This is a genomic window from Nonomuraea sp. B1E8 (assembly GCF_039871515.1).
GTDB lineage: Bacteria > Actinomycetota > Actinomycetes > Streptosporangiales > Streptosporangiaceae > Nonomuraea.
This window is the reverse complement of sequence record NZ_JBDPLS010000003.1, coordinates 56,829-518,201: the sequence shown is the minus strand read 5'-3', so window position 1 is coordinate 518,201 and position 461,373 is coordinate 56,829. Positions and strand designations below refer to the sequence as shown.

The 461,373-nt window shown below is 71.3% G+C and carries 354 protein-coding genes, 5 tRNA genes and 1 pseudogene (2 of these 360 running past the window's edge); 158 read left to right on the top strand and 202 right to left on the bottom strand.

All coding sequences use genetic code 11. The features are described from left to right. The 3 genes in view from ABGA98_RS14260 to ABGA98_RS14250 are tightly spaced (at most 14 nt apart) and all read right to left on the bottom strand, a layout consistent with a single transcriptional unit that may run on beyond the window. Positions 1-2,352, bottom strand: partial view of an SMC family ATPase gene (locus ABGA98_RS14260; RefSeq protein WP_347618725.1) — the 5' portion only. It extends 69 nt beyond the left edge of the window; the window shows 2,352 of its 2,421 coding nt (coding positions 1-2,352); the start codon lies at positions 2,350-2,352; its stop codon lies off the left edge, out of view. After that, positions 2,352-3,491 carry an exonuclease SbcCD subunit D gene (locus tag ABGA98_RS14255; protein ID WP_347618724.1) on the bottom strand — a complete coding sequence of 380 codons (1,140 nt, stop codon included), beginning with the start codon at positions 3,489-3,491 and terminating at the stop codon, positions 2,352-2,354. Before ABGA98_RS14255 ends, ABGA98_RS14260 begins: the two co-directional genes overlap by 1 nt. A gap of 14 nt (positions 3,492-3,505) precedes the next feature. Then, a complete protein-coding gene (locus ABGA98_RS14250; protein WP_347618723.1) occupies positions 3,506-5,260 on the bottom strand; it encodes an ATP-binding protein in 1,755 nt (584 codons plus the stop codon). Positions 5,261-5,384: 124 nt separating this feature from the next. Between ABGA98_RS14250 and ABGA98_RS14245 the strand changes: the two genes are divergently transcribed. The 6 genes from ABGA98_RS14245 to ABGA98_RS14220 all read left to right on the top strand — a co-directional run bounded on the left by ABGA98_RS14245 (position 5,385) and on the right by ABGA98_RS14220 (position 15,705). Then, positions 5,385-6,842 carry a sulfatase gene (locus ABGA98_RS14245; RefSeq protein WP_347618722.1) on the top strand — a complete coding sequence of 486 codons (1,458 nt, stop codon included), beginning with the start codon at positions 5,385-5,387 and terminating at the stop codon, positions 6,840-6,842. Between the two features lie 28 nt (positions 6,843-6,870). Next, a complete protein-coding gene (locus ABGA98_RS14240; RefSeq protein WP_347618721.1) occupies positions 6,871-7,455 on the top strand; it encodes a short chain dehydrogenase in 585 nt (194 codons plus the stop codon). Between the two features lie 85 nt (positions 7,456-7,540). Next, a complete protein-coding gene (locus ABGA98_RS14235) occupies positions 7,541-9,067 on the top strand; it encodes a TIGR02677 family protein (RefSeq protein WP_347618720.1) in 1,527 nt (508 codons plus the stop codon). Then, the gene (locus ABGA98_RS14230) at positions 9,064-10,416 is read left to right on the top strand and encodes a TIGR02678 family protein (protein ID WP_347618719.1); all 1,353 of its coding nucleotides are present in this window, start codon (positions 9,064-9,066) and stop codon (positions 10,414-10,416) included. The genes ABGA98_RS14235 and ABGA98_RS14230 overlap by 4 nt, the downstream gene beginning before the upstream one ends. After that, the gene (locus ABGA98_RS14225) at positions 10,413-14,489 is read left to right on the top strand and encodes a TIGR02680 family protein (protein ID WP_347618718.1); all 4,077 of its coding nucleotides are present in this window, start codon (positions 10,413-10,415) and stop codon (positions 14,487-14,489) included. The genes ABGA98_RS14230 and ABGA98_RS14225 overlap by 4 nt, the downstream gene beginning before the upstream one ends. Then, a complete protein-coding gene (locus ABGA98_RS14220) occupies positions 14,479-15,705 on the top strand; it encodes a TIGR02679 family protein (protein ID WP_347618717.1) in 1,227 nt (408 codons plus the stop codon). The genes ABGA98_RS14225 and ABGA98_RS14220 overlap by 11 nt, the downstream gene beginning before the upstream one ends. A gap of 6 nt (positions 15,706-15,711) precedes the next feature. Here ABGA98_RS14220 and ABGA98_RS14215 read toward each other — a convergent pair whose 3' ends face one another. The 3 genes from ABGA98_RS14215 to ABGA98_RS14205 all read right to left on the bottom strand — a co-directional run bounded on the left by ABGA98_RS14215 (position 15,712) and on the right by ABGA98_RS14205 (position 19,162). Next, positions 15,712-16,356, bottom strand: coding sequence for an RloB family protein (locus ABGA98_RS14215; RefSeq protein WP_347618716.1), 645 nt, complete (start codon positions 16,354-16,356; stop codon positions 15,712-15,714). Then, entirely contained in the window at positions 16,301-17,611 is a 1,311-nt protein-coding gene (locus ABGA98_RS14210; RefSeq protein ID WP_347618715.1) for an ATP-binding protein, read from the bottom strand. Before ABGA98_RS14210 ends, ABGA98_RS14215 begins: the two co-directional genes overlap by 56 nt. Positions 17,612-17,794: 183 nt before the next feature. Beyond that, complete coding sequence (locus tag ABGA98_RS14205) at positions 17,795-19,162, bottom strand: helix-turn-helix transcriptional regulator (RefSeq protein WP_347618714.1); 1,368 nt, start codon at positions 19,160-19,162, stop codon at positions 17,795-17,797. A 212-nt stretch (positions 19,163-19,374) separates the two neighbouring features. On the opposite strand from ABGA98_RS14205, the gene ABGA98_RS14200 reads away from it, so the two are divergent. Next, complete coding sequence (locus ABGA98_RS14200; RefSeq protein WP_347618713.1) at positions 19,375-19,899, top strand: ATP-binding protein; 525 nt, start codon at positions 19,375-19,377, stop codon at positions 19,897-19,899. A gap of 71 nt (positions 19,900-19,970) precedes the next feature. Here ABGA98_RS14200 and ABGA98_RS14195 read toward each other — a convergent pair whose 3' ends face one another. Beyond that, complete coding sequence (locus ABGA98_RS14195; protein ID WP_347618712.1) at positions 19,971-20,288, bottom strand: hypothetical protein; 318 nt, start codon at positions 20,286-20,288, stop codon at positions 19,971-19,973. A gap of 99 nt (positions 20,289-20,387) precedes the next feature. On the opposite strand from ABGA98_RS14195, the gene ABGA98_RS14190 reads away from it, so the two are divergent. Beyond that, positions 20,388-21,500 carry a hypothetical protein gene (locus ABGA98_RS14190; RefSeq protein WP_347618711.1) on the top strand — a complete coding sequence of 371 codons (1,113 nt, stop codon included), beginning with the start codon at positions 20,388-20,390 and terminating at the stop codon, positions 21,498-21,500. Positions 21,501-21,516: 16 nt separating this feature from the next. Here ABGA98_RS14190 and ABGA98_RS14185 read toward each other — a convergent pair whose 3' ends face one another. Further along, positions 21,517-24,132 (bottom strand): tetratricopeptide repeat protein, encoded by a 2,616-nt coding sequence (locus ABGA98_RS14185; RefSeq protein ID WP_347618710.1) that lies wholly within the window; start codon positions 24,130-24,132, stop codon positions 21,517-21,519. 153 nt (positions 24,133-24,285) lie between these two features. Here ABGA98_RS14185 and ABGA98_RS14180 point away from each other — a divergent pair, with 153 nt between their 5' ends. Further along, the gene (locus ABGA98_RS14180; RefSeq protein ID WP_347618709.1) at positions 24,286-24,612 is read left to right on the top strand and encodes a hypothetical protein; all 327 of its coding nucleotides are present in this window, start codon (positions 24,286-24,288) and stop codon (positions 24,610-24,612) included. 35 nt (positions 24,613-24,647) lie between these two features. Here the strand turns inward: ABGA98_RS14180 and ABGA98_RS14175 are convergent, their stop codons facing one another. The 4 genes from ABGA98_RS14175 to ABGA98_RS14160 all read right to left on the bottom strand — a co-directional run bounded on the left by ABGA98_RS14175 (position 24,648) and on the right by ABGA98_RS14160 (position 30,385). Continuing rightward, complete coding sequence (locus ABGA98_RS14175) at positions 24,648-25,823, bottom strand: serine hydrolase domain-containing protein (RefSeq protein WP_347618708.1); 1,176 nt, start codon at positions 25,821-25,823, stop codon at positions 24,648-24,650. Positions 25,824-25,870: 47 nt separating this feature from the next. Next, positions 25,871-26,122 carry a hypothetical protein gene (locus tag ABGA98_RS14170; RefSeq protein ID WP_347618707.1) on the bottom strand — a complete coding sequence of 84 codons (252 nt, stop codon included), beginning with the start codon at positions 26,120-26,122 and terminating at the stop codon, positions 25,871-25,873. Positions 26,123-26,159: 37 nt separating this feature from the next. Then, the gene (locus ABGA98_RS14165; protein ID WP_347618706.1) at positions 26,160-26,537 is read right to left on the bottom strand and encodes a hypothetical protein; all 378 of its coding nucleotides are present in this window, start codon (positions 26,535-26,537) and stop codon (positions 26,160-26,162) included. A 152-nt stretch (positions 26,538-26,689) separates the two neighbouring features. Beyond that, positions 26,690-30,385 carry a S8 family serine peptidase gene (locus ABGA98_RS14160; RefSeq protein ID WP_347618705.1) on the bottom strand — a complete coding sequence of 1,232 codons (3,696 nt, stop codon included), beginning with the start codon at positions 30,383-30,385 and terminating at the stop codon, positions 26,690-26,692. Positions 30,386-30,646: 261 nt separating this feature from the next. Here ABGA98_RS14160 and ABGA98_RS14155 point away from each other — a divergent pair, with 261 nt between their 5' ends. The 14 genes from ABGA98_RS14155 (at position 30,647) to ABGA98_RS14090 (ending at position 44,863) form a co-directional block, all read left to right on the top strand. Beyond that, positions 30,647-31,432 (top strand): hypothetical protein, encoded by a 786-nt coding sequence (locus ABGA98_RS14155; RefSeq protein ID WP_347618704.1) that lies wholly within the window; start codon positions 30,647-30,649, stop codon positions 31,430-31,432. Positions 31,433-31,486: 54 nt separating this feature from the next. Beyond that, a complete protein-coding gene (locus ABGA98_RS14150) occupies positions 31,487-32,305 on the top strand; it encodes an ABC transporter ATP-binding protein (protein WP_347618703.1) in 819 nt (272 codons plus the stop codon). A gap of 11 nt (positions 32,306-32,316) precedes the next feature. After that, a complete protein-coding gene (locus ABGA98_RS14145) occupies positions 32,317-33,303 on the top strand; it encodes an iron-siderophore ABC transporter substrate-binding protein (RefSeq protein ID WP_347618702.1) in 987 nt (328 codons plus the stop codon). After that, on the top strand, positions 33,300-35,399 hold the full coding sequence (locus ABGA98_RS14140) for an iron ABC transporter permease (protein ID WP_347618701.1): 2,100 nt from the start codon (positions 33,300-33,302) through the stop codon (positions 35,397-35,399). Before ABGA98_RS14145 ends, ABGA98_RS14140 begins: the two co-directional genes overlap by 4 nt. A gap of 90 nt (positions 35,400-35,489) precedes the next feature. Next, a complete protein-coding gene (locus ABGA98_RS14135) occupies positions 35,490-37,331 on the top strand; it encodes a DUF2264 domain-containing protein (RefSeq protein WP_347618700.1) in 1,842 nt (613 codons plus the stop codon). Next, positions 37,315-38,352, top strand: a complete 1,038-nt coding sequence (locus ABGA98_RS14130) for a LacI family DNA-binding transcriptional regulator (RefSeq protein WP_347618699.1) — start codon at positions 37,315-37,317, stop codon at positions 38,350-38,352. The genes ABGA98_RS14135 and ABGA98_RS14130 overlap by 17 nt, the downstream gene beginning before the upstream one ends. A gap of 55 nt (positions 38,353-38,407) precedes the next feature. Further along, positions 38,408-38,872 (top strand): hypothetical protein, encoded by a 465-nt coding sequence (locus ABGA98_RS14125; RefSeq protein ID WP_347618698.1) that lies wholly within the window; start codon positions 38,408-38,410, stop codon positions 38,870-38,872. Between the two features lie 163 nt (positions 38,873-39,035). Beyond that, complete coding sequence (locus ABGA98_RS14120) at positions 39,036-39,557, top strand: phospholipase (protein ID WP_347618697.1); 522 nt, start codon at positions 39,036-39,038, stop codon at positions 39,555-39,557. A 165-nt stretch (positions 39,558-39,722) separates the two neighbouring features. After that, complete coding sequence (locus ABGA98_RS14115) at positions 39,723-41,054, top strand: hypothetical protein (protein ID WP_347618696.1); 1,332 nt, start codon at positions 39,723-39,725, stop codon at positions 41,052-41,054. Continuing rightward, on the top strand, positions 41,051-41,440 hold the full coding sequence (locus ABGA98_RS14110; RefSeq protein WP_347618695.1) for a hypothetical protein: 390 nt from the start codon (positions 41,051-41,053) through the stop codon (positions 41,438-41,440). The genes ABGA98_RS14115 and ABGA98_RS14110 overlap by 4 nt, the downstream gene beginning before the upstream one ends. Positions 41,441-41,452: 12 nt before the next feature. Continuing rightward, positions 41,453-42,541: a hypothetical protein gene (locus ABGA98_RS14105; RefSeq protein ID WP_347618694.1), complete on the top strand. Its 1,089-nt coding sequence runs from the start codon at positions 41,453-41,455 to the stop codon at positions 42,539-42,541. Then, positions 42,538-43,116 (top strand): hypothetical protein, encoded by a 579-nt coding sequence (locus ABGA98_RS14100; RefSeq protein WP_347618693.1) that lies wholly within the window; start codon positions 42,538-42,540, stop codon positions 43,114-43,116. The genes ABGA98_RS14105 and ABGA98_RS14100 overlap by 4 nt, the downstream gene beginning before the upstream one ends. After that, on the top strand, positions 43,029-44,207 hold the full coding sequence (locus tag ABGA98_RS14095; RefSeq protein ID WP_347618692.1) for a histidine kinase: 1,179 nt from the start codon (positions 43,029-43,031) through the stop codon (positions 44,205-44,207). Before ABGA98_RS14100 ends, ABGA98_RS14095 begins: the two co-directional genes overlap by 88 nt. Then, complete coding sequence (locus ABGA98_RS14090) at positions 44,204-44,863, top strand: response regulator transcription factor (protein WP_347618691.1); 660 nt, start codon at positions 44,204-44,206, stop codon at positions 44,861-44,863. The genes ABGA98_RS14095 and ABGA98_RS14090 overlap by 4 nt, the downstream gene beginning before the upstream one ends. Positions 44,864-44,903: 40 nt before the next feature. Here ABGA98_RS14090 and ABGA98_RS14085 read toward each other — a convergent pair whose 3' ends face one another. Continuing rightward, positions 44,904-45,503 (bottom strand): TetR family transcriptional regulator, encoded by a 600-nt coding sequence (locus tag ABGA98_RS14085; RefSeq protein WP_347618690.1) that lies wholly within the window; start codon positions 45,501-45,503, stop codon positions 44,904-44,906. A 267-nt stretch (positions 45,504-45,770) separates the two neighbouring features. On the opposite strand from ABGA98_RS14085, the gene ABGA98_RS14080 reads away from it, so the two are divergent. The 4 genes from ABGA98_RS14080 (at position 45,771) to ABGA98_RS14065 (ending at position 50,006) form a co-directional block, all read left to right on the top strand. Next, complete coding sequence (locus ABGA98_RS14080; RefSeq protein WP_347618870.1) at positions 45,771-46,229, top strand: (2Fe-2S)-binding protein; 459 nt, start codon at positions 45,771-45,773, stop codon at positions 46,227-46,229. After that, complete coding sequence (locus ABGA98_RS14075; RefSeq protein ID WP_347618869.1) at positions 46,229-47,200, top strand: xanthine dehydrogenase family protein subunit M; 972 nt, start codon at positions 46,229-46,231, stop codon at positions 47,198-47,200. Before ABGA98_RS14080 ends, ABGA98_RS14075 begins: the two co-directional genes overlap by 1 nt. 1 nt (position 47,201) lies before the next feature. Continuing rightward, complete coding sequence (locus tag ABGA98_RS14070; RefSeq protein ID WP_347618689.1) at positions 47,202-49,397, top strand: xanthine dehydrogenase family protein molybdopterin-binding subunit; 2,196 nt, start codon at positions 47,202-47,204, stop codon at positions 49,395-49,397. Positions 49,398-49,685: 288 nt separating this feature from the next. Further along, positions 49,686-50,006, top strand: coding sequence for a hypothetical protein (locus ABGA98_RS14065; protein WP_347618688.1), 321 nt, complete (start codon positions 49,686-49,688; stop codon positions 50,004-50,006). 13 nt (positions 50,007-50,019) lie between these two features. Here the strand turns inward: ABGA98_RS14065 and ABGA98_RS14060 are convergent, their stop codons facing one another. Further along, a complete protein-coding gene (locus ABGA98_RS14060) occupies positions 50,020-50,613 on the bottom strand; it encodes a TetR family transcriptional regulator (protein ID WP_347618687.1) in 594 nt (197 codons plus the stop codon). 91 nt (positions 50,614-50,704) lie between these two features. On the opposite strand from ABGA98_RS14060, the gene ABGA98_RS14055 reads away from it, so the two are divergent. Then, positions 50,705-51,184, top strand: a complete 480-nt coding sequence (locus ABGA98_RS14055) for a nuclear transport factor 2 family protein (RefSeq protein WP_347618686.1) — start codon at positions 50,705-50,707, stop codon at positions 51,182-51,184. 10 nt (positions 51,185-51,194) lie between these two features. On the opposite strand, the gene ABGA98_RS14050 is transcribed toward ABGA98_RS14055, so the two are convergent. Beyond that, the gene (locus ABGA98_RS14050; protein ID WP_347618685.1) at positions 51,195-52,208 is read right to left on the bottom strand and encodes a helix-turn-helix domain-containing protein; all 1,014 of its coding nucleotides are present in this window, start codon (positions 52,206-52,208) and stop codon (positions 51,195-51,197) included. A 191-nt stretch (positions 52,209-52,399) separates the two neighbouring features. On the opposite strand from ABGA98_RS14050, the gene ABGA98_RS14045 reads away from it, so the two are divergent. After that, on the top strand, positions 52,400-53,653 hold the full coding sequence (locus ABGA98_RS14045) for an MFS transporter (protein ID WP_347618684.1): 1,254 nt from the start codon (positions 52,400-52,402) through the stop codon (positions 53,651-53,653). Between the two features lie 109 nt (positions 53,654-53,762). Here ABGA98_RS14045 and ABGA98_RS14040 read toward each other — a convergent pair whose 3' ends face one another. Together ABGA98_RS14040 and ABGA98_RS14035 are read right to left on the bottom strand one after the other, a co-directional pair. Next, a complete protein-coding gene (locus ABGA98_RS14040; RefSeq protein ID WP_347618683.1) occupies positions 53,763-54,197 on the bottom strand; it encodes a hypothetical protein in 435 nt (144 codons plus the stop codon). A gap of 502 nt (positions 54,198-54,699) precedes the next feature. After that, positions 54,700-55,620, bottom strand: coding sequence for a GntR family transcriptional regulator (locus tag ABGA98_RS14035; RefSeq protein ID WP_347618682.1), 921 nt, complete (start codon positions 55,618-55,620; stop codon positions 54,700-54,702). A 134-nt stretch (positions 55,621-55,754) separates the two neighbouring features. On the opposite strand from ABGA98_RS14035, the gene ABGA98_RS14030 reads away from it, so the two are divergent. Continuing rightward, entirely contained in the window at positions 55,755-57,176 is a 1,422-nt protein-coding gene (locus ABGA98_RS14030; RefSeq protein ID WP_347618681.1) for an amidohydrolase family protein, read from the top strand. Further along, positions 57,173-57,778 carry a GNAT family N-acetyltransferase gene (locus ABGA98_RS14025; RefSeq protein ID WP_347618680.1) on the top strand — a complete coding sequence of 202 codons (606 nt, stop codon included), beginning with the start codon at positions 57,173-57,175 and terminating at the stop codon, positions 57,776-57,778. The genes ABGA98_RS14030 and ABGA98_RS14025 overlap by 4 nt, the downstream gene beginning before the upstream one ends. An 82-nt stretch (positions 57,779-57,860) precedes the next feature. On the opposite strand, the gene ABGA98_RS14020 is transcribed toward ABGA98_RS14025, so the two are convergent. Then, a tRNA-Lys gene (locus ABGA98_RS14020) sits at positions 57,861-57,934 on the bottom strand. A 100-nt stretch (positions 57,935-58,034) separates the two neighbouring features. Here ABGA98_RS14020 and ABGA98_RS14015 point away from each other — a divergent pair. Beyond that, complete coding sequence (locus ABGA98_RS14015; protein WP_347618679.1) at positions 58,035-58,874, top strand: MoxR family ATPase; 840 nt, start codon at positions 58,035-58,037, stop codon at positions 58,872-58,874. Further along, positions 58,867-60,237: a VWA domain-containing protein gene (locus ABGA98_RS14010; RefSeq protein ID WP_347618678.1), complete on the top strand. Its 1,371-nt coding sequence runs from the start codon at positions 58,867-58,869 to the stop codon at positions 60,235-60,237. Before ABGA98_RS14015 ends, ABGA98_RS14010 begins: the two co-directional genes overlap by 8 nt. A 3-nt stretch (positions 60,238-60,240) precedes the next feature. On the opposite strand, the gene ABGA98_RS14005 is transcribed toward ABGA98_RS14010, so the two are convergent. Continuing rightward, positions 60,241-60,987: a nuclease-related domain-containing protein gene (locus ABGA98_RS14005; protein ID WP_347618677.1), complete on the bottom strand. Its 747-nt coding sequence runs from the start codon at positions 60,985-60,987 to the stop codon at positions 60,241-60,243. A gap of 187 nt (positions 60,988-61,174) precedes the next feature. Here ABGA98_RS14005 and ABGA98_RS14000 point away from each other — a divergent pair, with 187 nt between their 5' ends. Then, a complete protein-coding gene (locus tag ABGA98_RS14000) occupies positions 61,175-61,783 on the top strand; it encodes a TetR/AcrR family transcriptional regulator (RefSeq protein ID WP_347618676.1) in 609 nt (202 codons plus the stop codon). Here the strand turns inward: ABGA98_RS14000 and ABGA98_RS13995 are convergent. Genes ABGA98_RS13995 through ABGA98_RS13985 form a run of 3 tightly spaced genes read right to left on the bottom strand, consistent with a single transcriptional unit; the run spans position 61,754 to position 65,219 of the window. Beyond that, positions 61,754-62,845, bottom strand: a complete 1,092-nt coding sequence (locus tag ABGA98_RS13995; RefSeq protein WP_347618868.1) for an acyl-CoA dehydrogenase family protein — start codon at positions 62,843-62,845, stop codon at positions 61,754-61,756. The two genes, ABGA98_RS14000 and ABGA98_RS13995, sit on opposite strands and share 30 nt — an antisense overlap. Positions 62,846-62,856: 11 nt before the next feature. Further along, positions 62,857-64,020 (bottom strand): acyl-CoA dehydrogenase family protein, encoded by a 1,164-nt coding sequence (locus ABGA98_RS13990; protein WP_347618675.1) that lies wholly within the window; start codon positions 64,018-64,020, stop codon positions 62,857-62,859. Continuing rightward, positions 64,017-65,219 (bottom strand): acyl-CoA dehydrogenase family protein, encoded by a 1,203-nt coding sequence (locus tag ABGA98_RS13985; RefSeq protein WP_347618674.1) that lies wholly within the window; start codon positions 65,217-65,219, stop codon positions 64,017-64,019. The genes ABGA98_RS13990 and ABGA98_RS13985 overlap by 4 nt, the downstream gene beginning before the upstream one ends. A gap of 105 nt (positions 65,220-65,324) precedes the next feature. Here ABGA98_RS13985 and ABGA98_RS13980 point away from each other — a divergent pair, with 105 nt between their 5' ends. Both ABGA98_RS13980 and ABGA98_RS13975 read left to right on the top strand, forming a co-directional pair. Further along, positions 65,325-65,918 (top strand): GNAT family protein, encoded by a 594-nt coding sequence (locus ABGA98_RS13980; protein ID WP_347618673.1) that lies wholly within the window; start codon positions 65,325-65,327, stop codon positions 65,916-65,918. Between the two features lie 36 nt (positions 65,919-65,954). Further along, positions 65,955-66,581, top strand: coding sequence for a VOC family protein (locus ABGA98_RS13975; protein WP_347618672.1), 627 nt, complete (start codon positions 65,955-65,957; stop codon positions 66,579-66,581). A 22-nt stretch (positions 66,582-66,603) separates the two neighbouring features. On the opposite strand, the gene ABGA98_RS13970 is transcribed toward ABGA98_RS13975, so the two are convergent. Beyond that, entirely contained in the window at positions 66,604-67,191 is a 588-nt protein-coding gene (locus ABGA98_RS13970) for a TetR family transcriptional regulator C-terminal domain-containing protein (protein WP_347618671.1), read from the bottom strand. 77 nt (positions 67,192-67,268) lie between these two features. Between ABGA98_RS13970 and ABGA98_RS13965 the strand changes: the two genes are divergently transcribed. Further along, complete coding sequence (locus tag ABGA98_RS13965) at positions 67,269-68,489, top strand: FAD-dependent monooxygenase (RefSeq protein WP_347618670.1); 1,221 nt, start codon at positions 67,269-67,271, stop codon at positions 68,487-68,489. Between the two features lie 47 nt (positions 68,490-68,536). On the opposite strand, the gene ABGA98_RS13960 is transcribed toward ABGA98_RS13965, so the two are convergent. From ABGA98_RS13960 to ABGA98_RS13950, 3 genes are all read right to left on the bottom strand, one after another. Beyond that, a complete protein-coding gene (locus tag ABGA98_RS13960) occupies positions 68,537-70,888 on the bottom strand; it encodes a right-handed parallel beta-helix repeat-containing protein (RefSeq protein ID WP_347618669.1) in 2,352 nt (783 codons plus the stop codon). A gap of 161 nt (positions 70,889-71,049) precedes the next feature. Beyond that, positions 71,050-71,943, bottom strand: coding sequence for a DMT family transporter (locus ABGA98_RS13955; RefSeq protein ID WP_347618668.1), 894 nt, complete (start codon positions 71,941-71,943; stop codon positions 71,050-71,052). A gap of 167 nt (positions 71,944-72,110) precedes the next feature. Next, the gene (locus tag ABGA98_RS13950; protein ID WP_347618667.1) at positions 72,111-72,485 is read right to left on the bottom strand and encodes a VOC family protein; all 375 of its coding nucleotides are present in this window, start codon (positions 72,483-72,485) and stop codon (positions 72,111-72,113) included. 213 nt (positions 72,486-72,698) lie between these two features. On the opposite strand from ABGA98_RS13950, the gene ABGA98_RS13945 reads away from it, so the two are divergent. The 4 genes from ABGA98_RS13945 (at position 72,699) to secA2 (ending at position 78,116) form a co-directional block, all read left to right on the top strand. After that, the gene (locus ABGA98_RS13945) at positions 72,699-73,802 is read left to right on the top strand and encodes an acyltransferase (protein ID WP_347618666.1); all 1,104 of its coding nucleotides are present in this window, start codon (positions 72,699-72,701) and stop codon (positions 73,800-73,802) included. Between the two features lie 84 nt (positions 73,803-73,886). Further along, positions 73,887-74,702 carry an SAM-dependent methyltransferase gene (locus ABGA98_RS13940; RefSeq protein WP_347618665.1) on the top strand — a complete coding sequence of 272 codons (816 nt, stop codon included), beginning with the start codon at positions 73,887-73,889 and terminating at the stop codon, positions 74,700-74,702. 191 nt (positions 74,703-74,893) lie between these two features. Next, complete coding sequence (locus tag ABGA98_RS13935; protein WP_347618664.1) at positions 74,894-75,778, top strand: EamA family transporter; 885 nt, start codon at positions 74,894-74,896, stop codon at positions 75,776-75,778. 154 nt (positions 75,779-75,932) lie between these two features. Then, positions 75,933-78,116, top strand: a complete 2,184-nt coding sequence (secA2, locus tag ABGA98_RS13930) for an accessory Sec system translocase SecA2 (RefSeq protein WP_347618663.1) — start codon at positions 75,933-75,935, stop codon at positions 78,114-78,116. An 18-nt stretch (positions 78,117-78,134) separates the two neighbouring features. Here the strand turns inward: secA2 and ABGA98_RS13925 are convergent, their stop codons facing one another. After that, positions 78,135-78,731, bottom strand: coding sequence for a nucleotidyltransferase (locus ABGA98_RS13925; protein ID WP_347618662.1), 597 nt, complete (start codon positions 78,729-78,731; stop codon positions 78,135-78,137). A gap of 116 nt (positions 78,732-78,847) precedes the next feature. Between ABGA98_RS13925 and ABGA98_RS13920 the strand changes: the two genes are divergently transcribed. Both ABGA98_RS13920 and ABGA98_RS13915 read left to right on the top strand, forming a co-directional pair. Then, entirely contained in the window at positions 78,848-79,027 is a 180-nt protein-coding gene (locus tag ABGA98_RS13920; protein WP_347618661.1) for a DUF1360 domain-containing protein, read from the top strand. A gap of 94 nt (positions 79,028-79,121) precedes the next feature. Next, the gene (locus tag ABGA98_RS13915) at positions 79,122-79,271 is read left to right on the top strand and encodes a GPGG-motif small membrane protein (RefSeq protein WP_165959640.1); all 150 of its coding nucleotides are present in this window, start codon (positions 79,122-79,124) and stop codon (positions 79,269-79,271) included. Positions 79,272-79,460: 189 nt separating this feature from the next. On the opposite strand, the gene ABGA98_RS13910 is transcribed toward ABGA98_RS13915, so the two are convergent. The 4 genes from ABGA98_RS13910 to ABGA98_RS13895 form a co-directional block, all read right to left on the bottom strand. Continuing rightward, positions 79,461-80,003, bottom strand: a complete 543-nt coding sequence (locus ABGA98_RS13910) for an FAD-dependent oxidoreductase (protein WP_347618660.1) — start codon at positions 80,001-80,003, stop codon at positions 79,461-79,463. 185 nt (positions 80,004-80,188) lie between these two features. Then, positions 80,189-80,929, bottom strand: coding sequence for a metallophosphoesterase (locus ABGA98_RS13905; protein ID WP_347618659.1), 741 nt, complete (start codon positions 80,927-80,929; stop codon positions 80,189-80,191). Continuing rightward, complete coding sequence (locus ABGA98_RS13900) at positions 80,913-81,161, bottom strand: BON domain-containing protein (RefSeq protein ID WP_347618658.1); 249 nt, start codon at positions 81,159-81,161, stop codon at positions 80,913-80,915. The genes ABGA98_RS13905 and ABGA98_RS13900 overlap by 17 nt, the downstream gene beginning before the upstream one ends. 44 nt (positions 81,162-81,205) lie before the next feature. Next, on the bottom strand, positions 81,206-82,231 hold the full coding sequence (locus ABGA98_RS13895) for a DNA topoisomerase IB (protein WP_347618657.1): 1,026 nt from the start codon (positions 82,229-82,231) through the stop codon (positions 81,206-81,208). 54 nt (positions 82,232-82,285) lie between these two features. Between ABGA98_RS13895 and ABGA98_RS13890 the strand changes: the two genes are divergently transcribed. From ABGA98_RS13890 to ABGA98_RS13880, 3 genes are all read left to right on the top strand, one after another. Further along, the gene (locus tag ABGA98_RS13890) at positions 82,286-82,543 is read left to right on the top strand and encodes a hypothetical protein (protein WP_347618656.1); all 258 of its coding nucleotides are present in this window, start codon (positions 82,286-82,288) and stop codon (positions 82,541-82,543) included. Between the two features lie 7 nt (positions 82,544-82,550). Continuing rightward, positions 82,551-83,564: an SDR family oxidoreductase gene (locus tag ABGA98_RS13885; RefSeq protein ID WP_347618655.1), complete on the top strand. Its 1,014-nt coding sequence runs from the start codon at positions 82,551-82,553 to the stop codon at positions 83,562-83,564. Positions 83,565-83,655: 91 nt separating this feature from the next. After that, the gene (locus tag ABGA98_RS13880; RefSeq protein ID WP_347618654.1) at positions 83,656-85,482 is read left to right on the top strand and encodes a transketolase; all 1,827 of its coding nucleotides are present in this window, start codon (positions 83,656-83,658) and stop codon (positions 85,480-85,482) included. 177 nt (positions 85,483-85,659) lie between these two features. Here the strand turns inward: ABGA98_RS13880 and ABGA98_RS13875 are convergent, their stop codons facing one another. Further along, the gene (locus ABGA98_RS13875; RefSeq protein WP_347618653.1) at positions 85,660-86,043 is read right to left on the bottom strand and encodes a ChaB family protein; all 384 of its coding nucleotides are present in this window, start codon (positions 86,041-86,043) and stop codon (positions 85,660-85,662) included. Positions 86,044-86,056: 13 nt separating this feature from the next. Then, positions 86,057-86,338, bottom strand: a complete 282-nt coding sequence (locus ABGA98_RS13870) for a hypothetical protein (RefSeq protein ID WP_347618652.1) — start codon at positions 86,336-86,338, stop codon at positions 86,057-86,059. 37 nt (positions 86,339-86,375) lie between these two features. Here ABGA98_RS13870 and ABGA98_RS13865 point away from each other — a divergent pair, with 37 nt between their 5' ends. The 3 genes from ABGA98_RS13865 to ABGA98_RS13855 all read left to right on the top strand — a co-directional run bounded on the left by ABGA98_RS13865 (position 86,376) and on the right by ABGA98_RS13855 (position 91,182). Continuing rightward, positions 86,376-86,888, top strand: coding sequence for a shikimate kinase (locus ABGA98_RS13865; RefSeq protein WP_347618651.1), 513 nt, complete (start codon positions 86,376-86,378; stop codon positions 86,886-86,888). A 9-nt stretch (positions 86,889-86,897) separates the two neighbouring features. Next, positions 86,898-87,452, top strand: coding sequence for a GNAT family protein (locus tag ABGA98_RS13860; RefSeq protein WP_347618650.1), 555 nt, complete (start codon positions 86,898-86,900; stop codon positions 87,450-87,452). 97 nt (positions 87,453-87,549) lie between these two features. After that, positions 87,550-91,182 carry a serine/threonine-protein kinase gene (locus ABGA98_RS13855; RefSeq protein WP_347618649.1) on the top strand — a complete coding sequence of 1,211 codons (3,633 nt, stop codon included), beginning with the start codon at positions 87,550-87,552 and terminating at the stop codon, positions 91,180-91,182. 161 nt (positions 91,183-91,343) lie between these two features. On the opposite strand, the gene ABGA98_RS13850 is transcribed toward ABGA98_RS13855, so the two are convergent. Beyond that, entirely contained in the window at positions 91,344-92,345 is a 1,002-nt protein-coding gene (locus ABGA98_RS13850; RefSeq protein ID WP_347618648.1) for a hydroxyacid dehydrogenase, read from the bottom strand. Positions 92,346-92,610: 265 nt separating this feature from the next. On the opposite strand from ABGA98_RS13850, the gene ABGA98_RS13845 reads away from it, so the two are divergent. The 3 genes from ABGA98_RS13845 (at position 92,611) to ABGA98_RS13835 (ending at position 95,740) form a co-directional block, all read left to right on the top strand. After that, positions 92,611-93,591, top strand: coding sequence for a sugar kinase (locus tag ABGA98_RS13845; RefSeq protein WP_347618647.1), 981 nt, complete (start codon positions 92,611-92,613; stop codon positions 93,589-93,591). 169 nt (positions 93,592-93,760) lie between these two features. Further along, positions 93,761-95,422 carry a catalase gene (locus ABGA98_RS13840; protein WP_347618646.1) on the top strand — a complete coding sequence of 554 codons (1,662 nt, stop codon included), beginning with the start codon at positions 93,761-93,763 and terminating at the stop codon, positions 95,420-95,422. Positions 95,423-95,482: 60 nt separating this feature from the next. After that, positions 95,483-95,740: a DUF1876 domain-containing protein gene (locus ABGA98_RS13835; RefSeq protein ID WP_347618645.1), complete on the top strand. Its 258-nt coding sequence runs from the start codon at positions 95,483-95,485 to the stop codon at positions 95,738-95,740. A 45-nt stretch (positions 95,741-95,785) separates the two neighbouring features. Here the strand turns inward: ABGA98_RS13835 and ABGA98_RS13830 are convergent, their stop codons facing one another. From ABGA98_RS13830 to ABGA98_RS13810, 5 genes are read right to left on the bottom strand one after another with little or no spacing between them, the layout of a single operon-like run. Continuing rightward, positions 95,786-96,691, bottom strand: coding sequence for a dihydrodipicolinate synthase family protein (locus ABGA98_RS13830; RefSeq protein ID WP_347618644.1), 906 nt, complete (start codon positions 96,689-96,691; stop codon positions 95,786-95,788). Then, positions 96,688-97,677, bottom strand: a complete 990-nt coding sequence (locus ABGA98_RS13825; protein WP_347618643.1) for an ABC transporter ATP-binding protein — start codon at positions 97,675-97,677, stop codon at positions 96,688-96,690. Before ABGA98_RS13825 ends, ABGA98_RS13830 begins: the two co-directional genes overlap by 4 nt. Further along, complete coding sequence (locus tag ABGA98_RS13820) at positions 97,670-99,634, bottom strand: dipeptide/oligopeptide/nickel ABC transporter permease/ATP-binding protein (protein ID WP_347618642.1); 1,965 nt, start codon at positions 99,632-99,634, stop codon at positions 97,670-97,672. Before ABGA98_RS13820 ends, ABGA98_RS13825 begins: the two co-directional genes overlap by 8 nt. After that, positions 99,631-100,590 (bottom strand): ABC transporter permease, encoded by a 960-nt coding sequence (locus ABGA98_RS13815; RefSeq protein ID WP_347618641.1) that lies wholly within the window; start codon positions 100,588-100,590, stop codon positions 99,631-99,633. Before ABGA98_RS13815 ends, ABGA98_RS13820 begins: the two co-directional genes overlap by 4 nt. Continuing rightward, positions 100,587-102,194 (bottom strand): ABC transporter substrate-binding protein, encoded by a 1,608-nt coding sequence (locus ABGA98_RS13810; RefSeq protein ID WP_347618640.1) that lies wholly within the window; start codon positions 102,192-102,194, stop codon positions 100,587-100,589. Before ABGA98_RS13810 ends, ABGA98_RS13815 begins: the two co-directional genes overlap by 4 nt. 141 nt (positions 102,195-102,335) lie before the next feature. Between ABGA98_RS13810 and ABGA98_RS13805 the strand changes: the two genes are divergently transcribed. Then, the gene (locus ABGA98_RS13805) at positions 102,336-103,046 is read left to right on the top strand and encodes an FCD domain-containing protein (protein ID WP_347618639.1); all 711 of its coding nucleotides are present in this window, start codon (positions 102,336-102,338) and stop codon (positions 103,044-103,046) included. A gap of 36 nt (positions 103,047-103,082) precedes the next feature. On the opposite strand, the gene ABGA98_RS13800 is transcribed toward ABGA98_RS13805, so the two are convergent. Continuing rightward, complete coding sequence (locus tag ABGA98_RS13800; RefSeq protein WP_347618638.1) at positions 103,083-103,667, bottom strand: HD domain-containing protein; 585 nt, start codon at positions 103,665-103,667, stop codon at positions 103,083-103,085. 50 nt (positions 103,668-103,717) lie between these two features. On the opposite strand from ABGA98_RS13800, the gene ABGA98_RS13795 reads away from it, so the two are divergent. Further along, positions 103,718-104,581: a DUF4429 domain-containing protein gene (locus tag ABGA98_RS13795; protein WP_347618637.1), complete on the top strand. Its 864-nt coding sequence runs from the start codon at positions 103,718-103,720 to the stop codon at positions 104,579-104,581. A gap of 21 nt (positions 104,582-104,602) precedes the next feature. Beyond that, positions 104,603-105,031 carry a nucleoside deaminase gene (locus tag ABGA98_RS13790; protein ID WP_347618636.1) on the top strand — a complete coding sequence of 143 codons (429 nt, stop codon included), beginning with the start codon at positions 104,603-104,605 and terminating at the stop codon, positions 105,029-105,031. A 117-nt stretch (positions 105,032-105,148) separates the two neighbouring features. Here the strand turns inward: ABGA98_RS13790 and ABGA98_RS13785 are convergent, their stop codons facing one another. Then, positions 105,149-106,357 carry an NADP-dependent malic enzyme gene (locus tag ABGA98_RS13785; RefSeq protein WP_347618635.1) on the bottom strand — a complete coding sequence of 403 codons (1,209 nt, stop codon included), beginning with the start codon at positions 106,355-106,357 and terminating at the stop codon, positions 105,149-105,151. Between the two features lie 328 nt (positions 106,358-106,685). On the opposite strand from ABGA98_RS13785, the gene ABGA98_RS13780 reads away from it, so the two are divergent. From ABGA98_RS13780 to ABGA98_RS13770, 3 genes are read left to right on the top strand one after another with little or no spacing between them, the layout of a single operon-like run. Then, the gene (locus ABGA98_RS13780; protein ID WP_347618634.1) at positions 106,686-108,098 is read left to right on the top strand and encodes a carboxyl transferase domain-containing protein; all 1,413 of its coding nucleotides are present in this window, start codon (positions 106,686-106,688) and stop codon (positions 108,096-108,098) included. A 13-nt stretch (positions 108,099-108,111) separates the two neighbouring features. After that, positions 108,112-108,321 (top strand): DUF5988 family protein, encoded by a 210-nt coding sequence (locus ABGA98_RS13775; RefSeq protein ID WP_347618633.1) that lies wholly within the window; start codon positions 108,112-108,114, stop codon positions 108,319-108,321. A gap of 2 nt (positions 108,322-108,323) precedes the next feature. After that, complete coding sequence (locus ABGA98_RS13770; RefSeq protein WP_347618632.1) at positions 108,324-109,133, top strand: metallophosphoesterase; 810 nt, start codon at positions 108,324-108,326, stop codon at positions 109,131-109,133. Positions 109,134-109,468: 335 nt separating this feature from the next. Here the strand turns inward: ABGA98_RS13770 and leuA are convergent, their stop codons facing one another. Next, positions 109,469-111,139, bottom strand: a complete 1,671-nt coding sequence (gene leuA / locus ABGA98_RS13765) for a 2-isopropylmalate synthase (RefSeq protein WP_347618631.1) — start codon at positions 111,137-111,139, stop codon at positions 109,469-109,471. Between the two features lie 210 nt (positions 111,140-111,349). On the opposite strand from leuA, the gene ABGA98_RS13760 reads away from it, so the two are divergent. Beyond that, entirely contained in the window at positions 111,350-112,234 is an 885-nt protein-coding gene (locus tag ABGA98_RS13760; RefSeq protein ID WP_347618630.1) for a UbiA family prenyltransferase, read from the top strand. A 10-nt stretch (positions 112,235-112,244) separates the two neighbouring features. Here the strand turns inward: ABGA98_RS13760 and ABGA98_RS13755 are convergent, their stop codons facing one another. Together ABGA98_RS13755 and ABGA98_RS13750 are read right to left on the bottom strand one after the other, a co-directional pair. Beyond that, a complete protein-coding gene (locus ABGA98_RS13755; protein WP_347618629.1) occupies positions 112,245-113,177 on the bottom strand; it encodes an aldo/keto reductase in 933 nt (310 codons plus the stop codon). A gap of 219 nt (positions 113,178-113,396) precedes the next feature. Then, entirely contained in the window at positions 113,397-116,138 is a 2,742-nt protein-coding gene (locus ABGA98_RS13750; RefSeq protein WP_347618628.1) for an AAA family ATPase, read from the bottom strand. 812 nt (positions 116,139-116,950) lie between these two features. Here ABGA98_RS13750 and ABGA98_RS13745 point away from each other — a divergent pair. The 3 genes from ABGA98_RS13745 (at position 116,951) to ABGA98_RS13735 (ending at position 119,414) form a co-directional block, all read left to right on the top strand. Then, on the top strand, positions 116,951-117,901 hold the full coding sequence (locus ABGA98_RS13745; protein WP_347618627.1) for a sensor histidine kinase: 951 nt from the start codon (positions 116,951-116,953) through the stop codon (positions 117,899-117,901). Next, positions 117,888-118,550, top strand: coding sequence for a response regulator transcription factor (locus ABGA98_RS13740; RefSeq protein WP_347618626.1), 663 nt, complete (start codon positions 117,888-117,890; stop codon positions 118,548-118,550). Before ABGA98_RS13745 ends, ABGA98_RS13740 begins: the two co-directional genes overlap by 14 nt. A gap of 132 nt (positions 118,551-118,682) precedes the next feature. Then, on the top strand, positions 118,683-119,414 hold the full coding sequence (locus ABGA98_RS13735) for a 4'-phosphopantetheinyl transferase superfamily protein (RefSeq protein WP_347618625.1): 732 nt from the start codon (positions 118,683-118,685) through the stop codon (positions 119,412-119,414). Positions 119,415-119,737: 323 nt separating this feature from the next. Here ABGA98_RS13735 and ABGA98_RS13730 read toward each other — a convergent pair whose 3' ends face one another. Next, entirely contained in the window at positions 119,738-120,589 is an 852-nt protein-coding gene (locus ABGA98_RS13730; protein WP_347618624.1) for an ABC transporter permease, read from the bottom strand. Continuing rightward, entirely contained in the window at positions 120,586-121,431 is an 846-nt protein-coding gene (locus ABGA98_RS13725; RefSeq protein ID WP_347618623.1) for an ABC transporter ATP-binding protein, read from the bottom strand. The genes ABGA98_RS13730 and ABGA98_RS13725 overlap by 4 nt, the downstream gene beginning before the upstream one ends. A 160-nt stretch (positions 121,432-121,591) precedes the next feature. Between ABGA98_RS13725 and ABGA98_RS13720 the strand changes: the two genes are divergently transcribed. The 5 genes from ABGA98_RS13720 to ABGA98_RS13700 all read left to right on the top strand — a co-directional run bounded on the left by ABGA98_RS13720 (position 121,592) and on the right by ABGA98_RS13700 (position 127,627). Further along, positions 121,592-122,308, top strand: a complete 717-nt coding sequence (locus ABGA98_RS13720) for an ABC transporter ATP-binding protein (RefSeq protein WP_347618622.1) — start codon at positions 121,592-121,594, stop codon at positions 122,306-122,308. After that, on the top strand, positions 122,305-123,027 hold the full coding sequence (locus ABGA98_RS13715) for an ABC transporter permease (protein ID WP_347618621.1): 723 nt from the start codon (positions 122,305-122,307) through the stop codon (positions 123,025-123,027). Before ABGA98_RS13720 ends, ABGA98_RS13715 begins: the two co-directional genes overlap by 4 nt. Then, on the top strand, positions 123,021-124,328 hold the full coding sequence (locus ABGA98_RS13710) for a sensor histidine kinase (RefSeq protein ID WP_347618620.1): 1,308 nt from the start codon (positions 123,021-123,023) through the stop codon (positions 124,326-124,328). Before ABGA98_RS13715 ends, ABGA98_RS13710 begins: the two co-directional genes overlap by 7 nt. Before the next feature lie 2 nt (positions 124,329-124,330). Beyond that, complete coding sequence (locus ABGA98_RS13705; RefSeq protein ID WP_347618867.1) at positions 124,331-124,966, top strand: response regulator transcription factor; 636 nt, start codon at positions 124,331-124,333, stop codon at positions 124,964-124,966. A 180-nt stretch (positions 124,967-125,146) separates the two neighbouring features. Continuing rightward, a complete protein-coding gene (locus tag ABGA98_RS13700) occupies positions 125,147-127,627 on the top strand; it encodes a PEP/pyruvate-binding domain-containing protein (RefSeq protein WP_347618619.1) in 2,481 nt (826 codons plus the stop codon). A 61-nt stretch (positions 127,628-127,688) separates the two neighbouring features. Here ABGA98_RS13700 and ABGA98_RS13695 read toward each other — a convergent pair whose 3' ends face one another. Then, positions 127,689-128,660 (bottom strand): methyltransferase, encoded by a 972-nt coding sequence (locus ABGA98_RS13695; RefSeq protein ID WP_347618618.1) that lies wholly within the window; start codon positions 128,658-128,660, stop codon positions 127,689-127,691. 180 nt (positions 128,661-128,840) lie between these two features. Here ABGA98_RS13695 and ABGA98_RS13690 point away from each other — a divergent pair, with 180 nt between their 5' ends. Next, the gene (locus ABGA98_RS13690) at positions 128,841-130,025 is read left to right on the top strand and encodes a transposase (RefSeq protein WP_347618617.1); all 1,185 of its coding nucleotides are present in this window, start codon (positions 128,841-128,843) and stop codon (positions 130,023-130,025) included. Between the two features lie 53 nt (positions 130,026-130,078). Here ABGA98_RS13690 and ABGA98_RS13685 read toward each other — a convergent pair whose 3' ends face one another. From ABGA98_RS13685 to ABGA98_RS13600, 18 genes are all read right to left on the bottom strand, one after another. Continuing rightward, complete coding sequence (locus ABGA98_RS13685) at positions 130,079-130,822, bottom strand: alpha/beta fold hydrolase (RefSeq protein WP_347618616.1); 744 nt, start codon at positions 130,820-130,822, stop codon at positions 130,079-130,081. After that, entirely contained in the window at positions 130,819-131,853 is a 1,035-nt protein-coding gene (locus tag ABGA98_RS13680; protein WP_347618615.1) for a Gfo/Idh/MocA family oxidoreductase, read from the bottom strand. Before ABGA98_RS13680 ends, ABGA98_RS13685 begins: the two co-directional genes overlap by 4 nt. After that, on the bottom strand, positions 131,850-132,929 hold the full coding sequence (locus ABGA98_RS13675; RefSeq protein WP_347618614.1) for a saccharopine dehydrogenase NADP-binding domain-containing protein: 1,080 nt from the start codon (positions 132,927-132,929) through the stop codon (positions 131,850-131,852). The genes ABGA98_RS13680 and ABGA98_RS13675 overlap by 4 nt, the downstream gene beginning before the upstream one ends. Then, positions 132,926-138,313 (bottom strand): amino acid adenylation domain-containing protein, encoded by a 5,388-nt coding sequence (locus ABGA98_RS13670; RefSeq protein ID WP_347618613.1) that lies wholly within the window; start codon positions 138,311-138,313, stop codon positions 132,926-132,928. Before ABGA98_RS13670 ends, ABGA98_RS13675 begins: the two co-directional genes overlap by 4 nt. Continuing rightward, complete coding sequence (locus ABGA98_RS13665; RefSeq protein WP_347618612.1) at positions 138,310-144,618, bottom strand: amino acid adenylation domain-containing protein; 6,309 nt, start codon at positions 144,616-144,618, stop codon at positions 138,310-138,312. The genes ABGA98_RS13670 and ABGA98_RS13665 overlap by 4 nt, the downstream gene beginning before the upstream one ends. Before the next feature lie 158 nt (positions 144,619-144,776). Next, entirely contained in the window at positions 144,777-147,860 is a 3,084-nt protein-coding gene (locus tag ABGA98_RS13660; protein WP_347618611.1) for an amino acid adenylation domain-containing protein, read from the bottom strand. Positions 147,861-147,862: 2 nt separating this feature from the next. Beyond that, positions 147,863-148,684 carry a hypothetical protein gene (locus ABGA98_RS13655; RefSeq protein WP_347618610.1) on the bottom strand — a complete coding sequence of 274 codons (822 nt, stop codon included), beginning with the start codon at positions 148,682-148,684 and terminating at the stop codon, positions 147,863-147,865. 15 nt (positions 148,685-148,699) lie between these two features. Then, positions 148,700-176,341, bottom strand: coding sequence for an SDR family NAD(P)-dependent oxidoreductase (locus tag ABGA98_RS13650; RefSeq protein WP_347618609.1), 27,642 nt, complete (start codon positions 176,339-176,341; stop codon positions 148,700-148,702). 57 nt (positions 176,342-176,398) lie between these two features. After that, positions 176,399-177,289 carry a VCBS repeat-containing protein gene (locus ABGA98_RS13645; RefSeq protein ID WP_347618608.1) on the bottom strand — a complete coding sequence of 297 codons (891 nt, stop codon included), beginning with the start codon at positions 177,287-177,289 and terminating at the stop codon, positions 176,399-176,401. A 228-nt stretch (positions 177,290-177,517) separates the two neighbouring features. Next, positions 177,518-178,306 carry an ABC transporter permease gene (locus tag ABGA98_RS13640; protein WP_347618607.1) on the bottom strand — a complete coding sequence of 263 codons (789 nt, stop codon included), beginning with the start codon at positions 178,304-178,306 and terminating at the stop codon, positions 177,518-177,520. Then, a complete protein-coding gene (locus tag ABGA98_RS13635; RefSeq protein WP_347618606.1) occupies positions 178,303-179,202 on the bottom strand; it encodes an ABC transporter ATP-binding protein in 900 nt (299 codons plus the stop codon). The genes ABGA98_RS13640 and ABGA98_RS13635 overlap by 4 nt, the downstream gene beginning before the upstream one ends. Positions 179,203-179,250: 48 nt before the next feature. Continuing rightward, entirely contained in the window at positions 179,251-180,687 is a 1,437-nt protein-coding gene (locus ABGA98_RS13630; RefSeq protein WP_347618605.1) for an isochorismate synthase, read from the bottom strand. A gap of 27 nt (positions 180,688-180,714) precedes the next feature. Then, positions 180,715-182,301, bottom strand: a complete 1,587-nt coding sequence (locus ABGA98_RS13625; protein WP_347618604.1) for an AMP-binding protein — start codon at positions 182,299-182,301, stop codon at positions 180,715-180,717. A 61-nt stretch (positions 182,302-182,362) separates the two neighbouring features. Then, positions 182,363-192,109, bottom strand: coding sequence for a type I polyketide synthase (locus ABGA98_RS13620; RefSeq protein WP_347618603.1), 9,747 nt, complete (start codon positions 192,107-192,109; stop codon positions 182,363-182,365). A 33-nt stretch (positions 192,110-192,142) separates the two neighbouring features. Continuing rightward, positions 192,143-208,798, bottom strand: coding sequence for an SDR family NAD(P)-dependent oxidoreductase (locus ABGA98_RS13615; RefSeq protein WP_347618602.1), 16,656 nt, complete (start codon positions 208,796-208,798; stop codon positions 192,143-192,145). Positions 208,799-208,835: 37 nt separating this feature from the next. Continuing rightward, a complete protein-coding gene (locus tag ABGA98_RS13610; protein WP_347618601.1) occupies positions 208,836-209,594 on the bottom strand; it encodes an alpha/beta fold hydrolase in 759 nt (252 codons plus the stop codon). Between the two features lie 28 nt (positions 209,595-209,622). Continuing rightward, entirely contained in the window at positions 209,623-209,871 is a 249-nt protein-coding gene (locus ABGA98_RS13605) for a hypothetical protein (protein WP_347618600.1), read from the bottom strand. Beyond that, positions 209,868-211,385, bottom strand: a complete 1,518-nt coding sequence (locus ABGA98_RS13600) for an acyl-CoA carboxylase subunit beta (RefSeq protein WP_347618866.1) — start codon at positions 211,383-211,385, stop codon at positions 209,868-209,870. Before ABGA98_RS13600 ends, ABGA98_RS13605 begins: the two co-directional genes overlap by 4 nt. Positions 211,386-211,880: 495 nt before the next feature. Between ABGA98_RS13600 and ABGA98_RS13595 the strand changes: the two genes are divergently transcribed. Both ABGA98_RS13595 and ABGA98_RS13590 read left to right on the top strand, forming a co-directional pair. Further along, the gene (locus ABGA98_RS13595) at positions 211,881-212,921 is read left to right on the top strand and encodes a MupA/Atu3671 family FMN-dependent luciferase-like monooxygenase (protein WP_347618599.1); all 1,041 of its coding nucleotides are present in this window, start codon (positions 211,881-211,883) and stop codon (positions 212,919-212,921) included. Between the two features lie 35 nt (positions 212,922-212,956). Continuing rightward, the gene (locus ABGA98_RS13590) at positions 212,957-213,424 is read left to right on the top strand and encodes a flavin reductase family protein (protein ID WP_347618598.1); all 468 of its coding nucleotides are present in this window, start codon (positions 212,957-212,959) and stop codon (positions 213,422-213,424) included. Positions 213,425-213,474: 50 nt separating this feature from the next. Here ABGA98_RS13590 and ABGA98_RS13585 read toward each other — a convergent pair. From ABGA98_RS13585 to ABGA98_RS13575, 3 genes are all read right to left on the bottom strand, one after another. After that, positions 213,475-213,551, bottom strand: a tRNA-Lys gene (locus tag ABGA98_RS13585). Positions 213,552-213,592: 41 nt separating this feature from the next. Further along, positions 213,593-214,519 (bottom strand): nucleoside hydrolase, encoded by a 927-nt coding sequence (locus ABGA98_RS13580; RefSeq protein ID WP_347618597.1) that lies wholly within the window; start codon positions 214,517-214,519, stop codon positions 213,593-213,595. Positions 214,520-214,759: 240 nt separating this feature from the next. After that, positions 214,760-215,152 (bottom strand): OsmC family protein, encoded by a 393-nt coding sequence (locus ABGA98_RS13575; protein ID WP_347618596.1) that lies wholly within the window; start codon positions 215,150-215,152, stop codon positions 214,760-214,762. A 118-nt stretch (positions 215,153-215,270) separates the two neighbouring features. Between ABGA98_RS13575 and ABGA98_RS13570 the strand changes: the two genes are divergently transcribed. Beyond that, positions 215,271-215,972, top strand: a complete 702-nt coding sequence (locus tag ABGA98_RS13570) for a hypothetical protein (protein ID WP_347618595.1) — start codon at positions 215,271-215,273, stop codon at positions 215,970-215,972. Positions 215,973-216,022: 50 nt separating this feature from the next. Then, entirely contained in the window at positions 216,023-216,799 is a 777-nt protein-coding gene (locus ABGA98_RS13565) for an FAD:protein FMN transferase (protein ID WP_347618594.1), read from the top strand. Between the two features lie 76 nt (positions 216,800-216,875). On the opposite strand, the gene ABGA98_RS13560 is transcribed toward ABGA98_RS13565, so the two are convergent. Next, complete coding sequence (locus ABGA98_RS13560) at positions 216,876-217,151, bottom strand: hypothetical protein (protein ID WP_347618593.1); 276 nt, start codon at positions 217,149-217,151, stop codon at positions 216,876-216,878. A 132-nt stretch (positions 217,152-217,283) separates the two neighbouring features. On the opposite strand from ABGA98_RS13560, the gene ABGA98_RS13555 reads away from it, so the two are divergent. Beyond that, positions 217,284-217,664 carry a phage holin family protein gene (locus ABGA98_RS13555; RefSeq protein ID WP_347618592.1) on the top strand — a complete coding sequence of 127 codons (381 nt, stop codon included), beginning with the start codon at positions 217,284-217,286 and terminating at the stop codon, positions 217,662-217,664. 6 nt (positions 217,665-217,670) lie between these two features. Beyond that, positions 217,671-218,999, top strand: coding sequence for an aromatic amino acid ammonia-lyase (locus ABGA98_RS13550; protein ID WP_347618591.1), 1,329 nt, complete (start codon positions 217,671-217,673; stop codon positions 218,997-218,999). A gap of 7 nt (positions 219,000-219,006) precedes the next feature. Here ABGA98_RS13550 and ABGA98_RS13545 read toward each other — a convergent pair whose 3' ends face one another. Continuing rightward, positions 219,007-220,032, bottom strand: a complete 1,026-nt coding sequence (locus ABGA98_RS13545) for a LacI family DNA-binding transcriptional regulator (RefSeq protein WP_347618590.1) — start codon at positions 220,030-220,032, stop codon at positions 219,007-219,009. 291 nt (positions 220,033-220,323) lie between these two features. Here ABGA98_RS13545 and ABGA98_RS13540 point away from each other — a divergent pair, with 291 nt between their 5' ends. Both ABGA98_RS13540 and ABGA98_RS13535 read left to right on the top strand, forming a co-directional pair. Beyond that, complete coding sequence (locus ABGA98_RS13540) at positions 220,324-221,184, top strand: amidohydrolase (RefSeq protein WP_347618589.1); 861 nt, start codon at positions 220,324-220,326, stop codon at positions 221,182-221,184. Further along, on the top strand, positions 221,181-221,732 hold the full coding sequence (locus ABGA98_RS13535; protein WP_347618588.1) for a cysteine dioxygenase family protein: 552 nt from the start codon (positions 221,181-221,183) through the stop codon (positions 221,730-221,732). Before ABGA98_RS13540 ends, ABGA98_RS13535 begins: the two co-directional genes overlap by 4 nt. Here ABGA98_RS13535 and ABGA98_RS13530 read toward each other — a convergent pair. Then, positions 221,683-222,384 carry a (2Fe-2S)-binding protein gene (locus ABGA98_RS13530; protein WP_347618587.1) on the bottom strand — a complete coding sequence of 234 codons (702 nt, stop codon included), beginning with the start codon at positions 222,382-222,384 and terminating at the stop codon, positions 221,683-221,685. The genes ABGA98_RS13535 and ABGA98_RS13530 overlap by 50 nt on opposite strands. A 15-nt stretch (positions 222,385-222,399) precedes the next feature. Further along, on the bottom strand, positions 222,400-223,560 hold the full coding sequence (locus ABGA98_RS13525) for an MFS transporter (protein WP_347618586.1): 1,161 nt from the start codon (positions 223,558-223,560) through the stop codon (positions 222,400-222,402). 81 nt (positions 223,561-223,641) lie between these two features. Here ABGA98_RS13525 and ABGA98_RS13520 point away from each other — a divergent pair, with 81 nt between their 5' ends. The 9 genes from ABGA98_RS13520 to ABGA98_RS13480 all read left to right on the top strand — a co-directional run bounded on the left by ABGA98_RS13520 (position 223,642) and on the right by ABGA98_RS13480 (position 233,671). Beyond that, positions 223,642-224,619: a LacI family DNA-binding transcriptional regulator gene (locus ABGA98_RS13520; protein ID WP_347618865.1), complete on the top strand. Its 978-nt coding sequence runs from the start codon at positions 223,642-223,644 to the stop codon at positions 224,617-224,619. Positions 224,620-224,823: 204 nt separating this feature from the next. Further along, entirely contained in the window at positions 224,824-225,789 is a 966-nt protein-coding gene (locus tag ABGA98_RS13515) for a sugar-binding domain-containing protein (protein WP_347618585.1), read from the top strand. Between the two features lie 147 nt (positions 225,790-225,936). Beyond that, entirely contained in the window at positions 225,937-227,019 is a 1,083-nt protein-coding gene (locus tag ABGA98_RS13510) for a sugar ABC transporter substrate-binding protein (protein WP_347618584.1), read from the top strand. A gap of 10 nt (positions 227,020-227,029) precedes the next feature. Then, positions 227,030-227,791, top strand: a complete 762-nt coding sequence (locus ABGA98_RS13505; protein WP_347618583.1) for an ATP-binding cassette domain-containing protein — start codon at positions 227,030-227,032, stop codon at positions 227,789-227,791. Further along, positions 227,788-229,017 (top strand): sugar ABC transporter permease, encoded by a 1,230-nt coding sequence (locus ABGA98_RS13500; RefSeq protein ID WP_347618582.1) that lies wholly within the window; start codon positions 227,788-227,790, stop codon positions 229,015-229,017. Before ABGA98_RS13505 ends, ABGA98_RS13500 begins: the two co-directional genes overlap by 4 nt. Beyond that, complete coding sequence (locus ABGA98_RS13495) at positions 229,017-230,528, top strand: FGGY-family carbohydrate kinase (RefSeq protein ID WP_347618581.1); 1,512 nt, start codon at positions 229,017-229,019, stop codon at positions 230,526-230,528. Before ABGA98_RS13500 ends, ABGA98_RS13495 begins: the two co-directional genes overlap by 1 nt. A 49-nt stretch (positions 230,529-230,577) precedes the next feature. Continuing rightward, positions 230,578-232,059 carry an FGGY family carbohydrate kinase gene (locus ABGA98_RS13490; protein WP_347618580.1) on the top strand — a complete coding sequence of 494 codons (1,482 nt, stop codon included), beginning with the start codon at positions 230,578-230,580 and terminating at the stop codon, positions 232,057-232,059. Then, positions 232,056-232,670, top strand: a complete 615-nt coding sequence (locus tag ABGA98_RS13485) for a histidine phosphatase family protein (RefSeq protein ID WP_347618579.1) — start codon at positions 232,056-232,058, stop codon at positions 232,668-232,670. Before ABGA98_RS13490 ends, ABGA98_RS13485 begins: the two co-directional genes overlap by 4 nt. Beyond that, positions 232,667-233,671: a 2-hydroxyacid dehydrogenase gene (locus tag ABGA98_RS13480; protein ID WP_347618578.1), complete on the top strand. Its 1,005-nt coding sequence runs from the start codon at positions 232,667-232,669 to the stop codon at positions 233,669-233,671. Before ABGA98_RS13485 ends, ABGA98_RS13480 begins: the two co-directional genes overlap by 4 nt. Positions 233,672-233,688: 17 nt before the next feature. Here the strand turns inward: ABGA98_RS13480 and ABGA98_RS13475 are convergent, their stop codons facing one another. From ABGA98_RS13475 to ABGA98_RS13455, 5 genes are all read right to left on the bottom strand, one after another. Next, positions 233,689-234,552 (bottom strand): carbohydrate ABC transporter permease, encoded by an 864-nt coding sequence (locus ABGA98_RS13475; RefSeq protein WP_347618577.1) that lies wholly within the window; start codon positions 234,550-234,552, stop codon positions 233,689-233,691. Next, positions 234,549-235,430: a sugar ABC transporter permease gene (locus tag ABGA98_RS13470; RefSeq protein WP_347618576.1), complete on the bottom strand. Its 882-nt coding sequence runs from the start codon at positions 235,428-235,430 to the stop codon at positions 234,549-234,551. The genes ABGA98_RS13475 and ABGA98_RS13470 overlap by 4 nt, the downstream gene beginning before the upstream one ends. A 94-nt stretch (positions 235,431-235,524) precedes the next feature. Beyond that, the gene (locus tag ABGA98_RS13465) at positions 235,525-236,820 is read right to left on the bottom strand and encodes an ABC transporter substrate-binding protein (protein WP_347618575.1); all 1,296 of its coding nucleotides are present in this window, start codon (positions 236,818-236,820) and stop codon (positions 235,525-235,527) included. Between the two features lie 126 nt (positions 236,821-236,946). Further along, positions 236,947-237,714 carry an AMP-binding protein gene (locus ABGA98_RS13460; protein ID WP_347618574.1) on the bottom strand — a complete coding sequence of 256 codons (768 nt, stop codon included), beginning with the start codon at positions 237,712-237,714 and terminating at the stop codon, positions 236,947-236,949. 284 nt (positions 237,715-237,998) lie between these two features. Then, entirely contained in the window at positions 237,999-240,353 is a 2,355-nt protein-coding gene (locus ABGA98_RS13455) for a LuxR C-terminal-related transcriptional regulator (protein WP_347618573.1), read from the bottom strand. Positions 240,354-240,727: 374 nt separating this feature from the next. Between ABGA98_RS13455 and ABGA98_RS13450 the strand changes: the two genes are divergently transcribed. Continuing rightward, entirely contained in the window at positions 240,728-241,936 is a 1,209-nt protein-coding gene (locus ABGA98_RS13450; RefSeq protein WP_347618572.1) for an ABC transporter ATP-binding protein, read from the top strand. Between the two features lie 218 nt (positions 241,937-242,154). Here ABGA98_RS13450 and ABGA98_RS13445 read toward each other — a convergent pair whose 3' ends face one another. Then, on the bottom strand, positions 242,155-243,594 hold the full coding sequence (locus ABGA98_RS13445; RefSeq protein ID WP_347618571.1) for a penicillin-binding transpeptidase domain-containing protein: 1,440 nt from the start codon (positions 243,592-243,594) through the stop codon (positions 242,155-242,157). A 36-nt stretch (positions 243,595-243,630) separates the two neighbouring features. Next, positions 243,631-243,990, bottom strand: a complete 360-nt coding sequence (locus ABGA98_RS13440; protein WP_347618570.1) for a MerR family transcriptional regulator — start codon at positions 243,988-243,990, stop codon at positions 243,631-243,633. 136 nt (positions 243,991-244,126) lie between these two features. On the opposite strand from ABGA98_RS13440, the gene ABGA98_RS13435 reads away from it, so the two are divergent. Further along, complete coding sequence (locus ABGA98_RS13435; RefSeq protein WP_347618569.1) at positions 244,127-245,050, top strand: aldo/keto reductase; 924 nt, start codon at positions 244,127-244,129, stop codon at positions 245,048-245,050. A 31-nt stretch (positions 245,051-245,081) separates the two neighbouring features. Here the strand turns inward: ABGA98_RS13435 and ABGA98_RS13430 are convergent, their stop codons facing one another. Next, on the bottom strand, positions 245,082-245,717 hold the full coding sequence (locus tag ABGA98_RS13430) for a TetR family transcriptional regulator (protein WP_347618568.1): 636 nt from the start codon (positions 245,715-245,717) through the stop codon (positions 245,082-245,084). Between the two features lie 72 nt (positions 245,718-245,789). Between ABGA98_RS13430 and ABGA98_RS13425 the strand changes: the two are divergent. Next, positions 245,790-245,991, top strand: a pseudogene (locus ABGA98_RS13425) (family 1 glycosylhydrolase); the annotation flags it as partial. A 12-nt stretch (positions 245,992-246,003) separates the two neighbouring features. On the opposite strand, the gene ABGA98_RS13420 reads toward ABGA98_RS13425, so the two are convergent. Further along, positions 246,004-246,900, bottom strand: a complete 897-nt coding sequence (locus ABGA98_RS13420; protein ID WP_347618567.1) for a hypothetical protein — start codon at positions 246,898-246,900, stop codon at positions 246,004-246,006. 203 nt (positions 246,901-247,103) lie between these two features. Between ABGA98_RS13420 and ABGA98_RS13415 the strand changes: the two genes are divergently transcribed. After that, complete coding sequence (locus ABGA98_RS13415; protein WP_347618566.1) at positions 247,104-250,130, top strand: M14 family zinc carboxypeptidase; 3,027 nt, start codon at positions 247,104-247,106, stop codon at positions 250,128-250,130. Between the two features lie 123 nt (positions 250,131-250,253). Then, entirely contained in the window at positions 250,254-251,687 is a 1,434-nt protein-coding gene (locus tag ABGA98_RS13410) for an aldehyde dehydrogenase (protein WP_347618565.1), read from the top strand. A gap of 313 nt (positions 251,688-252,000) precedes the next feature. Here the strand turns inward: ABGA98_RS13410 and ABGA98_RS13405 are convergent, their stop codons facing one another. From ABGA98_RS13405 to ABGA98_RS13385, 5 genes are all read right to left on the bottom strand, one after another. Beyond that, positions 252,001-252,789: an alpha/beta fold hydrolase gene (locus tag ABGA98_RS13405; RefSeq protein WP_347618564.1), complete on the bottom strand. Its 789-nt coding sequence runs from the start codon at positions 252,787-252,789 to the stop codon at positions 252,001-252,003. A gap of 10 nt (positions 252,790-252,799) precedes the next feature. Beyond that, entirely contained in the window at positions 252,800-255,241 is a 2,442-nt protein-coding gene (locus ABGA98_RS13400) for a LuxR C-terminal-related transcriptional regulator (RefSeq protein ID WP_347618563.1), read from the bottom strand. Positions 255,242-255,279: 38 nt separating this feature from the next. Beyond that, entirely contained in the window at positions 255,280-255,708 is a 429-nt protein-coding gene (locus ABGA98_RS13395; RefSeq protein WP_347618562.1) for an AMP-binding protein, read from the bottom strand. Between the two features lie 56 nt (positions 255,709-255,764). Then, positions 255,765-258,179: a LuxR C-terminal-related transcriptional regulator gene (locus ABGA98_RS13390; RefSeq protein ID WP_347618561.1), complete on the bottom strand. Its 2,415-nt coding sequence runs from the start codon at positions 258,177-258,179 to the stop codon at positions 255,765-255,767. 133 nt (positions 258,180-258,312) lie between these two features. Beyond that, positions 258,313-259,056 carry an AMP-binding protein gene (locus ABGA98_RS13385; protein WP_347618560.1) on the bottom strand — a complete coding sequence of 248 codons (744 nt, stop codon included), beginning with the start codon at positions 259,054-259,056 and terminating at the stop codon, positions 258,313-258,315. A gap of 173 nt (positions 259,057-259,229) precedes the next feature. On the opposite strand from ABGA98_RS13385, the gene typA reads away from it, so the two are divergent. Next, positions 259,230-261,080 (top strand): translational GTPase TypA, encoded by a 1,851-nt coding sequence (gene typA, locus ABGA98_RS13380; RefSeq protein WP_347618559.1) that lies wholly within the window; start codon positions 259,230-259,232, stop codon positions 261,078-261,080. A 74-nt stretch (positions 261,081-261,154) separates the two neighbouring features. Here typA and ABGA98_RS13375 read toward each other — a convergent pair whose 3' ends face one another. The 4 genes from ABGA98_RS13375 to ABGA98_RS13360 all read right to left on the bottom strand — a co-directional run bounded on the left by ABGA98_RS13375 (position 261,155) and on the right by ABGA98_RS13360 (position 263,617). Further along, positions 261,155-261,805, bottom strand: coding sequence for a DUF2461 domain-containing protein (locus ABGA98_RS13375; protein WP_347618558.1), 651 nt, complete (start codon positions 261,803-261,805; stop codon positions 261,155-261,157). A 35-nt stretch (positions 261,806-261,840) separates the two neighbouring features. Beyond that, on the bottom strand, positions 261,841-262,623 hold the full coding sequence (locus ABGA98_RS13370; RefSeq protein WP_347618557.1) for a polysaccharide deacetylase family protein: 783 nt from the start codon (positions 262,621-262,623) through the stop codon (positions 261,841-261,843). 30 nt (positions 262,624-262,653) lie between these two features. Then, on the bottom strand, positions 262,654-262,959 hold the full coding sequence (locus tag ABGA98_RS13365) for a hypothetical protein (protein WP_347618556.1): 306 nt from the start codon (positions 262,957-262,959) through the stop codon (positions 262,654-262,656). Between the two features lie 82 nt (positions 262,960-263,041). Further along, positions 263,042-263,617, bottom strand: coding sequence for an XRE family transcriptional regulator (locus ABGA98_RS13360; RefSeq protein ID WP_132628077.1), 576 nt, complete (start codon positions 263,615-263,617; stop codon positions 263,042-263,044). A gap of 90 nt (positions 263,618-263,707) precedes the next feature. On the opposite strand from ABGA98_RS13360, the gene ABGA98_RS13355 reads away from it, so the two are divergent. Beyond that, positions 263,708-264,547 (top strand): DMT family transporter, encoded by an 840-nt coding sequence (locus ABGA98_RS13355; protein ID WP_347618555.1) that lies wholly within the window; start codon positions 263,708-263,710, stop codon positions 264,545-264,547. 150 nt (positions 264,548-264,697) lie between these two features. On the opposite strand, the gene ABGA98_RS13350 is transcribed toward ABGA98_RS13355, so the two are convergent. Then, positions 264,698-265,282: a sigma-70 family RNA polymerase sigma factor gene (locus ABGA98_RS13350; RefSeq protein WP_347618554.1), complete on the bottom strand. Its 585-nt coding sequence runs from the start codon at positions 265,280-265,282 to the stop codon at positions 264,698-264,700. A gap of 248 nt (positions 265,283-265,530) precedes the next feature. On the opposite strand from ABGA98_RS13350, the gene ABGA98_RS13345 reads away from it, so the two are divergent. Continuing rightward, positions 265,531-265,716, top strand: a complete 186-nt coding sequence (locus ABGA98_RS13345; RefSeq protein ID WP_347618553.1) for a hypothetical protein — start codon at positions 265,531-265,533, stop codon at positions 265,714-265,716. A 119-nt stretch (positions 265,717-265,835) separates the two neighbouring features. Here the strand turns inward: ABGA98_RS13345 and ABGA98_RS13340 are convergent, their stop codons facing one another. Next, positions 265,836-266,804: an iron-siderophore ABC transporter substrate-binding protein gene (locus ABGA98_RS13340; protein ID WP_347618552.1), complete on the bottom strand. Its 969-nt coding sequence runs from the start codon at positions 266,802-266,804 to the stop codon at positions 265,836-265,838. 100 nt (positions 266,805-266,904) lie between these two features. Here ABGA98_RS13340 and ABGA98_RS13335 point away from each other — a divergent pair, with 100 nt between their 5' ends. Genes ABGA98_RS13335 through ABGA98_RS13325 form a run of 3 tightly spaced genes read left to right on the top strand, consistent with a single transcriptional unit; the run spans position 266,905 to position 269,779 of the window. Next, positions 266,905-267,939 carry an iron ABC transporter permease gene (locus tag ABGA98_RS13335; RefSeq protein WP_347618551.1) on the top strand — a complete coding sequence of 345 codons (1,035 nt, stop codon included), beginning with the start codon at positions 266,905-266,907 and terminating at the stop codon, positions 267,937-267,939. Next, complete coding sequence (locus tag ABGA98_RS13330) at positions 267,936-268,979, top strand: iron chelate uptake ABC transporter family permease subunit (protein ID WP_347618550.1); 1,044 nt, start codon at positions 267,936-267,938, stop codon at positions 268,977-268,979. The genes ABGA98_RS13335 and ABGA98_RS13330 overlap by 4 nt, the downstream gene beginning before the upstream one ends. Continuing rightward, positions 268,976-269,779, top strand: a complete 804-nt coding sequence (locus ABGA98_RS13325; protein WP_347618549.1) for an ABC transporter ATP-binding protein — start codon at positions 268,976-268,978, stop codon at positions 269,777-269,779. The genes ABGA98_RS13330 and ABGA98_RS13325 overlap by 4 nt, the downstream gene beginning before the upstream one ends. Here the strand turns inward: ABGA98_RS13325 and ABGA98_RS13320 are convergent. From ABGA98_RS13320 to ABGA98_RS13290, 7 genes are all read right to left on the bottom strand, one after another. Then, complete coding sequence (locus ABGA98_RS13320; protein ID WP_347618548.1) at positions 269,700-270,956, bottom strand: MFS transporter; 1,257 nt, start codon at positions 270,954-270,956, stop codon at positions 269,700-269,702. The two genes, ABGA98_RS13325 and ABGA98_RS13320, sit on opposite strands and share 80 nt — an antisense overlap. Before the next feature lie 4 nt (positions 270,957-270,960). Then, positions 270,961-272,637, bottom strand: coding sequence for a tetratricopeptide repeat protein (locus ABGA98_RS13315; RefSeq protein ID WP_347618547.1), 1,677 nt, complete (start codon positions 272,635-272,637; stop codon positions 270,961-270,963). 275 nt (positions 272,638-272,912) lie between these two features. Continuing rightward, positions 272,913-274,085 carry a signal recognition particle-docking protein FtsY gene (ftsY, locus tag ABGA98_RS13310; RefSeq protein WP_347618546.1) on the bottom strand — a complete coding sequence of 391 codons (1,173 nt, stop codon included), beginning with the start codon at positions 274,083-274,085 and terminating at the stop codon, positions 272,913-272,915. Positions 274,086-274,138: 53 nt separating this feature from the next. After that, on the bottom strand, positions 274,139-277,867 hold the full coding sequence (gene smc / locus ABGA98_RS13305; protein ID WP_347618545.1) for a chromosome segregation protein SMC: 3,729 nt from the start codon (positions 277,865-277,867) through the stop codon (positions 274,139-274,141). A gap of 174 nt (positions 277,868-278,041) precedes the next feature. Further along, positions 278,042-278,236 carry a hypothetical protein gene (locus ABGA98_RS13300; RefSeq protein ID WP_090938435.1) on the bottom strand — a complete coding sequence of 65 codons (195 nt, stop codon included), beginning with the start codon at positions 278,234-278,236 and terminating at the stop codon, positions 278,042-278,044. A 190-nt stretch (positions 278,237-278,426) separates the two neighbouring features. Then, positions 278,427-278,732 (bottom strand): acylphosphatase, encoded by a 306-nt coding sequence (locus tag ABGA98_RS13295; RefSeq protein WP_347618544.1) that lies wholly within the window; start codon positions 278,730-278,732, stop codon positions 278,427-278,429. Between the two features lie 18 nt (positions 278,733-278,750). Next, a complete protein-coding gene (locus tag ABGA98_RS13290; RefSeq protein WP_347618543.1) occupies positions 278,751-279,653 on the bottom strand; it encodes a LysR family transcriptional regulator in 903 nt (300 codons plus the stop codon). Between the two features lie 90 nt (positions 279,654-279,743). Here ABGA98_RS13290 and ABGA98_RS13285 point away from each other — a divergent pair, with 90 nt between their 5' ends. Next, positions 279,744-280,994: an MFS transporter gene (locus ABGA98_RS13285; protein WP_347618542.1), complete on the top strand. Its 1,251-nt coding sequence runs from the start codon at positions 279,744-279,746 to the stop codon at positions 280,992-280,994. On the opposite strand, the gene mutM is transcribed toward ABGA98_RS13285, so the two are convergent. From mutM to ABGA98_RS13245, 8 genes are all read right to left on the bottom strand, one after another. Beyond that, entirely contained in the window at positions 280,903-281,787 is an 885-nt protein-coding gene (gene mutM, locus ABGA98_RS13280; protein WP_347618541.1) for a bifunctional DNA-formamidopyrimidine glycosylase/DNA-(apurinic or apyrimidinic site) lyase, read from the bottom strand. The genes ABGA98_RS13285 and mutM overlap by 92 nt on opposite strands. 60 nt (positions 281,788-281,847) lie before the next feature. Next, entirely contained in the window at positions 281,848-282,561 is a 714-nt protein-coding gene (rnc, locus tag ABGA98_RS13275) for a ribonuclease III (RefSeq protein WP_246079802.1), read from the bottom strand. Positions 282,562-282,771: 210 nt separating this feature from the next. Continuing rightward, a complete protein-coding gene (gene rpmF, locus ABGA98_RS13270; protein WP_033409409.1) occupies positions 282,772-282,951 on the bottom strand; it encodes a 50S ribosomal protein L32 in 180 nt (59 codons plus the stop codon). 1 nt (position 282,952) lies between these two features. After that, entirely contained in the window at positions 282,953-283,504 is a 552-nt protein-coding gene (locus tag ABGA98_RS13265; RefSeq protein WP_347618540.1) for a YceD family protein, read from the bottom strand. Between the two features lie 216 nt (positions 283,505-283,720). After that, positions 283,721-284,197, bottom strand: coding sequence for a pantetheine-phosphate adenylyltransferase (gene coaD, locus ABGA98_RS13260; protein WP_347618539.1), 477 nt, complete (start codon positions 284,195-284,197; stop codon positions 283,721-283,723). A 26-nt stretch (positions 284,198-284,223) separates the two neighbouring features. Continuing rightward, positions 284,224-284,790 (bottom strand): 16S rRNA (guanine(966)-N(2))-methyltransferase RsmD, encoded by a 567-nt coding sequence (rsmD, locus tag ABGA98_RS13255; RefSeq protein WP_347618538.1) that lies wholly within the window; start codon positions 284,788-284,790, stop codon positions 284,224-284,226. A 285-nt stretch (positions 284,791-285,075) separates the two neighbouring features. Further along, positions 285,076-287,250, bottom strand: a complete 2,175-nt coding sequence (gene recG, locus ABGA98_RS13250) for an ATP-dependent DNA helicase RecG (protein ID WP_347618537.1) — start codon at positions 287,248-287,250, stop codon at positions 285,076-285,078. Between the two features lie 126 nt (positions 287,251-287,376). Further along, positions 287,377-288,924 (bottom strand): DAK2 domain-containing protein, encoded by a 1,548-nt coding sequence (locus tag ABGA98_RS13245; protein ID WP_347618536.1) that lies wholly within the window; start codon positions 288,922-288,924, stop codon positions 287,377-287,379. 198 nt (positions 288,925-289,122) lie between these two features. On the opposite strand from ABGA98_RS13245, the gene rpmB reads away from it, so the two are divergent. Further along, positions 289,123-289,308 (top strand): 50S ribosomal protein L28, encoded by a 186-nt coding sequence (gene rpmB / locus ABGA98_RS13240; protein WP_043618345.1) that lies wholly within the window; start codon positions 289,123-289,125, stop codon positions 289,306-289,308. Between the two features lie 298 nt (positions 289,309-289,606). On the opposite strand, the gene thiD is transcribed toward rpmB, so the two are convergent. The 3 genes from thiD to ABGA98_RS13225 all read right to left on the bottom strand — a co-directional run bounded on the left by thiD (position 289,607) and on the right by ABGA98_RS13225 (position 293,321). Next, a complete protein-coding gene (gene thiD / locus ABGA98_RS13235) occupies positions 289,607-290,434 on the bottom strand; it encodes a bifunctional hydroxymethylpyrimidine kinase/phosphomethylpyrimidine kinase (RefSeq protein WP_347618535.1) in 828 nt (275 codons plus the stop codon). Between the two features lie 17 nt (positions 290,435-290,451). Further along, the gene (locus ABGA98_RS13230) at positions 290,452-292,122 is read right to left on the bottom strand and encodes a hypothetical protein (RefSeq protein WP_347618534.1); all 1,671 of its coding nucleotides are present in this window, start codon (positions 292,120-292,122) and stop codon (positions 290,452-290,454) included. Between the two features lie 230 nt (positions 292,123-292,352). Next, positions 292,353-293,321 carry a thiamine-phosphate kinase gene (locus tag ABGA98_RS13225; RefSeq protein WP_347618533.1) on the bottom strand — a complete coding sequence of 323 codons (969 nt, stop codon included), beginning with the start codon at positions 293,319-293,321 and terminating at the stop codon, positions 292,353-292,355. Between the two features lie 47 nt (positions 293,322-293,368). On the opposite strand from ABGA98_RS13225, the gene ABGA98_RS13220 reads away from it, so the two are divergent. Together ABGA98_RS13220 and ABGA98_RS13215 are read left to right on the top strand one after the other, a co-directional pair. Next, positions 293,369-293,602, top strand: a complete 234-nt coding sequence (locus ABGA98_RS13220; RefSeq protein WP_132503568.1) for an Lrp/AsnC ligand binding domain-containing protein — start codon at positions 293,369-293,371, stop codon at positions 293,600-293,602. Between the two features lie 13 nt (positions 293,603-293,615). Next, positions 293,616-294,038, top strand: coding sequence for a DUF3515 family protein (locus ABGA98_RS13215; RefSeq protein ID WP_347618532.1), 423 nt, complete (start codon positions 293,616-293,618; stop codon positions 294,036-294,038). Positions 294,039-294,050: 12 nt separating this feature from the next. On the opposite strand, the gene ABGA98_RS13210 is transcribed toward ABGA98_RS13215, so the two are convergent. The 3 genes from ABGA98_RS13210 to ABGA98_RS13200 all read right to left on the bottom strand — a co-directional run bounded on the left by ABGA98_RS13210 (position 294,051) and on the right by ABGA98_RS13200 (position 296,937). After that, entirely contained in the window at positions 294,051-295,145 is a 1,095-nt protein-coding gene (locus ABGA98_RS13210; protein ID WP_347618531.1) for a D-alanine--D-alanine ligase family protein, read from the bottom strand. A gap of 66 nt (positions 295,146-295,211) precedes the next feature. Continuing rightward, a complete protein-coding gene (locus ABGA98_RS13205; protein WP_347618530.1) occupies positions 295,212-296,222 on the bottom strand; it encodes an NAD(P)H-dependent glycerol-3-phosphate dehydrogenase in 1,011 nt (336 codons plus the stop codon). Between the two features lie 4 nt (positions 296,223-296,226). Next, a complete protein-coding gene (locus tag ABGA98_RS13200; RefSeq protein WP_347618529.1) occupies positions 296,227-296,937 on the bottom strand; it encodes a lysophospholipid acyltransferase family protein in 711 nt (236 codons plus the stop codon). Between the two features lie 80 nt (positions 296,938-297,017). Between ABGA98_RS13200 and cofC the strand changes: the two genes are divergently transcribed. Continuing rightward, positions 297,018-297,653: a 2-phospho-L-lactate guanylyltransferase gene (gene cofC / locus ABGA98_RS13195; protein WP_347618528.1), complete on the top strand. Its 636-nt coding sequence runs from the start codon at positions 297,018-297,020 to the stop codon at positions 297,651-297,653. Here the strand turns inward: cofC and ABGA98_RS13190 are convergent. Continuing rightward, the gene (locus ABGA98_RS13190; protein WP_347618527.1) at positions 297,628-297,759 is read right to left on the bottom strand and encodes a hypothetical protein; all 132 of its coding nucleotides are present in this window, start codon (positions 297,757-297,759) and stop codon (positions 297,628-297,630) included. The two genes, cofC and ABGA98_RS13190, sit on opposite strands and share 26 nt — an antisense overlap. 82 nt (positions 297,760-297,841) lie before the next feature. Here ABGA98_RS13190 and ABGA98_RS13185 point away from each other — a divergent pair, with 82 nt between their 5' ends. Then, the gene (locus ABGA98_RS13185) at positions 297,842-298,048 is read left to right on the top strand and encodes a hypothetical protein (protein WP_347618526.1); all 207 of its coding nucleotides are present in this window, start codon (positions 297,842-297,844) and stop codon (positions 298,046-298,048) included. 44 nt (positions 298,049-298,092) lie between these two features. Here ABGA98_RS13185 and ABGA98_RS13180 read toward each other — a convergent pair whose 3' ends face one another. The 4 genes from ABGA98_RS13180 to leuC form a co-directional block, all read right to left on the bottom strand. After that, positions 298,093-298,392: an HU family DNA-binding protein gene (locus tag ABGA98_RS13180; protein ID WP_132334500.1), complete on the bottom strand. Its 300-nt coding sequence runs from the start codon at positions 298,390-298,392 to the stop codon at positions 298,093-298,095. Between the two features lie 99 nt (positions 298,393-298,491). Further along, positions 298,492-298,731 carry a hypothetical protein gene (locus ABGA98_RS13175; RefSeq protein WP_347618525.1) on the bottom strand — a complete coding sequence of 80 codons (240 nt, stop codon included), beginning with the start codon at positions 298,729-298,731 and terminating at the stop codon, positions 298,492-298,494. Then, entirely contained in the window at positions 298,710-299,297 is a 588-nt protein-coding gene (gene leuD, locus ABGA98_RS13170) for a 3-isopropylmalate dehydratase small subunit (RefSeq protein WP_347618524.1), read from the bottom strand. Before leuD ends, ABGA98_RS13175 begins: the two co-directional genes overlap by 22 nt. Before the next feature lie 150 nt (positions 299,298-299,447). Beyond that, positions 299,448-300,833, bottom strand: coding sequence for a 3-isopropylmalate dehydratase large subunit (gene leuC / locus ABGA98_RS13165; protein WP_347618523.1), 1,386 nt, complete (start codon positions 300,831-300,833; stop codon positions 299,448-299,450). Positions 300,834-301,013: 180 nt separating this feature from the next. On the opposite strand from leuC, the gene ABGA98_RS13160 reads away from it, so the two are divergent. Both ABGA98_RS13160 and ABGA98_RS13155 read left to right on the top strand, forming a co-directional pair. After that, a complete protein-coding gene (locus tag ABGA98_RS13160; RefSeq protein ID WP_347618522.1) occupies positions 301,014-301,730 on the top strand; it encodes an IclR family transcriptional regulator in 717 nt (238 codons plus the stop codon). Between the two features lie 70 nt (positions 301,731-301,800). After that, on the top strand, positions 301,801-303,507 hold the full coding sequence (locus tag ABGA98_RS13155) for a hypothetical protein (RefSeq protein WP_347618521.1): 1,707 nt from the start codon (positions 301,801-301,803) through the stop codon (positions 303,505-303,507). 642 nt (positions 303,508-304,149) lie between these two features. On the opposite strand, the gene ABGA98_RS13150 is transcribed toward ABGA98_RS13155, so the two are convergent. From ABGA98_RS13150 to ABGA98_RS13130, 5 genes are all read right to left on the bottom strand, one after another. Beyond that, positions 304,150-304,222: transfer RNA gene (locus ABGA98_RS13150), tRNA-Glu, on the bottom strand. An 18-nt stretch (positions 304,223-304,240) separates the two neighbouring features. Continuing rightward, a tRNA-Glu gene (locus tag ABGA98_RS13145) sits at positions 304,241-304,316 on the bottom strand. A 79-nt stretch (positions 304,317-304,395) separates the two neighbouring features. Beyond that, positions 304,396-304,977: a hypothetical protein gene (locus ABGA98_RS13140; RefSeq protein ID WP_347618520.1), complete on the bottom strand. Its 582-nt coding sequence runs from the start codon at positions 304,975-304,977 to the stop codon at positions 304,396-304,398. A gap of 139 nt (positions 304,978-305,116) precedes the next feature. Continuing rightward, positions 305,117-305,731: a response regulator transcription factor gene (locus ABGA98_RS13135; protein WP_347618519.1), complete on the bottom strand. Its 615-nt coding sequence runs from the start codon at positions 305,729-305,731 to the stop codon at positions 305,117-305,119. A gap of 31 nt (positions 305,732-305,762) precedes the next feature. Then, positions 305,763-306,953, bottom strand: coding sequence for a sensor histidine kinase (locus ABGA98_RS13130; RefSeq protein WP_347618518.1), 1,191 nt, complete (start codon positions 306,951-306,953; stop codon positions 305,763-305,765). Between the two features lie 450 nt (positions 306,954-307,403). Here ABGA98_RS13130 and ABGA98_RS13125 point away from each other — a divergent pair, with 450 nt between their 5' ends. After that, on the top strand, positions 307,404-308,342 hold the full coding sequence (locus ABGA98_RS13125) for an alpha/beta hydrolase (RefSeq protein WP_347618517.1): 939 nt from the start codon (positions 307,404-307,406) through the stop codon (positions 308,340-308,342). A 35-nt stretch (positions 308,343-308,377) separates the two neighbouring features. Here the strand turns inward: ABGA98_RS13125 and ABGA98_RS13120 are convergent. Then, positions 308,378-308,449: transfer RNA gene (locus ABGA98_RS13120), tRNA-Gln, on the bottom strand. A gap of 164 nt (positions 308,450-308,613) precedes the next feature. Here ABGA98_RS13120 and ABGA98_RS13115 point away from each other — a divergent pair. Further along, positions 308,614-310,584 (top strand): M3 family metallopeptidase, encoded by a 1,971-nt coding sequence (locus ABGA98_RS13115; RefSeq protein WP_347618516.1) that lies wholly within the window; start codon positions 308,614-308,616, stop codon positions 310,582-310,584. A gap of 129 nt (positions 310,585-310,713) precedes the next feature. Here the strand turns inward: ABGA98_RS13115 and gltX are convergent, their stop codons facing one another. After that, positions 310,714-312,045, bottom strand: coding sequence for a glutamate--tRNA ligase (gene gltX, locus ABGA98_RS13110; protein WP_347618864.1), 1,332 nt, complete (start codon positions 312,043-312,045; stop codon positions 310,714-310,716). Positions 312,046-312,079: 34 nt separating this feature from the next. Continuing rightward, positions 312,080-312,856 carry a fumarylacetoacetate hydrolase family protein gene (locus ABGA98_RS13105; protein WP_347618515.1) on the bottom strand — a complete coding sequence of 259 codons (777 nt, stop codon included), beginning with the start codon at positions 312,854-312,856 and terminating at the stop codon, positions 312,080-312,082. Between the two features lie 175 nt (positions 312,857-313,031). On the opposite strand from ABGA98_RS13105, the gene ABGA98_RS13100 reads away from it, so the two are divergent. The 7 genes from ABGA98_RS13100 to ABGA98_RS13070 are packed head-to-tail and all read left to right on the top strand — an operon-like array spanning position 313,032 to position 316,246. Next, positions 313,032-313,517, top strand: coding sequence for an Asp23/Gls24 family envelope stress response protein (locus ABGA98_RS13100; RefSeq protein WP_347618514.1), 486 nt, complete (start codon positions 313,032-313,034; stop codon positions 313,515-313,517). Then, entirely contained in the window at positions 313,514-314,038 is a 525-nt protein-coding gene (locus ABGA98_RS13095; protein ID WP_347618513.1) for a hypothetical protein, read from the top strand. The genes ABGA98_RS13100 and ABGA98_RS13095 overlap by 4 nt, the downstream gene beginning before the upstream one ends. Further along, positions 314,035-314,223: a DUF2273 domain-containing protein gene (locus ABGA98_RS13090; protein WP_347618512.1), complete on the top strand. Its 189-nt coding sequence runs from the start codon at positions 314,035-314,037 to the stop codon at positions 314,221-314,223. The genes ABGA98_RS13095 and ABGA98_RS13090 overlap by 4 nt, the downstream gene beginning before the upstream one ends. Further along, positions 314,220-314,669 (top strand): hypothetical protein, encoded by a 450-nt coding sequence (locus tag ABGA98_RS13085; RefSeq protein WP_347618511.1) that lies wholly within the window; start codon positions 314,220-314,222, stop codon positions 314,667-314,669. Before ABGA98_RS13090 ends, ABGA98_RS13085 begins: the two co-directional genes overlap by 4 nt. Then, positions 314,666-315,322, top strand: a complete 657-nt coding sequence (locus ABGA98_RS13080; protein WP_347618510.1) for a DUF6286 domain-containing protein — start codon at positions 314,666-314,668, stop codon at positions 315,320-315,322. Before ABGA98_RS13085 ends, ABGA98_RS13080 begins: the two co-directional genes overlap by 4 nt. After that, positions 315,319-315,894: a hypothetical protein gene (locus ABGA98_RS13075; RefSeq protein ID WP_347618509.1), complete on the top strand. Its 576-nt coding sequence runs from the start codon at positions 315,319-315,321 to the stop codon at positions 315,892-315,894. The genes ABGA98_RS13080 and ABGA98_RS13075 overlap by 4 nt, the downstream gene beginning before the upstream one ends. Positions 315,895-315,910: 16 nt before the next feature. Further along, positions 315,911-316,246, top strand: a complete 336-nt coding sequence (locus tag ABGA98_RS13070; protein ID WP_347618508.1) for an antibiotic biosynthesis monooxygenase — start codon at positions 315,911-315,913, stop codon at positions 316,244-316,246. Positions 316,247-316,252: 6 nt separating this feature from the next. Here ABGA98_RS13070 and ABGA98_RS13065 read toward each other — a convergent pair whose 3' ends face one another. Then, positions 316,253-316,849: an HD domain-containing protein gene (locus ABGA98_RS13065; protein ID WP_347618507.1), complete on the bottom strand. Its 597-nt coding sequence runs from the start codon at positions 316,847-316,849 to the stop codon at positions 316,253-316,255. 152 nt (positions 316,850-317,001) lie between these two features. Here ABGA98_RS13065 and ABGA98_RS13060 point away from each other — a divergent pair, with 152 nt between their 5' ends. Next, the gene (locus ABGA98_RS13060; protein ID WP_347618506.1) at positions 317,002-318,666 is read left to right on the top strand and encodes a heparinase II/III family protein; all 1,665 of its coding nucleotides are present in this window, start codon (positions 317,002-317,004) and stop codon (positions 318,664-318,666) included. A 45-nt stretch (positions 318,667-318,711) separates the two neighbouring features. On the opposite strand, the gene cimA is transcribed toward ABGA98_RS13060, so the two are convergent. Both cimA and ABGA98_RS13050 read right to left on the bottom strand, forming a co-directional pair. After that, a complete protein-coding gene (gene cimA / locus ABGA98_RS13055; protein WP_347618505.1) occupies positions 318,712-320,289 on the bottom strand; it encodes a citramalate synthase in 1,578 nt (525 codons plus the stop codon). Positions 320,290-320,516: 227 nt separating this feature from the next. After that, entirely contained in the window at positions 320,517-321,161 is a 645-nt protein-coding gene (locus ABGA98_RS13050; protein WP_347618504.1) for a thioredoxin domain-containing protein, read from the bottom strand. Between the two features lie 56 nt (positions 321,162-321,217). Here ABGA98_RS13050 and ABGA98_RS13045 point away from each other — a divergent pair, with 56 nt between their 5' ends. Together ABGA98_RS13045 and ABGA98_RS13040 are read left to right on the top strand one after the other, a co-directional pair. Next, positions 321,218-321,862, top strand: coding sequence for an O-methyltransferase (locus ABGA98_RS13045; RefSeq protein ID WP_347618503.1), 645 nt, complete (start codon positions 321,218-321,220; stop codon positions 321,860-321,862). A 78-nt stretch (positions 321,863-321,940) separates the two neighbouring features. After that, a complete protein-coding gene (locus ABGA98_RS13040) occupies positions 321,941-322,480 on the top strand; it encodes a Uma2 family endonuclease (protein ID WP_347618502.1) in 540 nt (179 codons plus the stop codon). A gap of 33 nt (positions 322,481-322,513) precedes the next feature. On the opposite strand, the gene ABGA98_RS13035 is transcribed toward ABGA98_RS13040, so the two are convergent. From ABGA98_RS13035 to serA, 3 genes are all read right to left on the bottom strand, one after another. Continuing rightward, positions 322,514-323,611 carry a branched-chain amino acid aminotransferase gene (locus ABGA98_RS13035; protein ID WP_347618501.1) on the bottom strand — a complete coding sequence of 366 codons (1,098 nt, stop codon included), beginning with the start codon at positions 323,609-323,611 and terminating at the stop codon, positions 322,514-322,516. Between the two features lie 209 nt (positions 323,612-323,820). Then, positions 323,821-324,858, bottom strand: a complete 1,038-nt coding sequence (locus tag ABGA98_RS13030) for a 3-isopropylmalate dehydrogenase (RefSeq protein ID WP_347618500.1) — start codon at positions 324,856-324,858, stop codon at positions 323,821-323,823. Between the two features lie 541 nt (positions 324,859-325,399). Beyond that, positions 325,400-326,989: a phosphoglycerate dehydrogenase gene (gene serA / locus ABGA98_RS13025; RefSeq protein ID WP_347618499.1), complete on the bottom strand. Its 1,590-nt coding sequence runs from the start codon at positions 326,987-326,989 to the stop codon at positions 325,400-325,402. Positions 326,990-327,232: 243 nt separating this feature from the next. Between serA and ABGA98_RS13020 the strand changes: the two genes are divergently transcribed. The 5 genes from ABGA98_RS13020 to ABGA98_RS13000 all read left to right on the top strand — a co-directional run bounded on the left by ABGA98_RS13020 (position 327,233) and on the right by ABGA98_RS13000 (position 332,804). After that, positions 327,233-328,087 carry a hypothetical protein gene (locus tag ABGA98_RS13020; protein ID WP_347618498.1) on the top strand — a complete coding sequence of 285 codons (855 nt, stop codon included), beginning with the start codon at positions 327,233-327,235 and terminating at the stop codon, positions 328,085-328,087. 93 nt (positions 328,088-328,180) lie between these two features. Then, positions 328,181-329,542: an MFS transporter gene (locus ABGA98_RS13015; protein WP_347618497.1), complete on the top strand. Its 1,362-nt coding sequence runs from the start codon at positions 328,181-328,183 to the stop codon at positions 329,540-329,542. 130 nt (positions 329,543-329,672) lie between these two features. Continuing rightward, on the top strand, positions 329,673-330,221 hold the full coding sequence (locus tag ABGA98_RS13010; RefSeq protein WP_347618496.1) for a DUF1707 and FHA domain-containing protein: 549 nt from the start codon (positions 329,673-329,675) through the stop codon (positions 330,219-330,221). A 102-nt stretch (positions 330,222-330,323) separates the two neighbouring features. Next, positions 330,324-331,868, top strand: a complete 1,545-nt coding sequence (gene dacB, locus ABGA98_RS13005) for a D-alanyl-D-alanine carboxypeptidase/D-alanyl-D-alanine-endopeptidase (RefSeq protein WP_347618495.1) — start codon at positions 330,324-330,326, stop codon at positions 331,866-331,868. 180 nt (positions 331,869-332,048) lie between these two features. Next, complete coding sequence (locus ABGA98_RS13000) at positions 332,049-332,804, top strand: CAP domain-containing protein (protein WP_347618494.1); 756 nt, start codon at positions 332,049-332,051, stop codon at positions 332,802-332,804. 155 nt (positions 332,805-332,959) lie between these two features. Here the strand turns inward: ABGA98_RS13000 and ABGA98_RS12995 are convergent, their stop codons facing one another. Genes ABGA98_RS12995 through ABGA98_RS12980 form a run of 4 tightly spaced genes read right to left on the bottom strand, consistent with a single transcriptional unit; the run spans position 332,960 to position 336,307 of the window. Beyond that, positions 332,960-333,733 (bottom strand): ABC transporter permease subunit, encoded by a 774-nt coding sequence (locus tag ABGA98_RS12995; protein WP_347618493.1) that lies wholly within the window; start codon positions 333,731-333,733, stop codon positions 332,960-332,962. Continuing rightward, complete coding sequence (locus ABGA98_RS12990) at positions 333,730-334,479, bottom strand: ABC transporter permease subunit (RefSeq protein WP_347618492.1); 750 nt, start codon at positions 334,477-334,479, stop codon at positions 333,730-333,732. The genes ABGA98_RS12995 and ABGA98_RS12990 overlap by 4 nt, the downstream gene beginning before the upstream one ends. Next, on the bottom strand, positions 334,476-335,261 hold the full coding sequence (locus tag ABGA98_RS12985; RefSeq protein ID WP_347618491.1) for an ABC transporter ATP-binding protein: 786 nt from the start codon (positions 335,259-335,261) through the stop codon (positions 334,476-334,478). The genes ABGA98_RS12990 and ABGA98_RS12985 overlap by 4 nt, the downstream gene beginning before the upstream one ends. Then, positions 335,258-336,307 (bottom strand): ABC transporter substrate-binding protein, encoded by a 1,050-nt coding sequence (locus ABGA98_RS12980; protein ID WP_347618490.1) that lies wholly within the window; start codon positions 336,305-336,307, stop codon positions 335,258-335,260. The genes ABGA98_RS12985 and ABGA98_RS12980 overlap by 4 nt, the downstream gene beginning before the upstream one ends. 218 nt (positions 336,308-336,525) lie before the next feature. Here ABGA98_RS12980 and ABGA98_RS12975 point away from each other — a divergent pair, with 218 nt between their 5' ends. Then, positions 336,526-337,707, top strand: coding sequence for an amidohydrolase family protein (locus tag ABGA98_RS12975; protein ID WP_347618489.1), 1,182 nt, complete (start codon positions 336,526-336,528; stop codon positions 337,705-337,707). Here the strand turns inward: ABGA98_RS12975 and ABGA98_RS12970 are convergent. Next, positions 337,672-338,814: a helix-turn-helix domain-containing protein gene (locus ABGA98_RS12970; RefSeq protein WP_347618488.1), complete on the bottom strand. Its 1,143-nt coding sequence runs from the start codon at positions 338,812-338,814 to the stop codon at positions 337,672-337,674. The two genes, ABGA98_RS12975 and ABGA98_RS12970, sit on opposite strands and share 36 nt — an antisense overlap. Positions 338,815-338,979: 165 nt before the next feature. On the opposite strand from ABGA98_RS12970, the gene ABGA98_RS12965 reads away from it, so the two are divergent. Continuing rightward, positions 338,980-339,969, top strand: a complete 990-nt coding sequence (locus tag ABGA98_RS12965; RefSeq protein ID WP_347618487.1) for an adenosine deaminase — start codon at positions 338,980-338,982, stop codon at positions 339,967-339,969. Between the two features lies 1 nt (position 339,970). On the opposite strand, the gene ABGA98_RS12960 is transcribed toward ABGA98_RS12965, so the two are convergent. Continuing rightward, positions 339,971-340,225 (bottom strand): hypothetical protein, encoded by a 255-nt coding sequence (locus ABGA98_RS12960; RefSeq protein ID WP_347618486.1) that lies wholly within the window; start codon positions 340,223-340,225, stop codon positions 339,971-339,973. A gap of 314 nt (positions 340,226-340,539) precedes the next feature. Continuing rightward, complete coding sequence (locus tag ABGA98_RS12955; RefSeq protein WP_347618485.1) at positions 340,540-340,788, bottom strand: hypothetical protein; 249 nt, start codon at positions 340,786-340,788, stop codon at positions 340,540-340,542. A 259-nt stretch (positions 340,789-341,047) separates the two neighbouring features. Here ABGA98_RS12955 and ABGA98_RS12950 point away from each other — a divergent pair, with 259 nt between their 5' ends. Next, the gene (locus tag ABGA98_RS12950) at positions 341,048-342,259 is read left to right on the top strand and encodes an acyltransferase family protein (RefSeq protein ID WP_347618484.1); all 1,212 of its coding nucleotides are present in this window, start codon (positions 341,048-341,050) and stop codon (positions 342,257-342,259) included. Here ABGA98_RS12950 and map read toward each other — a convergent pair. Beyond that, positions 342,246-343,013 carry a type I methionyl aminopeptidase gene (gene map, locus ABGA98_RS12945; RefSeq protein WP_347618483.1) on the bottom strand — a complete coding sequence of 256 codons (768 nt, stop codon included), beginning with the start codon at positions 343,011-343,013 and terminating at the stop codon, positions 342,246-342,248. The genes ABGA98_RS12950 and map overlap by 14 nt on opposite strands. Positions 343,014-343,094: 81 nt before the next feature. Further along, positions 343,095-343,289 (bottom strand): hypothetical protein, encoded by a 195-nt coding sequence (locus ABGA98_RS12940; protein ID WP_347618482.1) that lies wholly within the window; start codon positions 343,287-343,289, stop codon positions 343,095-343,097. Positions 343,290-343,329: 40 nt separating this feature from the next. Between ABGA98_RS12940 and ABGA98_RS12935 the strand changes: the two genes are divergently transcribed. Further along, positions 343,330-343,620, top strand: coding sequence for a zinc-binding dehydrogenase (locus ABGA98_RS12935; protein ID WP_347618481.1), 291 nt, complete (start codon positions 343,330-343,332; stop codon positions 343,618-343,620). 71 nt (positions 343,621-343,691) lie between these two features. Here ABGA98_RS12935 and ilvC read toward each other — a convergent pair whose 3' ends face one another. From ilvC to ABGA98_RS12910, 5 genes are all read right to left on the bottom strand, one after another. Beyond that, positions 343,692-344,675, bottom strand: coding sequence for a ketol-acid reductoisomerase (gene ilvC, locus ABGA98_RS12930; RefSeq protein ID WP_347618863.1), 984 nt, complete (start codon positions 344,673-344,675; stop codon positions 343,692-343,694). Between the two features lie 23 nt (positions 344,676-344,698). After that, positions 344,699-345,223, bottom strand: coding sequence for an acetolactate synthase small subunit (gene ilvN / locus ABGA98_RS12925; protein WP_132595400.1), 525 nt, complete (start codon positions 345,221-345,223; stop codon positions 344,699-344,701). Continuing rightward, entirely contained in the window at positions 345,216-346,955 is a 1,740-nt protein-coding gene (locus tag ABGA98_RS12920; RefSeq protein WP_347618480.1) for an acetolactate synthase large subunit, read from the bottom strand. Before ABGA98_RS12920 ends, ilvN begins: the two co-directional genes overlap by 8 nt. A 205-nt stretch (positions 346,956-347,160) precedes the next feature. After that, positions 347,161-349,788, bottom strand: a complete 2,628-nt coding sequence (locus ABGA98_RS12915) for an EAL domain-containing protein (RefSeq protein WP_347618479.1) — start codon at positions 349,786-349,788, stop codon at positions 347,161-347,163. A gap of 237 nt (positions 349,789-350,025) precedes the next feature. Then, complete coding sequence (locus tag ABGA98_RS12910) at positions 350,026-350,934, bottom strand: 2-hydroxyacid dehydrogenase (protein ID WP_347618478.1); 909 nt, start codon at positions 350,932-350,934, stop codon at positions 350,026-350,028. Positions 350,935-350,984: 50 nt separating this feature from the next. Between ABGA98_RS12910 and ABGA98_RS12905 the strand changes: the two genes are divergently transcribed. Beyond that, complete coding sequence (locus ABGA98_RS12905; RefSeq protein WP_347618477.1) at positions 350,985-352,061, top strand: PQQ-dependent sugar dehydrogenase; 1,077 nt, start codon at positions 350,985-350,987, stop codon at positions 352,059-352,061. Between the two features lie 16 nt (positions 352,062-352,077). Here the strand turns inward: ABGA98_RS12905 and ABGA98_RS12900 are convergent, their stop codons facing one another. The 3 genes from ABGA98_RS12900 to ABGA98_RS12890 form a co-directional block, all read right to left on the bottom strand. Continuing rightward, positions 352,078-354,060 (bottom strand): VanW family protein, encoded by a 1,983-nt coding sequence (locus ABGA98_RS12900; RefSeq protein ID WP_347618476.1) that lies wholly within the window; start codon positions 354,058-354,060, stop codon positions 352,078-352,080. A 92-nt stretch (positions 354,061-354,152) separates the two neighbouring features. Then, positions 354,153-354,815, bottom strand: coding sequence for a response regulator (locus ABGA98_RS12895; protein ID WP_347618475.1), 663 nt, complete (start codon positions 354,813-354,815; stop codon positions 354,153-354,155). Further along, positions 354,812-356,389, bottom strand: a complete 1,578-nt coding sequence (locus ABGA98_RS12890; RefSeq protein WP_347618474.1) for a sensor histidine kinase — start codon at positions 356,387-356,389, stop codon at positions 354,812-354,814. Before ABGA98_RS12890 ends, ABGA98_RS12895 begins: the two co-directional genes overlap by 4 nt. Before the next feature lie 164 nt (positions 356,390-356,553). Here ABGA98_RS12890 and ABGA98_RS12885 point away from each other — a divergent pair, with 164 nt between their 5' ends. From ABGA98_RS12885 to ABGA98_RS12875, 3 genes are read left to right on the top strand one after another with little or no spacing between them, the layout of a single operon-like run. Next, positions 356,554-357,522 (top strand): tripartite tricarboxylate transporter substrate binding protein, encoded by a 969-nt coding sequence (locus ABGA98_RS12885; RefSeq protein ID WP_347618473.1) that lies wholly within the window; start codon positions 356,554-356,556, stop codon positions 357,520-357,522. Then, positions 357,522-358,007, top strand: coding sequence for a tripartite tricarboxylate transporter TctB family protein (locus ABGA98_RS12880; RefSeq protein WP_347618472.1), 486 nt, complete (start codon positions 357,522-357,524; stop codon positions 358,005-358,007). The genes ABGA98_RS12885 and ABGA98_RS12880 overlap by 1 nt, the downstream gene beginning before the upstream one ends. Beyond that, the gene (locus ABGA98_RS12875) at positions 358,008-359,528 is read left to right on the top strand and encodes a tripartite tricarboxylate transporter permease (protein ID WP_347618471.1); all 1,521 of its coding nucleotides are present in this window, start codon (positions 358,008-358,010) and stop codon (positions 359,526-359,528) included. Positions 359,529-359,660: 132 nt separating this feature from the next. On the opposite strand, the gene gatB is transcribed toward ABGA98_RS12875, so the two are convergent. From gatB to ABGA98_RS12840, 7 genes are all read right to left on the bottom strand, one after another. Further along, a complete protein-coding gene (gene gatB / locus ABGA98_RS12870) occupies positions 359,661-361,148 on the bottom strand; it encodes an Asp-tRNA(Asn)/Glu-tRNA(Gln) amidotransferase subunit GatB (protein ID WP_347618862.1) in 1,488 nt (495 codons plus the stop codon). A 2-nt stretch (positions 361,149-361,150) separates the two neighbouring features. Next, the gene (gene gatA / locus ABGA98_RS12865) at positions 361,151-362,641 is read right to left on the bottom strand and encodes an Asp-tRNA(Asn)/Glu-tRNA(Gln) amidotransferase subunit GatA (protein ID WP_347618470.1); all 1,491 of its coding nucleotides are present in this window, start codon (positions 362,639-362,641) and stop codon (positions 361,151-361,153) included. After that, complete coding sequence (gatC, locus tag ABGA98_RS12860; protein ID WP_132595391.1) at positions 362,638-362,937, bottom strand: Asp-tRNA(Asn)/Glu-tRNA(Gln) amidotransferase subunit GatC; 300 nt, start codon at positions 362,935-362,937, stop codon at positions 362,638-362,640. Before gatC ends, gatA begins: the two co-directional genes overlap by 4 nt. A 122-nt stretch (positions 362,938-363,059) precedes the next feature. Next, the gene (locus tag ABGA98_RS12855; protein ID WP_347618469.1) at positions 363,060-364,499 is read right to left on the bottom strand and encodes an ATP-binding protein; all 1,440 of its coding nucleotides are present in this window, start codon (positions 364,497-364,499) and stop codon (positions 363,060-363,062) included. 103 nt (positions 364,500-364,602) lie between these two features. Beyond that, the gene (locus tag ABGA98_RS12850; protein WP_347618468.1) at positions 364,603-366,675 is read right to left on the bottom strand and encodes an EAL domain-containing protein; all 2,073 of its coding nucleotides are present in this window, start codon (positions 366,673-366,675) and stop codon (positions 364,603-364,605) included. A gap of 358 nt (positions 366,676-367,033) precedes the next feature. Continuing rightward, entirely contained in the window at positions 367,034-369,223 is a 2,190-nt protein-coding gene (ligA, locus tag ABGA98_RS12845) for an NAD-dependent DNA ligase LigA (protein WP_347618467.1), read from the bottom strand. 241 nt (positions 369,224-369,464) lie between these two features. Continuing rightward, on the bottom strand, positions 369,465-370,463 hold the full coding sequence (locus ABGA98_RS12840; protein WP_347618466.1) for a methionine synthase: 999 nt from the start codon (positions 370,461-370,463) through the stop codon (positions 369,465-369,467). A 24-nt stretch (positions 370,464-370,487) separates the two neighbouring features. Here ABGA98_RS12840 and ABGA98_RS12835 point away from each other — a divergent pair, with 24 nt between their 5' ends. Next, positions 370,488-371,120, top strand: a complete 633-nt coding sequence (locus ABGA98_RS12835; RefSeq protein WP_132638986.1) for an MBL fold metallo-hydrolase — start codon at positions 370,488-370,490, stop codon at positions 371,118-371,120. Here the strand turns inward: ABGA98_RS12835 and mnmA are convergent. Beyond that, positions 371,113-372,171: a tRNA 2-thiouridine(34) synthase MnmA gene (mnmA, locus tag ABGA98_RS12830; RefSeq protein WP_347618465.1), complete on the bottom strand. Its 1,059-nt coding sequence runs from the start codon at positions 372,169-372,171 to the stop codon at positions 371,113-371,115. The two genes, ABGA98_RS12835 and mnmA, sit on opposite strands and share 8 nt — an antisense overlap. A 79-nt stretch (positions 372,172-372,250) precedes the next feature. On the opposite strand from mnmA, the gene ABGA98_RS12825 reads away from it, so the two are divergent. Further along, positions 372,251-373,303, top strand: coding sequence for a DUF695 domain-containing protein (locus ABGA98_RS12825; protein ID WP_347618464.1), 1,053 nt, complete (start codon positions 372,251-372,253; stop codon positions 373,301-373,303). A gap of 15 nt (positions 373,304-373,318) precedes the next feature. Here the strand turns inward: ABGA98_RS12825 and ABGA98_RS12820 are convergent, their stop codons facing one another. After that, positions 373,319-374,608: a cysteine desulfurase family protein gene (locus ABGA98_RS12820; protein ID WP_347618463.1), complete on the bottom strand. Its 1,290-nt coding sequence runs from the start codon at positions 374,606-374,608 to the stop codon at positions 373,319-373,321. Positions 374,609-374,661: 53 nt separating this feature from the next. Between ABGA98_RS12820 and ABGA98_RS12815 the strand changes: the two genes are divergently transcribed. The 3 genes from ABGA98_RS12815 to ABGA98_RS12805 all read left to right on the top strand — a co-directional run bounded on the left by ABGA98_RS12815 (position 374,662) and on the right by ABGA98_RS12805 (position 377,237). Then, positions 374,662-375,174 carry a TetR/AcrR family transcriptional regulator gene (locus ABGA98_RS12815; RefSeq protein ID WP_347618462.1) on the top strand — a complete coding sequence of 171 codons (513 nt, stop codon included), beginning with the start codon at positions 374,662-374,664 and terminating at the stop codon, positions 375,172-375,174. A gap of 361 nt (positions 375,175-375,535) precedes the next feature. After that, positions 375,536-376,723 (top strand): MFS transporter, encoded by a 1,188-nt coding sequence (locus ABGA98_RS12810; protein ID WP_347618461.1) that lies wholly within the window; start codon positions 375,536-375,538, stop codon positions 376,721-376,723. A 16-nt stretch (positions 376,724-376,739) separates the two neighbouring features. Further along, entirely contained in the window at positions 376,740-377,237 is a 498-nt protein-coding gene (locus ABGA98_RS12805) for an HIT family protein (protein ID WP_347618460.1), read from the top strand. A 125-nt stretch (positions 377,238-377,362) separates the two neighbouring features. Here ABGA98_RS12805 and ABGA98_RS12800 read toward each other — a convergent pair whose 3' ends face one another. The 12 genes from ABGA98_RS12800 to ABGA98_RS12745 all read right to left on the bottom strand — a co-directional run bounded on the left by ABGA98_RS12800 (position 377,363) and on the right by ABGA98_RS12745 (position 390,824). Further along, entirely contained in the window at positions 377,363-378,316 is a 954-nt protein-coding gene (locus tag ABGA98_RS12800; RefSeq protein WP_347618459.1) for an electron transfer flavoprotein subunit alpha/FixB family protein, read from the bottom strand. A gap of 21 nt (positions 378,317-378,337) precedes the next feature. Beyond that, positions 378,338-379,117: an electron transfer flavoprotein subunit beta/FixA family protein gene (locus tag ABGA98_RS12795; RefSeq protein WP_347618458.1), complete on the bottom strand. Its 780-nt coding sequence runs from the start codon at positions 379,115-379,117 to the stop codon at positions 378,338-378,340. A gap of 240 nt (positions 379,118-379,357) precedes the next feature. Then, positions 379,358-380,572 carry a serine/threonine-protein kinase gene (locus ABGA98_RS12790; protein ID WP_347618457.1) on the bottom strand — a complete coding sequence of 405 codons (1,215 nt, stop codon included), beginning with the start codon at positions 380,570-380,572 and terminating at the stop codon, positions 379,358-379,360. A gap of 35 nt (positions 380,573-380,607) precedes the next feature. Further along, entirely contained in the window at positions 380,608-382,398 is a 1,791-nt protein-coding gene (locus tag ABGA98_RS12785; RefSeq protein ID WP_347618456.1) for a serine/threonine-protein kinase, read from the bottom strand. Between the two features lie 16 nt (positions 382,399-382,414). Next, positions 382,415-384,409: a protein kinase gene (locus tag ABGA98_RS12780; RefSeq protein WP_347618455.1), complete on the bottom strand. Its 1,995-nt coding sequence runs from the start codon at positions 384,407-384,409 to the stop codon at positions 382,415-382,417. A gap of 131 nt (positions 384,410-384,540) precedes the next feature. Continuing rightward, the gene (locus ABGA98_RS12775) at positions 384,541-385,059 is read right to left on the bottom strand and encodes a YbaK/EbsC family protein (protein ID WP_347618454.1); all 519 of its coding nucleotides are present in this window, start codon (positions 385,057-385,059) and stop codon (positions 384,541-384,543) included. Between the two features lie 55 nt (positions 385,060-385,114). Continuing rightward, positions 385,115-386,665: a flavin monoamine oxidase family protein gene (locus ABGA98_RS12770; protein WP_347618453.1), complete on the bottom strand. Its 1,551-nt coding sequence runs from the start codon at positions 386,663-386,665 to the stop codon at positions 385,115-385,117. Between the two features lie 54 nt (positions 386,666-386,719). Continuing rightward, positions 386,720-387,562: a M55 family metallopeptidase gene (locus ABGA98_RS12765; protein ID WP_347618452.1), complete on the bottom strand. Its 843-nt coding sequence runs from the start codon at positions 387,560-387,562 to the stop codon at positions 386,720-386,722. A gap of 37 nt (positions 387,563-387,599) precedes the next feature. Then, positions 387,600-388,805, bottom strand: coding sequence for a DUF6395 domain-containing protein (locus ABGA98_RS12760; RefSeq protein ID WP_347618451.1), 1,206 nt, complete (start codon positions 388,803-388,805; stop codon positions 387,600-387,602). Then, positions 388,796-389,218 carry a hypothetical protein gene (locus tag ABGA98_RS12755; RefSeq protein ID WP_347618450.1) on the bottom strand — a complete coding sequence of 141 codons (423 nt, stop codon included), beginning with the start codon at positions 389,216-389,218 and terminating at the stop codon, positions 388,796-388,798. The genes ABGA98_RS12760 and ABGA98_RS12755 overlap by 10 nt, the downstream gene beginning before the upstream one ends. Positions 389,219-389,328: 110 nt before the next feature. Next, a complete protein-coding gene (locus tag ABGA98_RS12750) occupies positions 389,329-390,102 on the bottom strand; it encodes an enoyl-CoA hydratase-related protein (protein ID WP_347618449.1) in 774 nt (257 codons plus the stop codon). A 65-nt stretch (positions 390,103-390,167) separates the two neighbouring features. After that, positions 390,168-390,824: an endonuclease gene (locus tag ABGA98_RS12745; RefSeq protein WP_347618448.1), complete on the bottom strand. Its 657-nt coding sequence runs from the start codon at positions 390,822-390,824 to the stop codon at positions 390,168-390,170. Positions 390,825-390,950: 126 nt separating this feature from the next. On the opposite strand from ABGA98_RS12745, the gene ABGA98_RS12740 reads away from it, so the two are divergent. Further along, entirely contained in the window at positions 390,951-391,235 is a 285-nt protein-coding gene (locus ABGA98_RS12740; protein WP_347618447.1) for a Fe-S cluster assembly protein HesB, read from the top strand. A gap of 71 nt (positions 391,236-391,306) precedes the next feature. Next, positions 391,307-391,447, top strand: coding sequence for a hypothetical protein (locus ABGA98_RS12735; RefSeq protein ID WP_347618446.1), 141 nt, complete (start codon positions 391,307-391,309; stop codon positions 391,445-391,447). 132 nt (positions 391,448-391,579) lie between these two features. Here the strand turns inward: ABGA98_RS12735 and ABGA98_RS12730 are convergent, their stop codons facing one another. Continuing rightward, on the bottom strand, positions 391,580-392,611 hold the full coding sequence (locus ABGA98_RS12730; protein ID WP_347618445.1) for an NADP-dependent oxidoreductase: 1,032 nt from the start codon (positions 392,609-392,611) through the stop codon (positions 391,580-391,582). Positions 392,612-392,722: 111 nt separating this feature from the next. On the opposite strand from ABGA98_RS12730, the gene ABGA98_RS12725 reads away from it, so the two are divergent. Continuing rightward, positions 392,723-393,373, top strand: coding sequence for a helix-turn-helix domain-containing protein (locus ABGA98_RS12725; RefSeq protein ID WP_347618444.1), 651 nt, complete (start codon positions 392,723-392,725; stop codon positions 393,371-393,373). Positions 393,374-393,399: 26 nt separating this feature from the next. Here the strand turns inward: ABGA98_RS12725 and ABGA98_RS12720 are convergent, their stop codons facing one another. The 9 genes from ABGA98_RS12720 to ABGA98_RS12680 form a co-directional block, all read right to left on the bottom strand. Further along, entirely contained in the window at positions 393,400-394,410 is a 1,011-nt protein-coding gene (locus tag ABGA98_RS12720; RefSeq protein ID WP_347618861.1) for a 2-hydroxy-3-oxopropionate reductase, read from the bottom strand. Next, entirely contained in the window at positions 394,407-395,213 is an 807-nt protein-coding gene (locus ABGA98_RS12715) for a TIM barrel protein (RefSeq protein ID WP_347618443.1), read from the bottom strand. Before ABGA98_RS12715 ends, ABGA98_RS12720 begins: the two co-directional genes overlap by 4 nt. Before the next feature lie 8 nt (positions 395,214-395,221). Next, complete coding sequence (locus ABGA98_RS12710; RefSeq protein WP_347618442.1) at positions 395,222-395,908, bottom strand: GntR family transcriptional regulator; 687 nt, start codon at positions 395,906-395,908, stop codon at positions 395,222-395,224. Between the two features lie 59 nt (positions 395,909-395,967). Then, positions 395,968-396,897 carry a D-2-hydroxyacid dehydrogenase gene (locus tag ABGA98_RS12705; RefSeq protein WP_347618441.1) on the bottom strand — a complete coding sequence of 310 codons (930 nt, stop codon included), beginning with the start codon at positions 396,895-396,897 and terminating at the stop codon, positions 395,968-395,970. Next, complete coding sequence (locus ABGA98_RS12700) at positions 396,894-397,775, bottom strand: carbohydrate ABC transporter permease (protein WP_347618440.1); 882 nt, start codon at positions 397,773-397,775, stop codon at positions 396,894-396,896. Before ABGA98_RS12700 ends, ABGA98_RS12705 begins: the two co-directional genes overlap by 4 nt. Further along, positions 397,775-398,677 (bottom strand): sugar ABC transporter permease, encoded by a 903-nt coding sequence (locus tag ABGA98_RS12695; RefSeq protein ID WP_347618439.1) that lies wholly within the window; start codon positions 398,675-398,677, stop codon positions 397,775-397,777. The genes ABGA98_RS12700 and ABGA98_RS12695 overlap by 1 nt, the downstream gene beginning before the upstream one ends. 9 nt (positions 398,678-398,686) lie before the next feature. Then, complete coding sequence (locus tag ABGA98_RS12690; RefSeq protein WP_347618438.1) at positions 398,687-399,973, bottom strand: extracellular solute-binding protein; 1,287 nt, start codon at positions 399,971-399,973, stop codon at positions 398,687-398,689. Between the two features lie 100 nt (positions 399,974-400,073). Next, positions 400,074-402,023: an alpha-amylase family protein gene (locus ABGA98_RS12685; RefSeq protein WP_347618437.1), complete on the bottom strand. Its 1,950-nt coding sequence runs from the start codon at positions 402,021-402,023 to the stop codon at positions 400,074-400,076. Continuing rightward, positions 402,020-404,098 carry a family 10 glycosylhydrolase gene (locus tag ABGA98_RS12680; RefSeq protein WP_347618436.1) on the bottom strand — a complete coding sequence of 693 codons (2,079 nt, stop codon included), beginning with the start codon at positions 404,096-404,098 and terminating at the stop codon, positions 402,020-402,022. The genes ABGA98_RS12685 and ABGA98_RS12680 overlap by 4 nt, the downstream gene beginning before the upstream one ends. Positions 404,099-404,255: 157 nt before the next feature. Here ABGA98_RS12680 and ABGA98_RS12675 point away from each other — a divergent pair, with 157 nt between their 5' ends. The 4 genes from ABGA98_RS12675 (at position 404,256) to ABGA98_RS12660 (ending at position 410,841) form a co-directional block, all read left to right on the top strand. After that, entirely contained in the window at positions 404,256-405,233 is a 978-nt protein-coding gene (locus ABGA98_RS12675) for a zinc-binding dehydrogenase (protein ID WP_347618435.1), read from the top strand. 78 nt (positions 405,234-405,311) lie between these two features. Continuing rightward, positions 405,312-407,033: an ABC transporter ATP-binding protein gene (locus ABGA98_RS12670; RefSeq protein ID WP_347618434.1), complete on the top strand. Its 1,722-nt coding sequence runs from the start codon at positions 405,312-405,314 to the stop codon at positions 407,031-407,033. Continuing rightward, on the top strand, positions 407,030-408,781 hold the full coding sequence (locus ABGA98_RS12665) for an ABC transporter ATP-binding protein (RefSeq protein WP_347618433.1): 1,752 nt from the start codon (positions 407,030-407,032) through the stop codon (positions 408,779-408,781). Before ABGA98_RS12670 ends, ABGA98_RS12665 begins: the two co-directional genes overlap by 4 nt. Positions 408,782-408,927: 146 nt before the next feature. Continuing rightward, the gene (locus tag ABGA98_RS12660; RefSeq protein WP_347618432.1) at positions 408,928-410,841 is read left to right on the top strand and encodes an N-acetylmuramoyl-L-alanine amidase; all 1,914 of its coding nucleotides are present in this window, start codon (positions 408,928-408,930) and stop codon (positions 410,839-410,841) included. Here ABGA98_RS12660 and ABGA98_RS12655 read toward each other — a convergent pair. Continuing rightward, positions 410,804-411,700 (bottom strand): MurR/RpiR family transcriptional regulator, encoded by an 897-nt coding sequence (locus ABGA98_RS12655; protein WP_132604877.1) that lies wholly within the window; start codon positions 411,698-411,700, stop codon positions 410,804-410,806. The two genes, ABGA98_RS12660 and ABGA98_RS12655, sit on opposite strands and share 38 nt — an antisense overlap. 42 nt (positions 411,701-411,742) lie before the next feature. Beyond that, positions 411,743-414,325 (bottom strand): alpha-glucan family phosphorylase, encoded by a 2,583-nt coding sequence (gene glgP / locus ABGA98_RS12650; RefSeq protein WP_347618431.1) that lies wholly within the window; start codon positions 414,323-414,325, stop codon positions 411,743-411,745. Between the two features lie 289 nt (positions 414,326-414,614). Here glgP and ABGA98_RS12645 point away from each other — a divergent pair, with 289 nt between their 5' ends. The 7 genes from ABGA98_RS12645 to ABGA98_RS12615 all read left to right on the top strand — a co-directional run bounded on the left by ABGA98_RS12645 (position 414,615) and on the right by ABGA98_RS12615 (position 427,343). Next, a complete protein-coding gene (locus ABGA98_RS12645; protein WP_347618430.1) occupies positions 414,615-416,705 on the top strand; it encodes an alpha-1,4-glucan--maltose-1-phosphate maltosyltransferase in 2,091 nt (696 codons plus the stop codon). 71 nt (positions 416,706-416,776) lie between these two features. Further along, positions 416,777-418,477: a maltose alpha-D-glucosyltransferase gene (treS, locus tag ABGA98_RS12640; protein ID WP_347618429.1), complete on the top strand. Its 1,701-nt coding sequence runs from the start codon at positions 416,777-416,779 to the stop codon at positions 418,475-418,477. 3 nt (positions 418,478-418,480) lie between these two features. Beyond that, complete coding sequence (locus tag ABGA98_RS12635) at positions 418,481-419,806, top strand: phosphotransferase (protein ID WP_347618428.1); 1,326 nt, start codon at positions 418,481-418,483, stop codon at positions 419,804-419,806. Between the two features lie 222 nt (positions 419,807-420,028). Then, on the top strand, positions 420,029-422,188 hold the full coding sequence (gene glgB, locus ABGA98_RS12630; RefSeq protein WP_347618860.1) for a 1,4-alpha-glucan branching protein GlgB: 2,160 nt from the start codon (positions 420,029-420,031) through the stop codon (positions 422,186-422,188). Positions 422,189-422,308: 120 nt separating this feature from the next. After that, positions 422,309-424,297, top strand: coding sequence for a S8 family serine peptidase (locus ABGA98_RS12625; protein WP_347618427.1), 1,989 nt, complete (start codon positions 422,309-422,311; stop codon positions 424,295-424,297). A 194-nt stretch (positions 424,298-424,491) separates the two neighbouring features. Next, positions 424,492-425,865 carry a S8 family serine peptidase gene (locus ABGA98_RS12620; protein WP_347618426.1) on the top strand — a complete coding sequence of 458 codons (1,374 nt, stop codon included), beginning with the start codon at positions 424,492-424,494 and terminating at the stop codon, positions 425,863-425,865. A 122-nt stretch (positions 425,866-425,987) separates the two neighbouring features. Next, positions 425,988-427,343: a S8 family serine peptidase gene (locus tag ABGA98_RS12615; RefSeq protein WP_347618425.1), complete on the top strand. Its 1,356-nt coding sequence runs from the start codon at positions 425,988-425,990 to the stop codon at positions 427,341-427,343. A gap of 228 nt (positions 427,344-427,571) precedes the next feature. On the opposite strand, the gene ABGA98_RS12610 is transcribed toward ABGA98_RS12615, so the two are convergent. Then, positions 427,572-430,334: a BTAD domain-containing putative transcriptional regulator gene (locus ABGA98_RS12610; RefSeq protein ID WP_347618424.1), complete on the bottom strand. Its 2,763-nt coding sequence runs from the start codon at positions 430,332-430,334 to the stop codon at positions 427,572-427,574. Between the two features lie 63 nt (positions 430,335-430,397). Beyond that, positions 430,398-431,837 carry an ATP-binding protein gene (locus ABGA98_RS12605; protein WP_347618423.1) on the bottom strand — a complete coding sequence of 480 codons (1,440 nt, stop codon included), beginning with the start codon at positions 431,835-431,837 and terminating at the stop codon, positions 430,398-430,400. 63 nt (positions 431,838-431,900) lie between these two features. Here ABGA98_RS12605 and sppA point away from each other — a divergent pair, with 63 nt between their 5' ends. Continuing rightward, positions 431,901-433,619: a signal peptide peptidase SppA gene (gene sppA, locus ABGA98_RS12600; RefSeq protein ID WP_347618422.1), complete on the top strand. Its 1,719-nt coding sequence runs from the start codon at positions 431,901-431,903 to the stop codon at positions 433,617-433,619. Positions 433,620-433,716: 97 nt separating this feature from the next. On the opposite strand, the gene ABGA98_RS12595 is transcribed toward sppA, so the two are convergent. From ABGA98_RS12595 to ABGA98_RS12575, 5 genes are read right to left on the bottom strand one after another with little or no spacing between them, the layout of a single operon-like run. Then, positions 433,717-434,199, bottom strand: a complete 483-nt coding sequence (locus tag ABGA98_RS12595; RefSeq protein WP_347618421.1) for a flavin reductase family protein — start codon at positions 434,197-434,199, stop codon at positions 433,717-433,719. A gap of 40 nt (positions 434,200-434,239) precedes the next feature. Next, on the bottom strand, positions 434,240-435,160 hold the full coding sequence (locus ABGA98_RS12590) for an ABC transporter substrate-binding protein (protein WP_347618420.1): 921 nt from the start codon (positions 435,158-435,160) through the stop codon (positions 434,240-434,242). A 37-nt stretch (positions 435,161-435,197) separates the two neighbouring features. Next, positions 435,198-435,890 carry an ABC transporter permease gene (locus tag ABGA98_RS12585; protein WP_347618419.1) on the bottom strand — a complete coding sequence of 231 codons (693 nt, stop codon included), beginning with the start codon at positions 435,888-435,890 and terminating at the stop codon, positions 435,198-435,200. Continuing rightward, positions 435,887-436,567, bottom strand: coding sequence for an ABC transporter permease subunit (locus ABGA98_RS12580; protein ID WP_347618418.1), 681 nt, complete (start codon positions 436,565-436,567; stop codon positions 435,887-435,889). Before ABGA98_RS12580 ends, ABGA98_RS12585 begins: the two co-directional genes overlap by 4 nt. Continuing rightward, positions 436,560-437,618, bottom strand: coding sequence for an ABC transporter ATP-binding protein (locus ABGA98_RS12575; protein WP_347618417.1), 1,059 nt, complete (start codon positions 437,616-437,618; stop codon positions 436,560-436,562). Before ABGA98_RS12575 ends, ABGA98_RS12580 begins: the two co-directional genes overlap by 8 nt. Before the next feature lie 266 nt (positions 437,619-437,884). Here ABGA98_RS12575 and ABGA98_RS12570 point away from each other — a divergent pair, with 266 nt between their 5' ends. Beyond that, positions 437,885-439,357, top strand: a complete 1,473-nt coding sequence (locus ABGA98_RS12570; RefSeq protein ID WP_347618416.1) for a sigma factor-like helix-turn-helix DNA-binding protein — start codon at positions 437,885-437,887, stop codon at positions 439,355-439,357. A 27-nt stretch (positions 439,358-439,384) separates the two neighbouring features. Here the strand turns inward: ABGA98_RS12570 and ABGA98_RS12565 are convergent, their stop codons facing one another. Genes ABGA98_RS12565 through ABGA98_RS12545 form a run of 5 tightly spaced genes read right to left on the bottom strand, consistent with a single transcriptional unit; the run spans position 439,385 to position 444,084 of the window. Beyond that, positions 439,385-440,551 (bottom strand): lipid-transfer protein, encoded by a 1,167-nt coding sequence (locus ABGA98_RS12565; RefSeq protein WP_347618415.1) that lies wholly within the window; start codon positions 440,549-440,551, stop codon positions 439,385-439,387. A gap of 17 nt (positions 440,552-440,568) precedes the next feature. Further along, positions 440,569-440,985 (bottom strand): MaoC/PaaZ C-terminal domain-containing protein, encoded by a 417-nt coding sequence (locus ABGA98_RS12560; RefSeq protein ID WP_347618414.1) that lies wholly within the window; start codon positions 440,983-440,985, stop codon positions 440,569-440,571. After that, a complete protein-coding gene (locus ABGA98_RS12555; protein WP_347618413.1) occupies positions 440,982-441,878 on the bottom strand; it encodes a bifunctional MaoC family dehydratase N-terminal/OB-fold nucleic acid binding domain-containing protein in 897 nt (298 codons plus the stop codon). Before ABGA98_RS12555 ends, ABGA98_RS12560 begins: the two co-directional genes overlap by 4 nt. 32 nt (positions 441,879-441,910) lie before the next feature. Continuing rightward, positions 441,911-443,065: an acyl-CoA dehydrogenase family protein gene (locus tag ABGA98_RS12550; protein WP_347618412.1), complete on the bottom strand. Its 1,155-nt coding sequence runs from the start codon at positions 443,063-443,065 to the stop codon at positions 441,911-441,913. Further along, positions 443,065-444,084, bottom strand: coding sequence for an acyl-CoA dehydrogenase family protein (locus tag ABGA98_RS12545; protein ID WP_347618411.1), 1,020 nt, complete (start codon positions 444,082-444,084; stop codon positions 443,065-443,067). Before ABGA98_RS12545 ends, ABGA98_RS12550 begins: the two co-directional genes overlap by 1 nt. Positions 444,085-444,680: 596 nt before the next feature. On the opposite strand from ABGA98_RS12545, the gene ABGA98_RS12540 reads away from it, so the two are divergent. The 5 genes from ABGA98_RS12540 (at position 444,681) to ABGA98_RS12520 (ending at position 449,495) form a co-directional block, all read left to right on the top strand. After that, positions 444,681-445,343 (top strand): TetR family transcriptional regulator, encoded by a 663-nt coding sequence (locus tag ABGA98_RS12540; RefSeq protein WP_347618410.1) that lies wholly within the window; start codon positions 444,681-444,683, stop codon positions 445,341-445,343. Between the two features lie 224 nt (positions 445,344-445,567). Beyond that, positions 445,568-446,563, top strand: coding sequence for a sigma-70 family RNA polymerase sigma factor (locus tag ABGA98_RS12535; protein WP_347618409.1), 996 nt, complete (start codon positions 445,568-445,570; stop codon positions 446,561-446,563). Between the two features lie 43 nt (positions 446,564-446,606). Continuing rightward, a complete protein-coding gene (locus ABGA98_RS12530; RefSeq protein WP_347618408.1) occupies positions 446,607-447,722 on the top strand; it encodes a steroid 3-ketoacyl-CoA thiolase in 1,116 nt (371 codons plus the stop codon). Positions 447,723-447,766: 44 nt separating this feature from the next. Next, positions 447,767-448,789, top strand: coding sequence for an MBL fold metallo-hydrolase (locus tag ABGA98_RS12525; protein WP_347618407.1), 1,023 nt, complete (start codon positions 447,767-447,769; stop codon positions 448,787-448,789). A 25-nt stretch (positions 448,790-448,814) separates the two neighbouring features. After that, positions 448,815-449,495: a FadR/GntR family transcriptional regulator gene (locus ABGA98_RS12520; protein ID WP_347618406.1), complete on the top strand. Its 681-nt coding sequence runs from the start codon at positions 448,815-448,817 to the stop codon at positions 449,493-449,495. A 31-nt stretch (positions 449,496-449,526) separates the two neighbouring features. On the opposite strand, the gene ABGA98_RS12515 is transcribed toward ABGA98_RS12520, so the two are convergent. Next, on the bottom strand, positions 449,527-451,023 hold the full coding sequence (locus ABGA98_RS12515) for an alpha-N-arabinofuranosidase (RefSeq protein ID WP_347618405.1): 1,497 nt from the start codon (positions 451,021-451,023) through the stop codon (positions 449,527-449,529). Between the two features lie 81 nt (positions 451,024-451,104). On the opposite strand from ABGA98_RS12515, the gene ABGA98_RS12510 reads away from it, so the two are divergent. The 3 genes from ABGA98_RS12510 (at position 451,105) to ABGA98_RS12500 (ending at position 454,544) form a co-directional block, all read left to right on the top strand. Continuing rightward, positions 451,105-452,121, top strand: coding sequence for a LacI family DNA-binding transcriptional regulator (locus tag ABGA98_RS12510; protein WP_347618404.1), 1,017 nt, complete (start codon positions 451,105-451,107; stop codon positions 452,119-452,121). Between the two features lie 9 nt (positions 452,122-452,130). Further along, positions 452,131-453,078, top strand: a complete 948-nt coding sequence (locus ABGA98_RS12505) for a DNA polymerase ligase N-terminal domain-containing protein (protein WP_347618403.1) — start codon at positions 452,131-452,133, stop codon at positions 453,076-453,078. Positions 453,079-453,287: 209 nt separating this feature from the next. Next, positions 453,288-454,544, top strand: a complete 1,257-nt coding sequence (locus tag ABGA98_RS12500; protein ID WP_347618402.1) for an ATP-binding protein — start codon at positions 453,288-453,290, stop codon at positions 454,542-454,544. 10 nt (positions 454,545-454,554) lie between these two features. Here ABGA98_RS12500 and ABGA98_RS12495 read toward each other — a convergent pair whose 3' ends face one another. The 7 genes in view from ABGA98_RS12495 to ABGA98_RS12465 are tightly spaced (at most 21 nt apart) and all read right to left on the bottom strand, a layout consistent with a single transcriptional unit that may run on beyond the window. Then, the gene (locus tag ABGA98_RS12495; protein ID WP_347618401.1) at positions 454,555-455,481 is read right to left on the bottom strand and encodes an aldo/keto reductase; all 927 of its coding nucleotides are present in this window, start codon (positions 455,479-455,481) and stop codon (positions 454,555-454,557) included. A gap of 2 nt (positions 455,482-455,483) precedes the next feature. After that, a complete protein-coding gene (locus ABGA98_RS12490; protein WP_347618400.1) occupies positions 455,484-456,473 on the bottom strand; it encodes an ABC transporter permease in 990 nt (329 codons plus the stop codon). After that, positions 456,470-457,951 (bottom strand): sugar ABC transporter ATP-binding protein, encoded by a 1,482-nt coding sequence (locus ABGA98_RS12485; protein WP_347618399.1) that lies wholly within the window; start codon positions 457,949-457,951, stop codon positions 456,470-456,472. The genes ABGA98_RS12490 and ABGA98_RS12485 overlap by 4 nt, the downstream gene beginning before the upstream one ends. Beyond that, positions 457,951-458,973, bottom strand: a complete 1,023-nt coding sequence (locus tag ABGA98_RS12480; RefSeq protein ID WP_347618398.1) for a sugar ABC transporter substrate-binding protein — start codon at positions 458,971-458,973, stop codon at positions 457,951-457,953. Before ABGA98_RS12480 ends, ABGA98_RS12485 begins: the two co-directional genes overlap by 1 nt. Before the next feature lie 21 nt (positions 458,974-458,994). After that, the gene (locus tag ABGA98_RS12475; RefSeq protein ID WP_347618859.1) at positions 458,995-459,720 is read right to left on the bottom strand and encodes an SDR family oxidoreductase; all 726 of its coding nucleotides are present in this window, start codon (positions 459,718-459,720) and stop codon (positions 458,995-458,997) included. Between the two features lie 2 nt (positions 459,721-459,722). Next, a complete protein-coding gene (locus ABGA98_RS12470) occupies positions 459,723-461,015 on the bottom strand; it encodes an enolase C-terminal domain-like protein (RefSeq protein ID WP_347618397.1) in 1,293 nt (430 codons plus the stop codon). Beyond that, on the bottom strand, positions 461,012-461,373 hold the 3' portion of the coding sequence (locus ABGA98_RS12465; protein WP_347618396.1) for a fumarylacetoacetate hydrolase family protein. It continues 484 nt past the right edge of the window; the window shows 362 of its 846 coding nt (coding positions 485-846); its start codon lies beyond the right edge, outside the window; it ends in the stop codon at positions 461,012-461,014. Before ABGA98_RS12465 ends, ABGA98_RS12470 begins: the two co-directional genes overlap by 4 nt.

Below are 461,373 nucleotides of genomic sequence, written 5' to 3'. Positions count from 1 at the left end.
CTCGGCCAGCGCGGGGACGTGGGTGACGACGCCGATCATGCGGTCCTGGCCGGCGGCCAGGCGTTCGAGGGTGGTGGCCACCGTGTCGAGGGTGGCGGGGTCGAGCGTGCCGAAGCCCTCGTCGAGGAAGATCGAGTCGAGCCCTCTGGCGACCGCCCCGGACAGCGCCAGGGCCAGCGCGAGCGCGGCCTGGAAGGTCTCTCCGCCGGAGAGCGTACGGGCGCTGCGCCGCATGCCCGCCTCGCCGAAGTCGACGACCTCGATGTCGCCGGTCTTGTCGCTGAGCGTTAGCTCGTACTGGCCGTCGGACAGCTCGCGGAGCGTCTCGGACGCCGACGCGACCAGGACCGCCAGGGCCTCGGCGCACAACCATCGTTCGAAGGCGTTGGCGCGCAGGCGCAGGGCCAGCTCGTGGGCGACCTTGGCCTCGTGCTCCTTCCTGGTGATCTGCTCCTCCAGGTCGGCGGCGCGTCTGCGGTCGTCCCTGACGCGGTCGAGCGCGCTCTCCACGCGCGCGGCGGCGCCCGCGACGGCCGCGCCGAGCTGGTCGGGCGAGGCGTCGCGGGGCGGGACGACGCCGTGCTCGGCCAGGCGTTCCGACAGCTTGCGGCGCTCGCGTGCCAGGGTGTCGCCCGCCTGGGCGAGCTGCTCGTCGCAGGCCGCGAGCGCCGCCTGGGCGGCCCGCGCGGCCCGGTCGCGCCAGCCGAGCAGGTCGGTCCAGGCCCGGTGCAGGTCGTCGCGGGTGAGCGGCGGCGGCGGGTCGTCGTGCCCGCCGGAGACGAGCAGCCGGTCGCGGGCGGACTCGAGGGTACGCCAGGCGGACTCGGCCTGCCGCTCGACCTGCTCGGCCTCCTTGCGGGCGCGGTCGAGCCTGCCCCTGGCGGCGCGGAAGGCGTTGCGGGCCTGGGCCGCGACCTCCTCGGCCTTGCCGATCGCGGCCAGCCGCCCTTCGAGCTCGGCCCGGTCGCCGGGCTCGGGCAGCGCGGCGAGCTCGGACTCCAGCCGGTCGGCCTGCCCGGCCAGCATCGACGCCGACGCCTCGGCTCTGGCGTGGGCGGATGTGGCGCGCTCGGCCCGGTCGCGGGCTCCGGCGAGGGCGCGGTCGGCGGTGCGGATGTCGGCGGGCGGCTCGTGGCGGGGCAGCTCGGCGACCGGGTGCCGGCAGACCGGGCAGGGCTCGCCCACGGCCAGCCGGGGCGCGAGGTGGGCGGCGGCGTGGGCGTCGCGCAGGCGTTCGCGCTGGGTCTCGGCGGCGGCCAGCGCCTGCTCCGCGGCCCTTCGTTCGGCGGCCAGGCCAGGCAGCGGCTCCGCCGCGGCCGCCGCCTCCGCGCGGGCGCGGGCGGCCTGCGCGGCGTGCCGTTCGCGGGCGTCCAGGGCGGCCAGCGCCGCCCGGGGCGCCCCGCGGTCGCCGAGCGCGGCCAGCGCTTCGTACGCCTCGTGGTCGTCGGCCTCCAGCGTCGCGACCTCGGCGGCCAGCGCCTCCACCGACTCGGCGGCGGCCCGCCGGGCCGAGGCCAGCGTCGGCACCGCGTCCGGCATCCGCAGCGACGCCAGCACCGACCGGCGTTCGGCCACGGCGGCGCGCTCCTGCTCGGCCCGCCGGATGTCGGCCTCGCGGGCCCGCAGCAGGTCGAGGTCGGCGCCGATGGTCTCGGCCAGGCGCCGCAGCGCCGCCAGCCGGTCGGCCAGCTCCTGCTCGGCCTCCGCCGTGGCGCCCGACAGCTTGCCGAGCTGGTCGCGGGCGAAGGCGGCGTCGCGTTTGGCCTGTTCCTCCTCCTGCACGGCCCGCTGCCTGATGAGCTCGTAGACGTCGGCGTCGAGCAGCTGCACCAGGAGGTCCTGCCGCTCGCGGGGCGCGGCGTGCAGGAACTCCGCGAAGCGGCCCTGCGGCAGCACCACGCACTGGGTGAAGAACCGGTATTCCAGCCCGGTCACCCGCTGCGCCTCGGGGGTGACGTTCTCGCCCTCGGCCAGGGGCTTGATCACGGCGTCGTAGGCCTGGTCGAGCGGGGCCGATGGGTCGAGCTCGTCGATCCTGGCCTCTTTGGTACGCACCGCGCCCTTGCTGTCGCGCACCATCGCCCTGACCACGCCGTAGCGCCGGCCGCCGCTCTCGAAGACCAGCGCCACCTTCCCCGAGGACACCGAGGGCGCCAGGGCGTGGGCGATGACGTTCTCCTTGCCCCAGCGCGGCACGGTGCCGTAGAGGGCGAAGCAGATCGCGTCGATGATCGTGCTCTTGCCCGCGCCGGTCGGGCCGACCAGCGCGAAATACTCGGTGTCGGAGAAGTCGACGCTCACCGGCTCGCGGAAGCTGCCGAAGTGGTCGAGCTGGAGCAGCAGCGGGCGCATCAGCTGGTCACCTCGTCGTGCAGCCGGTCGAACAGCGCGGCCACCTGCTCGTCGTGCCGTCCGGTGGCGGTGAGATATTCGCGGAACAACTCGCGGGCGCCACGGTCGGCCGAGCCGGTCCTGCGCGTGGCCGGCACCGGCCTGAACCGTTCGTCCAGCATGACGTCGACGGCCCCCGGAAGCAGCTCGCGGACGTCGTCGGCCAGTCCCACGCGGGGTTTCTCCTCGACGATCACCTTGAGCCAGTCGTCGCCCTGTTCCAGGCCCTCCAGCTGGTCCAGCGTGCCGCGCACCGTACGCAGCCTGCGGGCCGAGCCGAAGGCCAGCTCCCGCACCACGGCCGGGCGGCCGGGCGAGACCTCCACCAGCAGCGCGCCGGGGGTGTTGCCCTCCTCGCCGAAGTCGACGGCGAGGGGCGAGCCGCTGTACCAGATCGGGCACGGCCCCGGGATCTGCTGGCGGCGGTGCAGGTGGCCGAGGGCGGCGTACTGGGTGGACGGCGGGAAGGCGGTCGGCTCGAAGTAGTAGGAGAAGATCGACTGGGCCTGCCGCTCCCCGCCGCCGAACGCGCCGCCGGGCAGCGTGCCGTGGGTGGTGACCAGGTTGACGGTGTCGCCGTGGAAGCCGGCCGTCAGCGCGCCGATCAGTTCGGAGATGCGGGCGGCGTAGTCGCGGTTGTGCTCGGCGGCCGTGCCGGCCAGCACCTCGGCGGCGCGTACGACGTAGCGGTGCGACAGGAAGGGCAGCACGGCCAGCCGCACCGGCTCGCCCGAGCGGGCGGTGAAGGCCAGCGTGCCGCCCGCGTCGGGGCGGCGGAAGCTGCCGATGACGTGCAGGCCCAGCTTGCCGAGCACCGGCCGGTAGACCTCCAGCAGCTGCGGGTTGTCGTGGTTGCCGGCCAGCACCACCACGTCGCGGCCGTCGCCGCGCAGGGCCATGAGCGCGTTCAGCACCAGCGCCTGCGCCTCGGGCGTGGGCGCGGAGGTGTCGAAGAGGTCGCCGGCCACGATGACGGCGTCCACGTCGTGGTCGCGGGCGGCGGCGACCAGCTCGCGCAGCACGGCGCGGTGCTCGTCGAGGCGGGAACGGCCCTTGAGCACCTTGCCCACGTGCCAGTCCGCGGTGTGCAGGATCTTCACGTCATCACCTGTGATCAGAAGGGCGGGATGTCTTCTTCGACGCCGGGCAGCCCCTGGAACGGATCCCCTGAGGCCTTCGCGGCCGGGGCCGCCGCCTCCGCGGGCCGGGTCGCCCACGCGGGGAAGGGGAAGGCGACGGCCAGCGGCACGGGGATCTCCGGCTGGGCGACGAACATGGTGCCGGGCTTGGCGATCGTGGCGCGCTCGCGGACGGCCGGGGGCAGCCAGCCGTACTCCGACCTGGCGGCCTCGGCCGGGTCGAGCCGGCCCGCGACGCGTACGGCGCTGTTGGAGACGATGCGGCGCTCCACCTCGGAGGCCGTCTGCTGGGCGCCGATGAGGATGACGCCGAGCGAGCGCCCCCGCTCGGCCACGTCGAGCAGGATCTCCTTGATCGGGGAGTCGCCCTCGCGCGGCGCGTACTTGTTCAGCTCGTCGAGCACCACGAACAGCAGGGGCTTCGCGGTGCCGGACGATTCCTTGCGCTGGAACTCGCCGCGCAGCACCACGCCCACGACGAACCGCTGCGCCCGCTCCGGCAGGTTGTGCAGGTCGACGATCGAGACCTGGGCGTCGGAGGTGCTGACGGTGTGGTTGCGGTAGAACGGCAGGTCGCCGCGGACGATCGGCGACAGCGGGCGCACCGCGCTGCGCAGCCGGCGCAGGAAGGCGTTGACGGTGCCGAGCGGGGTCTGCGCGCCGGTCCACTGCTGGCGCGTGCCCTCGTCCTGCAACTGGTCGGACAGCAGCTCGACCAGGTCGGCGAACGTGCGGGCGGCGGTGCCCTGCACCATGACGGCGCCGCCGTCGCCCACCGGCTCCGCCCACGCCTTCAGCCGGGCCGCGACCTGCCCGACCAGCAGCGAGTAGCCGGCCCGCTCGTCGTCGGCGTCGGCGAAGACGAACCGCAGCAGCTCCTCCTCGCAGAACTCGACCAGCGTCCAGTAGAAGGAACTCACGCCCTGGGTGCGGGCCGAGACGTGGGGCACGCCGTTGGCGTCGCCGGGGCGCGGCGGGGCGAAGACGTGCACGCTGCCGAACGGGCGCGCGGGCAGCCCGAGCCGGGCGTAGACGGCGCGGGCGTCGTCGTCGAGCCGGAGGTTGTCGTGGTCGAGGAAGAGCAGGTCCTCCCCCTTGACGGAGAAGATCAGCGCCTTGGTGTTGGCCGACTCGGCGTCGAGGACGCCCGAGTTGAAGATCGAGTAGAGCAGGAACGTGGCGAAGGAGGTCTTGGTGGCCACGCCGGACACCCCGGAGATCGACACGTGGGCGCCGCGGGTGCCGTCGAGGAAGTCGAAGTTGGCGTACATCGGCCGGCCGTCGCGCCCCATCCCGATCGGGATGCGCCGGTCCATCACGTCGAAGTAGAGCGCCTGCTCGCGGTCGTCGGACCCGGCGAGATGGACCTTGGCGCCGGGCAGCGGCGGCACGAACACCTCGGGCTCGACCCTGGTCACCCGCACCTCGGCCACCTCGACCACGGCCGCGGGCAATGCGCCGTCGGCGATGAGGAAGACGTCGGAGTCGTAGGCGGCGCCCTCGTGCCGGGCCTCGACGGTCGTCACCACGCCCGCGACCAGCACCGGGCCGTAGCCGGGCACGTCGCGCCTGGTCACCACCACGTCGTCGAGCTGGACGACCTTGCCCGGCTCCAGGCCCACCCAGAACGACAGCGGCGAGGCCGCCTGGGTGCCGAGCACCCGCCCGACCGCGTCTCCCGCCGCGGGTGCGGCCTCCTCCACCGCCTGGCTCGCCCCGTTGACCGTCACGAATCCCTCCGCCCCCAATGATGCCCTTCCATGGGAGCGTAGTAGGGGTCGACCTGTGCGTCCCGCTCATCGGGCGTCCCGGCCGGAAACGGAAACGTAACGCGCCGACCGGTAGATCACACGTATGAACACACCTCTTTCACGGCGTACGTTGCTGGCCGGGGCGGGCGCGGGAGCCGTCGCCGCGGGCCTCGGCGTGCGGGCCGCCTGGAGCGACACCCCGCGGGCCCGCGACGCGGCGCCGCCGAACATCCTGCTCTTCACCGTCGACGACATGCACGGCGGCTCGCCCGGCTGCTTCGGCGGCCGGGCCGACCTCACGCCGAACATCGACCGGCTGGCCGGCGAGGGCGTCGCCTTCCACCGCGCGCACGTGCCGATCGCCATCTGCCAGCCGAGCCGGTCCGCGTTGATGACCGGCCGTTTCCCTCACCGCAACGGCGCCGAGGGCTTCGAGGACATCGCCCCCGGCGTGCCGATCCTGAACGAGCTGCTCCGCCCGCTGAACTACCTGACGGGCATCCTGGGCAAGGTCGCCCACCTCGGCCCGCAGGATCGGTTCGCCTGGGATCTGAGCGTCCCCCCCAACCAGCAGCTGGGCATGGGGCGCAACCCCGCCGACTACGCGCGGCACGCGACGGAGCTGTTCGACCGGGCGAAGTCCGAGAATCGGCCGTTCTTCCTGATGGCCAACTCCGAGGACCCCCACCGGCCCTTCAGCGGCAGCGCCGCCGAGCAGGAGAGATTCAAGGACGTCCTGGACGAGATCGCCAAGCCGTCCAAGGTGTACGGCCCGGACGACGCCGAGGTGCCCGGGTACCTGCCCGACCTGCCCGAGATCCGCCAGGAGGTCTCGGAGTACATGAGCAGCGCCCGGCGCGCCGACGACACGCTGGCCGCGGTCCTGGCCGCGCTCGATGCGTCCGGGCTGGCCGGCGACACGATCGTGATCTTCATGTCGGACAACGGCATGGCGGTGCCGTTCGGCAAGGCCAACGTGTACGAGCACTGCACGCGTACCCCGCTGATCGTCCGGTGGCCCGGCGTGACCGGCGCGGGCCGCACCGACGACGAGCACTTCGTGTCCACCATGGACCTCTTCCCCACCCTGTGCCTGGCCGCGGGCGCCACCGTCCCCGAGGGGCTGGACGGTCGCGACCTCACCTCGCTGCTGAAGGGCGGCAGCCAGTCAGGCCGCGACCACGTCAACACCGTCTTCCACGAGTCCAGCTCGGACCAGCGCTACGACATGCGCGGCGTCCACGACGAGCGCTGGAGCTACATCTGGAACGCCTGGTCCGACGGCACCCTGAACTACCGGGCGGAGAACATGCAGGGCCTCACCTGGCCCGCGATGCGCGACTCGACGGACCCCGCGGTCGCCGCGCGTGCCCAGTTCTACCTGCTCCGCGTCCGGGAGGAGCTGTACGACCTCGCGAACGACCCCCACGCGCTGAACAACCTCGCCGACGGGGGCGCGCCCGAGGAACTGGCACGGCAGCGCGCCGCCATGGACGCGTGGATGGGCTCCACCGGCGACCCGCTGCACGCCCAGTACAGGGAGGAGGTCATCAACGCGTGACAGACGCTCACGAGCCATCATGGATCACATGAAAGTGATCGTGATAGGAGCGTCGGGGACCGTGGGGCGAGCCGTCGAGGCCGCCCTGAGCCCTCGCCACGAGGTCGTCGCGGCCTCGCGGCGGGGGCCGGTCCGGGTGGACCTCGAAGACGGGAGGTCGCTGGACGCGCTCTTCGAGACGGTGCCCGACGCCGACGCGGTGGTGTGCTGCGCGGCCAGCGGGCCGCTGGTGCGGCTGGAGACGGTGACGGACGAGGAGTTCGCCGCCGGAACAGCGGGAAAGCTGCTGGGACAGGTCGCGCTCGCCAGGCGGGCGCTGGGTCGCCTGCGGGACGGCGGGTCCATCACCCTCACGGGAGGCACGTTCGCCGCCCCGCTCGCCGACGGGTCGCTGGGCGCGCTCGTCAACGCCGGGCTTGAGGGATTCGTACGGAACGCGGCGAGCGAGCTGCCCCGCGGGCTGCGGATCAATGTGATCGCCCCCGGCTGGATCAAGGAGACCCTGGAAGGCATGGGCCTCGACGGCGCGGGCGGGACGCCGGTCGCCGAGGTGGCCCGCGCCTACGTCTCGGCCGTGGAGGGCACCGCGCAGGGCCAGACGATCGTCCCGTGACGGGCGGCATCCGGCCCGGCCGTACGAAGCGCTTCTCATCGCATAATGGCGAGAACCGTCCGTCGCGTGCGGCATGCTGGACGCGATGGACGAGACCACAGTGGAGCCCGAGGCGCCGTCCGGCGCATTCGGGATCGACGCTTTCACCCTCGATGACCGGATGCGGCTGTTCCATTTCGCCGCCGCCGAGAAGCGTCACGAATACCTCTGGCTGCTGCGCGCCTTCGACCGCGGGCGCGCCAACTACCAGGTGCTGCTGCACGCCGCGCAGGCGCGCGAGCTGCTTCAGTCGCTGCGCGAGGAACATCCGTCCTGCCCGGCGGTCGAGGACGTGCAGCCGCTGCTCGACTCGCTGGCCGACTGGCGGCTGCTCGACCGCAGCTATGACGGCACCCGCGCCGCCAACCTGGCCGAATACCGCAACCGCCACTACGTCTACCAGTTCACCCAGGCGGGATACCGGGCCTACCGCGCGGTGGAAGACGTCCTGGGCGCCGGCCTGGAGGACGCGCAGTTGTCCAGGCTGGTCTTCCCCGACATCCTCAAGGACCTGAAGGCGCTGGCCACGGCCAACAGGGAGGGCGACGGCGAGGAGGTCTACCGCAAGCTGAGCCGTCTCGACGGGGTGCTGTCCGACATGGCGATGCGGGCGGCCCGCTTCTATCTCATGCTCGGCGATCTGGCCCGCACCAACGACACGAGCCCCGAGGTGTTCCTGGCGCACAAGGACACCCTGCTCACCCACATGCGCGAGTTCACCGCCGAACTGGCCCGCTACCAGCCGCTGCTGGCCGCCGCCGTGGAGGAGGTGGCCGAGACCGGGGCCGACCGGCTGATCGCCTTCGCGTCAGAGGCGGACGAGCGGTTGTTCCGCACCCCGGTCGAGCGTGAGGAGGACTGGCGGCAGCGCTGGTCCGGTCTGACCCACTGGTTCGCCGACGGCTCCGAGAGCGAGGCGGAGCGGCTGCAGGGCGCGACCGTCACCGCCATCGCCGGAGTCCTGTCGCTGCTGCGCCGGGTGACCGAGGCCAGGCGCGGCGGCGTGAGCAGGGAGAGCCAGCTACGCCATCTGGCCCAGTGGTTCGTCTCCTGCCCGAGCGACGACGACGCGCACGCGCTGTTCCAGGTCACCTTCGATCTCGGGTCGCCACGCCACGTCGCGGTGCCGTACGACGAGCCGGAGCTGGTCCCGAGCAGGCTGTCGTGGTGGGACGCCGAACCGGTGCGGGTGGCACGCACGCTGGTCCAGTCGGGCCGCACGCCAGGGCTGCACGGGGTGGGCCGGATCGAGCGCAACGAAGCACAGCGCCAGCAACTGCGCGCCGAGCAGATCAAGGCACAGGCGCAGCGCCGATCCGCCGCCGCCGCGCTCGCGGACGGCGCTCTCTACGACCGGGTGCTGGACGAGCCGGAGACGCAGACCTTGCTGGGCCTGCTCGACCTGGCGTTGTCCGCACGGGTCCCCGTGGCGGGCAAGGTCGCGGGGTCCGCGAGTGGCTCGGCGCACGGCATCCGTCTCACCCTGCTGCCGTGCGCCGGCTCGACCACGGTGGCCACCGTACGCGGGCGCCTGCACCTCGACGGCCTGCGCCTGGAGGTGACCTCCATATGAGGGTCGCCGCGGACGTGTCGCCGCTCGAACTCGCCGACTACCAGCGGGCCGTGCGGCTGCTGCTGCGTCACCCGCTGATCACGCCCTCCTTCCCTGACCGGAGCGCGCTCCCCCTGGTGCGGCGGTGGGCGGCGCAGTTGCGCGCCGACCTGCCGGAGGTGCTGGGCTACAGGCTGCTCACCACGGCCGACACCGTCAGGCTGCTGCGCGTCCACGACCGGCTCGACGCCACCATGCCGGCGCTGACCAGGACCGACCGGCCTTTCAACCGCAGGCGCTACGCCTACCTCATGCTCACGCTGGCCGCGCTGGGCCGCTCCGGCACGCAGATCTCGCTGAGCGAGTTGGCCGACGCGGTGGCGGCCGACGCCTCCAGGATCGACGGGCTCGGCATGGACACCGAGCGCAAGCCCGACCGCGACGCGTTCGTGGACGCGGTGGCCTGGCTGGAGCGGCGCGGCGCGCTCGCCCTGGCCGACGGCTCCGCGTCCGCGTGGGTCAACGATCCCGACCGGGCCGAGGCGCTCTACGACATCGACAGGGAGATCGTCGGCGTCGTCTACCGGCCGAGCCGCGTCCTGCAGCATGTCGCCTCCATCACCGCGCTGCTCGACACCGGCCAGGGTCTGGCGCAGGGGCAGGCCACGATGCGCAGGGCGGCGGCCCGCAAGGCGCGGCGCCTGGTGCTGGAGCAGCCGGTCGTCTACTACGAGCAGGTCGACGAGTCCCTGCACGGCCAGCTCCGTTCCCCCTCCCTGGCCGAGGACCTGGAGCGGCTGACCGGGCTGAGCGTCGAACGCCGGGCGGAGGGTGTGGCGATCATCGACACCTCCGGGCGCCTGTCGGACGTTCGCTTTCCCGGTGGCGGCACGATCGCGCAGTCGGCCCTGCTGCTGGCCGCGCGCATCGCCACCTACTGCGGCCCTGGCAACCGGCGCAATCCTCCCCCGCTGCTTCCCGCTCCCACCGAGGCGGAGCGGCTGGCCGAGGCGGCGGCGCGGATCGACGCGGCGCTGCCGCGCGCCAACGTGCTGACCGAGCTGGCTCAGCACGACGGGTTCGAGAGCGCGCCGCCGCGCGAGTCCGCCTACCCCTTCCTGGCGGACACGTGGCTGAGACGCACCATGCGCGACCTGGTCGGCCAGTACGGAGCCGCTTTCGGCGCCGTCTGGCGGACCGATCCCGACAGGTTGCTCGGCGAGGCAGTCGCCTTGCTGGCCAAGCTGCGTCTGGTGGCCGTCGTCGAGGGCGGCGTTCTGGCGCTGCCGCTCCTGGCCCGCTATCGCGGCGTGACCGCGGAGGTGAAGCGCCGCACCGAGCAGACCACTCTCTTCGAGGATGTGAAGTGACCAGGTTCGTCCCCTCCCGGGCAGGCATCATCAACCTCTGGGACTACCGCGACGAGGAGTTCGCCTTCGCCGGGGGCTGGCTGGTCCTGCGCGGGCCCAACGGGTCGGGCAAGACCAAGGCGCTGGAGGTGTTGTTCCCGTTCGTGCTCGACGGGCGCATCGATCCCAAACGGCTCAACCCGTTCGCCTCCGAAGACCGCACGATGAAGTCCAACCTGCTCTTCCGCGGGCAGGACTCCGCGCTCGGCTACGTCTGGATGGAATTCCGCGACCCGGGCACGGGCCAGTCGATCACGGCCGGCGTCGGGCTGCACGCCCAGAGACACCGTGACACCCCCGTACGCTGGCATTTCGTCTGCGACGGCCGCGTCGGCGAGGACTTCTCCCTGCTCACGCCCGACGACCGGCCGATGACCCGCAAGCAGCTGGCGGCGGAGCTGGGCGAGCAGGCGCTGATCGGCACGGCCTCCGACTACCGCGCGGCCATCGACCGGCGGCTGTTCGGGCTGGGCCGGGAGCGCTACGAGCAGCTCATCACGCTGATCCTCACCCTGCGCAGGCCGCAGCTGGCCAAGAACCTCGACCCGGCCAGGCTTTCCGACACGCTGACCGACGGCCTGCGCCCGATCGACGACGAGCTGATCGCCGAGGCCGCGCGTTCCTTCGACGACATGGAGTCGGTGCAGCGCACCCTGGAAGGGCTGGTGGCCGCCGACGAGGCCACGGCGTCTTTCCTGTCCGGTTACAGCACCTATCTGCGCACCCACGCGCGCTGGGCCGCCGACGCGCTGACCCGCCGCAGCGACGAAGTGAGCGCCGCCGCCGAGTCCCGCCGTCTGGCGCGGGAGCGGCTTGCGGTAGCCGAGCTGGAGCGGTCACAGGCGGAGGCCCGCACCAGCGCCGCCGAGGACGCGCTGGCCGGGCTGCGCGCCAGGCTCGACCAGCTCAAGTCGAGCGCCGCCTACGAGGCGCTGCAGCAGCTCGCCGATCTGGAACGGCTGGTGCGCACCTGCGCCGACAACGCCGCCGGCGCCCTCACCGAGCTTCGGCGGCGCACGGCCGCCAGGAGCAGGGCGGCGGGCGAGCTGGAGGCCGCGCGGCGAAGCCTGGCCGAACTCGAGGCCGCCGTCTCCAGGACTGCGGGCGAGCTGGCTGACGAGGCGCACGCGGCGGGCATCGCGTGGAGCACGGGCGACGGCGAAGAGGACGGCTTCACCGACCGGGTCGGCGCGCGCGTCGCGGCCCGCGCCGACGACGTGCGCGCGGTCCGGGCCGCGCTGACCGCGCTCGGCCGGGCCGAGCAGGCCCGCGAGCTGGCTCACGGCGCGCTGGAACGCGCGCTGGAGGCGCTCGCCCTGGCCGAGCAGGCCCAGTCGGAGGCGGCCGACGACGTGCGGCGCACCAGAGACACGGCCCGCGAGGAGCTGGCGGCCTGGGCCGCACGCCACGGCGTCGCGGCGGACCAGGCGACCGCGCTCGCCGAGGCGCTGGACCAGGTGGGCGAGCCCGACGCGCCGGCGCTCGACGCCGTCTTCGGCGAGCTGACCGCCACGGCGGTGCAGGACCTGCGGGACGAGCGGGCCCGGCTGCGCGAGGCACGACGGCAGACCGAGCTGGAGCGTCGGCGCGTCGAGGAGGAGCGGCAGCGCATCGCGGCCGAGCATGACGACGCCCCCGCACAACACCCGGCGCGCACGGCTCCGCGCGAGGACCGCGCCGGAGCGCCACTGTGGCGGCTGGTCCGCTTCAGAGACGGAGCCGGCGAGCGGGACGCGGCCGGGATCGAGGCGGCGCTGGAAGCCGCGGGCCTGCTGGACGCCTGGGTGACGCCGGAGCCCGAGCCGGTGCGCGTGGGCGATTCCGACGCCTACCTGCTCGAAGGCGATCCGGCCGACGGGCCGACCCTGCTCGACGTGCTGGAGCCGGAGGAGGAGGGCCCGGTCGCCGCCGACCGGGTCGCGGGGATCCTGCGCTCTGTCGTGCTCCGGCGCGACGACGGCGAGTCCGTTGTGGAGACCGCTCCGCGGCACCCGGTGATCACCTCTGGTGGCCGGTTCTTCCAGGGCGTCCAGCTCGGCGCGCACCACAAGACGCACGCCGAGTACATCGGCGCCACGGCCAGGGCCCGCCGCCGCGCCGCCCGGCTGGCCGAGTGCGACGCCCGGCTGGCCTCGCTCGACGTCTCGATCGCCGGCCTCGACCGGCAGGACGAGGCGGCCGAGGCCCGGCTGGAGGCCGTGGCCGCGGCGAGAGCCGGCCTCCCCAGGACCGGGGCCATCGTGGCGGCTCTGCGCACCCGCGAGCAGGCGGCAGGACGGCTGCGCGGCGCCAGAGAGGCCGCCGACGGGGCACAACGCGGGTTCGACGAGGCCGTCGCCGCGTTCGGCGCCGCCGAACGGTCGTTGCGCCGCACGGGCGCCGAACGAGCGCTGGCACCGGACACGGTCGAGGAGGTGGCGGGAGCCGTACAACGGTTCGAACGCGTGGCCGGGGCGCTGGCGGGGCGGCGGCGCGAGGCGGCCCGCCAGCACGCCGGCGTGGAGAGCGCGGCCGACCGGCTGACGGAGGCGGCCGAGGATGAGGCGAACGCCGCCGAGACCGAGCAGGCCGCACGGCGCCGGCATGCCGAGGAGGCCGCCAAGCTGGAAGCGCTGCAGGCGACGGTCGGCGCGGAGGCCCGGCAGGTGCTGGCCGAGGTCGAGCGCACCGAGCGCGACATCACCGGCGCTGAACGGGAGACGCAGTCGGCCAGGGCCGCCGAGCGGGAGGCGCTGACCGCCGAGGCCAGCGCGCGCACCCGCGTGGAGACGTCGGGCGAGGCGCTGGCGGTGGCGCGGCGCGAAGAGTTCCGGACCGCCCGCGAGCTGGCCCCCTATGCCCGCCGCGAGCTGCTCGACGTGCTCAGATGCCCGCCCGGCCTCGGCTGGCCCGCACAGGAGGCCGACTGGCAGGCCGAGGAGCTGCCGGCCGGCGTGCGCGACGTGCACCAGGCGATCCTCGCCGTCACCCGCGACCTGACGCCGACGGAGATCTCGCTCAAGCAGTCCACCACCCGGCTGACCAAGGCGCTGGAAGACCTGCAGGCGCAGCTGACCGCCGCCGACCAGGACTACCGCCCCGAGTGGGACGGCGCCGACGGAGTGATCGTGGTCCGGGTCACCGACGAGGAGGGCCCGCTGCCGGTCGGCGCCTTCGCCGCCAAGATCTCCAGCAGCAGGAACGACCAGCAGCAGCTGCTCACCGACTCCGAGCAGCGCATCCTCGAGGACGCCCTGCTGGCCAGGCTGGCGCAGCAGATCCACGACCGCACGGTCGACGCCCGCGACCTGATCCGCAGGATGAACACGGAGATGCGCTCGCGCCGCATGTCCTCCGGCACCACCGTCGGGGTGGGCTGGCTGCTGGCCGACCATCTCGACGACGAGCAGCGCGCGGTGTGCGCCCTGCTCGACGGTGACGCGGCACGGTTGCGCCCCGACGACCTGGCGAGGATGCGCGGGCACTTCGCCGCACAGATCAAGAACGCGCGGGCGCGCCACCGTGATCGTCCCTACCGCGAGCTGCTGACCGACGTGCTCGACTATCGCAGGTGGCGGCAGTTCGCGTTCCAACTCGTCCGGCCGGACGGCACGGAGGAACGGCTGACCAGGTCCAGGCACAGCCGCCTGTCGGGCGGCGAGCAGTCGGTATCCCTGCACCTGCCGTTGTTCGCCGCCGCCCACGCCATGCTCAACTCGGCCCGTCCGACGGCGCCACGGCTGCTGGCGCTGGACGAGGCGTTCGCCGGCGTGGACGACACGGGGCGCGGCGAGCTGATGTCGCTGGCGGCGCAGTTCGACCTCGACCTGTTCATGACCGGCTACGACCTGTGGGCCACGCACGCCTCCGTATCCGCCGCGGCACACTACGACCTGGCCCACTCCCCGGCCGAGCACACCGTCAGCCCGCTGCTGCTCGTGTGGGACGGCGCCCGCCTGCTGGCCGACGACGCCGGAGAGCTGACCACGGCCCTCGGCTCGCCGGGAACCCGCAAGGTGGCGCGGGAAGAGGAGGGGGCCACGCTTGGGCTCTGAGCACGACCTCGACGCGCTGCGGGAAGAGGGCTGGACCCGGCTGCTGGCAGCCGCCCGGCGCAAGCTCGAACGCGACGGCACGTCGTCGGGCTCGATCAGCATCGGCGCCCCCTCAGAGGCCGAGCGCCGGGTCATCATCGGGCTGACCGGCCGCTACCGGCCCGAGGACGTCAAACGGCTCACCGTGCCCCTGCCCGACCTGGACGCCTTCCTGGCCAACCGCTACGCCCGCGGCCTGCGCGAGGTACTGGCCGAGCTGGGCGGCCCTCTGCGTGACCGCGCCGCGGAGCGCCGCGCGCTCGGCGAGGAACGCGACCGGCTGCTCGCCGGCTGCTCGGACGGCAGGCACGCGGGCCGGCCCTGGCACGCCGCCTGGCTCGACACCCTCGCCACCGACGGCACACTGACCAGGCTCATCAGGCGCGGCGAAGGCGCACTGCTCACGACCGCCTGCCAGGTGCTCGACCTGCTGCCCGCCCCGACCATGCCGCTTCCCGTGCTGGCCGAGCGGGCCACCGGCGACACCAAAGCGCTGTCGGCCGGTTCGCCGCTGGCCTCGCTGGTGCTCCGGGCACTCGCGCTCCGCGCCGAACTGGCGGCCGTCCCTGGTGACCGCGTGGGGCAGCGGACGTTGTGGGAGTCGGCCGGGGTGATCGTGGACGACCTGGCCAGCCAGGTCCTCGTGCTCAACCTGTCCGTACGCGGCCAGGGACCGGTCGCGGGATGGCTGGCGGAGGCGGCCGGGCACGGCCTGCCGTACCGGCTGACCCTGCACCAGCTCACCCGCTTTCCCGTCTCCCTCGACGAGGGCACGATCTTCGTCTGCGAGAACCCGGCCGTGCTCCGCGCGGCCGCCACCGAGCTGGGCGCCCGATGCGCGCCGCTCATCTGCACAGAAGGTGTGCCGTCGGCGGCGTGCCACCGGCTGCTGGAGCCGGGCGGGCATGAGCTGCGGTGGCGGGCCGACTTCGACTGGACCGGCCTGCGGATCGTCGAACGCGCGATCTCCCGCCACGCGGCGGCGCCATGGCGCATGTCGGCGGCCGACTATGCCGCGGGGCTCGCGGAGAGCGAATCGACCCCACTGCTCGGGCCCACGGCGCCGAGCCCCTGGGACGCCGAGCTGGCGCCCCTCATGGCGGGCCGGGGCCGGACGGTGATGGAGGAACGCCTCATCCCCGCCCTCCTGTCCGACCTCGCCGCCGAGCCCTCCTGACGTTGGTCACCCTGCGGAGGTGCCTCCACCGGCCAGGCCGATCGCCTGCACGAGCTTCCAGACTGCCGTGGACGGATTACGCAGTTGGTCCTCGGCTTCGGGGTCGAGCGCCCTCGCTCGACGGCATGCGTCGGCCACTCCGGCTTTGAAATCCGCATATCGCGTGCCTCCCTTGCTCCAGCCCGGGACCACACTCTTCAGCGCCTTCTCGGCCTCGCTCGCGGTCTGGAAGGGAGCCCGATGGTCCTTATGATGCAACAGGAGCCAGAAGTCGAAACACGGAGTGGAAAGCGCGAGCCGCACCTGACTGCCCGCTTCGGCCTGCATCCGCTTGACGAGGCCGCTGTCGAGTTCCGTGTCGAGAACGCACCACACCTCGTCGCCGTCATCGAAGTCGTCGGAGCATCGGCGTCGATGGGCCTCCGCGATCACACGTACGTGATCAGCACGGGGATTGACGATCTCCAGCACCGGCCCGCCGCGAAGGCGCATGCCAAGGAAATAGCCTTCCTCCGTCTCACCCTCGCAGAAGATGAGAAACCGTTTCCGCTCGGCCCTGGCGCCCGGAGGTCGACGGGCCAGTGACGATTTACGCTCAATCGAACGCCGCGGGCGCGGACCGTCGTTCTTTCTGGGTTGCCGGGGAGACACGCGCCGAATCTACACGGGTGGTGAGCGCGGATGCGAAGAGTTCGTCATCCACGGTCGGCACAGCCCCATAACGGCCCGCCAGATAACGACGCTCCCTGTTGTCCTCTTTACGCGGTTTGAAATCAGTCAGAGGGAAAAGCTGAGTGCTGCCGTCTTCGCTCTTCTCGACGAACCAAATCTGGTCTCGTCTCAACACATCCTGACCCTGGACCCGCCCGAGCAACGCTGCGTCGTGACTGGCGAAGACGAGCTGTGCGCCTCGCGGATTGGTGACCGGGCTCTGGAACAGCTGAATCAGCTTCGCACTGAGGTACGTGTGCAAGCTGGCGTCCAGCTCATCTGCAATAAGGATTCCCCCGCTCTCCAGAACCGGTAGCACTGAAATCGCCAGAGTGAACAACTGCTGTGTGCCGTCCGACTCCTCATGAAAGGGAAGAATGAACTCATTACCCTCGCATGGATGCCGGAAAATCAGCTTCGCCTGGCGCGTCGGCGTGAGATCATCCCCCACGAAATTCCGTGGCCCGGCCACTCGCGCCGCCAACTCCTCATCTGTCTCCTCGACGATCTCGAAACCGCTGATGCCGGTATCCGCCGCACTCATGAGATCGGCGATACGGCGTTGCAGCTCTGGTGTCCTCAGGCGCTCCAGCCTGTGCGCCACCAGGCCGCGGCTCATGATCGTGGAAGACGACCTGTATCGCTGCGCGGCGAACCAGCGATAGACGGGTTGCAGAGCCTCCTGGCGGGCACGGGCTCCAAGCGACAGGAGCAGAACGTTGGGCGCGACGAGCTCCGCCAAGCTCTTGACGGAGTCAGATGTATGGACCCCGTAGCTGAAGTCGTCACCGCTGCGTTCGAACACCTTCCGCTCCCGCTTGCGCGGATAGCTGTACAGCCACTCTTCGACGACGGCGGCATCGTCAACAGCGAATCCATAAGTGTGGCGGACATCGTCGATGAGCAGATCTACAACGTAGCTGGAAGCCACGTCGCGGTCGAGCGCAAACGGATATCGCCGGATGCCGCCATCTGGCTCGTTCTCCCGGAACGACCACCTGACCACATGGGCCATGTATCTGAGCGCGTCGAGCACATTGGACTTCCCGGCGGCGTTCGGCCCGAAGATCCCGATGACGGGCACCGCCGACCAACCCGCTTCAGGCACAGGAGGCTCTTCGTAGGCGGGTGTCGTCAGCAGCTGCTGCTCTTCGCGCAGCGATCGATGGTTGGCTGCGCGGAAACTCAGCAACATATCGGCCGCCACCCCTTCCTACGCCGACCCACAGCTTATCTGCTGCGGAACAACCGCGAAGGTGATCGTCGACGGCGTCCCGGGCCGTCGTCGTACGACCCTGCGCGCCGTCCCGTTCGGATAGCTGTTTCCTGCATCCACCGGCGCCGAGCGACCAGGGCCCGGCGGCTCGGCGTAACCACCTCAGGCGGCGAGCTGGTGGTGCAGGTAGTCGCGGAACTCCCGTACGTGAATGGTGTTCTCGTACGGCCTCAGCCGCTTGTCGAACTGCCGGATGCTTTCAACCAGCCGGTGTGAGGCCAGCCGCCCGGCGGCGGGAAGGGCTGTGCGGACCGTGTCGACGGCCTGCTCCACCTCCCGCTTGCCGAGGTAGGCGTTGGCGGCGGCGAGCCGGTTGAGCTGGGCCGACCGTGGACGGTGCCCGTCGAATGCGCGAACGGCATGCTCGGCGTAGCCCGCCGCTCGATCGTGCTTGCCCAGCAGGTGCCAGGTCGCGCCGATCTCCGCACCCAACTGGGGTTCATCGTGCCCCGCAAGCCATGGGGGATCCGAATCCTTCGGTCCCTGACCGTAGGCCCGCTCGGCCTCGCTCAAGAGCTGCTCAACACGCCTGGCAGCGTGCCCGTCTCCGGTTCTGGTCGGCTGTGCCTGCGCGGCGGTGGACCATGCCTCCCTGGTCAGCATGAGTGCCATGACCCTGGGTGACGCCTGCCCCCGGCGCGCGCTTTCGACGGCCGCCCGGTTCAGCAACAACGCGTATGCGGGACGATTCAGGTGCAGCGCCTGATGGGCCATCGTGGTCAAGATGTGAGACCCCGCCAAGGGACTGTCGGCGATCTTCGCCAGCTTAAGAGCCTGGCCGTAGTAGTGCTGCGCCTGCCCGTGATGAGCCATGTCGAAGGCCGTCCAGCCGGCGTACATCGTCATCTCGGCCGCCGCGGTCAGCAGCTCGGGCCCCACCTCGTCGTCATAGGAGCCGCGCAGCAGCGGAGCGACCTGGGAGTTGAGATAGTCCACCACGGCCGGACGGACGATGCCGCCGCCGTACCGATGATCGATCGCGTGGAAGGTCCGCAACATCTCCCTGATGCGCCGGACGTCCGAGAGCCCCACCGCCTGCCCGGCCCTCTGCGAGACCGCCGCGTTGGCAGGTGGGCCGTAACTCCACGACGACAACCAGCTGTCCAGGGCAGCGGGAACGAAGGGCAGCGTGGCCAGCAGGTGGCGTCGGTCGAGATCCAACTCGCCCCTCCAGAGCTTTTCAGCGGATTTCACGGTAGCCGCGATGGACAGGTCGCTGAAGTCCGGCAAAGGCCACACCTCGGTGCCCACCGGCTCCGAACAGTGCAACCACCGTTCGACCACAGCCCCGCTCACCCCGAACACCTGGGCGATACGCGCCCGATACACCGGGCGGATGTCCTGCGCGCCGCGCTCCCACCGGCTCAACGTCGTCGGCGTGACCAGCAACGCCTCAGCCGCCTCCTCCTGGCTCATCCCCAGCCGCTTACGCGCCCTCGCCAGCTCAGGCCGCCCACCACGATCCCCCACAGCCCCTCCCGCGAGACGTCAAGTGGCCGCAACGTCACTCATTGTCCGTGATCGCGGCCCAGCACGCCCCACCACCGGCCGAAACGTCCAGCAAACGACCACCGGCATGCACAGCCCTCACGTCAGGGCCAACGCCTACGTCAAGATCTGCTGCGTCACGCCCGGCCACCGTTTGCTTCTCCTACAGCCATCCGCCCGAGAGAGGAACCTTGGTGACCCCTACCGGCAGCCGCCCCCACGCCCCGGCCCGCCCGTACGTACCCAGGCAGCGCGAGGCTGGGCCGCCCGCCGCGCTCGTCCGTCCCGAGCATGTCGACGCGACGATCGGACTGCACCCCGGCGGCCTGACCTGGCGACGCGCCTTCCCCGGCACTCCCGCCCAGATCCCCGGCGCCCGTTACTTCACGCGCTATCTCCTGGCCGGCTCGTCCCACCAGGACGACGCCGAGCTCATCGTCGCCGAACTCGCCACCAACGCCCTCCGCCACACCAGCAGCGGCCATACGCAGGGCACCTTCATCGTGGAGATCATCCAGGCCGTCACGGCCACCACCCTCGCCGTCTATGACTGCGGATGGGGCGGCAGCCCCCGCTTCACTCCCTGCCACCGAGTCGACGCCGACCACGGCCGCGGCCTGGCCATCGTCGCCGCCCTCGCCGACGAAACCGGCTTTGAGGGCGACGACACGGTCGGTCACAGAGTGTGGGCGACCATCCACGTCCGCTCCACACCGTAGGCCCTCTCACGCGACTTCTTCGCTCGCGAGCGTTCCTGGCCGGTCTGCCGCACGTCCTACACCGTCCACTGTCAGCGGGGGCGGCTGAGGGCGGCCTCGGCCAGGTCTGTCCACATCTCGGCCGCGGAGTGGGGCACGACCACCCAGTCCTTCATCACCCTGCCCTGCCCCGAAGGGTCGAACAGGGACGCGCCGGCCAGCTGGAGCGCGGCTGTGTGTTCGGGAGTGTCCCTGACCAGCCGGAACACCATCGCGCCGTCGCGCTGCAGGCTCGCGAACACCTTGCCCGCCTGATCTTTGAGCGAGGGGTTCCCCATCATCCTGGAAATCCGTACACCCAGGTCGGCCAGCTCGGCGCCGACCTGCTGGAAATCCTGTTCCGCGCTCATCGTCAGTCGGTCCCCGGCTCCGTGGCGGTGTTGTCGAACAGCTTGTCCCGAGAAAGGGTATCTTCCGGCGGCCGGGCGAGGCCACGTAGGCTGGCGCCGGTGACCGTGGATGTGATCGTCACCCGGGTGGAGTCCCTGTTGTCGCGTCACCGGTCCGGTCCTGTGGCCGTGGCCGGGTGGCGGCGGCTGGAGCCGTACGCCATCGCGCGGGCGCGGCTGGAGGGCGGGGAGCGGGTGATCGTCAAGTGGATGCGCCCGCACCCGGGCGCCGCCCGTCACGCGACGTCGCAGCGGCTGCGCACCGAGGTGGCCGCGCTGCGGTTCCTCTCCGACGACGTGGCGTCCGGCCTGGCGCCGCGGGTGATCGCCGCCGACTTCGACGCGGAGCTCGTCGTGCTGGAGGACCTGGCTCCGCGTACGGCGCTGGACGGGCTGCTGCGTGCGGAGGGCGCCACCGCCCATGCGGAAGGGTTGGCCGCCTTCGCCCGCATCCGCGGTGAGCTCAGCGCCGCCACAGCGGGCAGGTCGGCACTGTACGGCGTGCGCAGACGCGCTCTCGGGCCCGCCGGCGCCGCCGAGAGGTTCCCCGGGTTTCGCGAGGAGGGACGCAGGCAGGCGGCCCGCCTCGGCGTGCCGATCGAGGGCGAGGCGGAGCGGGAGCTCGCCGCCGCGCTGGAGGAGCTGGAGCATCCGGGCCCGTTCCTGGCGCTGAGCAACGGCGACCCCGAGGCGAACAACGTGCTCGTGCACGCGACGGGCGATCCGGACGCCCGCCTCATCGACTTCGAGTTCGCCGGCTACACGCACGCGCTGCACGACGCCGTCTGCCTGCACGTCCCCGGTCCCGGCTGGGTGTCGGTGGACGCCGCCTTCGCCGAGGGCTACCGCCGGGCCCTGGCCGCCGGCGTGCCCGAGGCGGAGGACGACCGGCGCTACGGCTTCGGCCTGGCCGCCGCCTGCTTCTCGTACGTCCTGCTCCGGCTGGAACGCCTGGCCAGGGTCGAGGCCCGCCCGCCGGGCGACGGGAGCCGCGTCCAGCTCGTCGCCACCTTGGAGGCCGCCGCCCGTACCGCCGACGAGCACCGCAGCCTGCCCCACCTGGCCGGCTGGGCCCGCCGGCTGGCCGCCCTGCTCCGCCGCCGCTGGCCCGACACGGACCTCGACCTCGACGACAGGACCGCGTTCCCGCCCTACACGCCCCGCCGCCGATGAACGCCGGACGCCCACGTCAGGGGTCGCGGCGGAGCTCGGACCCGTCCGTCCCGAGAGCGGCGAGATGGGTGCGGATACTGTCGGCGTCGACGCCTGGCTCGTCGGTGTGGTCGGTGCCGAGCTTGCTCAGGATGGCCAGCGCCTGCGACCAGTGGTGGCGGGCGTCGTCGTACTGGTCCAGCGCGGCGTGGGCGTGGGCGAGGCCGTCGTGGGCGCGACTCTGGTCGCCCGGCTGGCCCAGGTCCGTGGCCAGCCGCAGCGCCTCCTGGTGGTGGTCGAGCGCCTGCTCGTGATGGCCCTGCTCGTGCCGCAGCCGGCCCATGCCGTGGACGGCCTCGAACTGCCAGTTGCGGTTGCCGAGCTCGCGTGCGAGGTCGAGGGCGTGCTCGTAGCAGGCGTGGGCCTGCTCGTACCGCCCGCCGATGCGGTGCATGTCGCCCAGCGAGATCCAGCCGTCGAGCTGGCCGAGCCGGTGCTCGGTGCCGTTGGCCAGGTCGAGGGCCCGGGTGAAGCGGTCGGTGGCCGCTTCGTACTCGCCGCGGCCGAGATGGAGGTGACCGAGCGCGAGCAGCGTGCGCACCTCGCCGGTGCGGTGGCCGGTCTCCCGAGCGATGTCCAGAGCCTCGGCGAGGGAGCCGGCTGCTTCGCCGTGCCGTCCCACCATCCGGTGGATGTGGCCGGCGCCGATCAACGCGTCCAGCTGGCCGCTGCGGTGGCCGGTCTCGCGGGCGATGGCGAGCGCCTGCGCGAAGTTCTCGATCGACCGGCTGTGCTCACCGTGGACGGCGCGGAGCAGCCCCAGGGAGTTGAGCGCCCGCAGTTCTCCTGAGCGATGCCCCGTGGCGCGGGCGATGTCCAGAGCACGCACGTTGTCCTCGATCGCGGTTTCGTAGCGGCTCTGCCGGTGGCGGATCTCGCCGAGCGCGATGAGAGCCTCCATCTCTCCCGTGTGGTCGGCGGCGGTGCGGGCGGCTGCCAGCGCACGTGTGCTGAGGGTTTCGGCTTCCGGGTTGCGGCCGCGGATGCGCAGGCACCGGTGCAGGGTGGCCGACAGGTGCCGGATGTGGTGCAGGTAGCCGTGTTCGGCCGCGTGCTGCGCGAGGGCCAGCAGGTTGGGCAGCTCCGCCTCCAGCCAACCTTCCGCGTCGTCCATCGCGGGCAGAGGGCCGTCGCCCGGCGGGAGGCGCGGCCTCATGTCGGCCTCGTAGGGGTAGAGGCGGTCCATGGCCGCCGTGGCGGCCCGGCTGTAGTGGTCGAGCAGCCGGGTGACCGAGGCACGCCGCTCCGCCTCTGGTTCCTGACCGGCCAGGGCGGCGGCATGAGCGCGGATGAGGTCATGGAACCGGTACCGGCCGGGCACCGGCTCCTGCAGCAGGTTTCCCTCAAGCAGCCGGTCCAGCAGGCCGGTCGCCTGCGCGACGGAGGTGGCCAGCAGCGCGGCCGCCGCGTCCGGGGCGATGTCGGTGCCGGCGTGCAACCCCAGCAGCCGGTAAGCGCGCCGCTCGGCGATCTCCAGCCCTCGGTAGGAGAGATCGAGCGCCGCGGTGACACTGCGCTCCCCGGCGTGCAGCTCGCCCAGCCGGTGGTGATGCTCCTCCAGCCGTGCCAGCAGGTGCCCCACGCTCCACGTCGGATGCGCCTTGAGCCGGGCCGCGGCCAGCCGGATCGCCAGGGGCAACCGCCCGCACCTCCGGGCCAGCTCCGCCAGCGCCTGCGGCGGCTCGCCCGCGACTCGCTCGTGGCCGGCGGTACGCGTCAGCAGCGCGACCGCCTCGGCCGGCGGCAACACGTCGACCGACACCGTACGCACGTCGTCCAGGCCGATCAGCCGCCGCCGGCTGGTGATCAGAACCAGGCAGCCACCCGAACCGGGCAGCAGCGGCCGTACCTGCGCCTCTTCGGCGGCGTTGTCCAGCACGATCAGCATCTTCCGGTCCGCCAGCACGCTCCGGTACAGGGCCGCCCGGTCGTCGGCGTGCTGGGGGATGGACTCCCCGGGCACGCCCAGCACCGCGAGAATTCTGGCCAGCGCCTCGGCCGGGTCCACCGGGACCATGCCGTGCGTGTATCCGTGCAGGTCGAGGAAGAGGTCGCCGTCGGGGAACCGGGCGGCGAGCTGGTGCGCGGCGTGTACGGCCAGCGCCGTCTTGCCCACGCCCGCCATGCCGTCGATGGCGGTGATCACCACCGTGCCCGCCGTGCCCAGGTCGCCGACGCCGTCGAGAGCGGCCAGTTCGCGCTCCCGCCCGGTGAACGCCACCACGTCGGCGGGCAGGTGCCGCGGCGGCACCCGCACGGGGCCTGGACTCGCCGGGGCATTTTTCGCGGCGTGCGTCTGCGCCGCCTGTTCCGCGCTCTCCCCGGCACCTCTCGCGGCGTGCGTCAGCGTCGCCCGCTCCGCATCGTCCAGACCGAGCGCCTCGGCCAGCAACCGCACCGACGTGCCGCGTGGCCGGCGCAGGTCTCCGGCTTCCAGCCGGCGGATGGTGCGGGCGTTGAGGCCCGCCCGTGCGGCCAGCTCCTCCTGGGTCAGCAGCGCCCGCTCACGCCAGCCCCGCAACAGCGTCCCGAACGCCGCCGGCGACTCCTCTGCAGCGTCCGCGTCGGCACCGTCACGCTCTTCTGAGGACATTCGCAACTCCGATGGTCGCCGCTCCCGGGGCGGCCATTGTCATACGTGCGCTGATCCGCGGCAAAGCCGCTTTCCACGGACCGGCGACATACCTCGGGCATACCAGCGCCTGTTAGAAATTCCGCGACATTTCTCGTACGAGCGGAGAACGACGTGAGAAAAGTAGCGATAGCCCTCGCCGTGGCGGCCGGGATGGCCGTGGTGACGTATCCGGGTCCGGCGTCCGCGACGCCCACCGGCTGCTCGGCCTTCCTCTATCGCCCCGGCTCGGGCGCCGAGGGCGCGGCCGCGAGGTGCACGGGCGGGACCGGGGAGTTCAGAGCCGTGGCACTGTGCACGAACGAGCCGGGAGGCGGCCCGAAGGGCACCTACTACAGCGCCTGGGAGAGGGCGGGTGTGAGCAGCCGGGCCATCGCGCTCTGCCCTCCGGGCGCGAAGTACGTCAAGTCCGCGAAGTACGAGCTCAGCCCCGTGTGGTAGGTCCGCGTCCCCGGGACCGGCCGACCGCCGGCCGACTAACCGCCGATCGCGTTCCGGACCGCCTCCACCAGGGTGGCGGCTCGCCGGTTCTCGCCGTCCTCCTTGACGTGGTTCATCACATACCCGAACGCGAGCCCGCTCTCCGGGTCGGCGAAGCCGAGCGAGCCACCGAGCCCGGGGAACCCGAAGGTCGTGGGGGTGTGGAAGAACGCGTCAGGGGTCGGCAGGCCGAAGCCGGTGCCGATCCTGACGGGCAGGCGCAGGATGCGGTCGAGGCCGGCGGTCTGTTCGGCGGTCGCCGCCGCCAGGGTGGCGGGGGTGAGGATGCGGTGGCCGTCGACCTCGCCGATGAGGGCGGCGTAGAAGCGGGCCAGCGCGCGGGCCGTGCAGATGCCGTTGGTGGAGGGCATCTCGGCCTGCTGCTCCGCGGGGTCGTTGTGGTCGAGCGGGGGCGAGACCACGGACATCGAGCGCATGGTCAGGGACGTCGGGTCGGTGTAGGCCCGCATCATCTCGCGCACGGATTCGGGCAGGGCGTCCAGGTCGGCCCCTGCCAGGTCCGCCGTGCCGGGCACGGACGTGACGATCCGGCTGACCCGGTGCAGCTCGCTCTCCGGCAGCCCGATCCACAGGTCGAGGCCGAGCGGGCCGGCGATCTCCTCCCCGAGGAACGTGCCGAGGCTGCGGCCGCTCACCCGCCGGACGACCTCCCCGACGAGCCACCCGTACGTGAGCCCGTGATAGCCGTGTTCCGTGCCCGGCTCCCAGAAGGGGCGCTGGGCGGCCAGCGCCTCCACCATGGGGTCCCAGGCGATCGCCTCGGCCGGGGTGATCGGCCGGTCGATGGCGGGCAGCCCGGCCTGGTGGGTGAGCAGCCAGCGCACCGGGATGCGCTCCTTGCCCTGCGCCGCGAACTCCGGCCAGTAGCGTGCGACGGGCGCGTCGAGGTCGAGCTCGCCCCGCTGCGCCAGCAGGTGCGCGCAGGCGGCGGTGACGGCCTTGGTGGTGGAGTAGACGACCTGGAGGGTGTCGCGTTCCCAGCGACGGCCCTCGTCGGGGTCGGCCAGGCCGCCCCACAGGTCGACGACCTTCCTGCCGTGCAGGTAGACGGCCACCGCGGCGCCGATCTCCTCGTGCTCGGCCAGGTTGCGGGCGAATGCCGTACGTACTGCTTCGAATCCCGGTGCGGTCTCCCCGCTGATGTCGGGCATGCGTCGTCGCCTCCATTGGTGGATCAGGTGGCGGTCGCCGGCGGCGCTCATTCCTGAGGGCCGAAGGCGATCACGAGGTACCTGCCGTTGGCGTAGCTGACCACGGGCCGTCCGAGCAGCTCGCCCACCCTGCGGGCGACGTTCTGGAACAGCTCGGTCAGCTCGGGGGTGTCGGCGCTCACCCTGAACCGGCCGCCGGCGGTGAGGTGCTCGGCGACGAGGGGGACGAAGTTGGCCTCCGCCCGGAGCTTCTCCTCCGCGGTGAAGGGGGTGCGGCCGGGCCGGGGAAGGTGGGCCATCGAGGGTCTCCTTGGGATCGCCGGTGGATCCGGCAGGCTAGCGGCGCCACTTCTCCATGAGCCAGGCGCAGACCTCCGGCTCGGTCATCTCGGGGAACTCCGCGGTGAACGTGGCGAGCGCGCGCAGAGCCTCGTCGCGGCCGAGACCGCGCGCCAGGGCCGCCCTGAGGTAGTCCTGGCGGGCGGCGGACGGACGGCCTCCGCCCGCGCCCCGGCCCGGCAGGCCGTCGCGCCATCGGACGATCTCCCCCACCCGGTCGGGACGCCAGCCGGGAGCCCCGTCGATCTCGACGTCGGGCTCGGGGAACGGGTGATCGGAGCCGGCCGGATGGCGGGAGCGCCATTTGTGCACCGCGTGCCGGGTCACTCCCAGCGCCTCGGCGATGCCGAGAACGCCCAGGTAGTGCTCGGTCATGGTGCCAGCTCTGTCTTTCCTGCCTCCTGCGCGGATCTCATTACTACCACGCCGGGAAGTGGCACCCGGGCGGACAGAACATCGTCTCTGACAGAGACAGACTGTATCCCAGGGCAGGAATCGTCGTCAACGCCAGAGACGATGTTCTGTGGTCAGCGGGTCCCGTACGCCCGGATCACCTCCTGCGTCACCGTGGAGCCGGCCGCGTCGGAGGCCGTGACGCGCAGCGACACCGCGCCCTGCAGGGGCCGTTCGATGGTGGCCTCGTACGTGCCGTGGCCCTTGTCGCGCAGCCGGCGGGCGGGACGCCAGGTCCTGCCGTCGTCGGACGACGTCTCGAGGGTCACCTCCTCGATGGCGCCGCCCTGCGCTCCCTCCTGGTGGGAGACGGTCAGGCCGAGCTCGGCGGAGGCGGTGCGGTTGCGCAGGTCAACGGGCACGTCGTACGCGACGGCCAGCAGCGGCAGCACGACGGGATCGCCCTCGGCGTGCTCCGAGTCGAACGTCCACACCGTCCTCGTCCTGGTGGACAGGCGCGCCCAGGTCGAGCGGTTCTCCACGGTGTACTCCACGCGGTAGCCGGCCCGCTCCGGCGGCAGCAGGATCCGGCCGGAGCCGCCGGTCGCCGTCCTGCCGAGCAGTTCGTCGCCCTTGTAGATGCGCCAGTCCGACACGTAGCCGTGCGGGAACGGGTCGGTCGGGTGGCTCCCGGTGTTCCCCTCGGCGTCGACGAAGGCGTGCATGTCGACGGTGAGCACGTCGCCCTGCCGCTGCGTGGGCGAGTTCGCCGGGAACCCGGGCGCCACCGGATGCTTCAGCCACGTGCGCTCGATCCGCTTGCCCGCCTGGTAACCGCGCTCGGTGTCCCTGACGGTCATCACGCCCTGCTGCTCCTCGGGAATGATCGCGTTGTACGGCCGCTCCGGCATGTCGGTCCCGCTGTGCCATCGCACGCCGGGGGCGGGGCTCAGGTAGTCGGTCCGCACGCGCGGCGCCCTGGCCACCGTCCTGACCACGTCCCACGTGTAGGTCTCCCACGGCATCCAGCCGAACTTGACCTCGGAGAGGGCGATGTCGCCGGTCAGCTGGCTGTGGAAGGCCGTGTCCACGCGGGCCAGGGAGCGTTTCCCGGCCACGTACGACGGCCGCTTCCTGACCTGGCCCTCCTCGCTCAGGTACAGCTCGTAGACGTAGGGGCTGGCCACGATGCCCTCGGCGACGACGTGAACCGGCCGGCGGCTCGCCCGCTCGGCCAGCCGGGTGCCCTCCGTCTCCGTCAACGTCACCGTCGGCACGGTGAGCGGGCTCTCGCCCCAGTTCAGGTGCGTGTCACCGTAGATCGCCACCATGCGGGCGCCGGCCGCCCCCGCGGCGTTGGCGAGGGCCGAGACGGGCGTGCCGGGCGTGCGGCGGATGAGCGCCAGCCCGCCGCGCAGGTCACGGCCCCTGAGCGCCGTGGCGCTGCCGTCGCCCGCGTCGGCGACCGCCAGCACCGCGGTCCCGTCGAGCCTCGGGTACTGGGTGGACCGGTTGCTGAAGTGGACCGGGTCGACGTACACGGGGTGGAGGTCGATGCCGGGCGTCCGCATGGTGAGCGCGGGCGCCTCCAGCCGCCACCGCGTGGCCACGGCGAACTCGCCCTTGGTCACCTTGACGGTGGGCTGGAGGTAGTAGCTCTCCTCGATGCGGCCGTCCAGGAGGACACTCTCGGTGTACCTGGGCCCCTTCACCGGCTGCCTGGTGTAGACGAGCTTGGTGGCCGCGCCGCGGTTCCGCGCGGTGCGGTGGTCGGGCGTGTCGATCTTCACCGCGACCGCCTTGCGCGCGTCGAGCACGACGTCGGTGTCGCGGGAGACCTCCATCTCCGGATACCCGGTGAAGCTCTGGTTGACGACGTCTCCGCGGCCTTCGCTGGTGGCTCCCGGGCGCAGGGTGCTGACGATGCCGGCGATCGAGTACGTGCCCGGCGGGACGAGCCAGCAGTACCCGTCGTCCGTCTCGCACCGCCTGTCGGAGTCGCTCGGCAGCTCGCGGCCGAAGAGCGCTCCGCTGCCCAGGTCGACCACACTGGGCAGCATGCGGCTGGGACGGCCGTCCCGCGCGACGGCGGACACCCGGAGCTCGACCCGCTGGACCTCGACGTTGCCGGTCAGCAGCGTCCGCAGCGCGGCGCCGCCCGCGGGCGTCGCGACGAGCTCCGCGCGGGCCCAGCCCGCCGACGTCGTGGCGGGGTCGAGCGTGACGTCCACCTGGCCCTTGCCGCCCGCGGGCAGGGTGAGCTCGGTCGTGGAGAGCGTGAACGGGGCGCCGGCGTCGAGGGCGACCTTGACGGGTTCCGCACCGAAGTTGCGGTAGGTAACCGTACGCGTCACCTGGTCGCCGGCGCCGGCCGTCGTGAGCCCGAAGTCGAGCACCGCGTCGCCGGCCAGCACGGTGCGCGCGAGCGCCCCTGCCACGTCGAGCCGGCCCGCTCCGCCCTTGTCCACGGGCACGCCGGGCAGGGCTTGCGAGCCGCCCACGAGCGCGGACCTGACCTCGGGAGCGGTGATGCCGGGCCTGGCCTGGCGCAGCAGCGCGGCGGCGCCCGCGGCGTACGACGCGGAGAGGGCGGTGCCGGAGAAGCGCGCGTAGTGGTCGCCGACGGGATCGGCGGGCTGGAGGTTCGCCACGCGGGTCGAGACCACGCCGACGCCGGGCGCGCTCAGCTCGGGCTTGACCGCCCGGTGCAGGCCCACCGGCCCGTGGCCGGAGAAGTCCGCGAGCCCGCCCTTGCCGTCCACGGCGCCGACCGTGAGCGCGGCCTGGGCGTCCGCGGGACTGTCGACGCAGGCCTCGCAGCCCCGGTCGCCGGTGCTCATGACGAAGAGCGTGCCGTTCTTGGCGGTCAGCTCGTTCACGGCGTCGGTGAGCGGGCCGCCCTTGCCGGGGACGCTCACCGCCATCGTCACGACGTCGGCGCCCGCCTCTCCCGACGCCCACTCCAGGCCCTCGATCGCCCAGGAGGCCAGCCCGCTGCCGGAGCCATCGATGATCTTGCCGTTGAGCAGCCGCGCCCCGGGAGCGACACCCGTGTACGTGCCTCCTGACGCCGCGCCGCTGCCCGCGATGACGCCGGCCATGGCCGTGCCGCTGCCGTACCGGTCGACCCCGTCGCCGTCGTAGGTGAAGTCGCGCGCGCCCGCGACCTTGCCCGCCAGGTCGGGGTGGCCGGCGTCTATTCCGCTGTCGAGGACGGCGACGGTGGTGCCGGCGCCGTCGCCGCCGGCTGCGGCCGACGCCGCGGCCCCGGCGGTGGACGCGCTCGTGACCGGCCGTGCGGTGATCTTGCGGTCCAGCCAGATCTTGTTCACGCCCGCGGCCAGTCCGGAGCCGGTGACGAGGCCGGTCGAGAACGTGGCCGCGTCCTTCTTCGCGAGCTTGACCCCGGTCGCGCCGATGCTCTCCAGCCGGGTGACGGCCGCGAGCCCGGCCAGGGGTGCGGCTCCCGCGTCCTGCCGCACGATCAGCGGGATGGAGTCGCTCTGCTGGTCGGTGTAGCCCTGGGCGGCCAGCGAGGTCACGTTGAACAGCTCGGGGTCGAGCCGCTCCGGCACCAGGGCCGCCACGTCGGCGGGCACCACGGACAGCTCGCCGCCGTGGTCCACCATGCGGAAGCCGGTGCGAGCCGGGTCCCGCGGGGTCACGCTCGCCCGCTGCCGGCCGTCCTCGCCGACGGCGATGTGCACCTTGTCACCGGTGATCAGCGTGACGTCGTAACTTCGCGGGTTCGCGGCCGGTAAGAGCTCCTGTACGGAGTCCGCCCGCGCTCCCGGCACCGGTGTCACGCTCACCGCCAGCGCGGCGGCCACCGCGGCCCATCGCCGAACTGGGGCCCATCGACCAGGCCACATCGCTTTCCTCCACATGTGTGTCATTTCAACTGGTCTAATGTGACACAAGTGTGCTGGTCATCGGACTTTTCGGCATGGCGAAATTCTGACATGTCATGAATCAGCCACAGAGCGGCCGAGCCAGGAAACTCGTGCGTTGTCCCGATGCGGACACATCTGTCAACCAAATGCCGTCGCGCCCCGTCTCCTCTTGCGCACCATCTGCCTCAAGGAGCCGTCTTGCGCGTTCGACTGGCCGTCCCGGCCCTGGCCCTCGCGTACACCGCCCTGCCCTCGGCGGCGCACGCCGACAGCGTGGCGTACACGTGCGAAACCGTCGCGACGGGCATGCAACAGCAGATCAGCCTCGACATCGAGCTGACGGTGCCCACGGACGCCACGGTGGGCACGCAGATGACGATCGGCTGGCGCGGCTCCTACGTCGGCTCCGCGAGACTGCTCGCCCCCGCGACGGCCACGGACGGCCAGCTCAAGATGTACGCCTACGCAGGCATCGACGGGATCGACAGGCTGACCTCCGCCACGGGAGTCGGCCAGCTCGGCACGGTCACTCCGGGGCAGCCGATCACCCTGCCCGCGACGACCGTCGAGATGAGGACCACCGCGAATTTCCCGGGCACGGGCACGGTGCACGCCGCCGCCGTCAACTTCGGCCCCACCCCGCAGGAGCGCGTGATCGAGTGCGAGGTCAACGACGAGGAGTCGCTGCGGGAATATCCGCTCACCGTCACCGGGGAGTCCACCAGTCCCGGCCCCGACGAGACCACCGGTTCGGAGACGCCCGACCCCGGCGCCTCAACCCCTGAGGACACGGCCAGCAGCCCGGCCTCCACCACGACCGAGACGGTGACCGAGCTCCCGACGGGTGGCGTGGCGACCGGGGGCGGCGGCATGGCGGGGCCGGACGGGCGGATGCTGGTGGCCACGGGGTTGCTGGTCGTCGTCGCCGCCACAGGCGGCCTGTGGTTGCGCAGGCCCGCCCGGCGTTCGCCGAACAGTCCATGAATCCGCACGTGCGACATGGTGATTAATTGGCAAGGTTAGCCTAACCTTATCCTCATGACCGAGGAGATCTCTCTGCGCGGGGCGGAGCTGTGCCTCAGCTACCACGGAACCACCGTGGTCGAGGACGGCCGCATCGTGCTGCGGCCCGGCCACGTCACCGCGCTGGTGGGGCCGAACGGCAGCGGCAAGTCCACGCTGCTGCGCGCCCTGGCCCGGCTGCACCGTCCCGACCGCGGCACCGTGACGCTGGGCGACGGCGCCTCCGCGCTCGCCCTGTCGGCCCGCGACTTCGCGCGGCGGGTGACGCTCCTGGCGCAGAGCCGCCCCACCCCTGGCGGCGTGCAGGTCCGCGACGTCGTCGGGTACGGCCGCCACCCGTACAGGGGGCGCTGGAGAGCCGGCGACCCCGGCGGCTCCGAGGCCGTCCGCCGGGCCATGGAACTGACCGGCGTGACGGCGATGGCCGAGCGCCCCGTCGACGAGCTGTCCGGCGGCGAGCTGCAGCGCGTGTGGCTGGCCACCTGCCTGGCGCAGGACACCGGCGTGCTGCTGCTCGACGAGCCCACCACGTTCCTCGACCTGCGCTACCAGGTGGAGCTGCTGGAGCTCGTCCGCGACCTGGCCGACCAGCACGGCGTGGCGATCGGCGTCGTGCTGCACGACCTCAACCAGGCCGCAGAGATCGCCGACCACGTCGTGCTCCTGCGGGAGGGCCGGGTCCTCGCCGACGGCCCGCCCGCGCAGGTCCTCACCGAGGACCTGCTCAGCGACACGTACGGCATCCGCATCGAGGTCAGCCACAACCCCAGGACGGGGACGGTGAGCACCCGGCCGATCGGCCGGCACACCAGGAACGTCCCCGCCGCGACATGACAGGAACGACCATGACCTCACTGCGCAGAGCGTTGACGGCGCTCGCCGCGATCGTGGCCCTCGGCGCCTGCGGCACCACCGAGGCGCCCGTCACCGAGCAGGCCCCCTCTCCCGGCGGCTCGACCGCCGCCGCCGTGACCGTCACCGACGACCGCGGCAAGCAGGTCACCCTCGAACGCCCGGCGACCAGGGTCGTCAGCCTGGAATGGGGCGAGACCGAGATGCTGGCCTCCCTCGGCGTCATGCCCGTGGGGGTGGCCGACGTGAAGGGCTACGCCACCTGGAACACCTCCATCAAGCTCGACGCCTCGGTCAAGGACGTCGGCAGCCGGCAGGAGCCCAGCGTCGACTCCATCAGCGCGCTCCAGCCCGACCTGGTCGTCATGGAGTCCGGACGCGACTCGGCGCTGGTGAGCCAGCTGGAGAAGTTCGTGCCGGTGCTGGCGTTCGAGGGCAGCGACGCCAAGGACAACCTCGGGCGCATGCGCGACGACCTCGACAGGATCGCGACCGCGGTCGGCAGGACGGACGAGGCCGGCAAGCTCATGGCCGACTTCGACGCCGCCATGACCGCCGCCAAGGAGAAGATCGCCGCCGCCGGCGCCGCGGGCAAGCCGTTCGTCATGGCCGACGGGTGGAAGCAGGGCAGCACGATCTCGATCCGCCCCTTCGGCGAGGGCTCGCTCGTCTCCCAGGTCGCCATCCGCCTCGGGCTGAAGAACGCCTGGACCGGCAAGGTCGACGAGGTGTGGGGGCTCGGCGCCACCGACGTCGAGGGCCTGTCCTCGCTCAAGGACCCGGACATCCGCTTCTTCTACAACGCCTCCGACGGCGTGGACGTGTTCACCGACGGCCTGGCGGACAACGCCATCTGGAAGTCGCTGCCGTTCGTGGCCAAGGGGCAGGTCACCAAGCTGCCCGACGGCATCTGGACCTTCGGCGGGCCGCTGTCGTGCCGTCAGTACGCCGAGGCGCTGGTGAAGGCGTACGCGGGTTGAGCGTCCCCGTCCTGACCCCGGCGCCCCCGGCCACGCCCCTGGGGCGGCTGGGGACCGCCGGGGTCTTCCTGCTCGCCGTGGCCGCCACCGTCCTGGTGTCCGCCGTGCACGTGACGCAGGGCACCTCGTCGGTGGGCGCGCTGGACCTCCTGGCGCTGCTCTTCAACGGGCCCTTCGGCGACAGCGAGGAGGCCGCCCGCGTCCTGCTGGCCTCGCGGCTGCCCCGGCTGCTGGCCGGCGTCGCCGTCGGCTGCGCGCTGGGCGTGGCCGGCTCGCTGCTGCAGTCGGTCGCCCGCAACCCGATGGCCTCACCGGACACGCTGGCCGTCAGCTCCGGCGCCCACCTCGCCATCGCCACGGCCGCCGCGTTCGGCCTGACGCTGCCCCTGCCGGTGTCCGGCGGGCTCGCCCTGTTCGGCGGCCTGGCCGCGGCCGCCCTGGTGATGGCCATGTCGGCGGGCGGGCGCAGCGGCACGACCCGGCTGATCCTGGCCGGCACCGCCACGGCTCTGGCGTTGAGCTCGCTCACCAACCTCGTGATGATCCTCTTCGAGGAGGAGACCACCGGGTTGTACGCCTGGGGCAGCGGCTCTCTCGTGCAGGGCGACCTGCGCGCCGTCACCCAGCTCGGCCCCGTGATCGCGGTGGCGATGGTGGCGGCGATGCTGGCCGGGCCGCGGCTGGACATCCTCGGCCTCGGCGACGACACGGCCTCGGTGCTGGGCGTGAACGTACGGCGCCTGCGGTTGTGGCTGACGCTGCTGGCCATCGTGCTGGCGGCCGCCGCCGTGACCGTGGCGGGGCCCATCGGATTCGTCGGCCTGTGCGCCCCGGTGATCGTCCGGCTGCTGCCCCGGTCGATCCCCGGGCTGCACAGGAACAGGTCGATGCTCCCCCTGTCGGGGCTGGCCGGCGTGCTCATCGTGCTCGGCTCCGACATCGTGCTCCGTGCCGTGCTGGGCGCGCAGGCCGGGGTGGAGGTGCCGCCGGGCGTCGTGACCACGCTGCTCGGCGCGGGCGCGATGGTGTGGCTGGCGCGCCGCTACCGGGACGCGGGACCGACCCGCCGCCCGCCCGCCGCGCGCACCGGCGCCACCCGGTCCCGCGCGGCCTTCCTGACCGTGACCGTCACGTTCGCCGCGCTGCTGGCCGGGGCGCTGGTCCTGGGCCTGCTGGCAGGCGACCGGTGGCTGCTGACCGGTGACGTGCTCAACTGGCTGCAGGGCCGTACGGGCCGGGCCCTGACGTTCGTGCTCGACCAGCGTTACCCGCGGGTCCTGGCCGCCGTGCTGGCGGGGGCGGCGCTGGCCGTGGCGGGCACCGCCGTGCAGGCGGTGTGCCGCAACCCGCTCGCCGAGCCGGGCGTGCTGGGCGTCACGGCCGGGGCGGGCGTCGGCGCGATCTCGCTGCTGACCTTGGCTCCGGTGGCCGGGATCTGGGCCATGACCGGCGCGGCGGGCCTGGGCGCGCTGATCGCCTTCGGCCTGGTCTACGGGCTGGCGTGGCGCGGCGGCCTGAGCTCCGACCGGCTCGTCCTCATCGGGATCGCCGTGCAGTACGCCTGCACGAGCCTCACCGTGCTGATCATCGTCAAGGCCGACCCGTGGAACACCGCCCTGGCCCTGACCTGGCTGTCCGGCTCCACGTACGGCCGCGTGCCGGCGCAGCTGATCCCGGTCGCGCTGGCGCTGCTGCCGGCCGTGCCGCTGCTGGCCTGGCTGCGCCGGGACCTGGACCTGCTCTCCCTGGACGAGGACAGCCCGCGCATCCTGGGCGTCCCCCTGGAGCCCGTACGGCTGGCCGCGCTCGCGGGCGCCGTGCTGCTCACCGCCACGGCGGTGTCGGCGGTCGGCGTGGTCGCCTTCGTCGGCCTGGTGGCCCCGCACGCCGCCCGCGCCATGGTGGGCGCCCGCCACGCCAGGGTCCTGCCGGTGGCGGCGCTGCTCGGCGCGCTGCTGGTGAGTCTCGCCGACACGCTGGGGCGTACGGTCATCGCCCCAGCGCAGGTGCCGGCGGGGCTCGTCACGGCGCTGATCGGCACGCCGTACTTCGTCTATCTCCTGTGGCGGGCCCGCGCCCACGCGGACGGGCCGTAGTAACCGGTTACTGATCAAGGCTTGACGGTCGTCGCGGTGGATGCGTATCTTCGGCGCGAACCTACAGTAACCCGTTACCAGGGAGTCGCCATGCGCGCTGACCACCCTCGCGAGCACTGGGTCAACGTCGCGGACGGGCTGCTGGACGCGGTGACGCCGTACGCCACTCCAGGTTTCGCGCAATACCGGTTGCCCGGCCGCACCAGCAGGTCGGGGCCCGAGTCCGACGGGCTCGAAGGGTTCGCGCGCACCTTCCTGCTCGCCGCGTTCCGCCTCGCCGGCGACCCGGCCGCCGCTCCCGCGGCCCTGCTGGAGCGCTACGCCGAAGGGCTGGCAGGCGGCACCGACCCCGGCCACGAGTTCGCCTGGCTGCCCATCGCCGACGGCCACCAGACCATCGTCGAGGCCGCCTCGATCGCGATCGCGCTGCACGAGACCCGGCCGACGCTCTTCGACCGGCTCGACCCCGGGGTCCAGGAGCGGGTGGTCGCCTGGCTGGGCGGGATCGTCGGCAAGCACGCCTGGCCGTGCAACTGGGTGCTGTTCAAGGTGATCGTCGAGCAGTTCCTCGCCGGGGTCGGCGGTCCGTACGACCAGGACGAGATCGACCGGCACCTCGCGGACGTGGAGCGCTGGTACGTCGGCGACGGCTGGTACACCGACGGCGCCGGCCAGAACTACGACTATTACTGCGGCTGGGCGATCCACCTCTACACGCTGTTGTGGACCAGGATGTCGGGCGCCGACGCGACGGTCCACCGCGACCGGCTCCGCACGTTCCTCGACGGATACCGGCACCTGTTCGCCCCCGACGGCGCCCCCATGCACCAGGGGCGTTCGCTCACCTACCGGATGGCGAGCCTGGCCCCGCTCTGGCTCGGCGCGCTCTTCGACGCCTCCCCGATCGAGCCGGGCGCCACCCGCCTGATGGCGGGCCGCACACTCGACCACTTCGCCGCCCACGGCGCTCCCGACGAACGCGGCCTGCTCAGCCTGGGCTGGCACCGCCCCTACCTGCCCGTGACCCAGGGCTACTCGGGGCCCGCCTCCCCCTACTGGGCGAGCAAGGGTTTCCTGGGGTTGCTGCTGGGCCCCGACCACCCGGTGTGGAGCGCACCGGCCGTCGACCCCGACGCGGGCGAGCTCAGCCTGGCCCTGCCCGCGCCCGGCTGGCTGCTGCACCGCAGCGACGGGATCACCCGCCTGGTCAACCACGGCAGCGACGGCAACGACCCCGACACCGCCAGGGACGACCCCCACTACGCCAAGCTCGGCTACTCCACCCACACCGCGCCCGAGACCGGCCCGGGCGGCCGGGCCGAGAACATCGACAACCACCTCACCGTGCTCCTGCCCGACGGGCGGGCCACCCGCCGCCGCCGGATCGAGCGCATCGGCGTCGCCGACGGCTTCGCCGCGTCCCGCTACGCCGACGGGGAGGTGGTCGTGGAGACCGCGTCCGTGCTCGACGGACTCTGGGAGGTACGCGTGCACCGGGTGAGCGCCCCCGCGGGCAGCGTGGTCCGCGACGGCGGGCACGCCGTCGCGGCCGACGAACCGTGCGCGGTCACGCCGGGCGGGCTCACCGCTTCGGTGACCGCCACCTCGGGGAAGGAACTGGTCAGCGAGATCGCCGGGCTGCACGGCTGGGATACGGCCGCCGCCGCCCTCCGCCACGACGAGAACGCGTTCGGCGCCCACTCGGCGACCCCCTACCTCGTCGGCGCCCACCCGGGCGGTCGCGCGGCGATCTTCGTCTCGGCGGTGCGGCTGGGGCGGGCCACGTCCGTCAAGAGCCCGGACATCTCGGTGCACGGCGAGCAGGTCTCGTGGAATGATGCCGCCGGCTCGCGGGTCGAAGTCCGGCTCGGACGCGAGCCCGCCTACCGCCGGCATGGATCCGTGGGAGCACGCGTTGTCTGGACCGGCTAGACGCGTCACCATCCGCGACGTCGCCGCGCACGCGGGGGTCTCGGTGGCGACCGTCTCGCGCGCCCTGGCCGGTGACTATCCGGTGCACCCGAGCACCAGGCGCAAGGTGCTGCGCGCGGTGCGCGAGCTCGACTACGTGCCCAACGCCCAGGCCAGAGCGCTGTCCGTGGCCTCGCCCGGCGCGGTGGCCATCGTCATCCACTCGGTCGACTCGCCCTACTACGCCTACATCGCCCAGGGGGTGGAGGAGCAGGCCGCCGCCGAGGGCCGCCTGTCGCTCATCTGCACCACGGGCGGCGACCCCGAACGCGAGCTGGCCTTCGTCCAGACCATGCGCGAGCAGCGGGCCGAGGCGGTGATCCTGGTGGGCGGCGTGGTGTTCGACGACGACTACCGCGAACGCATGACGCGCTACGCGCACGGGCTGGCGGCCTCCGGCTCCCGCCTGGTGTTGTGCGGCCGGCCCCCGCTCGGTGACGGGGTGCCGGCCTTCACGGTCGACTTCGACAACACCGGCGGGGCCCACGCGATCACCGCGCACCTGCTGTCCGCCGGGCACCGCCGCATCCTCTACCTGGGGATCCGCCCCGGCAACACCACGTCGGACACCCGGGTCGCGGGCTATCGCGCGGCCCTCGCCGAGCACGGGATCACGGCCGACCCCGCGCTGGAGATGTGCGGCGACTTCGACCGGCGCAGCGGCTACGTGACGATGAAGCGACGGCTGGCCGAAAGGCCGCGCGACTTCACCGCGGTCTTCGCCGCCACCGACCTCATCGCCGCCGGCGCCGTCAAGGCGCTGCGCGAGCACGGGCTGCGCGTCCCCGAGGACGTCTCGATCGTCGGCTACGACGACGTGCCGCCCGCCGAGGACATCGGGCTGACCACCGTTCACCTGCCGCACACCGAGCTGGGCCGGGCCGCCGTGCGCCTGGCGTTGTCGGGCAGGGATCCGCTGGCCGAACCGCCGATCACGCTCGGCACCCACATCGTGGTCAGGTGCTCGGTGCAGCGGCTGTGAGGCGAACGCTGAAGGCCGGGCGTATGCCGGCCCTCATGGCGGTAAGACTTACCGCATGGGAGACACGGCATCGCCCTCAGGACGGGGCCTTCTCGCGGCAGCCGCGGGCTGCGCGCTGGCCGTACCGGTGGCCGTCTGGTGGCTGGTGGGCGACCTCAGCGCGGACGTGCCGCCCGGCACGGCCCTCGACCACCTGATCAGCCCGCCCGGCCTGGGCCCGTGGGCCGAGCGCGCCGTCGGCTTGGGGGCGCTGGTGGTGGCGGGCGTGACGGCGGCGCTGCTGGTGCGGGCGTCGCGGCGGCGCCGGTTCGACCGCCGGTGGTGGGCGGCGCTGATTCCGGTGCTGGTCGCGGGCGCCGTCGTGGGAGCCGGCTGGCGGGTCGTGACGGCGGGCACGGTCGGGGCCAACATCGGCGCCGGCCTGACCATCATGCTGGGCGGCGCGCTCGTGGCGCTGCTCCTGCTGTGGGCCGCCGGCTGGTCGGCGCGGCTGCTGCTGTCCCGGCGCGCCACCCGCTGACTCCACAGCTGACAGAACCGCGCCGCGTTGTAAAGATCAATGCTGTGCGAAGCCTGCCCGGAAGTTTGGGCAAGATCTGCTTCGGATTTTCCCGGAACCGCGCGTCATCGTAAGGACATCAGGCGCACCTCGCCATATCCCCGGGCATCTGGAGCAGATTTTCATGGTCAGACGATCAATCGCCCTCATCACCCCCGCCGTCGTCCTTCTGTTCACCTTATTCGGATTCGCGCTGCCGGCCCACGCGGTGACGCTGGAGCAGAAACTCGCCGCTCTCTCCTCGTTCAGCCAGCCCACCACCACGAGCGCCAACGCGTGGCGCAACGCGTGGGAGAACCAGTCGGCCTGGGCCGACTACGCCTTCGACTGGTCCACCGACCTCTGCTCGAGCAGCCCCGACCAGCCGCTCGGCTTCGATTTCCGCATGTCGTGCAGGCGGCACGACTTCGGTTACCGCAATTACAAGGACGTCAACCGGTTCACCGCCAACAAGTCCCGCATAGACGACGCTTTCTACTTCGATATGCGCCGGGTGTGCGCCGGCTATTCGGGAGTGTCGAAGTCCACCTGTGACGGGCTCGCCTGGACCTACTACCAGGCGGTCAAGGAATTCGGCAACCTGGTCGTCACCGACGAGCAGATCCAGAAGGTCAAGCGCGAGGCCGAACGCTCCGCCCAGCGGTAGCCGACCCCAACCGGCCAGGCGAGGACGCCCACCGCGTCCCCGCCGGCGGGCTGCGTGGGCGGGGCGGCACGATCGATCCGGCGCAGTCGGTAGTTCCGTGGAACTAGGCACGTCAGTGCCGTCGGGCGATGTGGCGGATGCGGGCCGGCTCCTACGCTCGACGCCGTGATCAACCGTCTGACCCCGGTCCTGCTCGCCCTTGTGGCCCTGCTCGTCTGGGCGTCCCCTGCGGCCGCGCACGGCCGGGACGCCGAGGCCGACGCGCGGTTCGCCCAGACGATCGGCGGCATGGAGCTCACCGTCGTGGTGCGGGCGAGCATACGGGTGCCGGCTCCGCTGCAGGTGGACGTGGTCGCGCACGACCCCGGGAAGGGCGGGCAGGTCGAGCTGGCCGTCCGGTCCATCGAGGACGGCGGGTCGTCCACGGCCTCGGTGCGGATCGAGGGCGGGCGGCCCGGCATGTACCCGGCCATCCTGCGCGCCGGGGAGGTGGGACCGCACGAGTTGGAGGTGCGGGCGGGCGGGGAGCGGTCGGTGCTGCCGTTCAACCTGCTGGTGCCGGCCACGCCGCGGTGGGAGGTCGTCGTGTACGCGGCCTTCGCGTGCGGGGCGGTGGCACTGCTCGGCGCACTGGCGAGTGCGGCGCTTCGGCGCAGGGGCGCGGCGGTGGGGTTCGCGGGGACGTTCGCGGTGGCGATCGTCGTGGCGCTCACCACCGGAGCGATCTCGCCCTGGTTCGCGCCGGAGGGGGTCCCGGCTCCCGAGACGCTCACCCGGCCGAACGCGCAGCCGCTGGTGGAGGTGGCGCCAGAGCGACCCGCCCTCCGGTCGGCCTACCGGCTGCGGGTGACGTTGTTCGACGGCTCCACCGGGGCCCCGGCGGACGACCTGGCCGAGCACCACGCCGCCCTGACACACCTCGTCGTGACCAGCGACGACGGCCGCTTCTTCCGGCACGTCCACCCGATCAGGACCGCGCCGGGCGTCTATGAGGTGCGGCTGCGCGCGGAGCAGCCGGGGCGGCACCTCGTGTACGTCGAGTTCGAACGGGCCGGTGCGGGCGGCCAGCTCGTCTCGGGCGCGTTCACCGTACCCGGCCCGGATCGCCGCGACCGGGAAGAGAGGCCGGTGGCCGCTTCCACCGGGGCGCGGCCGGTGACCGAGCCCGCGCGTCCCGTAGCCGGACGGCCGCTCCGCCTCACGCTCGACACCGGCGCCACCGCCGTGCGGCCATGGCTCGGCATGGCCGGCCATCTGATCCTGCGCAGCCATGACGGCGGCTACCTCGGCCACGTCCATGAGGCCCGCTCCATGGCCGACGCCACCGCCGCCCGGGTGCCGGACGAGTCGGTCGCCCGCTACGGGCCACGGCTTGAGTTCGTCTTCAGCTTTCCCCGGCCGGGCCGCTACCTGGTCTGGATCCAGTACGCCCAGGACTACCGGATCGTCACCGTGCCCCACGTCATCGAGGTCGCCGAGGAAGGGAGCGGCCGATGAGGCGCCGCCTGTACATCGTCCTGCCCGTGCTGCTGATCGCGGCCGGGATCGCCTGGATCTTCCACGGGAGTCCCGCTCCCGGACCGGCCGAGCTGCGCGGCCGGGGCACCCACCACGCCGTCGTGGTGCGCCTGGAACCCCGTCTTGGCCCCCTCGACGTGCGCGTCGAGCTCCACCCGGCGTCCCCGGCGGAAGTCTCGATCTCCGCGGTGATGCCGCACATGGGGCACACCACACCGGAACTCCAGGCCCGGTCCGACGGGCCGGGCCGCTATGTGGCCCACGGCGAACTGTTCACCATGACGGGCCCATGGGAGATCGGCATCCGCGTGCACGGCACCTCGGGCACCGAGGTCATCAAAGTCAACACATTGATCACAGCTTAGGAGTGACTCCCCATGTCATTCGAACATCCCCACATACCCCGCCGGGAGGTCGCCGGCGCCTGGTCCCTGCTCCTCGGGTACGCCACGTTACTGACCGGAATGGTCTGGGACGGGCAGTGGCACGGCGACGTCGGGCCCGACAACTTCTGGACCGCCCCACACCTGCTCCTCTACGCCGGCACCGGCATCATCGGGCTCACCTGCCTGATCGTGGTGCTGCAGTCCACCTGGGCACGTGGCGCGGCCACCAGCACGCCCTCCGTGACGGTGTTGCGCACGTTCCGGGCGCCGTGGCCGTTCCTGGTGGGCGGGCTGGGCGCTTCGGGCAACCTCCTGTACGCGGGCTCCGACCTGTGGTGGCACGAGGTTTACGGCTTCGACATCGCCGCCGGGACCACCCCGTCGCATTTCGGGCTCGGGCTGTCCATCCAGGTCGAGATCTTCGCCATGATCATGGCGTTCGCCGTGTTGCGGCGTACCCGGGCCGAGCGATGGGGCCTGGCCCTGGCCGTCGGCCTGGCCACCCTCGGCTCGACGTCGGCCTTCGGCATGGTGTCGGAGATCATCTTCGAATGGCTGCCCGGCGTGGCGCCCCGCGTACTGGGCCTGAGCGCGGCGGCGGCGCTCATCTTGAGCCTGGTCATCGGTCTCACTCGTTCCTGGCACTGGCCCGCCGCGACAGGGCTGACGTTCGTGCTCGTCCAGGGCGGGCTCTCGTTGTTCGCCCCGGCCGCCACCCGGTGGTACGCCGAGGCGATCGGCCAGCCGATGCGCGACTACGCCGCGAACATGCCACAGGCGCTGATCGGGTTCCCGGTCACCTATCCGCTCGTCGCGCTGCTGGCCGGCGCCATGACGGCTTGGGCGGTCCGGCGCGCGGTGAAGCCGGTGCGGATCGCGATGGCGGCCGGTGCGCTGGCCGGAACCAACACCGCGCTCTTCTACGGCGTGCTCGGCATTCTGGAGATGAACCTGCCGATCACGCTGGCCGCGGCGACCGCCCTGGGCGCGGGGACGGGATGGCTGGGCTGGCAGTGCGCCGTCCTGCTGCGCCGTTTCAGCGAGCGCGGCCTCTCCGTCCCGCAGGCGGTGACGGCATGAGGCGCGTCCTGGCGGCTCTGGCGGCGGCCCTGGCTGTGCTGACCGCCGCGGGACCGGCCGCCGCCGCCCCGCTCCCAGGTGAGATCGTGCACACCGAGACCGTCTCCATGAGCGACGGCGCACCGATCACCGTAGGGTTCACGGAGTGGCCGGTCCGCGCCCTGCAGTCCCTCGACTTCACCTTCGAACCGGCGGGCGGCATCGACGGGCGCACAGGCCTGGTCACGACCGTGTCGCCCAGCGGCGACCGCAGAGGGCTGAAGGGCATCGTCCTGCAGCGCCGCGGCGATGCCATCGTGTTGCCGCGGCATCCCCGCGCGGAGCAGGTCTGGGGGCTGGACGTCGTCTCACTGCCTGAGGAGGGCACATGGCGGTTCGAGTTCGCCGTGGAGAGAGCGGGATCGACCGCGACGGGAGTCCTGCCGGTCCAGGCGATCGACCAGCCGGGCCCGCCGCTCGGGGTGAGCTGGACGATCGCGCTGCTGCCGTGGGCACCGGTGGCGGTGCTGGTGGCGGCCGGCTGGACGCGTACGAGGGCGATCCGGCGCGGCGTGAAACCAGGCTGGAGTGGCTGAGCGACGGCCTGCCCGCCCTGCTGCCGCCGCTGGCCGCCTGGCTGGTCGTGCCCGGTGACGAGCCGGGCGTGCAACTGGCGCTGGCGGGCGCGCAGTCGGCGGTGCTGATGGTGTCGCGCCGCTTTCCGCTCTCCGCGCTGGGCGCGAGCGTCGTCCTGGAGCTGGCGCTGATTCTCGTCAAGATGCCCGTCCTGGTAGCGCCACTGGTCGCCGCGTCCCGTCTCGGGGCGTGGGGCCGGGGTGGCCACCGGGTACTCGGCGTCGCGGCGGTGCTGGCGCTGCTGGGCATCGGGTTGCCGGTCACGCTGGTGTCACTCGGTGACCCCCTGCGGGTGGTGGCCGTGTACGCGGTGGCGGCGGTGCTCGTCGTCGGGTTCTGGGCCATGGGACGTGTGGACGGGCGCCGCCGTGACCGCATCCACGCGTTGCAGGCCCGCTCGCGGCGGCTGGAGGCCGAACGTGAGCTGGCCGAGCAACGCGCGGCGGAGCGCGAGCGGACGCTGCTGGCCAGGGAACTGCACGACATTCTCAACCACTCGGTCACCACCATGGTGCTGGACGCGGAGGCCGGCGCGGACACCCGCGACGACATGGAGGAGACGCTGCGGCGGGTGGCCCGTACCGGCCGGGAGTCCCTGGCCGAGTTGCGGCGGCTGCTCGGCGTGCTCAGGCAGGCGCCGCCTGGACACGATCCGCTCGCCCCTCCTCCGCAGCCGGACCAGCTCGACGCTCTGGTGGCGGCCATCCCGCCGGGCGGGCCACGGGTGACGCTGATCCGCTCCGGCAACGTACGGCACGTCGACACCAGCATCGGGCTGGCCGCCTACCGCGTCGTGCAGGAGGCGCTGACCAACGTCACCAAGCACGCCGGGCCCGTGGACGTGCGGGTGTCGCTCGACTACACCGCCACCCACCTGAGAGTCACGGTCGTCAACGCCGTCCCCGCCGAGGCCCCCGCCGGCGGGCCGGGCGGGGTGGGGCTGATCGGCATGCGCGAACGTGTCGGGCTCCTCGGCGGCACCGTAGAGGTGAGCTTGGGGCGGGAGATGTTCGAGGTGTGCGCGACGCTGCCGCTGCGGGAGGTGTCATGACACCCATCCGCGTCCTGGTCTGCGACGACGAGCAGTTGCTTCGCGAGGCGCTGGTCCGCCTGGTCGGGGCGGCGGACGACCTGACCGTGGTGGCCGCTGTGGGTGACGGCGCCGCCGCCGTGGCCGCCGTCGCGGAGCACCGTCCTGACGTGGTGCTCATGGACATCCGGCTGCCCGGCATGGACGGCATCGAAGCCACCCGCCGCATCGCCGGCGGGCACAGCCGGGTGCTCATTCTCACGACGTACGACCTGGACAGCTACGTCTACGCCGGGTTGCAGGCCGGAGCCAGCGGCTTTCTGCTCAAGGACGCGCCGGGCGAGCGCATCCGCGACGGCATCAGGATCGTCGCCGCCGGCCAGTCGGTGCTGGCGCCGGAGGCGACGACCCGGATGATCGAGGCGTTGCAGCCGGCACTGCCCACCGACGCCGACAGAGCGCTGCTGGCGGCGGCCGACCGGCTCACCGACCGCGAGCGGCAGGTGTGTGAGCTGATCGCCGAGGGTCTGTCCAACGACGAGATCGCCCGCCGGCTCGTCATCAGCCGGTACACCGTGAAGGTGCACGTGTCGAGCATCCTGACCAAGCTGGACCTGCCCGACCGGGTGCACGTGCTGCTGTCGTGGACGCGGCTGCGCGGCCTGCGCCTGCCGTAGACGGCCAGGTCGCCAGGGGACGGTCCTGGGCGGTGGCCGGTCAGTCGTGTGTGCTGACGCCTTGAAGCCTGGCGAAGCACTCGTCGACCAGTGCGGGCAGCCGTTCGGGGTCATCGGCGACCCGTATCGCCGTGTAGAGGCACGCCAGGGAGAGCTGGGTGGCCAGCGTCGCCGCGGTGATCGTGGCGCCGTTCTCGGTCAGCGCGTCGACGATCATGGTGGCCTGCTGCTGTTGCTTCAGCAGCAGGCGCGCCATCAGGTCGGGATGTTCACGCAGCAGCCTGGCGTGCACCGCCGAATGCTCGGGCGCGCTCGTCCATCCGGTCAGACCCTCTTGAGTGGCCTCTCTGATCACCTCGATCGCGGCGGTGAGTGAGTCGCCCATCGGGCGGCGGACGGCTGCCTCCCGCCGGACAGTGCCGATCAAGGTGGCGATGGTGCGCTCGTCGTCGGCGAACACAACCTCCTGCTTGTCGCCGAAATAACGGAAGAACGTCGTACGACCGACCTCGGCACGCTCGGCGATTTCCGTCACAGTGACGTCGTCGAATCCGCGCTCGCCGAACAGCTCGTATGCGGCTGCGATGATCGCGCTTCGCGCCCGCCGCCGCTTGCGTTCCTGGAGTGATTCGGCTGACATGTGCCCAGTCTACCCGTCTGGAACTCGGTATGTTACGGTACTCAGTACCAGATGGAATCAAGTATGGAAGTGTGCGCTGAGGGCGGGACTGCAGCCCAGAGGTAGAGCACAGGGAGGCTGACGGTGGAAGATCAGGCAAGGGACGACGGGGTGTCGCGCCGCGGCTTCCTGCTGACGTCGGGAACCGCGGCTCTGGCAGCGAGCGTGGCAGGGCCGCGCCCGGCGGTGGCCGCCACCGGAACGGGCGCCGTGGACGCGGCGGCCCCGCTGACGGTGACATTCAAGGTGAACGGCAAGGCGCGCACGCTCAACCTCGACTCGCGCGTCACGCTATTGGACGCACTGCGCGAGCGGCTAGAACTCACCGGCACCAAGAAGGGATGCGACCGCGGTCAGTGCGGCGCGTGTACCGTGCACGTCGACGGGCGACGGGTGCTGTCGTGTCTCACCCTCGCGGTCGGGGCCGACGGCACGGCCGTGACCACCGTGGAAGGGCTCGCCGACGGTGACCGGCTGCACCCGGTCCAGCGAGCGTTCGTGGAGTGTGACGGGCTCCAGTGCGGGTTCTGCACCCCGGGGCAGGTGATGTCCGCCGCGGCGCTGATCGAGGAGGGACACACGGGCTCGGAGACCGAGATCCGCGAGTACATGTCCGGGAACCTCTGCCGTTGCGGCGCATATCAGCAGATCGTGGCGGCGGTCCTCCTGGCGAAGGAGGGATCGTGATGCGGCCCTTCACCTATGCCACCGCGCGCAGCGTCGAGGAGGCCCTGGAGCTGACAGGGAACGGGGGAGCCTACCTTGCCGGGGGGACGACACTGGTGGACCTGATGAAGCTCGAAGTGATCGCGCCCGCGCACGTCGTGGACATCAACGCTGTGCCGCTGCGCGGCATCCGCGCCGACGCCGGCGGGTTGTTCATCGGCGCCATGGAGCGCATGGCGGACGTGGCCGAGCACGCCCAGGTGGCCGGGCCGTACCCGATGCTGGCCGAGTCGCTGCGGCAGAGCGCGTCTCCGCAGATCAGGAACATGGCCACGATCGGCGGAAACCTGCTCCAGCGCACCCGATGCGGTTACTTCCGCGACCCGGCCACTCCCTGCAACAAGCGCTCGCCGGGCACCGGCTGCCCGGCTATCGACGGGCACAACCGCGCGCACGCCGTTCTGGGCACCAGCGATGCCTGCGTGGCAGCCCATCCCAGCGACCTGGCCGTCGCGCTCGTCGCGCTCAACGCCGAGGTGGAGCTGCGCGGGAAGCAGGGCAGGCGCCGGGTTCGGCTGGCCGACTTCTACCGCCTGCCCGGTAGCACCCCGCACCTGGAGAACGAGTTACGGGCGGGTGAGTTGATCACGGGCGTGACCGTGCCCGCTCTACCGTGGGCGCGCACCTCCACCTATGTGAAGGTCCGCGACCGGCAATCGTATGAATTCGCGCTCACCTCTGCCGCCGTGGCCGTGAAAGTCGTGGACGGTGTGGTCCGCGCCGCCCGCGCCGCGGCGGGCGGTGTCGGCACCAGGCCGTGGCGGCTGCGGGCCGTCGAGCGGGCTCTGGTGGGCCGGCCAATGCGGCGGGAGACGTTCGAGGCCGCGGTCGCGCACGCCGCCGACGGCGCCAGGCCGCTGTCCCGTAACGCCTTCAAACCGGCGCTGCTACGCCGTACCCTCCTCCGCGCGCTCACCCACCTGGCAGGCTGACATGACACCACCCACCCTCGATAGGGTCGACGCCCGCGCCAAGGTCACCGGCGCTGCGACCTACTCCGCCGATCACCACCTGCCCGGCATGCTCTACGGACATCTGGTGACCAGCACCGTCGGCAACGGCCGGATCGTCGCCATGGACGTGAACCCGGCCCGTGCCGCCGGGGGCGTGCTTGAGATCTTCACGCCCGATCATCCACTGACATTCGCGAGCGCGTTGCAAGGGCTCGCGGCTGTTTTCGCCGAGACCCGCCTCCCACTCGCCGACCGGGAGATCCACTACCACGGTCAGATTGTCGCGCTGGTCGTGGCCGAGACGAGCGAACAGGCCCGCGACGCGGCAGCGCTGATCAAAGTGACCTACGAGGCGCGGCCCCCGAAGTCCTCCTTCGAGGAGGCCAAGCGTGATCCCGCGCCACCGCCCGTCACAGACCTCCCGCTCGGGCGGCCGATCAGGAAACCCGACGACGTCGACATCGAGGCCGCGCTGCGCGCCAGCGCCGTCAGGATCGAGGAGACCTACGAGGTTCCGCCGAGACACCACAGCATGATGGAGCCGCATGCGGCCGTGGCCGTCTGGGAGGAGGACCGGCTGACGATCTACAGCGGCACCCAGGGGCCCGTGGGGCACGCGATCGAGCTGGCCACCGTGCTGGGCGTCCAGCCCTCCGCGGTGCACGTGCTCAGCCCGTACGTGGGCGGCGCGTTCGGCGGAAAGGCCTTCACCTGGGCTCCCTCCATGCTGGCCGCGGCGGCCGCCCGCGCGCTCGGGCGCCCGGTCAAGGTGGTGGCCGGGCGTGAGCAGCTTTTCACCGTCACCGGGCACCGGGCGGCGTCCTCGCAGACGTTAGGCCTCGGCGCGGACGGTGACGGCCGGCTGAACGCGATCAAACATCACACGATCAGTGAGAGTTTCGTGGAGGACCCCGGCTACCGGACCACGGCGAAGTATTACGCCACCCCGAACCTCGACATCAGATTGATGATCACACCGGGTATGAACCTGCCCTCCGCCACGATCATGCGCGCCCCCGGCGACGAGGCAGGTTCCTTTGCCCTGGAAAGCGCGATGGACGAGCTGGCCGTGGCGCTCGGCATCGACCCCGTCGAACTGCGCGTGCGCAACCACCTGGAGACCAGCCTGCAGGGCCTGCCTTACTCCAGCAAGCACCTTCAGGAGTGCTACCGGGTGGGGGCCAGGCGTTTCGGCTGGTCACGGCGGCGCACCCAGCCCCGAGCGGCGGCAGAAGGGGACTGGCTGGTCGGCATGGGCATGGCGACCGCCATCCTGGATGCGGGGCGGGCGCCGACGACGGTGAAGGTGACCTTCCGCCCGAACGGCATCGCCACCGTCGCCAACGCGACCTCGGACGCGGGAACAGGGATGCTGACCGTCATGGCCATGACCGGGGCTCGCGCCCTCGGGCTACCCGTGGAGCAGATCAAGCCCGTACTCGGCGACTCACGGCTACCCGTCAAGGGAAACAGCGATGTGTACGGCGCGGTCGGCTCGGCGGCCGCGGCGACCGTGACGCCCGCAATCCTGGCCGGAGCGGACATGGCGATCGCCAAGCTGGTGGAGCACGCCGTCACCGCCGATGGCTCGCCGTTGCGCGGGGCGGACGGCGTGCGCTACGAGAACGGCCGGCTGATCGCTGCCGGGAAGTCGATCCCGTTCGGCGAGCTGCTCATCCTGACCAGGACCACCGAGCTCGAGGCCCAAGCGAGCAGCGCGGACCTGGACCAGAGCCACGCCTACGCCTCCTATGCCGCGCACTTCTGCGAGGTCAGGGTCAACCAGTGGACCGGGGAGGCGCGCATGTCCCGCTTCACCACCGTGGTGGACGCGGGCACCATCCTCAACACCGCGACCGCGCGCAACCAGATCACCGGCGGCGTGTTGTTCGGGCTGGCGGCCGCGATGTGCGAGGAGGGCAGGGTCGAGGGTGATACCGGCCGGATCTCCAACGCCAACCTCGCCGACTACCTCCTCCCGGTCAACGCCGACACAGTACCGATCGACGTGCACTTCCTGGACTACCCCGACACCAGGCTCAGCCCGACGGGAGCCCGGGGAATCGGTGAACTCGGTACGGTCGGGGCCGCCGCGGCCTTCGCCAACGCCGTCTACAACGCCACCGGCGAACGCGTGCGAACGCTTCCCATCACTCCCGACAAACTCATCGCCTAAGAGGTCCCGGCCCCGCGGACGCTCAGCCCGCCCGCCGCGGGCCGACGTAGCGCAACATGCACGGCGCGGCCGCAAAGCCGGTTCCGACGTCGAACGCGGATGAGTGCTCCCGACCTCAGCGTCCTGTGGACGCGGAGTCAAGTGCGGGCGACTGTCCGGCATGGACGCCGCCGTGCCCGCCCAGGATCCTGGGCGGAGGCGTGGTCGGCCGTGCTGCGAACCCGGCTGTGCCGGCTCGCAGGCCTCGCCGTCCGAAGCCTGATCTGACCAAGACCCAAGGAGAGTGCCATGACGCAGACGATTCTGCTCAGCTTCCTGGCCGGCCTCTTAGCCGCCAACGCCACACCCCATTTCGTGAAGGGCATCACCAGGGAACCGTTTCCGACCCTCTTCGGCACCAGCCCGCTGGTGAATCTCGTGGCGGGCTGGGCCATGTACGTGATGGCCATCGCTCTGGTGATCGCGGCCCAGCTCGGCAGTCACCCGATCCCCGCGCTCGCCGCCGGCGCGGCAGGCGTGCTGGCCATGGGTGTCTTCCACGCCCAGGGCGGCGCCTTCGTCCTGGGCAGGCGTCCCGCCGGTGCCGCATCCGGATCCCTTTCCGAGTGAGGGGATCCGGCGATCAGTGATGGTGCCGCGGATCGGGTTCGGCCGCGCCCTGGGTGATGGCGTGCACGGCGGGCCGCAGCACGCTGACGATCTCCGCCGCTCCGGCGTCCCTCACCCCTTCCAGTTGGAGGAGGTGGCGGCTCAGCAGGACCCCGATGGTGAGGGCGCCGATGAGCCCGGCGCGAAGAACCGCGTCGTCGGTGGAGAGTGCGGCGGCCACCTGCCGCTGCTGCTCTGCGATCGCGGCGCGCACCTCGTCGCTGGCGTCCGGGTGCGTGAGCATGGAACGCAGCATCGCCAGGGCGCCCGGGGCATCGGACTCCAGTTTGTCCGCCATGGCGGCCAGCAGAAGTTCGGCGACCTCTTCCGGCGTCCCGGCCACCGGCTGGTCGGGCGCGACCTCGGCGACCCGGGCGAACAGCGCGTCCTTCGAGCCGAAGTAGCGCATCACCAGCCCGGGGTCCGTCTCCGCGGCGGCGGCGACTCCCCTGATCGTGGTGCGGTCATACCCGAGGGTGGCGAAGAGATGGCGAGCGGCGGCAAGAATCCGGTTCTCGGTCTGTCTGCGCTGCTCGGCCCGGGACAGGCGGGGACGGTGGTCGGACATGAAGCTTGAGTCTACAACCGTTGACCCAACACGCCGGCTCACCCTAGTATCAGTTCAGTCAACGACCGTAGACCCAATGACGGGACCCGCCATGCCAACGCCCGACACCCTTCCCAAGGCGATCCTCGAACGCGCGCAGCGGCTCTTCCTCGCCAAGGACCTGAACGGCTTCGCCGACATGTTCGCGGCCGACGGGACACACGAACTGCCCTTCGCGCCACCCGGGGTGCCCAAGTTCCTGCGGGGCCGGGAGGAGATCCGGCGCTACCTCACCTCGATCACCTCCACTCCGCTGGAACTGACCGGCTTTCACGGGCTCTACGTCTACGAGACCGGCGATCCGGAGGTCGTCGTCGCCGAGTACGAAGGGCATGGGCGGGTGGTGAGCTCCGGCAAGCCGTACCGGATGCCCTACATCCAGGTGCTGCGCGCGCGGGACGGGGAGATCGTCACCTGGCGTGACTACTGGAGTCCGCTTTCCGGGATTCAGGCGCTGGGGGTGCGCGGGCTGGTGCCCACGATCGTCAGGACCGCCGCGGCCCGCTGGCGAAGGGGCCCGGCGGCCGCTTGACGACCGGCGGTCAGGCGCCGCCGTTCAGCGCCTGAGCCCGGAAGTCCTTGGCGGGCATGCCGTACGCCGCGCGAAACGAACGGCTGAAACCGGCCGCGTCCGGAAATCCCCACCGGGCGGCGATTCCGTGAATGGGGACCTCGGCCAGCGACGGATCAGCCAGATCGCGGCGCACCCGCTCCAGCCGGCGCATCTTTATCCATGCGGCGACCGATGTTTCCTGCTCCTGGAAAAGCTTGTGCAGATAACTGACCGAGATGTGATGCGCGGCGGCGACCGACCTCGGCGAAAGTTCGGCGTCGGCGAGATTGGCCTGAATGAACCGCTGAACCTGCAGGGTCAGGGAATATCTGTCCCGAGCCCGTGGGTCGATTGTCTCCTCGCCGCCCGGGCAGGAGAGAAGGACCGTGGCCAGGTCGACGAGAACCATACCCAGCCGGGCTCTCTCTGACGTGCTGAATTCGCCTTTTCCGTTGGCGAGTTCGGCGATGAAGCCTTTCAGCAGCGCACCGGTTCCCTCCGTGCCCGACATGCGCTGCCCGAGCACCTGCTCGTGCCGCGCGTTGCGAGGCAGGAGGATTTTCGGAAACGCGATCACCGCCATCTCGAACAACCCGTGCTCGTGGGGTGCGCTGAACTCGTATCGATCGGCCCGCGCCATGTCGTGCACGTAGAGGTCTCCGGCGCCGACCTCGGCTTCTCGCCCGTCCCACCAGGCGCGCAGGCTCCCGCGTAAGGGCAGGACGATCTGGTACGTGCGATCGTCGATCGTGACGCCCCGCAGCCGCCGGGCCGCTGCCGACCGGAACGACTTCACCTGGAGGTCCACGGCACCGAGGGGCGTTTCCTGCCCGCTGACCCGGAAGCCGTCGGCGAATTCGCTGGCCACCTCCAATCCCGCACCCTTGCTCATTTGCTCGCGCCACACCTCGAACCAGTCCGCAGGATGCGACCGCACCCGCTCCGCTTCCCCGCTCATATCCGCCTTTCCTGTGGACGCATCGCCAAAAAGCGTGGACTCCACGACATCGTTTCGAGTGTCAGATTCAATAGCCTAGCCAAAGACCGAGCGTTTCAAGCGGAGAAGGACGGGGGTGATTCACGTGAAGGCACGTCGAGCTAACACCTGGTATTGATTCGATCGAAGGGTGACCGGTGAGCCCGCGTGCGGAGGTGCGCGGGCCCACCTCGGCTGCATTTGATCCGGGGAAGAGAATGCCGACAGACACAACGACCGCCACCTATCGAGAGATCTTCCGGCTCCGGGAGTTCCGTGCTCTGTTCGCCGCCCACTTGCTTTCGCTGATCGGCGACCAGCTCACGAAGGTCGCGGTCGCGGCTCTCGTGTTCACCGGCACCGGCTCCGCGTTCCTGGCGGCGGTCGCCTTCGGTATCGGTTATCTGCCGTGGGTGGTCCTCGGACCCGTGCTGTCGGCTCTGGCCGACCGCTTTCCCCGGCGTACCGTGATGATCGTCAGCGATGCGGCCCGCATGTGCCTGATCGCGTTGCTGGTGATCCCGGGTCTCCCGGTCGCCGTGTTGATCACCGTGTTGTTCGTGTCCGCGCTGCTCGCCCCGCCCGCCCAGGCCGCTCGCTCGGCGACCATGCCAGAGGTGCTCGACGGCGACAGGTACGTCGTCGCCGCCGGCATCAGCAGCTTGACCGCCCAGATCGCTCAGGTGCTCGGCTTCGCCGGCGGCGGGCTGCTGCTGGCGGTCTTCTCCGCGCGCGAGGTGCTGCTCATCGACGCCGCCACCTTCGCCATCTCGGCGCTTCTCCTCGCCCGTCATCTCATCCGCCGCCCGGCCCCGGCACGGGTGGGGCCGCCCACCGTACTCCGGTCGACGGCCGACGGCTTCCGCCTCGTCACCCGCGCCCCCCGGTTGCGGGCGTATCTCCTGCTCGGGTGGGCGGGGGCGGCCTTCGCCACGGCACCGGAAGGGCTGATGACCGCCTACGCGCAGTGGGCCGGCGGCGGTGACGCGACCGTCGGGCTGCTGCTGTCGGCCATGCCGCTCGGCTGCATGATCGGGGCGATCATCTACGGCCGCTTCACCCCGCCGGCCGCGCGCTGGCGGCAGGTCCGCCCGATGGCGCTGCTGTCGTGCCTCGCCCTCGTGCCGATCGCCGCCGGCCCGCCCCTGCCGGTGGTGCTCGGGTTGCTGGCCCTGAGCGGGTACGGCACGGCGTATCAGATCGCGCTCAACGCCCGCTTCGTACGGGAGGTGCCCGATTCCCACCGGGCCCGGGCCTTCGGCGTCGCCGCCGCCGGGATGATGGCCGGCATCGGGCTGGCCACCACCCTGGCGGGCGCACTCACCGACCTCGCCGGCAACCCGGCCCTGATCGTAGGCGGGTGCGGCCTCGCCGGCTGCCTGGCCATGCTGCCTGTGGCACGGCGCTTGCCGGCGGACCTCCCGGCACCCGCCGACACCCTGGTGAGAGCACGAAGCGGCCGGGACGCATGAGGGCGCCAGGCGGTCGGGACTCTCGCTGGCGCCGCGATGACCGGTTGTTCGAGGACTCACTTCATGACGATCCGTTGTCCGAGGGTCTTCGGCGTGGTCGGACCGGCGGTCAGAACGTCCTCGAGCAGCGCGGGTCCTTACCCTTGCGGTCGAAGATGAACTCCACACGGACCTTGCCGACGCGGCGCTGGTAACTCCGGATGAGCAGGGGTTTCCAGTCGGATCCGTAGCTGTCCACCGTCCCGTCATCGATCACTGGCCCGGTGTTCCCCCGCTTGCCGAAGTCCACGACCTTGATGTTGTTGCGGTAGCGCTTGGTTGGCGGCAACCAGTACTGCATGCGGGTCACCGTGGAGTTGCTCCAGGTCGACCCCTTGTAGAAGATCTTGACGCGGCCGGTGTACGTGGCGAACCCGTATCGGACACTACAGCCCACGGTGACCGTCTTGGTGGGTGCCGCGGCCTGGGCGGGGACACCCACGAAGCCGGTCACGGCGAGCGCGGTGATCGCCGTGGCGGTGAAACGGCGGAGGAGGATGGGCATGGAATCCCTACTTTGATCGAAACGGCTAAATCTGGGGGAAAGCCTCACCCATCGCCGCTCTGTGGGCCATGTCGGAGCCTCCACGTTCCCTTGCCGTAGCGTCCACGATCCGCTCGCGCAACGCGTCGTTGGCCCCTGCGTGATGGCGACGACGGTCTTGGCGAGGTCCAACGCCCAGCGGTAACCACCCAGCAGCGGTGGGGACCCCAGGTCACGGGCGTCGGCCTGGTCGAGATCAGACCGGAGGCACGGCACTCTCTGCTCAACCGGTCGGCCGCCATCCGGACGCGTGCCTGGTGGGAAGTCCTGGACCCGGCCAGGGAGACCTACCGTTCGCAGGAGGTGATCCTCTATTCACAGGACTCGGCCCTGTCCGCCGAACTCAATCGACGCGTGCGCGCGGCGGGGATGGCGCGTGTGCTGACCGGGCAGCCGATCTGGCCCGATGGGCATCGGGCATCGGTGACCGGGCGCGTTGAGCCGGCTCACTGCTGGAGCCCGGTCATTTCTGCTCGGCGAGCCCCGCCAACCCGTCGAGATAGCGCATGAGCGAATGCTCGAACACGACCTCCAGGTCTTCGGCGAGCACGGTCTGCTCCACGGACGCGAGATGGGGAAAGCTCCCCGACCGGAACTTCATCCTGGCCTCGTTCTCCATGGCCGCCCACCAGTCGGTCGTGCGCATGCGTGTCTCGCGCTCCGCGCGTACCTCATCCGCTGCCGTCAAGGCGAGCCCGCGCACCAGCGCGGGGAGCGCGAGGGCCGCGCGCTTGCGCTCGTCCGGCGGCAGGCCGAGCTGGGCGAGCGCCGCGAACGTCCGCTCGCTGTGCATCATGGCCTCAGGGACGAACGGCGGTCGCGTCAGCGACAGCAGCCCGGCCAGCCACGGGTGACGGCGGTAGAGCCGCCACTGCAGCCGGTAGATCTCCTCCAGCTGCGCGCGCCATCCCCCGGGAAGGACGGCGGCCAGCGGCTGCGCCCGGAACACCGCGTTGATCATCAGGAGTTCGAGCTCGTCACGGCCGGCGACATGGTGATAAAGGGACATGGCCGCCACTCCCAGCCTGCCCGCGAGACCACGCATGGAGACCGCTTCGATCCCCTCGCGATCGGCGACCGCGATGGCCACCGCGACGATCTTCGCCCTGGTCAGGTCGCGGGGCGACAGCCGTGGCGCGGCGGGCGCGCGGGTCTCCGGGACCCGGACCACACTGCCCGAGCCGGGCCGCGTGACGATCAGGCCCTCCTCCCTCAGCAGGGTCAGGGCGCGGCTCGCGGTCGCCATGGCGACGCCGAAATCGCGCACGATCTGCCGGGTGGAAGGCACCCGATCACCGGGCCGCAGGACGCCGTCGGCGATCCTGCGGCGCAGCTCGAGAACGACGCGCTGCGCCGGTCGTTGATCATCCTGCACCGCTGCCACGGCCCAACTGTACTAGTTCGGAAGAGGGCGCGGGTAACCCGGCGAGCCGCTGTTCAGCGCCCAGCCAGCAGTACGGTCGGAGAAGTGCACCAGGTGATCGAGCCTGCGAATGTGCCGATCCATACGGTGTACACATGACATTCACCGACGTACCCATGGCACTCGCCCATGTCACCGTGATCGACGTCACCGGCGGCCCGTCCCTGCCGGACCAGACCGTCCTGCTGGCCGGTGACACCATCGTGGCGGTGGGGCCCGCATCTCAGGTCGCGATCCCGCCGGGGACCGAAATTCATGATCTTACCGGGCGTTATGTGCTGCCGGGGCTGACCGACATGCACGTGCACAGCGAGGGCAGCGACGACGAACGACAGTTTCCCGCCCTCTACATCGCCAACGGCGTGACCACGGTACGCGAGATGTGGGGACAGCCTCACCTGCACGAATGGCGGCGGCGGACGGCGGCGGGCCAGATGCTCGGCCCTCGTTCGATCATCGCCAGCCCGATCGTGGACGGCTCCCCCGCCCTGTGGGAGGAACTGTTCGAAGACGCGCCGATCATCTCGGTCACCACCGAGCAGGAGGCCCGGCGCGCCGTCGGCGAGGCCAAGGACGGCGGAGCGGACTTCGTCAAGGCGTACTCCCGGCTGGAGAGAGAGCCCTACTTCGCGCTGCTGGACGAGGCGGCCAAACAGGACATCCCGGTGGTCGGCCACCGGTCCGACCTGATCCCGCTCAACGAGCAGGTCGGCGCGGGCCAGCGGTCCTTCGAGCACGTCCACGGCCTGTGGCCCGCCACCGCCGACGACGTGGAGCGGATGGAGGCCGCGATGGCCCGCATCTCCCCCGAACCCGGTTTCCACTACGCGAACTGGTTCAAGCAGGTCAACGAAGTGGAATGGGAGTCGGTCAACCGCTACAGCCGGGCATCCGCCACGGCGCTGTTCGAGCGGTTCGTCGCCGAGGACGTCGCCTACTGCCCGACGCTCATCATGCACGCCGCGGTCGACCTGGCCGAGGGAATCCGGCTGGACGACCAGCGGCTCGCTTACATGGCCCCCGGCACCTCCGACATGTGGGCGTTCGTCCGAGACCAGATCTTCCACGGCGGCGGGCGTAGTTCGGACGAGGTGACCAAGCGGCGCAGGTTGTTCGACCATCGGCGGACGGCGGTCGCGGCCATGGACGAGGCGGGCGTGCGCGTGCTGGCCGGGACGGACGCGGTGACCCCGGGCCTGTTCCCGGGCTTCGCTCTGCACGACGAGCTCGAGCTGCTGGTCGGCTCCGGGCTGAGCACGATGCGCGCCCTGCAGGCCGCGACGCTCGAACCCGCCAGGTTCCTCGGGCGCGAGCGGACCTCGGGGACGGTCGAGCCGGGCAGGCTGGCCGACCTGCTGGTCCTGGACGCCGACCCGCTGGCCGACATCGGCAACACCCGGCGGATCCACGCGGTCGTGGCCGCCGGACGGTACATCGGGCCGGACGAGCGCTGCCGTCTCCTTGAGACCGCGGCCGCCGCCGCGGCGGCGATGACCCCGCCGATGGAGGGCGAGTGACCAGCCGCGCCACACCACCGGGCGACCCGGGCAGCGGCCTTCGTCGTGACCGGGCACCGGTAGGGGACGCGGAGACGTGCGCGGCCGTTCGCGTGCTCACCGCCGCTTTCGCCGCCGACCCCGTCATCCGCTGGCTCACCCCGGAAATCTCCGCCCGGATGTTCGCCTTCGTGGTTGCCGAGTCCGCCGCAGCCGGAGGTCTGGAGGTCCAGGACGAGGTGGCCGCCGCCGTCTGGCTGCCCTGGTCCGCCAGCGGCTCCACGCCCGGCCCCGCGACCGGCGGGCTGCCGCCGGAACTGCCCGTCCGCCTGGGGCAGTATCTGGAGCTCACGACCGCCCGGCACCCGAGCGACCGCGACCACCTGTACCTGCAGTTCCTCGGCGTTCACCCCGCCCGCCAAGGGCAGGGCGCCGGTTCCGCGCTGCTCGCCCGCGGTCTGGCACGCGCCGACGCGGCCGGTCTGCCCGCCTACCTGGAGGCGAGCGGACAGGCGAACCTGCGGCTGTACGAGCGCCACGGGTTCGTGCCGTACGGAGACCCGATCCTGCTGCCCGATGGCCCCGCCGTCCGGCCGATGTGGCGCGTACCGAAGATCATCTGATCAGCCGGAGCCGGGCCCGACGCCCTACGGGTGCAAACCGAGAAACCCCAGCTCGGCGCATCGAGCTGGGGTTTCTGTGCGGTGCGCCGCCAGGGACTCGAACCCCGGACCCGCTGATTAAGAGTCAGCTGCTCTGACCAACTGAGCTAGCGGCGCTGGCAGAGAGGAATATACCGGTGATCCGCATCCTGGTCGAATCGGTATCAGCCGGACCCGAGCCGCTAGAATAAAGTTCGGCCTTGAGACAGGAGCATCGATGTTCGACTCGCCCGCCGACGTGACGGAGCGGCTCGCCGCCGTGGACTACCTCTCCGACGACGCCATCTCCACATCGGTGTTCCTGGCCGCCGCGCTGGGCAAGCCGCTGCTGGTCGAAGGGCCGGCGGGGGTGGGAAAGACGCAGCTGGCCAAGGCGGTGGCGCAGGCCACCGGCGCCGCGCTGATCAGGCTCCAGTGCTACGAAGGCCTCGACGAGGCCAGGGCGCTCTACGAGTGGAACTACAAGAAGCAACTGCTCAGGATCCAGGCGACCAGCGCCGACGACGACATCTTCACCGAGGAGTTCCTGCTGGAGCGGCCCCTGCTCAAGGCGATCAGGTCCGCGGAGCCCACCGTGCTGCTCATCGACGAGACCGACAAGGCGGACGTCGAGGTCGAGGGGCTGCTGCTGGAGCTGCTGTCCGACTTCCAGGTGACGATCCCCGAGCTGGGCACCATCGCCGCGACGCGGCGGCCGTACGTGGTGCTGACCTCCAACGCGACCCGCGAGCTGTCGGAGGCGCTCAAGCGGCGCTGCCTCTACCTGCACATCGAATACCCCACCCCCGAGCGGGAGCGGGACATCGTGCTCGCCCAGGTCCCCGGCCTGCGGGCCGGACTCGCCGAGCAGCTGGCCGGGACGGTCGCCACGCTCAGGGCGCTGGAGCTGAAGAAGGCGCCGTCGGTGGCCGAGACCGTCGACTGGGCCAACACGCTGCTGGCCCTCGGGCGGGCGGAGCTGGACGAGGCGACCGTCGCCGGCACGCTGGGCGTGGTGCTCAAGCACGCCTCCGACCAGACCAGGGCGATCAAGGAGCTGGGGCTGCCGGATGCCTGACCGCGAGTCGCTGGTCGACCGGCACGTGGGCTTCGTGCACGCGCTGCGCGAGGCAGGGGTGCCGGTCTCGGTGGCGGAAGGGCTGGACGCCGCCAACGCCCTGCGGGCGATCGAGCTGGGCGACCGCGAGTCGCTGCGCGCCGCGTACGCGGCCACGCTGGTCAAGAAGCCCGCCTACCGGCCGGGGTTCGACGTGCTGTTCGACCTGTGGTTCCCGGCGTCCACGACCGGGCTGCAGGTCGCGCGGCCCGGCGCGGCCGATCCGGACACGGCCACGGTCGCCGAGCTGCGCGAGCACCTGGCCGGGCTGCTGACCGGCGGCTCCGACCCGGAACTGCGCGTGTTCGCCCAGGCCATGGTCGGGCGGTTCGGCCGCCAGGAGTCCGGTCCTGGGCGGCAGAACTGGTTCTCCTACGGCGTCATGCGCGCCCTGTCGCCCGAGACGCTGATGGCCGGCATCCTCCGCGCCGGGCTGCGGGACGGCGAGCGCGGCGGCCTGGCCGAGAAGACCCTGCGGCAGCGGGTCGGCGACGGCCTGCGGCGCTTCGAGGAGGCGGTGGCCACCGACGTGCGCCGCCGGATCGCCGAGGACTCCGGCATCGAGCGCATCGCCCGCTCCGCCGTACGCCCGCCGCTCGACCAGATCGACTTCCTGCGCATCACGAGGGCCGACCTGGCCAGGCTGCGCCGGGAGGTGCATCCGCTGGCCCGGCGCCTGGCCGCGCGCCTGACGATCAAGCACAGGAAGGGCAGGCGCGGCCGGCTCGACTTCCGCAGGACGATGCGGGCCTCGCTGCAGAGCGGCGGCGTGCCGCTGGCCGTCCACCTCAGACCCCCGCGCCCGCACAGGCCCGAGCTGGTCATCCTCTGCGACACCAGCGACTCGGTCTCGTCGTTCGCGCACTTCACGCTGCTGCTCACGTACGCGCTCAGGGAGCAGTTCGCCAAGGTGCGGGCGTTCGGCTTCGTGGACACGGTGGACGAGATCACCCGCTTCTTCGCGCCCGGCGCCGACGTCGTCGAGGCCATGGCCAGGCTGGCGGACGAGGCCGACATGGCGCGGTTCGGCCGCACCAACTACGGGCACGCGCTGGAGCGCTTCGCCGAGCGGTACGGCGACGCGATCGGCCCGAAGACCTCGCTGCTGATCCTCGGCGACGCCCGCTCCAACTACCAGCCGCCGGCCCTGGACGTGCTGGCGTCCCTCGTGTCCCGCGCGCGCCACGCCTACTGGCTCAACCCGGAGCCGCGCCGGCAGTGGGACACGGGCGACTCGCTCGCGAGCGACTACGGGCAGGTCGTGCCGATGCACGAGTGCCGCAACGTCGCCCAGCTCACCGCGTTCGTCGAGACGCTGGCCTGACCTTCAGACGCGCTGGAGCTCCCTGGCCGCCGTGCGGGTGAGCACCTCGATCTGCTCGCCGGTGAGCACGCCGCCCTCAGCCGACCTGATCAGCTTGCCGGCCAGGCGGGGCTTGAGCAGCGTGAGCCCTTCCGCGTGCACCATGCCGCCCTTGGGCAGCAGCCCGCAGTGGACGGCGAGCAGGGGCGTGATGGTCACGGCGATGCCCGTCTCGCGGTTGAGCAGCTCGGCGAACGCCTCGGCGGCCTCCACCAGCGACTTGGCCGTCTTGGAGCCGTATTTCTCGCCGAAGAAGAGCCGCCCGGCGTAGCAGGCGATCTCGGTGTCGGGACTCCACGACTCGTTGTCGACGACCCAGACGCCTCCCGGGCCGATCACCAGGTGGTCGATGGAGGCCTTCCCGCGGATGGCACGACCGTCGAGGACGTGGTAGCCCTGGCGGCGGAGCGACCTGCGCAGGTGCCGGCCGGTGATCGCCTCTCCTCGCCGCGCTCCGCGCCAGACCGCTGTGGCGTGGAAGGAGCGCCAGTGGAGAAACCAGTCTCCCCCGGCCACGAGGCCGGCAAGGAGCAGGCCGAACAGCGGTGAGAAGGCGGTGAGGTCGAACCTGAGCGCCAGGGCGACGCCGATCACGAGCCCCACCCCGGCCTTGATGTACCGGGACCTGCGCCGGTTCTGGGCGTCCTCGCGCCAGAACTTCTCGTACCACCATTGCGGGGATGAGCCTGTGTACTTTTCGTCCTGCTTCACGTAGATAGAGCCACCTGGCACGGCAAACTCCCCGAAATGAGTAGGTGTCTTGCAGGATCTGCCACGCCGAAGATCCCTCGCCGGTCAAGAGATACCCGCTCCCAACCAAGGCGAGCCTAAGGTGACGGAATTAGTACCTGCAAGACCACCCAATGAGCTCAACCGACCAGTCGGTATGCTATGGCGGGTGACCAAGGGGGACCACGTGAGAGAAGAACCGGTCAGGCAGCGGATCCTCGCCGAGGCGACCAGGCTGTTCGCCGATCGAGGCTTCGAGGGCACCTCCGTGCAGGAGATCGTGGTGGCGGCCGGCGTCACCAAAGGTGCGATGTACCACTACTTCGACTCCAAGGACGACCTGCTGCACGAGATCTACGGCCGGGTGCTCCGCATGCAGACCGACCGGCTGGCGCAGATCGCCGACGGCCCCGGCACGCTGAAGCAGCGCCTGCACCGGGCCGCGGCCGACGTCGTCGAGACCACGACCGCCAACCTCGACGACTCCAAGATCTTCTTCCGGTCGATGCACCTGCTCGCCCCCGAGACGCGCAAGACCGTACGCGCCGAGCGCCGCCGCTACCACGAGCGGTTCCGCGACCTCGTCGCGGAGGGGCAGCGCACGGGCGTCTTCAGCGACCGCGTCCCCGCCGAGCTGGTCGTCGACTACTTCTTCGGCTCCGTGCACCACCTGGGCACCTGGTTCCACGCGGACGGCCCGCTGACCGGCGCCCAGGTGGGCAGGCACTTCGCCGACCTGCTGCTCACCTCACTCGGGGCCGGGGACGTCGACCAGTGAGGCCAGCGCCTCCCGGTGGTCGCCCGGCGTCCCGAGCGCGATCTCGCTCGCCTTGGCTCGCTTGAGGAACAGGTGGAGGGGGTGCTCCCAGGTCATCCCGATCCCGCCGTGCAGCTGCACGGCCTCCTCCGCCGCGTGCACCGCCACGCCGGAGTTCCACGACTGGGCCACGGCCACGGCGACGGGCGAGGTGTCGGCGGCGGCGCTCCTCGCGGCGGCTCTGGCCCTGACCACGTCCAGCCACAGGTCCGCGAGCCGGTGCTTGATCGCCTGGAACGAGCCGACCGGCCGGGCGAACTGGTGGCGCTCCTTGACGTGGACGAGCGTCGTGTCCAGGCACCACTCGGCCACGCCGAGCTGCTCCGACGCCAGCAGCCCCGCCCCGAACCGCAGCACCCCGGGCAGGTCGCACGCCCCCACCCGGCGAGCGCTCGCCCGGTCGAACGTCACGGTGGCGACCGGCCTCGTCAGGTCGAGCGAGGGCACGACCTCGACCGTCCCCCCTGTGACCGCGCTTCCCTCCACCGCGCTGTCCTCGGCCGCGCCTCTCTCCACCGCGTACAGGTCGCCGTCCACGGGCGCCAGCAGCACGTCCGCCACGTCCGCCCCCGCCACGCCGGCGACGCTGCCGGACACCCGGCCCGCGCCGTCCACGCTCAGCGACGCACCCCGCTCCGGCCGGTAGGGGGACGCGGCGAACGACACCGCCAGCGCGGCCGTCCGCCTGCCCTCGGCCAGCTCGCCGAGCAGGGCGTCACGGGTCGGGAGCAGCGCCCGCGTGGCGAGTACCGCACTGGTGAGGAACGGCACCGGCGCCACTCCCCTGCCCAGCTCCTCCAGCACGACGGCCGCCTCGCTGGCCGACGCGCCCGCGCCCCCCAGCTCCTCGGGGACGAGCAGCCCGGCCACCCCGATCTCCCCCGCCAGCGTCTTCCACAGGTCCAGGTCGTAGGGCTCGGACTCGGCGCGCTCCAGCACCGCGGCGGGCGGGCACCGGTCGGCGAGCACCCCCCGCACGGCGGCCCGCAGCTCCTCCTCGACGTCGGTGTACAGCAGCGTCATCCGGTCGCGGCTCATCGCGGCAGGTCCTTCCACGGCACGTCCTTGTCGATGCGGGGTTCGGAGGGCAGGCCGAGCACCCGTTCCGAGATGATGTTGCGCAGGATCTCGGAGGTGCCGCCCTCGATCGAGTTGCCCTTGGCCCGCAGATAGCGGTAGCCGGGGCCGCGACCGTAGAAGTCGACGTCCTCGGAACGCCTGAACGTCCAGTCGTCGTAGCCGAGATCGCGCCGGAACTCGACGTCGAACCCGGTCAATGCCTGGTTGAGCCGGGCGAACGACAACTTCATGCCTGAGCCCTCGGGCCCTGGCTGCCCGGCGGCGAGCTGCTCGCGCAGCCGCGCTCCCGACAGCCGGGTCACCTCGGCCTCCACCCAGAGCGACAACAACCGCTGGTGCAGGTCGTGGCTGCGCAGCTCGGGGTGCTCTCGCCAGGCGTCGAGCACGGGGGCCACCATGCCGCCGCCGCGCCGCGCGGGCGCGCCGCCGATGGCGACGCGCTCGTTCATCAGCGTGGTCTGCGCGACCCGCCAGCCGTCACCGACCGCGCCGAGCCGCAGCTCGTCGGGGAGCCGGACGCCGGTCAGGAACACCTCGTTGAACTCGGCCTCGCCGGTGATCTGCCGCAGCGGCCGCACCTCGACGCCCGGCGCGTGCATGTCGCAGACGAAGTACGTCATGCCGCGGTGCTTCGGCACGTCAGGGTCGGTACGGGTGACGAGGATGGCCCACCGGGAGTGGTGGGCGCCGGACGTCCACACCTTCTGGCCGTCGATCACCCACTCGTCGCCGTCCCTGATCGCCCGGGTCGCCAGCGTGGCCAGGTCGGACCCGGCGCCGGGCTCGCTGAAGAGCTGGCACCAGATCTCCTCCCCCGTCCACAGCGGCCGCAGGAAACGCCGCTTCTGCTCGTCCGTGCCGAACGCCAGGATCGTCGGCGCCGCCATCCCGAGGCCGATGCCCTGGATGCCGCCGTTGATCTGCGGGGTGTGCGCCAGCTCCCGCTCCACGACCTGCTGCAGCTCCCGAGGCGCCCCCAGCCCGCCGTGCCCTTCGGGGAACCACACCCAGGCCAGTCCGGCGTCGTACCTGGCCCGCAGGAACTCCAGCCGGTCGCCGCCCGGGTCATGCCCGCCGAGGAACGCGGCCACCCGCTCCTTGATCTCCGCCTCGTTCACATCCACCTCTTCAGCTCGCGATAGGCCAGTGACCTCTTGTGCACCTCGTCGGGGCCGTCCGCCAGGCGCAGCGAGCGCGCGTGCGCCCAGAGCGCGGCCAGCGGAAAGTCCTGGGAGACGCCGCCCGCGCCGTGCACCTGTACGGCCTTGTCCAGGATCCACTCCACGGTGATCGGGGTGGAGATCTTGATGGCCTGGATCTCGGTGTGGGCCCCCTGGTTGCCCACCGTGTCCATGAGCCAGGCCGTCTTGAGCACGAGCAGGCGCAGCTGCTCGATCCTGATGCGCGACTCGGCGATCCAGTCCTGGACGACGCCCTGCTGGGCGACGGGCTTGCCGAACGTGCTCCTGGCCAGCGCCCGCCTGCACATCAGCTCGACGGCTCGCTCGGCCATGCCGATCAGGCGCATGCAGTGGTGGATGCGGCCGGGGCCGAGCCGGGCCTGGGCGATGGCGAAGCCGCCGCCCTCCTCGCCGATCAGGTGCTCCGCCGGGACGCGGACGTCCTCGAACACGATCTCGGCGTGGCCGCCGTGGTCGGCGTCGGTGTAGCCGAACACGTGCATGCCCCGCCTGATGTGCACTCCGGGGGTGTCGCGGGGCACGAGGATCATGCTCTGCCGGCGGTGTTTGGGCGCGTCGGGGTTCGTCTTGCCCATGACGATGAAGATCCTGCAGTTGGGGTTCATCGCCCCCGAGATGAACCACTTGCGGCCGTTGATGACGTACTCGTCGCCGTCGCGGACGATCGAGGTGGCGATGTTCGTGGCGTCGGAGGAGGCCTCGTCGGGCTCCGTCATCGCGAACGCCGAGCGGATCTCGCCGTCGAGCAGCGGCTGCAACCACTCCTTGCGCTGCCATTCGCTGCCGAACATGGACAACACTTCCATGTTGCCGGTGTCGGGCGCGGCGCAGTTGGTGGCCGTCGGGGCGAGCGTGGGGCTCCGGCCCATGATCTCCGCCAGGGGCGCGTACTGGAGGTTCGTCAGCCCGGCGCCGTGCTCGCCGGGCAGGAACAGGTTCCACAGGCCGCGCTTCCTGGCCTCGTCCTTGAGGTCGGCCATCAGCGGTGGCGGGCTCCAGCCGCTGGTCGCCGCCTGCTCCTCGAACGCGGGCTCGGCGGGATAGACGCATTCGTCCATGAAGCGCAGCAGTCGCTCGCGCAGGTCCTCGGTGACGGTGTCGTAAGCGAAGTCCATGCCGTGAGCCTACCGACCGGCCGGTATGAGTGTCGACAGTGGTTCCCCGCAAAAAGGCACAGGTGGCCATCACCGCGCCACCCGACCCTCCGTAGGGTTGCCGCCATGACCTCCAAGCTGCCCGAGCCCGTGGTGCTCGAGAACGCCGTCGTCCGGCTGGAGCCGCTGGCCATGGGGCACGTGCCCGACCTGTTCGCCGCCGGCGGCGGGGACGACGAGGTCTGGCGCTGGCTGCCCGCCGGCACGCCACGCACCGAGGCCGAGCTCGCGAAGGTGGCCCGCCACCTGATCGACGACGACCGGCACGTCCCGCTGGCGGTCGTGCACAAGGAGAGCGGACGCGCGGTGGGCTGGACCACCTACGGCGACGTGCCGGGCTTCGACGAGAGCGTCGAGATCGGCTGGACGTGGTACGGCCGCGCGGTCTGGCGTACGGCCGTGAACACCGCGTGCAAGCTCCTGCTCATCGACCACGCCTTCGCGCTCGGCCACAACCGGGTCCTGCTCAAGACCGACGTGCTCAACCTCCGGTCGCAGGACGCCATCAGACGCATCGGCGGCGTGCACGAGGGCACGCTGCGCCGCCACCGCAGGAGGCCCGACGGCACCTGGCGCGACACGGTCTGTTTCGGCATCCTCGACGACGAGTGGCCACACCACCGGGCCCGCCTAGGCACGCCGCGGGAAGGCGGCGCCTGACCTGCCGGTGACCTGCCGTCACGCACAATTGCACCCATGAGCCTCGATCACCTCGTCTACGCCACCCCAGACCTGGAGTCCACCGCCGCCGAGCTGGAACGGCTGCTCGGCGTACGCCCCGCGGCCGGCGGGCGGCACCCGGGGTTCGGGACGCACAACCGGCTGCTCGGCCTGGGCGGCACGAGCTACCTGGAGATCATCGGGCCCGATCCCGAGCAGGAGGCCCCGGCCGCGCCACGGCCGTTCGGCATCGACGGGCTGCAAGCGGCGGCGCTGGTCGGCTGGGCGGTGGCCGTCGAGGACATCGACGCGGTCACGGCCAGGGCGCGGGCCCGCGGCTACGACCCTGGAGACCCGCTGGACATGTCGCGGCGCACCCCTTCCGGTGACCTGCTCAACTGGCGGCTCACGCCGCCGGAGCGGGCCGGGCACGACGGGCTGGTGCCGTTCCTCATCGAGTGGGGCGACACCCCGCATCCGGCCGGGCAGGGGCTGCCCGCGGTCGAGCTGGTGTCATTGGCGGGCGGCCATCAGGACGCCCCAGCCGTACGCGCGGCGCTGGCGGCCGTCGGCGCCCGGCTCGACGTCGACGAGCAGACCCATCCCGTCCTGACGGCCGTCCTGTCCGGCGGCTCCGGCCTCGTGACCCTCACGGGCCCCTAGACCGCCCAGGGCCTCGCGACCCTCACGGGCCCCTGGGCGGCCGGCCGAGCATGCCGGCCAGGAAGTCCTCGACGGCCTGCCGGAGCTCTTCGAAGGTCGGAGTGTCGCCCGCCCCCACGATCGCGTCGAACATGAGCCCTTCGCTGAAGGCCACGAGCCGGCGGGCGTGCCGGACCGGATCGCGGGAGCCCTGGGCGGCCAGCAGCGCCACCGCCGGGTCGCGGAAGCGGCTGCCCGCCGCGTCGTAGATCTCGCGCAACTCCGGCCGCCGCGTCGCCTCCAGGGCCAGCTCGTAGCGGGCCAGCGTGCGCCTGCGGTCGTTGATCTGGATGTGCAGCCCCTCGGCCACGCGGTCCGCCATGCCCGCCTGAGCGCCCGCCTGAGCGCCGTGGGTGGCGCTCGTGTAAACCGGGCCGAGCGCGCGCACCTCCAGGTCGGTGAGCCGGGACAGGGTCAACTCCAGCAGGGCGGCGCGCGTGCGGGCGAGGTTGGACGTCGACCCCGGTGGCAGCCCCGCCGCCTCGTCGACGGCCCGATGGGTGAGGCCGCGCATGCCGCGCTCGGCCAGCAGCGTGATGGCCGTGTCCGCGACCAGCTCTGAGCGTTTCACGGGACCCGATCCTACAACCACTCGACTACAGGAGTAGTATGAGGAAACTACAGACGTAGTGCGAAGGAGGCAGGGACATGCCGAAGGCCGTGGTGATCGGCGGGGGTGTCGGCGGGCTGACCGCCGGGGTGGCGCTCCGCCGCGAGGGGTGGGACGTGACCGTGCTCGAACGGGCCCCCCACCTCGCCCCCGTCGGGTCGGGACTGGCGATGGCGCCCAACGCGTTGAAGGCGCTCGACACGCTCGACCTGGGCGATCGCATCCGCGAACTCGGCAGGTTCGAGGGGCAGGTGGGCATCCGCCGCCCCGATGGGCGGTGGCTCGTGCGCACCACGGAGGACGACGCGCTCGCGCGTTACGGGGACTCGATGGTGGTCCTGGCGCGGGCCGCGCTGATGGACGTGCTCGCCGACGCCCTGGGCACGGCCCACCTGCGGCTCGGCGTCACCGTCTCGGGCGTGGACGCCGCCGGAGGGGTCGTCCGCACCGGGGAGGGCGACCTGGAGGCCGACCTGGTCGTGGCCGCCGACGGCATCCACTCGGCGACCCGCGGGGCACTCTTCCCCGGCCATCCCGGCCCGGCGTACTCCGGCGTGACGGCCTGGCGCGCCCTCATACCCAGGTCCGGCCTGCCCATCCAGAGCACGGAGACCTGGGGCAAAGGGCTCCTGATAGGGGTCCACCTGCTGGCGGGAGAAGCCGGGGACATCGGGAGGGCAGGACACGCCGAGGACACCGTGTACGTGTACGCGACCGACCTGTCCCCAGCCGGAGCCGTCCACGCGGACGAGCGGGAGGAACTGCTGCGCAGGTTCGGCGACTGGCACGAGCCGATCCCCTCGCTACTGCGGGCGGCCGACCCCGCGAAGATCATCCGTAACGACATCTTCTCGTTCGGCACGCCGCTGCCCGCCCTGCACAGCGGCAGGGTCGCGTTCGTCGGCGACGCCGCCCACCCCATGACGCCCAACCTCGGTCAGGGGGCCTGCCAGGCGATCGAGGACGCCGTCGTCCTGGCCCGCCTGGCGGGCGGCTCCCCCGCGGTCGAGGAGGTGCTCCCCGCCTACACCGCCGCCCGCCTCGACCGCACGTGGCGGATCGTCCGCCAGTCCATGACCATCAACCGGATGACCAGGCTCCGCCATCCGCTGGCCGTACGGCTGCGCGACCTCGGGATGTCCACGGCCGCCCGGCTCAGCCCCGACCTGATGTTGCGCTCCATGCACGACGTGCTCGGCTGGCGCCCGCCCGCGGCGACCGGCCGGAGGAACGCACCGAACGTCCCGTCCGACGGCTGAGGCGGGCGCCGACCGCCAGGCCCGTCACGAGCCGGTCGCCGTGCTCGTCACCGGGGCCCGATGCCGTCCAGGGTGAAATTCCTGTTCCACTCGCGCACCCACTGCGGGCCGAAGCCCTCGGCCGAGTTGAGCGGCGTGGTCCTGGCGTCGAACTTCCCCGTGGCGGGGTCGAAGGCGAACGCGGCGGCGCTGTCCTTCTTGACGTTGTACGAGTCGAAGTCCGGATTGAAGGTCTTGACGTTCAGCCCGCCGGCGTCATCGGTGTAGGCGAAGTCGCCCGTCGCGATGCTGACCGACCGGGTCAGCACGTTGTGCGCCGGCACGTACAGGGAGTCGGGGTCGGTCCACACGTACGCCTCGGTGCACTCGGTGCTGTCGATCGAGGTGCAGAGCTCGCCGTTCGCCTTCGACGGGACGTACCAGTCACGGATGTTCGGATACTGCTTGCCGTAGTGGCGGTACCACTTCTCGATGTTCTCCCTGGTGTTCGTGAAGCCGCTGCCGTCGCCGGGCTTCAGCATGTCGTTGAAGCGCTCGACCACGACCTTCGAGTTCGGCACCGGCAGGTCGTCCTCGTGGTAGAGCTTGTCGTGCCCGAGGTAGGTCACGTCCTTGAACACGTTGTCCGAGGCCACGTTGCTGTGGCCGGCCTGGAAGAACAGGCCGTGCTGGACGTTGTCGAAGACGTTGTGGCGCACGACCATCCCCGACATGCCGTCGTCCATGTAGACGGCCTGGTTGCCGTCCGCGCCGATGTCCTTGAACAGGTTGTACGCCACCACGTTGTTCAGGTACGTGTAGTCGCGGCCCGCGTAGATCACGCCCTGGTCCGAGGCGTGCGTCACCAGCCGCTCGAACCTGTTGTGGCTGATCTCCATGTCGTTGCCCATGATCTGGATCGCCATGTGGGGCGCGTCGTGGACGTGGTTGTAGCGGAAGGTGTTGCCGACGCCGTACATGTAGCCGGCGGGGGTGTAGGTGGCGAGCTTGGAGAAGTCGTAGATCTCGTTGTGCTCCACGACGTGGTCGCCGCGCTCCAGCGAGTCGCGGTCGCCGCCGGCTGTGAACACCCCGCCGCCGCCGAGGTCGTGCAGCCGGCTGTTGATCACCTTGTTGCCGTGGCCGCCGCGGCTGGTGCGGTATTCGGCGACGGCCGTGATGGCGTCGTTGGCCTCGCCGATCGCGACCGCGTCCATGCTGGCGTTGAGGATCTCCAGGCCGTCGACGGTGCACGACTCCGCGTCGAGCAGCCGTACGCCGGTGCCGGTGGTGCCGTTCAGCTTCAGGCCCTTGAGCGTCACCCCGCGCACGTTCTCCAGCTGGAAGAACGGCGCGTCGAAGGAGGTCAGGCTGATCTCCTTGCCCTCGACGGTCCCGCCCGGCGGGTAGTAGTAGAGGGTGCCGGCGTCGTTCCAGCGGTCGATGTAGTACTCACCCTCGGTGTCGAGCTCGCTGAGCACGTTCTGGGCGACGAACGACGTCCACTTGTCGGTGGCGGCGTACATCGTGGGGTACGTCGTGCGCAGCTCCGCCGCACCGGGGTCCACGGAGGCGATGCGGACGCGGTCGTTGGCGTAGTTGTTGCCGAAATAGCCGGAGAACCAGCCGTCGGTCTCGTGAACGGTGTTGTCGGCCTCCTGGCCCTGCGGCGGCGCCCAGGTGGCGGAGCGCTCCTTGAGCGTGGTGTCGACGGCGGTGTAGACGGGCCCCGGCAGCTTGAGCATGTCCTCGTACGGCATGGTGGTGCCGTCCTCGGTCTTGTCCGAGAAGTAGTCCCTGGCGCCCTTCGGCGCCTCCTTGACGGTGATGGCGGCCCTGTCGAGCTTCGCGTCGCCGTTCGGGTACTGGGCCAGGGTCTGGGTCGCGTCGTCGGTGATCAGCTCGGGGGCGAACGGCTGGGGTTTCCAGTTGAACCCGTTCTTCATGATCACCCCGGCGGGGATGCCCTTCGCGCCGAGGTCGTAGACGTAGACCTGGCCGGCCACCGCGTCGGGGACGCGCGCCTTCGACGACCACTTGGCCTCGTCCGGCACGTCGCTCAGCTTGCGGAAGTCGCCGGGGGCGAGGGTGGTGACGCCGGCGAACTCGACCTGCTCGCCCGGGTGTGCGGCATAGGTGACGTGGGAGTGCTCAGCGCCGCTGAGCTGGATGGTCCTGGACGTCTGGTAGACGCCCTCCCTGATGTAGACGACGCCGGGCCGCCGCGCGCTCGTCCGTCCTGCCAGCGCGTCGCGGGCCTGCTCGACCGTCGCGAACGGATCGGATTTCGTACCGGTGGCGCCTTCTTCGCCGTCCTTGGCCACGTAGACAACGGTCTTGCCGGCGGGTAAGCCGGACTCCGCCGACGCCGGCGCTCCGGCCGCCGTGACCACCAGGACGGACGCGATCAGGACACCCATCGCTCTTCTCGGCATGCTCGTGCCACTCCGCTCGTTCCGCTGCAATGTGACAGACCACAAGGGTCATCGCCGATGCACCGTAACCCTGCAGGCCATGACAATTCAACCGTTTGACCAATGCGGGTGGCCGCCCGCCGGGAGGGCCGCGAGAGGGCCGCGCCTCAGTTAGCGTCCGACGTCGCCGACACGGGGAGGGAGGCCGCTACGCCGTCCTCAGCACTGTCCACTGGTGCCGGGCGGTGGTCGGGGGCCAGGCGGCCGAGCGTGATCGTGCCGCCGATGGTCAGCGCGCCGGCCAGCAGGGCGGGGATCGCCGTGGCCGGGGACGTGGGCAGCGGCTCGCCGAGCAGGATCGCGCCCGCGAGCACGGAGGTGATGGGATCGACGACCTGCACGCCCGCGTAGGCGATGCCGAAGTAGCCGACCGCGTACGAGCGCTGGAGCAGCACCACCGCGCAGACCAGCAGCAGGGGCACGGCGAGGGTGAACCAGTGGACCAGCCGCCCCCAGTCGCCCTGCAGGCCGCCGCCGACCACGCGGACGAACGTGGACACGCTCGCGGTGACGGCCCCCGCGCCCACCGAGAGCAGCGCGGCCCTGGCCGCGCCGTGCACCCGGCGCGCCATCAGCTGCGTGACCAGGGTGACCACCCCGATCACGGCGATGAACCCGATGGCCGCGCCGTCGCTCAGGTGCGGCGGCACGTTGTGCTCAGGCACCAGCATCATGAGCCAGAGCAGGCCCACCGCCACGGCGATCGATCCGAAGATCTCCGCGCGGTACGGCCGGCGGCCGTACAGGAACGCCGCCAGCGGCACCGCGAACACCAGGGTGGCGACGCTGATCGGCTGGACGGCGACCAGCGGGGCGAAGCTGAGCGCCACCGCGTGCAGGCACGCGCCGGTGAAGCCGATGATGCCGCCGATCCACCAGCGAGGGCGCCGCACCAGCCGGAGCGAGGCGCCCTCGGAGACGGCTTCGTACTGCTGCAGCGCGGCGCCGAGCGCGTAGCCCAGCGCGCCGGCCAGAGCGATCAGCAGGCCGACCCAGGTCATCGCGGCCCGCGCAGGGGCAGGCGTCCTTTCAGAGGCATTGCTCCAGCTTATGAGGCCAGCGAGCTTCTAGAATCCACCTTTAGGCTGATAAATCCATCTGAAACCATCCTGAACAGCATGAACGTGTGGCTCATTCTTGAGGCCCGGTCAGGCCCTGCCGGCAGGCGCTAGGAGCGCTCGGGGCAGACGCAGAAAAGGTGGCCCTCCGGGTCCTGCAGGACGACCCAGCGCGTGCCCTCCTCGGTGACGCCCGGCTGGAAATCGGGCCTGGTCGCGCCCAGCGCGATGTACTCGCCGACCGCCTTCTCCACGTCCGGCACCCGGAAGTCCAGGTGGAACTGCTTGGCCGGGCCAGGCCACGCGGCCGGCTCGCGGTCGGGGTTCCTGCCGAAGTAGATGTTCGTGGTGCCGTCGCCCACGGCCGCGTACTCGTCCTCGGAGTACTGGATGTCCAGCCCCGTGACCTCGTGGTAGAACGCGGCCAGCTTCTTGGGCTCCGCGCAGTCGATGGTGACCGCCAGGAGCTTCGCTTTCGTCGTCATGGGTCGAGCGTTCCAGCCGTACCTGCCATCTTGTGTCAGGTACGGCGAAGGGGCGCGCCCGGGTTCGCGCCTCGTGCACGTCGCGCTCGGGCCCCATCCGCTACCCGAACAGAGCTCCGTAAACCGGTAACAAAGCGGTTAACAGCTAGCGATCATTCATCGGTCAGCAAGCGGTCTACGACACCCTCTTCTAGGACAAGAAGGGTGATAAGAATGCCAACTAGCTCAGACCGTCTTTACGAGATCGACGGCCTCCGGCTACTGGCGGCGCTCTGCGTCGTGCTGTTCCACTACACGTTCTCCGGCTGGGCCGGCGACCACAGCCCGGTCGTCTTCGCCGCGGAGAGCGCCTGGTCCAAGTACGGCTACCTGGGCGTGGACCTCTTCTTCCTGGTCAGCGGCTTCGTGGTGCTGATGAGCGCGTGGGGCAGGAGCCCGCGCGCGTTCGTGGTCTCGCGCTTCGTGCGGCTCTATCCCGCGTACTGGGTGGGCATCGCCGTCACCAGCGTGGTGACCGTGACCCTGGGACAGGGCGTGTTCGAGGTGAGCCTGCCGCAGGTGCTGGCGAACCTGACGATGTTCCAGTCGGTGCCGAACATCGCGAACGTGGACGTCGTCTACTGGACGCTCTGGGCCGAGATGCGGTTCTACTTCCTCATCCTGGCCTTCACCTTCATCGGCATGACGCGGACCCGGGTCATGGTGGGGCTCTGGGCCTGGCTGGGGCTGACGTTCCTGGTGCAGGCGGGGCTGCTGCCGGGGATCGCCGACCTGGTCGTGCAGTCGGAGTTCTCCCACTACTTCATCGCCGGCATGGCGCTGTTCATGCTCTACAAGTTCGGGCTGAACGTGCAGATCGCCCTGCTGGTGCCGATCTGCCTGGGCAACGCCATCTACCGGGCCATCGGGTACGCCGACGCCGTCGGTGAACGGTACTCCGTGACGTACTCGCACGCCGTGATCATCGCTGTGGTCGTGCTGCTCTTCCTCGTCATGACGCTCATCGCGCTGCGCGCCACCCGGGGGCTGGGCAGGCCGTGGCTGGTGACGGCCGGCGCGCTGACGTACCCGCTCTACCTGCTGCACGCGCACGTCGGCTTCGTGATCTTCACCAGGGTGGGCGACTCGGTCAACAAGTACGTGCTGCTGTGCGGGCTGATCGTGGTCATGCTCGGCGCCGCGTACCTGGTGTACAGGTTCGTCGAGCGGCCGCTCGCGCCCAGGCTGAAGGCCATGTTGTCAGGTGGCGCGTCCGCTCACGTCCCCAGGCACGCCCAGCGCGAGATGTCCCGCCCGACGTCGGACAGGGTGAGCTGACTCTTCTGACAACCGGCCGGCACGCAGGGCGTTCCCGCTCCGGGTGCGGATACGATCCTCGTCACGGAGAGTGAAGGGGGCCGGATGAGTGAGACCGACGAGCCGGAGTGGGCTCCGCCCGGAGTGGATCCCCAGCGGCCGAGCGTGGCACGCGTGCACGACGCGCTGCTCGGCGGCATGGAGAACTTCGCCGCCGACCGCTCGGTGGCCCGCAAGCTGAAGGACACGGTGCCCGAGGTGGTCGACCTCGTCTGGTGCAACCGTGCCTTCGTCGGCAGGGTGGTCGACTTCCTGGTCCGCGAGGCCGGCATCAGGCAGATCGTCGACCTGGGCGCGGGACTGCCCACGATCGAGAACACCCACGAGGTCGCCCAGTTCGCCGACCGCGCGTGCAAGGTGGTCTACGTCGACGTCGACCCCATGGTGGAGCCGCACGCGCGTGCCCTGCTGGGCGCCAACCCCGTCGCGGGCGCCATCACCGCCGACGCCCGCGACGTCGACGCCGTGCTCGGCCACCCGGTGTTGCGCGGCCTCATCGACCTGTCCCAGCCGACGGCGATCATGGCGATCGGGCTGCTGCACCTCTTCCCCGACACGGAAGACCCCCACGCCCTGGTCAGGCGGTACATGTCGGCGCTGGCGCCGGGCAGCTACCTCGCCGCCTCCAACATGCTCGCCTCCGCCAACCCCAAGGCCAAGGCGCTCGAGGTGATGTTGCAGGCCACCATGGGCGCCGGCTTCTTCCGCGACCGCGCGGCCATCACCGCGTTCTTCGACGGCCTCGTGCTGGTGGAGCCGGGGGTCGTGCACTTCCCCGAGTGGCACCCGGACGAGCGCGTCCCCGGCCCGCTCGCGCCGTGGGAGGAACTGCTCCTGGGCGGCGTCGCCCGCAAGCCGTGAGTCCTCGTGACCCGGGTGACCGTCGCTGACGGTAAGGTGAGCCCCATGCCGCGACGCATGCTCATCTGCTCTCCCCCGCCCGCCCGCTAGCGGGCGGCTCTCCTGACACTTTCCCGGGTCTGACAGATCCGTGGGTGGGTGCTGCCCGCACACCGGGCCCCTTTCCACCACTCCATCCGGAGCAATCTGTCATGACCCATGTCTCCGCGCGGCGGGGCACCTTCTACGTGTCCATGGCCGCGACCGCCTGGGGCACCGGCGGCGCCGCGGGCTCCCTGCTCTTCCAGACCGGCCAGCTCGGCCCCGTCGGCGTGTCCCTGTGGCGTCACCTTCTCGGCGCCGCGTTCCTGTTGCTGATCGTCCGCCGTTTCGTCCTCGCCGACCACCTCGACTGGCGCGTGCTGCCGATCGGGGCCGGCATGGCCGTGTACCAGACCGCCTACTTCGCCGCGATCGCCCACTCGGGCGTGGCCGTCGCGACCGTGGTGACGATGGGCGCGACGCCCGTCCTCACGGCCGTGGGCAGCCGGCTCTTCCTGCGCGAGCGGCTCGGCCGCGGCGCGCTCCTCGCACTGGCCGCCGCGCTGGCCGGGCTCGTCCTGCTCACGGTGGAGCCCGCGAACCACGCCGCGACCCCCTCAACGGGCTCCCCCGCCGCCGGGGTCGCCTTCGCGCTGGCCTCCGCCACCGGGTACGCCGGGGTGACGTTGTTGTCACGGCGGCACAAGGACCGCGACCCGCGGACCACCGCCATCGGCGGGTTCGCCGTGGCCGCGGTGTGCCTGGCGCCGTTCGCCCTGGCGGACGGCGTGGTGCCGGACCCGAGCTGGCCGTCGCTGGCGCTGCTCGTCTACCTCGGCGCGGTGCCGACGGCGCTCGCGTACGGGCTGTACTTCGTGGCGCTGACCGCGCTGCGGGCCACCACGGTCGCCATCATCTCGCTCGGCGAGGCCGTGGGCGCGGCGCTGCTCGGCGTGGCGCTGTTCGGGGAGCGGCTCACGCCACTCGCCTGGACCGGCTGCGCCCTGCTGCTGGCCGCGGTGACAGTGCTCGCTCTCCGGGCCGAAGCGGGGTGACTCGGGCGGGTGCGTTGTGACGGTACAGGCCGCCGGATGAGTTAAGGTCCGGTACGGCGGCGCTTGCCGTATCGTCGCTCCGCTCCCACCCCTTGGCCGAGGGAACGGTCTCGGCGAAGCGTGCGTTGGAGGAACTGTGGCGTCAATCTCGGGAATGTTGAGGAACCTGCTGGATCGCCCGGGCGGAGTTCCTCTGACCCCCTACCAGAAGATCGTCAAGGCCGCCGGAGCGCGAGCCGCCAAGATCGGCGAGCTCGACGAGCTGCCCAAGCCGGAGATGGACGATCTGGCCGGGTTCTGTGCCATCGTGCGCGAGGCCGCGGACCGCGAGCTGGGGCTGCGCCCTTACGACGTGCAGCTGCTGGGCACGCTGGCCCTGCTCGACGGCAAGGTCGCGGAGATGGCGACCGGCGAGGGCAAGACGCTCTCCGGCGCCATGGCCGCGGCCGGCTACGCGTTGCAGGGCAAGCGCGTCCACGTGATCTCCGTGAACGACTATCTCGCCCGGCGCGACGCCGAGTGGATGGGGCCGTTCTACGCCGCGCTCGGCGTCGGCGTGGGCTGGATCGGCCAGAACTCCACGCCTGAGGAGCGGCGCGAGGCGTACGCGAAAAACGTCACCTACGGCCCGGTCAGCGAGATCGGGTTCGACGTGCTGCGCGACCGGCTGCGCACCGACGCCGCCGGGCTGATCGTGCCCGCGCCCGAGGTGGCGCTCGTCGACGAGGCCGACTCCGTGCTCGTCGACGAGGCCCGCGTGCCGCTGGTCATGGCCGGCGCGGCCGACCCCGGCAACGCGGTGCCGGAGATGGCGGCGCTGGTCAGGCAGCTCGTCCGCGGCTACCACTACGAGATCGACGAGCAGGCGCGCAACGTCTACCTGACGCCCAAGGGCGCCGACAGCGTGGAAAACCTGCTGGGCGTCGAGCTCTACGACGAGCACGAGCCAGGCACGCTGATCGAGCTCAACCTGGCCCTGCACGCCCACGCCCTGCTCGCCCGCGACGTCGACTACATCGTGCGCGACGGCAAGGTGCAGCTCATCAACCCCTCGCGCGGCCGGGTGGCCCTGCTCCAGCGCTGGCCCGACGGCCTGCAGGCGGCCGTGGAGGCCAAGGAGGCGCTGCCGCCGAGCGAGAAGGGCGAGATCCTCGACTCGATCACCGTGCAGGGCCTCATCCGCCGCTATCCGCAGATCTGCGGCATGACCGGCACGGCCGTGGCCGTCAGCGAGCAGCTCGGCGAGTTCTACGGCCTCAAGGTCGCGGTGATCCCGCCCAACCGGCCGTGTGTCAGGACCGACGAGCCCGACCGCATCTACCCGACCGTGCCCGACAAGGACGCCGCCCTGGTCGAGGAGATCCAGGAGGTGCACGCCACCGGCCGGCCCATCCTCATCGGCACGCTCGACGTGGCCGAGTCGGAGAACCTGGCCAAGCTCCTCCAGCGCCGCGGCCTGGAGCCGGTGGTGCTCAACGCCAAGAACGACGCGGAAGAGGCCGCGATCATCGCCAAGGCGGGCGAGCGCGACGCCATCACGGTCTCCACCCAGATGGCCGGCCGCGGCACCGACATCCGCCTCGGCGAGGGCGTGGCCGAGCTGGGCGGCCTCTACGTGGTCGGCTCGGGCCGCCACGCCAGCAGCCGGCTCGACGACCAGCTGCGCGGCCGGGCGGGCCGCCAGGGCGACCCGGGCGGCTCGGTCTTCTTCGTCAGCATGCAGGACGATCTGATCACCCAGTTCGTCCCCGACGAGCGGCCGCCCGCGGCCGACCCCGACGGCGTCGTCCGCCACCGGCGCGGGGCCTACCTCGTCGGCCACGCCCAGCGCGTCGCCGAGGGCGTCAACCTGGAGATCCACCGCAACACGTGGCGCTACACCCGCCTGCTCGAGCACCAGCGCGAGCTCATCCTCGAGTGGCGCGACAAGGTCCTGCACGGCGACGCCGCCTCCAAGGCGCTGGCGAAGGCCGACTCCGAGCGCTGGGAGTCGCTGCCCGAGGACACCCGTGACGAGACGGCCCGCCAGATCGTCCTGCACGCGATCGACCGCTGCTGGACCGAGCACCTGGCGTTCCTGACCGACCTGCGCGAGGGCATCCACCTGCGGGCGCTGGGCCGGATGAGCCCGGTCGACGAGTTCCACAGGGAGGCCGTGGCCGAGTACAAGTCGCTGCTGGCCGAGGTGGAGCGGCGCTCGCTGGAGTCGTTCGAGGCGCCCGAGCCCGATCTGCGGCGGCCCACGGCGACGTGGACCTACCTCGTCCAGGACAACCCGTTCGGCACGGAGTGGGACCGCATCCTCAAGCGCGTCACCGCCGCCACCCGGCGCGGCTGAGCGCGGCACAAGAGACGGTCAGGGCCACTTGGGGTCGCCCGACGGCACGACCGGCCCTTCCAGCACGCCCAGCCGCTCCAGCAGGGTGAGGAACGTCATCGCGTACGGCGAGTCCTCGATCACGGCCGCGACCCGCGGCCAGTCGACCTGCTCGCGCAGCGCGCGCACCTGCGACAGCAGAGCGCCGTAGTCGCAGGCGTGCTCCGACAGCGGCAGCAGCCACGAGATCACCAGGTCGGTGGCCTCCAGCACGGGAACGATCACCGCCGACGCCTTCAGCGGCTCGGCCCTGTCGAGCAGCTCGTCGGTGATCGCCAGGTCCGACACCCGGAAGATCAGATCCACCAGGCGGCCCTCGTCGTACGCCTTGACCAGCCAGTCCTCCGGCGGCTTGGCCGTCTGGAAGCCCAGCCCGCGCAGCGCCTCCAGGGCGGCGGGCACGTCGTGCTCGGTGACCACGAAGTCCACGTCGTGCAGTGACGGCGCGGCCCCTCTGGCATAGGCGGCGCAGCCTCCGGCCAGCGCGAATTTCACTCCGGCGTCCTTCAACCCGGAGCTGGCGCGCTTGAGGGTGTCGAGGATCGCGTCCGTGACCGCGTGACTGTGGCTGCTCATGGTTTCGGGCTACCCACACGATCCTCCACTAGGCGTTCGTGTTATAGGGCCTCTCCAGCGAGTACGCCCTGCACCTGGCGGGGGCCCGCCGAGGTGCGGGAGAAGCCCGCGGCCCGGTGGGCGAGCTGCTCGCCCGCCCGTTCCGCCTGTCGCAGTGGGTGGCCACCGCGTACGCCGCCGGGCTGGCGCCGGCGCCCAAGGTCACCCGGCTCGTGGGGGCGACGATGACCGCGGTGGATCTGCGACTGGCTGCAGCTCGCCTACGCGAAACTGATGAAGTCGGCCCTCGTGAATGACGCGGTGACAAAGGCGGCGTCCGATGTTTTCTCCTTTTCGCCTCCGAGCGGAAAAACATGTTAAGCGGCCACCCCTCAGGGCAGAGGCGGAGTCATGGCTACTTTGCTCTGGATCATCGCGGTAATTCTCGTCATCTCCGGGATCTACGTGATCCTCGCCCGCCGCGACCTCCTCTGGGGGATCGTGCTCATCGTGCTCGGTTTCCTGGTCGGGCCTGGCGGGGTCAGCATCTTCAATGTCTAGGGGCGCCACCCGGACGGCTCCCCGCTCGACCCGACCGCTGGGCCGATCCCCGAGAACGGTCCAGCGGTCCTCCCTTTGCCGGAATAACGCAACAATAACCGGAGTACGCATAACGTTTCCTGTGCGTCCTGCGGAGAACTCAGCCCACACTGTTCTTTCCAGCCCCGTGTCAGGTCGTCGCTGAGGGAATCAGCGGAACCGGTCTGGCCGGCAACCGGCGAGCTCGGGGGCTGGTGACCCGGTGAGGATCTCGGAAGCGGCAAGGCGGCCGGCCGCGGCCGCCAGGGTGATCGCCGAGTGCATCACGGTGATGTACAGACCCCGGGTGCCGGCGGGGCGGCCGATGACCGGTTCCCCATCGGCGGGCATGGGGCGCCAGCCGATCTCGCCGGAGACGATCTTCGTGCCGCCGGCTCCGGCGAAGGAAGCAGCGAACCGGTCGCGGACACGTCGGGCGGTCCCGAGCAGGGCGGCCTGGTCCGTCTCCCCGGCGTACGCCATAGGGGCGAGGACCGTGCCGTCGTCGAGCTGCCGGACCTGGTAGCGCAGCGGCGCCGAGGGCACGTCGCTGACGGCCGGTCGTCCGATCCAGGCGAACGAAGCGCGGGTGGCGCCCGAACCGGGCAGGCCCGCATCGATCAACGTGACGGATCGTCCGTGCCCGGCCAGGTGGTACGCCAGCGACGCCCCGACGATGCCGGCGCCGACCACGACGATGCCGCGATCTGTCATTCCAGCGTTCTAGCAGGTGGGGCACCGCCGGCGACACCGGATATCGGCGACCGGAGCCACTCATCAGGCTCAACCGGCAACTCGATCTGTTGAGCGCGATGACTCCATCGCATGGGGAATCGACGAACCCACGCGCTCCGGCGAAAGGCCACCGTCCCGTCGGGCGGTGGCCTCCAACCTGCGGGTCAGAACCCGTTCTCGTGTTCGAGGCAGTAAACGCCGTACGCCCGGCCGAGCACCGGCAGGGCCACGTTGCGCACCCTGATGCCGCCCGGCGTCATGCCCTTCGGGCTGCCCTTGTGCGCGTGCCCGTGGAGGATCAGATCCGCGCCGGCCGTGTCGACGGCCTCCGCCAGGAGATAGCTGCCGAGGAAGGGGTAGATTTCCGACGGCTCGCCCTCCAGCGTCTCCTTGACGGGCGAGTAGTGCGACAGCACCACGCGCTCGTCGGCCACGATCTCCTTCAGCGCGACCTTCCACGCCTCGGCGATGTGGCGGGTGTGGGCGACGAAGTTCTTGATCTCGCGCTCGCCGAACTCGCTGGCGCACTTGCCGGCGAACCCGCCGCCGAAGCCCTTCCCGCCGACGACCCCCAGCTTCGTGTCACCGCACTGGAGCACGACGCCGTCGTCGTCGAGCACGATCACCCCGGCGTCGCGGAGCTCATCCGCGATCTCGTCCTGCAGGTCGGAGTGGTAGTCGTGGTTGCCGAGCACGGCGACGGCCGGGATCGGCAGGTCGCGCAGCTCGTCGGCCACCACCTTGCCCTCCTGCAGCGTGCCGTGCCTGGTGAGGTCGCCCGCGAGCATGAACACGTCGGCGCGCTCCTCGATGCCCTCCAGCCTGCGCCGGTAGTGGCCCCTGCCGTCCTCGCCCAGGTGAATGTCGCCCACTGCGGCGATGCGCAGGTCAGTCAAGATGCTCATCCTCTCCTGGCTCGGTGGCGTCCACGATGTTGATCTCGTTGTGCACGCGGAGCCCGGGCGCGGTCTCGTGCGCCACCTGGCCGAGCCGCGTGCGCTGCTCGGCCTCGCTCACCTGACCGCGCAGGAACAGCTGGTCTCCTCTGATGTCCACGCGGATGCCCAGCTCGTTGGTGCGCACGTCCTCGGCCAGCGCCTGCTGGACGCGGGCCGCGACGTACTGCGGAGCCTCCATCGCTGCCTCCTTCCCCTGTCGCCGCATTCCCGGGTATAAACCCGTCAAACGGCATGAATTAGGTCTATAACCGCCCGTTCCACTGGGCCCGCCGTGGCCAGCTGCCCGAAGTCGGCGTCCGCCCCGAGCTCGGTCAGCACCGCCGCGATTGTCCTGTCCCGCTCGTACGCCTCGACCACGCGCGGATCCACGTACGAGGCGCGCGCCACGGTGAGGGTGTTGCCCAGGTACTCGGCGACCTCGCGCATGACGCGCACGATCGCCTTCTGCTTCTTCGTCCGCCCCTCCGCGCCGGCCGGCCTGGACACCGCCAGCCCCACGGCGGCCAGCACCGTGGCGTGCCAGGTGCGGAAGTCCTTGGCCGTGACCTCGTACCCGATGGTCTCGCGCAGGTAGTCGTTGATGTCCTCGCTCCTGATGTCGCTCCAGCCGCCCGCGTGCCGGTAGCGCAGCAACTCACCGTCCTCCCCGAGCGCCTTGAGCGACCTGAGCACCCGGCACGCCCCGGGATCGGCCAGTTCGACCTCGCGGGCGATGTCGCCCTTGGCCGGGTAGGAGCAGACGACGACGCCGCGGGCGCAGGTGACGTGCTCCATCCTGAGCGTGGCCAGCCCGTAGGTGTCGTAGCTCTCGCCGCCGATGCGGAAGAAGCCGATGTCGAGCAGGCGGGCGGCGGCGGCCAGCACCCGCTGCCGGGTCAGGCCGCGGCCCTGGAGCTGGTCGTCCACGGCCTTCCTGAACGCGGGCAGCCGCTCGGCCACCTCCAGCACCCGGTCGAACTTCTCCCGGTCCTGCTGCTCGCGCCACACGTCGTGGTAGCGGTACTGCCTGCGCCCGGCCGCGTCCGTGCCCACCGCCTGCAGGTGCCCGTCGGGCGAGGCGCAGATCCACACGTCTTTCCAGGCCGGCGGGATCGCCAGCGCCTTGATCCGCTCCACCGTGGCGCGGTCGCGCACCGGCCGGCCGTCCGGGTCCACGTAGGAGAACCCCCGGCCGCGCCGCCGTCGTACGATCCCCGGCTCGTTCTGGTCGCTGGGCCGCAGGTCCACGTTCGGGTCTGGCTCGGGCACCGGGCACGGCTACCCAGGACGTTACCTCGCAAACGGGACGGGCAGGTGAGCGGCATGTCTGAACACGGAGAGTGGCACGAGGAGAAGTCCAGCAGGGGTCACGCCATGGTGCCCGCCACCCCGCGCGACGTGGTGCACATCAGGGTGGGCTCGTTCCTGCTGGTGTTCCTGTTCGCGGTAGCGGTGCTCGGGCTCATCGCGGGCGCCCCGGTCATGACGGGCATCGCAGCCGTGCTGGCGGTGCTCACGGTGATCGACATCACGCTGGCCGTACGCCGCCAGAAGCAGCGGGGCGACGGAGAGGCGGGCTGATCTCGACATGGTGCAGTTGTGCGGGCGAGTCGTGGTGGTGACGGGCGCGAGTGGCGGGGTGGGGCGCGCGGTCGTCCGCGAGCTCGGGCGGCGGGGGGCCAGGGTGGCCCTGATCGCCAGGGGCAAGGCCGGGCTGGGCGCGGCCGCGGTGGACGTGGGGGTCGAGGGAGGCAGTGGGCAGGTCTACGAGGCGGACGTGGCGGACTATGACGAGGTGCGCAAGGCCGCCGAGAAGATCGAGGCGGAGATGGGCCCGATCTCGGTGTGGATCAACACCGCTTTCTCCTCCGTCTTCGCGAAATTTCAAGACATCTCCCCTGAGGAGTTCAGCCGTACGACGGCCGTCACCTACCTCGGCTACGTCTGGGGCACCAAAGTGGCCCTCGACCTGATGCGGCCGCGCGGCACCGGCGCCATCGTCCAGACGGGCTCGGCGCTGTCCCAGCGCGGCATCCCGCTGCAGTCGGCCTACTGCGGCGCCAAACACGCGATCAAGGGCTTCTCGGAGTCGGTCCGCACGGAGCTGCTGGCGGACGGGAGCGACATCCAGGTCACGCTCGTGCAGCTTCCCGCCGTCAACACCCCCCAGTTCGAGTGGGTGCTGTCCAAACTCCGCCGCCACCCCCAGCCGGTCCCCCCGATCTACCAGCCCGAGGTCGCGGCGCGGGCGATCGTGTACGCCGCCGAGCACCCGGAGCGCAAGGAGTACTGGGTGGGAATGAGCACCGCGGCCACCCTCCTGGCCCAGCGCGTGGCTCCCGCCCTGGTGGACCGCTATCTGGCGCGAACGGGAGTGAGCTCGCAGCAGACGGACGAGAAGCCCCCCACGGGCGTGTCCAACCTCTGGGACCCGGCCGACGAGACGACGGACTACGGCGCCCACGGCACCTTCGACGAGCGCTCGCACGCGCACAGTCCACAGGTCTGGCTCTCCCGGCACCGCCGCCCGGTCCTGCTCACGCTGGCCGCGGGCACGGCCGCCGGCGCCCTCGCCTCCCTTGGCCGGCGCCTGCGGCGCTGACCGTCCGCGACAGCACCACACACGACGGGAGCCGCCCGCGTCGAGCGGGCCGGTGGGGGTAGGGCGGGCCGAAACTCTCCAGGAGGTCATGATGGCCGAACACGATCTGCAGTTCCTGGCGGAGCTGGCGGCACAGCTGCGCGTCGACTCCGTCCGCGCCAGCGCCGCGGCGGGCTCGGGACATCCCACGTCATCCATGTCCGCGGCCGACCTGATGGCCGTGTTGTTCGCGAGACACCTCCGCTACGACTTCGACCAGCCGGACGACCCGGCCAACGACCACGTGATCCTGTCCAAAGGGCACGCTTCCCCCCTGCTGTACTCGCTCTACAAGGCGGCCGGTGCCATCGGTGACGAGGAGCTCCTGACGTTCAGGCGGCGCGGCAGCCGGCTGGAAGGGCACCCGACACCACGGCTGCCCTGGGTGGACGTGGCCACCGGCTCGCTCGGGCAGGGGCTGCCGGTGGGCGTCGGGGTGGCGATGGCCGGGCGGCTGGAACGCATGCCGTACCGGGTGTGGGTGCTCTGTGGCGACAGCGAGCTCGCCGAGGGGTCCATCTGGGAGGCCGCCGAGCACGCGGGCGGCGAGGGCCTCGCCAACCTGACCGCGATCGTCGACGTCAACAGGCTCGGGCAGAGGGGGCCCACCCCGCACGGGTGGGACACGGGCGCGTACGCGCGGCGCTTCTCGGCGTTCGGCTGGCACACGATCGAGATCGACGGGCACGACCCCGGCGAGATCGACTTCGCGCTGCAGGACGCCTGCAAGACGCGCAGGCGCCCCACCGCCATCCTGGCCAAGACCCGCAAGGGCGAGGGCGTGCTGGAGGTCGAGAACCGCGAGGGCGCCCACGGCAAGCCGCTCAAGGACGCCGGCAAGGCCGTCGACGAGCTGGGCGGGCCGCGGGACGTACGCGTCACCGTGCGCGGGCCGGACGCGGCCGCCGAGCCCTACCGGTTCGGCTCCGGCCCGTTGGAGCCGCCCGCGTACGAGGTGGGCGAGCAGGTCGCGACGCGGGCGGCGTACGGGGAGGCGCTGGCGGCGCTCGGCACGGCCCGCGGCGACGTCGTGGCGCTGGACGGCGAGGTGGCCGACTCCACCAGGACCGAGGCCTTCGCGCAGCGCTTCCCCGAGCGGTTCTTCGAGATGTACATCGCCGAGCAGCAGCTCGTCGCCGCCGCCGTCGGGATGCAGATCCGCGGATGGATCCCGTACGCCGCCACGTTCGCGGCGTTCCTGACCAGGGCGCACGACTTCATCAGGATGGCCGGGGTCAGCCGGGCGTCGATCCGGCTGATCGGGTCGCACGCCGGGGTGTCGATCGGCGAGGACGGCCCCTCGCAGATGGGGCTGGAGGACCTGGCCATGATGCGGGCCCTGTACGGCAGCACCGTGCTCTACCCGTGCGACGCCAACCAGACGGCCTCGCTGGTCGCCGAGATGGCCGGCGTCGAGGGCGTGTCCTATCTGAGGACCACGCGCGGCAGCACGCCCGTGATCTATCCGCCGGGCGAGCGGTTCCCCGTCGGCGGGTCACGGGTGCTGCGGCAGTCGAGCGGCGACCGGGCCACGATCGTGGCCGCCGGGGTGACCGTGCACGAGGCGCTGGCGGCGGCCCGCGAGCTGGAGACGGCTGGGGTCCCCGTGGGAGTGATCGATCTGTACTCGGTCAAGCCGGTCGACTCGGCGGTGCTGGTGGAGGCGGCCACCACCACGGGCAACCTGATCACGGTGGAGGACCACCGGCTCGAAGGCGGGCTGGGCGACGCGGTGCTGGACGCCGTCAGCGAGCTCGGGCCGCGCGTGGTGAAGCTGGCCGTGACCGAGCTGCCGGGGTCGGCGAAGCCGGAGGAGCAGCTCGCCGACGCCCGCATCGACCGCCGCGCGATCGTGGAGGCCGTCAAGCGGCTGCTGTGACCCGCTCGGGTCGGACTGCTCGCGCCGCCGGGCGCCCGGACGCGGCGGGGTGTCCGGGGCGGGGCCGGATGAGCGGGCGGGGGCATGGAGAGGCCGGCGGTCGAGGGGGTGGCGCGGTGCCGCCTCGCTCTCCCGCCGGCCTCGTGACGAGCCGGCCGCCTCCGGTCTGCGCGCCGGTCAGCGAGCCTTCGCCGTGGCCTTCCTGTTGGCCTTCTTGATGGCCGACACCAGCTCCTGCTTGGTCATCTTCGACCGGCCGCGCACGCCCAGCCTGGCGGCCACGCCCTGCAGGTGTTCCTTGCTGGCGTTGGCGTCGACACCCTCGGCCGTCCTGCCGGACCGGTCCGTTGCGCCCTTGTCGGAAGGACCTTTCTTCGACTTCGGCTCCCAGTGGTCGCCGACCTTCTCGAAGGAGTGCTTCAGCGCCGCGAACGCCGTCATGTGGGCGCGCCGCCCCTCGCCGTACTCCTGCACCGCCGAGTCGTGCGCCTTGATCCACGTGTTCTGCGCCTTCTTCGGCGAGCGCCTGATGGTCGACGGCAGTTCTTCGACTGCTGGCATGTCGCTTCACCTCCTACAGCGGTGGTTCGTCGTAGTGACGCCGTTCCTCGTACACGGTCGTCCTCCTGGTCTCGGGCTCCTCGTAGATCTCGTGACGGTGGACCGGCTCGTCGATGGGGCCGACCGCCCGGCGGGTGACGCGGATCCGGTAGATGCCGAACCCGAGTCCGACCAGGCCTCCGAGCATGAGGACCAGACCCACTACGTTGATGTCGAGGCCGGCGAGGTCGAACTCGACGGCCCAGGTGAGGATCGCACCGAGCATGATGAGGATGATGCTTCCGGCGATGGTCATCTGATTTACCTCCTTAACACGAAGGACCTCTATCCACATGTCGAAAAACAAACCAGTCGTGGTGATCGGGCTCATGGGATCGGGCAAGACGACGGCGGGCGTGCTGATCGCCGAGGCGCTGGGGCTGGGGTTCAGCGACAGCGATCCGTTCCTGAAGTCGAGGTACGGCGGCACCGCCGCGCAGATCGCTGCCCGCGAGGGCGCGGCCGCGCTGCACCTCTACGAGGCCGAGCACGTGCTGCTCGAACTGGCCGGCCCGCCCAAGGTGATCGCGGCGGCGGCGAGCACGGTCGAGGACCCCGAGGTCCGGGCGGCCATGCGGGCCGCGTTCGTGGTCTGGGTCGACGCCCCCGACAAGGTGCTGGCCGAGCGGATGCGTTCGAGCGATCACCGTCCCGACTTCGATCCGGCGGCCATGCGGGTCCGCCGCGAGGGCTATTTCCGTGAGGTGGCGAACACGGTGTGCGACGTCAGCGAGCTCAGCCCCGAGCAGGTGCGCGACAAGGTGGTGCGGGAAATGGGTTTGCCCGCCGGTGATCGCGACCGATAGGCAAGGGAGATGTTCGCCGAGAAACCCGTGCTGGAGGGCGCGCGCGTGACGCTGCGCCCGGTCGGTCCCGAGCACGCAGAAGGCCTGTATGAGCTGGTTCGCGACCCGGAGGTGCGGCGGCTGACGGGCTCGCACGGCGAGTTCGACTTCGAGGGCGCCCGCCGGTGGTGCGCGAGCCGGGCGCAGCACGCCGACCGGCTCGACCTGGCGATCATGACCGGCGACGGTTACGCGGGCGAGGTGGTCCTCAACGCGCTCGACCCCGCCAACCTGTCGTGCAACCTGCGCATCGCGCTGATCGGCCCCCGGGCGTTCGGCAGGGGCTACGGCACGGAGGCCATCGAGCTGGTCCTCGGGCACGCCTTCGGCACGACCCCGCTGCACCGGATCGAGCTGGAGGTCTACGCTTTCAACGACCGGGCTCGACACGTCTACAAGAAGATCGGCTTCGTGGAGGAGGGCGTGAAACGTGACTCCCTGTTGTGGGACGGCGCATGGCACGACTGCGTGATCATGGCGATGCTCCGCCCCGGGTGGCAGGCAAGATCCGGAACCCTGGCATAATGATCATGACGCATGGGTCCCCCGAGGCGCGCGGGGGACCTGTCGCGTCATTTCGGACAACCATTGGACGGTGTCGTGCATCTAAGCATCAGTGACGATGCGCTTGGTGCCTGGTGACCCCGAGAGGCTTGGCGGCTACTGGCTGGCCGCCAGGCTCGGCGCGGGCGGGCGCGGCGTCGTCTACGACGCCTACGACGACGACGGGCGCAGGTTCGCCGTCACGGTGCCGCGCGGCGAGGCGGAGCCCGAGTCGCGGGGCGAGGCGGGGCGCCGGTTCGAGGGGGTGACCTGCCGCCACCTGGCCGAGGTGGTCGACGCGGGGGTCGACGGCGGTGTCCCCTATGTGGTGAGCGAGTTCGTCGACGGGCCCGACCTGCGGCAGGCGATCGCCCTGCACGGGCCGTACGAACGCGACGAGTTGCTGGCGCTGGCCGGCTCGCTGGGGGCCGCGATCGACGCGCTGCACGAGGCGAAGCTGACGCACCAGGGGATCAGCCCGGAGAGCGTGCTCCTGGCCGCCGGGGGTCTCAAGGTGATCGAGCTCGGCCTGCCCGCCTGCCGGCCGGTGGGCGAGACGTGCACCTACCTCGCTCCCGAGGTCCTGACCGGTGAGGAGGCGGGCGCGCCCGCCGACGTGTTCGCCTGGGGCGCGGTGGTGGTGTACGCGGCCACGGGGCACGATCCGTTCCGCGGCGAGAGCCTGGGCGGCATCATGCACCGGCTGCTCACCTTCGACCCCGACCTGAGCGGCCTGCCCGATCCCCTGCGCGGCCTGGTCGGACGGGCCCTGGCCAAAAATCCCGCCGACCGGCCCGCGGCGGCCGAGCTGCTGGTCGGGGCCGGAGAGGTGCTGCGGCCCCCGGAAGGCCACGCGCGCCCGCGCTCGCTCGGCGAGAGGGCCGAGGAGGTGTACCAGTCGCTCACGCCCCGGCAGCAGGAGGAGGTGCCCGGGCTGCTGCTGCGCCTGCTCGACGGCGACAACCCGCACGACGAGGGCGACGTGCTCGGCTCGCTCATGGACGCCGGCCTGCTGGTACGCCGGAGCGTGCGCGTGGCGCCGGTCGAGACGTCCATGGGCAAGCTCGTGGCCCTCAGCGACGACCGGGTGGCCCCGGCCAGCGCCGCGCTCTACCGCGCCTGGCCCAGGCTGCGCGGCTGGGCCGCGGACGAGCGCGAGAGCATGCACGTGCACCGCCGGATCCGGGTGGCCGCCCGGCAGTGGTCGGAGCACCAGCGGGGCCGAAGCCGGCTCCTGCGCGGCGAGGCCCTCGACTCGGCGCTCGGCTGGGCCGCGACCAAGCGCCGCCACCTGCGGCTCAACCAGCTCGAACGCGACTTCATCAACGACAGCGTGGCCCTGTCCAAACAGCGCAGGAAGCTCCTCACCCCCTCCGTGGCGACGCTCGGCGCGCTGCTGGCCGCGGCGGTGACGATGTCCGTGATGTCCGTGTACGGCCAGTACGACCTGCGCGGCCGGCTCCTCGACGCCGACGCGCGGGCCGTGGCCGCCAGGGCCGAGGCGATGCGGTCGAGCGACCCGCGCACGGCGATGCGGCTCAGCGTGGCCGCCTGGCGGTTGTCACCCGTCTTCGAGGCGCGGGCCGCGCTGCAGGCCTCGCTCGTCCAGCCGGAGCTGGGCGTGTTCACCGACCCGGCCGCCGACCTGCGGGCCCGCTACCTGCTGCGCGGGGACGAGCTGATCCGGTGGGACACCGGCACGGTCACCGTCTGGGACGTGGCTCGGGGGCGGCGGCTCGCCTCGTACCGGCTGCCTGCGGGGAGCGTGGCGCTGAGCGACGACGGGCGTTACGCGGAGGGGGCGGGTGGGCGGCCGTTCGACGTGGCGACCGGCCGGCCGCCGTCCCCGGCCGCCACGTTCGTGATCACCAGGGCCGGCAGGACGCGGGTCTACCGGGGGTCGCAGGTGCTGTTCGACGTCGCCGGCCGCACGGTGGCGCTCGCCCGTGACGGGTCCAGGGCGGCGTTCTCCCGGCTGGACGGGCGGGTCGAGCTCTGGGAGCTGGCGCCGAAGACCCGGACGGGAACGGTCGAGGTCCAGCCACTCACCGGCCCGGACGCCGCGGCGCCCGCCCTCGCGTTCAGCCCTGACGGGACCACGCTGGCCGTGGCGGGGCGCGAGGGGGTCACGCTCATCGCCGCCGGCCGCGCCGCCGCCCGTACGCCGCGCTCCCAGCCCTCCGGGCCGCTGACCACCGCCACGGCCCCGCCGTCCCCCGAGCCTTCCACGCGGCCTTCCACCCCGCCCTCCTCGCGCCCCTCCGCCCCGAATTCCTCCCCGCCCTCCCCCCGGCCCTCCGCCCCGCCCTCCTCGGTTGAGAACCCGCCGGCCACGGGCGACGGACGTCCCTCCACCGGCGCCCTTCCCGGAGGCGGCGACGTACGAACCTCCCCGGCGGGGCGACCGGGTGCGGACAGCGTGCGGTTCTCGCAGGTGGAGGTGCCTGGCGAGGAGGGCACCAGGCCTGGCGGTGTGGACGGGGTCAGGAGTCCCAGCCCCGAGGACGGCGCAGAGATGTTCCGCGCGGAGGAGCAGCGGGCACCGACCGAGACCGGCGCCCTGACCCTGGGCACGGTGGACGGCGCGCTGGACGGACCGCCCGTCTTCAGCCCGGACGGCCGCCTGCTGGCCCTGCCGGGCGCCGGCGAGGTGCGGGTCTGGAACGTCGCCGAACGCCGTGTCTCCGGCTCCTACCCGCTCAAGGCCCCCGGGCAGGGACTTGCGTTCTCCGCAGATGGGCGCAGCCTGCGTTACCTGAGCGGCACCGGCTCGGTCGTCTCGCTGGACGTCGCAGGTCTCCCCGCCCACTCCGACGCGGGCCACACCGCCACCTTCAGCGGCAACGGCCGGTTCGCGGCCAAGGAGGTCGGCGACACGATCGAGCTCACCGACACCGTCGCGGGCAGGACGCTCGGCCGGATCGCCGCCGCCGGCGACCTGGCCTTCGACGCGGGCGGGCGGCTGCTCGCCGTCACGGGCGACCCCGTGACCGTGTGGGAGGTGGCCGGCGCCAGGCAGGTGACCTCCATCGACGCGGGCGGCGACGTACTCGCCGTGGCGCTCTCCCCCGACGGCGGCACGCTGGCCACCGCCCGCGGCAGCGCCCTTGAGACGTGGGACGTGCGCGAGGGCCGGCGGATCAAGGTGTACGAGGGCGCGGGAGACCTGGCGCTGGCCTTCTCCCCCGACGGCTCGACGCTGGCCGCGGGCGCCAACCTGCTCGACCTCCGTACCGGCAGGATCGCCCCGCTCGACCTCGCGGCGGCGCGGAACGCCCGGACCACGCCGACCGCGCTCGCCTTCTCCCCCGACGGCCGCACGCTGGCGTTCGGGCTGGACGGCGGCCGGGTGCTCCTCTGGGACGTGCACGAACGCGCGCCGCGCGGCACCATCGGCGCCGGCACGACACCCGTGGACGAGCTGCGCTTCTCGCCGAAGGGCGACCTGCTCGCGATCGACGCCGCCCGCACGTCGCTCTGGGACGTGCGGGCGCTGCGCGAGGTGGGGGAGCTGGGATCCTGGGCCGCCGGGCCGGCGTTCAGCCAGGACGGCAGGCGGCTGCGCGGGGTGGCGCTCGATGGCACCGTACGCGAGACCCCGGTCGATCCCGCGCTCACGGCGCAGGAGGTGTGCGCCAGGGCCGACGGCCCGCTGAGCGAGGCGGAGTGGAGCCGCCTCATACCGGAGAGCGGCTACAGGGACATCTGCTGACTCGACGACAAGCCGGCGACCAGAGAACGCAAAGCGGTCCCGCCCATGCCGGCCGCATGGACACCGTGCGAATCCCAGCCGTGCTGCGACACGCCACCGAGGACGAGTCGGAGCGGCTGCCGACGGGCGCCGGCGCGCCGCTGCGGGTTATCCTCCCGCTGTCAGGCACTCGTGGTCAGCGCGTCCACCTCGATCCCGTACTGGAAGGGCAGGCCCTGGGCGTATCTGGCGAGCTCGTCGAGCGCCAGGTCGGCGATGCGCCCCAGCTCGCCGCCGAGCGAGCCGGCGATGTGCGGCGTGAGCAGCACGTTGGGCAGGTCGTAGAGGGGTGAGCCGGCGGGCGGCACCTCGGGCTCGGTCACGTCGATCACCGCGTACAGCCGGCCGCTGGACAGCTCGGCGACGAGCGCGTCGTGGTCGACGAGCGCGCCGCGGGCGGTGTTGATCAGGGTGGCGCCGTCGCGCATCCGCGCGAGGCGGGCGGCGTCGACGAGGTGCCTGGTCTCGGGGAGCGCGGGCGCGTGCAGGCTGATCACGTCGCACCGCTCGAACAGCTCGTCGAGCTCGACGTGGGGCACGCCGAGGTCCTCCGTCAGGTAGGGGTCGGCGACGAGCACGTCGAGGTCGAACGGCCGCAGCAGCTCGATGACCCGCCGGCCGATCCAGGAGGCGCCGACGATGCCGATCGTGCGCCGGTAGTTGCCGAACCCGGGGAAGAGGCCCTCCAGGTCGAGGGACGTCCGCTGCTCGCGGTAGAGCCTGGCGATGTCCAGCACGCGCTTGTTGGCGAACAGGATCGAGGCCAGCGTGTATTCGGCGACGGGTTCGGCGTTGGCCGCCGCCGCGGAGGAGACGAGGATGCCGCGCTCCCAGCACGCGTCGGTGACGTGGTGTTTCACGCTGCCCGCCGCGTGGACGATCGCCCGCAGCCTCGGCGCCCTGGCCAGCACGTCGCCGGTGATCGGCGGGCACCACCAGCTCGTGCAGAGCACCTCGGCCTCGGCCAGCGCGCCGGCCACGGCCGGGTCGGCGAAGTCGTCGGCGACCAGGCCGGGGTCGGTGTCGGCGATGGCGGTCAGCCGGTCGCGCGCCTGCTCCGTGAAGAGCCGTCCCGCCACCTGCCGCCCCATGGCGAGCAGGGTTTTCGGCCGTACCTCAGTCATGACGCTCCCCCCGACGGTGATCCGATCTTAGCGTTTCATCACAAGCACTCCCATATCGCTCATGAGGGTGGCGGGGTCAATCGGGTACGGGCGGCGTCGATCCAGAGCCGGACGTTCGCCCGTTCACCGACCTCCAGCGCTTCCCGGTAGTGGGCTTCCCGCGGGCGGCCCTTCCCGATCGTGACGTCGTCCTGGTGCCTGCCGGCCTGTCCTGCATGTCAGGACGATGTGCTGCAAAGGTGGTTCTGTCGGTATGTTGGCCCACGTGCCAGAACGCAAAACCGGGCCGACGACCGCACCGACGACCGAGCTGGTGACCTTCGGCGAGACCATGGCGCTGTTCGCCGCCCGCCGCACGGGGCCGATGCGCTTCGCCCGCGACTTCGACCTGGGTCTGGGCGGCGCCGAGTCGAACGTCGCGATCGGCGTCGCCCGGCTCGGCCACCGCGCGACCTGGGTCGGCAGGGTCGGGGCCGACGAGTTCGGCGACCTGATCCGCTCGACCCTGCGGGGCGAGGGCGTGGACGTGCGGGCCATCGCCGACCCCGACGCGCCGACCGGGCTGATGATCAAGGGCAGGCGCACGGCCGACCTCATCGATGTGCGCTACTACCGCAAGGACAGCGCGGGCTCGCGGCTGTGCGCCGCCGACCTCGACCCGGAGCTCATCCGGTCGGCCCGCGTGCTGCACGTCTCCGCGATCACGCCCGCGCTCTCCGGCACGGCCCGCGAAGCCGTACACCACGCGATCGCCGAGGCCCGGGCCGCGGGGGTGCTCGTCTCGCTCGACGTCAACTACCGCAGGGCGCTGTGGACGCCCGCCGAGGCGGGGGCGTGGCTGCGCGAGACGGTCGGCGACGTGGACGTGCTGTTCGCGACCGAGGCCGAGGGCCGGCTGATCGCCGACGTCGAAGGCGCCACCGAGCTGGCCGGGGCGCTGGGGAAGCTCGGCCCGCGGCACGTGCTGATCAAGTTCGGGGCCGAGGGCGCCATGGAGCTGTCCGACGGCGTCGAGCGGCGGGCGGAGCCCTACGCCGTGACCGAGGTCGACTCCGTGGGGGCCGGCGACGCGTTCGCGGCCGGCTGGCTGGCGGACTGGCTGGCAGGGGCGCAGCCCGCGCAGCGGCTCAGCACGGCGTGCGCGGCGGGGGCGTTCGCCGTGACCTCGCAGGGCGACTGGGAGAGCCTGCCACGGCGGGCCGACCTGAGCCTGCTGCGGCGGCCCGCCGACGGTGTGAGCAGGTGATCACGGCGCCTCGCCGCAGGTCGTCAACGGGGCCGATGCGGCACGACCGGGCCTAGCGAGCAGCCCCAGGCCGGAGCCGGCGCCCACGTCATCGGGGCCATTCCTTTCCCTGTTTCCGCTACGGGCTTGGGGGCAGGCGGGGAGGACTCGTCCGGGGGAAGGAACAATGATGACTGATGTTTCCGGCATGGGTTCCGGGCCGAACGACGAGCGCGAGGTGCTCACCAACCGGCAGGGACACCCGGTCTACGACAACCAGAACCAGCGGACGATCGGCCCGCGCGGCCCCGCGACGCTGGAGAACTACCAGTTCCTGGAGAAGATCAGCCACTTCGACCGGGAGCGCATTCCCGAGCGCGTGGTGCACGCCAGGGGCACGACCAGCTATGGCTTCTTCGAGGCGTACGGCAAGCTCGGCGACGAGCCGATCAGCCGGTTCACCAGGGCCAAGCTCTTCCAGGAGGCGGGCAGGCGCACCGACGTCGCCCTGCGCTTCTCCACGGTGATCGGCGGCCGGGACTCCGCGGAGACCGCCCGTGATCCGCGCGGTTTCGCGATCAAGTTCTACACCGAGGACGGCAACTGGGATCTCGTCGGCAACAACCTGGCGGTCTTCTTCATCAGGGACGCCATCAAGTTCCCTGACGTGATCCACTCGCTCAAGCCGGACCCGGTCACGTTCCGGCAGGATCCCAACCGCATCTTCGACTTCATGTCGCAGACGCCCGAGAGCCTGCACATGCTGGTCAACCTGTTCAGCCCGCGCGGCATCCCCGCCGGCTACCGGCACATGCAGGGGTTCGGCGTGAACACCTACAAGTGGGTCAACCGGCAGGGCGAGTCGTTCCTGGTGAAGTACCACTGGATGCCCAAGCAGGGCGTGCGCAGCATGACCGAGGCCGACGCCTCGGTCATCCAGGGGAACGACCTGGGGCATGCCACCAAGGACCTGCACGACGCCATCGAGCGCGGCGACTACCCGGAATGGGAGCTGCTGGTCCAGCTGATGAGCGACGACGAGCATCCCGAGCTCGACTTCGACCCGCTGGACGACACCAAGGTGTGGCCGGAGAACGAGTTCCCCGCCCTGCCGGTCGGCCGGCTGGTGCTCGACAGGAACGTGGACAACCAGTTCGCCGAGAACGAGCAGGCCGCGTTCGGCACCGGCGTGCTCGTGGACGGGCTCGACTTCTCCGACGACAAGATGCTCATCGGCCGGACGTTCTCCTACAGCGACACCCAGCGCTACCGCGTCGGGCCCAACTACCTGCAGCTGCCGGTCAACCAGGCCAGGAACGCCGCCATCCGCACCAACCAGCGCGACGGGCTGATGACGTACTTCGTCGACACCGGGGGCGAGGACCCGCACATCAACTACGAGCCGTCGCTGCGCGGCGGCCTGCGCGAGGCCGAGTACCCGCATCCTGACGAGGTCGGCCCCGAGGTCAGGGGGAGGCTCACCCGCAAGCGCATCCCGCGCGCCAACGACTACGTCCAGCCGGGGCAGCGCTACCTGCTCATGGAGCAGTGGGAGCGCGACGACCTCGTGCACAATTTCGTCTCCGCGCTGCGGCAGTGCGACCGGGGCATCCAGGAGCGCATGGTCTGGCACTTCCTGCTCGCCGAGGACGAGCTCGGGCTGCGCGTCGGCGAAGGGCTGGGCATCAGCCCCGACGACGTGGCGGGGCTGGAGCCGTTGAAGAGCCAGGACCTCACCGACGAGGACCGTGACCGGCTGGCCAAGCTCGGCAGGAACGGCCCTCGCGACGTCGAGGGTCTGAAGATGACGCACTGCGTGCCGAACGAGCGCGCCGCGCACGCCGAGCGCTGACCTGCCACTTTATGTCCGGGCCTCTGGGGGGTAGGGCTCGGGCATAGGGAGGTGCCCACGATGGATGACAAGCAGTGGAACGTGCAGATCTGGATCCATGAGGACGACGAGGACGCCGTGACCACGGCCACGGCGGTCCTGTTCACGGCGGACGGCAAGCGGCACGAGAGTGTGGGACGCGCGCGGCGCAATCCCGTCGACCGGCCCGTACCCGGGATCGGGGACGAGCTGGCCGTCGGGCGGGCGTTGTCCGACCTGTCGGCCAAGCTCATCCAGGACGGCGCGGAGGACGTCGCCCAGTTGTCCAGCCCTGTGTGATGAGCAGGGTCTGACCGGCCGGGCCGGCCGGCTGGCTCATCAGGGCTAGAGCAGGCCGGCGGCGGCCAGGAGCTTACCGATCCTGCCGGTCTCCTCGTCGTTGAGCGGGGTCTGCGGGAGCGCGGTGATCGGGCAGTCGATGACGCCGCGCAGGTGCAGCGCGGCCTTGAACGCCCCGAGGCCGGACGAGCTGCCGCCCATGCGCGAGCCGCCGACGCGGACGATCTCGAACAGCCTGACCAGGCGCTCCTGCTCGACCCTGGCCGCCTCCCAGTCGCCGCGGGAGGCGCAACGGTAGAGCTCGGCGTAGCCGTGCGGGTCGACGTTGCCCAGCCCGGGCACCACTCCGTCGGCACCCATCCACAGGGCCGAGTCCACGGTCACCTCCGACCCGGTCAGCACGCTGAACGGCGCCGTACGGCCCATGATGACCTCGCGCAGGCCGCCGTCGTCGCCGCTGGAGTCCTTGACCCCGGCCAGCGCGCCCTCCGCGGCCAGTCCGAGCACCAGCTCGGCGCTCAACTTGGTGTGCACCGACACGGGCAGGTCATAGGCGTAGACCGGCAGCCCGCCCTGCGCGGCGATCGTACGGAAATGCGTGCGGATCTCGTCGGGGTGGGTGCGCGTGTAGAACGGCGCGGTCGCCACCAGCCCCGACACTCCGGCCTCGCGCGCGACGCGGGCGTGTTCGAGCACCCGCGGCGTCGTCATGTCGATCACCCCGGCCAGCACCGGCACCTGACCGCCCACGTGCCCCACCACGGTGTCCAGCACGACCCTCCGCTGCGCGTCCGTCAGGTACGCCACCTCCGACGAGGAGCCCAGCACGAACAGCGCGTCCACTCCCCCGGCCAGCAGATGGTCGACCAGCCGGGTGAGCGACGCGGTGTCCACCTGGTAGTCGCGGGTCATGGGAGTGCACACCGGAGGGATCACACCGGTAAGCCTCATGGGCGCTCCTGGATCAGTTCGAGGTCGGTCGCTCCTGCCGCCACCGGATGGTGGCAGTGGAACAGATGGTCGTCGTCCGTCCGCGCCGCGGGCATCTCCGCCGCGCAGGCGTCGTCCGCCCGCCAGCACCGCGTGCGGAACGGGCAGCCGCTCGGCGGCCTGGTGGCCGAGGGTACGGCGCCCACGAGCGGGATCGGGTTGATCGGCGAGATCAGCCCGGGGGTGGCGGAGAACAGCGCCCGCGTGTACGGGTGCCGGGCGCTCAGCGGCACGGCCTGCGCGGGCGTCTGCTCGACGATCCGGCCCAGGTACATGGTGACGACGCGGTCGCTCATCCTGCGTACGGTCTGGATGTCGTGCGAGACGAACACCAGGGCCAGGCCGAGCCGTTCCTTGAGGTCGAGCAGCAGGTTGAGGATCTGGGCGCGGACGGACACGTCGAGCGCGCTGGTGGGCTCGTCGGCCACGACCAGCTCGGGTTCGAGGGCGAGCGCCCTGGCCACGGCCACGCGCTGGCGCTGGCCGCCGGACAGCTGGCTGGGCAGCGCGTCGGCGGCGCTGGACGGCAACCCGACCAGGTCGATCAGCTCGCGTACGCGGGCGTCGCGCTGGGCGGGCGTGCCGCGGCGGTGCACGTTGAGCGGGTCGCGCAGCACCTGCCGGACGGGCAGGCGCCGGTTGAGCGCCGTGGACGGGTCCTGGAAGATCATGCCGACGTTCGACCCGACGAGCGCGCGCCGTTCCCCCTCCTTGAGGCCCCACAGGTCCTTGCCGCGGAAGGTCACGGTGCCGCTGGTCGGCCGCTGCAGGCCGACCAGCACCTTGGCCAGCGTCGACTTGCCGCATCCCGACTCGCCGACGATGCCGACGGTCTCGCCGGCGGCGACGGTGAGGTTCGCGCCGGTCAGGGCGTAGACGCGGTCCCGCGTGAAGAGGCCGCCGGAGCGGGCCTTGTGCACGACGTGCACGTCGTCGAGCTCAAGCACGCTGCTCGCTCCTCGTCTCGCGGTTCGGGTCCGTTTCTGCGGCCACCGGGTGGTGGCAGGCCACCGCGTGCGTGGCGTCCCCGTTGAGCGGGCCCAGCAGGACGGGGGCGTCGGTACGGCACACGTCGGTGGCCATCGGGCACCGGTCGGCGAACCGGCAGCCGTCGGGGAAGTCGGCGGGGGCGGGCACGACGCCGCGGATCTGCGTGAGCCGCTCGGCCCCGGCCTCCAGCGACAACACCGAGCCCAGCAGGCCGCGGGCGTAGTGGTGGGCGGGCGCGCCGACGAGGGAGGGCGTGGCGCCGGTCTCGACGATCTGGCCGCCGTACATGACGACCACGCGGTCGGTGACGTCGGCGACCAGCGCGAGGTCGTGCGAGACGAGGATCAGCGCGAACCCGAGCTCCTCGCGCAGCTTCAGCAGCAGCTCGATGACCTGCGCCTGGACGGTCACGTCGAGCGCGGTGGTGGGCTCGTCGGCGACGATCAGCTTGGGCTCGCGCGACAGCGCCATCGCGATCAGCACCCGCTGCCGCTGCCCGCCCGACAGCTCGTGCGGGTAGGACGACAGGGTGCGGGGGGCGTCGAGGCCGACGAGTTCGAGCAGCTCGGCGGGGGTGCGCCGGCCGCCGCGGCGGGTGAGCTGCTTGAGCTGGGCGTTGATGGTCATGGCGGGGTTGAGCGAGGACAGCGCGTCCTGGTAGATCATCGCCATCTCGTGCCCGAGCAGCCGGCGGCGGGCGCGGCGCGGCAACGAGAGCAGCTCCCGCTGGTCGAAACGCACGTGGCCGCTGACGCGGGCGTCACGGGGTTGCAGGCCCATGATGGTCAGCGCGGTCAGCGACTTGCCGCAGCCCGACTCGCCCACCAGGCCGAGCACCTCGCCGGGACGTACCTCGAAGCCGATGCCGTCGACGATGTCCACTCCCTCGGCGAACCCGATGCGCAGCCGCTCCACCGTGAGGATCGGCGGCCCCTGGGGCAGCGGGCGGGCGCGTTCGGCCAGCCGGCGCGCGGCCTCGGCCAGCCCGGGCAGCTCGACGACCTCGCCGGAGCCCGGCTGGGCCCGCTCGAAGGCGTCCTCGTCCTTCCTGACCGGCGCCTTGCGGGCGGCGGGCGCGGCCCAGGCGTCGGAGATGCCTTCGGACAGGATGTTCAGGGCGAGCACGGTCAGCAGGATCAGCAGGCCGGGGAAGACCGTGCCCCACCAGCCGCCGAGCAGCACCAGGTTCTTGCCGTCGGCGATGACGCTGCCCCACGACGGGTCCGGCGGCCGCACGCCGGCGCCGATGAACGACAGCGACGCCTCGAACACGATCGCGTCGGCCACCATCACCGTGCAGAACACCAGCACCGGCGCCGCGCAGTTGATCGCGACGTGCTTGATGACGATGTGCGGGGTGCGGGCGCCGATGATGCGCTCGGCCGCGACGTAGTCCTCGCCGTACTGGGCGAGGACGTTGGCGCGTACGACCCTGGCCACGGACGGCATGTAGAGGAAGGCGATGGCCATGACCAGGACGGGGATGCTGCCGCCGAACACGGCCACGAGCACGGCCGCCAGCGCGATGCCGGGGAACGCCATGATGACGTCGAGCAGGCGCATGATCGTCTCGTCGACGGCCCGGCGCGAGGTGGCGGCGACGGCGCCGATGGCCGCGCCGGCCACCAGGGCGAGCCCGGTCGCGCCGAGGCCGATGATGAGCGACCAGCGAGCGCCGTACAGGAGCCTGGACAGGATGTCGCGGTTGGCGCTGTCGAGCCCCATCCAGTGCTCGGCCGACGGGCCGCCGCCGGACGCCTCCTGGAAGAACGGCGAGTGCGGCGCGATGAGCGGCGCCAGCACCGCCGCCAGCACGACGGCGGCGATGAGGCCGAGCGAGATCCACGACAGCGGCTTCAGCCTGCGGAACGTCACGCCGGGCCGGGCCAGGCGGTCGGTGAGTCCACGTCTCATGAGGCGCTCCTGAGGCGGGGGTTGACCAGCAGGTAGAGGACGTCGACGGCCAGGTTGACGATCATGAAGCCGACGGCGATGGTCAGCACCACGCCCTGGACGACGGCGGGGTCGCCGTCGCGCACGGCGTTGATCATGAGCTGTCCCATGCCGGGCAGCCCGTAGATCGTCTCGATGACCACGGTGCCGCCGATCAGGTAGCCGATGCGCAGGCCGAGCACCGTCAGCGGGTTGATCAGCGCGTTGCGCAGCACGTTCCTGCCGATGACCACGATCGGCGGCAGGCCGCTGCCGTACGCGGTGCGTACGTAGTCGCGGTCCAGCTCCTCCACCACCGACGTGCGGATGATGCGGGTGAGCTGGGCGGCGATCGGCAACGACAACGACAGGGCGGGCAGCGTCATCGACCGCAGCCAGCCGGCGAACGAGTCGGCCGGGTTGATGTAGCCGCTGGTGGGGAACAACCCCTCACCGACCGCCAGCCACTGGATCATCAGCAGCGCCAGCCAGAACGACGGGGCCGCCACCCCGACCAGCGACACCAGGCGGACGAGCTGGTCCGGCCAGCGGTCGCGGTACAGCGCCGCGACCACGCCGAACACGAACGACAGCACGAGCCCCACGACCAGGCCGAGAAGCGTCAGCTGCAGCGTCAGCGGCAGGGCCGTCGTCACCGACTCGATGACCGGCTTCCTGGTGAGCACGCTGGTGCCCATGTCGCCCTGCGCCAGATCCATGACGAAGCGGACGTAGCGCACCGGGAGCGGGTCCAGCAGCCCGTTCTCGAGCTGGAACTGGCGGATCTGCTCGGCGGTCGGGTTCGCGCCCTGGAAGTAGGCGTACTCCGGCTTGCTGTTGGAGAAGCGCATCACGATGAACACGAACGCGATCACGCCGAGCACCAGCGGGATCAGGATGAGGAGCCGCCGCAGCAGCATCCGGGCGACGAGCGTCATGTCCTCTTGGCCTGGAGGAGGTTGATGCCGGGGTACGGCTGGGCCTCGACGCCGGACAACTTCTTCGCGTCCCAGGCGGTCATGAGCTCGGTGTGGACGACCGGGTAGAGCACGGCCTGCTCAGCGATCATGTCCAGATATTTGTGGACCGTCGCCTTCTTCTTCTCCTTGTCCGGCTCCTCGGTGGCCTCGTCCATCAGGGCGAACAGCGCCTCGGCGTCCTTGCTGCCGTCGTAGCCGGCGTACTTCATCCACAGGCCGCCCTCGACGAAGTTGTAGCGGCAGATCAGGTCGGCGTCCATGCCGAACTGGTTGGGGTTCGAGGCCGCGGCGACCACCTGGTAGTCCTGGCCCTGGTCCATCTTGGTGAACAACGCCGCCGTGTCCTGCGGCTCCAGCGTGGTCTTGATGCCGACCGCCTCCCACGAGGCGGCGATGGTCGGCAGGCAGTCGGCGATCCAGCTCACGTTGACGGCCATCAGATTGACCGTCAGGTTGCTGACGCCCGCCTCCTTCAGCAGCGCCTTCGCCTTGTCGGGGTCGTAGTCGTAGACGACGGAGGCCCGCTTGTGGTCGGGGTGGCCCTCGTTGAGGAAGGAGCTGGAGGCCGTGCCGTGACCCTTGAGCGCCACGTCGATCATCTTCTGCTTGTCGATCGCGTAGTGCAGCGCCTGGCGCACCCGTACGTCGTCGAACGGCTTGGCCGCCGTGTTGAACATCAGGAACATGTGGTTCATGCCCTTGCCGCCCTCGACCGTCAGCCCCTGCTGCTTGAGCTGGTCGACGTTGGCGTAGGGGATGTTGTCGGCGATCTGCGCCTCGGCCGAGCCACCGGAGATCTTGGCCACGCGGGCGGCGGCGTCGACGATCGTCAGCCAGTTCATCTTCTTGACCGTGGCGGGGCGCGGGCCGTTGTAGCCGTCGTACGCCTCGAAGGAGGTGTTGGACTTGGGGTTGTGCGCGGCCAGCTTGTACGGCCCCGACCCCACGGCCTTGCCGCCTTTGGCCTGGTCCCAGGCGCCGGCCTCGCCGAACACGTGCTTGGGCATGATCTTGGCGATGGTCAGCCGGGGAGCGGCGTCGGCGAAGGGGAACTTGAAGACCAGCTCGACGTTCCGGTCGTCGATCTTCTTCACCTCCTTCAGCCAGGACCTGAAGAAGTTGCCGATCAGCACGTTGGCCTCGGGGTCGAGGACCCGTTCGAAGGTGAAGACGACGTCGTCGGCGGTGACCGGCTTCCCGTCGTGCCACGTGGCGCCCTCGCGGAGGGTGAACTTCCATGAGGTCGCGTCCAGGTCGGACGGCAGCTCGGTGGCGAGCGCGGCGTACGGCTCGCGGGTGATCGGGTCGGTGTCGAGCAGCCCTTCGTAGACGTGGCTGATCCCCGCCATCGCGAAGGCGGACGCGGTCTGCGTCGGGTCCCAGCTCTGGTCGTTGCCGTAGCCGATGACGGCGGTGATCAGGTCCTTGTTGGTTCCGGCGCCGACCGAGCCGGTCGACGCCGGGCCTCCGGAACAGGCGGAGAGGGTGGCCGCGATGAACGCCGCCGCACCCGTCGCTCCGCTGTAACGCAGGAAGTCGCGGCGGCTGAAGTCAGAGCTCACGGATGCCTCCTGAGGGGGTAGAACATGGGACGTCCCATGTCCTATCTTTTGCGTAAGTGGGACGCTAGATGGCAATCCGGCCTGAGGTCAACCAAAGATTTCCGTAATGTTACGTAAGTGGCTATGAGAAGGTGACTCTTCATGACGACAGTCCCGCGCCCGGTACGTCCGAGCAGGGCCGTGGAGGCCCAGGAGGGCGTGAAGGACCTCATCGTGAGGCGCGGGCTGGTGGCGGGCGACCCCCTGCCCACCGAGTCGGAGCTCATGGAGGAACTGCAGGTCAGCCGCAACTCGATCAGAGAGGCGCTGAAAGCCCTGCAGGCGGTCGGCATCGTGGACATCCGGCACGGCTTCGGCATGTTCGTGGGACGGATGTCGCTCGCGGGCCTCGTCAACGAGCTGACCTTCCACAGCCGCATCACGCTGCAGAACGGCAAGAACCACCTGGCGAACCTCATCGAGATCCGCGAGATCCTGGAGAGCGGCCTCGTCGAACGCCTCATCGAGCTCGACCCCGCCGCCGACCTGACCCCGGTGGCCGACGTCATCGTCAGGATGGAGGCCGAGGCGGAGGTCGGGCCCGTCTCGCCGGAGACCGACCGCCTCTTCCACGACCTCCTCTACCGGCCGCTCGGCAACCCGCTCGTCAGCCAGCTGCTCGGCGCGTTCTGGGACGTCTATTACCAGCTGCGCGACCAGCTCGGGGTGCCGGACGAGTCGCCCGACGACGTGGTCACACGGCACCGCGACATCTACACCGCCGTGCTCGCGGGCGACCGGGCCGCCGCGGTGGCCGCCGTACACGCCCACTTCAAGGGCGTGCGCAACCGCGTGGGCAGGATCAGCGGCTAGCCGTACGGTGCGGGACCGGCGGCGGGCGCGGCGGGCTCAGTGCGCGGGCCAGCGCTCCACGCGGCGCCAGCGTTCGCGCCAGTCCGCGTACCACCTGGCGAACCAGGGATGAGACCCGGCCAGCGGCATGACGTAGGCGACCGTCTCCAGGTAGTAGCTCCGCTGGAAGCGCCACGGCATCCGCTGCAGCTCCTGCACGTTGCTCGCCCGGTCGGCCAGCTTCACCAGCACGGCCTGCGGCGGGGCCTTGACGAGAGAAGCCAGGTAGTCGGCCTTCCCTCCCCCGCGCGGTTTGGTCACCCAGCGCACGAGCGCGGCCACGCGGGGCCCGAACCTGCCCGCGATCTCCGCCTCGGTGCACGACGTGTCCTCCAGCACGTCATGCAGCACGATCGCCACCAGCACGTCCTTGTCGTCCACCCCGGCGCCCGCCACCGCCACCTCCAGCGCCTCCAGCAGATGGTCGAGGTACGGTCGCCCGGTGGGCCGCTGCTGCGCCCCGTGCCACCTCCGCGCGAACGCCACCGCGTCGCGCAGGGCGCCCACGGTCTCCGGCGGTAGCGCCTCACCGAGAGGCCCTTCCGCCTCCCTCCAGGACGTCCAGCTCGTGAAGGTCTCCATCCCGTTCCTCTCGATATGGCCGTGCCCCGAGGTGTCCTAGGCTGAACACTATGGCCGAGATCGCCGTCCCCGACGGGTCGTGGACGTTCAACGGAGAAGTCCTGCGCATCGTGCCCGGCAGCGACAAGGACGTCCACGAGCTACGCAGGACACTGGGCGAGGTCGTGGTCCCGATGACGGCGATCGCGGGCGTGACGTACGAGCCGGGGCGCAAGGGTGGGCACGTACGCCTGCGCCTGCGCAAGGGGGCCGACGCGCTGTCCGACGTCGTCGCCGGCCTGCTGGGACCGCCCGCCGACCCCTACCGCCTGGCGGTGCCGAAGAACCGCGCGGGCGCCGGCGAATACTTCGCCGACGAGATCCGCGACACCCTGCTCGTCTACCAGACGCCGAGCGGCCCCTGCGACGACTACCTGCTGCCGGCCCCGCCGGTGCCCATCTCCGCCACCGCCGGCGACGGCACCGCGCTGTTCGACGGCGAGCGGGTGCGCCTGGAGTGGACCGGCTTCGCGAGCACCGACAAGGAGAAGGCGGGGCCGCAGGAGTTCCCGCTGTCCGACATCGCCGGGGTGGAGTGGAAACCCCAGTCCGGCATGGGCTACGGCACGCTGCGCTTCCGGCTCAAGGGCGAGCGGCCGGCGCACCAGCCGCCGCAGAAGGACCCGCGCTGCGTGTCCTGGGGCATCCAGCGCTACGGCGGCGCGACCGCCCTGGTGGCCGCCGCCGTGCTCGCCCACCTGCCGCGCGACGTGCCCGAGCTGCCGCCTCCGCCGGCGCCCGCTTCCGGCGACGTGCACGACGCCGTGCTGCGCCGCCTGGCCGAGCTCGGCGAGCTGCACCGCGCCGGCGTGCTGACCGACGAGGAGTTCACCACGGCCAAGCAGGCCGTGATCCGCCGCCTGCAGGAGTCGTAGGCGAAGGTCCGAGGAGAGACCATGACACCCGACGAAGAAGAACTCCTGCGCCGCGCCATCGCGCTGGCCGCCGAGGCCCGCGCCGGCGGCGATCCGCCGTTCGGCTCGCTGCTGGCCGGGCCCGACGGGACCGTGCTGGCCGAGGAGCGCAACTCCTCGCTCACCGACCGCGACATCACCGCCCACCCGGAGCTCAAGCTGGCCCGCTGGGCCGCCCGCGAGCTCGACCCGGCCACCGCGGCCGCCACGACCATGTACACGAGCTGTCAGCCGTGCGGCATGTGCGCGGGCGCCATCGCGCGCTCGGGCCTGGGCCGGGTCGTCTACGCGCTGTCCGGCGAGCAGCTCGACGGGCTCAAGCCGCCCGGCACCGCCTTCACCGACCCGCCCGGCGAGGGGCCCGCCCTCTACGCCGAGGCCCGCGTACCGGTCGAGGGCTACTACCGCTGACCACCGGTGAGGGCACGGTCTGACCCTAGGACTCGAGGTCCGGAGGCCGGGAGTGCTCACTCACCAGTCGGCTATCAGGCACCGAGTCTGCCCCAAGAGCATCCTCAGTAGCTCCCATTAGAGGCCGGGGAGGCGGGCCACGCCGTCGCGGCGGGCCTGGTCGGCGACCGCGGCGGCGACGGCGGGCACGACCCGGGGGTCGAACGGTTCCGGGATGATCCGGCCGGCCGACAGTTCCTCCTCGACCACGGCGGCCAGGGCGTGAGCGGCGGCGATCTTCATGTTCTCGGTGATGGCCGAGGCGCGGGCCGACAGGGCGCCCCTGAAGACGCCGGGGAAGGCCAGCACGTTGTTGATCTGGTTGGGGAAGTCGCTGCGCCCGGTGGCCACGACGGCGGCGTGCTCCTGGGCGATCCCGGGGTGGATCTCCGGCTCGGGGTTGGACAGCGCGAAGACGATGGAGCCGGGCGCCATGGAGGCGATGGCCTGCTCGCTGATCGTCGAGCCCGACAGGCCGATGAAGACGTCGGCCCCGGCCAGAGCCTCCTCGGTCGTGCCGGTGTGGCCGGACTGGTTGGTGCAGCCCGCGATGATGGCCTTGTGGGGGTTGAGGTCGTCGCGGCCGGTGTGGAGGACACCCTTGCTGTCCGACACGGCGACCTCGCCGATGCCGGCGTTCAACAGCATGCTCGCGACGGAGAGGCCGGAGGCGCCCGCCCCCGCCACGACGGCGCGGAGATCCCACAACCGCCGGCCGGTCACCCGTGCCGCGTTGCGCAGCGCGGCCAGCACCACGATGGCGGTGCCGTGCTGGTCGTCGTGGAAGACGGGGATGTCCAGCACCTCCCTGAGCCGGCGCTCCACCTCGAAGCAGCGCGGCGCGCTGATGTCCTCGAGGTTGATGCCGCCGAACGACGGGGCCATCCGGACGATCGTCTCCACGAGCTCGTCGACGTCCGTGCAGTCCAGGCAGATGGGCACCGAGTCCACGCCGCCGAACTGCTTGAACAGCAGCGCCTTGCCCTCCATGACCGGCATGGCCGCGGTGGGCCCGATGTCGCCGAGCCCGAGCACGGCGGTGCCGTCGGTGACGACCGCCACGACGTTGGAGCGCCAGGTGTAGTCGTCGGCCAGCTCGGGCCGCTCGGCGATGGCGGTGCAGACGCGGGCCACCCCCGGCGTGTAGGCGAGGGACAGATCGTCCAGGTCACGCACCTGGACGGACGGGCGCGTCTCCAGCTTGCCGCCCTCGTGCAGGCGGAAGGCCGGGTCCTGGTCGAGGAGCGCGGCGAGGCCGATGGCCGGTGCGGTGATTTCGGTAGTCATGTCGTGCTCCTAGAACCGCAGCAGCCGGCCGGACGGGGTGCGCGTGTCCGGCGCCTCGAACCTGGGATCACGTGAGGTCTGCCGGGTTTTCTTGAGCTGTGTGCGTTTCATGATTTCCGCACCTTTCTGCGCCTGCCGTACACCGGCCGGCACGCTGGAATTCGGCGAACAACACAAGCCGAGTGTCACACGGCGTGCATTTACCGGTCACCCCACGAACCCCCTACGTCCGAAGGCTCCCCTGCTAGAGGTACGAGGCGATAGGGGTTGTCCGCGCTAGGGGTAGCCCGGGACATTTCGAAGGACAGATTCCGGCGAAAGGACAACGATGACGGTCCTGACCGCTTTTCCCACGGAGGCATTACTCGATCCGAGGACTCCATCGGTGCGCTTCTCGCGGCTCCTGGATCCCGACTCGGTGGTGCCGATAGACGGCGACGACGGCAGCGGCGTGCAGGCCGTGCACGGGCTGGTCGACGGCTCGCCCGTGATCGCCTACTGCACCGACGCGACAATCATGGGCGGCGCGCTGGGCTGGGCGGGCGCGAACCGTATCGTCGAGGCCATCCAGCTGGCCGTCCGCCGGCGCTGCCCGGTGATCGGGCTGTGGCATTCCGGCGGCGCCCGGCTGGCCGACGGCGTGGAGTCGATGGACGGTGTGGGGCGCATGTTCGCCGCCATGACGGCTGCCTCGGGCCTGATCCCGCAGATCTCGGTCGTGCTCGGACCGGCCGCGGGCGCGGCCGCGTACGGGCCCGCGCTGACCGATGTGATCATCATGTCGGACGCCGGCCGGGTCTTCATCACCGGCCCCGACGTCGTCCGCACGGTCACCGGCGAGAACATCGACATGGCAGGGCTCGGCGGCCCGGACGCGCACGGCCCCAAGTCGGGCGTCGCGCACGTCACGGTCGACTCGGAGGAGGCCGCGTACGACCGCGCCCGCCTCCTGACGGGGTTCTTCACCCGGCCGGGCGGCTACGACTTCGCCGCGCTGCGCGAGCCGCGCGACCTGCGCGCGCTGCTCCCCGACATGCCGCGGCGCGCCTACGACGTCCGGCCGCTGGTCCGCGCCGTGCTGGACCCCGACTTCCTGGAGCTGCAGCCGCGCTGGGCCCCCAACATGGTGGTCGGGCTCGGGCGGCTCGGCGGCCGGGCCGTCGGCGTGATCGCCAACAACCCGCTGCGCAAGGGCGGCTGCCTCGACTCGCTCTCGGCGGAGAAGGCCTCGCGTTTCGTGCGGATGTGCGACTCGCTCGGCGTCCCGCTGGTGGTCGTGGTCGACGTTCCCGGCTACCTGCCCGGCGTCCAGCAGGAGTGGGGCGGCGTGGTCAGGCGGGGCGCGAAGCTGCTGCACGCCTTCGCCGAGTCGGTCGTCCCCCGGGTGACGCTGATCACCCGCAAGTCGTACGGCGGCGCCTACATCGCCATGAACTCCAGGTCGCTGGGGGCGACCGCGGTGTACGCCTGGCCCGACGCGGAGGTGGCGGTGATGGGGGCCGAGGCGGCGGTCGGCATCCTGCACCGCAAGAAGCTGGCCGCGGTGCCCGAGCCCGAGCGGCCGGACCTGCACGCACGCCTGGTGGAGGAGCACCAGCGCACGGCCGGCGGGGTCGAGCGGGCCATGGCACTCGGCGTGGTGGACGAGGTCATCTCCCCCTCCGAGACCCGGCTCCGGCTGGCGGAAGCACTCGAACGGGCGCCGCAGTCCCGCGGTTGCCACTCCAACATCCCGCTATGAAACGAGGTGACCCATGTCGTTCGTCAAAGTCATGCTCATCGGGGGACCGAACCACCTGCCGGTCGAACGGCGGTTCTTGACCGTCGCGCCGGGCTGCGAGAAGATCAAACTGCCTTTCGGCAGTGGGTACGAGCACTTCCTCCACAGAGGTGAGCGAACGCGCGTGGACGGGCAGGAGCTTCCCGTCTTTACCTGGATCATGCGGACGGCCATCGCGGAGTAGGAATGTCGGCGTTGCTCGCCATCAGCGATCTCCACGTGGGCTATGCGGACAACCGGGAGATCGTGGAGGCACTGCGGCCCCGGTCCGCCACCGACTGGTTGCTGATCGCGGGCGACGTCGCCGAGCTCATGGCCGACATCGAATGGGCGCTGCGCCTGCTCAGCGGGCGCTTCGCCAAGGTCGTGTGGGTCCCGGGCAACCACGAGCTGTGGACCCATCCGAGCGACCCCGTGCGGTTGCGCGGCGCCGAACGTTACGACCATCTGGTGCGGCTCTGCGGCGAGCTGGGCATCGTCACGCCCGAAGATCCCTACCCGGTCTGGGAGGGCTCGCTCGTCGTGGCGCCGCTGTTCGTGTTGTACGACTACTCCTTCCGGGTCCCCGGCGTGCGCTCCCGGGCCGAGGCGCTGGCCCAGGCCTACGAGCGCGGCGTGGTGTGCACGGACGAGATGTTGCTGCATCCCGACCCGTACCCGTCCCGGCAGGCCTGGTGCGCGGCCCGGGTCGAGCTGACCGAGCGGCGGCTGGGCGAACTGCCCGCGGACCTGCCGACGGTGCTGATCAACCACTATCCCCTGGTACGCCGGCCCACCGACGTCCTGCGCTATCCCGACTTCGCCCTGTGGTGCGGCACCGAGCGCACCGCCGACTGGCACGTGCGGTTCAACGCGCGCACGGTCGTCTACGGGCACCTGCACATTCCCCGCACCACCTGGCACAACGGCGTGCGGTTCGAGGAGGTCTCGCTGGGATATCCCCGCGAATGGCGACCCCGGCCCACCGAACCGGGCCGTCTGCGGCGAATAAGCTGACCGGGGAATTCGTGTCCGCCCTTAAGGGTGAGCTAGGGGTGGGAAAAGCGTGCGGGCGGCGCTTGAATACAGGTAACACAGTTTTGAAGGTGTTTATCCCGCCGGCGAGGTGAGGCATTGAGCTAGACGTCGTACCCCTTTTGCGAGGCCTTCCGAGAACGAAAGCCACCGCTCATCGAGAAAATGAGCGGTGGCTTTCGTCGTGCCCGGGGGCCGTCGGCCGCCGCGCGCGCCGCCTCGGCGTCCGGGATCGTTATGCGTCGGGGCCCGCCGTGGAAACGCCGCAGCGGCCGCCTGATGGCGGCCGCTGCCGGGCTTGTGTCGCGCGCCGGGCGTCAGCTGGCATTCGCGAGCCTGACCTCCGTCCGCCCGCTCCTCCTGGCGGCCGAGCCGACCGCCGTCAGGGTCGCGTCCACCACGTTAGTGGCGACGCCGACCCCCCAGACCGTCTCGCCGTCCACCTTGCATTCGGCGTACACCGTCGTCTCCATGCTGGCGACCCGCTCGGCGCCGCCGGACCGGTGCACCGCCCGCACGTCCACGCCCAGAGGCGCCAGCGTGGCGCCGATGGCCCGCACGGCCTGCTCGCGCTGGCCGTCCATGTGCAGCGTCGCGGTGATCCGGTCGCCGCCCGCGCCCAGCGCGCCGGACCGCTCGTCGCGGGAGAAGTACTCCTCCTGGAACAGCTCCCACACCTGGTCGGGCGAGAGCTCGCTGCCCCGCAGGTCGGCCCGCTCCTGCACGAGCCGGGCGAACTCCCGCTGCAGCTCGCGAGGGAGCTCCATCCCGTGCCAGGCGCTCATGATGTACGCGATGCCGCCCTTGCCCGACTGGCTGTTGATCCGCACGATCGCCTCGTACGTGCGCCCGACGTCCTTGGGGTCCACCGGCAGGTACGGCATGGTCCACGGCATCTCGCCGGCGCCGACGCCGGACCCGGCCGCCCGGCGCTCCAGGTCGTCGAACCCCTTCTTGATCGCGTCCTGGTGCGAGCCGGAGAAGGCGGTGTAGACCAGCTCGCCCCCGTACGGGTGCCTGGGGTGCACGGGGATCTCGTTGCAGTGCTCGACCGTGCCGCGGATGCGGTCGATGTCGGAGAAGTCGATCTCGGGGTCCACGCCGTGCGTGAACATGTTCATGCCCAGCGTCACCAGGCACACGTTGCCGGCCCGCTCACCGTTGCCGAACAGGCAGCCCTCGATCCGCTCGGCGCCGGCCAGCATCGCCAGCTCGGCCGCGGCAACCCCCGTGCCGCGGTCGTTGTGCGGATGGATGGACAGGCACACGTGCTCCCTGCGCGACAGGTTGCGGTCCAGCCACTCCACCTGGTCCGCGAACACCGACGGCAGGGAACGCTCCACGGTGGTGGGGAAGTTCAGGATGATGGGGCGCCCCGGACCGGCCTCCCACACGTCCATGACCGCTTCGCAGACCTCCAGGGCGAAGTCGGGCTCGGTCTCGTTGAACAGCTCCGGCGAGTACTGGTAGCGCAGGTCGCAGCCGGCCAGATCGCGCTCGGCGTACTTCATCATCATCCGGGTGCCCTGCACGGCCAGGTCCTTGCACTGCGCGCGGTCCATGTCGAACACCACGCGCCGGAACAGCGGCGCGGTCGCGTTGTAGAGGTGGAACGTGGCGCGCGGCGCGCCGGAAAGCGCGCTCACCGAACGCTCGATCAGTTCGTCCCGCGCCGGCACGAGAACCGAGATCCACACGTCGTCGGGAATGCGGTTCTCCTCGATGAGCAGCCGTACGAAGTCGTGGTCGTCCTGGCTGGCCACCGGGAATCCGACCTCGATCTCCTTGTAGCCGATGTCGACGAGCAGTTCGAACATCTGGAGTTTCCTGCCCGGCGACATGGGATTGGCCAGTGACTGGTTGCCGTCGCGCAGGTCCGTCGACAGCCAGCGCGGCGCTGAAACGATCTTCTTGTCCGGCCACGTACGATCTGCCAGGGCCAACGGAGTAAAGTCCGAATAGCGCTCTACGGGGCGGGTCGGGACCATGGTTTAATCTCCTTCGCCTTGGTCATGGTCTGCCTGTAGGAGATCTCCGAACACAACGTACAATCGGCCGGGCGCCGCCGAACAGGGCGAGGACCATGAGAGCGCCGGTCCTTACCCATAGATATCCGCCCGGGTATCGAGAGTGCGCACCCCGGTATCTTTAGGCGCACCCCCCTTCTCCGCCTCCCGGCGGTCGCGCACAATCCGATCATGGCGACCATCGAAACCGTGGCGCTGCGGCGCGGCGGTCTGTGTCTGGCAGAGTCTCGCCCATCTGTGCAGATAATCTTCTTACTGCGCTTTCTGACCGGCACCGCATTGTGCGCGCAGGTCGCCGGCGCCGACGGGCATCTCGGCAGAACGGCCTGGGGCGCCCTGACATGGGTGCTGATGATTTTCTCCGTCTATCTCTTCAACGGCGTGATGGACGTTTCCGAGGACCGCCTCAACGGCTCGCGCAGGCCCATCTGCAGAGGCGACCTGCCGCCCTCCTTCGCCACCGCGGTGGCGGTGGGCGCGGCGCTGGTCAGCCTGCTCAGCGGCTTCGCGCTCGACCCGCGGATGGGCCTGCTGCTCACGGTCGTGCTGGTGCTCGGCTACCTGTACTCGGGCCCACCGTTCCCGCTCAAGCGCAGCTCAGGCGGCACGGTCCTGACCGGAGGCGTCGCCACCGTGCTCACCTACGTCGCGGGCGCGCTCTCCTACGCCAGCGAGTTCCGGGTATCCCTGATGCTGATCGTCTTCGTGCCGGCGGCGTCGCTCTGGACCGCGCTGGTGGGGTCGACGACCAAGGACCTGCCCGACATCGAGGGCGACGCACAGGCCGGCCGGACGACCTTCGCGGTCACGCACGGCGAGGACGCCCTGCGGCGGGCGATCTGCGCCGTCGCCATCGGCCTGGCGCTCGCGTTCACGGCGGCGGTGCTGCTGCTGGAGCTGCCGCTGTGGCCCAGCGCTCTCGCCATGGTCGCCGGCGCGATCGCCATCACGGTCCTGTGCGTCCAGGGGCGGCGCCGCGAGCCGTACGGCGCCTTCATGGCCACCCAGTACGCCCTGCACGGCCTGGTGATCCTGACCCTCGTCCGAGCCCTCTGAGCGGGGCCGGTCAACCGGGGAGAGGCGCTCCGGCGGCCGCGCCGTGCGGGAAGGCCGCCTCCAGCCGGCGGCACGTCGCGTCGGTCAGCAGCAGCCTGACGGAACCCGCGTTCATCTCCAGGTGGACCGGGTCGCGGGTGCTGGGGACGGGCACCACGTCGGGCCCTCTGGCCAGCAGCCAGGCCAGCGCCAGCCGGCCGGTGCTGACGTCCATGGTCGCCGCCTCGGCCTCCAGTTTCCTGAGCCTGGCGATGTTGCCCGGCAGGTTGGCCGGGTCGAACCGGGGGTCGGTGCGGCGGGCGTCTCCCGGGTCGAGCTCGCGGGCGGAGCCGCCGCGCCCGGCCAGGAAGCCGCGGCCCAGCGGCCGGCCGGCGATCAGCCCGATGCCGAGCTCGCGCGCCACCGGCAGCTGGTCGAGCTCGGCGTCACGGTGCCACAGGGAGTACTCCATGGCCAGGGCGGTGATCGGGTGGACCGCGTGCGCCCGGCGCAGCTCGTCCCCCGTCACCCCTGTCAGGCCCGCGTAGCGCACCTTGCCCGCCGCCACCAGCTCGCCGAGCCGGCCCGCGGTCTCCTCGACGGGCACGGCGCCCGGCTCCCCGCCGACGATGTAGAGGTCGACGTGGTCGACGCCCAGCCGTTCCAGCGAGGCTTCGCAGGCCTGCCGCAGCGGCACGTTGCCCGAGCGGCGCCGGAGGGTGCGCGTCGAGAGCAGAACGTCGTCGCGCCAGGGCCTGACGGCCTCGCCGACGAGCCGTTCGATCTCACCGTGGGCGTGGTCGTCGGACATGTCGATCAGGGTCACACCTGTGTCGAGCACGTTGTGGAGCAACGCCAGCGACTCCGAGCGGTCCGCTTCGCCGTACACGCCGGAGAGGGCCAGACATCCGAAGCCCAGACACGAGGTGATCGGCCCCGTGTCACCCAGCCTTCTGCTGTCCACAACGCTCCCTCCCATCGACCCTCACCGTTGGTACATACGATCTGTGGGCCAAGTTCGCGCCACAACCCCTAACCCCCGGGAACACCGGGCGAATATGAGAAACATCATTGCGCTTTATCCGCTCTTGACACTGTATGCAACTCTTCGTTATACACATTGTTAATGTCGCTGCCCACCGCGCGGGGTCCGCACGGTGGGCAGATCGAGGGGCTCAAGAGGTCAGCGCAGGGTGGGGCTGAGCTCCAGATTGGGAGGGAGATCGGAGCGCTGAGTGATCCCGAGCTTGCGGTAGATGCGGGTCAGGTGCTGCTCGACCGTGCTCACCGTGATGAACAGCTTGGCGGCGATCTCCCGGTTGGTGTAGCCGACCGCGGCCAGGCCGGCGACGCGTCGCTCCGCGTCGCTGAGGATGGCCACCACCTTGCTGATCTCGGAGCCCTGCCCCTCGGCGGCGGCACCGTCGCCGTCCAGCGCGTGGCTCAGCGGCTGGGCGCCGCACTCCTGGGCGAGGATGCGCGTACGGCTGGCGATGATCCCCGCCCGGCGGAACTCCCCGACGCTGTGGAAGGCCTCGGTGAGGTCGAACAACGACCGGGCCAGCTCGTAGCGGTCACCGCAGGCCTGCAGGCGGTCCGTGGACTGCCGCAGCAGCATGGGCCGGTGCCGGAGCTCGCTCGTGGCGGCCAGCAGGCGCAGCGCGATCCCGTGCGTACGGGAGGCCATCGGGCCGCACCGGGAGAGCTGCTCCTCGATCAGGGCGCGGGCCTCCGCCTGTTCGCCCATCCGGATGAGCGCCTCAGCCGCGTCGGTACGCCAGGCGATGAATCCCGGCGTGTCCATCTCCCACTCGGACATGAGCTCGCCGCAGAACCGGAAGTCGCGCAGCGCCGCCGCCGGGTGGTCGACCGCGAGGTGGTAGCGGCCGCGGGCGTGCAGGTAGTGCAGTCCGAAGCGGGTCTGCAGCATGGCCTCCGGCACGGGCGTGTTGACCTGGGCGAGCGCCTGGTCGTACTGCCCCATGGCCGTGCTGGCGAGCATCAGGTTGGCCAGCGGGCCGCCCACGGTGACACCCCAGCTGGCGGGCGGAATGATCTCCAGGGCCTGCCGGGCGCACGACGCCGCGGTCTCGAGGTCGCCGCGGCGCATGGCGATCTCGGCGCGGATCGCGGTCAGCCGGGCGCGCCGGGCGGGGGCGCTGCGGGACTGCGCCTCCTCGATGAAGGCGTCGCACCAGGGCACGGCCTTGTCCGGCCAGCCGCCGTACGTGAGCGCGAGCAGGGAGCTCTCGACCGTGTCCATGGACATCTCGTCCAGGCGGGAGCTGTGCAGGATGCGCTCGACGGTGCCGAGGACGCGCTCGCGCGGCCCGCGGGTGAGCACCGAGATCAGCGCGTTGATCGACTCCAGCCGCCGGCTCACGCGTACGGGCAGCACGGCCTCCCTGGCCTGCTCGCTGGTCGACCTGTTGACGTGCGCCAGCAGCGGCGGCGCGGAGCAGCGCAACCACAGCCGAGTGCCGATGAGCTCGGCCACGGTCTGCGGCTCGGTGTCGCCGCTCTCCTTCAGGTGTTCGAGCACCTGGCAGGCGTCGTCGACCTTGCCGTGCCACAGCAGCGCCCTGGCCAGCACGACCGCGTCGCTGCCGCGGAGGGTCCCGTTGTGCAGGGCGTCGGTCAGTTCAGCGATGTGCTCGGCCGGCGTGCTGGGGTTGATGCGCCACTCGGCGCGCATCAGGACCGTGGCGATGGTGGTGCGGTGCCGCTCGTCGGTGCAGCCGCGCCAGGCGAGCTTCAGGTAGTCGACGGCCGAGGTGACGGACCCGCCGTCCAGCCGGCTCAGCGCCGCCGCCTCCAGCACGGGCACGGCCCACGGCAGGTCGGTCGCGTCGGCGCCGAGCAGGTGCTCGGCGATCACGATGTCGTCGGCGCCCTCCTCGTGCAGCAGCTCGGCGGCCCGCCGGTGCACGCCGCGGCGCACCTCGTCGCTCAGCTCGGCCAGCACGGTCCTCCTCGCGATCTCGGCCCGGTAGTGGCCCGACTCCAGCAGGCCCGCGGTCTCCAGCCAGTGCATGGCGTGCGCCATCGTCGCGGTGCCGGAGCCGAGCAGGCGCTCGAGCAGCGCCGGGTCGTCCAGCACCGCGAGCCAGCCGGCGACCTGCATGAGCCCGGGGTCGGCCCGGTGCAGGCACGACAGCACGGCCTCGCCGTAGCGCTCGGCGGGAGCGCTCCCGCCGGTCTCGTGGTCCTCGATCAGCCCGCGGAGCAGGAGCGGGTTGCCGCCGCTGAGCGCGTGCCACTCCGGCGTCACCTCCTTGGCCGCCGCCTCGCCCAGGCGCTCGGCCGTCATGCTGAGCGCGGCGCCGTACGACAGCGGCGCCAGCCTGACGGCGGTGCAGTGGGGCTGGCGGAGCATCTCGGTGGCGAAGAAGCCGTGCATGTGCTGGCGGTATTCGGCCTGGCTGAAGACCGCCACGAGCGGCGCGTACCTGGACCTGCGGACGAGGTAGGACAGGCAGAGCAGCGAGGCCCTGTCGGCGAGGTGGACGTCGTCGACGACGATCGCCAGCGGATGGCGCTCGGCCAGCGAGAGCAGGACCGCGCAGAGCGAGTGCACGATCTGCACGTCCACCTGCTCGACGCGGTCCCCCTTGGCGGGCGAGGCCATCTGCGCGCCCTCCCGCAGCAGGTCGGCCGCGACCGCGCGCACGTCCTCGCGCAGCGGCGCGTTCTGGAAGAGCTGGCCGAGCACGCCCAGCGGAATATCGCTCTCCGCCTGGGTGGCGGACGCCACCAGCGGCAGAGCACCCCGTTCGAGTGCCTGTTCGGCGAAGGCATGCAGAAGCTCACTCTTGCCGGTCGCGACGACCCCCGTCACCATCACGACCCTGCCCTTGCCGCCAACGGCCTCGGCGAGGAGGCCGTGCATGGAGGTCATGGCCGCATCTCTCTCGAACAGCCCCATGATTGGACACTCCTTTTAGAAAGGCAATTCACGACCGGAAGGAGTTCTGAGGTCCAACGAGCTTTTCTGCTCTTTTCTCGGCTTCGACGTCTTGGACTGTCGTACTTGCCGCATGACCTCAACCCCTTCCGCACCCGTTTCTGGGTTGACGTTCATCACGTTAGGTGCGGCTCTGGGGGCTCACAATACGGCTTATCCTTAATAACGCGGGTCGATCCGTATGGACCAGCCGGTCTTCAACTTTCGGACCACGTCCAGGTCCGAGTCATCGCGGGCCCGCGCCGGGCGGCGCGCCCCCGGCGGATCCCAGGGCCCCGCGGGCCCCGCGGCCGGCGCACGCGGGAGGGGGTGAAGGGGCCCAAACCTTACCGACGAGTATCGTTATGAATCATCAACGTGAATCGCGCTAATACGAGTCACGCTCATGTAGACCGCCGTCCCGTCGCGCCACTCCGGCGAGCTGGCGCGCCAACCTGGGCCTGCGGCGCGCCGTTCACGCAATATTGACATTTCCATGTCGCGCCCCGTTTCAGCAGGTCACAGGGCCGGCAGAGGCTGCTCGGAGGACACTCCGCGTATGCCCGTCATCGGCATACAGTTGCCTACTCACCAGTGTTGACCCAAGATGTAAGCATTCGTGCACTCTCCAAGGGGACACGGTGGGAGAAATTGCGCATACGGGTGAGCAAGACGCTACGGGGCCGGCGAGCCTTATCGAGGAGTGCCGAGCGGACATACTGAGCAAGTACGAGCAGGGACTTGCGGCCATCGGTAGCGTGTTGATCAATGATCAGGTGACGAAAGCCCAGGTCATGACGAACGCAGGCCAGATCCTGACGGAGATGGCGGGGGCACTGCGTGCGGGGCGCCTACAGGACGACGACGAGACGTCCCGTTTCCTGGCCTGGGACATAGGCGTGGCGAGGGCGTCGGCGGGCGTCCATCCGAGAGAGTCGCTGATGGCGGCCTCGGTGTTCTTCCGCGCGGCGTTCGCCACGCTGAGCCAGCGGCTCCAGGACGACACCCATGCCGCTCACATGCTCAGGCTCGTCGTGACGGCACTGGAACAGAGCATCTCCCTGCGCATCAGGGAGGCCGCGAACAGTTACACCGGCATCCTGCTCAACAAGGTGACCGAGGCGCAGATGGCCGAGCGCCGGCGGATCGCCAGGGAGCTGCACGACCGCATCGGCCACAGCCTCAGCGTGGCCCAGCGCCAGCTGGAGCTGTCGAACATGTACCGCCCGGGGGAGCCGGCGAAGGCACTGGCCAAGCTGGAGATGGCCCAGCAGGCCATCCAGGAGACCATGTACAGCCTGCGCCAGGTCACCTCCGACCTCCATCCCCCAGGGGGCAGCACCTTGGAGAAGGGGCTGCTCAGCTACCTGGACATCATCGGGACGGACGACGTACAGATCGATCTGATCGTCAACGGCGACCAGACCTGGGCGCCCGCGACCGTCAGCGAGGAGTGCCTGCTGATCCTGCGTGAGGCGGCGCGCAACGCGCTCACCCACGGGGAGCCGTCGGCCATCCTCATCAGGATCGACGTCGCGCCGCACGAACTGGTCGCGTGCGTGATCGACAACGGCTGCGGTTTCGATCCGGACGGCCAGCCGCCGAAGGGCAGCCTCGGGTTGTCGTCCATCAGGGAGCGCACCCAGTTACTCGGCGGCACGGTGACGATCGCCAGCAAGCCCGGCAGGGGCGCCAGGGTCGATCTCGCCGTGCCCATCCAGAGGCGCCTCGATGATCAGGAGTGACCCGCCCACCACGATCGCCATCGTGGACGACCACGCCCTGTTCCGCGAAGGGCTCAGGGAGATCCTGGAAGCCCAGGAGGGACTGGCCGTGGTGGGCGAGGCGGGCACCTCCGACGACGCCCTCCGCCTGGTCGCCGACAAGAAGCCGGACATTCTCCTGCTGGACGTGGAGATCCCCGGCGACTCGGCCACCGACACCGTGACGCGGCTGCGCAGTGAGGTCCCGAACACGCAGATCATCATCCTCAGCATGTACGACGGCCCGCAGCTGCTGCGCAGGCTCCTCGCCGCCGGCATCCGCGGATACCTGCTCAAAAGCGTCCACTGGCACGAGCTCGTGTCGGCGATCCGGAGCGTGCACGACGAGCCGGACCGCATCGTCCTGGCCGTCTCCCGCGAGAGCCTGGCGCAGATGGAGAGCGCGCCCGCCGAGGTGCTGACGAGCAAGGAGCGCGAGGTCCTCGAACTGGCGGCGCAGGCGCTCAGCAACCGGCAGATCGCCGCCCGCATCAACACCACCGAGGCCACGGTCAAGCGCCACCTGCGGAACATCTTCGTCAAGCTGGGGGCCGCGTCGCGCATCGACGCCGTGAACCGCGCGATCGACGCCTCGCTGATCACGCCGTCGCGGGCACGGTCCGACAATTGACCATAAATACGGACATTTCGCGTTGGTCGTACCCCCTTCTGAGGGCGGGTTCACCCCGCAACCGGCTCCGGACGGCCCGAGAAGACCTGGTCAAACGTTCTCTCGCGGCAAGGCCGTATCTAGCTTGGAAGGGTGAACACCAATGCCTTGATCGGGAGCATCCTCCCCCCGTGGGTGGTGGCCGTGGACACGTTCGACGACCACGACGCGATGCTCTTTCCCGCTGAAGAAGAGGTGATCAGCCGATCGGTGGAGACCCGGCGCAAGGAGTTCGTCACGGCGCGCATGTGCGCCAGGCAGGCCATGGGCCTGCTCGGCCTGCCGCCGCAGCCTCTCCTGCCCGGCCTGCGTGGCGAACCCCAGTGGCCCAAGGGCTTCGTGGGCAGCATCACGCACTGCGCGGGTTACCGCGGAGCCGTCGTCAGCCCCGGCGGCGACACCATCACGATCGGCATCGACGCCGAACCCAACGAGCCGCTGTCGAACGGCGTCCTGGAGGCCGTCTCCCTGGCCGAGGAGCGCAAAGCCCTGCGCGCGCTCGCCGTCGACCGCCCGGAGGTCTGCTGGGACCGCCTGCTGTTCTCCGCCAAGGAGTCGGTCTACAAGGCCTGGTTCCCGCTGGCCAAGCGGTGGCTGGACTTCGAGGACGCGATCCTGACCTTCAACCCCGTCCTGGGCGCCTTCTCCGCCCGGCTCCTGGTCACCGGCCCTCACGTGGGCGGGCAGCAGCTGACGGGTTTCACCGGCAAGTACATGGCCCGTGACGGGCTGCTCCTCACCGCCATCGTCATGGCCGCCAGCACGGCCTCGCGCCGGCACCGCCCGGTGCTCAGGCGACCCGTGCCGCAGCCGGTCAGGGCCTGACGCGCCGTACGCGGCCGCCGTCAGGGCCTGGCCCGGCCTGGAGGCCCGGCGGCCCGGCAGGCCGTTCCCGACGCCCTTTCCGGCGCCCGTCTCGGGGTGTCCACGCCGGCCGTGAAGGACCGGTGGCCACGTCCGCACAGTGGAAGGCGGCGCCGTATCCCGTCCAGGACACCGCACCGCGTACGAGCACCACCGGTTCATGCGGCCGGACATGAGGATGACGGTGGCGTCCTCAAGGACCCGCCACCGTCACCGGGAATCGTCCGCGCCGTGCTCCCCTCCCCTCGTCAGCAAATCCGCGCAATCCTGCCCTGCCACTACGGTCAGCTGTCCTTGGCGGTCCAGCGGAACGTCTTCATGCACAGCAGCAACGCGCCGACGCACCACGCGGCGAGCACGAGGGCGATCAGCGGGAGCTGCCACGAGCCGGCCGGTTCGAGCGCCGCCGCGTGCTCGGGCAGGAACACCGAACGCATGCCCTGGGTCATCCACTTGAGCGGGAACAGGGACGCGATGAACTGGAGGAAGGCGGGCACGTCGGAGAAGGGCATGTAGACGCCGGAGATGAACTGCACGATGAGGAAGGGCAGCGTGATGATGGCGTTCGCGCCGCGCGCCGACTTCGGCAGGCTGCCGACCGCGATGCCGAGGAGGGTGCAGGCCACGCCGCCGAGGAGGAGGACCCAGGCGAGGGTCAGCCACCGGTCGAGCGTGCCGGGCACCTGCACGTCGAACATCAGCACCCCGACCACGACCAGGAGGGCGACCTCGGCGACCATGCACACGAGGACCTGGATGACCTTGCCCCCGAAATAGGCGATCCGCGGCATGGGCATGCCGTAGAGCCGCTTCAGCGTGCCGTCGTGGCGCTCCAGCGCGACGTTGATCCCGAGGTTCTGGAAGGTCGTGCCCATGATCCCGGCGCCGATCATGCCGGCCGTGAGGATCTGGGCGCCGGTGACGCCGTTGAAGTCCGGCTTGCCTGACTGCATCGCGCCGAGCAGCATCAGCATGATCGCCGGGAGCGAGAAGATGACGATGAACTGCCCCTTGGTGCGGAAGAAGCTCTTGAGCTCCAGCGCACCGCGCTTGAGAGCCAGCCGGCCGGCGCTGGGCAGGGGCGCCGCCGTCGCGGCGGCCATCCGTTTCGGTGGTCTTGACAACGTGGTGGTCACGAGTGATCTCCGATTAGGCCGAGGTAGACGTCTTCGAGAGACGGACGTGTCACGGTCAGCTCGGGGATCTCGCCGTCGAACTGGCCGCTGAGCTCGGCGACGACCTGCGTCGGCGTCGCCGTCTTCACGCTGTGGTCGCCGTCGGCGGTGGTCCAGCTGACGGTCGCCATGGCCTGCGAGCGTCCGGCCAGCGTGGCCGGCTCGCCCAGTGCCACGACCTTGCCCTGCACGATCACGCCGACCCGGTTGGCCAGCGCTTCGACCTCGTCCAGGTAGTGCGTGGTCAGCAGGATGGTGGTGCCCTCGTCGGCCAGCCGGGAGATCAGGCTCCAGAACTGGCGGCGGGCCTCGGGGTCGAAACCGGTGGTCGGCTCGTCGAGGAAGAGCAGCTCGGGGTTGCCGAGCACGCCCAGCGCCACGTCGACCCTGCGCCGCTGGCCTCCGGAGAGGTTGCGCGTGCGAGCGTCCGCCTTGCCGGCGAGCCCGACGAGTTCGATCACGTGCTCGGGGTCACGGGGCCTCGGGTAGTAGTGGGCGTAGTGATGGACCATCTCGCGCACGGTCATCTCCGCGGCGTCGGTGGCCGACTGCAGCACCATCCCGAGACGGGAGCGCCACGCCCGGCCGGCCACGCCGGGGTCCTCGCCGAGCACGCTGACCTCGCCGGCGTCTCGCCGGCGATGGCCTTCCAGGATCTCCACAGTGGTCGTCTTGCCTGCGCCGTTGGGGCCGAGGAGCGCGAACACCTCGCCACGGGCGATATCCAGGTCAACGCCGTCGATGGCGACCACGTCGCCGTATCGCTTGCGCAGCTCACGCACGCGCACCGCTGTATCGCTCATGCATTCAGAGTTGGGGATCAGCGGCGCGTACGACACCCCTATTTAGCGTTTCACCTGGTCGGGAAGCCAATCCGCAGGTCGGACCCGGAATCGGGAGGCTGACCCCCTATCAACCGTTCGGAGGATGTCGCATGCGGCTGATCCCGATGATTCTTTAAACATGACAGTCATCGAAATCGAGGGCATGAGTAAAAGTTACAAAGGCCGCCCAGTGCTGACGGACGTATCCCTGCAGGTGGAACGCGGCGAGATCTTCGGCATCGCCGGCCCCAACGGAGCGGGCAAGACCACCACGGTGGAGTGCATGTCGGGCCTGCGCGAGCGGGACGGCGGTGTCCTGCGGGTCCTGGGCCTCGATCCCCAGAGCGACCGTCGCGAGCTGCTTCCCCGCATCGGTGTCCAGCTCCAGGAGGCCGCCCTGCCGGACGCGCTGAAGGTGGGCGAGGCACTGAAGATGTACGCCTCCTTCTACGACAAGCCTGCCGACTGGCGCAAGCTCATGGACGAGTGGGGCCTGACGGACCGGCAGCGTTCCAGCTTCGCGAGCCTGTCCGGCGGCTGGAAGCAGCGCCTGTTCATCGCGCTGGCCCTGGTCGGCAACCCGGAGGTCGTCTTCCTCGACGAGCTGACCACCGGTCTCGACCCGTCCGCCCGCCGCATGACGTGGGGCCTGGTCCGCGAGGTCCGCGACCGCGGCGTGACCGTCGTGCTGGTCACCCACTTCATGGACGAGGCCCAGGCGCTGTGCGACCGCATGGCGATCATCGACCAGGGCCGCGTCATCACCCACGGAACCCCGGGCGAGCTGATCACCCAGGGCCGCACGGAATCGCTCGAGGACGCTTACTTCGCGCTGACGGGAGGGCAGGCGGCATGAAAGGCATCACGCAGGTCATCGCGGTCGAGCTCAAGCTGATCATCCGGGATCCGATGTCGGCGTTCTTCGCGCTGGCCTTCCCCACGATCATGATCTGGGTCAAGCTGCGCAGCGGCAAGCCCCTTCCCGGCGGGCTGCCGTCGGTCGACGCCAACGTGCCGATGCTGAGCATCTTCGTCATCGGGCTGGCCACGCTGGTCATCCTGCCGGCCACCCTGGCGCAGTACCGCGAGCGCCGGGTGCTGAAGCGGCTGCTCGCCACCCCCGCCTCCCCCGGCATGCTGTTCGGCGCCCAGTGGATCGCCCACATGCTGATGGCCCTTCTCGGCACGGTGCTGCTCATCGCCATCGGCGCCATCGGCTACGACCTGTCCGCCCCCGCGAACCCGGGCATCGTGGTGCTGGCGTGGGTGCTCGGCGCGCTGAGCCTCAGCGGCATCGGCTTCCTGCTGGGCGCCGTCGTCCCTTCCGGCCGCACGGCCACCGTGCTCGGGCTGAGCGTCTTCTTCCCGATGGTCTTCATCTCCGGCGCGGTGATCCCCCGCGAGTCGATGAGCGGCTCGATGCGGGCCATCGGCGACATGCTGCCCATGGCCCCGGCCGTGCAGACCATCCGCAACGGCTGGGAGGGCCACGCGGCCTCCCCCGTGGCGATGCTGGTCATGGTGGGGATCTGCCTGGTCACCGCCGGCATCGCGGTCAAGGCGTTCCGGTGGTAAGCAGCGCCCGCCGCGAAGGGTCGGGATCGGTGGTCGCCTCCACCGGACCCGGCCTTTCTCGTTGGGACCGGGTCTGGCCCGCGCTCCCCTACCTGTTCATCCTGCTGCCCGCCGCCTTCTCGCTGGCACAGAACTGGCGGCTCGACACGCTGGTGCTGGCGTCGTTCGCGATGGCCTGGCACTGGTTCCTGATCGGCGTGCACCCCGACTGGACCAGGCATCCGGTGGTGGCGATCGTCTACTTCGCCGTCCTGCTCGCCGCCATCGGGGCGCTGGTCGGCATCGACTCGGTCTTCACGGTGACCGGCCCGGCGGCGTTCATCCAGTCGTTCAGGCTGCTGCCCCGGTGGTGGGCCTACGGCGGGGTGGCCGCGACGGCCGGCGTGCTGGTCTCCATGCGGCCGGAGGCCGGGCGGAGCCCGGGCGAGATGCTCTTCTCCTTCCTGATCGCCGCGTTGATCGCCTCCGCGATCGGGCTGGTCATCCAGACCATCTCCGACCAGAACGAGAGCCGCAAGGTCATGATCGAGCAGCTGCGGGAGACCGGCGCCAAGCTGGCCGCGCTCGCCGAGGAGAACGCGAGCCTGCAGGCCCGGCTGCTGACCCAGGCCCGCGAGGCGGGGGTGCTCGGCGAGCGGCAGCGCATGGCCAGGGAGATCCACGACACCATCGCCCAGGGGCTGACCGCCATCGTCACCCAGATCGAGGCCGCCGAGGAGGCGATCGACGACACACCGGCCGCGCTCGCCCGCCTCGACACCGTACGCACCCTGGCCAGGGAGAACCTCAACGAGGCCCGCAGGTCGGTGCAGGCGTTGCGCCCAGCGCCGCTGGCCGGCTCGCAGTTGCCCGCCGCCGTGCGGGACGTCGCCGACCGGTGGTCGGAGACGACCGGCGTGGCCGCAACCCTGTCGGTCAACGGCGACGCCAGGCCGCTGCACGCCGAGGTCGAGATCACGCTGCTGCGGGTGGCGCAGGAGGCGCTGTCCAACGTCGCCAAGCACGCCTCGGCCGGACGAGTTGCTCTCACCCTGTCGTACATGGAAGATGTCGTGGTGCTGGATGTACGCGACGACGGAGCCGGATTCGTCCCCGGGCCGCCCGACATCTCCTCCCACGCGCCCGCCTCCGAGGCCGGCGGCTTCGGGCTCATCGCGATGCGCCAGCGCGTGACCAGGCTGGCCGGCGACTTCGAGATCGAGTCGGCCCCCGGCGAGGGCACCGGCATCTCCGCGACCGTGCCGGCCATCCCCGCCGACGCCGTGTCCGAACCGTCCGACCGCCTCAGAGACGCCGGGTGACCATGCCGATTCGCCTGATCATCGTGGACGACCATCCGGTCGTCCGCGACGGACTGCGGGGCATCTTCACCGACGACGAGTTCGAGGTGGTCGGCGAGGCGGGCGACGGCTTCGAGGCGCTGGCGGTGGTCCAGCGCACCAACCCCGACGTCGTGCTCACCGACCTGCGCATGCCGAAGATGAACGGCGCTGAGCTCATCCGCCGGCTGCGTGAGCAGTCGCCAAGCGTGCGCGTGCTCGTGCTGACCACGTTCGACAACGACGTCGACGTGCTGCCCGCCATCGAGGAGGGCGCGACCGGCTACCTGCTGAAGGACACCCCGCGCGCCGAGTTGCGCAGCGCGGTGCAGGCCGCGGCGCGCGGCGAGACGGTGTTGTCGCCGTCCGTGGCGGGCGTGCTGACGCAGAAGATCCGCGCGCCGCAGCAGCAGATGCTCAGCCGCCGCGAGCTGGAGGTCCTGTCGCTGATCTCGCGGGGCGCGACCAACCGCGACGTCGCCAGGAAGTTGTTCATCACCGAGGCCACCGTGAAGACCCACCTGCTGCACATCTTCGCCAAGCTCGAGGTGAACGACCGCGCCGCCGCGGTCGCGGTGGCCTACGAGACCGGCCTGCTCAGGCCCGGCGCCGACAGCTGATTAAGGGCGCCTAGGGGTGGGCCGCCCGCCGGCGATTTCCTACCGTTGAAGAGGCGGCCGTTCCCTCTTTTCCCTTTTTCCCAGCGATGAGTCAGGTGGGTGGTCAGACCCTGACCTCCGGATTTTCCTTTCCCTGACTCACGTCTTCGGCCTGCCGCCGAATCGGAATGGAGATCGCGTATGAACACGCTTGCCCTGGCTGATCCGAGGGCCGAACTCGACGTCGTCGGAGGAAAAGGCGAATCGCTCGCCCACCTGGCCAGGGCGAGCCTGCCGGTGCCTGCGGGCTTCCACGTCACCACCGGCGCCTACCGCGCGTTCGTGGACCGCCACGGTCTGCGCGACGAGATCCTCACCGGCGACGCCGAGCAGATCCAGGCGCTGTTCGCGGCCCGCGAGCTGCCGCCGGAGATCGCCGGCGACATCCTGGCCGCGTACACCGAGCTGGGCGACGAGCCCGCGGTCGCGGTGCGGTCGTCGGCGACCGCGGAGGACCTGCCGGGAATGTCGTTCGCCGGCCAGCAGGACAGCTACCTCAACATCCGCGGCGCCGCGCAGCTCCTCGACGCGGTCAAGCGCTGCTGGGCCTCCCTGTGGACCGACCGGGCCATCGCCTACCGCGACCGGCACGGCATCCCGCGCGACGAGGTGGCCATCGCGGTCGTCGTCCAGGAGCTGGTTCCCGCCGACGCCGCGGGGGTGCTCTTCACCGAGGACCGCGACCGGCTGACCATCAACGCAGCGTGGGGCCTGGGCGAGGCGGTCGTCGGCGGCCTGGTCACGCCCGACACGATCACGCTCGACCGCGCCGGACGCACGGTCGTCGACGAGACGATCGCGTCCAAGACCGTCATGACCGTGCGCACGCCTGAGGGCACGCGCGAGGATCCCGTCCCGCCCGGCCTGCGCGACGAGCCCGTCCTCACCTGGGCGCAGGCCGAGCGGCTGGCCGAGCTGGGGATGACGATCGAGGAGCTGTACGGCCGCCCGATGGACGTCGAGTGGGCGCTGCACGACGGGCGTCCCCACATCCTCCAGGCCCGGCCGATCACCGGCAGGCGCGAGGTGTGGAACGACTCCGTCAAGGGCGACTACCTGTGGAGCAACGGCAACCTGGGCGAGGCCATCCCCAGCGTCATGACGCCGTGCACCTGGTCGCTCGTGAAGGCGTTCATCGCCGAGATCATGGTCACCGGCGACCTCGGCGGCCACCCGATGTGCGGCAACATCGGCGGCCGCGTCTACATGAACATGAGCGTGAACGCCTCGCTCGGCAAGGCCCTCGGCATCACCAAGAAGATCGAGGCCACCCAGGAGCCGATCTACGGCAGGTTGCCCGAGGGCGTCGAGACGCCGCTGCTGCCGATGACGCGCTGGCAGACCCTCAGGGCGGCCCGGCCCATGCTGGGCGGCCGCCGCGAGATCCAGAAGCTCGTGGAGCACATCCCGGCGTACATCGCGGACGCGGAGCGGCGTACCGAGGAGATCCGCGCCGCGATCGCCGTCAGCGACGACCTGGCCGCGCTGTGGGAGAGCGACGTCCAGCCGCGGTTCAGCGAGTGCAACCGCATGCTCGCCGCCGCGGCCCGCCAGGACGCCGGCTCGCTCATCTACCTCGGCGCCCAGCTGGCCGAGCTGGTCGGGGAGGCCGACGCCACCGTGCTGATGTCCGGCATCCAGTCGGGAGAGGGCCGGCTGGAGAGCCTCGGCCCGCTGCTCGGACTGGCCAGGCTCAAGCGGGGCGAGATCACCCGCGACGAGTACGTCCGCTCCTACGGCCACCGCTGCCCCGACGAGTTCGAGATCTCGGTGGCCCGGCCCGTGGAGGACCCGGCCTGGCTCGACGACCAGCTCGCCGGGCTCACCGTCGACCCGGCCGAGCTGCTCGACCGCCAGATCGAGGCGAGCGAGGCCGCCTGGCGGCGCTTCCGCGAGCGCCATCCGAGGAAGGCCGAGAAGTTCCGGCGCAGGATCGACCGCTGGGAGGCCATCGTCCGCTCCCGCGAGGAGACCCGGTCGGAGATGATGCGGGGCTTCTGGATGGTGCGCGACTTCGTGGTGCGGGCCGGGGAGGTGACCGGGCACGGCGACGACCTGTTCTTCCTCACGATCGACGAGATCATCGACGTGCTGCGCGGCTCGGGACGGCCGCTGACGCGGGTGGCCGGGCGGCGGGCGGCGTACGAGCTGTACCGGTCGTTGCCTCCGTACCCTGGCATCATCCGCGGCCGGTTCGACCCGGAGCGGTGGGCCGCCGACCCGGGCCGGCGCGGTGACGTGTTCGACGCCGCCGCCACGGTGGTGCCCCCGTCGGAGACCATCAGCGGTTTCCCCGGCGCGTCGGGCGTGGTCGAGGGGACCGCCAGGGTGCTCGCCTCCGTGGCGGACGGCGACCGGCTGGGCGAGGGCGAGATCCTGGTGACGACCGTGACGAACGTGGGCTGGACGCTGCTCTTCCCGCGCGCCGCGGCGGTGGTCACCGACGTCGGCGCGCCGCTGTCGCACGCCGCGATCGTCGCGCGCGAGCTGGGCATCCCCGCCGTCGTCGGCACCAGGAACGCCACCATGCTGCTGCGGGACGGCGACCGGATCCGCGTCGACGGGAGCGCCGGCACCGTCGAGGTGATCCGGGAGCGGGCCGGCGAGCTCGTGATGAGCTGAACGCCGGGGGACGCGCGAAAGGCGCCGGGCTCAACGGGGAGCCCGGCGCCTTTCGCTGCTCTCAGCGGGTCGCGGTGAGCATGCGCATCCCGAGCGGCAGGTCGATCAGCCGGCCAGGGGTCAGGTCCGCGTCCTCAAGCAGCGCGCGGTATTCCTCCTCGGTGCGCTCCCGCCCGCCGGTCATCACCATCATGTGCAGGTCGAAGGCGAGCGGCACGTACGAGCCGCCTCCGACGACGCGTTCGATGACGAGCAGCTCGGCGCCGGGCTCCATCGCCTTGGCGCAGGTGGCCAGCAGGGCGGCGCAGCGCTCGTCGTCCCAGTCGTGCAGGATGCGCGAGAGCAGGTAGACGTCGCCGCCCTCCGGCACGCAGGAGAACAGGTCGCCGGCGGCCAGCTCGCACCTGTCCAGCACCCCCATCCGCGACAGGTGCCCGGGCGCGGCGGCGATCACCTCGGGCAGGTCGAACAGCACGCCCGTGGCCTCGGGGTTGCTCCGCAGGATCGTGCCGAGCAGGGCGCCCGTGCCGCCGGCGAGGTCGACCACGCGGCGCGGCCCGGAGAAGTCGTACGCGTCGGGGACCCCACGGAAGAAGGAGGCGCCCGCCGCCATCCCCGCGTTGAACACCGCCGCCCTGCCGGGATCGGCGGCCAGGTGCGCGAAGACGGGCTCGCCGTGGACGTGCTCGAACGCCGGCTCGCCGGTGCGTACGGCCTGCTCCAGGCCGTTCCACGCGGCGGCGAAGAAGTCCTCGCCATAGAGGGCGGCGAGCGGGCCCAGGTCGTCGCGGCGCAGCCGCGCCCCCATCGGGGTGAGCGCGTACCCGCCGTCGTCGGCGTCGGCCAGCCCCACCCCTTCCAGCAGGCGGAGCAGGCGGTGCAGGGCCTCGGGGTGCGCGCCGACCTCGTCGGCGACCTCACCGGGGGTCAGGCGGCGCCCGTCGAGCGCGTCCACGACCCCGAGCCGGACGGCGGCGAAGGTCGCCTGCGCCACCCATCCTCCGGTGAGGATGCGCATCAGCTCGTGGTCCATCAGATCCTCCCGAGGGGACCGTCGCCTTGAGGCGACGGGGGAATCGGGAGCGGGAGGGCCGTCAAGGCCCGATCGTGCCCTGACCTGTCACATCTGCGCATCACGGATGTCCTTCCTGGTTTTGTCGGCGGCAGCCGATATCGTGGTGGTGTCGTTACCGAACGTGATGGGGGGTGGGGTGTGCGCAGGTCGTTCAGGTTCCTGCTGCGCCCCACCGCCCGGCAGGCGGCGGCACTGGCGGCGTGCCTGGAAGACCACCGCACGCTCTACAACGCCGCTCTGGAGCACCGCCGCACCGCCTACGCCAGGGCGGGCGTGAGCGTCCGCTACGGCGATCAGTCGGCCGAGCTGAAACACATCCGCGCCGACGACCCGGACGGGCAGGCGCGTTGGTCGTTCTCCTCCCAGCAGGCCACCCTGCGACGGCTCGACAAGGCGTTTCGCGCGTTCTTCAAGCGGTTCGGTGAGGGGCGCGCGCCGGGCTTCCCGCGTTTCAAGGGGCGCGGCCGGTTCGACACGGTCGAGTGGCCGAAGGACGGCGACGGCTGCCGGTGGGACTCCCAGCCCGGCCACCCCACCACGACCTACGTGCGGCTCCAGGGGGTTGGGCATGTCCGCGTCCACCGGCACCGGACCGTGCGCGGCCAGGTGAAGACGATCAGCGTCAAGCGCGAGGGCTGCCGCTGGTTCGTGGTCCTGTCGTGCGACGACGTGCCCGCCGAGTCCTTCCCCGTCACCGGCGCGGTCGCGGGGATCGACATGGGCGTGGCGTCGCTCGTCACTACCAGCGACGGACAGCATCTGAGCAACCCCCGTCACCTGGCCGCCTCCGCTGACCGGCTGGCCGACGCGCAGCGGGTTCTGGCCCGGAAGAGGCGGGGGTCCAAGCGGCGGCGCAAGGCGGTGGCCCGCGTGGCCGCGTTGCACGCCAAGGTGCGCAGGCAACGTCTGGACGGCGCGCACAAGGCCGCGCTTGCCCTGGTCCGCGCCTATGACGTGATCGTGCACGAGGACCTGCGGATCGCGAACATGACCCGCTCGGCGTCCGGCAGGATCGAAGCTCCCGGCCGCAACGTCGCCGCCAAGTCCGGCCTCAACCGGAGCATCCTGGACGCGGGCTGGGGGGTGTTCCTGACGATCCTCGCGCACAAGGCTGAAAGCGCCGGTCGCACGCTGATCGCGGTGAACCCCGCCGGCACCTCCCGCACCTGCGCCCGCTGCGGGCACAGCGCGAAGGACAACCGCCTCACCCAAGCCGGGTTCGCCTGTACGGCGTGCGGGCATGCCGCGCACGCCGACGTGAATGCGGCGGTCAACATCTTGAGGGCAGGGCTTGCCCTTCGCCAGGCTGCGCAAGCGGCTTAGCGAGAAGCCGCTCCCTTCAAGGAGCGGAGGAGTCACCGTTTCCTTCCTAGGGGTCAGGGAGTGGACGCCCAGGCCGTCGTGACGGCGCGGGAAAGCTCCGCGATCACCTCGTCCTGGCGTGGCACCAGGTAGAAGTGGTCGCCGTCCAGCGTGCGGACGGTGCAGCGGGCCCTGGTCAGCTCGCCCCACCGTGCCGCCTGCTCCGGGGTGACCTCCGGGTCGTCGCCGCCGAGCAGGGCGGTGACGGGGCAGGCGAGCACGCCGCCGGGGCGGTGCCGGTAGGTCTCGTCGAGCCGGTAGTCGTTGCGGACGGCCGGCAACGCCAGCTCGCGGATGTCGGGGTCGGCCATGAGCTCGGGCTCGACGCCGCCGAGCCCGACGATCTCGTCGATCAGCTCGTCGTCGGAGCCGGCGTGCGTGTCGCCGGGACGGTGCTCGTGGGGCGCGTGCCGGCCGGAGGCGAACAGGTGCGTCACGCCCCTGCCCCTGGCCTCCAGCGTGCGTGCCACCTCGTACGCGATCAGCGCTCCCATGCTGTGCCCGAACAGCGCGACCGGCCGGTCGAGCAGCGGCGCCATCGCGTCGGCGACGAGCCCCGCGAGGTGGTGGGCGTCGTCGACGAACGGGTCGGAGCGGCGATCGCCCCGCCCCGGGTACTGCACGGCGCGCACCTCGACGGAGTGCGGCGCCGCCGCGTGCCAGCCTCGGTAGAAGCTCGCCGAGCCGCCGGCGTGGGGGAAGCAGAACAGCCGTAACGACGCGTACGGCCTGGGCTGGTAGCAGTGGAACCAGGTCATGTGAACTCCGTGGCGGACAGGGGGCGGGGTGCCGTCTGGACCAGCAGCTCGGGCCGGCCGATCGCCGCGGTGGCGTCCTGCCACAGGCGGCTGAGCGTCAGGTGGTACTGGCCCTGCCGCAGCGGGTCGCGGCCGTCCTCGGCGGCCTCGCGCAGCCCGGTCAGGGCCCGGCGCACGCCGTCCGGCCACACCTTGGTGACGATGTCGGCGAACGTGGGCGCCTGCTCCGGCCCGATGGTGGTGGCGCTCGGCAGGCGCAGGTGGTCGGCGCCGGTGTCGAAGCGGTCGTCGGCGTCGCGGGCGACGTACATCCGCGGGGTCCACACGATCGGGCCGTGCGTGTTGACCAGCGTGAGGTTGCCGCCCTCTGTGCCCACCGTGATGCGGTGCAGCAGGTGGAGGTGGGCGTCGGGGTCGTTGGGCGCGATCTGGTTCTGCACCCGGAGGGTGAGGGGCACTCCTCCGACCGTACCCGTGACGCACGAGAAGGGCGTGCCCGGGGCCGTGGCGGTGAACGTCCAGGGGCGCAGGCCGCCCAGGGCCTGGCCGAGGATGTCGAACAGGGCGTAGGCCACGTGGACGCTGCAGGCGGCGTCGACGTAGAGCGGCTGCTGGAGTTCGCGCAGGCGGCGGGCGGCCTCGATGAAGCGGCGCACGGGGTCGAGGTGGACGTACAGGGTGTTCACGTGGTGCACCGCGGACGCGGCCCTGGCGGTGCGCAGGGTGCGGGCCAGCTCGTCGGCGTGGACCGGGTGTTCCTGGAGCACGTGCACGCCCCGGGACAGCAGCGCCGCGGCCAGCTCGCTGCCCTCGCCGCCGACGACGCCCGACCGTACGACCACGCAGGCCAGGTCCGCGAGCTCGGGTACCTGGTCGGGGTCGGTGACCAGCGGGACGCCGTGCTCCCTGGCGTACGCGGCGGACCTGGCGCTGCCGCGGGCCAGGATGCCGGTGAGCTCGAAAGGGCCGTCCCGCATGGCCGACAGGTAGATCTGGCCGAACTTGGTGCCGCACACCACGACTCGTTTCACAGCGCGCCCTCCTCGAACGCCGGCGCGGCCAGGTCGATGGGGGCGACCGCGTCCGTGATCTCGGCCGTCGCCACGCCTTCGAGGTCCGCCAGCATGCCGGCCGGGTCGAGCACGGCGTCGGCGTGGTGCAGCCCGTCCGGGACGTCGCCCGCCAGCACCGCCCGGGCGGCGTGGGCGGTGACGGCGGCGGTCAGCGCGTAGGAGTCCGCGGTGCGCACGACGAGGGTGCTGGTGTTGTGCGGGCCGATGAGCTGAAAAAGCAGGACATAGTACGGCGTGCGCCCCGCCAGTTCGAGCTCGGCGACGCGGGCCAGGTCGGCGGCCGACGTCGCGGTGCTCGCGGTGGCGAGGACGCGGTCGCCGGTGATCACGTTGTACCAGCGGGCCTCGGCCAGCCCCAGGTCGGCGGCGACCCGTTCCGCCTCGGCGCTCAGGTAGGGGTAGGCGGTGACCGGTCCGGGGAAGTAGGGCAGCTCGACGTCGTGCGCGGGGGCGAGGGCGCGCGCGACCTTGCCGCCGTCACGCCACCCGGCCAGCGCCGCGCCCCGCTCCTCCTGGCCGGCCAGCAGGAAGTCCCCGGCCGCCGCGGGGGTGAGCCGGTCCAGCCCTCCGGTGTAGACGTCGAGCCTTTCCGCCGGGCCGCCGTGCGCGGAGGCGAGCGCGGCGAGGTGGCGAGGCAGCAGGCCGGTGAGGCCGGGGAGCATCCCGGCGGAGATCATCGCTGTCCGGCCGCCCGTGCCGGTCGCGGCCAGCCCGGCGAAGGACGCGGCGTCGCCGGCCGCGTCCACGTAGTCGGCTCCCGCCGCGAAGGCGGCCCGTGCCACCCGGTCCCGCAGCAGGTACGAGGGGCCCGCGCAGTTGACGACGAGCTGGCAACCCCGGCAGAACCGGGCGAGCGCGTCCGGATCGAAGGCGTCCACCTGCCACGCCTCGCCCTCCCCGCCCAGCGCGTCGGCGACGAACCGCCGCGCCGCCCCACCGTCGCGCCCGCCCACCCGCACGCTCGCGGCGCGGCCCGTGAGGAGGAGGGCGGTGGTGGCGCCGACCGCTCCGTAGCCGCCGAGGATGCCGATCACGCGGTCGTCCCGGTGATCAGTTTGGCGACTCCGGCGGCGTGGCCCTGGTCGAGGCAGGTGAAGTGGTCGCCCCCGACGTCGCGCACGGAGAGCCGTCCCAGGCAGAGGTCCTGCCAGAACTCCGTCATGTCGTCCTGGAGGGTCGGTACGAGGTTGGTGACGCCGCGCTGGCGCAGGAACGTGATGTCGCCCGCGTACGGCTCGGGGTCGTAGCAGGTGACGGCGGCGAAGCTCTGCCTGAAGACCCGGTAGGCGAGGTCGACGCGCTCGGGCGGGTGGTCCAGGCCACGGGCGACGGCGGCCAGGCGGTCGGCGGGCGAGGTGGCGGACAGCTCGGCGAAGCGGCCGCCGATGGCGGCGAGGCCCGGGTCGGCGGAGCCGGCGAGCGCGGCGAGGGCGCCCTCGCCCACGTGTCCCGGCGAGGTCTCCAGCACGGCCCGCAGGGCGCGGGCCAGGTCCTCCTCGGGGTAGCCGAGCCGGACGGGGTCGAGCCCGCACGCCTGGGCGAAGCCGTACTCCAGCATGAGCTCGTCGCTGATCCGGTACGGGAAGCGCGAGCTGCTGATGACGGTGAGCTCGTCGACGGTGGCGCCGCCCTCGGTGAGCCGCCGGGCGACCTCGGTGGCGATCAGCCCGCCCATGCAGTAGCCGATGATGTGGTAGCCGGGCGCGTCCTCCTTGAGCAGCGCCTGCGCGTACGATCCGGCCAGCGACTCCACGGCGGCGGCGGGGTCGAGCTCCAGGTAGTGTCCCGCGTCGTTGATCACCAGGCCGAGCAGGGGCCCGCCGGACAGCTCCGGGGTGAGCGCCCGGTAGGGGGTCAGCGTGCCGGTGCCGTCGTGGAGCAGCACCCGCACCGGGCCCTGCCCGCCGGCCAGGCGCACCAGCGGGCTGACGTCCGTCCTGGACAGGCCGCGGTCGCGGTCGTCGCGGGCCTGGCGGAGGTGGGCGGCGAGCGCGGCGACGGTCGGCTGGTTGACGAGCTGGCGGACGAGGCTGTCCCAGTAGAAGTTGTGCGCCTCGGGCAGTTCCTCGCGTACGCGCCCGGCCAGCCGGGTGACCAGCAGGGAGTCGCCGCCCAGCGCGAAGAAGTCCTGGTCCCTGCCGACCTGCTGGAGGCCGAGGAGTTCGGCCCAGAGCGCGGCGAGCCGCCGTTCGAGGTCGTCGCGCGGCTCCTCGCCCGCGGGGGTGCTCTCGCCGGCCGTACGCGGCAGCAGGGAGCGCAGCCGCGCCCGGTCGATCTTGCCGTTGTCCGTCAGCGGCAGCTCGTCGACCACCTGGACGTGGGTCGGGATCATGTAGCCGGGCAGCCGCTCGCCCAGGAACGCCCGCAGCTCCGCGAGGTCGATGTGCTCCCGGTCGGCGGGGAAACGGGCGGCGAACACGCACTGTCCCAGGGAGGCGAGCGGGTCGTCGGGCCCGGGGAGGCAGGCCATGGTGGTGGCGCCGGCGGCCGCGAGCAGGTCGAGCCACTCCTCGCGGGCGACGAACGTACGGTCGCGGCCCTGGCGCACGTCGGCGTAGTCGTGCGGGTTCATCAGGAACTCCATCGAGCTCATGATCTGCACGTGTTCGCGGGTCGTCTCGATGAACACCAGCCACCCGCCCGGCGCCAGCAGCTCGCGGAACCTGGCGAGCACGGCGGCGGCGTCGTGCGAGTTGTGCAGCACGTTGGCGCAGAGGATGACGTCGAAGGAGTTGGGCTCGTACCCCTGGGCGCGGTAGTCGGCGTTGATGTCGAACAGGCCGTAGCGCACCCACGGGTGTTCGGCGAACCGTTCGGCGGCCTGGCCGAGGAAGAACCGCGACAGGTCGGTGAACAGGTATTCGACGTGGTGCCCTGCCAGCTCGGGGATGAGCTCGGCGCTGGTGCCGCCGACGCCCGCCCCGGCCTCCAGGACGCGGAGCGGCCCGCCCGCGTGCCGCTCGGCGACGCGGCCGATGACGGCGCGCACGATGCGGTTGACGTACCTGCTGAGCACGTTGTCCTTGTAGGCGCCCTCGGCGGTCTCCATCTCGCCCTCGGGGAACAGCAGCTCGCGGGCGTCGAGCTCGCCGCGCATCAGCTCGGGCAGGTGCGTGGTGCTGACGCGCAGGAACCTGATGAGCTCGGCGCCGTAGTCGAGCCCTTCCGTGAGGTTCCCGACGCGCTGCCAGAGCGGTTCGAGGGCGGCGGGCTCGCGCAGGCCGTGGTAGCGGCCGGCGTCGTCGCGGCCGAGCCGGCCGCGCTCGTGCAGCGCGGCGAGCCAGCGCCGGACCAGCCGGTGGTGGTCGGGCGCGACCCGGGCGGTCTCCAGGATCTCCGCCAGGTCGTGGCGGGCGTCGCCGGCGAACAGCCCGGCCGTGCGCAGCGCCGCCGCCATCGAGGTGAGCGCGATCTCGTCGAGCGTCTCGGCGACCGCCACCACGCGCGGCAGGTCGACGCCGTCGAGCGCGGCGCGGGCCGCCGCCTCGGCCGCCACGGCGACGTCCGGCTCGTCGCCGCCGCCCTCCTCCTTCCGTACGGCCTGCGCGAAGCCGACGAGGCGGCGTTCGAGGGCCCGGTCGCCGTCGACGATCACGGTGCCGGCGGCGACCGCCGGGTGCGCCTGCAGCGCGGTCTCCACCTCGGCCAGCTCGATGCGGTGGCCGCGGATCTTGACCTGGGAGTCCTCCCTGCCCAGGAACTCGATGGTGCCGCCGGGCCGGTAGCGGCCCAGGTCGCCGGTGCGGTAGAGGCGCTCGCCCGCGTGCTGGACGAACCGCTCCGCGGTCTTGGCCTCGTCGCCGAGGTAGCCGATGGCCACCCCGGCGCCGCCGATGTACAACTCCCCCGGCACCCAGTCGGGGCTGGGCCGCATGGAGGCGTCGAGCACGTGGAAGGTCTGGTTGGCCAGCGGCCTGCCGTACGGGACGCTCACCCAGCCGGGCAGCGGGTCGCCGATGGGGTGGTGGATGGACCAGATGGCGGCCTCGGTGGCGCCGCCCAGGCTGACCACGTCGAGGCCGGGCAGCCGGCGGCGGATCTGGCTGGGCAGCGCCACGGGGACCCAGTCGCCGGACAACATCGCCAGCCGAAGCTCGGGCAGCCCGGCCGCGGGCTCGGCGTCCAGGTAGTGCTGGAGCATCTGGAGTTGTGCGGGCACGGAGTTCCACACGGTGACCGCGTGCCGGGCGGCGAGCTCGGCCCAGTGCGCGGGGTCTCCTCTGCGCCCCGGGTCGGGCAGCACCAGCGCGCCGCCGGTCGCGAGCGGCCCGAAGATGTCGTAGACGGACAGGTCGAAGCCCAGGTTGGCGAGGCCGAGCACGCGGTCGTCCTGGCCAACGCCGAAGCGGGTGTTGATGTCGTCGATGGTGTTGCGGGCGGCCTGATGGCTGATCATGACGCCTTTGGGCACTCCGGTGGAGCCGGAGGTGTAGATGACGTACGCCAGGTCGCCGGGCCGTCGCCGGGCCTCGGGCGGCGCCGTGTCGACGGGCTGCAGGGTGTCGACGGCGATCCAGCCGTCCTCCGCGCGCCACGACTGCGTCAGCACCAGGCGGGCCGAGGCGTCGGCGAGGATGCGGTCGCGCCTGGCGGGCGGCTGACCGGTGTCGACGGGCAGGTAGGCGCCGCCGGCCATGAGGACGCCGAGCACGGCCACGACCTGTTCGGCGCCCTTGTCCATGACGACGGCGACGATCTGTCCGGGCTCGTGACCGGCCGCGCCGAGCGCCCGCGCCACCGCCGTCGCGCGGCCGAGCAGCTCGCCGTACGTGAGCGAGCCGTCGGAGGTGACGACGGCGGTGCGGCCGGGCGTGCGGCGGGCCTGGGCGACGACCTCGTCGTGCAGCAGCCCGCCGGGGAGCGGCGCGGCGGTGTCGTTGGCCCGGGCGCGGCTGCCGGCCTGGGCGGCGGGCAGGCCGACGGGAGACGCGGAGGCCCACGTCTCCTCGGCGGACAGGTCGCCGAGGAGCGCGGTGAAGGCGGCGAACATGTCGTCCACCAGCCCGTCGGGCAGCACGCCCGCGCGCACGTCCCAGTTCACCAGCAGCGCGCCGCGGTGCTCCTTGACCTGGCAGTCGATCCACACCTGGGGTGTCTGGCTGATGCCGTACTCGGGTCTGCCGTGCTCCGCCTCGTCCTGGCCGAGGCCGATGGCGCTGGTGAACACCACCGGCATCAGCGCGGCGTCGCGACCGCGCCTCCTGGCCAGCTCGCGCATGACCTCGATGCCGCCGCAGCGGCGGTGCTCCATGTCGGCGAAGAGCTGCTCGCCGATGGCGCGGGCGCGGTCGGCGAACGGCCGGTCAGGTGTGGTGTCGACGGCGAGCAGGTTGAGCGTGGTGAAGTCGCCCACCACCTGGTCGATCGACGGGTGCAGGGGCGGGCGGTCGAGCAGCGTCAGGTTGAGTGTGAACCTGGGCCTGCGGCTCCACCGCCCGATGACCTCGGCGTAGGCGGCGAGCACGGCCTGCGACGGCGTGGTGCCGGCCGCAGACGCCCTGGCGCGCAGCCTGCTCCACTGTTCGGGCTCGACCCGGCTCTCCCAGCGCTGGAACCTGGCCTCCGCCTGCTGGTCGAGCGCGGGCAGCTCGGGCGCCGGCGGCAGGTCGTCGACGCGGGCCCACCAGTAGGCGCGGTCGCGGTCGTACCGGCCGCTCTCGCGCTGCGCGCGCAGGGCCAGCACGCAGTCGCGGAAGCCGACCGGGACGGGCGGCAGGTCGGCGCCGGGGTCCTCGTGCAGGGTGTGCAGCTCGGCCAGCAGCAGCTGGATGCTGACGTAGTCGGCGATGAGCAGGTCGATCGAGGCGTGCAGGAGCGCGCCGCGGTCGGTGAGCGAGATCCGCAGCTCGAACAGGGGCCAGCTGCCCGCGGGGTAGAGCGTGTGCGCCATCTCCTCGCGGATGGCGGCGAGCCGTTGCTCGGGGTCGGTGCCGCGCAGGTCGCTCACCTGCACGTCGTAGGCGGGCACCTCGGCCAGCACCTGCTGGTGGCCGTCGGGGTGGATGACGGCGCGGAGCATGTCGTGCCGCTCGATCAGCGTGCGCCACGCCGCCTGGACCCGCTCCGGGTCGAGCTCGGGGAAGGCGACCTCGACGTAGCCGTGGCAGGCGACCCCGCCGTAGCCGAAGGCGTCGTTGCGGCCGAGCAGGTACGCCTGCTGCACGTCGGTGAGGGGGAAGGGGTCGAGGCGGTGTCCCGGGTCGGGGCGCACCGTCTCGGCCTCGGCCTCGCGGCGCAGGTGGGCGATGATCTGGGGCTTGGCGCCGAGCAGCGCCGCCCGGCGTTCCTCGGTCAGCGCTCCCTTGGGGGCGCGGAAGCGCAGGCCGCCGCCGTCCTCCCACAGTCGGATTCCCGCCGCTTCCATGTCGGCGATCAGGTCTCGTACGGTCGGCTCTGGTGCGGCCGGTGCCTGGGTCACAGCACGCCCTCCTCTTCGGTGTCGTCCGTCGTCAGGCCGATCGCCTCGGCGCAGTCCGCGATGGTGGGGGTGGTGAAGAAGCGGCGCAGGGACAGCTCGGCGCCGAGCCTGCGGCGGACGATCTCGGCGAAGCGGGTGGCGAGCAGCGAGTCGCCGCCGAGGGCGAAGAAGCTCTGGCCACGGCCTGGCGGCGGGATCTCCAGGAGCTCGGCCCACAGCTCGGCGAGCTGCTGCTCCACGCCTGGGCGTGGTGGGTCGTCGCCGTCCGGTGGTGGCTCCGTATCCGTGGCGAGCGCGGATCTGTCGATCTTGCCGTTGGCGGTCAGGGGCAACTCGTCCAGCATGGTGATCGCCGGCGGGATGGCGTACGCCGGTAACCGGTCGGCCAGGAACGAGCGCAGCCTGCCTTGGTCGACATCGCCCGGAGTGACGAACGCGGCCAGCCGGCGCTGCCGCCGATCCCCCACCGCCACCGCCACCGCACGCCCCACCCCGGGGAACGCCTCCAGCGCCGCCTCCACCTCACCCAGCTCGATGCGATGCCCGCGAACCTTCACCTGATGATCGGCCCGGCCCAGGAACTCCAGCGTCCCGTCCGGCCAGTACCGGCCCATGTCCCCCGTCCGATACCAGCGACCCCCCGCAACCTCCACGAACTTGACCGCCGTCGTCTCCGGATCACCCCGATACCCGACCGCCACCCCCGCGCCACCGATCCACAACTCCCCCGCCACCCAGTCCGGACAGTCACGACCCCGGCCGTCCACCACCCGATACCGCTGATTACGCAGCGGGAACCCGTACGGAACCGACGTCCAGTGCGCCGGCACCCGATCGACCACCAACGCGTTCGACCAGATCGCCGCCTCCGTCGCACCGCCCAACGCCACCAACCGGCACCGCCCCCCGCTCTGCGCCGCCAGCCGCGCCTGCAGATCCAGCCCCACCCAGTCACCCGACACCAGCGCGACGCGCAGACTCGGGGGCAGCTCCTGGGCGGTGACCAGGAGCATGTCCAGCAGGGTCGGCACCGTGTTCCACACCGTCACCCCGTGGACGGCGCACAACTCCGCCCAGCGCTGGGGGTCGCGCCGTTCGTCCTCCTGCAGCAGGACGAGCGCGCCGCCGGCCGACAGCAGGCCGAAAATGTCATAAACCGAAAGATCGAAATCCAGCGCCGACACCGCCAGCACCCGATCCCCATCACCCACACCGAACCGCTCGTTCACATCCACGACCGTGTTCAACGCCGCCCGATGCGAGACCTCCACACCCTTCGGCTCACCCGTCGACCCCGACGTGAAAATCACATACGCCGACATATCCGGCAACACCCCGACCGGACCCGAAAGCCGCTCCCCCACCGGCACCCCCGTCAGCACATGACACACACCCGCCCGCGCCAAAATCCGCTCCCGACGCGCCACCGGCTGATCCACCCCCACCGGCACATACACCCCACCAGCAGCCAACACCCCCAACACAGCCACAACCTGATCCACACCCTTCGGCACCACCACACCCACCGCATCACCCGGCCGAACCCCCACCCCGACCAGATGACCCGCAACCCCCAACGCCCGATCCGCCAACTCCCCATACGACACACAACCGCCCCCAGCGATCAGCGCCACCCGACCCGGCTCACTCACCGCCCGCGCGAAGAACCCCCCATGCAACACACCATCCGGCACCGAACCAGCCGTGGCATTCACCCGCTCCCGCACCACACCCTGGCCAGCAGGCAACAGAGCGGGCACCTCACCCGACCAATCCCCCTCCGCCAACCACTCCAGCAACCCCCCATACGCCCCGAACATCGCATCCAACACCCCCGGCGCGAACAACTCCTCCACCGCGTCCCATCGGACCAGCAGTTCGCCGTCGATCTCGCCGACCTGGCTGTCCAGCCAGACCTGAGGGGTCTGCGACACGCCCCAGACCTGGTCGGCGAACGACGGCCCGGCCACGCCCTCGCCGCCGACCCCGAGCGTGCTGGTGAACACCACCGGCATGGTCATCTCGATCGCGGCGTTCCGCCTGGCCAGCTCGCGCATCACCCAGACCGCCGAGACCTCGCCGTGCTCCAGGCCGCGCCAGACCTCTTCCTGGAGCTTGCGGGCTCCGTCCAGCCAGCCGGCGCCCTGCCGGTAGCCGGCGAGCAGCAGCGAGGTGAAGTCGCCGAGCACGCGGTGGATGTCGGGGTGCACCTCGCGCCGGTCGAACAGCGTGAGGTTCAGCGTCAGCTCCCGCTGGGCGCTCCACGTGCCCAGGACCTCGCCGAACGCCGCCGCCAGCACGGTGGCCGGGGTGAGCTCGTACCGGCGGGCCAGGTCGGTGATCGCCTGCCACCGGGCGGCGGGCAGCCGGAGCTCGCGCCGGGCGAACCTGGGCCGGTCGATCAGCGCCGGGTCGACGCGGAGCGGCAGTTGCGGGGCGGGCGGCAGCTCGGGGAGCCGGGCCGCCCAGTAGTCCTTGGCCGTCTCGAAGACGGCGGGGTCGGGGTCCTGCGCGAGCAGGTAGTCGCGGAACGACACCCCGATCGGCGGCAGGACGGTGCCGGGGTCGTGGTAGAGCTGGTCGAGCTCGGCGAAGAAGACCATCATGCTCAGCGCGTCGACAATAATGTTGTCGAAGCTGACGCCGAGCCGCACCCCGCCTTCGTGGCGTACGGCCCGCGCGTCGAACAGCGGCCACGCCGACACGTCGAGCACCTGGTGCGACATCTGCTCGCGCATGGCCTCGACGCCGTCGGCGGCGGCGATGCTGAAGCGCGGCACCTCGGGCAGGATGCGCTGGAGCCCGTCCTGGTCGAAGACGGCGCGCAACATCTCGTGCCGCTCGATCAGCAGGTTCCACGCGGTTTCCAGCCGGTCGAGGTCGATGTCGCCGTCGAACTCGGTGTAGAAGTGGCAGCCGACGCCGCCGAGCGTGAAGTGCTCGGCCCGGCCGAGCCAGTAGGCCCGCTGCACCTCGGTGGGCGGGAACGGGTCGTGCCGGTGCGCCACGTCGGGGGCCAGCGCGGGGACCGGCGGGGCCGCCTCACCGAGGGTGAGGGTGGCCGCGAAGTCCGCCAGCACCGGCGTCTGGAACAGCACGCTCAGCCTGGCGTCGGTGACGCCTTCCGCGCGCAGCCGGGCGATCATGCGGGTGGCGAGCAGCGAGTCGCCGCCGAGGGTGAAGAAGTTGTCGCTGCGCCGCACGGCCGGACGTTCGAGCAGGTCGGCCCAGATGGTGGCGAGCACGGTCTCGGCGGGGCCGACGGGCGGCTCGTGCTCCGTGGTCTCCTGGATGTCGGCGACGAGTGCGGTGAGCGCGGATCTGTCGATCTTGCCGTTGGCGGTCAGAGGCAGCTCGTCCAGCATGGTGATCGCCGGCGGGATGGCGTACGCCGGTAACCGGTCGGCCAGGAACGAGCGCAGACTGCCTTGGTCGACATCGCCCGGCGTGACGAACGCGGCCAGCCGGCGCTGCCGCCGATCCCCCACCGCCACCGCCACCGCACGCCCCACCCCGGGGAACGCCTCCAGCGCCGCCTCCACCTCACCCAGCTCGATGCGATGCCCGCGTACCTTCACCTGGTGATCGGCCCGGCCCAGGAACTCCAGCGTCCCGTCCGGCCAGTACCGGCCCATGTCCCCCGTCCGATACCAGCGACCCCCCGCAACCTCCACGAACTTGGCCGCCGTCGTCTCCGGATCACCCCGATACCCGGCCGCCACCCCCGCGCCACCGATCCACAACTCCCCCGCCACCCAGTCCGGACAGTCACGACCCCGGCCGTCCACCACCCGATACCGCTGATTACGCAGCGGGAACCCGTACGGAACCGACGTCCAGTGCGCCGGCACCCGATCGACCACCAACGCGTTCGACCAGATCGCCGCCTCCGTCGCACCCCCCAACGCCACCAACCGGCACCGCCCCCCGCTCTGCGCCGCCAGCCGCGCCTGCAGATCCAGCCCCACCCAGTCACCCGACACCAGCGCCAGACGGAGCCGGGAGGGTGCCTGCTCGACCGTCGTGAGCAACATGTCGAGAAGAGTCGGCACCGTGTTCCACAGGGTCACGCCATGGGTCTCGCACAGGCGGGCCCACGCCTGCGCGTCCCGCCGCTCACCCTCCTCGGGCAACACGAGCGCGCCGCCGGCCGACAGCAGGCCGAAGATGTCGTACACCGACAGATCGAAATCCAGCGCCGACACCGCCAGCACCCGATCCCCATCACCCACACCGAACCGCTCGTTCACATCCACGACCGTGTTCAACGCCGCCCGATGCGAGACCTCCACACCCTTCGGCTCACCCGTCGACCCCGACGTGAAAATCACATACGCCGACATATCCGGCAACACCCCGACCGGACCCGAAAGCCGCTCCCCCACCGGCACCCCCGTCAGCACATGACACACACCCGCCCGCGCCAAAATCCGCTCCCGACGCGCCACCGGCTGATCCACCCCCACCGGCACATACACCCCACCAGCAGCCAACACCCCCAACACAGCCACAACCTGATCCACACCCTTCGGCACCACCACACCCACCGCATCACCCGGCCGAACCCCCACCCCGACCAGATGACCCGCAACCCCCAACGCCCGATCCGCCAACTCCCCATACGACACACAACCGCCCTCAGCGATCAGCGCCACCCGATCCGGCTCACTCACCGCCCGCGCGAAGAACCCCCCATGCAACACACCATCCGGCACCGGACCAGCCGTGGCATTCACCCGCTCCCGCACCACACCCTGGCCAGCAGGCAACAGAGCGGGCACCTCACCCGACCAGTCCCCCTCCGCCAACCACTCCAGCAACCCCCCATACGCCCCGAACATCGCATCCAACACCCCCGGTGCGAACAACTCCTCCACCGCGTCCCAAGCCAGGTGGAGCCCGTGGTCGTACTCGTTGATCTGGTGGTCGAGCCAGACCTGCGGGGTCTGCGTGATCATCCACCCGGGCTCGCCGAACGCCTCGCGCACCTCAGGGACGATCAGCTCCGTCCCCAGGTTGCAGGCGAACACCACCGGCGCGCCCGAGTGCTCCCCGTTGCGGGCCAGGTCCCTGAGCACCTCGACGCCGGAGTATCCGGTGTGCCGCGCGTCGGCGCGGAAGCGGGCCTGCAGGGTCCTGGCGCGCTCGGCGAACGGCTGCGGCTCCGAGAGGTCGGCGGCGACCAGGATCAGGTTGGTGAAGTCGGCGACCAGATGGGCGACGTCCGGGTGGACGGTGTCGTCCCGGTCGAACAGCGGCAGGTTGAGCAGGAACCGTGGTTCGCCGCTCCACGCGGCCAGCACCTCGCAGTAGGCGGCGGCGAGCACCATGGCGGGGGTCAGCCCGTGCACGCGGGCCTGCTCCTGGATGCGCTGCCACGCGCTGGTCGGCAGCCACCTCTCGCGGCGGGCGAAGCGGGGCCGGGCGATCATGGCCGGTTCGGTCGCGAGAGGCAGGTGTGGCGCGCCGGGCAGCTCGTCCAGCCGGCTGCGCCAGTACTCCTGGTCGCGGGTACGCCGTGCCGCCCGCTCCGCGCCCCTGGCGGCGAGGTAGCGGGGGAACGAGCAGGCCAGGGCGGGCATGGGCGCGTCGGGCTCCAGGTAGAGCCGGGCCAGGTCCTTCAGCAGGATCTGCAGGCCGAGCACGTCGGCGACGAGGAAGTCCACCTCGAAGTGCACCCTCGACCGGCCGTCCGGCAGCAGCGACAGCCGCACGTCGAACACCTCGCCGCGGGAGGCGTCGAAGCGGCGGTGCGACAGCTGCTCCCTGATGTTCTCGGCGGCGTCCTCGCCGAGCTCGGACAGGTCGTGGACGGTCAGGCCCGGCCACGGGCTGGTGTCCATGATCTGCTGGGTGCCGTCGTCGTGGAAGATCGCCCGCAACATCCCGTGGCGGGCGATGAGGGCGCGTACGGCCCGTTCCAGCCGGTCCGGCTCGACGCCGGAACCGTCGAACTCCAGGTAGGCGTGGCAGCCGACGCCCCCGATGACCTGCCCGTCGCCGCGGCCGATCCAGTAGGCCAGCTGGACGGGGGTCAGCGGGAACGGCGCCGTCTCGTCCACGGCCGGCTCCGGCTCCTGTTCCGGAGCGGCGGCCTCGGTCAGCCGGGAGTGGACCAGCGACCACCAGGCCGCGAGGGTGAACTCCGTCGCCAGCTCGGCGAAGACGATCCGGGCCCCCGCCCGCCGCCACCGCCCGGCGAGCCGCATCGCGCGCAGCGAGTCGAGGCCGAGGCTGATCAGGTCGGCGCCGTCCGTGACCTCGGAGGGGTCGAGGTCGAGCTGGGCGGCGATGTCGGCGCGCATCGATTCCATGGTCGGTGGCGCACCGGGGGAACGGCCCGGCCGCGCGGACGGAACAGCCCGTACTTCCTCGACTTTCTCCAACACGAGACAACCCGCCTATCCACTAGTGCCGCATACGTCGTGTCGGCGGCCGGGCGGGGTTGCCCGGCCGCGCCTTGTCAGGAATTCGTGTCGGCGGCCTGCAGCCTGCGGGCGAGACCGGCCGGGGTCGGCTCCTCGAAGATGTCCTTCAGCTTGAGCCGGATCCGGGTCGCCTTCTTGATCTCCTGCAGCAGCTTGACCGCCAGCAGCGAGTGCCCGCCGAGCGCGAAGAAGTGGCTGTCGGGGCCGAGATCGGTACGGTTCAGCATGGCCTTCCAGAGCGCCACCAGGGAGTCGACCAGCGCGTCCCCGGTGCCGGCCGGGAGGTCGGCCTCGTCCGCGGTGGTCTCGGCGGTGCTGCGCAGCTCCATGGCCAGGTTGCGCAGGGCCGGGTAGTCGACCTTGTCGTTGCCGGTCATCGGGAAGGCGTCCACGGCGACGTACTCCTGGGGGGTCGCCGCGTACGGGAGCGACGCGCTGGCGTGCTCCCACAGCTCCGAGGTGACCTCAGGCCGGTCGGGCGCCACCACGAACGCCCACAGGACGGCGTCCGCGCTGGGGTCGCCGACCACCACGACGGCGGCGGCCCGCACGTCGGGGTGGGCCAGCAGCACGCCTTCGACCTCGGCGAGCTCGATCCGGTTGCCGCGCAGCTTGATCTGGCGGTCGAGCCGGCCGAGGATCTCCAGCTTGCCGTCGGAGGTCCACTGGGCCAGGTCGCCCGTGCGGTAGTACCGGCCGTAGACGGGGTGCTCGCCGAACCGTTCGGCGGTCAGCTCCGGCCGGTTGTGGTAGCCGATGGCCACGCCGTCGCCGGCGATGCACAGCTCGCCGCGGGTGCCGATGGGCAGCGGGCGGCCGTCTGGGGCGGCCACGTACACCTTCGTGTTGGCGATGGGCACGCCCACGTCGATGCGGTCCGCGGCGGGGTCGATGCGTCCGGCGGTGGACCAGATCGTGGTCTCGGTGGGGCCGTACACGTTGTAGAGCTCGCAGCCGGTGGCGGCCAGCCGCTCGGCCAGGACGGCGGGCATCGGCTCGCCGCCGCACAACACGCGGCAGCCCGCCAGCTCGCCGGACGCCTGGTCCACGACCAGCCGCCAGGTGGTCGGCGTGGCCTGGGCGATGGTGACGTCGTGGCGCCGCAGGGCTTCGGCGAGCGGCTCGCCCTGGGTGCGGGCGTCGTCCGGCGCGATGGCCAGCCGCGCGTCCGCCGTCAGGGGCAGGAACAACTCCAGCGCGGAGATGTCGAAGCTGAACGTGGTCAGCCAGAGCACGGTGTCGCGCGGCCCCGCCGACAGCTGGTGCGCGAAGTGCGCGATCAGGTTGGCCAGGCTGTAGTGGTCGATCAGGGTGCCCTTGGGGAGCCCGGTCGAGCCGCTGGTGTAGATGAGGTACGCGCAGTCCTCAGGCCGGACGGGGCTGAACGACGACACCTGCCCGGACACCGGCGTGACCGCGTCGACGGACACGAGCGGGAGGACCGTGCGCTCGCCGGAGACGGTGATGCCGTCGCCCGCGAGGACCACGGCCGCGCCGGCGTCGTCGAGCTGGTAGTCGAGGCGCTGCCGCGGGTGGTCGGGTTCGAGCGGCAGGTAGGCCGCCCCGGCCAGCCACACGCCGAGCGCCGCCGCGGCCAGCTCGGGCGAGCGCCGCGCGAGCAGCGCGACGACGTCGCCCCTGCCCACCCCCGCTGCCTGGAGCGCGTCGCGGGTGGCCTCGGCGGCGGCCCACAACCGGCGCAGGCCGACGTGCCGGTCGCCGTCCACCACGGCCACGACGTCCTCAGGCGGCGCGGCGGACACCTTGCGGGCGATCTTCTCCAGCACGGTCGCGGGCGTCACGGTGTGCTCGGTGGCGTTGGCCATCTCGATGGCCGCGCGGTCCTGGTAGCACCAGACGGGGATGTCCGCGAGCGGCAGGTCGGGCTGCTCGGCGAGCGTGACGAGCAGCTCGTCGTAGCGGGCCAGCAGCAGCTCCACGTCGGACCGGTCGAGCACGTCCACGCAGAACGCGGTCCTGATCTTGATGCTGTCCGGGGTGGAGGTGACGAAGAACTCCAGGTCGAACTTGCTGAAGCCGTTCTCGATCACCACCTGCTCGGCCGGCAGGCCGCCCAGCGTGAACCCGGCCGTCAGGTCGGCGGGCACGTAGTTGAACGTGTGCCGGAACAGGTTGTTGCGCCAGCCGTCGCGGGGCACGATCTCCAGCAGGTCGTCCACCGGGTAGTCGGCGTGCGACATGGCCTCCATGAACGTGCGGCGGGTGTTGCGCGCGTGCGTGCGGAAGGTGCTCGCCCAGTGGACCCGCGTGCGCAGGGTGAGCACGTTGATGTGGTAGCCGATCCGGGTGGCGGCCTCGGGCGTGCGCACGCTGACGGGCGAGCCGATCGTGAGGTCGGGGCCGGCGCCGTGGGCGGCCAGCAGCACGCCGTACGCGGCCAGGAGGATGACCGACTCGGGCGCCCGCAGCTCGCGCTGCATCCGCCGGGCCGCGTCGCGCGCGGCGGGCGACAGCTCCCAGTTGATCACGTCGCCCACGAGGGTCGTCTGGGAGGTCTCGGCCTGCTCGCACCACAGGTCGAGGTCGCCGGCGTGGAACCCGTCCAGCTTGTCGCGCCAGAACGCGCCGCTGCGGGGGTCGGGCTCCGGCTCCTCCCAGGCCGGTACGACGTCGCGCGCCGGTGACTCTCCCGCCACCAGCGCGTCGTAGAGGGTGACGAGCTCGTTCGTCAGCAGCGCCGTCGACAGCCCGTCGAAGATCGAGTGGTGGACGGCCAGGCAGTAGACCTCGCCCGCGTCCTCCTCCAGGACCGCGGCGCGCACCAGCAACTCGCCACCCGGCTCGAACGGCCGCGCGACGAACTCCCTCAGCCACTCGCGCGTGTCGTCCCAGCCGGCCTCCTCGAACCGCAGCACGGCCCGCTCCGGGGGCAGGACCTCACGCGCCATGCCCTCGGGTTCGATCCTGAACACCGTGCGCAGGATCTCGTGGCGGTGCACCACGCGGTTGACCGCTTCCAGCATGAGGTCGCGCCGCGCCCGGCCCGTCACGCTGAACGCCACGGCCAGGTTGTTCACCCCGGCACCGGGGACGAGCTCTTCCAGCAACCACAGCGCCTGCTCCTTGCGGGTGGCGCGCTGGCCCAGCATCTGCTCCATGATTATCTCTCCAGCAGCTTGGTAACGGCCCTGGCGATCTCGTCGTCGGTGAGCAACACGTCGTGGCCCTTGTCGAACCTGAGCTCCTCGGCCACGACGGCGCCGCGGCCGGACTCGCGCAGCCGGTTCAGGCCGTTGCCCGGGTTGTTCGAGCTCACCGCGGTGGCGCGCCGCCACCCCTTCCAGGGATCAAGGTGGTCGGCGTAGGTGAGGAAGGACAGGAAGGCGCTGAACGTGCCCCACATCTCTTCCGAGTACTCCGGGTCGAGCCCGGCTCTTTCGAACGCGCGGTGCCCGACGTCGCGGAACTTGGCGTACAGCTCGGCGGCGTAGCCCTCGACCGTGACGCCCTCCTGCTGGAGCGGACGGTCCATGGCCTCGCGGGTCTCGGCGACGTCCTCCTCGTTGAGGATCGAGGAGAGGATGCCGAAGACCTTGCCGAACTGGAAGTAGATGTTCTCCAGGCTGGTGGGCTCCGGGTCGAAGACGATCAGCCGGGGCGCCTCACCCTGCTCCTTCTCCAGCAGGTCAACGAGCTCGGCCGCGTAGACGGCGCCGATGCAGTAACCCATCACCGCGTGCACCTTCCGGCCGCTCGCCTTGAGAGGTTCCATCCACGAACGCACGTAGGCGGCGCCGTCGACACCCGAGCCAGGTGTCACGGCGGGCGGGGAAACATGCCAGAACGTCCCGTCGTAGTCCATCTTCGCCAGCAGGTCCGGGAAGCCGGCCTCCGCCCGGCCGGTCTCCGTGAAGTCGACGCAGAGGACGAGGTTTTCCGAGCCCGATTCTTTGAGCGTCGTCCAAGTGGTAACCAGAGTCATGATCATTTCCTTTGACTAGGAACTCCCGCCTTCAAGGGCGAGCTGAATCAGGAGGTCGGCGTCCATGCTGTCGATCTCCTCGGTCCTGCCGTTCGTCTCCTCGTCCTCCGGGCCGGCCAGGCGGAAGAGGCTGTCCAGCAGCCCGGCCGCACGCAGTCGTTCGATCGGGATGGTCGTCAGGAGCTGCCGCACCTCGGCGTCGCTGCGCGGGTCGGCGGGCTCGGCCGTGCCCGCCGCGACGGCCGGGAAGAGCTGCTCCAGGACGAACCGCGTCAGGTCGTGGGGAGTCGGATAGTCGAAGATGAGCGTGGCCGGGAGGTGCAGGCCGGTGGCCGTGTTGAGCTGGTTGCGCAGCTCCACCGCGGTCAGCGAGTCGAAGCCGAGCTCCTGGAACTGGCGCTGCGGCTCGATCGCCGACTCGTCGGCGAACCCGAGCACCGCGGCCACCTTGCCCCTGACGACCTCGGACAGGGTGGCCTCGATCCTGGCCGGTTCCATCGTGGCGAGCCGTTCCGCCAGCCCCTGGCCCGGCCGCGTACGGCGGGGTCTGGTGCGGTTCCTGGCCTTGGTGAACTTCGCCGGGACCAGCACGGGGCGGCCGGAGCGCACGCCAAGGTCGAAGAGCGCCAACCCCTCCTCCGTGGGCAGCGGCCGCACGCCCGCGCGCTCCATGCGGCGCAGGTCCGCTGCGTTGAGCTCGCCCGCCATGCCGCTGGTCGTCCAGAGACCCCAGGCCAGCGAGGTGGCCGGCAGGCCCCGCGCCGCCCGGTGGTGCGCCAGGGCGTCCAGGTAGGCGTTGGCCGCGGCGTAGTTGGCCTGGCCCGCGCTGCCCAGCACCCCGGCCAACGAGGAGAACAACACGAACGCTCTCAGGTCAAGATGCTGCGTGAGCTCGTGCAGGTGGCGGGCGGCATCGGCCTTGGGTCGCAGTACGGCGTCCAAGCGGTCGGCGGTCTGGGCGGCGATGACGCCGTCGTCCAGGACGCCGGCCGTGTGCACCACGCCCACCAGCTCGTCCACGCCCTCCAGCAGCCGCGCGAGCGCGTCACGGTCGGCCACGTCGCAGGCCGCCACGTTCACCTCGGCGCCCAGCTCCGACAGCTCGGTGGCCAGTTCGGCCGCGCCGGGCGCGTCCGGGCCGCGCCGGCTGACCAGCAGCAGGTGCCGTACGTCGTGCTCGGTCACCAGGTGGCGGGCCACCAGCGCGCCCAGCCCACCGGTCCCGCCGGTCACCAGCACGGTGCCGTCAGGTCCGAACACCGGCTCGTGCTGCTCCAGGTCCGTCGCCCGGCTCAGCTTCGGCGTCAGAAGCCTGCCGTCCCGGACGGCGATCTGCGATTCGCCGCTTGCCAGCGCCCGGCCCACCGTCTCGGCGTCCAGGCGCTCGCTGTCGGCGTCCGGCCGCTCGTCGGCGTCCAGGAGCACGACCCGGCCGGGCTGCTCCGACTGCGCGGCCCGCACCAGGCCCCACACCGCCGCCTGCGCCGGGTCGGGAACGTCGTCCCCGGCCGCCGCGACGGCCTGGCGGGTGACGATCACCAGCTGCGACGACGCCAGGCGCCCGTCGGCCAGCCACTCCTGCACCAGGGCCAGCGCCGCGCGGGTCGTGGCGTGCAGGTCCGCACCCGCGCAGCGGGTCACGACCGCGTCCGGGACGTCCGCGGGGTCGATGGAGGCCAGATCCGGGTGGACCTCCGCCCCCGTACCCAGGTCATCGGTCCCCAGCACGACCCACCGGGGCGCGACCTGCTCGGCGGCGGCCTGGGCCGCGGTCCACTCGAGCTGGTGCAGGGACGTCAGGTCGCCCGCCGTGAGGTCGGTGGACAGGGCGCGCAGGGTCAGCGCGTCGATGTCGGCCACCGGGGTGCCGGTCTCGTCGGCGATGCTCAACGCGATGCTGGTCTCGGAGGAGCCGCGGGTGACCTTGACCCGCAGCCCGGTCGCGCCCGCCGCGTGCAACGACACGCCGCTCCAGGCGAACGGCAGATACGGCCGCCCCGACTCCGCCCGCGGCACCAGATCACCCAACGCCGCGGCATGCAACGACGCGTCCAGCAACGCCGGGTGCAACCCGAACCGCCCCGCATCGGCGTGCCCCTGCTCCGGCAGGGCGATCTCGGCGAACACCGCGTCCTGGTGCTGCCAGGCAGCCACCACACCCTGGAACAGCGGCCCGTACTCCAGGCCCATCGCCGCCATGTCGTCATACAGCTGCTCGACATCGACCGGCCGGGCACCGGCCGGCGGCCACTGCCCCGCAACCGCAACCGGCTGCACACCCTCCTCAGCCAGCAACCCTTGAGCGTGCAGCGTCCACTCGGCCTGGCCCTCACGCGAGTACAGGCCCACCTGACGGCCACCACCGTCGCCACACGGACCGGCCACCAGCTGGACATCCACCCCCGGCCCATCCGGCACCACCAACGGCGCCTGCATGGTCAACTCGACCAGCCGCGCACACCCCAGCTCCTGACCGGCCCGCAACGCCAGCTCCACCAGCGCCGCCCCCGGCACCACCACCCGGCCATCCACCTGGTGATCAGCAAGCCACGCCTGCCCGTCAAGCGACAACCGGCCCGAGAAGACCACCGACTCCCCACCGGCGACCTCCGTCACCGCGCTCCACAACGGATGGTCGATAGCGCCCAGCCCGGCCGCGCCCACATCCTGCGACTCCAGAACCGCCGGCACCCAGAACCGCTCATGCTGGAACGCATACGTCGGCAGATCCACCAGCCGGCCCGGGGCCAGCGCCGCCGTCCAGTCCACGGCGACACCCTCGACATGCAACCGCCCCAACGCCTCGACCAGCGCCCGGACCTCGTCCCGGTCCTTACGGACAGCCGGAACGAACACCGCGTCCTCAACGCTCTGCTGCGCCAGCCCCGTCAGCACCCCATCCGGACCCACCTCCAAGAAGTGCGTCGCCCCAGCAGCCATCACCCCATCCGCGAACCGCACCGCACCGCGCACGTGCTCCACCCAGTACGACGGGTCGGTCAGCTGCCCAGGCTCGGCCAGACGACCCGTCACGTTCGAGACGACCGGAATCGTCGGCTCGTGGAAGGCGACCCCGCTGATCGCCTCCGCGAAGTCGGCCAGCATCGGCTCCATCAACGGCGAATGGAACGCGTGCGACACCCGCAACCTGCGCGTCCGCACCTGCGCCTGACCCTCGATCTCCGCGATCGCCGCCTCATCACCGGACACCACCACCGCAGCCGGACCGTTCACCGCCGCGATCCCCACCCGGTCCTCCCGACCGGCCAGCAACGGCAGCACCTCCGCCTCCGGAGCCGCGACGGCCAGCATCGCGCCGCCCGAAGGCAGCGCCTGCATCAACCGCGCACGAGCAGCCACCAGCGTGCACGCGTCCTCCAGCGAGAACACCCCCGCCACATGAGCCGCGGCGATCTCCCCGATCGAATGCCCCACCAGCACATCCGCCCGCACACCCAACGACTCGATCAGCCGGTACAACGCCACCTCGAAAGCGAACAACGCAGGCTGCGTCATCCCCGTCTCGTTCAACACACCGTCCGGGTCGGCGAACATCACCTCACGCAACGGATGCGGCAACAACGGCTCGAACTGAGCGCAGATCTCGTCCAGCGCCTCCGCGAACACCGGGAACGCCTCGACGAGGGAAGCCCCCATGCCGATGCGCTGGCTACCCTGACCCGCGAACAACAGAGCCAGCTTCCCGCCGGAACCGCTCCCGGCGATCGCAGCGGAGGGATCGCCGGCCAGCGCCCGCAACCCGGCCACCAACTCGTCCCGATCAGCACCCACCACCACCGCACGCTGCTCCAGCACCGCCCGGCCCGTGGCCAACGACCACGCCACATCCGCCGGGTCCAGCTCCGGCCGCGCCCTGATCCACGACACGAGCCGGTCGGCCTGCGCCTCAAGCGCCTCCTGGCTCCTCGCCGACACCAGCAGCGGCACCACCGGCGCCTGTTCCACCGGCTCGGGCTCCGGCTCCGCGACCGGACCCTGTTCGATGATCACGTGAGCGTTCGTGCCACTGATCCCGAACGACGACACAGCGGCCCGGCGAGCATGCCCGTTCTCCCGCCACGGCTGCGCCTCGGTCAGCAACTTCACCGCACCCGCCGACCAGTCCACATGCGGCGACGGCTCATCCACATGAAGCGTCTGGGGAAGCATGCCGTTACGCAGCGCCATGACCATCTTGATCACACCGCCCACACCGGCGGCGGCCTGCGTGTGGCCGATGTTCGACTTCAGCGACCCCAGCCAGAGCGGCTGCTCCCGGTCCTGCCCGTACGTGGCGAGAATGGCCTGCGCCTCGATCGGGTCACCGAGCTTCGTACCGGTGCCGTGCGCCTCCACCGCATCCACGTCGGCGACCGACAGACCCGCGTTCGCCAACGCCTGACGGATCACCCGCTGCTGCGACGGACCGTTCGGAGCCGTGATCCCGTTACTCGCACCATCCTGATTGACCGCACTCCCCCGAATAAGCGCCAGCACCCGATGACCATTACGGCGAGCATCCGACAACCGCTCCACCAGCAACACACCAACGCCCTCACCCCAACCCGTGCCATCAGCACCAGCCGAGAACGCCTTACACCGCCCATCCGCAGCCAACCCCCGCTGCCGCGAAAACTCCACGAACATCCCCGGCGTCGACATCACCGTCACACCACCGGCCAACGCCAGATCACACTCACCCGACCGCAACGCCTGCGCCGCCCAATGCAACGCCACCAACGACGACGAACACGCCGTATCCACCGTCACCGCCGGACCCTCAAGCCCCAACGTGTACGACACCCGGCCCGACACCAAACTCCCACCACTGGTATTCGCCGGCGTCCCCAACCCATAATCGTGATACATCACCCCCGCAAACACACCCGTCCGACTCCCCCGCAACCCCACCGGATCAATCCCCGCCCGCTCAACCGCCTCCCACGACGCCTCCAGCAACAACCGCTGCTGCGGATCCATCGCCAACGCCTCACGCGGCGAAATCCCGAAAAACCCCGGATCAAACTCGGCCGCGTCATACAGGAACCCGCCCTGGCGGGTGTAGGTCTTCCCCGGCGTGCCGGGCTCCGGCCCGTACACTCCTTCGACGTCCCAGCCGCGGTCGGCGGGGAAGTCTCCGATGGCGTCCTGGGCCTGTGCGACCAGCGCCCACAGGTCCTCCGGCGACAGCACGCCACCCGGATAGCGACAGGCCATCCCCACGATCGCGATCGGCTCGTCAACCGTCTTCGTGGCGGTCACGACGGCCTGCGCCGCCTGCTCGCCGAACAGTTCGTCCGCCAGGAACTCCGCCACCGTCTCAGCGGTCGGGTAGTCGAAGATGAGCGTGGCCGGGAGCGGCAGCCCGGTGGCCGCCGTGAGCTGGTTGCGGAACTCGACGGCCGTCAGGGAGTCGAAGCCCAGCTCCTGGAACTGGCGCTGCCGGTCGATCGCCGACCCGTCCGCGAAGCCGAGAACCGTGGCCGCGGTGCCGCGTACGAGGTCCGAGAGCGCCGTAAGGCGTTCCGCTGGGTTCAGCGCGGCCAGGCGCTGCGCGAGCCCGCCGGACGAACCCGCGCGGCGTACCGCAGGGCGGCTGCCGGTCCGGGTCTGGAGGAACCGCGCGGGGATCAGCGCGGCCTTGCCCGAGGACACGGCGGTGTCGAAGAGGGCCAGCCCGTCGTCGATGGACAGCGGCTTCACACCCGCGCGCTCCATGCGGCGCAGGTCGGAGTCGTCGAGCTCGCCCGCCATGCCGCCGGTCGCCCACAGGCCCCAGGCCAGCGAGGTGGCCGGCAGGCCGTGCACTCTGCGGTGGTGCGCCAGGGCGTCCAGGTACGTGTTGGCGGCGGCGTAGTTGGCCTGGCCCGCGCTGCCCAGCACCCCGGCCAGCGAGGAGAACAGCACGAACGCTCTCAGGTCAAGATGCTGCGTGAGTTCGTGCAGGTGGCGGGCGGCGTCGGCCTTGGGCCTCAACACCGCGTCCATGCGTTCGGGGGTGAGGGACGCGATGACGCCGTCGTCCAGGACGCCGGCTGTGTGCACCACGCCCGCCAGCTCGTCCACGCCCTCCAGCACCCGGGCGAGCGCGTCACGGTCGGCCACGTCGCAAGCGGCCACGTCCACCTCGGCGCCCAGCTCCGACAACTCCGCCACCAGCTCCGCGGCACCGGGCGCGTCGAGCCCGCGCCGGCTGACCAGCAGCACGTTCCTGACCTCGTGCTCGGCCACCAGGTGACGCGCCACCAGCGCGCCAAGCCCGCCCGTGCCACCGGTGACCAGCACCGTGCCCTCAGGCCCGAACACCGGCTCGCGACCGGCCAGATCCGCGACCCGGCTCACACGCGGCACCAGCAGCTGACCGTCCCGCACCGCGACCTGCGACTCGCCGGTCGCCAGCGCCCGGCCGACCGTCTCGGCGTCCAGCCGCTCGGTGTCGGCGTCCAGCAGTACGAACCGGCCGGGCTGCTCGGACTGCGCGGCCCGTACCAGGCCCCACACGGGCGCCAGGTCCAGGTCCACGTCCTCGTCCGCGTTCACGGCCACCGCGCCACGGGTGACGACGACCAGCCGCGACGACGCCAGGCGCTCGTCGGCGAGCCATTCCTGTACCAGCGCCAGCGCCGCGTGGGTCGCGGCGTGCAACTCCGCGCCTGCGCAGCGGGTGAGGACGGCGTCCGGGACGTCCGCCGCGTCGATGGAGGCCAGATGCGGGTGGATCTCTGCCCCGGTGCCCAGGTCGTCGGTTCCCAGCACGAGCCACCGGGGCGCGTCCTGTTCGGCGGCCGGGGCCGTGGTCCACTCGAGCTGGTGCAGCAGGCCCTGGCTTTCCGACGCGCTGAGCTCGGCCGTCGACACGGGCCTCAGGGTGAGCGCGTCGATCTCGGCCACTGGGGCGCCGGCCTCGTCCGCGATGCTCAACGTGATGCTCGCGTCCGTGGCTCCGCGGCTGACCTTGACCCGAAGGCCGGTCGCGCCCGCCGCGTGCAACGACACGCCGCTCCAGGCGAACGGCAGATACGGCCGCCCCGACTCCGCCCGCGGCACCAGATCACCCAATGCAGCGACATGCAGCGACGCGTCCAGCAGCGCCGGGTGCAACCCGAACCGTCCAGCATCGGCGTGCCCCTGCTCGGGCAGGGCGATCTCGGCGAACACCGCGTCCTCGTGTTGCCAGGCAGCCGCCACACCCTGGAACAGCGGTCCGTACTCGAGGCCTGACACGGCCAGATCGTCGTACAGCTGCTCGATGTCGACCGGCCGGGCACCGGCCGGCGGCCACTGCGCCGGCCCGAGCAGCGGCTGCTCCGTCTGGCCGGCCAGGATGCCCTGCCCGTGCCGGACCCACTCGCCCGCGTTGGCGTTGCGGGAGTGGATGCTCACCTGGCGGCCACCCGACTCATCGCATGGCCCGGCCACCAACTGCACGTGTACTCCGCCGTCGGCCGGCACCATAAGGGGCGCCTGGAGGGTCAGTTCGAGCAGGTGGGGGGAGTCCAGTTCCTGGCCGGCACGGAGCGCCAGCTCCACCAGCGCCGCGCCCGGGACCACCACCCGGCCGTTGACCTGATGGTCGGCCAGCCACGGCTGCGCGGCGAGCGACAACCGTCCCGTGAAGGTGTGGGTGTCGGAGTCCGGTGCGGAGATGGCGGCGCGAAGCATGGGATGGTCGATGGCGCCCAGTCCGGCGGCGTCCACATCACCGGAGTCCGGGCTGACCGGCACCCAGAACCGCTCGTGCTGGAAGGCATAGGTCGGCAAGTCCACGAACCGGCCCGAGCCGAGGACCGCCTCCCAGTCCACGCCAATGCCGTGAACATGCAGCCGGCCCAGCGCTTCGACCAGCGCGCGGACCTCGTCCCGGTCCTTACGGACAGCCGGAACGAACACCGCGTCCTCAACGCTCTGCTGCGCCAGCCCCGTCAGCACCCCATCCGGGCCGACCTCCAGGAAGCAGGTCGCCCCGGAAGCCGTCACCCCATCCGCGAACCGCACCGCACCGCGCACGTGCTCCACCCAGTACGACGGGTCGGTCAGCTGGCCAGGCTCGGCCAGACGGCCCGTCACGTTCGAGACGACCGGGACCGTCGGCTCGTGGAAGCCGATCCCGCTGATCGCCTCCGCGAAGTCGGCCAGCATCGGCTCCATCAACGGCGAATGGAACGCGTGCGACACCCGCAACCTGCGCGTCCGCACCTCAGCCTGGCCCTCGATCTCCGCGATCGCCGCCTCATCACCGGACACCACCACCGCAGCCGGACCGTTCACCGCCGCGATCCCCACCCGGTCCTCACGACCGGCCAGCAACGGCAGCACCTCCGCCTCCGGAGCCGCGACGGCCAGCATCGCCCCACCGGAAGGGAGCGCCTGCATCAACCGAGCCCGAGCCGCCACCAGCGTGCACGCGTCCTCCAGCGAGAACACCCCCGCCACATGCGCGGCAGCGATCTCCCCGATCGAATGCCCCACCAGCACATCCGCCCGCACACCCAACGACTCGATCAGCCGGTACAGGGCCACCTCGAAGGCGAACAGCGCAGGCTGCGTCATCCCCGTCTCGTTCAGCACCCCCTCGGGATCGCTGAACATCACCTCACGTACGGGATGCGGCAACAGCGGATCGAACATCCGGCAGATCTCGTCCAGCGCCTCCGCGAACACCGGGAAGTGCTCAACCAGCACCGACCCCATGCCGATGCGCTGACTGCCCTGGCCGGCGAACAACAGAGCCAGCTTCCCACCGGAACCACCTCCGGAAATCACTCCGGACGCGTCCTCGTCGGCCAGCGCCCGCAGGCCGGCCACCAGTTCGTCCCGATCAGCACCCACCACCACCGCACGCTGCTCCAGCACCGCCCGGCCCGTCGCCAGCGACCAGGCCACATCCGCCGGGTCCAGCTCCGGTCGCGCCGTGATCCACGACGCGAGCCGGCCGGCCTGCGCCCGCAACGCCCGCACATCCTTCGCCGACACCAGCCACGGCACCATCGGCATCTGTTCCACCGGTTCGGGTTCCGGCTCCGCGACCGGGCCCTGCTCGATGATCACGTGAGCGTTGGTGCCGCTGATACCGAAGGACGAGACGGCGGCGCGGCGCGGGCGGTCTGCCTGGTCCCACGGGCGGGCCTCGGTCAGCAGCTCGACCGCGCCGGCCGACCAGTCCACGTGCGGCGACGGCTCATCCACATGAAGCGTCTGGGGAAGCATGCCGTTACGCAGCGCCATGACCATCTTGATCACACCACCCACACCGGCGGCGGCCTGCGTGTGGCCGATGTTCGACTTCACCGATCCGAGCCAGAGCGGCTCCTGCCGGTCCTGCCCGTACGTGGCGATGAGCGCCTGTGCCTCGATCGGGTCACCGAGCTTCGTGCCGGTGCCGTGCGCCTCCACCGCGTCCACGTCGGCCGCCGAAAGACCGGCGTTGGCCAGGGCCTGCCGGATCACCCGCTGCTGCGAGGGCCCGTTCGGAGCGGTCAGGCCGTTGCTCGCGCCGTCCTGGTTGACCGCGCTGCCCCGCACCACGGCGAGCACCTGGTGCCCGTTGCGCTCCGCGTCGGACAGCCGCTCCACCAGGAGCATGCCGACGCCCTCGCCCCAGCCGGTGCCGTCGGCGTCGGCGGAGAACGCCCTGCACCGGCCGTCCGGGGACAGGCCGCGCTGGCGCGAGAACTCCACGAAGGTGCCGGGTGTGGCCATCACGGTCACGCCGCCGGCCAGCGCCATGTCACACTCGCCCGACCGCAACGCCTGGACTGCCAGGTGCAGGGCCACCAGCGAGGAGGAGCAGGCCGTGTCGACCGTGACGGCGGGGCCTTCCAGGCCCAGGCTGTAGGACACCCGGCCGGAGGCGATGCTGCCCGAGCTGCCCGTGCCGATGAGCCCTTCGAGCTCGCCTGGCACGGCCGACAGCTGGGGCGCGTAGTCGTGGTACATGACTCCGGCGAACACGCCGGTCCGGCTGCCGCGCAACCGGGTCGGGCTGATTCCGGCCCGCTCGATGGCCTCCCACGACGTCTCCAGCAGGAGCCGCTGCTGCGGGTCCATGGCGAGGGCTTCGCGCGGCGAGATCTCGAAGAACCCCGGATCGAACTGGGCGGCGTCGTACAGGAAGCCGCCGTGCCGCGCGTACGAGGTGCCCCGGCTGTCCGGGTCGGGGTCGTAGAGCTTGTCCAGGTCCCAGCCACGGTCGGAGGGGAACTCTCCCACCCCGTCGCGCACCTGCGCCACCAGCTCCCACAGGTCCTCCGGCGACAGCACGCCACCCGGATAGCGGCACGCCATCCCCACGATCGCGATCGGCTCGTCGACCGTCGCGGGAGCGGCGACCACGGCCTGCGCCGTCTGCCCGCCGGCCAGCTCGCCGGCCAGGAACTGTGCCACGGCCTCGGCCGTCGGGCAGTCGAAGACGAGGGTGGCCGGTAGGCGCAGCCCGGTGGCCGCGTTCAGCTGGTTGCGGAACTCGACGGCCGTCAGGGAGTCGAAGCCGAGCTCCTGGAACCGTTTGGCCGGCTCGACCGCCTCCGCGCCGTCGAAGCCGAGCACGGTCGCCGCATGGGTGCGGACCAGCTGGAGGAGGTCGGTCGGGTTCGTGCCTACCGTGCTCGTCCTGCGCGTGGGCACGCGGACCAGCCCGTGCAGGAGCGCGGGCAGCGTACCCGCCTGTGCCTGGGCCTGGAGAGCCGGGATGCTCAGCACGGCCGGGACCAGGACGGGGTGTTGTGCGCGGACCGCGACGTCGAACAGGGCGAGCCCGTCAGCGACGGGCATGGGCATGATGCCGCCGCGTTCGAGGCGGCGCAGGTCGGACGCGTCGAGCTCGCCCGCCATGCCGCCGGTCGCCCACAGACCCCAGGCCAGCGAGGTGGCCGCAAGCCCCTGGGCCTGCCGCAGCTGGGCGAGCGCGTCCAGCGACGTGTTGGCGGCGGCGTAGTTGCCCTGACCGGCGCTGCCGAGCACCCCGGAGATGGAGGAGAACAGCACGAACGCTCTCAGGTCAAGGTGCTGCGTGAGCTCGTGCAGGTGCCAGGCGGCGTCGGTCTTGGGCTTGAGTACGGCGTCCATGCGTTCGGGAGTGAGAGAGGCGATGACGCCGTCGTCCAGGACGCCGGCTGTGTGCACCACGCCCGCCAGCTCGTCCACGCCCTCCAGCATCCGGGCGAGCGCGTCACGGTCGGCCACGTCGCAGGCCGCCACGTCCACCTCGGCGCCCAGCTGCGACAACTCCGCCACCAGCTCGGCCGCGCCGGGCGCCTCCGGCCCGCGCCGGCTGACCAGCAGCACGTTCCTGACCTCGTGCTCGGCCACCAGGTGACGCGCCACCAGCGCGCCAAGCCCGCCCGTGCCACCGGTGACCAGCACCGTCCCCTCAGGCTCGAACACCGGCTCGCGACCGGCCACATCCGCGACCCGGCTCACACGCGGCACCAGCAGCTGACCGTCCCGCACCGCGACCTGCGACTCGCCGGTCGCCAGCGCCTGAGTCACCACATCCGCGGGGTCGGTGTCCGCGTCCAGGTCCAGGAGCACGAACCGGCCGGGCTGCTCGGACTGCGCGGCCCGCACCAGACCCCACGCCGCCGCCTGCGCCGGGTTCGGGACATCGTCCTGTCCCACCGCGAAGGCCCCGCGCGTGACGACGACCAGCCGCAGCCCCGGCTCGTCGGAGGCGGCGAACTCCTGCAGCGCGGCCAGCACGTCGTGCGTGGCCCGCCTGATCGTGTCCGGGGCCGGCGTCTCGGGCACCGGCACGTCGAAGATCTCGTACGGCGGCTCGGACTGCGCCGCGCGGCCGGCGGGCCGTACCCAGCCGATCGTGAACAGGCTGTCGTGACGGGCCGCCTCCTGTGCGGCGGAGCTCGGGCGGAGCGTCACCGAGCCGACCTCCATGACGGGCGTCCCGGCGGTGTCGGCCATGGTCAGGGCGACCACACCGTCGTTGCCCGTGGGGGCGATCCTGACCCGCAGGACCGTCGCGCCATCCGCGTGCAGCGCCACCTGGTTCCAGGAGAACGGGACGTACGGCCGTCCGGGCTCGGCCTGCGGCAGCAGACCGGCCATGGGGATGGCGTGGAGGGACGCGTCCAGGAGCGCCGGGTGCAGCCCGAAGCGCCGGGCCTCGGCCTGGGCCGTCTCCGGCAGGGCGATCTCGGCGTAGACGGCGCCGTCCCGCTGCCAGACGTTCTGGAGGCACTGGAAGGTGTCGCCGTACTCCATGCCGGTCGCGGCCAGGTCGTCATAGACGCCGCCGGTGTCGACGGGCCGGGCGCCGGGCGGCGGCCACTGCGCGAGGTCGAAGCCCGGCGCGGGGGCGGCCTGGGTGAGCACGCCCTGGGCGTTCTGCCGCCAGTCGGTGCTCTCCTCCGCCCTGGAGTAGATGGTCACCTGGCGGCGGCCGGATTCGTCGGGCTCGGTCACCACCACCTGGAGATGCAGGCTCCCCCGCTCCGGCAGAACCATCGGCGCCTGGAGGGTGAGCTCGTCGAGCATCGAGCAGCCGGTCTCGTCGCCGGCCCGTACGGCGAGCTCCACCTGCGCCGTCCCCGGCACGATCACCTGGCCGGCCACCACGTGATCGGCCAGCCACGGCTGTTCGGCCAGCGACAGGCGGCCGATGAGCGTGAGGGTGCCGGTTCCGGGGGCGGGCACGGTGGCGGTCAGCAGCGGGTGGTCCACGGCCGCCAGCCCGCCGCCCGAGGCGACGTCGCCGGTGGCGTAGCCGGCGTCGAGCCAGTACCGGCGGCGCTGGAAGGCGTAGGTGGGCAGGTCGACGAACCGGGTGGGGACGCCGGCGAAGTAGGCGTCCCAGTCCACGGTGACACCCACGACGTGCAACCGGCCCAAAGCCTCGACCAGCGCCCGGGCCTCGTCCCGATCCTTACGGACAGCCGGAACGAACACCGCGTCCTCAACGCTCTGCTGCGCCAGCCCCGTCAGCACCCCATCCGGACCCACCTCCAAGAAGCAGGTCGCCCCGGAAGCCGTCACCCCATCCGCGAACCGCACCGCGCCACGCACATGCTCCACCCAGTAAGCAGGGTCGGTCAGCTGCCCAGGCTCGGCCAGACGGCCCGTCACGTTCGAGACGACCGGAATCGTCGGCTCGTGGAAGGCGACCCCGCTGATCGCCTCCGCGAAGTCGGCCAGCATCGGCTCCATCAACGGCGAATGGAACGCGTGCGACACCCGCAACCTGCGCGTCCGCACCTGCGCCTGACCCTCGATCTCCGCGATCGCCGCCTCATCACCGGACACCACCACCGCAGCCGGACCGTTCACCGCCGCGATCCCCACCCGGTCCTCCCGACCGGCCAGCAACGGCAGCACCTCCGCCTCCGGAGCAGCCACCGCGAGCATCGCCCCACCCGAAGGCAACGCCTGCATCAACCGCGCACGAGCAGCCACCAGCGTGCACGCGTCCTCCAGCGAGAACACCCCCGCCACATGAGCAGCGGCGATCTCCCCGATCGAATGCCCCACCAGCACATCCGCCCGCACACCCAACGACTCGATCAGCCGGTACAGGGCCACCTCGAAGGCGAACAGCGCAGGCTGCGTCATCCCCGTCTCGTTCAACACACCGTCCGGGTCGGCGAACATCACCTCACGCAGCGGATGCGGCAACAACGGCTCGAACATCCGGCAGATCTCGTCCAGCGCCTCCGCGAACACCGGGAACGCCTCGACGAGGGAAGCCCCCATGCCGATGCGCTGGCTACCCTGACCCGCGAACAACAGAGCCAGCTTCCCGCCGGAACCGCTCCCGGTGATCGCAGCGGAGGGATCGCCGGCCAGCGCCCGCAACCCGGCCACCAACTCGTCCCGATCAGCACCCACCACCACCGCACGCTGCTCCAGCACCGCCCGCGCAAAGACCAGCGCCTTGCCGGCGACGGCGGGTTCGACGTCGTTCGCCGAAGCCCAGGCGGCGAGCCTGCCCGCCTGTTCGTGCAGCGCGCCGGCGTCGTCAGCCGAGATCAACCACGGCACGGCGGGCATGACGGGAGCCTCGGCGGGCTCGGGAACGGCCGGGCCCTGCTCGACGATCACGTGAGCGTTCGTACCGCTCACGCCGAACGACGAGACGCCGGCCCGGCGCGGCCGGTCTCCCCGGTCCCACGGGCGGGCCTCGGTCAGCAGCTCCACCGCGCCCGCCGACCAGTCCACGTGCGGCGACGGCTCGTCGGCGTGCAGCGTCTGGGGCAGCACCCCGTGCCGCATGGCCATCACCATCTTGATGACCCCGCCCACACCGGCGGCGGCCTGCGTGTGGCCGATGTTCGACTTCAGCGACCCCAGCCAGAGCGGCTGCTCCCGGTCCTGCCCGTACGTGGCGAGAATGGCCTGCGCCTCGATCGGGTCACCGAGCTTCGTACCGGTGCCGTGCGCCTCCACCGCGTCCACGTCGGCGACCGACAGACCCGCGTTCGCCAAAGCCTGGCGGATCACGCGTTCCTGGGAGGGGCCGTTCGGGGCGGTCAGGCCGTTGCTGGCGCCGTCCTGGTTGATCGCGGTCCCGCGTACGACGGCGAGGATGTGGTGCCCGTTGCGCTGGGCGTCCGACAGCCGCTCGACCAGCAGCATGCCCGCGCCCTCGCCCCAGCCGGTGCCGTCGGCGTCAGCGGAGAACGCCCTGCACCGGCCGTCGGCCGACAGGCCGCGCTGCCGGGAGAACTCCACGAAGACGTTGGGCGTGGCCATCACCGTCACGCCGCCGGCGAGGGCGAGGTCGCATTCGCCCGACCGCAGCGACTGCGCCGCCAGGTGCAGCGCCACCAGCGACGACGAGCAGGCCGTGTCCACGGTCACCGCCGGCCCTTCCAGGCCGAACGTGTACGCGACCCGGCCGGAGGCGATGCTGCCCGCGCTGCCGTTGAGCACGAACCCTTCGAATCCGTCCGGCGCCTGCGGCAGGCGGGTGCCGTAGTCGTGGTACATCACGCCGGCGAACACGCCGGTGCGGCTGCCGCGCATGGCCTTCGGGCTGATGCCGGCCCGCTCGATCGCCTCCCACGACGTTTCGAGCAGCAGCCGCTGCTGCGGGTCCATCGCGGTCGCCTCGCGTGGCGAGATGCCGAAGAGCCCGGGGTCGAAGCGGTCGGCGTCGTGCAGGAAGCCGCCCTCGCGGGCGTAGCTGGTGCCGTGGTGGCCGGGGTCGGGATCGTACAGGCTCTCCAGGTCCCAGCCACGGTTGTCGGGGAAGGGGGTGATGGCGTCGCCCGCCTGGGTGAGCAGCCGCCAGAGGTCCTCGGGAGAGGCCACGCCGCCGGGATAGCGGCAGGCCATGCCGACGATCGCGATGGGCTCGTCGGCGGGCGCGGTCCGCACGGCTGCCTGCTCGGCCCTGGAGGCGCCGCTGAGCTGCGCGTACAGGTGCTCGGCCAGCTCGCCGGGGGTGGGGAAGTTGAACAGCAGCGTGGCGGGCAGTCGCAGGCCGGTGGCGGTGTTGAGCCGGTTGCGCAGTTCGACGGAGCTCAGCGAGTCGAAGCCGAGGTCCTTGAACGCGGTGCCGGTGTCCACGGTGTCGGCGTTGGCGTGGCCGAGCACGTGCGCGACGTTCGTCCTGATGAGCGACAGCAGCGCGCCCTTGTCGGCCCGCGCGCTCGCGGGCCTGGGCGCGGCCGTCTTCCGCGCCGGCGCCTTGACCAGGGCGCGGAAGACCGCGGGGATCTCGTCCTGGCGGCGCAGCGCGGCCGTGTCCAGGCGGGCCACGATCTGCACGGGCTTGTCGAGGGCGATGGCCGCGTCGAACAGGGACATGCCCTCCGCCACGGGGAGCGGCGCGAGCCCGACCCTGCTGAGCCGCGCCACGTCGAGCTGGCTGAGCGCGCCGGCCATGCCGTTGTCGGACTCCCACAGCCCCCACTGGAGGGAGACGGCCGGCAGTCCCCGGGCCCGGCGGTGCAGGGCCAGGGCGTCCAGGTACGCGTTGGCGGCCGCGTAGTTGGCCTGCCCCGCGCTGCCGACCGTGGCGGCGACCGACGAGTACAACACGAAGAACGACAGGCCGAGGTCCTGGGTGAGCTCGTGCAGGTGCCAGGCCGCGTCCGCCTTCGGCCCGAAGACCCGGTCGACGTGGTCGGGCGTCAGCGAGGTCACGGCGCCGTCGGCCACGATCCCGGCCAGGTGCACGACGCCCGTCAGGGGATGTTCGGCGGGGATGCCCGCCAGCAGGGCGGCGAGCTCGTCACGGTCCGCCACGTCGCAGGCGGCCACGGTGACCTGCGCGCCGAGCTCGGTCAGCTCGCTCACCAGGTCGCCGGCGCCGGGCGCCGCGGGACCGCGCCGGCCGGCCAGCAGCAGGTGGCGTACGCCGTGCTCGGTGACCAGCCGCCGCGCGGCCAGCGCGCCGAGGTCTCCTGTGCCGCCGGTCAGCAGCACCGTTCCGCCCGCCGCCGCACCCGGACGCTCGGTCGCGGGCGGGCTCGTCACGGGGACGATGCGGGGGACGTGGATCTGCCCCTGCCGCAGGGCGATCTGCGGCTCGCCGGACGCGCAAGCACGCAGCACCGTGTCCGCAGAATCGGGGTGCTCGTCGGTGTCGACGAGGACGAAGCGGCCGGCGTGCTCGGACTGGGCTGAGCGCACCAGCCCCCAGACGGGCGCGGTGGACAGGTCCGGCTCCTCGCCGTCGGTCACGCTCACCGCGCCGATGGTCACCAGCGCCAGCCGGGACCGCGCGAACCGCTCCTCGGCCAGCCACTCCTGGAGGAGCGCGAGCACCTCGTACGTCCTGTCGCGGCCCTCGCCGGACCCGACCGGCGCCAGAACCAGGTCAGGAACCTCCTGGTCAGGTCCGACCGCCTCACTCAGGGACGACAGGTCGTCGAGCATCAGCACCCGCTCCGGCTCCGGCCCGGCGGCGGTCGAGGTCACCCAGTCCAGCGTGTACGGGGTGCTCCCGGCCCGCAGGGCGGTCGTGACGGGCCGGACCGCCAGCGAGTCCACCGTGAGGATGGGCGCGCCGGTGTGGTCCGTGACGCTCAGCGCCAGCTCGCCCGGCCCTTTCGCCGTCGTACGGACGCGTGCCGCCGTCCCGCCCGCCGCGTGCGGGGAGACGCCGGACCAGGCGAAGGGCAGGTACGGCCGGCCCGGCTCGGTACGCGGCAGCAGGTCCCCCAGCGTGATGGAGTGCAGCACGGCGTCGAGCAGCGCCGGGTGGAAACCGAACCGCTCCGCGCCCGCCTGTGCCTGCTCGGGCAGCACGATCTCGGCGTAGACCGTGCCGTCGTGCCGCCAGGCGCCCGCCAGCCCCTGGAACGCGTCACCGTACTCCAGGCCCGTCACCGCGAAGTCGTCGTAGAGGGCGCCGACGTCGATGGGCCGCGCGCCGGGCGGCGGCCACTGCGCGAGGTCGAAAGCGGGCTCGGCGGCGACCGGGCCGAGGGTTCCCTGGGCGTGCCGCTGCCATGCGGGGTCGCCTTCCGTACGGGAGTACACGGCGACGCCGCGCCGCCCGCCGTCGTCCGGGGCGTCGATGACCACCTGGAGTTGTACGGGGTGCTCGTGCGTGATGACGAGCGGAGCCTGAATGGCCAGCTCGGAGACCGTCTCGCAGTCCTCGGTCTCCGCGGCGGCCCGCAACACGATCTCGAGGAAGGCGGTGCCGGGCAGGATGACCGTGCCGTTGACCACGTGATCGGCGAGCCAGGGCAGCGCGGCCAGCGAGAGCCGCCCGGTGAGGGTGATCGAGTCCGAGTCGGGTGCGGGCACGGCGGCGCTGAGGATCGGATGCTCCACCGCGCTCAGCCCGGCGGCCGTCACGTCGCCGACCGACCGGCCCGACTCCAGCCAGAACCGCTCGTGCTGGAAGGCGTAGGTGGGCAGATCCACCAGCCGGCCCGGGGCCAGCGCCGCCGTCCAGTCCACGGCGACACCCTCGACGTGCAACCGGCCCAAAGCCTCGACCAGCGCCCGGATCTCGTCCCGGTCCTTACGGACAGCCGGAACGAACACCGCGTCCTCAACGCTCTGCTGCGCCAGCCCCGTCAGCACCCCATCCGGACCCACCTCCAAGAAGTGGGTCGCCCCGGAAGCCGTCACCCCATCCGCGAACCGCACCGCGCCACGCACATGCTCCACCCAGTACGACGGGTCGGTCAGCTGCCCAGGCACGGCCAGACGACCCGTCACGTTCGAGACGACCGGCAGGCTCGGCTCGCAGAACGTGACCCCGCTGATCGCCTCGGCGAAGTCGGCCAGCATCGGCTCCATCAACGGCGAATGGAACGCGTGCGACACCCGCAACCTGCGCGTGCGGACCTGCGCCTGACCCTCGATCTCCGAGATCGCGGACTCGTCACCGGACACCACCACCGCAGCCGGACCGTTCACCGCCGCGATCCCCACCCGGTCCTCACGACCAGCCAGCAACGGCAGCACCTCCGCCTCCGGAGCAGCCACCGCGAGCATCGCCCCACCGGAAGGGAGCGCCTGCATCAACCGCGCACGAGCAGCCACCAGCGTGCACGCGTCCTGCAGCGAGAACACCCCCGCCACATGAGCCGCGGCGATCTCCCCGATCGAATGCCCCACCAGCACATCCGCCCGCACACCCAACGACGCCAGCAACCGATACAGCGCCACCTCGAAAGCGAACAACGCAGGCTGCGTCATCCCCGTCTCGTTCAACACACCGTCCGGGTCGGCGAACATCACCTCACGCAACGGATGCGGCAACAACGGCTCGAACATCCGGCAGATCTCGTCCAGCGCCTCCGCGAACACCGGGAACGCCTCGACGAGGGAAGCCCCCATGCCGATGCGCTGGCTACCCTGGCCCGCGAACAACAGAGCCAGCTTCCCGCCAGAACCGCTCCCGGTGATCGCAGCGGAGGGATCGCCGGCCAGCGCCCGCAACCCGGCCACCAGCTCGTCCCGATCAGCACCCACCACCACCGCACGCTGCTCCAGCACCGCCCGGCCCGCCGCCAGCGACCACGCCACATCCGGCACCGGCACCGACGACCGCGACTCCACCCACGACGCGAGCCGGCCGGCCTGCGCCCGCAACGCCCGCACATCCTTCGCCGACACCAGCCACGGCACCACCGGCAGCCGCCGGTCCTCGTGGACGGTCTCGTCGACGAGGTCGCCCTGCTCGATGATCACGTGAGCGTTCGTGCCGCTCACGCCGAAGGACGAGACGCCGGCCCGGCGCGGCCGGTCTCCCTGGTCCCACGGGCGGGCCTCGGTCAGCAGCTCGACCGCGCCGGCCGCCCAGTCCACGTGCGGGGATGGCTCACCCACGTGAAGCGTCTGGGGAAGCACCCCGTGCCGCATGGCCATCACCATCTTGATGACCCCCGCGACACCGGCGGCGGCCTGGGCATGGCCGAGGTTGGACTTCAGTGATCCGAGCCAGAGCGGCTGGTCCTGCCGCTCCTGGCCGTAGGTGGCGATGAGCGCCTGCGCCTCGATCGGGTCGCCGAGCTTCGTGCCGGTGCCATGCGCCTCGACCACGTCCACGTCCGCCGCCGACAGGCCCGCGTTGGCCAGGGCCTGGCGGATCACCCGCTGCTGCGACGGGCCGTTGGGAGCGGCCAGGCCGTTGCTGGCGCCGTCCTGGTTGATCGCGCTGCCCCGGATGACCGCGAGCACCTGGTGGCCGTTGCGGCGCGCGTCGGACAGCCGCTCGACGAGCAGCACGCCGACGCCCTCGCTCCAGCCGGTGCCGTCGGCGTCGGCGGAGAACGCCTTGCACCGTCCGTCCGGGGACAGGCCGCGCTGGCGCGAGAACTCCACGAACGTGCCCGGCGAGGCCATCACCATCGCGCCGCCGGCCATCGCCAGGTCGCACTCGCCCGACCGCAGGGCCTGCGCCGCGAGGTGCAGCGCCACCAGCGACGACGAGCACGCGGTGTCCACGGTGACCGCCGGGCCCTCGAACCCCAGCGTGTACGACACCCGCCCGGAGGCGACGCTGGCCAGGCCGCCGGTGAGGAGGTAACCCTCCACGTGGTCGGCGCCCTCGTACCTGCGGGGGCCGTACTCCATGGGCGCGATGCCGGTGAACACCCCGGTCTGGCTGCCGCGCAGCGTGGCGGGGTCGATGCCGGCGTCTTCGAGGGCCTCCCACGAGGCTTCCAGCAACAACCGCTGCTGCGGGTCCATCGCCAGCGCCTCGCGCGGCGAGATGCCGAAGAACGCCGCGTCGAAGTCGGCGGCGTCGTAGAGGAAGCCGCCGTGCCGGGTGTAGGTGGTGCCGCGCTTGCCGGGGTCGGGGTCGAAGAGCCGGTCCAGGTCCCAGCCGCGGTCGGTCGGGAACTCGCCCACCGCGTCGCGGGCCTGCGCCACCAGCTCCCACAGGTCCTCGGGCGAGCGTACGCCGCCGGGGTAGCGGCAGGCCATGCCGACGATCGCGATCGGCTCGTCGTGGCCGGTCGTACGGACCGCCGTGGCGGCGGTGGCGGAGCCGCCGAGCAGTTCGGTGCGCAGGTGCTCGGTCAGCGCCTGCGGCGACGGGTAGTCGAACAGCACGGAGCTGGGCAGGTGCAGCCCGGTGGCGGTGTTGAGCCGGTTGCGCAGCTCGACGGCGGTCAGCGAGTCGAAGCCCGCCTCCTTGAACGCGCCCGTGGCGCTGATGACGTTCGGCGTCACGTGCCCGAGCACCAGGGCCGCCTGGCCGCGTACGAGGTCGAGCAGCGTACGTTCCTGCTCCTCGGGGCTCTGCCCGCGCAGGGCCTGCGCCAGCGGCACCTCGTCCGGCCCGCCGGCCGCGCGGCGCTCGATCGGCTTGCGCAACATCGCGCGCAGCATGACCGGGGCGGGCTCGGCGACGCCCGCCAGGCTGAGCCGGGCGGGCACCGTCGTCACGGCGTTCCCGGCGAGCGCGGAGTCGAGGAGTTCCAGCGCCTTGTCCTGCGGCATCGGGGCGACGCCGAGCCGGGCCCACCGGGCGAGGTCGGCGGTGGCGAGCGTCCCGGCCATGCCGCCGGCGGAGTTGTCCCACAGTCCCCAGGCCAGGGCGGTGGCGGGCAGGCCGAGCGCGCGGCGGTGCCGGGCGAGGCCGTCGAGGAAGGCGTTGGCGGCGGCGTAGTTGGCCTGGCCGGCGCTGCCGACGGTGGCGGCGACCGACGAGAAGAGCACGAACGCGGACAGGTCGCGGTCGCGGGTCAGCTCGTGCAGGAGCCAGGCCGTCTCGGCCTTGGTACGCCACACGGTGTCGAGCCGTTCGGGGGTCAGCGCGGGCACGACGCCGTCGTCGAGGACGCCGGCGATGTGCACGACGCCGGTCAGGCTTTCGCAGGAGCCGACGAGCCCGGCCAGCGCGTCCCTGTCGGTGACGTCGCAGGCGACCAGCTCGGCGTGCGCGCCGAGCTCGGCCAGCTCGGCGGCCAACGCCGCCGCGCCGGGCGAGCGCGGGTCGCGGGTGACGAGGACGAGGTTCCGTACGCCGTGCGTGGCGACGAGATGCCGGGTCACGGTACGGCCCAGCGCGCCGGTGCCGCCGGTGACCAGCACCGTGCCGTCGGGGTTCCAGGGCGGATCGCCCGCCGGCCGGTCCCGCCGGGCCAGCCTGGGAACGTGGATCGTGCCGGCTCTGATCGCCAGCTGGGGCTCGTCGTAGGCGAGCGCGGCGGCGACGATGCCGTCGGCGGCGCTGCCGGTGGGGCCGTCGTGGTCGAGGAGCACGAACCGGTCCGGGTACTCGGTCTGGACCGACCGGACCAGCCCCCACACGGCCGTGGCGGCGAGGTCGGGGGTGTCGCCGGTCGCGCCTTCGGTGACGATCACGAGGCGGCCGGACGCGGACCGGTTCCCGCTGAGCCGCTCCTGGACGGCGGCCAGCACGCGCAGTACGGCAGCGCGGGCGGGTTCGTCACCGTCGCCGGCGGGGCTCTCCCAGGGCAACACCACGTCGCCGGACCCGGTGGCGGGCCCAGGAGCAGGCGCGGCTCCGGTGGCGGGCACCGGGACCCAGTCGACCTCGAACAGCCCGACGTGTTCGGTGGGCCGTTCTGCGGGGCCGGGCGCCTCCAGCCAGTACCGCTGCCGCTGGAAGGCGTAGGTGGGCAGGTCGACGTGAAGCGCGGGGGCGGCGCCGAAGTAGGCGTCCCAGTCGACGGTGACGCCGCCGGCGTGGAGGCGTCCGAGGGCCTGGACGAAGGTGCCGGCCTCCTCCCGGTCCCTGCGCGCGGCGGGGATGAAGACACCGTCGGCGAGCGCCTGCTGGGCCATGCCGGTGAGGATGCCGTCGGGCCCGACCTCCAGGAGGACGGCTGCGTCGGCGGCGGCCACGCCGTCGGCGAACCGCACCGCCACGCGCACGTGCTCGACCCAGTAAGCGGGGTCGGTCAGCTGCCCGGGCTGGGCCAGTCGGCCCGTCACGTTGGAAATGACCGGAATCGTCGGCTCGTGGAAGCCGATCCCGCTGATCGCCTCCGCGAAGTCGGCCAGCATCGGCTCCATCAGCGGCGAGTGGAAGGCGTGCGAGACCCGCAGCCTGCGCGTCCGCGCCTCCGTCCGGCTCTCGATTGCCGCGACGGCCGCCTCGTCACCCGAGACCACCACCGCCGCCGGACCGTTCACCGCCGCGATGCCGGCCCGGTCCTCGTACCCGTCGAGCAGCGGCAGCACGTCCGCCTCCGGCGCGGCGACGGCCAGCATCGCGCCGTCCTTGGGGAGCGCGTCCATGAGCCGGGCCCGCGTGGCGATCAGAGTGCAGGCGTCGGCGAGGGAGAAGACCCCGGCCACGTGGGCGGCGGCGATCTCGCCCACCGAGTGGCCGATCAGCACGTCCGGCCGCACGCCGAACGACTCCAGCAGCCGGTACAGCGCCACCTCGAAAGCGAACAGGGCGGGCTGCGTCATCCCGGTCTCGTTCAGCACGCCGCCGGGGTCGGTGAACATCACCTCGCGCAGCGGGTACGGCAGTTGCGGATCGAGGAGGGCGCACACCTCCTCCAGTGCCTCGGCGAACACGGGGAACGTCTCGGCGAGTTCCCTGCCCATGCCGGGCCGCTGGCTGCCCTGCCCGGTGAAGAGCAGGGCGAGCCGGCCGGCCTGGCCGCTGCCGGTGAGCACGCCGGGCGCGTCCGAGCCGCCGGCCAGCGCTCGCAGGCCGGCCAGCAGGTCGTCGCGCTCGCTGCCGACGATCACCGCGCGGTGGTCGAGCGCGGCCCGGCCGGCGGCCAGCGCGGCGCCGGCGGCCGTGATCGGGATGTCGGGCGTCGCCCAGGCGGCGAGCCGTCCGGCCTGCCCGGCCAGCGCCTCGGGGCTCTTGGCGGACAGGATCCAGGGCACCGCGGGGAGATCGAACTCCTCGTCGGGGGCGGGTACGACCGGGTCGCCCTGTTCGATGATCACGTGGGCGTTGGTGCCGCTGATGCCGAAGGACGACACGGCGGCGCGGCGCGGACGGTCCAGCTCCTCCCACGGGCGGGCCTCGGTCAGCAACTCCACCGCACCCGCCGACCAGTCCACATGCGGCGACGGCTCATCCACATGAAGCGTCCTCGGCAACGTGCCGTGCCGCAACGCCATCACCATCTTGATCACACCGCCCACGCCCGCAGCCGCCTGCGCATGACCGATGTTCGACTTCAACGACCCCAGCCACAACGGCCGATCCCGATCCTGACCGTAAGCCGCGATCAGCGCCTGAGCCTCGATCGGATCACCCAGCGACGTCCCCGTCCCATGCGCCTCGACCGCGTCCACCTCGGCCGCCGACAACCCCGCGTTCGCCAAAGCCTGCCGGATCACCCGCTGCTGCGACGGACCGTTCGGCGCCGTCAACCCGTTACTCGCACCGTCCTGATTGATCGCGCTGCCCCGCACCACCGCCAGCACCCGATGCCCAAGCCGGCGCGCATCCGACAACCGCTCCACCAGCAACATCCCGACACCCTCAGCCCACCCCGTGCCATCAGCACCAGCCGAGAACGCCTTACAACGACCATCAGGCGACAGACCCCGCTGCCGCGAGAACTCCACGAACATGCCCGGTGAGGCCATCACGGTGGCGCCGCCGGCCAGGGCCAGGTCGCATTCGCCGGTCCGCAGCGACTGCGCGGCCAGGTGCAGGGCGACCAGGGACGAGGAGCAGGCGGTGTCCACCGTCACGGCCGGGCCCTCGAACCCGAACGTGAACGCGACCCGCCCGGAGATGACGCTGGCCGTGGTGCCGGTCAGCACGTACCCTTCGGCGCTGCCGGTGGCCTCGTGCAGGCGCGGCCCGTAGTCCTGCGCCGTGGCGCCGGCGAACACGCCGGTCCGGCTGCCCCGCAACCCGGCCGGGTCGATCCCGGCCCGCTCCATCGCCTCCCACGACGCCTCCAGCAACAACCGCTGCTGCGGATCCATCGCCAACGCCTCACGCGGCGAGATCCCGAAGAACGCCGGATCGAACTCCCCCGCCTCGTACAGGAACCCACCATGCCGCGCATACGTGGTCCCGTGACTGTCCGGATCGGGGTCGTACAACGCCGCCAGATCCCACCCCCGGTCCACGGGGAACTCCCCGATCGTGTCCTGCTCACGGATCACGACGTTCCACAGGTCGTCAGGGGAGCTCACGCCGCCGGGGAAACGGCAGGCCATGCCGACGATCGCGATCGGCTCGTCCGCCACGGACCTCGCGGCCACCACGGCCTGGGTGACGTGCTCGCCGGCCAGCTCGGCGCGCAGGAAGCCGGCCAGCGCCTGCGGCGACGGGTAGTCGAACAGCAGCGAGCTGGGCAGTTGGAGCCCGGTGGCGGTGTTGAGCCGGTTCCGCAGCTCGACGGCGCTGAAGGAATCGAAGCCCAGCGCCTTGAAGGCGGTGCCGGTGTCCACGGTCGCGGCGTTGGCGTGGCCGAGGACGAGCGCGATGCAGGTGCGTACGAGCTCGAGGATCGCCTGCTCCTGCTCGGCCTCCGCCAGGCCGCGCAGCCGGTCGGCGAGCGACCGCGTCTCCTCTCCCGAGGCGGACGGCTCCGGAGCCGCGTGCGGGGGCGGGGGCGGCGCGGAGCCGTCCGCCTCGGGAAGCCAGTGGTAGGTGCGCTGGAAGGCGTAGGTGGGCAGCGGGACGCGGCGCGCGCCGGGCAGCACGGCGTCCCAGTCGAGCGTGGCGCCCCTGACCTGCAGCCCGGCCAGCGCCAGCGCGGCGCTGCGGCGTTCCGCCCCTGGGTCGCGCAGCGTGGCGATGAACCGCGTGTACGGGCTAGCGGGCAGGCAGTGCTGCCCCATGGCGGCCAGCACCGACCCGGGCCCCACCTCGACGAACGTGGTGACGCCCGTGTCGGCCAGGGCGCGGATGCCGTCGCAGAACCGTACGGCCTCGCGTACGTGCCACACCCAGTGTCCTGGCGAGCACAGGTCCTCGGCGGACGCGACGGCCCCGGTGAGGTTGGAGACGATCGGGATGGCCGGCTCGCGGTAGGCGAGCGACTCGGCCACCTCCCTGAACTCCGCCAGCATCGGGTCCATCAGCGGGGAGTGGAAGGCGTGGCTGACCCGCAGGCGGTGGGTCTTGCGGCCGCGGCCGCGGAACTCCTCGGCGATCTCCATGACGCGGCTCTCGGAGCCGGAGACCACGGTGGAGTCCGGCCCGTTGATCGCGGCGATGCTGACGGTGGTGTCCAGGAAGGGCAGCACCTCCTCCTCGGTGGCCTGCACGGCGACCATCGCGCCGCCGGCCGGGAGGTTCTGCATCAGCCTGCCGCGCGCCGCGACCAGGGCGCAGGCGTCGGCCAGCGACAACACGCCGGCGACGTGGGCGGCCGAGATCTCGCCGATGGAGTGGCCGATGAGCCGGGCGGGGCGCACGCCCCAGTGCTCGTACAGGCGGGTGAGGGCGACCTCGAAGGCGAAGAGGGCGGGCTGGGCGAACCCGGTCTGGTCGAGCAGGCCGGCCTCATGAGAGCCCTCGCCGGCGAACATCACGTCGAGGAGCGGCCGGTCGAGCGTGCCGTCGAAGCAGGCGGCGATCTCGTCGAGCGCCCGCGCGAAGACCGGGTGCGCCGCGTACAGCTCGCGGCCCATGCCGGGCCGCTGGCTGCCCTGCCCCGAGTAGAGGAAGGCGATGTCGCCGGTGCTCGGCCGGCCGGTCACGATCTCGGCGGCCGGCTCGCCCTTGGCCAGCCGGTCCAGCACGCCGGCCAGCACGTCGGCCGGCACGTCGGCCGGCGCTGACGGCTCGTCCACGACGAGCGCCGCCCGCCGGTCGAAGGCCGTACGGGTCGTCGCCAGCGAGTACGCCAGGTCGGCGAGGCCGGCGCCCGGCTCGTCGAGCAGGCGGTCGCGCAGCCGCCCCGCCTGGGCGCGCAGCGCGGCCTCGCTCTGCCCGGCGAGCGGCACGATCAGCGGCCCGGAAAACGGCTCTGTCCGCGGTCCGGTCACCGCGGTCGGCGGCCCGTCCTGGCGTGCGGTGGAGGCGGTGAGGGCCGGCTGCGGGGGTTCGGCGAGCACCACGTGGCAGTTGGCGCCGCCCATGCCGAAGGAGCTGACGCCGGCCACCAGCGGCGCGTCCTCGCGCGGCCACGCGGACGTCTCGGTGTTGACGCGCAGGTTGAGCTCGTCGAACGGGATCTGCGGGTTGGGCGTCTCGAAGTTCAGCGACGGCGGCAGCGTGCGGTGCCTGATGGCCAGCACGGTCTTCAGCAGGCCGACGATGCCCGCGGCGCCCTCGAGGTGGCCGACGTTGGTCTTGGCGGAGCCGACGACCAGCGGCGTGCCGGAGTCCTTGGCGGTGCCGATGGCCGCGCCGAGCGCGCGGGCCTCGATCGGGTCGCCGACGCGGGTCCCGGTGCCGTGCAGCTCGACGAACTGCACGTCGGCTGCCTCCACGCCGGCCCGCCCGCAGGCCAGCCGGATGACCTCCTCCTGGGCGCGCTGGTCGGGCACGGTGAGCCCGTCGCCGCCCCCGTCGTTGTTGATGGCGCTGCCGGCGATCACGCAGTACACCCGGTCGCCGTCGGCGAGCGCGCGGGCCAGCGGCTTCAGCACGACGACGCCGCCGCCCTCGCCGCGGACGTAGCCGTTGGCGCGGGCGTCGAAGGTGAAGCATCTGCCGTCGGGCGACAGGGCGCCGAACCGCAGCGCGGCGAGCGTGCTGTCGGCGGTCAGGTTGAGGTTCACGCCGCCGACGATGGCCAGGCCGGTCTCGCCGTTGCGCAGGCTCTCGCACGCCAGGTGCACGGCGGTCAGCGAGGCCGACTGCGCGGAGTCGACCGTCATGCTGGGCCCGTTGAGCCCCAGCATGTACGAGATGCGGTTGGCGAGCAGGGCCCGGCTGATGCCGGTGAGGCTGTGCCGGGTCAGCGCCGCGCGCCCGTTGCCCTGGAGCAGCTGGGCGTAGTCGCCGGCCATGGCGCCGATGAAGACGGAGGCGGCGGTGTCGCGCAGGCTCGCCGGGACGATGCCGGCGTCTTCGAGCGCCTCCCAGCTCAGCTCCATGAGCAGCCGCTGCTGCGGGTCGATCATCGCGGCTTCGTTCGGGGAGACGCCGAAGAACTCGGCGTCGAATTCCGCTATCCCGTCGATGAAGCCGCCGCGCAGGGAACTCGTCTCCGGCGCGTCCCACCGCCCGCTGGGCACGTCGGTGATCGCGTCGCGGCCGTCGCGCAGCAGCCGCCAGAAGGATTGCGGGTCCGGAGCCTGGGGGAGCCGGCACGAGATTCCGACGATCGCCACCGCGTCGTCGGAAAAACTACGAGAGGAGAGTTCGTAGGACATTGAACCAATCCAAATTCCGACGGAGCGGGAATAGGGCAGGAGAACGCTCTTGCGTGGTCAGCTGACGACGTCGTACTTGCCGAATCCGGTGGCCACGGTCACCGGCTCACGAAAGAGGTCGAGCGGAGCTTGGGGGTTGAAGACGCCGGAGTGCGCGTACGCGTCGAGCGTGCCGTCGGGGCGCAGGCCGAGCAGGTCGGGCCGCCCGTCGAGGTCGATGTCCGTGAGCGTCATGATGCGCATGTCCTGCCAGCCTCGGGCGACGGTGTGCCACGTGCCCTCGGCCGTCGTGCCCGGCTTGCCGGCGAACTCGAACAGGTCCATGTCACCGTTGGCGCGGCGGACCAGCAGGTCGGGCGTGCCGTTGCCGGTGAAGTCGGCCATCGCGACGGGGAAGTCGTCGACGTCGACGTCGACGAGCCGCACCGGCTCCTTGTCGTAGGTGTCGTTCCTGACGACGCCCTGGTCGCGGTGCGGGAAGAGGTCGATGTTACCGGCGTTCTTGCCCCGGCCGAACGTGTCGTCGGTGCCGGTGCCCGTCACGTCGGCGAAGCCGATGGTCTCCCATTCGCGGCCGTCGTCGCGCTTGCTGGACACGCGGAGCGGCTCGGCGAACGGGCCGATCTCGCCGGGCCCGCCGAGGTTGCGCAGCAGGAAGAAACCGAATTCGCCGTTCTCGCCGGGATTGATGTCGTATTCGCTGGTGCTGAAAGCGCATATGTCGGCGCGTCCGTCGCCGGACGCGTCCACGGCGCGGACGAAGAAGAACCGCCACCAGCCGAATCCGTCCCCGATCTTCACCGGCGCGCGGAACGTGTCGGTCCCGTTGAACTCACCGCTGTGCGGGTGAACGAAGAGCTCGCCGGTTTCCGTGTCACGTACCAGCAGATCCGGCAGCCCGTCGCCCCGAAAGGACCGGCACTGACCGTTCGCGAAATTCGGCGCCATTGTTTAACGCTCCTCCCCGCCAGGATTTCCCGGTCAAGCGACATCAGTATTTGCGAGGCGGGATAAGGCGGGTAACCCCTAGCAGCCCACTAAATCGGCCGGTCTGCCCCAGTGCGGGAGGCCCCGGGCATGCCGCGGACCCGGCGCGCGGGGTGGCGCGCCGGGTGCCGGGTGAGGCGGCTCAGGCGAGGCGAGAGCGGGAGCGGCTCAGGCGGCGCCGGACGCGGCTCAGGCGTCGCGGGAGCGGAACAGGGCGAACGCCGCGATCAGCAGCACGGCGGTGAAGGCGGCCATCACCCCGAAGCCCGGCCACGGGAGCATGCGCTCGGCGTTCTGCACGGTGGTGGTGATCTGCAGGCCGGCCTGGATGGGCCAGTACGTCTGCACCCAGGCGCCGACCCCGTCGGGCAGCAGCCTGGGCCCGATGATCGGGATGATGAAGTTGACCGCGACCAGCACGGTCGTGGCACTCATGGTGGAGCGCAGCAGGCCGCCCAGCGCCACGCCCGACAGGCCGACCAGCACCCAGAGAAGCCCCATCCCGACGACGGCGCGCAGGACGCCCGGCTCGCCGAGGGAGGCGGTGGGGGCGCCGCCGGACCCGAGCACGGCCTGCCCGAGGAAGAACGAGCCGAAGCTGGACACCCAGCCCATCAGCAGGGCGATCAGCGCGAACGTGGCCACCTTGGCGCCCAGCAGCCGGCCGCGCCGCGGCACCACGGTCGTGCTGGTGCGGATCAGGCCGGTGGCGTACTCGTGGGTCACCACGAGCACGCCCAGCGCGCCCACGGTGATCTGGGCGAACAGGAACCCGCCGTACATGCTGATGTAGGTGGGATCGAACACCGCCCTGGTGGCCTCGGAGGCGGCCTGGTAGTTCTCGCTGGCCCCGTTGGCGGTCAGGGCGCCGGGGAACACCATGAGCGCGACGGCGGTCAGCATGGTGGGGATGTTGGACGGGATCGTCCGGAACTTGGTCCATTCGGAGCGGACGGTGTCCGCGAACGCCACGCTCATGCCGCACTCGCCTGGAACTCGATGCTGTCACGGGTCAGATCCATGTACGCCTGTTCCAAGGAGCGCTGCGGCGTCAGCTCCGTCAGCACCACCTTGGCGTCGAGCGCGGCCTTGCCGACTTCCCTGGCCTCCAGGCCGGTGACGATGAGCGCCCCGTCGGCGCCGGGGAGCACGGTGCCGCCGGCCTCGGTCAGCTTGGCGGCGAGCCGCTCCTGGTCGTCGGCGCGTACGAGCACGTTGGAGCCCTGCCGGATGAACTCGGCGATCCCGATGTCGGCGATCAGCTTGCCCTTGCCGATGACGATGAGGTGGTCGGCGGTCTGCGCCATCTCGCTCATCAGGTGGCTGGAGACGAGGACGGTGCGGCCCTCGGCGGCCAGTCCGCGCATCAGCTCGCGGATCCACTTGATGCCCTCGGGGTCGAGCCCGTTGACGGGTTCGTCGAATAACAGCACCTTCGGATCTCCGAGCAGCGCCACCGCGATGCCGAGCCGCTGCCCCATGCCCAGCGAGAAGCCTCCCGCGCGCTTGCGCGCCACCGACTCCAGCCCGACCACCTGCAGGACCTCGTCGACGCGCTTGGCGGGGATGCCGTTGGTCTGGGCGATGCAGAGCAGGTGGTTGCGCGCCGTGCGCCGGGGGTGCACGGCACGGGCGTCGAGCAGGGCGCCCACCTCGCGCATCGGCCGGGGCAGGCCGACGTAGGCGCGGCCGTTGACCGTCACGCTCCCGCCATGGGGACGGTCGAGGCCGAGGATCGCCCGCATGGTGGTCGATTTGCCCGCCCCGTTGGGTCCGAGAAAACCGGTGACCCGCCCAGGATGGACATTGAATGACAAACCATCCACTGCCGTCTTATTGCCATAACGCTTGGTCAAATCGGTAATTTCGATCATTTTTCTAGTCCCTCCACAGACGGGAGATGGAGCCCGGTTCCCACACCATCATTCAAGATCTTTGCACTCGACCCGTCTATAGGGTGCCCTTTCCGATAAAGGAACCGCCAGTGCATTAAGCATGGGACGGAACTTCAACCGGGTCTCCTCAAGCTCCGCGTCCGGGTCGGAACCCGCCACGATGCCGCATCCCGCGTACAACGTGGCCGTCCCCTCCTCCAGGTGGGCCGAGCGGATGGCCACCGCGAAGTCGCCCTCCTGGTCATCGTTCATCCACCCGACAGGGCCGGCGTACCAGCCGCGGTCGAAGGGCTCGGCCTCGCCCAGCCACTCGAGCGCCGCACGCCGCGGCTGCCCGCCGACGGCGGGCGTCGGGTGCAGCCGCTCGACGAGGTCGAGCACGCTGGCCGACTCGGGGTCGGCGACCTCGCCGACGATGCGGGTGTGCAGGTGCCGCAGGTTCGGCAGGTCGAGCACGTGCGGCTCGTCCGGCACCGTGACGTTGCCGCAGACCTGCTCGAACGCGCGCCGCAACGTCGCGGTGACGATCTTCTGCTCGCGCCGGGACTTGTCGTCCTCCAGCAGGGCCGCGCGCAGGCACGCGTCCTCGGCCGGGGTCGCGCCGCGCGGCATGGACGCCGCCAGGCTCATCGACTCGGCCCGCCCGCCGCGCAGGCTGACCAGCCGCTCCGGCGTGGCGCCGACGAAGGCCTGCCCGTACGCCGCCACGGCGAACGCGGTGCTGCCCGGCTGCGTGTCGAGCAACGTCCCCATGACGGAGGGCAGGTCGTAGCCGCAGGGCGAGGTGACCCGCAGCTGCCGGGCCAGCACCGCCTTGTCGAACCTGCCGCGCCGGATCTGCTCGACGGTGTGCGCGACCAGCGCCCTCCACTCCGACGCCGACGGGACCTCGATCGTGTTCGTGCCCGCGAGCTGCGGGCTGGGGCATGGCCGCACCCCGGCGGAGGCGAGCAGGGCGGCGGCGTCCGCGGCCGTCCGCGCGGGACCGTCGGCCGTGGTGCCGCGCGGGTCGACGCACACGCTGAGCGCGAGCGTGGCCCTGCCGTCCCGGTCCTGCGTGATCAGCACGCGCGGCACCCACATCAGGGCCTCCGGCAACGAGCCGGGACGCGGCGCGAAGGCGAAGCCGCCGACCAGAGCCGGAACGCCACGCGCTCCGGGACCGTCGGCCACCGCTGTTCTGGCCGCCTTCTCCCAGCCGCGCCGGATGCCGGCGAACCTGTCACGGCCGAAGTGCGTGAAGTCCGTGGCGCTGCCCATGGCGATGACGCTGGTCTCGGGCGACACCCAGACGAAGGTGCGCGTGGACCGCTCGAACAGCGGTCTGAGCAGCCCGGCCGGGTCGAAGGGGCCGATGTCCTGGCGCCAGATCGCCAGGGCGGGGCACGCGTTGTTGCGCGCCTCGATGGTCGCTTTGGCGTGCACTTCCCGGAATCCCTGCAGGTCGATGTCTGCGACGTGCATCGGCGATCGTCCTCTGCGTGCGTGGGGTCAGTGGAACATGCCGGCGAGCGTCTTCTTGCTGACCTTGCCGAGCGGGGTGAGCGGGAGTCGGGGGACGATCTCCAGGCGGTCGGGGAACTTGAAGGCCGCGACACCGCGGTCGCGCAGGAAGGCGGCGAGCTCGGCCAGCGTCGGCGCCGTGCCGCGGGGCACCACGCAGGCACAGGTCCGCTCGCCGAGCACCTCGTCAGGCAGGCCGACCAGAGCGACCTCCCTGACACCGGGATGGGCGAGCAGGTGGTTCTCCACCTCCTCGGCCGCGATCTTCTCCGCTCCCCTGTTGATCTGGTCCTTGACGCGACCTTCGAAGATCACATGACCGGTCGGCAGCAGCCGTACCAGGTCTCCGGTCCGGTAGAAGCCGTCGGCGGTGAACGTCCTGGCGTTGTGCTCGGGCGCCCGGTAGTACCCCCGCACCGTGTACGGGCCGCGCGCCAGGAGCCGGCCCACCTCGCCGGGAGCGACGTCGTTGTCGTCCTCGTCCACGACCCGGACCTCGTCCGCCGGGGAGACGGGCAGCCCCTGGCTGACGAGGACCACGTCCTGCGGGTCGTCCCACCGGTGGAACCCGCACAACCCCTCGGCCATGCCGAAGGCCTGCTGGAGCCGGCAGCCCAGCGCGGGCTCCACCCTGCGGGCCATCTCGGGCTGGAGCTTCGTCCCGCCGATCGTGACCCGCCGCAGGCTGGACAGGTCGTACTCGTCCCACTCTGCCGCCTCCATCCACAGCAGCGCCGCGCCAGGGATCAGCCCGGTCTCGGTCACTCTTTCCCGTTCGATGAGCGGGAACGCCTCGTCCGGGCTGGGACCCGGGGCCAGCACGAGCGTGCCGGCCGCGTGGAAGGTGGCCAGCAGCCCGTGGGTCAGCGGCCAGTTGTGGCTCAGCGGCAGGCTCACCAGGTGAACGGTCTCCTCGCCGTAGTCGCACGCCTCGGCCACCGCGCGCCCGCTGTACGACCATTCCTGGTGGGCGCGCGGCACCAGCTTGGGAACGCCGGTCGTCCCGCCCGACAGCAGGAAGAGCGCCACGCCGGCGGGGTCGGGCCTGGGCAGGTCGACCGGGTCGCCGTCCAGGGGAAGCGCGGCGAAGTCCCCCGGATCTCCCGCGACGAGCACGTGCTTGAGCGTGGGCACCCGCGCCGTCACCTCGGCGGCCAGCTCCCGGTAGTCGAACCCGACGTGCACGTCGGGAATGACGTACGCCACCGCGTCGGTGCACTCGCAGAAGTACGTGATCTCGCTGCTGCGGTGGGCCGGCAGCGCCAGGACCGGCTGGGCGCCGATCCTGAACAGCGCGAACATGAGCGCGACCAGCTCCGGAATGTTCGGCAGCTGCACGACGACGCGGTCGCCGGCGCCGATGCCGATCCGGCGCAGGCCGGCCGCCATCCGGTCGGTCCTGGCGTCCAGCTCGGCGTAGCTCCACCGCTCCCCGCCCGCCACGAGGGCGGTCTTGCCGGGGTGCGAGCGGGCCAGCCCGCGCAGGAGCTCGCCCAGCGTCTCGTCGCGCCAGTAGCCGGCCGAACGGTACCGCTCGGCGAACTCCTCAGGCCAGGGGGTGCATCCATCCAGCACGGGTCCGTCCTTTCTTCGGCGGGGGCCTTGCGGGCCCGACCGCGATCTCAGCCGGGATGGCTCAGCTCATGGCCTCGGCGAGCAGGTGCTCGGCCAGCTCGGCGGGGGTCGGGTAGTCGTAGATCGCGTCGGCCGCCACCTCGATGCCGGTCAGCTCGACGAGCCGGTTGCGCAGCTCCACCGCGGCCATCGAGGAGAAGCCGAGCTCGAAGAACTCAGCGTCCTGCTCGACCGCGTCGGGCATCGGCAGCTGCAGGATCGCCGCCGCCTCGCCGCGCACCACGCCGAGCACGATGTCCCGGTGCTCCTCGGCCGGGCTGCCGGACAACAACCGGCGGAAGGCCGCCGCGTCGTCGACGGCCTCGCCGGAGTCGCCATCCTCCCCGGCTGCCTGCGGGATCTCCTCCAGCAGCCGGACCTGGCCGGACGCGTTGAGCGCGGCCCAGTCGGGGTCGGCGAGCACGAGCGTCCTGTCGCCCTGGTGCAGCGCGTGGCGGATGGCCGACACGGCGTCCCCGGGCTCCTTCAGCCCGGCGGCCACGGCCAGCGCGGGCTGCCCCGCGGCCAGCCGCTCGTCCGCCAGCGCGGCGAAGAACTCGTACGCCTCCGCGCCGTCCCCGCCCCAGGCGGCCCGCGACGGGGCCAGCATGACGAAGACTCCCACGCCGGCGGCTCTGGCCGGCTCGTCCAGCACGCGAGCCGCCTCCGCCGTCGTACACACGACCGCCGACACCCCTCCGGCCTTTGCCTGCCCGTTCACCCCGGACCCGCCGGCCGCGTGCCCGTTCAGCCCAGGCGCGCCAGGCGCGTGCCCGTTCAGCCCGGCGGCCGGGGTCAGGACGCCCATGGCCGCGGCGAGGCCGGGCGTGCCCGGCTCGCCTCCGGGGCCGGAGGCCGCTCCGGTGAGGACGGTCACGCCCGGCTCGCCTTCGAGGCCGGCGGCCGGTTCGGTGAGGACGACCCGTTCCGCGCCGTTGCGGGCGGCCCATCTGGCCAGTTCCGTGGCGGTCTCGTCGAGGTGGCCCGCCAGCAGGACCGTGCCGCCGGGCCGCCAGTCGCGGCCGAGCGGCGTGCCGCGCGGCGGCGCGGGCCGCAGCCTGCGGGCGAAGACCCCGCCGGAGCGTACGGCCACCTCGGCCTCACCCGTCAGCCCGGACAGGACCCCGCACAACCGGCGGATGACCTGGTCGTCGAGCCTGACCGGCAGATCGATCAGCCCGCCGCGCCGCAGCAGCCCCTCGCCGGCCGCGCTCCGGAGGGCACCCCAGTCCGCGGCCGTCTCGGGTCCTGCCACACGGTCGGACGGCACCACCTGGATCGCGCCGCGGGTGAGGAACCAGACCGGCGCCGAACCCTCGGGGACCGCCGGAGCCCGCACGCCGTCCGGCAGCAGGCACACGATGCCCGCCACGCCACCGTCGGAGGTACCAGGCAGCACGACCGTGTCAGCCGCGCCTGCGTGGAAAGAGCCGGGCGGCTCGGGCAGCACCACCGTGTCCGCCCCATGGGCGGCGAGCCCCGCTGCCAGCGCCTCCGCCGGTGCGGCGGCGTCCCCCACCACCAGCCAGGTTCCGGAGAGCGCGGGGGCGGGCAGGTCGGTGAGGGGGCGCCAGCCGAGCTGGTAACGCACGTCCCCGTGGCCGGCGCCGTCCTGGCCGCGCAGCCTGGCCAGCGCGGGCAGCAGGTCGGCGACCGTGGCGCCGCTCTCCAGGCCGAGCACCGCGAGCAGGCCGTCCAGGTCGTCGCGGCCGACGGCGTCCCAAAGCCCCTGGTCGGGCCGTACGTCCTCCTCCTGACGAGGAGGGTCGGGCCAGTACCGCTGGCGCTGGAAGGGGTAGGTGGGCAGCGGCACGGCCCGCCCCGAGCCGATCACGGCGGCCCAGTCGACGCCGACCCCGTGCGTGTACGCCTGGGCCAGGGCCTCGATCAGCGTGCCGGTCTCGGCCCGGTCGCGGCGCAGCGCCGGAGCGGCGACCCCGGTCCAGCCGTCCAGGCAGTCCTTCACCATGGCGGACAGCACCGCGTCGGGGCCGAGCTCGATGAAGGTGGACACGCCCTGGTCGCGCAGGGTCCGTACGCCGTCGCAGAAGCGCACGGCCTGGCGCAGGTGGCGGGCCCAGTACTCGGGCGAGGTCAGCTCCTCGACGGTGGCGAGCTCGCCGGTGACGTTGGAGACGACGGGGATCTCCGGCGGCTGGAAGGCCAGCCCGCGGGCGACGTTCACGAACTCCTCGATCGCCGGCTCCATCAGCGGCGAGTGGAACGCGTGGCTGACGGTCAGCCGCCTGGTCTTGCAACCGCGCGAGGCCAGCTGCTCGGCCAGCTCCAGCACGCTCGCCTCGTCGCCCGACAGGACCAGCGACGAGGGGCCGTTGACGGAGGCGATGCCGACGCGCTCCTCGTGCCCGGCCAGCAGCGGCAGCACGTCCTCCTCGGTCACGCCGCGCACCGAGACCATGGCGCCGCCGGGCGGCAGCGCCTGCATGAGGCCGCCCCTGGCGGCCACGAGCGCGACCGCGTCGTCCAGCGACAACACGCCGGCGACGTGCGCGGCGGCGATCTCGCCGATCGAGTGGCCGGCCAGGAAGTCGGGGCGCACGCCCCACGCCTCCAGGCAGCGGAACAGGGCGACCTCGACGGCGAACAGCGCGGCCTGGGTGTACCGGGTCTGGGCGAGCAGGTCGGCGTCGCCGGCGATGACCTCGCGCAGGGGCCGGTCGAGGTGCCGGTCGAAGCGGGCGCAGACCTCGTCGAAGGCCGCGGCGTACTCGGGGTAGGCCGCGTACAGCTCCTCTCCCATGCCCGGCCGCTGGCTGCCCTGGCCGGTGAAGAGGTACGCCGTCCGTCCCCGGGCGGCCGAGCCGGTGATCACGTTGTCGGCGGGGGTGCCGGCGAGCGCGGACTCCAGCCCGGCGGCGAGCTCGTCGCGGGTGGCGCCCAGGACGACCGTCCGCCGCTTGAACGAGGCCCGCGTCGTGGCCAGCGACCAGGCGACGTCCGTGGCCCGCCGGTCGGCGCCCAGGTGGTCGCGGAGCCTGCGGGCCTGCGCCTTCAGCGCCTCCGCGCTCTTGGCCGACAACACCCACGGGATGACCGGGCGCGAGGGCTCCTCGGGCTCGGCGGGTTCGTCCTGCTCCGGGGCCTGCTCGATGATGACGTGGGCGTTGGTGCCGCTGATGCCGAACGAGGAGACGCCCGCGCGGCGCGGCCTGCCCGTCTCCGGCCACGGGACGGCCTCGGTGAGCACTTTGACCGCGCCCGCGTCCCACGCGACGTGGGTGGTGGGCTCGTCCACGTGCAGCGTCCGCGGCAGCACGCCGTGCCGCATGGCCATCACCATCTTGATGATGCCCGCGACGCCGGCGGCGGCCTGGGTGTGGCCGAGGTTCGACTTCACCGAGCCGAGCCAGAGCGGCCGGTCCTCCGGCCGGTCCTGGCCGTACGTCGCGACGACGGCCTGCGCCTCGATCGGGTCGCCCAGCGTGGTGCCGGTGCCGTGGCCCTCGACGGCGTCGACGTCGGCCGTGGTCAGCCGCGCGTCGGCCAGCGCCTCCTCGATGAGCCGCTGCTGCGAGGGGCCGTTGGGCGCGGTCAGGCCGTAGCTGGCGCCGTCCTGGTTGATCGCGGTGCCGCGCACCACGGCCAGGATCGGGTGGCCGTTGCGCCGGGCGTCGGAGAGCCGCTCGACCAGCAGCAGGCCCACGCCCTCCGCCCAGCCGGTGCCGTCGGCGCCCGTGGCGAACGACTTGCAGCGGCCGTCGGGGGCGAGGCCGCGCTGGCGGCTGAAGTCGACGAACACGCTGGGCGTGGAGAGCACGGTGACGCCGCCGGCCAGGGCGAGCGAGCACTCGCCGCGCCGCAGCGCCTGGATCGCCATGTGCAGGGCCACCAGCGACGAGGAGCAGGCCGTGTCGATGGTGACCGACGGGCCCTCGAAGCCGAAGGTGTACGACACGCGGCCGGAGGCGACGCCCGCCGAGATGCCGGTGCCGACCAGGCCCTCCAGGTCGCTCGTCGGGTTCTGCAGGTGGAAGCCGTAGTCGTGGTACATCAGGCCGACGTACACGCCGGTCCGGCTGCCGCGCAGCGTGCCCGGGTCGATGCCGGCGTTCTCCATCGCCTCCCACGAGCCCTCGAGCAGCAGGCGCTGCTGGGGATCCATGGCCACGGCCTCGCGCGGCGAGATGCTGAAGAACGCCGGGTCGAACGTGGTGGCGTCGTAGACGAAGCCGCCCTCGCGGGTGTACGTGGTGCCCGGGTGCTCCGGGTCCGGGTGGTAGAGCTCGTCCAGGTTCCAGTTGCGGTCGGCGGGGAACATCGACATCGCGTCGCCGCCTTCGGCCACCAGGTTCCACAGCCCGTCGGGGTCGGTAACGCCGCCGGGCAGCCGGCAGCTCATGCCGACGATGACGATCGGCTCCTCCTCGCCGGACTGCGTCCTGGCCGAGACGGCCGACCGTGGCCCGTCGAGCAGCCGGGTCCGCAGATATTCGACGAGGCCGGCGGGCGTCGGGTAGTCGAAGACGAGGGTGGCGGGCAGCCGCAGGCCGGTGGCCGCGTTCATGCGGTTGCGGAACTCGACGGCGGTCAGCGAGTCGAACCCGGCCTCGTTGAACGGGCGGTCCTGCTCGACGGCGCTGGGGTCGCGGTAGCCGAGCACGGTCGCCACCTGGCCGAGCACGAGGTCGAGCAGCACCCTGGCGTGCTCGGACTCCGGCATGCGGGCCAGGCGCTCGCGCAGCTCCGACGCGGCGACCGGGTCGTCGCCCACCACCCGCCGCTTCGACGTGGGGACCAGCTCCTGCAGGATCGTGGGGAGCGCCCCGAACTGGGCCGCCATCCGCAGCGCGGCGAACTCCAGCCGGATCGGCACCAGCGCCGCCCGGTCCGCGGCGCAGGCGGCGTCCAGCAGCGCGAGCCCGTCGGCGGTGGACAGCGGCGCGACCCCGGTGCGGGCCAGCCGCGCCCTGTCGGTCTCGCTGAGCGTCCCGGTGAGCCCGCTGTCCTGCTCCCACAGACCCCACGCCAGCGACAGCGCGGGCAGGCCGAGCCTTCTGCGCCGCTCGGCGAGCGCGTCGACGAACGCGTTGGCGGCCGCGTAGTTGCCCTGGCCGGGCCCGCCGAAGACGCCGGCCGCCGAGGAGAACAGCACGAACGCGGTCAGCGGCAGGTCCTCGGTCAGCTCGTGCAGGTTCAGCACGGCATCGGCCTTGGCCCGCAGCACGGTGTCGATCCGCTCGGGCGTCAGCGCGGCGAGGACGCCGTCGTCCAGGGCGCCCGCCGTGTGCACGACACCGGTGAGCGGATGTTCGGCGGGGACGCCCGCCAGCACGTCGGCCAGGGCCTGCCGGTCGGCGGCGTCGCAGGCGGTGACGGTCACGTCGGCGCCGAGCGCGGTCAGCTCGGACATCAGCTCGGCCGCGCCCGCGGCGGCGGGGCCGCGGCGGCTGATCAGCAGCAGGTGGCGGATCCCGTGCTCGGTCACCAGGTGGCGGGCGACGATCCCGCCGAGGGTGCCGGTGCCGCCGGTGATCAGCACGGTTCCGTCCTGATCCCACGAGGCGGCGGCCGGTGGCGTTTCCGCGGGCGCCTCGGAGCCCGCCCCCGCTTCCGCGGGTGCGGCGGTGCTCCGGCGGGACAGTCGCGGCACCAGGGCCTCGCCCCCGGCGAGCGCGATCTGGGGTTCACCGGACACGACCGCGGCGGGGAGCGCCTGCCACGACTCGTCCGTGCCGTCGAGGTCGAGCAGGACGAAACGGCCCGGGTTCTCCGACTGCGCCGAACGGATCAGCCCCCACACCGCGGCGACCGGCAGGTCGCCGCCCTGAGCCATCGTGCCCTGGGTGACCACGACGAGGGGCACGTCGGCGTACCGTTCCTCGGCGAGCCAGGACTGGGCGGCGGCCAGCACCTCGCTGGTCGCGCTGCGTGCTCCCGTCGCCGGATCGGCCGCTGGGTCTGGGGCGCACACCCAGAACGCCAGGTGCGGCGTGGCGCCGTCCGGGTCGAGCGTGTCCACCTGCGCTCCTGCCGCCTCCAGCGCGGCCTTGAGCCGGCTGCCGTCGCCGCCGGCGATCGCGTAGCGTGCGCCGTCAAGCCCGGCGTCCGGCCCAGAGGCCGGCCCAGAGGTCGGCCCAGGTAGCGGCCCAGCGGGCACCCAGTCGAGGGCGAACAGGGCGTCGCGCAGCGGGTCGGTGGCGGCCTTGAGGTCGGCGGCGGCCATCGCGCGGACGACCAGCGAGTCCACGGAGGCGACGGGCGCGCCGGTGGCGTCGGCGACCTCGATCCGCACCGCGTTCGCGCCCTCGGGCGCGAGCCGGACGCGCAGCGTGGCGGCGCCGGTCGCGGCCAGGCGCACGCCGGTCCAGGCGAACGGCAGCACGGGGCCGCCGGTGGCCTGGGCGGGGAAGAAGTCGCCCACGGCGAGGGGCTGCAGTGCCGCGTCGAGCAGCGCGGGGTGCAGCCCGAAGCCGCCGGTCTCGGTGCCTTCCGGCAGGGCGACCTCGGCGAACAGCTCCCGGTCGCGCCGCCACACGGCCCGCACGCCGCGGAAGGCGGGGCCGTAGTCGACGCCGATGCCCGACAGCAGCTCGTACACGCCGTCGGCGCCGATGGCGGTCGCTCCGGCGGGCGGCCACGACGCCTCGGCGAAGGCGGCCGCCCCGGTGTCCTTGGCGAGGAAGCCGGTGGCGTGCCGGGTCCACGGCTCGTCGTCGAGCCGCGAGTGGATGGTCAGCGCGCGCCGCCCGTCCTCGTCGGGCGCGCCGACGGCCACCTGCACCTGGACGCCGCCGCGCTCGGGCAGGACCAGCGGGGCCTGCAGGGTCAGCTCCTCCAGCAGGTCGCAGCCGGCCTCGTCGCCGGCCCTGACGGCCAGCTCCACGAAGGCGGTGCCGGGCAGCAGCACCTGCCCGCTGACCATGTGGTCGGCCAGCCACGGGTGGGTCTTCAGTGACAGCCGGCCGGTGAGCAGCACGCCTTCGCCGTCGGCCAGCGACACGGTGGCCGCCAGCAGGGGATGCCCGGCCTGGCCCATGCCGAGCTGGGTGAGGTCGGCGTTCGACTGGATGTTCTTCGGCCAGTACGGTTCCCGCTCGAAGGCGTAGGTGGGCAGGTCGACCCTGCGGGGACGCGCGGGGGCGTAGGCCTGGGCCCAGTCGACGTCCACGCCGCGCACCCACAACTCGGCGGCGCTGGACCACAACCGGCGCAGGCCGCCGTCGTCGCGGCGCAGCGTGCCGACGGACACCGCCTCGCCGCCCGACTCCTCCAGCGTCTCACGGGTGCCGATCTGCAGCACCGGGTGGGCGCTGGCCTCCACGAAGAACCGGTGCCCCGACTCCGCCAGAGCACTGACCGCCGGAGCGAACCACACCGTCTGCCGCAGGTTCTCATACCAGTACGCGCCGTCCACCTCGGAACCGGACAACCACTCCTGCCGGACCGTGGAGTACCAGGCCACCTCGGCCTCGCGGGGCGTGACCGGAGCCAGCAACCTGCCCAACTCGTCCTGGATGGACTCCACATGAGCCGAGTGCGAGGCGTAATCCACATCGATCCGCTTGGCCCGCACCCCCTCACCCTCACAATGCGCCAGCAGCTCCTCGATGGCGTCCACATCGCCTGACACCACCGTCGAAGCGGGACCGTTCACCGCCGCCACCGACAGCCGCCCCTCCCAGCGGGTCAGCAGCTCACCCACCTCGGCCGAACCCAACGGCACCGACGCCATACCACCACGCCCGGCCAGAGCGACGATCGCCTGACTGCGCAACGCCACCACCCGAGCGCCGTCCTCCAACGACAACGCACCCGCCACCACCGCAGCCGCGATCTCCCCCTGCGAATGCCCCACCACCGCAGCAGGAACCACCCCCAGCGACCGCCACACCTCCGCCAAAGAAACCATCACAGCCCAGAGCACCGGCTGCACCACATCCACCCGGTCATAACCCGGCTGGCCGGCCTCACCACGCAACACACCCGTCAACGACCAGTCCACGAACCCAGCCAGCGCCGCCTCACACTCGCCCATCCGCGCCGCGAACACCGGCGAGCTGTCCAGCAACTCCACACCCATGCCCAGCCACTGCGACCCCTGACCAGGAAACACGAACACCGGCTTGCCACCACCGCCGGCGACGCCCTGCACCACGTCGGGCACCGGCACGCCCTCGGCCAGGCCGTCCAGGCCGGCCACCAGCTCGTCCCGATCAGCACCGACCACGACCGCGCGGTGGTCGAAGGCCGTCCGGCCCGTCAGCAGCGACCAGCCGACGTCGGCGGGGCTCTCGCCGGAACGGGTACGCGTCCACGCGGACAGCCGCCCGGCCTGCCGCCGCAGGCTCTCCGCGCCGCGCCCCGACAGCAGCCAGGGGACCGCGGGAGGCTCCTGGCGCGGCCCGTCCTCGGCCGGCGGGGCCGGCGGCGCCTCCTCGATGATCACGTGCGCGTTGGTGCCGCTCATGCCGAACGACGACACGCCGGCCCTGCGCGGCTCCACGCCGGCGGGCCACGGGCGGGCGTCCGTCAGGAGCTCCACCGCGCCCTTCGACCAGTCGATGTGCTCCGACCGCTCCTCCGCGTGCAGGGTCGCGGGCAGCACGCCGTTGCGCATCGCCATCACCATCTTGATGACGCCCGCGGCGCCGGCGGCGGCCTGCGCGTGGCCGATGTTGGTCTTCACCGACCCGAGCCAGAGCGGGCGGTCCTCCGGCCGGTCCTGGCCGTAGGTCGCGATGATCGCCTGGGCCTCGATCGGGTCGCCGAGCTCGGTGCCGGTGCCGTGCGCCTCCACGGCGTCCACCTGGACGGGGGCGAGCCTGGCGTCGGCGAGGGCGGCGCGGATGACGCGCTGCTGCGACGGGCCGTTCGGCGCCGTGAGCCCGTTGCTCGCGCCGTCCTGGTTGATCGCCGAGCCGCGGATGACGGCCAGCACGGGGTGGCCGTTGCGGCGGGCGTCCGACAGGCGCTCGACCAGGAGGACGCCCGCGCCCTCGGCGAGCGCCATGCCGTCCGCGGCGGCGGAGAACGCCTTGGAGCGGCCGTCCCTGGCCAGCGCGCGCACCCTGCTGAAGCCGATGAACGTGCCGGGCGACGACAGCACGGCCACCGCTCCGGCCAGCGCCAGCGAGCAGTCGCCGTTGCGCAGCGCCCGTACCGCCAGGTGCAGCGCCACCAGCGACGACGAGCAGGCCGTGTCGATCGTGACGGCCGGCCCCTCCAGGCCCAGCGTGTACGAGATGCGGCCCGACACCACGCTGGTGGCGACGCCGGTCATCAGGTAGCCCTGCAGCTCGGGCGGCGCCTGCGTCATCAGCGTGAGGAACTCGGAGCTGTTGGCCCCCACGAACACGCCGGTCCTGCTGCCGTGCAGGGCGGCCGGGTCGATGCCGGCCCGCTCGATCGCCTCCCACGACGTCTCCAGCAGCAGCCGCTGCTGCGGGTCCATCGCCTGCGCCTCGCGCGGGGAGATGCCGAAGAACGCCGGGTCGAACGCCGTGACGTCCTTCACGAAGCCGCCCTCGCGGACGTACGAGGTGCCGAACGCGTCGGGGTCGGGGTTGTACATCGACTCCAGGTCCCAGCCGCGGTCGTCGGGAAGCCCGGAGATGGCGTCGGCCCGGCCGGACACGATCCGCCACAGGTCCTCGGGGCTCTCGATCTCCCCGGGGTAGCGGCAGCCGATGCCGACGATGGCGATCGGCTCGTGGTCCTTGTCCTCGGCCGCCTGCAGCCGCTTCTTGCTGTCGTGGAGCTCGGTCGTCACCCGCTTGAGATATTCGACGAGCTGTTCCTCTGTCGCCATGGTGTTGCCTTCCTAGCCGTCGGTGACGCCTGCTCAGGAGAGTCCGAGTTCGCTGTCGATGAAGTTGATGATCTCGTCGGCGGTCGCCGAGCTGAGCTGGCCCGCCACGTCCTCGGCGGTGGTGTCGGCCTCGTGGTGCCGTTCCTTCCACGAGAAGGCCAGCTGTTCGAGCCGGGAGGTGATCTCCCCGGCGGTGGCGCAGCCGGCCGCCATGACGGCCAGCCTGGCCTCGATCCGGTCGAGCTCGGCCAGGATCTGCTGCTCGGCGCTGTGGGCCGGCGGCGCCAGCTCCTCCAGCAGGTGCCCGGCGAGCGCGGCGGAGTTCGGGTAGTCGAAGACCAGCGAGGCCGGCAGCCGCAACCCGGTGACCGTCTTCAGGCGGTTGCGCAGCTCCACGGCCGTCAGCGAGTCGAACCCGATCTCCTTGAACGCCCGTGCCGGTTCGACCGCCTCGGGCCCGGGGAAGCCGAGCACCGCGGCGACGTGGCCGCGTACCAGGTCGAGCAGCATCGGCAGCCGGTCGTCGTCGGGAAGGGCGGCCAGCCGGTCGGTGAGCGAGTCGGCCTGCGGCGCCTCGGCCGCCACCACCATGCGGCGGGTGGCGATGCGGACCAGGCCGCGGAACATCGGGTGCCCGAAACCCTTGGCCGCTCCCGCGCGCAGGACGGCGAGGTCGAGGTTGATCGGCACGAGCGCCGCCTCGTCCACGCCGAGTGCCCGGTCGAACAGCTCCAGGCCCTGGTCGACGTCGAGCGCGCCCATTCCGGACCGGCTGAGCCTGCCCAGGTCGGCCTCGTCGAGGTGCCCGGTCATGCCGCTGCCGCTCTGCGGCGTCCACAGGCCCCAGGCCAGGGACGTCGCGGCCAGGTCGCGGGCCCGGCGGTGCTGCGCGAGCGCGTCCAGGAACGTGTTCGCCGCCGCGTAGTTGCCCTGCCCCGGGCTGCCGAGCACCCCGGCCGCGCCCGAGTACAGGACGAACTGCGCCAGGTCGAGATGCTCGGTCAGCTCGTGCAGGTTCACGGCCGCGTCCACCTTCGGGCGCAGCACGGCCGCGACCCGTTCCGGGGTGAGCGACGGGATCATGCCGTCGTCGAGCACGCCCGCCGTGCTGACGACCCCGGTGAGCGGGTGCTCGGCGGGGATCGCCGCGAGCAGCCCGGCCAGGGCGTCGCGGTCGGCGGCGTCGCAGGCGACGATCCGTACGGCGGCGCCCAGCCCGGTCAGCTCCTCCTTCAGCGCCGCCGCGCCGTCAGCGGCGGGGCCGCGCCGGCCGGCCAGCACCAGGTGCCGGACGCCGTGCTCGGTGACCAGGCGGCGGGCGGCCATGGCGCCGAGCGCGCCGGTGCCGCCGGTGACGAGCACCGTGCCGTCGGGGTCGAACGCGGGCGGCGCGGTCAGCACGACCTTGCCGATGTGGCGGGCCTGGGCGACGTGCCGGAACGCCTCGGGGGCGCGGCGCACGTCCCAGGTCCGCAGCGGCGGCAGGCGGAGCGCGCCGCGCTCGAACAGCTCGGCGATCTCCGCCAGGATCTCGCCGGTCCTGGACGGGTCGAGCAGGGTGAGGTCGAAGTTCTGGTAGCGAACTCCGGGCAGGCCGTCGGGGTCGCGCACGTCCGTCTTGCCCATCTCGATGAAGCGCCCGCCGGGCCGCAGCAGGCCGAGCGAGGCGTCCACGAACTCTCCGGCGAGGGAGTTGAGCACGACGTCCACGCCCGCCTCGAAGGTCCGCGCGAACTCCAGCGTCCTGGAGGAGGCGATGCGCTCCTGCGGGACTCCCAGCTCGCGTACCGCGGGCCACTTGGGCTCGCTCGCGGTGCCGTACACCTCGGCGCCCAGGTGGTGGGCCAGCTGAACCGCGGCCATGCCGACACCGCCGGCGGCGGCGTGCACGAGCAGCGACTCGCCGGCCTGGAGACCGGCCAGGTCCACCAGGGCGTGGTAGGCGGTGACGAAGGCGATCGGCACGGACGCGGCCTGCGCGTACGACCAGTCGCCGGGGATGCGGGCGAGCATCCGGTGGTCGGCGACCGCCTGCTGGGCGAACCCGTCGATGATGCCCATCACCCGGTCGCCCGGCGCGAACGCGGCGACGTCGTCCGCCACCTCGATGACCACGCCGGCGCCCTCGCCGCCCATGGGCGCGTCGCCCGGGTACATGTCCAGGGCGATCAGCACGTCGCGGAAGTTCAGCCCCATGGCCCGGGTGCTGACGCGCACCTGGCCGGGGGCGAGCGGCGCGACGGGCGCGGGCATCAGGGCGAGGTCGTCGACCGTGCCGCGGCTGGTCACGTCCAGCCGCCAGTTCGCCGCCTCGGCGGGCGGGACGAGCGCGCCGCCGCCGCTGCCCGGGCGGGCCAGGCGGGGCGCGTACGCCGTGCCCTTCCTGATCGCGAGCTGGGTCTCCCCCGTCGCGAGCGCGGCGGGCAGCGCACGGTACGACTCCGGGTCGCGGTCGAGGTCGGCGATGACGACCCGTTCGGGGGTCTCCGACTGCGCGGACCTGACCAGGCCCCAGACCCCGGCGTTGACCAGGTCCGCCACCTCGTCGTCCGCCGTGGCGCCGACCGCGCCGTGGGTGATGAGGACGAGCCTGGACGCCGGGTGGTCCTCGTCGGCCAGCCACGTACGCAGCAGGTCGAGCACGTGGCAGGTCCGGTCGTGCACCGCCGCCGCCAGGTCTCCGCCGTGCCCGCCCTCCAGCGGTACGGCCACCCAGTCGGGCACCTGCCCGCCGGCGAGCAACCCGGCGACGGTGTCGTGCGTTTCCGCAGCCGGAAGGGCCGACGGGTCGCCGACGACCACCCACCGCTGCTCCCCCGCGGGTTCGCCGGTGGGGACGGGCGCCCATTCGAGCGTGTAGAGCGCGTCGTCGTCCGCGTCTCGTGCCGGCGTGCCGAGTTCGGCGGGCAGGGGGCGCAGGATCAGCGAGTCCACGTCGGCGACGGGCACGCCGGTGGTGTCGGTGACGGCCAGCGCCACGCGGTCGGCGTCGCGGGGCGTGAGCCGTACGCGGATCGACGCGGCGCCCGTCGCGTGCAGCCGCACGCCGGTCCAGGCGAACGGCATGTGCGGCCCGTCCTCCGCGGTGGCCGCGTTGAGCGCGACGGCGTGCAGCGCGGCGTCGAGCAGCGCGGGATGCAGCCCGAACCCGCCGGTGCCGGTGTCGTCCGGCAGGGCGACCTCGGCGAACAGTTCCTCGTCGCGCCGCCAGACGGCCTTCAGCCCCTGGAAGATCGGTCCGTAGCCCAGGCCGACCTCGCCGAGCCAGTCGTACATGCCGTCCAGCGGAAGCGGCTGCGCGCCCTCGGGCGGCCATGCGGCCGTCTCCTGCGCGGGCGGTGGCGCGGTCACCGGGGCGAGCACGCCGCTGGCGTGGCAGGTCCACGGGTCGTCGGCGGTCCCGCCGTCGGGCCGGCTGTGCACGGTGAGCTGCCGCCGCCCGTCCTCACCGGCGGCGCCCACGGCCAGCTGGAGCTGGACGGCGCCGGGCTCGGGCACGATGAGCGGCGCCTGGATGGTCAGCTCTTCGAGGAGGCCGCAGCCGGCCTCGTCGCCCGCCTTGATGGCCAGGTCGACGAATGCCGTGCCGGGCAGCAGCACCTGCCCGTTGACCTTGTGGTCGGCCAGCCACGGGTGGGTCCTGAGCGACAATCTTCCGGTGAGCAGCACCCCGTCGGCGTCGGCCAGCGAGACCGCCGCGCCGAGGAGGGGGTGTCCGGCCGCGCCGAGCCCGGCCGCGCCGACGTCGCCCGCGACCACGGTGCGTTCCTCCAGCCAGAAGTGCTGGTGTTGGAAGGCGTAGGTGGGCAGGTCGATGATCCGCGGGCCGGATCCGGCATACGTCTGCGGCCAGTCGACGTCCACACCGCGTACCCACAACTCAGCCGCACTCGACCACAACCGGGCAAGACCACCATCATCACGCCGCAACGTGCCACACACCACCACCTCCCCACCCGCACGCTCAACCGTCTCCTGCACCGCCACCGTCAACACCGGATGCGCACTGACCTCAACGAACACCCCGAAGCCCTGCTCCGCCAACGCACCCACCGACGGCTCCAACCACACCGTCCGCCGCAGATTCTCAAACCAGTACCCGCCATCCACCTCCGACCCGGACAACCACTCCCGCCGCACCGTCGAATACCACGCCACCTCGGCCTGGCGCGGTGTCACCGGAGCCAGCAACCGGGCCAGCTCCTCCTCGATGGCCTCCACATGCGCCGAATGCGAGGCATAATCCACCTCGATCCGCCTGGCCCGCGTACCTTCCCCCTCGCAACGCGCCAACAGCTCATCGACAGCGTCCACATCACCCGACACCACCGTCGAAGCGGGACCGTTCACCGCCGCCACCGACAGCCGCCCCTCCCAGCGCCCCAGCAGCTCGCTCACCTCGGCGGAGCCGAGAGCCACCGACGCCATACCACCACGCCCGGCCAGCGCCACGATCGCCTGACTACGCAACGCCACCACCCGAGCGCCGTCCTCCAACGACAACGCACCCGCCACCACCGCCGCCGCGATCTCACCCTGCGAATGCCCCACCACCGCAGCAGGAACCACCCCCAGCGACCGCCACACCTCCGCCAAAGAAACCATCACAGCCCACAACACCGGCTGCACCACATCCACCCGGTCATAACCCGGCTGGCCGGCCTCACCACGCAACACACCCGTCAACGACCAGTCCACGAACCCAGCCAGCGCCGCCTCACACTCGCCCATCCGCGCCGCGAACACCGGCGAGCTGTCCAGCAACTCCACACCCATCCCCAGCCACTGCGACCCCTGACCAGGGAACACGAACACCGGCTTACCGCCACCACCGGCAACGCCCTGCACCACACTCGATGCGGCGCCATCGGCCAGCTCACGCAACCCCGCCACCAGCTCATCCCGATCAGCACCCACCACCACCGCACGGTGATCGAACACCGACCGCGAAACCACCAGCGAATGCGCCACATCCACCGGCCGCACACCCGCCCCCACACCGGCCACCGCCTCAGCCAGCCGGCCCGCCTGAGCCCGCAATGCCTCCGCACTACGACCCGACACCACCCACGGCACCACCGGCGCCCCATCCACCGGCTCACTCACCGGCTCGGCTTCGATCTCGGCGACCGGGGACTCCTCGAGCACGATGTGCGCGTTCGTACCGCTCACGCCAAAGGAGGAGACGGCGGCGCGGCGGGGACGGTCGTGGCGGTCCCACTGCCGGGACTCCGCCAGGAGTTCGACCGCGCCGGCCGACCAGTCCACGTGCGGCGACGGCTCATCCACGTGCAACGTCTTCGGCAACACCCCGTGACGCAGCGCCATCACCATCTTGATCACACCCGCCACACCCGCAGCCGCCTGCGTATGACCGATGTTCGACTTCACCGACCCTAACCACAACGGCCGATCCCGGTCCTGACCATAAGTCGCCAGCAACGCCTGCGCCTCGATCGGATCACCCAAAGTCGTACCCGTGCCATGCGCCTCCACCGCATCCACCTCAGCCGCCGACAGACCGGAATTCGCCAGCGCCTGCCGGATCACCCGCTGCTGCGACGGACCATTCGGAGCGGTCAGGCCGTTGCTCGCACCGTCCTGGTTGACCGCGCTGCCCCGCACCACGGCGAGCACCTGGTGCCCGTTACGTTCGGCGTCGGACAGCCGCTCCACCAGCAGTACGCCGACGCCCTCGCCCCAGCCGGTGCCATCGGCGTCGGCGGAGAACGCCTTGCACCGGCCGTCCGGGGACAGGCCGCGCTGGCGCGAGAACTCCACGAAGGTGCCGGGTGTGGCCATCACGGTCACGCCGCCGGCCAGCGCCATGTCACACTCGCCCGACCTCAGCGCCTGCGCCGCCCAGTGCAGGGCGACGAGAGAGGAGGAGCAGGCGGTGTCCACGGTCACCGCGGGGCCTTCCAGCCCGAAGGTGTACGACAGGCGGCCGGACACGACGCTGCCGGAGTTCCCGGTGGCGATGAGCCCTTCCAGCTCCGTGGGCACGGTGGTGAGGTGGGCCGCGTAGTCGTGGTACATGACGCCCGCGAACACGCCGGTCCTGCTGCCGCGCAGCGCCGCGGGGTCGATGCCGGCCCGCTCGATCGCCTCCCACGAGGCCTCGAGGAGGAGCCGCTGCTGCGGGTCCATGGCCAGGGCCTCACGCTGCGAGATCCCGAAGAACGCCGGATCGAACTCAGCCGCGTCGTGCAGGAAACCGCCCTGCTTCGTGTACGTGGTGCCGGAATTGTCGGGGTCCGGGTGGTACAGCCGGTCCAGGTCCCACCCGCGGTCGGCGGGGAACTCGCCGATCGCGTCCGTACCGGCGCTCACCATCCGCCAGAGGTCCTCCGGCGAGAGCACGCCGCCCGGGTACCGGCAGGCCATGCCGACGATCGCGATGGGCTCGTCGTTCAGCGGCGTCGTGGCCGCGGTGACGACCGTCGCCTCGGCCCCCGCTCCGGTGAGCTCCGCCTCCAGGTAGTCGGCGACGGCTCGCGCGTTGGGGTAGTCGAAGACCAGCGTGGCGGGGAGCCGCAGCCCGGTGCCCGAGTTGAGCTGGTTACGGAGTTCGACGGCCGTGAGGGAGTCGAAGCCGAGCTCCTGGAAGGCGCGGTCGGGCTCCACGGCGTCCATGGAGGCGTGACCGAGAACCCTGGCCACCTCCTGGCGGACCAGCTCCAGCAGCACCCTGCCGCGCTCGGCCGCCTCCAGCCCGGCGAGCCGGCGGGCCAGCCCGGATCCGGCCGCGCGGGCCGCCTGGCGTGCCGATCCGCGTACCAGGCCGCGCAGCAGCGCGGGAAGCTCCGTGCCCCGGCCGCGCAGCGCCCCGGCATCGACCCGCAGCGGCACCAGCGCCGCCGCGTCCGAACCCGACCCCGCGTCGAACGACGCCAGCGCCTCGTCCACGGTCAACGCCGGCAGGCCCTGACGCCGCATCCGCTCGAAGTCGGCCTCGCTCAGCCAAGCGCTCAGCCCGGTGTCGGTGTCCCACAACCCGAACGCCAGCGACGTCGCCACCAGCCCCGACGACCGCCGGTGCACCGCCAGCGCGTCGAGGAACACGTTCGCCGCCGCGTAGTAGGCCTGTCCTGCCGCCAGGACGGAACCGCCGGCGGACGAGAACAGCACGAACGCCGACAGGTCCAGGTCACGGGTCAGCTCGTGCAGGTGCCACGCCGCGTCGGCCTTCGGCCCCAGCACCCCGTCAAGGCGCTCCACCGACAGCGACCCCACCAGCCCGTTGTCGCCCACGCCTGCGGCATGCACCACGCCACGCAGCGCGTGCTCCTCGGGAATGGACGCGATCAGCGCGGCCAGCGCGTCACGGTCGGCCACGTCGCAGGCCGCCACGTTCACCTCGGCGCCCAGCTCCGACAGCTCGGTGGCCAGTTCGGCCGCGCCGGGCGCGTCCGGGCCGCGCCGGCTGACCAGCAGCAGGTGCCGTACGTCGTGCTCGGTCACCAGGTGGCGGGCCACCAGCGCGCCCAGCCCACCGGTCCCGCCGGTCACCAGCACGGTGCCGTCAGGTCCGAACACCGGCTCGTGCTGCTCCAGGCCCCTGACCCGGTTCAGTCTCGGCACCAGCATCCGGCCGTCCCGGACCGCGGACTCCGGCTCGCCCGAAGCGACCACCGATCCCACGGCGGCCCACGACTCGGCGCTGCCGTCCACGTCCACCAGCACGAAGCGGCCCGGGTTCTCGGCCTCGGCCGCCCGTACCAGGCCCCACACCGGGGCCGCCGACACGTCCACCTGGTCGCCGTCGTCAACGGCCACCGCGCCCCGCGTCACCACCGCCAGCCGCGACGACGCGAACCGCTCGTCGGCCAGCCATTCCTGGACGGAAGTCAGCGCGTGCGCGGTGGCACGCCGCACCGCGGCGGGGATGTCGTCGCCGGGTTCGGTGACGGGGCATTCCACGAACGCCCACTCGGGCATGGCGTCCGTGTCCCTGAGCGACGCCAGGCTCGGATACTCCTCATCTCCGGCGGCGGGGAGCTCGGCAGGCTCCGTCCAGGTCACCTGGTAGAGGGTGTCCAGGGCGCCTGTGGTGAGTTCGGTGGACAGGGCGCGCAGGGTCAGCGTGTCGATGTCGGCCACGGGGGTGCCGGTCTCGTCGGCGATGCTCAACGCGATGCTGGTCTCGGAGGAGCCGCGGGTGACCTTGACCCGCAGCCCGGTCGCGCCGGCCGCGTGCAACGACACGCCGCTCCAGGCGAACGGCAGATACGGCCGCCCCGACTCCGCTCTCGGCACCAGATCACCCAACGCCGCGGCATGCAGCGACGCGTCCAGCAACGCCGGGTGCAACCCGAACCGTCCCGCATCGGCGTGCCCCTGCTCCGGCAGGGCGATCTCGGCGAACACCGCGTCCTGGTGCTGCCAGGCAGCCACCACACCCTGGAACAGCGGCCCGTACTCCAGGCCCATCGCCGCCATGTCGTCGTACAGGTGCTCGACATCGACCGGCCGGGCACCGGCCGGCGGCCACTGCCCCGCAACCGCAACCGGCTGCACACCCTCCTCAGCCAGCAACCCTTGAGCGTGCAACGTCCACTCGTCCTGACCCGCACGCGAATACAAGCTCACCTGGCGGCCACCGGCATCGTCGCACGGCCCGGCCACCAGCTGGACGTCCACCCCCGGCCCATCCGGCACCACCAACGGCGCCTGCATGGTCAACTCGACCAGCCGCGCACACCCCAGCTCCTGACCGGCCCGCAACGCCAGCTCCACCAGCGCCGCCCCCGGCACCACCACCCGGCCATCCACCTGGTGATCGGCCAGCCACGGCTGCCCGGCCGACGACAACCGGCCGGTGAAGGTGTGGGTGTCGGAGTCGGGTGCGGAGATGGCCGCACGAAGCATGGGATGGTCGATGGCGCCCAGCCCGGCCTCGCCCACGTCCTGCGACTCCAGACTGGCCGGCACCCAGAACCGCTCGTGCTGGAAGGCATACGTGGGCAGGTCGACGAACCGGCCGGGGGTCAGCACCTTCGTCCAATCCACGGCGATCCCCTGGACGTGCAACCCACCCAGCGCCTCGATCAGCGCCCGGGCCTCGTCCCGGTCCTTACGGACGGCCGGAATGAACACCGCGTCCTCAACGCTCTGCTGCGCCAGCCCCGTCAGCACCCCATCCGGACCCACCTCCAAGAAGCAGGTCGCCCCGCAAGCCGTCACCCCATCCGCGAACCGCACCGCACCGCGCACATGCTCGACCCAGTACGACGGGTCGGTCAGCTGGCCAGGCTCGGCCAGACGGCCCGTCATGTTCGAGACGACCGGAATCGTCGGCTCGTGGAAGGCGACCCCGCTGATCGCCTCCGCGAAGTCGGCCAGCATCGGCTCCATCAACGGCGAATGGAACGCATGCGACACCCGCAACCTGCGCGTCCGCACCTGCGCCTGGCCCTCGATCTCCGCGATCGCGGACTCGTCACCGGACACCACCACCGCAGCCGGGCCGTTCACCGCCGCGATCCCCACCCGGTCCTCACGACCGGCCAGCAACGGCAGAACCTCCGCCTCCGGAGCAGCCACCGCGAGCATCGCGCCGCCCGAAGGGAGCGCCTGCATCAGGCGGGCACGAGCAGCCACCAGCGTGCACGCGTCCTCCAGCGAGAACACCCCCGCCACATGAGCAGCGGCGATCTCCCCGATCGAATGCCCCACCAGCACATCCGCCCGCACACCCAACGACGCCAGCAACCGATACAGCGCCACCTCGAAAGCGAACAGCGCAGGCTGCGTCATCCCCGTCTCGTTCAACACACCGTCCGGGTCGGCGAACATCACCTCACGCAGCGAATGCGGCAACAACGGCTCGAACATCCGGCAGATCTCGTCCAGCGCCTCCGCGAACACCGGGAAGTGCTCAACCAGCACCGACCCCATACCGACCCGCTGACTACCCTGACCCGCGAACAACAACGCCAGCTTCCCGCCAGAACCACCACCCGAGATCGCAGCGGAGGGATTACCGGCCAGCGCCCGCAACCCGGCCACCAACTCGTCCCGATCAGCACCCACCACCACCGCACGCTGCTCCAGCACCGCCCGGCCCGCCGCCAACGACCACGCCACATCCGACACCGGCACCGACGACCGCGACTCCACCCACGACGCGAGCCGGCCGGCCTGCGCCCGCAACGCCCGCACATCCTTCGCCGACACCAGCCACGGCACCACCGGCAGCCGCCGGTCCTCGTGGACGGTCTCGTCGACGAGGTCGCCCTGCTCGATGATCACGTGAGCGTTCGTGCCACTGATCCCGAACGACGACACAGCGGCCCGGCGAGCATGCCCGTTCTCCCGCCACGACTGCGCCTCGGTCAGCAACTTCACCGCACCCGCCGACCAGTCCACATGCGGCGACGGCTCATCCACATGAAGCGTCTGGGGAAGCAGGCCGTTACGCAGCGCCATGACCATCTTGATCACACCGCCCACGCCCGAGGCGGCCTGCGTGTGGCCGAGGTTGGACTTCAGCGAGCCCAGCCACACGGGCCGGTCCTCAGGCCGCTCCTGGCCATAGGTCGCCAGCAGCGCCTGGGCCTCGATCGGGTCGCCCAGGGTCGTGCCGGTGCCGTGCGCCTCCACCGCGTCCACGTCGGCGACCGACAGACCCGCGTTCGCCAACGCCTGACGGATCACCCGCTGCTGCGACGGACCGTTCGGAGCCGTGATCCCGTTACTCGCACCATCCTGATTGACCGCACTCCCCCGAATAAGCGCCAGCACCCGATGACCATTACGGCGAGCATCCGACAACCGCTCCACCAGCAACACACCAACGCCCTCACCCCAACCCGTGCCATCAGCACCAGCCGAGAACGCCTTACACCGCCCATCCGCAGCCAACCCCCGCTGCCGCGAAAACTCCACGAACATCCCCGGCGTCGACATCACCGTCACACCACCGGCCAACGCCAGATCACACTCACCCGACCGCAACGCCTGCGCCGCCCAATGCAACGCCACCAACGACGACGAACACGCCGTATCCACCGTCACCGCCGGACCCTCAAGCCCCAACGTGTACGACACCCGGCCCGACACCAAACTCCCACCACTGGTATTCGCCGGCGTCCCCAACCCATAATCGTGATACATCACCCCCGCAAACACACCCGTCCGACTCCCCCGCAACCCCACCGGATCAATCCCCGCCCGCTCAACCGCCTCCCACGACGCCTCCAGCAACAACCGCTGCTGCGGATCCATCGCCAACGCCTCACGCGGCGAAATCCCGAAAAACCCCGGATCAAACTCGGCCGCGTCATACAGGAACCCGCCCTGGCGGGTGTACGAGGTGCCCTGGCTGTCCGGGTCGGGGTTGTAGACCTTGTCCAGGTCCCAGCCACGGTCGGAGGGGAACTCGCCCACCCCGTCACGCGCCTGCGCCACCAGCTCCCACAGGTCCTCCGGCGACAGCACGCCACCCGGATAGCGGCACGCCATCCCCACGATCGCGATCGGCTCGTCGACCGTCTTCGTGGCGGTCACGACGGCCTGGGCGGCCTGCCCGCCGGCCATCTGGTTGGCCAGGTGGTCGGCGATGGCCTCAGCGGTCGGGTAGTCGAAGATGAGCGTGGCCGGGAGCGGCACGCCGATGGCGGCCGTGAGCTGGTTGCGGAACTCGACGGCCGTCAGGGAGTCGAAGCCCAGCTCCTGGAAGGCGCGGTCGGGCTGCACCGCGTCCGCCGAGGCGTGGCCCAGCACCTTGGCCGCTTCCTTGCGGACGAGTTCCAGCAGCAACATCCTGCCGCGTTCCGCGCCCTCCAGCCCGGCGAGCCGGCGGGCCAGCTTCGATCCGGTCGAGCGGGCCACCTGCCGTACCGACCCGCGCACCAGGCCGCGCAGCAGCGCGGGAAGACGGGAGCCGCGGCCGGCCAGCGCGCCCGTGTCGATGCGCAGCGGCACCAGCACCGCCGCGTCCGAACCCGCTCCGGCGTCGAACAGCGCCAGCGCCTCGTCCACGGTCAACGCCGGCAGGCCCTGGCGCCGCATCCGATCGAAGTCGGCCTCGCTCAGCGAGCCGCTCATGCCCGCGTCGGTCTCCCACAGCCCGTACGCCAGTGACGTGGCGACCAGCCCCGACGTCCGCCGGTGCACCGCGAGGGCGTCGAGGAACACGTTCGCGGCGGCGTAGTTGGCCTGTCCCGCCGCCAGGACGGAACCGCCGGCGGACGAGAACAGCACGAACGCCGACAGGTCGAGGTCCTGGGTGAGCTCGTGCAGGTGCCACGCCGCGTCGGCCTTCGGCCCCAGCACCCGGTGCAGCCGTTCGGCCGACAGCGACGCGACCAGCCCGTTGTCACTGACGCCCGCGGCGTGCACCACGCCGCGCAGCGCGCGCTCCTCGGGAATGGCGGCGACCACCGTGGCGAGCGCGTCACGGTCGGCCACGTCGCAGGCCGCCACGTCCACCCGGGCGCCCAGCTCCGACAACTCCGCCACCAGCTCGGCCGCACCGGGCGCGTCGAGCCCGCGCCGGCTGACCAGCAGCACGTTCCTGACCTCGTGTTCGGCCACCAGGTGACGCGCCACCAGCGCGCCAAGCCCGCCGGTCCCGCCGGTGACCAGCACGGTCCCCTCGGGCCCGAACACCGGCTCGCCGGCCGAGGTTCCGGCCCTCACCAGCCGCGGAGCCCGGATCTGGCCACCGCGGACGGCCGCCTCCGGCTCTCCGGAGGCCGCCACCCCGGGCAGCGTGTCCCACGACTCCTGGCTGCCGTCCACGTCCACCAGCACGAAGCGGCCCGGGTTCTCGGCCTCGGCCGCCCGTACCAGGCCCCACACCGGGGCCGCCGACACGTCCACCTGGTCGCCGTCGCCAACGGACACCGCACCCCGCGTCACCACCACCAGCCGCGACGACGCGAACCGCTCATCGGCCAGCCATCCCTGCACCGCGCTCAGCACGTCGGCGGCGGTCTCGTGGACGGCGTCGAGGACCTCCGCCTCCGGCGGGGTGACCACGTACGTGACCGCGTCCGGCGCGGCGGCGTCCTCGGCGACCGACGCCAGCTCGGGCAGCTCGGACCGCTCGGCGGTGTCGGGGGCGGAGACGGGAGTCCACTCCACCCGGAACAGCGACTCGGCGTGGTCGTTGCCCGCGGCGGTGAGCTGCTCCGCCGAGACCGGGCGGACGGCGAGCGACTCGACCGACAACACCGGCGCGCCGTCGGCGTCGGCGATGGTCAGCGCGATGGAGGTCTCGCGGAGGCGGGAGATCCGCACCCGTACGCTGCTCGCGCCCGCCGCGTGCAGCCGCGCTCCGGCCCAGGAGAACGGCAGCACGGTCTGCCCGTCCCCGGCGATCAGCTGGGCGTGCATCGCGGCGTCGAGGAGTGCGGGGTGCAGCCCCGACCTGGCCGCGTCGGCGTGCGCCTGCTCGGGCAGCTCGACCTCGGCGAACACGTCCTGGTCCCGCCGCCAGGCGGCCTGCAGGCCCTGGAAGACGGGCCCGTACTCGTACCCCATGCCCAGCAGCAGCTCGTAGGCGCCGGACACGTCGACCGCGTCGGCGCCGGCCGGCGGCCACTGCTCGAGCCCGTCCGCGGGCACGGTCGCGGCGGCGGACAGCGCGCCGTCGGCGTGCCGGGTCCACGTGCCGGCGGTGTCGCCGTCGGCGCGGGAGTGGATGGCGATCGGCCGCGCGCCGGAGGCGTCGGCGGCGCCGACGACCACCTGCACCTGGCGCCCGCCGCCGGGGGGCAGCAGCAGCGGCGCCTGCAGGGTGAGCTCCTTGACGAGCGGGCTGCCCACCTCCTGGCCCGCCTGCAGCGCCAGCTCCAGGAACGCCGTGCCGGGGAGCAGGACCGTGCCGTTGACGGCGTGGTCGGCCAGCCACGGCTGGGTGGCCACGGACAGGCGGCCGCTGAAGATGACGGACTCGCCGCCGGCCACCTCGGTCACCGCGCTCAGCAGGGGATGGTCGAAGGCCGCGAGCCCCGCCCCGGCCATGTCGCCGGCCGCGCCGCGCGCGGCGATCCAGTACCGCTGGTGCTGGAAGGCGTAGGTGGGCAGGTCCACGAGCGACGGGCGGGCGGGGGCGAAGAACGCCTCCCAGTCGACGGCCACGCCGCGCACATGCAGGTGGCCCAGGGCCTGCACGAACGCGAGCGGCTCGGCGCGGTCCTTGCGCGTGCTCGGGACGAAGACGCCGTCCTCGGCGCTCTGCTGGGCCAGCGCGGTCAGGGTGGCGTCGGGGCCGACCTCGATCCAAACCTTGGCGCCGGCCGTACGGGCGGCGGCGACGCCGTCGGCGAACCGCACCGCGCCGCGTACGTGCTCCACCCAGTAAGCAGCATCAGTCAGCTGTCCAGGCTCGGCCAGACGGCCCGTCACGTTGGAAATGACCGGAATCGTCGGCTCGTGGAAGGTGACCCCGCTGATCGCCTCGGCGAAGTCGGCCAGCATCGGCTCCATCAACGGCGAATGGAACGCATGTGACACCCGCAACCTGCGCGTCCGCGCCTCCACCTGGCCCTCGATCTCCGCGATCGCGGACTCGTCACCGGACACCACCACCGCAGCCGGACCGTTCACCGCCGCGATCCCCACCCGGTCCTCACGACCGGCCAGCAACGGCAGCACCTCCGCCTCCGGAGCCGCGACGGCCAGCATCGCCCCGCCCGAAGGCAGCGCCTGCATCAACCGAGCCCGAGCAGCCACCAGCGTGCACGCGTCCTCCAGCGAGAACACCCCCGCCACATGAGCAGCGGCGATCTCCCCGATCGAATGCCCCACCAGCACATCCGCCCGCACACCCAACGACGCCAGCAACCGATACAGCGCCACCTCGAAAGCGAACAGAGCAGGCTGCGTCATCCCCGTCTCGTTCAACACACCGTCCGGGTCGGCGAACATCACCTCACGTACGGGATGCGGCAACAGCGGATCGAGCACCCGGCAGATCTCGTCCAGCTCGGCGCCGAACACGGGGAACGCCTCGGCGAGCTCGCGGCCCATGCCGAGCCGCTGGCTGCCCTGGCCGGCGAACAGCAGCGCCACCTTCCCGCCGGAACCGCTTCCGGAGATCGCGCCGGAGGGGTCCTCGGCCAGCGTCTCCAGCCCGGCCAGCAGTTCGGAGCGGCCGGCGCCCACGACGACCGCGCGGTGCTCCAGCACGCTGCGACCGCCGGCCAGCGTCCAGGCGACCCCGGCAGGGTCGGTCTCGGGACGTTCCGCCACCCACGAGGCGAGCCGCCGGGCCTGCCCGGCCAGCGCCTCGGGGCTCTTGGCCGAAATGAGCCAGGGCAGCACCGGCAGAGCGCCGCCGTCGCCCGCGGTGACCTCGCTTTCGTCGCCCTGTTCGATGATCACGTGGGCGTTGGTGCCGCTCACTCCGAAGGACGACACGGCGGCGCGGCGCGGACGGTCCAGCTCCTCCCACGGGCGGGCCTCGGTCAGCAACTCCACCGCACCCGCCGACCAGTCCACATGCGGCGACGGCTCATCCACATGAAGCGTCCTCGGCAACGTGCCGTGCCGCAACGCCATCACCATCTTGATCACACCGCCCACGCCCGCAGCCGCCTGCGCATGACCGATGTTCGACTTCAACGACCCCAGCCACAACGGCCGATCCCGATCCTGACCGTAAGCCGCGATCAGCGCCTGAGCCTCGATCGGATCACCCAGCGACGTCCCCGTCCCATGCGCCTCGACCGCGTCCACCTCGGCCGCCGACAACCCCGCGTTCGCCAAAGCCTGCCGGATCACCCGCTGCTGCGACGGACCGTTCGGCGCCGTCAACCCGTTACTCGCACCGTCCTGATTGATCGCGCTGCCCCGCACCACCGCCAGCACCCGATGCCCAAGCCGGCGCGCATCCGACAACCGCTCCACCAGCAACATCCCGACACCCTCAGCCCACCCCGTGCCATCAGCACCAGCCGAGAACGCCTTACAACGACCATCAGGCGACAGACCCCGCTGCCGCGAGAACTCCACGAACGTCCCTGGCGTCGCCATGACCGTCACACCGCCGGCCAGCGCGAGCTCGCACTCGCCGGACCGCAGCGCCTGCACCGCGAGGTGCAGCGACACCAGCGACGACGAGCACGCTGTGTCCACGGTCACCGCCGGGCCCTCGAACCCGAACGTGTACGACACCCGCCCGGACGCGATGCTGCCCGAGTTGCCGGTGCCGACCAGCCCCTCCAGTTCCTGGGGCACGGTGGCGGGGGCGTAGTCGTGGTACATCACGCCGGCGAACACGCCGGTCCGGCTGCCCCGCAACCCAGCGGGGTCGATCCCGGCCCGCTCCATCGCCTCCCACGACGCCTCCAGCAACAACCGCTGCTGCGGATCCATGGCAAGCGCCTCGCGCGGCGAGATCCCGAAGAACGCCGGATCGAACTCCCCCGCCTCGTACAGGAACCCGCCATGCCGCGCATACGTGGTCCCGTGACTGTCCGGGTCCGGGTTGTAGAGCTTGTCCAGGTCCCAGCCACGGTCGGAGGGGAACTCCCCGATCGCGTCCTGGCCGGAGGCCACCAGGTTCCACAGGTCCTCGGGTGAGAGCACCCCGCCGGGGAAACGGCAGGCCATTCCCACGATCGCGATCGGCTCGCGCGCCGCCTCGGCGAGAGAACGGTTCTGCGCACGCAGCCGTTCCGTCTCCTTCAAGGAGGAACGCAGGGCCTCGATGAGCTTGGTGTCGTTCGCAGCCATTCTCGCCTCGTACTCTTCGTGCTACCGAAAGGGGGATCTACGCCTGGGCGGCGGGGATGTTCTCGGTGATCGTCCGCATGACCGCGGCGGCGTGGTCGTTCAGGTAGAAGTGACCGCCGCGGAAGACGTGCAGGTCGAACGCGCCGCTGGTGTGCTCTTTCCAGCGCGCCGCCTCGTCCGTGGTGACATGGGGGTCACGGTCGCCGGTCAGGACGACGATCGGAGCGTCGATCCTGGCGCCGGGCGTGCAGCGGTAGGTCATGATGGCCGTGTAGTCGCCGCGCAGCGACGGCAGGATCATGCTCTGGAGCTCGGGGTCGGCCAGCATGCGCACGTCGGTGCCGCCGAGCCGCCGCACCTCTGCGAGGAGGGCCTGGTCGCCCTCCTTGTGCACGGTCTCGACGCGTACGCACGAGGGGGCGCGCCGGCCGGAGGCGAAGAGCACCCGCGGCGCGAGGTCCCGCTCCATCAGCCTTCTGGCCACCTCGAACGCGACCACGGCGCCCATGCTGTGCCCGAAGAAGGCCATCGGCCGGTCCGCCAGCGGCACGATCTCCGCCGTGACGCGGTCCGCGAGCTCGCCGATGTCGTCGACGCACGGCTCGTGGCGGCGTTCCTGCCGGCCCGGATACTGGATCGCCAGGACGTCGAACCGCGGCGTGAGCTGCTTGGCGACCGGGTGGAAATAGGAGGCCGAGCCGCCCGCGTGCGGGAAACAGATCAGGCGCGTGGCGCTCTCGCGGCCGTCCGGCGCGGCGAAGAAGCGCCGCACCCACGTTCCGGTTTCGGTGATCACTGGGTCTTCCTTCCGTTGATGTCCGCGCTCACCCTGGCGACCAGGAGTTCGGCGCCTGGAATGTGCGCGGCTCGTCCCAGGCGGGCGGCCGGGAGGAGGCGCCCCCGGTCCAGGACGGGTCATTCGCCCGCGTCGCGGGCCTGGGCGGCGGCGGGGCGTTCCCCTCCTCCGGGCCCGGCGCGAGGCGGTGCAGCAGCGCCGTCACCACCGCGGCCAGTTCCTCCTGGTCCAGCTCGCCGCGTACGAACCTGAACACCGCCCCGTCGCCGCCCATCACATCGGCAGGTTTCCGTGCTTGCGGTACGGGACCTTCGCGGTCTTCGCGCGGAGCATGGCCAGCGACCGCGCCAGGACCGCCCTGGTCTCGGCCGGGTCGATCACGTCGTCGACCAGCCCGCGCTCCGCGGCGTAGTAGGGGTGCATCAGCTCCTGCCGGTACTCCCTGATCAGCCGGACGCGGGCCGTGTCGGGGTCGTCGGCCGCGGCGATCTCCTTGCGGAACACGACGTTCGCGGCGCCCTCGGCGCCCATGACGGCGATCTCGTTCGTGGGCCAGGCGAAGGACAGGTCCGCTCCGATGGAGCGGGAGTCCATCACGATGTACGCCCCTCCGTACGCCTTGCGCAGGATGACCTGGATGCGCGGGACGGTGGCGTTGCAGTACGCGTACAGCAGCTTGGCCCCGTGCCGGATGATGCCGGCGTGCTCCTGGTCGCGGCCGGGCAGAAAGCCGGGGACGTCGACCAGGGTGACCAGGGGGATGCTGAACCCATCGCAGAACTGCACGAACCGGGCTGCCTTCTCCGAGGCGTTGATGTCCAGCACGCCCGCCAGCGAGGCCGGCTGGTTGGCCACGATGCCGACGACCTGGCCGTCGATCCTGGCCAGGGCGCAGACGACGTTGGTGGCCCACGTGCTGTGCACCTCGAAGAAGTCGCCGTCGTCGGTGACCTCGTGGATGACCTCGCGCATGTCGTACGAGCGGGTCAGCTCGGAGGGCACGATGTCGAGCAGCGCCTCGCACCGCCGGTCCGCCGGGTCGGCGGTGGCCAGGGCGGGCGGCGACTCGCGGTTGTTGGCGGGCAGGAGGGAGAGGAGGTAGCGGACCTCCTCCAGGCAGTCGGTCTCGTTGTCGTAGACGAAGCCCGCCGCGCCCGAGACGGTGCCGTGCACCTGGGCCCCGCCGAGCTCGTCGTGACTGATCTTCTCGCCGGTGACCGCTTCGACCACGTTGGGGCCGGTGATGTACATCTGCGAGATGCCGCTGACCATGAAGGTGAAGTCGGTGAGCGCCGGGGAGTAGGTGGCGCCGCCCGCGCAGGGGCCGAGGATCACGCTGATCTGCGGGATGACCCCGGAGGCCTGCACGTTGCGCTGGAAGATCCCGCCGTAGCCGGCGAGCGCGGTCACGCCCTCCTGGATGCGGGCGCCGGCGCCGTCGCTGAGGCTGACGAGCGGCGCGCCGGTCGTCATGGCGAGATCCATGAGTTTGTGGATCTTCTGGGCGTGCGCCTCGCCCAGCGACCCGCCGAAGATGCGGAAGTCGTGCGCGTAGACGAAGACGGTGCGGCCGTGCACCTTGCCCCAGCCGGTGATCACGCCGTCGGTGTAGGGCCGCCGGTTCTCCATGCCGAAGCCGCTGGCGCGATGCCGGCGCAGCGGCTCGATCTCGGTGAAGGTGCCCGGGTCGAAGAGCAGGTCGAGCCGCTCGTCGACGGTGAGCTTGCCCCTCGCCCGCTGCGGGTCCTTGGCCGGCCGAGCTTCCCCGCCGCGCGCCTGATCCTTGATCATGCCGAGTTCGGCCACCCGCTCCCGCAGGGAGAGAGGCGGTTCCAAGCCGCGTTCTGTGGTCAGAGTCACGTTGCGTATATCCTCTCGGCCTATGAGCGGGATATCAGCGAGCACGCCCTTCGAGCGCGTGCCCGGATGCCCCGCCCCAGTCAGGTTTCATTCCAGCCCATGGGCCCGCGGCCTAGCTACGGGATTCGCCCCCTAATATCCGCCTGCATTCCCCTACGGAATCCCCTGGACGGCGATCGAGGAGAAAGCTCGCCTTTCCAGGGGAGCGGCCGGAGTTTTCACGCGGTGCCGTCGCCACGCTTCAGGGGGGGCGATAAGGGTTGCCTGCGCGGGAGGGTCCGTGCCCCGCCGCGAGCAGCACGTCTAGTGGGGCATAGGGGTTACCCCACGCTTCGCGCGTCGCGAATACTGGTGCCGCTCGGCAACCTGAAATCTCGCCGGTGTGCCCGGCCGGGGCGCACCAGCGCGGCGTGTAAGGAGACACCGGTGGACTTTGGTTTATTCTATTTCGCGGACGGTGTCCGGACCGGATCCGACCAATACCGGCTGCTGCTCGAAGGGGCCAGGTTCGCCGACACCAACGGTTTCTCCGCGGTGTGGACACCCGAGCGGCATTTCCATGAATTCGGCGGCCGTTATCCCAATCCGGCGGTGACCGCGGCGGCCGTCGCCGCCGTGACGGAGAACGTCGCGATCCGCGCGGGAAGCGTCGTGGCCCCGCTGCACCACCCGGCGCGCATCGCCGAGGAATGGGCGGTGGTGGACAACCTTTCCGGCGGCCGGGCCGGCGTCTCGTTCGCGCCCGGCTGGCACGTGGTCGACTTCGCGCTGAGGCCCGAGAACTACGCCGACCGCCGCCAGGTGACGATGGACACCATCGACACGGTGCGGCGGTTGTGGCGGCAGGAGGAGGTGGAGCTGGTCGACGGCGCGGGCGAGTCGGTCAAGCTGCGCACCCACCCGGCGCCGGTCCAGCCGGAGCTGCCGACGTGGCTCACCAGCTCGGGCAACCCGGAGACGTTCCGCCAGGCGGGCGACCTCGGCGTCGGCATCCTGACCCACCTGCTCGGCCAGAGCCTCGACGACCTCGTCCGCAAGGTCGCCGAATACCGCGAGCACTACGCCAGGGCGCACAACGGGACAGGCCACGTGGCGCTGATGTTGCACACGTTCGTCGGCGAGGACCGCGCCAGGGTGCGGGAGGTGGTGCACGATCCGTTCACCGACTACCTGCGCAGCTCGCTCGGCCTGGTCCTGAAGGCGGCGGAGGAGCTGATGCCGGGCATCGACCCGGACCAGATGGACCCGGAGGACATCGAGTTCCTCCTGGAGGTCTCCTTCGAGCGGTACTTCGAGACGGGCGGCCTGTTCGGCACCGTCGACGACGGCATGGAACTGCTGGGCTCGCTTGAGAGGATCGGCGTCGACGAGGTGGCCTGCCTCATCGACTTCGTCCCCGACACGGACGCCGTCCTCGGCGGCCTGCGCCATCTCGCCCGGCTCAAGCAGCGGTGGGAAGCACGGTGAGCGCCCCGCCGGCCGGCGCCGTCATGATCGACAGCGTGCGGTTGAGACGCGCGCTCGGTCACTACCCGACGGGCGTCGTGGTGATCGCCGCCCTGGCGGACGGCGAGCCGCACGGTTTCACCGTCAACTCCTTCACCTCCGTCTCCCTCGACCCACCCATCGTGAGCTTCTGCGCCGCCCACACCTCGACCACGTGGCCGTACATCCGGGCCGCCGGCGCGTTCACCATCAGCATGCTGAGCGCCGGTCAGGAGCCGGTGTGCCGGTCGTTCGCGAAGAAGGGGGCCGACCGGTTCTCCGGAGTCGGCTGGACGGTGAACGGGAGCGGCCATCCGGCGATCACCGGCGCGGTCGCGTGGATCGACTGCGTGCTCGACTCCTGCCACCTCGTGGGGGACCACGAACTGATCCTCGCCAGGGTGATCGACCTGACCACCAACGACGACGCCGGCGACGACCCGCTGGTCTTCCACCGCGGGCGGCTCGGCAGGGTGCTGCTCTGACCGGCGGGAATGTCGAAGGGCGCTCGCCTGCTGGGGAGCGCCCTTCCGAGTGGTGCGCCGCCAGGGACTCGAACCCCGGACCCGCTGATTAAGAGTCAGCTGCTCTGACCAACTGAGCTAGCGGCGCAACAGGTGTAACTGTATCAGCCGCCGAACGGTACCCGCACATCATCCGAGCCGGGCCGCCAGCCCTTCGTACGCCCCCAGCACCAGGTCCCAGAACCGCTTCACGTCCAGGGACGTCCCCACCTGCGCGTTCGCCCGCCGGTCGCCGACCCTGAAATCCGTCACCGTCATTCCCCGGGTGTAGATCCCGGCCGTCTCCACGTTCACCACGGCGGGAACGCGGGTGAACAACGACGGATCCAGCACGTACGCCACCGCGCACGCGTCGTGGATGGCGGGGCCGCCGTCGGCCGTGACCTCGCCGTAGAACCGGGCCGCCGGCACCAGCAGGTCGCGGCCCAGCCGCCCGAGCGGGCGCATGCGGTCGAGCACGCCGGAGGTGACCACGGCCGACAGCGTCACGTCCAGCCCCATCATCGTCACCGTCCATCCGGCGTCGAAGACGATCGCGGCCGCCTCGGGGTCGGCCAGCATGTTGAACTCGGCCGCCGGGTTGTGGTTGCCCCGCGTGAAGGAGCCGCCCATGATGACCAGGTCGCGGGCCCACTCGACGACGCGCGGCTCGCGGCGTACGGCGAAGGCGAGGTTCGTCAGCGGCCCGATCGCCACCAGCGTGATCTCTCCGGGGGTGGCCCGCAGCGTCTCCACGATGAAGTCGGCCGCGTGCCCGTGCGACGGCCCCCGCTCGGCGGCGGGCAGCCGTGCGTCGCCGAGCCCGCTGGCGCCGTGCACGTGGGAGGCGCGTACGGTGCGCCGCAGCAGGGCGCCCGCGCTGCCCGGCGTCACCGGCACGTCGCCGAGCCGCAGGAACTCCCTGAGCGCCAGGGCGTTGGCGGTGGTCAGCTCCAGATCGACGTTGCCGCCCACCGTGGTGATGCCGGCCAGGCGCACCGACGGGGAGCCCGCGATCAGTGCCAGGGCGAGCGCGTCGTCGATGCCGGGATCGCAGTCGATGAGAACCTTTTTCACAGAAGGCGAGGATACGCATAGATCGGGCCGGGCAGTTCCCCCAAAGCTGCCCGGCCCGATCGGTGGCGGTCCAGGCCGGCGTCTTCCCCCAAAAACGCCGACGGTCCCGCACTGGCGAACCGCGGTCCCCCTCCGCGTCCGCTCCGGTGAAGGTCTATTGGCCTCTCGACCTGCTACAACGCTACCGAGACGAATGCAACGGTCGCGTCATAACGGGGTCGAATATCTGTTTAATCCCACCTACGGAAGTTCCAACCGAACCTCCGTACCTTCCCGAAGTGACCTGCTCACCGTGCAGTACTTCTCGTGCACCCGCTCCGCCACCGCCTCGAAGACGGCGCGGGCGTCCTCCGACGGCAGCTCCACGTCATAGGTGACCGTCACCGGGCCCAGCTTGCTCTGCTCGACCTTCTCCGCCTGCACGGTCATCTCCAGCCGGACGAGCCGCTTGTTCCGCTGGGCCGTGAGCGGCTCGACGGTCACGATGTTGCACCCGCCCACCGCCGCCAGCAGCAGCTCGACCGGGGTGAACACGCCGTCCTCGTCGCCACCGCCGATCCGCACCTCGGCGCCGCGGGCGTTCGTGGCCCGGAATCCGCCGTCATCAGTCCGCTCCACACGCACATTTGCCATGTTCCCGACCTTAGTCACCGGGCGCAGCGGCGGGTCCAGGGGTGTGGCGGCGGCCCATTCACCTGATTCCTCAGCTGCGCTCAGAAACCTTTCATGTTCGTTCACCACCGTGATGGACATGGCTAGCGAGGCGAATGCGAACCAAGGTCCCATCCTCTTCTGGTGTGGTGTCGCGGTAGCCGAGTTCGGGGCGATCCAACCGGGTCTCGGCCACTCGTGGAGCCCCACCTCCTACCTCACCGCGGCGCTGCTCGCCGGGATCGGCCTGCTCAGCGTCAAGGCCGCCGGTCACCTGCGCACCGAGGAGGCCAGGCAGCGGCTGCGGCTCGGCGGCTACCTGACCGGGGCGCTGCTGGTGGCGTACCAGGTCGGCGCGGCGCCCCAGGCGACGGAGCCCGGCCGCGTGGCCTGCCTGCTCATGTACGCGCTGGCGGCCGTCATGGCGGTCCTGAGCCACCGCGTCACGCCGGAGAGCAGGCCGGTCCTGCTGATCGCCACCGGCGTCGATCCGCGTTCCCTGCGCGCCCGCCTGGCGAGGGCCGCCGACACCGTGGCCGTCTACCGGACCGAACGCGCCACCGACGAACTGCGCGACCTGGAGGCCACGTACGGTCTCGTCCTCGTCGTCGGCCGGGAACACGACCCGAGGGTCAAGGAGCGCCTGAGCGCCTCCGGGCTGAGCCGCGAGATCCCCGACATCGCCGAGCGCGAGGTGGTGGTGGCCGGTCCGCGCCCGTTCAAGCGGTACGTCAGCGGCGCCTTGTCACGCCTCGCCATCCCCAGATCACAAATCCGTTTCGAAAACGGACACAGGGTTTAGGCCGACGTTACGCGTCATCTGAGACGGTGGGTGGCGGACAAGGAGGCAAGGTGACGACTTTCCCCGGAACCGCCCGTGTCGAGATGGTCATGGGTATGCCCGTCAGCGTGGACATCCGCACGGCGCTCCCGGCACGCGAGATGACCCCTCTGCTGGACGACGCCTTCGCCTGGCTCAGGTGGGTGGACGACACCTTCAGCCCGGTCAAGGAAGACAGCCAGATCGGCCGGCTCAACCGCGGCCGGACCATCGAGCAGATCCCTGAGCTCATCGAGGTCCTGCACCGCTGCGACGAACTCAGCCGGCTCACGGACGGCTGGTTCGAGGCCCACATCAACGGCGTGACCGACCCGTCCGGTTACATCAAGGGCTGGGCGCTCGAACGCCTGTCGCGCGCGCTGGTCAACGCGGGCGCCGGGGACCACCGCATCAACGCGGGCGGAGACATCAGGCTGCGCGGCTCGGCCTCCCCCGGCAAGCGCTGGCGGGTCGGCATCCGGGACCCGCACACGGACCTGGTCCGCAAGGTCGTCCTCGCCCACGACCTGGGCATCGCCACCTCTGGCGGCGCGCCCATCGTCAACCCGCGCACCGGCGAGGTGCAGCGCGGGCTCGGCTCTGTCACGGTGATCGGGCCAGACCTCGGCATGGCGGACGCCTACGCCACCGCCATCTACGCCATGGGGCCCATCCTGGCCCGGCGCTTCGCGGCCCGGCTCGCGGAGTCGGGGCCGTACCAGACGATGATCATTCTGAGGGACGGGCAGGACGTCAGCACGCCCGGCTTCGCCCAGTACAGCGGCGGCCAGGCCCAGCTGGCGGGCTGATCCGGGGCACCGCGGGCCAGGCGGGCGCGGGCCAGGCGGGCGCGGGCCAGGCGGGCGCGGGCCAGGCGGGCGCGGGCTAGGCGTCGGGGTGTTTGCGCAGATATTCCAGGTAGATCGGGCGCAACGCCTCCCCCAGCTCGCCCTCGCCCGACGCGATGGCGTCGCTGAGCAGCGCCGAGACCCTGCTGAGGTCGTTGGCACTCTCGTCATGGTGACCGGAGGCGGCCTCGGCGGCGGGGATCACCTTCAACAGGTCCCACAGAAACCCCAGGTCCCCATGGCGTACGGCATAACGCACCGCCCGATCGTGCAACTCGTTGGCCGGCAACGACTCGAGCCCGTTCGCGTTCATCTCGTACCTCCCCTGCACGCACCTTCCCGAGCAGGACGGGCCATAACCGGCGACTACCGGCTGTGACCGCCGGGCATCGTCGTGCTCGCACCCCTATCGCGGCGCCGTTCCCAAGTGGGAGGATCAAGCAGCGTGAGATTCATCATCAGAACCCTTGCTGCAGCGGTGGCCCTGTGGGTCGCCATCCAGCTCGTCCCGGGCATCGGCGTCGATCTCGAGACGAACACGGCGCAATACTGGGGCGTCCTGGTGATCGTGGCGCTGATCTTCGGCATCATCAACGCGATCGTCAAGCCCATCGTCAAGACGCTGGGCTGCGCGCTCATCGTGCTGACCCTCGGCCTCTTCCTGCTCGTGATCAACGCTGCCATGCTGCTGTTGACGGGCTTCATCGCCGAGCAGGTCGACATCCCCTTCCACGTCGACGACTTCTATCCGGCCGCCTTCTGGGGCGCGATCATCATCAGCGTGGTGAGCTGGCTGCTCGGCCTGTTCATCCCCGACAACGACTGAGTCCCCATGGAGCTCGACGGTGCCGGTCTGACGTGCGCGCAGGTGCACGAGGCGGCGTACGACGGGGCCCGGGTCACGATCTCCTCCCTCGATCGGGCCCGGGCCGCGTGGGCCACCGCCCAGGGGCTGCGGGGCCCCGTCTACGGACGGAGCACCGGAGTCGGCGCCAACAAGGCCGTCACCGTGGAAGCCCCCGGCCTCGACCTGCTGCGCAGCCACGCGTGCGGCGCCGGCGCGCCGATCTCGCCCTCCCGTGCGCGGGCGATGCTCGTCGTCCGGCTCAACCAGTTCGTCGCGGGCGGTTCCGGCGTCGATCCGGCCGTGCTCCCGGTGCTGGCACACGCCGTCAACGCCGGTTTCACCCCGCCGATCAGGACGTACGGCGCCATCGGCACCGGCGATCTGACGGCCCTGTCCATCACCGCCCTGTGCCTGCTGGGCGAGCTCCCCTGGCGCCGCGACGGCGCCGCGCCGGCCGAGGAGCCGCGCTTCCCGCTGGCGTCGAGCGACGCGCTGCCGTTCATCAGCTCGGGAGCCGCCACGCTCGCCGACGCCGCCATCGCCTGCCACCGCCTGCGCCTGCTCCTCGAAGCGGCGGTCGACGTCGCCGCGATGTCGTTCACCGCCGTCGACGCCTCCGCGGAGCCGCTGGCCGCCGCCGTCCAGGAGGCCCGCCCCCACCCCGGGCAGGCCGTCGTCGCCGCCCGCCTGCGGGCCCTGCTCAGCCAGGGGCTGGCCACCCGCATCCAGGACCCGTACGGATTCCGGGCCTTCGCCCAGGTGCACGGCGCGGCCGTGGACGCGCTCGACCGGACCACCGCCACGATCGAGATCGACCTCAACGCGGCGACCGAGAACCCGCTCGTCTCCGGCACTCTGGCCTGGCACAACGGCAACTCCCACGCGGCCCCGGTGGCGCTGGCCCTCGACGCGCTGCGGGCGGCGATCGTGCAGACCGCCCAGCTCAGCACCGCCCGCCTGGCCGCGCTCATGGACCCCGCCTACACCGGCCGCCTGCCGTTCCTCGCCAGGCAACGCGGCGAATCCGGGGCCCTGATCCTGGAATATGTGGCTCAGGACGCCATGGCCGTGCTGCGCCACCTCGCCGTGCCGGTGACGACGGGCACGGCGGTGATCTCGCTCGGCACGGAGGAGCACGCGAGCTTCGCCACCCAGGCCGCCCGCCTCACCCTGCGCTGCCTGGAGCCCCTGGCGCTCGTGCTGGCCTGCGAGCGCACCGCGGCTCTCAGGGCCCGCCAGGCCCCGCCCCCGGACCGACCGCTCACCGACGACCTGGAGGAGTCGCGCCGTGCCCTGACGGGACACCCGGAGTGAGCTGCTGTCAGCGGCCGGGCGCCTGTAGTAGCCCCTGTCGGTGGCCGGGCACCCGGGCGACCGAGCCGCGCTCCCTGAGCGCGGGCGCCTGCACGACGTGCCGCCGCCGGGTGCCGCCGTCGGCCGCCGCCGACATGAGCCGGACCGCGGCCCGCACGATGCCGTCGATGCCCCAGTCGACCGTCGTCAGGCCGGGGGTGAGCAGGCCCGACATGGGATGGTTGTCGTAGCCCATGACCGACACGTCGCCCGGGATCGACAACCCGAGCTCCTGGGCGGCCGCGTAGACGCCGTAGGCGATCGAGTCGGCGAAGCAGAAGACGGCGCTCGGCTCCTTCGCCGCCAGGATGTCGTGGGCCGCCGCCGTCGCGTCGGCCAGGCCGTGGGGTGAGGTGGCGACCTGGATGTCCAGGCCCAGCCGCTCGGCCTCGGCCATCACGTGCACGTCGGCGGGGCGGTCGGGCGTGCTGGCCCGGGTGGGCGTCAGCACGGCGATGCGGTGGTGGCCGAGGGCGCGCAGGTGCTCGAGGGCCAGGGTCACGCCGCGCCGGTTGTCGAAGACGACCTCGCCGGCCGTGCCCGCGATCGAGTCACCGACCGCGATCACCGGCAGCGACTCGCACAACTCCGGCCAGAACGCCGCCGCAGGGTCGATCGGCTGCACGATCATGCCGTCGACCCGCTGGTCGCGAAGCTGCTGAGCCAGCGCCCGCTCCCTGGCGGGATCGCCGAACGCGTCGAGGATCAGCGCGTAACGATCCTTCTCGCGCAGCCCCCTGCTGATGCCGACCGCCAGGGACTGCTGCCACAGGTCCTCAAGCGAGCCGCACAGCAGCCCGATCATGCCGGTGCGGCCGCTGGCCAGCGCCCTGGCGATGGGATCGGCCTCGTAGCCGAGCTCGGCCGCGGCGGCCCGCACGCGCTCCTTCGTCTCTTCGGACACCTGCAGGCCGCGCAGCGCGTAAGAGACGGCCGCGGGGGACAGGCCCGTCGCCTGGGCCACCTCGCGGATCGTCGCTCTCTTTCGAGGCATTAAGCCAGCCTATTGGGTGCCGCCGACAGAAGCCGATTCCAGGGCGCGGGCATGTCGGCTCCCGTCTTCCGGCGGTGAGGACATGCTTCTTCAGCATCCATCCTTGCGCGCCGCGTGTCGAGCGGCGGGACCCGATCCTCGTGACCGCCCGCGGCGGGCGGTGGCGGCTGTTGACAAGCGTCAGGTGAAGCGGTTCACTGAACCGTATCACTGAACCGCTTCACGTGACGGATTCCGCTGCGCAGGGGCTTTGCATGTATTGTGAGTAGGAAATAGGGGAAGGAGTGACCCGTGAGCATCGACGTGCACCAGCACCTGTGGACCCGTGCGTTCGTCGACGCCCTGCGCGCTCGCACCTCCCCGCCCCGCCTCGACGGCTGGACGCTGCTCCTCGACGGCGAGCCGCCCTACGACGTCGACCCCGCCGACCACGAGCACCGCGACACCACCGGCCTCGAACTGGCGCTGGTGTCGCTGTCGAGCCCGCTCGGCATCGAGTTCCTGCCGCCCGAGGAGTCCTGGCCGCTGATCGACGCCTACCACGACGGCGCCCTGGCGCTGGGCGAGCCCTTCAGCGCGTGGGCGGCCACCTGCCACAGCGACGCCGACCCCGACCGGCTGGCCGAAGACCTCGCCAGGGGTTTCGCCGGGCTCCAGATGCCCGCGACGGCCGCGCCCGACGACCGGCTGCTGGAGGTGCTGACCGGCCTGGACCTGCCACTGTTCGTGCACCCCGGGCCGGCCGTCCCTTCCGAGGGCGCACCTCCGTGGTGGCCCGCGCTGGTGCCGTACGTGCAGCAGATGTACGCCGCCTGGCACCATTTCCACGCCGTCGTCAGGCCCCGGCACCCGAGGCTGCGCGTCTGCTTCGCCCTCCTCGCCGGGCTGGCGCCGCTGCACTCCGAGCGCCTCATCGCCAGGGGCGGCGGCGGGCGCGGCCTGGTCGACCCCGGCTTCTTCGTGGAGACCTCCTCCTACGGCCCGCGCGCGATCGACGCGATCGTCCGCGAGCTCGGCATCGACGTCGTCGTCAACGGTTCCGACGCGCCCTATGCCACCGCCCCCGACCCCGGACTCGGCGCCGCGGCCGCGCACGCCATCGGGGTCGTCAACCCCCGTCGCCTACTCAGCAGAAAGGAGACTCGTACGTGAGCACCGACCAGATCCAGGACGGGGGCACCTGCGCCCGGCTCCCGGAGCGCACTCTCGACCGGCGCGAGCTCCGCGACCTGGTGAACGACCTGGCCGCCCGCCCGGAGGAGTGGCACGACCAGGTCGACTTCCCCGCCGGCGGCGGCCGGCACTACGCCTCGCTGCACCGCGACGCGTACGTGGACGTCTGGCTGCTGTGCTGGCGTCCCGAGGACGACACGGGCTGGCACGACCACGACATCTCCTCGGGGGCGGTCCACGTGGTGCGGGGGGCGCTGCTGGAGTGCAACCCGCGCATCGGCGGCGAGCACCTGGAGACCGTGGTGACGGAGGGCCGGTCGTTCTCGTTCGGGCCCGACCACATCCACCGGCTCACCGGCGCGGTCGACCACAGCGTCTCCATCCACGCCTACTCGCCGCCGCTGTGGCGGCTCGGCCAGTACTCGATCGGGTCGAGCGGCGTCATGCGCCGCGTCTCGGTGAGCTACGCCGACGAGCTCAGGCCGTTGGACGAGCAGGTCGGGCCGGCGGTCGGCTCTGTGGCTTGAGCACGCAGCAGCTTCCGCAGGGCTCCACGCCGGGCAGGGTGATCCACAGACAGCAGGTCCTGCGGAAATAGCCGTCGTCGGCGGGCTCGATGAGCCCGTCGACCGGCGGGCCGATCTCCTTCAGCAACCGCATGTAGTCGCCCTCGACGATCGAGGTCAGCGGATGGGCGACGGCCTCGGCGGTGGACCCCCACAACGTGCGCTCGCCCACCTTGGCCAGGGAGCCGAGGGCCCTGACCAGCGGCGCTTGGGACTCGGCCAGCGCCTCGCCGATCGCGCCCGCGCCCGAGCCCCAGCTCACGCGCGTGGCCGCGAGGGTCACCCCGGCGGCGGACACCTTGAAGTAGGTGTCCGGCAGCCGCATGAGCGGCACCTTCCCGTCCAGCGCCCAGCCGAGCACCATCGGCAGGGTGTGCCAGTAGCCGTAGGTCTTCCAGAACAGCGCCGCGCCGACGTGCCGCGGGGCGTTCCAGCGCGCGGCCGTCTCGTCGGCCAGTTCGGCGAGCAGGGTGTACGGCTCCCGCACCAGCTCGGCGGCGGGCGTCCAGGTCTCGTCGGGCTCGATGACGAGGCCGGGCTCCACGCCGAGGATCCCGCCACGCGCGTCGGTGACCCGCTGAAGCACCTCGGTCAGCACCGCGAACCCCCGCACATCTGTAGGTAAGCCTTACCTCAACGTAGCAGGGCGTCCGGCGTACCACCCCGCCACGATCTGCACCACGAGCACGCCCATCCCGGCCATCAGCGGCACCGACCATCCGCCGGAAATCTCCCTGAGCAGCCCGAACAACATCGGTCCGAGCGCCGCGACGCCGTATCCGACCGACTGGGCCACCGCCGACAGCGCGGTCACCCCGGCCGGGTTCGCCGGCCGCAACGCGATGATCAGCAGCGCCAGCACGAACGAGGCGCCCTGGCCGACGCCGAGCACGATCATCCACACCCACGGCAGGGCCGTCGGGGCCAGCAACATCCCCAGATACCCGAGCACGGTCAGCACGCCCGCGCCCACCGCGTACGGCGCCTGCGACTTCCGCCGCCCGGCCAGCACGGGAACGGCGAGCGAGGTGCCCACCTGGACCAGGTTCGTGAGGCTGAGCAGGTAGCCGGCCTGGTCGGAGGGCACGCCGGCCTCGATGAAGATCGTCGGCAGCCAGGCCAGCATGACGTAGAAGGTCAGCGACTGCAGCCCCATCAGGGCCGTGACGTACCACGTCACGGGGCTGCGCAGCACCATGCCGATCGGCCGGGGACCCTCCTGTCCCCCTGCGCGCCCGCGCCGCGCCTGCGGAAGCCAGAGCAGGGCCGCGAGCAGCGCGGGCACCGCCAGCAGCGCCGAGACGCCGCGCCAGCCGTACCCTGTGCCGTGTTCGAGCGGGATCACCAGCGCCGAGGCGGTGGCCGCGCCGGCCACGACGGAGGAGACGTAGACGCCGGTCATGAGGTTGATCCGGGAGGGGAAGTGCTGCTTGACGACGCCGGGCATGGCGACGTTCATGACGGCGATCGCGGTGGCCGCCAGGGCCGAGCCGAGGTAGAGCAGGGCCGCGCCGTCGAGACCGCGCAGCGAGACGCCCGCCGCGATGACGAGCAGGCCGGCGAGGAGCGTGCGGTCGAGCCCGATGCGCCGGGCGAGCAGCGGCACCGCCAGCCCGAAAACGCCCAGGCAGACCACCATGACCGTGGTGATCGCGCCGCCACCCGCCGGCGAGAGCCCGACGTCGTCCATGATCTCGTCGAGGAGCGGCGAGATCCCCGCGATGGCCGGACGGAGGTTGAGCGCGGCCAGCACGAATCCCGCGACGAGCGCCACAGATCGCAACGACATAGGCGACCACTCTGGCATAACCGCTTGACAACGTTGTCGGACACCTCGTCGGTGAGACATGATCCTGGCGTGAGACCGACGATGAAGGACGTCGCCTCGGCGGCAGGCGTGGCGCTCAAGACCGTCTCGCGCGTCGTGAACGGCGAGCCCGGCGTGCACCCCGCCACGGCCGAGCGGGTGCGGGCGGCCATCGACCGGCTGGGCTACAGCCGCAACGAGAGCGCGAGGGTGTTGCGCAGAGGCAGGACCGCGACGATCGGCCTGGTCATCGAGGACGTCGCGGACCCGTTCTACTCCGGCCTGAGCAGGGCCGTGGAAGAGGTCGTCATCGACCACGGCTGCCTGCTGCTGAGCGGGTCGTCGGGCGAGCAGCCAGGCAGGGAACGCGAGCTGGTCGAGACGTTCTGCGCGCGCCGGGTCGACGGACTGATCGTGGTGCCCGCCGGCGAGGACCACACGTACCTGCGCAGCGAGCTGGAGGCCGGGACGCCCGTGGTGTTCGCCGACCGGCCGCCGGGCGCGGGGCTCGACGTCGACACCGTGCTCGCCGACAACGTGAGCGGGGCCGGGCAGGCGGTCCGCCACCTCCTGGGCCACGGCCACGGACGGATCGCCTTCCTCGGCGACGACCCGGCCATCTTCACGGCGGCCCAGCGCCTCCAGGGTTACCGTGCGGCCCTCGGCGGCCTCTACGACGAGCGGCTGGTGTCGATGCGGCCGCCGTCGCTGGAGTCGGTACGCGCCGACCTGGCCCGCATGCTGGCCCTCGACGATCCCCCGACGGCGGTGTTCGCCGGCAACGGCCGCTACACCGTGACCGTGCTGCGCGCCCTCGCGGGGCGAGGGCTGGCGCTGGTCGGGTTCGACGACTTCGAGCTGGCCGACCTGCTGCAGCCCGGGGTGACGGTGGTGGCTCAGGACCCGTCGTGGATGGGGCGGGTGGCGGCCGAGCTGCTGTTCCGCCGCCTGCGCGGCGATGTGGGCCCGCCGGAGCACATCGAACTGCCGGTCCGGCTCATCCCCCGGGGCTCAGGCGAGCGCCCCGCCCCTCCACGCTAGGGCCCGCCACGGCGCCCGGCCGTACGGACGTCGTAGCGAGATGAAGCCCTGACCTGCGCATCGGCGCCGGAAGCGCCCGCCTGAGCCGCGCACGGACCCGCAGCCGGGTCGCCGGCATCACGATCGTGCTCGGGCCCAGTAGGTATAGTCATGTGCGCATCAGTTCTGCACAAGTGTTCATAGACCTCATTCAGGAGCGCGCGCATGAATGCCGCCGACGTCGCACCCGAGGCGCAGACCCGATTCCCCCATGAGCTGATGTACGCGGCGGCGCAGCAGTACTACATGGAGGACGCCACCCAGGGCGACATCGCCAAACGGCTGGGCGTCAGCAGGGCGACCGTCAGCCGGCTGCTCACCGAGGCCCGCAAGCAGGGCATCGTGGAGATCAAGGTGCACCGGCCCACCTCGATGGAGGACGGCCCGCTGGCCGCCGAGGTGGCGCGGGCGCTCGGCCTGGGGCAGGTCTTCATCGTGCCCAAGGTCAGCGGCCCCGCGCTGGGCCCGTGGCTGGCCCCCGGCGTGGCGCGCGCGCTGGCCGGGGTGGGGCTGGAGTCGGGCGACGTCGTGCTCGTCTCGTCGGGCACCACGGTCTACGAGTGCGCCCGCGAGGGGCTCGGGCACTATCCGGGCGTCACGATCGCGCCCGCCGTGGGCGGCCAGGAGGAGCCCCAGCCCTGGTTCCAGACCAACGAGACCACCCGCATCCTGGCCGAACGCGTCGGCGGCGTGCCCGCCTACCTCTACGCGCCCGCCCTGCCCGGCCCCGAGCTGTTCTACTCGCTCCAGCACGAGCCGTCCGTACGCCGGGTGATGGACCTGTGGGCGCACGCCAAGTGCGCCCTCGTGGGCGTCGGCTCGGCGCCGCTGATGCGGCAGATGACGCCCGCCTTCATGCCGCGCGACGCCGAGGCCCTGCGCCAGGCCGTGGGCGACGTCTGCATGCGCGTCTACGACCGGGAGGGCACCCCGCTGACCTACCCGGGCAGCGAGCGCCTGGTCGCCACGCGGCTGGAGGAGTTGCGCCGCATCCCGGCCACGATCGCCGTCGCCGCCGGCGCGGAGAAGGTGCTCTCGATCATCGCCGGCGCCCGGGGCGGCTACTTCAACCAGCTCGTCACGGATGCGCCGACGGCCGAGGGGATTGTGGCCGCCGCCCGCCAGCTCTGAACATCTTTGCTGGACAAAGTTTCTGAACGCACGCTAACGTGAGCCGCACCACAGGATGTGACCCCTTGTGAGGGGCTATGTCCATGTCTCGGGGGCAGCGAGCGTTTGGATCCGTCCGCGAGGACGTAGCGAGTGAGGAACGAACCCGTGAACAGAGCTCAGATGCGGACCAGCGCGTTCGCCGTGGCGGCAGTGCTCGCAAGCTCGGTGCTGGCCGCGTGCGGCTCAGACTCCGGCTCGACCGGCGGGGATGCCGGCGGCGACGCCCAGAACGCCAAGGTCGCCTTCCTCATGCCCGACCTCGCCTCGACCCGTTACGAGCTGCAGGACAAGCCGCTGTTCGAGGCCAAGATGAAGCAGCTCTGCCCGAGCTGCCAGGTCATCTACCAGAACGCCGACTCCGACGCGGCCAAGCAGCAGCAACAGGCCAACTCCGCGCTCGCCCAGGGCGTCAAGGCGATCGTGATCGACCCGGTCGACTCCGCGGCCGCGGCCACCATCGTCAAGTCGGCCCAGTCGCAGCAGGTGCCGATCATCGCGTACGACCGGCCGATCCCGGCCACGCCGGCCGACTACTACATCTCGTTCGACAACGAGAAGATCGGCTCGATGATCGCCCAGTCACTGGTCGACCACCTCAAGGAGGAGAAGGCCGAGGGCGGCATCCTCCAGGTCAACGGCTCCCCCACGGACGCCGCGGCCGGCCTGATCAAGAAGGGCATCCACAGCGCCGTCGACCCGAGCGGCTTCAAGCTGCTGGCCGAGTACGACACGCCCGACTGGCAGCCCGAGAAGGCGCAGACCTGGGTGAGCGGCCAGATCACGCAGTTCAAGGGCCAGATCGCCGGCGTGGTCGCGGCCAACGACGGCACCGGCGGCGGCTCCATCGCCGCGTTCAAGGCGGCGGGCGTGGAGGTGCCGCCGGTCACCGGCAACGACGCCGAGCCCGCCGCCGCCCAGCGCATCATCGCGGGCGACCAGTACAACACCATCTCCAAACCCATCAAGATCGTGGCCGAGGCCGCGGCGAACGTGGCCTGGGGCTTCATGCAGGGCGAGAAGCCGGCAGGCAAGACCACGCTCTACGACACGCCGTCCGAGCTGTTCGTCCCCACGGTGGTCACCAAGGACAACATCAAGGAAGTGCTCTTCGACAGCGGCATCATGAAGGCCGCCGACATCTGCACGGGCGCGTACGCCAAGGGCTGCGACGAGCTCGGCATCAAGTAGGAGAGCACCGATGACCGTCCTGTCGCTGCGCGGGATCAACAAGACCTTCGGCGCCGTGGCCGCGCTCACCGACATCGAGCTCGACGTCGCCGCCGGCGAGGTCGTCGCGATCGTCGGTGACAACGGCGCGGGCAAGTCGACCCTGGTCAAGATCCTCGCGGGCGTGCACGCGCCCGACTCGGGCAGGGTCACCTTCGAGGGCCGCGACGTCGAGATCCCCACACCGGCCGCCGCGCACAAGCTCGGCATCGCCACCGTCTTCCAGGACCTGGCGCTCTGCGAGAACCTCAACGTGATCCAGAACCTGTTCCTCGGCCAGGAGCTCCGCCCGCTGCGGCTGGACGACGTGGCCATGGAGACCCGCTCGTGGGAGCTGCTGCGCCAGCTCTCCGCCAAGATCCCGAGCGTGCGGGTGCCGGTCGCGGCCCTGTCCGGCGGCCAGCGGCAGACCGTGGCCATCGCCAGGTCGCTGCTCGGCGACCCCAAAGTGATCATCCTCGACGAGCCCACGGCCGCGCTGGGCGTGGCGCAGACGGCCGAGGTGCTCAACCTCGTCGAGCGGCTGCGCGAGAACGGCCTGGGCGTCATCATGATCAGCCACAACATGGCGGACGTGAAAGCCGTCGCCGACACCGTGGTGGTGCTGCGGCTCGGCCGCAACAACGGCGTCTTCGGCGTGGCCGACGTCTCCACCGAGGACATCATCGCCGCCATCACCGGCGCCACCGACAACGCGGTCTCCAGGAGAGCGGACAAAGGAGTGCCGTCATGACCCTCACCACGGACCGGCAGGACGAGCGCCTGCGGGAGCGCGCCGGGCTGAGCGGCGCGGTCACCGACGTGATCGAGCGCGCTCGCGGCGGCGACCTGGGCGTCATCCCGGTCGTGGTCGGGCTCGTGGTCATCTGGACGGTGCTGCAGGTCCTCAACCCGATCTTCCTGTCCAGCGCGAACCTGGTGAACCTCACGCTGGAGTCCGCCGCCGTCGGCATCATCGCGCTCGGGGTCGTGTGCGTGCTGCTGGTCGGGCAGATCGACCTGTCCGTCGGGTCGGTCAGCGGGCTGTCCGGCGCCGTGCTCGCGGTGTTGTTCGTGAGCGAGGGGCTGCCGGTCTGGCTCGCGATCGCCGCCTCTGTGCTCCTGGGCGCGGTCATCGGCTGGTTGTACGGGCAGCTGTTCAACCGGTTCGGGGTGCCGAGCTTCGTGATCACGCTGGCCGGCCTGCTCGGCTTCCTGGGCCTGCAGCTGTACGTGCTGGGCGCCAAGGGGTCGATCAACCTGCCGTTCGACTCGGGCCTGGTGAACTTCGCCCAGCTCGACTTCGTGCCGGCCTGGCTGTCGTACACGTTCGCGGTGATCGCGGCCGTGTGGTTGTTCGCCAGCGGGTTCCTCCACGCCCAGCAGCGGCGCAGGGCCGGGCTGTCGGCGAGAAGCGTCACCGCGCTGGCCACCAGGAGCGTCGCGCTGCTCGTGGTGCTGGCGTTCGTGGTCTGGTACCTCGGCCAGACGCGCGGCGTCGGCTGGATGTTCGTCTTCTTCGTGGCGCTGGTGCTGATCATGCACTACCTGCTGTCGCGGACGAAGTGGGGCCGGGCCGTGTACGCCGTCGGCGGCAACGTCGAGGCCGCGCGCCGCGCGGGCATCAACGTCCGGGCGATCTACACCTCTGTGTTCGTGCTCTGTTCGACGTTCGCCGCGGTCGGCGGCATCCTGGCCGCGGCCAGGCTCGCGGCGGCCAACCAGAGCAGCGGCGGCGGCGACGTCAACCTCAACGCCATCGCGGCGGCCGTGATCGGCGGGACGAGCCTGTTCGGCGGGCGCGGCACGGCGTTCGGCGCGCTGCTCGGCGTCATCGTGATCCAGTCCATCTCCAGCGGGCTGACGCTGCTCAACCTGGACTCCTCGATCCGGTTCGTGGTCACCGGGGTCGTGCTGCTGCTGGCGGTGGTCGTCGACTCGGTGTCACGCCGGTCGAGGACCTCACACGGCAGGGCCTGATGGCGATCATCTGCGTGGACGCGGGGACCACGGTCATCAAGGCGGTCGGCTACGACTCCTCTGGGACGGAGTCGTACGTCGCCCGGCGGGAGACCACGGTCGCCAGGCCCGCGCCCGGCCACGCCGAGCAGGACATGGACGCCGTCTGGGCCGCGGTCGCCGACACGGTCCGCGAGGTCGCGGCCCGGATGCGCGAGCCGGGTGCCGGTCCGGGTGGCCCGGGTGCGGGCGAGATCGACTTCGTGGCGGTGACGGCGCAGGGCGACGGCTGCTGGCTGGTCGACTCCGGCGGCCGGCCGACCGGGCCGGCGATCCTCTGGAACGACGCCAGGGCCGCCGCCACGGTCGACGCCTGGACCCGTTCGGGGCTCGCGGCGGAGGCCTTCCGCCTGAACGGCTCCTCGGCCGCGTCCGGGCTGCCGCACGCCATCCTGACCTGGCTGCGCGCGAACGACCCCGGCCGGATCGACCGGTCACACGCCAACCTGACCTGCGGAGGCTGGATCTTCTCCCGGATGACCGGGGAGCCGGTGGCCGACGAGTCCGACGCGTCCGCGCCGTTCATGGACCTGCGGGCGCGGGCCTACTCGGACGAGCTGCTCGGCATGTTCGGCATGAAATGGGCCGCACGGCTGCTGCCCGGGATCCGTTCCTGCCCGGTCGCCGAGCTGACGACGGACGCCGCCGCGACGCTCGGCCTGCCCGCCGGCACGCCGGTCGTGATGGCCCCCTACGACATCGCCTCGACGGCCCTGGGCGCGGGCGCGGTGGCGCCAGGGCAGGCGTGCGGCATCCTCGGCACCACGCTGTGCACCGAGGTCGTCGTCGGCGCCCCCGACCTGGACGGCGACCCGATCGGCATCACGATCGCGCTGCCCGGCGGCTATCTGCGAGCCTTCCCCACGTTCGCCGGCACGGAGGTCGTGCAGTGGACGTGCCGCCTGCTGGGCCTGGACGGCCCGGCCGAGCTGGGCGAGCTGGCCCGGCAGAGCCCGCCGGGCGCGGGCGGCCTGACGTTCCTGCCCTACCTGTCGCCCGCCGGCGAGCGGGCGCCTTTCTCCGACCCCCTGGCCAGGGGCGCGCTGCACGGCATGTCGTTCGAGCACGGCCGCGAGCACGTCGCCAGGGCCGCGCTGGAAGGGCTCACGATGGTCATCCGCGACTGCCTGGCCGCCACCGGCGCCGCGCCGACGGAGCTGCGCGCGAGCGGGGGCGGCTCGGCCAGCGCCACCTGGCTCGCGATGATCGCCGACGTCACGGGGCTGCCCGTACGCCGCACGGCCGACGCCGAGGTGGGCGCGCGGGGCGCGTACCTGGTGGGGCTGGCCGCCACGGGCGCCGCGCCGTCCGTCGCCGCCGCGGCGGCCCAGCACGTACGCCTGCGCGACGCCGTCGAGCCCGACCCCGGGCGCCGGGACCGCTATGCCCGGCTCTTCGACGACTTCCTGAGCCTCCGGGGCTCCAGCGCCGGCACGTGGCCGCTGCTCGCCGACATGAGGAACCGCCCATGAGCGTAGGGATCGGCATGAGGCCGCTGCCCGCCGACCTGAGGGGCCGTACATGAGTGTGTGGATCGGCGTCGACCTCGGGACGCAGAGCGTCCGGGCGATGGCCGTCACCGGCGGCGGCGACGTGCTCGGCGCCGCCGCGCGCCCGCTGACCAGCCACCGTGACGGTCCCCGCCACGAGCAGGACCCCGAGGAGTGGTGGCGGGCGCTGGCCGGCGCCACCCGAGAGGCGCTGCGTGACGTGCCTCCGGAGCGGGTGGCGGGAGTGGCGGTGGACGCCACCTCCGGAACGATCCTGCTCGCCGACGCCCGCGGCGGGGCGCTGACGCCCGCGCTGATGTACGACGACCGGCGGGCGGCGGGCGAGGTCGCGCGGGTCAACGAGGTGGGCGGGCACGTGTGGGAGCGGCTCGGCTACCGGCGCATGCAGCCCAACTGGGCGCTGCCGAAGCTGCTGTGGTTGTTGCGCGACGCGCCGCGCGGGGCCCGGCCGGCGCACCAGAGCGACTTCGTCAACCGGCGGTTGACCGGCCACGACGTGGCCACCGACCTGAGCAACGCGCTCAAGACCGGCGTCGACCTGATCGCAGAGCGCTGGCCCGCCGAGGTGCTCGACGCGCTGGGGGTGCCCGCGGAGATCCTCCCCGAGGTCGTACGGCCGGGCGCCCGGCTGGGCGTGGTGTGCCCCGAGGCCGCCGGGCAGACCGGCATCCCCGCCGGCACGCCGGTGGTCGCCGGGACCACCGACGGCTGCGCGGCCCAGCTCGGGGCGGGGGCGCAGCGGGCCGGCAGCTGGAACTCCGTGCTGGGCACCACCCTGGTGCTGAAGGGCGTGACGGAGGAGCTGATCCACGACCCGCTCGGCGTCGTCTACTCGCACCGTGCGCCGGACGGCTCGTGGCTGCCCGGCGGGGCGTCGAGCACGGGAGCGGGCGTGCTGACCCGCGACCTCCCCGGGCGCGACCTCGACGCGCTCAGCGCCCAGGCCGCCGCCCGGTTCGGCGCACGTCCGGGACCGTCCGGCGGCGCACGGCCGGGGGCGATCACGTACCCGCTGGTCTCCCGGGGGGAACGGTTCCCCTTCGCCGCGCCCGACGCGGAGTCGTTCACGCTCGGCGACCCGGCCGACGACGTCGACCGCTACGCGGCGATCCTGCTCGGCGCGGCCTTCGTCGAACGGCTCTCCTTCGACTACCTCGACCTGCTCGGCGCCCCTGTGGACGGCGAGATCATCCTGACCGGCGGCGCCACCAGGAGCGCGTACTGGACCCGGCTCAGGGCGGACGTCCTCGGCCGCCCGGTGACGTTGCGGGAGAACGCCGAACCCGCGCTCGGCATGGCCGTGCTCGCGGCCGGCAGCGCCACGGGCGAACTGGACGGAGGGCACGCCGGGATGATCAGGACACGGGCCGTGGTCGAGCCGTCAGGGGCCGACCTGCGCGAGCCGTACCTGCGTTTCGTCTCCGAGCTGGAACGCCGCGGCTGGCTCGGCGAGGCCGCCGCACGACACGCCCGCGAAAGGACCGCCCGATGACCGACCTCGTGCTCGTTCGCCACGGCGAGACCGTCTGGCACGCCGAGAACCGCTACGCCGGGCTCACCGACATCGAGCTGACCCCGCGCGGCCACGAGCAGGCCGCCCGGCTCGCCGGATGGGCCGCGACCGCGGGGCTTGAGGGCGTGTGGGCCTCGACGCTGAGCCGGGCCCGCATCACCGCCGAGGCGAGCGCCGCGGCGGCGAAGGTGGCGACGCGCGTGGACGCCAGGCTGCGCGAGGTGGACTTCGGCCAGGGCGAGGGCCTGACGTCGGCGGAGATGGCGGCCCGCTTCCCCGAGGCCCGCGCCGCGTTCGAGGCCGACCCCGCGGCGCACCCGCTGCCGGGAGGCGAGGACCCGCGGCGGGCCGCCGAGCGTTTCGTCGCCGCGCTGCACGACATCGCCGCCGCGCACCACGGCGGGCGCGTGCTGGTGGTCGCGCACACCACCGCTCTCAGGCTCGCCCTGTGCCACCTCATCGGGGTGCCGCTCGGCGAATACCGGCGGCTGTTCCCCCGTCTGGACAACTGCGCGCTGACCGAGCTGCGGCTGAACGCGGGACGGCCGGCGCTGCTGCAGTACAACTCCCCGATTGGAGCCGTTCGTTGACCATCCGAGTCCTTGCCGCAGGCGACCACTTCGTCCAGAACCGCCTGCTCATCGACGCGCTCAGACGGGAGGTCCCCGGCGAGGTGGACGTCCGCGAGCTGACGTTGCCGTGGCCGGTGGAGCCGTTCGGCCGGGTGGGCGAGGTCGACGAGGCCTCCGACGTGGAGGACGCGCTGATCGAGGCGCTGAGCGGCGTCGAGGTGTGCGTGACCCAGATGGCCCCGCTGACCAAGCGCGTCCTCGACGCCTCGCCCGATCTGCGGCTGTTCTGCGTGAGCAGGGGCGGTCCTGTGAACGCCAATCTGGAGGCGGCCGCGCGGGCGGGCGTGGCCGTGACGTACGCGCCGGGCCGCAACGCCGTGGCCACCGCCGAGCACACGCTCGCCATGTTGCTCGCCGCCACCCGCAGGATCCCGCAGACGCACGCCGACCTGGCCGGCGGCGTGTGGCGGGGCGACTACTACACCTACGACAGCGTGGGCCCCGAACTGGAGGGCGGCACGGCCGGCCTGATCGGGTACGGCGCCATCGGCAGCCGCGTGGCCCGCATGCTGGCGGGTTTCGGCGCGGAGGTCCTGGTCCACGACCCGTACGTCGACGTGCCCGGCAAGGTGAAGCTGCCCGAGCTGCTCGAACGTTCCCGTTTCGTCTCCCTGCACGCCCGCGCCACCCCCGAGACCACCGGCATGATCGGCGCGGCCGAGATCGCCGCGATGCCGCGGGGATCGGTCCTGGTCAACTGCGCGCGCGGCGCGCTGCTCGACTACGACGCGCTGTGCGACGCGCTGGAGTCCGGGCACCTGTTCGGCGCCGCCATGGACGTCTTCCCCGAGGAGCCGATCCCGCCGGGCTCGCGCCTGCTCACCGCGCCGAACCTGGTGATGACCCCGCACCTGGCCGGGGCCAGCAAGGAGACGGCGATGAAGGCGGCCTCGATCGTGGCCGCGGACGTGGCCCGCTACGTGCGAGGCGAGCCGCTGGCCCACCGTGCCACTCCTTGAGGGCCACTCCTTGAGGGCTAACCCTTGAGCGCGCCCGCCATGAGCCCGCGCATGAAGAACCGGCCGAGCAGGACGTAGATCAGCATCGTCGGGATGGACGAGAGGATGGCCGCCGCCATCTGCTGGCTGTACGGGGTGGCCTGGGCGCCCGCGATGTTGTTCAGCATCACAGTCGCCGGCCAGCTCGTCGGCCCGGTCAGGAACACGGCGAACAGGAAGTCGTTCCAGAGCGAGGTGAACTGCCAGATGACGACCACCGCGATCGCGGGCGCCGACACCGGCAGCACCACCGACCAGTACGTCCGCAACATGCCCGCGCCGTCCACCCGCGACGCCTCGATGAGCTCGTCGGGAATCGTGACGTAGTAGTTGCGGAAGATCAGCGTGCAGATCGGGATGCCGTAGACGACGTGGGCCAGCACCAGCCCGGGGATGCCGCCGTAGAAGACGCCCTGCAGCCCGGTCAGGTCGTTCAGCCCGACGAGCAGCTGCACCAGCGGGATCATCACACCCTGGTACGGGATGAACATGCCGAACAGGAACAGGGTGAACAGCACGTCCGCGCCGGGGAAGCGCCACTTGGACAGCACGTAGCCGTTCATGGAGCCCAGCGCGCACGACAGCAGCGAGCCGGGCACGGCCAGCAGCACGCTGTTCCACAACCCTGGGGCGAGCTTGTCCCAGGCCACCTGCCACGCCTCGGTCGTCCACGTCTGCGGCAGGTTCCAGGCCTGGCTGGGGTCCGCCTCGGTGAGCGGCTTGAAGCTGGTGACCAGCAGGACGTAGATCGGGATGAGGAAGACCACCACGAAGGCGAGCAGCACGCCGAACCGCGTCCAGGCGAACGCCGTGCTCCTCCGCCCGGCACTCACCGCTGTCATTGGCGCCTCTCCTTACGCACGGACCAGATCAGGTACGGGATCACGAAGATCGCCACGCTGAGGACGATGTAGGAGGCGATCGTGGCCCCCTTCGCGGGATCGTGGGAGTCGAAGACCGCCACCCACATGAACACCGCGGGCACGTCGGTGATGATCTGCTTGCCGGACACCGCGACGATCAGGTCGAAGGCCTTGAGCGAGATGTGCCCCAGGATGATCAGCGCGGAGAGGGTCACCGGCCTGAGCAGGGGCAGCACGACGTGCCGGTAGACGCCCCACTCGGTGCAGCCGTCGACGCGGGCCGCCTCGCGCAGTTCCTCGGGCACGCCGCGGAAACCGGCCAGGAACAACGCCATGACATATCCGGACATCTGCCAGATGGCCGGCAGCGCCATCGCCGCCATGCCCCAATCCGGATCCCGGAACCACTGCCACTGCGGCAACCCGATCGCGTCGAACAGCCGGTTGAGCCCCACCGCCCGCTCATCCGTCCCCGAGTTCATCAGCCACCGCCACACGATCCCGGTCGCGACGAACGAGATGGCCATCGGGAACAGGTAGATCGCCCGGAACGTCCCCTCGCCCCTGATGCCCTTCTCCATGAGGAACGCCAGCAGCCACCCGAGCACCAGCGCCCCGAGCACGAACACGACCGTGAACACGATCGCGTGCCGGACCGACAGGTGCCATCGGGCCTGGTCCCAGATGTCGATGAAGTTCCGCAGCCCCACGAACTCGCCCTCGGACACCTCATCGTGCTTGTCCGTCATGGCCAGCCGGAAGTTCCAGCCGAGCATGCCGTACACGAAGACGCCGATCAGGATGATCGACGGCGTGACGAGGAGGAGCCCGGGCAGCCACGTGCGCGCCCGCCTCACAAGCAATCCCTCCCACGGACGCGGCAGGCCGCCGGGGGCGGCGGCCTGCCGGGCCCGTCGCGTGGTTCTCCTACCGGCTCATCTCCTGGACCGGCTACTGCGCGTTGGCCGTGGCCGCGTCGGCCAGCCCCTGCTGCAGGGCCTTGACGTCCTTGGTGCCGAGGAACAGGCCGACCTGCTCGTTGATCGCGGCCAGCCACGGCTGGTTCACCGCCACACCGTGCTGGATCGACCCGGCGAGCTTGTTGCTCGACCAGTCCTCCAGCGCGTCGGCCAGGTAGTCGGTGTAGAGCGACTCGTCGGCGTCCTTGCGTGCGGGGATGGAGCCTTTCAAGGGGTTGAAGGCGTCCTGGCCCTCCTTGCTGGCCGCGACCTTCAGCCAGGCCAGCGCCCCGTCACGGTTCTTCGCGCCCTTGGGCAGGGTGAAGCTGTCGGACAACCACAGGTACGTGCCCTCGGTGCCGGGAGCGGGCGCCCAGTCGAAGTCGGTCTTCGACTTCTTGCCCAGGCCGCCCTCCGGGGGGTTGTGGAAGTAGCCGTAGGCCCAGTCGCCCATGATGTTGAAGGCGGCCTCGCCGTCGGCGACCTGCTTGGCCGCGGGCTGCCAGTCGTCCTGGGGGTCGCCCGCGTACTCCATGATCTTGGCGAAGTTCTGCAGGGCCGTGGTCACCTGCGGGCTGTTCCAGTCGGCGCCCGGCTTGAACAGGGCGTTGTAGGCGTCGGTGCCCAGCGAGCCGAGCAGCACGCTCTCCAGCAGGTGGGTGACGGTCCACTCGGAGCCGATCGACAGCGGGATCTTGCCCTTGGCCTTGACCTTCTCCAGGGCCGCGACGAACTCCTCGATCGTCTTGGGCGCCCCTGCCACCCCGGCCTCCTTGAGCACCGCCGGGTTGAACCACAGGACGTTGGACCGGTGGATGTTCACCGGCACCGAGTAGATCTTGCCATCCACGCTGATCTGCTCGACCAACTGGGCGGGGAAGACCTCCTTGAGCTTCAGCTCGTCGTAGAGCGAGGTCAGGTCCTCCAGGTTGCCGGCCTTGATGTAGCCCTGCAGCTCGGCGCCCGCGTGGCCCTGGAAGGTGTCAGGAGGGGTGCTCGCCTGGAGTTTCGACTGGAGCAGGGCCTTGGCCTTGTCGCCGGAGCCACCCGCCACCGCCGCGTCGAAGAAGGTATATGTCGGGTTTTTCTCCTCGAAGATCTTCCGCATCGCGGCGAGGCCGTCGGCCTCACCCGGACCCGTCCACCAGGAGAAAACCTCAACCTGCTGTTTCCCGCCGCTGTCGGCGGAGGGCGACTGTGCCGTCTGCTCGCCGCCGCCACCGCCGCAGGCCGTCAGGCTCAGCACGCTCACCATCGTGATCGAGGCGGCCACCAACCATCGTCGCATCGCACACCATCCCTTCGAAGCCCCCCGAAGCAGGTGATCCTTGACAACGTTGTCAACAACGGCTATCAACCCACTTTCCCCGCCACGCCGTCAAGGGAGAGCGGGTAACAGGTCCGCATATCTGGCTCAGGCGCGCCTCAGCACGCCATCAGGACCCGACACCACCGTGACGCTGAAACCATGGCCGCCTGTCAGGTCGTCGCCGTGCGCGGCGACCACCGTCGCCCCCTTCGACACGCCCAGCGCGATCAGGGCCGGCAGGTCGCAACCGCCGCCGGGAGTCCACGTGGCCAGCACCACGTCCGACTCGGTCAGGCGTACGGGCCGGTCGAGCTCGGCCATCCTGGCCAGCAGGTCCGCGTGCGACAACCGCCTGCCGCCGGCAGGCAGGAGCGCGGTCTGGCGCCTGGCGTCGAGCACCGGCAGCGCGGTCGGCGCGAGCGCGACCAGCTCGCTGAAGTCGATCGTGTCGACCGCCGCGCCCAGCGAGACGATCTGCCGCACCCGGGAGCGCTCGGCCGCGCGCACCGCCGTCGCCGCCAGATCCGGCGTGGTGACCAGGGTGCGCGCGTCGCACTCCCGCAACCACGCGGCCAGTTCGTACGCCCCGAGCGAGGGATCGATGGGCGCCGCCACCCCACCCGCGGCCAGCACCGTGTGCACGGCCAGCGTCTGCGCGCCCGCCGTCGAGACGTGCACGCCCACCACCTGATCGCGCCGCGCGCCCCTGCACACCAGGCCCGAAGCCGCCCTGGTCACCTCGGTCACCAGCTCGCGGTAGCCGTAGACGCGACCGCCCCGCACGTCGACGAGCGCCGGCCGGTCACCACGCCCGTAGGCCAGCCGGAAGACCTCGTGGATCACGGTGCCGGTCGTCGAGGCCGAGGGCTTCATGGTGGACAACGTACGACCGCCCGAACCGGCACGGCATCCGCCGATGTATGTAGGCCGATGTGCATTATTCGGGCGGGCCCGAGCCCTGCGCGGCTCGAGCCCGCGGTCACGCGCCCCACGACCGGACCGCCACCCCTCCGAGGAGGCCCGGCCGCCACGGACACGTGACGACCGCACGCGAGGCAAGCCCCGCGTTCGAACGGTAAGCCCTCAGGGCACCCCCGCACATGCTCTGACATGGCCATTCGACGATGTAGACGCCCGGCGCGGCCATGTGTAGAAGCTCAACGGCTGCCGATCATCCATGCGGCGATCTGTGTACGCGTGGAGAAGCCCAGCTTCGACAGGATGTTCGCCACGTGGCGGGCGGCGGTCGCCGGGCTGATGACCAGCTCGTCGGCGATCGCCCGGTTGCTGAGCCCTCTCGCGACCAGCTCGGCGATCTCGCGTTCCCTGGCCGTGAGCCTGCTCTCCTGGACGACCGGGACGAACATCGCCGCCGACGGGTCGGGCCGGGTGCCGTCGAGCGCGCAGGACACCGCCTGGTCGGCCGTCATCTTCGCGCCCTCGGCCCAGAGCACGGCCACCGTCTCGTCGCCGAGGAGCGCCCGCGCGGGGCGCAGGACGTTCTCGGTGCGCGCATCGGGCTGGCGGCCGCGCAGCGCCACGGAGGCCGCGATCAGCAGCACCCCGAGCCGGTGGTCGCCCTCGGCCGTGACCAGGCTCGCCCACGCCTCCAGCCGTCTGGCGATGCCGCAGGACAGCCCGGCGTCGCGGCTGAGCACCAGCGCCTCGGTGAGCATGGCCCTGGCCGTCGTCAGGTCTCCCTGGTCGAGCGCCACACCGCCCAGCCCGGCCAGGCCGCTCACCTTCTGCTGCCTGGCGTCGATGTGCCCGATGAGGCTCAGCGCCGACTCGTAGTGCCGCTTGGCCACGGCGAGGTCGCCCGTCTCCCTGGCCACCCGCCCGAGGCCGATGTGGCCGGACGAGCGCCCGACGTGGTTGTCGAGCTCCTCGTTGATCGCCAGGACCTCGCCGTACGCGCGCCGCGCCTCGCGCAGCCGGCCCTGCCGCAGGGCCGAGACCGCCCTGGCGCTGTGGGCCAGCGACTCCAGGACGCGGTCGCCGGACTGCCTGGCCGCATCCAGCGCCCGGGCCGGCATGTCCTGATCGCCGGTCAGCCAGGCCAGCACGATCAGGCCGGCGGCCACGCCGTACGTGTCGTGGACGGTCGCGCACGCGGCCAGCCCGGCACGGACCCATCGCAGGCCGGACTCCCTGTCACCCGCCGTCAGGGCCAGCTCGCCGCGCAGGATCGTGGCCTGCCCGCGCAGCGCGGGCGGCACCCGCGGGGCGTCGATGGCCAGCAGCCGGTCGAGCCGGTCGGCCACGTCGAGCTTGCGCCCGCAGCCGGTCAGCAGGAAGCGCACGTCGGTCAGCATGGTGAGCGCGGCCTCCGGCGCCCCGGTGGAGATCGACCAGTCGCAGGCCGCGGCGACCTCGGCCTTGAGCCCGTCGAACAGGTTGATGTAACGCTCCACCGCCGCCCACGACATGCGCCGCTCCGGCGCCACCGCCCGCCGGAACCCGGCCGCCATCCCGGCCAGCGCCTTCAGGTGGCGGTGCCGCAGCTCGGTCTCCTCCCCCGACTCGGCGAGTTGTTCGAGCGCGTATTGGCGAACCGTCTCCAGCAGCCGGTAACGCGCCTGCCCGGCGATCTCGCCGTCGAGCACCACCAGCGACTTGTCGACCAGGTCGCACAGCCGGGGCAGCACCTCCTCCTCGGGCAGGCCGGGGCCGGAACAGACGCGTTCGGCCAGGTCGAGCGTCCACCCGGAGCGGAAAACGGGCGTGCGGCGCAGCAGCACCCGTTCCTGCGGGCTGAGCAGCCGGTAGCTCCAGTCGACCGCCGCCCTGAGCGTCCTGTGCCGCGCGGGAGCCGTCCGCGGGCCGCCCGCCAGGAGCCGGAACCGGTCGTCGACCCGCTCCACGAGCTGGCGTACGGACAGCACCCTGACCATGGCGGCGGCCAGCTCGATCGCCAGCGGCAGCCCGTCGAGGGCCCGGCACAACGTCACGACCTGCGGCAATGTGTCGGCGGTCAGCTCGAAGCCGGGCCTGGCGGCGGCCGCCCTGGCCGCGAACAGCCGTACGGCCTCGCTGCCCTCGCCGTCGATCGACAGCGGCGGAACCCGCCAGACCGTCTCCCCAGGGACGCGCAGCGGCTCCCTGCTGGTGGCCAGGATGGTGAGTCCGGGACATGAGCCGAGCAGGTCGCGGCAGAGCTCGGCGCACTCGCCGATCACGGGCTCGCAGTTGTCGAGCAGCAGCAGCACACGCCGGCCGCCGATCAGCGTGCCCGGGTCGCCCGCGAGGCCCAGCGACGCCGCCACGTGCGCTCTGACCTCGCCCTCTCCCAGGTCGGCCAGCTCGACCAGGCACACGCCGCACGCGTGGAGGGGGGCCACCCGCGCCGCGAGCCGCAGGGCCAGCCTGGTCTTGCCGATGCCGCCCGCCCCGCACAGCGTCACCGCCCGCGAAACGCGCATCAGCTGGACAAGCTCGTCCACGTCGGACTCCCGGCCCACGAACGTGTTCGACTCGGCCGGCAGGTTGGTGAGATAAGCGAATCGCAGCATCACTGTGAGTGTGTCACCAACTACGTCCCGCGCCCACAGCCAAGTTCATGAGAAGTATGGCTGCCCGCGGGCACAATCGTGACTATGGCCGACGAGCCGCTGGAACTCGGGGAGATCTCCTTCTCCGACTGGCACGCCCACACCGACAAGATGGCGGAGGTCGGCTTCCTGACCATCGCCAGGCGCCTGCCCTCCCTCGTGGTCGAGGCACTGCGCATGGCCTGGCGGGCCAGCCCCCGCGACACCGTGGCGACCGTCACGCTCAACCTGCTGGGCGGCGTCTTCACCGCGTTCGGCCTGCTGGCCACGACCGGCGTGCTGACGGCGCTCTTCAGCGAGGGCCCGACGCCTGGGCCGCGGTGCGCAGCGCCAGGATGCGCTACAGCACCCTCTACTCCCTCATCCCCGCCGCCCGCCGCAAGTGGATCATCGCCGAGCTGCTGGCCGAGCGGGAGCCCGCGGCGGAGGTGCGCTCGTTCACGATGCGCGGTTTCCTGCTGCGCATGTACGACGCCGTGGCCACGGCCGAGCAGGACGTCATGCTCCGGCTGGCCCGGCGGCAGACCATGGCCAGGCTGGCCGGGGAGGCCCTCGGCGGGCTCGGCGCCGCGCTGGTCTACGTCGCCCTCGGCATCCTGCTGGCCGTGGCCGCGATCCCGCTGGCGGTCGCGGGCACCGCGGTGCTCGCGATCCGCTCCGGCCAGACCTCGCTGAGCAATCTGATGTACGCCACCAACCAGCTCTATGAGGAGGGCCTCTACTTCACCGACTTCCTGGACTTCTGCGCGCAGGCGGAAGGCCGCGTGTCCGGCGAGCGCCGAGCTCCGATGCCGCCGGCCTTCGAGCGCATCGTGGCCGACAAGGTCACCTTCACCTACCCCGGTGCGGAGGAGCCGGCCCTGCGCGAGGTGTCCGTCGAGATCAAACAGGGCGAGATCGTCGCCTTCGTCGGCGAGAACGGCTCCGGCAAGACCACCCTCGCCAAGATCCTTTCCGGCCTGTACGAACCCGGCACGGGCACCGTCCTGTGGGACGACACCGACCTGCGCCAGGTCGACCCCGACCAGCTCCGCACCCGCACCGCCGTCATCGCCCAGGACCACACCCGCTGGCCCCTGGCCGCCCGCTACAACATCACCATGGGCACCGGCAAAGGCGAGCAGGCCCTGCACGAAGCCGCCGCCGTCGCCGGCGCCGACGAGGTCATCGCCCGCCTGCCCCACGGCTACCGCACCCTGCTCGACCGCCGCTTCGAAGACGGCTGCGAACTGTCCGGCGGCCAATGGCAGCGCATCGCCGTGGCCCGCGGCTTCCACCGCGACGCCGCCCTGCTCATCTGCGACGAACCCACCGCCGCCCTCGACGCCCGCGCCGAACACGCCCTCTTCGAACGCATCCGCACCCACGCCGACGGCCGCACCGTCCTGCTCATCACCCACCGCCTGGCCAGCGTCCGTTACGCCGACCGCATCTACGTCCTCGACCGCGGCACGGTCACCGAACACGGCGACCACGACACCCTCATGTCACTCAACGGCCTCTACGCCGACCTCTACACCCTGCAGGCCACCGCCTACCGCTGACCCGGGTCGGCCGCTTTCTTCGCGCGCCGGCCGGAGTGTCACCTGCTGTGGCGGATCGCCGCCCGTACGGCGGTGTAGATGACGACCCAGAGAGCCGCGAAGGGGATGAGGAAGACGAAGACGAGCTCGTATATACCGATGTTGGGCATGCCCGCACCGTAAGGTGCCGTGGTTGAACGGCGCTTACCGATCACTTGCCCCGGAGCCGGGCGGTGCCGTCACGCCAGGGCCGCCTCGATCACCGCTCGTGCCACGTCGCCCACCGCGCCCGCCCGGTGGCCGGGGTTCTCCAGCACCACCCCCACCGCCACCTCCGGCGCGTCCGCCGGCGCGAACGCCGTCACCAGCGCGTGATCGCCGGCGACCATGCCCCTCTCGGAGGTGTCGGACTTGGCGGCCACCTCCACCCCGGGGATGGCCGCCGGGCCGCCCGCGTGCGTGACCGTCGTCATCATCGCCGCGAGATACCGCGCCAGCACGGGCGACAGGGCCGTGCGGTAGGGCGCGGGGTCGGCCCGGCCGATCACCGAGCCGTCCGCCAGCCGCTGCTCCTCCACCAGGTACGGCCGCATCAGCACCCCGTTGTTGGCCACGGCCGCCGACAACATGGCCAGCATCAGCGGCGTCACCCGGTCGTCGTGGCGGCCGATCGCGGACAGCGCGGTCCGCGCCCGGTCCATGGCGACCGGATAGCGGCTCGGCGTCGTGCCCAGCGGGATCGTCAGATCCGTCGCGTTGAACCCGAAGGCTTCGGCCTGGTCCCGCAGCAGGTCCTGCCCGAGCTGGAGCCCGATGCCGGCGAACGCGGTGTCGCACGACGCCATGAACGCGTACGCGAGCGTCGGCCGTTCCTGCGCGCAGCGCTCGCCGTTGTCCACGTACATGGGGGTGCCGGGCAGGCGCAGGCGGGCGGGCGCGTCCACCACGGTCGACGGGGTGTACTCGCCGGAGGCCAGCGCCGCCGCCGTGGTGACCAGCTTGAACGTGGACCCGGGCGGATACAGCCGGTGCAGCGCCCTGTTCGCCATCGGCCGCGACGGAGCGTCTCGGAACCGCCTGGCCGTCTCGGCGAGCCGGTCAGGGTCGAAGGTCGTCAGGGCGTTCGGGTCGTGGCTCGGGTAGCTGGCCAGCGCCAGGATCGCCCCCGTCGCCGGGCTGATGGCCACCGCCGCGCCGGGGACCCCGGTCGCCTTGAGGCTCTGGTACGCCGCCCACTGCGCCCGCTCGCTGATCGTCAGCCGGACGTCGGCTCCCTCCACGGCACCGTCCCTGACCAGCGACTGCACCCTCACCTTGGCGTCGTCGCCGGACAGCACCGCGTCCTGCGCGTGTTCGATGCCGGTCGAGCCCGACAGGGAGACGTGCCCGGTGACGGGCGCGTACACCGCGCCGTGCCGGTAGACCCGCCGGTAGAGGTACGGGCCATGGCCGGTCGGGCGGCTGACGGCGACGGGCGTGCCCTCGTAGGTGAGGATGTCGCCGCGCGGGCGTTCGAACCTGGCGATCAGGGGCCGCTCGTTCCTGGGGTCGGCGTTGAGCGTGTGCGAGCCGAACGCCTGGACGAGCGTCACGTGCGCCAGCAGCACGAACAGCATGGCCGCGCACGCCCTGGCGACGCGGCGGAGCGGGGTGTCGATCCGCCGCGCCCACGATGCCATGCCCTTCGGTCTACCAACCGGGGCGCAAAGGCCCGGCTAGATGAGGCTGCGGTAGTAGGAAATCTTGTTTCGGATGTAGCTCTGCCGCTCGCCGAGGTTCGCGATCTGCGCCCGCACCTGGTCGTCGTGCTCCTCCAGAAGCTTGATGCGGTCGGGGATCGTGTGGTCGCCCGCGCGTACGAGCTCGGCGAAGCGGAGCATCTGGGCGATGGGCATGCCCGTGTCGCGCAGGCAGCGCAGCGTGCCCAGCCAGCCGATGTCCTCCTGGCTGAACCGGCGTTGCCCGGCCGCGTTCCTGTCGACGCGCTCCAGCAGGCCGATCTTCTCGTAATAGCGCAGGGTGTCGATGCTGAAGCCGGTTTCCTGCACGACCTGGGCGGGTGTGTACACGCTCATGTGCTCTCCTCCGCCGGCGGCGTTCGCTCGTGACGCTGCTCCACGCGCCCAAGCATCCCACCTGGAGCGCACTCCAGGTCAACCGGTCGGCGCAGGGCTTGACATGGAGTGCGCTCCAGCTCGCAGAGTCAGCCCCATGAACATCGCCATCGGCACGATTCCGTTCGGCACGACCGTCGGCCTGCGGGACACCTTCGCCCTTCTCGACCGGTTCCACGAGGCCGGCGGCACCATGCTCGACACGGCCAACAACTACCCGTTCTGGGTGGAGGGCCGCACGGGCGACGAGAGCGAGCTGGCCATCGGCAAGTGGCTGGCCGCGCGGGGCAACCGCGACGAGATCTTCATCAGTACGAAGGCCGGCGCCCGGCCCTCCGTCCCCGGCGACACCACCCTCGACTCGGCCGAGGGCCTGTCCGCCCCGGTCGTCGCCAGGGCCGCGGAAGGCAGCCTCAGCAGGCTCGGGACCGACCGCATCGACCTCTACTGGTCGCACATCGAGGACCGCTCCGTCCCGCTGGAGGAGACCATGGGGGCGTTCGACGAGCTGGCCCGGCAGGGCAAGATCCGCGCGGCGGGGGCGAGCAACATCGCGACCTGGCGGCTCGAACGGGCCAGGAGCGTCTCCGCCGCGAACGGCTGGATCGCCTACACCCACGTGCAGCTCCGGCACACGTACCTGCGGCCCCGGCCGCTCACCAGGCCGGCGGAGTCGGGGCACACGCTGGCCTCCGACGAGACCTTCGACTACCTGGCCGCCGAGCCGGACATGACGTTGTGGGCGTACAACACGCTGATGTTCGGCGCGTACACGCGCGCTGACCGCCCCATTCCCGAAATGTACGATCATTCGGGCACGACCCGGCGCCTGGCCGTGCTCCACGAGGTCGCCAAGGAGCTGGGCGCGACCCCGAACCAGGTCGTCCTCGCCTGGCTGATGGCCGGCGGCATCGTCCCCATCGTCGGCGTCACGACGATGGCCCAGCTCGAGGAGGCCATCGGAGCCGCCGACCTCAAGCTGGACCAGGACGTCCGCGCCCGCCTGGACGCCCCCGCCTGACCGGCCGCGCGCAGTCCCCGCGGCGAGGCGGCTAAGGAAGGTGGTCGGCGAGGTAGCGGTGGACGAGTTGCTTGCACTCGGCGATCAGTCTCGCGTCGCCGTGAGGATCGGTCCTGAAGGCCAGTTTGAGCACCGCGTCCGTGGCCTCGACCGCCACCAGCAGCGCCCGGTCCAGGCCGGGGCCGACGGGCGCGTCCAGGAGTTCGAGGGTGAGCCTGCGCAGCCGGTCGGCCACCACCGCGTTGTTCTCGTGGGTGCCGTCGAGCGCCTGCTTGCTGCCCGCCACCGGCCCGCCCGCGGTGACCAGCACCTCGCCGAAGTCCATCACCGAGAACCCGGGAGTCGTGCGCTTCATGTCGACGAACTCGTCGACGGCCAGGTCGACGAGGCCGGTCCAGTGCGAGAGGTCGGCCGTCGCGACGCGTTCGGTGATGCGCCCGAGGAAGGCCTCCAGGTTGCGCCTGGCCAGCGCCCGCACCAGGCCCTGCTTGTCGTGGAAGAACTGGTAGAAGGTACCGATCGGCACCTCGGCCCGGCGGGCGACCTCCTTCGTGGTCAGCGCGTCGTAGCCGACCTCGTCGAGCAGGAGCGCGCACTCGTCGAGCATCCGTTCCACCCGTTCCACGCTGCGGCGCTGGGCGGGACGGCGGCGCAAGGTACTCGTCATGGTCACCATCCTGTCCTATTACCGGCAGAAAAGGTCCATTACCGTGGCTCGGTGACGTGAGCGAGAAGGGGGCGCGTCGCCTTCCTGCGGGACCACATCGAGGCGATGCGGCGGGCCTTGGCCGAGGGCGTCGACGTGCGCGGCTACCTCGTCTGGCCGCTGCCGGACGACTTCGAGCGGGGCCGAGGGCTACCACCAGCGCTTCGGCCTCGTCCACGTGGACATCGCGACGCAGCGCCGCACCCCGAAGGCGTCGCACGCGTGGCTGAGGGAGGTTTCTCGCGGGTCAGAACACCGACACGTGAACGTGGTCGTAGTGGTTGGCCGTCGCCCCGCCCCGGTTGGACATCGGGTCCCAGCCGCCGCCCGAGCGGATGTCGTAGTAGCGCTGTTTCCAGATGATGTACATCACGCCGAGCCTGGGGCCGTTCTTGATGAGCCACGCGGCGAGGGCGTCGCCGTTGGCCGCGTCGGCGCCGGCGGCCACGGTGCCGCCTCTGGACATCATGAAGTCGCAGGCCCGGCCCTTGCCGTGTTCGCCGGGATCGCCTGGGCGCAGGCAGCCGACGCCGTACTTCATGGGGAAGTTCTGCATGATCTCCGCGCGGACCGAGACCATGCGCTGCGTCAGGCCCTCTGACCCGCCGGGCTGCTGGAAACCGTATTTGGCGAGCAGGCGCTGGATGTCGCGCCGCTTGGCCTGCATGGCCTTGATCTCCTTGCGGAGCTTCTCGATCTTGTCGTTGGCCTTGAGCTTCGCCTCTTTGTGCTTCTTGATCAGTCTCTGGATGCTTTTGACCCGCTCGGTGCGCTCGTTGGCCATGTAGCCCATGTTGGCGGCCTGGCCCAGGATCTTGTACGGGTCGTCGTTGGGCGCGATCAGCCGGAAGTTGTCGAGCGGGCCCATGATGTAGGCGGTCTGCGCGATCCGGCCCACCTCGGCCTGGGCGGCCTTGAGCTGCGCCGCCAGATCGCCCGAGGTGTCGGTGGCCCTCTTCGCCTGGATCCTGATCTCTTCCAGGATCTGGATCTGGCCGCGATACTGCTGGCTGAGCCGGGCCGCCTGCTTGGTGAGTTTGCGCAGCTCGGCGGGCGAGGGATCGGCTGCGGCCGGTTGTCCGGGCTGGAGGCCGAGCAGCCCGGCGAGGACGGTGACAAGAACGGCGAATCGCCAGATCCTCACACCCGTCCCCTCCCCTCATAGACGGACCGAAACTATAGAAGATGATCTTGATCTCTGTCATCCGAACGACCGAACTGCCGCACCTTTGGCGATGATTCACGGCTTTTGTCCAACACCGGACGAACCAGAACATTGGGCCTTGCGTGTATCGCTCCAAACGTCAAGATGACGGCGAACTCGTCTCTGCGAAGGGGCAGACACCCGTGTCTCGATCATCGATCCTCGCCGCGGCCGTGATCCTCGGCTTAGGCACGTCCCTCGTGGTCACCGCGCCCGCCCAGGCGTCCGCGGACCCGCTGCCGGCCCGTGACCGCATCGAGCTCTACCAGCTCGACAGCCCGCCGGGCACCGCCCAGACCCTCAGGGAGAAGGGCTTCGACGTCGTCCAGCACGAGGTCAGGGAGGGCAAGGAGCACATCGAGCTGACCGCGGCCGAGGACGACCTCGGCACGCTGGAGAAGCTCGGCCACGACCCCGAACCCGTGCGCAACCAGCAAGGCCAGAGCCAGCTCCAGGCCGCGAAGGCGCAGGCGGCCGGCGGCTACACCGTCTTCCGGTCCTACTCCGAGCCCGGCGGCATCGCCGACCAGCTCAGGGACATCGCGAAGGCCAACAGGGACATCGTCAAGCTCCAGTCCATCGGCAAGACGCTCAAAGGCCAGGACATCCTGGCCGCCAAGGTGAGCACGGGCGCCCGGCTGCTGCCCGACGGCATCAAGCCCTCGACCCTCTTCTCGGCCACGCAGCACGCCCGCGAGTGGATCGCCACCGAGGTCGACATGCGGCTGCTGAAACACGTCGTCGCCAACAAACGCGCGCTCAGGGACCTGCTCGACAGGACCGAGCTGTGGTTCGTGCCGGTGGCCAACCCCGACGGCTACGACTTCACGTTCACCGAGGGCAACCGCCTGTGGCGCAAGAACCTGCGCGACAACAACGGAGACGGCCGGATCACCGGCGCCGACGGCGTCGACCTCAACCGGAACTTCCCCACGAACTTCCACTACGACGAGGAAGGCTCGTCGAGCATCCCCAGCAGCGAGACCTACCGCGGCACGGGTCCGGCCAGCGAGCCCGAGACCAGGGCCATGGACGGCCTGCTGCGGCGGGTCAGGTTCGAGATGCAGCTCAACTACCACTCGTACGGCCCGCTGCTGCTCTACCCGATCGGCGTGCAGATCGCCACGGAGACGGCCGACAACCCGATCTACGAGGCGCTCACGGGCGACGACGCCAAGCCCGCCATCCCCGGCTTCGACCCCGACCTCGGCGCCGAGCTGTACACCACCAACGGCGACACCAACGACCAGGCGCACTACCGCTACGGCACGCTGTCGTGGACGCCCGAGCTCAACGAGGGCTGCGACGGCTGCGGCTTCGTCTTCCCCGACGACGAGGCGCTGGTGCAGGCGGAGTTCGAGAAGGGCCTGCCGTTCGCGCTCGACGTGGCGAGGTCCGCGGTCGACCCGGTCGAGCCGGTCAGCCATCTGGGCAACAAGACCCCCGACTTCGTGCTCGACCCGTTCGAGGTCAGCCACGGCAAGAACCAGGTCGTCCAGGTCAACGCCAAGCGCAGGCTGGGCCCGGTCTTCCTGAACTACCAGGTCAACGGCGGTCGTACCCGGATCTCCCCAACGCACGAATGGAAGGGCGGCGAGCGCTACGGCGACGGCTACGACCGCTACTACCACCGGCTGCGCGGCAAGATCACCGGGACGAGGCCCGGCGACAAGGTGAAGGTCTGGTTCTCCTCGATCGGCAAGAAGAGCGACGGCTTCACCTACACCGTCGCCGACGACATCGGCGGCAAGGTGCTCGTGCTGGCCGCCGAGGACGTCACCGGCATCAGCCCCGACCAGGAGGGCACGGAGGCGAAGTACGCCGGCGCGTACACCGCGGCCCTGAAGGCGGCCGGCTACTCCTCCGACGTGTACGACCTGGACCGGATGGGCCGCAGGGCCCCGCACCCGCTCGGCGTGCTCAGCCACTACAAGGCCGTGGTCTGGGAGACCGGCGACGACGTCATCCCGCGCTCCGAGGGCCAGGTGCCCGGCACCACGTCCAAGGCCGGCGTGGACACCGAGCTGGCGGTCCGCGACTACCTGAACGAGGGCGGCAAGCTGCTGCACGCGGGCAAGTACGCGTCGTACGCGGCCAACGGCAACGGCCTGTACTTCTACGAGCCGGACCAGCCCGAGAACCCCGAGTGCACGGAACCCGGCGACCCGCCCTGCATCCCGGTGTTCAACGACTTCCAGCAGTACTGGCTGGGCGCCTACGTCTATTTCGACGACGGGGGCACCGACCAGGGCACCGGGCAGCCGTTCGCGCTGAAGGGCGCCTCCGGCGCGTTCGAGGGCTTCGAGGCGAGCCTGGAGCCGGGCCACACCAACGCGTTCGTGGCGACCTCGGCGATCCTGCCCGCCGACCGGTTCCCGCGCTTCGCGAGCTCCGCTCCGGTCAAGTGGGCCAGGCCCGGCGGCCCGTTCGACCCGCACTCGGGCTCCTGGGACGTCTACAGCGGCATCGCCGACGTGTCGTGGAAGCGGCTGACCAGGACCGTCGACCTGACCGGCAAGAGCAGCGGCGAGTTGACGTTCTGGACGTCGTACGACATCGAGAGCGCCTGGGACTTCCTGACGGTGGAGGCCAGGACGGCGGGCGGCGACGACTGGACCACGCTTCCGGACGCGAACGGGCACACCTCCCAGGACACCGGCGACAGCTGCGACGCCGAGAGCAGCGGCGGCTGGCGCACGATCCACCCGTTCACGCAGCGCTACCAGGGCGCCTCCTGCGAGCCGGCCGGGACGTCCGGCGCGTGGCACGCGGCCTCCGGCAACTCGGGCGGCTGGCAGCAGTGGAAGATCGACCTGACCCCGTACGCGGGCAGGCAGGTCGAGCTCTCCGTCTCGTACATCACCGACTGGGCCACCCAGGGCGCGGGTGTCTTCCTCGACGACTTCGCGCTCACGCTCGACGGCGCGGTCGCCGAGGAGACCTCGTTCGAGGCGGACCTGGGCGGCTGGAGCGTCGCTGACCCGCCCGAGGGCTCGGCGCCGTCGATCAATAACTGGTTCCGTACGGACCAGCTCTTCGAGGAGGGGGGCGGAGTCGTCACCAAGGACACCGTCTACCTGGGCTTCGGCGTCGAGAGCGTGACCGGCCAGGACGCGCGTACGGACCTGGTCGAACGGTCGATGCGGCACCTGCTCGGCGATCCCCGCTGACCGCGGCGGAGGGGTGCGGCGCACCGGCCGCACCCCTCTTGCGTGCGCGTCCAGAACATGGTTCGGTCACCTTGAGGCATCCCCAGAGCAAGCAAGCATTCGGTCAAGCAGGAGGCTCACGACATGCGCCAGCACGACAAGCTGTTCATCGGGGGCGAATGGGTGGCCCCGGCGGGCACCGCGACGATAGACGTCATCTCCCCGCACACCGAGGAGGTCGTCGGCCGGGTGCCCGACGGCACGCCCGAGGACGTGGAACGCGCGGTCGCGGCCGCCAGGCAGGCGTTCGACCACGGACCCTGGCCCCGGATGACGTTCGCCGAGCGGGCCGAGGTGATCAGCAGGCTGGCCGCGATCTACAACGAGCGGCAGGGCGAGATGGCCCGGCTCATCACGGAGGAGATGGGCTCGCCCATCACCTTCTCCAACCTCGCGCAGGCGCCCCAGCCGCTCGGCATGCTGCAGTTCTACGCCGAACTCGGCAAGACGTTCCAGCAGGAGGAGGAGCGGCCAGGGCTGTTCGGCCCGCTCACCGTGCGCAGGGAGCCCGTGGGCGTCGTGGCGGCCGTGGTGCCGTGGAACGTGCCGCAGTTCGTCACGATGACGAAGCTCGCGCCCGCGCTGCTGGCCGGCTGCACGGTCGTGCTCAAACCGGCGCCGGAGACGCCGCTGGACGCGTACCTGCTGGCCGAGTGGGCGGTCGAGGCGGGACTGCCCGCGGGCGTGCTCAACATCGTGCCCGCGGGCCGCGAGACGGGCGAGCACCTGGTCTCGCACGCGGGCGTCGACAAGGTGGCCTTCACCGGCTCCACGGCGGCCGGCCGGCGCATCGCGGCCATCTGCGGCGAGCAGCTCAAGCGGGTCAGCCTGGAGCTGGGCGGCAAGTCCGCCGCCATCATCCTCGACGACGCCGACCTGACCGCGAGCATGGGCTTCCTGTCCATGGCCAGCCTCATGAACAACGGCCAGGCGTGCGTGGCCCAGACCCGCATCCTCGCCTCGCGCAGCCGCTACGACGAGGTCGTGGACGCCATCGCGGGCATGGTCGGATCCCAGCCCGTCGGCGACCCCGCCGACCCGGCGACCGGCATCGGCCCGCTGGTGGCCAGGCGACAGCAGGAACGCGTCGAGGGCTACATCAGGATCGGCATGGACGAAGGCGCCAAGATCGTGGTCGGTGGCCTGGAGCGGCCGTACGACAGGGGCTGGTACGTCGCGCCCACCGTCTTCGCCGGCGTCTCCAACGACATGCGCATCGCCCGCGAGGAGATCTTCGGCCCGGTTCTGGCCGTGATCCCGTACGACGACGAGGCCGACGCCGTCCGCATCGCCAACGACAGCGACTACGGCCTGGCCGGCACGGTGTGGACGGCCGACGCCGACCACGGCATGGAGGTCGCCCGCCAGGTCCGCACCGGGACGTACGGCGTCAACTGCTACATGCTGGAGACCAACGCGCCCTTCGGCGGCTACAAGGCCAGCGGCATCGGCCGCGAGCTCGGCCCGGAGGGGCTCAACGGTTATCTGGAGTACAAGACCATCGCCCGGCTCGGCTGACCGGGCGGAAGGAGGGCCCCGCGGCCGGCCGCGGGGCCCTCGTCGTACGGGATGTGCACCCAGCGCGCCCCCGCAACGCTAGGTGCAGACCCCGCCACTCACAGTGCATACCCCACTCCCCGCAGTGATCCACCCGATGGAGGCACTGAAAGTGCGGATCGCCTCACCCATGGCGATCCGCCGGCGGCGAGCCACGGTGGGCGACCGCCTGACTACTGAAGTATGTCCCATGGTCACCGTCATGACGGCTTCCATCACCTGAGACTTTCTCCCGGCGGTTTTTATCCATCCGCCCTAGGTAGACGTGTATTACTCACGAAAAGTTCATAGAGATCCATTTGCCAATTTTGCCGATGAGTTCGGGGGTGGCGGCGGTCTCCGCGTGGCCGTACCCCGGCTCGATCCAGAGCTCCTTCGGCTCGCGCGCACCGTCGTAGAGCTGGTGCGCGTGCTCCACAGGGAAGAACGCGTCGGCCTCACCGTGGACGATCAGCAGCGGCACCGGCGTGATGCGCCCTGCGGCCTCGTGCGGCGGCATCGGGATCGGGTCCCACGCGCCGGGAGCGATCCTGGTGCGCTTGACCAGCCGGGCCGCCAGCCGGCCGGCCCGCCGCTCGATGGCCCAGTGCACCTGCCGCATCGGCCTGGTGCCCCGGTAGTACCACCGGGCCGGGCCGCTCACCGCGACCACCGCGTCCACGCCGCGCCTGAGCCCCGCATGGCGTACGGCCACCGCCGCCCCCATGGAGAAGCCCACGACCGCGATCCTGGAGTAGCCGACCACCCGGGCGTGCCTGACGGCGGCGTCCACGTCGAGGATCTCCGCGTCCCCCACGGTGGTCAGGCCGCCCGAACGGCCGTGGCCACGGAAGTCGAACGCCACCACGCCGCCGTAGCGGCTCAGCACGTGCACGATGCGGCGGGCGGCCCGCTCACGCCACGAACCGGTGAAACCGTGCGCCACCACGATCCCGACGTCCAGGGGCCCTGACGGCGCCGGATCGGCCCCGGCGGCGGGCAACCTGGCGGGAGTGTGCGAGGCGTCGATGCGAACCCCGTCCTCGGTCCTCAGCATGACGGGGAAGTTGGGCGCGAAAGGCATGAGGACGAGCTTAGGTTCGCTCCGCGTCCATCCCGTGCTTGGCCGCCCACACCGCGATCTGGGCGCGCGAGTCGAAGCCCAGCTTGTCCATGATGTTGGCGACGTGCCTGGCCACGGTCGCCGGGCTGATCACCAGCTCCAGCGCGATGGCACGGTTGCTCATCCCCCGGGTGAGCAGCGCCGCGACCTGCCGCTCCCGGCCGGTCAGCCCGTCGTAGCGCAGGCCGGCAAGCGCGGAGGACCCCGGCGGCCCCGGAGCGGCCGCCTCGGATCGAGCGCGGCCGAGCACCCGCTCGGCCACCTCCTCGGGCGTCTGCTCCATGCCCTGCGCCCACAGCAGCGCCACCCGGCCCTCGCCGAGCCGCGCGCGGGCGAGAGCCAGCAGCTCCTGGACGCGGCCGGGCGCGCCGAACTGCCCGATGGCCTCGCGCAGCGCGGTGCCGGCCGCCGCGGCCGACACCGCGCCCTCGACGTCGTCCCGGGCCCTGGCCATCGCGGACAGCGCCATGAGAGCGCGGACGATCCCGCGCCGCTGGCCGGTCCGCAAGCTCAGGGCCAGACCGGCGGCCACGTGCTCACCGGCGGTCGCGAAGTCGCGCAGCCCGGCCGCCACCCTCGCGATCTTGGTGTGGCAGCGGGCCAGCTCGATCCGGTTGTCCATGTCCGCGAGCAGCGGCAGCGCCGAGGCGTGGTGGAACATGGCCGTCTCCAGGTCACCGGCGGCCTCGGCCACCGCGCCCAGATGGGTCAGCGCCCTGGCCAGGGTCCAGTGGTGACCGGTCTTCCTGGCGATGGCCAGCGCCTCCTCGCCGTAGCGCCGGGCCTGGCGCAGGCGGCCGTGGAAGAGCGCCACGTTCAGCCGGGCGATCCGGACGGTGGCCAGGTTGAACAGGTCGTCGTGGGCGGTGGCCGCTGCCTCCAGCTCGTCGAGGTAGGCCAGGGCCTCCTTGCTCTTCCCCCTGCGGAAGAACACGGTCAGCGCCACGCAGTAGGTGATGCCGAGCCAGTGCGTGTAGGGGTGTCTCTTCTGCTCCTCGACGGCCCGCACGACGAGCTCCTCCGCGCGGGCCAGCTCGTCGCCGAGCTCCAGCCCGTACGCCAGGCCGCCGTTGGCCACCGCCACCAGCTCGGGCGGCACCTCCGACAGATCGAGCGCGAGCAGCCGCTCGTGCCAGCCGACGCTCTCGCCGAGGTCGCCGCGGACGGCCTGGATCGCCAGGGCCGTGCTCGCCAGGCGCAGCCCGAGTACCGGCTGCTCGGACTCCACCGCCCAGTCGACGGCCGCGCGGCAGTCGTCGAGCAGGGACCGCCCCCTGGTGAACGCCTGCTTGATCGCCTCCCAGGACATCCCGCGGTTGAGCGAGTCGGCGCCGTAGCACTGCTCCAGTTCCTCGCAGATCACGCGCAGGTGCCTGTCTCGCAGCTGTGCCACCTCGCCCGCCTCCTCCAGGCGCTCGGCGGCGTACTGCTTGATCGTCTCCAGCAGGCGGTAGCGGCCGGCGGCGCCGGGGTGGAGCACCAGCGACTTGTCGACCAGGGCGCTGAGCAGGTCGAGCAGCTCGGCGCCGCGCAGGATGCCGCCGTCCGCGCACACCCGCTCGGCCAGCTCCAGGTCGAACAGCCCGGCGAAAACCGACAGCCTGCGCAGCAGCACCCGCTCCTGCGTCGAGAGGAGATCGTGGCTCCACTCCACGGTGGCGAGGAGCGTGCGCTGCCGGGCGGGGGCGGTACGGTCGCCGGTGGTGAGCAGCCCGAACCTGTCGCCGATGCGGTCGGCGATCCGGCCCGGGCTCAGCAGGCTGGTACGGGCCGCCGCCAGCTCCAGCGCCAGCGGCACGCCGTCGAGCGCGCGGCACAGGCGTACGACGTCGTCCATGCTGTCCGGGACCCCGCGCGCGCCGGCGGCCAGCGCCCGCTCCACGAAGAGCAGCACGGACTCGGCGTCCGGGTGGTGGTCGTCGGGCAGTTCGAGCGGCGGCACCCGCCACACCAGCTCGCCGGGGATGCGCAGGGGCTCCCGACTGGTGATCAGGAACGCCGGCTCGGGGCACGCGGCGATCAGCTCGGCCACCAGCTCGGCGCACCGCTCGACCAGGTGCTCGCAGTTGTCAAGGATGATCAGCGCCCTGGCCGCCCGCAGGCGCACCCGCAGGCCGTCGAGCAGCCTGCCCGGAGTCTCGTCGCGCACGCCCAGCACCTCGGCCAGCTCGTTGACGACGAGCGCGGGCCTGCCGATGCGGGCCAGCTCGACCAGCCACACGCCGCCCGCGAACCCGGGCATCGCCCGCGCCGCGACGCGCAGCGCCAGGCGGGTCTTGCCGATGCCGCCGACGCCGCTGAGCGTGATCACGCGTTCCTCGTGGATCAGCGCGCTCAGCTCGGCCACATCTCGCGCGCGGCCGACGAAACGGTTGGGCTCCGCGGGGAGGTTGTGCGGGACTTGCGCCATCATGTGAGGGCCCATGGGGTCGCGGGAACTGTCCGTCCCGCTCAGTCTCCACTGCTTCGGCGTTCGATGCGATCACTTTGCGTGCAGAAATCACGACGGATCGGATAGGGAGGCAGAGCGCCCAGGTCTGCGACGCCCATCACGATCCGTACGCGCGTCTCGTCCGCCGCCTCCAGCGCCCGCGGCACCTCGGAGATCATCACGCGGGCGCCGGTCGCGCGGATGCGGCTCCTGAGGGTGTCGACGTCGAGATCGGCCGGCAGCGGGCAGGCGACGCCGCCCGCGGCGATCACCGCGTCCGTCGCGATCATCAGGTCGGCTCCGACGGGCAGGCAGATGAGCACGGTGTCACCCGCGCGAACGCCTCTGCGCCGCAACTGGACGGTCGCCATGGCGGACCTCTCGTCCAGTTGCTCCTCGGTGAGCGTCAGGCCGGTGCCCAGGTCCACCATGACGATGCGCTCCTCCATGGGGCCAACGGTAGGGAGGGCGTCTCGTGCATGCATGGGGCGGAATATGCAGATCCCTATGCAGAAGCCCTGGGGTGTTCCGCGGCCCAGACCGCGATCTGCGCCCGCGAGGTGTAGCCGAGCTTCTCCATGATGTTCGCGATGTGGCGCGCCACCGTCGCGGGACTGATCACCAGCTCCTCCGCGATGGCCCGGTTGGACAGGCCGCGGGTGAGCAGCCCGGCGACCTCCTGCTCGCGCGCGGTCAGCAGCGAGTGCCTGACGGGCTCGGTCACCGCGGGCGTCCCGGCCGTCAGCCGTTCGCGCTCCAGCACGTGGCGCGCGGCGTCGTCGGGGTCCATCGCCCGGCCCCGCGACCACAGCGAGCTGGTGCGGCCCTCTCCCAGCCGGGCCCTGGCCCGGCCGAGCAGCTCCTCGATCCGCGTCGTGGCCGGGTGCCGGCCCATCGAGGCGCGCAGCGTGGCCGCCGCGCCCGCGGCCAGCACCGCGCCGGCGAGATCGCCCTCGCACTCCGCCAGCACCGACAGCCCGGCCAGGCACCGGGCCATGTCCTGACGCTGCCCCGTCGCCCCGGCCAGCGCGCGGCTCGCCGCCAGCCGCTCCCTGGCGACGCCGAACTCGTGCGACATCGCCGCCACCCTGCCGATCCTGGCCAGGCAGCGCGCCAGTTCCAGGTCGCCGCCCAGCTCCCGCAACCACGGAACGGCCAGCTCGTAGCGGGACCTGGCCGTCACCAGGTCGCCGCGGGCCTCGGCCACCGAGCCGAGCTGGGCGGCCGTCCGCGCCATGATCCAGCGGTGACCGTGCTCGCGCGCCCGCGCGAGCGCCTCCTCGCCGTGCCGCTGCGCCTCCCGCAGCCGGCCACGCGTCAGGGCCACCGCCGACAACCCGGCCAGCCCGGCCGCCTGGTTCCAGGCGTCGCCGGACCGGGTGGCGAGGGCCAGGCACTCCTGGGCGTGCGGCAGCGCCTCGTCGGGCCTGCCCACGCGCAACAACACCACGGCCATGACGCTGTGCAGGACGCAGCGGGTGAACACGTCGGGCGGCAACCGGGCCAGGCTCCGCCCGGCCACCTCCAGCGAGCGGTCCAGCTCGTCGCGCGCCTCCAGCCCGTACGCGAGGCAGGCCTCGGCCCGCGCGATCCGCTCGCCGGGCACCTCCGACAGGTCGAGGGCGAGCAGCCGCTCCGTCCAGGCGAGGATCTCCGCCGGGTTGCCGCCGACGGACAGCAGCGCCGTACCGGCGGCACACAGGCGCAGGCCCAGCGCCGGGTTGCCGGACTCGGCGGCCCAGCCGAGCGCCACCCGCTGGTCGTCGGCCAGGCTCCGGCTCGCGGTCAGCGCCTCCAGCCGGCCCTCCCAGGGCACGCCCGGCTCGACCAGCTCGGTGGCGAGATGGCGTTCCTGCAGCTCGCAGAGCGCGCCGAGGTGCCGCTCGCGCAGGATCTCCCGCTCGCTCGCCGTGTCGAGGCGCTCGGCGGCGTACCGCTTGATGGTCTCGAGCAGCCAGTAGCGTGCGCGGCCCTCGTCGCAGAGCACGAGTGACTTGTCGACCAGGCCGCCGAGCAGGTCGACGATCTCCATCTCGGAGATCGGCGGCTCGGCGCAGACCTGCTCGGCCAGGTCGAGGTCGAACGCGCCGGCGAACACCGCCAGCCTGCGCAGCAGCACCTGCTCCTTCGCCGACAGCAGGTCGTGGCTCCACTCGACGGTGCAGAGGAGCGTGCGCTGCCTGGCGGGAGCCGTACGGCCGCCGGTCGTCAGCAGCGCGAACCTGTCGTCGACGCGGTCGGCCATCTGCCCGGGGCTGAGCAGGCTCGTACGGGCCGCGGCCAGCTCGATGGCCAGCGGCAGCCCGTCGAGCGCCCGGCACAGGCGCGCCACGTCGGGCAGGCTGCCGGGGCCCAGCCGCGTGCCCGCGGCGGCCGCGCGGTCGAGGAACAACCGCACCGACTCGGCGTCGGGGCGGCCCGTGACGGGCGGCAGCTCGAGCGGCGGCACCCGCCAGACCAGCTCGCTGGCGATGCGCAGCGGCTCCCTGCTGGTCGCCATGACGCTCAGCGGCGGGCAGGCCGCGATCAGCGCCGCGACCACTTCCGCGCACCGCTCGACCAGGTGCTCGCAGTTGTCGAGCAGCAGCAGGCAGGGCTGACCGCGCAGCCTGGCCGCCACCGTGTCGAGCAGCGGGCGGCCGGCCTCCTCGCGCACGCCGAGCACGCCGGCGAGCTCCCGTTCCACGAGCTCGGGACGGCCGACCCCGGCCAGCTCCGCCAGCCAGACGCCGCCCGGGTAGGAGGGCAGGAGCCCGGCGGCCGCCCGCAGCGCGAGCCGGGTCTTGCCGATGCCGCCGACCCCGCACAGCGTCACCACCCGGGTGTCGCCCATCAGCCGGCGCAGGTCGCCGACGTCGCGCTCGCGGCCCACGAACCGGTTGGGCTCGGCGGGGAGGTTGTGCCGGGGCAGCTCAGACATGTGGTCACCCGCGCATCGCAGAAGGATCACACCCTCCGACAGTGTCGCACTTTCCCCGCCAGGAGACCTGCGCATCAGGTCGCAGGCTCATGTTCCTCCAGCCCGGCCAGGGACGCGGTGGTGCCCATCGAGATCACAGGCCGAGCGAGCTCACGACCGTCCGTTCGTCGACGACGCGCAGCGCGGGATCGCCGAGCAGCCTCCTCGCCAGGTCGTAGGGTGCGACGACGACGCTCGCCCGCCGCTCCTGGGCGAGCACGCGGCAGCCGACGAGGCTCGGCTCGTGGGCGACCACGACGTGGGCGCCGGTCATCATGGCCAGGTCGATCACCCGCAGCACTCTGAACGGATCGTTGACCGCGCTGATCAGGACGTCGTCCTTGGCGATGGCCACCCGCACGGCGAGCCTGCGCAGGTCGCCTGCCAGCTCGTCGTGGTCGAACACGCGCCGCCCGCCGAACGTGAGCGCCGGGCCGGCCAGCGGCCCGAACTCCACCCCGCGCTCGTCGAGCAGCTCGGAGAACGGCGCGGCCCCCTCGACCGGGAGGAAGGAGTAGACCTGCTCGACCTGCGTGGCGGCGGGGTCGTAGTGGCGCTGGGTGATCATCATGCGGGCGGAGCCGGAGGCCGCGAGCACCGCGACGCCGCCCGCCCAGGCGACGGCGTGGATCGCGACCGGCAGCGTCGCGCCGGGCGGGACGTTGACGAGGACCCGCTCACCGTAGCCCAGACCCCGGCGGCGCAGGCCGGCCGCGCCACGGGTGACCCGTTTGACGAAGGTCGCGTACGACAACACCTCGCCTGTCCGGACATCGCTCACCGCCGGCCTTTCGCCCCGTGTCGGCGCCGCGGCCATCACCAGCTCTGTCCAGGTCATGCCGTTAATGTAGGGACCCCGGCCACGATTGCCATGCGCACAATTGTGCAACCGGCTATGTACGTGGGGTCCTCGCCGTCGTCCCGCTCGCGCTCGCCATCAGAGGGGATCAATTAGACTTGTCAGGTCGCGACTTCGCGCGGCCGCCTCCACGACACAGAGCGAGACCTCTCATGCCTTTGAACAGCCGCGAAGACCTGCGGAACATCGCGATCATCGCGCACGTCGACCATGGCAAGACCACGCTGGTCGACGCCATGCTCTGGCAGTCCGGGGCCTTCCGCGCCAACCAGGACGTCGACGACCGCGTCATGGACTCCAACGACCTCGAGCGCGAGAAGGGCATCACCATTCTCGCGAAGAACACCGCGGTCAAGCACGGCGGCATGACCATCAACATCATCGACACCCCCGGCCACGCCGACTTCGGCGGCGAGGTCGAGCGCGGGCTCTCGATGGTCGACGGGGTCGTGCTGCTGGTCGACGCCTCCGAGGGCCCGCTGCCGCAGACCCGCTTCGTGCTGCGCAAGGCGCTGTCGGCGAAGATGCCGGTCATCCTGTGCATCAACAAGGTCGACCGCCCCGACGCCCGCATCAAAGAGGTCGTCGACGAGGTCTACGAGCTCTTCATGGATCTCGACGCCACCGAGGAGCAGATCGACTTCCCGATCGTCTACGCCTCGGCCAAGGCGGGCAGGGCCTCCATGGTGCGCCCCGACGACGGCGGCATGCCCGACTCGGGAGACCTCGAGCCGCTGTTCGACATCATCAAGTCGACCATCCCGGCGCCGACCTACGACCCGAGCGCGCCGCTCCAGGCCCACGTCACCAACCTCGACGCCTCCTCCTATCTCGGCCGCATCGCCCTGTGCCGCATCCACCAGGGCGTCATGCGCAAGGGCCAGCAGGTGGCCTGGTGCCGCACCGACGGCACGATCCAGCGCGTGAAGATCACCGAGCTGCTCATGACCGAGGCACTGGAGCGCAAGCCGGCCGAGCAGGCGGGCCCTGGCGACATCATCGCCATCTCCGGCATCCCCGAGATCATGATCGGCGAGACGCTGGCCGACCCCGACGACCCGCGCCCGCTGCCCCTCATCACGGTCGACGAGCCGGCCATCTCGATGACCATCGGCACCAACACCTCGCCCCTCGTGGGCAAGGTCAAGGGCTCCAAGGTCACCGCACGCATGGTGAAAGACCGCCTCGAGAAGGAGCTGGTCGGCAACGTGTCGCTGCGGGTGCTGCCCACCGAGCGGCCCGACGCCTGGGAGGTGCAGGGCCGCGGCGAGCTGGCGCTGGCCATCCTGGTCGAGCAGATGCGCCGCGAGGGCTACGAGCTCACCGTCGGCAAGCCGCAGGTGGTCACCAAAGAGATCGACGGCAAGGTGCACGAGCCCGTCGAGCGCCTCACGGTCGACTGCCCGGAAGAATACCTCGGCGCGGTCACCCAGCTCCTGGCGGTGCGCAAGGGCCGCATGGAGCACATGACCAACCACGGCACCGGCTGGATCCGCATGGAGTTCGTGGTCCCGGCGCGCGGCCTGATCGGGTTCCGCACGGAGTTCCTCACCGAGACCCGCGGCACGGGCCTGGTCCACCACGTCTTCGACTCCTACGAGCCCTGGTTCGGCGAGCTGCGCACCCGCAACAACGGCTCGCTGGTGGCCGACAGGTCCGGCCCGGTGACCGCGTTCGCGATGCTCAACCTGCAGGAGCGCGGCACGCTGTTCGTCTCGCCGACGACCGAGGTCTACGAAGGCATGATCATCGGCGAGAACTCCCGGTCCGACGACATGGACGTCAACATCACCAAGGAGAAGAAGCTCACCAACATGCGCTCCTCCACCAGCGAGGAGACGGAGAAGCTGATCCCGCCGCGCGCTCTCTCCCTGGAGCAGGCGCTCGAGTTCATCCGCGAGGACGAATGCGTGGAGATCACTCCTGACGCCGTGCGCATCCGCAAGGTGGTGCTCGACGCCGCGACCCGCGGCCGCGCGGCGGCCCGCGCCAAGCGCGCCTGACCCGTTGCGCCTGGCGGCCTCCGGCGGCCAGGCGCGGCGGGGCGGGGCGGCGGTCTCCTGCTCCGGCGGCCAGGTCAGCGGGGCGGCAGCTCGCTGCCTCGCACGTGGGTGCAGAGCCACTCGACCAGAGGTCCGAAGTCGCGCCACGTGCGCGCCACCCGCTCGCGCACCTGCGGCGTGTGCACCCACGGCTCCGGCTCGAACCGTTTCCCCGCGTGCAGCGACCTGTGCCGCAGCAGCTCGATGCGGGGGTGGCCGGCGTCGAAGCCGCGCGGCCTGGTCTTGAGCCGCTCGCCGTGGAGCGTGTAGCCGGCCGCCTCCAGCGAGTCGATGATCGACTCCAGCGGCTTGCCCGACACGTCTTCGTCGACGGCCGCGCGATAGCGGGCGACCTGGTCGGGGGCCTTCGTGTAGACGCCGCCCGCGGTGAACAGCCCGGCCGCGCTCACCTCCACGTAGAGCCCGATGCCCGGCATCAGGTCGACGAACGCGCCCTGATGCGTCTTGTACGGCGACTTGTCCTTGGCGAAGCGCACGTCACGATAGGGCCGGAAGAGCTGCGCCGGCCCGAACTCCGTGGCCAGCTCGTCGGCGAGCGCGAGCATCGGCGCTCGCACGGCCTCCTCATAGAGCTGTTTGTGCCGGCCGAAGTAGGTCTTCGAGTTGTCAGCCTCCAGACCCTCGTAGAACAGGAACGCCTCGTCGGGAAAGCCGCTGAACCCCATGTGGACAGCCTGCCACGCCGAGCGGGCGCCCCGGGTCACCGCCTCGTGTACTTCCTGCCCGGCAGCGGGCTCCGGTCGCCGTACAGGTCGGAGACCGTGACGAACGTGAACCCCTTCCGCTCCAGCGCGTCGAGCAGGGCGGGCACGGCCTTCACGGTGGTGCGGTGGATGTCGTGCATCAGGATGATCGAGCCGGGCTTGGCCCGCCCGGCCCGCCTGGCCACGATCTTGGGTTGCCGGTCCCGCCAGTCGAAGGTGTCGACGTTCCAGAGGATCTGGGCCATGCCCGCGCGGCGTGCCTCGGCCGCCACGTGCTTGTCCGTCAGCCCGTACGGCGGCCGCATCACCCGCATCGTGACCCCGGTGAGCCGGTGCACGAGACGGCCGGTGTGCCGCAGCTCCCGATGGAGCTCCTTGCGCGTCAGCTCCGACAGCGCCGGATGGCTCCACGAGTGGTTGCCGAGCTCGTGCCCATCGGCCACGATGCGCTGCACGGTCCGCCCGCCGTCCGCGGCCACCATCTCCCCGACCACGAAGAACGTCGCCTTCGCGTCCCGCTCTCTCAGCAGGTCGAGCAGCCGTCCGGTGCGCTTGCCCGGCCCGTCGTCGAAGGTCAGGGCCACGCACTTGGCCCGCCCGCAGTCGACGTGGCGCGGCCAGCCGGGCTGCAGCCGGGCCAGCAGCTTGGCCAGGACGTCGGGATCGACCGGCGGCGGCCGCAGGGGCACGGTCGGGAGCTCAGGAAGTTCGGTGCGGACCACCTGGGTGGCGAAGCTCACCAGAGCCAGCAGGGCCAGCGGCAGAGCCCACCCGCGCATGCGTCCCCCCGAAACACCGCGTACGGGGGGCTACGGATAGTCCTGGGCCGGTTTCCCCCGCAGTTCCCTGACCAGGTCGTCCCACCAGGGTGGGATATCGGCCTGCAGTTCCTTGAAGCGACGCGCCACGCGCATGGCACATCCGGCCGGATCCGTACCCGGATGCCGACGTTTCGCCGGTCCTTCCTGCCAACGGTAAAAGCCATCCCTATAGCGCACGACCAGGCCTATCCACACCGAGATGGTCGCATCGTCGCCTACGTCGTACGCGCTGGTGATGCCCAGACCGTGGAGCTCCGCCTGGAGTTTCTCCGTCGCCGCTCGGGCCTCACTCACCCGCCACCCCCTGCCGACGTTCCATACACATCAGTGATGTACCCAGACAACGGGTGTCAGCCGCTCATAAGGGATATCTCCGTCATTGATCGGGGGTCTCGCGGGGTTCGGCGACCACCATGACGAACCTGAGCCGCTCCTTGCCGTTGTTCGCGTAGCGGTGGGGGCGGTCGGCGGTGAAGAGCACCGCGTCGTCCTTGCCGATGGTGTGGCTCCTGCCGTAGACGGTGATCGTCAGCTCGCCGTCGAGCACGGTGAGCATCTCACGGGTGCCGGGCGGATGGGCGTCGCCGTCGTGGTGCTCGCCCGGGGCCAGCCGCCAGTCCCACAACTCCAGGATCATCGGCACGTCCGCGCCCACGAGCAGGCGGGCCTCCACGTCGCCCTGCCGGAACGTGACGACGTCGGCCTTGTCGACGACGCGCACCATGGGCACGTCGGCGACCTCGACGAGTCTGGCCACGGTGACGCCCAGGGCCGAGGCGATCCTGGTGAGCGTGGAGACGCTCGGGTTGGTCCGGCCCTGCTCCACCTGGACGAGCATTCCCCTGCTCACTCCCGACCTGGCGGCCAGCGCGTCGAGCGTCAGCCCGCGGTGGGAGCGCTGGGCCCGGACGTTGTTGGCGATGGCCTGGGTGATCAGCTCGGGGTCCTCCATGAAGTGCAGTGTAGTGAAAATCTGTTGCAATAGGTTGCACCTAATGTGTTGTACTAAGGGTTCAGTGTGTTGGACTGAACGGAGTGCGACATGACGGTGATCCTGGCGGCCGCCTGCGCGGTGGTCTACGGCACGGCCGACTTCTTCGGCGGCCTGGCCACCAAACGCACCCAGGTGCTCTCGGTCGTCGTGCTGTCGCAGATCGCCGGCCTGGCGCTGATCCTGGCCCTGCTGCCGCTGCTGCCCGGCGCGTTCAGCGACACGGCACTGGCATGGGGGCTGGCCGCGGGCATGTCGGGGGCGGCCGGGATGGTGCTGTTCTACCGGGCGCTGGCCACGGGCGTCATGTCGGTGGTCGCGCCGACGACCGCGGTCACCTCGGCCGCGCTGCCCGTGGTGTTCGGGCTGGCGACCGGCGAGCGGCCGGCGTTCTGGGCGCTCGCCGGGATCGCGCTGGCGCTGGGTTCGGTCCTGTTGGTCAGCCAGGACAGCTCAGAGAGCGGGCACGGATCCCTCGCCTCGGTCGCGGCGGCGCTGGCCGCGGGCGCCGGATTCGGCGGCTTCTTCATCCTGCTCTCCATGACCTCCCACGAGTCCGGCCTGTGGCCGCTGGTCGGCGCCAGGCTCTCGTCGGTGACCATGGTCGCCCTGCTCGCCCTGGTCACCCGGCGGACGCTCACACCACGGCCGGGGTCGCTGCACATCATCGTCGCCGCGGGCGTGCTCGACATGACGGCGAACGTGCTCTTCCTGCTGGCCCAGCAGGACGGCCTGCTCAGCCTCGTCGCCGTGCTCGTCTCGCTCTACCCCGCCAGCACCCTCCTGCTGGCCCGCCACGTGCTCGGCGAGCGGCTGCGGCCCGTCCAGCTGACCGGCGTGGCCTGCGCGCTCGGCGCGGTGGCGCTGATAGCCGTCGCACAGCATCCCTAGACTTGCTTCGTTTCGCCCGTGCGCCCTGATCGGGCCCGTTCCGGTGATGAGTCGTTGTCCGCCTCCATCTCGCCATGGGGCCGTAGGCGCAGCTGCGGTGGTGGTGGTCGCCGGGCACCTGCCGGCGGAGGGCAACGCCGTGACGCTGTGCTAGGCGGCGGTCTGGGCGGGGATGCGTACGGCGCCCTCTTCGCGGGCGTACTCCTCCAGCATTCCGCGCAGCTGGCGGCGGCCGCGGTGGAGGCGAGACATCACGGTGCCGATCGGCGTGCCCATGCGCTCAGCGATCTCCTTGTACGCGAAGCCCTCGACGTCGGCCAGGTAGACGGCCACACGGAAGTCCTCGGGAAGGCTGCGCAGGGCGTTCATCACGATGTTGTCGGGGAGCCGGTCGAGCGCCTCGTTCTCGGCGGAACGCAGCCCGGTCGAGGAGTGGGACTCGGCGGCGTGCAGCTGCCAGTCCTCGATGTCCTCGGCTGCGGACAGCTTGGGAGAGCGCTGCTTCTTGCGGTAGTCGTTGATGAAGTTGTTGGTCAGGATCCGGTGCAGCCACGCCTTGAGGTTGGTGCCCTCGCGGAACTGGTGGTAGGAGGTGTACGCCTTCGCCACCGTCTCCTGCACGAGGTCCTCCGCGTCGGCGGTGTTGCGAGTCAGGCGCATGGCGGAGGCGAACAGCTGCGACGTCACGGGCACGACGTCCCGTTCGAACCAGTCCTGACGCTGCTCATCGGTCATAGTGATCAAATCAATCCCCCTTGCGCTATCCCCCGTTTCGGCACAAGCCGCCTGACAGCGGTTCCATCATCGCAAGCACCAGGTAAGGGGCGCGTTAGTGCGGTTCCGCCTTGGTCAGAAGGGGTTTCCGTCCATCTGCTCGCGGCGTGCGTGGTCACGTCCACGGCCGGACAAGTCTCATTATCATAACACTACCCACCCATTTTCACAGTAAGAGTGGCAAGAGTCACAGGGGATAGCGTATAGGCATGAGTTTCGTCGACCGCCACGGCCCTGGGACCCGCCGCTGGGTGGCCGGGGCCATGCACGAGGTCGATGCCGACCGTTGTCGTGACACGCATCTGCACGTCTTTCCGCTGCCCTCGGGCCGGGGTGTAAACCTTTCCTTGAAAGACGAGCCGATGCGGCCGGAAGTTCACTCGAACATCGAATGAGTTCGGACCAGGTCGTTCCCCGTTGTCCACGGCCTTACTGGATCGGGCCGGTCACGGCCGTCGCCGACCACGCGTTCAACGACAGCGAAGGGCCGGCTATTCCCCGACCTCCATGGGCGTCAGGAGGCGGGTCTGGCGGGATCGACGGCGAAGAACTTCGCCACGTCGTCCAGCATGGCGTGCGCTCCCTGGATGCCCACGGCGCTCATCCAGGTCAGGTCGCTGACCTCGTGCTTGTCGCCCTTGAGCTTGCCCCACAGCGGGTTGTTGACGAACTTCTCCTTGGGCCCGTCAGACGACGGATCCGGATATGTCGCGACGAAGATCTGGTCGGCGTCCAGCTCCGCGATCCGCTCCTGGCTGACGTCCACGGCGATGGCGTCCTTCGCGGTCGGCTGGCCCTCCGGGCGGGGGAACCCGACGTCCTTCATGACCACGCCGGAGTAGGAGTTCTCCACGTAGAGCCGGGTCGTCGGCTCGCCGGCGAAGCGCACGACGGAGATCGTCGGCAGCTCGCCTTCCTTCTTCCTGATCGCCGCGCCGATCGTGGCGGCGCGCTCCTCGTACTCCCTGATCCTGGTGTCGGCGAGCGTCTCCTTGCCCAGGGCCTGGCCCATGAGCCGGAGGTTGTCCTTCCAGATGGCCCCCGTGGTCTCGCTGAAGACCGTGGGCGCGATCTTGGAGAGCTTGTCGTACAGCGCCTCGTGGCGGACCTTGGCGGAGACGATCAGGTCGGGCTTGAGCGCGATGATCTTCTCCAGGCTCGGCTGCTCCAGCGTTCCGACCGGAGCGGCCTGCTTGCCGTACCGCTCGGCGACGGCCCCGAGATAGCCGGGGAGCTCGGTGTCGATCGAGCGGTAGGTGGTGTAGCCCACCACCGGCGTCTCCAGGGTGAGCACCGCGTCGACGAAGCTCTGGTCGAGCGCCACCACCCGCTTCGGCTGCTCCGGGATCACCGTCTCGCCCATGACGTGCTTGACGGTCCTGAAGGGGACGCTCGGCGAGGGGGCGTCGGCGGGCTCCGCGGAACCGCAGGCGGCGACCCCCACCACGAGGACAGCGCAGACCAGCGCGCGCAACGGTCTCATCAGCACCCTTTCAGTCAAGATAAGGCAAACCTAATTTAGGTTAGCCCTGCCTAAGCTGGCATACTGCACCGGGATCCGGCAAACATCGAGGAGGGCACGGGTGAGCGCAACGGCCGTCGCCCCCGGGCTTCGTGGCGTCCGTCACCGGCGGCTCACGGTCCTGTCCGTGCTGGTCGCCACCGTGCTCGTCGCCGTGGTGCTGAGCGTCACCGTCGGCTCCAAGTCCGTGCCGCTCGCCGACGCCTGGCACGCGCTCACCGCACCGACCGGCACCGAGAACGACATCGTCATCCGCGCGCTGCGCGTCCCCAGGACGGTGCTCGGCGTGCTCGCCGGAGTCGCGCTCGGCGTGGCCGGCGCGCTCATGCAGGGCCACACCCGCAACCCGCTCGCCGACCCCGGCCTGCTCGGGGTCACGCAGGGGGCGGCGTTCGCGATGGTGTCGTCGATCGTGCTGCTCGGCGTCTCCAGCCTGCTCGGCTACATCTGGTTCGGCCTGGCGGGGGCGCTGGTGGCCAGCGTCGCGGTGTTCGCGCTCGGCATGACGGGCGGCAAGGGCAGCCCGACCCCGGTCACGCTGGCGCTCGCGGGCACCGCCGTGAGCGCCTTCCTCTACGCGCTGACCTCGGCCATCGTGCTGCTGGACGAGCAGGCGATGGACGTGTTCCGCTTCTGGCAGGCCGGATCGATCGCGGCCCGTGGCGCCGACGTCGTCTGGCAGGTGCTGCCGTTCATCCTGGTGGGCCTCATGCTGGCGGCGGTCAACGCCCCCGGGCTCAACGCCCTCTCGCTCGGCGAGGACGTCGCGAGGAGCCTCGGCCAGAACATCCCCGTGACCCGCGCCGTCGGCGTCGCCGCCGTCACCCTGCTGTCGGGCGCGTCGGTCGCCGCCTGCGGCTCGCTGGCGTTCGTCGGGCTCATCGTGCCGCACCTCGTCCGTCCGCTGTCGGGCACCGACCACCGGTGGCTGCTGCCGTACTCCGGGCTCGTCGGCGCGGCGCTGCTGCTGCTCGCCGACGTGATCGGGCGCGTGGTGGCCCCGCCGGGAGAGCTGGAGGTCGGTGTGGTGCTCGCACTGCTGGGGGCGCCGTTCTTCGTCGCCCTCGTGCGGCGCAGGAAGCCGGTGCGCCTGTGACCACTCTGCCCCTGCGCGTCGCCGGCCTGTCCTGGCAGGTACGCCCGCGCGCCGTCGTGCTCACCCTGACGGGGCTGGTGCTGCTCGCCCTGCTCATGGCCCTGAACATGCGCATCGGCGACATCGAGATGAGCCTCGCCGGCGTGCTCGCGGGCACGTTCGACGCCGGCGACCCGGGCCACTTCGTCATCATGGAGCTGCGCCTGCCGCGCGCGCTCACCGGCGCCCTCGTCGGCGCGGCGCTCGCGCTGTCCGGGGCGATCATCCAGTCCATCGCCCGCAACCCTCTGGCCAGCCCCGAGATCCTCGGCGTCACCACCGGCGCCTCCGTCACGGTCGTGGCCGGCGTGGTGGCCAGCGGCAGCGTCTACGGCGGCGTGAGCGGCCTGCTGTCCACCCTCGGCATCCCCGCGCTCGCCCTGCTCGGCGGCCTGCTCGGCGCCGCCGTCGTCTACGGGCTGGCCTGGCGGCGCGGCCTGGACGGCTACCGCCTGGTGCTGGTCGGCATCGGCGTGGCCGCCGTGTTCACCAACGTCAAGTTCTGGCTCCTCACGGTCGGCGATGTCAACGACACCAGCCGCGCCATGATCTGGATCAGCGGCTCGCTCAACGGCCGGGGCTGGGAACACGTGACGCCCACGGCGCTGGCCCTGGCCGTGCTGGTGCCGCTGACCCTGCTCGGCACCCGCTCGCTCGACGCCCTGCGCTTCGGCGACGACACGGTCACCGCCCTCGGCGTCCGCATGCATCCGGCCCGCGCCCTGCTGATCCTCGCCGCCGTGCTGCTGGCGGCCGTGGCCACCGCCTCCGCCGGCCCGATCGCGTTCGTGGCCCTCGCCTCGCCGCAGATCGCGCTCAGGCTGGTCCGGTCAGGACGGCCGCCCCTGTTGTGCTCGGCGGTCATCGGCGGCGTGCTCACCACGGGCGCCGACCTGATCGCGCGCACCGCGTTCTCCCCGCTCGAACTGCCCGTCGGCATCGTCACCGCCGTGCTGGGCGCGCCCTACCTGATCCATCTGATCTGGAGGTCACGCAAGTGAGACTGCAAGCCGCCGACGTGCGGCTCGGGTACGGCGAGCGCGTCATCGTCGACGGGCTCGACCTCGGCATCGAGGCGGGCACGGTGACCACCATCATCGGCCCGAACGGCTGCGGCAAGTCCACCCTGCTGCGCGCGCTCGGCCGCCTGCTCAAGCCGCAGGGCGGCGAGGTGCTGCTCGACGGCAAGCGCATCGACAAGCTCCCCACCCGGGAAGTCGCCAAGATCCTCGGCATGCTTCCCCAGGCGCCCGTCGCGCCCGAAGGGCTGACCGTGGCCGACCTGGTGGCCAGGGGGCGGCATCCGCACCAGACGTGGTACCAGCAGTGGTCCTCCGACGACGAGGGCGCGGTCACCGCGGCGCTGGAGATGACGGGCCTCGCAGACCTGGCCGAACGGCCGCTGGACGAGTTGTCGGGCGGGCAACGGCAGCGGGCATGGATCTCCATGGCCCTGGCCCAGGGCACCGACCTGCTGCTGCTCGACGAGCCCACGACCTTCCTCGATCTCGCCCACCAGGTCGAGGTGCTGGAGCTCGTACGCCACCTGCACCAGCGGGCCGGACGCACGGTCGTCATGGTCCTGCACGACCTCAACCTGGCCGCCCGCTACGCCGACCGGCTCGTGGCCATGCGCGCCGGGCAGGTGATCGCCTCGGGCGCCCCGCGCGACGTGCTGACCGAGGAGTTGTTGCGCGAGGTGTTCGAGCTGGACGCCAAGGTCATCGAGGATCCGGTGGCCGGCACTCCCCTGGTGGTGCCGATCGGCTCGCGGGCGCGTCCCGCAGAGCGGGAAGCCTGAGCCGGCCCAGCGGGGTGCACGCCACGACGGCGGCGATGGCCAGCCAGCCCACCCCCGCGACGGCCATCAGCGCGTACGCGTTGCGCGTCTCCGACTCGAACACGCCCGTGGCCAGCGACGCGAGCGGGATGGACAGAAAGGCGATCATCCTGGCCGTGCCGAGCACCCGTCCGAGCAGATGGTCGGGGACGAGCAGCTGGCGCGCGGTCGCGATGGCCACGATCGACGTCCCCGCCGCGGCGAACTGCCCCAGCCAGGCGAGCCCGATCGGCACGGGGCCGCGCGCCACGATCATGGCCAGCATCGACAGGCCGCCCGCGGCGACGGCCCAGCAGATCACCGGCCCCGGCGGATACCTGCGCAGCAGCCGGCTGCCGAGCACCGCCCCGAGCACCGCGCCCACCCCCTGGAAGGCGTAGACGACGCCGATCTCCCCCGGCCTGAACCCGTGGTACGAGCTGAGGTAGTAGACGAGCCCGGCCAGCAGCAGCCAGACCCCGAAGTTGCACGCCGCGGTCGCGAGCGCGGTGGTGAGCACCACCTTGTCGCCGCGGAACAGGAAGCTGAGGCCCTCCCGCATGTCCGCGAGCATCGAACGGCCGCGGCTCGTCACCGCGCCCCGCGCCGACCTGACGGGCCAGATCAGCAGACCCGACAGCAGGAACGTGCCCGCGTCCACGTAGATCGCGGCCTGGTGGCCGAGGCCGACGACGAGCGCGCCGCCGATCACGGGGCCGACCATGTTCACCGCGTGCTCGCCCATGTGGAGCCGGGCATTCGCCTGCGGCAGCCGTTCCACCGAGACCAGCGAGGGCACCATCGAGCGGAACGCGGGCTGGTAGAGGGGATCGACGCAGGCCAGCAGGAACGCCACCGCGTAGATCGCCCAGAGCTGCCGCACGCCGGCCGTCACGATCACCGCGAGCAGCACGGTGACGGCGCCGGACGTCAGGTCGCCGATAACGAGCACGCGCCGCCGGTCGACCCGGTCCGCGAGCGCCCCTCCGACCAGGCCGAGCGCGACGTACGGCAGGTACTCCATGGCGTACACGAGCCCGGTGCCGAGCGCCGAGCCGGTCAGGTCGTAGACCAGGAGCGGCAGAGCCGGCCGGTGGATCCAGGTGCCGAGCGAGGAGGCGAGGAACGCGCTGCGCAGGAGCCAGTAGCGCCGTCCCATGGACTCAGACCTCGGTGAGAGCCTGCCCGATGTCGCCGTCGCCGGGTGTCAGGACCGCGGCCCTGAGCAGGTCGTCGCGGGCTTCGCCCGGGCGTCCCGCGGCCCGGTGCACCACCGCCCTGTTGAACAGCAGCTCGGCCGTCTCCGCACGCTTGAGCGCGCTCGTCAGGTCGGCCACTGCCGCGCCGTGGTCGCCGAGCTCGAAGGCCAGCTCGGCCCGCCCCGCCCAGGCCGCGACCAGATCGGGGTCGAGCTCCAGGGCCCGGTCGAAGGCGGCGCGCGCCTCAGGATGGCGCGCCTCGGCCAGCTCGACCTGGCCGAGCACGCACAGCAGGTGCGGGTCGCGCGGCGCGAGCCGCAACCCTCGCTCGACGTCCTGCCGGGCCTCGGCGTACGCGCCGGACGCCGCGCTCAGCCCTGACCTGTTCACGTACGCGGGCGCGAACTCCGGGTCGAGCTCCAGCGTGTGATCCAGGTCGGCGCGGGCGCCCGCGAGGTCGCCCGCCGCGTAACGCAGCTCGGACCGGTTGTAGTACGCCTCGGGGAAGGGCGGGCTGAGGCGCATGACGCTCTCGTAGTCGGCCAGCGCCTCGTCGTCGCGGCCCAGCTTGTGCAGCAGGTTGCCCCGGTCGAGGTAGTAGTCGGGATAGCCGGGGTCGGCCTCGACGGCCCGCGTGTAGTCGGCCAGCGCCTCCTCCGCCCGGCCCGTCATGTCCAGGAGCTGGGCCCGGTTGGCGTGGAGCACGAGCTTGTGGATCGGATGCTCGGCCGGCAGGTCGGCCTCGGCCAGGTCGATGGCCTGCTGCACCAGCTCCATCGCGGCGGCCGGGCGGCCCCTGCGCACCTCGACCAGGGCCTTGCCGTTGAGGTCGAAGCCGAGGTGGAAGGCCCGCTCCCTGGGGTCGGGCAGCAGCGACGTGATCGCGATCGCCTCGTTGATCCAGGCGAGCGCCTCCTCGGGGTCGCGCCGGGCGGGGTCGTGGTGGCGTACGAGGATCATGGCGGTGGCGTAGGCGACGGTGGCGCGGTGTTTGGGGTCGGTGCTCTCGCGCCTGGCGCGGTCGTAGAGCTCGCGGGCCTCGTCCTCGCGCTCGATGGCCTCCAGCGAGGCGGCCACGCGCCGCAGGAGCTGCCGCCACCGCGGCGGGTCGGCGTCGTGCGCCATGCCGCGCAGCGCCTCCAGGCCCGACTCGGCCATCGCGTGGTGGAAACCCTCGTCGCGGTAACGGTCGAAGTCGGCCGGCAGCGCACCTGCCGACGGCGCCTGCGGGCCCTCGTCGAGCCGCAGCAGGCCGGGGTCGAGCCGGCGCCGCAGCACGGCGACGAACTCGGTGTCGGTGTGGTCGGCGGCGTCGAGGTTGGCCACGGTCACGGCGAGCGGGCCAGCGCGGTCGAGGTGGTCACGGACGAACTCGGCCAGCCCGTTGGCGATCCTGAGGCTGCGCCGGGCGGCGGGGATGAGGATGCGCTGCGCGCGGGGGAGGTCGCCGGCCAGTGAGCGCCTGCGTGCCGGCACGACGTCGCGGAGTTTCGGCCCGGCCGTCCGGATCTCTATGTCATGCGCGGCGACCAGCTCGGGATGCCGGGCCAGGGCGGCCGGGACGAGATGGCCGAGCAGCCCGGCGGCGAACGTGTAAGGTCCGCCGATGCGGCGGTCCGCGTCCAGCGTGATCGTGTCCACACGAACCCATTTCCGTGCTCAGGCGAGGGCCGGCGCCCGTTGTCAGGCGCCGGCCGGGTGCGTCAGGCGCTGTGCCTCGGCGCTGCCGCGGCGGTCGGCTTCACGGTTCCTGGCCGGTGAACAACGATCTTCTTCATGGTGCCCCTTCGTCGTTGAATGGAACCGAACATTTAGCTTGATGACCGGTACATGTCAGCACACGAAAAAGACATCAATCAATGGTTATCTGGAAATGCGTATTTCAGGACTAATTACGGCCAAGCCGGAAATTGTCCTCAGTCGCCGAGGATCGCGTCCACAAAAACCTCGGGATCGAACGGCGCCAGATCGTCGGGCCCCTCGCCCAGCCCCACGAGCTTGACCGGCACCCCCAGCTCCCGCTGCACCGAGATAACGATGCCGCCCTTGGCGGTGCCGTCGAGCTTGGTCAGCGCGATGCCGGTGATATTGACCACCTCGGCGAACACCTGGGCCTGGCGCATGCCGTTCTGGCCGGTGGTGGCGTCGAGGACGAGCAGCACCTCGTCGACCGTGGCCTTCTTCTCGATGACCCGCTTCACCTTGCCCAGCTCGTCCATGAGGCCGGTCTTGGTGTGCAGGCGGCCGGCGGTGTCGACGATGACGACGTCGACCTTCTCCTCCGTGCCCCTGGCGACCGCGTCGAAGGCCACGGAGGCGGGGTCGCCGCCCTCGGGGCCGCGCACCGTGTCGGCGCCGACCCGCTCGCCCCAGGTCTGCAGCTGGTCGGCAGCCGCCGCTCGGAAGGTGTCGGCCGCGCCGAGCACGACTTTCTTGCCGTCGCCGACGAGAGAGCGCGCGAGCTTGCCCGTGGTGGTGGTCTTGCCGGTGCCGTTGACGCCCACGACGAGCACCACCGCGGGCCGTTCGCCGTGTTTGCGCACGTGCAGCGTGCGGTCGAGATCGGGGCCGACCTGCGCGAGCAGCTGCTCGCGCAGCAGGCCGCGCACCTCCTCGGGCGTGCGGCTGCCCAGCACCTTGACCTTGGTGCGCAGCTCCTCGACCATGACCTGGGTCGGCGCGACGCCCACGTCGGCCGTGATCAGGCTCTCCTCGATCTCGTCCCACACGTCGTCGTCGAGCCGGTCGCGGGAGAGCAGCTCCAGCAGCCCGCGGCCGAGAGCGCTCTGCGAGCGCGCCAGCCGCGAGCGCAGCCGCACCATCCGGCCCGCGGACGGGGGCGGCACCTCGACCTCGGGCTCCACCACGACCGGCTCGGCCGGCTTGGCCGGAGGCGGCAGCGTGGTGGTCGCGCCCTCACCCTCCTCGCCGGCCCCCGCGGGCCGCTTCTCCTCGGGAAGCACGGGAGGCTCGGGCGGCTTGACCGGCGGAGGCGCTTTTCGGCCCGGCCGGAAGAGCAGGAACAGACCGCCGGCCGCCAGCAGGGCGACGACGGCCACGATCACGATGACGCCGAGGTAACCATCCACAAGATGTCAGTTTTCCAGATCGACCCCCATGCTCATGCCCAAGGCCACACCTGTCAGGCCGACTCGCGCTCTCTCAGTCGCTGGCTGACCACCTGTGTGACACCGTCGCCGCGCATCGACACGCCGTAGAGGGCGTCGGCGATCTCCATCGTGCGCTTGTTGTGGGTGATCACGATGAGCTGCGAGCTCTGCCGCAACTCCTCGAACAACGTCAGCAGGCGCTGCGTGTTGGTGTCGTCGAGCGCGGCCTCGACCTCGTCCATCACGTAGAACGGCGACGGCCGCGCCTTGAAGATGGAGATCAGGAACGCCACCGCCGTCAGCGAGCGCTCGCCACCCGACAGCAGCGACAGCCGCTTGACCTTCTTGCCCGGCGGCCTGGCCTCGACCTCGATGCCGGTGGTCAGCATGTCGGCCGGCTCCGTGAGCACCAGCCGGCCCTCGCCCCCGGGGAAGACCCTGGTGAAGATCTGCTCGAACTCCCTGGCCACGTCGTCGTACGCCGAGGCGAACATCTGCTCCACCCGGTCGTCGACCTCCTTGACCACCGTCAGCAGGTCGCGCCTGGTCTTCTTGAGGTCTTCGAGCTGCGAGGTGAGGAACGCGTGCCGCTCCTCCAGCGCCGCGAACTCCTCCAGCGCCAGCGGGTTGACCTTGCCGAGCTGGTTCATCTGCCGCTCGGCCGCCCTGGCGCGCTTCTCCTGCTCCTCGCGGACGTACGGCACGGGCGGGTCACCGGGCACCGGGGCGTCGGGGCCGTACTCGGAGATCAGGGACTCGACCTCGACCCCGAACTCCTCCAGCGCCCGCTGCTCCATCTGCTCCAGCCGCAGGCGCTGCTCGGTGCGGGCCACCTCGCTGCCGTGCACCCGGTTGACCAGCTTGTCCAGTTCCTGGCCGAGCTCGCGTACGCGCAGGCGCACCTGCTTGAGCTCGGCGTCGACGGCGACCCTGGTGAGGTCGGCCTGGTCACGTTCCCCGGCGGCCAGCCGGATGGAGGTCGCCAGAGCCTCGAGCACCCGCTTGGCGCCCTTGCTGACGGCCTCGGCCACGGCGGCCTGCTGCCTGCGCCTGGCGCGCTGGGCGGCCGCCTGGGCGCGTTCCTGGCGCTCGCGCTGGGCGGCCCGCAGCAGGCCGTCGGCGCGGCCCTCGATGCCCTTGACGCGCTCCTCAGCGGTGCGCACCTGCAGGCGGGTGTCCATCTCGCGCTGCCTGGCGGCCTCGCAGGCGCTCGCCAGCTCGTCGCGGCCGTCGGTGGTGGGCTCGGACTCCAGCTCCTGGGCGTATTCGGCCTCCGCCAGCCGGATCTCCAGCTCGGCCAGCTCTTCCAGGCCCTCCGCCCGGGCTTCTTCCGCCTTGGTGACGCTCCTGGCCAGGCGCTCGGCCTCGGCGCGGGCGGCTCCGGCGGCGGCCTCGAGCTGGGCCAGCTGCCTGGCGGCCGCGGCGTTGCGCTGGTCGGCCTCCCGCTGGCGGCTCCTGACCTGGTCGAGCGTGCCCTGCGCGGCGCTCACGCCGGCCTGGGCGGTCGTGACGGCGGTCTGGGCCTCGCCGACGCGGGCCTGCGCGGCCTCCAGGGCCGTCTGAGCGGCCTGCTCCTCGCCGATCGCCGCGTCGAGGGCGCGGACGGTCTCCTCCGCCCTGCTCTCGGCCTGCTCCAGGTCTTTGACCGCCTCGTCGAGGGCGGCGCGGACCTGGAGCACGGAGGTGCCGCCGTCGGATCCGCCATCGGCCACGTACACGCCCACCAGGTCGCCGTGCGTGGTGACGGCCCGCAGGCCGGGATGGCACTCGACCAGCTCGCGCGCGGCCTCCAGATCGTCGACGACCGCCACGCCGGCCAGCACGTGGTCGAGGGCCGGACGGAGATGGCCGGGCACCGTGACGAGGTCGGCCGCCCAGCGACTGCCGTCGGGAGCTTTCCCCCGCCGCGCCGCGCCGCCGCCCGACGCTCCAGGGCCGGCTGCGGGCTCCTGGCCGGATGAGGGAGGGCCGGGGGCATGGGCGACGAGAAGCGTGGCCTGGCCCTTGCCCTGGGCGCGGAGCAGGTCGATGGCCTCGACGGCGGTGTCGAGGCTCTTCACGGTGATCGCCTCGGCGACGGGGCCGAGCACGGCCGCCACGGCCGGCTCCGCCCCCGGCGTGACCTGCATGGCGGCCGCCAGCGGGCCGAGCACCCCGGCGAGGCCGGCGTCCAGCAGCTCCGCGCCCCCGTCACCCTTGGCCAGCCCCAGCTCCAGCGCCTCCTTGCGCGCGGCCAGCGCGGCCACAGAACGCTGGGCCTCCTGGTCGGCGGCGCGGGCCGTGGCCACGGCCGACTTCGCGGCCTGCAGAGCGGCCCGCGGCGCGTCGAGGCAGGCCTTGGCCTCCTCGGCCGCAGCCCGCGCCTCGTCGGCGACCGCCGCGGCCTCCTCGACCATGGCCTGCGCCGTGGCCAGCTCCTCGGCCAGCGCGGGGTCGGCGGCGGGCTCCTCCAGCCGCCGCGCCTCCAGGTCTTCCGTGGCCTGGCGCTCGCGCTCGGTCGCGTCGGCCACCGCCGCCTGGAGCCTGCCGATCTCCTCCTCGGCGGCCCTGGCCCTGCTGCGTACGGAATCGACCTGGCCGCGGAGCTTGGCCAGCCCTTCCCGGCGGTCGGCGGCGGCTCGGGCGGCCATCGCGAGCCGCTGCTCCTCGGCGTTCAGTTCTGCCTCGGCCTCGGAGCGCCGCTCGACGGCCGCCTCCAGGAGCTCGTGCGCGTGTTCGAGCTCGGCCCGCAGGATCAGCTCCTGCTCGCGGGCCTCGGCCGCCTCTCGCTCCAGCTCCTCGGGGTCGCGGCCCCTGCGCTCGATGGCGGCGGCGTCGAGCGCGTGCCGGTGGCGTTCGGCGGCGAGTTGTTCCAGGCCGGTGATGCGCTCGCGCAACGACGAGAGCCGGAAGTAGGTCTCCTGGGCGGCGGCCAGCCGGGGCTGCGCCTCCGCCTCGGCGGCCTCCAGCGCGGTCTCGCGCTGCTGGCCCTCCGCGAGCTCGATCTCGACCTGGTTGCGCCTGGCCGTGATCGCGGCCTCGTCGGCGGCTTCGCGCTCCAGGGTGGCCCGCAGCGCGCCCACATCGTCGGCCAGCAGCCGGAGCCTGGCGTCACGCAGGTCGGCCTGGATGACGGCGGCCTTGCGGGCGATCTCGGCCTGGCGGCCCAGCGGCTTGAGCTGGCGGCGCAGCTCCGTGGTGAGGTCCTGCACGCGGGTCAGGTTGGCCTGCATGGCGTCGAGCTTGCGCAGCGCCTTTTCCTTGCGCTTGCGGTGTTTGAGCACGCCGGCGGCCTCTTCGATGAACGCCCGCCGATCCTCGGGCCCGGCGTGCAGCACGGCGTCGAGCTGGCCCTGCCCGACGATGACGTGCATCTCGCGGCCGATGCCCGAGTCGGACAGCAGTTCCTGGATGTCGAGCAGGCGGCAGGTGTCGCCGTTGATCGCGTATTCGCTCTGCCCCGACCTGAACATCAGCCGGCTGATCGTGACCTCGGTGTAGTCGATCGGCAGCGCGCCGTCGCTGTTGTCGATGGTCAGCGTCACCTCGGCGCGCCCGAGCGGGGGCCTGGAGGAGGTGCCGGCGAAGATGACGTCCTCCATCTTGCCGCCGCGCAGCGACTTGGCGCTGTGCTCGCCCATGACCCAGGCCAGGGCGTCGACGACGTTGGACTTGCCCGAGCCGTTGGGGCCGACGACGCAGGTGATGCCGGGCTCGAACCGCAGGGCGGTCGCGGAGGCGAAGGACTTGAAGCCGCGCAGGGTGAGGGTCTTCAAATACAAGCGCGGCCCCCTTTTCCCTCGACGACTGCGGAAAAGACTACTGGTCCCCGATGCGCCTCGCGGGCGCATGCCGTCGGAACCGGCGCGACCTGGGCAAAGGAAGCTTTCCGAGCAGGGGAAAATAACAAGGGACGCCTCTTCGAGACGTCCCTGGGTCTTGCGCTCCGATCACTCTCAGGTGAGTGCCGGCTCGCGCTCTTGCATGCGACTTAGCGCCTCGTCGCGGGTTTGCGCCGCAAGAGCGTCATTCGTGGCCTGAAGTCGGATGAGTTCTGCCTCCAGATCCCGGATACGCTGCTGCAGGCGGCGCATTTCCGAGACCATTCGAGGGTCAGGACCGCCGACGTGGCCGAGTAGAGCCTTCGCCATGGTAAAGGGTCCTCCACGCTGAGTGACCAGACTGGTTCGCGCACTTCTATTCTGCGGGAGGGGTGCGCGTGGTACTTAACAAGAGTCGCACCGGCAGTGTGGGCGGTCAAGTCGATCGAACCGCTGAGCCCTACTGGTGGGCACTCCCGACATACAACTATACCCCATTTGGGGGGTTTAAGGGAAGTCGCTATCGCTCCACAAAACCGCCCAAACTACCTCGTGGTTCGCTCCAACGTTCTACTACTCCATCGACCCTGCCCGGCGTGTCGCAACCTCTCAGCAACTCCAGCAGCTTGACGCACGCCGACCGCGATCCCTCGGCGACCACCTCCACCCGGCCGTCCTCGGTGTTGCGCGCCCATCCCGCCAGTCCGAGCTCGAGCGCTCTGGCCCGGGTCCACCAGCGGAACCCCACGCCCTGGACCTTCCCCCGCACCCAAGCGGTCACCCGGACGCTGTCCGATTTTTCCGTATTTTTCGTGTTCTCCGACATCTGGTCTCCCCTGTGCTCTCACGCCACCAAGGCCTCCGACCCGAGCGCGTGCCGGGCCGCCGCGTCGCGGAACGCCCGGATCGCCGCCGTCTCGGCCGCCCGCGACCAGGTCAGGCCGAGGATCGACGGAGGCAGACCGGCGACGGGGACGAAGCTCACGTCGGGACGCCTGTGGTGGGCGGCCGTGGGGGCGCAGAACAGCATGCCGCCCCGGCCGAGCGCCACCTGGGTCAGGCCCTCCTGGCTCGTGGTCACCGTACCGGCCCGGGGAATCGCACGTCCGGAAGGGGTCACGGAGGGTGCCACGCGTTCCCGCCAGGCGCGCGGCGCCGGACCGTCCAGGCCGATCAGGGGCAGGCCCGCCAGTTCCTCCGCGCCGATGCTCGCCCGGCCGGCCAGGGGATGGCGGGCGGAGACGCCCAGCTCGTACGACACCCGGTTCAGGCCCTCGCCCACGGCCAGGTCGGGCTCGTCCACCGGCAGCAGCGTGAACGCGATGTCCACCTGTCCGGCCCGCAGCCTGCCGAACGGGTCGGACAGCGGGATCTCCACCAGCTCGACCTCGCACCCGGGGTGGCGGCTCTCGAAGGCGCGTACGCTGCCCGTGACCACATCCGTGGGCGTGGCCAGGAACCCCACCCTGAGCACGCCCGTCACCTCGCGGGCGGCCGTCTTCGCCCGGCTCACGGCCGTGGCCAGCCCTTCGTACGCGGGCCTCAGGTCGGCCAGGAAACGTTCGCCGAGCGGCGTCAGGCGCACCCGCCTGCTGGTCCGCTGGAAGAGCCGGCCGCCGATCCTGGTCTCCAGTGAGCGCATGAGCTGGCTCACCCGGCCCGGCGACAGGTAGAGGCGCTCGGCCGTACGCGCGAAGTGCAACTCCTCGCTGAGCACGACGAAGCACTCCAGTTCCCTGAACTCCATCTCCACCTCCACCGATCGCTTAGCCTGCCTAAACCAAGCTTTCGGCCTTCGCCATTGTTCCCGCCCGCGGACGCCAGAAGGCTGAGCGACATGACATTGACCGATGTACGCGCCTCCACCCAGGCGCGATGGCTCGCCGTGACCTCGGTCGCGGTCGGCACCTTCACCATCGTGACCAGCGAGATGCTGCCCGTCGGGGTGCTGACCGCGATCTCCTCCGACCTCCGCGTCTCCGACGGCACGGCCGGGCTGATGATGACGGCCCCAGGGCTGGTCGCGGCGGTCGCCGCACCCCTGCTGGCGGTGACCACCCGCCGGGTCGACCGGCGGGTCACGCTGCTGGGGCTGATGGCGTTGCTGGCGGTGGCCAACCTTCTGGGCGCGCTCGCCCAGAGCCATGCCGTCATGATGGCCGCCCGGGTGCTGACCGGGGTGAGCATCGGGGGGTTCTGGGCGTTCGCGGCCGGGCTGGCGCCCCGGCTGGTGCCCGGCCGGTCGATCGGACGGGCCACGTCGATCATCTTGTCCGGGGTGTCGGTGGCGTCGGTGCTGGGAGTGCCGGCGGCCACGTTCGTGTCGTCGTTCGCGGGGTGGCGGAGCGCGTTCGCCGCCATGGGGGTGGTGGCGCTGGCCCTGCTCGCCGTACTGGCCGCCACCCTGCCGCCGCTGCCGGGCGACCCGCCGTCCACGCCCGCCCTGCCGCGAAACGACCGCGAAACCGCCCAGAACGGCTCCACACCGGCGCGGGACGCCGCCAGGGGCGCCGAGGCCGCCCACCGGCCCGGCGGGCGGCCGGCGTGGCTCTCACGGCCGCTCAGGCTCGTACTCGTGCTGACCGTCCTCCTCGTGTCCGGCCACTTCGCGGCCTACACCTACGTCCGGCCGTTCCTGGAGCAGGTCTCGCACGCCGGTCCCGCCCTCATCAGCACCGCGCTCCTCGTGTACGGCGCCGCCGGCGTGGCGGGCAACTTCGCCTCGGGCGCGCTGGCCACCAGGAACCCCAGGCCGGTGCTGATCGCGCTGGCCGCGCTCATGGCCCTCGCCACGGCGGCGCTGCCGGTGATCGGGCTGCCCCTGGCCGTGCTCGTGGTGTGGGGCCTCGGCTACGGCGGCGTGGGCGTCGCCCTCCAGCTGTGGATCATGCGGGAGGGCGGCGGCGAGCTCGGCACGGCGCTGTTCGTCAGCGCCTTCAACGTCTCCATCGCGCTCGGCGCGTTCGCCGGCGGCCGGGTGGTCGACGGCGTCTCGATCAGCGCGGTGATGGGGCTGGCGGCGGGCCTGGCCGCTCTGGGCGCGGTCGTCGCTGGCATCTGGGGCAGGAGTAGGACGACCGGTTCATGAACGCCTCGCGCCGGATCGGGGCGCCGCAGCGGGAACACGGCAGGTCGCGCCGGCCGTAGACCTCCAGGGAACGCTCGAAGTAGCCGCTGTCGCCGTTGACGTCGACGTAGAGGCTGTCGAACGACGTGCCGCCCTGCTGGAGGGCGGCGGCCATCACCGTGCGGACGGCGGCGAGCAGCTCGGCGATCTTGGGCCTGGTGAGCGTCTGCGTGGGACGGGCCCAGTGGAGCCGGGCGATCCACAGGGCCTCGTCAGCGTAGATGTTGCCGACGCCGCTGATCAGCGACTGGTCGAGCAGGGCCCGCTTGATCTCGGTGCGCCTGGCCCTGAGCCTGCGGGTGAACTCCTCCTCGTCGAACGCCGCCTCGAACGGGTCGGGCGCGATGTGGGCGATCGGCTCGGGCACCCCTCCGGCCAGAGCGGTGAGCATGACGTGGCCGAACGTACGCTGATCGACGAAGCGCAGGTCGGGGCCACCGTCCTCGAAGCGGAGGCGTACCCTGAGATGTTTCTCCGGCGGCGCGTCACCGTCGACCACCAGCAACTGGCCGCTCATCCCCAGGTGGGCCATGAGCGCCTCCTCGGCGCCCGACAGCGGCAACCACAGATATTTGCCGCGGCGCTCGGCCGACAGCAGCGTGCGGCCCTTCAACCGCGCGGTGAACTCGTCGGGGCCGGGCATGTGACGCCTGATCGCGCGGGGGTGCAGCACCTCCGCCGAAGCGATCTCACGGCCGATGACCCATTGCGCGAGGCCGCGCCTGACGACCTCGACCTCGGGCAGCTCAGGCATCACGCACCTCGCCCTCTGGACGCCGAACTCTCACCTTGTGGAAACCCCGGACGCGGACACTCAGCTCGCGGGCTGGCTCTCCCGCTGCTCCCTGCGAGCCCTGATGCGGGTCCACGCCGCCTCGGCCGCCTGCTGCTCGGCCTCCTTCTTGCTGCGCCCGGTGCCCGAGCCGTAGGACTCGCCGCCGACCCGCACCATCGCCGTGAACGACTTGGCGTGGTCGGGGCCGCTCTCCTCGACATGGTATTCGGGCACGCCGAGCGCCTCGGAGGCGGTCAGCTCCTGCAGGGAGGTCTTCCAGTCGAGCCCCGCGCCCAGCGACGCCGAACGCACGATCAGCGGGTCGAACAGCAGGTGCACCACCCGGAACGCCTCGTCGAGGCCCTTGTCGACATAGACCGCGCCGATCAGCGCCTCGAGCGTGTCGGCCAGGATGGACGACTTGTCGCGCCCGCCGGTGCCCTCCTCGCCCCTGCCGAGCCGCAGGAACCGGCCCAGCCCGAGCCCGCGGGCCACATCGGCCAGCGCCCGCATGTTGACCACCGCGGCGCGCAGCTTCGCCAGCTGGCCCTCGGGCAGGTCGGGATGGTTGCGGTAGAGAGTGTCGGTGACCACCAGGCCCAGCACCGAGTCGCCCAGGAACTCCAGGCGCTCATTGGTGGGCAGGCCACCGTTCTCGTACGCGTAGGAGCGGTGCGTCAGCGCCCGCTCGAGAATCGCGGGGTCCAGGGCGACCGCCAGAACCCGCTCCAGCTCGTCTCTGGCGACCTCCACGGCCACCGGCTTAGGACCTGCGCCCACGTGCTTCCTCCTCGGACATCTTCACATGGCGCGCCGGCTGCGGAAGATGCCCGAAAACGTGGTGGGCGTCGGGGTAACGCGTAGCCCCGGCGTCCACCACGGCCGCGGGCGAACCGCCGCCGCACGCATCTGAAACGGTAACGCCGACCGAGGCACAATGGCACCCGGTCGGCATCACGTCAATCAGGCGGACGGCTCGATGACCTGACGACGGTTGTAGGTGCCGCAGGTGGGGCACGCGATGTGCGGCTGCTTCGGCGAACGGCACTGCGGGCAGCTCACCAGGGCGACAGCAGTCGTCTTCCACTGGGAGCGACGGGCGCGGGTGTTGCTCCGCGACATCTTTCGCTTCGGGACGGCCACGTCACTTCTCCTGATCGTTATCGTTCTCGGAAATCAGACCTTGCAACGACGCCCAGCGGGCGTCGATCTTCTCCTGCCGGTGATCCGCGCCGGCCTCGGCCAGCTTGATCCCGCACTCCGCGCAGAGCCCTTCGCAGTCATCCCTGCACACCGGGCTCAACGGAAGTGCGAGCACCACCGCGTCGCGGAAGGTCGGCTCGAGGTCGAGCAGCTCTCCGTCGAGCAGCGAATCCTCCTCCGAGGCGTCCTCGTCGGAGTAGAAGAACAGCTCCTGCAAGTTGACCTCGACATCCGAGGTGACAGGGTCGAGGCACCGCGCGCACTCCCCGGCCAGCGGGGCCTGCGCCGTGCCTGAGACGAGCACGCCTTCCATCACTGCTTCGAGCCGGAGATCCAGCTCGACTTCGGCGTCTTTGGGGACACCGATCATGTCGACGCCGAGATCTGCCGGTGCCGGGAGCGACAGGGTCATCTGCCTCATCGTGCCCGGCCGCTTTCCCAGGTCATGAGTGGAGATCACCCAAGGGGAGCGGGGGTCGAGGTGCTGAGTCATCCTGCTCTCGCTAGGCATGGCGAAAACCGTCGCCGTCGTACAAGGCCGAATAGAAAGAATAGCAGCCCTGCGGGGGGCATGCCCCCCGCATACCCCCCCACCGCACCGCGCTACGCCCGCCTTCCCGAAGCAGCCCTGCGGAGGGCTGCCCCCCGCAGGCCCCCCGACGGCATCGCGCTGCGCCCGTTTCCTCAGCGCCGAAGCTCCGCTTCGGCGCTAGCTTCTGAGGCGCTCGATGAGCAGCTTGTGCACCAGATCAGGCACGAGGCCCGACACGTCTCCGCCGTATCGGGCGATCTCCTTCACCCTGCTGGAGGAGAGGAACGAGTATTCGGGGTTGGTCGGCATGAACAGCGTCTCGACCCCCGACAGGCGGTAGTTGAGCTGCGCCATCTGCAGCTCGTAGTCGAAGTCGCTGACCACCCTGATGCCCTTGACGATGGCGGGGATGTCGTGCTGCCTGCAGAAATCGACCAGCAGGCCATGGAACTTCTCGACTTTGACGTTCGGATATTCCTTGGTCACGGTCTGCAGGATGTCGATCCGTTCGTCAACCGTGAACAGGCTGCTCTTCTCGACGTTGATGAGAACGGCCACGGTCACCTCGTCGTACAGCCGCGCGGACCGGCCGATGATGTCGAGGTGGCCATTGGTGATGGGGTCGAACGACCCCGGGCAGACTACGCGGCGCAAGACGCCTCCCAGGTTTACGGGCAGGTCTACGGGTTCCCGGCGGCGCGACCGTACCAAACGGACGCTTCACCATATCGACGGACCCTCTCCTCAACGTAGCCTTCCGGCCACATAAGGGCCTTTCCCCTGCTTTCCCGCTCGAAGGCCACCAACGCCTCCTCAGCCAGCCAGCCGTTGTCGCGCAGCAACTCCAGAACCCGCTCCACCTCGCCGTCGGTCGTGGCGTAGGGCGGGTCGGCGAACACGATGTCGTACGGCTCGTCAGGCGCTTTCCCGAGCACCCGCGTCACCTTGTCGGCCACCACGCGGGCGCCGTCGAGGCCGAGCGACTCGACGTTGGCCTTGATCGTCCTGACGGCCCGGGCATCGGACTCGACGAGCAGGGCCGCGGCCGCACCCCTGGACAACGCCTCCAGCCCGACCGCGCCCGAACCGGCGTACAGGTCGATCACCCGGGCGTCGCGGATGCCGTGAAGGGAGTCGAGCGTCAAGAGGATCCCTTCTCGCGCCCTGTCACTGGTCGGCCTCGTCCCGCGCCCCGGGGGCACGGCCAGGCGCCTGCCACCCGCGATGCCTGCGATGATCCGCGTCATGTGACCCATTGTTCCGTATGTTCGCGCAGGTCAAGGATGCACAAGTGTCTGCCTCGAGTGCGCAAGGGTGATTCACATCGGGGGGATCGGCCCGCATGATGAGTTCTGCGGCCTTCAAGGTGACCCACATGAAGGCCGACCGGCGTGATCGTGAGCCCTTCCGCACGCCGGTTCCCTCGGCACCTGACCCGAGGGTGGGCCCAGCCGGGGACGGCATTCGGGGGGAGGCCGTCCCCGCGGCTGGGCCTTTACATGATCATCCTTCAGCCGCCGCGCTGGGACATGTCAGGTCTTCTCCAGGTATTCCGCACGCTCGTCGGCCAGCAGCCGCTCGATCTCCGCGCGCAAACCCTCGTGAGAGGCGAGCTCGGGGTCGCGGGCCAGCAGCGCGCCGGCCTCCTCCCTGGCCGTGGCGATGACGTCCTCGTCGCGCAGCAGTTGCAGCAGCTTCAGCGAGGAGCGCTTGCCCGACTGCGCCGCGCCCAGGACGTCACCCTCCCGCCGCTGCTCCAGGTCGACCCGTGACAGCTCGAACCCGTCGAGCGTCGCGGCCACCGCGTCGAGGCGGGCGCGGGCAGGGGTGCCCTCGGGGAAGTCGGAGACCAGCAGGCACAGGCCGGGCAGGCCGCCCCGGCCGACGCGGCCGCGCAGCTGGTGGAGCTGGGAGACGCCGAAGCGGTCGGCGTCCATGATGATCATGACGGAGGAGTTGGGCACGTCGACCCCGACCTCGATGACCGTGGTGGCCACCAGGACGTCGAGCTCGCCTCGCGTGAAGGCGCGCATGAGCGCGTCCTTCTCCTCCGGAGGCAGCTTGCCGTGCAGCGTGCCGACCCGCAGGTCGTGGAAGGGCCCCTCGGACAGCAGCTTGGCCACGTCGAGCACCGCGAGCGGCGGGCGCCGCTCCTCGTCGGCGGGGGTCGCCAGATCGCCCTCGTCGCCCTCCAGGTCGCCGATGCGGGGGCACACGATGTAGGCCTGCCGCCCCAGCCCCACCTCCTCCCTGACCCGCTCCCAGGTGCGTTCGAGGTAGTGGGGCTTCTCGGCGGCCGGGACGACGTGGGTGGTGATGGGGGCACGACCCGACGGGAGCTGGGACAACGTCGAGACCTCCAGGTCGCCGAAGACCGTCATCGCGACCGTGCGCGGGATCGGCGTGGCCGTCATCACCAGGACGTGCGGGCGCGTCCCGCCCGCCTTCTCGCGCAGCGCGTCGCGCTGCTCCACCCCGAACCGGTGCTGCTCGTCGACCACGACCAGCCCGAGGTCGGCGAACTGGACGTGCTCCTGCAACAGCGCGTGCGTGCCGACGACGATGCCCGCCGTGCCGGAGGCGGCGTCGAGCAGGGCGGAACGGCGGCCGGCGGCGCCCATCGAGCCGGTCAGCAGGGTGACGGCCGTCCCCCCGAACATGCCCCCCTGCGCCAGGTCGCCCAGCATGGTGGTGATCGAGCGGTGGTGCTGCTGGGCGAGCACCTCGGTCGGCGCCAGCAGCGCCGCCTGGCCGCCCGCGTCGACCACCTGGAGCATCGCGCGCAGCGCCACCACCGTCTTGCCCGCGCCGACCTCGCCCTGCAGGAGCCGGTGCATCGGATGCTCCAGCGCCAGGTCGGCGGCGATCTCCTCGCCGACCTTCGCCTGGCCCTCCGTCAGCGAGAACGGCAGCCGCGCGTCGAAGTCGTCCAGCATGCCGCCGGACCGCCTGGGCCTCGGCCTGGCGGGCCAGGCGGTGGCCGCCTGCCGCCTCTGGAGCAGCACCGCCTGCAACACGAACGCCTCGTCGAACTTCAGCCTCTTGCGCGCCCTGCCGACCTCAGCGAAGTCTTTCGGCCGGTGGATGGCCACGAGCGCCTCGCCCAGGTCCTGCAGGCCGTGGCGGGCCCGCAGCTCGGCGGGCAGCGGATCTTCGAGTGGGCCCAGCGTGTCGAGCACGACGCCGACCGCCCGCCTGATCGCCCACGGCGTCAGGTCCTTGCCCGCCGGGTAGATCGGCACCGGCGCCGCCGCGAACTCCTCCGCGCTCGCCTCCCCCTCCTCGAACAACTCGAACTCCGGATGAGCGAGCTGCCAGCGCGGCTTGGCCCGCGCGCCGAACAACCCCACCTTGCCGGCGAACATCCCGCGCCGCCCCGGCTTGAGCCGCGACTCGGCCACGTGGGAGCCCTTGCCGAAGAACGACAGGTAGAGCCGGTTGCCGTTGCCGTCGACGATCTCGACCTCCAGCCAGGTGCCGCCCCGGTTGCGCATGGGCTTGCGCATCAGCCTGGTCACCTCGCCGACCACCGTGACGTGCTCGTCGACCGCCAGCGCGTCGAGCGAGGTCAGCTCGCCGCGCTCGGCATAGCGGCGCGGATAGTGGCGCAGCAGGTCGCCGACCGTCTCCAGGCCGAGCACGCTGTGCAGCAGCTTGGCGGTCTTCGGGTCGAGGGCCTTCGTCAGAGGCTCGTCGAAACGGCTCACGGCACTTAGTTCTACCGCCTGAAGCCGACAGGAATCCCCTTCCCCACCACCCGCGTGCCGATCCTGGCCGCCCTCATTGGGAATCCGGCACCAGGCCGGAGCCTCCCGCGCGGCTCCTCATCGCCGTCATTCCACGCCGATGAGGAGCGGGTATCCGCCCTGCTCGCCGTCGTACACGACGAGGTCGACGTCGGGGCGCGTACGCCTGAGATGCTCCTCGACCCGGCCGGCGAGCCCGGCGGGCGCCTGCGCGCCCGTGACCAGGGTCACCAGCTCGCCGCCGCCCGCCACCATCCGGTCGACGACCGTGGTGGCCACGTGGGCGACCGTGTCGCCGATCACGGCCACGTCCCCGTCGATCAGGCCGAGCACGTCACCGGGGCGGCACACCCCCGCGCTGGTGAACGCCTCCCTGTCGGCCACCGTCACGTGCCCGCGCCGCGTGTGGCCCGCCGCGTCGGTCATCGCGACCACGTCGTCGTCGAAACGGCGCAGCGGATCGTGTACGGCCAGCGCCGCCAGCCCCTGCACGGTGGCCTCCGTCGGCAGCACGCTGACCGTGACGCCGTCCTCGCGGGCGATCTCCGCGGCCGCGGCGGCGACCGCCCTGACACCCTCGTCGTTCGGCAGGACGGCCACCTCACCTCCCGCCTGCCTGATCGCGGCGAGCATGGCGGGCAGCGTGGGCCTGGCGCCGGGGGCGCGCCGCACCACGACCGCGCCGCACTCCTCGAACAGCGCCGCGATCCCGTCGCCCGCGGCCACCGCCACCACGCCCCTGCCCGCGCCGCCGCGGTGGGTGCGTTCGGCCAGGTACGTGATCCTGATCCGGTGCGGCCTGCCCGCCCGCAACCCCGCCTCGACCGCCGGGCCCGCCTCGGCCACGTGAACGTGCACGTTCCACAGTCCCTCGCCGCCGACCACGACCAGCGAGTCGCCCATGGCGTCGAGCTCCTCGCGCAGCGCCCGCACCGCGCGGTCGGGGGCGTCCAGCAGGTACATCACCTCGTACCCCGCCCCCACCTCCGCCATGGGCGCCACCCGCGCGGTCGGCGCGGGAACGTCGTAGTGGCCGGTGGACGAACCCGTGATCACGGAGGCGAGCGTCTCGAGCACGATCGCCGCGCCGGCGCCCCCCGCGTCCACGACGCCGCTGCGGGCCAGCACGTCGAGCTGACCGGTCGTCCGGCGCAGGGCGACCCTGGCCTCCTCCGCCGCCTGCCGCGCCACCGCGCCCAGGTCACCGGCGTCGGTGTCCTGGACGGCCCTGGCGGCGGACTCCAGCACGCTCAGCACCGTGCCCTCGACCGGCCTGGCCACCGCCTCCCTGGCCAGCGTGGCCGCCCTGAGCAGCCCCGCGCGCAGGTCGGAACCGTCCTTCAGCACCTCGGCGAGACCGCGCAGCGCCTGGCTGACGATCACCCCGGAGTTGCCGCGCGCCCCGACGAGGGCGCCGTACGAGAGGGTCTGCCACACCACGGCCGCCTCCACGTCGTCGGGCAGCGACTCGACGGCCTCGGCCGCCGACAACATGGTCAGATGCAGGTTGGTGCCGGTGTCACCGTCGGCGACGGGGAACACGTTGAGCGCGTCGATCTCCGTCCTGGCCCGGCCGAGCGCGTCGGCGGCCAGGCGGGCCCAGCGGCGCACCGCGGGCGGGTCGAGGATCTTCATGCCGGCCCTCCGACCTCCCCGATGCGCTACGGTTGTGCGAGGAGAATATCGCCGCATCGGACCTGGTCCAGTGCTCTGGTTCGCGCCCATCGGGGTGGATCGGATATTCTCGTCTGGCTGGCCGGTTGTCCCGGCATGCCCTCCGCCCGGAATTCATCCGCGGACAGGGCTACATCGACTGTTTTAAGGAGCGATACCGTGGCTTCCGTCTGCGATGTCTGCCGCAAGGGGCCGACGTTCGGCAACAACGTGTCACACTCCCACCGCCGCACCCGCCGTCGTTGGAACCCCAACATCCAGACGGTCCGCGCGGTCGTCGGCGGCACGCCGAAGAAGCTGAACGTGTGCACCTCGTGCATCAAGGCGGGCAAGGTCACCCGCTAGTCCGCACTTCTCACGAAGCCCGTCCGTTCCTGAGGGAGCCGGCGGGCTTTCGTCATCCCCACCCCCGTGACCGGGTCTCTCGTCTCGCCTCACCTCCGAAGCACCTCGCCTGGGCCGGAGGGCGCGGTCTGGGCCCAGGAGAGCCCAGTGCGGGACACGACAGCCCAGGAGAGCCGGTGCGGGGCGCGGGCGGCGCCTCGGGCGCCTGACGCCGGCCCGGCGGCCGGAGGGCGGCTCAGCTCCCCGGTGGGCGGTTCTCCCTCGCCATAGTTCACGGAGGAGTTCACGGAGGAGACGGTCAGCGCCAGCGCCAGGCGTGGTCGACGGGGCCGATGCCGCCGCCGAGGGGGAAGCCTCTGGCGATCGCTCCCGTCACGTACTCCTTCGCCCCGCGCACTGCCGACGGCATGTCGTCGCCCACCGCCAGGCGGGAGGCGATGGCCGAGGCGAGCGTGCAGCCCGTGCCGTGGGTGTGGCGGTTGTCGAGGCGTTCGGCGGCGAAGCGGAACTCTTCCGTGCCGTCGGTGAGCAGGTCGACCGGGGCCCCGGGCAGGTGGCCGCCCTTGATCAGCGCCCACGCGGGCCCCAGTTCCAGGACGGCGTCGGCGGCCCTGCGCAGGCCGTCCTCGTCCTCGACCTTGACCGAGGTGAGCTGCTCCACCTCCCACAGGTTCGGCGTCACCACGGTGGCCAAGGGCAGCAGGCGGGTCCGCATCGTCTCGACCGCTTCGGGAGCGAGCAGCGAGTTGCCGTGCTTCGACACCCCGACGGGGTCCACGACCAGCGGCGCGTCGTACGGGCCGAGCGCGTCGGCCACCGTCTCGACCAGCACCGGCGAGGCGAGCATGCCGGTCTTCACCGCCTGCGCGCCGATGTCGCCGAGCACCGAGTCGAGTTGCGCGCGTACGGCCTCGGGCGGCAGTTCCCAGTAGCCCTGGACGCCCAGCGAGTTCTGGGCGGTCACGGCGGCGATGACGCTCATGCCGTGAACGCCCATCGCCATCATGGTCTTCAGGTCCGCCTGGATGCCCGCGCCGCCCCCCGAGTCGGAGCCGGCGACGGTCAGCACGCGTGGCGGGGTGGAAACCGCAGTGGAAGGGGCGCTTTGCGTGGATCGCTCCGTCATGTCCCCTATCCAACCACTCAGCTGACGGCGCACTCCCCGCTGACCATCCCGCAGTTGGCCGCCGGCGCGCCCCTGCCCGTCGCGGTGAACGACACCTCGACCGTGGCACCGGCGGCCAGTTGCGCCGACAGGTCGAGGATCAGCAGGTCACCGTCCTGCGTCCACTCGGCGCCCCGAACGTCCACGACCCTGCCCTCGACCGGGACGGAGATCGTGGGGTTCCGCAGCGTTCCCGCCGAGGTGTTGGACAGGCGCAGGTTGACCGCGTACGTGGTCATCCGCTGGTTGATGGTCTGCTTGACGTTCACCGAGCCGTTGCCCCCGGACGGCGATCCGAAGGATCCCTCGCTGTCCGTGGGATCGGGGACGCTGGTGGTGGTCGGCGCGGCGCCGATGTCGGCGTCCACGGAGGAGGGCTCGTCCAGCGGCGTGTCCTGGGGCACGCTCTCATCGTCCGGCTCCCGCACCGGTTCCTGCGGGGGCTCCTTGGCCGGCTCCTTCGACTTCTTCACCCTGGTCTTGGTGGGCGTCGGCTTGGCCGGCTCCGTGTGGCGGGGGCGGGCCTGGTACGTGACGGTGGGCGTCGGGGTCTCGGCCGGCCCGGTGTCCTTCACCGGCTCGTCCGAGGGCTCCTCTTCCGGCTCGGTCTCCTCGGCGGGAGGCGGCTGGGAGGCCTCCGGTCCCGGCCGGTTGGTTGCGCCCTGCACGGCCGCGCACGTGGCGCCCGCACACTTGTCCGTACCGCCGGAGGTGCTCATGAACTTGACACCCGCCACTGTGCCACCGAGCACGACGGCCACGGCGGCGACGGACAGCAGCGCGACCCGGCCCTTGCCGCCGCCCGACGAGGCGCCGGAGAGCAGCTCGTCGTCGCGGCGGCCCTTGCGGCGGCCGCGACGGTCGCGGGGCGCCTCAGGCCCGGCGGGGCCGGAGTCGGCCGACCAGCCGGAGCCCAGGAACCCGGTCTCCGTGTTGGCCCAGGCCGGCGCCTGCGCGGCGGTCGGCGCCCCGGCCACCTTGACGTCGCCGGGCTCGGGCGGGCCGCTGCTGGGGATCGGGCCGGAGGGTGCGTCGAATCTGGCGGTACGGTCATCGGGCTCGTCGAAGAACCCGGAACGATCCGCGGCACCGTCGAAGAAAGCGGTCCGGTCGTCCTGGCCCCCGAACGGCCCGGACCTGTCGTCCGGCGCGAACGGGTCAGAAGGGTCCCCGGATGCGCCGGACGGACCAGGCGGGTTCGCAGGGCCGCCGAACGGCTGGTGGGCCGGGTCGCCGAACTGCCCGCCGTCCGCGGGACGGCTGAAGGCGCTCGCGTGGCCGGCTCCCGGGGCCCCGGGAGCCGGCATGCCCGCCGGGCCTCCGAACACGGCCGTCTGGTCGGCGGGATCGCCCACAGGGCCTGCGCCAGGTCCGTTGAAGGGCCGGTCGGCGGGCGGGCCCCACTCGGGCGGGCGGGCGAACGCGCCCGTCGTCTCCATCGGCCCGGCCTCCTCGATCCCCTGACCCTGAGGCGGCTGGAACGGGCTCCTGGAGTCGTTGGCCGGTGGGAATCCGCTGGCGGCGTCGGCGGGCAGCGCGAAGGCTCCGGTGGTCTCGAACGGCTCGGACTGCGGCGCGCGCGGCGGGGGTGCGTCCGTACGCCGTGGCATGGGAGCCCACTGGCCCGTCACCTCGGGTCGGTCCGGCATGGAAGGCCAGCCTGGCTGGTCGACCTCCTCGTCAGGCCCCCAGAATGCGCTGCCGTTCCCCCGTTCGTCCCCGTCTTCGGATCCACCTGTGCCGTGGCGGCCCATGGCTGCCCTTTCTCCCGGTTACAGTGGCCGCCAATCTTCATAACACCTTCACTACGCCGCTGTCACAACAATCCCGTTAGTCACGCCCCAAATCGGGCAATTTTCACGCAAATCGGGATAAGTAGTCACTCAAAGTGATCCCAGCCGCGGCGCCCGACCTCCCGGCCATGCACCACGACGCCGGCCCCTTCGACCACGCGGCCCACGACCTGCCACGATTCCGGCAGGCGTACCTCTGGGGGGAAGACCGCCGCGAGCGCGTGATCCTCACCCCCCGTGAGCACCCACTCCAGCGGATCGGCCCCCACCTCCTTCGCCGCCACCGCGACGGGCTCCGCCACGGCGAACGCCTGAGGGTCCAGCTCGATCCGCACCCCGCTGGCCTCGGCGACATGGCCGAGGTCCTGCAGCAGCCCGTCACTGACGTCGAGCATCGCGCCGGCGCCCAGCTCGGCCGCCCGCGGCCCCATCGCGTACGGAGGGGACGGCCTGCGGTGCGCGGCCACGACCTCCTCCAAGGCCGCAGAGCCGGCCGGCAGGCCCTCCTCCAGCAGCGCCCATCCGGCGGCCGCGTACCCGAGCCGGCCCGCCACCGCCACCACGTGCCCCGGCCTGGCCCCCGAACGGAGCACGGGAGCGCGCCCCTGCAGATCGCCCAGTGCGGTCACCCCGATGACGACCTGGTCACACCGGGTGACGTCGCCGCCGGCCACACTGGCGCCGACCACGGCACACTCGTCGCGGAACCCGTCGGTCAGCTCGTCGAGCCAGGCCAGGGGCAGGTCGGCGGGGATGCCGAGCCCCACCACGATCGCGGTGGGGACAGCGCCCATGGCCGCCACGTCGGCGAGGTTCTGGGCCGCGGCCTTGCGGCCCACGTCATAGCCGCCGGACCAGTCGCGGCGGAAGTGCCGGCCCTCCAGCAGCAGGTCGGTCGAAACCGCGACACGCCTGTCGGGCGCGGCCACCACGGCGGCGTCGTCACCCGGCCCGACCATCACCGCCGCACCCTGGGGAAGGCGTGCGGTAATGCGATCTACCACACCGAATTCGCCGAGATCTCCGACTGTGATGACGCACCTCCTGACGCACACAGGGTACGGTTACCCATCGGCGTGATCCAATCGCCCGGGAGGACGTAATGGTGCAGGCCTACATCCTTATTCAGACAGAGGTAGGCAAGGCCGCCGCCGTGGCCCACGAGATTTCCGGCATTCCCGGGGTCACTCAGGCGGAAGACGTGACAGGGCCCTACGACGTGATCGTGCGCGCGGAGGCCAACAACGTCGACGAGCTGGGCAAGCTCGTCGTCGCGCAGATTCAGGCGGTGGAAGGGATCACGCGTACCCTGACGTGTCCGATCGTCCACATCTGAAGGCAGTCATCGCATGCGTGCCGCCGCCGTCCTGCTCGTTCTGCTGACGCTCGCCGGGTGCGGCACGGTGCAGGTCGATCCGCCCACGCCTCAGGGGGAAGCGGTGGCCGCGTGCGACAAGCTGGCCGGGCTGCTGCCCGAGACCCTCGACGGTGACGAGCGCGGCACGTCCACGCCGGAGTCGCCGTACGTCGCCGTCTGGGGCGAAGGAACCATCGCGCTGCGCTGCGGGGTGGGCCGCCCGGTCAGGATGGCGCCCACCGACCAGCTCCAGGTGATCGGGGGCGTGGGCTGGTTCGCCGATCCGGAGAGGCCCACGTTGTTCACCGCGGTGACCGACACCGCGTACGTCGAGGTGACCGTCGGAGGCGAGCACGTGCCGGCCGAGGTGCTCGCGGACCTGTCGAAACCGATAGCCCGGATGTCGGCCCACTGACCGGGCGATCATTCAGCGAAGCCCCGCCGGCCGGGCCAGCGCGAGCTGGATGAGCCGGTCGACCAGCGCCGGGTAGGGCAGGCCCGAGGCGGCCCAGAGCTGCGGCGCCACCGACAACGACGTGAACCCCGGCATGGTGTTGATCTCGTTGAAGACGAGCCCGCCCTCGGGCGTGTAGAAGAAGTCGGCCCGCGCGAGCCCCTCGCAGTCGAGCGCCTCGAACGCGCGCACGGCCATCGCCCGAAGCTCCTCGGCCGTCTCGGCCGGGATGTCGGCGGGCACGGTCAGCGACATCTGGTCGGGATAGTATTTCGCCTCGAAGTCGAAGAACTCCTGCCCGCCCTCCACCCTGACCTCGCCGGGGATCGACGCGGCGGCCGGCTCGTCGCCGGGCGACTCCAGCACCGCGCACTCGATCTCGCGGCCGGCGATGGCGGCCTCGATGAGCACCTTGGGGTCGTGCTGCCTGGCGGCCTCCACCGCCGCCTCCAGCTGGGACCGGTCGGACGCCTTGGAGATGCCCTGCGAGGAACCGGCCCTGGCGGGCTTGACGAACACCGGGAAACCGAGCTCCTCGGCCTCCTTGACCACCCGCTCCCGATCGAGCCGCCAGTCGCGGTCGCGGACGACGACGTAACGGCCGACGGGCAGCCCCGCGGCGGCCATCACGGTCTTCATGTGAGCCTTGTCCATGCCGACGGCGCTGGCCAGCACTCCCGAGCCGACGTAACGCACGCCGGCCATCTCCAGCAGACCCTGGATCGTGCCGTCCTCCGCGAACGGGCCGTGCATCACCGGGAACACCACGTCGACCGAGCCGAGCTCCACGGGGATGCTGCCCGGATCGTAGGCCACCAGCGCGTTGCCACCCGACGGCAGCGCCAGCGCCGCGCCCGCGCCGTCGACGACCGGCAGCTCGCCCGACTCGATGGCGAACCGCTGGTCGGACGTGGCCAGCACCCACCTGCCGTCCTGGGCGATCCCGATGGGGATCACCTCATATTTGCTCCTGTCGATCGCATCCAGAACGCTGCCCGCGCCCATCAGGGACACGGCGTGCTCAGAATTGCGACCTCCGAAAACGACGGCGACGCGTGGCTTGCTCATGGTGTCCGAATCTACCGGGGTGTCCCTGTCACAGCGAGCCGAGCACGCCGCAATCAGGCCTTTCTCTTATACGCCGTAACGCTCGGGTTTGGGCGAGCGCGACATCAGCAACATGCCCGCCTCCGCCGGCGACATGCCGTCATGCACCACTCCGACGACGACCTCGGTGATCGGCATCTCCACGTCGTGCTTCCTGGCCAGCTCCAGCACGGACTCGCAGGACTTCACGCCCTCCGCCGTCTGCTTGGTGGCGGCGACGACCTCGTCGAGCGTCATGCCCCTGCCGAGGTTCTCGCCGAACGTACGGTTACGCGACAGCGGCGACGTGCACGTGGCCACGAGATCACCCATCCCTGCCAGCCCCGCGAACGTGTGCGCGTCGGCGCCGAGCGCCGCGCCCAGCCGGGAGATCTCCGCCAGCCCTCTGGTGATGAGCATGGCGCTGACGTTGTCGCCCATGCCCATGCCCGCCGAGACGCCGACGGCCAGCGCGATCACGTTCTTCACCGCGCCGCCCAGCTCCACGCCGACGACGTCGGGATTGGTGTACGGGCGGAACCACGGCGGCAGGTGGCAGGCCGACTGGAGACGGGCGGCGACGGACTCGTCGGCACATGCGACGACGGTGGCGGCGGGCTGGCGCATGGCGATCTCCTTGGCCAGGTTGGGCCCGGAGACGACCGCGACGCGCTCTTCGGGCACCTCCGCGACCTCGCGGATCACCTCGCTCATCCGCTTGGTCGTGCCCAGCTCGATGCCCTTCATCAGGCTGACCAGCACCGCACGGGGCGGGAGGTGCTCACGCCAGCGGGCCAGATTGGGCCGCAACTGCTGCGACGGCACGGCCAGCACCACGAAGTCGGCCCCGTCGAGCGCCCGCGCGGCGTCGGTCGTGGCGCGCAGCGTGGCCGGCAACTCGATGCCCGGCAGGTAGTCGGGGTTGGCGTGATCACGGTCGATCGCCTCGACCAGCTCTTGCCTGCGCCCCCACAGCGTGACCTCGTTGCCGGCCTCCGCCAGAATCATGGCGAACGTCGTGCCCCACGAGCCCGTGCCGAAAACGGCCACCTTTGTCATGCCATCACCGTCCGGCGGGATCGTAGGGAGTTTCCGGCGCCTTCTCGCCACGCAGCTCCGCGAGCTGCACGGTGATCGCCGCCATGATGTCGGCCGTCGCCTCGCGCAGCACGGCCGCGTGCGGTGGCCGGCCCGCGTATTTCGACAGATCGACCGGCGGCCCCACGCTCACGCGGAACGTCTTGCGCGGGAACAGCCTGGGCTTCTTCTCCCCGTAGGGGAGCAGCTCATGCGCGCCCCAATGGGCGACCGGGATGACCGGCGCGCCGCTCTGCAACGCCAGCCGGGCGGCGCCCGTCTTGCCCACCATGGGCCACAGGGCGGGGTCGCGGGTGCAGGTGCCCTCCGGGTAGAACATGATCGCGCACCCGTCGGCGAGCCGCTCGGCCGAGACCTGCAACGATCTGGCCGCCTCGTTGCTGCCGCGGTCGACCGGGATGGCCAGCAGCGCCGCCACGGCCCGGCCCAGGAACGGCACTCTGAACAGCGCGGACTTGGCGAGGATTACCGGCCAGCGCCCGTTGTTGTAGAGGAAGTGCGACAGCAGAACAGGGTCGGCCCACGAGAGATGGTTGGTCGCGATGATCACGCCGCCGGTGCGGGGAATGCGCTCCCCGCCACGCCAGTCCTTCCTGACCAGGAGCCGGGAGAGCGGTTTCACCACGACTACGGCCAGGGTTTCCCAGAAACGCGACGGTCGCGTGGGGCGGCTCATGGTCTCCTCCAACACCTGCGGGATGCGCCCCAAGTCTCCCGTTTCGCCGCTCGGGATGTCGAGGCGCGATGCTTAAGGTTATGAGCATCCGGTGGTCACTGGTGATTCCGGTGAAGACGCTGGTCGCGGCGAAGACCCGGCTCGCCGCGGCCACAGGGCCGCACCGCACCAGGCTGGCCGTGGCCGTCGCCTGCGACACCGTGGCGGCGGCGCTTTCGTGCCCGCGGGTGGCGCGGGTGATCGTGGTGACCGCCGACCCGGCCGCCGCGGGCCCTCTCGCCGGGCTCGGGGCCGAGGTGGTGCACGACCCCGACCGCGGGCTGAACACCGCACTCCGCACCGGTGCCGCCCATGCCGTACGCGTCGCGCCGGGCGACGCGGTGGGCGCGCTCCAGGCCGACCTGCCCGCCCTGCGGCCGGCCGAGCTCGGCCTGGCGCTGGAGGCGGCGGCCGAGTTCGACCAGGCGTTCGTGCCCGACGCGCTCGACGTGGGGACGACCTTCTACGGAGTGCTTCCCGGGAAGCCGTTCACCCCCAGGTTCGGCGGGGAGTCGCGGGCCAGGCACCTGGCCGCCGGGGCCAAAGAGCTGGCCGTGCCGGGGATCGACTCGGTGCGCCGCGACGTCGACACACCCGACGACCTGCGCGCGGCCGTCGTCTTAGGGCTCGGCCGGCACACCGCGGCGGTGGTCAGGGAGTTGTGGCCGGACACATGACGTTGGCGCGGCGGCCGGGGCGTCGCAGCCGGGCGTATGACCGGGTGCCCATCCGGATGATGCCGTCGGCCCAGGCGAACAGCGCGGAGTCGCCTTCGCGTTCCATGATGGGGGATCCTCCCGACCTGACGCGGGCGGGGACAAACGATTGTTGGACCGCCTGGCGTGGCCGCCTTACGCTGGTCCTCGTGCAGGCGACGGTGCGGAGTTTCGACGAGGCCACCCGCTCGGGCACGGTGTTCCTCGACGACGGGACCGTGCTGGAGTTCGGCTCGCCCGCCTTCGACGCGGGGCCGCTGCGGCTGCTCCGCTCGGGGCAGCGGGTCAATCTCGCGATGTCCGGGGGCGAGATCACTTACATCACGCTCTCCACTTTCCCGGTGCCCGGCGCTTAAATGCGGACGCCCGGGCCGGACGGCCCGGGCGTGGTCCGCTGAGTTTACTTTTTCTTGCCGATTTTCTTGCCGCCCTCGTTCACCAGCTCTTTGAAATCGGAGCCGGGACGGAACTTCGGCGCCCAGCTCTCCGCGACGTTGATTTCCGCACCGGTCGACGGATTGCGCGCCGTGCGGGCGGGCTTGTTCACCATCTCGAACGCGCCGAAGCCCGTGATCGAGACCTTGTCGCCGCTGGCCACGGCCTTCTGGATGGCGTCGACGACCGCGTTCACGGCCTCGGTGGCCGTCTTCCTGTCGCCCACCCGATCCGCGATGGCCTCGACGAGTTCACGCTTGTTCATGAAAGTCCTGCTCCCCCAGTTACGGCTCGGGGCTCCAGTTTACGTGTTTGACGGAGAAACCCCTTACGGGCTCGAAAGTAGGCGGGATCGCAGGGGAACTCAATCACCGGGCGCGTTTTCCGCACTTCGTGGCGTGTCGGGAAGCTCGTCAAGCGAGGCCAGAAACGCGTCGAGGCGCAGCGCGGCCCTTTTCCGATCGTGCTTCGCAAGGTCACAAATCGACAGATAGCGGCGCGCTATCGGTTCCTGGTCGGCGGCGGGGAGCATGCGGACGCGGCGGTGCGCCTCGCGCAACCGCCGCGCCAGTTCGTCGTCTTCTAGACGGTCGTCGGCAGCCATGGCTGCCGACCATTCTCGTACGCCGCCACGTCGCCGGCGTGACGCAGGGTCAGTCCGATGTCGTCGAGGCCCTCCATGAGCCGCCAGCGGGTGTAGTCGTCGATCTCGAAAGCGATGACCTCATCCGCCCAGCGGACCTGGCGTTCCCGCAGGTCCACGGTGATTTCGAGCTTCGGGTCGGCCTCGACCGCCGACTGCAGGTCCGCCACCTTGTCGCCAGGCAGGACGACCGGCAGCAGGCCCATCTTGGTGGAGTTGTTGCGGAAGATGTCGCCGAACCTGGCGGCGATCACGACGCGGAACCCGTACTGCTGGAGCGCCCAGACAGCGTGTTCGCGCGAGGAGCCGGTGCCGAAGTCGGGGCCGGAGACCAGGATCGAGGCGCCCTCGTAGGCGGCGTCGTTGAGAACGAACTCCGGGTCCTCACGCCATGCCGCGAACAGGCCCTTCTCGAAGCCGGTGCGGCTGACCTGCTTGAGCCAGACGGCCGGGATGATCTGGTCGGTGTCGACGTTGCTGCGGCGCAGCGGCACCGCCGTACCGGTGTGGGTGGTGAAGGCTTCCATCGATTTTCCTTACGGGTCTACAGGTCTGAAGGTCTGCGCAGGGAGGCGCGTCGGCCGCGTTGAAGACCGGCACGGGAAGTGCGTCGGCGAGCCTGGCCGGCTCACCGCGACCGCGTCAGAGGTCGGCACGGGAAGTGCGTCGGCCCCGCGTCAGAGGTCGGCGGGAGCGGTGAGGCGGCCGGTCACGGCGGTGGCGGCGGCGACCTGCGGCGACACCAGGTGGGTGCGGCCACCCTTGCCCTGGCGGCCCTCGAAGTTGCGGTTGGAGGTCGAGGCGCTGCGCTCGCCCGGCTTGAGCGTGTCGGGGTTCATGCCCAGGCACATCGAGCAGCCGGCCTCGCGCCACTCGGCGCCCGCGGCCTTGAACACCTCGTGCAGGCCCTCTTCCTCGGCCTGCAGCTTGACCTGCATCGAGCCGGGAACGATCAGCGTGCGGGTCTTCACCTGGCGGCCGCGCAGGATCTCGGCGGCCGAGCGAAGGTCCTCGATGCGGCCGTTGGTGCACGAGCCGACGAACACCGTGTCGACCTCGATCTCGCGCAGCGGGATGCCCGCGCTGAGGCCCATGTAGTCGAGCGCCCGTTCGGCCGCCGAGCGGGCGACCGGGTCGGCGAAGGAGTCGGGGCTCGGCACGGACTCGGCGAGCGGCAGGCCCTGGCCGGGGTTGGTGCCCCACGTGACGTAGGGGGTCAGCGTCGAGGCGTCGATCTCCACGACCTTGTCGAACACGGCGTCGTCGTCGGTGCGCAGTGACTTCCAGTATTCGACGGCCTGGTCCCACGCCTCGCCCTGCGGCGCGTGCGGGCGGCCCTTGAGGTAGGCGAACGTGGTCTCGTCCGGCGCGATCGTGCCGGCGCGGGCGCCTGCTTCGATCGACATGTTGCACACCGTCATGCGGCCCTCCATGGAGAGCTTGCGCACCGCCTCGCCGCGGTATTCGACGATGTAGCCCTGGCCGCCACCAGTGCCGATCTTGGAGATGATCGCCAGGATCAGATCCTTGGCCGTGACGCCGGGAGGCAACTCGCCCGAGACCTCGATGGCCATCGTCTTCGGCCGGTAGGCGGGCAGCGTCTGGGTGGCCAGCACGTGCTCGACCTCGGAGGTGCCGATGCCGAACGCGATGCCGCCGAACGCGCCGTGCGTCGAGGTGTGGGAGTCGCCGCAGACGATCGTCATGCCCGGCTGCGTCAGGCCGAACTGCGGCCCGATGATGTGCACCACGCCCTGTCCGGCGTCGCCCATCGGGTGGAGCCTGATGCCGAACTCGGCGGCGTTCTTGCGCAGCGTCTCGACCTGCTTCTTGGACACCGGGTCGGTGATCGGGCCGAGCACGGTCGGCACGTTGTGGTCTTCGGTGGCGATCGTGAGATCGGGACGCCGCACCTTCCGGCCGGCGAGACGGAGCCCGTCGAACGCCTGCGGGCTGGTCACCTCATGGATGAGGTGCAGGTCGATGTAGAGCAGGTCGGGCTCGCCGTCGGCGCGCCTGACGACGTGCTGCTCCCAGACCTTCTCGGCCAGTGTGCGGCCCATGTGATCTCCTCCTGCATAGAGCGATGCGACGCATCGCGGCTCAGTCGCTCGGATCCGGTCTCTTCCCTCGTCGCTGCGGTCGCCCCGTTCCCTGCGCTCCTCAGTCCAGAGACCGGTGCTCCCTCGCGGGAGAACCTTTGTGACTTGCCTTCTCATATGTCGAGACGGCAGTATCGTCCTATGGACAACTCTAGCGGAGTCGGAGTACTCGACAAGGCAGTTCTTGTACTCAATGCCCTCGAAGCGGGACCCGCTTCTCTGGCGCAGCTCGTCCAGGCCACCGGTCTGGCCCGTCCCACGGCCCATCGGCTGGCCGTCGCACTTGAGCACCACCGCATCGTGACCCGCGACACGCAGGGCCGTTTCGTGCTGGGCCCGCGGCTCTCCGAGTTGTCCACCGCAGCCGGCGAGGACCGGCTGCTGGCGGTGGCCTCCCCCGTGCTGATGCAGCTCAGGGACCTGACCGGGGAAAGCGCGCAACTCTATCGCCGCCAGGGCGACGAACGCGTCTGCGTCGCGGCGGCGGAGCGGGCCAGCGGCCTGCGCGACACGGTTCCCGTGGGCTCGGCGCTGCCCATGACGGCGGGCTCGGCAGCGCAGATCCTGCTCGCCTGGGAGGAGCCCGACCGGCTGCACCGCGGGCTGCGCGGCGCCAAGTTCACCGCCGCCACGCTCGCGTCCGTTCGCCGCAGGGGCTGGTCCCACAGCGTCGGCGAGCGGGAACAGGGGGTGGCCAGCGTGTCCGCCCCCATAAGGGGCAGCGGAGGCAAGGTGATCGCGGCCGTGTCGGTCTCCGGGCCCATCGAACGGCTCACGCGAGCCCCCGGGCGTTTGCACGCGGTGCCCGTCATGGCGGCGGCCGAACGCATCACCGAGGCGATGCGCCGCACGTCATGATCGCTGTCATGATCGGCGAAACCAGGTATTTCTGGGGCCGACAGCCTCGCGGGCGCACTAGCCTGAGTGCGTGACAGATCGCATCGAGGTAGCCGCCACTGAGCTGCGACCCCTGCTCGAAGAGTTCATCATGTGGGCGCGTGCGAACGCGCCCGGAAGCGACCCCGAGCTCGTGGGGCCTGCCGCACTCTGGCACCGTCTCGCCTTCTCGCAGGACCTCGGCACGTGGAAGCGCGCCGACCTGCGTAACCTGCTGCTCGACCGCATGCCCAAGGTCGTGGAGGATCCCGACGCCGCCGCCGACGGGATGCTCCCGGCCGTGGACGCGTACCTCACGTTCCTCTCGCAGACCGGCAGGCTCGCCAAGGGCTCCGACTCCCTCGCCGATCTGCAGGCCGAGCTCGACGACGTCGAAGACGAGTTCGTCGACCTGATGGAGGAGCTGATCGACGACACCGACGGCGAGGACGACGAGGAGACCGGCGACCTCGGCGACTTCGAGATGTTCGCCGACGAGCTGGCCGAGCTCGACACGATCAGGCTGCGGCCCGACACCGAGCTGGCCGAGGCCGCCCGCGAGGCGCCGCTCATCGCCAAGGCCCGCGACCTGGCCGTATGGGTGGGCTCGGGCCGGCGCGTGGGCGAGGACACCCTGCTCAGCGACGCCGAGGTGGAGGAGGCGCTGGCGGCCGTCGGGCTGCCCAGGCCGGAGACCGAGGGCCCGGTCGCCGAGGCCGTCCCCTACCTGTGGAACATCTGGAACCTGGCCGTCGATCTGGAGTTCCTCGAGCCGGGCGACGCCAACACGGTGGCGGTCCAGGACGACACGTCGGAGTGGCCGTTCGACGACGACGAGGACGTGCTCGACGCCTGGATGCTCGGGCTGCACTCGGTCGACTACGGCGACCCCGAGCTCGACGACGACGATCTCACGATGGCGCTGGCGGGCCTGACCCGCGGCCTGCTGGTCAGGCTCCTGCTGGCGGGCGGCTCACGTGACCTCGACGAGCTGAGCCAGGAGCTGGCGGAGGCCGCAGCCGACCTCGACGAGCTCGGATCGGACGCGTGGGAGGCGGCGGGCGACCCGCTCGCGCCCGCGATCGACTGGCTGATCGGCTACGGCATGGTCGAAGTCGACGGCAGGACCGTCAGGCTCACGCCGCTCGGCACCGAGGGGGTCGTCCACCTGGTCGACGACGCCGACATCGAGGTCGACGCCAGACCGGCGATCGAGTCCATGAGCGCCCACGAGCTGCTGGCGCTCAGCGCCGAGCTGCCCGAGGACGAGGCCGACACCGAGTTCGCCGCCTGGATGGCCCTGCGCGAGCCGGGCAAGGCCGCCGAGGAGCTGCTGGAGGCCGCGGGCGAGGACGAGAGCGACGCGCTGATCAGGGTGCAGGCGGCCAGCGTGGTCGGCACCCTGGGCGAGGCCGCCATCCCGGCCTGGCGGGAGGCGCTCAAGCAGCCCACGCTGCGCCCCTACGCGGCCACCCACCTCAGCCAGCTGGAGGTCGAAGGGGCGCCCGAGCCGACGCAGGACGACACGCACTGGCTGATCCTCGACATGTGGACCATCTCGGCCGGGCTGGGCCGGTCGGAGTTCGTGAGCAGCCTGCAGGACATCGGCCCCGACATGGTCGGCAACCTGCTGGAGGTGATCTGGAAGATCCCGCACGCGCACGTGGAGGAGCTGCTGGATCTGATCTCGCAGGTGCATCCGGACAAGCAGGTGGCCAAGGCCGCGCGGCGCGCGCTCTTCAAGGCCCGCTCCCTGTGACCTGACCACCCGGGCCCTCGCCGTCCGCAGCGCGTTTCGCGATCGGCGGCGCGGGCCTTCTGGTCGATGCGGCGCGAGCCTTCGCCATCCGCGCGTGCCGCGATCGGCGGCGCGGGTCTTCCCGGTCGTGCGGCACACGTGGCCGGCCATCGTTCCCGGCGCGGCACCGCGCGTGGTCTTCCGTTGCGCGGTGCCGCTGGACGATCAGGCTGCGGCACCGTGCGTGGCCGGGCTGGTCCCACGTGCGGCACCGTGCGTGGCCGGGCTCGTCCCACCCTTTACGCTGACGGCGGCCGCCCCCACCCGCCGCACGGGGCCGGCCCCCGTCCAGGGGAACGCTCCTGCGGTTCGCGGGGCCGGGCGCCGTGACGTGCGCGCTGTGGGCCGATCGCGTGGGAGCAGGCGACCGGCGAAGAACCCCGGAGCCGGCGACCGGAGAAGAATTCCGGAAGCGGCGACCGGCGAAGAACCCCGGAAGCGGAAACCATGCGGGACAGAATGTGGGCCGGCATCGGCCTCACCCGCGACGTGCCCGTCCCGGAGGGCGCCGACGTGCGGTTCTGGATGAAACCCGGAAGCGGAAACCCCGGCGGAAAAGGAAAAACTCCGGAGCGGAATCGCGCCGGAGCGGTGATGCAGACGTAGTCCCGACCGGATTCGAACCGGCGCTACCGCCTTGAGAGGGCGGCGTCCTGGGCCACTAGACGACGGGACCTTCGCTGGCTTGTGACAGTGGTAGTCCCGACCGGATTCGAACCGGCGCTACCGCCTTGAGAGGGCGGCGTCCTGGGCCACTAGACGACGGGACCCTGTCCACAAGATGATGTGCCGGGCTTCCCCGGCAACGCGCGTAACTCTACCGCACCCCGGAGACCACAACCAAACCACTTAGCGGCCCATCAGATCGGGCCTGTAGTGGCGGACCCAGTCGCCCATCCGGCCGCGCTGCCACAGCGTGTCGAACTCGCCGAGCGGGATCGTCACCTCGGGACGGCCCGTCGCCGGGTCAACGGGGACGCGGGACAGCCGGTCGCGCATCCAGCCGGGGATCCGGGGCGGGACCGTGCGCTCGCCCCAGCCGATGAGTCCCACCGAGCGCAGCGCCTGGGCGCGCACCCGCACCCCACCCGGCCGGCCGACTCTCCTGGGGTTGGCGAGCTGGGTGTCGACGACGTCGATCCGGGTGATGCCGGCCCAGCGGAGGTGCACGCGGAAGCCGAGCGAGTCGGTCAGTTCGACGCCGTCCGCGGTGAAGCGGACGACGGTGCCCGAGCTCATGCGGCGGTGTTTGGCGGCGAGGACGGCGAGCAGGCCGCCGGTGGCCAGGGCACCGATGGCGATGCCCAGCAGGGTGCTGCCGGTGAAGATGGCGCCGAGCAGCAGGATGACGACGAAGAAGAGCACGAGGAGCGCGGCGAACGGGGCGACGAAGCGCGGGAAACTGCCCGCGCGAATCCGAAATTCCTCCATAAGCCGGGCGACTCTACCGCGCCAGCTTGGCGCCTCATTGGCATCCGATCCCGCTCGCGGCCGTGAGGTGGCGCCTCAGCGGCTCCTGACCACCCCCTCGGCCGTCAGATGCCGCGTCGCCATCCCGACGGCTGGTCCGTCAGCCGCTGAGCAGCCCGCGGCGGTAGGCCTCGGCGACGGCGGAGGCGCGGTCGCGGACGTCGAGCTTGGCGTAGACGTGCAGCAGATGGGTCTTGACGCTGGCCTCGCTGATGAACAGCTCGGCCGCCGCCTGCTTGTTCGTCGCTCCCCCGGCCACCAGGCGCAGCACCTCTAGTTCGCGCTTGCTCAGCCGGCCCCGGGTGGGCCTGCGCAGGTCGCTGGCCAGACGCCCGGCCACGGAGGGCGCGAGCACGGTCTCGCCCTCGTGGGTGGCGCGGACGGCTCGGGCCAGCTCGTCGGGCGGGGCGTCCTTCAGCAGGTAGCCGCTGGCTCCGGCTTCGAGGGCGGGCAGCACGTCGGTGTCGAACGTGGTGAGCACCAGCACCCGCGGCCCGGTGCCGGAGAGCTCGCGGATGGCGCTGACGCCGTCCATGCCGGGCATGCGCAGATCCATGAGGACGACGTCAGGCCGGAGCTCGGCGGCCAGGCGCACGGCTTGTGCCCCGTCGGCCGCCTCTCCGACGACCTCCATGTCGGGCTCGCCGCCGAGTGCCGCACGCAGGCCGTCGCGCACGATCGGATGGTCGTCGGCTATCAGCAGCCTCAGCCGCATCGCGTTCCCTTCGTGAGGTCGTCGTCCGCCGTCAACGTGGATCATCCTGCCCGGCCGGCGGGATGGCGGGCACGGACACGGCGACGGCCGTGCCCTGGCCAGGCTCGGACTCGACCGCCAGCGTGCCGCCCACGCCGCGTACCCGCTGGCGCATGCCGTCGAGCCCGAACCCGTCAGCGGGCGTCTGCGGGTCGAAGCCGGCTCCATCGTCCCGAACGTCGAGAAGCACGGATTCGTCGGTGTAGGAGAGCGTGAGGGCCGTTCTGGTGGCGCGTGCGTGCTTGGCGACGTTGGCCAGCGCCTCCTGGGCGATGCGGAACAGCGCCGCCTCCACGTCGGCGGCCAGCGCGACCGGGGTGCCGGTGATCTCCACGGCGAGGCCGACGCCCGACGACTCGGACCAGGATCGGGCCATGCGGTCGACGGCCTCGGGCAGCCGGGAGTCCTCCAGCGGCTCGGGGCGCAGCGCGCGTACGGACCTGCGGGCCTCGGACAGGCTGCGGCGGGCCAGCTCGGCGGCCTGGTCGAGGTGGCGGCGGGCCGGGCCGTCGCAGACGCGGGCGGCGGCGTGGATCTGGCCCATCAGCGCGACGAGGTCCTGGGCGACCGTGTCGTGGATCTCGCCGGCCATGCGGTGCCGCTCGTCCAGCACGCCGGCGCTCCTGGCCTGGTCGAGCAGGCGGGCGTTCAGCTCGGCGTTCTCGTCCATGGCGGCGCGCAGCCGCTCGACCAGCCGGCGGCGTTTGTCGTGTTCGGCGGAGACGTACCAGCCAGCCAGGGCCAGCGGCAGGGCCACGGCGGCGATCACGCTGAGCAGTGAGGCACGGGCTCCCGGGCTCGCCTGGGCGGCCAGGCTGACCACGGCGGTCACCGTCACGCCCAGCATGACGAGCCGGGCGGGCAGCATTCCGATGGCGAGCGGGTAGCCGACCGAGGCGAACACCGTGAAGGCCGCGTGCTCGGCGGCCAGCGCCCCCGCGAGGGCGATGAGTACCAGGAAATGGCCCACGACGAGCGCGCGGTGTGTGTCGCGGCGCGAATGGAGCCAGGCGATCGGCGCCAGCCACACCGCGGCGGCCGGCACGAGCACGGGCCAGCCCGGCCACCGCGCCGGGGCGGGGCCGTCGCCGCCCATGACGGCGGCCGCGATCGCGGAGACCGCGAGCAGTGCGTAGGCGAGCGCCAGATAGACCCAGCGCTCACGCCCGTCGAGCCGGCTCATGGGTCAAGCCTGGCACGACATCAACCGATCGGTGGATGCCGGACGTCGACCGCACGTCGAGCCTGGCGGGCGATGTGCGGGCCCGGCGCCCTCCGAGAGCATCGTTTCTTGACATCCTCCCGGCCCTCTCAAGGACCGGGATTCCAGCCGTCGCCGACTGGCTTTCCTGCTTCACCGCCGGTCGCCCGCCCGAGAAAGGGAACTCTCGTTGAGGTCTTACACCAGCTCCACAGGCGTTTCACCTCTCCGCAAGCCCTGCGGCGAGGGTGCCTCTGATCGTTCGTCCGGTGGCTTGGTTATCGCCACCGTCGAACACATTACCGAACCGTGCGGTGTCGTGCGGCGGTTTGACGCCGGTTCGCCTGACGGCGAATCGGCTACCCCTGTCCTGCTCCGCAGGAGTCTGATTCCTCTCCCGTCTGAAGGCGGGGGTCTCCTTGGAGGCATCTAATGAGCAATCCGAGCAGACGCACGATGTTCCAGTTCGCCGCGGTCGCGGGCGCGAGCGCCGCCACCGCGGCGGCCGGCGCCAGGGTCGCGCCCAAGCGTAAGGAGGTGACCACGTACGTCTTCGTGACCGGCGCGAACGGCACGGCCGCGGCCGATGCAGAGCTGACGATGCGCGGCCACCGTTCCGTGGGCGTGAGCCTGCCCGGGCACGGCCCTTCCGAGCAGTTCACCCGCGCCTACCAGACGCCACAGGACATGAACAAGCTGGCCACGATGCCGTCGCCGGTGGCGGGCGTGACGCTGGACGACTACGTCGAGGCCACGGTGAACACCGTGTGCAGGGTCTCCCAGTACGGGCCGGTGATCCTGGTCGGCGGCAGCCTGGGCGGCGCGGCGATCACGAAGGCGGCGGACGAGGTGCCCGACCTGATCGACCGGCTCGTCTACGACACGGCCTACTGCTGCACCAACCTGAAGTCGCCGGCCGAGTATCTGGAGACGCCCGAGGGCAAGCCGAGCCTGTCAGGAAACATCGTGCCGGGCGTGATCGCCGACCCCCGGGTGATCAAGGCGATCCGCGTCAACTGGCGCTCGAACGACAAGAAGTTCCTGGACGGCGTCAAGGCGGCGTTCATGGCAGAGGCAAGCGACGGCGAGTTTCTCGCGATGCTGAACGCGCTGCTGCCCGACGAGTCCCTGCAGGTGCCGAACGCCGACGCCCGGGGGCACAAGGGCAGGTGGGGGCGGGTGCCCCGGGTCTACATCAGGCACTCGCGTGACCGGATGATCCCGATCGCCCTGCAGGACCGGATGATCAGGGAGGCGGACGCCGCTACGCCGAAGAACACGTTCAAGGTCTTCACGGTGAACACCTCGCACGCGCCGACCGCCAAGGCGTATCAGCAGATCAGCGAAATTCTGCACCGGCTGGCGAAATAAAAAAGGACGCCTCCACGAGAGGCGTCCATCAAATGCTGGGGTACCAGGACTCGAACCTAGACTAACTGAACCAGAATCAGTCGTGCTGCCAATTACACCATACCCCACCGGGGCGAACCCTCCCGGGCGCGCTTCGGCGATGTCCGAAAGAATAGCCCAGCCGGAGGCCTAAGACCAAAACGAACGGCCAACCCGTCCTCCGCTGCCTGCGGCACCGGTCCGGTCATGCCAAGCTGAAGGGGACAAAACACCACGTGGAGGAGCCCGAGCGTTGGCCGAGAATCCGTTCTTCGCCCCTAGTGATCTGCCCTACCAGCTGCCGCCGTTCGCGGACATCCGCGAGGAGCACTACGTTCCCGCTTTCGAGCGCGGCATGGCCGAGCAACTGGCCGAGGTCGACGCGATCGCCGACAACCCCGAGCCGCCGACCTTCGACAACACGATCGCCGCACTCGAACGATCGGGGCGGATCCTCGATCGCACGGCCACGGCCTTCTCCAGCATCGCCTCCTCCAACTCCACCGACGGCATCATGGAGATCGAGAAGCAGATCTCCCCTCAGCTGACCAGGCACAGCGACGCGATCCGGCTCAACCGGGCGTTGTGGGCGCGTATCAAGCGGGTGGCCACGGACGACCCGGAGGAGTCCTGGCTGCTGGAGAAATACCGCGACGACTTCATCAGGGCCGGCGCCGACCTGTCGGAGACCGAGCAGGGCCGGCTGCGCGAGCTCAACGAGGAGTTGTCGAAGCTCTCCACGGAGTTCGCGCAGAGCCTGCTGAAGGCGTCGACCGAGTCGGCGCTCGTGGTGACGGACCGCAAGGAGCTCGACGGCCTCGACGAGGCGAAGATCGAGTCGCTGCGCAAGGACGACGGCACGTACGCCCTGCCGCTGCTGAACTTCACCAACCAGCCGGGCCTCGCCCAGCTCACCAACCGTGACGTACGCCGCAGGCTCTACGAGCTGAGCGTGGGCCGGGCGCCGGGCAACTTCGACCGGGCCGCCAGGATGGCGGCGCTGCGCGCCGAGCGGGCGGCGCTGCTCGGCTTCCCCAACCACGCCGCCTACACGGTGGCCGACCAGACCGCCAAGACCGTCGAGGCGGTCGAGGAGATGCTCGGCCAGCTCGTCGGCCCGGCCGTGCGCAACGCGTACAAGGAGGCGGAGGCGCTGGCCGAGCAGGCCGGGTTCGCGATCGAACCGTGGGACTGGTCGTACTACTCGGAGAAGGTCCGCCAGGCCCGCTACGACTTCGACGGCGCCGCGATGCGGCCCTACTTCGAGCTCGACCGGGTCTATCGCGACGGCATCTTCTTCGCCGCCGGCAAGCTGTACGGGGTCACCTTCACCGAGCGGCCCGACCTGAGCGGCTACCACCCCGACGTGACCGTCTTCGAGGTGTTCGACGAGGACGGCGGCCGGCTGGGGTTGTTCGCGCTCGACCCGTACGCGAGGGCGGGCAAGCGCGGCGGCGCGTGGATGAACAACCTGGTCGACCAGTCGTTCCTGTTCGGGCAGCTGCCCGTGGTGATGAACAACCTCAACGTCACCAAGCCCGCCTCGGGGCCGACGCTGCTGACGTACGACGAGGTCAACACGGCCTTCCACGAGTTCGGCCACGCGCTGCACGGGCTGTTCTCCCATGTGCGCTACCCGCGCGTGTCCGGCACCAGCGTCCCCCGCGACTTCGTGGAATATCCGTCGCAGGTCAACGAGATGTGGGTGACCTGGCCCGAGGTCCTGGCCAACTACGCCAAGCATCACGAGACGGGCGAGCCCATGCCGGCGGAGCTGGTGGAGAAGCTGACGGCCGCGTCGACGTTCAACCAGGGCTTCAAGACCGTCGAATATCTGGCCGCCACGCTGCTCGACTGGGCCTGGCACAAGCTGTCGCCCGGAGAGACGGTCGACGACCCCGAGGCGTTCGAGGCCGCCGCCCTGGAGGCCGCCGGGGTCGCCATGCGGCAGATCAGGCCGCGTTACCGTACGAACTACTTCGCGCACATCTTCGCCGGAGGCTACAGCGCCGGCTACTACTCCTACATCTGGAGCGAGGTGCTCGACGCGGAGAGCGTGGAGTGGTTCAAGGAGAACGGCGGGCTCACCAGGGCGAACGGCGACCACTTCCGCCGTGAGCTGCTCTCCAGGGGCGGGAGCATCGACCCGCTGACCGCGTTCGGCAACTTCCGCGGCCGCGAGCCGAGCATCCAGCCGCTGCTCGCCCGCCGCGGGCTCGTCTAGCCGCGGCGCGCAGTGGGCCCGACCGTCGCGGCGGCCCACTGCGCGTGCCGGCTCCGCACCCCGAGCCGCGCGGGCGGCGTCATCGGAGTGCGACCGCCGACATGGCCGCCGGATCCGTCAGGGCCGCCGTCAGCCTCGCAGGCGCGCCAGCGCGGCGCGCAGGCGCTCCTGGCTGCGCGCGCGGCCGAGCACCTCGATCGACTCGAACAGCGGCAGGCCCACCGTCCGGCCCGTGATCGCCACGCGTACGGGAGCCTGGGCCTTGCCCAGCTTGAGCCCGACGGCCGCGCCGACCTCCTCCAGCGCCTGCTTCAGCGACTCGGGGTCCCAGCTCACCGACTCGAGGCGGTCGAGGTAGCCGGTGAGGATCTCCAGCGGGGAGTTCTTCATCGCCTTGTCCCAGGACGCCTGGTCGAAGACCGGCTCTTCGAGGAAGAGGAAGTCGACGTTCTGCCGGATCTCCGACAACACCGCGATGCGGGTCTGAGCCAGCGCGGCGACCTTGCTGAACAGCTCGCGGTCCCACGACGGGTCGAGGAAGGGCCCGCAGCGCTCCTCGAAGACCTCCAGCGGCAGCGCCCGGATGTATTCGCCGTTGAACGCCCGCAGCTTCTTCTCGTCGAAGAACGCGTTGGACGGGTTGACGTCCTCCAGCCTGAACAGCTGCACCATCTCCGACCACGGCATGATCTCGCGGTCGTCCCCCGGGCCCCAGCCGAGCAGCATGAGGTAGTTGACCATGGCCTCGGCGAGGTAGCCCTCCTGGCGGTAATCCTCCAGGGCCACCTTGTCGCGGCGCTTGGAGAGCTTCTTCCGCTGCTCGTTGACGATGACCGGCAGGTGCGCCCAGACCGGCGGCGTCGCGCCGAGCGCGGGCCACAACAGCTCCTGCCGGGCCGCGTTGGGCAGGTGCTCCTCGCCGCGGGCGACGTGGGTGATGGACTGCGTGATGTCGTCGACGGCGTTGGCCAGCACGTAGAGGGGCGAACCGTCGCTGCGCGCGATCACGAAGTCTTCCTGGGCCTTGTTGGGGAACTCGACCCTGCCCCTGACGAGGTCGTCGACCACCGTGACGCCCTCGTCGGGGGTGCGGAAGCGGACCGCGCCGGCGGAGAGCCCGCGCTCGCGGCAGTAGCCGTCATAGCCCTTGTCCTGTGAGCCGGTGCGCTCCTGCACCTGCTCGCGGGTGCAGTCGCAGTAGTAGGCCTTGCCGTCGGCCAGCAGCTTGGCCACCGCCTCGCGGTGCTGCGGCTGGTAGGCCGACTGGAAGTAGGGGCCCTCGAACACCGGGTTGGTGCCGTTGATGCCGATCCAGTCGAGCGCCGCGATGATGCCCTCGGTCCACTCGGGCCGGTTGCGGGAGGCGTCGGTGTCCTCGATGCGCAGGATGAACCGCCCCTGGGCGCGTTCGGCGAGCGCCCAGTTGAACAGCGCGGCGCGGGCACTGCCCACGTGGAACATGCCGGTAGGGGAAGGGGCGAACCGCACCCGTACGTCAGTCACGGGAGACCACCTTGTTCGTGAGTGTGCCGATGCCTTCGATGCCGACGCTGACCTCGTCGCCGATCTCGAGCGGGCCGACGCCGGCCGGGGTGCCGGTCAGGATGACGTCGCCGGGGATCAGCGTCATGACCGCGCTGACGTAGGCCACCAGCGCCGGGATGTCGTGGATGAGCTGGCTGGTGCGCCCGCTCTGCCGGATCTCGCCGTTGACCGTGGTCGTCAGCGCGAGGTCGGCCGCGTCGAGGTCGGTCTGGATCCACGGCCCGAGCGGGCAGAACGTGTCGAAGCCCTTGGCCCTGGTGAACTGCACGTCCTTCTTCTGCAGGTCACGGGCGGTGACGTCGTTGGCGCACGTGTAGCCGAAGATGACGTCCTTGACCCGATCGACCGGCACCTCGCGGCAGAGCCGGCCGATCACCACGGCCAGTTCGCCTTCGTAGTCGACGCGGTCGGACAGCGTCGTCGGGTAGGCGATGTCCTCGCCGTGGCCGATCACGGAGGTGGACGGCTTCATGAAGATGAGCGGCTCATCGGGCACCTGGTTGCCCAGCTCAGCCGCGTGCTCGGCGTAGTTTCTGCCGATGGCGACCACCTTGCTCGGCAGCATCGGGGCCAGCAGCTTCACCTGGGACAGCGGGAACCGCTCTCCGGTGAACTGCACCTGGCCGAACGGGTGGCCGGCGACCATGGAGACGAACTCCTCGCCCGGACCGCCTTCGACCACGCCGAACGACACGCCTTCGCCTGTGGAGAACCTCGCTATACGCACCCGACAAGGCTATCGCCGCCGCCGGTGGAGTCCGCCCATCCCGGCCGTCCGCCACCAGGCACAGGCCAGGATTCGCCGTCAAATAGGCCAAAAGTCCGTTTTGATAGGTATCGGCCGAGTGTTGTGGGTTAGCTGCCCCCAATAGCGACACATCGGGGGGCGACAGATGGACACGGTGTCAAACACAGGAACGGGTGCCGTACCACGGGCGCGGGCTCATGAGGGCGGCTCGGCCACCTCATTGGTCACCGACAAGGGCACTACGAGCATCGACGACGGGGTGGTCGCCAAGATCGCCGGACTCGCGGCACGCGAGGTGTCCGGCGTGCACGCCATGGGCGCGGGCGCGGCGCGGGCCCTCGGCAGCATGAAGGGGATCGTCGGCGGGGACGTCAGCGTGTCCCAGGGCGTGTCGGTCGAGGTCGGCGAACGGCAGGCCGCGGTGGACCTGGACCTGGTGGCCGAGTACGGCACCGCGATCCCGGACCTGGCCGCGGCCGTGCGGCGCAACGTGATCGCGGCGATCGAGCGGATGTGCGGGCTGGAGGTGACCGAGGTCAACATCCGCGTCGACGACGTCCACCTGCCCGGCCAGGAGCGGGGCAGGGACCGGGACACCAGCGAGCAGCGGGACACGGACCAGGAACCCAGGGTTCAATGACCACGCCGGAGGACGGCCCCACGCGCGGCCCCGACGACGGCCCGAGACGCCGCCCGGGGAAGCCCGTCACCGCCACCGGCCCCGGCCACCGAGCCGGCGCCGAGCCGGCCGATGCCGGGCCGGTCGGTCCCGGGCCGGTCGGTCCCGGGCCGGTCATTGCTGGGGCTGCCGCTGCCGGATCGGCCGGTGCCGGGTCAGCCCGTACTGGGGAGGCCGGGGGCGGGGCGGATGGCGGCGATCGGGACGGGGGCGGCGAGGCGGGGGTGATCGCTCAGCGGGTGCGGGCGTGTTCCGGCGTGATCCGGCTGTCCGGAGGGCCGTTCGGGACGGTGGCCACGTACATGCCGGGCGAACGGCTCCTAGGCGTGTCGGTCAACGACCGTGAGGTGCAGATCGCCATCGTCGCCAGGATGGACCGCCCGCTGCCGGAGACCGCCGACGAGGTACGGCAGGCCGTGACGGATCTGGCCGGCGGCCGCCGGGTGAACGTGCGTATCGACGACATCGTGGAGGAACCATGAACAACGCCCACTGGCCGACGCTGGTCGGCCTGGCCGTCGGCATCATCCTCGGCCTGACGGCGGCGTTCGGCGGGCTGACCGCGTTCCTGCTCGTCCTCGTGCTCGGCGCGGCCGGTTTCGTCGTCGGCCGGGTCGTCGAGACCGGCGAGGTGAACCTGTCGAGCCTGTCCACGAGGCGGAGATGACCGACGTCACGCCGGCGGAGGGCGCGGCCACCGTGACGGTGCCCGCCCAGCGCCGTCCTCCGCCACCGCCGCCGGAGGGGCGGGGCCGCACCGAGGTCGCCGGCCAGGTGGTGCTCAAGATCGCGTGTCTGGCGGCCGCGGAGGTTCCTGAAGTGCGCGAGGTGCACTCCAGGACCGCGCCGTGGAGCCGCCACCCGGACGCCGGCGCGGGACGGGGAAGTACGCCGGGCGGGAAGGCCGCGCCCTGGCGGCGTTCGTCGAGCGCCGAGGTGCGGGGCGGCCGGGCCACCATCCGCCTGCACGTGGGTGTCGCCTACCCGGCGCCGCTCCGTGTGGTGGCCGCCCGGCTGCGGGAGCACGTGAGCCGGCGCGTCGCCGTCCAGACCGGGCTGGAGGTCGGCCGCCTCGACGTGATCGTGACCGATCTGGGCGGTGAACCGCGATGACGACTCAGGAGATGTGCACCGTACCTCCCGACGACGAGGGAGGCGCGCACCGGGCCGGCCCGCCGAGGCGGGCCAGAACAGGTGACAGGGCGGCTGACAGGGCGGCTGACAGGGCGGCGGTGCGGGCGTTCCGGCCTCAGCGCAGAATCCCCGCCATCGTGGTGAGCGTCCTGCTGACGCTCCTCGGCCTGCTCGTCGCCGCCGAGACGATCTCGGGGCTCGTCGGCCGGCCGCTGCGCCTGGTGCCCTATGACGGGATGCTCTCGTGGGCGTCCGCGACGTTGTGGTCGAATCCGCTGTTCCTGCTCTCCTCGGCCGTGGTGACGCTGCTCGGGCTGGCCCTGCTGGCCGTCGCGCTGGTGCCGGGGCGGCCGAGCATGGTGCCCGCGCGCAGCGGCGACCCCGGTCTGATCATCGGCCTGCGGACCAGGACCGTCACCAGGGCCCTCGCCCACGCGGCCGAGGAGGTGCCCGGCGTGCACGCGGCGCGCGCCAGGAGGCGTGGGCACACGGTCGTCGTCACGGCGGCCACGTCCGGGTGGGACAAGGAACGTTTCGGCGAGGAGGTGCGCGACGCCGTGCTGACCCGGCTCGCGGCGCTGGAGCCCGTGGAGCCGTACCGGGTGGTCGTGAACGTCAAGGAGCCGAGATGAGCGCGAACGTCGGCCGGGGCAACCGGTGGGGGCTGGCGCTGGTCGGGCTGGTGCTGACGGTACTGGGCGGTCTCGCGCTGGCCCGCGGCCTGGGCGCGTTCGGCACGGCCGGCACTCCGATCGTCGACGACGGCGTGCGCGGGTTCTTCGCGCGTACCAGCCCGTGGGTCTGGTGGGCCGTCGCGCTCGTGGCGCTGGCCGTCGCGCTGCCGGCGCTGTGGTGGCTGCTCGCGCAGGCGCGCGGGGAGCCGCACGGCCCGCTGCGCGTCGAGTCGGGGCCGACCGGGGTGACCGAGGTGTCGCCCGGCGGCATGGCTCAGGCGGTGGCCGACGACGTCGTGTCGGGCCCGTCCGTGCTGAGCGCCCGCGCCGACCTCGTGGACGCGCGCGGCAGCCCCTCCGTACGGCTGCGCGTGGTCGCCGACGAGTCGGCCCCGCTGTACGAGCTCAGCCGGCACCTGTCCACGGTGGTGCTGCGGCATGTGCGCGACGCGCTGGAGCGGGATCAGGTGCCGGCGATCGCCCGCGTTAGCCTGGAGCCCTCACCTTCGCCGCACCGGGTGGTGCGCTGACGAGAGGGGTTCTGTGGTGTCCGTCGTGAAGATCAACGTGCTGACCGTGCCCGCCGACATGCGTACGGAGCTGGAACAACGGTTCTCGAAGCGGGCCGGGATGGTGGAGTCGGCCGACGGGTTCGAGTGGTTCGAGTTGCTCAGGCCGGTGGAGGGCACCGAGCGCTATCTCGTCTACACCCGCTGGCGCAGCGAGGAGGACTTCCAGAACTGGCAGCAGGGCCGGGCGTTCCAGCGCGGGCACGCCCAGGCCGCGCAGGGGCAGGGCCACGGCCACGGGCAGGGCCCCGCGGCGACCGGCTCGGAGCTGTGGTCGTTCGAGGTGGCGGAGAGCGCCGGCCCGAAGGGCTGAGCGCTCTCAGGCGTCGAGCGGGTTGCGCGCGATGCGGTCGATGATGCCGTCGCGGACGAGCCCGCCGGCGAAGCTCGACGGCTTGCGCGCGCCCTGGTCGGCGATGCACGCACCGAACTCCTTGGCGATCTCCAGCCGCGGATGGCGCGCCAGCACCTCGGCGCGCACCTTCTCGGGGATCTCGTCGGTGCGCCGGCCCGAGATGTCCATGCCGGTCGAGAGCTCCAGCAGGTGGCCCTCCGGGTCGTCCTCCACCGGCACCTCGGCCCACATGTGCCGGATGATCACCTCGGCCGCGCGATCCCTGCGCTCCGGCGACCAGCCGGCGCCCGCGCAGAAGGCCCAGGCCACGTGCCCGCCCGCCTCTTCGTACGGCACCGTGTGGCTGTCGTACCCGGCGACCAGGCCGATGTCGTGCAGCATGGCCGCGACGTACAGCAGCTCGGCGTCGAAGGCGATGGAGTGCGCCTGCCCGTGGGCGGCGGCGAACAGGTAGGCGCGGATCGAGTGGTTGAGCAGCGAGGGCGTGTGGTAGCGCATGGCCACTTCGAGCGCGCCGCGGCAGGCGGGCGTGTCGGGGATCACCAGGTCGTCGAATCTCACGGCTCCAGCATCTCCTCCCCCGCGCCGGCTCCGCCAGCCGGAGCACCGGCGCCACATCGAGCGGCTAACGAATCGGACACTCGGCTTGACCCGGTGATCGCGAGGGCGAAAGCATGTGCCGCCCTCATTTGTCTGTCCCGGAAGGAACTGGCGTGCGCCGGTTTGCGTTACCTCTTGCCCTCACGCTCACCCTCGGCGGGTTAGCCGGTCCCGCTCAGGCCGGCGCTCAGGCGCATCTCCAGGCCGGCGCTCAGACCGACAAGGTGACCCGCACCGCGGAGTGCCAAGGCGACTGGCTGCCCGGCACGCCCACGGCCAACGACGTCATGAAAGGCGAGATCTCGCTGGTCGGGTTGCCGGCGTACAAGATCGGCAAGAAGGTCGACTGGTCGGCCAGCCCCTACGGGAACCGCTCGTGGGAGTACGTGTTCCAGTCGCTGCGCTGGATGGGCACGCTGGTCGTCGAGTACGAGAACACCGGCGAGCAACGCTACCTGGATCGTGCCACCGAGATCACCAAGGACTGGGTGGCGAAGAACAAGCGAGGGGCGCGCGGCACCAAGCCGTACGTGTGGAAGGACCATCCCGTCTCGCTGCGCACGCAGCCGCTGCTGTGCCTCAGCCGGCACGTCAACGCCGGCTGGCTGAAGGACAGCCTGGCCGACCACGCCAAGCTCCTGTCGGACCCCCGGCTGTACAAGAAGGGCCACAACCACGGCATCGACCAGGACATCGCGCTCCTCGGGATCGGCTGCAGGTACGGCCGCACGGACTGGGCGAACCTGGCCTCCCGCCGGCTGACCGGCACGGTGAAGCTCGACGTCGACAGCCAGGGCGCGCTCATGGAGCAGGCCCCGCGCTACGCGGTCTACGTGTACGGCCGGCTCCAGGTCGCGATGACCGGCATGAAGGCGTGCAAGCGGAAGGTGCCCGGTGAGATCACCAGGCGGGCCGAGGCGCTGAAGGACTTCGTCGCCCACGCGACCATGCCCAACGGCTACATGGTGCCCATCGGCGACGGCAGCGCCGACACCGAGCCGAAGATGGAGACGGGGACGCCGGAGCAGGAGGTCAGGACCTACCGCGCCGGGTACGTGTTCGGCCGCACGGCCTGGGGCGAGAAGGAGTCGGCGTACTACTCGATCCGGTTCGGGCCCGGCATGAAGTACCACGGCCACGAGGACCACCTGGGCGTGACGTACTACGCGAAGGGGCGCGACATCCTGGTGGACGGCGGTTTCCACTCGTACGAGAAGAGCGCGTACCGCTACTGGACGCTCTCCCCCGAGGCGCACAACGTGCCCACGGTGGCGGGCGGCACGTTCCGGCCCCGCACGCCGAGCAAGCTCGCCAAGACGTCCTACGGCAAGGGGCGGCAGGCGTTCCGGCTGACCGACAAGGCGTACGGCGCGAGCCGCACCAGGTCGGTGCTGGTGAACCACGGCGACGACCTGATGGCGGTGCTGGACACCGCCTCCGGCGGCAAGAAGGTCAGGAACGTGTGGCGCTTCGACCCGTCGCTGAAGCTGGTCTCGAAGGGCGGCGGCAAGGTGGTGCTGGGCGACGGGGACTTCAAGGTCACGCTGCTGCAGCTGTCGTCGTGCGACCGGGTCGGCGGGCAGAAGGTGGAACGCGGCGGAAAGCTGGGCTGGGTCTCGCCGACGTACCTGTCGAAGAAGCGCACGAACGTCGTGGTCTCGCCGTCGGCCAGGTCGCTGCTGACGGTGATCGTGCCGGGCACCGACTCGCCGAAGGTGTCGTGCTCCGGCGGGAAGGTCACGGTCGAGGGCGTGTCGTTCCCCTCCGGCCTGCTCTAGCGACGGGCGCAGGGGGCTTCGGGCCCCCTGCGCCGGTCGGTCACGTCAGGAGACGTCCCGGCCCGCGCGGAGCAGGCCGTACGTCACCGCCTGCTCCAGAGCCTGCCACGAGGCGTCGATGATGTTCTCGGCCACCCCGACCGTGGCCCATTCGGAGGTCTCGTCGCTGGAGGTGATGAGGACCCGCGTGATGGCGTCGGTGCCGTGGGTGCCTTCGAGGATGCGGACCTTGTAGTCGACCAGCTCCAGCTTCGCCAGCTCGGGGTAGAGCTGCTCCAGGCCCAGGCGCACCGCCTTGTCGAGGGCGTTGACGGGGCCGTTGCCCTCGCCGGTGGCGACGATGCGCTCACCCTTGGCGTGCAGTTTGACGGTGGCCTCGCTGACCAGCTCTCCGCCCTTCGTGCGCTCGACGATGACGCGCCAGGACTCGACCTCGAAGTGCCGCCTGCGGGAGCCGTGCAGGGTGTCGCGCAGCAGCAGCTCGAACGACGCGTCGGCGGCCTCGAACGTGAAGCCCTTGGACTCGAGGTCCTTGACCCGCTCGACGAGGGTCTTGGTGGTGTCGGGGGTCAGCTCGTAGCCCAGCTCCCTGCCCTTGAGCTCGACCGAGGCCCGGCCCGCCATGTCGGAGACGAGCATGCGCATGTCGTTGCCGACGGCGGCGGGGTCGATGTGCTGGTAGAGGTTGGGGTCGACCTTGATGGCGCTGGCGTGCAGGCCCGCCTTGTGGGCGAAGGCGGACGTGCCGACGTAGGGGGCGTGGGAGTTGGGCGTGACGTTGGTGACCTCGGTGATCGCGTGGGCGATGCGGGTCATGTCGGCCAGCGCCTCCCGCGGCACCAGGTCGAAGCCTCGTTTGAGCTGGAGGTTGGCCACGACGGTGAAGAGGTTGGCGTTGCCGGAGCGCTCGCCGTAGCCGTTGGCGCAGCCCTGCACGTGGGTGGCGCCGGCCTTGACCGCGGCCAGGGTGTTGGCGACGGCGCAGCCCGTGTCGTCGTGGCAGTGGATGCCGACGCGGGCGCTGGTCTGGACGGCTTCGTGAACGATCTCGGCGAGCTCGTCGGGGAGCATGCCGCCGTTGGTGTCGCACAGGGCGATGACGTCGGCACCGGCTTCGGCGGCGGTCCTGATGACCTCCAGCGCGTAGGCTGGGTTGGACGTGTAACCGTCGAAGAAGTGCTCGGCGTCGAGGAAGACTCGCTGTCCCTCCGCACGAAGGTGAGAGACCGTGTCGCGGATCATCGCGAGGTTCTCCTGGAGAGTCGTGCGGAGGGCCAGCTCCACGTGCCGGTCGTGGCTCTTGGCGACAAGGGTCACGACCGGCGCGGCGGATTCGCGCAAAGCGGCCACCAAGGGGTCGTCGGCTGCCTTCACACCGGGCCGGCGGGTCGCGCCGAACGCGGCTAGTTGCGCGTGTTTCAGGTCGAGCTCTGTTCGAGCCTGCCTGAAGAACTCTGTGTCCTTGGGATTGGCGCCCGGCCAGCCCCCTTCGATGAAACCCACGCCCAGGCCGTCCAGCTGCCGCGCGACTGCGATCTTGTCGGCGACGGTGAGGTTGAGCCCCTCCTGTTGCGCGCCGTCACGCAGCGTCGTGTCGTATACGTGGAAGCGGTCGTCGGCCATGGGTGATCTCTTCTCTCCGGAAGGCTCGCGCTGGGTGTGGTCTTTTCTGGAAAACAAAAAGACCCCTCACGGACGTGAGAGGTCTGCGCGCTGGCGGTGTCCTTTGTCAGCCAGCGCGCCTGCCGATAATGAGCAGACCGTAGAACATGATGCTCACCAGTCTGCCATACGGATTCACCATCTGGCACGCGGGTCTCACCGAGTGGACACCCGTGTCGTGCGGGGCGTCACACGACGACGCCGTCACCGCCGGTGATGGCGCGTTCGAGCGCGGCCGCGTCGAACACCTCGTTGCCGAGCATCCGGCCGTCGAGCAGCACGGTCGGCGTGCCCCGGATGCCCGCCTTCGCCGTCTGCTCCAGGTGCGCCTTCGCGTACGCCTGCGACCGGATGCACTCGTCCACCACCGCGCCCGCCTTCCTGGCCGCTCCGGCCAGCTCCTCGACGGTGAACCCTGAGGCCACGCCGTGCGGCGCGGGCTGCATGGCGTACAGCTGGTCCCTGAAGGCCAGCCAGTTGTCCGCGGGAACACAGCGGGCGGCCGCGGCGGCGCGGATGGAGTTGGAGCGCATGGGCTCGGCCCTGAAGATCGTCACCGGATGGAAAACGATCTTCACCTTGCCCTCCCTCGCCAGGCGCTGAAGCATGCCGTCCACGGCGTCGTGCATCTGCTTGCACACGGGACAGTCGAAGTCTTCGTACAGGTCGAGCACGGGAGCCTGGCTCGACCGGTCCGCCAGGACCATCGACCCGTCCGTCTGCCGGGTCAGCCGCACCTCGCCGGACGACGCGCCCGGCTCCGCGAACGCCAGCACCCCGATAACGGCGATCACCGCGCACGCGACCGCCACCGCCACCAACCGCTTCACCATGCCACTCTCATCTCGTTGATCGCGCCGACCCTATCGGAATCCGAAACAATGGCGGCATGAAGACATACCTCCTTGACGCTGACATCGCGCGATACGTATTCGAGCACAGCACGCCGCCCGATCCCCTGCTGGAGAGGCTGGAGAAGGAGTCGGCGGAGGCGACCGGAGAGGACGCGGTCAAGCAGATCTCACCCGACCAGGGCGGCTTCCTCACCATGATCACACAGATCATGGCGCCCCGCGTGGCCGTGGAGGTGGGGACGTTCACCGGCTACTCGTCCGTGTGCATCGCCCGCGGGTTGTCCGGCGGGCGGCTGCACTGCTTCGACGTGAGCGAGGAGTGGACGGCCATGGCGCGCCGCTACTGGCAGGAGGCCGGCGTCGCCGACCGGGTGACGCTCACCCTCGGACCCGCCCTGGAGACGCTCGCCGCGTTCGACGAGACGATCGACCTGGCCTTCCTCGACGCCGACAAGGAGAACTACCCCGGCTACTACGAGCTGCTCATCAGCCGCATGCGGCCCGGCGGGCTGCTGGTCGCGGACAACACGCTGCGCCGGGGGCACGTCGCCGATCCCACGCGCGACGAGGCCACGACCGTGCACATCCGCCGGTTCAACGACCTGGTGATCAAGGATCCGCGGGTGACGGTGCACATGCTGCCCATCGCGGACGGGATGACCATGATCAGGAAGAGATAGCCGTACCACGGAATCGCCGCCCGGCACGGGCGCCAGGCCCTACGCTTGGTGATCCCGTGACTACAAGAGGACGGCGGCATGGTCAGGCCACTCGAAGAGCGTTTCCGTACGGCCCGCGACTTGTTTCCCGAATATCGGGTGGAGACGGTCAAGGGTCGCATCGTGGTGAACGAGTCCGGCACCTGGCAGCACAACACGATCCTCTTCCGGCTGCTGCTGCAGCTGGCCGGCGCGGCGGCCGGGCGGGGCTGGGAGATCTGGCCCAACATCACCGTCTATCTCGGCGAGCACGCCGACCGGTACGTCCCCGACCTGACCGTGGTGCCGGCCTCCCCGAGGATGCACGAGGAGCACGCCGTGCACGGCGACGCGACGCTGCTGCTGGCCGACGTCGTCTCGGCCGGCAGCGGCTACGACGACTATTACGTCAAGCCCTGCGGCTACGCCCCCGCCGGGGTGCCGCTCTACCTGGTGATCGACCCGTTCCAGCGGTCGGTCAAGCTCTTCTGCGACCCCTCCCGCGGGACCTACGCCACGGAGGTCGTGGTGGCCGCGGGCGAGCCGCTGGCGTTGCCCGATCCGTGGGGGCTCGCCGTCGACACGGCGCGGCTGATGTGACCCCCGGGAGCGCCGCCCCCGGGGGATCACCGGCTAGACGATCTTGTGCACCCAGTGGTGGGAGTCGGGGCGGGAGCCGTACTGGATGCCGACGAGTTCGTCGCGCACCCGCATGGTGACCGGCCCGGGGGCGCCGTCGGCCACCGTCCAGGAACGGTCGGCGCCCTTGACGGTGCCGACCGGCGTCACCACGGCCGCCGTCCCGCACGCGAACACCTCCGTGAGCTCGCCCGACGCGCAGCCCGCCTGCCACTCCTCGACCGAGATGAGCCGCTCCTCGGTCTCCAGGCCGAGGTCGCCGGCCAGTTGCAGGATCGAGTCACGGGTGATGCCGGGCAGCAGGGTGCCGGTCAGCTCGGGCGTGACGAGCTTGTCGCCGAAGACGAAGAACAGGTTCATTCCGCCCATCTCCTCGACGTAGTTGTGCTCGTGGGCGTCCAGCCACACCACCTGGTCGCAGCCGTTCTCCACCGCCTGCCGCTGCGCCACGAACGCGGCCGCGTAGTTGCCGCCGCACTTGGCGAAGCCGGTGCCGCCGGGGGCGGCGCGGGTGTACTCGGTCGAGAGCCAGACCGAGACGGGCTTGAGCCCGCCGGTGAAGTAGGAGGCCGCGGGAGAGGCGATGACCATGTACTTGTAGGACTTGGACGGGTAGTTGACGCCGAGCCCCGCCTGCGTGGCGATCATGAAGGGACGCAGGTAGAGGCTGTGCCCCTCGGTCGTCGGCACCCATTCCCTGTCGGTCTGCACGAGCAGCTCAAGCGATTCGACGAACGTCTCCTCGGGCAGCTCGGGCATGGCCATGCGGGCCGCGGAGCGGTTGAAGCGGCCCGCGTTCGCGTAGGGGCGGAAGGCCACGATCGAGCCCGTGGTCTGCCGGTAGGCCTTGAGCCCTTCGAACAGCTCCTGGGCGTAGTGGAAGACCGACGTGGCCGGGTCGAGGGAGAGCGGCCCGTACGGCATGAGCCGGGCGTCGTGCCAGCCTTCACCCTCGGTGTAGTCGATCGAGATCATGTGGTCGGTGAAGGTCTGCCCGAAGCCGGGGTTCGCCAGTACCTGCTCCCGCTCGGCCGCGGTGCGCGCGTGGTCGGATAGCTGCACGTCGAAGCTGAGCTTCTGAGCGATGGTCATGACGGCGGTCCTTCTCTCTGCGAATCTACGAACGGGGGCCGCTGAAGTGCGGTGTCGAGCAGTGCCGCCCCGAAAAGAGCAGCCCGTACTTCCTATTGTCTCGCTATATGGGATGGCAAGCGGCCGTTGGGGTGGTCAGGCCGTTGACACGCCAAAAAGCGCCTGGCGGTCCGTGTCGGATCGCCAGGCGCTCGCGGGGCTAGGCGGTCCTAGCCGGATACTCGCGCGGTGATGTCGTCACCGATCTCGTGGGTGCCGCGGCCGGGACGCCGCTCGGCGATGTCGGCGGCGACCGCCTGCTCGACCCTCGCCGCCTCCGCGTGCAGGCCGAGGTGGTCGAGGAGCATGGCGACGGACAGGATGGTCGCGGTCGGGTCGGCCTTGCCCTGCCCGGCGATGTCGGGGGCGCTGCCGTGCACCGGCTCGAACATGCTGGGCGCGGTGCGCTCGGGGTTGATGTTGCCGCTGGCCGCCAGGCCGATGCCGCCGGCGATGGCCGCGCCGAGGTCGGTGATGATGTCGCCGAACAGGTTGTCGGTGACGACCACGTCGAAGCGCTCGGGCTGGCTCACGAAGAACATCGAGGCCGCGTCGATGTGGGCGTAGTCGGTGGCGACGTCGGGGTAGTCGCCGGCCACGCGGTCGACCGTGCGCTGCCACAGGTCGCCGGCGTAGGTGAGGACGTTGGTCTTGTGGACCAGGGTGAGCTTCTTGCGCGGGCGGGACCGCGCCTTCTCGAACGCGTAGCGCACCACGCGCTCGACGCCGTGGGCGGTGTTGAGCGACTCCTGCGTGGCGATCTCGTGGGGCGTGCCGCGCCGCATGACGCCGCCGGTGCCGGCATAGAGGCCCTCGGTGCCCTCACGGACGACGATCATGTCGATGTCGTCGGCCGACGAGCCGGCCAGCGGCGTCCGCACGCCGGGGAACAGCTTGACCGGGCGGAGGTTGACGTAGTGGTCGAACGCGAAGCGGAGCCGCAGCAGCAGGTCGCGCTCGAGGACGCCGGGCGGCACGCTGGGGTCGCCGACCGCGCCGAGCAGGATCGCGTCGTAGCCGCGCAACTCCTCGAGCACCGCGTCGGGCAGAGTCTCTCCGGTGCGGTGATAGCGGGCTGCCCCCAGGTCGTAGTGGGTGGGCTCGATCTTGGTGCCCACGGCCTCCAGGACCTTGAGTCCTTCGGCCACGACCTCGGCGCCGATGCCGTCTCCCGGGATGACGGCCAAGCGGATGTTACGCGACTCCATGGGTGGTTACCTTACCGGCTCGTCTCGACTGACGAACACATCATCTCAGCTTGCGGACGGTTCGGCGGCCCGGGCACGCGGGGGGCGCCCAGGCCACGTCCCGAGCTAGCGGCCGGAACCCTGCGGGGCGCCGCCGTTGTCCCTGCGGTCCAGCGCGGTCTGCAGGGCCTCGGCGGCCTCGTCGTCGTGTTCTTCCGCACGGTTCCAGGCATACATCTCGTACATGTGACTCATCTCATTTCGCGGATGCGTTTCCGATGGAAAGCCGGACTCCGGTCACGAATCCGGGCGGGTCTGCTCTCGCGGTCCGGGGTGACGGACCGGAGGAAAGGGTCTCAACGGCCGACGCAGCGCCATTCACCGCGGCGAGTCGTCGACCTGCCCTAACAGGCCCCGCCGCGGCAGGTAATAAGTACGAGCACCTGGCGCATCTCCGCTACAGTACCTCAGCCGTCTCGTTGGACGTCCTACTATCTTGCATGCTGAGACGCGAAAGGCCGCCGCCCCCTGCGGGACGGCGGCCTCGTACGACCGGGGGAGGTCAGTCCTCCAGGTCCACCGAGCGGCCGCTCTCGGCGCCGATCTCGGCCACGATCTGGTCGACCACGTCGGCCGGGATCGCGGTGTCGACGGTCAGCGCGATGAGCGCCTTGCCACCCTTGACCGACCTGGCCACCTGCATCGAGGCGATGTTGATGCCGTGCTCGCCGAGGAGGCGGCCGACCACGCCCACGATGCCGGGACGGTCGGTGTAGGTGAAGAACGACAGGTGGGCCGTCGGCTCGATCTCCATCTCGTAGCCGTTGACCTCGACGATCTTCGTGATCTGGCGGGGGCCGGAGAGCGTGCCCGACACCGAGACGTGGCGGCCGTCGGCCAGCACGCCCCGCACGGTCACCACGTTGCGCCAGTCGGGGCTCTCCGAGCTGGTCACCAGCTCGACGTTCATGCCGCGGTCCTTGGCCAGCAGCGGCGCGTTGACGTACGTGACCTGCTCCTCGATCACGTCGGCGAACACGCCCTTCAGCGCGGCCAGCTCGATCACCCGGACGTCCTGCGCCGCGATCTCGCCCCGCACCTCGACGTCGAGCTTGGTCGCGACCTCGCCGGCCAGCGCGGTGAACACCCGGCCGAGCTTCTCGGCCAGCGGCAGGCCCGGCTTGACGTCCTCGGCCACCACGCCGCCCTGGACGTTGACCGCGTCGGGGACGAACTCGCCCGCCAGCGCCAGCTTCACGCTCCGCGCGACCTGGGTGCCGGCCTTCTCCTGGGCCTCGTGCGTGGAGGCGCCCAGGTGCGGCGTGGCGACGACCTGGTCGAGCTCGAACAGCGGGCTGTCCGTGCACGGCTCCTTGGCGTACACGTCGAGGCCCGCCCCCGCGACCCGCCCCTCCTTGATGGCCGAGTAGAGGGCGGCCTCGTCGACGATGCCGCCGCGGGCGACGTTGACGATGCGCACGTTGGGCTTGACCTTGTGCAGCTCGTCGTCGCCGATGAGCCCGACCGTCTCCTTCGACTTCGGCAGGTGCACGGTGATGAAGTCGGCCTGCTTGAGCACCTCGTCGAGGGACAGCAGCTTCACGCCCATCTGCGCGGCGCGGGCCGGCGGCAGGTAGGGGTCGTAGGCGATCAGTTCGACGCCGAACGGCTGCAGGCGCTGGGCCACGAGCTGGCCGATCTTGCCGAGGCCGAGGATGCCGACGACCTTCTCGTCGAGCTCGACACCGGTGTACTTCGACCGCTTCCACTCGCCGTTCTTCAGCGCGGCGTGCGCCTGGGCCGTGTTGCGCGCGCTGGCCAGGATGAGCGCGAGGGTCTGCTCGGCGGCGCTGGTGATGTTGGAGGTCGGCGCGTTGACGACCATGACACCGGCCTTGGTGGCGGCCTCGACGTCGACGTTGTCGAGGCCGACGCCGGCGCGGGCGACCACGCGCAGCTTGGGCGCCGCGGCGATGGCCTCGGCGTCGACCTGCGTGGCGGAGCGGACGATCAGCGCGTCCACGCCGGCGAGTGCGGGCAGCAGCTGGGAACGGTCGGCGCCGTCGGTGTGGCGGACCTCGAAATCAGCGCCGAGCACGGCGAGGCCGGCCTCGGACAGCTCCTCTGCGACCAGAACGACGGGCTTGTTCACGGGTGTGGATCCTCCGGGACAGGCGGGCTTCGGGGGACTCGTCACACGTACGGCCCCCCGACGGTCCCACAGAGTCTAACGGTCGCTTGTGAACGCGTTCACGAGGGACCCACGATGTGGGACAGGGTCGGCCGTACCCACCGGGCGGCAAACTCATCCATATCGCGGCCGTCTTTGTCTTGATCGGGAGATTTCTTCGCCATTAGCCTGATAAGCCGTGGCCGACTACCTATGGTTCGTCATATGAGCATCGGGAATCCTGCGCTTGCCGACGTGCTCGCCCAGCATGGCACCCCCCATCGCCTGCTGGGCGCTCTCGCCGACGGTGGAATCCTGGTGGCAGTCCGAACAGACCGTTCAGTCGTCCTGGGGACGACGCAAGCCGGTGACCGGGTCCTGCTCGGCTACACCGGCCCTGCCACCTATGCCAGGCACCGCGGCAGCCATTCCCTGTCGGCGTGTGACGCCGACACCATCCTGGACATCCAGCGCGTCACCGGCGTGCGGGAGATCGTGATCGACGCGGCCGGACCAGCCGCCGCGGCCGTGCCCATCGACGATCTCCAGCGCTTCCTCACCTCGACGCGCAGCGGACCGACGCCCGTACTGTCGGGGGCGGCCCCCGCCGCCTACGCCACGGGAGCCATGGCCACCGTCTCGCGCGGTGCCGCGCTGGCCCAGGTCGCACCGCCCTCCACCCAGGCGCCCGCGTTCCCGTGGGTGCCCGCGCCCCGGCCGCACCTGTCGGGGCCCATGCAGCAGGTGGACCCCGGCTACCGGCGGTGCACGCACCCGATCCTGCCCGCGCTGCGGCAGGCGATCGCGCAACTGCTCATGGACTTCCCGCTCGTGCACCACGTGTGGATCTCCGAGGCGAGCACAGCATCCGGCGCCCCCGGCATCATGCTCCACGTGAAGGTGCACATGTCCGCCGCCGAGGACGTCGTACGCGACCTGCACCGCCTGGTGCGGGCCAGGCTGCCGCAGTTCGCGGCGTCCGGCGCGCCGATCCTCATGGCCAGGGTGGCCGACACGCACAGCGAACGCCGGATGATCGAGATCGGCGCGCACGTGGTGTGCGCCGACGTCCGCGGCTGACCCACGTGTGAAGGGCCCGGTCGATCCGGGCCCGCCTCGCCGCGCCGGAACTGGGCCCTACCGAACAACGCTCTGCTGGGCTTCAATGAGGGCATGATCGCACCGGCGGCGAGCGTCTCCACGGTCCCCCGGGGCGTACGCGTCGGCTACGGTGTGGGGTCGTTCTGCACCGCCACCGTGGGCGCCGTGCCCGGGCTGCTCCTGCTGTACTACATGACGAACTTCCTGGCCGTTCCCGCGTGGCTGGCCGGGGTGGTCGTGACCGCGCCCAAGGCCTGGGACCTGGTGATCAATCCGCTGGTCGGCCGCTGGTCCGACCGGACCAGATCGCGGCTCGGCCCGCGCCGGCCCTGGCTGCTCGCCGGCGCCTGCACGCTGCCGATCGCGTTCTTCCTGGTCTTCGCCGGACCGCCGCTGACCGGCGTGCCCGCCGCGCTGTACGTCGGGGTGTGCTTCCTGGCCACGGCGACGGCGTACGCGCTGTTCGAGGTGCCGTACAAGGCGATGCCCGGCGAGATGACGCACGACTACCACGAACGCACCTCGCTGCTCCAGTGGCGGATGATCTTCATCGGCGCGGCCACCGCCATCAGCGGCGTGCTGGCGCCGGCCATCGTCACCAGCCAGGGCGGCGACGGCACGCTCGGCAGCTACCGGCTGATGGCCGCCACGATCGCGGCCATCCTGCTGGTCTCGATGCTGGGCTCGTTCTTCGGCACCGCCCGCGCCCCGATGACCGGCGCGCCCGAGCCCGACCGGGGCGGATGGCGGGAGCAGTTCGCGGCGATCAAGGGCAACGCGCCGTTCCTCTGGATCACGGCGCTGGCCTGCACGCAGATGCTGGCCGTCAGCATGATGCTGGCGGCGGCGCCGTACTTCGCCACCTACACGATCGGCACGCCGGACGCCACGCAGACGCTGTTCGCGGCGCTGGTCGGCCCGATGTTGCTGACGATGCCGCTGTGGGTGCGGCTGTCCAGGCGGTTCGACAAGCGCGGCGCGATGGTGCTGGCCGCGCTGATGTTCGGGGGCGGCACCGCGGCGGCCATGGCCACCCCGCTCTTCGGCTCGTTGTACGCGCACGTGACGATCCTCGTCGTCGGCGTGGGCATCGCGGGCGTGCAACTGCTGCTGTTCTCCATGCTGGCGGACGTGATCGCGGTGGACGCGGCGAAGACCGGCAAGCGCAGGGCGGGCGTGCTGACCGGGTTGTGGACGGCCATCGAGAGCGGGGTCAGCTCGTTCGGCGCGCTGGTCTTCGGCGTCATCCTGTCGCTCGGCGGCTTCATCGAGTCCGAGCCGAGCAGGCCGGTCGAGCAGCCGGAGAGCGCGGTGACCGCGGTGCTCATCGGGCAGACCACGGTCCCCGCGCTGATCATCCTGACGTCGGTGGTGATGACGCTGAGATACCGCCTCGCGCCACCCGGCGCGCCGGAGCCGGACGCGTCCGCGTGACGGACCCGGCCGCACGGCGACGCCGGCGTGCCTGGTCAACGTGGGTGACAGGCATGCGCGTGCAGGACGGTCATCACCACCGATCCGCGTATTCTGGACAGGGAACGCGGTTCAGGCCGATACTCGCTACATGAGCTCCACGCTTCCGCCCTTTCGTGCCTCGGATGGGGAACGCGACCGTGCGATCGACGAGCTCAGAGATCGCGCCGTAGAGGGGCGCATTTCCCACGACACGTTCGTGGGCCGGGTCGACCAGGTGCTCAGAGCACGGAACCGCCACGAGCTCGATGAGGTGGTGGCCGACCTGCCGCGGCGGGCGACGCTCAGGCAGCGGCTGACCGACGCGGTGGCGTCGGTGTCGGAGTTCACCACCAGGGTGCAGTCGGCGTGGCGGCGGCCGCGGCTGCCCCGGCTGGCGCTGCCCGACGACGACCGGCTGCGTTACGTGGTGGGCAGGGGTTCGGCCTGCGACCTCGTGCTGTCGGACCTGACGGTCTCCCGCGTGCACGCCGAGCTGCGGCGCGAGAGCGACGGGTGGCTGCTGGTCGACCTTGGCTCGCTCAACGGCACCCGGCTCAACGGGTGGCGGCTGGTGGGGCCCGCCCGGGTCAGGTCGGGTGACGAGATCTCGTTCGGAGACTGCGGTTTTCTGCTCACGTCGGGCCTGCCGTCGATGTGAGCGCTCGCGCATTCTCCAATAAATACGGAGATTTGCGGATTACAGGCTGACGGTGCTGCTCCATGCTGCAGGCGATCCCCCAGTCGTTCTTATGGAGACCCCATGCGGCGCACCTCAGCATCCCTCGTCGCGGGCGCGCTCGTCGCGGCCCTCGCGTGGGCGTCCAGCCCTTCCTCACCGGCCGTCGCGCTCGACCCCTCGGTGGGCGTGGCCGACCTGACCCAGGACCTCAACCAGATCCTCAGCGACTCGCGGCTCACGATCGCCAGGGCGGGCGTCGTCGTCAAGAGCGCGGAGAGCGGCGAGGAACTGTACGCCACCGACGCCGGCAAGCTGCTGATCCCGGCGTCCAACACCAAGCTGTTCACCTCGGCCGCGGCGGCCGAGACGCTCGGGCTCGACTACCGCTTCGCCACCAGCGTGCTGAGCACCGGGCGCAAGGCCGGCAAGGTGCTGACCGGCGACCTGGTGCTGCGCGGCACCGGCGACCCGACCATGCTGGCCGAGGACTACGACGCGCTGGCCGCCGAGGTGGCCGGCGCCGGCGTCAAGGTCGTCACCGGCAAGCTCGTGGCCGACGACACCTGGTTCGACGCGCGGCGGCTCGGCAACGACTGGGCCTGGGACGACGAGACCGCGTACTACGCGGCCCCGATCTCGGCCCTGACCGCCTCCCCCGACAAGGACTACGACGCCGGCTCGGTGATCGTCGCGGTGACGGCCGAGGACGGCAAGGTCAAGGTGACCACCACGCCCGACACCGGTTACCTGAAGATCGTCAACCGGGCGACGGCGGGCTCCGAGACCGACGTGCTCATCGAGCGGCAGCACGGCACCCGCACCGTCGTGATCACCGGTACGGTCGCGGACCCGTACCAGGAGTGGGTGGCCGTCGACGACCCCACGGCCTACGCCTCCTCGCTCTTCCGGGAATCGCTGGCCAGGCACGGCGTCAAGGTGCTCGGCCGCACGGTGACCGGCGCGGCGCCCGAGGGCGCCAAGGAGCTGGCCGCGCACGAGTCGATGACGCTGGGCGAGCTGCTGGTGCCGTTCATGAAGCTGAGCAACAACATCCACGCCGAGATCCTCACCAAGGCCATGGGCCGCAAGGCGGCGAACCAGGGCACGTGGGCGGCCGGGCTCAAGGTCACCACCGACTTCGCCAAGGCCAACGGGGCTCAGGTGATCAACATGCGTGACGGCTCGGGGCTGTCGCGCCGCGACGGCTTCTCGCCCGGCTCGATCGTGGAGTTCCTGTCGGCCGTACGCGGCAAGCCGTGGTTCGACACCTGGTACGCGTCGCTGCCCGTCGCGGGCAACGCCGATCGTTTCGTCGGCGGCACGCTGCGCAGCCGGATGCGCGACACCGCCGCCGCGGGCAACGTGCGCGCCAAGACGGGCTCGTTGACCGGGGTCACGGCGTTGTCCGGCTACGTCACCAGCGCCGACGGCGAGCCGCTGATCTTCTCGATCATGCTGAACCAGTACCTGTCGGGCTCGCCCAAGGACATCGAGGACAAGATCGCCGTACGCCTCGCCCAGTTCTCCCGTACCTCGGCGGGCGGTGACCCCGCCCAGCTCCGCGCCACGGACCCGGGCCCGGCGGGCGACCTGGAGTGCTCCTGGCTCAAGCCCGCGCAGTGCTGATCATCTTGTGCTGATCAACGTGGCGGCCTCCCGACGCGCAGGGGGCCGCCGCGGTTTACCCCGATAACGCGGGCCGCATCACGATTCAGCCACTTGGAGCGGTCTTTTCAGGACATAGCCGACTCTGGAGCGCCAGAATGCGGTTCGACCTTGTGTGGAACCGCCGACCCGGAGGAGAGAATGCGCAGACAGCTCAAGGCATGGGCCTGCCTCGGGAGTCTGGCGGCGCTGACCTTCCCCGCACCGGCCGCGCAGGCGGCCGCCACGAGCGCGCAGGCCTGCCGGGTAGCCGCGGCCAAGCCCACGCTCTCCCACGGCTTCGTCCGCGGCACGGCCACCAGGGCGGGCTGCTCCGGCAAGGCACTGCTCCGGGTACGCGTCGCGATGGCCGTGCCGGGCCCCGACCGGGTCGTCAAGAGCGGCTCCAGGACCGTCAGGACCGGCTCGGTCTCCGCGCAGGTGCGCTGCACCACCACCCCGCGCACCTACTACGTGATCGCGCTCGACGCCAAGGGGCACACAGCCAGGTCGCGCGCGGTGCGGCTGGCGTGCGGCGAGTTCGCCTCGGCGATCGAGGAGGCGCTCGTCAAGCTCACCAACAAGGCGCGGGCCGGGAACGACTGCAAGCCCCTGGCCCACGACCCCAGGCTGCACCTCGCAGCCGAGCGCCACTCGGCGGACATGGCGGCCAAGGGGCGTCTCAGGCACACCTCCGGCGGGCGCACGTTCGCCGAGCGCATCAAGGCGGTCGGCTTCTCCTACAGCCTGATCGCCGAGAACGTCGCCATGGGCTACCCCGCCGCCGCCACGGTGCTCAAGGACTGGCTGAAGAGCCCAGGCCACCGCAAGAACATCCTCAACTGCTCGTTCACCCACATCGGCGTCGGATACAGCGCCGAGAAGCAAGCCTGGACCCAGATCTTCGCCGCCCGCTGAAGCCCTGCTCAAGCCCGCCGAAGCCAAGGGAGCGTCGGGCTTCACCGGCCTCAGCGCCGGTTCCCACCGCACGCCCACACGCTCCCCTCCGGGCGGGCCCGGCCGCGCCTCCCCCCGCACAAAGGACCGCGGCCGGGCCCGCGTCCTCCCTCCGGTCAGGCCCGGTCGGAGAAGCGGGCCAGCACCAGCGACTCGACCACGCCGACGACCGCGTACGCGAGGATCGACACGGTCGTGACCACCACGATGTCCGCCCACACCTCGTCGTAGCGGAACCCGGCGATCGCGCGCAGGATCTCCGCGCCGATCCCCTCGCCGGTGGCCAGCCATTCGGCGATGAGCGCGCCGATGATCGAGGCCGGCACCGAGATCCTGGCCGAGGCGAAGACCGCGGGCATCGCCGTCGGCACGGCCACCTTGCGCAGGACGGTCATGCGGGTGCCGCCGTAGGCCATGACCAGGTCGGTGGCCTGCGGCGAGGCCGATCTCAGCCCGAAGACGATGTTGACCAGCGCGGGGAAGAACACCACGATGCCGCCGATGACGGCGACGCCCACCAGGTCCCTGCCGAAGATCAGCGTGATCAGCGGCGTCATCACCACGAGCGGCACCGAGCGCAGCAACATCGCGACCGGCATGAACGTCTGCTCCACGGTCCTGAACAGCACGAACGTCACCGCGACGGCCATCGCGGCGACCATCCCCGAGGCGAACCCGATGGCGGCGTCCCTGACGGTGATGCCCAGCGCGCCGAACACGGCCTCGCGGTGGGCCGCCGACGCGGTCAGGTAGTCCCACACCTGGGGCGGGCGCTTGCCCACGAGCGGGCTGATGCCGAACGCCTCCAGCGCCAGCCACCACGCGGCCACGACGATGACCACGCAGGGCGCGAGCGGCCCGACGACCCGCAGGATGGTACGGCCGATCACGGCACCTCGCCTTTCGACCACGGGGTGACCACGCGGGCGACGAGCGCGACGACTGCGTACCCGAGACCGGCGATCAGCCCCGCCACGAGCGCCAGCCCCCATGTCCGCGGCACCTGGAACTGCTGCTGCGAGATCATCAGGGAGACGCCGAGCCCCTGGTCGTTGCTGCCGAGATATTCGCCGATGATCGCGCCGAGCAGCGCGGAGGGCGCGGAGATCCGCAGACCGGCGAACGTGCTGGGCAGGGCGGAGATGACCTGCACGTAGCGGAGCCTGGCCAGGCGGCCGCCGCCGTAGACGGTGACGAGGTCGAGGCCGGCCTGGTCGGCGGAGCGCAGCCCGAGCAGGGCGCCGATGAGCGTCGTGAAGAAGACGGAGATGGCGGCCAGGAACACCACGGTGGCCTCGCCGCCGAAGACGACCAGCACGATGGGGCCGATGGCGAGCAGCGGGATGCAGTAGCTGATCACGGCGAGCTGGGTGGCGACGGCTTCGAGCCGGGGCACGAGCAGCACCAGCAGCGCCACGCCGATGGCCAGCCCGTTGCCCCACAGGAAGCCCTGCGCCGCCGCGGACACGGTGGCGATGACGTTGGGGCCGTAGAAGGCCCACCCGTCCTCGCCCATCCCGGCCAGCACGGCCCACGGCGTGGGCACCGCTCCGCCGCCGGCGAACACCGTCACGGCCATCAGCCACCACAGCACGACCAGGGCGACGACGCCGGCCAGCCCCTGCGCCCTTCTCATGAGCCGTGCCCGAACAGCAGGTCGCTGAGGTGGTCGTGCAGGGCGTGGAACTCCGGCGTACGCATCATGCCGGGCGTGCGCGGGCGCGGCAGGCCGATCTCCACCAGCTCGACGATCCGGCCGGGGCGCGGGCTCATGACGGCGACCACGTCCGACAGGAAGATCGCCTCGCCGATCCCGTGGGTGACCATCAGCGTGGTGGCGGGCTTCTCCGTCCAGATGCGCAGCAGCTCCAGGTTGAGCCGCTGCCTGGTCATGTCGTCGAGGGCGCCGAACGGCTCGTCGAGCAGCAGCACGCTGGGCTTGACGACGAGCGCGCGGGCGATGGAGACGCGCTGGCGCATGCCCCCCGACAGTTCGGCGGGCCTGGCCTTCTCGAACCCTTCGAGGCCGACCAGCTTGATCAGGTCGTCGATGACGCCGGGCTCGGGCCGGATCCCGGCGACCTCCAGCGGCAGCCGGATGTTGGCGGCGACGCTCCTCCAGGCCAGCAGGGCCGAGTCCTGGAAGGCGATGCCGAGGTGGTGGCTCCTGCGCAGCTCGGCGGGCGTCTCGCCGTTCACCCGGATCTCGCCGCCGGTGGGCTGCTCCAGCCCGGCGAGCATGCGCAGCACCGTCGACTTGCCGCAGCCGGACGGGCCGAGCAGCGACAGGAACGAGCCCTTCGGCGTACGGAGGTCCACGCCGTCGACGGCGGTCAGGCCCTTGCCGAACGTCTTGCTCAGCCCGGTGACGCTGATGCCGGCGCCGTGCTCGTCGATGGCCTCGGCAGAATCGCTCATGACAGCTTCAGGCTCGGGTCGGCCTTGTAGATCTCGTCCAGGACGGTCAGGTCGAACAGCTGCTCGGCCTTGATGGTCAGGCCTGCCTTGGCCAGCGAGGCGATGTTCTGCTCGATCAGCTCGGGCGTCATCGTGAACAGGCCGTTGGCCTTGACGTCGGGGGTGACGATGAGCTCGTTCTGCATCTTGGCCTCCTCGGTCTGCTCCTTGACGTCGAGGTTCTGGTCCTTGCCGTAGACGGTGGCGGCCAGCTCGGCCGACTTGGCCGGGTCGGCGACGGCGTCCTTCCAGCCCTTGATCTCGGCGGTCAGGAACGCCTTGAGCTTGTCGCGCTCGTTGTCGATGGTCTCCTGGGTGACCGTGAACGTCTCGGCGACCAGCGGCAGGCCGGCGTCGGCGAGCAGCAGGTGGGTGGCGTCGTGGCCCTCCATCTTCAGCCGTACGGGGCCGCTGGTGACGAAGCCGACGTAGCCGTCGAGCTGCCCGGAGGTCAGCATCGAGGGGTCGGACTGGAACGGCACCCGCGTCACGCTGCCCTCGTCGATGCCGTTGGCCTTGAGCAGCGCGTTCCAGACCAGCTCGTTGGAGTCCTGGACGCCGATCTTCTTGCCGGCCAGGTCCTCGGCGCTCTCGATCGGGTTCTTGCTCAGGGAGATGATGGCGAACGGGTTCTTCTGGAAGGTGGCGCCGACGATCTTCAGCGGGGCGCCCTGCAGCACGGCGGGGGCGGTGATGGTGGGCGCGGACAGGCCCGCCCAGCAGCGCCCGGTGGCCAGTCCCGACTCGACCGAGGTGCCGGAGCCGCCGCCCGACAGCAGCTCGACCTGGGAGAACCCGGCGGCCTTGTAGTAGCCCTTGCTGTCGGCGAAGTATTCGCCGGCGAACTCGACGTTCTTCTTCCAGGAGAGCTGGAGCTTGACCGAGCCCAGCCCGCCGCCGGAGGAGGAGCCGGCCGGCGAGCCGCTTTCGCCGCAGGCGGCCAGACCGAGCGCCAGACCGGCCAGGCCTGTCGTCCGCAGGAACGCGCGACGGTCGAAGGTAGCCATGATTCTCCTTGAGCGGCCGTGAAGGTGCAGGTCAGGACGTTATCTACCGATTATTACCATCAAGTGACGGTATTTTCGGACTTCTGGCCGGGCGGACGGCCGTCGCGCGGGATGGCGGGAAAAACCGCTGGCGGCCCCTGTAGGTCCCTACGAGAGCGGGGGTCGAGGACCGTAGATCCCTCCAGCGGCCCGGGGGCTCCGGTAGCGTCGGGCGTGAAATGAGACTCGACGGAATCCCCCTTTGGGACGGTACCGAACTTCGCGGCCCTGTCGACCTGAGCTGGGAGCCCGACCGGATCATCGACGTGACCCCCGCCGCGCCGCGCCACGACGACCTGTGCGTCATCCCCGGCCTGGTGGACACGCACGTCCATCTGATCGGCCACGCCGGCCCCGGCGACCCGCCCGACTTCGCGACGTGGCCGCTGGTCACCACGCGCGACGAGCAGGTGCTGCACGGCGTGGCCCACGCCCAGCGGGCCATGCGGCACGGCGTCACGACGCTGCGCGACCTGGCGGGCGACGAGGCCCAGGTCGCGCTGCGCCGGGCCTTCGACGCCGGGGTGCTGCAGGGGCCGCGCATCCAGGTGCACGGCGTGGTGGGGATGACCGCCGGGCACAACGACCTGTTCGTGCCGCCCGCCTCGCCGCAGCGCAAGCCCACGGCCGACGGGCCCGACGAGTGCCGCAAGCTCGTACGCAGCTGGGCCAGGGCCGGCATGGACGGCATCAAGCTCACCACCAGCGGCGGCGTGCTGTCGATCGGCGACAGGAACGCCTGGCGCAACTACACCCGCGACGAGATCAGAGCCGTCGTGGACGAGGCACACGCCCTCGGCATGCCGGTCGCCTCCCACGCCCACTCCGAGGAGGGCATCCGGGTGGCCGTCGAGGAGGGCGTCGACTCGATCGAGCACGGCACCCTCATGAGCACCGACCTGGCCGAGGTCCTGGCCGCCCGCCGCACCCCCGTGGCCCCGACGCTGCTCATCAACGAGGCCATCGCCGAAGGCCGCGTCCCGGTCACCCCCGAGGCCAGGGCCAAGGCCGCCGAGCTCGTCGCCACCCGTGACGTGCTGCTCGCCCAGGCGGCCGCGCTCGGCGTGCGGTTCGTGCTGGGCACCGACGCGAACGGCCACCACGTGCAGTTCGGCGACCAGCTCGCCGAGGTCCGCCACATGGCCGGGATCCTCGGCATGGACGCGGCGTCGGCGCTGCGCGCGGCCACCTCGGACGCGGCCGACTCGATCGGCATGCCCGTGGGCAGGATCGCGCCCGGGCTGGGCGCCGACCTCATCGTGCTGCGCGGCCGGCCGTGGGAGCGCATCGCCGACCTGGCCACCGGCAACATCGTGGCCGTCGTGTCACGGGGCGCCGTCGTCGCGGGTGGGCTGCCCTGACCGCAGCGCCAGGTAGAGGTCCGTACGGTCGCGCATCGACGACACGCGCCGGCCGGTGAGCTCCTCGATCCGCTGCATCCGGTAACGCAGCGTGTTGACGTGGACGTACAGCTCGTCGGCCGTGCGCTGCCACGATCCGCAGGTCTCCAGGAAGAGGTCGAGCGTGCGCAGCAGCTCGGAGCCGTGCCGCGCGTCGTAGTCCTCGACGGGCGCCAGCAGGCGGTCACGGAACGACCTGCGCACGCCCGCCGGCAGTGAGGCCAGCAGCAGGTCGAAGCTGTCGATGTCGGCCACCGACATGATCGACACCGGCCCGGGACCGCCCTTGGCCGACTCCATGCCGCGCCTGGCCGTCTCCAGCGCCTCGCCGAGTTGCGACACGCTGGCCGCCATCTCGCTGATGCCGGCCGCGATGCTCACTCCCGGCCGCCCGGCGACCAGCCCGCGCAGCTCGTCGGCCAGGCTCTTGCGCGAGGCCCGGCCGTTGACCAGCACGATCGCCTCCCGCGGCGTGCCGCCGACGATCAGGTGCCGCCCCTTCCTCACCAGACCCTCGTGCAGCAACTCCGGAAGGTCGAGCTCGGGGCCGCCGGTCTGGGTGACCGCCATGGCCGCGGTCGGCAGGCCGGGGTCGGCGCCGAGCAGCCGCATGTGCGCCGAGACCTCGCCGGGCGGGATCTGGCCGAGGACGTCGAGCAGCGTCTGCGCCCTGACTCGCTCGGCCCTGCGCTGCTCGGCGGCGAACCCCTCGACGGTCACCACCTCGGTGATCGTGCCGAACGACTGGTCGGGAGCCGCCAGCAGCAGCGGCAGCCGGCGCAGCTCGCACGCCTTGACCAGCTCCCGCGGCAGCTCGCCGAGCACGATCAGGCCCACGACCAGGCCGGCGGCGTCGCTGGCCCACAGCGCGTCGGCGAAGCGCTCGCAGTCGGGCGGCCCGGTGTACCAGACGCCGCTGGTCAGCACCAGGTCGCCGGGCCGCAGGTAGCGGCGGGGGTCGGGCAGGTCGGTCGGGTAGGCGCGCCGGATCTCGCGGTCGAGTGCGGCGTCACCTGTCACCAGCGTCAGCCGCAGGTCGTCGCGTGCGAGCAGATCCGCCAGCCTCATGAAATCCGATGGTATGCCAGGCCGCACGGACGGCCGCCGGGGTGCGTACCACGGACGGGAGCGGAGCGGCTCCCTGAGGGGGAGGTTTCCGCACGGAAATCCCCGCGAGAGTTCGGAGGTTCGCACGATATCTGCCGGGCCGGGCGGTCCGGTTTACTCGGTGTCATGCGTCCCAAGGCGGAACTCCACCTGCACATCGAGGGCACCCTTGAGCCCGAGCTCGTCGTCGGGCTGGCCAGGCGTAACGGGATCGAGCTGCCGGCCTTCGACGTGGAGGCCGTCCGCGCCCGCAACGACTTCGCCGACCTGCGTTCGTTCCTGGACGTCTACTACGACAACCTGGCGGTCCTGCGTACCGAGGAGGACTTCCACGACCTGGCCGCCGCCTACCTGCGGCGGGCCGCCGGGCAGGGGGTGCGGCACGCGGAGATCTTCTTCGACCCGCAGGCGCACACGAGCCGGGGCGTGCCGCTGGAGGCGGTGTTCGGCGGGTTGTCGGCGGCGCTGCACGGCAGCGAGGTGTCGGCCGCGCTGATCCTGTGCTTCCTTCGTGACCGGGGCGCGGAGGAGGCGGAGCGGGTGCTGCGGGCGGCGCTGCCGTTCCGTGAGCGGTTCATCGGGGTGGGGCTGGACTCGGCGGAGGTGGGATATCCGCCGTCGTTGTTCCGGCGGGTCTTCGACATCGCCGCCGCCGAAGGCCTGCACCGGGTGGCGCACGCGGGCGAGGAGGGCGGGCCCGACTACGTGTGGGAGGCGCTCGACGTGCTGGGGGTGGAGCGGGTGGACCACGGCATCAGGGCGATGGAGGATCCGCAGCTCGTGGCCAGGCTGAGGGAGGAGCGGATCCCGCTGACCGTGTGCCCGCTGTCGAACGTGCGGCTGCGGGTGGTGCCGTCCCTGCGCGACCACATCCTGCCCGCGATGCTGGACGAAGGGCTGGTCGTGACGGTCAACTCCGACGATCCCGCCTACTTCGGCGGCTACGTCGAGGACAACTACGAAGCGTTGCGGCGGGAGCTGGGAATGACCGGCGAGCAGCTCGATGTGATCGCCCGCAACTCCTTCGCCGCGGCCTTCGCGTACGAGCCCCGGCACGGTGAAGGGGCCCACCCCGCAGGGCGGACCCCTCGTCATCACTCACCAGCTGAGATATGACCTAGCCGATGTTGCACTCCCTGTGCTCGTGGCTGAGCACGTGGTTCAGGACGTTGTCGAGACCGATGCCGGCCAGGAGGCCGTGGGCGCTCTGGTGGTTGTCGACCTCCTTGCCGATGGTGCCGTCACCACACACGAGGATGATCCTCACGTCGCGGCCGTGGTCGTCGTTGTTGTACGTCGCCGCGAGCGCGGAGCCGCCGGACATGAGCAGCCCTCCGACGAGCCCGGCCAGGATGAGCCCCGATTTGTACATGTCGTATCCCCTTTGGTACGTAATGACTACTCTCTGTAGCTACCGGGAGGTGTTTGCCCCGCCCCGCTCGCCGACAAACTCCCCGATCTTGTTCTTGACCTGCGCGAAAGCAGCACCTGGCAAAGCCGTGCCGGAGATCGTTTCGCTTGACGATCATGTGTGCTTCACGGGGACGGCCTTGCCATTCGGGGCCGGGCACGGCGAAGGGGCCCCTCCAGCAGGACGGGCCCCCGGTCGCGCACCCGCGGCCGGGCACGACGCAGGGGTCCACCCATTGGGCGAACCCCTGGTGTTCATCGGCCGGCAGAGCGACTTCAGCCGATGTTGCACTCCCTGTGCTCGTGGCTGAGAATGTGGTTCAGCGAGTCGCCGACGGCGATACCGAGCAGGCCGTTGGCGCTCTGGTGGTTGTCGACCTTCTGGGCGACGTTTCCGTCACCGCAGACGAGGATGATCCTCACGTCGCCGTCGCGGCCGTCGTTGAACGTCGCAGCGGACGCGGCGCCGCCGGACATGAGCAGCCCACCGACGAGCCCGGCCAGGATGAGGCCTGATTTGTACATGTTATCTCCTCTGGTACCTATTGACTACTCTCCGTAGCTACCGGGGTGAGATCTGCCCTGCCCCTCCCTTCGACAAACTCCGGCGTTTTGATCTTGACCTGCGCGAAGGCAGCGCCTGGCATAGCCGTGCCGATGGACGTCCGGCTTGACCGTCAGGTGTGCTCCCGGGAGGAGCGGGCGAAGATCACATGACCGTTCCGCGACCATGGCGCGCACCCCTCCTGTGGCCCCAGACTGGTGCCTGTCACGGGAGGCCATCATGACCGCAGGCACCGGATCGTCCAGGACCGCGACCGGCGAACGGCGCACCGAACTCGACGCCATGCGCGCTCTCGTGGTCGTCGGGCTGGTGTTCTTCCACGCGTCGCTGGTGTTCGACTCGCGCGACGACTTCTACGTCAAGAACGCGGAGACGACCGACATCACGTTCGTCATCGCGGCGCTCTGCGTGATCTGGGCGATGCCGCTGCTCTTCCTCATCGCCGGGCTGGGAGCGTGGCACTCCCTGCGCCGCCGAGGGCCCGGCGGATTTGCCGTGGAACGATTAGCGCGGCTGGGCGTGCCACTGCTGTTCGCCCTGGTCACGATGTTGCCGGTGCCTCCGTGGTTGCGGCTGCGGGCCGATCCCGACTACCACGAGTCCTATCTGGAGTTCCTGCCGAAGTTCTTCGCCGTGCGGCCGGATCCGGGCGACTTCCCGTTCGTCGTGGAGGGGGCGTACTTCGAGACCGGGCACCTGTGGTTCGTGGTGCTCCTGCTGACCTTCTCGCTCGTGCTCGCGCCGCTGGTGCGGTGGGTGCCGCGTGGCTGGGCGCTGCGCTCGCGCGAACGCCTGGTCGCGCTCTGCCGGCCGCGTGGCGCGATCCTGCTGCCCGGCCTGCCGATCGCGGCGATCTGCGCGCTCGCCGGCCTCGAGGAGGCGTTCGGCGGCTGGGACCGCTGGGCGTACCTGGTGTTCTTCCTGTACGGCTTCCTGCTCGTGACCGATCCCGCCTTCCGCGCGGCGATGCGGCGCAACCGGCGGATCGCCGCCGTCGCGGGCGCCGTGCTGATGCTGGTGGGGGTGCCGGGCTTCATCATCGCGGGCGACGCCCCCGGCGCGGACGCGTTCACGGACCTGACCCCGCTCGCGGTCGCCATGCGCACGTTGTACGGGCTGGCCGGATGGTGCTGGCTGGTCGCGATCCTCGGCTTCCTCGACCGCCCGCGCCCCGCCGCGGCACCCGCCCGGCCGCCGAACCGGCTCTCGGCCTATCTGGCGTCCGCCGTGTTGCCGCTCTACATCCTGCACCAGCCGATCGTCGTGGCTGTGGCCTACTTCGTCGCCGGCCGGCAAGGGCCGATCCTGGTCGAGTACGCGGTGATCGTGGTGTTGTCGCTGGTGCTGACGGTGGCCGTCTACGACGTGCTGGTGCGCAGGACGAGGGTGACGAGGTTCCTGTTCGGGATGCGGGAGCCTACGGAACGGTGAGGACGACCGGGCCGTCGCCGGTGATGGCGACCGTGTGCTCGACGTGCACGCTCCTGCTGCCGTCGGCCGAGCACAACGACCACCCGTCGTCGGCCACGTAGTAGCCGTCGCCGCCGCCGGCCATCAGGCTCGGCTCGATCGCGATGACCAGGCCGGGCCGCAGCCGCAGGCCGCGGCCCCTGCGCGCCTCGTTGGGCACGAACGGCGACTCGTGCATGGCCCGCCCGATGCCGTGGCCGCCGAAGTCGTTCTGCATGCCGTAGCCGGCGCCGCGCCCGACCGTGGACATGGCGTGCCCGATGTCGCCCATCCTGCCGCCGGGCAGGGCCGCCTCGATGCCGGCGGCCAGCGTCTCCTCGGCGACCTTGATCAGTTGGAGGTCCTCCTCGCGGGCGTGGCCGACGGTGAAGCTGACGGTGCCGTCGGCGTGCCAGCCGTCGATGTACGCGCCGCAGTCGACGCTGATCAGGTCGCCGTCCCGCAGTTTGTACGCTGTCGGCAGGCCGTGCAGCATCACCCCGTTGACCGAGGTGCAGATCACGCCGGGATAGGGCATCGCGCCGAACGACGGGTGATAGCCGAGGAACGACGCCCCCGCGCGGGCCTCCTCGATGACGGTCCTGGCCACCTCGTCGAGCTGTTTCAGCGTCACCCCGATGCCGGCCCGCTCCCGCACCGCCGCCTGGACGGCGGCGACGACCTTGCCCGCCTCCCGCATCGCGGCTATCTCTCCGGCCGACTTGAGCTCGATCACGGCGCCTCCTCGCTCGATAACTATACCGGTATTATTATCACAGCCGTGCGCGGAGGGGCGCCTCAGCCGGTGACCCGGACGTCACATCGTGATCTCCGGAGTGCCCCGGTGGATTCTGGGGCCGCCCGAGCCGCAGCCGGGCACGAAGGTGCCGCGCGGGGCAAGCACGCGCTGACAGGCAGATAACGAACGATTCGCAATATTGTCGGGGACAAGGTGGCATTTCTGCGCGCTGCGGGTGAAATCTTCTTTCACGCCGGAAAAGGCGGTCAGCACATCGGACAGAGGCCGACCGGGGCGGGAGGAAGCAGCAGGCATGTCTCTCACATGGCGGCCCTGCCGGGCGTGGGCGCGACGGCGATCACCACGCTGCGGGACAAGGCCCGGCTCACGTCGGGCGAGCGGCCGCTGGTGCGCGGCGGGAGCGGCGGCGTTCTTCAGCGGCGAGCCCGTCCATGACCTGCTGGCCGAGCCGGCCCGGCTGGTCGAGAGCGGGGCGATCCAGCCCGTCGCCGACACGGTCTGTCCGCTCGCCCGCATCGCCGAGGCGCACCGCGCTCCGAAGACGGGAGGCGTACGCGGAAAGCTGGTCGTGGAGATCGGCTAGGCGCACCGCCCAGGACGGTGCGCCGGGGCCCGGCGGGCGGGCCTGCACCCGCCCGCCGGCCCGGTGGGATGTCAGGCCTTCAGCCAGCTCATCATCGGGCGGAGCTTGGCGCCGGTCTTCTCGATCGGGTTGTCGGCCAGCTCGTCGCGCTTGCGGTGGAACTCCTTCTGGCCGCCGTCGAACTCCTCGACGAGCTGCCGGGTGAAGGTGCCGTCCTGGACCTCGGCGAGAATCTGGCGCATCGCCTGGCGGGACTCCTCGCCGATGACGCGCGGGCCGCGGGTGTAGCCGCCGTACTCGGCGGTGTCGGACACCGACCAGTACATCTTCGACAGGCCGCCTTCGTACATGAGGTCGACGATCAGCTTCATCTCGTGCAGGCACTCGAAGTAGGCGACCTCGGGCTGGTAGCCGGCCTCGATGAGCGTCTCGAAGCCCGCCTTGATCAGCTCGGACACGCCGCCGCACAACACGACCTGCTCGCCGAACAGGTCGGTCTCCGTCTCCTCCTTGAACGTCGTGCGCAGCGCGCCGGCGCGCGTGCCGCCGATGCCCTTCGCGTACGACAGCGCCAGGTCGAGCGCCTTGCCCGAGGCGTCCTTCTCCACGGCCACGAGGACCGGCACGCCGCGGCCCGCCTCGAACTGGCGGCGCACGAGGTGGCCAGGGCCCTTGGGCGCGACCATGCACACGTCGACGCCCTCGGGGGCCTCGATGAGGCCGTAGCGGATGTTCAGGCCGTGCCCGAAGAACAGCGCGTCGCCCTCGACGAGGTTGGGCGCCACGTGCTCGGAGTAGAGCTGGCGCTGGATGTGGTCGGGGGCCAGGATCATGGTGAGGTTGGCCTCTTCGACCGCCTCGGACGGCGTGACGACGCGAAGGCCGTCGTTCTCCGCCTTCTCGCGGCTCTTGGAGCCCTCCGGCAGGCCGACGCGCACGTCGACGCCGGAGTCACGCAGGGAGAGCGCGTGGGCGTGGCCCTGGCTGCCGTACCCCAGCACGGCCACGTGGCGCCCCTGGATGATCGACAGGTCGGCCTGGTCGTCGTAGTAGATCTCGGTCACTTGCTCAAAACCTTTCAGGCGGTACGGTCCAGTGCCCTGAGGGACCGGTCGGTGATGGAACGGGCGCCGCGGCCGATGGCCACCATGCCCGACTGTACGAGTTCTTTGATGCCGAACGGCTCGAGGACCTTCACGAACGCCTCGAGCTTGTCGGTGGTGCCGGTGACCTCGATGGTCACGGCGTCGGCCGCCACGTCGATGCAGCGGGCCCGGAAGAGCTGGACGAGCTCCAGCACGTGGGAGCGGCTGTCGGCGTCGGCCTTCACCTTGATCAGCATCAGCTCGCGCTGCACGGACTGCGACGTGTCGAGCTCGACGATCTTGAGCACGTTCACCAGCTTGTTGAGCTGTTTGGTGACCTGCTCGAGAGGCAGCTCCTCGACGCTGACCACGATCGTCATCCGCGAGATGTCGTCGTGCTCGGTCGGCCCGACCGCCAGCGAGTCGATGTTGAAGCCCCGGCGGCTGAACAGCGCCGACACCCGCGCGAGCACGCCCGGCTTGTTCTCGACAAGCACGGAGAGCGTGTGTCTAGTCATCCTCGTTCTCCCACTTCGGCGCCATGTCACGGGCGATCTTGATGTCGTCGTTGCTGGTGCCCGCCGCGACCATGGGCCAGACCATGGCGTCCTGGTGGACGACGAAGTCGACCACGACAGGAACGTCGTTGATCTCCATGGCCTTCTCGATCGTCGCGTCGACGTCTTCTGGACGCTCGCAACGCAGGCCCACACAACCATAGGCCTCGGCCAGCTTGACGAAATCCGGGATGCGGCGCGTCGTCTGCAGGTTGGTGTTGGAGTAACGCTCGTCGTAGAAGAGCGTCTGCCACTGGCGGACCATGCCGAGGTTACCGTTGTTGATGACGGCGATCTTGACCGGCACGCCCTCGATGGCGCAGGTGGCGAGCTCCTGGTTGGTCATCTGGAAGCAGCCGTCGCCGTCGATGGCCCACACCGTGGCGTCGGGGCGGCCCATCTTCGCGCCCATCGCGGCCGGCACGGCGAAGCCCATGGTGCCCAGGCCGCCGGAGTTGATGAACGTGCCGGGCTTCTCGTAGCCGATGAACTGCGAGGCCCACATCTGGTGCTGCCCCACGCCTGCCACGTAGTAGGTGTCGGGGCCGGCGATGGCGCCCAGCCGCTCCATCACGTACTGAGGCGCCAGCGAGCCGTCCTCCCACGTGTCGTAGCCCAGCGGGTAGGTGGCTTTGTAGCCGTTGAGCGCAGTCCACCAGTCGGTGTAGTCGCCGCGCTCGCCCGAGGCGCGGATCGTGCTGACGAGGTCGCTGATGACCTCCTTGCAGTCGCCCACGATCGGGACGTCGGCGTGGCGGTTCTTCGAGATCTCCGCCGGGTCGATGTCGGCGTGCACGACCTTCGCGCGCGGCGCGAACGACGACAGCTTGCCGGTCACCCGGTCGTCGAAGCGCACGCCCAGGCCCACGATCAGATCGGACTGCTGCAGCGCGCCGACGGCCGAGACGCTGCCGTGCATCCCCGGCATCCCCATGTGCTGGGGGTGGCTGTCGGGGAAGGTGCCCCTGGCCATCAGGGTGGTGATGACCGGGATGCCGGTCAGCTCGGCCAGCTCCAGCAGCTCGGCCGACGCGCCCGCCTTGTGCACGCCGCCGCCGACGTACAGGACCGGGCGCCTGGCCTCGGCGATCAGCTTGGCGGCCTCGCGGATCTGCTTGGAGTGGGGCCTGGTCACGGGGCGGTAGCCGGGCAGTTGCATGACCGGCGGCCAGGAGAACGTGGTCTCCGCCTGCAGCGCGTCCTTCGAGATGTCGACGAGCACGGGCCCCGGACGGCCGGTGGAGGCGATGTGAAAGGCTTCCATGATCGTACGCGGGATGTCCGCGGGATCGGTGATGAGGAAGTTGTGCTTCGTGATCGGCATGGTGATGCCGGAGATGTCGGCTTCCTGGAACGCGTCGGTGCCGATGGCCGCGCTCGCCACCTGCCCGGTGATCGCCACGATCGGCACCGAGTCCATGTACGCGTCGGCGATCGGGGTCACCAGGTTGGTGGCGCCGGGTCCGCTGGTCGCCATGCACACCCCGACCCGGCCCGTCGCCTGCGCGTAGCCCTCGGCGGCGTGGCCCGCGCCCTGCTCGTGGCGTACGAGGACGTGCCGGACCTTGGTCGAGTCGTAGAGAGGATCGTAGGCCGGCAGAATGGCGCCGCCTGGGATCCCGAACACTGTGTCGACGTCCATGTGCTCCAGCGCCCTCACCAGGGACTGCGCACCTGTCATGCGTTCGGTCATCGGCTCGTTCCTTGCGTGGCTACTCGCTTAAGGACATAAAAAAGGCCCCGTCCCACCATGGGGGTGGGCCTGGGGCGGCGCGCAGGTCGTCGTGCTTCGCTATCGGCCTGCGCGCCGGCGAAGTACTACGAGAATCTCACTGCGAAGCATGGCTTACACGATAGCCGCTCCGAACGCCCCAGTGTCAACTTGGTGGACACATGTCTCAAACGGTGAGACTCGTCCGCATCAGGGAGTCGACCCCGCGGGCCGCCATGGGCCTGGCCACCAGGAAGCCCTGCCCCCGCGTGCACCCCATCTGCTTGAGCAGCTCCAGTTGCTCGGGACGCTCGATGCCCTCGGCCACCACGACGAGCCCCAGGTCGTGGCCGAGCCGCACGATGGTGCGCGTGAGCAGCGTCAGCGTGTCGTCCTTGCCGAGGCCCGACACGAACGACGGGTCGATCTTGATCATGTCGACCGGGAGTTGCCGCAGGAACGCCAGCGACGCGTAGCCGGTGCCGAAGTCGTCGATGGCCAGGCGCACGCCGAGCGCGCGCAGCTCGGACAGCCGCTTGATGGTCTCCTCGGCGTCCTCGACCAGCATCTCCTCGATCACCTCGAGGGTGAGCGCCGAGGCGGGCAGCCCGCTCTCGGCCAGCGCCTCCTCCACAGTCTCGACGAACCGGGGCGCGGTGATCTGGCGGGCCGACAGGTTGAGCGACAGGCCGATGTCCCAGGACTCGGCCCGCCAGGCGGCCACCTCGCGGCACGCCTCGCGCAGGATCCACTCGCCCAGCGGCACGATCAGCCCGGTGTCCTCGGCCGGGCCGAGGAACTGCTCGGGCGGCACGAACACCGACCCGCGCCACCACCGCACCAGCGCCTCCACCGCGGTCACCCGCGACGTGGCGAGGTCGACCACCGGCTGGTATTCGATCGCGAACTGCTGGTCGATCAGGGCCCGCTGCAGATCGGCGGCCAGCTCCAGGCGGCGCACGACGTCGGCGTGCATCTGCGCGGCGAACACCTCGACCCGCCGCCCGCCCAGCTCCTTGGCGCGTGCCATGGCGACGTCGGCGTTGCGGATGAGGTCGCCCGCGGGCATGTCGTCCTCGGTGAAGGCCACGCCCACGCTGGCGGTCAGGGCCACGTCGCGGTCGGCGACGCGGAACGGCTCCTGCGAGACCGCGCGGACGAGCCGCTCGGCCAGGTCGACCGCGAGCTGCGCCTCACCGCCCGTCTCCACCAGCACCGCGAACTCGTCTCCGCCCCACCTGGCCAGCGTGTCGTCGGCCCGGACGGCGCCGCGCAGCCGCCTGGCCGCCTGGCCGAGGAGGTAGTCGCCGCTGGCGTGGCCGACGGAGTCGTTGACCGAGGTGAACCCGTCGAGGTCGAGGAAGATGACCGCGGTGTTGGCCCCTCCGGTGCCCGGCGTGCGGCCGGAGAGCACCTCACGGGTGCGCTCTTCGAAGTAGGCGCGGTTGGGCAGCCCGGTGATGCCGTCGTGGAAGGTCAGGTGGGCGACCTGGTTGCGCAGGGCCTCCTCGTCGCTGACGTCTCTGGTGGTCACCAGCATCAGCTCGTCGCCGCGGACGTGGCGGGTGGCCACCGACTCGGTGGGGCGCCAGGTGCCGTCGGCGGCCCGCACCCGGCACGCGATCAGGCAGGCGCCCGGCGAGGCGCCCTCCTCGTCGAGGTGCATGGCCCGCATCGCGACCTGGATGCCGGGCACGTCTTCCGGGTGGATGTAGTCGAAGATCGACCCGCCCACCAGCTGGTCGGGGCGGTAGCCGTAGGTGGCCTCGACCCCGGCGCCGATCTCGCGCACCACGCCCTCGTAGTCGCACAGGAACACCACGTCGCCGGTGCTCTCCGCCAGCTCCCTGAGCTGCCGCTCGCCGAGCTTGACCAGGCCGCGCAGGCGCAGGTTGGTCGCCGACACCACGAACAGGCGCACGAGCAGGAGCAGCACGACGGAGACCGCGACCACCACGACGCCGGTGACCGCCGGCCCTTTCGGCCCTCCCGCCAGGTGCGCGAGCAGCGTGCAGGCCGCGATCGCGACCAGCGCCAGCGGCACCACGCTGATCACGCCGGCCACGGCGGGCCCGCCCGCCTGCCTGCCGGGCGGACCCCACGGGACGGCGGCCAGGAGCAGGAACGCGACCGGCGCGAGCATGACGCTCCAGAGCGGCGCGTCACCGCCGTCGAGCCGCGCCACCGCGACCGCCAGGCCCGCCACCGTCATGGTGGCGAGCACGCCGACGCCGGCCAGCCCGAGCAGCCATGAGGTGGCCTTGCTGGTGAGCACGGACGGGATGACGGCGAACGTGACCAGCAGCGCGATCATCGGCGGCAACATCACGAACGTGAAGGCGGCGGGGTCGGCCGCGTTGGCGTAGACGTGGCGCAGCGCCACCACCCAGCCGATCAGGAACAGCGAGGCGGCGCACAGATAGGCATCGGTGACCTGCCGTAAAACGGCTCTGGCCGGGAACCTGCGGTCGGCGGCGATCAACGCGCCACCGGCCGTGACACCGGCGCCGAGCAGCACGAACATGTCGGCGAAGCTGACCACGAAGCTTTCGGCGAAGGGACGCAGCGCCACACCGGCGGCCCAGATGACGGCGCCGCCGCCCATCCAGCGCGCGCCCATCGCCATGGGGCGATGCGCGGCCGACTTCACCGAGGCGATCAGCAGGGTGGTGGCGGCGGCCAGCGCCGCGAGCCCTCCCGCGACCGCGCCGGTGAGCAAGGGCTGACCGCCCGCGAGGAGCGCGGCGGCGAACGCCACCGCGCCGACCGCCGCCGCCGCGGTCAGCGGCACCCGTGGATCACGCCAGCGGATCACAGTCGTTGCCCATCCCGTCTCGTCCTCTGTGCCCATGACCCGCCGAAGCCCGGCGGACCACTTCGCCAGTGTGTGCGGTTGTGGGTGCGCGGGTGGTGACAACGCCGATGTCGTCACCGATCTGATAACCACACGGACCAATTGCTGCCAATAGCGCCTTGACAGCGAGTCAGGAACTCCCTGCAAACGTAACGCTACGCACCGAAGGTCACGGACCAGCCACGTTCGGGAATCCTCTCAGTACGTGTCGGTTATGACGTTGATCAGCTGCTCACCTGCGAGATAACGCTCCACCTGGGCCCGGATGAGGCGGAGCACGCGCCGCTCGGACGCGGGGGTGCTGCCCGCGACGTGCGGGGTGATCAGCACGCCCGGCGCGCTCCAGAGGGGATGGCCCTCCGGCAGCGGCTCCGGCGCCGTCACGTCGAGCGCGGCGCGCAGCCTGCCGGTCTTCAGCTCGGCGATCAGGGCGTCGGTGTCGACGATCCCGCCCCGGGCGGCGTTGACGAGCACGGCGCCGTCCTTCATGCGGGCCAGGAACGCGGCGTCCACCATGCCGGCCGTGTCGGGCGTGGCGGGCACGAGCAGCACCACGACGTCCGCCGCCGGCAGCAGCGCGGGCAGCTCGGCCATGCCGTGCACGCCGTCGCGGGCGGTCCTGGCCACGCGTACGACCTCGACCTCGAACCCGGCGAGCCGCCGCTCCAGCGCCGCGCCGATGGAGCCGTAGCCGACGATCAACACGGTGGAGTCGGCGAGGACGCCGGTGTGGTGGTAGGTCCACTCTCCCCTGCGCTGCGCGTCCACGAACCCGGGGAATTCGCGCACCACCGCCACCATCGCCCCGACCGCCCACTCCGCGGTCCCCGCGTCGTGCACGCCGCGCGCGTTGCACAGTGTCACGCCCTCGGGGATGTGCGGACGGTACGGCTCCACCCCCGCGGTCACGGTCTGCACGAGCCGCAACGAGCTCATCCGCGCCATCGTCCCCCGTACGTCGGGCACGGTGACCAGCGGCGGGATCCAGATCTCCACCTCATCGACGCCTTCCGGCATCGAGGTCGTGCTGTTGTACACGGCGCATTCGACCCCGGACAGGTCGGAAAGAGCATCAGCCGCCGAATCGGACGGAACCCAGGTCTTCATGCGGAGAACCTTACGACTCCGGGGGAAGTATGGAACACATGAGGAAGCCCATGAGGAATCACCGCGCGTTCCTGTCGCTGGCCGTGCCGCTGACCGTGCTCCTGAGCGGGCTCGCCGGCTGCTCCGGCGCCGGTGGTGATGTGCTCCCGACAGCCGCCGTGACCGCCACAGGGCCGGCCGCCGGCGACCCTGAGGACGTGGCGACCGGGCTGGCCGTGCCGTGGGCGATCGCGTTCCTGCCCGATGGCGACGCCCTGGTCACCGAGCGCGACACCGCCCGGCTGCTGCGGGTGACCCAGGACGGCGAGGTGAGCGAACTGGGCACGATCGAGGGGGTGACGCCGGACGGCGAGGGCGGCCTGTTGGGGGTCGCGGTCAAGGACCAGCACGTCTTCCTCTACTACACCGCCGCCGAGGACAACCGGATCGTCCGCTACCGGCTGACCGGCGACGCGCTCGGCGACCGCCGGGTGATCGTCCAGGGCATCCCCAAGGGGGGCATCCACAACGGCGGCAGGCTGGCCTTCGGCCCCGACGGCCACCTGTACGCCTCCACCGGCGAGACCGGCGACCGCGACCTCGCCCAGCAGCGCGACTCCCTCGCGGGCAAGATCCTGCGCATGACCGTGGACGGCGCCCCCGCCCCCGGCAACCCGTTCGGCACGCTCGTCTACAGCTACGGCCACCGCAACGTCCAGGGCCTGGCGTGGGACGGCTCGGACCGCCTGTACGCCTCCGAGTTCGGCGCCAACGCCTACGACGAGATCAATTTGATCGAGCCGGGCGCCAACTACGGCTGGCCCGAGGTCGAGGGCCGGGGCGATGACGAGCGGTTCGTGAACCCGATCCTCACCTGGTCGACGGACGAGGCCTCGCCGTCCGGCATGGCGTACGCCGGCGGGTCGTTGTGGGTGGGGGCCCTGCGCGGGGAGCGCCTGTGGCAGGTGCCGCTCGGCGCTGACGGCGCCGCCGGCCGGCCGGTCGCCCACTTCGCCGACCGCTACGGCCGCCTCCGCGCGGTCACCACCGCCCCTGACGGCACCGTGTGGGTGGGCACCAGCAACAAGGACGGCAGGGGGTCGCCGCGGGAGGGCGACGACCGCGTCCTGTCGGTCCCCACCTCGTGATCAGAGCCGTTCGGCGTCAGGACGCGGTGCAGGTGATCTGGGGCTGGGCACGGTATCTGGTGGTCAGCTTGTCGTCCTTCTTGACCACCCGGCCGTCCTTGTGGAACACCCGCATGACGTCGATGGTGAACCCCTGGGCGCCCGTCGTCGCCAGGCAGCCGGGTTCGTTGCTGGTCTCCCGCCGGAACTGGGTGAAGTCCCGCCGTTCCGACTCGATCGCCTCGATCTTGTCGTACCGCTTGGTGCCCCAGAGCGCCACCGTCACCGACGTCTGCGTGAACGTCGTCTTGATCAGCACGCCGTTGTCCGAGTCGTTGCGCCACTTCAGGTCCGACTCCGGATAGGTCAGCACGGCGTCACGCCCGGCGGGGAACTGGTCGGTGTAGTAGTCCATCGGCTTGTGCTCGACGTCCTCGAGCCCGCTGAAGTACGCCGCGTTGTACATCGTCGTGGCGAACTGCGAGACTCCGCCCCCGACGATGTTGACCAGGCGCCCGCCGACGGTCTCCGCCGCTTCGACGTATCCGTCCTCGAGGGTGCGCTCGCCCACGACATCGTTGAGCGAGAACGTCTCGCCCGGCTTGACGATGTGGCCGTCGAGCTCCTCAGCCATGCGCTGGATGTTCTTCGCGCGCGGCTGGCAGCAGGCGAAGTTCGTGGTGAAGGTGGCGAGGGTCTCCTTGATGCCGAGCTTGTTGATCTCCGAGGTCGCGACCGTGGGGGCGACGGTGCCCAGCCGCACGGGGATCGTCCGGTCCCCGCCCCCGGCGAACACCTTCTCGGCGTCCCTGGCCAGGAGCTTGTCGTTCACGCCATGGCCGGTGCGGGCGGGCACCAGGACCGGCTTGCCGTTCACGATGTCGTACGTGGCGTCGCGCGGCTGCTGGGCGGCGGAGACCAGGCTGCTCTCCACGTCGGTGAGCACCGCCTTGGCGTCGAACTGCGGTGCGAGCCCGCCGCTGCCGTCGGAGGCGAAGGACAGGTTGGCCGCGATCGCGGCGGGCGGGACCTGCGCCTGCTTACCGTCGAGGGTCAGCGTGATGGGGGCGGCGACGGCCCGCTTCGCCTTGGCCAGGGCCGCCCTGACGGCTTCCGGGGTGGTGGTGGGCTTGGACGGTCTCAGGGTGAGCACGACGGAGCCGCCGCCCCGCAGGAAGGCGTCGCCGATCCTCTTCACGGCGTCGTCCCTGTCGAGCAGCACGCCGTCCTGCGGCCGGCGCGCCTTCGGCGTCAGCCCGGAGAAGGCCACCCGGCCCTCCTGCGCGCGCTTGTCCACGGACTCGGCCAGGCCCTCGACGGTCCTGGTGAGCTGGGAGGTGTCGATGTTGATCTGCGGTTCGAGCTCGGTGGTGCCGGTCAGGCCGCGCCACACCTCCTGCGGGCTGGGAAAGCCGCTGGGCGCCTGGCCGATCGTGCCGACCACGTCGAGCTCCAGGCCGGCCTCGTCGGCCTGGATGGTGTCCTTCTTGCCGCCGATGTCGGCCACGACCGGCTTGCTCAGCTGGGCGGCGAGCTCGGTGCGCAGCTTGTCGGCCGCCTGGGTGACGGTCAGTCCGCCGATGTCGATCCCCGACACGCGGGTGCCGCGCAGCACGCTGCCGGACATGAGCACGGCGGGCACGACGTACGACAGCACGGCGAGCAGCAGGACGACCGTGAGCAGGCCCGGCAGCAGGCGCCGTTTGCGCGGCTCGGGCTCGAAGGAGGGCGGGTGCTCGCGTGGGCTCTCCTGGCCGAACGCGGACCCCGGGTCCTTGCCCGCCATCGGCCACGGCTGCGCCGGTGGCGGTGCCGGCGGCAGCGCGCCGCCCGAGGGACCGCCCGCGGCGCTCGGGGCTTGGGCCTGCCGGGGCTCCTGTCGTTCCGGCGGTCCGAAGATGTCCCGGGAGACGCCCGGGGGCAGGCCTTCGATCCGCGGCTTCTTGGAGACGCTCGACGTGGGCAGTGGCACCGAGGCGAACGGGTCGGTCGGTGATTCGATCGGTCCGGCGTTTCGCACGCCTCAATCTCCTCCCGGTCCGCAGCCAAGTCTCAGGCAACAGTAAGGCACGCGGATCCGCATATGTCACGGGAAATGACTACGGAAGTGTGTCAACCTAGCCACCGGTAGCGATGTTCTGGACGACCGGCCGTGCCGTAACGCGGCCGGAGTTCGGCCTGCCCCGCCGCGCATAGGTGTTCGAGATAGCGGCGGGCGCTCACCCGTGACAGGCCCGTGAGCTGGGCGGCCTCGGTCGCCGACAGGTCGCGGCCCGCCTCCCGCAGGCTGTCGGCGACCAGCGCGCACGTGGCCGGCGACAGACCTTTGGGCATGGGGGCCGCGGTCATGGGCGTGCCGAAGAGCCGGTCGACGTCGTCCTGGCGGGCCTCGGGGCCGATGGCGGTGATGCGCCTGCGGGTGTCGGCGTACTGCTGGAGCCGCTCGGTCAGCGCGGTGGCGGTGAACGGCTTGATCAGATAGTTGACCGCGCCGCCGCGCATGGCCTCCTTGACCGTCGGCACGTCGCGGGCCGCGCTGATCATGATGACGTCCACGTCGTTGAGCGCCTTGAGCACCTCGAGCCCCGACATGTCGGGCAGGTAGATGTCGAGCAGCACGAGGTCGGGCCGCAGCTCCGCCGCCGCGGCCAGCGCGCCGGCCCCGTTGTGGGCGACGGAGACGACGCTGAACCCCGGCACGCGGGACACGTAACCGCTGTGGATCCGCGCGACCATGAAGTCGTCGTCGACGACGAGCACCCTGATGGCGTTCACGAGCCCGCCCCCGCCCGCTCCCTGGCCGGAAGGAGAGCCGTGAAGACGGCGCCGCCCGCGTTCGTCACCCGCACCCAGCCTCCTCTGCGCAGGCACGCCTGCCGGGTCAGGGCCAGGCCGAGACCGCGCGGCCCCGACTGGGCGGCCTTCGTCGTGAAGCCCTCCCTGAAGACCTCCTCCACCAGGCCGGGAGCGATGCCGGGGCCCGAGTCGCCGACGCGCACCCGCAGCCCGTCGTGATCGGCCCGCACCGACACCTCGATCGTGCCCTCGGCGCCGTCGAGCGCGTCGATGGCGTTCGCGACCAGGTTGCCCACCACCAGCACCGCGTCCTGCGGGTCGCCGAGCAGGCCGACCGGCACGGTGGAGTCGTCCGACAACACGAGCGTGGCGCCCCGCTCGGCCGCCTCCGCGGACTTGGCCAGCAGCAGCGCGGCCAGGGTCGGGTCCTGGACCCGCTCGCGCAGCCCGGCCGCGTACGAGCCGCCGGTGGTACGGGTGATGAAGCCGATCGCGGCCTCGTGCTCGCCCAGCTCCAGCAGCCCGACGACGGTGTGCATGCGGTTGGCGAACTCGTGTGCCTGCGCCCGCAGCGCCTCGGTCGCGCTGCTGGCGTCGTCGAGCTCGCGGGCCAGGTGGACGAGTTCGGTACGGTCGCGCAGGGTCACCACCCAGCCGCGGTGGTGGCCGCGTACCGAGACCGGGGTGCGGTTGAGCACCAGCACCCGGTCGCCGTGCAGCACGACGCGGTCCTCGCCGGGGTCGGCGCCCCCGAGCACGTCGCGCATGCGCTCGGAGACCGGCATCTCGGTCAGGTCGGCGCCCACGTCGCCCAGCAGCTCGCGGGCGGCGTCGTTGACCAGGGTGACACGCCCGCCGAGGTCGAGCGCCAGCACGCCCTCCTTGACGCCGTGCAGCACCCCCTCGCGCTGCTCCAGCAGGGCGGCGATCTCGCGCGGCTCCAGGCCGAACGTCTGCCGGCGCACCCGCGCGGTGATCAGCGCGGCCAGCGCGAGGCCGGCCAGCAGCACGGCGAGCGCCGTCCAGATCAGCGGCGGGAGCGCGTCGACGACCTGGCTGATGACCGTGGTCTCCAGCACGCCGACCGAGACCAGGCCGATGATGTCGCCATATTCGTCGCGGATGGGCGTCTTGCCCCTGACCGTGGTGCCGATCGTGCCGGTCTCCTTGCCGACCCAGCTCCGGCCCGTCCTGAGCACCGTGCTGCCGTCGGTGGACAGCTGCTTGCCGATCAGCGAGGCGTTGGGGTGGGCGTAACGTCTCTGGTCGGTGTTGGCGATCACGACGTAGTCGGCGCCGGTCTCCTGCTGCACGCTCATGGCCAGCGGCTGCAGCACCGTCTCCGGTTCGCTCAGCTTGAACGCCTCCCGGACCTGCGGAAGCGCGGCCACCGACTGCGCGATCGCCAGTGCCCGTTGCTGGTGGAGCGAGGCCAGCTGATCACGCGTGTGCTCGGCCCACACGCCACCGGTGCCCCCCACGGCGAGCAGCACGATCACCATCTGAAGCGCGAACAGCTGGGTCCCGAGTGAGGCCTCACGAACCCGTCTCACGGGCACATGGAAACAAATCGAGGTCACGGCCAGGTCGCGGGGGTGCCGCGGGAGCCCGCGACCAATACGACCACTATGACGGCAACCGCGCAAAGGGTCGACTCCGGAAGGTAAGGGCTTCACGATCCGGGTCTTGTAACCGTGAAACCCTTCTTGGAGTGATCATGCGCTTGCGCGTATTCGCCGCCCTCGCGGCACTCTCCCTTGGCGCGCTGACCGGCTGTGGCGAGACGACGGGCACCTCCGCGAGCTCGCCGTTGCGGATCATGGCCCCGGCCGCGCCGGGGGGCGGCTGGGACCAGACCTCCCGCATCGCCGAGCAGGCCATCAAAGCGGCCCACCCGCAGCGCAAGGTCGAGGTGTACAACGTGCCCGGCGCCGGAGGCACGATCGGCCTGGCCCAGCTCGCCGGCGAAAAGGGCAACGGCAACCTGCTGATGACCATGGGCCTGGTCATGGTGGGCGCCATCGAGCAGAACAAGTCCAAGGTCACGCTGGCGGAGACCACGCCCATCGCCAAGCTGACCGAGGAGTACGAGATCGTCGTCGTGCCGGCCGCGTCGCCGTACAAGACGCTGGACGACATGGTGGCGGCCTGGAAGGCCGACCCGTCGAAGGTGTCCATCTCCGGCGGCTCCGCGGGCGGCACCGACCACATCGTGGCCGGTCTGATGGCCAAGGCCGCGGGCATCGACCCCAAGCAGGTCAACTACATCGCCCACTCGGGCGGCGGCGAGGCGCTCAACGAACTGCTCGGCAACAAGGTCAGCGCGGGGATCTCGGGCGTGGCCGAGTTCGCCGAGCACGTGAAGTCGGGCAAGCTGCGCGCGCTGGGCGTCACCTCGGGCGAGCGGCTGCCGGACCTCGACGCTCCCACGCTGAAGGAGTCCGGGCTCGACGTCGAGCTGGCCAACTGGCGCGGCTTCGTCGCCCCGGCCGGGCTCTCCGACGCCGACAAGAAGGCGCTGACCGACCTGGTCACCAAGATGCACGACGCGCAGCCGTGGAAGGACGCGGTGGCCAAGAACGGCTGGATCGACTCGTTCCAGACGGGACAGCAGTTCGCCGACTACCTGGCCGCCGAGCAGACCAGGGTCAAGGCGATCATCGCCGAAATGGGGCTCGTCTCCTGATGGCCCGCTGGTGGCGGCCCGAGCTCGGGCTGGCGTTCGTCGTGCTGGTGCTGGGCGTGCTCGTCGTGGTCGGGACGCTCGACGTCTCCGCCGCGGCCTCCCAGCTCGGCCTCGGGCCGCGCTTCTTCCCCATGCTGGTGGGCGGCGCCATGGTGCTCATCGGCCTGTTCTACGTGGCCGACGTCGTACGCGGCGGGCGGGGCGACCCCGAGGAGAGCGAGGACGTCGACGTCGACGCCCCCGCCGACTGGCGCAGCGTCGGGCTGGTCAGCGGGATCTTCCTGGCGTTCAGCGCGCTGCTGAACGTGCTCGGCTGGATCATCGGGGCGAGCCTGCTCTTCTTCGGCCTCGCCGTGGTGCTCGGCGCCGAGCACAGAACGCGCGCCGCCCTGATCGCGGTGGTCGTGGCGATCACCACGTACCTGCTGTTCGTCAAAGGGCTCGGCGTGTCGCTGCCCGGCGGGCCGCTGACGGGGGTGATCTAGGTGGAGTCGTTGCAGCTCCTCCTCGACGGCTTCGCCGCCGCGCTCACCCCGGTCAACCTCATGTACGCGCTCATCGGCGTCACGCTCGGCACGCTCGTCGGCGTGCTGCCCGGCATCGGGCCCGCGATGACCGTGGCGCTGCTGCTGCCGATCACGTTCACGGTGCCGCCGGCCAGCGCGTTCATCATGTTCGCCGGCATCTACTACGGCGGCATGTACGGCGGCTCCACCACCTCCATCCTGCTCAACACGCCGGGCGAGTCCGCCTCCATGATCACGGCGCTGGAGGGCAACAAGATGGCCAGGCGGGGCCGGGCCGCCCAAGCGCTGGCCACGGCGGCCATCGGCTCGTTCGTGGCCGGGACGATCGCGACCGCGCTGCTGGTCGTGGCGGCGCCCGCCGTGGTGAGCTTCGCGATCTCGTTCGGCCCCGAGGACTACTTCGCGCTGGCCGTCCTCGCGTTCACCGCCGTCTCATCCGTGTTGTCCCGTTCGGTCGTACGCGGCCTGGCCTCCCTGGGGCTCGGCCTGGTGATCGGGCTGATCGGCATCGACCAGCAGACCGGCCAGGCCCGGCTCACGCTGGGCATCCCGCAGCTGCTCGACGGCATCGACGTGGTGATCGTGGCGGTCGGGCTGTTCGCGCTCGGCGAGTCCCTCTACGTGGCCTCGCGGCTGCGCCACGCCATGCCCGAGGTGGTGCCCGTGGGCCGGGCGTGGATGGGCCGCTCCGACTGGGGACGCTCCTGGCTGCCCTGGCTGCGCGGCACCGCGCTGGGCTTCCCGTTCGGCGCACTGCCCGGCGGCGGCGCGGAGATCCCCACCTTCCTGTCGTACGCGGCCGAGAAGCGCCTGGCGCGCGGCGTGGCCCGCGAGGAGTACGGCAAGGGCGCGATCGAGGGCGTCGCCGGCCCCGAGGCGGCCAACAACGCCTCCGCCGCCGGCACCCTGGTCCCGCTGCTCACGCTGGGCCTGCCGACGTCGGCCACGGCCGCGATCCTGCTGGCCGCCTTCCAGCAGTACGGGCTCCAGCCCGGCCCGCAGCTGTTCGACCACAACCCCGCGCTGGTGTGGGGCATGATCGCCTCGCTGTTCATCGGCAACGCGATGCTGCTGGTGCTCAACCTGCCCATGGCGCCGTTGTGGGCGCGCGTGCTGAGGATCCCCCGCCCGTACCTGTACGCCGGGATCATCCTCTTCGCCGCGCTCGGGGTCTACGCCGTCAACGGCACCGTGGTGGACCTGTTCGTGCTCTATGTGCTCGGCCTGCTCGGCTACGCCATGCGGCGCTTCGGCCTTCCGGTCGCACCCGCGGTGATCGGCATGATCCTGGGCCCGATGGCGGAGATCCAGCTCCGCAGGGCACTGGCCATCGGCGCGGGGGACGCGAGCGTGCTGGTGGGCAGCCCGATCGCGGTCGTGCTGCTGGTGCTGGCGCTCCTCGCCCTGCTCACGCCGCTGCTGAAGAAGGCGCTGGCCCGGCGCCACGTCGAGACGGCCCCGCCGACCCGCAACGAGTGACCGTACGCCACCCGCCACGACCGTTGACCGGGCCGGCCGACCGGGCCACCTTGCACGCGCCGGCCACCACGGCCACGCGCCGGGGCCCCGCCGTTGGAGCGGCGGGGCCCCGGCGGCCGCGGAGAGGATCGGTTATTCGGAGACGCCGAGCTTCTCCAGGATCAGCTGCCGGGCGCGGGCCGCGTCGGCCTTGCCCTTGCTGGCCCGCATCACGCCGCCCACCAGTGCACCGGCCGCGGCGATCTTGCCGGAGCGCACCTTGTCGGCCGCGTCGGCGTTGTCGGCCAGCACCTGGTCGATGATCGCGGACAGCTCTCCCTCGTCGTTGACGATCTGCAGCCCGCGCTTGTCGACCACCTCGTCGGGCGTGCCCTCGCCGGCCAGCACGCCGTCGAGCACCTCGCGCGCCAGCTTGTCGTTGAGCGCGCCCGAGGCGACCAGCTCGGTCACGCGGGCGATGTCGGCCGGCGTGATGGGCAGGTCGGCCAGCGGGGTGGCGGTCTCGTTGGAGCGCCGCGCCAGCTCGCCCATCCACCACTTGCGCGCGTCGGCGGCCGGGGCCCCCGCCGCGACCGTGGCCTCGACCAGGTCGATCGCGTCGGCGTTGTGCATGGCCTGCATGTCGAGGTCGGACAGCCCCCACTCGGTCTGCAGCCGCTTGCGCCTGACCGACGGCAGCTCGGGCAGCGCCGCCTTCAGCTCGGCCACCCAGGCCGGGTCGGGCGCGATCGGCACCAGGTCGGGCTCGGGGAAGTAGCGGTAGTCCTGCGCCTCCTCCTTGGACCTGCCGGACGTGGTGGTGCCGGTGTCCTCGTGGAAGTGGCGGGTCTCCTGGACGATCTTCCCACCGTTGGTGAGGACGCCCGCCTGCCGCTCGATCTCGCTGCGGACGGCCCGCTCGACGCTGCGCAGCGAGTTGACGTTCTTCGTCTCGGTGCGGGTGCCCCACTCGGACGCGCCACGCGGCATGAGGGAGACGTTGACGTCGCAGCGCAGCGAGCCCTCCTCCATGCGCACGTCGGAGACGCCGAGCGAGCGCATGATCTCGCGCAGCTCGGTGACGTAGGCCTTGGCCACCTCCGGCGCGAGCCGGTCGGTGCCCGGGATGGGCTTGGTCACGATCTCGACGAGCGGAATGCCGGCCCGGTTGTAGTCGACGATCGAGTAGTCGGCCCCGTGGATGCGGCCGGTGGCGCCGCCCATGTGGGTGGACTTGCCGGTGTCCTCCTCCAGGTGCACGCGCTCGATCTCGATCCGCACGGTCCTGCCGTCGACCTCGACGTCGACGTAGCCGTCGAAGCAGAGCGGCTCGTCGTACTGCGAGATCTGGTAGTTCTTCGGCATGTCCGGATAAAAGTAGTTTTTCCGGGCGAAGCGGCACCACTCGGCGATCGAGCAGTTCAGTGCCAGGCCGATGCGGATCGTCGACTCGATGGCCATGGTGTTGGCCGTCGGCAGCGCGCCGGGCAGCGCCAGGCAGGTCGGGCAGACCTGCGTGTTGGGCGGAGCGCCGAACGCCGTCTTGCAGCCGCAGAACATCTTCGACCTGGTGCCCAGCTCGACGTGCGTCTCCAGGCCGAGCACCGGCTCGAACGTGTCGAGCGCTTCGTCATAGACCATGGTCATAGCGACGGGGCCTCCTTCAGCAACGGGCCGCCCCAGCGGCTCTCCAGGGCCTGCTCCACGGCGGCGCCGACGCGGTAGCAGCGGTCGTCGGCCAGCACGGGCGCCATGATCTGCAGACCCACCGGCAGGCCGTCTTCCTCGGCCAGCCCGCACGGCACCGAGATGGCCGCGTTGCCGGCCAGGTTGGACGGGATGGTGCACAGGTCGGCGAGGTACATCGCCATCGGGTCGTCGACGCGCTCGCCGATCGCGAACGCCGTGGTCGGCGTGGTCGGCGACACCAGCACGTCGACCTGCTGGTAGGCGGCCTCGAACTCGCGGGAGATGACCGTGCGCACCTTCTGTGCCTGGCCGTAGTAGGCGTCGTAGTAGCCGCTCGACAGCGCGTACGTGCCGAGCATGATGCGCCGCTTGACCTCAGGGCCGAACCCGGCGGCCCTGGTCAGCGCCATGACCTCCTCGGCGCTGCGGGTGCCGTCGTCGCCGACGCGCAGGCCGTAACGCATCGCGTCGAAGCGCGCCAGGTTGGACGAGCACTCCGACGGCGCGATCAGGTAGTAGGCGTAGAGGGCGGTGGTGAACGACGGGCAGGAGACCTCGACGACCTTGGCCCCGAGCGACTCGAGGAGCTGCACGGCCTCGTTGTAGCGGGCCAGCACGCCCGGCTGGTAGCCGTCACCGCCCAGCTCCTTGACCACGCCGATCCGCATGCCGGCCACGTCGGCGTGCCGGGCCGCCTCGACCACCGAGGGCACGGGCGCGTCGATGGAGGTCGAGTCCATCGGGTCATGCCCGGAGAACGCCTCCTGCAGCAGCGCCGCGTCGAGCACGGTGCGGGCGAACGGCCCCGGCGTGTCGAGCGAGCTCGCGAACGCGATCAGCCCGTAACGGGATGAGCCACCATAGGTCGGCTTCATCCCCACGATGCCGGTCACCGAGGCCGGCTGCCGGATCGAACCGCCCGTGTCGGTGCCCGTGGACAGCGGCGCCTCGTAGGCCGCCACGGCCGCGCTCGAACCACCGGAGGAACCGCCCGGCACCTTCGCCAGGTCCCACGGGTTGCGCGTCGTGTGGAAGGCGGAGTTTTCCGTCGAGGAGCCCATGGCGAACTCGTCGAGGTTGGTCTTGCCGAGAATCACCAGCCCCGCCTCGCGCAGCCGCTTGGTGACGGTCGCGTCGTAGGGCGGACGCCAGCCTTCGAGAATCTTGGACGCGGCCGTCGTCGGCATGTCGCGCGTGGTGAAGATGTCTTTGTGCGCGATCGGCACCCCGGCCAGCGGCCCGAGCTTCTCGCCGGCCCTGAGCCTGGTGTCGACGGCGCGCGCCTGCTCGATCGTCGTCTCGCGATCGACGTGGAGGAACGCCCCGACCTTGGGCTCCACCTCGGCCATGCGGTCGAGATGCGCCTCGGCCACCTCGACCGACGACACCTCACCCGCGGCGATCATCGAGCCCAGCTCGGCGGCGGTCTTGCGGATCAGGCTCATGCCTCCTCCCCGAGGATGCGCGGCACCCGGAATCGGTCGTCCTCGACGGCGGGAGCACCGGCCAGCGCCAGCTCGGGCGTCAGGGACTGTCGCACCTCGTCGGCACGGAAGACATTGGTCAGCGGAAGCGCGTGCGACGATGGCGGCACATCTTCGGCGGCGACCTCGGCCACCTTCGCGACCGCCTCGATGATGGCATCGAGTTGGGTGGCGTAGTGGTCGAGCTCGTCACCGGTGAGCGCCAGCCTGGACAACCGGGCCAGGTGTGCGACCTCGTCGCGGGTTATGGCGGACATGAGTCGTTGAACCCGTTTCGTGGATGGAGTCTTTGGACACTGCCATCCTAGAGGGCTTGACGAACCACGCCCGAACGGTTAACACCCTGGCAACACCCGCTCCCGGGTGCGCGAGCGCGGCCTCACCCGTACAACTCCTCCAGCCCCACCCTGCGCACGCCGCTCTCCCCCGCCAGAGCCGCATCGAACCCGACGCCGCTGTAGCACGTCAGCAAGGTGTCCCTGACGTCATAACCCTTCGCGTCGAGCAGGTCCCTGGCCCTCCTGAGCCGGGCCACGTGCCCGGGGCCCATCGTCCTGCCCCACTTCACCTCGCCCAACGAGAGCACACGCTTGCGCTCACCAGGCATGGCGGGCGCGAAAACCACGACATCGACCTGGATCTGCTCGCGCCGGACCGGGTCTGTGACCGTCCCGGAACCCACCTCACCGGGCAGGTCGCCGAAGAAGTCGATCTCGAGCATCACGAACTGGCGGCACAACTCCTCGAAGTGCGGGCCGAGCACTTGATCGCTGAACCTGGCTCTCGAATCAGCCCATACGCTTGCCGCCCGGCGGCTTTCCAGCAGCCCCCACCGCGGCCGCATGATCGCCTGATAGAAACTGATCAAGGGCTCGCAAATGCGATAGACCGAGCGCGAAGGGCGGAAGGCGTCGGTTTCTCTCCGCAGCAGGCAAGCGTCTTCCAGCACGTTGAGATGATGACCGATGTCATTCGCCTTACGCCCCACATAGGCGGCGATGGCGCCTCGCGTGCCGTTGCCCGTGGCCACCGCTGCCAGCAACGAGTGGTACATCGCAGCATCACGCACCTCCGCCTCCTCCTCAAGGAGCGTTCGGGCCTCCCTGAACAGCGGCGTGTGAGGGGCGAGCACGGTCCGCCGCACCCAGCCGTCGAAGTCGTCCGCTCCTTGCGGCGTGTCGCCATCCACAAAGGACAGATACGCGGGAGTCCCGCCGACTATGGCGTGAGTCTGCACCGCCAGCTTCTTGTCCGTGATCCCCCAGTAGTCGGCGGCCAGGCGATAGTCGAACGGGCGTACCACGAGTTCCAGCCCCGCCCGGCCACGCAGCGGCGCGTTCCCCGCCAGCAGGCGCCCCATGACGGACATCGCGGACCCGCACAGGAGCAGGGACACAGGCGACTCCGTGGCGACCGCCCGATCGATCTCCCGTTGGATGATGGACGGCAGAGCGGGCGTGACCTTGCTCAAATAGGGAAACTCGTCGATCACCACGAGATCGCGCCGCTCCGCACTGATCGCGAACAGCTGCTTGATCGCTTGATCCCAGCTCGGGAAGTCGAATGGTGCAGGGGCGCCGACGTGTTCGGCGAGCGCTGCCGCGAACATGTGCAACGACTCGGTCTCCGTCGCCTCAGTCGCTCCGAAGTAGAAGGCCCCCGTCTCATCGGCGAGCGAGTCCAGGAGGAAGGTCTTGCCCTGGCGACGCCTCCCGCTGACAACCCCGAGTTTGGGCCGCGTACCCGTGCGTTCCACGAACCTGGCCAAGCACTGCCATTCGTAGTCTCGAGCAAAGATGCGCTGGGGCTTGGCGATCAACGGGCCTCCGGAGTTGCGCCATAGGACTGCACTTCGCAGGAGTGTACATCGCAGAACTACACTTCGCAGAAGCTCACTGCTGCAATCACGCAACTCCAAAGAGTCACGCGGTCCGGGTCACCTCGGGCGCGTAGCCGAAATCGACCTTCGGCACCGCCTCCGCGTGGTCGCGCAGCCAGTCCGCGGCGTCGGCGGCCGGCATGGGCTCACAGAACAGCCACCCCTGCCCCACGTCGCACCCCATGTCCGCCAGGCGGATGGCCACCTCGTCCGACTCGACCCCCTCCGCCACCGAACGCAGGCCGAGCGAGCGCACCAGGTCGACGATCGAGCGCACGATCCTTTCGTCGTCCTCCGACTCGGCGATCCTGCGGACGAACGACGCGTCGATCTTGACCTCCGACACCGCCAGGCGCTGGAGCCTGATCAGCGAGGAGTAGCCGGTGCCGAAGTCGTCGATGGCCAGCGGGACGCCGAGTGCGGCCAGCGCCTTGATGGTCTCCTGGGTGTAGGCCTGGTCGCCGGTCAGGATGCGCTCGGTGACCTCCAGCTGGATGGCCGCGGGCGGCAGGCCGTACTTCGCCAGCCCCACCTCCAGCCGTTCGGGCAGCGCGGAGTCGAGCAGGTCACGGGCGGAGATGTTGACCGAGATCTGCACCCGCAGACCCGTGTGCCACCATTGGGCGGCCTGCTCCAGCGCCTCGTCGATGACGTACGCGGTCAGCTGGCGCATCAGATAGGACTGCTCGGCCAGCGGGACGAAATCGGACGGCGGGATCGGCCCGTGCGCCGGATGGCGCCAGCGCAGCAGCGCCTCGACGCCCTGGACCGCGCCGGTGCCGAGACTGACCTTGGGCTGGTAGTGCAGGCGCAACTCGCGGTTGTCGATGGCGCGGCGCAGGTCGCCGAGGAGGCTCAGGCGCTCCGGCGAGTTCCTGTCCTTGTCGGGCTGGTAGAGCTCCACTCCCGTACGGCCCTCCTTGGCGAGGTACATCGCCACGTCGGCGCGCTGGAGCAGCAGCTCGAAGTCGGGGGCGTGATCAGGGTAGAGCGCGATGCCGACGGAGCCGTCCACGTCGAAGGTCATGCCCTCCAGGCGCACCGGTTCGGTCAGCGCCGCGCGCAGCCTGGCCGCGACCTCCCTGGCCGCGTTGGTGTCCCTGATCGAGGGGAGCAGCACGGCGAACTCGTCGCCGCCCAGCCGGGCCACGACGTCTCCCGGGCGTACGGAGTGGGTGAGGCGGTGCGCGACCATCTGCAACAAGCGGTCGCCCACCGGGTGGCCCATCGTGTCGTTGACCTCCTTGAACCGGTCGAGGTCCAGCAGGAACAGGCCGACCCGGTCGTCATGCCTGGCCTCGGCGAGCGCCTCCTCCGTGCTGACGATGAGCAGCTTGCGGTTGGGCAGGCCGGTCAGCTCGTCGTGCATGGCCTGGTGGTCGCGGCGCATGGAGAGCGTGGCGGTGAAGTAGACGGCGGCCAGGGGCGCGACGAAGAGCGGCACCAGCCCCGGCGAATGGTTCATGACCACGACGACCAGAGGCGCCAGGCCGAGCAGGCCGGCGTAGACGAGGCTCTGCGGGCCGACGGTGGCCTTCAGCACGCGGGTGAGTGAGCGCCGCTCGTGCAGCGCGACCGCACTGCACACGAGGGTCGCCCTGGTCGCGAAGTACGCGATCCCCGCCAGCCCGATCGCCAGCAGGTTACCGCCGCCCGGCACCCACGGCAGGGCCGGGCTCGGCACGATGCCGAACGTCCCCAGCACCACACCCGCGGCGGTGAGCGCGAGAGTGGACTGCGCAATGTTGAACATGACCCGATGCCACGACTTGCGCGTCACCACGCCGTTCATGGCCACCGCGACCCCCTGCATCAGCACCGCGGCGGGCAGGCCGAAGTGCAGGAGCACGGCGAAAGTGAACATGGTGGAGGGGTAGGTGCCGCCCACGGCCGCCGCCGAGGACACCATGACGGGCCTCAGCTCGCCCAGGACCACCAGCACGGCCAGCACCCAGAACAGCGGCGTGCGGGCGACCTCCACCAGCTCGGACATGTCGAGCCTGAGCATGGCCACCACGAGTGCGGTGAACCCGATCACGGTGATGCCCGCGAGAAACGCCCACAGTGGCGTGCCGACGCGTGGGCCGGTGTCGCGGGTGTCGGTTGGGTCAGTCATCGGTAACAGAACCCCCATTAGGTCACTATGGGAGGGTACGACCTTCACCCCACTTCGCGAAACCAAGCGCGTACGTTCCGTCACTTCTCCTTTCCGACATATACCCAGAAAACACCCTGGGTAGCACACCATGCACGCTGTGGTCTCTCCGCGCCGCACCAGGACCGCATGCGGGGTCCCCTCGCGGAGCACGGTCATCCGTCGGAGCGCGGTCGCCCTACGGCAGCTGGCGCGAAACCACGCTCACCACTGCCGGAACCGCGGCCGCCGCCCGCACGCGAGCCCTCGCGACCCGACCGCTCTCATACGGGCCAACCGTGCCCGTGCGGGCCCTTGGACCCGCGTCAACGCGGAAAGGTCAGGACTCGGGGGTGGTCGCGGCCTCGGCGGCCGCCTCCGGGCCTTCCTTCAGGAGGATCTCGAAGCCCGCACCGTCGAGGATCGGCACGCCCAGGCTGACCGCCTTGTCATATTTCGACCCAGCGTTGTCACCCGCGATCAGGAACGACGTCTTCTTCGACACCGACGACGCGACCTTCCCGCCCCTAACGGTCAGCTCGGCGGCGGCCGAGTCGCGGGTGTAGCCCTCCAGCGTGCCCGTGACCACGAACGTCATCCCCTGCAGGGTCTGCGGGCCCTTCTCGGGGGCAGGCTCGTCCTCCATGCGAACCCCGGCCGCGCGCCACCGGTCGATGATCGCGCGGTGCCAGTCGGCCGCGAACCACTCCCGGATCGTGGCCGCCACCCGGGGCCCGATGCCCTCGACCGCGGCCAGCTCTTCCTCCGAGGCGTTCATGATCGCGTCGATCGACCTCATGGCGTCGGCCAGGGCACGCGCCGTGGGCGGGCCGATGTGCCTGATCGACAGGGCGACCAGCACCTGCGCGAGCGGCACCTGCTTGGCCCGCTCGAGCTCCTCGATGAGCTGCAGCGCGTTCTGGCTGGGCTCGCCGTTGATGTTGGAGAAGAAGGAGACGACCTTTTGCTCCCCCGTCTTCGGGTCGATCTTGGGCAGGCCGGTGTCGGGATCGCGGACCACCGACTTGATCGGGATCAGCTGGTCGAGCGTCAGGTCGAACAGGTCGGCCTCGGTGCGCACCACCGGCTGCTGCGGCGGCAGCGGCTGGGTGAGCGCCGTGGCCGCGACGTAGCCCAAGCCGTCGATGTCGAGCGCGCGCCGCCCGGCCGCGAAATAGATGCGCTCGCGCATCTGGGCGGGGCAACCGCGCGCGTTGGGGCAGCGCAGGTCGGCGTCGCCCTCCTTCTCGTAAGCCAGCGCGGTGCCGCACTCCGGGCAGTGCGTCGGCATGACGAACTCCCGCTCGGACCCGTTGCGCAGCGCCGCCACCGGCCCGACGATCTCGGGGATGACGTCTCCCGCCTTGCGCAGCACCACGGTGTCGCCGATGAGCACGCCCTTCTTGACCACGATGGCGGCGTTGTGGAGCGTCGCCCGCTCGACGGTCGAGCCCGACACCACGACCGGCTCCATCACGCCATAGGGGGTGACGCGCCCGGTGCGCCCGACGCCGACCTGGATGTCGAGCAGCTTGGTGTTGACCTCTTCCGGCGGGTATTTGAAGGCGATCGCCCAGCGCGGAGCGCGCGACGTGGAGCCCAGCTCACGCTGCGTGCGGAAGTCGTCGACCTTGACGACCACCCCGTCGATCTCGTAGGGCGGATCGTGGCGGTGCTCGCGGTAGTGCTCGATGAACTCGTTGACCTCGGTGAGGCCCGGCAGCACCTGGTAGAGGTCGCTGACCGGCAGCCCGAACTCGCGCAGCCGGTCGTAGACCTCCGACTGCGCCCGCGGCTCCGTCGCGCCCTCCCAGACGCCGATGCCGTGCACCAGCATGCGCAGCGGGCGCTGCGCCGTGATGCGCGGGTCCTTCTGCCGCAGCGTGCCGGCCGCGGAGTTGCGCGGGTTGGCGAACGGCGGCTTGCCCTGCTCGACGAGCTGCTCGTTGAGCTTCTTGAAGTCTTCGACCGGGATGTAGACCTCGCCGCGCACCTCGACCAGGCTCGGCACGTCGTCGCCCTTGAGCCGGTGGGGCACGCCCTTGATGGTGCGCACGTTGGCCGTCACGTCGTCACCCGTGCGCCCGTCGCCCCTGGTGGCGGCCCGCTCCAGCCTGCCGTCGCGGTAGACCAGGGCGATCGCGAGCCCGTCGATCTTCAGCTCGCACAGGTAGGGGCCCGGATCGCCCTCGGCCAGCCGCTCGGCGCGCACCTGCCAGGCCGCCATGTCGGCGTCGTCGAAGGCGTTGTCGAGGCTCTCCATCCTGGCCAGGTGGCGGACCTTGGCGAAGTCACCGCTGACCGGCGCGCCCACCTGCTGGGTGGGCGAGGCGGGCGTCTGGAGCGACGGATGCGCCTCCTCCAGCACCAGCAGCTCTCTGAACCACTCGTCGAACTGGGCGTCGCTGACCGTGGGCTGGTCGAGCACGTAGTAGCGCCAGCGAGCCTCCTCGACCAGCTCGCTCAGCTCGGCATGCCGCTTGAGCGCGGGCACCGGCACCCCGGCGACCTCAGTGGATGGCTCGCCCACGGCCTCTCCTTCCGTCCAGCATTCTGAGCAAACGCTACCGCTCAGCACTGACAGAAAACGCCGCCGGCGTACGGACTCCCGGCCGCCATGAGATCGGACGCTCTCGCAGGTGGAGAGCTTACTGAGGCCCTCACCGAAGTGCCGCGCCCTCCATCGCGGAACGGCACCGCGAGCGGTCCTGGAACATGTACGCCTCAGGGCCGTCTCCGCAACGCCGGCCACCCCCTTGTGCCAGGACAGGTCAGCCGGCCTGCCCGTTCGCGGGATCGTCCCTGAGCACCTGGGCGGCTTTCGCGCAGGCGGCCAGCGCGGCCCTGGCGTACCTCGGCGTCGCCCCCGCCAGCCCGCACGCCGGCGTCAGCACGACCTGCGCCGCCAGCCTGTCAGGCGCGAACCCCAGCCGCCGCCACAACCCCACCGCGGGTTCGGCGACCACCCCCGGGTCGGGCAGCCTGGTCTCCCTGCCCGGCACCACGCCCATGAACAGCACCATCCCGGCCTCGAAGAGTTCGCCCAGGGCGTCGTCGTCCCTGCGCCGCAGCAGGGCGGCGTCGAGGGAGACCCCCCGCACCCCCGCCGACCGCAGCAGGCCGAGAGGCACCGAGGGCGCGCAGCAGTGCACCACGGGGGCGTCGAAGAGCCGCAGCGACTCCTCCACCCGCCATCCCTCCACCGCGGCCAGCCGCCCGAACCCCGAGGCGGTCGGCACCGTGCCGGCCAGCACCCCCGGCAGCCCCGGCTCGTCGAGCTGCAGCACGATCTCCGTCACCCCGGGCAGCCGCCGCCGCACCTCCGCGCAGTGGTCGGCGACCCCCTGCGCCAGCGACGCCGTCAGATCGCGTACGGCCCCCGCGTCGGAGAGCATCTTGTCGCCGTGCTTCAGCTCGATCGCGCCGGCCAACGTCCATGGCCCGCACACCTGCAGCTTGAGCGGACCCGAGTAGTCGTGGGCGATCTCCTCCATGCCGTCGAGATCGCGGCGCATATGGTCGAGGGACCGTTGGTGGTCGCGCCCCGGCCGGTCGCTCAGCCGCCAGCCGGACGGCTGCACCTCGACCGGCAGGTCGACGAGCAGCCCCGCCGTGCGCCCGACCATGTCGGCGCCGACGCCCCGGGCGGGCAGCTCGGGCAGGTAGGGCAGCCCGGGCACCTCGCCGAAGACGACCCTGATCGCCTCAAGATGATCCTCGCCGGGATGCGAGCCGACCCCGGTGGCTTGCCACATGGGCACAGTAGACATGGGGACAAGCGTAGGCTCTGCCGTATGAAGATCAGTAAATACGAGCACGCGTGCGTCCGCGTGGAGAAGGACGGCAAGGTCCTGGTCATCGACCCGGGCACGTTCAGCGAGGGCCCCGTTCTGGAGGGCGCGGACGCCGTCCTCATCACCCACGAGCACTTCGACCACGTCGACGTCGGGAAGCTGCGGGCGGCCTCGCCCGACCTGGAGATCTGGACGTGCGAGGCGGTCGCCGCCGAGCTGACGGACGTGCCGGCCAAGGTGCAGGTCGTACGCCATGGCGACGCCTTCGAGACGGCCGGCTTCGGGGTGAAGGTGTTCGGCGAGTGGCACGCGCTGAACCACCCGGACATCCCCATCGTGCAGAACGTCGGCTTCATGCTCGACGACGCGCTCTTCTACCCCGGCGACGCCCTGACCGTGCCCGGAGTGGACGTGCCCACGCTGCTGGTGCCGACCAACGCGCCCTGGCTGAAGCTCGTGGAGATGGTCGGCTATCTGCGCGAGGTGCGCCCGGGACGCGCGTTCTCCACCCATGACGGCCTGATCAACGCCAGGGGCCTCGCGGTGGTGGACAACTGGCTCAAGGTGGAGGGCGACAAGCAGGGCGCCGAGATCCGTCGTATGGAGGTCGGCGAGTCGGTCACCCTCAGCTAGCGGAGAGGATCGTCGCCGAGCCGATCACCGTGGCGCCGGAGTAGAGGACGGCGGCCTGCCCGGCCGCCACCCCCGTGGCCGGGCGGTCGAGGTCGATGCGGAGCCCGCCGCCGGTCTCCTCGAACCGGCAGCCGTAGACCTCTCCGTGGGCGCGCAGCTGCACGGTCAGGTCGTCGAAGCGGGACGGGCCGTTCCAGACCGGGGCGCCGCAGGTGATCGAGGTGACCTCGAGCGCCGCGCGCGGCCCCACCGTGACGGTGTTGGAGACCGGCTCGATCGACAGGACGTAGCGTGGCCTGCCATCGGGGGCCGGGCGGTCGATGCGCAGGCCCTTGCGCTGGCCGACCGTGAAGCCGTGAGCACCCTGGTGGCTGCCGACGACGGCGCCGCTCTGGTCGACGATGGGCCCCTCCGCCGCGCCGAGCCGCTTGGAGAGGAAGCCGCGGGTGTCGCCGTCGGCGATGAAGCAGATGTCGTGGCTGTCGGGCTTGTCGGCCACCGTCAGCCCGCGCCGCGCGGCCTCCTCGCGCACCTCGGCCTTGGTCGAGTCGCCCAGGGGGAAGATGGCGTGGCCGAGCTGCTCGCGGGTGAGCACCCCGAGCACGTAGGACTGGTCTTTGCCCTGGTCGGCGCTCCTGGACAGGACACCGTCGGCCAGCCTGGCGTGGTGGCCGGTGGCGACCGCGTCGAAGCCGAGGGCCAGCGCCCGGTCGAGCACCGCGGAGAACTTGATCTTCTCGTTGCAGCGCAGGCACGGGTTGGGCGTGCGGCCCGCGGCGTATTCGGACACGAAGTCCTCGATCACGTCGCGTTGGAACCGCTCGGCCATGTCCCAGATGTAGAAGGGGATGCCGATCACGTCGGCGGCACGCCGCGCATCGCGAGAGTCCTCGATCGTGCAGCAGCCCCGGGCACCCGTGCGGTGGGATTGGGGGTTGGCGGAAAGAGCGAGGTGCACACCAGTGACGTCGTGACCGGCCTCGGCGATCCGAGCGGCGGCCACGGCGGAGTCGACGCCGCCCGACATGGCGGCAAGCACACGCAGTCCCATGACCTTCTCAGCCTACTGTCCGTACGGGAGTGCGCGGCCATGTGCACGATCGGGGCCAGGGTCTGCGAGGATTCAGCGCATGCGACTGTTCGGGCGCAAGGACGATGAGGAAGAGGCCGGCGAGCAGGACGAGGCCATCGCCGGGTTCTGGACGTGGTGGCAGGAGACCAGGCCGCGGCTCGACTCGCTGGTGGCCGAGGGCGAGGCCGCGGGGCTGGAGGAGTGGCTGGCCCCGGCGGTCGCCGCCGTCCATCCCGAGCTGGTCTGGGAGGTGGCGCCCGGCAAGGAGGCGGCGCACGCCCTCGTGGTGACCGCGGCGGGCGACGCCGAGCTGCGCCCGCTCGCCCACCGCTGGGCCAGGGCCGCGCCCGCCGCCGATCTGCTGTGGGAGTTCCATCCGTCGCGGCAGGCCAATCCGCAGGCGGCGGAGCTCACCATCGAGGTGGGCGGTTACGCGTTCGCCCTCGACAAGCTGATGCTCGGGCTGCGGGTGCCGCGCAACCAGCCGAGGGTCGACGTGGCCGCCTACCACCCGGTCTTCGCCGAGCTCGACGAGGAAACCCGGATGGAGGCCACGCTGCTGGCCCTCGACTGGCTGCTCGGCGAGGACGACGTCGCCAGGTGGGTGGGCGAGATCACGCCGGCCACGTTCCAGCCGATCGACGCCGTGGCCGCCATGCACCTGCCGGCCGTGGTCGCCGACGTGGCCTCCGGCTACGCGGAGGAGGAGTGGGTGCTGCTCCAGGGCCAGACCGCGACCGGCGCGCCGCTCGTCGCCACGGTCCGCCACCCGCTGCGCCCGGTCGACCATCCGCTCTGCGACCAGCACATCGCGATCACGCTGCCGTACGCGCACCGCGACGAGAACGGCCTGCCGGTCGACGGCTCGCTGGAGGCGCTGCGCGACTTCGAGGAGCGCCTGGTGGCCCGCCTGCTCAAGCTGGGCGACGACGCGGTGCTGGCCGCCCACCTGAGCACGGAGGGGCACCGGATCATCCACGTCTACGCCGACCCGGCCGGCGACGCCGCGATCCACGCCAAGGAGCTGATCGTGGGCTGGGAGGAGGGCGAGCCCCGCGTCGACGTGACCGCCGACCCCGGCTGGACCGCCGCGGCGCCGTTCCTCAGCTGACGACCGGGCGGCCGGTCAGCCGAGGCCGGCGCGGCGGGCGCGTTCGACCGCGGCGGGCAGCACGTCGATCAGGCGGTCGACGTCGTCGCGGGTCGAGGTGTGCCCCAGGGTGAACCGGAGCGAGCCGCGCGCCGCCGCCGCGTCGGCCCCCATCGCCAGCAGCACGTGCGACGGCTGGGCGACGCCGGCCGAGCAGGCCGAGCCGGTCGAGCACTCCACGCCCTTGGCGTCGAGCAGCATGAGCAACGCGTCGCCCTCGCAGCCGGGGAAGGAGAAATGCGCGTTGCCCGGCAGCCGCCCCGGTGAAGCCGGAGGCGTTTTTCGCCGCTCGCCACCGGCAGATGGGATCCCTCGCTGCTCGTCCGGGCCAGGCGCGGTTCCTCGCCGTTCGGTCTGGGGGGTTGGCGCGGGGGTCGTCGCGCGCACGCCGGGATCGCCGTTGAGCACGACGTCGGGGACGGCCGCGCGTACGCGCTCGATCAGCTCGTCGCGCAGCGACGCCAGGCGCCGCCCCAGAGCCTCCTGCTCCTCGACGGCGGTGCTGACGGCGGCGGCGAGCCCCGCGATGGCGGGGGCGTCGAGCGTGCCGGAGCGCACGTCGCGCTCCTGCCCCCCGCCGTGTTGTACGGACACCGGCGTCAGCCCTCTGGCCAGCAGCAGCGCGCCGACGCCCATCGGGCCGCCGATCTTGTGGCCGGTCAGCGTGAGCGCGTCGACGCCCGACTCGGCGAACGACACGGGCAGCTGCCCCACCGCCTGGACGGCGTCGGTGTGGAACGGGATGCCGTGCTCGCGGGCGACGGCGGCCAGGGCGTGCACCGGCTGGACGGTGCCGACCTCGTTGTTGGCCCACATGACGCTGACCATGGCCACGCCGTCGGGGTCGCGTTCGATGGCGGCGCGCAGGGTCTCGGGACGGACGCGGCCGTACGCGTCGACCTCCAGCAGCTCGATCTCCGCGCCCTGGCCGTCGGCCAGCCACTGGGCCGGGTCGAGCACAGCGTGGTGTTCCACGGAGCTGATCAGCACGCGCCTGCGGGGGCGGCGCGCCCAGTAGAGGCCCTTGATGGCGAGGTTGTCGGCCTCGGTGCCGCCCGAGGTGAACACGACCTCGCTGGGCCGCGCCCCGAGCGCGTCGGCGATCGTCTCGCGTGACTCCTCGACCACCCTGCGCATCCGGCGCCCGGCGCCGTGCAGCGAGGAAGCGTTTCCGACCTGTTGGAGTTGAACCGTCATGGCCTCGATCGCTTCGGGCAGCATCGGGGTGGTCGCCGCATGATCAAGGTAGGCCGACGGTCTGGTCACGAGTTCAGGGTATCTCGTTTGCAACTGTACCGTCCGGACGGTACAGTCAGGGCATGCGAAAGGACGAGCTTTTGGACGCGGCGGAGGAGCTCCTCTGCGACCAGGGCTCGACCGCGCTCACCCTGGCCGCGGTGGCGGACCGGGCGGGCGTCAGCAAGGGTGGCCTGCTCTATCACTACGCCTCCAAAGAAGCCCTGATCAAGGGCATGGTGGAGCGCCTGATCGACGACTTCGACGAGCTCATGGCCGCCCAGCCCGACCAGACCTACACCGGTCGCTATCTGGGCGCGACCCTGGCCTCCGTACGGTCAGGCAGGTTGCGACGATGGGCGGTCGTCACCGGAGCGTCGGGCAACCTGTTCCTCCTCGCGCCGCTGCGCGAGGCGATGACCCGATGGCATCGCGAGGAGCTGGGCGAGGAGCCCGACCCGGTGGCGGCACAGATCGTGCGACTGGCGTGTGAGGGGCTCTGGGACGTGGCGAGCCACGATCCGGAGCTCAACACGGAAGACGATCTCCAGGCTCTGGAGGGCCGCCTCAGGGCGCTGCTCAAACCTCCCGCCTGAGCCGCCCCCGGCCGCCCGGCTCCCGGACGGCCGGCCCTCGCCCGCATCCCCACGCGAGACCCTGGCCCGGACTCCCGCGCGAAGCCCTGAGCCCGAGTCCCCGCGCGAAGCCCTGAGCCCGAGTCCCCGCGCGAAGCCCTGAGCCCGGGTCCCCGCGCGGGCTCCCCGAGCCGGCCCTCCTGCGGGTCCTTCCGAGCCGATCCCGCGCGCGGAACCCCCGGCCCCTGCTCACGGCCCTTCCACGGGCCGACCGAGCCGGGGCCTTCCCCCTGCGGTGAGCGAGCCCGCTCACCCTCCCCTGCCTGGACGCCCGCGCGTCCGGACCACCGAAGACAACGAACTCTGTGAGAGGTGTGGCCATATGACCCGCGAGCTGAGGGGCGCCCGTTACGGGGCGGTCCTCACCTTTGTCCTTGCCGGCCTGATGGTGGGCACGATGACCGTGCGCATCCCCGCCCTGACCGACAAGCTGGCCCTGTCCGAGGCCATGGTCGGGACGATCCTGCTGGTGTGGGGCCTGGGCGCTCTGGTGACCATGCAGTCCATGCGGCGCGTCATGGCGCGCGCGGGCAGCAGGGCGGTTCTGCGGATCAGCGGCCCGCTGACGGCACTCAGCCTGGTGGGCGTGGCCCTCGCCCCCGACCTGCCGCTGCTGCTGGTGGCCGTGGCGCTCTTCGGCATGGCCTTCGGCGTCATGGACGTCGCCATGAACGCCCAGGGCTCCACCGTCGAACGGGCCCACGGCCGGCCGCTGATGAACGGCATGCACGCCGGCTGGTGCGTCGGCGCCATCTCCGCCGGGGCCCTAGGCAGCCTGGCCATCGCCGCCGGCCTGCCGTTCACCGCCAACGTGGCGCTGGTCGGCCTGGCCGCGCTGCCCGTGGCCGTGCTGATCGGCCGTACGCACCTGCCCGAGCCCTCGTCCACCGGCACCGAGCCGGCGGGCCGGCGCCGCATGCCGCCGGTCGTCTACCTGCTCGGCGCGATCATGTTCTTCGCGTTCATGGTCGAGGGCACGGTCGCCGACTGGAACGGCCTCTACATGCGTGACGAGCTCGGCGCCCCCGAGGCCCTGGCGGCGCTCGGCTACCCCGTCTTCGAGACCGGCATGCTGGCCGCCCGGCTGACCGGTGACCGGCTGCGGGCCAGGTTCGGGGTGCGCGGCATGCTGACCGTCTCCGGGGTGGCCACGGCAGGCTTCTTCGCGGTCGTGCTGCTCGCGCCCGCGGCGCTGGTGGCGGTGGCGGCGATGTTCTTCGTCGGGCTCGGCGTGGCGACGATCTCGCCCCTGACGCTGTCGCTGGCCGGCACCGCGACGCGCACGCCGGGGCCGGCGATCGCCCAGGCGGGAGCCATGGGGTACGCGGGCCTGCTGCTCGGGCCCGTGGTGATCGGCTTCCTGTCGGACGCCACCTCCCTGCGCACGGCGCTCGGCGTCGCGGTCGTCCTGGGCGTGCTGATCGCGCTGGCCTCCCGCCTGCTCCCGCGCGAGGAGCCCGCCCCGGTCACCCCGCTGCCCGTCAGGGAACCCGCCGAAGCCGCCGCCTGAGTGGCAGGCTCGTACGATGAGCCTTGATCGCAGCGTGCCCTTCGACGTCGAGGCGTACGTGGCCCGGGTGAAGTCGAGTCCCTGCTTCATCTGCGCCATCGTCGCCGGAGACCCCGCCTACACCGACGAGCAGATCGTCTACGAGGACGACCACCACCTGGCCTTCCTGTCCCGCTACCCCACCATGCCCGGCTACGTGCTGGTGAGCCCCAAACGGCACATCGAGCACGTCGTGCGCGACCTCGGCGAGGACGCCTACCTGGAGCTCATGCGGGTGGTCAGGAAGGTGGCGCTGGCCGTGGAGTCGGCGGTGCCGTCGGAGCGGACGTACCTGTTGTCGCTGGGCAGCCAGCAGGGCAACGCCCACCTGCACTGGCACGTGGCCCCGCTCCCGCCCGGCACCCCCTACGACGAGCAGCAGTATCACGCGCTCATGTCGGAGAACGGGACGATCCCGTGGACGCGGGAGCAGGCGGAGGAACTGGCCGCCCGCCTCAGGCGGGCGCTGGCGTGACTGGGAGTTCTCTGTGGATCCCGGCGGGAGCCTTCCACGTACGCCTCCCGGCCCTTCGCGGGCAGTGATCCCGCGAGAAGGGGCGGCGCCGCGTCGTGCGGCACCGCCCCCCGAGCCCTCGGGCCCTACTTGCGCTTGGTGACCTCTTCGGTGAGCTGCGGGACGACCTGGTGCAGGTCGCCGACGACGCCGTAGTCGGCCAGCTCGAAGATCGGCGCCTCGGGGTCCTTGTTGATCGCGACGATGGTCTTCGCGGTCTGCATGCCCGCCCGGTGCTGGATCGCGCCCGAGATGCCGGCCGCGATGTAGAGCTGCGGCGACACCGTCTTGCCCGTCTGCCCCACCTGGAACTGGTGCGGATACCAGCCGGCGTCGGTGGCGGCGCGGGAGGCGCCGACGGCGGCGCCGAGCGCGTCGGCCAGGCCCTCGATGACCGAGAAGTTCTCGGCCGAGCCCACGCCGCGCCCGCCGGAGACGACGATCGCGGCCTCCGTCAGCTCGGGTCTGGCGCCTTTCTCCTGCTTGACCCGTTCGACGACGCGGGCCGACCTGGCGGCGTCGGTCAGCGCGACCGTCACCTCCTCCTCGGCTCCGGCTCCCTGGGCGGCCTCGGGAGCGGTGGAGTTGGGGCGTACGGCGACGATGGGCGTGCCCCTGCGCACCCGGGAGTGCACGTTGACGCCGCCCCCGAAGATGGACTGGTCGGCCACGAAGCCCTCACCCAGGCCCACGGCGTCGGTGATGACGCCGGAGTCGGTCTTGACGGCGAGCCGGCCGGCGACCTCCTTGCCTTCGGCCGTGGCGGCCACGAGCACGGCGGCGGGCGACTTGGCGGACACGAGCTGGGCCAGCAGCTCGGCCTTGGGCGCCACCACGTGGTCGACGATGTCGCTCGACCCGGCGACGTAGATCGTCTCCGCGCCGTATTCGGCGAGCCTGGCCTTGGCCTCGGGCGTGATGCCCGGGCCCGCCCAGACGGCGGCGGGCGTGCCCAGCGAGCGGGCCAGGGTCAGCAGCTCCAGCGTGACCTTCTTGACCTCGCCTTCGACCTGCTCGACGAGAACGAGAATTTCCGACATATCAGGTGTTCTCTCCCGTGCTCAGATGAACTTCTTGGAGGCCAGGAACTCGGCGGCCTTCGCGCCGCCGTCGCCTTCGTCCTTGACGATCGTGCCGGCGGCGCGCGGCGGCGCGGCGGCGAAGTCGACGACCTCGGACCAGGCGGCGGCCAGGCCGACCTGGGAGGGATCGATGGAGGCGTCGGCGATGGCCAGCGTCTCGACCGGCTTCTTCTTGGCCGCCATGATGCCCTTGAACGACGGGTAGCGCGGCTCGTTGATCTTCTCGACCACGGACACGACGGCCGGCAGCGTGGCCTCGACCCGGTCGTAGCCATAGTCGGTGAGGCGCTGGATCGTGATCGACGTGCCGTCGACGTCGACCTTGTTGGCCAGCGTCAGCTGTGCCACGCCGAGGCGCTCCGCCAGCATGGCGGCGAGCACGCCGGTGCGCGCGTCGGTGGACTCGGAGCCCAGGACGACGAGATCGAAACCGATCTTGTTGAGCGCCTGCGCCATCGCGTACGAGGTGGACAGCGCGTCGGAGCCGTGGAGCGCGTCGTCGCTGAGATGGACGGCCTTGTCGGCTCCCATGGCCAGCGCCTTGCGGATGGTCTCGGTGGCCTTGCCGGGGCCCATGGTGAGCACGGTCACCTCGCCACCGTGGGCTTCCTTGAGCTTCAGTGCCTCCTCGACCGCGTATTCGTCGAGCTCGTTGACCACGCCGTCGGCGGCGTCACGGTCGAGCGTGTTGTCATCGGACCGCAGCTTGCGCTCGGTCGCCGTGTCGGGGACCTGCTTCACGCAGACGACGATGTTCATGGCCGGTGGCCGACCTCCCGTGTTCGCGTGCGCCACCGCCTCGCTGCGGTGGGCGCCGAATGCAATGCTGTCCAGACTGCCAGGTGCCCGCCGGGCTCCCGACAGAGGGTGTGCCATGGTCTGGCGTTATGTTACCCGTGAGTAGTTGGTGTGCAACCGCCGGGTGGGGCGGCCGGCGAGAGGGTCCCGCCGGCTCCACCCTACCGAACTTCATTCTGTTCCTTGGCCAGGGGGCGCGGATCACGCCGACAGCAGGAACACGATCCCCACCACCAGGGCCGTGCCCGCGAACAAGGCCAGGGTGAACGTGCTGAACACCGCCGCCAGCCCGAAACAGAGCCCGACCGTGCCCGCCACACTGACCATATCCGTGACGACGCGGCGCCGCCGGTAGAGGGCGCGCGAGAAGAGCGCCACCCCGGCGTCGGACACCACACCCAGCGCGTACGCGGCCAGCAGGAAGAGCGCCACCTCGGGCAGCGTCTCCTGGGCGGCGGCGGCCAGCAGCCCCACGAACAGCCCGGAACCGATCACCCACCGCCTGCGCACCTTCTCCCTGTGCCGCGCCCTCGACTCCTCCACCGAGCGCTGCCGGCGTTCCTTGCCCGGCCGCCACTCCCTCGTGCTCGTGTCGTCGGCGTCCGAGCGCGGACGTGCGGGCTGGGCGAAGGCGCGGGGCACGTGGGAGACGGGCGCCACGTCGAGCCTGGCACAGATCTGCGCGGCCGTCGGCCGCGCAGCGGGATCGGTGGACAGGCACTCGGCTAACAGCGGCTCCAGCCAGCCGGGCACGCCCTCCAGGTCGGGCTCGTGGTGCACGACCCGGTAGGCGACCGCCGACGCGGGGCCCTGCCCGTACGGCTGCCGCCCGGTCGCCGCGTAGGCCAGCGTCGCCCCGAAGGAGAACACGTCGGCCTCGGGGCCCGCGCTCTTGCCCTCCAGCACCTCGGGAGCGAGGTAGCCGGGCGTGCCCACCACCGCGCCCGAGGCCGTGACGGACAACGAGTCGAGGGCGCTGGCGATGCCGAAGTCGATGACGACCGGCTCGCCCTCGGTCATCATCACGTTGGCCGGTTTGAGATCGCGGTGCACCACGCCCGACTCGTGCATGGCGAGCAGCGCGTCGGCCAGCCCGCCGGCCAGCCGGCGGAGGTCGGCGACGGGCACGGACACCGCGCTGAGCGGCCGGCCCTGGACGTAGCGGGTCACCAGGTAGGGGCGGGCGCCCTCAAGGGAGGCGTCCAGCACCTCCGCCACGTGCGGCCCGCCGACCCTGCGCATGGTCTCGACCTCGCGCGCGAGCCTGGCCAGCGCGCCGCCGTCGGCCGCGACATGCGGATGCAGCACCTTGACGGCGACCGTGCGGCCCTCGGCGTCGAGCGCAAGGTGCACCTCGCCGAACCCGCCGGCGCCGAGCCGGGAGAGGAGCTCATACGGACCGAGCCTGTCGCCCATACTTCTTCTCTCCCCTCGAGAGCCCGCGGGGACACTCAGTTCCAGGGAGTCAGGAACCCCAGCCCGAGCCCGTCGAGCAAGCTGTCGATCATCCCGGTGATCAGGCCGACCGTGGTCTGCCTGGCGTCGCTCGCCAGGTCTTCGATCACGGTCTCCGGAGCCCGCCACGGCGTCCACACCGCGTCCTGGCCCAGCGCGAACATCACCGCGAACAACGCCGCCGTGCCCATCAGCACGACCGCGACCAGCGCGGCTCCCGGGCTGCGCAGCACCCCGGTGAGCGTGCGGGTGACGGCCTTGCGCGGCGCGCCGCCGCCGGGCAACACGAACAGGCCCGCCGCGAACGCGCCCGCGGCGTACGACGCCGCCACGTTGACGCTCATCTGGCCGACCCAGTGGAGCAGGCCCCAGACGCACACGCCGAACAGCAGCGCCAGCGGCACGTGCACCGCCGACACGAGCGCGGACTTGACCAGCGCCCACGGCGTGCCCACCACCACGAGCCACGGGTCGGCCGCGCTGCTCCCCCGCACCTGGCGGCGCTTGACCAGGTCGCCGAAGAGGTATTCGCCGATGCGCAGCACCAGCACGATCGCCACGGCGATCGCGCCCACCATGACCGGCATCATCACGGTAAGCGCGACCAGGGTGACGAGCATGAGCAGCCCCACGAACTGGCTGCCGAAGAGGTATCTCTTCCGCTCGGACGGCGGGGTGTGTTTCCGCGGCTCGGGCGGCGGCGTGTAGGGCCTGGCCTGCGCAGGAGCGGTGGGCCGCGGCGCGGCGTAGCCCGCCACGTGCTGGTCGGCACGCTGCACGGGCGGCCTGGCCGAGACCGGCGCGGGCACGTAGGGCGGGGGCCGCTCGTCACGCCGCGGCGGCGCCTCCTCACGCCGCCGGGGCGCCGGTGGCGCGCCGTAGTCGACCGGCGGCAGCAGATCGGAGAACGTGTCCATGGTCCGGGTGCGGTCGCGCATGCGCTTGGTGCCCGTGGGGCCCTCGAACGAGGCCTCGTTGAACGCGGTCACCGACGGGTCGAGCGCCTTGGCCATCCGCAGCAGCTCGTGCGCGTCGGGCCGGACCGACGGGTCGACCTGCAGCGCGCGGGTGAGCCAGCCGCGCAGCCACGCGGGCGCCTTGTCGATCTGTGCCCGCCCTTCCATGATGTTGAAGCAGACCGCCTCGAACGTGCCCGTGCCGAACGGCGGCGCCCCCGTCGCGGCGAAGAACACCGTCGAGGCCATCGCGTGCACGTCGGCCGCCTGGGTGATCTCGGAGTCGCGGATGATCTCGGGCGCCAGATAGCCGGGCGTGCCGACGAACATGCCGGTCTGGGTGAGCCTGGTGGCGTTCACCAGGTGGGCGATGCCGAAGTCGATGACCAGCGGCTCGCCGTCGACGAGCATCACGTTGGACGGCTTGAAGTCGCGGTGGATCACGTCGGCCGCGTGGATGGCCACCAGCGCCCTGCACAGCCCCTGGGCGAGCCTGATGAGGTCGCGTGCCTCCAGGGGGCCCTCGGCCAGGACGGTGTCCTCCAGCGTGCGGCCGGGCGCGAAGCGGGTGACGACATAGGGCTGGCCGCCGACGAGCTCGGCGTCGATCACCTCGGCCACGTGCGGGCTGCGCACCCGGCGCATGGTCTCGACCTCGCGGGTCAGCCGGTCGCGTGCCTTGAGGTCGGCGGCGACGTGCGGATGGAGCACCTTGATCGCGACCTCGCGGCCGTCACCGTCGAGACCGAGGTGGACGACCCCCATGCCGCCTTCGCCGATCTTCCTGACCAGCCGGTAAGGGCCGAGGCGCTCTGGTGCCCGGGTGTTCATCGCCACCTTCCCCGCGTCATCCTCCTGAATTCCCCCTCAGACTTTCGAGCTGCTTGACCACTGGATCGACGTTCAGCGGAGTCCATACGGCCCCCCTTGGCTTGTCCCCGAACGTGCCGTAAGCGAGGATCAGCGAGAGCGCGGCGCCTGCCGCCAGCACTCCGGCCATCACCATCGCCGCTGTTCTCGAGGGTACGAGCGATGAGAGCGTTCTGCGCATCTGCTTGCCTGGCCCTTCCACCCCTGGACCCGCGCAGACGGTCCACAGGGCGATCGCGGCGCCCCACGCCAGGGCGTAGGACGGGTCCATCCTGGCGACCACGGTGAGCAGCAGCGTCACCGGCAATCCCAGGATGACGGCATAAAGCAGCAGAGCGAGCGTGATGCCCGCCGATTTGGCGAGCTCTTTGGGGTAGGAGAGCACCCTGACGACGTCGAGCGCCGCCGCGCCCGCGGCACGGCGCGCCATCAGCGTGGGCTGCGCCAGGTCGGCCGCCCGCAGCAACACCGCGACCGGGATCGCGAGGACCGCCACCAGCACGGGCGCGAGCACGGCCGCCACGATCATGAGGACGAGCAGCATGGCGCTCGCCACGCCGTAGGCCCTGGAACGCTGCAGCACGTTGCCAGGGGACACGGCCGGGATGAAGGGCTCACGCTTCGTGGGGCCGGGCTGGTAGTGCAGCTGCGCCGGGATGTAGGGCGGCGGCTGCGCCGGCGTGGGCGTCGGCCTGGCGTAGTCGTGGCCGGGCCCGGACCGGCCAGGACCTGCCCCTGCGCCCGGCCCTCCAGCGGGACCCGTGCCGGGCCTGGCGTCGGCGGGCGGGCCGGCGGCGAGCCCGCGGAACTCGGGAGAGTCGGGCCGCACCCGCCTGGTGGGCACGTCGGCCTCGCCCGGCGGCGCGTTGTGGGCGCCCGGCTGCGCCGGCCAGGGCTGCGACACCCCGCTCTCGCGCTGGATCCTGCGCAGCTCCTCCGGCGACACCCTGCGGGTCGGCCAGGGGTCGGGCTGGTTGGGCAGGAGCGAGACGTACTGCTGATCCTGCGGTGGCGGGGTGGCCGGGTGGTCCTGGCTCTCGAGCAGCCGCCGCGGCGTCACCGGCGGCGTGGACACGTCGTGGGGCGGCTGGTCGGCCGCGGGCCGCGGGACCGGAAGGCCGGCCGGGGACGTGCCGGGACGCGGCACGGTGGACAGTTCGTCGGGCGCGCCGCCCCGCGGCGGCTGGGGCATCATCCTGGCGGTCTGCTCGGCCAGGTCGGCCGCCTTGGGGCGCTTGGCCGGATTGCGCTGGAAAGCCGCCTTGAGCAGCGGCTGCAACGTCGCCGGGGCGGCGCTGATGTCGGCCTTGCCCGCCGTGATGTTGTAGAAGACCATCTCCAGCGTGCCCTTGCCGAAGGGCGGCTGGCCGGTCGCGGCGAACAGCAGCGTGCCCGCCCACGCGTGGATGTCGACCTCGGGGCCGGCCTCCTGGCCCTCGATGATCTCGGGTGCGAGGTAGCCGGGCGTGCCGATGAACATGCCGGTCTGCGTCAGCCGCGTCGCGTCGACCGCCTGCGCGATGCCGAAGTCGATCAGCACGGGCTCGCCGTCGAGGATCAGCACGTTGCCCGGCTTGAGATCGCGGTGGATCACCCCCACCGAGTGCACGACGGCCAGCGCCGACGCCACGCCGTGCGCGACCTTGACCAACGCCGGCAGGTCGAGCGGGCCGTCGTCCTTGACGATCTCGTCGAGGGGACGGCCGGGCACATAGCGGGTGACGATGTAGGGGCGATGGCCGGTCACGTCGGCGTCGAGCACCTCGGCGATGTAGTTGCTCCGCACCCTGCGCATGGTCTCGACCTCGCGCGAAAGCCGCCGCCTGGCGACCTCGTCGCCGGCGACCTCCCCGCGCAGGACCTTGACCGCCACCTGGCGCCCCTGCGGGTCGGCAGCGAGGTGGACAACGCCCATCCCGCCTTCACCGAGCCGCCTGAGCAACCGGTAAGGGCCAAGTCGGTCATCGTTCATGGCATGAAGCACCATATCGGCTTAGTCACCGCCCACGAGATGAACCATGAGGCCACATTCCCACTCGTACAACGTCCGGAAAGGGCTCATCGGTTTCCCATCCAACGGTCTCGAATCGGCTTCAGTTTGTGTCAGCCGGCCAGCGAGAGAACCTCCGCCCCCTTCAGCCCGGCCAGCCCGGCCCCGGAGACGGCCAGCTTCGACCTGCGCACGCCGCTTCCGATCACCACTCTCGGGTGCTCCGCGACGTGCGTGTCCACCAGGATCGGCCAGTCCTCCGGCAGCCCCAGCGGCGTGATGCCGCCGTATTCCATGCCGGTCAGCTCGACCGCGTCGGCCATCGGCGCGAAGCTCGCCTTCCTGGCGTCGAGATGCCTGCGCACGACGCCGTTCACGTCCGCCCGCATCGTCGCGAGCACCATGCAGGCGGCGTAGCGGATCTCGCCGCCTCGTTTCGCGGCCACGACCACGCAGTTGGCCGACTCGTCGAGCCGCACGGAGTAGCGCTCGCAGAACGCCGCCGTGTCGGCCAGATCGGGGTCGATCTCGGCCACCTCGACATCCTCCACGTGCGGAACGGCCCGCGCCACAGGATCAGCCAGGAGGTCGATCCGTTCGGTCGCGGGCACCCAGTGCAAACTCATCCCCATCTCCTCGATCGCTTCTCCTTGGACCCTAACCCGGGCGTCGGAGCAGCGTGCGACGTCACGGGGACTGCAGCACTCGCTGGTGCAGCAGCGTGACGGCGCCGCGGGCGGACTCCATGGCCCCCGCCTGCCAGGCGATCAGATGGGTGAGCCAGTCGCCCGCGAAGTAAACCCTTCCGGCGGGGCGTTGCAGAAAAGTGAAGGACGAATCAAAGGACGGCCAGCGCACCCAGCCGCCCTGGATGTGCTCCTGGCGCTCCCACGCGACGGAGACGCTGGACAGAAGGTTCTGGCGGTACTTCTCGCCGTGGATCTTCTTGCCCTGGGTGAGCGCCCTGCGCCTGCGGTCCTCGGGGGTGAGGGCTCCGTACAGCTCGGCGTCGTGCTCGGTGTTGTAGTAGCCGACGAGCAGGCCGCGTTCGGCGTGGTAGTCGTGGGACGGGTACCAGATGTGGGTGATGTCGAGGTCCGTCTCCGTCACGCCGCCGTAGATGTGGTCCTCCAGCTCCCACCAGCGCCTGCCGTACTCCAGGCCGATCTTTCCGGCGGCGACCGGGACCGGAGTCTTCAGCGCCGTGGCGACCTGGGCTCCGAGATTGTGCGGGATCTTGGCGAGGATGTGCGGCGGGAGGGCGGCGATGCAGTAGTCGGCCTTGACGCTGCCGCCGGTCCAGACGACCTCGACGCCGTCGTCCAGAGTGGTGATCTTGGTGACCTTGGCGCCCGTCGTGATGTTGTCCTCGCCCACCGCCTCCAGCAGCCTGGTGACGATCGCGTCCATGCCGCCGACGGGCTGGAACATGGGGGTGGCCTGGTCGAAGCCGAAGTTGTTGGTGATGGCGCGGCCGGTGCCCGCGGCGAGGATCTGGTGGAGGGAGCCGGGCGCGTCGAGGAGGACACCACCGTCTATTGCCGGAAATTTCGTGAAACCGCGGCGCGACGAGCCTTCATATTCCAGCCGGGGACCCAGGTCACCGAACCTTCTGAGGAAATCGAGCAGGCGTTCCTGGTCGTCCTTGGTGATGGCCTTATCCAGCGCGCCGACATTTGTGGCTTTCGCCAGCATTTCCGCGACATATCCATACATATCGGCTCGGGCGGTCCGCGCCCGCATCGTCCGCCCGTTGGTGTGCACGTACGCGGCGGCGTTGTCGTTGATGAAGGTCTCGATCGGGATGCCCAGCTCGCGGCAGTAGTCGAGGGTCACCATCCACGGGGCGATCCTGGCGGGACCCGCGTTGAAGTAGACGCCCTCGCCGAGCGTCACCTCCTGCGCCGGGCCGTTCAGCTCGCTGAGGCGGTCGCCGCCCCGCAGCGTGAGGTTCCGCCCGCCGGCCTTCTCCCTGGCCTCCAGCAGCGTGCAGTCATAACCGGCCTTGCCCAGCTCGTACGCCGCCGTCAGCCCCGCCACCCCCGCGCCGATGATCACCACCTTGGCCGTGCCCTTGCCGCGCAGGGTGAAGTCGCCCGGCCTGGGCGCCACGTAATCCTTGGACTGCTCCGAGGGCGCCAGCCCTAACGCGCCCATGGCCGCGTACATGGCGCCCGCGCCGCCCACCGCGCCGATCCCGACGAGCAGCCCGCGCCGGGTCAGCGCCGCGCCTTCCACGTCACCCGCCCCCTACACCCGGTCCCGGGCGTTCACCGTCATCCCCACGCCCTGTCACCCGTACGGTCCGCTGCCGCAGGCGACCTGGCCGCCGATGGTGGCGAAGATGCCGAACAGCGCCATGATCTGGGTGAAGTCGTCGGTGGTGAACTCCGTGTGACGCGACCCCGCGGACTTCACGCCGGGGATGAGCGCCACAGCGGCGGCGATGGCGGTGGAGTTCCACTCCACCCCGAGCGTGTACGGCGCCGCCACCTCATACGGCGTGAAGTCGCTCAACCTGCCGAGCGCCCGCGCCGTGACCTCACGGATCCTTGCCTGGGCGACGCTCGGCGGCAGCAGTTCGGCCGAGAACTTGTCGATCCCCTTCTTCACCGCTACCGTCTCGACGTCGCCGAGCAGCTCGCGTGCCTCCTCGCCGACGGCCTCGTCCCCCGTCACCACCGCGACCGGCACCCCGTGGAACCCGGCGCACGCGGCGACGAGCCGGGTCTCCCCGCACAACTCGCCGTTGAGGTAGACGTTCTGGATCTCCTTGCCCATCCAGGTGTGGTTCAGCACGCCGTCCTGCACGCCGGCGCGGGCGTGATAGCCCACGAAGCAGGCGGCCTGGAACGACCCGTCGAGCCCCTGCGCCATCCGCTGTGCCTTGCCCGGCCCCCGGATGAGGCTGGCCCGGGGATCGAGCAGGTCGATCCGGAGGTTCTTGGTGGACCCGTGGGCGTCGTTGACCAGCACGCTTGCCGCCCCCGCGTCGAACGCGCCCTCGACGGCGGCGTTGGCGTCGGCGGTCATCAGCTCGCAGCCGCGTTCGTAGCCGCGCTTGCCCGCGTGCATCTCCTCGGGGTCCGTCAGCCCCGTCACGCCCTCCATGTCCACCGACAGATAGACCTTCACGTGCCCTGCTCCTTCATCGCTCCACGCCCGCCCGGGGTCAGGCGCCCCAAGTCTCCACCCGGCGCACCTCATCCTCCGTCATGAGCCCCACGTTCGCCTCGATGTACGCGGTCGCATCGGCCCGCCACGGGGCCGGGATCTCGTCGAGGGCCGGCGGGTAGCAGTGGTCCAGCCAGCTCGTGGACTCCTCCGTGGCGTCGAAGTAGTCGAGCACCCCGGCGAAGAGGGTGTGCTCGATCCCGGGGACGCGCGCCAGCCCGTACTCGACCATCTCCTGGCCGCCGTAGGGCGGCTTCTTGAGCCACGGCTGTGCGGCGCGGTGCCTGGCGGTCATGGGGGTGTCGAGCGGGCGGCGCTCGACGGCGGCCTGGATGAGCTCCTTGTAGAGGCACTTGCCGCAGGTGCGGCACGGCCCGTCGGTGCCGCGCAGGCACCAGCGCACGTACTTCTTCAGATCGGAGGCGAGGGCCAGGCGCATGGTGACCGCCTCGCTCACGCCGCCCACGGGCAGCACGATGTGCACGCCCGCCGCCGCGAATAATTTCCCCCATCTGCCGTTCGGCGCCCACATGGGGTTGTCCGGCGTGTAGCGCAACACGTAGCGATCCCCGCCGAGCCAGCGTGAACCGAGTTCATAGCCGAAGGCCAGCCCGCCGAGGTCCAGCTGGTCGGCCAGGAGCAGCGCGCCCACCGCCACCGCGTGGTGCTCCGGATAGCCGGGACGCGGCTCGGCGAGGGTGTACTCCAGGTCGGAGGTGACCGTGGACAGCTCGCGGCCCGTCCGCTCGGCGAGCCTGGCCAGCACGTCGGACCGGTAGTGGGGCCAGCGGTTGGGGACCCGCCGGTGCGGCACGCGCTGGAAGTGCACGAACGGCGCCTCCGGGTACATGGCGGCCGCCGCGACGGAGTCCGCGCCACCGCTGTACGAGATCGCGAGCCTGGCCCCCGGCCGGCGCGGCTCCGCCCCCACGGGCCCCGCCTCGATCTCCCAGCCGGCGTGCAGGGCCTCGGCCAGCTCCGCCGACACGGCCCGGTCGAAGGAGATGCGCCGGCGGGTCCACGGCGCCACGACCGTCCAGGCGGCGAGGGCGAAGAGGTCGGGGTGGGCGTCGTCGGGGACGCCTCCGACGGAGCAGGAGTTGGTGGCGAGCCTGATGGGGTGCTCGTCGGAGGCCCTGCCGGTGATCTCGTCGTCCGGGTCGAGGCGGAATGTCAGATCCGCGCCGGTCCACGTCACGCGCACGGTTGCTCCTCGGAACGCCCCCGCGCCCGCTCGCCTGCCCGGTCCGCCGCGGGAGCCTCTCCCCCGGGCAGGCGGGTCCGCAGGTCGTCGATGGCCTGCCAGACGAGGACCTCGTTCTGCAGCACGCCGTCCAGCGCCTTGGCCGTCTCCTGGGCGAGCCGGTGGGCGTCGTCGGCCTTGCCGGCGAGTTTGTCGATCTTGCGATCGGCCGTGCCGCCGCCGGCCGACGGCGGGCGCGCGTTCCGCAGCCGCTCGACCTCGCCCTGGAGGGTCGCCATCTCCCGCCGCAGGGTCTGGACCTCCCAGAGCGCGTCCCTGATGTCCTGGCGGTGATCGGCGATGGAGATGTAACGGGAGTCGAACCACGTACGCACGGCTTTGCGCAGCCGGACAGGGACGGGAACGCGCATCATGAAACGCCACGATACTGGCAATCCACAGCCCGGACGGACGAAGCTACCGAGGGGTTATCAGAGTCCCCCGAAAGCTCCGTCCAGTTTGCGGTGACATGTCCAGAAGAGCGTTATTGCCCGGTGAATTTGGGCTTGGACTTCTCAGCGAACGCGCGCATGCCGATCTTGGCGTCGCCGGTGGCGAAGAGCCCGGAGAACTGCAGCCGCTCGATCTCGAGGCCGGTGTCGAGGTCGACCTCCAGCCCCTGGTCGACGGCCTGCTTGGCGGCGCGGAGCGCGATCGTGGGACCCCCGACGAAGGTGGCGGCCCATTCGAGGGCGGCGGTGTAGACCTGCTCGTCCGGCACGACCCGGTCGACCAGGCCCATCGCGAGGGCCTCGGAAGCGGGCACGTGGCGGCCCGTGAAGATCAGATCTTTCGCCCGGGCCGGGCCGACCAGGCGGGGCAGGCGCTGGGTGCCGCCCGCGCCGGGGATGATGCCGAGCAGGATCTCGGGCTGTCCCAGCTTGGCCGACTCTCCCGCGACCCGGAAGTCGGCGCAGAGGGCGAGCTCGCAGCCGCCGCCCAGGGCGTAGCCGGTGATGGCGGCGATGACCGGCTTGCCGATGCGGGTGACCGCGGTGAAGCAGTCCTGAAGCGCACGGGAATGGGTGGACATGTCGGCATAGGACATGTCGGCCATCTCTTTGATGTCGGCGCCCGCCGCGAAGACCTTCTCGCCTCCGTAGATGATCACCGCCTGCACCTGCGGGTCGGCGTCGACGAGACCGGCGGCCTCGCCGATCTCCTGCTGGACCTGGCCGTTGAGGGCGTTCATCTTCGGACGGTCAAGACGGATCGTGGCGATCTGGTCGGCCACCTCGACGCTCACAAACTCACCCATACGTCGAACCTAACAGAGCAGATCGTCAACGGGCCGCCGCCTTCCCCCACCGTCAGCCCGCGCCGTCAGCGGGCCGCGGCGGACTTCACCTCCTCGGCGGTCCGCTTGCTGCGGGACACCCGTACGAGGGCGGCCGACAGGCGGGCCAGTTCGTCGCCGGAGCGGGCCAGCCGGGCCAGTGAGCGCTCCTGGCGGGGCAGCCCGACGTTGGCCGCGCCGTCCAGCACCTTCTTGTCCAGGTGCGGCGCGACCTGGGGCCAGACGGCCTGGACCTCACGCAGGAAGATGTCCGCGCCGGTCGGCCCGATGCCGGGGAACTCCATCAGCAACCCGGCGGTGCCGCGCGGATCGCCGCCCGCCTCGTCGCGCAGGCGGCGCAGGTCGCCCTTCCACCGGTCGACGAGCAGTTCGGCCCCCCGGCCCAGCATGGTGGCGGTGCGCTCGTCGTAGCGGCGGTAGTGGCCGCGGCCCAGCGCGTCCACCCGGTCCTGCCAGGTCGCCTCCCGCATGGCCTTCGGGGTGGCGTATCCGGCCGCGAACAGCTCCCTGGCGGCCGCCACCGCCACGTCCGCCGAGATCCGCGCGCTGAGCAGGGCGGCGAGGACGAGCAGCTGGTAGAGCGGTTTCGGCTGGTCGGCCAGCTTGATTCCGGCCTCGTTCGCGAACGTGCGGCCGTACCGGTCGAGCAGCACGTCCATGACGGCTCTGTCGGTCCTGGTCATGAGTGTCCCGCTACCCGCGGCCCCTACGGGCATGCCGGGCCGCCGGGTCCGCGGCGGAGGCCGGCCCGGGTTTGGGGCGAGGGCCGGAGGGGAGGCGAAGGTTTCCCGAGCGAAAAGGAGTCTGTTGTGCTGACACTGACAGACAACGCCGTTGAGGCGATCCGCGACCTCATGGTCGGAGAGGACGTGCCCGCCGACGCCGGGCTGCGCATCGCCCCGAAGACCGACGAGGCGGGAACACTCGAAGTCACCCTGGTGAGCACGCCGTACGCGGGCGACCAGGTCGTGGAGAAGGGAGACGTACGCGTGTTCGTGTCGGAGGACGCGGCGCCGATCCTGGACGACAAGGCGCTGGACGCCCAGCAGAGCATTCCAGGACAGCCCACGTTCAGCCTCGGTCGGCGCGCCTGACCGTGCATCGCAGGGGACGTAGCGGTCGGTTCATGTCACGATGACGACGCGTGCGATTCAGGGGGTGTCCGATGAACGACGATCCGCTGCTCCCCGAACCGGTGGCTCGCGCGCTGGCCGGCTACCGTGCGCTGCGTGACACGCACGGTGTCTGCTGGGGCGAGCCGCCCCTCACGTACGTGGTCCAGGCCTGGACCACCGTCTTCCTCTGACGACCGGTACGACTTCAGGGGCCCTGGCGCCGGGCGCCATCCCGAGGTTCCCCAGGATCAGCTCGGAGGCCTCCTCGGCGGGGTCGCCCCCGACCGGGTGGTGCGCGACTCCGCCACGCGGTGCCAAGGTGGTCAGGGCCCGCCGGGGCGGCCGGCCTGAGCGTCCGGCATCGAGACGACGTACTTGCCGCGGGTGTGGCGGGCGGCCGCGAGGTCGCGCAGGGCCCGCCCGGCCTCCGCGAACGGGTAACGGCGGCTGATCATGTCGCCGAGGGTTCCGTCGAGCGCGCGGAGGGCGAGCGTGGCAAAGGTGCCGGGGCGCAGGCTGGGAGGGCCGTTGACGACCCGTACGGTGATGTCGTCCCTGCCGAGGGAGCCGTGGCCGAGCGAGCCGAGCGTCGTGGTGATCAGCCGGCCGCCGGGCCGCAGCGCCCTGACCGCCTCGGTGAGCCCCTCGCCGTCGAGCGCCAGGTTGACGATGGCGTCGACGCCGCCGGGGTGCAGGCGCAGGGTCTCCTCGACGACGTCGCACGCCACGTAGTCGATCGTGGCGGAGGCGCCGAGACCGCGCGCGTAGCCGGTGTGCTCGGGGATCGCGGTGGCGATGACCTCGGCCTGCTTCTCCTTGGCCAGCAGGGGCACGGCGATGCTCCCGATGCCGCCTGTCGCGCCGATGACCAGCACCCGCTCGCCCGGCAGGAACGCGCCGTCCTGCAGGGCCGCCGCGGCCGTCATGCCGGTGCTCGTCAGCGCCGCGGCGGTCTCGGGCGCGAGCCCTTCCGGCCTCGTGGCCACGTAAGGGCCCTCGGCATGGAAGGTCGCGTATTCGGCGAGCGCGCCCGAGGTGGCCGCGGCCAGGCCGAAGCGCTCGGCGTACGAGGGCGGGGCGCCGAATCCGAACACCTCGTCGCCCGTCGCGAAGGAGGTCACGCCGGGGCCGAGCCCGGTGACCGTGCCCGCGAAGTCGGTGCCCGGGACGTAGGGGAAGCGGAGCTCGAAGCTGTCCTTGATGGCTCCGCTCGTGAGCATCAGGTCGGCGGGGTTGAGCGAGGCCGCCGCGACCTTCACCAGGATCTGGCCGGGGCCCGGCTCGGGAATCGGCAGGTCCTCGATCTGGAGCAGCCCGGGCGGGCCGTAGCGCCGGGCGACCAGTGCTTGCATCATGTGCGCACCCTTCTCTGGAAAGCGGAGAAATTTTCTCCGCTTTCCAGACGTTATGCTGCTGTGGAGAGCCACGTCAAGCGATCTCCAGCACACGAGAGGCGGCCAGCCGATATGCGCGCGCCGGGCCAACTGAGAGCGGACGCACAACGCAACCGGGAGCTGATCATCGACACGGCCAGGGAGGTGTTCGCCGAGCAGGGCCCTGGCGCCACGATGGACGAGGTCGCGCGGCTCGCCGGTGTGGGGGCGGGCACGCTCTACCGGCACTTCCCCGACCGCGACAGTCTCATCCACGCCGTGCTGGCCGACGCCCTCGAACGCATGATCGCGCTCGCGCAGAAGGCGCGCGAGGAGGAGACCTGGGCGTGGGACGCGCTCAGCCGGTTCGTACGCGGGTGCGCCGACCTGCGGCTCGACCTGCTCATCTCGGTCGCGGGGGCGCAGGTGCACCGTGTGGCCGGCACGCCCGAGATCACCGAGGGCCGCGTCCGCCTGCTGGAGGTCCTCGACCGGATCGTGAGCGCCGCCCACGACGAGGGGGCGCTGCGCACCGACGTCGGCACGGGCGACGTCATGGGGGTCGTCGGGCTGCTCGTCCGCGGGCTGCCCGCCCTGCCCGCCGCCCTGGGCGACGAGCTGCGGGAGCGCGCGGTGCGGCTGGTGCTCGCCGGCATGCGCGCCCACCCGGCGCCCTCCCCGCCCGAGGAGCCGCTGACGTCCGAAGAGCTGATCCGGCGCTTCACCGCCGAGCGCGAAAGCTGAGCCGCTCCGGCAGCCCGGCGGTGGCCCTACAGGTCGCCGGAGAGGCGTTCGACGCCCCGGAGCAGCGCGGAGTGGTCGAGCGTTCCGTCGCCGGACGCGTTGGCGGCGGCCACGAGCTGGGCGACCAGCGCGCCGAGCGGCAGCACGACCCCGGCCTCGCGGGCCGCCGACGTGACGATTCCCATGTCCTTGTGGTGCAGGGCGATGCGGAAGCCGGGCTCGAACGCGTGGTCGAGCATGTTGCCGCGCTTCTGGGCCAGCACCGCCGAGCCCGCCAGGCCGCCGCCCAGCACGTCCAGCGCCGCCTCCAGATCCACTCCGTACGCTCTTAGGAACACGACCGCCTCGGCCAGCGCCTCGATGTTGGCGGCGACGATGAGCTGGTTCGCCGCCTTGACCGTCTGGCCCGCGCCGCTCGGCCCGACGTGCACGACGGTCCTGCCGACCGCGTCGAAGATCGGCTTGGCCGCCGCGAAGGCGTCGCTCTCGCCACCCACCATGATCGACAGGGCGGCGTTCCTGGCGCCCGCCTCGCCTCCGGAGACGGGGGCGTCGAGATAGCGCAGGCCGCGGGCGGCCGCCTCTCCGGCCAGCTCGCGGGTGACGTCGGGCCGGATCGAGGAGAAGTCGATGATCAACGTGCCGGGCGCGGCGTGCGCGAACACGCCGTCATCCCCGGTCAGCACGGCCCGCACGTCGGGAGAGTCGGGCACCATGAGGGCGACCACGTCGGCCCCCGTCACGGCGTCGGCGATCGAGGCGGCCGCGCGCCCGCCCGCCTCGGTCAGGGCCCTGGTCTTCCCGGGCGAGCGGTTGTAGCCGGCCACGGTGTGCCCGGCCCTGACCAGGTGCACGGCCATGGGGCTGCCCATGATGCCGAGGCCGATGAAGGCGATGGTGCTCACGACGTTCCTCTCCCATCGGTTGCTTTCGCGCCGATCCCTGCCGCGCGGGTCTCTCGTGCGGGTTCCTGTCGCGCGAACGGTTCCTGACGCGCGGGTCTCTCGTGCGAGTCTCTCTGTCGCGCGAGTCTCTATCGCGCCGGTCTCTCCGGGGCGGCGGCTCGCTCCGTGCGGGGGAGCCAGTCGAAGGCGCCGGGGCCGTCGGAGCGGTATTCCAGGCCGACATATCCGTTATATCCGGCTGCGTACACGTCAGAGATCCACTGCCGGAGCGGCAGCGAACCCTCGCCCGGCGCGCCCCTGCCGGGGGCGTCGGCGATCTGCACGTGGGCGATGCGCGCGGCGTGCCGCTCGATGACGGCGGGCACGTCGTCGCCGTTGACGGCCAGGTGGTAGAAGTCGGCCAGCAGCCCCACGCCGGGCACGTCACCGAGCCGGTCGAGCACGGCCACCGCGTCGGCGGCCGTCAGCAGGGGATAGCGCGGCGCGCCGCTGACCGGCTCGACCAGCACGGTGCCGTCGACGCCGCGCGCGCAGGCCGCCAGCATCTCCACGGCCAGGTCGTCCTGCTCCTTCGCGTCGATCCCTTCGACGCGGTTGCCGTAGAGGGCGTTGAAGGCCCGGCAGCCGAGCCGCTCGCCGATGGCCGCCACCACGGGGATGTTGTCGAGCAGCTCGCGGGAGCGCTCGGGCCACGACACGAGGCCGCGATCTCCGGCCGCCATGTCGCCGGCGAAGAAGTTGAGCCCGGTCAGGTGCACGCCCGCGTCCTCGACGGCGCGTACGAACGTGTCCACCTCACGGTCGGCGGGCACGGCCTGCGGCCACGGCCACCAGAACTCCACCGCCGTGAACCCGTCGGCGGCCGCCGCGGCCGGGCGGTCGAGCAGGGGCAGTCCGGTGTAGAGGATCGAGCAGTTGACGGTCCAGCTGGTCACATGAGCTCCTACGCGGTGGCCTCTTCCGGCCGCTCGCGGCGCAACTGGCCGAGCAGGCGGCCCTGGGCCTGGTCGAGATGGTGGGCGAGGCGCTGCTGGGCCCGCTCGGGGTCGCCGTCGCCGATCGCCTTGAGGATGTCGTCGTGCTCGTGCACCACGTTCATGGGGTGCGTGGTCCTGTGGGCCTGGAACTGGCCCATCGTCAGGTGCACCTCGCCGAGGATCACCTCGTGCATGCGCGACAGCCGCCGGCTGCCCACGGCCGCGACCAGCGCGGAGTGGAACGCGATGTCGGCCTCCACCTGGCTGGCGAAGGCCATGTCGCCGGCCGCCGCCTTCATCGCCGCCTGCGCGCGGGCGGCCGCCTGCGGCACGGTGGCGGTGCGGGCGAGCGCCGCGACCGCCGCGCGCTCGACGGTCTCGCGGCTGAAGTAGAGGTCGCGGATGTCGTCCTCGTCGAGCTTGGGGACGACCGCGGTCTTGTGGGTGGTGCGGCGCAGCAGCCCGAGCGCGGTGAGCCGCTCCAGGCAGGCCTTCGCGGTGGGCCGTGCGACGCTGTATTCGCCGGCGATGCGGATCTCGGTGAGCTTCTCCCCCGGGGCGATCTCACCGTTGACGATGCGCTTGCGCACGGACTCGTAGAGCGCTTCCGTCAGAGACGACGGTCCGAGAGAAAAGCTGGTCTGGCCGTCCAAAGGACCCCTCCCAAGGATCGCCGAACGCGAGCAGAATCGTCAGACAAGTATACTAGCTCTCAATACCCGGCCGCCTTGTCGACGACGTTGCGCAGCGGCTCGCCACGGGCGAACCTGCCGACGTTGTCCACCATGATCCGCACCCCGCGGCGCGCGGTCCCTCCCGTGGTGGCGCCGTTGTGCGGGGTGACGATGACGTTCGGCACCCCCCAGAACGGGCTCTCCTCCGGCAGCGGCTCCACGCCGTGCGCGTCCAGCCCCGCCCCCGCGATCTCACCCCGGCGCAACGCGTCGAGCAGGGCGTCGTCGTCCGCGATGCCGCCGCGCGAGACGCAGACGAAGCACGCCGTACGTTTCATCGCGGCGAACGCGGCCCGGTCGAACCGGCCCGCGGTGGCCGGCGTGAGCGGCGCGGTGACCACCACGAAGTCGCACGCGGCCAGGAACCGGGGAAGGTCGTCCTGGCCGAACAGCTCGTCCACACCCGGCGCGGGCACGCCGGCCCTGCGGCGCATGCCCAGCACCCGCATGTGGAACGCCTTCGCCTTGGCCGCCAGGTCGAGCCCCGCGTTGCCCAGCCCGTAGAGCCCGACGGTCGCGCCGGCCAGCTCGCCGTGGGTGTAGCGGTCCCAGCGGCGCTCCGCCTGCGCGCGCAGCCAGCGGGGCGCGTCCCTGCTGAGCATGAGCATCAGCAACATCGCGTGCTCGGCCAGCGGGATCGCGCCGTTGCCCGCGGAGGACGTGAGCGTCACGTCGCTGTCGAGCAGCGCGCCCGTCAGCACGCCGTCCACGCCGGCGGCCGGGCTGTGCACCCAGCGCAACCTGCGCGCCCTGGCCAGCAGCGCGTCCGGCACGCGGCCGACCACGGCGTCCGCCTCCTCGATCCCCTCGGCCAGGTCCGCCCCGAACGTGACGCTCGCCTCCGGGGCCGCCGCGCGCACGCCGCGGCGCACGCTCTCGTCGTGCTCGCCGGTGAACAGGATCCTCATTTGAGCCCCGTGGTGGCGATGCCGCGGATGAGCTGCTTCTGCGCGACGGCGAAGAAGATCAGCACGGGCAGCAGCGACACCAGCGACATCGCGAACAACATGCCCACGCCGCCCTGCGACTCGGAGTCGACCATGGAGTTGAGCGCCACCGGCACCGTGAACATCTTCGGCGACGTGAGATAGATCAGCGGCACGAAGAAGTCGTTCCACGTCCAGATGAACGTGAAGATCGTGGTGGTGACGAGCGCGGGCCGCATCAGCGGCAGGATCACGTACCAGAAGGTGCGGAACGGCCCCGAACCGTCGATCCAGGCCGCCCGGTCGAGGTCGCGCGGGATGGTCCTGATGAACTGCACCATCAGATAGATGAAGAACGCGTCGGTGGCCAGGAACTTCGGCACGAGCAGCGGATAGTACGTGTTCACCAGGTCGAACTGCGAGAAGAAGATGTACTGCGGGATCACCAGCACGTGCATCGGCAACATCACCGACAGGAGCGTGATCGCGAGATAGACCTTGCGCATCCTGAACTCCAGCCTGGCCAGCGCGAACGCGGTCAGCGAGCAGGAGAAGAGGTTGCCGATGATCGCGCCGACGGTGACGACCAGCGAGTTGAGGAAGAAGACCGAGAACGGGCGGTTCAGCGCGTGCCAGCCCTCGACGAAGTTGTCGAAGGTGATCTCGCTGGGGATGAGCCCGGGCTCGGTGAGGACGAGGTGGTCGGGCTTGAGCGAGCTGACGATCATCCAGACCAGCGGATAGAGCATCAGCAGCACGAAGGCGCCGAGGCCGAGATGTTTGAGCAGGTCGCGGCGGACGCGCCGCCGCGCGGCCGCCCTGGAGCGCGTACGCGTGGAGTCGAGGGTCGCGGTCGTCATCAGTCGTCTCCGTAGAAGACCCAGTATTTCGACAGGACGAAGTGCACGGCCGTCACCACGGCGATCGCGGCCATCAGCACCCACGCCAGCGCGGAGGCGTAGCCCATGTCGAAGTTCGTGAATCCCTGCTGGTAGATGTAGAGCGTGTAGAACAGCGTCGAGTTGGCCGGGCCTCCGGTGCCACCGCTGACGACGTGGGCCTGGGTGAACGACTGGAAGGCGCCGATCGTCTGCAGGATCAGGTTGAAGAAGATGATCGGGGTCAGCAGCGGGATCGTGACGGCGGTGAACTGCCGGACGACGCCGGCGCCGTCGACCCGGGCGGCCTCGTACAACTCCTCGGGGATCTGGCGGAGGCCGGCGAGGAAGATGACCATCGGCGAGCCGAAAGTCCACACGTTCAGCACGATCAGCGTCGACAGCGACAGGCTCGGGTTCTGCAGCCAGCTTCCCAGCTCCAGCCCGAACGCCGACAGCGCCCGGTCGATCAGGCCGTTGTCGCCGAAGACCTGCCGCCACAGGATCGCGACCGCGACGCTGCTGCCGAGCAACGACGGGAGGTAGAAGGCGCTGCGGTAGAAGGCCAGGCCGCGCAGGCCCCGGTCGAGGATGAGGGCGAGCAGCAGCGCGAAGCCCAGTTGCAGCGGGATGGAGATCAGGACGTAGACCAGCGTCACCCGGACGGCCGCCCAGAAATAGCCGTCCTCGAACATCCGCCGGAAGTTCGCAAGGCCGTTGAACTCCGGCGAGCTGAGGATGTTGTAGTCGGTGAAGGCCAGGTAGAGGGAGGCGAGCAGCGGCACGGCCGTGACCAGCACGAGGCCGAGCCACCACGGGATGAGGAAGACGTGCGCGGCCCCGGCCTGGCCGCGCGGCCCGCGTCTGGCTCGCGTGATCGGCACAACGATCTCCTAACGCGCCCGCGTGATGCCGGTCTTGATCTCGTCGAGGAGCCGCTGGGCGCCGTCGGCGGTGCTCAACCGGCCGAGCGAGATCTCCTCGGCGGCCCTGGCCATGGCCGTGCGCCAGGTGCTCGTGCCGGGGGGCGCCTCGAAGCGGGGGCGGCGCTCGGCCTCACGGACGGCCTGTACGGCGGTGAGCATCTCCTTCTCGTCCCCGCCAGCCCCGTCGAGGGTCTGCTGGAAGAGCTTGGGGTTGACCGGCGCGCCCATGGTCAGGCCGACGGTCTTGAGCATGGCCGGGTCGTTGGTGTTGTAGCTGATGAGTTTGCCGGCCGCCTCCAGGTTCTCCTCGTCGATGCCCTGATATATCGCCATCCGGGGGTAGTACAGGAACGGGTGACCGGCCTGCGCGTCCTTGGCCACCGGCACGCCGCGCAGCTTGAAGCGGTGGTCGGGGAACATCTTGGCGTCGTCGATGATGTGGTTGGAGTTGCCCACCTTGGCCAGCACCTTCTCGCCGACCAGCGCCCAGTCGGGGCCCATGCCCTCCTGCTCGCTGAGCGTCAGCACGGCCCCGGCCTTCTGCATCTTGTCCCACCAGTCGAACCAGGCGCGCACGCTGTCGGCGGTGAAGCCCACGTTGCCGTCCTCGGTCCACAGGTGCTCGCCGCGCTGGCGCAGCCACGCCTCGAACCACATGTCGGCGTCGGCTTCGTACGGCATGCCCTTGCGCTTGCCGGAGTTGTCCTTGGAGTAGTCGATGAGGAAGGTCGCCCAGGCGTCCCAGTCGGCGTCGTCGGGCGGGAGCTCGACCTCGTCCTCCTCGGCGAACGTCTCGTTGTAGCGCATGACGGGGACGAAGACGCCGAACGGCATGGTGTTGAGCTGCCCGCCCAGCTTGAACGAGTCCAGCTCCTGCTGGGAGTAGTCGGACAGGTCGAGGGTGGGGATGTCGTCGAGGCGGCGGTAGATGTTGCTCTTGTGGTAGGTGAGCACCTGCGCTGAGGCGATCCAGAAGATGTCGGCGACGTCGCGGGCCGCCATCTGCGTCGTCATGCGCTCCTGGAAGGCGGAGTAGTCGGCGAACTCCGGCTCGACCTGGATGCCCGGGTTCTTGGCGGCGAACTCCTTGAGGGCCTTGGTGTAGTTCTGCTGGCGGATGGTGTTACCCCACCAGGCGTATCTCAGCGTGGCGCCGCCGCCGCTCCCCGAGTCACCGCCGCATGCCACGAGGCCGGCCCCCAGCGCCCCCGCCGCAGCCAGCTTCAGGAATCCCCGCCGATCGAGTCCGCTCATCACTGTTACTCCCGTCGTTCTCACAGGGGCTGAGTGAAGCCCTAGTGTTCAGTTGTATGACGTGACCGTCAATAGGTCATGAATACTTGTTTGACAATCTTCAGCGGTCAGTGATCAGCAGGACTTCGTACAGGCCCACCTCCGGCAGCCGCACGCGGCCGCCGGACACCTCCAGCTCGCGGCCCGCGCGCAGGGCGCGCACCCGCCGCTCGCCCGGCCACGGGAGCCCCAGCCACGACGCGCCGATCGGCACCGGGCGGCGGAACCGCTGGTCGGCGTCGCCCGACCGGTTGAGCAGGTGGATCACGTGCCCGGCGGCCGAGCGGGCGGGGACGATCTCCACCTGTTCCGGCAGGCCGGTCTCCACCGCCAGCCCCTCGGCGGCGGCCAGCGCGCGGTCCGCGAACAGGTCCCGGTGCGCGCTCAGCCCGGTCTCCCGGTAGCCGCGGCCGACCGTCCACGGCATGAGCACGCCCTTGCCCTTGCCGTACCGGGCGCCCAACCAGCCGGGATGGCCGGTCTCGCGGTGGCCGTGACACTTCTCCGGCGGGCCGTACCTGGCCCTGGAGAGTGCGAACAGCCCCGTCTCCGCCCCCTCGGCGGGCTCGACCACGTGGAAGGCGCCGATGACCGGCACCATGCCCCTGTCGCCGCGCAGGTGGAGCGAGCGCGTCGCCTCCTCGGTCTCCCTGCTCGCCAGGCGGCGGGTCACGGGCAGGCAGGCGAGCCGGGCCTCGTCCGCGTCGAAGCCGGTCGAACCGGTCGCCAGCACCGTCCCCCCGGCCGCCGCGTACGCGTCGAGCACCCGCCCCGCCTCCATCGGGCCGAGATCCGGCAACACGATCAGCCGGTACCTGGACAGGTCGCTCACCGGCAGCCTGTCCTCCGGCAGCACGTCGAACGGGAGATGCCGCTCCAGCAACGCCAGGTAGAGCCCCTGGAACTCGGAGAGGGCGCCCTTCGGCGGATCCTTCAGCGGGTCGGGACGCACCAGCAGCGTGCGCGCCTCGGAGACGAGGTCCCGGTAGGTCTCCGCGTGGTCGCGGTGGAAGCGGGTGATCTCGCCCGCGATCTCCAGGCACTCGTACGGGCTGTCGTCAGGCGTCCCCATGATGTACGTGGACGGGACCGCTCCCCGGGAGATCGCCTGGAGCAGATACTGGGCGAAGTGGTACGGCTCCTCCCCCGCCATCCGGTACGGCATGTCCACGAACCCCACCGAGTTGACCAGCACGGGCACGTCCGGCCGATACGACTTGGCCGCGCTGACGTGCTCGCTGGTGCGGTGGTGCCAGAGCGGCCGGCCGACGGCGTTGTTCGCCTCGTGGAAGACGATGTCGGCGTGCTCGCCCAGGATCAGCGCCGCGTCGGGGCGCCGGCCGGCGATCGCCGCTCTGATCCGGGCGTGCAGGTCGTCGAGCGTCTCGCGAGCGAACCGCCGCCAGCGCAGGTATCCGGGCGAGTCCCGGCCTTCGGGCAGCTCCTCGCCGGCCTGCCCGGCGTAGCGGCGGGCGCAGGCCAGGCAGTGGCACACGCCCCGGTAGCGCCGGCTGTAGTCGACCTCGTTGAACGACATCCAGTTGAGGAAGAAGCCGTCGACCGCGTACCGGTCGAGGACCTCGCCGATCACCTCGAACAGCTTGACCTGGTAGTAGTCGCCGCTCGGGCAGACGCTCGTCAGGCCGTTGTAGACCTGGGCGGCGCCGTCGGGGGCGACGAAGCACCACTCGGGGTGCTCCTCGGCCCGCCGGTGGTCGATCTTGGAGAAGTCCATGCGGGCCAGCACGCGTATCCCCCTGCGGCGGGCCGCGGCGACCGCGTCGCCGACCAGGTCACCCGACGGCCGCCCGGCGAGGTACGGGTTGCGCGTCTGGAAGTCCAGGCCGGTCGGATAGTTGGACAGGATGCCGCCGACGCTGATCAGCCACGCGTTCGCCCCGAACCCCTCCAGGTGGTCGAGCACCCGCTCAACGTCGAGCCCCGCGTCGACCTCGCGGAGATTGGTCTGGAACATCCGGAACGGCTCCCGCCACCAGGGCCGCCCGTTCACCGGCGCTCCCACGTGAGGTGCACGACCTCGATGAGCTCGACGCCGGTCAGCGCCACCTCCACGCGGCCGTCACGGACCTCGGCGGCGGTCTCGGAGTCCGCGACCAGCAGGCGCGCCGTGGCCCCCTGAACACCCGGCGGCAGCGCGACGCTGACCGTCTGCGGCGGCAGCGGGATGGTCTCCCTGATGGCGCCGCGCATGGCCATCGGGTTGTTGAGGTTGACCACGGTCACCGCGACGCCGTCGTCGTCGCGGCGTACGGCGAGGTCGGCCAGGCCGGGCCCGCGCACGGTCGCGGCGGGCTCGCCGCCGAGCGACCATCGCACCGCGTCGGCGATCAACCGGCCGTGGTCCGCCTGGAGCGCCTCCCAGAAGACCGCCCCCAGGTCGAACGCGAAGTAGACCACCCGGCCCTGAGCGTCGCTGGTGACGACGGCCGGGGCGTCCGGCTCCTCGCGCGCGTACAGCTCCTCCATCGGCAGGTCGGGGAAGTCCGGCACGAAGCGGAACGGCACCTGCGTGCCCTCGCGGGCCTCGACCCGCAGCAGCCGGGTGCCGCCGATGATCCGCCTGGCGCTCCCGAAGCCGGCGTTCACCGGGTGCTCGCCGGTCAGGGCGATGTAGTTGTTCCGCACCGGGCCTCTGACGGGCTCGACCAGGTCGACGCCCAGCACGTCGGCGAGGCCGAAGCCGGCGCGCGGGGCGCCGTGCTCGTCGTACAGGGACGACTGGTGCGCGGCCACCAGCCCGCCGCCCGCGGCCACGTACGCGCGGATCACCGCGCACTGCTCGTCGCTGAGCTGCTCGCTGTTGGCCAGGACCAGCACCTTGTACGGCCGCAGCCGCTCGGCGGACAGCGCCTGGGCGGCGACGAGGTCGAACGGGATCCGCGCCTCCACCAGCGCCTGGTAGAAACCGTCGTCGTCGGGAGAGGTGTGCGCCGCCCCCGTGCGCAGCTGCCCGGTGGTGCTCGGGTCGAGCAGCGCGACCTCGGCGCTGACCGGCATCGCCGACAACACCGGCTCCAGCCGCGCGTGCAGGCCGAACGCCGTGACCACGGCCGGCACCCACCGGGGGTCGGAGACGGTGGCGTTGAACTTCGTGAACCACGGGAGCGCGCCCTGCGCGAACCCGTCCACGATCCACGTCGTCACCTCCTCGGGCGGCGCCACGGAGTCCTTCCACCGGTGCTGGTGGTACTCGGGGCCGACGGAGGTGATCAGCCCGACCGGCCGGTCGGGGAACAACCCCCGGCTGCGTTTGGCGACCCGGCCCGCCACCCATGGCGCCTCGATGCCGGAACGCCCCTGCTTGTCCACCACGAACATGGGGTAGACCCGCTCGACCAGCTCAGGTTCCAGGTCGCGGGCGGCGAACGCGCCCAGGTTGGGGATGAACCGGGCATGCGGTCGCACGTCCTTGACCGCGGCGTCCCAGATCGCCACCAGCTCGCTGAGCCTGCGCCGGCGCCAGGCCACGTAGACGGGCCAGGCGGGGTCGGACGGGTCGTGCTCGCGTCGCGGCAGGTCGAATCCCGTGTCGTCACGGAACGAACGCCGCGCGGCCTCGCTGTAGGAGATGCCGCTGTATCCCTCCCACCGGTTCGCGAAGATCGCGTCCACGTCGTACTCGCGGATGATCTCGCGGGCCACTTCGGTGATGAACTCCCGGTGGTAGCCGGTGAAGGCGCACGTCAGCCAGATGCCGGGATACGACCAGTGCTCGATGGGCGCCCCCTCCGCGTCGCACGCCAGCCATTCGGGATGTGCCCGCGCGGCGTCGGCGTGCACGGCGTGCGGGTCGACCCGCGCCATGACGTGCATGCCCAGTCCCCTGGCGGCCTCCACGAGGGTGCCGAAGGGGTCGGTGTCACCGAGGTAGGTGCTGCGGTGGTGGAAGGGGATGCGGGTCGGATAGTAGGCGATGTAGCCGCCCGCGCTGATGCAGAGCGCATTCGACCTGCTGTCGCGCATCACGGAGGTCCAGAAGTCGACATCGAGATGCGCCGGGTCGTCCTCGGCCAGCGTCAGCTGTGTCCAGCGGGTCGCCGTACGTGGCCAGTCGGAAGTTCGCAATCGACACACACCTCTCCATCAGGCTTCTTGTCAGACGCGAAACATTGTCATACAAGATTGCAAGAGTGACAAGACTGTCCTGGACGTCGCAGTTGACATCAAGCATGGTTGAGGTTGCACCCTCGGAGGGCCAAGCCACGACCTCTAAGGAGCACCCATGCACGCCGTCGTCCTGCACGCCTTTGGCCCGGCCGGAAATTTCCGCTATGAAACCGTCCCCGACCCCGAGCCAGGCCCCGGTCAGGTGCGCATCGCCGTCAAGGCGGCGGGCGTGCACCTGGTGGAGACCATGATGCGCTCGGGCATGGTCAGCGATTCGCTGCCGCCCCTGCCGGAACTGCCGGCCATCTTCGGCGGCGAGGTGGCGGGCCGGGTGGACGCCGTGGGCCCGGACGTCGACCCCTCCTGGCTCGGGCGCGACGTCGTGACCTCGGCCGGGGAGCCCGGGGGCTACGCCGAGCTGGCCGTCGCCGACGTCGCGTCGGTGCACCGGCTGCCCGCCGGGCTGGGACACGAGACGGCCGTCGCCATGGTCGTCACCGGGCGCACGACGCTGGAGTTCCTCGACGTGGCCGAGCTGACCTCCGACGACGTGGTGCTGGTGACCTCGGCCGCCGGAGGGATCGGCCGCCTGGTCGTGCAGTACGCGCACGCCCTCGGCGCCACCGTCATCGGCGCGGCGGGCGGCCCCACCAAGGTCGCGGCCGTCCGCTCGCTCGGCGCCGACCTGGCCGTCGACTACGACGAGCCCGGCTGGGAACGCTCGCTGGCCGAGCGGCTGGGCGGCCGTACCGTCACCGCCCTGCTCGACGGGGTCGGCGGCGACAAGGCGCGGGCCGCGTACGAGCTGCTGGCCGACGGCGGGCGGCACCTCATCATCGGCAACGCCTCGCAGCAGGACTTCCGGCCCGCCCCCGAGCTGCTCAAGGAACGGGACCTCACGGTGACCAACGCCCTCCTGATCCTGATCGGCAGGCCTGAGCAGCGGCCCGCGTACGAGGCCCGCGCGCTGGCGGCGGCCGCCGACGGCACGCTGACGCCGGCCGTGCAGGCGTTCCCGTTGGCGCAGGCCGCCGCCGCGCACGCCGCGCTGGAGAGCCGGGCGACGACGGGCAAGGTCGTCCTCATCCCCTGAGCGGCCACGCGGGATTCTTCGTACGCCCGCCGCGAACCCGCCGGTCAGGCCGAGGGGACCGGCACATAAGGTCCAGCCATGACCTCGGCCACCATGGACCCCGGCACTCCTGACAGCCGGAGTGCCGGACGCTATCTCTGGTGGCTGGTCACCAGCCAGCGCGGCAGGGTCGTGGCCGGGGCCTTGCTCGGCACCGGCTGGACGGTCTGCCTGACGCTCGCCCCCTACCTGCTGTCCCGCGCCATCGACGACGGGCTGACGCCGGAGCCCACGCCCGCGCTGGCCGGCTGGGCGGCGGCGTTACTGGGCTACGGGGTGCTGACCGCGTGGCTGGCCATCATGCGGCACCGGACGATGACCCGGGTGCGGATGGACGCCGCGTTCCGTTCCGTGCAGGTGCTGGCCCTGCAGGCGACGCGCCTGGGCGCGGCGCTGCCGCGCCAGGTCACGGCCGGGGAGGTGGTCACGATCGGGTTCACCGACGTGGCCATGATGTCCGAGGCGCTGACCGTCACCGGCCCCGGCGTCGGCTCGGTCCTCGCCTACGTCGTCGTGGCCGGGCTGCTGCTGTCGGTCTCGCCGCTGCTCGCCGCGGTCGTCCTGCTGGGCGTGCCGCTGCTGGTGGTCGTGCTCGGCCCGCTGCTGGGGCGGCTGCGGGGCGCCGAGACCGGCTACCGCTCGCGCCAGGGCGAGCTCGCCGCCCGGTTCGGGGACATCGCCGCGGGGCTGCGGGTCCTCAACGGCGTCGGCGGCAAGGACGTGTACGCCGAGCGCTACCGCCGCGGCTCCCGGGAGCTGCGGGAGCAGGGTTACCGGGTCGGCGCGGTGACGAGCTGGATCCAGGCTCTCGGGGTGGGCCTGCCCACCCTGTTCCTCGGCGCGGTGACCTGGCTGGCGGCCCGGATGGCCGCGCGGGGCGACATCACCGCGGGCGAACTGGTGGCGGTCTACGGGTACGCCGCGGTGCTGGTGGTGCCCGTGTCGTTCTTCATCGAGGGCGGCTACGGCCTCAGCCGCGGCCTGGTCGCCGCCCGCAGGGTCGTGCGGTTCCTGGGCTTGGAACCCGCCGCCGCGGTCAAGGACGACCCGGTGGACCCGCCCGCCCCCATGTCGGTGCTGCGCGATCCGGTCTCGGGCGTGGAGATCGCGCCGGGACGGCTGACCGCCCTGGTCAGCGCCCGTCCGGCGGAGGCGGCGGCGGTGCTCGACCGGTTGGGCGGGTTCGCCGGACCCGCCGCGACCTGGGGCGGGATCCGGCTGAGCGACATCGATCCGGCGCGGCTCCGGGAGCGGATCCTGGTGGCCGACAACGAGGCCGACCTGTTCGCGGGCACATTGCGCGACGTCGTCGCGGGCCGGCTCGACCCCGGCGACGACGCCCTCGGCCTCGCCGTCCACGCGGCCATGGCGGACGACATCGTCCGCGGCCTGCCCGGCGGGCTGGACGCGCGCGTCGACGCGCAGGGCCGCAACCTGTCGGGAGGCCAGCGCCAGCGCGTACGCCTGGCCAGGGCCCTGCTTGCCGACCCCGAGATCCTCCTCGCGGCCGAGCCGACCTCGGCCGTGGACGCGCACACCGAGGCGACCATCGCCGCCCGGATGCGCACGGCGCGAGCAGGCCGCACCACGGTCGTCACCACCACGTCGCCCCTCGTGCTGGCCCATGCGGACACCGTCCACTACCTGGCGGGCGGCTCCGTCGTGGCGACCGGCGGGCACGGCGAGCTCCTGGGCGGGCACCCCGGCTACCGCGCCCTGGTGGCCAGGGAGGACGATGGCAGCAGGGAAGCGGCCCGATGACGGGCGGCGCCCTGCCGGTGGCTGATTCCGCCCGGCTGCGCAGGGCGGCGTTCCGGCTCATCCGGCTGGACTGGCGCGCGTTCTGCGCCATGGTCGTGCTCAACGCGCTGGCCTCCGCCGCGGGACTGGCCGGCCCGTGGCTGCTCGGCCGCATCATCGACGAGGTGCGGAACGGCGCCGGGGTCGCCACCGTGGACCGGCTGGCGCTCGCGCTCCTCGGGTTCGCGCTGGCCCAGTTCCTGCTGGTCCGCTACTCCGGCCACATCGGGCACCGCTTCGGCGAGCGTACGCTGGCGCGCATCCGCGAGGAGTTCACCGGCCGCGTGCTCGCGCTGCCGGTGGGGGTGGTCGAGCGCGCCGGGGCGGGCGACCTGACCACCCGCGGCACTGCCGACGTCGCGGCGGTGGGCACCATGCTGCGCGGCGCGGGTCCCGACGTGCTGATCGCGAGCGTGCAGGCGGTGTTCGTGATGGGCGCGGTCGTCGTCCTCGACCCGCTGCTGGGCGGGTGCGGCGTGCTCGGGCTGACGGGCATCTGGTTCGCCGCCCGGTGGTACCTGCGCCGGGCGGTGCCGGCCTACCTCGCCGAAGGGGCCGCCAACTCGGAGCTCGCCGAGCAGCTCGCGGCCACCACCGCGGGCGCCCGTACGGTGGAGGCCCTCGGGCTGGGGCGGCGCCGCCTCGAGACCTGCCAGGAGGCGATCGACCGGTGCCGGGGCACCCGCACCCGGACGTTGTTCCTGCGCAGCGTGCTCTTCCCCGTCGTGGACGTCTCCTACGCCATCCCGGTGGTCGCCGTCCTGCTCGCCGGCGGCGTGCTGCTCGGGCAGGGCGCCGTGACCCTGGGCACGGTGGTCGCCGCCGCGCTCTACCTGCGCCAGCTCTCCCAGCCGCTCGACGTCATCCTGCTCAACATGGAACGCCTCCAGAGCGGCGCCGCCTCCTTCGCCCGGGTGGAGGGCGCCGGCCTGGCCCCTCGGACGGACCAGGACACCGCCGCCCCCGAGCCGGCCGACGACCGGCTGCAGGTGTCTGATGTGCGCTATGCCTACGACGGTGGCCCCGACGTCCTGCACGGGGTGGACCTGACGGTGCAGCCAGGCGAGCGGCTGGCCGTCGTCGGGCCGTCCGGCGCGGGCAAGAGCACCCTGGGCAGGCTGCTGGCGGGCATGGACGTCCCGAGCGCCGGCTCGGTGACCGTAGGGCGGGTGCCGGTCGCCGGGCTCGACCCCGCCCGGCTGCGCGAGCGGGTCATGCTCGTCACCCAGGAGCATCACGTGTTCCTCGGCACCGTGCGCGACAACCTGCGGATCGCCGCGCCCGAGGCCACCGACGACGAGCTGCGCGCCGCGCTGGCCGCCGTCGGCGCGGGCTGGATCGACGAGCTCCCCGACGGGCTTGACACCGAGCCGGGCCCGGAGGGTGAGCGGCTGGACGGCGCGCAGGCCCAGCAGCTGGCCCTGGCCCGCGTGGTGCTGGCCGACCCGCACACGCTGATCCTCGACGAGGCCACCGCCCTGCTGGACCCGCGCACCGCGCGGCACGCCGAGCGCGCGCTGGCCGCCGTGCTCGCCGGGCGCACCGTCATCGCGATCGCCCACCGACTCCAGACCGCCCACGACGCCGACCGGGTGGCCGTGCTGCGGGACGGCAGGCTCACCGAGCTCGGCACGCACGACGAGCTCGTGGCGGCGGACGGCGCGTACGCCGCGCTCTGGCGCTCCTGGCACGGCGGGCACCCGGAGTGAGCGCCGCCGGTTCCCGCCCCCCGGCGGAGTGCGAGGCCGGCCCCGTACGGGATGAAGAATCTCTTCGCAAAGATCTCGCCTGCGAAGGAAAATATTGAGACGCTGAACCCCACCACGCGCCCCCAGCCCACCCCAAGGAGTGGTTCATGCGCAGACTACTGGCGATCTCCCTCGTCGCCGCCCTGCCGTTAAGCACCGTGACAGCGGCGCACGCCCAGGAACCCGCCGACCGCCAGGCGGCCTTCGCCGCCGCCGCCGAGGAGTTCCAGGTGCCCGAGAGCGTGCTGCTCGGCGTCTCCTACCTCGAGTCGCGCTGGGACGCCCACGCCGGCCAGCCGTCCAGCGACGCCGGGTTCGGGCCCATGCACCTGACCGACGCCGCCGCCTTCACCGGATCGAACCACCACCACGAGGGTGAGGAGGACGCGCGCGGCGACGACAGCAGGCCCCTGCCCGCCCCGAGCGCGCGTCCCGCGCCCGCCGACCTCCCTGCCTCGCTCCGCACGATGGAGAAGGCCGCCGAGCTCACCGGCGAGAGCCGGGAGCGCCTGCGTACGGACGCCGCCGCCAACATCCGCGGCGGCGCGGCGCTGCTCGCGGACTACCAGAAGGCGCTCGGCGCGCCGCTGAGCGACGAGCCAGGCGACTGGTACGGCGCCGTCGCGAAATACTCAGGAGCCGAGGAGGCGAGCGCGGCCAGGTTCTTCGCCGACGAGGTCTTCGCGACGATCAAGGAAGGCGCCGAGCGGACGACGGACGACGGCCACCAGGTCAGGCTGGCCCCCGTCCCCGGGCTCACGAAGATCGAGAAGTGGCTGGACAAGCTCGGGCTGCGCAAGCCGGGGACCGACGGCGTGGAGTGCCCGGCGTCGATCTCGTGCGAGTGGATCCCGTCGGCGTACCAGGAGCTTCCGAACGACGACTACGGCCACTACGACCTGGCCAACCGCCCGTTCAGCCAGAAGATCGAGTACATCATCATTCACGACATGGAGGGATATTTCCTGCCCTCCATCCGCCTCAACCAGGACCCCACGTACGGCGCCAGCTGGCAGTACTCCGTCCGCTCCACCGACGGCCACATCGCCCAGCACGTCAAGGCCAAGGACGTCGCCTGGCAGGCCGGCAACTGGTACGTCAACGCCAAGTCCATCGGCATCGAGCACGAGGGTTTCCTGGCCGAGGGCGGCACCTGGTACACCGAGGCGATGTACCGCTCCTCCGCCCGCCTGGTCCGCTACCTTGCGCTGCGGCACGGCGTCCCGATGGACCGGGCCCACATCCTGGGTCACGACAACGTCCCCGGCACGCTGCCGACCACGGTCAGGCAGATGCACGAGGACCCGGGCCCGTTCTGGGACTGGGCGCACTACTTCCAGCTGATGGGCGCGCCGCTGCACGGCCTCGGCGGCCCCAAATCCGGCTCGGTCATGATAAAGCCGGACTTCGCGACGAATAAGCCGTACTTCTATGGCTGCGACCGCCAGAACCCCGAGGCCGCCTGCCCGCCGCTCCCCGCCGGCACCGTCTGGCTCCGCACCGAGCCGCGCGACGACGCCCCGCTGGTCAAGGACATCGGCAAGCACCCCACGGGCGAGTCGCTCTACAGCGTGTACGACCACAGCGCCAGAGCGAGCACCGGCCAGCGCTTCGCCGTGGCCGGCCGGCAGGGCGACTGGACCGCCATCTGGTATCTCGGCCAGAAGGCGTGGTTCCACAACCCGAAGAGCGCGCCCACGGCCGTGCCCTCCATGGGCCTGGTGGTCACCCCCAAGCCCGGCAAGACGACCGTCCCGGTCTACGGCCGGGCGTACCCGGAGGCGGAGGCCTACCCCGAGGGCATCCCCTACCAGCAGGTGACCCCGCTGCAGTACACGTTCTCGGCCGGCGAGAGGTACACCCTCGCCGGGCCGGCCGCGACGGAGTACTACCGGGCGGTCACGTTCGACCTGGAGGACCACAAGGTGGTGCGGGGCAGGACGAGGTATCTGCAGATCCAGTTCGGCCACCGCGTGATGTTCGTCAAGGCTGACGACGTGCGGGTGACGTTCTCCGGGTGAACGCGTTGACGGCGCGCCTGGTGCTCGCGAGCGCCTCCTGAGAGGAGTCGAACGTACGCTGGGCGACGCCGACGAACACGCAGTCGACGACGAGGAGCTGGCTGATCCGGCTGGCCAGGGCGCCGGGACGGAACTCCGTCTCGCGCCCGGCCGAGATCAGCACGTGTTCGGCCAGCTCCGCGATGGTGGAGCGGGGGTTGTTGGTGATGGCGACGGTCGTGGCCCCGCCCTCGGCGGCCCGGGTCAGCGGCTCGATCACGTCGGGGGTCTCCCCCGAGGTGCTGACCCCGAGCGCCACGTCGCCGTGTTTCAGCAGCACCGCGCTGGTCAGCGCCAGGTGCGCGTCCTGGAACGCGTGGCTGGACAGCCCGATGCGCAGCAGCTTCTGGGCGAAGTCCTCGGCCACCAGGCCCGACGCGCCGACCCCGTAGGCGTCGATCCGCCGCGCGCCGACGACGGCGTCGACCACGAGCCCGAGCCGCTCGGAGGTCAGCTGCGCGACCGTGTCGTTGATCGCCTCCGACTCGGCCCGCGCCACCTTGTGGATGACCTCCGACAGCGGGTCGTCGGGGGCCAGGTCGCCGGGCACCAGCCGGTCGGGCTGCGCGGCGGCGGCCGCCAGAGCTAACCGGAGTTGCGGATAGCCCGCGAACCCGAGCAGCCGCGCCGTGCGCACGATCGTGGCCTCGCTGGTGCCGGAGGCGGCGGAGAGCTCCGTGATGGTGCTCCGCGCCACCGTGGCGGGATCTTCGAGGATGAGGCGGGCGACGGTCTGGGCGGCAGGCGTCAGGGACGGCAGCACACCGCGGACCGTGGCCACCAGAGTGTCGGCCCGCAGGCCGTTGCCGCTGTCGTCCACGGTCCCGATTATGCCGCTTGCGCCGGGATCCCGAGCTGCTGGTTAGCGCAGAGTCCCGTTCGTCATGCCCGCGGGCTCCTCGGGCACCGTGATGAGGCCCAGCTCGGCCGGGGTGACGACGAGCGGGTGGTGCGGGACGACGCGCACGGTGTAGCCGAAGGCGCCCGTGTGGTCGAGCGGGACGACCCCGGTGTAGTGCGCCCGCCCGTCGTCCTCCGCCGAGGTCATCTCCAGCTTCGCGTACGCGGGACGCACCAGCTCGTCGTGCGGCCCGACCTTGCCGTAGACGGCCTCGACCCGCACGTCGGCGGGCTCCAGCTCGCCGAGCGCGATCGTGGCGTGCAGCTCGATCGACGACCCGACCTCCGGGGTGTCGCCCACGCCCGTGGCCTCGGCATGCTCGACCCTGACGCCCGGCCACGCCTTGGCGACCCGCAGCCGCCAGGCGGCGAACGCCTTCGCCGGCGCGTACCCGTCGGCGGACAGCGCCCTGGCCGCGCCGGCCGCCGGGTTGTACAGGGTCACGACGTAGTCGCGCAGCATGCGCCCGGCGAGCACCTTAGGCCCGAGCGAGGCCAGCGTGTGCTTGACCATCTCCATCCACCGCCGGGGCAGCCCGTCGCCGGGACGGTCGTAGAACCGGTCGGACACCTCGTGCTCGATCAGGTCGTAGAGAGCGGCGGCCTCCAGCTCGTCGCGGCGGTCGGTGTCGGCCACGCCGTCCGCGGTGGGGATCGCCCAGCCGTTGGAGCCGTCGTACCACTCGTCCCACCAGCCGTCGCGGATGGACAGGTTGAGGCCGCCGTTGAGCGCGGACTTCATCCCGGACGTGCCGGACGCCTCCAGCGGGCGCAGCGGGTTGTTCAGCCAGACGTCGCAACCCTGCACCATGAGCCGGCCGAGCGCCATGTCGTAGTCGGGCAGGAAGACGATGCGGTGGCGGACCTCCTGCTGGTCGGCGAACTTGACGATCTGCTGGATCAGCTTCTTGCCGCCCTCGTCGGCCGGATGGGCCTTGCCCGCGATCACGATCTGGACCGGCTTGTCGGGGTCGAGCAGCAGCTCGGTGAGCCGCTCGGGGTCGCGCAGCATGAGCGTGAGCCGCTTGTAGGAGGGGACGCGCCTGGCGAACCCGATCGTGAGCACGTCGGGGTCGAGGGCGTCGTCGATCCACCCCAGCTCGGCGTCGGAGGCCCCGCGCTCGCGCCACGACCGGCGCAACCGCACGCGGGCGCCCTCGACGAGCTGCCTGCGCAGCGTTCCCCTGATCTGCCAGATGTCGCCGTCGGGGATCTTCTGGATGCCGTCCCAGCCGCGGGCGCGTTCGATCAGGGAGGGCAGCTCGCGGTCGGCCAGCTCCATGAGCTCGCGCCCCACCCACGTGGGGGCGTGCACGCCGTTCGTGATCGAGCCGATCGGCACCTCGTCCAGGTCGAAGCCCGGCCAGAGGCCCTTGAACATCTCCCTGCTGACCTCGCCGTGCAGCCGGGACACGCCGTTGACGCGCTGCGCCAGGCGCATGCCCATGACGGCCATGTTGAACCGGTCGGGATCAGACTCCGCGCCCAGCGCCAGGATGCGATCGACGGGCACGGTGGGCCAGGCGTTCGATCCGCCGAAGTGGCGGGCGATCATCTCGACGGGGAAGCGGTCGATCCCGGCGGGCACGGGCGTGTGCGTGGTGAACACCGTGCCGGCCCGCACCGCCTCCCACGCCTCGTCGAAGGAGAGCCGCGCCTCGGTCAGCTCGCGGATGCGCTCGAGTCCCAGGAATCCGGCGTGGCCCTCGTTGGTGTGGAACACCTCGGGTTCGGCATGCCCGGTGATCTTGCAGTACGCCCTGATCGCGCGTACACCGCCCACGCCCAGCAGCAGCTCCTGCATGAGCCGGTGGTCGGTGCCGCCGCCGTAGAGCCGGTCGGTGACGTCGCGGGCGGCGGTGTCGTTGTCGGCCACGTCGGAGTCGAGCAGCAGCAGCGGCACCCGGCCCACCTGCGCCACCCACACCTGGGCGTGCAACATCCGCTCGTCCGGCAGCCCGATGCGGATCTTGACCGGCGTGTCGTCGGCGTCCTTGAGCAGGGTGAGCGGCAGCCCGCCGGCGTCGAGCGACGGGTAGTGCTCCTGCTGCCAGCCCTCGGGCGACAACGACTGCGTGAAGTAGCCGTGGCGGTAGAGCAGGCCGACCGCGAGGATCGGCACGCCCAGGTCGCTGGCGGCCTTGAGGTGGTCTCCCGCGAGGATGCCGAGACCGCCCGAATATTGCGGGAGGGCCGCGGCGATGCCGTACTCGGGGGAGAAGTAGGCGATGGCCCGCGCGGTGTCGGGCAGCGTCTGGTACCACCGCGGCGAGGTCATGTACTCGCGCAGGTCGTCGGCGGCGTCGGCGAGGCGGCGCAGGAAGCGGCGGTCGGCGGCCAGCTCGGACAGCCTGGCGGGGGTGACGGCGCCGAGCAGGGCGACGGGGTCGTGCCCGACCCGCTCCCAGAGGGCGGCGTCGACCTCGGAGAAGAGGTCCATCGTCTCCGGGTGCCAGGACCAGCGGAGATTGTGCACGAGCTCGCCGAGGGCGGCCAGCTCCGCGGGCAGGACGGTGCGGACGGTAAACCGGCGGATAGCTCTCACGTTTCTGCACCCTACGGGCTAGGAGGGACCTCTCAGTCCTTCACCCTCATGATGACCGTTCAAACCCCTTCCAGGAACAAGCATGAAGAGGCACCATTGGGGCAACTTTCCTCTTTGTTGGCCCTCCCACAGACACACTCGGGAGGTCTATCCGCTGCTGTCCAGAAATAACGTGCAAGGATCGTTACTGCCAGGGTAGGCCGCCTCCAGCGGACCACCGGCAACGGCGTGTGCATCCACGGAAAGCCTCCGGCGGCACCGAGTGTGTCGCCGCAAACCCTTGAATGCGATGATCGGACGAATTCCCATCACGGACATCTCCCCCGTCGTCGACTGCGGGCAGTGGCCCGCCAAGGCGGTCGCCGGCGAGACCTTCGAGGTCTCGGCGACCGTGTTCAGAGAGGGCCACGACGCGGTGGCCGCGGGCGTGGTGATGACCGCGCCCGACGGGCAGCGCGGGCGGCTGAGACCGATGCGCGAGCTGGCGCCGGGCACCGACCGCTGGGGCGTGGAGGTGTGCCTGCCGGCCGAGGGCGACTGGCTGTTCCGCGTGGAGGCGTGGAGCGATCCGATCAGCACGTGGCTGCACGACGCCGAGATCAAGATCCCGCGCGGGATGGACGTCGACCTCATGTGCGAGGAGGGTGCGCGGCTGTTCGAGCGGGCCGCCAGGGCCGTGCGGGTGGCCGACTGCGCGAACGACCGGCCGGCCCAGGAGGGGCACGCCGGCGCGAACGGGCAGCGCAGGCAGAACGGCAACGGCGAGAGCGCGTGCGGGCACCGCGCGGCGCTGCTGTCGATCTCCGCCACGCTGCGGGACGAGGATCTCGACCCGCGGGCGCGGTTGTCGATCGCCCAGCTTCCCGAGACCGCCGCGCTGCTGCAGGCCCACCCGTTCCGCGAGCTGGTGACCAGGTCCAGGTCGCACAAGATCAGGGTCGACCGGCGCAGGGCGCTCTACGGCTCCTGGTACGAGTTCTTCCCCCGGTCGGAGGGGGCGATCGTCGACGAGTTCGGCGTGTCCAAGTCCGGCACCTTCCAGACCGCCGCCAGGCGGCTGCCCGCGATCGCCAAGATGGGCTTCGACGTCGTCTACCTGCCGCCCGTCCACCCAATCGGCACGACGCACCGCAAAGGGCGCAACAACACGCTCAGTCCCGAGCCCGACGATCCCGGTTCGCCGTGGGCGATCGGGTCGGAGGACGGCGGTCACGACGCCGTCCACCCCGACCTCGGCACGCTGGAGGACTTCGACGAGTTCGTCGGCCGGGCCAGGGAGCTGGGCATGGAGGTGGCGCTCGACTTCGCGCTGCAGTGCTCGCCCGACCACCCGTGGGTGAAGGAGCACCCGGAGTGGTTCACGATCAGGGCGGACGGGTCGATCGCGTACGCCGAGAACCCGCCGAAGAAATATCAGGACATCTACCCGGTCAACTTCGACAAGGACCCGGAGGGCGTCTACGCCGAGGTCAAGCGGGTGCTGCTGCACTGGATGCGGCACGGCGTACGCATCTTCCGGGTGGACAATCCGCACACGAAGCCGGTGATGTTCTGGGAGCGGCTGCTGGCCGACATCCACACGACCGATCCCGACGTGATCTTCCTGTCGGAGGCGTTCACCCGGCCGGCGATGATGCGCGCGCTGGCCAAGGTCGGCTTCCACCAGTCGTACACGTACTACACGTGGAAGAACTCCAAGTACGACGTGGAGGGCTACCTGTCGGAGCTGGCCCACGAGACCTCGCACTATCTGCGGCCGAACCTGTTCGTCAACACGCCGGACATCCTGCACGAATATCTGCAGCACGGCGGCGTCCCCGCGTTCAAGATCAGGGCGGTGCTGGCCGCGCTGGCGTCGCCGGCCTGGGGTGTCTACTCCGGGTATGAACTGGGGGAGAACGTACCGGTACGCCCGGGTAGCGAAGAATACCTGGATAGCGAAAAATATCAGTACAAGCCTCGCGATTGGGTCACAGCCGAACGCGAGGGACGTAGTCTGGCTCCCTTCATCACTCATCTGAATTTGTTCCGAAGAGCGCATCCGGCACTGCAGGAATTGCGTAACCTACGATTCCACAGGGTCGACCAACCGGACATCGTTTGCTTCTCCAAACGGCTGCCGAGCGCCTACGACCCGGCCACACGAAGGCACGGGATGGGCGACGTCGTGCTCGCGGTCATCAACTTGGACCCACACCACACCCATGAGGCGACCGTGGATCTCGACCTGCCCGCCATCGGTCTCGACTGGAACGCGGAGTTCGTCGTCGACGACGAGCTGTCGGGCGAGTCGTACCGCTGGAGACAGAGCAATTATGTACGCCTCGACCCCCACATCCAGCCTGCCCATATTCTCACCGTACGAGCCGCGCCACGGTAGAACTGAATTCAGCGGGGAGTCTTCAACTTGTGTGACAGCACCTCCCTCATGAGCACCCCGCGAGGCCGCTCATGAGCATCACACCCATTCCCAACACCTTTGACGAAGAGAAGCCGCGCGACCCCTACTGGTACAAACGCGCGGTCTTCTACGAGGTCCTGATCAGGGGTTTCGCCGACTCCAACGGCGACGGGACCGGCGACGTGCGAGGGCTCATCAGCCGGCTCGACTATCTGCAGTGGCTCGGCGTCGACTGCCTGTGGCTGCTGCCGCTGTACGAGTCGCCGCTGCGTGACGGCGGCTACGACATCGCCGACTTCATGAAGATCCTGCCCGAGTTCGGGGACCTGGGAGACTTCGTGAAGCTCGTGGACGAGGCACACAAACGCGGCATGCGCGTCATCGCCGACCTCGTCATGAACCACACCAGCGACGCCCACCCCTGGTTCCAGGCGTCGCGGCACGACCCCGAGGGCCCGTTCGGCGACTTCTACGTGTGGTCCGACACCGACGAGAAGTACCAGGACGCCCGGATCATCTTCATCGACACCGAGACGTCCAACTGGACCTACGACCCCGTGCGCGGCCAGTACTACTGGCACCGGTTCTTCCACCACCAGCCCGACCTCAACTACGAGAACCCGGCCGTGCAGGACGCGATGCTGGAGGTGCTGCGGTTCTGGCTGGACCTGGGCATCGACGGGTTCCGGCTGGACGCGGTCCCCTACCTCTTCGAGGAGGAGAACACCAACTGCGAGAACCTCCCGAGGACCCACCAGTACCTCAAGCGGATCAGGTCGGAGGTCGACCGCCTCTTCCCCGACCGGGTGCTGCTCGCGGAGGCGAACCAGTGGCCGTCGGACGTCGTGGAGTATTTCGGCGACCCGGTGGGCGGCGGGGACGAATGCCACATGGCATTCCACTTCCCCTTGATGCCGCGCATCTTCATGGCCGTACGCCGGGAATCCCGCTACCCCATTTCCGAAATTCTGGCCCAAACACCGAAAATTCCAGAACATTGCCAATGGGGAATCTTCCTCCGCAACCATGACGAGCTCACGCTCGAAATGGTCACGGACGAAGAACGCGACTACATGTACACCGAATACGCCAAAGACCCCCGCATGCGGGCGAATGTCGGCATCCGCCGCCGCCTGGCCCCCCTGCTGGAGAACGACCGCAACCAGATCGAGCTGTTCACCGCCCTGCTCCTGTCGCTGCCGGGCTCCCCGGTGCTCTACTACGGCGACGAGATCGGCATGGGCGACAACATCTGGCTCGGCGACCGCGACGGCGTGCGCACCCCCATGCAGTGGGACCCCGACCGCAACGCCGGCTTCTCCGACTGCGACCCCGGGCGGCTCTACCTGCCGGTCATCATGGACCCGATCTACGGCTACCAGGCCATCAACGTCGAGGCCCAGCAGAAGAACGCCGGCTCGCTGCTGCACTGGACCAGACGCATGATCGAGATCCGCAAGCGGCACCCGGTCTTCGGGCTGGGCGGTTACGCCGAGCTCAACTCCTCCAACCCCAGCGTGCTGGCGTTCGTACGCGAGCTGGGCGACGACCGCATGTTGTGCGTGAACAACCTGTCGCGCTTCCCGCAGCCGGTCGAGCTCGATCTGCGCAGGTTCGTCGGCGTCGCTCCCGTGGAGACGATGGGTGGGGTCCCATTCCCGGCAATTGGCGAACTTCCGTATCTTTTGACGCTTCCCGGGCATGGGTTCTACTGGTTCACTCTCCCGCCGGCCGTCATCCAGGAGGAGTAGGACGTGCTTGACGAGCTCCTTGCCGCATGGATCGGCCGCCAGCGTTGGTTCGGTGGCAAGGGGCGCCCGATCGACACCCTGTCGATCGACTCGGACGTCGAGCTGACCCCCGGGCTCCGGCATCTGATCGTCGCCGTCTGGCAGGAGGGCTCGCGCGAGCGTTACCAGGTGCTGCTCGGGGAGCGCCCCGCGCTCCCCGACCGGCTCGCCCACGCGCTGATCGGCACGGTCGGCGACGTCTACCTCTACGACGCCGTGCACGACGCCGAGCGCACGGACTGGCTGCTCGACGGGATGGCCCGCGACGAGGAACGCAGCGGCCTGCGCATGCGCCACGTCCCCGGCGCCGTCATCGACACCGGGCCGCGCAGCGTGGTGCTGAGCGCCGAGCAGTCCAACACCTCTCTCGTGTACGGCGACGCCTACATCTGCAAGCTGTTCCGCCGTCTCATCCCCGGCGTCAACCCCGAACTGGAGATCGTCACCGCGCTGGCCGCCAGGAACGCGCCGCACATCGCGCAGCCGTACGGGTGGATCGAGACCGACCTCGACGGCACCGGCACCACGCTCGCGTTCATGCAGGAGTTCCTGTCCACCGCGAACGACGGCTGGGACCTCGCCCTGGCCAGCGTGCGCGACCTCTACGCCTCGCTGCCCGAGGTCCCGGCGTCCGAGGCCGGAGGGGATTTCGCGGCCGAGTCGCTGCGGCTGGGCACGGCCACCGCCCGCGTGCACCGCGAGCTGGCCGCCGCCTTCCCCACGGACGTCATCGAGACCCACGAGGTCAAGCGCATGGCCGAGGGCTTCCGACGCCGGCTCGGCCGCGCCGTGTCCGAGGTGCCCGAGTTGCGCCGGCATGTGACCGGCATTGAGCACGCCTACCACCAGGTGGAGCTACTGTCCAACGAGGTGCCCGTGCAGCGTGTTCACGGCGACTACCACCTCGGCCAGGTGCTGCGCACCACGACGGACTGGGTGGTGCTGGACTTCGAGGGCGAGCCGGGGCAACCGCTGGCCGAGCGCAGGGCGCTGTCGTCGCCGCTGCGCGACGTGGCGGGGATGTTGCGCTCGTTCGACTACGCGGCCAGGCACCTGCTGGCCGGCCACTCCGAGGCCGAGGCACTGGAGCCGCGGGCCCAGGAGTGGGCCGACCGCAACAGGGCCGCGTTCCTCGACGGGTACGCCGAGGGCGGCGGCGTGATCACGCGCGGGGACGCGGTGCTGCTGAGGGCGTTCGAGCTGTCGAAGGCCGTGTACGAGGTGCTCTACGAGGCCCGCAACCGGCCCTCGTGGCTCCCGATCCCCCTGGCCGCCTTCCGCCCCCGCTAGAGGCCCGCAGGCCGGACGGGTTCAGCCACACCCGCTGGGACTTCACCGCCCAGGCCACCTGACCGGCGGCGGGGGGACGGTATGCCGGGTTAAGAACGGGAAAAGACTCTGAGCTCCGCCTTGTGGATGAACCCGGATTTTGCACTTTCGGTGATTGTCTCGGTGATAGCGGGCAGTGCCTGGGATGGACGGTCATCATGGGGCAAGGTGGGGAGTATGCCGATGAGGACAGAGCTCGACCGCCTGGCGGGCGGGGCGCATCACGATCCGCACTCCGTGCTGGGCGCGCATCCCGTGGCGGGCGGGACGGTCTTCCGCGCCCTGCGGCCGCTGGCCGAGCGGGTCGAGGTGGTGCTCGACGACGGTACGGCCCACAGCATGAAACACCAGGCCCACGGCGTGTTCGAGGTCACCGTCCCCGGACTCGACAAGGTCCCCGGCTACGCGTTGAGGGTCAGGTACGCCGGCGCGGAGCCGTACGTGATGCGTGACCCCTACCGGCACTGGCCCACGCTCGGCGAGGTGGACCTGCACCTCATCGGCGAGGGGCGGCACGAGCGGCTCTGGGAGGTGCTCGGCGCCCGCGTGATGGAGCACGAGGACGTCGAGGGCACGGCGTTCGCGGTGTGGGCGCCCAATGCGCGCGGCATCAGGGTCGTCGGCGACTTCAACCACTGGAACGGCACCGGCTACCCGATGCGCTCGCTGGGGCGTTCGGGGGTGTGGGAGTTGTTCATCCCGGGGCTCGGGGTGGGCGAGCGGTACAAGTACCAGATCCTCGGCGCCGACGGGATGTGGCGCGACAAGGCCGACCCGATGGCCAGGCGGACCGAGGTGCCGCCGATGACGGCGTCCGTGGTGGACAGGTCCGAACACGTCTGGGAGGACGGCACGTGGATGGCCGAGCGGCGCGAGCGGCAGCCGCAGCACGGCCCCATGAGCATCTACGAGGTGCACCTGGGGTCGTGGCGGCCGGGGCTGTCGTACGTCGAGCTGGCCGAGCAGCTCTCCGCGTACGTGTCCGACCTGGGCTTCACGCACGTGGAGCTGCTGCCGGTGGCCGAGCACCCGTTCGGGGGTTCGTGGGGCTACCAGGTGACGTCCTACTACGCGCCGACGGCCAGGTTCGGCACGCCTGACGATTTCCGCCGTTTCGTGGACCTGCTGCACCAGCGCGGCGTCGGGGTGCTGCTCGACTGGGTGCCGGCCCACTTCCCCATGGACGACTGGGCGCTCGCGCGCTTCGACGGCACGCCGCTGTACGAACACGCCGACCCGGCCAGGGGCGAGCACCCCGACTGGGGCACGTACGTGTTCGACTTCGGCCGCAGGGAGGTCAGGAACTTCCTGGTGGCGAACGCCCTCTACTGGCTGAAGGAGTTCCACGTCGACGGGCTGCGGGTGGACGCGGTGGCGTCGATGCTCTACCTCGACTACTCGCGACGCGAGGGCGAGTGGACGCCGAACGTCTACGGCGGCAGGGAGAACCTCGACGCGGTGGACTTCCTCAAGGAGATGAACTCCGTGTGCTACCGCGAGGCGCCCGGCATCTCGACCGTGGCCGAGGAGTCGACGGCCTGGCCGGGGGTGTCGCGCCCGGTGCACCTGGGCGGTCTCGGCTTCGGGTTCAAGTGGAACATGGGCTGGATGCACGACACGCTCGAATACCTGCGCCACGAGCCGGTCTTCCGCCAGTACCACCACCATCAGATGACGTTCTCGCTGCTGTACGCGTACTCGGAGAACTACGTGCTGCCGCTGTCGCATGACGAGGTCGTGCACGGCAAGGGTTCGCTGCTGGGCAAGATGCCCGGCGACGAGTGGCAGCGGTTCGCGCAACTGCGGGCGCTGCTGGCGTTCATGTGGGCCCATCCGGGCAAGCAGCTGCTTTTCATGGGCGGCGAGTTCGGCCAGGGCTCGGAGTGGTCGGAGGAGCGCGGGCTCGACTGGTGGGTGCTGGAGTTCGACGGGCACCAGGGCGTGCAACGGCTCGTACGCGACCTCAACCGCGTCTACAAGGAGACCCCCGCGCTGTGGCAGCAGGACCACCTGCCCGAGGGGTTCCGCTGGATCGACGCCGACGACGCCTCGGGCAACACGTTCTCGTTCGTCCGTTACGGGACCGACGGGTCCGCGGTGGCGTGCGTGGTCAACTTCAGCGGCGGGCCGCACGAGAGCTACCGGCTCGGGCTTCCGTACGGCGGCCAGTGGACGGAGATCGTCAACACCGACGCCTACGACTACTGGGGCAGCGGCGTGGGGAACATGGGCATGGTGGAGGCGGGTGACGAGCCGTGGCACGGGTTGCCGCACTCGACGACGCTGCGGGTGCCGCCGCTCGGCGCGGTCTGGCTCACGCACGAGGCGCCGGACGGCGGCTGATCGGCGATTCACGGTGGTTGACCGGCGGTCGCTGAAAGTTCGGTGAGAAAGCGGGCGGGAGCCCTGTGCCTGTCGGGCAAATCACCATAAACTCCGAGATCATCCCCTCTCGGAGGACGCGTGCGACTTCGCCCCCTGATCGTATGCTCGATCGCCCTGGCCCTGCTGCCGCTGTCCGGTCCGGCCCATGCCGACGATCCGGCGACCACCCCGTCGCCCACCGTGACGGAGTCCCAGGCGCCCCCGACCGAGTCCCCGCCCCCGGCCGAGTCCGAGGCCCCTCCGGACACGCCGACCGAGTCCCCGGCCCCCACCCCGGCCTCGCCCGAGGACAAGGTCGAGGAGGGCTTAGGGGTCGACGGCGGCACGGCGCGGGCCATCGTCGAGCTGACCGGCCCCGCGGAGAACGCCCCGGTGGCGGCCCAGGCCGCCGCCGAGAGCGTGGACGTGGTGCTGCAGCCGCAGAGCCAGACGTTCATGGTCGTGAACGGCACCGCGGAGGAGCTGGCCAAGCTGGCCGAGGACCCGCGGGTCGCCTCCATCCGCCGTGACAGGACGTACACGCCCACCCAGGTCGGCTCCAACCTCACGCTGATCGGCGCCGACCAGGCGCACGCGAAGGGCCACACCGGCGCCGGCCAGGCGGTGGCGGTGCTCGACACCGGCATCGACCCCGACCACCCGTGGTACAACGGCCGGGTCGTGGCCGAGGCCTGCTTCTCCGCGGTGGAGTCCGGCGTCGAGACGCTCTGCCCGAACCAGCAGACGCAGCAGACCGGGCCCGGCGCGGCGGACGCCACCACCGAGAAGTGCCTATCCGGCGGCGTGAACCTGTGCGACCACGGCTCCCACGTGGCGGGCATCGCGGCCGGCACCAACGGCGTGGCGCCCGGGGCGAGCATCGTGGCGGTGCAGGTGTTCAGCCGGGTCAACGACGAGAACCTCTGCGGCGAGCCGTCGTGCCTGCTGGCCTACGAGTCGTCGTTGCTGCAGGCCATGGACTACGTGGCCGGGCTGAGCCAGCCGATCGCCGCGGTCAACCTGAGCCTGGGCGGGATGTTGTACGAAGGCGCGTGCGACACCTCCGAGGAAGGCTCGGTCTTCAAGCCGAAGATCGACGCGCTGCTGGCCAAGGGCATCGCCACCGTGGTGGCCGCGGGCAACGAGTACTTCGAAGGGGCTTCGTACCCCGCCTGCATCTCCAGCGCCGTGGCCGTGGGCGCGAACGACGGCGGCGACGCCATCGCGGACTTCTCCAACCGCGGCGCCCTGCTGGACCTGTTCGCGCCCGGCGTGGACATCGAGTCGTCGGTGCCGGACAACACGACCACCGTCTACAGCGGCACCTCCATGGCGACACCGCACGTGGCCGGCGCGCTGGCGCTGATGAAGGCGGCCTCCCCTGAGACCCCGATGGCCGACCTGGTCGACAAGCTGAAGACGACCGGCAGGCCGTACGTGTACGAGGCCAGCGGCACCCAGGTCACCACGCCGCGCCTCGACCTGGCGGCGGCACTCGCCGGGACGGCTCCGCAGCCGCCGATCTCACAGACCCCGGTGGCCCCGCCCGACCAGGATCCCGAGCCCGACCCCGGCGACAGCAGCGGCCCCTCCCCCGAGCCCGACGACCCGGCGGATCCGGGCCCGGACCCCGCACCCGACCCCGAGCCGGTGCCGCTGCCCACCGTGACGGTCACGGTGACGGTCACCGCGAGCCCGGTCGCGAAACCGGCGGTCACGGTCTGCACGCGGGGCAAGGCGGCCAAGACGCTGACGGCCGGGAAGTGGGCCGTGGAGATCCACCGCAGCAGCGGAACGATCCCCGACGACACGCTCACCTGCTACCTGAAGCTGATCAGCAAGTCGAGCAAGGTGTTCCCCGAGCTGACGAAGGCGTCCTCGCTCGGCAAGGCGTACCGGGTGCTGAAGAACACCCGCACCGGCAAGGCCAAGCTGGACCGCGCGCTGCTGACGGCCTGGCTGAACTGGGCGCACGGCACGAACGGCACCACGGCGCTGGCCGCCGCCGAGAAGGTGCGGCTCAGCAAGCAGCCGTCCGCGGCGGCGCTGAAGAAGGCGGCGAACAAGGTCATCAAGTCCGCCAAGTGATCCATGGGAAAGGCCGGTCTCTTACGACCGGCCTTTCCCATGGGTCGCCCTGAGGCAAAAACGTCTCCAAGGTCGCGCTGCTCGCTTTCATCTCCCACATCACCGTTGTGGCAAGGGGGATGTATGCGGCTGTACCCGGGCCAGGAGCCGGAACGCTCCCGCCTCGAGGACGAAACCGACCTTCGGAGGAACATGTGAGGCTACGGTCTCTGCCGGCCCGCGCGAGCGCGCTGGCCGTCCTGTGCGCCGTGCTGTGTGCGGCCCCGCCGCTGCAAGCCGACACGAAAGACGCCAACGACCCCGTCATCAGCCCCGCGCTCGTCGCGGAGATCAAGGCGAAGACCCGGGTCCGCTCCATCATCCAGGTCAAGCCGGGCCAGAACGCCGAGGCCGTGGCCAAGGACCTCGAACAGGCCTCGGAGGGGAGCCGGGTCCTGGAGGCGGCGTCATCGCCGCACTTCTTCGTCGCCGAGGTGGACCAGCGCACGCTGGCCAAGCTCAGGAAGGACGCGAGGGTCCAGTCCGTCTACAAGGACGAGCTGCGCCACCCGACGCTGGACGCCAGCACCGCCCTGATCCGCTCGGACCGGGCGAACACCGCCGGCTGGACAGGGAGGGGCACGACGGTCGCCGTGCTCGACACGGGGATCGACCGTGACCACCCGTTCTTCCGCGGCCGGCTGGTGGACGAGGCGTGCTTCTCCTCCTCCGACGCCGGCGACGGCACCGTCTCGCTCTGCCCGAACAGCCAGCCGAGCCAGACCGGGCCGGGCTCGGCGGACGCCGAAACCGCCCAGTGCCTGGTCAACGGGTCGAACGCCTGCTCGCACGGCACGCACGTGGCCGGCATCGCGGCGGGCGCCGTGACCGCGGGGGCGCCGTCCAACGGCGTCGCCCCCGCGGCGCGCATCCTGGCGATCCAGGTCTTCAGCCGCGTGGACAACCCGCTGACCTGCGGGTCGGGCGGCGGCAGCGCCCCCTGCTTCCTCAGCTACACCTCGGACCAGAAGCTGGCGCTGGAGTACGTGGCCCGGGTCGCCAGGGCCGACAACGTCGCGGCGGTGAACCTGAGCATGGCCGGCGGGGACCTGTTCAGCGAGGCGTGCGACGCGGACCCCGCCGCCGCAGGGGTCAAGCCGGAGTTCGACGCGCTCGTGGCGCTGGGCGTGGCGCCGGTGGTGGCGGCCGGCAACAGCGGCTCCCCGAACAGCGTCTCCTCCCCCGCCTGCATCTCCACCGCCGTCACGGTGGGCGCGACCGGCGACGACGACACCCCTGCGGCGTTCAGCAACAGGGGGGCCCTGCTGGACCTCTTCGCGCCCGGGGTGGACATCAACTCCTCGGTTCCCGACGACGCGTACGGCGAGCTGAGCGGCACCTCGATGGCCGCGCCCCACGTGGCCGGGATGTTCGCGCTGATGAAGCAGGCGTACGCGAACAACACCGTCGCGCAGAGCCTGCAGCGGTTGAAGAGCACGGGCACGCCCATCCGGTACGACGCCGGGGGCACGTCGACGGTCACCGCCAGGATCGACGCCGAGCGGGCCACCCCTGCCGCACGCGTCTGAACGGGCACCACGGAACGGGACACAACAAGAACGGGTAACAGAACCCATCCGCCCCTCTGACAACACTTGTCCGATTACTACACTTCCGGTGAGAAATGCCCCCCGAACCACCGGAGGATCAGTTGAGACTGTCGTCTCTGCTGGCCGGCGCGATCACCTTGGCCGCCACCTCGGCCGCGCTCGTCGCCACACCCGCTCTCGCCGACCCCGAAACCAAGATCGATCCTGCGATCACGGCGAGCGGCGAGCACCGCGCCATCGTCCGCGTGCAGCAGCCGGCTCTGGTGAAGCCCTTGCTCTCCAGCGCAGAAGGGATCAAGCGGGACAAGCAGAATGTCTTCGCGGAGCCGCCCGCCGAAGTGGCCGGTCTGCTGGACTTCTTCGTCTACCGCGGTACCCGCGCGGAACTCGAGCAGCTCGCCGAGCAGGCCGGGGTCGTCTCGATCCGCAAGGACAAGCTCAACGAGCCCTCACTGGTGGAGAGCATCCCCTTGATCGGCGCCGACCGGGCGCACAAGAGAGGTGCCAACGGCAAGGGCACCGCCGTCGCGATCCTGGACTCCGGCATCGACAACGACCACCCGGCCTTCGGCGGGCGCATCGTGGCCCAGGCGTGCTTCTCGGCCGGCGACTCCGCCGACGGCTCCACGCCGCTGTGCGCCAACGGCAGCCAGTTCCAGATCGGCGACGGCGCCGCCGGCGCCGAGAGCACGGCCTGCATGAAGGACGCCCCGCAGCCGCAGTACGGCCTCTGCTACCACGGCACGCACGTCGCCGGCATCGCCGCCGGGCAGCGGACTCCCGAGTTCGCCGCCGACGGCGTCGCGCCCAAGGCTCAGATCGTGCCGGTGCAGGTGTTCAGCCGCTTCGACAACTCGCCGTACTGCTCCGGCCGGCCCGTCTGCATCCTGGCCTACGACTCGTCGATCCTGACCGGCATGGCGTACGTCGACCTGCTGGCCGACCAGTACAACATCGCCTCCGTCAACCTCAGCCTGGGCGGCGGCGAGTACGCCACCTCCTGTGACACGGGCGACGGAGCCGACTTCAAGGCCGAGGTGGACAAGCTCTACGCCAAGGGCGTCGCCACGGTGGTCGCCTCGGGCAACAACGGCTTCGACGCGTCGGTGTCGTGGCCGGCGTGCGTCTCGAACACCGTCGCCGTGGGCGCCACGGACAAGCAGGACGCCGTGGCCTCCTTCTCCAACCGCGGCACGCTGATCGACGTCTACGCGCCGGGCGTGTCCATCACGGGGGCGATCGCCGGGAACACGTACGCGACGCTCAACGGCACCTCGATGGCCGCCCCCCACGTGGCGGGGGCCTTCGCGCTGCTTCACCAGAAGCGCCGCCACGCCCCGGTGGACAAGCTGCTGGGGACGCTGAAGCGCACCGGCAAGCCGATCGCGTACGAGAGCGCGGGCGCGGAGGTCACCACGCCCCGCATCGACGTGTGGGCCGCACTGAGCGCCCGCTGACCGCTGACGGGTGGGTGCGCGTCTTCCGCCACCCACCCGCCGGGGTCGGGACGTTCCGCAGCCCGCTCCACCCCCGCTCTCCGTAGCGACGGGAAGGTGAGAGCGATCTGATAGCGAGCCCTGATGTGCTGGTCCGACGTCAACCGACGTGTCCGCACATACAGGAGGAAAGCTCGTGACCCGCACGTCGCGGAACTCGTTCCGCCCGAGGCCGCGCACGCTGCGTGATCAGCAGCCCAGGCCCTTGAGCAGCTGATCGAGCCTGGCGTAGTTGGGATCGGTCGGCCTGAGCAGTGCGCGCGCCTCCTCCCAGGAGGCGCGCGCGTCATCCGGGCGGCCCATCGCGAGCTGGATCTCGCCCCGGGTCGTCAGCGACTCGACCTGGCCGCTCACGTCGGCCAGCCGCAGGGAGATCACCAGCGCCTTCTGGCAGTGTTCCAAGGCCGTCGGGTATTCGGCGGTCCCCTCGTACGCCGCGGCGAGGTTGGTCAACGCGCACGCCTCCTGCAGCTCCAGGCCGTGCTCCTGGTAGATCTCCAGTGCCTCGCGGGTGTGCCCCAGGGCGTCGGCGCAGCGCCCGGCCAGGATTTCGGTGGCGCCGTAGTTGAGCAGCGCGTGCGCCCGGACCACCGCGGAGGCCGCGGGCCGGGCGGCGATCTCCGCCTGCCGGTGGCAGGCGAGCGCGCGGTCGAAGTCTTCGGCCCGCTGCCAGACCAGCCCGAGCACGCTCAGCGCCCGGGACGTCTTCGCGGGGTCGCCGAGCCGCTCGGCGTGCCGCAGGGCTTCGCGCAGCGTCGCGTCGGCTTCGTCGTAAGCGCCGGTGTTGGAGTAAGCGCCGCCGAGCACGAACGCGGCCTGGTATCCGGCCAGCGGATCGCCGAGCTTCTCCGCGCACTCCAGGCCGGACCGGCCGGCCGCCAGCCAGTCCGCGAAATAGCGTGACCGGTCGAGGAAGTCCCGGATCTCGACAGCCAGTTGCCAGCCGTGATCCGGCAGGTCGTGATCGGCGGCGGCGCCGACGGCGGCGACGAGCGTGCTCCGTTCGGTCTCGAACCATTCGGTTGCCGCACCGCTGCCGGGAAGGGCGGGCAGGGGAACCGCGCTCTCGCCGATGCCGCGCGAGAGCGGGATCGGGCGTGAGAAACCGAGCGCGATCCGCGCCTCGTTGGCCGCCCGCACGTACCAGTCGAGCACCCGGCGCAACGCCGCCGCGCCCGCCTCGGGCCTGTCTGCCGCCAGCCGCTCGGCGGCATATTCCCTGAGCAGGTCGTGCAGCCGGTAGCGCCCCGGCCGGCGCGCTTCCAGCAGGTGCACGGCGGCCAGCCGGTCGAGCAGGGCGCGCGCCTCGGCCGGCACGACGTCCAGCAGCGCCGCCGCGCCCGGCAACCCGATGTCGCTGCCCGGGTAGCAGCCGAGGTGGGTGAACGCGCGCGCCAGGTCCGGCGGAAGCAGGTCGTACGACCACGAGAACACCGTACGCAGGTCGGCTCCCGGATCGCTGTCGGCCAGGGCGTCCAGCGGGCTCCGGCGCTGCCGCAGATCGTCCACCAGCTCGGCGAGGGAACGGTCGGGGTGCTGGGATCCCAGCTCGGCGGCGATGCGCAGGGCCAGCGGCAACCGCCCGCACAACAGGGCCAGCTCGGCCAGCGCGCCGGGCTCAGCCTCCGCCCTGTGCCGCGGGATCGCCGCCGTCAGCAGCGCCATGGCGTCGGCGTCGGGCAGCTCGCGCAGCGCCACCCGGTGCGCCCCATCGCGTGCGGCCAGGCCGCGCAGGTCGCTCCGGCTGGTCACGATCACGAAGCAGTGGGAGCCCGGCAGCAGCGGCCGGACGTGCTCGGCGTCGTGGGCGTTGTCGAGGAGCAGCAACATCCGGCGGCCGGCGAGCAGGGTGCGCAGCAGCGCCGCGGCCTCCCCCGCGTCGTTCGGAACGCGGTCCGGCGGCGTGCCGATCGCGCGCAGCAGCCGGCCGAGCGCCGCCTCCGCCGTGACCGGCCGGCCAGGGCCGTAGCCGTGCAGGTCGAGGTAGAGCTGCCCGTCGGAGAAACGATCCTGCCTGAGCCTGGCCCAGTGCACCGCGAGCGCGGTCTTGCCCGCGCCGCCGACGCCGTGGACCGCCACCAGGGCGAGCCCGCTGCCGGACCAGCGGTCGAGGTGTTCGTCGAGCGCGGCCAGTTCGGCCGTCCGACCGGCGAAACCGACCGGCGCCGGCGGCAGCTGCCGCGGCGTCACACGTTCCGGTTCGGGGCTTCCCGCCAGCGCCTGCCGGTGCAGGCGTTGCAGCCGCGCCGACGGGTCCGCGCCGAGGGTGTGCGCGAGCGTGTTCCGTACGGACTCGTACGCCTTCAGCGCCTCGGCCTGCCGCCGGTCCGCGATCAGCACGGTCAGCAGCCGCTCCCAGAGCGACTCGCGCACGGGGAAACGCGCGGTCAGCACGCGCAGCTCGGCGATCATCGCGCTCGGCGCGCGGTCGCCGAGCGCGAGGTCCAGATCGATGCGCCGCTCGACGGCCGCCAGGTAACGCTCGGTCAGCGCGGGCGCGTGGTCGCGCTCGAGCGAGTCGGACGCGACGTCGCCGAGCGGCTCGCCCCGCCACAACTCCAGCGCGGCCCGCAGCAGCTCGCGGGCGCGCCCGGGCTCGTCGTCCGTGGCCTGCTCCGCGGCGCGGACGAGCCGGTCGAACCGCGACGCGTCCACCTGATCGGGGTCGACGTCCAGAAGGTAGCCGTCGACGACGTTGCGCACCAGCCCGCCGAACTCCGGCCCGAGCAGCCGCCGGAGCCGGTGCACGTTGTTCTGCACGGCCTCGCGAGGGCTCGACGGCAGGTCGGCGCCCCAGATGCGCTCGGTCAGGACGTCGACGGGCACGACGCGCCCCGGCGGCAGGGCGAGGCTCGCCAGCAGAGCCCGCTGCCGTTTCGAGGCGATCGTCACGGTACGGTCCGGCAGCCGCACCTCGAACGGTCCGAGAAGACGGATCGGAACCTCGGGCACCCCGGCGCGCTCCTTTCCCCTGAGCCATGCGTTCAGGTCGAAGCTATCGCGGTAACCGGGTGCTCACGCGTACAGGTCGTCGAGAGCGACCCGGCGGACGTCTCCCGGCATGCCTTCCTGGAAGCCCGCGCCGCCGTAGCAGGTCAGCACCGTCCCGCTGGTGTCGTATCCCTTGACCGCCAGCAGGTCCCTGGCGCGCCGCAGCCGCTCCACGTGGCTCGTGGTCATGACCTTGTCCCACTTCGCCTCCCCCAGGGAGAGCACGCGGCGCGGCCGCCCATGCTCCTCCTGGGCGAGAACCGCCACGTCCACCTCAATCTGCGTGCGATTGTGCGGGTCCGCCACGGTTCCGGCGGCCACCCTGCCGGGAAGCTCGCCGAACATCTCCCCATCCGAGAGCATCGTCCACTCGCGGCAGATGGCTTCGAAGTGCGGGCCCACCACCTGTGACAGGAAGGTGGCACGGGAGTTGCGCCAAGCGGCCTCAGGCTGGCCGCGCTCCAGCCGGTCCCATTCGCGCCGCATCACTGCCTCATAGAAGACGATCAAAGGTTCGCAGATGCGATAGAGGGATCTGCCTTTCCTGAACGCGTCCGCCTCACGAGCGATCAGTTGTGAATCTTCCAAGACCGATAGCGGGTGCCCGATATCCGGGGATTTCCGGCCTATGTGGGAGGCGATGCCACCACGCGTGGCGTTCCCCGAGGCAATGGCCCCCAGCACCGCGTGATAGATGGCCGTGTCACGGATATCCGACTCCTCCGCCAGCAGGTAGCGCGCCTCGCGGTACAGCGGGATCTGCGCGTTGAGCACCGTACGCCCCACCCAGTCGTCGAAGTCCTCCATCGACTCGGGGGCGTCACCGGCCACGAACTCCCGCCGGTACGCGGGAGTGCCGCCCACGATCGAGTGCACCAGCACCGCGAGTCGCGGGTCGTCGATCCCCCAGAACCTGGCGGCGGCCCGGTAGTCCAGCGGCTTGACCACGAGTTCGAGGCTCGCCCGTCCGCGCAAAGGCGCGTTGCCCGCCAAGAGGCGGCCCATCACACCCAGCGCCGAGCCGCACAGCAGCAGCCGCGCCTTTCCCCGCCGCGCGTATCCCCGGGGATCAAGGGCGTGCTGGATCAGTGAGGGCAGGGAGGGGGAGGCCTTGCTCAGATAGGGGAACTCGTCGATCACCACGAGCCCGTCAGGAACGACGGCGAACAGCCGCTCGAGCGCCTCGTCCCAGTCGGCGAACGCGTATCGCCCGCCTCCGGTCTGCGCTGCCAGAGCCCGGCCGAAGCGAGTCAGCGCCTCGGTCTCCGTCTCGTCCGTGGCCGCGAAGAAGAATCCGCCGACCTCCCGGATCAGGGCGTCGAGCAGATAGGTCTTGCCCTGGCGACGCCTCCCGCTCACGATGCCGAGCCGCACGTCGGGACTGGGAGAGGTGGCGAATCTGACCAGGCCGGCCCATTCGCGCTCGCGGTCGAAGACCTGGGCGGGCTTCGGGATCGTCTGCATCGTAGAAGTGTACAGCTAAGGTGTATAGACCTTAGCTGTGTACTCCTAAGCGCATTTCGAATCGTGTCGCTTAGGGTGGCTGTCATGGACGCAGGCAAGGCGATCTTCGAAACCGTCGACAAGCTTCGCCAGCGGCGCACCGCCCCGCTGGTGCTGGAGCTCGACCTCACCGAGGGCCTCACCGACGGCCCGCCGTCGGATCCGCTCGCCGCGGTGTTGTCGATGCGCAAACCGCGCCTGTCCGACGTCCTGTCGGGGCTGCGGCGGGCCAGGCAGGACCCCAGGGTCAGAGGGCTGGTCGTCAAGGTCGGGGGCACCCCGATGGGCCTGGCCATGGTGCAGGAGCTGCGCCGGGCGGTGACCCACTTCCGCGCCTCGGGCAAGCCGGCCGTCGCGTTCGCGGAGACGTTCGGCGAGTTCGGCGGGGGCACCGTGCCCTACTACCTGGCCACCGCCTTCGAGCGCGTCTACCTGCAGCCGAGCGGCGACGTCGGGCTGACCGGCGTGGCGGTCGAGCAGCGCTTCGTCAAGGGGACGCTGGCCAAGCTGGGCGTCGGCTACGAAGTGGGCCAGCGGCACGAGTACAAAACCGCCGCCAACACCTTCACCCAGGACCACATGACCGAAGCCCACCGCGAGTCCATCGGCCGCATCGTGGAGTCGGTCACCGAGAGCCTGGTCGCGGGCATCGCCGAGGGGCGCAGGCTCGACCCCGCCAAGGTGCGCGAGCTGATCGACCGGGGCCCGTTCACCGCCGCCGAGGCGCTGGAGGCGGGGCTGGTCGACCAGCTGGCCTACCGCGACGAGGTCTACGACGAGGTCAAGCGCTCCGCGGGGGCCGAGGCGCACCTGCTGTACGTCTCCCGCTACGCCAGGAGCGCGGCCGTGCGCAAGCTGCCGCAGCCGATGGCCGACGCGGTCGCGCTCGTCCACGGCCACGGCATGATCAGGTCCGGCCGCAGCGGGCGCAGCCCGGTGGGCGGGGGCGGGGCGATGGGCTCCGACACGATCAGCGCCGCGTTCCGGGCGGCCCGGCGCGACGAGCACGTCAAGGCCGTCGTGTTCCGGGTCGACAGCCCGGGCGGCTCCTACGTCGCCAGCGACACGGTGTGGCGCGAGGTGACGCTGACGCGCGAGGTCAAGCCGGTGATCGTGTCGATGGGCGACGTGGCCGCCTCCGGCGGCTACTTCGTGTCGATGGGCGCCGACGTGATCGTGGCGCAGCCGGGCACGCTGACGGGCTCGATCGGGGTCTACGGCGGCAAGGCCGTCCTCGCCGAGCTGTTCGAGAAGATCGGGATGAACACCGAGCTCGTGGGCAGCGGGGCCAACGCCGGGATGTTCGCCACGTCCCGCGGGTTCTCCCCCGAGCAGTGGGAGCGGATCAACGCCTGGCTCGACCGGATCTACGACGACTTCGTGAGCAAGGTGGCCGCGAGCCGCGACCTCACCCGCGACCGCGCTCACGAACTGGCCAGGGGCCGGGTGTGGACCGGCGCCGACGCGCAGGCGAGCGGGCTGGTCGACGAGCTGGGCGGGCTGGAGGACGCGCTGGCCCTGGCGCGCAGGCGGGCCGGGCTGGCCGACGACGCACCGGTGCGCGCCTACCCCCGGCTCAACCCGCTGGAGCGCCTGCGCGGCCCCGACTCGAGCGAGGACAAGTCGGCCGCGCTGGCCAGGATCCGCATGGACGCCTGGGGTCCGCTGGCCCGGCTGTCGGCCGAGCTCGGCCTGCCCGCCGCGGGTCCGCTCATCCTGCCCGCGTGGTACACGATCCGCTGATCCCGGTTGACGCAGAACCCGCCGGGGTGACATCCGCCGTCACGCGCCCGTGGCGCGGCAGCGGCCGCGGAGCCGTCGGGTGACGTGACGCCCGCGGTCACGCGCCTGTCGGGCGATAGCGGCCGCGGAGTCGTACGAGGGGTTGGAGCTCGGGCTCGACGTAGTCGATCGCGAGGACGGTGGCGATGTAGAGGGTGTGGTCGCCGGCCGGCACCACCTTGGTGGTCTCGGCCTCCAGCGCGGCCACCCCGCCCTCCACCACCAGCGCCTGCGTGTGCGGCCCCCGGTGGTGCGGTGTGCCGGCCACCAGCAGGCGGGCGCTGGGCCGCCCGGCGGTGGCGAACCGGCTGGCGATGGCCGCCTGACCCGACGACAGCAGTGAGGCCGCCCAGCGGTCCTGGCGCAGCAGCACCTCGTTCAGGTAGCCGCGGCTGCCCAGGCTCACCAGGATGAGCGGCGGCTCCATCGAGACGGACATCAGCGCCGAGATCGTGGCGCCCAGGTCGTCGCGCCCGTCGCGTACGGTCACCACCGCCACGCCGGCCGCGAGTTGCGCCATCGCCTCCGTGAACTCGCTCACCGCGAGGGCCTCCGGCTTCGTGGGGCCCTCGCGGCGGGCGTCAGGCGAGGCCGTTGGAGGTCAGCCATTCCTCGGCCACCATGGCGGGCTCGTCCTTGTTGACGGAGATCTTCTGCATCATCTCCAGCAACGACTGCGTGGTCAGCTTGGCGGAGATGCCGTTGAGGGTCGTGCGGATCGTGTCGGAGGCGGACGCCTTGTGGAGCAGCGGCGTCACGTTCTGGGCCGGGAAGATGTTCTTGGTGTCCTGGAGCGGCACCAGGTTGTTGGCGGCGATCTTCGGGTCGGTGCTGAAGACGTTGCCGACCTGGATCGTGCCGTCCTTCAGCGCGTCGGCCGTGGTGGGCCCGGTGGGCTTCCACTCCTTGAACTCGACCCCGTAGACGTCCTTGAACCGCTTCTCCCACCGCTTCTTGAACTCGGGCGGGCCGCCGACGATCATGCTCTTGGAGGCCTTGGCGAGGTCTTCCATGGTGGTGAGCGACTGCTTCGTCTGGGTGTCCTTGGTGACGGACAGGGTGTCCTTGTCCTCGGCGGGCGAGGAGTCGAGCACCTCCAGCTCGGCCGGCAGCTTCTCCTTCAACGCGGTGTTGACCTCGTCGGTGGTGGCGGCCGTGGTGGCCTGGTCGATGAAGGCGAGCAGATTGCCGTTGTATTCCGGCACGATGGTCAGGCCGCCGCTCTTGACCTGGTCGTAGACCGCCTCGCGGCTGCCGATGCGCGGCTTCTCCTCGACCTGCACACCCTTGGCCTCGAGGGCCTGGGCGTAGATCGAGGCGAGCAGCACGCTCTCGTCGAAGTCGAACGATCCGATGACGGCCTTGCCCCCGCCCGAGGCCGAACCGCTGGGGGCCGCGCTCGTGGTGTCGAGCGGGTTGCCCGTGCTGCCGCCGCCACCGCAGGCGGCCAGCGTGAGGACCGCTGACACGAGCACCGCCGCGGTGCCGAACATGCGTCTCATGGTGTTTCCCTTCTCAAGCGGGAGGTAATACAGGAGGCTATCGAACATTCACTCGCCGGCTCACCCCCGGCGAGACCGTCACCCTCTGCGCGAGCGCGAACAGGAGCTGCACCACGAGCGCGAACAGCACAATGAGTACAGAACCCCCGACGACGCTCGCGTAATCCTTCGTCGCGAAACCGTCGATCACGTAGCGTCCGAGGCCGCCGAGCCCGGTGTAGGCCGCGACCGTCGTGGTGGCCACGACCTGGATCGCCGACAGCCGGCAGCCCAGCAGGATCAGCGGCAGCGCGACCGGCACCAGCACCCGGCCGAGCACCTGCCCGCCGCGCAGGCCCATCCCGTACGCCGCGTCGCGCAGCTCGGGATCGACCCCTTTGATGCCCTCGAAGGTGTTGACCAGGATCGGCGGCACCGACAACAACACCAGCGGAATGATCACCGGCCAGATCGAGGCCGTGCCCAGCAGCAGCACGAACATCACCAGCAGCCCCAGCGTGGGCAGCGCCCTGGCCAGGTTCGCGGAGACGACGACCAGCACCTCTCCCCGGCCCGTGTGCCCGATCCCCAGCCCCAGCGGCACGGCCACCAGCACGGCCAGCAGCAGCGCCAGCGCCGAGAACTCGAGGTGCTCCAGCAGCCGTACGGGGATCCCGCCGGGACCCGACCAGTTGGCGCCGTTGCCGAAGAACTCGGCCATCCAGACGAAGAACGAGGTCAGCCAGTTCACGACGCCGCCCCCTTCCGCACGCGTACCCAGGGGGTGAGCACCCGCTGCGCCAGGACCAGCAGACCGTCGGCGATCAGTGCCAGCAGCACGATCAGCACGATGCCGACGATCACCGGCGGCATGAACGGGTTCTGGTACGCCCGGGTGAACAGCCCGCCGAGGCCACCCTGACCGATCAGCGCGCCCACGCTGACCAGGCTGATGCTGGAGACCGCGACCACCCGCAGGCCTGCCAGCACCACGGGCACCGCGATCGGCAGCTCCACCGCCAGCAGCCGGCGCAGCGGCGAGAAGCCCATCGCGACCGCCGACTGGCGCACGTGGTCGGGCACCGAGTCCAGCCCGCCGACCACGGCCGGAAGCAGCACGGCCACGCCGTAGAAGGCGAGCGGGATGATCACTGTCGTCTGCGACAGCCCGGTCACCGAGATCAGCAACATGAAGACGGGCAGCGAAGGCAGCGCGTAGATGACGTTCATCAGGCCGGAGGCGGGCTGGTAGAGCCAGCGCCAGCGCACGCAGGCCAGGCCCAGCGGCAGTGCCACGATCAGCGCGAAAAGGATCGGTACGAGCGACATGGTCAGGTGGTCGATGAGCAGGTCCTTGATGCTGCCCACCCGGCCGGTGTCCCAGTTGCGCCCGATCCATTCCCAGAGGGAGGGGGGACCGTCACCCATCTGCGGCCTCCGCCAGCGCCTCGTCGAGCGCCTCCCTGGTGGCCACGCCGACGACCCTGCCCTCGTCGTCCACGGCCACCGAGCAGCCGGACGGCGACAGCAGCGCCGCGTCGAGCGCCGAGCGCATCGAGTCGCGGCCGTACAGGAACGTCCCGAACGGCTCCAGCTCGTCGGGGCGCGCCCCGGAGACCCAGCCGACCGGCCCGCCCTGCTCGTCGACGACCAGCCGCCACGGCTCCTGCGACGAGCCGCCGCCGTCCTGCCGGACCGTCAGGTCGGTACGCAGGCGCAGCCCCTCCGTCGAGATGAACTGCAGCCGCCTAATCCCCCTGTCGTGCCCGAGGAACTCGCGGACGAAGTCGTCGGCCGGCTCCGACAGCAGCGTCTTGGGCGCGGCCAGCTGCGCCAGCCGGCCGCCGACGCGCAGCACCGCCACCCGGTCGCCGAGCTTGATGGCCTCGTCGATGTCGTGCGTGACGAACACGATGGTCTTGTTCAGCTCGTCCTGCAGCCTGAGCAGTTCTTCCTGCAGGGTCGTGCGCACCACGGGGTCGACCGCGCTGAACGGCTCGTCCATGAGCAGCACGGGCGGGTCGGCGGCCAGCGCCCTGGCCACGCCCACGCGCTGCTGCTGCCCGCCCGAGAGCTGGAACGGGTAGCGGCCGGCCAGCGCCGGGTCGAGCCCGACGCGTTCGAGCAGCTCCATGGCCCTGTCGCGGGCCTTCTTCCGGTCCCAGCCGAGGAGGTAGGGGACGGTGGCGATGTTGTCGACGATCTTCCGGTGCGGGAACAGGCCGGCCTGCTGGATGACGTACCCGATGCCGCGACGCAGGGTCGGCGGGTCGATGCTCTGTACCGGCACGCCGTCGAGGAGGATCTGTCCCTCCGAGGCGTCGACCATGCGGTTGATCATCCGGAGTGAGGTCGTCTTGCCGCAGCCCGAGGGCCCGACGAGCACGGTGATCTCGCCGGTGGGAGCCTCCATCGTGAGGTCGTCCACGGCGACCGTTCCGTCCGGGAAACGTTTGGTGACAGCGTCGAATGTGATCACGCGCGAACTCTCGCTCCGTGGGCTTCTGGCAGGGGTCGCAGCCCCCTGCCACGACCGCCGCATGATCTCTTGAACCCACACACTACGGCGGTCCGGACCGCTCTGTCCCCATCGGGGCGGGCTTAAGCGTTTCACTGAGCAGGGATATTTACCCGAAATCTGCATCTGGTAGTGCGCCGGACCATCCAGGTTGGCATGATTACCACAACAATCTCCTGACGCGCACCCTCACCCTCAGCGTCGGCCCACATCAAGAGGATCGGCCCGTGTCCCAGCCGCTCACCGATCAGCGCCCCCGCGCCGAACTGATCGCAGAGCTCTACGACCGTCATGCCGCCGGGCTGTTCGCGTACTGCGCTGACCAGCTCGGCGACCTCGGCTCAGCGTCCGATGTCCTGGTGGCCGTGCTGACCGGGGTTCCGGTCGCCCAGCCGCCCCGCGCAGCCCTCTATGCGTTCGCCCGCCGCGAGATCCACCGGCGGGACATCGTCTACTCGCCGCCCGCCGTCGACCCGCTCATCGACCCGGCCACCGCCCTCGTCGAGCGCGTCCTGCGCGAGCTGCGGCCCCACCAGCGCGAGGTGCTGGTGTTGTCCGCGGTGTGCGGGCTGAGCAGGGCCGAGCTCGCGTGGGTGCTGGACATCGCACCCGACACCGCCGACGAGCTCACGATGGCGGCCGCGAACCGGTTCAGGGAGTCGCTCGGCACGGCACTGGCGGCGACCGGGATCCGCGTGCCCAAGCCGGTGGCGGACGTCTACGGCGCGCTGCACGTGGCGCCGCTGCACGACGTGCTCGGCCGCCTGCCGTGGCCGCAGCCGCCCGGCGCGCTGCGCATCCACTTCGCGGGCTCCCGTTCCGCGGCTCCTGGGCCGCTGTTCGTGAAGCCGCGCTGGCCCAGCCCGCCGAGGTGGCCGCAGCCACTGGCCGAGGCGGACCCCGCCACCAGCACGGTGATCTTCCCCGCCGAGCTGCTGACGCCGCCCCCGCCGGCGCAGGTGCCGGAGCACGACGCGACCACCGCCCCGATGCCCAAGTTCCGCGAGTCCACCGACGATCATCATCGGCTGCGCGACCCGCTGGGCTCCATCAGGCCGCTCAGGGATCCGCTCGGCGGCCCCTGGCCGTCCTCCTCGCAGGCGGGGGAACGACCGTTCTTCATGGCCGCTCCCGATCCCGGCGGTCCCGGGCCGTTCGCGACGGGCGACGTGATCCTGCCCAAGGACGCGCCCGACCCGTACATGACCGGGGACGTCCTCGTCCACAAGGGGCCGGCCCGCGCGGTCCCGCCGCCGCCGCGGGGGGAGGACGAGGTGCGGGAGGCCGCGCCACTGTTCCGGCCGCGTACCAGGACCGGCGGGAAGGCCGCCGCGGGACCGGCCGCCGCGCCCGCACCCGCCGTGCCCACCCCGTCCACCACGCCCGCCACACCGTCCGAGCCGGTCTATCGGCTGCCTGACCTGCAGAAGGACCCTCTGAGCAAGGAGGCTCCCGCCGGCGAGCCGTCCGCGTTCGAGCCGTCCGCGTCCGAGCCGTCCGCTCGTGAGACGTCCGTGCTGGCGCCGCGTCCGGTGCGGGCCAGGCCCGCGCCGAAACGACGTCCGGCGCCGGTCGGGCCGCAGAAGGCGCGGCGCCGCAGGGATCGCCACTACGACTGGGCCTGGGAATTGGTCGGGTTCCTGATGTGCGTGGCGATCGCGATGATCGTCTTCTTCTCCATGCCGATCTTCAACGGCTGAGGCCCGCCGGCCACCCGGGCCGGCGGGTCAGCCCGCGGACAGGATGAGGCCGCTGGTGGGCACGCCAGTTCCCGCCGTGACCAGGACGTTCGTGACGCCGGTGAGCTGGTTGGCGGCGGTGCCCCTGATCTGGCGCACCGCCTCCGCGATGCCGTTCATGCCGTGGATGTACGCCTCCCCGAGCTGCCCGCCGTGCGGGTTGACCGGCAGGCGGCCGTCCAGCTCGATGCCTCCGTCCTTGACGAACTCCGGCGCCTCGCCGCGACCGCAGAAGCCGAGCTCCTCCAGCTGGGTGAGCACGAACGGGGTGAAGTGGTCGTACAGGATGGCGGTCTGGATGTCCTGGGGCGTCAGGCCGGACTGTTCCCAGAGTTGCCGGGCGACGACCGACATCTCGGGAAGGCCGGTCATGTCGTCCCGGTAGTAGCTCGTCATCATCATCTGGTCCGCGCCCGCCCCCTGGGCCGCCGCGGTGATGACCGCCGGGGAGCGGCGCAGGTCGCGGGCGTGCTCCGCGCCGGTCACGACGAGCGCCACCGCGCCGTCGCTCTCCTGGCAGCAGTCGAGCAGGTGCAGCGGCTCGACGATCCACCTCGACGCCTGGTGCTCCTCCAGCGTGATGGGCCGCTGGTAGAACCAGGCGGCCGGGTTGGTGGCCGCGTGCCTGCGCATGGCCACCGCCACCCGGCCGAAGTCCTCGGAGGTCGCGCCGTGCACGTGCAGGTAACGCTGCGCGAACATGGCCACCCACGCCGCCGGCGTCATCAGCCCGAACGGCACGTGCCAGCTCATCTCCAGCCCCTGCGAGGTGGGTTCGCCGCCCAACCCGGCCTTCGGCTGGCCGAAGCGGCGTCCCGAACGTTCGTTGAAGGCGCGGTAGCACACCACCGTACGGGCCAGGCCCGTCGCCACGGCCATGGCGGCCTGCGCCACGGTCCCGCAGGCCGCGCCGCCTCCGTAGTCGACGCGGGAGAAGAACGTCAGCTCGCCGATGCCGGTCTCCCTGGCGACTGCGATCTCCTGGTTGGCGTCCTGGGTGAAGGTCACCAGTCCGTCCACGTCGCCGGGGGACAGCCCGGCGTCGTCCAGCGCCGACAGCACGGCCTCGGCGGCGAGCCGCAGCTCCGACCGTCCTGACTTCTTGCTGAACTCGGTGGCGCCGATGCCCGCGATGGCGGCGCTCGTTCGCGACAACGCCTGCTCCTTCTGGTTCATCCGGCTGGGGGAAGGGTCAGGGAGACGGTGGCGGTGGCGTGGACGCCCAGGCTCACCCTGCCGCGCACCTCGACCGTGACGTGGCCGCCCTCGCGCGACACGACCGTCCCGGTGAAGCTCAGGCGGTCGCCCGCGTACGCGGGGACGCCGAGCTTGACGTCGATGGCCCTGATGACGGCCTCGGGGCCCGCCCAGTCGGTGACGTACCGTTCGACCAGGCCCATGGTGGTCAAAATGTTGAGGAAGATGTCCTTAGCGCCCTGGGCGCGGGCCCGCTCCCGGTCGTGGTGCACCGGGGTGAAGTCCATGGTGGCCAGGGCGGTCGAGACGACCACGGTGGGCGTGAGGTCGATCGACGACTCCGGCAGCTCGGAGCCGGCCTCGACCTCGTCCGCTGTCAGCGTTCGCGTCACGGCTCCTCCGGGGCCCACATCGGAAGGACGAGCCGGTCGTCCATCGGCCGGTACGTCACGCGCAGCCCCATGCCGATCTCCACCTGCCCGGCCGGGCAGTCCACGACGTTGCCGACGATCCGTACACCCTCCGGCAGCTCCACCACGCCCACCACGAACGGGGTCTCGCGGCCGGGCACCGGCGGATGGTGGTGGACGACGTAGCTGTAGAGGGTCCCGCGGCCGCTCGCGACCGTGTAGGTGAGGCGGGAGGAGCGGCAGCGGGGGCACAGGGCGCCCGGCGGGTGGCGTAACCGCCCGCAGTCGGCGCAGGTCTGGATGCGTAACTCGCCGCTCTTCGCGCCCTCCCAGAAGAACGCCGTGTCCTGGTTGGTCGCCGGCTGGAGCGGGTACGGCGGCCGCTCCTCGCGGGCGCCTTCCCGCGGCCGGAACTTGAGCACGCGGAAGAGCATCTCCGCCACCGGCTCGTCGCCGTCGCCGTACCAGGTGACGTTCCAGGTGGCGAAGTAGCCCACGCCGAGGGCGGTCCGTTTGGGGCCCGCCAGGTCCGTGAACCTGGTGGCGGGCGTCAGCCGTTCCCCCAGGCGCGCGTAGCGGTGGTAGGTCTGCTCGCAGTTCGTCGCCACCACGCCCGTGTAGCCGCCGGCGTCGAGCGCGGCCAGCAGGTCGTCCACCGGCGAGCGGTCCTTGGCCCGCGCGGCCTGCATGGTCCACACCTGCGCCATCGCGGGCGGGGCCAGGCCCTTGTCCAGGTAGGCCGGGTTGGCGTCGCCCATGGCGGCCAGCCAGTGCCGGATCATGGGTTCGTTCACGGGGTCGGGAGCCGGGGCGCCGCGCACCTCGCCCAGCGCCGCCTGCTTGCCCGCGAGCTCGTGCAGCTCGTCCTCGCTCATCGCGGGAGCGCGGGTCCCGGGTCTCTGGCCGCTCATCGCGGGGGCCTCGGCAGGCCCAGGCCGAGCATCGCGATCAGCTCCCGCTGCACCTCGTTCACCCCGCCGCCGAACGTCAGCACCACCGCGCCCTTGACCCCGTGGTCCACGCGTTCGAGCAGCTCGGCCGTCTCCGGGTCGGACGGGTCGCCGTACCTGGCCAGGGTGTCGCCGACGATCCTGCCCGCCTCCTGCATCCGCTCCGAGCCGTAGATCTTGGTGGCCGACGCGTCGGGAGCCCCCAGCCAGCCGAGGTCCATGTTCGCCGCGACCTGCCAGTTGAGCAGCTCGTTGGTGCGGAACGCCGCCCACACCCTGGCCAGCGCGCGCCGTACGTCCGGATGGTCGGCCAGGCCCGTACGGCGGGCCCAGGCGAGGAAACGGTCGTAGGTCTGGCCGAGGTTCCCCGCGGGGCCCAGGGTGACGCGTTCGTGGTTGAGCTGGTTGACGATCAGGTCCCAGCCCCGGTCCACCTCGCCGACCACCATGTTCACGGGGACCCGCACGTCGGAGTAGTAGGTGGCGTTGGTGTGGTGGCGGCCGTCCATGGTGACGATCGGCGTCCACGAGAAGCCGGGGTCGTCCGTGGCGACGATCATCATGGTGATGCCCTTGTGCTTTCTGGCCTCGGGATTCGTACGGGCCGCGAGCCAGATGTACTGCGCGTAGTGCGCTCCGCTGGTGAAGATCTTCTGCCCGTTGACGACGTAGTGGTCGCCGTCGAGCACCGCCGTGGTCCGCAGGGAGGCCAGGTCGGTGCCCGCCTCCGGCTCGCTGTAACCGATGGCGAAGTGGCACTCGCCGGCGAGGATCCGCGGCAGGAAGAAGTCCTTCTGCTCCCGCGTCCCGTACTGCATGAGCGTGGGCCCGACCGTCTGCACCGTGATGATCGGGTACGGCACGCCGGCGCGGGCGATCTCGTTGGCGAAGATCTGCTGCTCCAGAGGGCCGTAACCGCCGCCGCCGTACTCCTTGGGCCAGCCCAGGCCGAGCTTGCCGTCGCGGCCGAGGCGGCGGCAGTGCTCCATGTACGTCTCGCCGAACGGGTCCCCGGCGATCTTCCTGCGGTCATCGGCGGTCAGGCAACCCTGGAAGTACTCGCGCAACTCGTCCCGGAGCGCGCGCTGCTCAGGAGTGAGGTCGATCAGCATCAGACGAGCGCTCCGATCAGGTCGAGCTGGGCGTCGGCGCCGCCGAGCAGGTGGGACAGGTGCTTGGCCTGCGCGAAGTAGCGGTGCAGCGGGTAGGTCACGTCGAGGCCCAGCCCGCCGTGCAGGTGCTGGCAGGTGTGGAGCGCCTTGACGGCCTCACCGACGTGGTACGCGGCCAGCGCCAGGTCCTGGTCGGCCGGCAGCCCCTCCCCCAGCCGCCAGGCCGCCGACCACACGGCCACGTCGAGCGCTCTTCCCGCGATGTAGACGTCGGCGATCTGCATGGTCACCGCCTGGAACTCGGCCAGCGCCCGGCCGAACTGCCGGCGCGTCCTGACGTACGAGGTGGTCAGCTCCAGCGCCCCCGCGAGGACGCCGGCGGCCTGGGCGGCGGCCGCTGCCATGAACAGCCGCCTGGTCCCGTCCACCGCCTCCGGCCCGCTCACCCGCTCGGCCGGGGTCCGGTCGAGCACGAGGGTGGCCGCGGGCTCGCCGGTGGAGGCGAACTCGGGGATCACCTCCATCCCGCGCACCCCGCCCCCGGACACCCCGCCGGAGGGACCCTCGACCAGGAACAGCCCTTCGTCGGCGGCGACCAGCACCGCCGCACCGGGATGGGGCACCGACACCTTCCGCCCCGTCAGCTCCCACCCGCCATCGCCCGCACCGGACGCCCGGCGCGCGGCCGCCACGGGCGGATCGGTCAGGGCGCGGCCGGGCTCGCGGAGCGCCACGGTGGCCCGGGTGACGCGACGCTGCTGGTCAGGGCTGCCATAGCGGGCCAGGGCCAGCGTGCTCACCAACGTGGCGAGCGCGGGGACAGGCGCCGCCCGCGCCCCCACCTCGCGCAGCAGCACGGCCATCTCCACCGGCCCGAGCCCGGCCCCGCCCGCCGCCTCGGGGACGCACACGCCCATGAGCCCGGCCTCCCAGAGCCGGTCCTCGTCCCCTTCCCTGGCCAGGACCTCGGCCGCCAGTTTCTTCAGATCCTGCTGGGTCTCGTCCAAGTTGAAATCCATCACCGCTCCAAGAGGTGGTGCCTGCCGTGCCGTACGAACTCCTCCTCGATCCCCTTGACGTCCGCGTCGGTCAGCGGCCGGAACCCGGTGGGGGTGCGGAGCCAGACCGGGCCGGCGGCTCGCCAGGCCTCGCGGGCGAGGATCCGCTTGATGACCTTGTGCGACGGCGTCTGGGGTAGGTGATCAGAAAGACGGATATAGCGGGGTAAGGATTTGGCGCCCAGGTCGCGGCGCGACGCAAGGAAGGCCAGGAACGCCGCCGCAACGCCAGCGCCGCCCCCGACGCCACGGCTGGGGCGTAGGCGGCCTCAGGGCGCCGGAAGGGCAGGGGCAGGGTCGCGATGCCGAGCCCCGGCCGGTCGTCGTCGGCCCGGGCGAGAAGCAGGGACGCGAGCATGTCCGCGATCATCGCTCCTCCAGCAAGCGCTAGGTAAGACGAATCGCAAACTAGAACAGATTCTAATGTCTGTCCAGTAGCCACCGATCCCAATAAGTCGGGATATACGCCTGTAACCCCATAGACATGGGGCTATACGGCAAGTTTGTAACCCGCGAGTAACAAGCCGCGCCATCGAGAGATCAGATAACGTGTTCTCATGCGTACCACGCACGCGACGCCCTCCGCGCCCTCCGGCGACACCGACGGGCCCGTCGACGGGCCCGTCGACAGCCTCCCCGCCCCCGGCGGGCACAGCGTCCGTAGCCGCAGCCAGCACCAGCGCCGCAAGCGCATCGTCCAGGCCGCGGCGGCGCTGGCCTCGCGCGGCGGGGTCGAGGCCATGCAGATGCGCACGGTGGCCGAGCGCGCGGGCGTGGCGCTCGGCACGCTCTACCGCTACTTCCCGTCCAAGATGGATCTCGTCGTGGCGGTGGTCGGCGAGGAGATCGACCTGCTGGAGAGCAGCATCGAGCGGCGTCCGCCCGGCGCCGCCACCCCGGCGAGCCGCGCGGTCGACGTGCTGATGCGGGCGACCCGCGGCCTCATGCGCGAGCCCGAGCTGGCCGACGCGCTCATCCGTTCCCTCATCATGGCCGAGGTGCAGACCCCGTTCGGCGACCGGATGACGGGGCTGCTGCTGCGCGTCTCGGCCGACGGCCTGGCGATCGAGGACGCCCGCGAGGAGCAGCTCGACCTCGCTGGGTCGCTGGCGAGCGTGTGGGTGCAGGAGTTGCTGGAGATGCTGCGCGGGCGGCGCACGTACGACCAGATCCAGCGCCGCATCGAGACCGCCGCCACCAGACTGCTCGCCGACATCTGAGATCCTTTACGGCTCCGCCGTGGCCGGCCACCCGCCGTCGCCGGCCGGCCGCCCTCCAGGAAACGCCCGCTGACCCTTCAGTGGCGCGCCACCGTTACGGAGCGCGCCCTGGGCCCGCCGAACGGTCGTGGTTTCCCTGCCGATTCATGATTGTTCCACCCGGTTCGACCGGCCGAAGGTAAAGAAATCGCCGTTATGTCAGTGGCGCCGTTTATACAGGGGGTATGACCGACAAGCCGACGAACGAAGACTTCCTTCGGCAGGCTGATCCGATGCGGCGCGAGCTGCTGGCGCACTGCTACCGGATGATGGGCTCGGTGCACGACGCCGAGGACCTCGTCCAGGAGACGTACTTCCGCGCGTGGCGCGCCTACGACGGCTTCGAGGGCCGCTCCTCGCTGCGTACGTGGCTCTATCGCATCGCCACCACCACCTGCCTGACCGCGCTGGAGAGCCGCGGCAGGCGGCCGCTGCCCACGGGCCTCGGGGCGCCGAGCACGGAGGCCACCGCGCCTCTGGTGCAGGACCACGAGGTGCCGTGGCTGGAGCCCGTGCCCGACGCGCTGGCGGGCGCGGGCGCCGACGACCCGGCCGCGATCGTGACCTCGCGCGAGAGCATCAGGCTCGCCCTGATCGCCGCGCTGCAGCACCTGCCGCCCCGGCAGCGCGCGGTGGTGATCCTGCGCGACGTGCTGCGGTGGAAGGCGGCCGAGGTGGCCGAGGCTGTCGGCGTCTCCACCGCGGCCGTCAACAGCCTCCACCAGCGGGCCCGTGCCCAGCTCAAGGAGGTGTCGCCGACCATGGACGACCCGGTCGAGCCGCTGACGCCGGAGCAGCGTGACCAGCTCGACCGCTACGTCGCGGCGTTCGAGAGCTACGACATCGACAGCCTGGTCCACCTGTTCACCGAGGACGCGATCTGGGAGATGCCGCCGTTCGTGGGGTGGTACCAAGGGCCGCGGACGATCGTCGAGCTCGTCAAGGGGCGCTGCCCGGCGGAGAAGGCGGGCGACCTGCGGCTGGTGCCGATCGCGGCCAACGGCCAGCCGGCCTACGCGCTCTACCACCTCGAGGGCGGCGTCCACCAGCGGTTCGCGCTGATGGTGATGACGTTCTCCGGAGAGCACATCAGCCACGTCGGGATGTTCTTCGAGAAGCGCCTGTTCGACACGTTCGGCCTGCCGGAGACTTTGCCGGCCGAGGCTTCCGCGACAAAGTAGAACGCGTTACTGTCGCCTCCAGAGCATCGTTCTGGAGGCGACAGTGGGCACACCTGTGATCGTCGAGGCCGTCCGCACTCCCATCGGCAAGCGGGCGGGCTGGCTCGCCGATCTCAAACCGCAACAGGTTCTGGCCACGGCGCTGAACGGGCTGGTGCAGCGCTCCGGGCTTGAGCCGGCCGCCGTCGACCAGGTGTTCGCCGGTTGCGTGACGCAGGCGGGCGAGCAGGGCGGGCACGTCGGCCGGCACGCGTGGCTCTACGCCGGGCTGCCCTACCAGACGGGCGTCACCACGATCGACGCGCAGTGCGGGTCGTCGCAGCAGGCGGTGCACCTGGCGGCGGCCCTGATCAGCGCGGGCGTGATCGAGGCCGGCATCGGGTGCGGGATCGAGGTGATGAGCCGGGCGCCGCTGGGCAGCAACGTACGCCCCGCCAGCCCGCGCCCCGACGACTGGGCCATCGACCTGCCCGACCAGTTCACGGCGGCCGAGCGGATCGCGCGGCGGCGCGGGCTGACGCGCGAGCGGCTCGACTGGTTCGGGGCACGCTCGCAGCGGCTGGCGGCCAAGGCGTGGAGCGACGGGCGGTTCGAGCGGGAGATCGTGCCCGTCGGCGAGGTGCGCAAGGACCAGGGGTTGCGCGAGACCACCGCGGAGAGCCTGGCCGGGCTCAGGCCGGTGGCGGAGGGCGCGCTGCACACGGCGGGCACCTCCTCCCAGATCTCCGACGGAGCGGCGGCCGTGCTGGTGATGAACGAGGGGGCGGCGCGCCGGCACGGGCTGCGGCCCCGGGCGCGCATCCTGGCGCAGGCCCTCGTCGGCGCGGAGCCCTACTACCACCTGGACGGGCCCGTGGACGCGACGGCGAAGGCGCTCGCCGCGGCCGGCATGACGATCGGCGACATCGACAGGTTCGAGGTGAACGAGGCGTTCGCGTCGGTGGTGCTGTCATGGGCGAGCGTGCACGAGCCCGACCTGGACCGGGTCAATCCGAACGGCGGCGCGATCGCGCTCGGCCACCCGGTGGGCGCCACGGGAGCGCGGCTGATCACCACGGCCCTGCACGAGCTGGAACGGTCGGACTCGGCGACCGCGCTGGTGACGATGTGCGCGGGTGGGGCGCTGGCCACGGCGACGATCCTGGAGCGCATCGGCTGATCCTTCAGCACACTTGTCACACAGGGAAACACGATCGGGGGCGTATGAAGACCGGACGCAGGCCGTACATCGAGCAACGTCCGCAGGACCTCGGCGGCGGGGTGTGGAGCGTGCCGGTGCCGATCCCCGGCAACCCGCTCGGCTACACGCTCGTCTACGCCGTCGAGTCACCCGCGGGGCCGGTGCTGGTCGACGCCGGGTGGAACCACCCGGAGGCGTGGGAGGCGCTGAGCGGCGGCCTGGCCGCGCTCGGCATGGACGTGGCCTCCGTGCGCGGGGTGGTCGTCACCCATTTCCACCCCGACCACGCCGGGCTCGCCGGGCAGGTCAGGGAGGCGTCCGGTGCCTGGATCGCCATGCACGAGGACGACGCGGCGCTGGTCAGACTCATGATCGAGTACGCGGGTGACGCGCACGACGCGTTCCAGTCCGACATGCTCAGGCGGGCGGGGGCCGATCCCGGCGAGGCGCGCGAGGCGATGGGCGGCCGTCCCGCGCCGCCGGCGCCGCCCGATCGCGAGCTGCGCGACGGCGACCTGGTGGACCTGCCGGGGCGCCGGCTGCGGGCCGTGCACACGCCCGGCCACACTCCCGGCCACATCTGCCTGCACCTGGAGGACGCCGATCGGCTCTTCACCGGTGACCACGTCCTTCCCGGCATCACCCCGCACGTCGGCATCTATCCCTACGACCGGGACGACGTCGATCCGCTCGCTGATTTCCTGCAATCATTGGACCGGGTGGCCGGGTTCGGGCCGCTGGACGCACTGCCGGCACATGAATGGACATTTCCGGATGTGGCCGCGCGGGCGGCCGAGATCCGCGACCATCACGAGGAGAAGCTCCAACGGCTGCGCGCCCTCCTGGCCGAGCGGCCGGAGCCGCTGACCATCTGGGAGGTCGCCGCGATGATGACCTGGAACAGGCCATGGGAAGAGCTGTCCCCCATGCTGAGAGGCATGGCGGCCGGCGAGGCCGCGGCCCACCTGCGCGCCCTGGAGGTGCAGGGCCACGTGCGCCGCCACGCCGGTGTCGAGCCGATCCGCTTCCAGGCCCTAGACTCCTAGACATCCGATGTCTAGGGAGAGAAGCGTGGCGGTCACCGACGCGGCCATCGACAAGATCAAGCAGATGATCGTCACCGGCGAGCTCGCCCCCGGCGACCGGCTGCCCAAGGAGGCCGACCTCGCCGAACGGCTCGGCCTGTCACGCAACTCGCTGCGCGAGGCCGTGCGCGCGCTGTCGCTGATCAACGTGCTCGACGTGCGCCAGGGCGACGGCACCTACGTCACCAGCCTGGAGCCGCGCCTGCTGCTCGACACCATGTCGTTCGTGCTCGACCTGCACCGCGACGACACGGTGCTGCAGTTCTTCGAGGTCCGCCGCATCCTCGAGCCGGCCGCCACGGCGATGGCGACCGAGCTGATGACCGACCAGGACATCGCCGAGCTGCGCGAGATCCTCGACGCGCTGCCCGCCGAACCCACGGTCGAGGAGCTGGTGGCCAACGACCTGACGTTCCACCAGCGCATCGCCAGAGGGTCGGGCAACAGTGTGCTGTGCTCGTTCATCGAGAGCCTGTCAGGTCCGACCACCCGGGCGCGGATCTGGCGCGGGCTCACGCAGGAGGGCGCGATGGAGAAGACCAGGGAACAGCACACCGCGATCTACGACGCCATCGCCGCCCGCCGGCCCGACGTCGCCCGCTCCTGGGCCACCGTGCACGTGGCCGGGGTGGAGTCGTGGCTGCGCCGGGCCCTGGAGCTCGACTGATCGCCGGGCGGCACGCCGCCGCTTCCCGGCGCTAGGAGAGCCGCGCCTTCAGGACGTTGAAGGACACCGGCGGCAGGACCGCGGTGAGCCGGTCGCCGTCGATCGCCGCTCCGTCGATGGCCCTCGGCTCGACCCGGTGCGGGTCCCTCTCGGTGTTGCGCGCGCCCGTGTCGTCGTCGGCGACCGTGACGTGCGCGAGGTCCGACGCCTGCGGCAGGCCGCGCAGGTCGATCTCCACCGGCAGCGGCCGGTCGCCGCGGTTGACCGCGAAGACGGCGAGCCGGTCGTCGTCCAGCGTCGCCGCGGTGGCCAGCACGGGCACCTCTCCATACCGCTCGGTCGGCATGACCGGCGCCGTGGCCTGCACGCGCAGGATGCGGCCGCGGGCATGGGCGGCGGTCAGCGCGAACGGGTGGAAGATCGTCTGACGCCAGGCGGGCCCGCCCGGCTCGGTGCGGATGGGGGCGATCACGTTGGCGAGCTGGGCCTGGCAGGCGATGCCGACCCGGTCGGCGTGGTTGAGCAGGGTGATGAGCAGGCTGCCGACGACGGCCGCGCCGGCCACGTCGTACTGCTCCTCGATGATGCGCGGCGCGTGCTCCCAGTCCAGGCTGCTCTCGCCGCCGAACAGGCTCTGCGACCAGACGTTCCACTCGTCGAAGGAGACCTTGAGCCGCTTGCGGCTGCCGAGCTTGGCGGCCACGTGGTCGGCGGTGGCGATCACGCCCTCGATCTGCTGCTCCATCTCCACGGCCGAGGCCAGGAAGTCGGCCCGGCTGCCGCCCACCGGGTCGTAGTAGGAGTGCGCGGAGATGTAGTCGACCTGGTCGTAGCAGTGCTCCAGCACCGTGGCCTCCCACGAGCCGAACGTCGCGATCCGCATGTTCGAGCTGCCGCAGGCGACGAGTTCCAGGCCGGGGTCCACCCGGCGCATGGCCTTGGCCGCCTCGAACGCGAGCCTGCCGTACTCGTCGGCGGTCTTGCCCCCGATCTGCCAGGGCCCGTCCATCTCGTTGCCCAGGCACCAGACCCTGATGCCGTACGGCTCCGGCACGCCGTGCTTGATCCGCAGGTCGGACCACCGCGTGCCGCCGGGGAAGTTGGCGTACTCGACGAGGTCGCGCGCCTCCCGGACGCCCCTGGTGCCCAGGTTGACCGCCATCACCGGCTCGGCGTCCACCTCGCGCATCCAGGTCATGAACTCGTCCAGCCCGAAGGCGTTCGTCTCGATCTGCCGCCAGGCCAGGTCGAGCCTGGTGGGCCGCTCGGAGGCGGGCCCGACGCCGTCCTCCCATTCGTAGTTGGAGACGAAGTTGCCGCCCGGGTAGCGCACGGTGGTGACGCCCATCTCCCTGGTCAGCTCGATGACGTCGCGGCGCAGCCCGTCGTCGCCCGCCCGCGGGTGCCCGGGCTCGAACACGCCCGTGTACACGCAGCGCCCCATGTGCTCGACGAACGAGCCGAACAGTCGCCTTTCGACCGGGCCGACCTCGAACGCCGGGTCCAGGGTGAGCTTGGCGGATTCCATGGGCAGTCCTCCTTCTCGGGGCTCTGCCCATCTATACATCGTTGTATTCAACGTTGTAAACAGGTTTTACACTTACACGTCATGGAGAAACCCCGCGTCGGTCTCAAGGACGTGGCCAGGCTGGCCGGAGTCTCGGTGAAGACCGTCTCGAACGTCGTCAACGGCTACGTGCACGTCACTTCCGCCACCAGGAGCCGGGTCGAGGCGGCCATCAAAGAGCTCAACTACCGTCCCAACCTGTCGGCCAGGAACCTGCGGCAGGGCCGCACCGGGATCATCGCGCTGGCCGTGCCCGAGCTGGACATTCCCTACTTCGCGGAGCTGGCCAGGTTCGTGGTGACCACGGCGGAGGAACACGGGCTGACCGTGCTGATCGACCAGACGGGCGCCTCCCGCGAGCGCGAGCAGCTCGTCGCCGAGGGGTTCCGCGCCCACCTGATCGACGGCCTGATCTTCAGCCCGCTCGCGCTGACGCCCGAGGACCTGGCCGCCCGCATGGACGACACGCCCATGGTCCTGCTGGGCGAGCGCGTCTACGACGGGCCCGCCGACCACGTCGTGGTGGACAACGTGGCGGCGGCCAAGGAGGCCACCCTTCACCTGGCCGCGACCGGCAGGCGGCGCATCGCGGCGATCGGCGCCCAGGACGACGCCGCGGCGGAGACGTCACGGCTGCGGCTGGCGGGCTATTTCGAGGCACTCGCCGAAGCCGGCCTGCCCGCCGACGACCGGCTCGTCCAGCACGTCGAGACCTACCACCGCGCCGACGGCGCGCGCGCGATGGCCCGGCTGCTCGACTCGGGCCAGGCGCCCGACGCGGTCTTCTGCTTCAACGACCTGCTGGCCCTCGGCGCCCTGCGCACGCTGCTGGAGCGCGGCCACGCCGTGCCCGGCGAGGTGGCGCTGGCGGGCTTCGACGACATCGAGGACGGCAGGTACGCCACCCCGACCATCACCACGATCTCCCCCGACAAACAGGCGATCGCCCGCCAGGCGGTCGATCTGCTGGCCGCCCGCATGACCAAGGGGTCGCAGGCCGAGGCTAGGGAGGTCCGGGTGGCGTACGAGCTGATGATCAGAGAGAGCACGGGCGGGTAGGACCCTGCTGTGTCCGACAAACTCGCGAGATATCGGAGCAAGCGCGACGACAAACGCACCCCCGAGCCCATCCCCGCCGAACCCCCGGCCCCCGGAGACGACCGGGCGTTCGTCATCCAGGAGCACCACGCGCGGTCGCTCCACTGGGACCTGCGGCTGGAACGCGACGGCGTGCTGGTCTCCTGGGCCGTACCCAAGGGACTGCCCGCCGACCCCGCCACCAACCACCTGGCCGTGCACACCGAGGACCACCCGATGGAATACCTCACCTTCCACGGCGAGATCCCCAAGGGCGAGTACGGCGGCGGCACCATGACCATCTGGGACACCGGCACGTACGACACGGAGAAGTGGTCGGAGCGCGAGGTCAAGGTCGTCCTGCACGGCACGCGGGCCTCCGGCCGGTTCGTGCTGTTCCGGACCCGGGGCGACAACTGGATGATCCACCGCATGGACCCCCCGGTCCGCGACCCGTTCCCCGACGTCGAGCCCATGCTGCCCACCGAACGCGCCACACCGCCGCGCGACGCCTCCGCCTACGCCTACGAGTTCGCGTGGGGCGGGCGCCGGCTCCTGGTGCCCGTCGAGGGCGGCCGCACCACGGCATCCCGCGAGCACCCGTGGCTGCGCGAACTGGCGGAGTCGTTCGGCAGCCGCACGGCCCTGCTCGACGGCGAGCTCGCCACCCTCGGGGGCGCCGAGATCCTGGTCTTCTACGACCTCCTCTACGACGACGGGCAGTCGCTGATGGACCAGCCCTACACGGCCCGCAGGACCGCGCTGGAAGCACTCGATGTCGCGGGCGCCCACTGGCAGACCGCGCCGTCCTGGCCGGGCGAGGCGGGGCCGGTGCGGCAGACGGCCCGCGAACAGGGGTTGCCGGGGGTGGTGGCCAAGCGTCTGGACGCGCCGTACGAACCGGGGCCGTCCGAGTCGTGGCTGTTCATCCCCTCCTGACCATCCGATCCACCGCCGCCGGCATGGCCGCGGCGCCCACGTCCGTGGCGACCGATCCACCACGAGGAGCGCGTCCAAACCACCACGAGGACGGCGACCAATCCACCACGAGGCCAGCGCCCTATTCACCATAGAGATAGCGACCAAACCACCATGAGGCTCGCGACCAAACCACCACTGATGGCCCGCTCACGTGCCATGCTGAAGCCATGGTGAATACTCCTCTCGGCCGGGTGGTGTCCCGTCATGCCGAAGCAGCCGTGGCGGAAGCCCTGGCGGACACCCGTGTGGTCCTGATCAACGGTGCGCGCCAGTCCGGGAAGAGCACACTGGTGAAACAGGTCGCCAAAGGACCATCGGCGGAGTGGCGAGATCTGGATCGAGAGTTCGTGCGCCAGGCGGCGGTCAGCGATCCGGAGGGTTTCGTCGACTTCCCGGGGCTGATGGTCATCGATGAGGTTCAACGCGTGCCGCACCTGCTGCTGTCCATCAAGGCGCAGGTCGACGCCGATCCCAGACCCGGCCGCTACTTGCTGACGGGCTCCGCTCGCGTACTCGGCCTGCGGACGTTGCCGGACACCCTTGTGGGGCGCATGGAGACCATCGAACTCTGGCCTTTCTCACAGGGGGAGATCGACGGCACTCCTGACCGCTTCATCGACGCGGTCTTCGCACAAGGCACCGACCTGCGTCACACGTCCGAGGTCACGCGCGCGGACTATGCGGACCGCATCGTTCGAGGAGGCTTCCCCGAAGCGGTCACCCGCACGAACGTCCGGAGGCGGCAACGCTTCTTCGATTCCTACGTAGGAGATCTGGTCGCCCGTGACGTGAGTGAGCTTTCGGAAATCGAGCGGGTGCCCGACATGCATGCGCTGATTCGCCTGCTCGCCGCACGATCCGGGCAGTTGCTCGCACGTCGGTCGGTCGGCGGCGAGCTGGGATTGCCCGCGAGCACGGCATCCAGATACCTCAGCCTGCTCGAAGAGGTCTATTTGATCAAACGTGTTCCCGCCTGGTCCCGCAATCTCAGCAGCCGCGCCGTCCACGCGTCGAAGATCGCTTTCGTGGACTCCGGCATCGCGACGAACCTGCTCGGCATCGACGCACGCGGGCTCGTTCGTCCTAGCGGCCTTTTCGGCCCGTTGCTCAAGGGATTCGTTCTGATGGAGCTGGCACGCCAGCTGACGTGGTCGGACACCCCAGCCGACCTCTACCACTACCGGACCAAGGACGGAGTCGAAGTGGACGCCGTGCTGGAGAACCGGCGTGGTGAGGCGGTGGGCATCGAGGTCAAGGCCGCCTCGACCGTCCGGGCCGACGACTTCAGGGGGCTGCGGCACCTCGCCGATCGGCTCGGCGGCGACCTGATCGCGGGGATCGTCCTGCACACCGGCACCCAGACGCTGTCCTTCGGTGACCGGATGCGCGCGATCCCCGTGAGCGCCCTGTGGGAGGCCGGGTGAGCGGCCGGGGTCAGCCCGGCAGCAGCCCTTCCGCCTTGAGCTCGTCCCAGAGCATGCCGGGGACCGGCCGGGACCACAGGGCGGCGTTCGTGTGGACCTCTTCGGGGGCGCGGGCGCCCACGACGATCGACGCGACGGCCGGATGGCGCAGCGGGAAGGCCATGGCCGCCTGGGGCAGCGTGACGCCGTGCCGCTCGCAGACGGCGGCGATGCTCCTGGCCCGCGCCACCAGTTCGGCCGGCGCCGGCCGGTAGTCGTAGGTGCCCGACGGCTCGTGCGTCGCCAGGATGCCGCTGTTGAACACCCCGGCTGCCAGCACTCTGACGCCGCGCTCGACGCACTCCTCCAGGAGCGGCAGGCCCGACTGGTCGAGCAGGGTGTAGCGGCCCGCGAGCATGACGACGTCGATGCCGGTCTCCCTGACGAAGCGCAGCGGCGCCTGCCACTGGTTCATCCCGACGCCGATCGCCTTCACCACGCCCTGGTCGCGCAGCTCGGCCAGCGCCGGGTACGCCTGCGCGATCGCCTGGTCGACGTGGTCGTCCGGGTCGTGGATGAACACGATGTCGACGGCCGGCAGCCCGAGGCGGTCAAGAGACTCCTCCAGCGACCTGCGTACGCCGTCGCCCGAGAAGTCCCACACCCGCTCGATCGCGGCCGGCACGTCGAAGCCCTCGCCGTCACGTACGTCCCCGGACGACGCGGGCACCAGCAGGCGGCCGACCTTCGTGGAGAGCACGTAGCCCGAGCGTCCGGCCAGCGCCGCGCCCATGCGGCGCTCCGACAGGCCGAGCCCGTAGTGGGGCGCGGTGTCGAACAGGCGCACGCCCTGATCCCACGCGGCGCCCACCGTGGCGCGGGCCTGCTCGTCCGCGACCGACTCGTAGAGGTTGCCCAGGGGCGCCCCGCCGAGCCCGTGGCGCGGCAGCTCCATCATGTTCAATCTTGTGCCTTCCCGCCCGCTATTCTGCTGATCATCAGCGCGATGAGGATGATCGCGCCGTAGATGACCGGCTGCCAGAAGCCCGACACGCCGATCAGCGTGAGGATGTTCTGCACCAGGCCGATCACCAGAACGCCCGTGAGCGCGCCCAGGATGGTGCCCTTGCCGCCGTCCATGCTGACGCCGCCGATGACGGCCGCCGCGAACACCATGAAGATCCACCCGACGCCCTGGTTGTTGCCGATCGCCCCGAGGCGTCCCGTCTCCAGGATCCCGGCCAGCGCCGCCAGCGTGCCGCCCAGGATGAACACGCCCCAGAGCACCCGGTCGACGCGGATGCCGGCCGCGCGGGCGGCGTCGGCGTTGCCGCCGATCGCGTAGAGCGCGCGGCCGACGCGGAGATAGCCGAGGGCGAAGATGCCGGCGGCGAACAGCGCGCCGGCGATCCAGACGGCCGCGGGCAGGCCCAGCCACAGCGCGCTGCCGAGATAGAGGATCGAGTCGGGCAGCTGGAACAGCGTCTTGCCCTCCGTCGGCCCCTGCAGGAAGCCGTGGACGACGATCAGCATGGCCAGCGTGACGATGAACGCCGACAGCTGGAACCTGATGATCAGGAAACCGTTGAACGCTCCGATGGCGGCGCCGACCAGCAGCGCCAGCGGGATGACCAGCGTCCCCGGCAGGCCGATGCCGAATCCGCCCGCCGACACCGGGATGATGAGCATCACGGCGATCGCGGGCGCGGTGCCGACCGTCGACTCCAGCGACAGGTCGAACTTGCCGGCGATGAGGATCATCGCCTCGGCCAGCACGAGCAGCGAGATCGCCGCCTGCTGCTGGAGCACGTTGGTCAGGTTGCCCACCGTCAGGAAGGTCGGGTCGAGGAACGCGCCCACGACGAGCAGCAGCACGATCACCGGCACGAGCGTCAGGTCGCGGAACCGGGCCAGCCGCACCCGGGGAGCCGGCACAGTCAAACTGGTCACTCTTCCATGCCTTCCATCACGGCCACGAGCTCGTGGTCGGTCCAGCCACGCGGCAGGTCCTTGACGACCCTGCCGTGGAACATCACCAGCACCCTGTCGCAGATGCGCAGGTCGTCGAGCTCGTCGGAGACGACCACGGCGCCCGCGCCCCGCTCGACGGCGTCCTCGACGGCGCCGAGCAGCGCCTGCTTGGCCTTGACGTCGACGCCCGCGGTCGGGTTGATCACCACCAGCACCGACGGGTCGTCCACGAGGGCCCGCGCGAACACCACCTTCTGGGCGTTGCCCCCGGACAGGTCGCCGACCGGCTGATCGGCTCCTTCCGTCTTGATGTGCAAGCTTTCGATCATCTCCTCCGCCTTGGCCCGGCGGCGCGCCGGCGACACCAGGCCGTAGCGCCCCAGCTTGCGGGCGATCGGGAACGTGGCGTTCTCCCCCACGGACAGCCGCGGGACGAACCCCTCGCGATGGCGGTCCTGTGGCACCCAACCGAGCCCGGCCCGCAGCGCGGCGGGCACGTCGCCCGGCCGGATCCGCCTGCCGTTGACCGTGACCGTGCCGGAATCGGCCCTGTGCAGCCCGACCAGCGTCTCGGCGAGGCCGACCTTGCCGCTGCTGGCGGAGCCTGCCAGACCGACGACCTCGCCGGATCTGACCGAGAGGTCGACGTCCTGGTAGCGGCCGGCGAGCGACAGGCCCGCGCCCGACAGCACGACGGTGTCGCCGGGCGTGCGCGAGCGGGACGCGTACGCGACCGTGGCCTCCCCCGTCATCGCGGCGACCAGCTCGTCGTGCGGGAGGTCGGCGACCGGGCTGGTCACGATGTGGCGGGCGTCGCGGAACACCGTGACGCTCTGGCAGATCTCGTAGACCTCGTCGAGGTGATGGGAGATGTACATCATCGTGACGCCCTGCTCGCGGAGGGAGCGCATGCGGGCGAACAACCGCTCGATGGCCGGCCCGTCCAGCCTCGCGGTCGGCTCGTCGAGGATGATGAACCTGGCCCCGAACGACAGCGCGCGGGCGATCTCGACGAGCTGGCGCTGCTCCACGGTGAGGTCCGCGGCCAGTGCCTGCGCGTCGACGTCCACCTCGTACGTGTCCAGCAGCTCGCGCGCCCTGCCCCGTAGCGCCCGCCACCTGATCACGCTGCCCCTGCCCGACTGGCGGTTGAGGAAGAGGTTCTCGGCGACCGACAGCGCCGGGATGATCGTCGAGTGCTGGTAGACGCAGGCGACGCGCCGCCGCCAGGCGTCGCGGTCGGCGAGGGGCGGGGCCGGCTCTCCCGAGAACAGCACTTCGCCCTGGTCGGGCCGCAGGAGCCCGGTGAGGATCGACACCAGGGTGGACTTGCCGGCGCCGTTCCTGCCGACGAGCGCGCGGGTCTCGCCCTCGGCGATCTCGATGCCCGCGCCGTCGAGCGCGGTGGTGGGGCCGAACCGCTTGACGATGTTCCTGGCTGCGACGTGATGGTTCATCAGCCGGCCTGGTTGCCCCAGAGAGCCTTGTCGTCCACGTTCTCCTTGGTCACGAGCGGCGCGGGAAGCTGGTCCTCCAGGCCGTTCGGGAGCTGGATGATCGTGCTGCCGTGGTCGGTCGGGCCGGGTTTGAACGTCTTGCCGTCCGCCGCCGCCTTGGCGTAGAAGAGCGCGTATTTCGCGTACAGGTCGGCCGGCTGCGAGACGGTGGCGTCGATGTCCCCCTTGCGGATCGCCTCGTACTCCTGCGGGATGCCGTCATTGGAGACGACGAAGATGTGCTTGGGGTCGCTCGGCGGCACGAGCAGCCCCTTCTGCTTGAGCACCTGCAACGTCGGGGCCAGGTGCACACCGCCGGCGTGCATGTAGATCCCCTTGATGTCGGGGTTCTGCTCCAGGCGGGTCTGCAACATGGACGCCGCCTTGCTGCCCTCCCAGTCGGTCGGCTCGCTGAAGACCGTGATGCCGGGGAACTTGGCCTTCATGCACTGCAGGAACGCCTCCGACCTGTCACGGCCGTTGATGGAGCTGAGCGCGCCCTGGAGTTGCACGACCTTGCCCTTGCCGCCGAGCTTCTCGCCGAGGAACTCGCACGCCTTGGTGCCGTACGCGCGGTTGTCGGCGCGTACGACCATGTAGACCTTGCCCTTGTCCGGCCGGGTGTCGACGGTCACGACGGGGATCTTCTTGTTCTCCAGCTGCTGCAGCGTGTTGGCGACCGCGCCGGTGTCCTGCGGGGCCATGACGATCACCTTGGCTCCCTGGCCGATCAGCGCCTGCACGTTGTTGACCAGCTTGGCCACGTCGTTCTGCGAGTTGGTGGCGGGCATGAGGTCGACCTTGAGCTCGCCCGCCATCTGCGGAACGTACTTGATGTAGGAGTTCCAGAAGTCGGAGTCGGCGCGCGGGTGATCGATGCCGATCTTGGTGCCGCCGTTCCCTCCTCCCGCCGCGGTCCCTGAGCCACACGCGGTGACGATCGTCAACAGGGCCGCCGCCGCGACCGCCGATCCGAGCTTCATGGGGGGTGTCACCTTTCTCGATCAGTTGGGTCTGAGCCGCAACCCCTGCATGCCGCCGTCGACCGCGAGCACGGTGCCGGTGGTGGCGCTCGCCTGCGGGCCCGCGAGGTAGGCGATCGCCGCGGCGACCTCCTCCGGGGTGACCAGGCGGCCCATCGGCTGCCTGGCGTTCAGCGCCGCCCGCTCCGCCTCCGGGTCGTCGGCCGCGTCGAGCAGCCGGGCGACCCACGGTGTGTCGGCGGTGCCCGGGTTGACGCAGTTGACCCGGATGCCCTCGCGGATGTGGTCGGCGGCCATGGCGAGCGTCAGCGACTGCACCGCGCCCTTGGTCGCGCTGTAGAGCGCCCGGTTCGGCAGCCCCGCGGTGGCCGCGACCGAGCAGACGTTGACGATGGCGGCATGCTCGGACCTCCTGAGGTACGGCAGCGCCGCCCGCGCCACCCGGACCATGCCCAGCACGTTGATGTCGTACACCCTGTGCCACTCGGTGTCCGGGTTGTCCTCGATGGTGCCCTGAGCGCCGACGCCCGCGTTGTTGACCAGCACGTCGATGCCGCCCAGGCGCTCGGCCGCCTCCGCCACCGCGGACCTGACCCCGGCGTCGTCGGTGACGTCCGCCTTGATCCCGATGTACGGCTCGCCCGGCGGGTTGAGGTCGAGGCAGACGACCTTCATCCCGCGCCCGGTCAGCTCGGCGGCCGTGGCCAGGCCGATGCCGGAACCGCCGCCGGTCACGATCGCTTTCATCGTCACGACGCGTTCCTCCAGACCTCGCCGTCGGGGAAGGTGTGGGCGGCGATGGACGCCGCGTGCATCTCCGCGCTGAAGCCCGGCGCGGACGGGGCGACGTACCGGCCGTTCCTGATGACGACGGGGTCGACGAAGTGTTCGTGCAGGTGGTCGACATACTCGATCACGCGGCCGTCCATGGAGCCGGTGACCGCCACGTAGTCGAACATCGACAGGTGCTGCACCAGCTCGCACAGCCCGACGCCGCCCGCGTGGGGGCACACCGGGACGCCGAACTTGGCCGCGAGCAGCAAGATCGCGAGGTTCTCGTTGACCCCGCCGACGCGGGCCGAGTCGATCTGCACGTAGGAGACGGCTTCGGCCTGCAGCAGCTGCTTGAACACGATGCGGTTCTGGACGTGCTCGCCGGTGGCCACCGGGATCGGCGCGATGCCCCGCGCGATGGCGGCGTGGCCGAGCACGTCGTCGGGGCTGGTCGGCTCCTCGACCCAGTGCGGGTCGTACTCGCTCAGCGCGTTGATCCACGCGATGCCGGAGCCGACGTCCCAGCGCTGGTTGGCGTCGATCGCGATCGGGTAGCCGGCTCCGCACACCTCGCGGGCCACCCTGAAGCGGCGCCGGTCGTCGTCGAGGTCGGCGCCGACCTTCAGCTTGATCTGCCCGAAGCCCTGGTCGATGGCCTCCTTGCAGAGCCTGCGCAGCTTCTCGTCGTCGTAGCCGAGCCAGCCGGGCGAGGTCGTGTAGGCGGGGTAGCCGGCCTCGACCAGGTGGCTGATCCGCTCCGCCTTCCCCTTTTCCGCCTTTTTCAGGATTTCGAGGGCTTCATCCTGGGTGAGTGCGTCGCTCAGGTAGCGGAAGTCGATGAGGCCGACGATCTCCTCAGGCGACATCTCGGCCAGCAGCCGCCACAAGGGCTTGCCCGCCCGCTTGGCCTTGAGGTCCCACAGGGCGTTGACCACGGCGGAGATCGCCATGTGCATGACGCCCTTCTCCGGCCCCAGCCACCGCAGCTGCGAGTCGTTGACCATGTCGCGGTAGAGAGCGCCGAGGTCTTCGACGTCCTTGCCGACGACGTACGGCTCCAGCGCGGTGATGGCCGCGGTCTGGATGTCGTTGCCGCGCCCGATCGTGAACGCGAACCCGTGGCCCTGGTGCCCGTCGTCGGTCGTGAGGACGACGTAGGCGGCGGAGTAGTCGGGGTCGGGGTTCATCGCGTCCGAGCCGTCGAGCTCACGCGAGGTCGGGAAGCGTACGTCGTGCGTCGTCATCCCGGTGATGCGGTAGCCGCTCATGCCCGGCCCACCGTCTGGCGCTGCCGGCCCAGCCCTTCGATCTCCAGCTCCATCACGTCACCGGCCCGGAGATACGGCTGGCCCGGCATCCCCATCGCCACCCCGGCGGGCGTCCCCGTGTTGATCACGTCGCCCGGCTCCAGGACCATGAACTGGCTCAGGTAGCGCACCACCTCGGCCACATCGAAGATCATGTTCTTGGTGTCGCCGTCCTGGCGCAGCTCGCCGTTCACCCAGAGGCGCAGGGGCAGCCGCTGCGGGTCGCCCACCTCGTCGGCCGTCACCAGCCAGGGACCGAACGGGTTGAACGTCTCGCACGACTTCCCCTTGTCCCACTGGCCACCGCGTTCGAGCTGGA

What these genes read in the sequence shown, in the direction of transcription:
- ABGA98_RS14245 (WP_347618722.1), top strand. Translation starts at nt 5,385, where the DNA reads ATGAACACACCTCTTTCACGGCGTACGTTGCTGGCCGGGGCGGGCGCG.
- ABGA98_RS14060 (WP_347618687.1), bottom strand. Translation starts at nt 50,613, where the DNA reads ATGTCCGACCACCGTCCCCGCCTGTCCCGGGCCGAGCAGCGCAGACAG.
- ABGA98_RS13715 (WP_347618621.1), top strand. Translation starts at nt 122,305, where the DNA reads ATGAAAGGCATCACGCAGGTCATCGCGGTCGAGCTCAAGCTGATCATC.
- ABGA98_RS13360 (WP_132628077.1), bottom strand. Translation starts at nt 263,617, where the DNA reads ATGGAGGACCCCGAGCTGATCACCCAGGCCATCGCCAACAACGTCCGG.
- ABGA98_RS14210 (WP_347618715.1), bottom strand. Translation starts at nt 17,611, where the DNA reads ATGTTGCTGAGTTTCCGCGCAGCCAACCATCGATCGCTGCGCGAAGAG.
- ABGA98_RS13780 (WP_347618634.1), top strand. Translation starts at nt 106,686, where the DNA reads ATGACGGTCCTGACCGCTTTTCCCACGGAGGCATTACTCGATCCGAGG.
- ABGA98_RS13570 (WP_347618595.1), top strand. Translation starts at nt 215,271, where the DNA reads ATGGCTAGCGAGGCGAATGCGAACCAAGGTCCCATCCTCTTCTGGTGT.
- ABGA98_RS13075 (WP_347618509.1), top strand. Translation starts at nt 315,319, where the DNA reads ATGAGCGCGAACGTCGGCCGGGGCAACCGGTGGGGGCTGGCGCTGGTC.
- ABGA98_RS13400 (WP_347618563.1), bottom strand. Translation starts at nt 255,241, where the DNA reads ATGATGGCGCAAGTCCCGCACAACCTCCCCGCGGAGCCCAACCGTTTC.
- ABGA98_RS14175 (WP_347618708.1), bottom strand. Translation starts at nt 25,823, where the DNA reads ATGCCCGACATCAGCGGGGAGACCGCACCGGGATTCGAAGCAGTACGT.
- ABGA98_RS13175 (WP_347618525.1), bottom strand. Translation starts at nt 298,731, where the DNA reads ATGGCTGCCGACGACCGTCTAGAAGACGACGAACTGGCGCGGCGGTTG.
- ABGA98_RS13245 (WP_347618536.1), bottom strand. Translation starts at nt 288,924, where the DNA reads ATGAAGATCCTCGACCCGCCCGCGGTGCGCCGCTGGGCCCGCCTGGCC.
- ABGA98_RS12750 (WP_347618449.1), bottom strand. Translation starts at nt 390,102, where the DNA reads ATGGGTGAGTTTGTGAGCGTCGAGGTGGCCGACCAGATCGCCACGATC.
- ABGA98_RS13290 (WP_347618543.1), bottom strand. Translation starts at nt 279,653, where the DNA reads ATGGAGTTCAGGGAACTGGAGTGCTTCGTCGTGCTCAGCGAGGAGTTG.
- ABGA98_RS13600 (WP_347618866.1), bottom strand. Translation starts at nt 211,385, where the DNA reads ATGATCAAGGATCAGGCGCGCGGCGGGGAAGCTCGGCCGGCCAAGGAC.
- ABGA98_RS14065 (WP_347618688.1), top strand. Translation starts at nt 49,686, where the DNA reads ATGACGCAGACGATTCTGCTCAGCTTCCTGGCCGGCCTCTTAGCCGCC.
- ABGA98_RS13615 (WP_347618602.1), bottom strand. Translation starts at nt 208,798, where the DNA reads ATGGCTGCGAACGACACCAAGCTCATCGAGGCCCTGCGTTCCTCCTTG.
- ABGA98_RS12515 (WP_347618405.1), bottom strand. Translation starts at nt 451,023, where the DNA reads ATGGAATCCGCCAAGCTCACCCTGGACCCGGCGTTCGAGGTCGGCCCG.
- ABGA98_RS13940 (WP_347618665.1), top strand. Translation starts at nt 73,887, where the DNA reads ATGAGTGAGACCGACGAGCCGGAGTGGGCTCCGCCCGGAGTGGATCCC.
- ABGA98_RS13345 (WP_347618553.1), top strand. Translation starts at nt 265,531, where the DNA reads ATGAGTTTCGTCGACCGCCACGGCCCTGGGACCCGCCGCTGGGTGGCC.
- ABGA98_RS12535 (WP_347618409.1), top strand. Translation starts at nt 445,568, where the DNA reads ATGACCGACAAGCCGACGAACGAAGACTTCCTTCGGCAGGCTGATCCG.
- ABGA98_RS13095 (WP_347618513.1), top strand. Translation starts at nt 313,514, where the DNA reads ATGACCACGCCGGAGGACGGCCCCACGCGCGGCCCCGACGACGGCCCG.
- ABGA98_RS14135 (WP_347618700.1), top strand. Translation starts at nt 35,490, where the DNA reads ATGCGCGCTGACCACCCTCGCGAGCACTGGGTCAACGTCGCGGACGGG.
- ABGA98_RS14195 (WP_347618712.1), bottom strand. Translation starts at nt 20,288, where the DNA reads ATGAGCGCGGAACAGGATTTCCAGCAGGTCGGCGCCGAGCTGGCCGAC.
- ABGA98_RS12815 (WP_347618462.1), top strand. Translation starts at nt 374,662, where the DNA reads ATGCGAAAGGACGAGCTTTTGGACGCGGCGGAGGAGCTCCTCTGCGAC.
- ABGA98_RS13350 (WP_347618554.1), bottom strand. Translation starts at nt 265,282, where the DNA reads ATGACCGATGAGCAGCGTCAGGACTGGTTCGAACGGGACGTCGTGCCC.
- ABGA98_RS12840 (WP_347618466.1), bottom strand. Translation starts at nt 370,463, where the DNA reads ATGTCTACTGTGCCCATGTGGCAAGCCACCGGGGTCGGCTCGCATCCC.
- ABGA98_RS12675 (WP_347618435.1), top strand. Translation starts at nt 404,256, where the DNA reads ATGCACGCCGTCGTCCTGCACGCCTTTGGCCCGGCCGGAAATTTCCGC.
- ABGA98_RS12810 (WP_347618461.1), top strand. Translation starts at nt 375,536, where the DNA reads ATGACCCGCGAGCTGAGGGGCGCCCGTTACGGGGCGGTCCTCACCTTT.
- gltX (WP_347618864.1), bottom strand. Translation starts at nt 312,045, where the DNA reads ATGTTCCACGTGGGCAGTGCCCGCGCCGCGCTGTTCAACTGGGCGCTC.
- ABGA98_RS12645 (WP_347618430.1), top strand. Translation starts at nt 414,615, where the DNA reads ATGATCGGACGAATTCCCATCACGGACATCTCCCCCGTCGTCGACTGC.
- ABGA98_RS13890 (WP_347618656.1), top strand. Translation starts at nt 82,286, where the DNA reads ATGTCTGAACACGGAGAGTGGCACGAGGAGAAGTCCAGCAGGGGTCAC.
- ABGA98_RS12700 (WP_347618440.1), bottom strand. Translation starts at nt 397,775, where the DNA reads ATGACGACCGCGACCCTCGACTCCACGCGTACGCGCTCCAGGGCGGCC.
- ABGA98_RS13445 (WP_347618571.1), bottom strand. Translation starts at nt 243,594, where the DNA reads ATGGCATCGTGGGCGCGGCGGATCGACACCCCGCTCCGCCGCGTCGCC.
- ABGA98_RS12605 (WP_347618423.1), bottom strand. Translation starts at nt 431,837, where the DNA reads ATGCAGACGATCCCGAAGCCCGCCCAGGTCTTCGACCGCGAGCGCGAA.
- ABGA98_RS13870 (WP_347618652.1), bottom strand. Translation starts at nt 86,338, where the DNA reads ATGACCATCGCCGGAAGCATCATCCTCATCATGCTCGGTGCGATCCTC.
- ABGA98_RS14075 (WP_347618869.1), top strand. Translation starts at nt 46,229, where the DNA reads ATGCGGCCCTTCACCTATGCCACCGCGCGCAGCGTCGAGGAGGCCCTG.
- ABGA98_RS13855 (WP_347618649.1), top strand. Translation starts at nt 87,550, where the DNA reads ATGCGCTTGGTGCCTGGTGACCCCGAGAGGCTTGGCGGCTACTGGCTG.
- ABGA98_RS13665 (WP_347618612.1), bottom strand. Translation starts at nt 144,618, where the DNA reads ATGCGCGCCGACATCGCCGCCCAGCTCGACCTCGACCCCTCCGAGGTC.
- ABGA98_RS12960 (WP_347618486.1), bottom strand. Translation starts at nt 340,225, where the DNA reads ATGTACAAATCGGGGCTCATCCTGGCCGGGCTCGTCGGAGGGCTGCTC.
- ABGA98_RS13015 (WP_347618497.1), top strand. Translation starts at nt 328,181, where the DNA reads ATGATCGCACCGGCGGCGAGCGTCTCCACGGTCCCCCGGGGCGTACGC.
- ABGA98_RS12755 (WP_347618450.1), bottom strand. Translation starts at nt 389,218, where the DNA reads ATGATGCGCGTTCCCGTCCCTGTCCGGCTGCGCAAAGCCGTGCGTACG.
- ABGA98_RS13300 (WP_090938435.1), bottom strand. Translation starts at nt 278,236, where the DNA reads ATGGCGAAGGCTCTACTCGGCCACGTCGGCGGTCCTGACCCTCGAATG.
- ABGA98_RS13205 (WP_347618530.1), bottom strand. Translation starts at nt 296,222, where the DNA reads ATGACAAAGGTGGCCGTTTTCGGCACGGGCTCGTGGGGCACGACGTTC.
- secA2 (WP_347618663.1), top strand. Translation starts at nt 75,933, where the DNA reads ATGTTGAGGAACCTGCTGGATCGCCCGGGCGGAGTTCCTCTGACCCCC.
- ABGA98_RS14230 (WP_347618719.1), top strand. Translation starts at nt 9,064, where the DNA reads ATGAGGGTCGCCGCGGACGTGTCGCCGCTCGAACTCGCCGACTACCAG.
- ABGA98_RS14185 (WP_347618710.1), bottom strand. Translation starts at nt 24,132, where the DNA reads ATGTCCTCAGAAGAGCGTGACGGTGCCGACGCGGACGCTGCAGAGGAG.
- ABGA98_RS13720 (WP_347618622.1), top strand. Translation starts at nt 121,592, where the DNA reads ATGACAGTCATCGAAATCGAGGGCATGAGTAAAAGTTACAAAGGCCGC.
- ABGA98_RS13835 (WP_347618645.1), top strand. Translation starts at nt 95,483, where the DNA reads ATGGATGACAAGCAGTGGAACGTGCAGATCTGGATCCATGAGGACGAC.
- ABGA98_RS14085 (WP_347618690.1), bottom strand. Translation starts at nt 45,503, where the DNA reads ATGTCAGCCGAATCACTCCAGGAACGCAAGCGGCGGCGGGCGCGAAGC.
- ABGA98_RS13440 (WP_347618570.1), bottom strand. Translation starts at nt 243,990, where the DNA reads ATGAGCGTGTACACACCCGCCCAGGTCGTGCAGGAAACCGGCTTCAGC.
- ABGA98_RS13455 (WP_347618573.1), bottom strand. Translation starts at nt 240,353, where the DNA reads ATGCTGCGATTCGCTTATCTCACCAACCTGCCGGCCGAGTCGAACACG.
- ABGA98_RS12500 (WP_347618402.1), top strand. Translation starts at nt 453,288, where the DNA reads ATGGTGAATACTCCTCTCGGCCGGGTGGTGTCCCGTCATGCCGAAGCA.
- ABGA98_RS13515 (WP_347618585.1), top strand. Translation starts at nt 224,824, where the DNA reads ATGAATGCCGCCGACGTCGCACCCGAGGCGCAGACCCGATTCCCCCAT.
- typA (WP_347618559.1), top strand. Translation starts at nt 259,230, where the DNA reads ATGCCTTTGAACAGCCGCGAAGACCTGCGGAACATCGCGATCATCGCG.
- ABGA98_RS12590 (WP_347618420.1), bottom strand. Translation starts at nt 435,160, where the DNA reads ATGAGACGCATGTTCGGCACCGCGGCGGTGCTCGTGTCAGCGGTCCTC.
- ABGA98_RS12970 (WP_347618488.1), bottom strand. Translation starts at nt 338,814, where the DNA reads ATGAGGCTGGCGGATCTGCTCGCACGCGACGACCTGCGGCTGACGCTG.
- ABGA98_RS13320 (WP_347618548.1), bottom strand. Translation starts at nt 270,956, where the DNA reads ATGGGACGGCGCTACTGGCTCCTGCGCAGCGCGTTCCTCGCCTCCTCG.
- rsmD (WP_347618538.1), bottom strand. Translation starts at nt 284,790, where the DNA reads ATGACGCGGATCATCGCAGGCATCGCGGGTGGCAGGCGCCTGGCCGTG.
- ABGA98_RS13000 (WP_347618494.1), top strand. Translation starts at nt 332,049, where the DNA reads ATGCGCAGACAGCTCAAGGCATGGGCCTGCCTCGGGAGTCTGGCGGCG.
- ABGA98_RS13630 (WP_347618605.1), bottom strand. Translation starts at nt 180,687, where the DNA reads ATGCACGTCGCAGACATCGACCTGCAGGGATTCCGGGAAGTGCACGCC.
- ABGA98_RS13500 (WP_347618582.1), top strand. Translation starts at nt 227,788, where the DNA reads ATGACCCTCACCACGGACCGGCAGGACGAGCGCCTGCGGGAGCGCGCC.
- ABGA98_RS12885 (WP_347618473.1), top strand. Translation starts at nt 356,554, where the DNA reads ATGCGCTTGCGCGTATTCGCCGCCCTCGCGGCACTCTCCCTTGGCGCG.
- ABGA98_RS12775 (WP_347618454.1), bottom strand. Translation starts at nt 385,059, where the DNA reads ATGGGGATGAGTTTGCACTGGGTGCCCGCGACCGAACGGATCGACCTC.
- ABGA98_RS13465 (WP_347618575.1), bottom strand. Translation starts at nt 236,820, where the DNA reads ATGCGACGATGGTTGGTGGCCGCCTCGATCACGATGGTGAGCGTGCTG.
- ABGA98_RS14120 (WP_347618697.1), top strand. Translation starts at nt 39,036, where the DNA reads ATGGTCAGACGATCAATCGCCCTCATCACCCCCGCCGTCGTCCTTCTG.
- ABGA98_RS12670 (WP_347618434.1), top strand. Translation starts at nt 405,312, where the DNA reads ATGACCTCGGCCACCATGGACCCCGGCACTCCTGACAGCCGGAGTGCC.
- leuC (WP_347618523.1), bottom strand. Translation starts at nt 300,833, where the DNA reads ATGGGCCGCACACTGGCCGAGAAGGTCTGGGAGCAGCACGTCGTCAGG.
- ABGA98_RS14015 (WP_347618679.1), top strand. Translation starts at nt 58,035, where the DNA reads ATGTTCGACTCGCCCGCCGACGTGACGGAGCGGCTCGCCGCCGTGGAC.
- ABGA98_RS12980 (WP_347618490.1), bottom strand. Translation starts at nt 336,307, where the DNA reads ATGGCTACCTTCGACCGTCGCGCGTTCCTGCGGACGACAGGCCTGGCC.
- ABGA98_RS12550 (WP_347618412.1), bottom strand. Translation starts at nt 443,065, where the DNA reads ATGCTGATCGACCTCACTCCTGAGCAGCGCGCGCTCCGGGACGAGTTG.
- ABGA98_RS12905 (WP_347618477.1), top strand. Translation starts at nt 350,985, where the DNA reads ATGAGGAATCACCGCGCGTTCCTGTCGCTGGCCGTGCCGCTGACCGTG.
- gatA (WP_347618470.1), bottom strand. Translation starts at nt 362,641, where the DNA reads ATGAGCCTGATCCGCAAGACCGCCGCCGAGCTGGGCTCGATGATCGCC.
- ABGA98_RS13370 (WP_347618557.1), bottom strand. Translation starts at nt 262,623, where the DNA reads ATGCGCGGGTGGGCTCTGCCGCTGGCCCTGCTGGCTCTGGTGAGCTTC.
- ABGA98_RS13130 (WP_347618518.1), bottom strand. Translation starts at nt 306,953, where the DNA reads ATGAGCCGGCTCGACGGGCGTGAGCGCTGGGTCTATCTGGCGCTCGCC.
- mutM (WP_347618541.1), bottom strand. Translation starts at nt 281,787, where the DNA reads ATGCCTGAGCTGCCCGAGGTCGAGGTCGTCAGGCGCGGCCTCGCGCAA.
- ABGA98_RS14070 (WP_347618689.1), top strand. Translation starts at nt 47,202, where the DNA reads ATGACACCACCCACCCTCGATAGGGTCGACGCCCGCGCCAAGGTCACC.
- ABGA98_RS13430 (WP_347618568.1), bottom strand. Translation starts at nt 245,717, where the DNA reads ATGACGAGTACCTTGCGCCGCCGTCCCGCCCAGCGCCGCAGCGTGGAA.
- ABGA98_RS12955 (WP_347618485.1), bottom strand. Translation starts at nt 340,788, where the DNA reads ATGTACAAATCAGGCCTCATCCTGGCCGGGCTCGTCGGTGGGCTGCTC.
- ABGA98_RS13760 (WP_347618630.1), top strand. Translation starts at nt 111,350, where the DNA reads ATGGCGACCATCGAAACCGTGGCGCTGCGGCGCGGCGGTCTGTGTCTG.
- ABGA98_RS13900 (WP_347618658.1), bottom strand. Translation starts at nt 81,161, where the DNA reads ATGGAGGCTCCGCAGTACGTCGCGGCCCGCGTCCAGCAGGCGCTGGCC.
- ABGA98_RS13230 (WP_347618534.1), bottom strand. Translation starts at nt 292,122, where the DNA reads ATGCCGGACCGACCCGAGGTGACGGGCCAGTGGGCTCCCATGCCACGG.
- ABGA98_RS12825 (WP_347618464.1), top strand. Translation starts at nt 372,251, where the DNA reads ATGCGACTGTTCGGGCGCAAGGACGATGAGGAAGAGGCCGGCGAGCAG.
- ABGA98_RS13785 (WP_347618635.1), bottom strand. Translation starts at nt 106,357, where the DNA reads ATGACTACCGAAATCACCGCACCGGCCATCGGCCTCGCCGCGCTCCTC.
- ABGA98_RS13180 (WP_132334500.1), bottom strand. Translation starts at nt 298,392, where the DNA reads ATGAACAAGCGTGAACTCGTCGAGGCCATCGCGGATCGGGTGGGCGAC.
- ABGA98_RS14090 (WP_347618691.1), top strand. Translation starts at nt 44,204, where the DNA reads ATGACACCCATCCGCGTCCTGGTCTGCGACGACGAGCAGTTGCTTCGC.
- ABGA98_RS14165 (WP_347618706.1), bottom strand. Translation starts at nt 26,537, where the DNA reads ATGACCGAGCACTACCTGGGCGTTCTCGGCATCGCCGAGGCGCTGGGA.
- ABGA98_RS13770 (WP_347618632.1), top strand. Translation starts at nt 108,324, where the DNA reads ATGTCGGCGTTGCTCGCCATCAGCGATCTCCACGTGGGCTATGCGGAC.
- ABGA98_RS13520 (WP_347618865.1), top strand. Translation starts at nt 223,642, where the DNA reads ATGAAGGACGTCGCCTCGGCGGCAGGCGTGGCGCTCAAGACCGTCTCG.
- ABGA98_RS13395 (WP_347618562.1), bottom strand. Translation starts at nt 255,708, where the DNA reads ATGGAGGAGCGCATCGTCATGGTGGACCTGGGCACCGGCCTGACGCTC.
- ABGA98_RS13805 (WP_347618639.1), top strand. Translation starts at nt 102,336, where the DNA reads ATGACGACAGTCCCGCGCCCGGTACGTCCGAGCAGGGCCGTGGAGGCC.
- ABGA98_RS13010 (WP_347618496.1), top strand. Translation starts at nt 329,673, where the DNA reads ATGAGCTCCACGCTTCCGCCCTTTCGTGCCTCGGATGGGGAACGCGAC.
- ABGA98_RS12545 (WP_347618411.1), bottom strand. Translation starts at nt 444,084, where the DNA reads ATGGATTTCAACTTGGACGAGACCCAGCAGGATCTGAAGAAACTGGCG.
- ABGA98_RS13995 (WP_347618868.1), bottom strand. Translation starts at nt 62,845, where the DNA reads ATGACGCTGCTGTACACCGACGTCGAGGAGGAGCTGCGGGCCGCCGTG.
- ABGA98_RS12780 (WP_347618455.1), bottom strand. Translation starts at nt 384,409, where the DNA reads ATGAACGATGACCGACTTGGCCCTTACCGGTTGCTCAGGCGGCTCGGT.
- ABGA98_RS13550 (WP_347618591.1), top strand. Translation starts at nt 217,671, where the DNA reads ATGGAGCTCGACGGTGCCGGTCTGACGTGCGCGCAGGTGCACGAGGCG.
- ABGA98_RS13405 (WP_347618564.1), bottom strand. Translation starts at nt 252,789, where the DNA reads ATGCCTTTCGCGCCCAACTTCCCCGTCATGCTGAGGACCGAGGACGGG.
- ABGA98_RS12485 (WP_347618399.1), bottom strand. Translation starts at nt 457,951, where the DNA reads ATGAACCATCACGTCGCAGCCAGGAACATCGTCAAGCGGTTCGGCCCC.
- ABGA98_RS13655 (WP_347618610.1), bottom strand. Translation starts at nt 148,684, where the DNA reads ATGACTCTGGTTACCACTTGGACGACGCTCAAAGAATCGGGCTCGGAA.
- ABGA98_RS12880 (WP_347618472.1), top strand. Translation starts at nt 357,522, where the DNA reads ATGGCCCGCTGGTGGCGGCCCGAGCTCGGGCTGGCGTTCGTCGTGCTG.
- ABGA98_RS13020 (WP_347618498.1), top strand. Translation starts at nt 327,233, where the DNA reads ATGAGCATCGGGAATCCTGCGCTTGCCGACGTGCTCGCCCAGCATGGC.
- ABGA98_RS13775 (WP_347618633.1), top strand. Translation starts at nt 108,112, where the DNA reads ATGTCGTTCGTCAAAGTCATGCTCATCGGGGGACCGAACCACCTGCCG.
- leuD (WP_347618524.1), bottom strand. Translation starts at nt 299,297, where the DNA reads ATGGAAGCCTTCACCACCCACACCGGTACGGCGGTGCCGCTGCGCCGC.
- ABGA98_RS13485 (WP_347618579.1), top strand. Translation starts at nt 232,056, where the DNA reads ATGACCGACCTCGTGCTCGTTCGCCACGGCGAGACCGTCTGGCACGCC.
- ABGA98_RS13960 (WP_347618669.1), bottom strand. Translation starts at nt 70,888, where the DNA reads ATGGGTGTCCTGATCGCGTCCGTCCTGGTGGTCACGGCGGCCGGAGCG.
- dacB (WP_347618495.1), top strand. Translation starts at nt 330,324, where the DNA reads ATGCGGCGCACCTCAGCATCCCTCGTCGCGGGCGCGCTCGTCGCGGCC.
- thiD (WP_347618535.1), bottom strand. Translation starts at nt 290,434, where the DNA reads ATGACGGAGCGATCCACGCAAAGCGCCCCTTCCACTGCGGTTTCCACC.
- ABGA98_RS13080 (WP_347618510.1), top strand. Translation starts at nt 314,666, where the DNA reads ATGACGACTCAGGAGATGTGCACCGTACCTCCCGACGACGAGGGAGGC.
- ABGA98_RS13790 (WP_347618636.1), top strand. Translation starts at nt 104,603, where the DNA reads ATGACACCCGACGAAGAAGAACTCCTGCGCCGCGCCATCGCGCTGGCC.
- ABGA98_RS14170 (WP_347618707.1), bottom strand. Translation starts at nt 26,122, where the DNA reads ATGGCCCACCTTCCCCGGCCCGGCCGCACCCCCTTCACCGCGGAGGAG.
- ABGA98_RS13985 (WP_347618674.1), bottom strand. Translation starts at nt 65,219, where the DNA reads ATGGACTTCGCTTACGACACCGTCACCGAGGACCTGCGCGAGCGACTG.
- ABGA98_RS13560 (WP_347618593.1), bottom strand. Translation starts at nt 217,151, where the DNA reads ATGAACGCGAACGGGCTCGAGTCGTTGCCGGCCAACGAGTTGCACGAT.
- ABGA98_RS14010 (WP_347618678.1), top strand. Translation starts at nt 58,867, where the DNA reads ATGCCTGACCGCGAGTCGCTGGTCGACCGGCACGTGGGCTTCGTGCAC.
- ABGA98_RS12580 (WP_347618418.1), bottom strand. Translation starts at nt 436,567, where the DNA reads ATGGGTGACGGTCCCCCCTCCCTCTGGGAATGGATCGGGCGCAACTGG.
- ABGA98_RS13505 (WP_347618583.1), top strand. Translation starts at nt 227,030, where the DNA reads ATGACCGTCCTGTCGCTGCGCGGGATCAACAAGACCTTCGGCGCCGTG.
- ABGA98_RS13705 (WP_347618867.1), top strand. Translation starts at nt 124,331, where the DNA reads ATGCCGATTCGCCTGATCATCGTGGACGACCATCCGGTCGTCCGCGAC.
- ABGA98_RS13660 (WP_347618611.1), bottom strand. Translation starts at nt 147,860, where the DNA reads ATGGAGCAGATGCTGGGCCAGCGCGCCACCCGCAAGGAGCAGGCGCTG.
- ABGA98_RS12660 (WP_347618432.1), top strand. Translation starts at nt 408,928, where the DNA reads ATGCGCAGACTACTGGCGATCTCCCTCGTCGCCGCCCTGCCGTTAAGC.
- ABGA98_RS13460 (WP_347618574.1), bottom strand. Translation starts at nt 237,714, where the DNA reads ATGAAGCCCTCGGCCTCGACGACCGGCACCGTGATCCACGAGGTCTTC.
- ABGA98_RS12910 (WP_347618478.1), bottom strand. Translation starts at nt 350,934, where the DNA reads ATGAAGACCTGGGTTCCGTCCGATTCGGCGGCTGATGCTCTTTCCGAC.
- ABGA98_RS13340 (WP_347618552.1), bottom strand. Translation starts at nt 266,804, where the DNA reads ATGAGACCGTTGCGCGCGCTGGTCTGCGCTGTCCTCGTGGTGGGGGTC.
- ABGA98_RS13375 (WP_347618558.1), bottom strand. Translation starts at nt 261,805, where the DNA reads ATGGGGTTCAGCGGCTTTCCCGACGAGGCGTTCCTGTTCTACGAGGGT.
- ABGA98_RS14110 (WP_347618695.1), top strand. Translation starts at nt 41,051, where the DNA reads ATGAGGCGCCGCCTGTACATCGTCCTGCCCGTGCTGCTGATCGCGGCC.
- ABGA98_RS13880 (WP_347618654.1), top strand. Translation starts at nt 83,656, where the DNA reads ATGGCCGAACACGATCTGCAGTTCCTGGCGGAGCTGGCGGCACAGCTG.
- ABGA98_RS12795 (WP_347618458.1), bottom strand. Translation starts at nt 379,117, where the DNA reads ATGAACATCGTCGTCTGCGTGAAGCAGGTCCCCGACACGGCGACCGAG.
- ABGA98_RS12665 (WP_347618433.1), top strand. Translation starts at nt 407,030, where the DNA reads ATGACGGGCGGCGCCCTGCCGGTGGCTGATTCCGCCCGGCTGCGCAGG.
- ABGA98_RS13355 (WP_347618555.1), top strand. Translation starts at nt 263,708, where the DNA reads ATGACGGTGATCCTGGCGGCCGCCTGCGCGGTGGTCTACGGCACGGCC.
- ABGA98_RS12480 (WP_347618398.1), bottom strand. Translation starts at nt 458,973, where the DNA reads ATGAAGCTCGGATCGGCGGTCGCGGCGGCGGCCCTGTTGACGATCGTC.
- ilvN (WP_132595400.1), bottom strand. Translation starts at nt 345,223, where the DNA reads ATGACTAGACACACGCTCTCCGTGCTTGTCGAGAACAAGCCGGGCGTG.
- ABGA98_RS14105 (WP_347618694.1), top strand. Translation starts at nt 41,453, where the DNA reads ATGTCATTCGAACATCCCCACATACCCCGCCGGGAGGTCGCCGGCGCC.
- ABGA98_RS13885 (WP_347618655.1), top strand. Translation starts at nt 82,551, where the DNA reads ATGGTGCAGTTGTGCGGGCGAGTCGTGGTGGTGACGGGCGCGAGTGGC.
- ABGA98_RS12805 (WP_347618460.1), top strand. Translation starts at nt 376,740, where the DNA reads ATGAGCCTTGATCGCAGCGTGCCCTTCGACGTCGAGGCGTACGTGGCC.
- ABGA98_RS14045 (WP_347618684.1), top strand. Translation starts at nt 52,400, where the DNA reads ATGCCGACAGACACAACGACCGCCACCTATCGAGAGATCTTCCGGCTC.
- ABGA98_RS12725 (WP_347618444.1), top strand. Translation starts at nt 392,723, where the DNA reads ATGCGCGCGCCGGGCCAACTGAGAGCGGACGCACAACGCAACCGGGAG.
- ABGA98_RS12735 (WP_347618446.1), top strand. Translation starts at nt 391,307, where the DNA reads ATGAACGACGATCCGCTGCTCCCCGAACCGGTGGCTCGCGCGCTGGCC.
- ABGA98_RS13160 (WP_347618522.1), top strand. Translation starts at nt 301,014, where the DNA reads ATGGACAACTCTAGCGGAGTCGGAGTACTCGACAAGGCAGTTCTTGTA.
- ABGA98_RS13490 (WP_347618580.1), top strand. Translation starts at nt 230,578, where the DNA reads ATGAGTGTGTGGATCGGCGTCGACCTCGGGACGCAGAGCGTCCGGGCG.
- ABGA98_RS12730 (WP_347618445.1), bottom strand. Translation starts at nt 392,611, where the DNA reads ATGATGCAAGCACTGGTCGCCCGGCGCTACGGCCCGCCCGGGCTGCTC.
- ABGA98_RS13955 (WP_347618668.1), bottom strand. Translation starts at nt 71,943, where the DNA reads ATGACCTGGGTCGGCCTGCTGATCGCTCTGGCCGGCGCGCTGGGCTAC.
- ABGA98_RS13215 (WP_347618532.1), top strand. Translation starts at nt 293,616, where the DNA reads ATGCGTGCCGCCGCCGTCCTGCTCGTTCTGCTGACGCTCGCCGGGTGC.
- ABGA98_RS13740 (WP_347618626.1), top strand. Translation starts at nt 117,888, where the DNA reads ATGATCAGGAGTGACCCGCCCACCACGATCGCCATCGTGGACGACCAC.
- gatB (WP_347618862.1), bottom strand. Translation starts at nt 361,148, where the DNA reads ATGGTCTATGACGAAGCGCTCGACACGTTCGAGCCGGTGCTCGGCCTG.
- ABGA98_RS13910 (WP_347618660.1), bottom strand. Translation starts at nt 80,003, where the DNA reads ATGACAGATCGCGGCATCGTCGTGGTCGGCGCCGGCATCGTCGGGGCG.
- ABGA98_RS13220 (WP_132503568.1), top strand. Translation starts at nt 293,369, where the DNA reads ATGGTGCAGGCCTACATCCTTATTCAGACAGAGGTAGGCAAGGCCGCC.
- ABGA98_RS14145 (WP_347618702.1), top strand. Translation starts at nt 32,317, where the DNA reads ATGACCTCACTGCGCAGAGCGTTGACGGCGCTCGCCGCGATCGTGGCC.
- ABGA98_RS13935 (WP_347618664.1), top strand. Translation starts at nt 74,894, where the DNA reads ATGACCCATGTCTCCGCGCGGCGGGGCACCTTCTACGTGTCCATGGCC.
- ABGA98_RS12475 (WP_347618859.1), bottom strand. Translation starts at nt 459,720, where the DNA reads ATGAAAGCGATCGTGACCGGCGGCGGTTCCGGCATCGGCCTGGCCACG.
- ABGA98_RS13050 (WP_347618504.1), bottom strand. Translation starts at nt 321,161, where the DNA reads ATGGTGAAGCGGTTGGTGGCGGTGGCGGTCGCGTGCGCGGTGATCGCC.
- ABGA98_RS13135 (WP_347618519.1), bottom strand. Translation starts at nt 305,731, where the DNA reads ATGCGGCTGAGGCTGCTGATAGCCGACGACCATCCGATCGTGCGCGAC.
- ABGA98_RS13695 (WP_347618618.1), bottom strand. Translation starts at nt 128,660, where the DNA reads ATGGACCACGAGCTGATGCGCATCCTCACCGGAGGATGGGTGGCGCAG.
- ABGA98_RS13475 (WP_347618577.1), bottom strand. Translation starts at nt 234,552, where the DNA reads ATGACAGCGGTGAGTGCCGGGCGGAGGAGCACGGCGTTCGCCTGGACG.
- ABGA98_RS13575 (WP_347618596.1), bottom strand. Translation starts at nt 215,152, where the DNA reads ATGGCAAATGTGCGTGTGGAGCGGACTGATGACGGCGGATTCCGGGCC.
- ABGA98_RS13950 (WP_347618667.1), bottom strand. Translation starts at nt 72,485, where the DNA reads ATGACGACGAAAGCGAAGCTCCTGGCGGTCACCATCGACTGCGCGGAG.
- ABGA98_RS13795 (WP_347618637.1), top strand. Translation starts at nt 103,718, where the DNA reads ATGGCCGAGATCGCCGTCCCCGACGGGTCGTGGACGTTCAACGGAGAA.
- ABGA98_RS14055 (WP_347618686.1), top strand. Translation starts at nt 50,705, where the DNA reads ATGCCAACGCCCGACACCCTTCCCAAGGCGATCCTCGAACGCGCGCAG.
- ABGA98_RS12705 (WP_347618441.1), bottom strand. Translation starts at nt 396,897, where the DNA reads ATGAGGATCCTGTTCACCGGCGAGCACGACGAGAGCGTGCGCCGCGGC.
- ABGA98_RS12785 (WP_347618456.1), bottom strand. Translation starts at nt 382,398, where the DNA reads ATGAACACCCGGGCACCAGAGCGCCTCGGCCCTTACCGGCTGGTCAGG.
- ABGA98_RS13435 (WP_347618569.1), top strand. Translation starts at nt 244,127, where the DNA reads ATGAACATCGCCATCGGCACGATTCCGTTCGGCACGACCGTCGGCCTG.
- ABGA98_RS13385 (WP_347618560.1), bottom strand. Translation starts at nt 259,056, where the DNA reads ATGACCTGGACAGAGCTGGTGATGGCCGCGGCGCCGACACGGGGCGAA.
- ABGA98_RS13875 (WP_347618653.1), bottom strand. Translation starts at nt 86,043, where the DNA reads ATGCCAGCAGTCGAAGAACTGCCGTCGACCATCAGGCGCTCGCCGAAG.
- ABGA98_RS13040 (WP_347618502.1), top strand. Translation starts at nt 321,941, where the DNA reads ATGGTCAGGCCACTCGAAGAGCGTTTCCGTACGGCCCGCGACTTGTTT.
- mnmA (WP_347618465.1), bottom strand. Translation starts at nt 372,171, where the DNA reads ATGGGACTGCGTGTGCTTGCCGCCATGTCGGGCGGCGTCGACTCCGCC.
- ABGA98_RS14235 (WP_347618720.1), top strand. Translation starts at nt 7,541, where the DNA reads ATGGACGAGACCACAGTGGAGCCCGAGGCGCCGTCCGGCGCATTCGGG.
- ABGA98_RS13745 (WP_347618627.1), top strand. Translation starts at nt 116,951, where the DNA reads ATGACGAACGCAGGCCAGATCCTGACGGAGATGGCGGGGGCACTGCGT.
- ABGA98_RS13125 (WP_347618517.1), top strand. Translation starts at nt 307,404, where the DNA reads ATGAGCAATCCGAGCAGACGCACGATGTTCCAGTTCGCCGCGGTCGCG.
- ABGA98_RS13450 (WP_347618572.1), top strand. Translation starts at nt 240,728, where the DNA reads ATGCGCTACAGCACCCTCTACTCCCTCATCCCCGCCGCCCGCCGCAAG.
- treS (WP_347618429.1), top strand. Translation starts at nt 416,777, where the DNA reads ATGAGCATCACACCCATTCCCAACACCTTTGACGAAGAGAAGCCGCGC.
- ABGA98_RS13830 (WP_347618644.1), bottom strand. Translation starts at nt 96,691, where the DNA reads ATGAGGCTTACCGGTGTGATCCCTCCGGTGTGCACTCCCATGACCCGC.
- ABGA98_RS12835 (WP_132638986.1), top strand. Translation starts at nt 370,488, where the DNA reads ATGAAGATCAGTAAATACGAGCACGCGTGCGTCCGCGTGGAGAAGGAC.
- ABGA98_RS13645 (WP_347618608.1), bottom strand. Translation starts at nt 177,289, where the DNA reads ATGGCGCCGAATTTCGCGAACGGTCAGTGCCGGTCCTTTCGGGGCGAC.
- ABGA98_RS13295 (WP_347618544.1), bottom strand. Translation starts at nt 278,732, where the DNA reads ATGTCGGAGAACACGAAAAATACGGAAAAATCGGACAGCGTCCGGGTG.
- ABGA98_RS13840 (WP_347618646.1), top strand. Translation starts at nt 93,761, where the DNA reads ATGACTGATGTTTCCGGCATGGGTTCCGGGCCGAACGACGAGCGCGAG.
- ABGA98_RS13975 (WP_347618672.1), top strand. Translation starts at nt 65,955, where the DNA reads ATGAGCCTCGATCACCTCGTCTACGCCACCCCAGACCTGGAGTCCACC.
- ABGA98_RS13285 (WP_347618542.1), top strand. Translation starts at nt 279,744, where the DNA reads ATGACATTGACCGATGTACGCGCCTCCACCCAGGCGCGATGGCTCGCC.
- ABGA98_RS13140 (WP_347618520.1), bottom strand. Translation starts at nt 304,977, where the DNA reads ATGGAGGAATTTCGGATTCGCGCGGGCAGTTTCCCGCGCTTCGTCGCC.
- ABGA98_RS12690 (WP_347618438.1), bottom strand. Translation starts at nt 399,973, where the DNA reads ATGAGCGGACTCGATCGGCGGGGATTCCTGAAGCTGGCTGCGGCGGGG.
- ABGA98_RS12920 (WP_347618480.1), bottom strand. Translation starts at nt 346,955, where the DNA reads ATGACCGAACGCATGACAGGTGCGCAGTCCCTGGTGAGGGCGCTGGAG.
- ABGA98_RS12510 (WP_347618404.1), top strand. Translation starts at nt 451,105, where the DNA reads ATGGAGAAACCCCGCGTCGGTCTCAAGGACGTGGCCAGGCTGGCCGGA.
- ABGA98_RS13905 (WP_347618659.1), bottom strand. Translation starts at nt 80,929, where the DNA reads ATGAGCATCTTGACTGACCTGCGCATCGCCGCAGTGGGCGACATTCAC.
- ABGA98_RS13980 (WP_347618673.1), top strand. Translation starts at nt 65,325, where the DNA reads ATGACCTCCAAGCTGCCCGAGCCCGTGGTGCTCGAGAACGCCGTCGTC.
- ABGA98_RS13750 (WP_347618628.1), bottom strand. Translation starts at nt 116,138, where the DNA reads ATGGGGCTGTTCGAGAGAGATGCGGCCATGACCTCCATGCACGGCCTC.
- ABGA98_RS13090 (WP_347618512.1), top strand. Translation starts at nt 314,035, where the DNA reads ATGAACAACGCCCACTGGCCGACGCTGGTCGGCCTGGCCGTCGGCATC.
- ABGA98_RS13815 (WP_347618641.1), bottom strand. Translation starts at nt 100,590, where the DNA reads ATGACGCTCGTCGCCCGGATGCTGCTGCGGCGGCTCCTCATCCTGATC.
- ABGA98_RS14040 (WP_347618683.1), bottom strand. Translation starts at nt 54,197, where the DNA reads ATGCCCATCCTCCTCCGCCGTTTCACCGCCACGGCGATCACCGCGCTC.
- ABGA98_RS13725 (WP_347618623.1), bottom strand. Translation starts at nt 121,431, where the DNA reads ATGAGCGATACAGCGGTGCGCGTGCGTGAGCTGCGCAAGCGATACGGC.
- ABGA98_RS12965 (WP_347618487.1), top strand. Translation starts at nt 338,980, where the DNA reads ATGCGTCCCAAGGCGGAACTCCACCTGCACATCGAGGGCACCCTTGAG.
- glgB (WP_347618860.1), top strand. Translation starts at nt 420,029, where the DNA reads ATGAGGACAGAGCTCGACCGCCTGGCGGGCGGGGCGCATCACGATCCG.
- ABGA98_RS13945 (WP_347618666.1), top strand. Translation starts at nt 72,699, where the DNA reads ATGCCAACTAGCTCAGACCGTCTTTACGAGATCGACGGCCTCCGGCTA.
- ABGA98_RS12540 (WP_347618410.1), top strand. Translation starts at nt 444,681, where the DNA reads ATGCGTACCACGCACGCGACGCCCTCCGCGCCCTCCGGCGACACCGAC.
- ABGA98_RS12495 (WP_347618401.1), bottom strand. Translation starts at nt 455,481, where the DNA reads ATGATGGAGCTGCCGCGCCACGGGCTCGGCGGGGCGCCCCTGGGCAAC.
- ABGA98_RS12975 (WP_347618489.1), top strand. Translation starts at nt 336,526, where the DNA reads ATGAGACTCGACGGAATCCCCCTTTGGGACGGTACCGAACTTCGCGGC.
- cimA (WP_347618505.1), bottom strand. Translation starts at nt 320,289, where the DNA reads ATGGCCGACGACCGCTTCCACGTATACGACACGACGCTGCGTGACGGC.
- ABGA98_RS12745 (WP_347618448.1), bottom strand. Translation starts at nt 390,824, where the DNA reads ATGACCAGGACCGACAGAGCCGTCATGGACGTGCTGCTCGACCGGTAC.
- ABGA98_RS12790 (WP_347618457.1), bottom strand. Translation starts at nt 380,572, where the DNA reads ATGGGCGACAGGCTCGGTCCGTATGAGCTCCTCTCCCGGCTCGGCGCC.
- ABGA98_RS12555 (WP_347618413.1), bottom strand. Translation starts at nt 441,878, where the DNA reads ATGAGCGAGGACGAGCTGCACGAGCTCGCGGGCAAGCAGGCGGCGCTG.
- ABGA98_RS13820 (WP_347618642.1), bottom strand. Translation starts at nt 99,634, where the DNA reads ATGAGACGTGGACTCACCGACCGCCTGGCCCGGCCCGGCGTGACGTTC.
- gatC (WP_132595391.1), bottom strand. Translation starts at nt 362,937, where the DNA reads ATGTCCGCCATAACCCGCGACGAGGTCGCACACCTGGCCCGGTTGTCC.
- ABGA98_RS13800 (WP_347618638.1), bottom strand. Translation starts at nt 103,667, where the DNA reads ATGGAGACCTTCACGAGCTGGACGTCCTGGAGGGAGGCGGAAGGGCCT.
- ABGA98_RS13620 (WP_347618603.1), bottom strand. Translation starts at nt 192,109, where the DNA reads ATGGCGACAGAGGAACAGCTCGTCGAATATCTCAAGCGGGTGACGACC.
- leuA (WP_347618631.1), bottom strand. Translation starts at nt 111,139, where the DNA reads ATGGTCCCGACCCGCCCCGTAGAGCGCTATTCGGACTTTACTCCGTTG.
- ABGA98_RS14240 (WP_347618721.1), top strand. Translation starts at nt 6,871, where the DNA reads ATGAAAGTGATCGTGATAGGAGCGTCGGGGACCGTGGGGCGAGCCGTC.
- ABGA98_RS13085 (WP_347618511.1), top strand. Translation starts at nt 314,220, where the DNA reads ATGACCGACGTCACGCCGGCGGAGGGCGCGGCCACCGTGACGGTGCCC.
- ABGA98_RS13865 (WP_347618651.1), top strand. Translation starts at nt 86,376, where the DNA reads ATGTCGAAAAACAAACCAGTCGTGGTGATCGGGCTCATGGGATCGGGC.
- ABGA98_RS13190 (WP_347618527.1), bottom strand. Translation starts at nt 297,759, where the DNA reads ATGGAACGCGAAGGCGACTCCGCGCTGTTCGCCTGGGCCGACGGCATC.
- ABGA98_RS13210 (WP_347618531.1), bottom strand. Translation starts at nt 295,145, where the DNA reads ATGAGCAAGCCACGCGTCGCCGTCGTTTTCGGAGGTCGCAATTCTGAG.
- ABGA98_RS13915 (WP_165959640.1), top strand. Translation starts at nt 79,122, where the DNA reads ATGGCTACTTTGCTCTGGATCATCGCGGTAATTCTCGTCATCTCCGGG.
- ABGA98_RS13925 (WP_347618662.1), bottom strand. Translation starts at nt 78,731, where the DNA reads ATGAGCAGCCACAGTCACGCGGTCACGGACGCGATCCTCGACACCCTC.
- ABGA98_RS13030 (WP_347618500.1), bottom strand. Translation starts at nt 324,858, where the DNA reads ATGGAGTCGCGTAACATCCGCTTGGCCGTCATCCCGGGAGACGGCATC.
- ABGA98_RS12985 (WP_347618491.1), bottom strand. Translation starts at nt 335,261, where the DNA reads ATGAGCGATTCTGCCGAGGCCATCGACGAGCACGGCGCCGGCATCAGC.
- ABGA98_RS13410 (WP_347618565.1), top strand. Translation starts at nt 250,254, where the DNA reads ATGCGCCAGCACGACAAGCTGTTCATCGGGGGCGAATGGGTGGCCCCG.
- ABGA98_RS12990 (WP_347618492.1), bottom strand. Translation starts at nt 334,479, where the DNA reads ATGAGAAGGGCGCAGGGGCTGGCCGGCGTCGTCGCCCTGGTCGTGCTG.
- ABGA98_RS13525 (WP_347618586.1), bottom strand. Translation starts at nt 223,560, where the DNA reads ATGTCGTTGCGATCTGTGGCGCTCGTCGCGGGATTCGTGCTGGCCGCG.
- cofC (WP_347618528.1), top strand. Translation starts at nt 297,018, where the DNA reads ATGAGCATCCGGTGGTCACTGGTGATTCCGGTGAAGACGCTGGTCGCG.
- ABGA98_RS13640 (WP_347618607.1), bottom strand. Translation starts at nt 178,306, where the DNA reads ATGAGCGTGGCGTTCGCGGACACCGTCCGCTCCGAATGGACCAAGTTC.
- ABGA98_RS13200 (WP_347618529.1), bottom strand. Translation starts at nt 296,937, where the DNA reads ATGAGCCGCCCCACGCGACCGTCGCGTTTCTGGGAAACCCTGGCCGTA.
- ABGA98_RS12470 (WP_347618397.1), bottom strand. Translation starts at nt 461,015, where the DNA reads ATGAGCGGCTACCGCATCACCGGGATGACGACGCACGACGTACGCTTC.
- ABGA98_RS13860 (WP_347618650.1), top strand. Translation starts at nt 86,898, where the DNA reads ATGTTCGCCGAGAAACCCGTGCTGGAGGGCGCGCGCGTGACGCTGCGC.
- ABGA98_RS13700 (WP_347618619.1), top strand. Translation starts at nt 125,147, where the DNA reads ATGAACACGCTTGCCCTGGCTGATCCGAGGGCCGAACTCGACGTCGTC.
- ABGA98_RS13965 (WP_347618670.1), top strand. Translation starts at nt 67,269, where the DNA reads ATGCCGAAGGCCGTGGTGATCGGCGGGGGTGTCGGCGGGCTGACCGCC.
- ABGA98_RS12935 (WP_347618481.1), top strand. Translation starts at nt 343,330, where the DNA reads ATGTCTCTCACATGGCGGCCCTGCCGGGCGTGGGCGCGACGGCGATCA.
- ABGA98_RS12525 (WP_347618407.1), top strand. Translation starts at nt 447,767, where the DNA reads ATGAAGACCGGACGCAGGCCGTACATCGAGCAACGTCCGCAGGACCTC.
- ABGA98_RS14100 (WP_347618693.1), top strand. Translation starts at nt 42,538, where the DNA reads ATGAGGCGCGTCCTGGCGGCTCTGGCGGCGGCCCTGGCTGTGCTGACC.
- ABGA98_RS13045 (WP_347618503.1), top strand. Translation starts at nt 321,218, where the DNA reads ATGAAGACATACCTCCTTGACGCTGACATCGCGCGATACGTATTCGAG.
- ABGA98_RS13685 (WP_347618616.1), bottom strand. Translation starts at nt 130,822, where the DNA reads ATGACCTGGTTCCACTGCTACCAGCCCAGGCCGTACGCGTCGTTACGG.
- ABGA98_RS13850 (WP_347618648.1), bottom strand. Translation starts at nt 92,345, where the DNA reads ATGACTGAGGTACGGCCGAAAACCCTGCTCGCCATGGGGCGGCAGGTG.
- ABGA98_RS12950 (WP_347618484.1), top strand. Translation starts at nt 341,048, where the DNA reads ATGACCGCAGGCACCGGATCGTCCAGGACCGCGACCGGCGAACGGCGC.
- ABGA98_RS12850 (WP_347618468.1), bottom strand. Translation starts at nt 366,675, where the DNA reads ATGACTGACCCAACCGACACCCGCGACACCGGCCCACGCGTCGGCACG.
- ABGA98_RS13390 (WP_347618561.1), bottom strand. Translation starts at nt 258,179, where the DNA reads ATGTCTGAGCTGCCCCGGCACAACCTCCCCGCCGAGCCCAACCGGTTC.
- ABGA98_RS13035 (WP_347618501.1), bottom strand. Translation starts at nt 323,611, where the DNA reads ATGACCATCGCTCAGAAGCTCAGCTTCGACGTGCAGCTATCCGACCAC.
- ABGA98_RS13650 (WP_347618609.1), bottom strand. Translation starts at nt 176,341, where the DNA reads ATGTCCTACGAACTCTCCTCTCGTAGTTTTTCCGACGACGCGGTGGCG.
- ABGA98_RS13495 (WP_347618581.1), top strand. Translation starts at nt 229,017, where the DNA reads ATGGCGATCATCTGCGTGGACGCGGGGACCACGGTCATCAAGGCGGTC.
- ABGA98_RS12800 (WP_347618459.1), bottom strand. Translation starts at nt 378,316, where the DNA reads ATGTCGGAAATTCTCGTTCTCGTCGAGCAGGTCGAAGGCGAGGTCAAG.
- ABGA98_RS14150 (WP_347618703.1), top strand. Translation starts at nt 31,487, where the DNA reads ATGACCGAGGAGATCTCTCTGCGCGGGGCGGAGCTGTGCCTCAGCTAC.
- ABGA98_RS13265 (WP_347618540.1), bottom strand. Translation starts at nt 283,504, where the DNA reads ATGACTCAGCACCTCGACCCCCGCTCCCCTTGGGTGATCTCCACTCAT.
- ABGA98_RS13635 (WP_347618606.1), bottom strand. Translation starts at nt 179,202, where the DNA reads ATGATCGAAATTACCGATTTGACCAAGCGTTATGGCAATAAGACGGCA.
- ABGA98_RS14030 (WP_347618681.1), top strand. Translation starts at nt 55,755, where the DNA reads ATGACATTCACCGACGTACCCATGGCACTCGCCCATGTCACCGTGATC.
- ABGA98_RS14125 (WP_347618698.1), top strand. Translation starts at nt 38,408, where the DNA reads ATGGGAGACACGGCATCGCCCTCAGGACGGGGCCTTCTCGCGGCAGCC.
- ABGA98_RS13545 (WP_347618590.1), bottom strand. Translation starts at nt 220,032, where the DNA reads ATGCCTCGAAAGAGAGCGACGATCCGCGAGGTGGCCCAGGCGACGGGC.